At 71.9% G+C, this 376892-nt stretch carries 325 protein-coding genes, 21 pseudogenes and 1 riboswitch; of the genes and pseudogenes, 172 read left to right on the top strand and 174 right to left on the bottom strand.

Features of this window, described 5'->3' with window-relative positions; all coding sequences use genetic code 11:
- The first annotated feature begins 182 nt into the window (after positions 1 to 182).
- Both ACZ4WH_RS05725 and ACZ4WH_RS05720 read left to right on the top strand, forming a co-directional pair.
- Positions 183 to 2564 carry a phosphoketolase family protein gene (locus ACZ4WH_RS05725; protein WP_468176946.1) on the top strand — a complete coding sequence of 794 codons (2382 nt, stop codon included), beginning with the start codon at positions 183 to 185 and terminating at the stop codon, positions 2562 to 2564.
- A 132-nt stretch (positions 2565 to 2696) separates the two neighbouring features.
- Positions 2697 to 3092 carry a luciferase domain-containing protein gene (locus ACZ4WH_RS05720; protein ID WP_468176918.1) on the top strand — a complete coding sequence of 132 codons (396 nt, stop codon included), beginning with the start codon at positions 2697 to 2699 and terminating at the stop codon, positions 3090 to 3092.
- Positions 3093 to 3134: 42 nt separating this feature from the next.
- Here ACZ4WH_RS05720 and ACZ4WH_RS05715 read toward each other — a convergent pair whose 3' ends face one another.
- Positions 3135 to 3914, bottom strand: coding sequence for a DeoR/GlpR family DNA-binding transcription regulator (locus ACZ4WH_RS05715; RefSeq protein WP_468176916.1), 780 nt, complete (start codon positions 3912 to 3914; stop codon positions 3135 to 3137).
- A gap of 124 nt (positions 3915 to 4038) precedes the next feature.
- On the opposite strand from ACZ4WH_RS05715, the gene ACZ4WH_RS05710 reads away from it, so the two are divergent.
- Complete coding sequence (locus ACZ4WH_RS05710; RefSeq protein WP_468176914.1) at positions 4039 to 4920, top strand: SIS domain-containing protein; 882 nt, start codon at positions 4039 to 4041, stop codon at positions 4918 to 4920.
- Between the two features lie 32 nt (positions 4921 to 4952).
- Entirely contained in the window at positions 4953 to 5813 is an 861-nt protein-coding gene (locus ACZ4WH_RS05705; protein WP_468176912.1) for a class II fructose-bisphosphate aldolase, read from the top strand.
- Positions 5814 to 5840: 27 nt separating this feature from the next.
- Here ACZ4WH_RS05705 and ACZ4WH_RS05700 read toward each other — a convergent pair whose 3' ends face one another.
- A complete protein-coding gene (locus tag ACZ4WH_RS05700; RefSeq protein WP_468176911.1) occupies positions 5841 to 6974 on the bottom strand; it encodes a methyltransferase in 1134 nt (377 codons plus the stop codon).
- A gap of 67 nt (positions 6975 to 7041) precedes the next feature.
- On the opposite strand from ACZ4WH_RS05700, the gene ACZ4WH_RS05695 reads away from it, so the two are divergent.
- Positions 7042 to 7692 (top strand): alpha-ketoglutarate-dependent dioxygenase AlkB family protein, encoded by a 651-nt coding sequence (locus ACZ4WH_RS05695; RefSeq protein ID WP_468176909.1) that lies wholly within the window; start codon positions 7042 to 7044, stop codon positions 7690 to 7692.
- A gap of 48 nt (positions 7693 to 7740) precedes the next feature.
- Complete coding sequence (locus tag ACZ4WH_RS05690) at positions 7741 to 8988, top strand: ROK family protein (RefSeq protein ID WP_468176907.1); 1248 nt, start codon at positions 7741 to 7743, stop codon at positions 8986 to 8988.
- Between the two features lie 413 nt (positions 8989 to 9401).
- Here ACZ4WH_RS05690 and ACZ4WH_RS05685 read toward each other — a convergent pair.
- The 4 genes and pseudogenes from ACZ4WH_RS05685 to ACZ4WH_RS05670 all read right to left on the bottom strand — a co-directional run.
- Positions 9402 to 9572: pseudogene (locus tag ACZ4WH_RS05685) on the bottom strand (DUF1272 domain-containing protein); the annotation flags it as partial.
- A gap of 140 nt (positions 9573 to 9712) precedes the next feature.
- A complete protein-coding gene (locus ACZ4WH_RS05680; RefSeq protein ID WP_468176905.1) occupies positions 9713 to 10624 on the bottom strand; it encodes a phosphotriesterase family protein in 912 nt (303 codons plus the stop codon).
- Positions 10621 to 11205, bottom strand: coding sequence for a DUF4865 family protein (locus ACZ4WH_RS05675; RefSeq protein ID WP_468176904.1), 585 nt, complete (start codon positions 11203 to 11205; stop codon positions 10621 to 10623). Before ACZ4WH_RS05675 ends, ACZ4WH_RS05680 begins: the two co-directional genes overlap by 4 nt.
- Positions 11206 to 11276: 71 nt before the next feature.
- Positions 11277 to 11852: a TetR/AcrR family transcriptional regulator gene (locus ACZ4WH_RS05670; RefSeq protein ID WP_468176902.1), complete on the bottom strand. Its 576-nt coding sequence runs from the start codon at positions 11850 to 11852 to the stop codon at positions 11277 to 11279.
- Positions 11853 to 12052: 200 nt separating this feature from the next.
- Here ACZ4WH_RS05670 and ACZ4WH_RS05665 point away from each other — a divergent pair, with 200 nt between their 5' ends.
- Positions 12053 to 12346, top strand: coding sequence for an SHOCT domain-containing protein (locus ACZ4WH_RS05665; RefSeq protein WP_468176900.1), 294 nt, complete (start codon positions 12053 to 12055; stop codon positions 12344 to 12346).
- Positions 12343 to 12755 (top strand): annotated as a pseudogene (locus ACZ4WH_RS05660) (ATP-binding cassette domain-containing protein); the annotation flags it as partial. The gene ACZ4WH_RS05665 and the pseudogene ACZ4WH_RS05660, both read left to right, overlap by 4 nt.
- Positions 12756 to 13753: 998 nt before the next feature.
- Here the strand turns inward: ACZ4WH_RS05660 and ACZ4WH_RS05655 are convergent.
- Positions 13754 to 14165: pseudogene (locus tag ACZ4WH_RS05655) on the bottom strand (ATP-binding protein); the annotation flags it as partial.
- A 423-nt stretch (positions 14166 to 14588) separates the two neighbouring features.
- A complete protein-coding gene (locus ACZ4WH_RS05650; protein WP_014671112.1) occupies positions 14589 to 14912 on the bottom strand; it encodes a hypothetical protein in 324 nt (107 codons plus the stop codon).
- A 304-nt stretch (positions 14913 to 15216) separates the two neighbouring features.
- Here ACZ4WH_RS05650 and cds1 point away from each other — a divergent pair, with 304 nt between their 5' ends.
- The 8 genes from cds1 (at position 15217) to ACZ4WH_RS05610 (ending at position 22913) form a co-directional block, all read left to right on the top strand.
- Positions 15217 to 16341, top strand: coding sequence for an L-cysteine desulfhydrase Cds1 (gene cds1 / locus ACZ4WH_RS05645; protein WP_468176898.1), 1125 nt, complete (start codon positions 15217 to 15219; stop codon positions 16339 to 16341).
- Positions 16342 to 16572: 231 nt separating this feature from the next.
- Positions 16573 to 17778, top strand: coding sequence for an ATP-binding protein (locus tag ACZ4WH_RS05640; protein ID WP_468176896.1), 1206 nt, complete (start codon positions 16573 to 16575; stop codon positions 17776 to 17778).
- Positions 17775 to 18176, top strand: coding sequence for a roadblock/LC7 domain-containing protein (locus ACZ4WH_RS05635; RefSeq protein WP_030651943.1), 402 nt, complete (start codon positions 17775 to 17777; stop codon positions 18174 to 18176). Before ACZ4WH_RS05640 ends, ACZ4WH_RS05635 begins: the two co-directional genes overlap by 4 nt.
- Positions 18173 to 18547: a DUF742 domain-containing protein gene (locus ACZ4WH_RS05630; protein WP_030651941.1), complete on the top strand. Its 375-nt coding sequence runs from the start codon at positions 18173 to 18175 to the stop codon at positions 18545 to 18547. Before ACZ4WH_RS05635 ends, ACZ4WH_RS05630 begins: the two co-directional genes overlap by 4 nt.
- Positions 18522 to 19124, top strand: a complete 603-nt coding sequence (locus tag ACZ4WH_RS05625) for a GTP-binding protein (protein ID WP_468176893.1) — start codon at positions 18522 to 18524, stop codon at positions 19122 to 19124. Before ACZ4WH_RS05630 ends, ACZ4WH_RS05625 begins: the two co-directional genes overlap by 26 nt.
- Positions 19125 to 19325: 201 nt before the next feature.
- Positions 19326 to 20630, top strand: a complete 1305-nt coding sequence (locus ACZ4WH_RS05620) for a cytochrome P450 family protein (protein WP_468176891.1) — start codon at positions 19326 to 19328, stop codon at positions 20628 to 20630.
- Between the two features lie 104 nt (positions 20631 to 20734).
- Positions 20735 to 21997, top strand: a complete 1263-nt coding sequence (locus ACZ4WH_RS05615) for a cytochrome P450 (protein ID WP_468176889.1) — start codon at positions 20735 to 20737, stop codon at positions 21995 to 21997.
- Between the two features lie 124 nt (positions 21998 to 22121).
- Positions 22122 to 22913: an enoyl-CoA hydratase/isomerase family protein gene (locus ACZ4WH_RS05610; protein ID WP_468176887.1), complete on the top strand. Its 792-nt coding sequence runs from the start codon at positions 22122 to 22124 to the stop codon at positions 22911 to 22913.
- Here ACZ4WH_RS05610 and ACZ4WH_RS05605 read toward each other — a convergent pair whose 3' ends face one another.
- Positions 22914 to 23387 (bottom strand): SRPBCC family protein, encoded by a 474-nt coding sequence (locus tag ACZ4WH_RS05605; RefSeq protein ID WP_468176885.1) that lies wholly within the window; start codon positions 23385 to 23387, stop codon positions 22914 to 22916. It abuts the gene before it with no gap.
- A 68-nt stretch (positions 23388 to 23455) separates the two neighbouring features.
- Positions 23456 to 24289 (bottom strand): DeoR/GlpR family DNA-binding transcription regulator, encoded by an 834-nt coding sequence (locus ACZ4WH_RS05600; protein ID WP_468176883.1) that lies wholly within the window; start codon positions 24287 to 24289, stop codon positions 23456 to 23458.
- Between the two features lie 260 nt (positions 24290 to 24549).
- Here ACZ4WH_RS05600 and ACZ4WH_RS05595 point away from each other — a divergent pair, with 260 nt between their 5' ends.
- Positions 24550 to 27363, top strand: coding sequence for a hypothetical protein (locus ACZ4WH_RS05595; RefSeq protein ID WP_468176881.1), 2814 nt, complete (start codon positions 24550 to 24552; stop codon positions 27361 to 27363).
- Positions 27364 to 27432: 69 nt separating this feature from the next.
- On the opposite strand, the gene ACZ4WH_RS05590 is transcribed toward ACZ4WH_RS05595, so the two are convergent.
- The 4 genes from ACZ4WH_RS05590 to ACZ4WH_RS05575 form a co-directional block, all read right to left on the bottom strand.
- The gene (locus tag ACZ4WH_RS05590; RefSeq protein WP_468176879.1) at positions 27433 to 29871 is read right to left on the bottom strand and encodes a right-handed parallel beta-helix repeat-containing protein; all 2439 of its coding nucleotides are present in this window, start codon (positions 29869 to 29871) and stop codon (positions 27433 to 27435) included.
- A gap of 229 nt (positions 29872 to 30100) precedes the next feature.
- Positions 30101 to 30706 (bottom strand): Rv1733c family protein, encoded by a 606-nt coding sequence (locus tag ACZ4WH_RS05585; RefSeq protein WP_468176877.1) that lies wholly within the window; start codon positions 30704 to 30706, stop codon positions 30101 to 30103.
- Positions 30707 to 30907: 201 nt separating this feature from the next.
- Positions 30908 to 31732: an MOSC domain-containing protein gene (locus ACZ4WH_RS05580; RefSeq protein ID WP_468176875.1), complete on the bottom strand. Its 825-nt coding sequence runs from the start codon at positions 31730 to 31732 to the stop codon at positions 30908 to 30910.
- A 44-nt stretch (positions 31733 to 31776) separates the two neighbouring features.
- Complete coding sequence (locus tag ACZ4WH_RS05575; RefSeq protein WP_468176873.1) at positions 31777 to 32211, bottom strand: DUF6643 family protein; 435 nt, start codon at positions 32209 to 32211, stop codon at positions 31777 to 31779.
- Between the two features lie 294 nt (positions 32212 to 32505).
- On the opposite strand from ACZ4WH_RS05575, the gene ACZ4WH_RS05570 reads away from it, so the two are divergent.
- Positions 32506 to 33735, top strand: a complete 1230-nt coding sequence (locus ACZ4WH_RS05570) for a TerD family protein (RefSeq protein ID WP_468176871.1) — start codon at positions 32506 to 32508, stop codon at positions 33733 to 33735.
- Between the two features lie 6 nt (positions 33736 to 33741).
- Here ACZ4WH_RS05570 and ACZ4WH_RS05565 read toward each other — a convergent pair whose 3' ends face one another.
- Positions 33742 to 34935 (bottom strand): glycosyltransferase, encoded by a 1194-nt coding sequence (locus ACZ4WH_RS05565; protein WP_468176869.1) that lies wholly within the window; start codon positions 34933 to 34935, stop codon positions 33742 to 33744.
- Positions 34936 to 34974: 39 nt separating this feature from the next.
- Between ACZ4WH_RS05565 and ACZ4WH_RS05560 the strand changes: the two genes are divergently transcribed.
- Positions 34975 to 35760, top strand: a complete 786-nt coding sequence (locus tag ACZ4WH_RS05560; RefSeq protein ID WP_468176867.1) for a glutamate racemase — start codon at positions 34975 to 34977, stop codon at positions 35758 to 35760.
- Positions 35761 to 35865: 105 nt separating this feature from the next.
- Positions 35866 to 36411 (top strand): hypothetical protein, encoded by a 546-nt coding sequence (locus tag ACZ4WH_RS05555; protein WP_468176865.1) that lies wholly within the window; start codon positions 35866 to 35868, stop codon positions 36409 to 36411.
- Between the two features lie 60 nt (positions 36412 to 36471).
- Here ACZ4WH_RS05555 and ACZ4WH_RS05550 read toward each other — a convergent pair whose 3' ends face one another.
- Complete coding sequence (locus tag ACZ4WH_RS05550) at positions 36472 to 37443, bottom strand: O-antigen ligase family protein (RefSeq protein ID WP_468176863.1); 972 nt, start codon at positions 37441 to 37443, stop codon at positions 36472 to 36474.
- Positions 37444 to 37790: 347 nt separating this feature from the next.
- Here ACZ4WH_RS05550 and lnt point away from each other — a divergent pair, with 347 nt between their 5' ends.
- The 4 genes from lnt (at position 37791) to ACZ4WH_RS05530 (ending at position 42843) form a co-directional block, all read left to right on the top strand.
- A complete protein-coding gene (gene lnt / locus ACZ4WH_RS05545; RefSeq protein WP_468176861.1) occupies positions 37791 to 39401 on the top strand; it encodes an apolipoprotein N-acyltransferase in 1611 nt (536 codons plus the stop codon).
- A 90-nt stretch (positions 39402 to 39491) separates the two neighbouring features.
- Positions 39492 to 39971, top strand: coding sequence for an NUDIX hydrolase (locus ACZ4WH_RS05540; protein WP_468176859.1), 480 nt, complete (start codon positions 39492 to 39494; stop codon positions 39969 to 39971).
- A 54-nt stretch (positions 39972 to 40025) separates the two neighbouring features.
- Positions 40026 to 40847, top strand: coding sequence for a 3-hydroxybutyrate dehydrogenase (locus tag ACZ4WH_RS05535; RefSeq protein ID WP_468176857.1), 822 nt, complete (start codon positions 40026 to 40028; stop codon positions 40845 to 40847).
- A gap of 76 nt (positions 40848 to 40923) precedes the next feature.
- Positions 40924 to 42843, top strand: coding sequence for a helix-turn-helix domain-containing protein (locus tag ACZ4WH_RS05530; RefSeq protein WP_468176855.1), 1920 nt, complete (start codon positions 40924 to 40926; stop codon positions 42841 to 42843).
- A 155-nt stretch (positions 42844 to 42998) separates the two neighbouring features.
- On the opposite strand, the gene ACZ4WH_RS05525 is transcribed toward ACZ4WH_RS05530, so the two are convergent.
- The 4 genes from ACZ4WH_RS05525 to ACZ4WH_RS05510 all read right to left on the bottom strand — a co-directional run bounded on the left by ACZ4WH_RS05525 (position 42999) and on the right by ACZ4WH_RS05510 (position 46779).
- Complete coding sequence (locus tag ACZ4WH_RS05525) at positions 42999 to 44375, bottom strand: MFS transporter (RefSeq protein ID WP_468176853.1); 1377 nt, start codon at positions 44373 to 44375, stop codon at positions 42999 to 43001.
- Between the two features lie 581 nt (positions 44376 to 44956).
- Positions 44957 to 45409, bottom strand: coding sequence for a hypothetical protein (locus ACZ4WH_RS05520; RefSeq protein WP_468176851.1), 453 nt, complete (start codon positions 45407 to 45409; stop codon positions 44957 to 44959).
- The gene (locus ACZ4WH_RS05515) at positions 45316 to 46530 is read right to left on the bottom strand and encodes a hypothetical protein (RefSeq protein WP_468176849.1); all 1215 of its coding nucleotides are present in this window, start codon (positions 46528 to 46530) and stop codon (positions 45316 to 45318) included. The genes ACZ4WH_RS05520 and ACZ4WH_RS05515 overlap by 94 nt, the downstream gene beginning before the upstream one ends.
- A 3-nt stretch (positions 46531 to 46533) precedes the next feature.
- Complete coding sequence (locus ACZ4WH_RS05510) at positions 46534 to 46779, bottom strand: hypothetical protein (protein WP_468176848.1); 246 nt, start codon at positions 46777 to 46779, stop codon at positions 46534 to 46536.
- Positions 46780 to 46880: 101 nt separating this feature from the next.
- Between ACZ4WH_RS05510 and ACZ4WH_RS05505 the strand changes: the two are divergent.
- Both ACZ4WH_RS05505 and ACZ4WH_RS05500 read left to right on the top strand, forming a co-directional pair.
- A pseudogene (locus ACZ4WH_RS05505) lies at positions 46881 to 47433 on the top strand (ATP-binding protein); the annotation flags it as partial.
- 223 nt (positions 47434 to 47656) lie between these two features.
- Positions 47657 to 48469: a class I SAM-dependent methyltransferase gene (locus tag ACZ4WH_RS05500; RefSeq protein WP_468176944.1), complete on the top strand. Its 813-nt coding sequence runs from the start codon at positions 47657 to 47659 to the stop codon at positions 48467 to 48469.
- 140 nt (positions 48470 to 48609) lie between these two features.
- Here the strand turns inward: ACZ4WH_RS05500 and ACZ4WH_RS05495 are convergent.
- Positions 48610 to 48756 (bottom strand): annotated as a pseudogene (locus ACZ4WH_RS05495) (IS5/IS1182 family transposase); the annotation flags it as partial.
- 48 nt (positions 48757 to 48804) lie between these two features.
- On the opposite strand from ACZ4WH_RS05495, the gene ACZ4WH_RS05490 reads away from it, so the two are divergent.
- Complete coding sequence (locus ACZ4WH_RS05490; RefSeq protein ID WP_468176846.1) at positions 48805 to 49137, top strand: hypothetical protein; 333 nt, start codon at positions 48805 to 48807, stop codon at positions 49135 to 49137.
- A 130-nt stretch (positions 49138 to 49267) separates the two neighbouring features.
- Here ACZ4WH_RS05490 and ACZ4WH_RS05485 read toward each other — a convergent pair whose 3' ends face one another.
- Complete coding sequence (locus tag ACZ4WH_RS05485; RefSeq protein WP_468176844.1) at positions 49268 to 49570, bottom strand: transposase family protein; 303 nt, start codon at positions 49568 to 49570, stop codon at positions 49268 to 49270.
- A gap of 577 nt (positions 49571 to 50147) precedes the next feature.
- Between ACZ4WH_RS05485 and ACZ4WH_RS05480 the strand changes: the two genes are divergently transcribed.
- Positions 50148 to 52649 (top strand): ABC transporter permease, encoded by a 2502-nt coding sequence (locus ACZ4WH_RS05480; protein ID WP_468176942.1) that lies wholly within the window; start codon positions 50148 to 50150, stop codon positions 52647 to 52649.
- Positions 52650 to 53489: 840 nt separating this feature from the next.
- On the opposite strand, the gene ACZ4WH_RS05475 is transcribed toward ACZ4WH_RS05480, so the two are convergent.
- The 4 genes and pseudogenes from ACZ4WH_RS05475 to ACZ4WH_RS05460 form a co-directional block, all read right to left on the bottom strand.
- Positions 53490 to 54446, bottom strand: coding sequence for an alpha/beta fold hydrolase (locus ACZ4WH_RS05475; protein ID WP_468176842.1), 957 nt, complete (start codon positions 54444 to 54446; stop codon positions 53490 to 53492).
- A gap of 883 nt (positions 54447 to 55329) precedes the next feature.
- A complete protein-coding gene (locus tag ACZ4WH_RS05470; RefSeq protein WP_468176840.1) occupies positions 55330 to 55908 on the bottom strand; it encodes a hypothetical protein in 579 nt (192 codons plus the stop codon).
- A 493-nt stretch (positions 55909 to 56401) separates the two neighbouring features.
- Positions 56402 to 57040, bottom strand: a pseudogene (locus ACZ4WH_RS05465) (sigma-70 family RNA polymerase sigma factor); the annotation flags it as partial.
- Positions 57041 to 57168: 128 nt separating this feature from the next.
- The gene (locus ACZ4WH_RS05460; RefSeq protein WP_468176838.1) at positions 57169 to 58074 is read right to left on the bottom strand and encodes a sigma-70 family RNA polymerase sigma factor family protein; all 906 of its coding nucleotides are present in this window, start codon (positions 58072 to 58074) and stop codon (positions 57169 to 57171) included.
- A gap of 282 nt (positions 58075 to 58356) precedes the next feature.
- On the opposite strand from ACZ4WH_RS05460, the gene ACZ4WH_RS05455 reads away from it, so the two are divergent.
- Entirely contained in the window at positions 58357 to 59091 is a 735-nt protein-coding gene (locus ACZ4WH_RS05455) for an alpha/beta fold hydrolase (protein ID WP_468176836.1), read from the top strand.
- Positions 59092 to 59353: 262 nt separating this feature from the next.
- Here the strand turns inward: ACZ4WH_RS05455 and ACZ4WH_RS05450 are convergent.
- Positions 59354 to 59602 (bottom strand): annotated as a pseudogene (locus ACZ4WH_RS05450) (anhydro-N-acetylmuramic acid kinase); the annotation flags it as partial.
- A gap of 359 nt (positions 59603 to 59961) precedes the next feature.
- Between ACZ4WH_RS05450 and ACZ4WH_RS05445 the strand changes: the two are divergent.
- Complete coding sequence (locus ACZ4WH_RS05445; RefSeq protein ID WP_468176834.1) at positions 59962 to 61311, top strand: NAD(P)/FAD-dependent oxidoreductase; 1350 nt, start codon at positions 59962 to 59964, stop codon at positions 61309 to 61311.
- A gap of 99 nt (positions 61312 to 61410) precedes the next feature.
- Here the strand turns inward: ACZ4WH_RS05445 and ACZ4WH_RS05440 are convergent, their stop codons facing one another.
- A complete protein-coding gene (locus ACZ4WH_RS05440; protein WP_468176832.1) occupies positions 61411 to 61956 on the bottom strand; it encodes a hypothetical protein in 546 nt (181 codons plus the stop codon).
- 195 nt (positions 61957 to 62151) lie between these two features.
- Positions 62152 to 62403, bottom strand: a complete 252-nt coding sequence (locus ACZ4WH_RS05435; RefSeq protein ID WP_468176830.1) for a hypothetical protein — start codon at positions 62401 to 62403, stop codon at positions 62152 to 62154.
- A gap of 576 nt (positions 62404 to 62979) precedes the next feature.
- Between ACZ4WH_RS05435 and ACZ4WH_RS05430 the strand changes: the two genes are divergently transcribed.
- Positions 62980 to 63843, top strand: a complete 864-nt coding sequence (locus tag ACZ4WH_RS05430; RefSeq protein ID WP_468176828.1) for a sigma-70 family RNA polymerase sigma factor family protein — start codon at positions 62980 to 62982, stop codon at positions 63841 to 63843.
- On the opposite strand, the pseudogene ACZ4WH_RS05425 reads toward ACZ4WH_RS05430, so the two are convergent.
- Positions 63800 to 64525: pseudogene (locus ACZ4WH_RS05425) on the bottom strand (sigma-70 family RNA polymerase sigma factor family protein); the annotation flags it as partial. The gene ACZ4WH_RS05430 and the pseudogene ACZ4WH_RS05425 sit on opposite strands and share 44 nt — an antisense overlap.
- A gap of 299 nt (positions 64526 to 64824) precedes the next feature.
- On the opposite strand from ACZ4WH_RS05425, the gene ACZ4WH_RS05420 reads away from it, so the two are divergent.
- Entirely contained in the window at positions 64825 to 65091 is a 267-nt protein-coding gene (locus ACZ4WH_RS05420) for a WhiB family transcriptional regulator (protein WP_468176826.1), read from the top strand.
- A gap of 48 nt (positions 65092 to 65139) precedes the next feature.
- Here the strand turns inward: ACZ4WH_RS05420 and ACZ4WH_RS05415 are convergent, their stop codons facing one another.
- The 3 genes from ACZ4WH_RS05415 to ACZ4WH_RS05405 all read right to left on the bottom strand — a co-directional run bounded on the left by ACZ4WH_RS05415 (position 65140) and on the right by ACZ4WH_RS05405 (position 68487).
- Positions 65140 to 65736 (bottom strand): YceI family protein, encoded by a 597-nt coding sequence (locus ACZ4WH_RS05415; RefSeq protein ID WP_468176940.1) that lies wholly within the window; start codon positions 65734 to 65736, stop codon positions 65140 to 65142.
- A gap of 170 nt (positions 65737 to 65906) precedes the next feature.
- Positions 65907 to 66653, bottom strand: coding sequence for an SDR family oxidoreductase (locus ACZ4WH_RS05410; protein ID WP_468176824.1), 747 nt, complete (start codon positions 66651 to 66653; stop codon positions 65907 to 65909).
- Between the two features lie 133 nt (positions 66654 to 66786).
- Complete coding sequence (locus tag ACZ4WH_RS05405) at positions 66787 to 68487, bottom strand: L-aspartate oxidase (protein ID WP_468176938.1); 1701 nt, start codon at positions 68485 to 68487, stop codon at positions 66787 to 66789.
- Between the two features lie 239 nt (positions 68488 to 68726).
- Here ACZ4WH_RS05405 and fdxA point away from each other — a divergent pair.
- A pseudogene (fdxA, locus tag ACZ4WH_RS05400) lies at positions 68727 to 69035 on the top strand (ferredoxin); the annotation flags it as partial.
- Positions 69036 to 69173: 138 nt separating this feature from the next.
- Here the strand turns inward: fdxA and ACZ4WH_RS05395 are convergent.
- A complete protein-coding gene (locus ACZ4WH_RS05395) occupies positions 69174 to 69671 on the bottom strand; it encodes an Ohr family peroxiredoxin (RefSeq protein WP_468176822.1) in 498 nt (165 codons plus the stop codon).
- 155 nt (positions 69672 to 69826) lie between these two features.
- Positions 69827 to 70723 (bottom strand): RNA polymerase sigma-70 factor, encoded by an 897-nt coding sequence (locus ACZ4WH_RS05390; protein ID WP_468176820.1) that lies wholly within the window; start codon positions 70721 to 70723, stop codon positions 69827 to 69829.
- 350 nt (positions 70724 to 71073) lie between these two features.
- On the opposite strand from ACZ4WH_RS05390, the gene ACZ4WH_RS05385 reads away from it, so the two are divergent.
- Positions 71074 to 71703 carry a DUF5134 domain-containing protein gene (locus ACZ4WH_RS05385; RefSeq protein ID WP_468176818.1) on the top strand — a complete coding sequence of 210 codons (630 nt, stop codon included), beginning with the start codon at positions 71074 to 71076 and terminating at the stop codon, positions 71701 to 71703.
- A gap of 7 nt (positions 71704 to 71710) precedes the next feature.
- Here ACZ4WH_RS05385 and ACZ4WH_RS05380 read toward each other — a convergent pair whose 3' ends face one another.
- The 5 genes from ACZ4WH_RS05380 to ACZ4WH_RS05360 form a co-directional block, all read right to left on the bottom strand.
- Positions 71711 to 73102, bottom strand: coding sequence for an aldehyde dehydrogenase family protein (locus ACZ4WH_RS05380; RefSeq protein WP_468176816.1), 1392 nt, complete (start codon positions 73100 to 73102; stop codon positions 71711 to 71713).
- Positions 73102 to 74202: a phenazine antibiotic biosynthesis protein gene (locus tag ACZ4WH_RS05375; protein WP_468176814.1), complete on the bottom strand. Its 1101-nt coding sequence runs from the start codon at positions 74200 to 74202 to the stop codon at positions 73102 to 73104. The genes ACZ4WH_RS05380 and ACZ4WH_RS05375 overlap by 1 nt, the downstream gene beginning before the upstream one ends.
- Positions 74203 to 74277: 75 nt before the next feature.
- Positions 74278 to 75021 (bottom strand): PIG-L deacetylase family protein, encoded by a 744-nt coding sequence (locus ACZ4WH_RS05370; RefSeq protein WP_468176812.1) that lies wholly within the window; start codon positions 75019 to 75021, stop codon positions 74278 to 74280.
- A gap of 169 nt (positions 75022 to 75190) precedes the next feature.
- Positions 75191 to 76429: an NAD(P)/FAD-dependent oxidoreductase gene (locus ACZ4WH_RS05365; RefSeq protein ID WP_468176810.1), complete on the bottom strand. Its 1239-nt coding sequence runs from the start codon at positions 76427 to 76429 to the stop codon at positions 75191 to 75193.
- A gap of 141 nt (positions 76430 to 76570) precedes the next feature.
- Positions 76571 to 77335, bottom strand: a complete 765-nt coding sequence (locus ACZ4WH_RS05360) for a class I SAM-dependent methyltransferase (protein WP_468176809.1) — start codon at positions 77333 to 77335, stop codon at positions 76571 to 76573.
- Positions 77336 to 77512: 177 nt separating this feature from the next.
- On the opposite strand from ACZ4WH_RS05360, the gene ACZ4WH_RS05355 reads away from it, so the two are divergent.
- From ACZ4WH_RS05355 to ACZ4WH_RS05340, 4 genes and pseudogenes are all read left to right on the top strand, one after another.
- Complete coding sequence (locus tag ACZ4WH_RS05355) at positions 77513 to 78172, top strand: NAD(P)-dependent oxidoreductase (protein ID WP_468176807.1); 660 nt, start codon at positions 77513 to 77515, stop codon at positions 78170 to 78172.
- A gap of 326 nt (positions 78173 to 78498) precedes the next feature.
- The gene (gene qcrB / locus ACZ4WH_RS05350) at positions 78499 to 80118 is read left to right on the top strand and encodes a cytochrome bc1 complex cytochrome b subunit (RefSeq protein WP_468176805.1); all 1620 of its coding nucleotides are present in this window, start codon (positions 78499 to 78501) and stop codon (positions 80116 to 80118) included.
- 230 nt (positions 80119 to 80348) lie between these two features.
- Positions 80349 to 80828 (top strand): annotated as a pseudogene (locus ACZ4WH_RS05345) (lipase family protein); the annotation flags it as partial.
- Between the two features lie 106 nt (positions 80829 to 80934).
- Positions 80935 to 81090, top strand: a complete 156-nt coding sequence (locus ACZ4WH_RS05340; RefSeq protein ID WP_468176948.1) for a hypothetical protein — start codon at positions 80935 to 80937, stop codon at positions 81088 to 81090.
- Positions 81091 to 81261: 171 nt separating this feature from the next.
- On the opposite strand, the pseudogene ACZ4WH_RS05335 reads toward ACZ4WH_RS05340, so the two are convergent.
- The 3 genes and pseudogenes from ACZ4WH_RS05335 to ACZ4WH_RS05325 form a co-directional block, all read right to left on the bottom strand.
- A pseudogene (locus tag ACZ4WH_RS05335) lies at positions 81262 to 82214 on the bottom strand (2-oxo acid dehydrogenase subunit E2); the annotation flags it as partial.
- Positions 82171 to 84858, bottom strand: a complete 2688-nt coding sequence (gene aceE / locus ACZ4WH_RS05330) for a pyruvate dehydrogenase (acetyl-transferring), homodimeric type (RefSeq protein WP_468176803.1) — start codon at positions 84856 to 84858, stop codon at positions 82171 to 82173. The gene aceE and the pseudogene ACZ4WH_RS05335, both read right to left, overlap by 44 nt.
- 112 nt (positions 84859 to 84970) lie before the next feature.
- Complete coding sequence (locus ACZ4WH_RS05325) at positions 84971 to 85711, bottom strand: SDR family oxidoreductase (RefSeq protein WP_468176801.1); 741 nt, start codon at positions 85709 to 85711, stop codon at positions 84971 to 84973.
- Positions 85712 to 86023: 312 nt separating this feature from the next.
- On the opposite strand from ACZ4WH_RS05325, the gene ACZ4WH_RS05320 reads away from it, so the two are divergent.
- Entirely contained in the window at positions 86024 to 86491 is a 468-nt protein-coding gene (locus tag ACZ4WH_RS05320; RefSeq protein ID WP_468176799.1) for a cupin domain-containing protein, read from the top strand.
- A 194-nt stretch (positions 86492 to 86685) separates the two neighbouring features.
- Here the strand turns inward: ACZ4WH_RS05320 and ACZ4WH_RS05315 are convergent, their stop codons facing one another.
- From ACZ4WH_RS05315 to ACZ4WH_RS05300, 4 genes are all read right to left on the bottom strand, one after another.
- On the bottom strand, positions 86686 to 87180 hold the full coding sequence (locus tag ACZ4WH_RS05315; protein ID WP_468176797.1) for a cupin domain-containing protein: 495 nt from the start codon (positions 87178 to 87180) through the stop codon (positions 86686 to 86688).
- 124 nt (positions 87181 to 87304) lie between these two features.
- Positions 87305 to 88840 carry an MFS transporter gene (locus tag ACZ4WH_RS05310; protein WP_468176795.1) on the bottom strand — a complete coding sequence of 512 codons (1536 nt, stop codon included), beginning with the start codon at positions 88838 to 88840 and terminating at the stop codon, positions 87305 to 87307.
- A complete protein-coding gene (locus ACZ4WH_RS05305; protein WP_468176793.1) occupies positions 88837 to 89802 on the bottom strand; it encodes an alpha/beta fold hydrolase in 966 nt (321 codons plus the stop codon). Before ACZ4WH_RS05305 ends, ACZ4WH_RS05310 begins: the two co-directional genes overlap by 4 nt.
- 160 nt (positions 89803 to 89962) lie before the next feature.
- A complete protein-coding gene (locus ACZ4WH_RS05300; protein WP_468176791.1) occupies positions 89963 to 90433 on the bottom strand; it encodes a carboxymuconolactone decarboxylase family protein in 471 nt (156 codons plus the stop codon).
- A gap of 241 nt (positions 90434 to 90674) precedes the next feature.
- On the opposite strand from ACZ4WH_RS05300, the gene ACZ4WH_RS05295 reads away from it, so the two are divergent.
- The 6 genes from ACZ4WH_RS05295 to ACZ4WH_RS05270 all read left to right on the top strand — a co-directional run bounded on the left by ACZ4WH_RS05295 (position 90675) and on the right by ACZ4WH_RS05270 (position 96663).
- A complete protein-coding gene (locus ACZ4WH_RS05295) occupies positions 90675 to 91466 on the top strand; it encodes a DUF427 domain-containing protein (protein WP_468176789.1) in 792 nt (263 codons plus the stop codon).
- Between the two features lie 158 nt (positions 91467 to 91624).
- Positions 91625 to 92575 (top strand): alpha/beta hydrolase, encoded by a 951-nt coding sequence (locus ACZ4WH_RS05290; RefSeq protein WP_468176787.1) that lies wholly within the window; start codon positions 91625 to 91627, stop codon positions 92573 to 92575.
- Positions 92576 to 92725: 150 nt separating this feature from the next.
- Positions 92726 to 93445 (top strand): alpha/beta fold hydrolase, encoded by a 720-nt coding sequence (locus ACZ4WH_RS05285; protein WP_468176785.1) that lies wholly within the window; start codon positions 92726 to 92728, stop codon positions 93443 to 93445.
- A 155-nt stretch (positions 93446 to 93600) separates the two neighbouring features.
- The gene (locus tag ACZ4WH_RS05280) at positions 93601 to 93942 is read left to right on the top strand and encodes a hypothetical protein (RefSeq protein WP_468176783.1); all 342 of its coding nucleotides are present in this window, start codon (positions 93601 to 93603) and stop codon (positions 93940 to 93942) included.
- A gap of 113 nt (positions 93943 to 94055) precedes the next feature.
- On the top strand, positions 94056 to 95522 hold the full coding sequence (locus ACZ4WH_RS05275) for an aldehyde dehydrogenase family protein (protein WP_468176781.1): 1467 nt from the start codon (positions 94056 to 94058) through the stop codon (positions 95520 to 95522).
- Between the two features lie 310 nt (positions 95523 to 95832).
- A complete protein-coding gene (locus ACZ4WH_RS05270; RefSeq protein WP_468176779.1) occupies positions 95833 to 96663 on the top strand; it encodes a helix-turn-helix transcriptional regulator in 831 nt (276 codons plus the stop codon).
- Between the two features lie 372 nt (positions 96664 to 97035).
- On the opposite strand, the gene ACZ4WH_RS05265 is transcribed toward ACZ4WH_RS05270, so the two are convergent.
- Entirely contained in the window at positions 97036 to 98766 is a 1731-nt protein-coding gene (locus ACZ4WH_RS05265; RefSeq protein WP_468176778.1) for an FAD-binding protein, read from the bottom strand.
- Positions 98767 to 98981: 215 nt separating this feature from the next.
- Between ACZ4WH_RS05265 and ACZ4WH_RS05260 the strand changes: the two genes are divergently transcribed.
- From ACZ4WH_RS05260 to ACZ4WH_RS05240, 5 genes and pseudogenes are all read left to right on the top strand, one after another.
- Positions 98982 to 101795, top strand: a complete 2814-nt coding sequence (locus ACZ4WH_RS05260) for a helix-turn-helix transcriptional regulator (protein ID WP_468176776.1) — start codon at positions 98982 to 98984, stop codon at positions 101793 to 101795.
- A gap of 142 nt (positions 101796 to 101937) precedes the next feature.
- Positions 101938 to 102672 carry a sigma factor gene (locus ACZ4WH_RS05255; protein WP_468176774.1) on the top strand — a complete coding sequence of 245 codons (735 nt, stop codon included), beginning with the start codon at positions 101938 to 101940 and terminating at the stop codon, positions 102670 to 102672.
- Between the two features lie 595 nt (positions 102673 to 103267).
- A complete protein-coding gene (locus tag ACZ4WH_RS05250) occupies positions 103268 to 103615 on the top strand; it encodes an ArsR/SmtB family transcription factor (protein WP_468176772.1) in 348 nt (115 codons plus the stop codon).
- Between the two features lie 423 nt (positions 103616 to 104038).
- Entirely contained in the window at positions 104039 to 104806 is a 768-nt protein-coding gene (locus ACZ4WH_RS05245; RefSeq protein WP_468176770.1) for an SDR family NAD(P)-dependent oxidoreductase, read from the top strand.
- A gap of 59 nt (positions 104807 to 104865) precedes the next feature.
- A pseudogene (locus tag ACZ4WH_RS05240) lies at positions 104866 to 105044 on the top strand (dihydrofolate reductase family protein); the annotation flags it as partial.
- A 235-nt stretch (positions 105045 to 105279) separates the two neighbouring features.
- On the opposite strand, the gene ACZ4WH_RS05235 reads toward ACZ4WH_RS05240, so the two are convergent.
- Complete coding sequence (locus ACZ4WH_RS05235) at positions 105280 to 105849, bottom strand: TetR/AcrR family transcriptional regulator (RefSeq protein WP_468176768.1); 570 nt, start codon at positions 105847 to 105849, stop codon at positions 105280 to 105282.
- A gap of 237 nt (positions 105850 to 106086) precedes the next feature.
- Between ACZ4WH_RS05235 and ACZ4WH_RS05230 the strand changes: the two genes are divergently transcribed.
- Complete coding sequence (locus tag ACZ4WH_RS05230; protein WP_468176766.1) at positions 106087 to 107469, top strand: carboxypeptidase regulatory-like domain-containing protein; 1383 nt, start codon at positions 106087 to 106089, stop codon at positions 107467 to 107469.
- 551 nt (positions 107470 to 108020) lie between these two features.
- Here ACZ4WH_RS05230 and ACZ4WH_RS05225 read toward each other — a convergent pair.
- The gene (locus ACZ4WH_RS05225; protein WP_468176764.1) at positions 108021 to 108425 is read right to left on the bottom strand and encodes a carboxymuconolactone decarboxylase family protein; all 405 of its coding nucleotides are present in this window, start codon (positions 108423 to 108425) and stop codon (positions 108021 to 108023) included.
- 116 nt (positions 108426 to 108541) lie between these two features.
- On the opposite strand from ACZ4WH_RS05225, the gene ACZ4WH_RS05220 reads away from it, so the two are divergent.
- Positions 108542 to 109270 carry an SDR family oxidoreductase gene (locus ACZ4WH_RS05220; protein WP_468176762.1) on the top strand — a complete coding sequence of 243 codons (729 nt, stop codon included), beginning with the start codon at positions 108542 to 108544 and terminating at the stop codon, positions 109268 to 109270.
- Positions 109271 to 109812: 542 nt separating this feature from the next.
- Here the strand turns inward: ACZ4WH_RS05220 and ACZ4WH_RS05215 are convergent.
- On the bottom strand, positions 109813 to 110202 hold the full coding sequence (locus ACZ4WH_RS05215; RefSeq protein WP_468176760.1) for a GNAT family N-acetyltransferase: 390 nt from the start codon (positions 110200 to 110202) through the stop codon (positions 109813 to 109815).
- A 133-nt stretch (positions 110203 to 110335) separates the two neighbouring features.
- Between ACZ4WH_RS05215 and ACZ4WH_RS05210 the strand changes: the two genes are divergently transcribed.
- Positions 110336 to 110791, top strand: a complete 456-nt coding sequence (locus ACZ4WH_RS05210) for a VOC family protein (protein WP_468176758.1) — start codon at positions 110336 to 110338, stop codon at positions 110789 to 110791.
- Between the two features lie 266 nt (positions 110792 to 111057).
- Here the strand turns inward: ACZ4WH_RS05210 and ACZ4WH_RS05205 are convergent, their stop codons facing one another.
- From ACZ4WH_RS05205 to ACZ4WH_RS05185, 5 genes are all read right to left on the bottom strand, one after another.
- Positions 111058 to 111618, bottom strand: coding sequence for a CGNR zinc finger domain-containing protein (locus ACZ4WH_RS05205; RefSeq protein ID WP_468176756.1), 561 nt, complete (start codon positions 111616 to 111618; stop codon positions 111058 to 111060).
- 35 nt (positions 111619 to 111653) lie between these two features.
- Positions 111654 to 112847, bottom strand: coding sequence for a MalY/PatB family protein (locus ACZ4WH_RS05200; RefSeq protein WP_468176754.1), 1194 nt, complete (start codon positions 112845 to 112847; stop codon positions 111654 to 111656).
- A complete protein-coding gene (locus tag ACZ4WH_RS05195; protein WP_468176752.1) occupies positions 112844 to 113311 on the bottom strand; it encodes a DinB family protein in 468 nt (155 codons plus the stop codon). The genes ACZ4WH_RS05200 and ACZ4WH_RS05195 overlap by 4 nt, the downstream gene beginning before the upstream one ends.
- Positions 113312 to 113463: 152 nt before the next feature.
- Positions 113464 to 114321, bottom strand: coding sequence for an NAD(P)-dependent oxidoreductase (locus ACZ4WH_RS05190; protein WP_468176750.1), 858 nt, complete (start codon positions 114319 to 114321; stop codon positions 113464 to 113466).
- A 56-nt stretch (positions 114322 to 114377) separates the two neighbouring features.
- Positions 114378 to 115301, bottom strand: coding sequence for an SDR family NAD(P)-dependent oxidoreductase (locus ACZ4WH_RS05185; protein WP_468176749.1), 924 nt, complete (start codon positions 115299 to 115301; stop codon positions 114378 to 114380).
- A 131-nt stretch (positions 115302 to 115432) separates the two neighbouring features.
- Here ACZ4WH_RS05185 and ACZ4WH_RS05180 point away from each other — a divergent pair, with 131 nt between their 5' ends.
- The 3 genes from ACZ4WH_RS05180 (at position 115433) to ACZ4WH_RS05170 (ending at position 118791) form a co-directional block, all read left to right on the top strand.
- The gene (locus ACZ4WH_RS05180; RefSeq protein ID WP_468176747.1) at positions 115433 to 116323 is read left to right on the top strand and encodes a helix-turn-helix transcriptional regulator; all 891 of its coding nucleotides are present in this window, start codon (positions 115433 to 115435) and stop codon (positions 116321 to 116323) included.
- Positions 116324 to 116699: 376 nt separating this feature from the next.
- Complete coding sequence (locus tag ACZ4WH_RS05175) at positions 116700 to 117599, top strand: alpha/beta hydrolase (protein ID WP_468176745.1); 900 nt, start codon at positions 116700 to 116702, stop codon at positions 117597 to 117599.
- Between the two features lie 238 nt (positions 117600 to 117837).
- Positions 117838 to 118791 (top strand): alpha/beta hydrolase, encoded by a 954-nt coding sequence (locus ACZ4WH_RS05170; protein WP_468176743.1) that lies wholly within the window; start codon positions 117838 to 117840, stop codon positions 118789 to 118791.
- Between the two features lie 36 nt (positions 118792 to 118827).
- Here the strand turns inward: ACZ4WH_RS05170 and ACZ4WH_RS05165 are convergent, their stop codons facing one another.
- The 3 genes from ACZ4WH_RS05165 to ACZ4WH_RS05155 all read right to left on the bottom strand — a co-directional run bounded on the left by ACZ4WH_RS05165 (position 118828) and on the right by ACZ4WH_RS05155 (position 120197).
- On the bottom strand, positions 118828 to 118983 hold the full coding sequence (locus ACZ4WH_RS05165) for a hypothetical protein (protein WP_468176741.1): 156 nt from the start codon (positions 118981 to 118983) through the stop codon (positions 118828 to 118830).
- A gap of 176 nt (positions 118984 to 119159) precedes the next feature.
- On the bottom strand, positions 119160 to 119678 hold the full coding sequence (locus tag ACZ4WH_RS05160; RefSeq protein WP_468176739.1) for a cupin domain-containing protein: 519 nt from the start codon (positions 119676 to 119678) through the stop codon (positions 119160 to 119162).
- A 78-nt stretch (positions 119679 to 119756) separates the two neighbouring features.
- Entirely contained in the window at positions 119757 to 120197 is a 441-nt protein-coding gene (locus ACZ4WH_RS05155; RefSeq protein WP_468176737.1) for a nuclear transport factor 2 family protein, read from the bottom strand.
- A gap of 51 nt (positions 120198 to 120248) precedes the next feature.
- Between ACZ4WH_RS05155 and ACZ4WH_RS05150 the strand changes: the two are divergent.
- Positions 120249 to 120761 (top strand): annotated as a pseudogene (locus tag ACZ4WH_RS05150) (transposase).
- Positions 120762 to 120799: 38 nt separating this feature from the next.
- On the opposite strand, the gene ACZ4WH_RS05145 reads toward ACZ4WH_RS05150, so the two are convergent.
- From ACZ4WH_RS05145 to ACZ4WH_RS05130, 4 genes are all read right to left on the bottom strand, one after another.
- Entirely contained in the window at positions 120800 to 122017 is a 1218-nt protein-coding gene (locus tag ACZ4WH_RS05145) for an acyl-CoA dehydrogenase family protein (protein ID WP_468176735.1), read from the bottom strand.
- 235 nt (positions 122018 to 122252) lie between these two features.
- On the bottom strand, positions 122253 to 123353 hold the full coding sequence (locus tag ACZ4WH_RS05140) for a Gfo/Idh/MocA family protein (protein WP_468176733.1): 1101 nt from the start codon (positions 123351 to 123353) through the stop codon (positions 122253 to 122255).
- 52 nt (positions 123354 to 123405) lie between these two features.
- Positions 123406 to 124017: a nuclear transport factor 2 family protein gene (locus tag ACZ4WH_RS05135; RefSeq protein ID WP_468176731.1), complete on the bottom strand. Its 612-nt coding sequence runs from the start codon at positions 124015 to 124017 to the stop codon at positions 123406 to 123408.
- Positions 124018 to 124412: 395 nt separating this feature from the next.
- Positions 124413 to 125372 carry an NADP-dependent oxidoreductase gene (locus ACZ4WH_RS05130; protein WP_468176729.1) on the bottom strand — a complete coding sequence of 320 codons (960 nt, stop codon included), beginning with the start codon at positions 125370 to 125372 and terminating at the stop codon, positions 124413 to 124415.
- A gap of 489 nt (positions 125373 to 125861) precedes the next feature.
- On the opposite strand from ACZ4WH_RS05130, the gene ACZ4WH_RS05125 reads away from it, so the two are divergent.
- Positions 125862 to 126443, top strand: a complete 582-nt coding sequence (locus ACZ4WH_RS05125; protein WP_468176727.1) for a TetR/AcrR family transcriptional regulator — start codon at positions 125862 to 125864, stop codon at positions 126441 to 126443.
- A gap of 380 nt (positions 126444 to 126823) precedes the next feature.
- Positions 126824 to 128308, top strand: a complete 1485-nt coding sequence (locus ACZ4WH_RS05120; protein ID WP_468176725.1) for an MFS transporter — start codon at positions 126824 to 126826, stop codon at positions 128306 to 128308.
- 523 nt (positions 128309 to 128831) lie between these two features.
- On the opposite strand, the gene ACZ4WH_RS05115 is transcribed toward ACZ4WH_RS05120, so the two are convergent.
- Complete coding sequence (locus ACZ4WH_RS05115) at positions 128832 to 129734, bottom strand: zinc-dependent alcohol dehydrogenase family protein (RefSeq protein WP_468176723.1); 903 nt, start codon at positions 129732 to 129734, stop codon at positions 128832 to 128834.
- A gap of 191 nt (positions 129735 to 129925) precedes the next feature.
- The gene (locus tag ACZ4WH_RS05110) at positions 129926 to 130498 is read right to left on the bottom strand and encodes a TetR/AcrR family transcriptional regulator (RefSeq protein ID WP_468176721.1); all 573 of its coding nucleotides are present in this window, start codon (positions 130496 to 130498) and stop codon (positions 129926 to 129928) included.
- Between the two features lie 646 nt (positions 130499 to 131144).
- Here ACZ4WH_RS05110 and ACZ4WH_RS05105 point away from each other — a divergent pair.
- Entirely contained in the window at positions 131145 to 131792 is a 648-nt protein-coding gene (locus ACZ4WH_RS05105; RefSeq protein ID WP_468176719.1) for a hypothetical protein, read from the top strand.
- Positions 131793 to 132116: 324 nt separating this feature from the next.
- Entirely contained in the window at positions 132117 to 133238 is a 1122-nt protein-coding gene (locus tag ACZ4WH_RS05100) for an FAD-dependent oxidoreductase (RefSeq protein WP_468176717.1), read from the top strand.
- Between the two features lie 275 nt (positions 133239 to 133513).
- On the opposite strand, the gene ACZ4WH_RS05095 is transcribed toward ACZ4WH_RS05100, so the two are convergent.
- Positions 133514 to 134572: an AraC family transcriptional regulator gene (locus ACZ4WH_RS05095; RefSeq protein ID WP_468176715.1), complete on the bottom strand. Its 1059-nt coding sequence runs from the start codon at positions 134570 to 134572 to the stop codon at positions 133514 to 133516.
- Between the two features lie 557 nt (positions 134573 to 135129).
- Entirely contained in the window at positions 135130 to 135657 is a 528-nt protein-coding gene (locus tag ACZ4WH_RS05090; protein ID WP_468176713.1) for a MarR family winged helix-turn-helix transcriptional regulator, read from the bottom strand.
- Positions 135658 to 135908: 251 nt separating this feature from the next.
- Here ACZ4WH_RS05090 and ACZ4WH_RS05085 point away from each other — a divergent pair, with 251 nt between their 5' ends.
- From ACZ4WH_RS05085 to ACZ4WH_RS05070, 4 genes are all read left to right on the top strand, one after another.
- The gene (locus ACZ4WH_RS05085) at positions 135909 to 136871 is read left to right on the top strand and encodes a GlxA family transcriptional regulator (RefSeq protein ID WP_468176711.1); all 963 of its coding nucleotides are present in this window, start codon (positions 135909 to 135911) and stop codon (positions 136869 to 136871) included.
- Positions 136872 to 137167: 296 nt separating this feature from the next.
- Complete coding sequence (locus ACZ4WH_RS05080) at positions 137168 to 138325, top strand: XdhC family protein (RefSeq protein WP_468176710.1); 1158 nt, start codon at positions 137168 to 137170, stop codon at positions 138323 to 138325.
- A complete protein-coding gene (locus ACZ4WH_RS05075) occupies positions 138322 to 138855 on the top strand; it encodes a nuclear transport factor 2 family protein (RefSeq protein ID WP_468176708.1) in 534 nt (177 codons plus the stop codon). Before ACZ4WH_RS05080 ends, ACZ4WH_RS05075 begins: the two co-directional genes overlap by 4 nt.
- Positions 138856 to 139168: 313 nt before the next feature.
- Positions 139169 to 139789, top strand: a complete 621-nt coding sequence (locus ACZ4WH_RS05070; protein ID WP_468176706.1) for a hypothetical protein — start codon at positions 139169 to 139171, stop codon at positions 139787 to 139789.
- A gap of 123 nt (positions 139790 to 139912) precedes the next feature.
- Here the strand turns inward: ACZ4WH_RS05070 and ACZ4WH_RS05065 are convergent, their stop codons facing one another.
- The 10 genes and pseudogenes from ACZ4WH_RS05065 to ACZ4WH_RS05020 all read right to left on the bottom strand — a co-directional run bounded on the left by ACZ4WH_RS05065 (position 139913) and on the right by ACZ4WH_RS05020 (position 150591).
- Positions 139913 to 140803, bottom strand: coding sequence for an NmrA family NAD(P)-binding protein (locus ACZ4WH_RS05065; protein ID WP_468176704.1), 891 nt, complete (start codon positions 140801 to 140803; stop codon positions 139913 to 139915).
- Between the two features lie 171 nt (positions 140804 to 140974).
- Complete coding sequence (locus tag ACZ4WH_RS05060) at positions 140975 to 143089, bottom strand: xanthine dehydrogenase family protein molybdopterin-binding subunit (protein ID WP_468176702.1); 2115 nt, start codon at positions 143087 to 143089, stop codon at positions 140975 to 140977.
- The gene (locus tag ACZ4WH_RS05055) at positions 143086 to 144096 is read right to left on the bottom strand and encodes an FAD binding domain-containing protein (RefSeq protein ID WP_468176699.1); all 1011 of its coding nucleotides are present in this window, start codon (positions 144094 to 144096) and stop codon (positions 143086 to 143088) included. Before ACZ4WH_RS05055 ends, ACZ4WH_RS05060 begins: the two co-directional genes overlap by 4 nt.
- A complete protein-coding gene (locus ACZ4WH_RS05050) occupies positions 144093 to 144644 on the bottom strand; it encodes a 2Fe-2S iron-sulfur cluster-binding protein (RefSeq protein ID WP_468176697.1) in 552 nt (183 codons plus the stop codon). The genes ACZ4WH_RS05055 and ACZ4WH_RS05050 overlap by 4 nt, the downstream gene beginning before the upstream one ends.
- A gap of 7 nt (positions 144645 to 144651) precedes the next feature.
- Entirely contained in the window at positions 144652 to 145929 is a 1278-nt protein-coding gene (locus ACZ4WH_RS05045) for an MFS transporter (RefSeq protein WP_468176695.1), read from the bottom strand.
- 296 nt (positions 145930 to 146225) lie between these two features.
- Positions 146226 to 146672, bottom strand: a complete 447-nt coding sequence (locus tag ACZ4WH_RS05040; RefSeq protein WP_468176936.1) for a DUF5709 domain-containing protein — start codon at positions 146670 to 146672, stop codon at positions 146226 to 146228.
- 140 nt (positions 146673 to 146812) lie between these two features.
- A complete protein-coding gene (locus ACZ4WH_RS05035; RefSeq protein ID WP_468176694.1) occupies positions 146813 to 147769 on the bottom strand; it encodes a zinc-binding dehydrogenase in 957 nt (318 codons plus the stop codon).
- Positions 147770 to 147914: 145 nt separating this feature from the next.
- Positions 147915 to 148516, bottom strand: a pseudogene (wrbA, locus tag ACZ4WH_RS05030) (NAD(P)H:quinone oxidoreductase).
- Between the two features lie 356 nt (positions 148517 to 148872).
- Positions 148873 to 149472 (bottom strand): HD domain-containing protein, encoded by a 600-nt coding sequence (locus ACZ4WH_RS05025; protein ID WP_468176692.1) that lies wholly within the window; start codon positions 149470 to 149472, stop codon positions 148873 to 148875.
- Between the two features lie 174 nt (positions 149473 to 149646).
- Positions 149647 to 150591, bottom strand: a complete 945-nt coding sequence (locus tag ACZ4WH_RS05020) for an SDR family NAD(P)-dependent oxidoreductase (protein WP_468176690.1) — start codon at positions 150589 to 150591, stop codon at positions 149647 to 149649.
- Between the two features lie 768 nt (positions 150592 to 151359).
- Between ACZ4WH_RS05020 and ACZ4WH_RS05015 the strand changes: the two genes are divergently transcribed.
- The 5 genes from ACZ4WH_RS05015 (at position 151360) to ACZ4WH_RS04995 (ending at position 154621) form a co-directional block, all read left to right on the top strand.
- A complete protein-coding gene (locus ACZ4WH_RS05015) occupies positions 151360 to 152331 on the top strand; it encodes an alpha/beta hydrolase (protein WP_468176688.1) in 972 nt (323 codons plus the stop codon).
- Positions 152332 to 152419: 88 nt separating this feature from the next.
- Positions 152420 to 152740 (top strand): GNAT family N-acetyltransferase, encoded by a 321-nt coding sequence (locus ACZ4WH_RS05010; protein WP_468176686.1) that lies wholly within the window; start codon positions 152420 to 152422, stop codon positions 152738 to 152740.
- Complete coding sequence (locus ACZ4WH_RS05005; RefSeq protein WP_468176684.1) at positions 152740 to 153051, top strand: (4Fe-4S)-binding protein; 312 nt, start codon at positions 152740 to 152742, stop codon at positions 153049 to 153051. The genes ACZ4WH_RS05010 and ACZ4WH_RS05005 overlap by 1 nt, the downstream gene beginning before the upstream one ends.
- A gap of 132 nt (positions 153052 to 153183) precedes the next feature.
- Positions 153184 to 153537: a UBP-type zinc finger domain-containing protein gene (locus ACZ4WH_RS05000; RefSeq protein ID WP_468176682.1), complete on the top strand. Its 354-nt coding sequence runs from the start codon at positions 153184 to 153186 to the stop codon at positions 153535 to 153537.
- Positions 153538 to 153934: 397 nt separating this feature from the next.
- Entirely contained in the window at positions 153935 to 154621 is a 687-nt protein-coding gene (locus tag ACZ4WH_RS04995; RefSeq protein WP_468176680.1) for a phosphatase PAP2 family protein, read from the top strand.
- A gap of 22 nt (positions 154622 to 154643) precedes the next feature.
- On the opposite strand, the gene ACZ4WH_RS04990 is transcribed toward ACZ4WH_RS04995, so the two are convergent.
- The 21 genes from ACZ4WH_RS04990 to ACZ4WH_RS04890 all read right to left on the bottom strand — a co-directional run bounded on the left by ACZ4WH_RS04990 (position 154644) and on the right by ACZ4WH_RS04890 (position 182102).
- Positions 154644 to 155975 carry a glutamate-1-semialdehyde 2,1-aminomutase gene (locus tag ACZ4WH_RS04990; RefSeq protein ID WP_468176678.1) on the bottom strand — a complete coding sequence of 444 codons (1332 nt, stop codon included), beginning with the start codon at positions 155973 to 155975 and terminating at the stop codon, positions 154644 to 154646.
- Between the two features lie 7 nt (positions 155976 to 155982).
- The gene (locus tag ACZ4WH_RS04985) at positions 155983 to 156534 is read right to left on the bottom strand and encodes a dTDP-4-dehydrorhamnose 3,5-epimerase family protein (RefSeq protein ID WP_468176676.1); all 552 of its coding nucleotides are present in this window, start codon (positions 156532 to 156534) and stop codon (positions 155983 to 155985) included.
- On the bottom strand, positions 156531 to 157751 hold the full coding sequence (locus ACZ4WH_RS04980; protein WP_468176674.1) for a polysaccharide pyruvyl transferase family protein: 1221 nt from the start codon (positions 157749 to 157751) through the stop codon (positions 156531 to 156533). Before ACZ4WH_RS04980 ends, ACZ4WH_RS04985 begins: the two co-directional genes overlap by 4 nt.
- A complete protein-coding gene (locus tag ACZ4WH_RS04975; protein WP_468176672.1) occupies positions 157748 to 158695 on the bottom strand; it encodes a glycosyltransferase family 2 protein in 948 nt (315 codons plus the stop codon). The genes ACZ4WH_RS04980 and ACZ4WH_RS04975 overlap by 4 nt, the downstream gene beginning before the upstream one ends.
- Entirely contained in the window at positions 158692 to 159981 is a 1290-nt protein-coding gene (locus ACZ4WH_RS04970) for a hypothetical protein (RefSeq protein WP_468176670.1), read from the bottom strand. Before ACZ4WH_RS04970 ends, ACZ4WH_RS04975 begins: the two co-directional genes overlap by 4 nt.
- Before the next feature lie 5 nt (positions 159982 to 159986).
- Positions 159987 to 161270 carry a DUF4910 domain-containing protein gene (locus tag ACZ4WH_RS04965; RefSeq protein WP_468176668.1) on the bottom strand — a complete coding sequence of 428 codons (1284 nt, stop codon included), beginning with the start codon at positions 161268 to 161270 and terminating at the stop codon, positions 159987 to 159989.
- On the bottom strand, positions 161258 to 162283 hold the full coding sequence (locus ACZ4WH_RS04960; RefSeq protein WP_468176666.1) for an NAD-dependent epimerase/dehydratase family protein: 1026 nt from the start codon (positions 162281 to 162283) through the stop codon (positions 161258 to 161260). Before ACZ4WH_RS04960 ends, ACZ4WH_RS04965 begins: the two co-directional genes overlap by 13 nt.
- A gap of 3 nt (positions 162284 to 162286) precedes the next feature.
- Positions 162287 to 162934 carry a PIG-L deacetylase family protein gene (locus tag ACZ4WH_RS04955; protein ID WP_468176664.1) on the bottom strand — a complete coding sequence of 216 codons (648 nt, stop codon included), beginning with the start codon at positions 162932 to 162934 and terminating at the stop codon, positions 162287 to 162289.
- Complete coding sequence (locus tag ACZ4WH_RS04950; protein WP_468176662.1) at positions 162931 to 163725, bottom strand: glycosyltransferase family protein; 795 nt, start codon at positions 163723 to 163725, stop codon at positions 162931 to 162933. Before ACZ4WH_RS04950 ends, ACZ4WH_RS04955 begins: the two co-directional genes overlap by 4 nt.
- A gap of 11 nt (positions 163726 to 163736) precedes the next feature.
- Complete coding sequence (locus ACZ4WH_RS04945; protein WP_468176660.1) at positions 163737 to 164972, bottom strand: class I SAM-dependent methyltransferase; 1236 nt, start codon at positions 164970 to 164972, stop codon at positions 163737 to 163739.
- A complete protein-coding gene (locus ACZ4WH_RS04940; protein ID WP_468176658.1) occupies positions 164973 to 166196 on the bottom strand; it encodes a glycosyltransferase in 1224 nt (407 codons plus the stop codon).
- Between the two features lie 2 nt (positions 166197 to 166198).
- Complete coding sequence (locus ACZ4WH_RS04935; RefSeq protein ID WP_468176656.1) at positions 166199 to 167437, bottom strand: O-antigen ligase domain-containing protein; 1239 nt, start codon at positions 167435 to 167437, stop codon at positions 166199 to 166201.
- A 1-nt stretch (position 167438) separates the two neighbouring features.
- Positions 167439 to 168974, bottom strand: a complete 1536-nt coding sequence (locus ACZ4WH_RS04930; RefSeq protein ID WP_468176654.1) for a right-handed parallel beta-helix repeat-containing protein — start codon at positions 168972 to 168974, stop codon at positions 167439 to 167441.
- A gap of 14 nt (positions 168975 to 168988) precedes the next feature.
- The gene (locus tag ACZ4WH_RS04925; protein WP_468176652.1) at positions 168989 to 170947 is read right to left on the bottom strand and encodes an alginate lyase family protein; all 1959 of its coding nucleotides are present in this window, start codon (positions 170945 to 170947) and stop codon (positions 168989 to 168991) included.
- Entirely contained in the window at positions 170944 to 173124 is a 2181-nt protein-coding gene (locus tag ACZ4WH_RS04920; protein ID WP_468176650.1) for a bi-domain-containing oxidoreductase, read from the bottom strand. The genes ACZ4WH_RS04925 and ACZ4WH_RS04920 overlap by 4 nt, the downstream gene beginning before the upstream one ends.
- A gap of 17 nt (positions 173125 to 173141) precedes the next feature.
- On the bottom strand, positions 173142 to 175076 hold the full coding sequence (asnB, locus tag ACZ4WH_RS04915) for an asparagine synthase (glutamine-hydrolyzing) (protein ID WP_468176649.1): 1935 nt from the start codon (positions 175074 to 175076) through the stop codon (positions 173142 to 173144).
- 3 nt (positions 175077 to 175079) lie between these two features.
- Positions 175080 to 176606: a Wzz/FepE/Etk N-terminal domain-containing protein gene (locus ACZ4WH_RS04910; RefSeq protein WP_468176648.1), complete on the bottom strand. Its 1527-nt coding sequence runs from the start codon at positions 176604 to 176606 to the stop codon at positions 175080 to 175082.
- Entirely contained in the window at positions 176603 to 177973 is a 1371-nt protein-coding gene (locus ACZ4WH_RS04905; RefSeq protein WP_468176647.1) for a Wzz/FepE/Etk N-terminal domain-containing protein, read from the bottom strand. The genes ACZ4WH_RS04910 and ACZ4WH_RS04905 overlap by 4 nt, the downstream gene beginning before the upstream one ends.
- Entirely contained in the window at positions 177970 to 179235 is a 1266-nt protein-coding gene (locus tag ACZ4WH_RS04900; protein ID WP_468176646.1) for a glycosyltransferase family 4 protein, read from the bottom strand. Before ACZ4WH_RS04900 ends, ACZ4WH_RS04905 begins: the two co-directional genes overlap by 4 nt.
- A complete protein-coding gene (locus ACZ4WH_RS04895; RefSeq protein WP_468176645.1) occupies positions 179225 to 180550 on the bottom strand; it encodes a nucleotide sugar dehydrogenase in 1326 nt (441 codons plus the stop codon). Before ACZ4WH_RS04895 ends, ACZ4WH_RS04900 begins: the two co-directional genes overlap by 11 nt.
- Before the next feature lie 73 nt (positions 180551 to 180623).
- Positions 180624 to 182102, bottom strand: a complete 1479-nt coding sequence (locus ACZ4WH_RS04890; protein WP_468176644.1) for a sugar transferase — start codon at positions 182100 to 182102, stop codon at positions 180624 to 180626.
- 685 nt (positions 182103 to 182787) lie between these two features.
- On the opposite strand from ACZ4WH_RS04890, the gene ACZ4WH_RS04885 reads away from it, so the two are divergent.
- Positions 182788 to 182940 carry a hypothetical protein gene (locus ACZ4WH_RS04885; RefSeq protein ID WP_468176642.1) on the top strand — a complete coding sequence of 51 codons (153 nt, stop codon included), beginning with the start codon at positions 182788 to 182790 and terminating at the stop codon, positions 182938 to 182940.
- Between the two features lie 144 nt (positions 182941 to 183084).
- Here ACZ4WH_RS04885 and ACZ4WH_RS04880 read toward each other — a convergent pair whose 3' ends face one another.
- The 6 genes from ACZ4WH_RS04880 to ACZ4WH_RS04855 form a co-directional block, all read right to left on the bottom strand.
- Entirely contained in the window at positions 183085 to 185904 is a 2820-nt protein-coding gene (locus tag ACZ4WH_RS04880) for a M48 family metalloprotease (RefSeq protein ID WP_468176640.1), read from the bottom strand.
- Positions 185901 to 186458, bottom strand: a complete 558-nt coding sequence (locus ACZ4WH_RS04875) for a hypothetical protein (RefSeq protein WP_468176638.1) — start codon at positions 186456 to 186458, stop codon at positions 185901 to 185903. The genes ACZ4WH_RS04880 and ACZ4WH_RS04875 overlap by 4 nt, the downstream gene beginning before the upstream one ends.
- A 169-nt stretch (positions 186459 to 186627) precedes the next feature.
- The gene (locus ACZ4WH_RS04870) at positions 186628 to 188661 is read right to left on the bottom strand and encodes an ATP-binding SpoIIE family protein phosphatase (protein WP_468176636.1); all 2034 of its coding nucleotides are present in this window, start codon (positions 188659 to 188661) and stop codon (positions 186628 to 186630) included.
- Positions 188662 to 188669: 8 nt separating this feature from the next.
- Positions 188670 to 188942 (bottom strand): hypothetical protein, encoded by a 273-nt coding sequence (locus tag ACZ4WH_RS04865; RefSeq protein WP_468176634.1) that lies wholly within the window; start codon positions 188940 to 188942, stop codon positions 188670 to 188672.
- A 525-nt stretch (positions 188943 to 189467) separates the two neighbouring features.
- On the bottom strand, positions 189468 to 189713 hold the full coding sequence (locus ACZ4WH_RS04860; RefSeq protein ID WP_468176934.1) for an NAD(P)-binding domain-containing protein: 246 nt from the start codon (positions 189711 to 189713) through the stop codon (positions 189468 to 189470).
- Between the two features lie 67 nt (positions 189714 to 189780).
- Entirely contained in the window at positions 189781 to 190812 is a 1032-nt protein-coding gene (locus ACZ4WH_RS04855) for an LLM class flavin-dependent oxidoreductase (protein WP_468176632.1), read from the bottom strand.
- Positions 190813 to 190959: 147 nt separating this feature from the next.
- Between ACZ4WH_RS04855 and ACZ4WH_RS04850 the strand changes: the two genes are divergently transcribed.
- The gene (locus ACZ4WH_RS04850) at positions 190960 to 192066 is read left to right on the top strand and encodes an LLM class flavin-dependent oxidoreductase (protein ID WP_468176932.1); all 1107 of its coding nucleotides are present in this window, start codon (positions 190960 to 190962) and stop codon (positions 192064 to 192066) included.
- A 56-nt stretch (positions 192067 to 192122) separates the two neighbouring features.
- Positions 192123 to 192554 (top strand): tetratricopeptide repeat protein, encoded by a 432-nt coding sequence (locus ACZ4WH_RS04845; RefSeq protein WP_468176630.1) that lies wholly within the window; start codon positions 192123 to 192125, stop codon positions 192552 to 192554.
- Between the two features lie 142 nt (positions 192555 to 192696).
- Here the strand turns inward: ACZ4WH_RS04845 and ACZ4WH_RS04840 are convergent, their stop codons facing one another.
- Complete coding sequence (locus ACZ4WH_RS04840; protein WP_468176628.1) at positions 192697 to 193569, bottom strand: HAD family hydrolase; 873 nt, start codon at positions 193567 to 193569, stop codon at positions 192697 to 192699.
- Positions 193570 to 193628: 59 nt separating this feature from the next.
- On the opposite strand from ACZ4WH_RS04840, the gene ACZ4WH_RS04835 reads away from it, so the two are divergent.
- Positions 193629 to 194099 carry a MarR family winged helix-turn-helix transcriptional regulator gene (locus tag ACZ4WH_RS04835; RefSeq protein ID WP_468176626.1) on the top strand — a complete coding sequence of 157 codons (471 nt, stop codon included), beginning with the start codon at positions 193629 to 193631 and terminating at the stop codon, positions 194097 to 194099.
- Positions 194100 to 194300: 201 nt separating this feature from the next.
- Here the strand turns inward: ACZ4WH_RS04835 and ACZ4WH_RS04830 are convergent, their stop codons facing one another.
- Positions 194301 to 195689 (bottom strand): alkaline phosphatase PhoX, encoded by a 1389-nt coding sequence (locus ACZ4WH_RS04830; RefSeq protein WP_468176624.1) that lies wholly within the window; start codon positions 195687 to 195689, stop codon positions 194301 to 194303.
- Between the two features lie 257 nt (positions 195690 to 195946).
- Between ACZ4WH_RS04830 and ACZ4WH_RS04825 the strand changes: the two genes are divergently transcribed.
- Entirely contained in the window at positions 195947 to 198274 is a 2328-nt protein-coding gene (locus ACZ4WH_RS04825) for an ATP-binding protein (protein WP_468176622.1), read from the top strand.
- A gap of 24 nt (positions 198275 to 198298) precedes the next feature.
- On the opposite strand, the gene ACZ4WH_RS04820 is transcribed toward ACZ4WH_RS04825, so the two are convergent.
- The 3 genes from ACZ4WH_RS04820 to ACZ4WH_RS04810 all read right to left on the bottom strand — a co-directional run bounded on the left by ACZ4WH_RS04820 (position 198299) and on the right by ACZ4WH_RS04810 (position 201654).
- Positions 198299 to 199282, bottom strand: coding sequence for an AraC-like ligand-binding domain-containing protein (locus tag ACZ4WH_RS04820; protein ID WP_468176621.1), 984 nt, complete (start codon positions 199280 to 199282; stop codon positions 198299 to 198301).
- Between the two features lie 109 nt (positions 199283 to 199391).
- A complete protein-coding gene (locus ACZ4WH_RS04815) occupies positions 199392 to 200261 on the bottom strand; it encodes a LysR family transcriptional regulator (protein ID WP_468176619.1) in 870 nt (289 codons plus the stop codon).
- A 151-nt stretch (positions 200262 to 200412) separates the two neighbouring features.
- Entirely contained in the window at positions 200413 to 201654 is a 1242-nt protein-coding gene (locus ACZ4WH_RS04810) for an MFS transporter (RefSeq protein WP_468176617.1), read from the bottom strand.
- Positions 201655 to 202086: 432 nt separating this feature from the next.
- Between ACZ4WH_RS04810 and ACZ4WH_RS04805 the strand changes: the two genes are divergently transcribed.
- The 5 genes from ACZ4WH_RS04805 (at position 202087) to ACZ4WH_RS04785 (ending at position 206494) form a co-directional block, all read left to right on the top strand.
- Positions 202087 to 203064 (top strand): alpha/beta hydrolase, encoded by a 978-nt coding sequence (locus tag ACZ4WH_RS04805; RefSeq protein WP_468176615.1) that lies wholly within the window; start codon positions 202087 to 202089, stop codon positions 203062 to 203064.
- A 340-nt stretch (positions 203065 to 203404) separates the two neighbouring features.
- Positions 203405 to 204130: an alpha/beta fold hydrolase gene (locus ACZ4WH_RS04800; protein ID WP_468176613.1), complete on the top strand. Its 726-nt coding sequence runs from the start codon at positions 203405 to 203407 to the stop codon at positions 204128 to 204130.
- A 68-nt stretch (positions 204131 to 204198) separates the two neighbouring features.
- Positions 204199 to 205050, top strand: coding sequence for an alpha/beta fold hydrolase (locus ACZ4WH_RS04795; protein ID WP_468176611.1), 852 nt, complete (start codon positions 204199 to 204201; stop codon positions 205048 to 205050).
- Between the two features lie 87 nt (positions 205051 to 205137).
- On the top strand, positions 205138 to 205782 hold the full coding sequence (locus ACZ4WH_RS04790; protein WP_468176609.1) for a DUF4232 domain-containing protein: 645 nt from the start codon (positions 205138 to 205140) through the stop codon (positions 205780 to 205782).
- 67 nt (positions 205783 to 205849) lie between these two features.
- Positions 205850 to 206494 carry a TMEM175 family protein gene (locus tag ACZ4WH_RS04785; RefSeq protein WP_468176607.1) on the top strand — a complete coding sequence of 215 codons (645 nt, stop codon included), beginning with the start codon at positions 205850 to 205852 and terminating at the stop codon, positions 206492 to 206494.
- Positions 206495 to 206508: 14 nt separating this feature from the next.
- Here ACZ4WH_RS04785 and ACZ4WH_RS04780 read toward each other — a convergent pair whose 3' ends face one another.
- The 3 genes from ACZ4WH_RS04780 to mdlC form a co-directional block, all read right to left on the bottom strand.
- The gene (locus ACZ4WH_RS04780; protein WP_468176605.1) at positions 206509 to 207768 is read right to left on the bottom strand and encodes an MFS transporter; all 1260 of its coding nucleotides are present in this window, start codon (positions 207766 to 207768) and stop codon (positions 206509 to 206511) included.
- Between the two features lie 87 nt (positions 207769 to 207855).
- On the bottom strand, positions 207856 to 209310 hold the full coding sequence (locus ACZ4WH_RS04775) for a benzaldehyde dehydrogenase (protein WP_468176603.1): 1455 nt from the start codon (positions 209308 to 209310) through the stop codon (positions 207856 to 207858).
- 53 nt (positions 209311 to 209363) lie between these two features.
- A complete protein-coding gene (gene mdlC, locus ACZ4WH_RS04770; RefSeq protein ID WP_468176601.1) occupies positions 209364 to 210944 on the bottom strand; it encodes a benzoylformate decarboxylase in 1581 nt (526 codons plus the stop codon).
- A 95-nt stretch (positions 210945 to 211039) separates the two neighbouring features.
- Here mdlC and ACZ4WH_RS04765 point away from each other — a divergent pair, with 95 nt between their 5' ends.
- Positions 211040 to 211969 carry a LysR family transcriptional regulator gene (locus ACZ4WH_RS04765; protein WP_468176599.1) on the top strand — a complete coding sequence of 310 codons (930 nt, stop codon included), beginning with the start codon at positions 211040 to 211042 and terminating at the stop codon, positions 211967 to 211969.
- A gap of 88 nt (positions 211970 to 212057) precedes the next feature.
- Here ACZ4WH_RS04765 and ACZ4WH_RS04760 read toward each other — a convergent pair whose 3' ends face one another.
- The 4 genes from ACZ4WH_RS04760 to ACZ4WH_RS04745 are packed head-to-tail and all read right to left on the bottom strand — an operon-like array spanning position 212058 to position 215543.
- Positions 212058 to 213299, bottom strand: coding sequence for a cytochrome P450 family protein (locus tag ACZ4WH_RS04760; RefSeq protein ID WP_468176597.1), 1242 nt, complete (start codon positions 213297 to 213299; stop codon positions 212058 to 212060).
- A complete protein-coding gene (locus tag ACZ4WH_RS04755; protein WP_468176595.1) occupies positions 213296 to 214324 on the bottom strand; it encodes an amidohydrolase family protein in 1029 nt (342 codons plus the stop codon). The genes ACZ4WH_RS04760 and ACZ4WH_RS04755 overlap by 4 nt, the downstream gene beginning before the upstream one ends.
- Positions 214321 to 215208 (bottom strand): NAD(P)-dependent oxidoreductase, encoded by an 888-nt coding sequence (locus ACZ4WH_RS04750; protein ID WP_468176593.1) that lies wholly within the window; start codon positions 215206 to 215208, stop codon positions 214321 to 214323. The genes ACZ4WH_RS04755 and ACZ4WH_RS04750 overlap by 4 nt, the downstream gene beginning before the upstream one ends.
- A complete protein-coding gene (locus ACZ4WH_RS04745; protein ID WP_468176591.1) occupies positions 215205 to 215543 on the bottom strand; it encodes an antibiotic biosynthesis monooxygenase family protein in 339 nt (112 codons plus the stop codon). Before ACZ4WH_RS04745 ends, ACZ4WH_RS04750 begins: the two co-directional genes overlap by 4 nt.
- 338 nt (positions 215544 to 215881) lie before the next feature.
- Between ACZ4WH_RS04745 and ACZ4WH_RS04740 the strand changes: the two genes are divergently transcribed.
- The 3 genes from ACZ4WH_RS04740 to ACZ4WH_RS04730 all read left to right on the top strand — a co-directional run bounded on the left by ACZ4WH_RS04740 (position 215882) and on the right by ACZ4WH_RS04730 (position 217416).
- Positions 215882 to 216208 (top strand): hypothetical protein, encoded by a 327-nt coding sequence (locus ACZ4WH_RS04740; RefSeq protein WP_468176930.1) that lies wholly within the window; start codon positions 215882 to 215884, stop codon positions 216206 to 216208.
- 53 nt (positions 216209 to 216261) lie between these two features.
- Positions 216262 to 216383: riboswitch (cobalamin riboswitch) on the top strand.
- Positions 216384 to 216419: 36 nt separating this feature from the next.
- Positions 216420 to 216641 carry a CbtB domain-containing protein gene (locus ACZ4WH_RS04735; RefSeq protein ID WP_468176589.1) on the top strand — a complete coding sequence of 74 codons (222 nt, stop codon included), beginning with the start codon at positions 216420 to 216422 and terminating at the stop codon, positions 216639 to 216641.
- A gap of 22 nt (positions 216642 to 216663) precedes the next feature.
- A complete protein-coding gene (locus ACZ4WH_RS04730) occupies positions 216664 to 217416 on the top strand; it encodes a CbtA family protein (RefSeq protein ID WP_468176587.1) in 753 nt (250 codons plus the stop codon).
- A gap of 134 nt (positions 217417 to 217550) precedes the next feature.
- On the opposite strand, the gene ACZ4WH_RS04725 is transcribed toward ACZ4WH_RS04730, so the two are convergent.
- Together ACZ4WH_RS04725 and ACZ4WH_RS04720 are read right to left on the bottom strand one after the other, a co-directional pair.
- Positions 217551 to 218132 carry a histidine phosphatase family protein gene (locus ACZ4WH_RS04725; RefSeq protein WP_468176585.1) on the bottom strand — a complete coding sequence of 194 codons (582 nt, stop codon included), beginning with the start codon at positions 218130 to 218132 and terminating at the stop codon, positions 217551 to 217553.
- Positions 218129 to 218626, bottom strand: coding sequence for a MerR family transcriptional regulator (locus tag ACZ4WH_RS04720; protein ID WP_468176583.1), 498 nt, complete (start codon positions 218624 to 218626; stop codon positions 218129 to 218131). Before ACZ4WH_RS04720 ends, ACZ4WH_RS04725 begins: the two co-directional genes overlap by 4 nt.
- A gap of 28 nt (positions 218627 to 218654) precedes the next feature.
- Here ACZ4WH_RS04720 and ACZ4WH_RS04715 point away from each other — a divergent pair, with 28 nt between their 5' ends.
- On the top strand, positions 218655 to 219413 hold the full coding sequence (locus tag ACZ4WH_RS04715; protein ID WP_468176581.1) for a methyltransferase domain-containing protein: 759 nt from the start codon (positions 218655 to 218657) through the stop codon (positions 219411 to 219413).
- A 128-nt stretch (positions 219414 to 219541) separates the two neighbouring features.
- On the top strand, positions 219542 to 221806 hold the full coding sequence (locus tag ACZ4WH_RS04710) for a heavy metal translocating P-type ATPase (protein WP_468176579.1): 2265 nt from the start codon (positions 219542 to 219544) through the stop codon (positions 221804 to 221806).
- Positions 221807 to 221954: 148 nt separating this feature from the next.
- Here the strand turns inward: ACZ4WH_RS04710 and ACZ4WH_RS04705 are convergent, their stop codons facing one another.
- Complete coding sequence (locus tag ACZ4WH_RS04705; RefSeq protein ID WP_468176577.1) at positions 221955 to 222866, bottom strand: endonuclease/exonuclease/phosphatase family protein; 912 nt, start codon at positions 222864 to 222866, stop codon at positions 221955 to 221957.
- 52 nt (positions 222867 to 222918) lie between these two features.
- Positions 222919 to 226707, bottom strand: a complete 3789-nt coding sequence (locus ACZ4WH_RS04700) for a CHAT domain-containing protein (RefSeq protein WP_468176576.1) — start codon at positions 226705 to 226707, stop codon at positions 222919 to 222921.
- Between the two features lie 933 nt (positions 226708 to 227640).
- Here ACZ4WH_RS04700 and ACZ4WH_RS04695 point away from each other — a divergent pair.
- Both ACZ4WH_RS04695 and ACZ4WH_RS04690 read left to right on the top strand, forming a co-directional pair.
- Positions 227641 to 228120 (top strand): ATP-binding protein, encoded by a 480-nt coding sequence (locus ACZ4WH_RS04695; RefSeq protein WP_468176574.1) that lies wholly within the window; start codon positions 227641 to 227643, stop codon positions 228118 to 228120.
- A gap of 93 nt (positions 228121 to 228213) precedes the next feature.
- Positions 228214 to 230286 carry a SpoIIE family protein phosphatase gene (locus tag ACZ4WH_RS04690; RefSeq protein WP_468176572.1) on the top strand — a complete coding sequence of 691 codons (2073 nt, stop codon included), beginning with the start codon at positions 228214 to 228216 and terminating at the stop codon, positions 230284 to 230286.
- A gap of 49 nt (positions 230287 to 230335) precedes the next feature.
- Here ACZ4WH_RS04690 and ACZ4WH_RS04685 read toward each other — a convergent pair whose 3' ends face one another.
- Together ACZ4WH_RS04685 and ACZ4WH_RS04680 are read right to left on the bottom strand one after the other, a co-directional pair.
- Positions 230336 to 230788, bottom strand: a complete 453-nt coding sequence (locus ACZ4WH_RS04685) for a YbhB/YbcL family Raf kinase inhibitor-like protein (RefSeq protein WP_468176570.1) — start codon at positions 230786 to 230788, stop codon at positions 230336 to 230338.
- A 128-nt stretch (positions 230789 to 230916) separates the two neighbouring features.
- On the bottom strand, positions 230917 to 231936 hold the full coding sequence (locus ACZ4WH_RS04680; RefSeq protein ID WP_468176568.1) for a sigma-70 family RNA polymerase sigma factor: 1020 nt from the start codon (positions 231934 to 231936) through the stop codon (positions 230917 to 230919).
- A 310-nt stretch (positions 231937 to 232246) separates the two neighbouring features.
- On the opposite strand from ACZ4WH_RS04680, the gene ACZ4WH_RS04675 reads away from it, so the two are divergent.
- The 4 genes from ACZ4WH_RS04675 to ACZ4WH_RS04660 all read left to right on the top strand — a co-directional run bounded on the left by ACZ4WH_RS04675 (position 232247) and on the right by ACZ4WH_RS04660 (position 235582).
- Positions 232247 to 232750 (top strand): NUDIX hydrolase, encoded by a 504-nt coding sequence (locus ACZ4WH_RS04675; protein ID WP_468176566.1) that lies wholly within the window; start codon positions 232247 to 232249, stop codon positions 232748 to 232750.
- 5 nt (positions 232751 to 232755) lie between these two features.
- On the top strand, positions 232756 to 234204 hold the full coding sequence (locus tag ACZ4WH_RS04670; RefSeq protein ID WP_468176564.1) for a phosphotransferase: 1449 nt from the start codon (positions 232756 to 232758) through the stop codon (positions 234202 to 234204).
- Between the two features lie 86 nt (positions 234205 to 234290).
- A complete protein-coding gene (locus tag ACZ4WH_RS04665) occupies positions 234291 to 234797 on the top strand; it encodes an NUDIX domain-containing protein (RefSeq protein WP_468176562.1) in 507 nt (168 codons plus the stop codon).
- 41 nt (positions 234798 to 234838) lie between these two features.
- Complete coding sequence (locus tag ACZ4WH_RS04660; RefSeq protein WP_468176561.1) at positions 234839 to 235582, top strand: PIG-L deacetylase family protein; 744 nt, start codon at positions 234839 to 234841, stop codon at positions 235580 to 235582.
- Here ACZ4WH_RS04660 and ACZ4WH_RS04655 read toward each other — a convergent pair.
- Genes ACZ4WH_RS04655 through ACZ4WH_RS04645 form a run of 3 tightly spaced genes read right to left on the bottom strand, consistent with a single transcriptional unit; the run spans position 235557 to position 238469 of the window.
- A complete protein-coding gene (locus tag ACZ4WH_RS04655) occupies positions 235557 to 236540 on the bottom strand; it encodes a threo-3-hydroxy-L-aspartate ammonia-lyase (protein ID WP_468176559.1) in 984 nt (327 codons plus the stop codon). The genes ACZ4WH_RS04660 and ACZ4WH_RS04655 overlap by 26 nt on opposite strands.
- 46 nt (positions 236541 to 236586) lie before the next feature.
- Positions 236587 to 237786 (bottom strand): DSD1 family PLP-dependent enzyme, encoded by a 1200-nt coding sequence (locus ACZ4WH_RS04650; RefSeq protein WP_468176557.1) that lies wholly within the window; start codon positions 237784 to 237786, stop codon positions 236587 to 236589.
- Between the two features lie 14 nt (positions 237787 to 237800).
- Positions 237801 to 238469 (bottom strand): helix-turn-helix transcriptional regulator, encoded by a 669-nt coding sequence (locus ACZ4WH_RS04645; RefSeq protein ID WP_468176555.1) that lies wholly within the window; start codon positions 238467 to 238469, stop codon positions 237801 to 237803.
- Between the two features lie 135 nt (positions 238470 to 238604).
- Here ACZ4WH_RS04645 and ACZ4WH_RS04640 point away from each other — a divergent pair, with 135 nt between their 5' ends.
- On the top strand, positions 238605 to 239384 hold the full coding sequence (locus tag ACZ4WH_RS04640) for a thioesterase II family protein (protein WP_468176553.1): 780 nt from the start codon (positions 238605 to 238607) through the stop codon (positions 239382 to 239384).
- Between the two features lie 71 nt (positions 239385 to 239455).
- On the opposite strand, the gene ACZ4WH_RS04635 is transcribed toward ACZ4WH_RS04640, so the two are convergent.
- Both ACZ4WH_RS04635 and ACZ4WH_RS04630 read right to left on the bottom strand, forming a co-directional pair.
- On the bottom strand, positions 239456 to 239956 hold the full coding sequence (locus ACZ4WH_RS04635; protein ID WP_468176551.1) for a peptidylprolyl isomerase: 501 nt from the start codon (positions 239954 to 239956) through the stop codon (positions 239456 to 239458).
- Between the two features lie 122 nt (positions 239957 to 240078).
- A complete protein-coding gene (locus ACZ4WH_RS04630; RefSeq protein WP_468176549.1) occupies positions 240079 to 241152 on the bottom strand; it encodes an NAD(+)/NADH kinase in 1074 nt (357 codons plus the stop codon).
- 584 nt (positions 241153 to 241736) lie between these two features.
- Here ACZ4WH_RS04630 and ACZ4WH_RS04625 point away from each other — a divergent pair.
- Positions 241737 to 242255: a DUF4232 domain-containing protein gene (locus ACZ4WH_RS04625; RefSeq protein WP_468176547.1), complete on the top strand. Its 519-nt coding sequence runs from the start codon at positions 241737 to 241739 to the stop codon at positions 242253 to 242255.
- Between the two features lie 34 nt (positions 242256 to 242289).
- Here the strand turns inward: ACZ4WH_RS04625 and ACZ4WH_RS04620 are convergent, their stop codons facing one another.
- Positions 242290 to 243144 carry an alpha/beta fold hydrolase gene (locus ACZ4WH_RS04620; protein ID WP_468176545.1) on the bottom strand — a complete coding sequence of 285 codons (855 nt, stop codon included), beginning with the start codon at positions 243142 to 243144 and terminating at the stop codon, positions 242290 to 242292.
- 97 nt (positions 243145 to 243241) lie between these two features.
- Between ACZ4WH_RS04620 and ACZ4WH_RS04615 the strand changes: the two genes are divergently transcribed.
- The 3 genes and pseudogenes from ACZ4WH_RS04615 to ACZ4WH_RS04605 all read left to right on the top strand — a co-directional run.
- Positions 243242 to 243640 carry a winged helix-turn-helix transcriptional regulator gene (locus ACZ4WH_RS04615; protein ID WP_468176543.1) on the top strand — a complete coding sequence of 133 codons (399 nt, stop codon included), beginning with the start codon at positions 243242 to 243244 and terminating at the stop codon, positions 243638 to 243640.
- Between the two features lie 165 nt (positions 243641 to 243805).
- Positions 243806 to 245776, top strand: coding sequence for a sigma-70 family RNA polymerase sigma factor (locus tag ACZ4WH_RS04610; protein ID WP_468176541.1), 1971 nt, complete (start codon positions 243806 to 243808; stop codon positions 245774 to 245776).
- Between the two features lie 69 nt (positions 245777 to 245845).
- Positions 245846 to 246784, top strand: a pseudogene (locus tag ACZ4WH_RS04605) (MFS transporter); the annotation flags it as partial.
- On the opposite strand, the gene ACZ4WH_RS04600 reads toward ACZ4WH_RS04605, so the two are convergent.
- Positions 246751 to 247596 (bottom strand): CAP domain-containing protein, encoded by an 846-nt coding sequence (locus ACZ4WH_RS04600; RefSeq protein ID WP_468176539.1) that lies wholly within the window; start codon positions 247594 to 247596, stop codon positions 246751 to 246753. The pseudogene ACZ4WH_RS04605 and the gene ACZ4WH_RS04600 sit on opposite strands and share 34 nt — an antisense overlap.
- Positions 247597 to 248051: 455 nt before the next feature.
- A complete protein-coding gene (locus ACZ4WH_RS04595; RefSeq protein WP_014670942.1) occupies positions 248052 to 248246 on the bottom strand; it encodes a DUF2795 domain-containing protein in 195 nt (64 codons plus the stop codon).
- Positions 248247 to 248429: 183 nt separating this feature from the next.
- Here ACZ4WH_RS04595 and ACZ4WH_RS04590 point away from each other — a divergent pair, with 183 nt between their 5' ends.
- From ACZ4WH_RS04590 to ACZ4WH_RS04570, 5 genes are all read left to right on the top strand, one after another.
- On the top strand, positions 248430 to 248597 hold the full coding sequence (locus tag ACZ4WH_RS04590; RefSeq protein ID WP_468176537.1) for a hypothetical protein: 168 nt from the start codon (positions 248430 to 248432) through the stop codon (positions 248595 to 248597).
- A 9-nt stretch (positions 248598 to 248606) separates the two neighbouring features.
- Positions 248607 to 248930 (top strand): DUF2795 domain-containing protein, encoded by a 324-nt coding sequence (locus ACZ4WH_RS04585; RefSeq protein ID WP_468176535.1) that lies wholly within the window; start codon positions 248607 to 248609, stop codon positions 248928 to 248930.
- A gap of 89 nt (positions 248931 to 249019) precedes the next feature.
- Positions 249020 to 250645: a purine-cytosine permease family protein gene (locus tag ACZ4WH_RS04580; protein WP_468176533.1), complete on the top strand. Its 1626-nt coding sequence runs from the start codon at positions 249020 to 249022 to the stop codon at positions 250643 to 250645.
- Positions 250642 to 251229 (top strand): cysteine hydrolase family protein, encoded by a 588-nt coding sequence (locus ACZ4WH_RS04575; protein ID WP_468176531.1) that lies wholly within the window; start codon positions 250642 to 250644, stop codon positions 251227 to 251229. Before ACZ4WH_RS04580 ends, ACZ4WH_RS04575 begins: the two co-directional genes overlap by 4 nt.
- Positions 251226 to 251936 carry a GntR family transcriptional regulator gene (locus tag ACZ4WH_RS04570; RefSeq protein WP_468176529.1) on the top strand — a complete coding sequence of 237 codons (711 nt, stop codon included), beginning with the start codon at positions 251226 to 251228 and terminating at the stop codon, positions 251934 to 251936. The genes ACZ4WH_RS04575 and ACZ4WH_RS04570 overlap by 4 nt, the downstream gene beginning before the upstream one ends.
- Positions 251937 to 251967: 31 nt before the next feature.
- On the opposite strand, the pseudogene ACZ4WH_RS04565 reads toward ACZ4WH_RS04570, so the two are convergent.
- A pseudogene (locus tag ACZ4WH_RS04565) lies at positions 251968 to 252096 on the bottom strand (alpha-L-fucosidase); the annotation flags it as partial.
- A 277-nt stretch (positions 252097 to 252373) separates the two neighbouring features.
- On the opposite strand from ACZ4WH_RS04565, the gene ACZ4WH_RS04560 reads away from it, so the two are divergent.
- Both ACZ4WH_RS04560 and pqqB read left to right on the top strand, forming a co-directional pair.
- On the top strand, positions 252374 to 252772 hold the full coding sequence (locus tag ACZ4WH_RS04560; RefSeq protein ID WP_366764711.1) for an SseB family protein: 399 nt from the start codon (positions 252374 to 252376) through the stop codon (positions 252770 to 252772).
- 181 nt (positions 252773 to 252953) lie between these two features.
- On the top strand, positions 252954 to 253850 hold the full coding sequence (gene pqqB / locus ACZ4WH_RS04555) for a pyrroloquinoline quinone biosynthesis protein PqqB (RefSeq protein WP_468176526.1): 897 nt from the start codon (positions 252954 to 252956) through the stop codon (positions 253848 to 253850).
- A 30-nt stretch (positions 253851 to 253880) separates the two neighbouring features.
- On the opposite strand, the gene ACZ4WH_RS04550 is transcribed toward pqqB, so the two are convergent.
- Entirely contained in the window at positions 253881 to 254279 is a 399-nt protein-coding gene (locus tag ACZ4WH_RS04550) for a MarR family winged helix-turn-helix transcriptional regulator (protein WP_468176524.1), read from the bottom strand.
- Between the two features lie 74 nt (positions 254280 to 254353).
- Positions 254354 to 254704 carry a VOC family protein gene (locus ACZ4WH_RS04545; protein ID WP_468176522.1) on the bottom strand — a complete coding sequence of 117 codons (351 nt, stop codon included), beginning with the start codon at positions 254702 to 254704 and terminating at the stop codon, positions 254354 to 254356.
- Between the two features lie 243 nt (positions 254705 to 254947).
- Here ACZ4WH_RS04545 and ACZ4WH_RS04540 point away from each other — a divergent pair, with 243 nt between their 5' ends.
- The gene (locus ACZ4WH_RS04540) at positions 254948 to 255169 is read left to right on the top strand and encodes a hypothetical protein (protein ID WP_468176520.1); all 222 of its coding nucleotides are present in this window, start codon (positions 254948 to 254950) and stop codon (positions 255167 to 255169) included.
- Here ACZ4WH_RS04540 and ACZ4WH_RS04535 read toward each other — a convergent pair.
- From ACZ4WH_RS04535 to ACZ4WH_RS04520, 4 genes are read right to left on the bottom strand one after another with little or no spacing between them, the layout of a single operon-like run.
- The gene (locus ACZ4WH_RS04535; protein WP_468176518.1) at positions 255150 to 256181 is read right to left on the bottom strand and encodes a LacI family DNA-binding transcriptional regulator; all 1032 of its coding nucleotides are present in this window, start codon (positions 256179 to 256181) and stop codon (positions 255150 to 255152) included. The genes ACZ4WH_RS04540 and ACZ4WH_RS04535 overlap by 20 nt on opposite strands.
- The gene (locus ACZ4WH_RS04530) at positions 256178 to 257083 is read right to left on the bottom strand and encodes a carbohydrate ABC transporter permease (protein ID WP_468176516.1); all 906 of its coding nucleotides are present in this window, start codon (positions 257081 to 257083) and stop codon (positions 256178 to 256180) included. Before ACZ4WH_RS04530 ends, ACZ4WH_RS04535 begins: the two co-directional genes overlap by 4 nt.
- Positions 257080 to 258006, bottom strand: a complete 927-nt coding sequence (locus tag ACZ4WH_RS04525) for a carbohydrate ABC transporter permease (RefSeq protein ID WP_468176514.1) — start codon at positions 258004 to 258006, stop codon at positions 257080 to 257082. Before ACZ4WH_RS04525 ends, ACZ4WH_RS04530 begins: the two co-directional genes overlap by 4 nt.
- Complete coding sequence (locus ACZ4WH_RS04520; RefSeq protein WP_468176512.1) at positions 258003 to 259319, bottom strand: ABC transporter substrate-binding protein; 1317 nt, start codon at positions 259317 to 259319, stop codon at positions 258003 to 258005. The genes ACZ4WH_RS04525 and ACZ4WH_RS04520 overlap by 4 nt, the downstream gene beginning before the upstream one ends.
- A gap of 236 nt (positions 259320 to 259555) precedes the next feature.
- Between ACZ4WH_RS04520 and ACZ4WH_RS04515 the strand changes: the two genes are divergently transcribed.
- From ACZ4WH_RS04515 to ACZ4WH_RS04450, 14 genes and pseudogenes are all read left to right on the top strand, one after another.
- A complete protein-coding gene (locus tag ACZ4WH_RS04515) occupies positions 259556 to 261577 on the top strand; it encodes a beta-galactosidase (protein ID WP_468176510.1) in 2022 nt (673 codons plus the stop codon).
- Between the two features lie 108 nt (positions 261578 to 261685).
- The gene (locus ACZ4WH_RS04510; RefSeq protein ID WP_468176508.1) at positions 261686 to 263248 is read left to right on the top strand and encodes a glycoside hydrolase family 53 protein; all 1563 of its coding nucleotides are present in this window, start codon (positions 261686 to 261688) and stop codon (positions 263246 to 263248) included.
- Positions 263249 to 263438: 190 nt separating this feature from the next.
- Complete coding sequence (locus tag ACZ4WH_RS04505) at positions 263439 to 263726, top strand: helix-turn-helix domain-containing protein (protein WP_468176506.1); 288 nt, start codon at positions 263439 to 263441, stop codon at positions 263724 to 263726.
- Positions 263727 to 263780: 54 nt separating this feature from the next.
- Positions 263781 to 264740 (top strand): SMP-30/gluconolactonase/LRE family protein, encoded by a 960-nt coding sequence (locus tag ACZ4WH_RS04500; RefSeq protein WP_468176504.1) that lies wholly within the window; start codon positions 263781 to 263783, stop codon positions 264738 to 264740.
- A gap of 67 nt (positions 264741 to 264807) precedes the next feature.
- Entirely contained in the window at positions 264808 to 265269 is a 462-nt protein-coding gene (locus tag ACZ4WH_RS04495; protein WP_468176502.1) for a fluoride efflux transporter FluC, read from the top strand.
- Positions 265266 to 265634: a DUF190 domain-containing protein gene (locus ACZ4WH_RS04490; protein ID WP_468176500.1), complete on the top strand. Its 369-nt coding sequence runs from the start codon at positions 265266 to 265268 to the stop codon at positions 265632 to 265634. Before ACZ4WH_RS04495 ends, ACZ4WH_RS04490 begins: the two co-directional genes overlap by 4 nt.
- Positions 265635 to 265850: 216 nt before the next feature.
- Positions 265851 to 266687 (top strand): undecaprenyl-diphosphate phosphatase, encoded by an 837-nt coding sequence (locus ACZ4WH_RS04485; protein ID WP_468176498.1) that lies wholly within the window; start codon positions 265851 to 265853, stop codon positions 266685 to 266687.
- Positions 266688 to 266858: 171 nt separating this feature from the next.
- Positions 266859 to 267536 carry a FadR/GntR family transcriptional regulator gene (locus tag ACZ4WH_RS04480; RefSeq protein ID WP_468176928.1) on the top strand — a complete coding sequence of 226 codons (678 nt, stop codon included), beginning with the start codon at positions 266859 to 266861 and terminating at the stop codon, positions 267534 to 267536.
- 53 nt (positions 267537 to 267589) lie between these two features.
- Positions 267590 to 267856, top strand: a pseudogene (locus tag ACZ4WH_RS04475) (amino acid permease); the annotation flags it as partial.
- 41 nt (positions 267857 to 267897) lie between these two features.
- Positions 267898 to 268914 (top strand): asparaginase, encoded by a 1017-nt coding sequence (locus ACZ4WH_RS04470; protein WP_468176926.1) that lies wholly within the window; start codon positions 267898 to 267900, stop codon positions 268912 to 268914.
- Positions 268915 to 269029: 115 nt separating this feature from the next.
- A complete protein-coding gene (gene aspA / locus ACZ4WH_RS04465; protein ID WP_468176496.1) occupies positions 269030 to 270442 on the top strand; it encodes an aspartate ammonia-lyase in 1413 nt (470 codons plus the stop codon).
- Positions 270443 to 270563: 121 nt separating this feature from the next.
- Entirely contained in the window at positions 270564 to 271493 is a 930-nt protein-coding gene (locus tag ACZ4WH_RS04460; RefSeq protein ID WP_468176494.1) for a glutaminase, read from the top strand.
- A gap of 167 nt (positions 271494 to 271660) precedes the next feature.
- On the top strand, positions 271661 to 273064 hold the full coding sequence (gene mptB / locus ACZ4WH_RS04455) for a polyprenol phosphomannose-dependent alpha 1,6 mannosyltransferase MptB (RefSeq protein ID WP_468176492.1): 1404 nt from the start codon (positions 271661 to 271663) through the stop codon (positions 273062 to 273064).
- Positions 273061 to 274485 carry a glycosyltransferase 87 family protein gene (locus ACZ4WH_RS04450; protein ID WP_468176490.1) on the top strand — a complete coding sequence of 475 codons (1425 nt, stop codon included), beginning with the start codon at positions 273061 to 273063 and terminating at the stop codon, positions 274483 to 274485. The genes mptB and ACZ4WH_RS04450 overlap by 4 nt, the downstream gene beginning before the upstream one ends.
- Positions 274486 to 274544: 59 nt before the next feature.
- On the opposite strand, the pseudogene ACZ4WH_RS04445 reads toward ACZ4WH_RS04450, so the two are convergent.
- Positions 274545 to 275390, bottom strand: a pseudogene (locus tag ACZ4WH_RS04445) (D-alanyl-D-alanine carboxypeptidase family protein); the annotation flags it as partial.
- 101 nt (positions 275391 to 275491) lie between these two features.
- Positions 275492 to 276640 carry a transcription termination factor Rho gene (rho, locus tag ACZ4WH_RS04440; RefSeq protein ID WP_468176488.1) on the bottom strand — a complete coding sequence of 383 codons (1149 nt, stop codon included), beginning with the start codon at positions 276638 to 276640 and terminating at the stop codon, positions 275492 to 275494.
- 387 nt (positions 276641 to 277027) lie between these two features.
- On the opposite strand from rho, the pseudogene ACZ4WH_RS04435 reads away from it, so the two are divergent.
- Both ACZ4WH_RS04435 and ACZ4WH_RS04430 read left to right on the top strand, forming a co-directional pair.
- Positions 277028 to 278277: pseudogene (locus tag ACZ4WH_RS04435) on the top strand (cytochrome P450 family protein).
- Positions 278278 to 278407: 130 nt separating this feature from the next.
- On the top strand, positions 278408 to 279301 hold the full coding sequence (locus ACZ4WH_RS04430) for a hypothetical protein (protein WP_468176486.1): 894 nt from the start codon (positions 278408 to 278410) through the stop codon (positions 279299 to 279301).
- A 28-nt stretch (positions 279302 to 279329) separates the two neighbouring features.
- On the opposite strand, the gene ACZ4WH_RS04425 is transcribed toward ACZ4WH_RS04430, so the two are convergent.
- Positions 279330 to 279728, bottom strand: coding sequence for a nuclear transport factor 2 family protein (locus ACZ4WH_RS04425; protein WP_468176484.1), 399 nt, complete (start codon positions 279726 to 279728; stop codon positions 279330 to 279332).
- Between the two features lie 79 nt (positions 279729 to 279807).
- Between ACZ4WH_RS04425 and ACZ4WH_RS04420 the strand changes: the two genes are divergently transcribed.
- From ACZ4WH_RS04420 to ACZ4WH_RS04410, 3 genes are all read left to right on the top strand, one after another.
- A complete protein-coding gene (locus ACZ4WH_RS04420; protein WP_468176482.1) occupies positions 279808 to 280422 on the top strand; it encodes a PadR family transcriptional regulator in 615 nt (204 codons plus the stop codon).
- 27 nt (positions 280423 to 280449) lie between these two features.
- A complete protein-coding gene (locus tag ACZ4WH_RS04415; RefSeq protein ID WP_468176480.1) occupies positions 280450 to 280911 on the top strand; it encodes a hypothetical protein in 462 nt (153 codons plus the stop codon).
- Positions 280912 to 281001: 90 nt separating this feature from the next.
- Complete coding sequence (locus ACZ4WH_RS04410; RefSeq protein ID WP_468176478.1) at positions 281002 to 281775, top strand: class I SAM-dependent methyltransferase; 774 nt, start codon at positions 281002 to 281004, stop codon at positions 281773 to 281775.
- Here ACZ4WH_RS04410 and ACZ4WH_RS04405 read toward each other — a convergent pair.
- The 6 genes from ACZ4WH_RS04405 to ACZ4WH_RS04380 form a co-directional block, all read right to left on the bottom strand.
- Complete coding sequence (locus tag ACZ4WH_RS04405; RefSeq protein WP_468176476.1) at positions 281745 to 282488, bottom strand: GntR family transcriptional regulator; 744 nt, start codon at positions 282486 to 282488, stop codon at positions 281745 to 281747. The two genes, ACZ4WH_RS04410 and ACZ4WH_RS04405, sit on opposite strands and share 31 nt — an antisense overlap.
- A 152-nt stretch (positions 282489 to 282640) precedes the next feature.
- Positions 282641 to 283840 carry a serine hydrolase domain-containing protein gene (locus ACZ4WH_RS04400; protein ID WP_468176474.1) on the bottom strand — a complete coding sequence of 400 codons (1200 nt, stop codon included), beginning with the start codon at positions 283838 to 283840 and terminating at the stop codon, positions 282641 to 282643.
- 109 nt (positions 283841 to 283949) lie between these two features.
- Positions 283950 to 284918, bottom strand: coding sequence for an acetylxylan esterase (locus tag ACZ4WH_RS04395; protein WP_468176473.1), 969 nt, complete (start codon positions 284916 to 284918; stop codon positions 283950 to 283952).
- A gap of 226 nt (positions 284919 to 285144) precedes the next feature.
- Positions 285145 to 285744, bottom strand: a complete 600-nt coding sequence (locus ACZ4WH_RS04390) for an Rv1733c family protein (RefSeq protein ID WP_468176471.1) — start codon at positions 285742 to 285744, stop codon at positions 285145 to 285147.
- A 477-nt stretch (positions 285745 to 286221) separates the two neighbouring features.
- Positions 286222 to 286977: a ferredoxin reductase gene (locus tag ACZ4WH_RS04385; protein WP_468176469.1), complete on the bottom strand. Its 756-nt coding sequence runs from the start codon at positions 286975 to 286977 to the stop codon at positions 286222 to 286224.
- Positions 286970 to 287575 carry a sulfite oxidase-like oxidoreductase gene (locus ACZ4WH_RS04380; RefSeq protein WP_468176467.1) on the bottom strand — a complete coding sequence of 202 codons (606 nt, stop codon included), beginning with the start codon at positions 287573 to 287575 and terminating at the stop codon, positions 286970 to 286972. Before ACZ4WH_RS04380 ends, ACZ4WH_RS04385 begins: the two co-directional genes overlap by 8 nt.
- A gap of 289 nt (positions 287576 to 287864) precedes the next feature.
- Between ACZ4WH_RS04380 and ACZ4WH_RS04375 the strand changes: the two genes are divergently transcribed.
- Positions 287865 to 288626, top strand: coding sequence for a GNAT family N-acetyltransferase (locus ACZ4WH_RS04375; RefSeq protein WP_468176465.1), 762 nt, complete (start codon positions 287865 to 287867; stop codon positions 288624 to 288626).
- 33 nt (positions 288627 to 288659) lie between these two features.
- On the opposite strand, the gene ACZ4WH_RS04370 is transcribed toward ACZ4WH_RS04375, so the two are convergent.
- The gene (locus ACZ4WH_RS04370; protein ID WP_468176463.1) at positions 288660 to 289100 is read right to left on the bottom strand and encodes a MarR family winged helix-turn-helix transcriptional regulator; all 441 of its coding nucleotides are present in this window, start codon (positions 289098 to 289100) and stop codon (positions 288660 to 288662) included.
- Positions 289101 to 289184: 84 nt separating this feature from the next.
- Between ACZ4WH_RS04370 and ACZ4WH_RS04365 the strand changes: the two genes are divergently transcribed.
- On the top strand, positions 289185 to 290279 hold the full coding sequence (locus ACZ4WH_RS04365) for an ABC-2 transporter permease (RefSeq protein WP_468176461.1): 1095 nt from the start codon (positions 289185 to 289187) through the stop codon (positions 290277 to 290279).
- 207 nt (positions 290280 to 290486) lie between these two features.
- Entirely contained in the window at positions 290487 to 291272 is a 786-nt protein-coding gene (locus tag ACZ4WH_RS04360) for a putative protein N(5)-glutamine methyltransferase (protein WP_468176459.1), read from the top strand.
- Between the two features lie 256 nt (positions 291273 to 291528).
- Here the strand turns inward: ACZ4WH_RS04360 and ACZ4WH_RS04355 are convergent, their stop codons facing one another.
- Entirely contained in the window at positions 291529 to 293607 is a 2079-nt protein-coding gene (locus tag ACZ4WH_RS04355) for a SpoIIE family protein phosphatase (RefSeq protein ID WP_468176457.1), read from the bottom strand.
- 337 nt (positions 293608 to 293944) lie between these two features.
- Between ACZ4WH_RS04355 and ACZ4WH_RS04350 the strand changes: the two genes are divergently transcribed.
- Together ACZ4WH_RS04350 and ACZ4WH_RS04345 are read left to right on the top strand one after the other, a co-directional pair.
- On the top strand, positions 293945 to 294826 hold the full coding sequence (locus ACZ4WH_RS04350; RefSeq protein ID WP_468176455.1) for a hypothetical protein: 882 nt from the start codon (positions 293945 to 293947) through the stop codon (positions 294824 to 294826).
- A gap of 94 nt (positions 294827 to 294920) precedes the next feature.
- Complete coding sequence (locus tag ACZ4WH_RS04345) at positions 294921 to 295295, top strand: hypothetical protein (protein WP_468176453.1); 375 nt, start codon at positions 294921 to 294923, stop codon at positions 295293 to 295295.
- A gap of 78 nt (positions 295296 to 295373) precedes the next feature.
- Here ACZ4WH_RS04345 and ACZ4WH_RS04340 read toward each other — a convergent pair whose 3' ends face one another.
- Positions 295374 to 295838: a tautomerase family protein gene (locus tag ACZ4WH_RS04340; RefSeq protein WP_468176451.1), complete on the bottom strand. Its 465-nt coding sequence runs from the start codon at positions 295836 to 295838 to the stop codon at positions 295374 to 295376.
- Between the two features lie 147 nt (positions 295839 to 295985).
- On the opposite strand from ACZ4WH_RS04340, the gene ACZ4WH_RS04335 reads away from it, so the two are divergent.
- Complete coding sequence (locus tag ACZ4WH_RS04335) at positions 295986 to 298001, top strand: NADPH-dependent 2,4-dienoyl-CoA reductase (protein WP_468176449.1); 2016 nt, start codon at positions 295986 to 295988, stop codon at positions 297999 to 298001.
- A gap of 31 nt (positions 298002 to 298032) precedes the next feature.
- The gene (locus tag ACZ4WH_RS04330; protein ID WP_468176447.1) at positions 298033 to 298578 is read left to right on the top strand and encodes a PadR family transcriptional regulator; all 546 of its coding nucleotides are present in this window, start codon (positions 298033 to 298035) and stop codon (positions 298576 to 298578) included.
- A 35-nt stretch (positions 298579 to 298613) separates the two neighbouring features.
- On the opposite strand, the gene ACZ4WH_RS04325 is transcribed toward ACZ4WH_RS04330, so the two are convergent.
- Complete coding sequence (locus ACZ4WH_RS04325; protein WP_468176924.1) at positions 298614 to 299186, bottom strand: hypothetical protein; 573 nt, start codon at positions 299184 to 299186, stop codon at positions 298614 to 298616.
- 408 nt (positions 299187 to 299594) lie between these two features.
- A complete protein-coding gene (locus ACZ4WH_RS04320; RefSeq protein WP_468176445.1) occupies positions 299595 to 300575 on the bottom strand; it encodes a fibronectin type III domain-containing protein in 981 nt (326 codons plus the stop codon).
- A gap of 421 nt (positions 300576 to 300996) precedes the next feature.
- Here ACZ4WH_RS04320 and ACZ4WH_RS04315 point away from each other — a divergent pair.
- Positions 300997 to 301695, top strand: a pseudogene (locus tag ACZ4WH_RS04315) (glycoside hydrolase family 75 protein); the annotation flags it as partial.
- A 565-nt stretch (positions 301696 to 302260) separates the two neighbouring features.
- Here ACZ4WH_RS04315 and ACZ4WH_RS04310 read toward each other — a convergent pair.
- The 6 genes from ACZ4WH_RS04310 to ACZ4WH_RS04285 all read right to left on the bottom strand — a co-directional run bounded on the left by ACZ4WH_RS04310 (position 302261) and on the right by ACZ4WH_RS04285 (position 309321).
- Complete coding sequence (locus tag ACZ4WH_RS04310) at positions 302261 to 302671, bottom strand: PTS-dependent dihydroxyacetone kinase phosphotransferase subunit DhaM (protein WP_468176443.1); 411 nt, start codon at positions 302669 to 302671, stop codon at positions 302261 to 302263.
- Positions 302668 to 303273 carry a dihydroxyacetone kinase subunit DhaL gene (gene dhaL / locus ACZ4WH_RS04305; protein WP_468176441.1) on the bottom strand — a complete coding sequence of 202 codons (606 nt, stop codon included), beginning with the start codon at positions 303271 to 303273 and terminating at the stop codon, positions 302668 to 302670. Before dhaL ends, ACZ4WH_RS04310 begins: the two co-directional genes overlap by 4 nt.
- Before the next feature lie 67 nt (positions 303274 to 303340).
- Complete coding sequence (gene dhaK / locus ACZ4WH_RS04300; protein ID WP_468176439.1) at positions 303341 to 304333, bottom strand: dihydroxyacetone kinase subunit DhaK; 993 nt, start codon at positions 304331 to 304333, stop codon at positions 303341 to 303343.
- 488 nt (positions 304334 to 304821) lie between these two features.
- The gene (locus ACZ4WH_RS04295) at positions 304822 to 307218 is read right to left on the bottom strand and encodes a glycoside hydrolase family 65 protein (RefSeq protein WP_468176437.1); all 2397 of its coding nucleotides are present in this window, start codon (positions 307216 to 307218) and stop codon (positions 304822 to 304824) included.
- Positions 307215 to 307958 (bottom strand): beta-phosphoglucomutase family hydrolase, encoded by a 744-nt coding sequence (locus ACZ4WH_RS04290; RefSeq protein WP_468176435.1) that lies wholly within the window; start codon positions 307956 to 307958, stop codon positions 307215 to 307217. Before ACZ4WH_RS04290 ends, ACZ4WH_RS04295 begins: the two co-directional genes overlap by 4 nt.
- Positions 307959 to 308106: 148 nt before the next feature.
- The gene (locus ACZ4WH_RS04285; protein WP_468176433.1) at positions 308107 to 309321 is read right to left on the bottom strand and encodes a cytochrome P450; all 1215 of its coding nucleotides are present in this window, start codon (positions 309319 to 309321) and stop codon (positions 308107 to 308109) included.
- 583 nt (positions 309322 to 309904) lie between these two features.
- Here ACZ4WH_RS04285 and ACZ4WH_RS04280 point away from each other — a divergent pair.
- A complete protein-coding gene (locus ACZ4WH_RS04280) occupies positions 309905 to 310255 on the top strand; it encodes a DUF3040 domain-containing protein (RefSeq protein ID WP_468176431.1) in 351 nt (116 codons plus the stop codon).
- Between the two features lie 116 nt (positions 310256 to 310371).
- Here ACZ4WH_RS04280 and ACZ4WH_RS04275 read toward each other — a convergent pair whose 3' ends face one another.
- Both ACZ4WH_RS04275 and ACZ4WH_RS04270 read right to left on the bottom strand, forming a co-directional pair.
- On the bottom strand, positions 310372 to 310941 hold the full coding sequence (locus ACZ4WH_RS04275; RefSeq protein WP_468176430.1) for a hemerythrin domain-containing protein: 570 nt from the start codon (positions 310939 to 310941) through the stop codon (positions 310372 to 310374).
- A 101-nt stretch (positions 310942 to 311042) separates the two neighbouring features.
- Positions 311043 to 311936 (bottom strand): polysaccharide pyruvyl transferase family protein, encoded by an 894-nt coding sequence (locus tag ACZ4WH_RS04270; protein ID WP_468176922.1) that lies wholly within the window; start codon positions 311934 to 311936, stop codon positions 311043 to 311045.
- A gap of 284 nt (positions 311937 to 312220) precedes the next feature.
- On the opposite strand from ACZ4WH_RS04270, the gene ACZ4WH_RS04265 reads away from it, so the two are divergent.
- The 16 genes and pseudogenes from ACZ4WH_RS04265 (at position 312221) to ACZ4WH_RS04190 (ending at position 329694) form a co-directional block, all read left to right on the top strand.
- Positions 312221 to 313228, top strand: a complete 1008-nt coding sequence (locus ACZ4WH_RS04265) for an NAD-dependent epimerase/dehydratase family protein (protein ID WP_468176428.1) — start codon at positions 312221 to 312223, stop codon at positions 313226 to 313228.
- 33 nt (positions 313229 to 313261) lie between these two features.
- Positions 313262 to 314896 (top strand): carbamoyltransferase family protein, encoded by a 1635-nt coding sequence (locus ACZ4WH_RS04260; RefSeq protein ID WP_468176426.1) that lies wholly within the window; start codon positions 313262 to 313264, stop codon positions 314894 to 314896.
- Positions 314893 to 315888 carry a glycosyltransferase family 2 protein gene (locus tag ACZ4WH_RS04255; protein WP_468176424.1) on the top strand — a complete coding sequence of 332 codons (996 nt, stop codon included), beginning with the start codon at positions 314893 to 314895 and terminating at the stop codon, positions 315886 to 315888. The genes ACZ4WH_RS04260 and ACZ4WH_RS04255 overlap by 4 nt, the downstream gene beginning before the upstream one ends.
- Positions 315885 to 317036, top strand: coding sequence for a D-glycero-alpha-D-manno-heptose-1,7-bisphosphate 7-phosphatase (locus ACZ4WH_RS04250; RefSeq protein ID WP_468176422.1), 1152 nt, complete (start codon positions 315885 to 315887; stop codon positions 317034 to 317036). The genes ACZ4WH_RS04255 and ACZ4WH_RS04250 overlap by 4 nt, the downstream gene beginning before the upstream one ends.
- Positions 317033 to 318043 (top strand): glycosyltransferase family 9 protein, encoded by a 1011-nt coding sequence (locus tag ACZ4WH_RS04245; protein WP_468176420.1) that lies wholly within the window; start codon positions 317033 to 317035, stop codon positions 318041 to 318043. The genes ACZ4WH_RS04250 and ACZ4WH_RS04245 overlap by 4 nt, the downstream gene beginning before the upstream one ends.
- Positions 318040 to 319002 (top strand): glycosyltransferase, encoded by a 963-nt coding sequence (locus tag ACZ4WH_RS04240; protein WP_468176418.1) that lies wholly within the window; start codon positions 318040 to 318042, stop codon positions 319000 to 319002. The genes ACZ4WH_RS04245 and ACZ4WH_RS04240 overlap by 4 nt, the downstream gene beginning before the upstream one ends.
- Positions 318999 to 320231, top strand: a complete 1233-nt coding sequence (locus ACZ4WH_RS04235; RefSeq protein ID WP_468176416.1) for a glycosyltransferase — start codon at positions 318999 to 319001, stop codon at positions 320229 to 320231. Before ACZ4WH_RS04240 ends, ACZ4WH_RS04235 begins: the two co-directional genes overlap by 4 nt.
- Positions 320228 to 320866: pseudogene (locus ACZ4WH_RS04230) on the top strand (D-sedoheptulose-7-phosphate isomerase); the annotation flags it as partial. The gene ACZ4WH_RS04235 and the pseudogene ACZ4WH_RS04230, both read left to right, overlap by 4 nt.
- A 239-nt stretch (positions 320867 to 321105) precedes the next feature.
- A complete protein-coding gene (locus tag ACZ4WH_RS04225) occupies positions 321106 to 322521 on the top strand; it encodes a PfkB family carbohydrate kinase (RefSeq protein WP_468176414.1) in 1416 nt (471 codons plus the stop codon).
- Positions 322522 to 323125: 604 nt separating this feature from the next.
- Entirely contained in the window at positions 323126 to 324124 is a 999-nt protein-coding gene (locus ACZ4WH_RS04220) for a glycosyltransferase family 9 protein (protein ID WP_468176412.1), read from the top strand.
- Positions 324114 to 325055 carry a glycosyltransferase family 2 protein gene (locus ACZ4WH_RS04215; protein ID WP_468176410.1) on the top strand — a complete coding sequence of 314 codons (942 nt, stop codon included), beginning with the start codon at positions 324114 to 324116 and terminating at the stop codon, positions 325053 to 325055. The genes ACZ4WH_RS04220 and ACZ4WH_RS04215 overlap by 11 nt, the downstream gene beginning before the upstream one ends.
- Positions 325056 to 325420: 365 nt before the next feature.
- Positions 325421 to 326353, top strand: a complete 933-nt coding sequence (locus ACZ4WH_RS04210) for a glycosyltransferase family 2 protein (RefSeq protein WP_468176408.1) — start codon at positions 325421 to 325423, stop codon at positions 326351 to 326353.
- A 141-nt stretch (positions 326354 to 326494) separates the two neighbouring features.
- On the top strand, positions 326495 to 327028 hold the full coding sequence (locus ACZ4WH_RS04205) for an STAS domain-containing protein (protein WP_468176406.1): 534 nt from the start codon (positions 326495 to 326497) through the stop codon (positions 327026 to 327028).
- Positions 327029 to 327167: 139 nt separating this feature from the next.
- Positions 327168 to 328418 carry an ANTAR domain-containing protein gene (locus tag ACZ4WH_RS04200; RefSeq protein ID WP_468176404.1) on the top strand — a complete coding sequence of 417 codons (1251 nt, stop codon included), beginning with the start codon at positions 327168 to 327170 and terminating at the stop codon, positions 328416 to 328418.
- Between the two features lie 519 nt (positions 328419 to 328937).
- Entirely contained in the window at positions 328938 to 329132 is a 195-nt protein-coding gene (locus ACZ4WH_RS04195) for a hypothetical protein (RefSeq protein ID WP_468176402.1), read from the top strand.
- A gap of 106 nt (positions 329133 to 329238) precedes the next feature.
- A complete protein-coding gene (locus tag ACZ4WH_RS04190) occupies positions 329239 to 329694 on the top strand; it encodes an RpiB/LacA/LacB family sugar-phosphate isomerase (RefSeq protein WP_468176400.1) in 456 nt (151 codons plus the stop codon).
- A 106-nt stretch (positions 329695 to 329800) separates the two neighbouring features.
- Here the strand turns inward: ACZ4WH_RS04190 and ACZ4WH_RS04185 are convergent, their stop codons facing one another.
- Positions 329801 to 330166 carry a DUF6479 family protein gene (locus tag ACZ4WH_RS04185; protein ID WP_468176398.1) on the bottom strand — a complete coding sequence of 122 codons (366 nt, stop codon included), beginning with the start codon at positions 330164 to 330166 and terminating at the stop codon, positions 329801 to 329803.
- A gap of 173 nt (positions 330167 to 330339) precedes the next feature.
- Between ACZ4WH_RS04185 and ACZ4WH_RS04180 the strand changes: the two genes are divergently transcribed.
- The 4 genes from ACZ4WH_RS04180 (at position 330340) to ACZ4WH_RS04165 (ending at position 334496) form a co-directional block, all read left to right on the top strand.
- Complete coding sequence (locus tag ACZ4WH_RS04180; RefSeq protein WP_468176396.1) at positions 330340 to 330714, top strand: four-helix bundle copper-binding protein; 375 nt, start codon at positions 330340 to 330342, stop codon at positions 330712 to 330714.
- Positions 330715 to 330839: 125 nt separating this feature from the next.
- Entirely contained in the window at positions 330840 to 332027 is a 1188-nt protein-coding gene (locus ACZ4WH_RS04175) for an acyl-CoA dehydrogenase family protein (RefSeq protein WP_468176394.1), read from the top strand.
- A 9-nt stretch (positions 332028 to 332036) separates the two neighbouring features.
- Complete coding sequence (locus ACZ4WH_RS04170) at positions 332037 to 332879, top strand: oxygenase MpaB family protein (RefSeq protein WP_468176392.1); 843 nt, start codon at positions 332037 to 332039, stop codon at positions 332877 to 332879.
- Between the two features lie 54 nt (positions 332880 to 332933).
- On the top strand, positions 332934 to 334496 hold the full coding sequence (locus ACZ4WH_RS04165; RefSeq protein ID WP_468176390.1) for a phytoene desaturase family protein: 1563 nt from the start codon (positions 332934 to 332936) through the stop codon (positions 334494 to 334496).
- A 15-nt stretch (positions 334497 to 334511) separates the two neighbouring features.
- Here ACZ4WH_RS04165 and ACZ4WH_RS04160 read toward each other — a convergent pair whose 3' ends face one another.
- Positions 334512 to 336299, bottom strand: coding sequence for a serine hydrolase domain-containing protein (locus tag ACZ4WH_RS04160; RefSeq protein WP_468176388.1), 1788 nt, complete (start codon positions 336297 to 336299; stop codon positions 334512 to 334514).
- Positions 336300 to 336463: 164 nt separating this feature from the next.
- Between ACZ4WH_RS04160 and ACZ4WH_RS04155 the strand changes: the two genes are divergently transcribed.
- Together ACZ4WH_RS04155 and ACZ4WH_RS04150 are read left to right on the top strand one after the other, a co-directional pair.
- The gene (locus tag ACZ4WH_RS04155; RefSeq protein ID WP_468176386.1) at positions 336464 to 337576 is read left to right on the top strand and encodes a nitronate monooxygenase; all 1113 of its coding nucleotides are present in this window, start codon (positions 336464 to 336466) and stop codon (positions 337574 to 337576) included.
- An 8-nt stretch (positions 337577 to 337584) separates the two neighbouring features.
- Positions 337585 to 339135, top strand: coding sequence for an acyl-CoA synthetase (locus tag ACZ4WH_RS04150; RefSeq protein ID WP_468176920.1), 1551 nt, complete (start codon positions 337585 to 337587; stop codon positions 339133 to 339135).
- Between the two features lie 52 nt (positions 339136 to 339187).
- Here the strand turns inward: ACZ4WH_RS04150 and ACZ4WH_RS04145 are convergent, their stop codons facing one another.
- Complete coding sequence (locus ACZ4WH_RS04145) at positions 339188 to 341605, bottom strand: penicillin acylase family protein (protein WP_468176384.1); 2418 nt, start codon at positions 341603 to 341605, stop codon at positions 339188 to 339190.
- 113 nt (positions 341606 to 341718) lie between these two features.
- On the opposite strand from ACZ4WH_RS04145, the gene ACZ4WH_RS04140 reads away from it, so the two are divergent.
- Entirely contained in the window at positions 341719 to 343215 is a 1497-nt protein-coding gene (locus ACZ4WH_RS04140; protein WP_468176382.1) for an acyl-CoA synthetase, read from the top strand.
- 29 nt (positions 343216 to 343244) lie between these two features.
- Here the strand turns inward: ACZ4WH_RS04140 and ACZ4WH_RS04135 are convergent, their stop codons facing one another.
- The 3 genes from ACZ4WH_RS04135 to paaK all read right to left on the bottom strand — a co-directional run bounded on the left by ACZ4WH_RS04135 (position 343245) and on the right by paaK (position 346052).
- Positions 343245 to 344126 (bottom strand): TIGR03620 family F420-dependent LLM class oxidoreductase, encoded by an 882-nt coding sequence (locus ACZ4WH_RS04135; RefSeq protein WP_468176380.1) that lies wholly within the window; start codon positions 344124 to 344126, stop codon positions 343245 to 343247.
- A gap of 126 nt (positions 344127 to 344252) precedes the next feature.
- Complete coding sequence (locus ACZ4WH_RS04130) at positions 344253 to 344585, bottom strand: ArsR/SmtB family transcription factor (protein WP_468176378.1); 333 nt, start codon at positions 344583 to 344585, stop codon at positions 344253 to 344255.
- Positions 344586 to 344747: 162 nt separating this feature from the next.
- Positions 344748 to 346052, bottom strand: coding sequence for a phenylacetate--CoA ligase PaaK (gene paaK, locus ACZ4WH_RS04125; protein ID WP_468176376.1), 1305 nt, complete (start codon positions 346050 to 346052; stop codon positions 344748 to 344750).
- Between the two features lie 173 nt (positions 346053 to 346225).
- Here paaK and ACZ4WH_RS04120 point away from each other — a divergent pair, with 173 nt between their 5' ends.
- Positions 346226 to 347062: an alpha/beta fold hydrolase gene (locus tag ACZ4WH_RS04120; RefSeq protein ID WP_468176374.1), complete on the top strand. Its 837-nt coding sequence runs from the start codon at positions 346226 to 346228 to the stop codon at positions 347060 to 347062.
- Positions 347063 to 347144: 82 nt separating this feature from the next.
- On the opposite strand, the gene ACZ4WH_RS04115 is transcribed toward ACZ4WH_RS04120, so the two are convergent.
- Together ACZ4WH_RS04115 and ACZ4WH_RS04110 are read right to left on the bottom strand one after the other, a co-directional pair.
- Complete coding sequence (locus ACZ4WH_RS04115) at positions 347145 to 348908, bottom strand: alkaline phosphatase family protein (protein ID WP_468176372.1); 1764 nt, start codon at positions 348906 to 348908, stop codon at positions 347145 to 347147.
- A 285-nt stretch (positions 348909 to 349193) separates the two neighbouring features.
- Positions 349194 to 350813: an acyl-CoA synthetase gene (locus tag ACZ4WH_RS04110; protein ID WP_468176370.1), complete on the bottom strand. Its 1620-nt coding sequence runs from the start codon at positions 350811 to 350813 to the stop codon at positions 349194 to 349196.
- A 188-nt stretch (positions 350814 to 351001) separates the two neighbouring features.
- On the opposite strand from ACZ4WH_RS04110, the gene ACZ4WH_RS04105 reads away from it, so the two are divergent.
- The 9 genes from ACZ4WH_RS04105 to ACZ4WH_RS04065 all read left to right on the top strand — a co-directional run bounded on the left by ACZ4WH_RS04105 (position 351002) and on the right by ACZ4WH_RS04065 (position 360313).
- Positions 351002 to 351802 carry a crotonase/enoyl-CoA hydratase family protein gene (locus ACZ4WH_RS04105; RefSeq protein WP_468176368.1) on the top strand — a complete coding sequence of 267 codons (801 nt, stop codon included), beginning with the start codon at positions 351002 to 351004 and terminating at the stop codon, positions 351800 to 351802.
- Positions 351803 to 351923: 121 nt separating this feature from the next.
- Positions 351924 to 352865: a Zn-ribbon domain-containing OB-fold protein gene (locus ACZ4WH_RS04100; RefSeq protein WP_468176366.1), complete on the top strand. Its 942-nt coding sequence runs from the start codon at positions 351924 to 351926 to the stop codon at positions 352863 to 352865.
- The gene (locus ACZ4WH_RS04095) at positions 352862 to 353932 is read left to right on the top strand and encodes a thiolase domain-containing protein (RefSeq protein ID WP_468176364.1); all 1071 of its coding nucleotides are present in this window, start codon (positions 352862 to 352864) and stop codon (positions 353930 to 353932) included. Before ACZ4WH_RS04100 ends, ACZ4WH_RS04095 begins: the two co-directional genes overlap by 4 nt.
- Entirely contained in the window at positions 353929 to 355095 is a 1167-nt protein-coding gene (locus ACZ4WH_RS04090; RefSeq protein WP_468176362.1) for a thiolase domain-containing protein, read from the top strand. Before ACZ4WH_RS04095 ends, ACZ4WH_RS04090 begins: the two co-directional genes overlap by 4 nt.
- A 115-nt stretch (positions 355096 to 355210) precedes the next feature.
- Positions 355211 to 355453 carry a DUF397 domain-containing protein gene (locus ACZ4WH_RS04085; RefSeq protein WP_103816026.1) on the top strand — a complete coding sequence of 81 codons (243 nt, stop codon included), beginning with the start codon at positions 355211 to 355213 and terminating at the stop codon, positions 355451 to 355453.
- Between the two features lie 172 nt (positions 355454 to 355625).
- A complete protein-coding gene (locus tag ACZ4WH_RS04080; RefSeq protein ID WP_468176360.1) occupies positions 355626 to 356528 on the top strand; it encodes a universal stress protein in 903 nt (300 codons plus the stop codon).
- Positions 356529 to 356884: 356 nt separating this feature from the next.
- Positions 356885 to 358141, top strand: coding sequence for an extracellular catalytic domain type 1 short-chain-length polyhydroxyalkanoate depolymerase (locus ACZ4WH_RS04075; RefSeq protein ID WP_468176358.1), 1257 nt, complete (start codon positions 356885 to 356887; stop codon positions 358139 to 358141).
- A 140-nt stretch (positions 358142 to 358281) separates the two neighbouring features.
- Positions 358282 to 359757 carry a 3-hydroxybutyrate oligomer hydrolase family protein gene (locus tag ACZ4WH_RS04070; RefSeq protein ID WP_468176356.1) on the top strand — a complete coding sequence of 492 codons (1476 nt, stop codon included), beginning with the start codon at positions 358282 to 358284 and terminating at the stop codon, positions 359755 to 359757.
- A gap of 58 nt (positions 359758 to 359815) precedes the next feature.
- A complete protein-coding gene (locus tag ACZ4WH_RS04065; RefSeq protein ID WP_014670824.1) occupies positions 359816 to 360313 on the top strand; it encodes a glycosyltransferase family protein in 498 nt (165 codons plus the stop codon).
- A gap of 51 nt (positions 360314 to 360364) precedes the next feature.
- Here ACZ4WH_RS04065 and ACZ4WH_RS04060 read toward each other — a convergent pair whose 3' ends face one another.
- Positions 360365 to 362335 (bottom strand): N-acetylmuramoyl-L-alanine amidase, encoded by a 1971-nt coding sequence (locus tag ACZ4WH_RS04060; protein ID WP_468176354.1) that lies wholly within the window; start codon positions 362333 to 362335, stop codon positions 360365 to 360367.
- 265 nt (positions 362336 to 362600) lie between these two features.
- Complete coding sequence (locus ACZ4WH_RS04055; protein WP_468176352.1) at positions 362601 to 363746, bottom strand: aminoglycoside phosphotransferase family protein; 1146 nt, start codon at positions 363744 to 363746, stop codon at positions 362601 to 362603.
- Between the two features lie 343 nt (positions 363747 to 364089).
- Between ACZ4WH_RS04055 and ACZ4WH_RS04050 the strand changes: the two genes are divergently transcribed.
- Positions 364090 to 365586 (top strand): DNA-binding protein NsdB, encoded by a 1497-nt coding sequence (locus ACZ4WH_RS04050; protein ID WP_468176350.1) that lies wholly within the window; start codon positions 364090 to 364092, stop codon positions 365584 to 365586.
- Positions 365587 to 365633: 47 nt separating this feature from the next.
- On the opposite strand, the gene ACZ4WH_RS04045 is transcribed toward ACZ4WH_RS04050, so the two are convergent.
- The gene (locus ACZ4WH_RS04045; RefSeq protein ID WP_468176348.1) at positions 365634 to 367064 is read right to left on the bottom strand and encodes a PP2C family protein-serine/threonine phosphatase; all 1431 of its coding nucleotides are present in this window, start codon (positions 367062 to 367064) and stop codon (positions 365634 to 365636) included.
- A 346-nt stretch (positions 367065 to 367410) separates the two neighbouring features.
- On the opposite strand from ACZ4WH_RS04045, the gene ACZ4WH_RS04040 reads away from it, so the two are divergent.
- Entirely contained in the window at positions 367411 to 367824 is a 414-nt protein-coding gene (locus ACZ4WH_RS04040) for an SsgA family sporulation/cell division regulator (protein ID WP_468176346.1), read from the top strand.
- Positions 367825 to 367949: 125 nt separating this feature from the next.
- Entirely contained in the window at positions 367950 to 368162 is a 213-nt protein-coding gene (locus ACZ4WH_RS04035; RefSeq protein ID WP_468176344.1) for a phospholipase domain-containing protein, read from the top strand.
- A gap of 66 nt (positions 368163 to 368228) precedes the next feature.
- Here ACZ4WH_RS04035 and ACZ4WH_RS04030 read toward each other — a convergent pair whose 3' ends face one another.
- Both ACZ4WH_RS04030 and ACZ4WH_RS04025 read right to left on the bottom strand, forming a co-directional pair.
- A complete protein-coding gene (locus ACZ4WH_RS04030) occupies positions 368229 to 369254 on the bottom strand; it encodes a Gfo/Idh/MocA family protein (protein WP_468176342.1) in 1026 nt (341 codons plus the stop codon).
- A gap of 66 nt (positions 369255 to 369320) precedes the next feature.
- Positions 369321 to 370415, bottom strand: a complete 1095-nt coding sequence (locus ACZ4WH_RS04025) for a baeRF3 domain-containing protein (protein WP_468176340.1) — start codon at positions 370413 to 370415, stop codon at positions 369321 to 369323.
- Positions 370416 to 370580: 165 nt separating this feature from the next.
- Here ACZ4WH_RS04025 and ACZ4WH_RS04020 point away from each other — a divergent pair, with 165 nt between their 5' ends.
- Complete coding sequence (locus tag ACZ4WH_RS04020; RefSeq protein WP_468176338.1) at positions 370581 to 371360, top strand: alpha/beta fold hydrolase; 780 nt, start codon at positions 370581 to 370583, stop codon at positions 371358 to 371360.
- 286 nt (positions 371361 to 371646) lie between these two features.
- Positions 371647 to 373488 (top strand): asparagine synthase (glutamine-hydrolyzing), encoded by a 1842-nt coding sequence (asnB, locus tag ACZ4WH_RS04015; protein WP_468176336.1) that lies wholly within the window; start codon positions 371647 to 371649, stop codon positions 373486 to 373488.
- Positions 373489 to 373493: 5 nt separating this feature from the next.
- Here asnB (ACZ4WH_RS04015) and ACZ4WH_RS04010 read toward each other — a convergent pair whose 3' ends face one another.
- Positions 373494 to 374018 (bottom strand): DUF4232 domain-containing protein, encoded by a 525-nt coding sequence (locus ACZ4WH_RS04010; RefSeq protein WP_468176334.1) that lies wholly within the window; start codon positions 374016 to 374018, stop codon positions 373494 to 373496.
- 189 nt (positions 374019 to 374207) lie between these two features.
- On the bottom strand, positions 374208 to 375812 hold the full coding sequence (locus tag ACZ4WH_RS04005; protein WP_468176332.1) for an alpha/beta hydrolase: 1605 nt from the start codon (positions 375810 to 375812) through the stop codon (positions 374208 to 374210).
- Positions 375813 to 376096: 284 nt separating this feature from the next.
- On the opposite strand from ACZ4WH_RS04005, the gene ACZ4WH_RS04000 reads away from it, so the two are divergent.
- Positions 376097 to 376801, top strand: coding sequence for a chaplin (locus ACZ4WH_RS04000; RefSeq protein WP_468176330.1), 705 nt, complete (start codon positions 376097 to 376099; stop codon positions 376799 to 376801).
- The last annotated feature ends 91 nt before the right edge of the window (positions 376802 to 376892 follow it).

Raw genomic sequence — 376892 nt, 5'->3', positions numbered from 1 at the left:
CCCCCCCCCCCCCCCCCCCCCCCCCCCCCCCCCCCCCCCCCCCCCCCCCCCCCCCCCCCCCCCCCCCCCCCCCCCCCCCCCCCCCCCCCCCGCCCCCCCCCGTGCCCGGTGGCTGTCGTGCCCGAAGTTTCCCGATATTCCCGGCACACTTGCTGTCCATGGACGACGAATCCGGAGGTCCCATGCCCACGGCCGCCCACCCGGACGCCAACGCACCCACCGACGAGGAACTGCGCGCCCTGGACGCCCACTGGCGCGCCGCCAACTACCTGGCGGCCGGCCAGATCTACCTCATGGCCAACCCGCTCCTGACGGAACCGCTCCGGCCCGAGCACATCAAGCCCCGGCTGCTCGGCCACTGGGGCACCTCGCCCGGCCTGAGCCTGGTGTACACGCACCTCAACCGCGTGATCAGGGCGCGTGGACTGGACGCCCTGTGCATCTGGGGCCCGGGACACGGAGGGCCGGCCGTCCTCGCGGGCTCCTGGCTGGAGGGCAGCTACAGCGAGACCTATCCCGACGTGTCCCGGGACGCCATGGGCATGGAGCGGCTGTTCCGGCAGTTCTCCTTTCCCGGCGGGGTGCCCAGCCACGTGGCCCCGGAGACCCCGGGCTCGATCCACGAGGGCGGCGAACTCGGCTACTCCCTCGCGCACGCCTACGGCGCCGCCTTCGACCACCCCGACCTGCTGGTCGCGTGCGTGATCGGCGACGGCGAGGCGGAGACCGGGCCGCTGGCCGCCTCCTGGCACTCCAACAAGTTCCTCGACCCGGTCCACGACGGCGCCGTGCTGCCGATCCTGCACCTCAACGGCTACAAGATCGCCAACCCGACCGTGCTGTCCCGGCTCCCCGAAGCCGAACTCGACGCGCTGCTGCGGGGGTACGGCCACGAACCCCTTCATGTGGCTGGTGACGAGCCCGCCGTGGTGCACCGCGCCCTGGCAGCCGCGTTCGACGAGGCGCTGGACATCATCGCCCGGATGCAGCGCACCGCCCGCGAGGAGGGCGGCACCGACCGCGTGCGCTGGCCGGTGATCGTGTTGCGCACCCCGAAGGGCTGGACCGGCCCGGCCGAGGTGGACGGCGAACCGGTCGAGGGCACCTGGCGATCTCACCAGGTCCCGCTCGCAGCGGTGCGCGAGAACCCGGAGCATCTGCGGCAGTTGGAGCAGTGGCTGCGCTCGTACCGGCCCGAGGAGCTGTTCGACCCGGAGGGCCGTCCCGTCGCGGAGGTCCTCGCCTGTGTTCCGGAGGGGAGGAAGCGGCTCGGAGCGAGCCCGTACGCGAACGGTGGTCTCCTCACCCGCGAGCTGCCGCTGCCGTCCCTCGACACCTTCGCCGTACCGGTCGACAAGCCCGGCTGCACGCTCCACGAGCCCACACGAGTCCTGGGCGACCTGCTCGCCCGGGTCATGCACGACACCCGGCCGCGCCGGGACTTCCGCGTCGTCGGCCCGGACGAGACCGCCTCCAACCGGCTTCAGGCCATCTACGAGGCCAGCGGCAAGGCATGGCAGGCGAGGACGCTTCCGGTGGACGAACATCTGGACCGGCACGGGCGGGTGATGGAGGTCCTCTCCGAACACCTCTGCCAGGGCTGGCTGGAAGGGTATCTGCTGACCGGCCGGCACGGCCTGTTCTCCTGCTACGAGGCGTTCGTGCACATCGTCGACTCGATGGTCAACCAGCACATCAAGTGGCTGAAGACCTCGCGTGAGCTGACCTGGCGGGCTCCTGTCCCGTCCCTCAACTACCTCCTCACCTCACACGTGTGGCGTCAGGACCACAACGGCTTCTCGCACCAGGACCCCGGCTTCGTGGACCACGTCCTCAACAAGAGCCCGGCGGTCGTCCGGGTCTATCTGCCCCCGGACGCCAACACGCTTCTCTCCGTGACCGACCACGTCCTGCGCAGCCGCGACTACGTCAATGTCGTCGTGGCGGGCAAACAGCCCTGTTTCGACTGGCTGAGCATGGACCAGGCCAAGGCGCACTGCGCGCGGGGAGCCGGGATCTGGGACTGGGCGGGCACCGAGGCCGGCGGCGAACCCGACGTCGTCCTGGCGTGTGCCGGTGACGTGCCCACGCAGGAAGTGCTGGCGGCGGCGCAGTTGCTGCGCCGGCACCTGCCCCGGCTGGCGGTACGGGTGATCAACGTGGTCGACATGACGCGGCTGCTGCCGCACGAGGAGCACCCGCACGGGATGACCGACCGCGAGTACGACGGCCTGTTCACCGCCGACAAACCGGTGATCTTCGCCTATCACGGCTATCCGTGGCTGGTCCACCGCCTCGCCTACCGCCGCACCGGGCACAAGCACCTTCATGTGCGCGGTTACAAGGAGTCCGGCAGCACGACCACCCCGTTCGACATGGTCGTCCGCAACGACCTCGACCGGTACCGGCTCGTCATGGACGTCATCGACCGCGTCCCGGGCCTCGCCGTCCGCGCGGCCGCCGTACGTCAGGCGATGGCCGACGCCCGCACCCGGCATCACGCGTGGATCCGCGAACACGGCACCGACCTGCCGGAGATCGCCGAATGGAGCTGGAACAGCTGAGCGTGGGAGGGCACAGAGCCACAGTTCGACGTGTGGATTCGTGTACGGATTCGTGAACGCGTCGCGGATACAGGTCGGTTAATGCTTGCTCACGAGCTGGTTGCGAGGGGGTGAGCGCGCCATGATGGGCCCATGACGTTGGCCTCGCGCGCGCTCGCGCAACTGGCGACCTGGCCGGACCTGAGACAGGCCGTCCCGAGCTGCGGCCTGGGGCGGGCGGTGAGTTCGGCCCAGGGCGACATCGTCCACTTCCACTCCGAGCGTGATGTCGACCTACGGCTCACCCACCGGGCCATCCGGCGGTTCGCCAAGGACCTCAGAGACTCGGACGCGATCAGGGTCGTGCCCGGCTCGCAGTGGGTGACCCTGCGCCTGGACGCCGCGAGCGACGTCGACCTGCTGCTGACGCTGGTGAGCGTGGCGCTCCAGGCCCAGCAGACGTGGCCCGACCCGGCGGACCGGCCGCTCGCGGGCTGCAACGACCAGCGCGGCGCGGGGTTCGTGAAGGCGGACCTCGGCGGTATCTGAGGCGGCGGCCGGCGCCGGGAGGCCGGGCTGTCCGGGGTCGCCTCACACCGTCAGCACGCGCACCCCCGCCTCCTCGAACCGCCGTACCGCCTCGAGCTCCGCCGCCGTGTCCGTCACCAGCGTGTCCACCAGCTCCGCCCCGCAGATCCGGGCGAACGCCCGTCGGCCGAGTTTGCTGGAGTCGGCGGCGACCACCACGCGTTCGGCGCGCTCGCACAGCAGCCGGTTGATCGCGGCCTCCGCCTCGTCGTGCGCCGCCGCCCCGTGCGTCACGTCGAAGCCGACGACACCGAGCACCGCCACGTCGAGCCTGATCTGGCCCAACACCCCGTCCGCGAGCGGGCCGATGAGTTCGTACGACTGCGCACGCGCCACCCCGCCCGTCACCACGATCTTGAACTGGGGCCGCACGGCCAGCTCGTTGGCGATGTTGAGCGCGTTGGTGACGACGGTGAGCGCCGGGGAACCGGTGGCGAGGTCGCCGCGCACGGCCAGCGCGCGGGCCACCTCCGTGGTGGTCGTACCGCCGGTCAGCCCCACCGCCTCGCCCGGAGCGACGAGTTCGGCCACCGCCTTGGCGATGCGCTGCTTCTCCGAGGCGCGCCGGGCCGTCTTGTAGCGCAGCGGGAGTTCGTACGACACACCGTGCACCACCGCTCCGCCGCGGGTGCGGACCAGCATCTGCTGTTCGGCGAGCTGGTCGAAGTCCCGGCGGATCGTCGCCGCCGACACCGCCAGCTCGGCCGCCGCCTCCTCGACCTCCAGCCGGCCGCGCTCGACGAGCAGTTCCAGCAGCGCCTTCCAGCGGGCGTCCCGGGACATCCGCCGCCTCCCTTCCGTTCGATCTCCCGGCGACCCTAGCGCACCCGCCTTGCGCCCAAATGCTTGATTGTGCTCGAAAACTCGCTATACCTTGCAGGAACAATCAGCAGGGGAGGGTGTGGGCATGACCCATGTCGAGAACGAGCTGAACAGCCAGCCCGAGTGCTGGATACGGGCGGCCGACCAGGCGGGGCGGCACCGGGGCGCACTGCCGAAACCGGGGGAGCGGGTCGCCGTCGTCGGGTGCGGGACCTCCTACTTCATGGCCCAGGCCGTGGCCGCCCTGCGCGAGGGCGCCGGGCAGGGCGAGACCGACGCGTTCCCCGCCTCCGAGTTCCCGCACGGGCGGTCGTACGACCGGGTCCTCGCCCTCACCCGGTCCGGCACCACCACCGAAGTACTGCAACTCCTCGGCGAGTTGCCCGGACGAACCCGCACCACCGCCGTCACCGCCGACCCGGACACCCCGGTCGTGTCCGCCGCCGACGACCTCGTCGTGCTGGACTTCGCCGACGAACGCTCCGTCGTCCAGACCCGGTTCGCGACCACCGCGCTCACCCTCCTGCGCGCCCACCTCGGCCTGCACACCGACGCCGCCGTCGCCGACGCCCGCACCGCCCTCGCCACTCCCTTGCCCGAAGGGCTCGTGGAATGCGCGCAGTTCACCTTCCTCGGGCGCGGCTGGACCGTCGGACTCGCCAACGAGGCCGGACTGAAGATGCGCGAGGCCTCCCTCTCCTGGACCGAGGCCTATCCGGCGATGGAGTACCGGCACGGCCCGATCAGCGTCACCACCGAGGGCACCGCCACCTGGATGCTCGGCGCGGCACCCGACGGACTCGCCGAACAGGTCCGCGCCACCGGCGCCCTGTGGGTCGAGGGCGGGCTCGACCCGCTCGCCGAACTCGTCCGGGTCCAGCGGCTCGCGGTCGCCGTCGCCGCCGCCCGGGGGCTCGACCCCGACCGGCCGCGCCACCTCACCCGCTCGGTGATCCTCGCCCCCTGAACCCGCCGGCCCGTCCCGGAAGGACACCTCACGTGCCCCTCGCGTCCACCGGCGAGCTGATCACCCGGGCCGCCGCCGCCCGCTCCGCCGTCGCCGCGTTCAACGTCATCACTCTGGAACACATCGAGGCCGTCATCGCCGGCGCCGAGTCGGCCGGCGCACCCGTGGTCCTCCAAGTCAGCGAGAACGCCGTCAAGTTCCGCTACGGACGGCTGCTGCCCCTGGCCCGCGCCGCCGTCGCCGCCGCCGAACGGGCCGCCGTACCCGTCGCGTTGCACCTGGACCACGTGCAGAGCGACGACCTGCTGCGCCAGGCGCCCGGCGCCGGGTTCAGCTCGGTCATGTACGACGCGGCCCGGCTGCCGTACACCGGCAACCTGGCCGCCACCCGGGCCGCCGCCGACTGGGCGCATGCCCAAGGTCTGTGGATCGAGGCCGAGTTGGGGCAGATCGGGGGCAAGGACGGCCGGCCCCCGCTGGACGCGCACGCGCCCGGCGCCCGCACCGACCCGGGCCGGGCGCGGGACTTCGTGGCCGGCACCGGCGTCGACGCCCTGGCCGTCGCCATCGGCAGCGTGCACGCCATGACCACCCGCACCGCCGTCCTCGACCTCGGCCTGCTGGGACGGCTGTCCGCCGCGCTGACCGTGCCGCTCGTCCTGCACGGCTCCTCCGGCGTGCCGGACGACGGACTGGTCGCGGCGGTCGGCGGCGGCATCGCCAAGGTCAACGTCGGGACCGCGCTCAATGTGGCCATGACCGGCGCGATCAGGGATTTCCTCGCCGCCCGCCCCGAGGCCGTCGACTCGCGCAAGTACCTCAGTGTGGGCCGGGAGGCGATGGCCCTGGAGGTACGGCGGATCATCGGGGTGCTGTCCCGCACACCCGCCTGATCGTCCCACCGGCGCCGCCCGTGCCGTTCATCCCTTCTTGACCGCCCTCAGCACCACGAACTTCGGGTCCGACGCCACCAGCTCGCTGTTTCCGAACAACCGCCTCAGCTTCACGTGATACCCCAGGTGCCGGTTCCCGATCACCCACAGCTCACCCCCCGGCCGCAGCGAGCGCAGCGCCCCCGTGAACATCCGCCACGCCGTCGCGTCCGTGGTCGCCTGGTGGGAGTGGAACGGCGGGTTGTTCAGGACCAGGTCCACACTGCCGGGCGCCACCCCGGCCAGCCCGTCGCCGACCCGGAACTCGGCGTGCCCCGGCACCCCGTTCGCCTTGTACGTCGCCTCCGCCGAGGCCACCGCCTGGTACGACTCGTCCACGAACAGCACCTCGGCCGCCGGATCGGCCAGCGCCACCGCCGTACCGACCACGCCGTTGCCGCAGCCGAGGTCCACCACGCGCCCGGCGCCCGGGCCGGGCAGGTGCTGGAGGAAGAACCGGGTGCCGACGTCCAGCCGGTCGGCGCAGAAGACGCCCGCGTGATTGACCACCGTGCGCCCCGACACCGCGCCGAGGCCGTCCGGCAGGGCGTAGCTGTACGGCCACGGGTTCGCCGGCCGCTCCAGCGCCGGGTCCGGGGTGCAGAAGATCAGCCGGGCCTTCTGCCGGGCCAGGGAGGTCCGGGTCGGCCCGAGGATCCGCTCGAACAGCTGGACCGTCGAGGTGTGGATCTCCTTCACCATCCCGGTGCCGACCACGACCGTGTCCGCGTGCACGGCTGGGGCCAGCCGCAGCAGCTGGTCCTCCAGCAGCGCCAGGCTCTTCGGCACCCGCACCAGCAGCACGTCCACCCGCTCCGGCGGCGGGTCCTGTGTGGTGAGCAGCCGTACCGCACCAGGCTCCACGCCCGCCCGCGCCAGGTTCGCCCGGGTCGCCTCCTGGCCGAGGAAGGAGTCGGTGATCTGCGTCGGCCGGTGCTCCGCCAGCGCGGTCACCAGCGCGCCCCAGCGGTCCCCGACCACCACGACCGTGCCCGTGAGCGGTACCTTCTCCTCTGCGAGGTGGCGCAGCAGGTACGCGTCGGAGGCGTCCCAGGCGCGCAGCCGGTCGCGGGGGTCCTCGGGGAAGCGGGTCAGCTCGACCTCGCCCCACGGTGTCGTCATACGGTCGCTCATCGTGCGTCCAGGCTAGCGGAGCCGCAGATCAGAGGGCGTGGGGCAGGATGGGGGCATGGAGGAGGAGCTGTTCCCCCGGGAGCGTGCGGAGGTCGCGCCGGGCGCCGTGCACGTCGTGGACTGGCTGGACGCCGAACGGCAGCGCGCCCTGCTCACCGCGTGCCGGGAGTGGGCCACGCCGCCCGCCGGACTGCGCACGGTCCGCACCCCGGGCGGCGGCACGATGACCGCACGCCAGGTCTGCCTGGGCTGGCACTGGTACCCGTACGCCTACGCCCGCACCGTCGTCGACGGCGACGGCAGCCCTGTCAAGCCCTTCCCGGACTGGCTCGGCGAGCTGGGCCGTCGCGCGGTGGCCGACGCGCTCGGCCCGGACGCCGTACCGGCCGCGCCGTACGACATCGCGCTGATCAACTTCTACGACGGCGACGCCCGCATGGGCATGCACCGCGACGGCGACGAGAAGGCCGACGCGCCGGTGGTCTCGCTGAGCCTCGGCGACACCTGCGTGTTCCGCTTCGGCAACACCGAGACACGCGCGAAGCCGTACATCGACGTGGAACTGCGCAGCGGCGACCTGTTCGTCTTCGGCGGACCGTCCCGGTTCGCCTACCACGGCGTGCCGCGCGTCCGCCCGGGCACGGCCCCCGCGTGGCTGGGGCTCGCCGGACGGCTGAACATCACCCTGCGGGTGAGCGGCCTGTAGCCGGCGGCGCAGGCCACCCGGGGTACGGATCATGGGAGACTCGCCCTCATGAGCGGCAAGGCGGATCCCCGGACAGCGGGGGAGAGGACCACGGCAAGGGCGCGGCTGGACCGCGGGCGCGCGGCGCTCGGGCCGGCCCTGGAGCTGGTGCACACCGGGCGGGCGCCGACCCGTGCCGTGCTCACCGCCGAACTCGGCGTCACCCGCGCGACGGCCGGCGCGGTCGCCGCCGAACTGGAAGCGCTGGGCCTGATCCGGGTCGACGCCCGGCCCGGCTCGGCGGCCGGCTCCCAGGGGCGCCCCTCGCACCGGCTGGAGGTCGCCGAAGACGGCCCGGTCGCGCTCGCGGCGCAGATCCACGCCGACGGCTTCCGGGCCGCGCTGGTCGGGCTCGGCGGGCGGATCGTGGCGACCGCCCCCGGCTGCGAGACCGTCGACGCGGACCCGGCGAAGGTGCTCGGCTCCGTGGTCGAGGCGGGCGCGGAGCTGCTGCGCGGCACCGGCCGGCGCTGTGTCGGCGCCGGACTCGCCGTGCCGTCCGCCGTCGCCGAACCCGCCGGCCTGGCCCTCAACCCGCTGCACCTGGCCTGGCCCGTCGGCGCCCCCGTCCGGGAGATCTTCGCGGAACGCGTGCGCGCGGCGGGCATCACCGGCCCGGCCTTCGCCGGCAACGACGTCAACCTCGCCGCGCTCGCCGAACACCGGCACGGCGCCGGCCGGGGCGCACGGGACCTGCTGTGCGTCGCCACCGGACACCGGGGCGTCGGCGGCGCCCTCGTCCTGGACGGCCGTCTGCACACCGGAAGTTCGGGGCTCGCGCTGGAGGTCGGCCATCTCACGGTCAACCCGGAGGGCCGCCCCTGCCACTGCGGCAGCCGGGGCTGCCTGGACGTCGAGGCGGACCCGCTGGCCCTGCTCGTGGAGGCGGGCCGGGACCCCGGCCCCGAGGTGTCGCTGGTCCAGCAGGCCAACGACCTGCTGCGCACCCAGTACGACGACCCGGCCGTCCGCAGGGCCGCCGAGGTCCTCATCGACCGTCTCGGCCTCGGCCTGGCCGGCCTGGTCAACATCCTCAACCCGGACCGCATCATCCTCGGCGGTCTGCACCGCACCCTGCTGGACGCGGACCCCGGCCGGCTGCGCGCGGTGGTCGCCGACCGCAGCCTGTGGGGCCAGAGCGGGGGCGTCCCCATCCTGCCGTGCACCCTGGACCACAACAGCCTGGTCGGCGCGGCGGAACTGGCCTGGCAGCCGGTGCTGGACGATCCACTGGGGGCGCTGGCCGGGAGCGACTAGTCCGCGGTGAACGCCCCAGTACGCCATCCCCGCCGGGCCGTTCTCGTCGCACAGCACCGCTCGGTTGCCACAGGCGCGGTCGGGGAAGGGCAGCCGGTCCGACTCCAGGGCGTCGAGCCACGCGGCGCGCGTCGGCCGGCCGTCGGGTGCCCAGGCTCTGCTCCAGCGCCGGTCAACGACCGCACGAACGGCCCGCCTTCGGCCTCCGTGGGCTCCACCATGATCGACCAACGGTCCGCCGTCCTCGGCGGGCACGCCCTGCCGCGCGGACCAGTCGGCGAGCCTGGTCAGACAGCCGTCATGCGTGGTCGGCGTGCTCGTCAGCGCGGAGGAGGCGCTGGAGGCCGCTTCGTCCGCCACGGGGAGCGCTCCGCCGTGCCGACACCTCCCACGGCGGCCGTGGTCGTCGGCGCGCGGCGCGGCCTCGGTACGAGTTCGCCGCCGCAGTTGGGGCAGATCTGGCCCAGAGCCGCTCCGCACGCCTCGCAGAACGTGCACTCGTAGGAGCGGATGCGGGCCGGACCGTCCGGGGGCAGCGCGGTGGTCTCGCAGCGCTCGCAGCGGGCGCGCATCTCCAGGCCCATGCTCTCCCGTCCCTTCGGACAGCGGTCGGTGGTCGTGGTCGCCGGCTCGCATCCGCCGTCGGCTCTCATCCTCCCGGCCACGGCCGGCGGCGGAACCGTCCGGGTGGGACAGAGATCCACCGGATCGGGCCACGGCCCGGTCAGCTCCAGGCGGCTCCGAACGCCCGCCCCGGATGCTCCGTGAAGATGCGGTCCACCAGGTCCGCGCCCACCGCCTCCGCCAGCCGCCGCCGTACCCGGCGCAGCAGGTACGGCATCCCGGGCCCGCCGTCGACGGAGCGGGCCCCGGCGGTCACCGTGTCACCGCCGAGCAACAGCCGGTCCCCGAACCCGGCCTCCGCCAGGGCCCGTACCGCCTCCGGCATCCGCCAGTCGGTGGCGTGGTGGGCGCGGGACGGGCCGTCGAAGGCCAGCCAGCAGCCCGACGCGGCGGCCTGCCGGAGCGTCACCGGGTCGGGGGAGCGGTTCAGATGCCCCAGGATCACCCGCTCACCGGGCACGCCCGACTCACCGCACAGCAGGTCCAGTACGTCCAGTGCGCCGGTGCCCAGCTCCAGGTGGACGGCGATGGGGGCGCCGGTGACGTGGTGCGCCTCGGCCGCCGCCGTCATGGTCCGGCGGGCATGCGCGTCGAGCCCGTGGAAACCGCCCGCCACCTTGATGAATCCGGCCCGCACACCGGTCGTACCGATGCCCTCGGTGAGTTCGGTGACGAACAGAGCGGCCAGCCGGCCGCCGCGCAGCCGGGTGAGCGACTCGGGGTCGTAGTGCGCCTCCTGGTGCAGTCCGGTGGCGCAGACGATCCGCACCCTGGTCGCGCGGGACAGTTCCGGCAGATTCGCCGCCCGCCGTCCCATGCCGTACGGCGTCCACTGCGCGACGGCCGCTCCGCCCGCCGCGCGGAAGGCCGCCAGCTCGGACCGCGCCGCGCAGACGTCGTCCAGCTCCTGCCCCGGCAACAGCGGGCTGCGCAGGAAGAGATGGTCGTGCGCGTCGCACACGCCCAGCTCCTCGGGCCGGATGTCACCGAGGACCGTGCGGACGTGGGTCACCACTGCCGTCCGCGCGGGAGCCGGTCCCGGCCGGGTGCGGACAGGTACAGCACCTCGAAGACGTCCCCGTCGGCCTTGGGCGCCTCGTGCTCCCAGAGAGAGAAGTGCATCAGCTCCCAGGCGTGGGTGTCCACGGCCGCCGCCGCGAGCACCGCCCCGTCCTCCGCTGCCAGCCGCTCCGTCTCGGCCGCCGCGTCCGCCATGAACGACGCCAACCGCACGCCGTCCGGGACCGGTTGGCGCCGGCGGACGGCGAACGCCGGGGCGGAGGCGGCCGCTGTGCCCTCCTCGAAGGCCAGGCCGGTCCACTGCCGGATCGCGGGCCGTCCGAAGTCGTCGACGGGCCCCTGGAAGGCTCCGCCCCACAGGAAGCTGTTCATGCCCTCCATGGTGTTCCAGAGGTAGAACGGGCCGTACTGGTTCACCGGCGAGCCGTTCACCCCGCGTTCGCGCATCACGTACGTCTTGATGCCGAGGCCGTCCCAGTCGTCCAGCAGATGCCCGACCCGGGAGACCCGGGAGCGGATGATCCCCATGTCGTAGTCGGCGGGCAGGGTGAACTCGTACTGCATGGCGTGCATCTCGCGAATCCCTTCTCGGGCGGGCTGGTTGGCCGCGTCTCAGGCGGGGTGGTCGGCCACGTGCGCGTGCCTCAGTTCTCCTGGTCGGGAGCCGGAGGTGCCAGCAGGGAGAGCAGACCGCGCACGCCCGCGTCGAAGGCGGCCGGCGATCCGGACGCCCGGGCGAGGACGTAACCGCCCTGCACGGTCGCGAGGACGGCGGCGGCGATCTCCTCGCCGTCCAGCCCGGGCGCGAACTGCCCCTGCCGCTTGCCCTCTTCGACGATCCCGGCGATCCGCTCGCGGATGGCGGCGATCGTCTCGTCGACCGGCGCGCGCAGCTCCTCGCTCGCGATCACGTCCGGGTCCATGGTCAGCCGGCCGACCGGACAGCCCCGCAGCACATCGCGCTCGCGCAGCAGATACGCCTCGATGCGCTCGTACGGCGTGCCCGGCCCGTCCAGGACGGCCTCGGCGGTGGCCCGCAGTTCGTCGGCGGTGCGCCGGATCGCCGCCAGGGCGAGGTCCGGCTTGCCCTTGAAGTGGTGGTACATGCTGCCCTGGCCGGCCCCGGCGCGTTCCAGGATCGCCTTGGGGCTGGTGCCCACGTACCCGCGCTCCCACAGCAGCTCGCGGGTGGACTCGATCAGTCGTTCCGAGGTGCTCATGCGCTCACTGTACATACTGGTAGTTACAACCAGCCACCCTGCTCCGGGAGCAGCCCGGCGGCACGGCCGTACTCCCTCCGAGGTACGCGCACCGCCGCCGGCCGCACGACGACCCGGACCCCCTGCCGGAGGGAGCCTCGGAACAGCACCCGAAGACCTGAACCGACGAAGACCTGAACCGACGAGGGAGACGACCTGAGATGCAGACCCTGGCGCACTGGGACGGCGGCGGACCCGGCCCGTGGATCCTGTTCGTCCCGCTGATCTGGGCGGCCGTCGTGACCGGCGCCGTCACCGTCCTGCGCCGCACCGCCCGGCGCGGGCGCGGCGGCCCTTGGCGGCCGGTGGACGCGGGACGCCCGGCGGGTGACTCGCCGCTCGCGGTCCTCGGCCGCCGCTTCGCCTCCGGCGAGATCGACGAGGACGAGTACTGGCGCCGCCTGTCCGTCCTGGAGGAGCAGTTCGGCCGCACCGGCAAGGGCGGTGCGGCATGACCACGACGACCGAGGTATCGGGCTGCGGCCCGCGTCGTCAACGGCGGTGAAGGTGTACGGCTCCGGCGACGCCGCCGTACGCGCCCTGGACGGCGTCGACGTCACCTTCCCCGCCGGACGCTTCACGGCGATCATGGGCCCGTCGGGCTCCGGCAAGTCCGCCCTGACGCACTGCACGGCCGGCCTCCACACACTCACCTCCGGCGCCGTCCGCATCGGCGAGATCGAGCTGGGCGCGCTGGACGACCGCCGTCTGACCCTGCTGCGCCGCGACCGGGTCGGCTTCGTCTTCCAGGCGTTCGACCTGGTGCCCACGCCGACCGTCGCGGAGAACATCACGCTGCCCCTGGACCTGGCCGGCCGGCGCGGCGACCAGGAGCGGATCGACGCCCTCGTGGACATCGTCGGGCCACCCGCCCGGTCAGCCGCGGACGGCTGACCGGGCGGGTGCTGGTGTCCCGGTCGCGGTGGGGGCGGGCTCCACGGCGGGTGCGGGGGGCGCGACCGGCGCCGCGGTCGTGGCGGCGACGGGTGCCGTGCTTCCAGCGGGTGCTGTACGGCGGAGGGGCGGGGGTGCGGGACTCGCGGGGGGCGCGGCACTCGCCGGTACGGGAGCTGCCAGGGCCACAGCCGGCCTCGCCGGAGCAGCCGCTCCCGCCGGGAGAACCGCCCCGGCCGGAAGAACTGGCTCCGCCGGAGCCGCCGACCCCGCAGGGACAGCCGTCCTCGCCGGGACAGCCACCTCCGCCGAAGCGGTCGCCTTAGGTGGAGCAGCCAGGCCAGTGCATGGGGGCACGCCTACGCCGCTCGGCACGCCTACGCCGCTCGGCACGCCTACGCCGCTCGGCACGCCGGCGCCGCTTGGCAAGCGAGCGCCTGTCGGCACGCCAGCGCCTGCTGGAACAGGCGTGCCGGCTTCGGGCGCGGAACCCCCAGGCCTCGCCGACGTGCTGGCCCCAGTGGGGACACCGGCTCCACGTCTCGCCGGGGCACCAGCCCCAGCGGGAGCGCCTGTTCCTGGCCTCACCGACGCACTTGCTCCAGCGGGGACCCGTGTCCCGGGGCTCGCCGACGCACTTGCCCCAGCGGGGACCCGTGTCCCGGGGCTCGCCGACGCACTTGCCCCAGCGGGAACCCTGGTCCCGGCGCTTTGCGACGCGTTCGCCTCAGCAGGAACCCTGGTCCCGGCGCTTTGCGACGCGTTCGCCCCAGCAGGAACCCCCGTCCCAGGCCTCACCGACGCACTCGCCCCAGCGGGAACCCCAGCTCCCGCCCTACCCGGCACGCCGGCCCCACCAGGAACACCGGCAGACACCCCAATCTCCGCCGCCAGGACCCCACCAGCCGCGGCCGGCGTTCCCCGTACGGCCCCCCGCAACTGCCCCGACGGATGGCTGCGGGGCGTTGCCGGGGCCGGGAGGGTGAACCAGACGACCTTGCCGTTCTCGCCGTCCGGGCGGGCGCCCCAGCTCTCGCTCACCGCGGCCACCATCGCCAGGCCCCGCCCACAGGTGGCCAGCGGGGTGGCGCCCGCCGAGTCCGTGGCGTCGGCCGGTACCGGGAGGCGCGGATCGTGGTCGCGCACCGAGACCGTGAGCCGGTCGGGCAGCAGTTCCAATTCGACGGTGCACGACTTGTCGGGCCTGGCGTGCCGGTGGACGTTGCTCAGCAGCTCCGTCACACCGAGCGCGGCCCGGTCTATCAACGGGTCCATATGCCAGTAGCGCAACTGCGCAGATACGATTCTGCGGACCTGGCCGATCCGCGACGGCAGGGCTTGGAGCTCCACCGTGCAGTGCCTGCTTGGGTGACTGATCACGGCTGCGACTCCCCGATGTGAGGTCCGGAGGAACCGGAAGAACACGGAGAACAACGGATCCAGCAGGGTGCTTGCGTCCAAACGTCCGCCTGCTGTCGTGGCCGGCGGGCTGGTTCGCAGCGTTATCGCCGGTAAACCCAGAGTGACGTGAGACCAGCGTGGCGCAGCGGATGCGCTCCCGCAACTCGCCGCGACCGACCGCTGCTGAGCGTGTGCGGGCGGACCGCCGCTCGGCGTGTGCGACGGACGCTGCTGAGCGTGTGCAACCGACGCTGCTGAGCGTGCGCGGGTCGACCGCCGCTCGGCGCGTGCGACCGACCCTCGCTCGGCGTGTGCGCCCAGCCGCCGCTCGTCGTGCGCTGCCGACCGCTCCTCCCCGCCCGGCTGCCGACCGCTCCTCGCCCGCGCGCCGTCGACCGCTCTTCAGCCGCCGCGCCCCGCCGCCCGGCGCACCGCCTCGACGAACCGTCGTGCCGCGGGCGGCCCCGGCCGGCCGGGCGCGGGGTCGTGCGCGCCCATCGTCAGCAGATACCGCGTGCCGTTGACGTCGGCGAGCGCCCGGTCGTCCGGTACGAACCATGGCTTGGACGCGCGCACCGCCTGCACCGGCGCGCTGTCTATCTCGCTGCCGTAGCTGGTGAGCAACTGCAACCTGCCGTCGCTGATCCGGACCTGCCCGGCCCGGGTGAGCGAACGCAGGCGTTTGCCGATGCGCACGCCTGTGGCCGTGAACTCCGGTTCCGCCATGTCTGGCCGCCCCCTCGCGGTGTTCCCGTGGTTCCCTGTTGCGCCCCCGTTCGGGACGGTCGTCCCGTCGCGTGCAGTCTGCCCCCGCTCGGCGTGGAGCACCAGTACGCGCGGGGCGCGTGCGACAGCCGCCCGGAGCATTCGCGTCCATGCGCCCCCGTCGGCTCGCACATCCGTGCCCCAGCGCGTCTTTGGGTGGCTCAAAGATGCGTTTATGCAGGTGGGAAGCGGTGTGAAAGGTGCCTATGCTCGATCTGCCGGCCCGCGCGAGGCGCCGTCGGCGAGCAGCTTAAGGAGCCCCGCCGTGAGCACCACTCCCCAGATCAGCACCGGCGCCACCCTCGACGTCGACCGCAGTGACCCGGCCTACCGCGACTGGCTGAAAGAGGCCGTCCGCAAGGTTCAGGCCGACGCGAACCGATCGGCGGACACGCACCTGCTGCGCTTCCCGCTGCCCGAGCTGTGGGGTATCGACCTCTATCTGAAGGACGAGTCCACCCACCCCACCGGCAGCCTCAAGCACCGGCTCGCCCGCTCCCTCTTCCTCTACGGCCTCTGCAACGGCTGGGTCCGCCCGGACCGCCCGGTGATCGAGGCGTCCAGCGGCTCGACGGCGGTTTCCGAGGCCTACTTCGCGAAGCTGATCGGCGTGCCCTTCATCGCGGTCATGCCGCGCACGACGAGCGCGGAGAAGATCCGCCTGATCGAGTTCCACGGCGGCCAGTGCCACTTCGTGGACGACTCCCGGAAGATGTACGAGGAGTCGGCCCGCCTCGCGGTGGAGACCGGCGGCCACTACATGGACCAGTTCACCTACGCCGAACGCGCGACGGACTGGCGCGGCAACAACAACATCGCCGAGTCGATCTTCCGTCAGCTGCGGCTGGAGCGGTTCCCGGAGCCGGCCTGGATCGTCGCCACGGCGGGCACCGGCGGCACCTCCGCGACCCTCGCCCGCTATGTCCACTACATGCAGTACGACACCCGGATCTGCGTCGCCGACCCGGACAACTCCTGTTTCTTCGAGGGCTGGACGGCCGGCGATCCGGACGTCACCTGTGACTGCGGTTCCCGGATCGAGGGCATCGGCCGGCCGCGCATGGAGCCCAGCTTCGTGCCCGGCGCGATCGACCGGATGATGAAGGTCCCGGACGCGGCCAGCGTCGCCGCCGTACGGGCCCTGGAGGCGGCCATCGGCCGCAAGGCGGGCGGCTCGACGGGCACCGGCCTGTGGAGCGCGCTGAAGATCGTCGCCGAGATGGTGGCCGAGGGGCGTACCGGCAGCGTCGTCACCCTGCTGTGCGACCCGGGCGACCGGTACCTCGACAAGTACTACTCGGACGCGTGGCTCGCGGAACAGGGCCTGGACATCACGCCGTACGCCGCCGCGGTCGACACGTTTCTGGCCACGGGCGTGTGGCCCGACTGAGCCGCCCCCATCCTCGGGCATCCGCCGGCCGGCAGGCGGGTTGCGGGGTTGTGTGGATTTGGTGACGTCTCAATTCGGGCCCCGAGCAAGCCGGTTACGCCTAAGCGACTGATAAGATCATCCCACTTTTCAGTGGACTGACGGCGTGTCATGAACGCGTCTGGGGGACAGTCTCGAAGGCACCGTCGCGCTGATCACGTTCCCGGCGCGATGCGACTTGAAGAGAGTCTCATGACGTCATTGACTCAGGATCCACTGTTGTGGATCTTGCTTGTGGTGCTCATCGCTGCGGTCGTCGCAGTGATGCGGGCCCGGAGAACCAATATGGCGCTCCGAAGAACGAAGAAGGACCTGGAGGCAGGACTCGGGGAGGCCCGCGGCGATGTCGGTGAGCTTCACGCGCACATCGCCACGCTGACCGCCCAGCACCAGCGCGACCTCGCGGACGTCCGGGCGGACGCGGAGGCGGCGACCAAGGCGGTGCTGAAGTCCGCGATGGGAACGCTCCAGTCGCTCGCCGAGGAGCAGCAGGTGCTCCTCGACAGCCTTCTGAAGAAGTACGGCGACACCACCGAGATCCTGGCCGACCTGATGACGGTCGACCACACCGGCAGCCAGTTCGGCCGCCGCGCCAAGGGCATCTCCGTACTGTGCGGCGGCTGGCTGGGCAGGCGCGAGGGCGCCGCCACGGTCTACGACGTCGCGCGCAGTGCCCAGGGCCGGATCAAGGACTTCAACCGGGTCAGCGTCCACTCCCAGGTGAACGTCTCCCTCGTCGGCAAGGCCGTCGAGCCGGTGGCCGTCGTACTGGCCGAGCTGCTGGACAACGCGACGGCATACAGCGCGCCCGGCACCCCGGTCGAGGTCAACATCCAGGCCGTACCCACCGGTGTGTGCTTCATCGTCGACGACGCCGGGCTCGGCATGGACCAGGAGACCAAGGACCGGGCGGCGGCCCTGCTGTCGGTCGACGGTCCCGTCGACATCACCGGTCTCGGCGATCCGCCGCGGTTCGGCTTCGCCGTGTGCGGCATGCTCGCCGCCCGCTACGGCTTCGCCGTCTCCGTCGGCTCCGTGTCCCCCTACGGCGGAGTGCGTGCAGTGATTCGTGTGCCCGAAAGTCTCCTCGCGGCCGACGCGCCCGCCCCCGCGGCCGACGCCCAGGAAGCCACGGGCCCGGAGGCGGCCCCCCAGCGGCTGGCGCCGGTCCCGGTCGTGGGCCCCACGCACGTGGTGGGGACGACCTCGGGAGGTCTGCCCAAACGCCGGCGGCGGGGCGGCCCCGTCACGGTGGTCCCGGCCCTCGACGCCACCGCCGGCCAGGAGGGCACGCCCGAGCCGGCCAGCGAGGTGACGGCGTCGCGGCTCGGGGCGTTCGCGCGCGGAACTCAGCTCGGGCGCACCACGAACACCACGGAAGGACCTGACAACAAGTGAACATCGACCTGTCCTGGGTGCTGAACGACGTGCTCGAGGTACGCGGAGCCCGGCACGCGATCCTCGTCTCGGGTGACGGCCTGCTGTTGCAGCGCTCGGACGACATCGGGCGGGACGACGCCGAGACGAACGCCGCCGCGATGAGTTCCATGCAGTCGCTGAGCCGGGCCGTCGCCGGGTTCGTGGGAGCGGGACACGGGATCTGGAAGCAGACGCTGCTGGAGTACGACGGCGGCTGGATCTTCCTGATCGCCGCCGGCCAGGGCTCGTACCTCGCCGTCTCCGCCGCGCTGGACGTCGACATGGAGGCCATGTCGTTCCGCATGCAGAAGACGGTCGCGGGCCTGAGCAAGGCGATGAGTGTGGCGCCCCGCTCGGACAACGGTGCCGGCGCATGACGACCCCCGACGAGGAAGCCTCCGTCACGAGCGACTTCGTCCGCTCCTACGTCATCACCGGCGGCCGGACGCTGCCGGACTCGGACGACCTGGCGTTGCACACCCTGGTCACCCTGGCTCCCGACCGGACACCCCCGCTGGGAGCCGGCCCCGAGGTGATGGCGATCTGGAAGCTGTGCGCGGGCGGCTACCTGTCGGTCGCCGAAGTGGCCGGCCACCTGGGGCTGCCGGTGGGGGTGGCCCGGCTGCTGCTGACCGATTTATTCGAGCAGGGACACCTCCTGCGCCGCGCCGAGCCGCCCCGGGCTCAGAACGTTGACAGAGCGACCCTGGAAAAGGTTCTGAATGGACTCCAATCCCTCATCGGCTGAGACGGCCCCCGGCTCCATCTACGTCTCCAGCGCGGTGACCAACGCTGCCAAGATCCTGGTCGTCGGGCATTTCGCCGTGGGCAAGACGACCTTCATCGGCTCCCTGTCGGAGATCACCCCGCTGCGCACCGAGGAGAAGATGACGCAGGCGTCGCTCCACGTGGACGACCTCAGGGGCGTGGCCGACAAGACCACCACCACCGTGGCCCTGGACTTCGGCCGCCTCACGCTCAGCGACGACCTGGTGCTGTACCTGTTCGGCACCCCCGGACAGCAGCGCTTCATGCAGCTGTGGGAGGACATGGCCCGCGGCGCGCTGGGGGCGCTGCTCCTCGTCGATCCCGCCCGGCTGGAGGAGACGTTCCCGGTCATCGACCTCGTCGAGCGGTACGGCCTGGAGTACGCCATCGCGGTCAACAGCTTCGAGGCAGGCAAGGAGTACGAGGAGGCGGAGGTGCGCGAGGCCCTCGACCTGCTCCCGGACACCCCCGTCGTCTACTGCGACGCCCGCGACCGGCAGTCCTCCGCCCACGCGCTGATCGCGCTCGTGCGTCACCTGCTCACGCGAGCCGCCTGACACGCCCACCCGCCCGGACCATCTCCTGGACCCCCGCCAGGACGATCCCTCCACCCCCGCCCGGACCATCCCTGGACCCCCGCCCGGACCATCCCCGGCCCCCGGCCCGGAACCATCCGCCCGGACCCTCGGCCCGGAGCCAGCAGAAGGAACTTCATGGACCGCCAGTCAGCCCCCGCCCCCGCCGGCGCCAGATGCCCCATGCACGACGCAACGTTCGCCGCCGACCCGCACCAGGTCTACGACCGGCTGCGCGCCCACGGTCCGGCCGGGCCGGTCGAACTCGCCCCCGGCGTCGACGCGACCCTGGTCGTCGGCCACGAGATGGCCCTGCGCGTGTTGCAGAACTCCACGCTCTTCGCCCGGGACGCCCGCCGCTGGAAGGCCCTCAACGAAGGGCGTATCGGGCTGGACAGCCCGGTCCTGCCGATGATGGCGTACCGGCCCAACTGCCTGTTCACCGACGGCGCGGTGCACCTGCGGCTGCGCAAGGCCGTCACGGACAGCCTGGCCCGGCTCAACATCACCCGCATCCGCCGTGACGTCGAGCCCATCGCCGACTACCTCATCGACCAGTTCAGCGAGCGAGGCCGGGCCGACCTCCTCAACGACTACGCCAAGCTGCTGCCGCTGCTGCTGTTCAACAAGCTCTTCGGCTGCCCGGCGGACATCGGCGACACCCTCACCAGCGCCATGTCGGCCATCTTCGACGGCAAGGACGCCGTGCGCGCCAACGAGGAACTCACCGCCTGCCTCATGGAGCTGATCGCGCTCAAGCGCCGCCGGCCCGGCGACGACGTCACCTCCTGGCTGATCCAGCACCCCGCCGGGCTCACCGACGAGGAACTCAAGGACCAGCTGGTCATGCTGATGGGCGCCGGCGTGGAACCCGAGCGCAACCTCATCGGCAACGCGCTGCTCCTGCTGCTGTCGCCCGACACGAGCGGGCGCGACTCCGGGCTGCTGGTCGAGGAGGCGATCGACGACGTGCTGTGGAACCAGACGCCCATCGCCAACTACGCGACCCACTACCCGGTGCAGGACGTCGACCTCGGCGGAGTGGTGGCGGAGGCCAACACGCCGGTCGTCATCAGCTTCGCCGCGGCCAACAGCGATCCCGCGCTGGCCGAGGCCCGCCGGACGCACAGCAAGGGCGCCCACCTGGCCTGGGGAGCCGGTCCGCACGCGTGCCCGGCCAAGGACCCGGCGCAGGTCATCGCCGTCACCGCCATCGAGAAGATCCTCAACGCCCTGCCCGACCTGACGCTGGCCGTCCCCGAGAAGGAGCTGGAATGGCGGCCGGGGCCGTTCCACCGGGCCCTGGTCGCGCTGCCCGTGGCCTTCAGCCCGACCCCGGCCACCCGCATGGTCTCCGCCCTCCAGAACCGGACCGTCTCCGCCGCGGCGGAGCAGCCGCTGCCCACGGCTCCGGCCTCCGCCGCCCGCCAGGAGCCGGCCAGGAAGAAGGGATTCTGGAGCAGTTTCCTGGACATTTTCCGGGTCTGATGTGCGGCATGTGACGGGAGCAACACTGTCAGGCGCATGACGAAGGAGAGGGGAAGGGTAGGTTCCGGCGGTAACGGTAGCGCCCAGCCACAAAGGAGCTTCGCGTGACCGCCGTTGGCGTCATACGCGGTACCACCCCCGACCGCCGAGCCGTCATCCCCTTCCTTCGTCGCCTGCGGTCCGGCGAGGGACTGGCCGACCCCCTCCCCGTCTGGGACGAACTGCGCGCGCTGGGCGATGTGGTGCCCGCGCCCTGGGGCGGGTACTTCGTGACCGGATTCGAGGCGTGCAGCCAGATCCTGCGCGGCAGGAACTGGCTCGCCCCCGACTTCGACTGGCAGGAGCGCCAGCCCGACCCGACGCGCTGGCGGGAGCCGGCGACCCGGGAGATGACGCGGACCCTCTCCCGCCTCAACCCGCCCGTGCACACCTTCCAGCGCCGCGCTCTGGGCAACCTCTTCGACCGCGGCACCCTGGAGGCCATGCGGCCCCAGATCGCCGGCCACGTCACCCGGCTCCTGGACCGCCTCGCCTTACTGCTGCGCACCCACGGCGAGGCCGACTTCGTCGGCACGGTCGGCGACCAGCTTCCGATCCACACCGTCGGCCAGTGGCTCGGCGTCCCGGCCGAGCACTACCCGCACATCCTCGACTTCACCCACCGGCAGGTCCACGCCCAGGAACTCCTGCCCACCAAGAGCGAACTGGCCGTCTCCGCCCAGGCCACCCTGGAGATGAGGGCCTTCTTCACCGGCCTGATCGCCCACCGGCGCCGCCACCTTGGCAACGATGTCCTCTCCGGCTGGATCCGCTACTGGGACGCCCAGTACCCCGACGACCGCGCGGCGGCGGACCAGACGCTCTACGACCTGACGATGTTCATCACCATCGCGTCCCTGGAGACCACCGCCACCCTGCTGACCAACGCCGTGTGGTTCCTCACCCAGGACCCGGCCCGGGCGGACTGGCTGCGCCGGCACCCCGAACACATCGACGACGCGATCGACGAGGTGCTGCGCTACGACCCGCCCATCCACCTCAATTCCCGCTACGCCGCCGACGACACCGTCCTCGCCGGTGTCCCCATCGCCAAGGACACCACCGTCCACGTCCTCTACGGCGCCGCGAACCACGACCCGCGCCGCAACGAGAACCCGCACGTGTTCGACATCCGCCGCAAGGGCGCCCACCTCACCTTCGGCGGCGGCGCCCACTACTGCCTCGGCACGGCCCTGGCCCGCCTGGAGGCCCGGCTGCTGCTCACCGAGCTGCTGGAACGATTCCCCACCCTGCGTCCGACGGCGGGCCCGACCTACGCGCACCGGATGGTCTTCCGGCGCGTCACCTCCCTGACGGTGACGACCTGACCGCCCGGACGGGGCAGCCCCGCACCTGACGAGACGACTTCCCCGAAGCGCCGACACGACTTGTCCCCAGGCGACTACCTGACTTCCCCCAAAGCGACGACCTGACTTCCCCGAAAGCGACGACATGACCGCCCTCCCCCTCACGGCTCTCCCGGCCGGCCCCGTACGGCAGACCCTGCGGACCCACCGGGAGGGCCCCGTCCTCACCATCGAGCTGAACACCCCCGAGCACGGCAACACCGTCACCGACGCCCTGCTGGACGACCTCCTGGCGGTCCTCCAGGACCAGGACCCGGCGGTCCGCGTGCTCGTGCTCACCGGGAGCGGCGCCGACTTCAGCCTCGGCGGGGACCGCGGCGAGTTCGCCCGGCACCTCGCCGCCGACCCCACCGGCAGCGGCATCCGGATCTCGGGGACCAAGGCGCGGCGCGTCTGCGACGCCCTGACCGCGAACCCGGCCGTCACCATCGCCCGCGTCCACGGCAAGGTCATCGGGGCGGGCATGGCCCTGGCGCTCGCCTGCGACCTGCGGGTCGGCTCCGAGGACGCGACCTTCCGGCTGCCCGAACTCGCCCTCGGGCTCCCCACCGCCTGGGGCGGCCTGCTGCCCCGCCTCATCAACGAGGTCGGCGCCGCGCGCGTACGCGAACTCGTCCTCACCGGCCGGGCGTTCACCGCGGCGGAAGCCCAGTCCCTGTCCATCCTCCAGAAGGTCGTCCCGGCTCACGAGCTGGACGCGGCCGTCGCCGCCTGGGCCAAGCCCATCGTCCGCCGCCCCCCGGCGGCGCTGCGCGTCACCAAGACCCTGCTCAACTCGCTGTCCGCCGCCTCCCGCCTGGCCGACGTCTCGGCGCTGGACGCGGAACTGATGGCAGCGGTCGTGTCCGAGGCGCACCACACCCGCGGCGCCGACTGATCACCGCCTGGACACGTACCCCTCCAAGGACGTCACCGCGTCGCGGAAGGCGCGCCCCAGGCCCGCCCGGGCCAGCGTGAGGACGAACCGGAACGGCGCCGTCCCGTCGGCGGCGAAGGTCCACTGCACACGCGTGCCGGTGCCCCAAGGCGTGAGGCGCCACTCCTCGGCCAGGGCACGTGCCCCGGGCGCGTTGGTGCTGTCGACGCGGTAGGCGTACACCTCGGGCGCCTTCGCGACGAGCACCGTCTCCGCGAACCGCCCCCCGCCCCTGAGCCGGATCTCCCGCCCGGCGCCGCCGTCGGTGGCCCGGGCGAGCGTCACCGCCGCGAACCACTCGGCCCAGCCGGGCACGTCCTCGGCGAGCGCGCGGAAGACCTGCTCGGGCGAGGCGGAGATGTTCCGCGCGAAGACCAGGCGTACGGGCGCGGTCCCGACGAAGTCGAGATCCACCGGACGCAGACGACGAGCCATGGACGAAACCCCCTCGTGCACTTGCGCGGAGCGGTTGACCGAGCTTCGTCACCTTAGCTGACGGCGCCTCAGATGTCTGTGCCGTCCTCTTCCCCGGGCTCGCCCGCCACCAGCACCCGCAGGTGCTCGGAGACCTCCGCGCGCGCCTCGGCGGGCAGGCCGGCGTCCGTCACCAAGGTGTCCACCTGCTCCAGCGAGGCGAACGAACTCAGGCCCACCACACCCCACTTGGTGTGGTCGGCGACCACCACGACCCGGCGCGCGGAATGCACCAGCCGCCGGTTGGTCTCGGCCTCCGCCAGGTTCGGCGTGGACAGGCCCGCCTCCAGCGATATGCCGTGCACACCGAGGAAGAGCAGATCGAAGTGGAGCGCGGCGATCGCCTGGTCGGCCACCGGCCCCACCAGCGAGTCCGAGGGCGTGCGCACCCCGCCGGTCAGCACCACCGTCGCCGACCCCTGCCGCTGCCCCGAGGTGCGCTGTGCCGCGTGGAAGACGTCCGCGACCCGCACCGAGTTCGTCACCACGGTCAGGTCGGGCACCTCCAGCAGATGCTGCGCGAGCGCGTACGTCGTCGTACCGCCGGACAGGGCGATCGCCGCCCCCGGGCTGACCAGGCGGGCCGCGGCGCGCGCGATGTCCTCCTTGGCGGTCAGCTCCAGCCCCGACTTCGCCTCGAACCCCGGCTCGTGCGTGCTCGCCTCGACCACCGGCACCGCGCCGCCGTGCACCTTCTCCAGCACGCCCTGACGGGCGAGCGCGTCCAGATCGCGGCGCACGGTCATGTCCGAGACACCGAGCTTGCGGGTCAGTTCGTTGACCCGCACCCCGCCCCGGCGCCGGACCTCGTCCAGGATCAGGGCGCGGCGCTGCTCCGCGAGGAGGTTCTGATTCTCGCTCACGTACGCTCCGGTCCTTTCGCCGCCATCCGTCCGACACGCCCGGCGTACCGGCTCCGACCAGGAAATTCCATCTGTCCGGCAGTGCGCGGGCGTCCCATCTTTTCACGGGTCGGTGCCGGTTGCGCCACCGCGTCGCGACCCGTCCGACGCACACGGTTCGGGGAGATTCCGTGACGAGAGGTGTACGCGACCGCCGGACCGGAGATCCTGAAGCGCGCACGGCACAGACGTCAGGGCGTCACGGGGGAAGTGCGAGAACAGTGGAACGCGCGCAGGAACGTCGTGCGGGGCAGCGGGATGAGCGCCCCGCCGGGCAGTACGTGGACCGGGCCGGGGAGCCGCCGGAGACCGAGCTGGAACTGCTGGTGCACGGGGTCGGCGGGACCACGCCGGAGAGGATGCTCGGCGACCCGCGCACCGTCCGGGTCACCGGCGACGACACGGCCGCCGTCTTCCGGCGCGCCGAGGACACCGAGGCCGCTCCGGACGGCAGAGGGGCCGGGGGAGGGGCGGGGGGAGAGCGCGGGCGGGAATCCCGGCGCGGACCGGTCCGGGAGGCCTACGTCTGGTGCAACCTCACCTCCGGCGACGGCAGCCGTGCCCTGTGGCTGTTGCTGCTGCCGTTCATGGTGGTGAACCTCGCCCACTGGATGCGCCCCGCCGCGCCCGGCCGGCCGCGCGTGGTCCGGCTCTACGGCCTCCTGGTGCGCCTGTCCGCCCTCACCCTGACCGTGCTGCTGGTGGCCGCCGCCTGCGAGGTGGCCCTCGACCTGGTCGCCTGGCAGTGCGCGGGCGTCCAGTCCTGCGTGCGCCGCCACTCCTGGCTGGACTTCCTGTCGCCAGCCGCCGGCGGCTGGTGGAGCGCCCCCGGCCGCCGACTGGCCCTCGCGGCGGCACTGCCGACCACGCTGACCGGCCTGCTCTGGTACCTCTCCCACCGCACCTGGAGCGCCTACGAGTCCCACCGGCCACTGACCGCCGCCACCGAACCGACCGACGGCGGACCGAAGCCGGTCGGTGGTGGACCAGAGCCGGTCAGCGGCGGGGCCGAGTCGGTGAGTGGCGGCTCCGCCCCGGCTAGCGGTGGGTCGCCGCTTGGCAGCGGGGGACCGGAGCCGGTCAGCGGTGACCCCAAGTCGGCCAGTGGCGGGCCCGAGTCGGTGAGTGGCGGCTCCGAGTCGGCCATCGGCGGCTCCGAGCCGGCCAGCGGTGGACCGCTGCCTGACAGCGGCGGGCCGGAGCCGACCGGCGGCGGAGCGGAGGCGGCCAGCGGCGGGCCCGACCCGGCCAGCGGGGGACCGGAGCCGGCCAGGCACGGGCTTGAGCCGGTCAGCGGCGGACCGGAGCCGGTCAGTGGTGGGCCGGAGCCGGTCAGTGGTGGGCCCGCCTCGACCAGTGGTGGACCCGCGCCGGACAGCGATGACCCCGAGTTCGCCGTCCACGGCAGTGCGCTGGCCCGGCCCGGCTTCTGGTACGGGCGCCGTCTGGTCGCCCGGTTGCGCGCGGCGCACACCGCGGCCGGTCTGCTCACGGTGGCTGCCGCCGTCACCACCCCGGCGGCCCGGTTCGACCACCGGCCCGGCGGCCCCACGGTCCTGGACGCCCTCGGCTGGCTGCTGGCCGCCGCCCTGCTCGCCTACGGGGCGGCGGTCGTCGGGGTGGTCTGCCGCCGGGGCCGCAGCGAGAACCGGCTCGACCAGCGGCTCGACCGGCACCTCGTACGCGGCCTGCCGCTCGCCGCGCTCGCCCTGCTGCTGTCAGCGCTGGTGTACGCCGGCTGGTCCCGGCCCGGCTGGCAGTCCACCGGCCGGCTGCCCGGCGACCCGGCCTTCGGCGCCCTCATGCTGGCCCAGGGCCTGCTCGTCGTCGCCCTCGCCGCCGTGGCCGGGTACCTGCACCGGCGCCGCCCCGACCCGCGCGCCGGAATGCGCGGCCTCGGCGGTCCCGCCGTCGCCCTGCTCGCCTGCGCACTGGGCGGTGTGATCTCCGGCGGGGTCGCCCAGCGCGTCGCCGACTGGCTGGACGGCACCCGCGCCCTGCTCACCGGCCCACCCGTCCTGCTGACCTGGCAGGCGTCCGTCATCCCGCCGCTCCTCGCGGTCCTGCTGCTCCTGACCGCCGGGCTCGCCCTGAACACCGCCCGGCTCGCCCGCGCCGAGCGCGACCGGGTCCGCCGCGAGCACCCCGGCGAGCCCGAGGACCCCGCCCGTACCCGCGCCATCGCGCACGCCCGGGCCATGGCCACCCTCACCGACCGGGTGCCGCTCGTCGTCGCCGTACTCACCGCCACCACCCTGGTCCTCGGCTCCGTCGCGCTGACCGGAGCGCTGGCCACGAGGAAGACGCCCGACGGGGCGGCCCACCGCACCCACCACCTGGTCCAGGCCGTGGCCGAGACCTCGCAGGCGCTGGGCTCCTGGCTGGTCGGCGTCGGCTTCCTGCTGTTCGTGACCTGGGGCAGGCGCGCCTACAAGGACGCCTCGGCGCGGCGCACCATCGGCATCCTCTGGGACGTCGGCACCTTCTGGCCGCGCGCCGCCCACCCCTTCGCACCTCCCTGCTACGCCGAGCGCGCCGTGCCGGACCTGACCTGGCGCATGGCCACCTGGACCCGGCGCACCGGGGGCCGGCTGGTGCTGTCCGGCCACTCCCAGGGCAGCGTCCTCGCCGCCGCCGCGGCCTGGCAGCTGCCGCCGTCCGTACGCGGGCGGGTCGCCCTGCTCACCTACGGCTCCCCGCTGGAGCGCCTGTACGGCCGCTGGTTCCCGGCCCACTTCGGCCCGCCGGCCCTCGCCGCGCTGCACCACGACATCGACTGCTGGCGCAACCTCTACCGCCGCACCGACCCCATCGGCGGCCCCGTCCGCGTCCCCGACGACACCAGCCCCGACGTGGACCACGAGCCCCTGCGGGACCCCCTCGCCTACGGCCGCACCCCGGACCACCCGCTCCCGGCCCCGATCCTCGGTCACTCCGACTACCAGTCGGACCCCGCCTTCACCCGCGAACGTGCCCGCCTCCTGACCCGCCTGCACCCGGAGGTGCCGGGCCAGCGCCCGGAGCCTGGCGCCTAGGACTGAGCCGCCGACGGACCCCGGGCGCGACAAACTCGGCCGGCCCTGCCGACCCGGCGGCCGGACTGCTCAGGGCAGGTCCGGCAGGTCCTCCGCGTACAGCAGGGTCAGGTCGTCGGTGGTCGGGTCGGGCAGCTGGGCGACCCGGCTCGCGTGGCGCTCCACCATCGCCTCGAAGGTCTGCCGGGCGGTGCGGCCGTTGCCGAACGCCGGTCCCTTCGGGATCGCCGTGAAGTACTTCAGCAGCGCCTCGGACGCTCCCGGCGCCAGCCGGTACTCGTGCTCGTCGGCCTGCTGCTCCACGATCCGCAGCAGCTCCTCGGGGCCGTAGTCGCCGAAGGTGATGGTGCGGGAGAAGCGGGACGCGACGCCCGGGTTGACGGACAGGAAGCGTTCCATCTCCGCGGTGTACCCGGCGACGATCACCACCACCGCGTCCCGGTGGTCCTCCATCAGCTTCACCAGCGTGTCGATGGCCTCCTTGCCGAAGTCCCGCCCGGCGTCCTCCGGGGACAGCGCGTAGGCCTCGTCGATGAACAGCACACCGCCGCGCGCCCGCTCGAAGGCCTCCTGGGTGCGGATCGCCGTGGAACCGATGTGCTCACCGACCAGGTCGACCCGGGACACCTCCACCAGATGACCCTTCTCCAGCACGTCCAGCGAGGCGAGGATCTCGCCGTAGAGCCGGGCGACCGTCGTCTTGCCGGTGCCGGGAGAGCCGGTGAAGACCAGATGCCGCTTGACGGAGGCCGCCTTCAGCCCCGCCCGCTGCCGGCGCCGGCCCACCTCGATCATGTCGATCAGCGCCCGCACCTCGCGCTTGACGCTCTCCAGGCCCACCAGCGCGTCGAGTTCCCCGAGCACGTCCTTCGACGCGCGCTGCGGCTTCTCGGGCTCCGCCACGGCGACGGGCGGCGCCTGCTCCGCCGCCCGCTGACCGGGGAGCGCGCCGAGCAGGCCGGCGGGCTGCGTCACCGTCTCCACGGCCGCCTCCCGGACCGAGGGCGCCCGGACACCGCCGCTCTCGTCGCTGGTGCAGTCCTCCACGACCGGTCCCGTCCCGGACCCCGCGTCCGGGCCGCCGTCGGCGAACTCGTACCCCCCGCGCGCGCACCGCTCCGTACGGCACTTGCGCAGCGTCGTACGGCAGCCGTCGATCACATGGAAGCCGTAGCCGCCGCTGCCGGTGACCCGGCAGTTCAGGAAGCTGCCCCGGCCGCCCGCGGAGACGTAGAAACCGGCCTCCGACGGAGAGTCGACCGTGCACCGCTCGATGGTCGGGTCGGCGCCCTTGGTGACGATCACACCGGTCTGGGTGCCGTCCAGGGTGCAGTTGTTGAGCGTGCCGCCGCTGCCGTGGTCGCGGAACCAGGCACCGGTGGCCGCCTCCCTGATCCGGCAGTCGTCCAGCTGCGCGGTCGCCCCGTCGCTCACCGACACGGCCGTGTTGCGCACCTGCGACAGGTCGCTGTCGACGACGTCCGCGCGGGAGCCGCGGTCCAGCACGAACAGCGCGTCCGGCACGTCGTGCACCCGGCAGGAGTCCAGTACCGCGGTGGCCCCGTCGCTCACCCACACCGCCGGGTAGTCGCCGGTGCTGTCGAAGATCTCGCACTGGTTGGCGTCCACCCGGGTTCCCGGGTCCCACACCGACAGGCCGTTGCGCCCGAACTGACGGACCGTCGTCCGGGTCAGCGTGAGCACCGAACGGGAGCGCAGGTCGACCGCGTTCTCCGGGATGTCGTGGAGGTGGCAGTCGGCGAGCGTGAGCACCGCGTCGGTGTCCAGGGTGATGCCGTCGGCGGTGGTGCGGTGCACATCGCAGTCGGTCAGGTGCGCGGTCGCCCGCTGGGTGATCTGCACCCCGGAGCCGCGCACCTCGTAGATCTCGCATCCCACCGCCTCCAGCGAGGAGTTCTCGCCGGTCGCGGTCAGCCCGGTGCCGGAGGCGTGGTGCACCCGGCAGCGCTCCAGCCGGGGATGGGCCCCGCCGCGCACCGCCACCCCCGCCTGCCCGGCCGCGACGACCTCGCAGTCCTCGAACACCCCGCCCCCGCCGTCGAGTACGGCGATGCCGATGCCGGCCGGGTTGTCGACGGTGCACCGGCGCACGGTCGGGCGGGCGCCGCCGCGCACCTCGATGCCGGCGGCGGACCGGGTGACGATCCGCACGTCCAACAGCTCGGGCGTGCCCTCCTCGACCAGCAGCGCGGGCGCCGCCGCGTCCTGGCCCTCCACGTGCAGGTCCTGCACGACGGCCGACGCCCGCACGGTGAGCGGAACCCCGTCCACCGGAGCGATCCGCACCGAGCCGGGTGAGCCCTCGGGCCCACGGAGTGTCACCGCCCGCTGGACGACGAGGTTCTCCCGGTAGGTGCCGGGGGCGATGGTGAGGACGTCGCCGTCGGCGGCGGCCTCCAGGGCGGCGGCGAGCGAAGCGTACTCACCCGTGCGGCGCCGCCACCGCGACGTACCGGTGTGCGTCACCTGGACCGTGCCCTGTGCCATGGCGTTGCTGTGCCCCCACCTCGTCGTACTGATGGCTCGCTGCCCGCCGGGGCGCTGCCGCCGGTGCCCGGACCGCGACCGTGCTCGGCCCCCGGGGCGTGAGCGCTTCCGCGCCCTGGAGACCTGTGCGCCCCGGGGTTCACGCACCCGCGGGTTGTCGCCGAATGCGCTTCGGCCGGTCCACCGTAGCGCGTGCGTGCACACCGAGTTGACCAGAGCCGGAAGGCCGTCAGCTGCCGGTGCCCGCCTTGCCCCAGTCCGGGCCCGCCCGGTCCCAGGCCTGGTCCCAGCGCGCGTACCGTCGGCGGACCAGGCGCCACACGGTCAGGCGGCGGCCGCACTCGACCAGGGCCGCGGTCAGCAGCGCCGCGCCGAGTCCGGCGAGAACGGCGTGTGTCGTCGCCGTGGCGGAGTCCAGCGGGCGGGTCGTTATTCGGCCGTGCGGGTCGGTCCAGAGCCGGAAGCGGTCCCCTCGGTGCGGGGACTTGAGGTCCGCCAGGACCGGGCCGTGCTGCCGGGTGCCGTCCGGCGCGGTCCAGTCCGCGAGGACACGGCTGCCGGTGTCGCGCGCGGAGGTGGTGTCGGGGTCGGTCTCCGGCAGGGCCCCGCCCATGTCCCGCACCACGGTGGCCGTGACCAGATGGCGCGTGTGCTGCTGCTGCCGTACGGAGCGCTGGAGCGAGTCCTGGGCGGCGGCACCGACCAGACAGCCGGTCACGGGCGCGGCCACGGCGATGAGCAGCAGCGCCACGAGGGCCACCCACGCCTCGGCCAGATCGGTCGCGCGGCGCAGCGGATTCTGCCGCCAGCGCCACAGCCCACTGAGTGCTCGCATGTCCCCACCCCCTCCCGGTCCGTCATGATCCCCGGCATCGGCGCTCGCCCCCGGACCGGACCGGGAGAGAGCCGTCACGTCCGCCGCGGTACCTGACGCACGCGGCCCCTCACGAATTTCTCACGCTCACTCAACGACCGGGACCCGACCCCCGGTTCCCGGCCGGCGGATCGTCATCGACGGCTGTGCGCGCGCCGGTCCCTACTCGAGCACCCGCACCGGGTCGCCGACCCTGATCGTGCCGGGCGAGAGGGGCACCAGGTTCTGACCGAAGAGCAGCCTGCCGCCGATCCTGCGGTGGCGCGCCAGGGTGAGCAGCGGTTCCCGGCCGCGTACGGCCGTGGCCTGGTCGGTCGTGGTCACCACACACCGTCCGCTCGGCTTCGGGGCCCGGAAGACCACCTCGCCGACGGCGATCCGCGTCCACTGGTCCTCGGCCCACGGCTCGGTGCCCGCGACGACGACGTTCGGCCGGAAACGGTTCATGGGCAGCGGGCCCTCGTGGGCGTTCGGCCCCTCCGCTATCAGGGAGTTCAGGGCGTCCAGCGAGGCCACCGTGGTGACCAGCAGGGGATAGCCGTCGGCGAAACTGACCGTCTCGCCGGGCAGGGCGTACTCGGGGTCGACCGGGCGGCGGGTGGCCGGGTCGTCCATGTGCACCAGGCGGACCTCGGCCCCCAGGTAGGCGCCGCACCAGGCGTGCGCGGCCGGGGCGGCCGGGACCCCCTCCACCTTCGTGCCGAACACGTTCATCGGCACGGTCGTCGTCGGCTCCGGCACCTCGACCGTCAGCGGCGGCAGGCCCGGCGCGGACAGACGAACGCCGCCGCCGGCCAGAGGCTCGGCGGCGGCCAGTGCGAGGCGCGGTTGCTCGCGCTGTGTGACGACCTTTCCCCCGTTGTCGATCAGCGTCCAGCGTCGGTCACCGGCCAGGCCCCAGGGCTCCACGACGGCCTCCCGGGGCGAGACGCCCCGGAACGCCTTGACCGGGTGGACGTGGATCGACTCCACTTCGGCGTATCCCATGCCGTCCATCGTGCCAGGCGACACCGACAGCAGGGGCGCGCCGGTCAGTAACCGCGGTACTGCTGGTTGTTGTACGGATCCTGGTAGGGAGCCGGCGCGGGCCGCGGCGCGGCCGGACGCATGGTCTCGTACCCGTTGCCCGGCGCCATCGGCCGCTGCTGCTGCGGGGCCTGCGGACCGGGGTAGCCGCGCGGGGCGCTCGCCTGCTGCGGGATGTACGCCGTGGGCGCCTGCTGCAACGGTGCGGGCTGCTGCGGGTAGCCGTAGGCGGGGGGCTGCTGCTGGGCCGGGGCCGCCGGGAGGGCGGGGAGGGCCGACGGCAGGGCGGGCAGGCTGCTGCCCGTGTCGTAGGCGGCGGGGACCCGGATCGGGGCGATCTGCGGGGTGCCCCGCTCGGCGACGAGCGAGTCGTAGATCGGGGTGTCCGGGAAGGAGGCGGAGTAGTAGCCGCCACCATAAGTGGAGCGGGGGGAGGTCATGGCACATAAGTTAAGCCCACGATGTGCTGGTTGGGGAGACCGATAAGAGGGTTGTTTTCCGTGTCGGCAGGAGCCTGGGATCCTCAATCCGAGCGAACTCGGCAAAAAGGGACGCCGATCCACGTTTGGATCATGTAAAGGCCGAGTTCCTCCGGGGTTACCGGCGGTTGACCGGCGATCTTCCTGTGCCGTTCATGGGCGTGGCCCGTACCCGGGAATAGGTTGTGCGGGTAGGGATGACACGCGCGCGGGGCCAGACCCGGAAGCCGACACGTGATGGGGGCGGACATGCCAATGCCGAAAGGATCCAACACGCCGGTGCCGACCACGGCGCTGCGCGTCGAGGTGGGCTGGCGGTCCGGCCCCGGGGTGCCGGACGCCGACGCCTCGGCGTTGTTGCTCGTCGCCGGAAAGGTCCGCTCCGACGGGGACTTCGTCTTCTACAACCAGCCCGCCCACTCCTCCGGCGCGGTACGCCACGAGGGCAAGCGGACGGCCGGCGGACGGGTCACCGACACCCTGCTGGCCGACCTCGCGCGCGTGGAGGGCGCCGTCGAACGGATCGTCCTCGCCGCCTCAGCGGACGGCGGAACCTTCGGGCAGGTCCCGGACCTCTCCATCGAGGTGACCGACGCCGCCTCCGGCCAGGTGGTCGCCCGCTTCGACAGCCCCGGCGCGACCGTCGAGACGGCCTTCGTGCTCGGCGAGTTCTACCGCCGCCAGGGCGGCTGGAAGTTCCGTGCCGTCGGCCAGGGGTACAGCAGCGGACTCGAAGGCCTCGCAACGGACTTCGGCATCACCGTGGACGAACCGCAGCACACCGCGCCGCCCACGACGCCGGCCCAGGTCACCACCCCACCGCGTCCCGCCCCGGCCCCGCCGCCCCCGGCCCAGCCCGTCCGGCTCTCCAAGGTCACCCTCACCAAGGCGGCCCCGTCCGTCTCGCTGGCCAAGCAGGGCGGCACCTCCGGCGCGATGCGGGTGAACCTCAACTGGCAGACACGTAAACAGTCCACGGGCTGGGGCGGCCGATGGGGCGGCGGTGGCGACATCGACCTCGACCTGTGCGCGCTGTACGAACTCACCGACGGCCGCAAGGGAGTCGTACAGGCCCTCGGGAACGCCTTCGGCTCGCTCCACCGGCCGCCGTACATCCACCTCGACGGCGACGATCGCACCGGAGCCCTGGCGGCCGGCGAGAACCTCACCATCAACCTCGACCACAAGCAGGACTTCCGGCGCATCCTCGTCTTCGTCACCATCTACGAGGGCGCCCGTTCCTTCGCCGACCTGCACGCCACCGTCACCCTCCTGCCGCAGCACGGCGCCCCCATCGAGTTCTCGCTGGACGAGTGCACCGTCGACTCCCCGGTGTGCGCACTCGCGCTGATCACCAACACCGGCGACGACCTGCTCGTCCAGCGCGAGGCGCGGTATCTGGTGCCGGAACGCGGATCGAGCCCGCAGCGGACCATAGACCGCGCCTACGGCTGGGGCATGAACTGGACGCCCGGCCGCAAGTGACCCGGCTCAGCCCTCGTCCGCGACGGCGTCCGGGCGGGCGTAGGTGCGGCCCTTCCACGCGGCCCCGCGCCCGCGGTAGTGCTGCACGGCCGAGTCGACCGTCATCAGCAGATAGAGGAACGCCGTGAACGGCAGCAGCGGGGCGAGCCACAGCGGCTGCCGGTAGTAGCGCAGCATCGGCACGTACGTCCCCGCCATCACCGCCCACGCCGCGGCCCCCACGAGCGCCACCCCCGCGGCCCCGCCGGCCGCGCCCACGGCCACGGCGGCCGGCGGCACCAGGTACACCAGGGCGAGCCCGGCGACCGTACCGAGGAGCAGCAGCGGATGGTGCCGCAGCTGGGCGTAGGCGCTGCGCGAGACCATCCGCCACAGGTCGCGCAGCCGCGGATAGGGGCGCACACTGTCCACCCGGTCGGCCAGCCCCAGCCAGACGTGACCGCCCGAGCCCTTCACCGCGCGCGCGAGCGCCACGTCGTCGATGACGGCGTGCCGGATGGCCTCCGGAATGCGCGCCCTCTCCGCCATGTCCGCGCGCAGCAGGACACAGCCGCCCGCCGCCGCGGCCGTACGTGAGCCGGGCCGGCCGATCCACCGGAAGGGATACAACTGCGCGAAGAAGTACACGAACGCCGGAACCACGAGCCGCTCCCACAGACTCGCCACCCGCAGCCGCGCCATCTGCGACACGACGTCGAAGCCGCCGGCGTGGGCCGCCGCCACCAGCTCGCGCAGACTGTCCGGCGCGTGCGCGATGTCGGCGTCCGTCAGCAACAGATATTCGGGTTCACGCGCGCGTGCCAGCCCGATGCCGTACCGCACCGCCCACAGCTTGCCCGTCCAGCCCGCCGGCGGCTCACCCGGCGATCCCACGGTGAGCGGCAGCCCGCCGTGCCGCCGGGACAGCTCTCGGGCCAGGTCCCCGGTGCCGTCCGTACTGCCGTCGTCCACCAGGAAGACCTCGGCCCGCCCCGGATAGTCCTGCGTCAGCAGCGACGGCAGGCCGGCCGGCAGCACGGCTGCCTCGTCGCGGGCCGGCACGACCACGCAGACCGACGGCCACACGTCCGGGTCCCGGCGCTTCGGCAGCCGGACGTCCGTGCGCCAGAAGAAGCCCTGGCCCAGCAGCAGCCAGCACCAGGCGGCCAGTGATACGACGGTGATCCACAGGAAGGCGCTCACGGCCGCAGTCTGCCCCACCCGACCGGCTCACGAGGACGCATCGTCTATCGTGGCCGGGTGAAGATCGCGCTCATGGACTCCGGAATCGGCCTGCTGCCCGCCGCCGCCGCGGTACGTCGACTGCGACCCGACGCGGATCTCGTCCTGTCGTGGGACCCGGTAGGAATGCCCTGGGGACCGCGCACCCCGGAGGACATCACCGAGCGGGCCATCGCCGTCGCCGAGGCCGCCGCCGCACACGAGCCCGATGTCCTGATCGTCGCCTGCAACACGGCGTCGGTGCACTCCCTGCCGGCGATGCGGGCCCGCTTCGAGCCGGACCTGCCGATCATCGGTACCGTTCCGGCGATCAAGCCGGCCGCGGCGGGCGGCGGACCCGTCGCGATCTGGGCCACCCCGGCCACCACGGGGAGCGCCTATCAGCGCGGGCTGATCGAGCAGTTCGCCGCGGGCGTGGCCGTGACCGAGGTGGCCTGCCCCGGCCTCGCGGACGCCGTGCACCACGCGGACGACGCGGCGATCGACGCCGCCATCGCCTCGGCCGCCGCCCGCACCCCCGACGACGTCACCACGGTCGTCCTCGGCTGCACCAACTACGAGCTGGTCGCCGAGCGCATCCGGGCGGCCGTCCAGCAGCCCGGCCGCCCGCCCCTCATCCTGCACGGCACCGCCGGAGCGGTGGCCGCCCAGGCCCTGCGCCGCATCGGAGCGGAGTCGGTTCCGGCCGCCGTCGCCGACACCACTCTCACGGTGCTGCTGAGCGGTCGCGAGGCAACCCTCCCGGACACGGCGCTGTCCTACGAGGAAGGCCGCTTCCTCCAGGCCGTCAGCCCCGTCCGCTGACCGGCGCGGAACCGGCCCGGCCGTCCGGTCCGCCGTGCCCCGGCCGGGCCAGTGACCCCGTGCCACGCCCTACCCGCGCAGCGAAACCTGAGTAACCTCGTAAACATGAGGGACCACCCCGACGCCGACGACACCCCGCACCCGGACGTCTGGACGGGACGCGCCACCAACCGGGTCCAATGGCTGCTGGCGCTGGTCGGTGCCGCCTGCATGGCGCTCGGCATCGAACTGGCCGTCGACTCGGCCTGGGGCTCCGGCACCGCCCCGCTCGTGATGTCGGTCGTGGGCTGCATCGCGGCCGGCCTGCTGGTCCTCTTCGGCACGCTCGCCTTCGTGCACGTCGACCTCAAGCTCGACAAGGAGTGCGTCGAAGTGCGCTGCGGGCACATGGGGCTGCCGCGCCGCCGCATCCCGCTCTCCCACGTGGCCGGCGCCGACTTCACCGCACTCGTCACCCCCCGGCACTGGGGCGGCTGGGGCTACCGCTGGCGCCCCGAGAAGGGCACCGCGGTCGTCGTACGCCGTGGCGAGGGCATCGTGCTGCGTCTGTGGGACGGCCACACGTTCACGATCACCGTGGACAACGCCGAAGCGGCGGTACGAGCCATCAGGGACCGCCTGCGGACGATCAAGCCGGGGACGGCGGCCTGACCCGTCTGGCCGGGGGCCCGCGCCAGGAGTTCGTACGCATAGCGCCCACCGACCCCCTGTTCAGGGTCTCGGTGTCGCCGTCTCGCCCGTCCACGGTCGCGCCGTGGCCCAGCCGGCCAGGAGGGCCGCGCCTGACGTCACCGTCGTGAAGCTGAGGGCGTTGCTCACCGAGGCGAGACCGGCCAGCGCCGCGAGGGCCGCGCCAGCGGTGAGGGCGACCGGGGTGGGGCGCGGGGTGCGCCACAGCGCGTGGAGGACCCAGCAGAACACGGCGACCAGCAGGAACACCCCGACCAAGCCCTGTTCGGCCGCCTGTTGCAGGAGGGCCGAGTGCGGTTTGCCGTCGGCCAGCAGGGTCCGCGGTGTCCCCGGGCTCAGGTCGCCGAACCGGCCGGGGCCGATCCCGAGACCGCTGTTCCGGCCCGCCAGCCACAGGGCGTCCCGCCACAGTCGGACCCGGTGCGCGGTGAACCGGCCTTCGAGCGCGCCGGTCAGGCCGCCGGGCAGCGCGTCGCCGGCGACCGCCCAGATCGTCGCCGCCACCAGGCCCGCCGCCACGGCCGTCCCCGCCAGCCACGCGCCCCGGTTGCGCGCCGAGCCGGCGGCGAGGGAACACAGCAGGACCGCCGCGCTGGCCGCGCAGCCCGCCGTCGACCCCAGCGCCACCCCGGCCGCCACGACGGCGCAGGCCAGCGCCCGCAGCGCCAGCCGCAGGGCCGGTACGGCCGTCGCCCAGGCGGCACAGCACGCGGCCCCGGTGGCCAGCGCCAGCAGGGCGGCCGTGGCGCCCGCGAGTCCGAGCGGGGCGGCGTACCAGGGACCGGGGGAGAGCCCGGGGAGTGTCACGGCCAGGACGAGTCCCGCCACGGCACCGGCGCAGGGCGCGGCGACCGGCAGCAGCGCACCGGAGACCCGGCCCGCGGCATACCCGGCGGCCACGGCGAGCACCGCGAGCAGCATGCCCTCGGGCCGGCCGTCGTGGGCCGCGGCGGTGATCAGCGACCACCCGGCGCAGGCCCCCAACAGGATCATGCCCGTCCCGTCGGAAACGTTTCTTCGCGTGCTGTGGGCATCCGCACCGTACGCACCGGTCGCGGACCCCGTCCCCGTCGACCCCACCCGTCGCCCCTCGTACCCGGTCCCCCGACCTGTGGCAGGCCACGACCGCGCGCCGGATCCGGCCGCGCCGCCGAAGCTGGGCACACCGTAACGGCTCATGACCGGTTTGGGGACGAGGCGCGGAGCAACACCGTGATTCCGCCGCGTGGTGGAGACCGCCCCACCACGGCGGGCCCCAGGCGCTCACCAGCGACGAACGCCGGTGTACGGGGCCCGACCGCGCTGTCGGCCGTGACGTCACCCGCCGTACACTCACCCGGGTGACCGTCACCGCAACTTCCGTGGACCAGTCGGACCAGCTCCAGCCGCGCCCCGCCTCGGGCGCGCGCGGCGGCCGGCTGCTGCGCCTGGTCCCGGCCGCCGCCTCCGCGCTCTGCGGAGTGCTGCTCTACGTCAGCTTCCCGCCGCGCACCCTGTGGTGGCTGGCCCTGCCCGCCTTCGCCGGTTTCGGCTGGGTGCTGCGCGGCCGGAGCCGGAAGGCCGCCCTCGGCCTCGGCTACCTCTTCGGGCTCGGCTTCCTGCTGCCGCTGCTGGTGTGGACCAGCGTGGAGGTCGGCCCTCTTCCCTGGCTGGCGCTGGTCGCGATCGAGGCGGTCTTCGTCGCGCTGGTCGGCGTGGGTGTCGCCGCCGTCTCCAAGCTGCCCGCCTGGCCGGTGTGGGCCGCGGCCGTGTGGACGGCCGGCGAGGCGGCACGCGCGCGTGTGCCCTTCCAGGGCTTCCCCTGGGGCAAGGTCGCGTTCGGTCAGGCGGACGGCGTCTTCCTGCCGCTCGCCGCGGTGGGGGGCACCCCCGTGCTCGGCTTCGCGGTCGTGCTGTGCGGCTTCGGCCTGTACGAGGCCGGCCGGCTGATCGCCGAGCGGCGCCGGAACCGGGTCGTGCGGCGCGCCGCCGCGGCCGCCGCGCTGCTCAGCGTCGCCGTACCGGTGGCGGGAGCGGTGGCCGCCCGCGCGCTGGTGAGCGACAAGGCCGAGGACGGCACCGCGACCGTGGCGCTCATCCAGGGCAACGTGCCGCGCGCCGGGCTGGAGTTCAACGCCCAGCGGCGGGCCGTGCTCGACTACCACGCGCGCGAGACGCACAAGCTCGCCGCCGACGTCAGGGCGGGCAAGGTCGCCAAGCCGGACTACGTCCTGTGGCCGGAGAACTCCTCCGACATCGACCCCTTCGAGTACCCGGACGCCGCCGCCGTCATCGAGCAGGCGGCCAAGGACGTCGGCGTGCCCATCTCCGTCGGCAGCGTGGTCGAGCGGGACGGCAAGCTGCTCAACGAGCAGATCCTGTGGGACCCGGTCAAGGGACCGACGCAGACCTACGACAAGCGGCAGATCCAGCCCTTCGGCGAGTACCTTCCGCTGCGCTCGCTGGTCGGCGCGATCAACAAGAGCTGGACCGAGATGGCCCGCCAGGACTTCAGCCGGGGCGGCAAGCCGGGCGTGTTCGGCATCGACGGCGTCAAGGTGGGCCTGGCCACCTGCTACGAGGCCGCCTTCGACTGGGCCGTGCGGGACACGGTGACGCACGGCGCGGAGATGATCTCCGTGCCGAGCAACAACGCCACCTTCGACCGCAGCGAGATGACGTACCAGCAGCTCGCCATGTCCCGCGTCCGCGCCGTCGAGCACAGCCGCACCGTGACCGTGCCGGTGACCAGCGGCGTCAGCGCCGTCATCATGCCGGACGGGCGGATCACCCAGAAGACCGGCATGTTCGTGCCCGCCTATCTCGTCCAGAAGGTGCCGTTGCGCACGTCCACGACCCCCGCCACCGAGCTGGGCATCCTCCCGGAGATCGCACTGGTGCTGGTCGCCGCCGGCGGGATCGGCTGGGCGGTCGGGTCCGGCCTGCGCGCCCGGCGCGCCGGTGACGCGTAGCCGTACGCGTCCCGTACGACCGCCGTATGACCGTCATACGACCCCTGAACCGGCCCTGACCGGGCGCACCGGCCCGTTAGGGTCGGGATCATGGCTACTCCCGAATTCATTCGCACGCTCAGGACCACCGCCGGTCAACAGCTGCTGTGGCTCCCCGGGGTCACCGCGATCGTCTTCGACGACGAGGGCAGGGTACTGCTCGGCCGGCGGTCCGACACGCGCAAGTGGTCGGTGATCGGCGGCATCCCGGAGCCGGGCGAGCAGCCCGCGGCCTGTGCGGTGCGGGAGGTCTTCGAGGAGACGGCGGTGCATTGCGTGGCCGAGCGGGTCGTCCTGGTCCAGGCGCTGGAGCCGATGACCTACCCCAACGGCGACATGTGCCAGTACATGGACATCACCATCCGCTGCCGGGCCGTGGGCGGCGAGGCCCGGGTCAACGACGACGAGTCGCTGGAGGTCGGCTGGTTCACGGTGGACGCGCTGCCCGCATTGCATGAGTTCGGGCTGTTCCGGATCAAGCAAGCCATGTCGGATGCACCCACATGGTTTGACCCTACGACTGCTGGCTGAAGTATGGGTGGTCGCCACATGTGGTGACCGTGGCGTGCCGCTTAGGGTCGGCACATGACCTCGCCCACCCCCCTGACCGGTCCCGGCCCCCGCACCCAGCCCCTCAGCCTCGACCTCGACGGCCGCACCGCCCTCGTGACCGGTGCCGCCAGTGGCATCGGCCGCGCCTGCGCGCTGCGGCTGGCCGCCGCCGGGGCCGCGGTGCGCGCCGTCGACCGGGACGCGGCCGGCCTGGCCGAGCTGGCCCAGCAGGCGGAGCGGACCGGCGACCTGACGGGCACCGTCTCACCGCTGGTCGTGGACCTCACCGACCTGGACGCCGCCGAACGCGCCGCCGCCGGCACCGACGTGCTGGTCAACAACGCCGGACTCCAACTCGTGCGGCCCATCGAGGACTTCCCGCCCGAGGTGTTCCACACGGTGCTCACCGTGATGCTGGAGGCACCCTTCCGCCTCATCCGCGGCGCCCTCCCGCACATGTACGCACAGGGCTGGGGCCGGATCGTCAATGTGTCCTCCGTCCATGGTCTGCGTGCCTCGGCCTTCAAATCCGCCTATGTGGCCGCCAAACATGGCCTCGAAGGCCTGTCCAAGACGGCCGCCCTGGAGGGCGCTGCCCATGGAGTGACCTCGAACTGTGTGAACCCGGCCTATGTGCGCACCCCACTGGTCGAGAAGCAGATCGCCGACCAGGCACAGGCGCACGGCATCCCCGAGGACCGCGTGCTGTCCGAGGTCCTGCTGAAGGACAGCGCCGTGCGGCGGCTCATCGAACCCGAGGAGGTCGCCGAGGCCGTGGCCTACCTGTGCAGCCCGCAGGCGTCCTTCGTCACCGGCACCTCGCTCGTCCTGGACGGCGGGTGGACGGCCCACTGACCGGCCCGGCGGCACCGGCTCCGGGAGTTTTCCACAGGGCTGCCGGTCCCGGTGGCCGATACGGAATCCTGTGACCATGTCCCGCGATCACCTCCAGTCGGTACCCAGCTCCAGCGCCGAGGCCCCGTACCTCGACCTGCTGGCCCGCGACGCCTCCGCCGAGGCCTACGAGCAGCCCGTGCTGCGCGCCCGAGCCGAGGGCGAGCCGGCCGGCCGCATCGCCGCGCTGGAAGAGGCGAGACTGCTCGCCCTGCGTGTACGCGCGGAGCTGGAGGGCCGCCGACGGCGCGAGGCGGAGCTGTCGGCGCTCTTCGAGACCGCCCACGACCTCGCCGGACTCCGCGATCTTGACGCCGTCCTACAGGCGATCGTGCAGCGCGCCCGTTCCCTGCTCGGCACGGACGTCGCCTACCTCAGCCTCAACGACCCGGCCCGCGGCGACACCTACATGCGGGTCACGGAGGGCTCCGTCTCCGCCCGCTTCCAGCAACTGCGCCTCGGCATGGGAGAAGGGCTCGGCGGACTCGTCGCCCAGACCGCGCGGCCGTACGTCACCGACGACTACTTCCAGGACGGCCGCTTCCAGCACACCCTCACCATCGACGCCGGTGTCCGCGACGAGGGCCTGGTCGCCATCCTCGGCGTCCCCCTGATGCTCGGCCCGCACGTGATCGGCGTCCTGTTCGCGGCGGACCGGCGCGCGAGGGTCTTCGAGCGCGAGCAGATCGCCCTGCTCGGCTCCTTCGCCGCGCTCGCCGCGGCGGCCATCGACACCGCCAACCTGCTCACCGAGACCCGCGCCGCCCTGGCCGGCCTGGAGCACGCCAACGAGATCATCCGCGACCGCAGCGCCGTCATCGAGCGCGCGTCCGAGGTCCACGACCGGCTCGCCGAACTCGTCCTGCGCGGCGGCGGAGTCCATGACGTGGCCGCCGCCGTCTCCCAGGTCCTCGCCGGGACCGTCGAGTTCACCGAGGCCGTGGCGGCACCGGCCGAGGCACTGGAGGCCTCGCGCGCGGAGGGGCACGCGGTACGGCACGGCAGCGACTGGATCGCCGCGGTGGCCGCCGGCGGAGAACTCCTCGGCGCGCTGGTCCTGCGGGGCCACCCCGGCCTCGACCCCGTCGACCAGCGCACCCTGGAGCGCGCGGCGATGGTCACCTCCCTGCTGCTGCTCGCCCGCCGCTCCGCCGCCGAGGCCGAACAGCGCGTGCGCGGCGAGCTGCTGGACGATCTGCTGGACGCGCGTGACCGGGACCCCCGGCTGCTGCGTGAACGCGCCAGCCGTCTCCAGGCGGACCTGGACGCCACCCATGTCGTCCTCGCCGCCCGCCTCGACGGCCCGGCGGCCGACGCCGACGAGGAGGCCGCGGCCCGCCGCCGGCTCTGGTCCGCCGCGTCCCACCTCGCGGCCACCCGGCACGGCCTGGCCGCGGCCCGCGACGGCGGCACGGTCCTGCTGCTGCCGCTCGGCTCCGGCGACACCGCCACGGAGGTGGCCCGCCGCACCGCCCGCCATCTGGGCACGGCCGTCCACCAGCCGGTCACGGTCGGTGCGTCCGCCCCCGTCACCGACCTGGCCCGGCACCCCGAGACCGTGGCCGCCGCCTACGCCGAGGGCCGCCGCTGCCTGGACGCGCTGCACCTGCTGGGCCGGTCCGGGGACGGCGCGGCGGCCGAGGACTTCGGCTTCCTCGGCCTGCTCCTCGCGGGCGAACGGGACATCGCCGGGTTCGTCGAGCGGACCATCGGCCCGGTGGTGTCGTACGACGAGCGGCGCGGCACGGAACTGCTGCGCACTCTGGACGCCTACTTCGAGGGCGGGATGAGCCCGGCGCGCACCAAGGACGCGCTGCATGTCCATGTGAACACGGTGGCGCAGCGGCTGGAGCGCGTGGGCCGCCTGCTGGGCGAGGACTGGCAGACGCCCGCGCGGGCCCTGGAGATCCAACTGGCCCTGCGACTGCACCGGCTGGCGACACCGGGACGGCACTGACCGGCCCCGCGCGGGGCCGGTCAGTAGGTCGATACGAATGCACTGCGCGGGAGCCGGTCACTGTGTCGGTACGAATGCGACGGGCGCGGGCCGCTCAGTGCGTCGGTACGAATGCGGGCGGCGGCCCGTCGGTACGGCTGTGGGCGGTGGCGCGCTCAGACGGTCCGTGCCGCGGCGGCCGGGCTCGCCCCGGAGGGCTCCCCGCTCTCACCGTCGACCTGGGCCAGATCGCGGTGCCGTGTCTCCCGCGCGACACCCACCGCGATCAGGGTCAGCACGGCGGCGGCGATCACGTAGAGCGCGATCGGGGTGGAGCTGTCGTAGTCCGCGAGCAGCGCGGTGGCGATGAGCGGGGCGGGCGCGCCGGCCGCCACGGAGGCGAACTGGGCGCCGATGGACGCGCCCGAGTACCGCATCCGGGTCGCGAACATCTCGGCGAAGAACGCGGCCTGGGGCGCGTACATGGCGCCGTGCAGCACGAGTCCGACGGTGACGGCGAGGATCAGGTACCCGAACGAGCCGGTGTCCACGAGCGCGAAGAAGGGGAACATCCACACCCCGATACCGGCCGCGCCCAGCAGATACACGGGCCGCCGCCCGACCCGGTCGGACAGCGCGCCCCAGGCCGGGATGACGGCGAAGTGCACGGCGGAGCCGATCAGTACGGCGTTCAGCGCGGTCTGCTTGGAGACGCCGGCCGAGGTGGTGGCGTAGACGAGGATGAAGGCGGTGATGACGTAGTAGCTGATGTTCTCCGCCATGCGGGCGCCCATCGCCACCAGCACGTCCCGCCAGTGGTGCCGCAGCACGGAGACGAGCGGCAGCTTCTCCTTCGCGCCGTCCCGCCGCGCCTCGGCCCGCTCCAACGCCTCCTTGAAGACGGGCGATTCATCGACAGACAGACGAATCCACAGACCGACGAGCACGAGCACCCCGGAGAGCAGGAACGGAATCCGCCATCCCCAGGTGCCGAAGGCGTCGTCGGACAGGACGGCGGTGAGCAGCGACAGCACACCGGTCGCGAGCAACTGCCCGGCAGGCGCGCCGGTCTGCGGCCAGGAGGCCCAGAAGCCGCGCCGCCGCGCGTCCCCGTGCTCCGACACCAGCAGGACCGCACCGCCCCACTCGCCACCGAGCGCGAAGCCCTGCACCAGCCGCAGCGCGGTGAGCAGCACGGGGGCGGCGGTGCCGACGGTGGCGTGCGTGGGCAGCAGCCCGATGGCGAACGTGGCCCCGCCCATCAGCAGCAGGCTCAGCACCAGCAGCTTCTTCCGCCCCAGCCGGTCACCGTAGTGCCCGAACACGAGCGCCCCCAGCGGCCGGGCCGCGAAGCCGACGGCGTACGTCAGGAACGACAGCAGCGTGCCGACGAGCGGGTCGGAGCCCGGGAAGAACAACTTGTTGAACACCAGCGCGGCGGCGGAGCCGTAGAGGAAGAAGTCGTACCACTCGATGGTGGTGCCGATGAGGCTGGCGGCGACGATTCTGGGGAGGCTGGCGGGGGGTGGGGGAGCGGTGGTTCCGGAGGCCATGTGCGCCACTTCCTCGTGTGCGGTGGGGACGGGTACGTGTCGGCACACCGTAGAAACATGCAGGTCAGCCGCACATGTGGTGGGGCAACATAGTTCGTGGCTTGCCTATGCGTGCGGCCACCATGCCGGGCCAGGGAGGGTGCTTCAGGGGCTCGGAAGTGGTCGAGATCAGTAATGTCCGAGATGCGTAGTTAGGGGTAATTCGACGGTGCGGTGCTGGCTCCCGTGCTGACTTGGTGCTGACTACCCTGCGTTGAACCAGAATCTTTCGGACCGTTGCATCGCCTCCACTGGGCGCGGGAGAGGTTGCGCTGGCCCTGGAGAACGGTCGGCGTACCGTTCCCGATCGTGCGGGTGGCGGACCGGGCTTCGGTCAGCAGTCCGAGGACGGGCTCGATGACCACGCTGGCGCGGCTGGCTGCTCGGTCACGGCCCGCTGACCGTCGCGCCATCGACGGTCACGGTCTTGTTGCTCTACCAGCCTGCGATGCTCGTCAGGTCGGCGGCGTTGATGCTGTTGCCCGATCCGTCGGCGTCGGCAGGGCTGGTTGTGGTGGTGAAGGTGCTGGTGGCGGTGTTGTTCAGGAAGCTGCTGAGGGGACGTAGGGGCTGTAGGCGTCGAAGCCACTGATCAAGGTGGACTGAGTGGTCTTGCCCGCGTCCAGGGTCAGGCGGTAGATGCCGTAGTCCTTGGCTTTGGTCAGGTTGACTCCAAAGCTCCAGGGGCCGTCTTTGGGTATGTCGAAGCTGAAGGTCGCGCTGTCGCCGCTGACGGCCTTGGAGGTGCTGCTCTTGTTGATGAGCATGGCCTGGTAGCCGTCGGTGAACTCGTAGCCGCTGCCGGCGGCTTGGCTGATCAGCTGGCCGCCGGTGCTGGTGGTCGTCGCCTTGGGCACGGTGGTGGTCGAGCCGTCGGTGTTGGTGGCGGTCCAGCCGCTGATCATCTTGTCGCCGTAGGCGTAGGTCGGGGAGCTGGTGCCGGCGTAGAAGGCGTAGGCCGTCTGGGTGAGTGATGTCGAGCCGGCCTGGTCCACGGCCTTCGCATACAGCGTGTGCGGTCCTGTTCTGCCGGGGCGAAGGCGGGGGAGGCGCTGCCGTTGATGACCGAAGTCCCGGTGTCAGGGCCATTGTCTGCGGTGGCGTAGTAGACCTTGCCTGGTGTGATCGTCGTTCCTGCTACCCAGTGGGCGACGGTGCTGCTGTGGGCCGTGTTGCCGAGGGTGGCGTCCAGGCAGAACAGGTAGCCGGTGACGTTGTTGGTGTGGTTGTTGCTCAGGACGAAGGCGCCCTTGCTGTCGAAGGCCGCGCCGATCTGTTTGGGCGGGAACTGACTTGAGGTGACGGTGGGGGCCGGTGGCGCGCTGGTGTCCACGGTGAAGGTCTGGGTTTTGGTCCAGATGCCGGAGCCGGGCCCGGCCCAGTAGCCAGCGGCGTTCTGCGTGGTGGCTTTCCAGGTGTATTTGCCGTCGGGCAGGCTCGGTGTGGTCCAGTCACTGCCGTTGGTGTTGTACCGGGCGCGCTTCTTCGAATCGAGGTTGGGGCCGAAGCCCTGGCCGACCAGGGTGCCGGAGGAGTTGAAGACGTGGTAGTCGACGCGCACCAGTTCGCTGCCGCCGGCGAGGTCGGGGTTCACCGCGCGTGCCGACAGTGTGGGGGTGTGGGTGGTGGTCATCGTGTTGCCGGCACTCACGATGGACGGCTTGATGGCGGGGGTCCCGGTGCCGTTCTTGAGCTTGGGCCGGCAACTGTAGGTGACGGACATGGTGGCTCCGCCCCCGAAGGCGAGCTGCTTCCACTGGGTGGCGTCATTCATGTCAGGTGACTGGACCATCAGCGTCATGCTGCTCCAGCCGCCGGCGGCCGCACTCTGTGCCCGGGACGTCACGTCGAACTCGAGCGACGGTGGGCTGACCCAGGAGTCGGAACCGCTGGTGACCGGGCAGGTTCCGGCCTCGTGACTCTTCGGGTTGGTGCCCAGTGAGCTGGTACGCCCCCCGGGTTCGTGGCCCCAGTACAGCGAGGAGGAACTCCATCCTGCGGGGCGGTCGGTGCCGTACACGGCGGCCGGGGTGTCGGAGCAGGAAGCGGGAGACAGTTGCTTGACGTACAGCGAGGCGTGGGTGACCACAGGGCCTTTGATGCCGCTGGTGTTCATCTGCTAGTAGGTGCGGGCGCGTTCGCCGTTGCCGGGGTAGGAGTTGTCCCATCCCTCGCGCGCGTTGGTCGAGCCTGTGGTGGAGGTCGAGTTGTAGACGTTCCACCCGTTGTCCGAGATGCGGGCCCAGTCCAGCTGGGAGGGCCTGCCACTCCACTCCGGGTCGACGTAGACCGGGTACGTGGTGGTCTTGGTGGTCAGCAGCTTTTCGTCCAGGCCGAGGAGTTGCCTGCCTGGCCGTAGCCTCACTTTCACCTGGGCGCGGTGCTTGCCGACGGCGGCCGCCGCCTTGTGCTCGGCCCGGGCTGCGGCGGCGGTCGCGATCCGGAGGTGGAGGGCCGCCGGTCTGCCGCCGTTCGAAGCGGCGGATCAAGGCCGCCCAGTTGCCCCGCGAGAAATCGCTGCGGGCCTTCGACTTCGAGGCGAACCCCAGCGTGGACCCTGCGGTCATCCACACCCTGGCGACCTCCCGAGTAGGGCAAGAAGGCTTGCCGCTCTGCCTGATCGGCGAATCGGGCACCGGCAAGTCGCATCTGCTGATCGCGCTGGGCACCGAGGCTGCGATGGCCGGCTACCGGGTCCGCTAACGCACTCGCGACCAAGCTCGTCAACGAGCTGGTCGAGGCCGCTGACGAGAAGGTGCTGACCAAGACGATCGCCCGCTACGGCCGAGTCGATCTTCTCTGCATTGATGAGCTGGGCTATATGGACCTGGACCGCCGGGGTGCTGAGCTGCTGAACGAGAGTTTTGGCGGCTGGACCAAAACCTTCACCGACCCTCGGCTTTGCGCGGCCATCGTCGACCGGCCCACCTTCGGCGGCAACCTGACCCAGACAGGCACTGAACCCTACCGCCTGGCCCTTACCCAGGCCCGGGCCGCCGCACACGACGCCTCCGGCTGACGTAGCACCACCAAGCCCTTCATCGGCGGGAGCCGCATTTGCCGGCTCAGGAGGCCGTCAAGGGGAAGACGCCTGTTCTTGCGCGCCATGACCAGTACGGCGAGCGTGCGCGCATGACCGGCCAGCCGCGCATGAACCTGGCTCCACTCATCAGCTCCCCTTGGAATCGATCATCTAGGCTGGCGCGGTGACTGATGAGCAGGAGCGGGTGCAGCCGTCGGGAGTGTGGGCCACGGCGGTGGGGGTGGCCAGGGTGCGGGCGCTGGAGACCGAGCGGGAGAACGCGCTGTTCCGCGACCCACTGGCACAGGCCTTCGCAACCGCCGGCGGCCTATGGCCCTCCTCGCCGCTGCCCGATGACGAGGCCGCGCGCCGCCGCCGGCTGGCCGTGTCGTACTCCATCGTCATCAGGACGAAGTTCCTCGACGACCTGTTGCAGCAGGCCTCCGCTTCCGGGGTCCGGCAGGTCGTGCTGCTCGGCGCCGGTATGGACAGCCGGGCCTTCCGGATGGACTGGCCTGAGGGCACCCGGCTCTTCGAGGTCGACACCGCCGCCCCACTGGACTTCAAGGCTTCGGTGCTGCGCCAGGAGCGGGCCGTCGCACGCTGCGAGCGGATCACCGTCGCGGTGGATCTGCGTGAGGACTGGCCAGGCGCGCTGGCCGCCGCAGGGCACGACCCGGCGGTGCCGACCGTGTGGATCGCCGAAGGACTGCTGATCTATCTGCCCGAGGACGCGGTGGAACTGCTGCTGGCCCGGATCAGCGCACAGTCGGCGGCAGGCAGTTGGATGGGGCTGACGTTGGGCTCGCGCGGCGTGATCGAGCGCTTCGGCGCGGACGCCATGCCAGGATCGGCGGCGTCCATGTGGGTCTCGGAGATGCCCGACGACCCGGTGGGCTGGCTGGCCGGACACGGCTGGGAGGCCGGCAGCCACACCCTGCGCGAGCGCGCTGCCGCCTACGGCCGCCCGATCAGCACCCCTCCGCAGAGCGAGGAGCGGCCCGGCGGACTGATCTCTGCGGTCCGCCGGTAGAGCGCCTCCTCCCGGTTCCCCACCGAGGACGTAAGCACCTGACCGGTGTCAGTTCGCATCGGCATTTTCCGACCCTGTGATCGTCAAGTGCTGCCCGGACTCGGTGATAAACGGTGTCGCACGTCGGTTACGAAGCCAGCCAGGGGCAGGCTCCACGGCTGGCCTCGGCGGACCGTGTCCGCTCCCTCGCGGCGCAGGGCGGTCACCAGCTTGCCGAAGCAGCGCGGGCTCAGCCCGGTGAACGGGCCTATCCAGGACGGCTGTGAAGCCGTGATCACACCAGCCAAGAGAAGATCGTCCCATCGCGCTGCGAACTGCCCGAGTCGGAGGCGCACATGGAGACAGACTTGGTCAGTCGTCTGGAGGAGGAGGCGGATCGTTGCGTGATGCCCCTGCGCATGAACGAGGGGTTCGATGAGCAGGCACTCCTTCAGCTGCAGGAGGAGATCGACCGGTGCGCGACGGCGTGGAGGGGAGCAACCCACGTACTGAAGCGCGCCGCGTTGTTCCTCGCAGAACTCTCCCCAGCGATCGAGGCTTGCGCCTGGTTGTACGAAGGGGACACGCGTCAGCGGATCCAGGAGGCCGGGCTGATGGTTGTCGGAGGCAGTGATCGCTGCTCTGGACTGAGTGCCTCCCATGCCGCCGTGCCACGTACCTTCCTGTAGGCGCCAGCGGGAAGATGCACGCGTCGCAGCACAACCGGCGCTACGGACGAGCCCAGTGTTGCGGGACAACTCTTACCAGCTCGTGCACGGTAAGCGGTGAGATATCGAGGATGGCGGCGGGGCTCGGTGTTCACGTCTGCCGTGGCGACGTCAGGTCCGCGGTCCGCTGGTGGGACAGCAGGCCAGCGACGGCTTGGACGATGTCGCTCATGTGCTCGCGGCGGCCGAGGTGGCGGGCCAGGGCACGCCAGTTTTTCAGGTGGGCGATGCCGTGCTCGACCCGGATGCGTCGCGAGGAGTGCGCCTTGCGCTGCCGCTCGTGCATTTCCTCGTACCACTCCGGAGCGTTCTTCTTGAACTTGCGATGCGGAGATGTGACCACACGCCCGCCGGTCTGCGCACCCAGGCCCTGGTATCCGGCATCGGCCGGCACCGGCTTGGCCCTCGACGCCTGACCAGCTTGGGAACCTGCCACCCCGCGCGCTCAGTAGCATCGCGTCGCCTGGATGAGGTTCCTGCCCGACGTGTTCCGGATCGGGTGAAGCCGGTGCTCAAGCCCCTCATCAGCGGTCGTCGATGCCTCCGGACCCGGTGACACCACCCCCGGATCATCAACGACAGGAGGGGGAAGTCATGCCGGACCCGAAGGCCGGAGGCTCCGTTGCGGAGCCACGAAAAACGACGCGGCCTGGCGGCTGGCCCGAGTGACACGGTGCCCCTATGAAATGGTGTATCGACACCGTGGGCATCTCGCCGAAGACTCGCGCGACGAACACTGGTGAGCAGATGGGAGAGAAGCCACGTAGGAGGAACAGCAACTAGCGGAGTGATGCAGAACGTCTCAGGCCGGACGTGACCGGCTTACGTGGTGGGGCGACATAGTTCCGTGGCCAGCTGTGCGTGCGGCCACGATGGCGGCTCAAGGGCCACCGACTCACTACACACACTGTGTATAGTCGTTTCCGGCGCCCGGACGCACTCCCGTCCGCGGCTGCCGTGCCGTGCGTCGCATGCGCCGAAGGCGGCCACTCCGTACGCCGCCTTGGCAGGCTTCGCCCCGGCCTTCCCGTCCCAGCCTGCTCTCTGCCGTCGGGCCGGGCACGGCTCTGCCGCAGCACGAGAGGAAGCCAGTGAGCCCACGCCGGCAAGATCAACCCGGTTCCGTCCCGACCCTGGCCCCGCAACGCCGAAAGCGCCTCGGCGGGTTGCGCGCGCTCGCCCTCGGAGCAAGACTCGCCCTGATCGGCGGCCGGGGCAGCGCGGTACGAACCGTCCTGATGGCCGCGGGGATCGGAATCGGTGTCGCCGTGGTGCTGCTTGCGGCATCGGTGCCCACGGCTCGGCATCATCGCGACGCGCGGATTCACGGCCGCATCGACGTCAACCTGGACGACCGGGTCGTACCGGCTTCCCGACGCACCGTACTGGTGAGCGACATCGACACTGTTTTCCACGGTGTTCCGATCCGTGGTCGGCTCGTGGAACCCGAGGGACCCGATGCCCCTGTGCCGCCCGGACTCGACAGGTATCCGCGGCCAGGCGAAATGGTCGTGTCGCCGGCACTCAAGCGACTGCTCGCGGAGCCCGGAAACGGGCTGCTGCGTGCCCGCCTCGACCACCCGGTCGTAGGAGAGGTCAGCGACTTGGGCCTGCTCGGCCCCGGCGAGTACGTCTTCTTCCTGGGCGGCGAGCATATGGAGAGCGACGTAGCGGGCGCACGGCGGCTCGACCACTTCGGCAAAATCTATCCGGACAAGCCCCTGGCCCCCGATCTCGTCCTGCTCACCGTCGTCGGCATCGTGGTACTGCTCACCCCGGTCGCCGTCTTCATCGCCGCCGCCACCAGGTTCGGCGGTGAACACCGCGACCGGCGGCTGGCCGCGCTGCGGCTGATCGGCGCGGACCGCGGCATGACGGCCCGCATCGCCGCCGGTGAGACACTGGTCAGCTCCCTCATCGGCGTCGTCGTGGGCGCGGCCCTGTTCGCGGTGGGACGCCGGTTCGTCGAACTGGTCGACGTCCAGGGACTCAGTGTCTTCACACAGGACCTCACCCCCGAGCCGTCCCTGGCGGCCGTGGTGGTCGTCGCCGTGCCCTGCCTGTCCCTCGGCAGCGCTCATCTGGCGATGAACAAGGTGGTCGCCGAACCGCTGGGAGTGGTACGCAGGTCCGTCGGCGCCAAGCGGCGACTGTGGTGGCGCATCGCCCTGCCCCTGCTCGGCCTGTTGCTCCTAGGGACGTCCGTCCGGGACGCGTCAGAGGTTCAGAGCACCGCAGGTGTCGTCATGGTGGTCGCCGGGATGCTTGCGCTGCTCGTGAGCGCGACCGCCGTCGTGCCTTGGCTCCTCGAGCGGCTCACCGAACGGGCCGGCGGGTCGGGCCCCCTTTCCTGGCAACTCGCCATGCGCAGGCTGCAGTCGCACAGCGAAGCGTCCACCCGATCGGTCAACGGCATCGTGGTCGTTGTCGCCGGGGCCATCGCGTTGCAGACCCTTTTCACCGGCATCGCCAACAGCCATACGGGGAACCACCCGTCCACGGCACGGGAACGGTCGGCGCCGGACACGCAGGTCGGCCTGGTTCGTCTTGTCGGAGCCGACGGCGAGAAACCGTACGCTTCCCTCCTCGCCCGGACCCCCGGAGTGACCCAGGCCGTCGGCTTCAGCGAATTGCAGGTGAGCGAGGTCCCCTATGGAATCCCGCAGACCGTACGCATCGCCGACTGCGCCGGACTCCGTCTCCTGGCGTCCGTGCCCGCGTGCTCGGACGGCGACGCCTTCCTGGTCGCCCCCCGCAGCGGGAGCACGGACGACACGACCGAGTGGAAGACAGGCATGAGGATGCGCATGGACATGAGTGGCCTGGCCTGGCGGGTCCCCCGGATCACCGCCACAGCCCGCGCCAGGCCAGGAAACCCTCAAGGCACCTTCCCCGAGACCATGCTGCTCGCCACTCCTGAAGCCGCCGGCACAACCGCGATCGCACACGCGACCCGTGCCGTGAGCCTTGCGTACCGAACGTCCCAAGAAGATGTCCAAGACCACATCCGCACTGCCGCGGTCCGGTTGAACCCGCAGTTCCAGGTCGACTTCCCGCAGGAGCGCAAGGAGGACACGGCCCTGAGCGGCATCAGGCGCGCCTTGCTCGCAGGCGTTGCCGTCGTGCTGCTCCTGATCGCCATAAGCATGCTGATCGGCGCCATCGAACAACTGAGGGACCAAAAGCGCGTCATGGCCATGCTCGTCGCGGTCGGCACCCGGCGGCGAACCCTCAGTGGCTCGGTGCTGTGGCAGACCGCGCTGCCCGTGACGATCGGGATGCTCGTCGCAGTTCTGGTCGGCACCGCGCTCGGCGGCACTCTCCTCCACCTCATCGGCCGTACAGCGGTATTCGACTGGATCAGCATGCTGGCGATGACCGGCATCGGCGCAGCAGCGGTTCTGCTGGTGACCGTGCTGACGCTGCCGACCTTGCGGCAGGTCACCCGCGTGGAGGCCATTCGCCACGAGTGACGTCCGCACCCGGTAAGCGGCGCCTCGGTAGACGTGCTCGGTCATGGCACTGGTCGGGATGTCGCCAAGGCAGTCACATCGGCTCGGCTGGCGGCCATGTCGGCATGGACCAGGTGACAGGCCATGGAGCGAGGACCCGTGCGGCGCACCGGAGGCTGCGGTCAACTGTGAAGGAGCGAGCACATGGGTCGATACGACCTCGCCCTCCTCGGATACGGCGGCGTCAACCGTGCGCTGGCCTGACCCATGTCCCGGCGTGGCGACCGCCTTGCCCAAGAATGGGGTTTCGCCTTGCGTGTCGTCGCGATCACCGACCTGAGAGTCGGTTCCCCGGGGCGGCACGGACGGCACTGGTCTGGCCCCGCTGCCGACGGCTGAACCCGGGGAGCTGGACTTCTCCGGCCTCCCGGCGGCAGCGCCGATCCTCGCAACGACTGGGTGATCGACGTAGGACGCCCTCCCGAAGGGGCTGTGCTGGAAGCTGGTCGGCCACCGCTCTGCGGGCGGACGGCACCGGCACCGCCCCTGTCGCCCCGCTCGCGCTGTCCGTCGATCATCCGCTCGCGGGGATCTCCGGCCCGGTCGACGCGGTCGCCTTCAGTAGCGTCGCCTGAGGAGTACGGCCGGTAGACCCGCATGCCGACCTGATCGGCCACGTCACGGCGTCCGCTCCGGCGCCGGCCGCACGGAGACCGCCCACGTCTTGCTGTCCGACGTCATTGCCACTTCCGTCTGCACCGTCGATTCCGGCGCGTCGGCAGCATCGTAGAAGGCACGCGGTGCGGGCGGCGCACCGCGGCCCGTCCTGTGCACGCTTCCCACTGGTGTCCGACGAATCGGCTACGGGTTCTGCTGGCTCCCGAGCACGCCGTGAGCGCGGAGGAACGCTAGGACCGCAGCGCTGAACTGCGCGGGCCGTTCGATATGCGCGAGGTGCCCCGTGTCCTCGAGGATCGACAACTCGGCGGCGGGCATGGCCTCGTGCAGGAGGCGGGCCCATCGCGGTCCGCAGATGAAGTCCTGCCTGCCGGCCAGGACGAGTGCCGGTGTGGTGATACCGGGCAGGGCGTCCTGGACGTCGAACGGAGTGCCCTGGCCCTCGGTGGGGGCCGCATACATCCGAAGCGATTGGCGAGCGGGTGCGAACTCCTCCTGCCTGCCCCAGTAGTCGAAGAGATAGGCGGGCATGATCGTGCGCAGGACGGCGGTGGCGCCGTCGTCGCCGAGCAGATCGAGGCGGGTCGTGAGGGCAGCGACGTAACCGGCCACCTCCGGATGCTCGTCGATGTGTCGGTCCACGAACCGTTGCATGGCGGCGACCGCCGCCGACCAGAACTCCTCGTCCGCCGCCGGCGACGTGTCATACAGGACCAGGGCGGCGAGCCGTCCGGGGTGGTCGAGGGCGTACTGCTGGGCGACGAAACCACCGTGGGAGTGGCCGAGCAGAATGACCTCAGGCAGTTCCAGGTGTTCGACCACACGGTGCAGGAGTTGCGCGTACGTGGCCACAGAGTAGTCGTGCGGATCGGGGAGTCGTCCGGAGGAGCCCGTGCCGACCGGCTCGATGTACACCATGGTCAGGCTCCGTTCGAGCGCAGGCATGCGCAGGTATTCCCAGCCGATGCCCGGCCCGCCCGAGTGGGCGATGCATACAGGGCCAGAACCAGCGACGTGGTACCGCTGTTCGACATGCGCGGCGCCGTGAGGGACGGTGATCGTGTGGGTGCCGGGGGACAGCGGCGATGACGGGTCGTCGGTCGTCCGGGGGAGTGTCCGCGGCTGCTGCGAGTGCTTCACGCCTTCTGATGATCCATTGAGGGGTGGCGTCCTCCAACAAGAAACACAACATGTCATCACACTGTTATCGGATGGGTCGCTGTCTCGCGAGAGAGAGATACGATGGGTCCCTGACACCATCTGGCACACGCTCGCACGCTCGCACGCCCGCGACCGCACAGACGACCGGGCGCAGCGGCCCGCGGCACCGAGGGCGTAACGTGGCACACCTGTGGCTGGAGCACACCATGGATGCGAAGGATGAGACCTAGCGTGGTCTGACGGATCTACAGGACTACCTGTACTGGGACTCCCATCGCCGGGCCGTATGTGGAGGAACAGATCAGGGTGTCCCGTTACGATCGCAGACCACCTCACCGATCAGATCACGATCCCCCGGTGTCAGTGCGTGCCCGGGAGCCGCCCGGCGCAGTGTCTGCGCAGCAGGTCGAAGTCCCCGACGTTGGTGATCGTCCTGCCGGGCTGACGACGCAATGTTCCTCCAGCAGTTCCTCGGCCGGCCGTGCCGCGCGAAGGAGCCGTGCGAGTACCGCACTCGACGAGACGTCCGGTCCGGGCAGCCAGCGACATCTGCTGCCAGGGGGGACCCGGAGGGGTCGTGCGGGGTGTTCACACCTAGCAGTATGGTGCGCGGAGGACGGTTTCCGTTCGGGGCGTCGACGTACTCGTCACATCCTTGTTACGAGACTCGGATGTACGTCACCACCGTTGGTCTTCAGCGTTGTGAGAGTGCGGTAAAGTGATCACAGTGTTCCGGCGCAGCGTGGCAACCCACGATGGGCGTCAGGAGCGCTTCCACACCCGCTGCACGGAGCTGAGCGGGTGCAGTGCCCCGGACGTCAATCGATCCCCCGCGAGCCGGCGTCCGGGGCCGCGGCTCCGCTCAGAAACGCTGGGCCCGGTAGAGACCGCGACCAGTTCGCCGGACCCGGGACGTACCGACGAGACGGTCGAGTGTGCTGCGGACCGCGTTGATGCTTCCATTGTCGGTGTCGCGGCCCAGCGCCGCCGCTACGTCGCGGGCACGTACGTCGACGTCGCCGGCCTGCGAGAAGTACTCCATGATCTGCTCGGTGAGCTTTCCGTAGGTTCGTTTCTCGTCGGCCTCGGGACGGGAAGCCCGCTTGCCCAGCCGCTGCCGGTCCTCGGGCTGCCCCGGGGCTCGGGTGACCTCTGCCGCGGAGGAAGGCGCGGCCGGATGAGTGGTGTGTGCCCGCCTGGGCTCTGGGGTACGACGCCGGCCCGCATCGACGGTGTCCGCTGGGGCCGGGGTGCCACCCGCCGGATCTGCCATCAGGACCTGGAGTGCACCCAAGGCCCGCTGGACGGTGTCGAGATGGGCCGTGACGGCGGCCAGTTCCCTCTCCAGCGCCTGCTTCTGGAGCCGTAGATGGGCCAGATCCTCCCGCAGGCTCTCCGCGGTGACCTCGATGTTGCGCGCCGCGCCAGTTGCCGGGGCCATGTCTTCCTCTCATCCTCAGCTTTGCCGCGCCCGGCCCAGTTCACCTGGGATGACGCTCGACTCGGACGCTGGGATGGGCGCTTCGGTGCATCATATGCGGGACACGATCTGCCGACGCATCCGCATCCGGGAGCCTGCGTTGTCACAGCGAAGAGATGCAGTGATGCTTCGGTGAAAGTTTGTCCACCATTGTTGCCACTGGCCCGCTCGAAACGCAACGACAAACACCTCTGCGGCGACGGCGCCTGCACCCGCCGGGAGGGGCGGCCTGTACGACGAAGGGACTCCAGTGGGGCCAGGGGGTGCCTGCCCGCCGTGCCGACCGCACTTCGGAAGCCGGGCTCGCCGAGCGCTCCTGTACTTCCCGAACCCCTGTACGGCGCCGTCGTCACCTACAGGGCAGCAGACTTCCAGCAACGCCCTCGAACTCCGGGACCGGCAGCGGGGTGCGCAGCGTCTTGTCTTCTCGACGGCGGGTGGAGCCGGAGGACCTGCCATCGGGTGGACGGACGTCGTCGGGGGCCAGGAGGGCCTCCAACGAGGCGACGTCCCCGGTCCGCGCCGCCGAGACGAAGGCATCGAGGAGCCGCCGGTGCTCAGCCCTGTCCACGGACTCCCGCTGCTCCACCGAGAGGTGCTTGCGCGCCCGGCTCACGATCTTCCGCACATTGACAGGGGTCAGCCGCAGTATCTCCGCGATCTCGGTGTAGCCGTAGTCGAACGCCTCCCGCAGTACGTAGGCGGCCCGCTCGCTCGGGTTCAGCTTCTCCAGGAGGAGCAGCAGGGCCAGCTCGAGGGCCTCGGCCCGCTGCGCGCCGACCTCCGGGTCGCTGCTCGTGTCGACGGGCTCGGGCAGCCAGGGGCCGATGTAGGTCTCGCGGCGCACCCGGGCGGACTGGGCGACGTTGATGGCCAGCCGGGTCGTCGCACTCGACAGGAACGCCACGGGGTTCACCACCACCGAGCGGTCCGTTCTCTGCCAGCGCAGCCATAGGTCCTGGACCACGTCCTCGGCCTCCATCGCGCTGCCCAGAACGCGGTACGCGATACCGAACAAACGTGGGCGGAGCTCCACGAAGACGGAAACGGCCTCGTCCAGGGTGGCCTCCGTGGAGGACGTCTCACGATGCATGATCCTTCTGTCTCCGTCCTGGACACGCCACAATAAGTCACAACGACTTCAACCGTGTCTTCTTCATAGACCAGGGCCATCCCCGATCTGTTACAGATCGATCAGGAGCCACACGGTGTGGAGGCGTCTCAGTCTTTGAGTGCCGCGGAAGTGGGGGTGCCGGGGGCGTGGGGACGGTTCCAGGTGCGGAGTTTGTCGGGGTTCAGGACGGCCCAGACCTGGATGACGTGGTGGTCGGCGATGTCGAAGCTGATGACGGCGGCGACCTCGTCATTGTGGCGTACGACGATTGCGGTGCGGCCGTTGGCCGGGCTGAGGTGCAGGGTGGTGTCGCGGCGGGGGGTGAGGAGGGTGAGGAGGGTGCGGGCGACGTGCTGGTTGCCGTGCACCGGTCGGGTGAGGGCGCGGACCTTGCCTCCGCCGTCGAAGAACGCGGTGGCGTCGGGAGCCAGCAGGGATGCCAAGTGGGTGGCGTCTGCTGTGGTGCAGGCTTGTCGGACCGCGCGGACGATCCTGTCGTGCTGTTGGGGTGTGGTGGGGTGTGCGCGGTTGGTACGCAGGCTGCGGCGGGCGCGGTCGGCGAGTTCGGCGCATTCGAGTGGTGTCCGTCCCACGATGTCTGCGACCGTTCGCGGTGCCATGGCGAAGACGTCGTTGAGGACGAACGTCGCTCGCTCGGCGGGGGACAGCGTGTCCAGTGCGTTGAGCAGGGCGTCGCTGATCTCCTCCTCCAGGGCACGGTGGAGTTCCGCCGCCGTACTGCCGTCCTTCCCGCCCAGGCCTGTGGGCCGTCGTTCGGGGGGCAGGGTGAGGCGTGCCAGGCAGATGGAGCCCGTGGTCGGGGTCAGCCAGGCACAGGGATCGTCGATGTGTGCTCTCTGGAGATCGGTCAGGCTGTACCACTGACGGTAGGTCTCAGTGACGGCGTCTTCGGCCTCGGGGCCTGAGCCCAGCATCCAGTAGGCGACATTGAGCAGATGCCGTCGTTCGTCGAGCAGATCCGCGATCGGCACTGCGTCACCGGCCTGGTCCATACGGCATCCTCCTTCTCACAGGGCACCACCTCGCCACCGCCGAGATCGGCTGGATCGACGTCCGTGACGGTCGGCGGACGGAGCACCCGGTTCTGGGATGGCTTGGCCCACGGGCTCGTCTTCGGTGCCCTCAGCAGTGCAGACCGGACAGGCGCGGATCATGTGACATGAGGACGCGCCCGTCACCGCGGGGACCCGGGGCCTACGAAACATAACAGTGTGACAGGATGTTGTTCCGACCCCGATCGCGAGGCGTCGCCCACTGACGAAGGGACCTGTCCATTGCCTGCCATCCTGATTCACGGCGTCCCCGACACACACCGGGTGTGGGACGGCGTGCGGCGGCACCTCACCAGGACCGACGTGGAAGCCTGGGACTTGCCCGGCTTCGGTGCGGCGCGCCCGGCCGGCTTCGGCTCCACGAAGGAGGAGTACGTGGACTGGCTCATCGAACGGCTGGAGTGGGTCGGTGAGCCGGTGGACCTGGTCGGTCACGACTGGGGGTGCATACTGACCGCCCGCGTCGCCTATCTGCGCCCCGATCTGGTCAGTACCTGGGCCGGAGGTAACGGGCCGATCAACTCCGAGTACGAGTGGCACCCGTTGGCCAAGATCTGGCAGGACCACGTCGAAGGCGACCGCTTCATGGAGGAACTGCAAACGGAACCGTTCGCCGACGACCTGGCGACCGGCTTCGACGTACCCATCGACCTGGCCCGGGAGATGGCGAGCCGCGTGGACGGGCCGATGAAGGATTCCATCCTCAAGCTGTACCGGTCGGCTGTGACGATGGGGGCGGAGTGGGAGCCGGGGCTGTCCGCGGTGTCCGCGCCGTGCCTGGTCTTCTGGGGGGCGCTCGACCCCGCCTGCCAGATCGAGTTCGGGCGCAAGCTCGGCGCCTCCCTGCACGCCTCCGCGGTGATCGAGATGGACTGCAACCACTGGCCTCTGCTTCAGCGGCCCGCGGAGGTGGCCGAAATCTTGGAGGCGCACTGGAACCTGCACGCGCACGCGTGACGAACGCGTCGGCCGGACCGAAGGAATGGCGGGCGCTTCTACCTGTGCGCGGCCGCCGTCCGCCCGGCCACAGGCCATGGCGGAGCCGCAGCGCGACAGCGCCGCATCCGTCCATGCCCTGTCCCGGCCAGGAAGATCCCACTGGCGGTGGCGAGGTGGACCGTCGCTCCTTCGGCGGCGAGGGGCGAAGGCCAGGCCGCAGCATGAGGGCGTTGGCGGGACCGGTGCCGAGGGACCAGTGGTTCCGCACCGGGGCGACGACGGTGATGTCGGGGATGCCGTCCGGGTTCAGGGTGGTGGGTGTGCCGGGCGGTGCCGTCATGGCGAGGAAGTCGGTCATGGCGACCAGCGGCGCCCCCTGACCGCCGGCTGCGACGCCACTGCCGCGCGGGTCGAAGATGACGAGGAGGCCGGTGGCCTCGGTGTTCCAGGCGGGCTGTCCGAGGTGGAGGGTGCTGCGGCCGGTACCGTCCTCGGTCCAGTCGTAGAGGGGCTGCGCGCGGGAGACCACCGAGTCCGCCGCGCCGTCGCACAGCTCGGCAGGGCGCGTACGACCCGATCGGTGAAGGCCTTGCCGACGCTATGGACCGCGCCATGGTGTGACCACGGACTCGCCCACGGCAGTCCAAGGGCGCCACGGCGGTGGCTCCCGGTGTGCACTTGCTGAACAGCGCAGGTGTGGCAATCCGGCGGTCGGCACTGTAAACGCCCCGCGTCTCTGCACCAGGGACGGTATCCAGTCCAAGGGGTAGACCAGAAACGGCGCCGTCGGTCGCATGTGCGGGATTCCCGGTCCCGGCCCTCGGTCATGTCACACCCCATGGTTCTGACCGGTCTTGATAAGTGAAGCCGAGAGGAACAGAGGACACCGTGCGTGAGATCTTGATCGTGGGTGGTGGCTACGCGGGTTTCTACACCGCGTGGGGCCTGGAGAAGAAGCTGCGACGGGGTGAGGCACGCGTCACCGTGGTCGACCCTCGTCCGTACATGACGTACCAGCCGTTCCTCCCGGAGGTGGTCGCCGGGTCGGTGGAGGCCCGGCATGCCGCGGTCTCGCTGCGGCGGCACCTGCACCGGACCCGCCTGATCGCGGGCGCGGTGACGGAGATTCGCAACAGCGCACGCACGGTCACGGTCCGGCCGGAGACCGGGCCGGACTTCGACCTCCACTACGACGTGCTGGTGGTGACGGCGGGAGCCGTCACGCGCACGTTCCCGATCCCGGGGCTGAGCGACCAGGCGTACGGACTGAAGCATGTCGAGGAGGCCGTGGCGATCCGCGACCGGCTGCTCACCTCGTTCGACCGCGCGGCGACCCTTCCGCGCGGGCCCGAGCGCCGCAAGCTGCTCACCGTCACTGTCATCGGAGGCGGATTCTCCGGGGTGGAGGCCTTCGGCGAACTGCTGGCGCTGGCGACCGCCCTGCTCAAGCACTACCCGGAGATCGATGCCGGAGAACTGGCCTTCCACCTGGTCGAGGCGCGGAACCGGATCCTTCCCGAGGTCACCGACCGGCCCGGTGAGTGGGTGGTGCGCTCGCTGGAGAAGCGGGGCGCGCGGGTACATCTGAACACCCAACTCGTCTCCGCGGAGGACGGGCGCGTCGTACTGTCCGGCGGAGAGGAGTACGACTCGGGCCTGATCGTGTGGACGGCGGGCAACGCGTCCAACCCGATCGTGCACAACCACACCGACCTCCCGGTCGACGAACGTGGCCTGCTGACGGTGCGTGCCGATCTCCGGGTCGGCACGGACACCGAGGCGGTGCCGGATGTCTGGGCGGCCGGCGACGACGCCTCGGTGCCCGACCTCGCGGCCGGGCGACCGGATGCCCGCACGGTGCCCAACGCCCAGCACGCCGTCCGGCAGGGCAAGCGTCTGGCGAAGAACATCCTGGCGTCACTGCGTGGCCGGCCGACCAAGGACTACGTGCACCACAGCCTGGGGGTGGTGGCCACGCTGGGCCTGGGCCGCGGCATCTTCCAGTACCGGCGCCTGGTCATCAAGGGCTTCCCGGCCTGGCTGATGCACCGGGGCTACCACGTCCTGGCCGTACCCAGCTGGGAACGTAAGGTCCGCGTTTTCGCGGTGTGGGCCACCGCCGCCTTCTACGGCCGCGACGTCGTTTCCCTTGTCTCGGTCCAGCACCCGAGAGATGCCTTCGTATCCAGCGGCGCCCCACGCCGCAGCGAGGAGCCTACGGACATCGTCGCCGGATGAGCCGGCGGTGACGTGCCGGGCGGCGGGCGTTTCGACGGGAGCACCCGTTGCCCGGGGGCGGGCCGCCGACCCCCGGCGTGGCGAAGTACGGCTTGCGGGTCAGGGCTTGGCGGCGCGGTACAGACCGCGGCCGACACGGCGAATGCGGGAGGCGCCGACCAGACGGTCGAGCGTGCTCCGGACGGCATTGATGCTGCCACTGTCGGTGTCACGGCCCAGAGCGGCGGCGACATCGCGGGCACGGACGTCGGTGTCCGCGACTTCGGCGAAGTACGCCAGGATCTGCTCGGTCAGCTTGCCGTACTTCGTGGCGTGGTCGGCCTCGGCCTCGGCGTTCGTGCTGTCGGACGTCCCCCGGCTCTCGCCAGCGTCCTCGGTCGTGTTCGCGGGTGCCGCTCGCCGCGCGGGCGCCGGCTCCGCCGTCGGTCGGACATCCACAGGACCAGGTGCCGCGGACGACGGAGCGGCCATGGGCATCAGGGCCTGAAGGGCGCTGAGGGCTCGCTGCACGGAGTCGAGGTGAGCGGTGACCGCGGAAAGTTCCCTCTCCAGCGCCTGCTTCTGAACCTCCAGCCGGGCCAGGTCCTCCCGGAGGCTCTCGGCGGTGATCTCGATGTTGCGAGCCGTGGGAGTCACGGAGCCCATGCGTTCCTCTCGTCCTCAACCCTTTCCCGGCGGGGCCGCCGATGTGCCGGCGACGTCAGCCCGGCCCAACACCGGCGGGATGCTACCCCGACATCATATGCAGCGGCCCCCGCCGGTCGGGAACGGAGCGGGCGGAGACCGGAGAGCGCGCATCGACTACCGAGACGACTCACCGGCATCCGCCCGAGCGGTCTGTCAGGGGCGGCCGGTCGTCGAGTGATCGAGCCGTGTGTCGCCTGCCTCACCCGGGTGCTTCCGGCCGTCAGCGGGCGCAGCCATCGAGTGCTGCAGTTGCCGTAGGGTCTCGGAGACCGCGTCGATGCGGGCGTCCACCGTGTTGATCGCCTCTCGGAGCAGGCGCAGCCGTCCCTCGAGCAGCGCCGCCTCCGCCGCGAGCGACGCGGTGGCGGCTGCGGGATCGGTCCGCCGGTCAGTGCTTCGGGGCATCCTCTCGTCCTTCCTCAGCTGGTGCCGGAAGCCTGGGCACGGACTCCGCTGGAACAGCGATCACCTGAACGCATCGCCTGACGTGTGTCCCTGCCATGCTCCTCCTTCTTCGCCGCAGGGGCTTGAGCGGATGCCGCCGCAAGCCGTCGACACCGCATAGACCGGGCAGTGGGGAGAGCTGTGACAGCCATGGGACGGCGCGCCCTGTTACTGCGCCTCGCCCCTGGGATCAGGGGCTCCTCGGCGAAAGGGGGTGCGTGCGGCAGAACGCAGAGAACCTCCACGGGAGGATCGCCGATGGTCCGCTGTGCCAGTGTCCTGCCGGTGATACCGGACCGCACGCACACGTTGCGCATGCTGATCCCCGTACGGGAGGTGAGTGTGCAAGGGGCCGCCCCGGGTAAGCGCATCTCGTGAGCGGCATGTTCGACACGACTCACTGTGGTGCCGTGAAAATGACACCGACGGCGGCGTCGCATGAAAGTGTGTTTCGGCGGCACGATGGCACCACCCGAGGGATGCACACGCCACCGCAGCGCAGTGGTGCAGCAGGGCCGTTCGGAAGGAGGACGCGGTATGGAACCTGTCGGTGACACCCTGCCGATCGCGGAGTTGCTCGATGAGCGGCGGCATCTGCTGGAGGTCGCTCACTGGATGCTGGGCAGCCGCATCGCGGCAGAGCGCGTCGCCGACGAGGCGTACCGGCAGTGGTACGGGCTCTCCGATCACCAGAGGGCCCGGATTACGGCGCCACGCACCTGGCTGACCCGGGTCGTCGGTGGCATCTGCCTGGCGCGGCTGGCCCTGTCCGGCCGCGGGGAGGACGCCCAGGGCCCCGTGCCGAGGAGGGGGCAGCGCGGTACCGGCCTGGGGGGCGAGGTCAGCGCGGTGTTGCTGCGGACGTTGAACACGCTGTCACCGGCCGACAGGGCGGCGTTCGTACTCAACGACGTCTTCGGACTGGCAACCGGCACGGTTGCGGGCATCGTGGGGCAGTCCGAGGCGGAATGCGCCCAGCTCGCAGACCGGGCCCGTCAAAGCATTCGGGCTCGTCGCGCACAGCCGACGCCGCCACGCCGGCAGGACGAACTCGCCCAAACCTTACGACACGCGTGCGCCGACGAGGACGCCGACCGCCTGGCGTCCCTGCTGGCCCCCGAGGCCACCGCATTCTTCGACGGCGGAGGCAAGGTCCGCGCGCTGACGCGGCCCGTCACCGGAGGCGAACGCGTCGCCCGGAGCCTGCTGACCCTGCTCGCCGGGCACACCCGCACCACCTTGCACACCCACCCCGTCAACGGACGCACGGGTCTCGTCGTCCGCTATGACGACCAGGTCGCCGCGGTCATCACCCTCGACATCGCCGGCTCCCGCGTCGTCCAGGTCTGGGTCGTCCTCAACCCCGACAAACTGCGCTCCTGGAATCGCCCTCGCCCCTGACGAGCCGCCCAGGAACTCGGTCTGGGACGCGGCGGACGGCCGCACAGCGGGAGCGGGAGTCTGAGAAGGCGGCGATCTTGCGCGGGTTGAACACCCACATCGCCTGGTGGTTGCCCCGGTGCGTGGCCGCGACGGTCATGAAGGTGGCGGGCCGGCCGTCCCGGTGGAGCAGGATCCCGCTGCGTCCGTTGGTCTCGACCGGTTCGACCTCGACCGTCGGCCAGAACCGTGGACAGGCAGTCGACAGTTCGCCACGCGGGCGCGGCCCAGGACCGGGACACGAGCCGCCCCTCGGACGCCGTTGCCGTCGGAGAGACTGACCGCGTTCGGTGTCAGCGGTGCCTCTAAGGAAGCGACGTCCCTCTGCCGAGCAGCGGCGACGAAGGCATCGAGCAGCGTGCGTCGAAGGCTTCTCTCAGGACGTACGCGGCGCGTTCGGCCGGGGGGAGCTTCCCAGCACCGAGAGGAGGGCGAGTTCCAGTGCCTCTCCTCGTTCGGCGCCGACCTCCGGGTCACTGCGGGTGTCGACGGGCTCGGGCAGCCACGGACCGATGTAGGTCTCACGGCGGACGCGGGCCGACTGGGCCACGTTGATGGCCATGCGCGTGGTGGTGCTGGACAGGAACGCCACGGGACTGACGACGGCGGTACGGTCGGCCCTCTGCCAGCGCAGCCGCACCTGCGGTCGTCGTCCGGGACTGCCGGGCCGGTGGGCCGGCGTGCGGACCTGTGGCAGCGTGCCGAGTTCACCTCCGCTCCAAGTGACCAACGGCTGAGGCGTTTCGCGACAGTTTCGGGGTGGATCTCTCGCCGGGATTCGGAGAACGCGAGCCTCGGCACCGGTTCCATGTCACACACACGCCGACCATTCGGTCATTTCAAGTGACGAGCGGTGACGTATCGCCCACCCGCGTCTTCGCACTCCCTCACGACGAGCCGCCCCCGAGACCGTTTTCCGTCCCTCACCGCAGGAGGTGTTCCATGGACTGGCGCGAACGGGCACTTTGCCAAGGAGAAGACCCTGATCTCTTCTTCCCGATAGGCAACATCAACAGTGGCCCGGTGGCGATTCAGACGGACGAGGCGAAGGCCGTCTGCCGTCGTTGCCCCGTGACGGAGCAGTGCTTGGCGTGGGCCGTCGACGCGGACCCGGTGGAGGGCATCTGGGGCGGTACGACGGAAGGGGAGCGCCGCGCCATGCGACGGCGCACGGCGCGCACGCCGGGGGCGACGGAAACCGCCGCGTGAGCGCGGGCCGAGTGGCTGGACTCGGCCTCCGCCCTCACCGGCATCCGGTCAGGCCGCCGCGTTCCGGTCGGCCCGTATCGCGGAGATGTCCAGTGTCAGAGTCACCTTGTCGCTGACCAGGACACCCCCCTTCGCCAACGGTGTGTTCCAGGCCAGCCCCCAGTCCGAACGCCGCAGGGTGGCCGTGCCCCCGAAGCCGACCCGGTGCTGCCCGTGGGTGTCCTCGCCCGCTCCGCCGAAGACGACGTCGATGTCCAGGGGCAGCTCGATGTCCTTGATGCGCAGACCGCCGGTGAGGCGGAACTCGTCGTCGCCGTGCGGGACGACGCCGGTGGAGCGGAAGGCCATCAGGGGAAACGTCGCGGAGTCGAAGAAGTTGGGCCCCGCAAGGTGCGCGTCGCGCTCCTGGACTCCCGTGTCCAGGCTGTCGGTCTGGACACTCACGTACGCCTCGGAACGGGACGGGTCGGAGCCGTCGAGTTTGAGAAGGCCCTCGAAACGGTCGAACCTCCCGCGAACGTTGGAGATCATGGCGTGCCGGACCGAGAAACCGATCGAGCTGTGGACCGGGTCGATGGTGTACGCACCGGTCACCGCCGGGTACGGACCGGAACTGGGAGGAACGGCCTGATCGCGTTGCATCAGCATGGTGAGTGGCCCTCTCTGCGGTTGCTGTCTGTCGGTGACAAGGCGTGTCGGCGTCTCGGCCATCGCCGCGCCGAACGTGAAGAAGGGGCCTGCCGTGCCGCGGTGCGCGCATGACAGGCCCCTTCGCGTGGGCGGCCCCTGCCCCAGGGGCCGCCCCGCCCGGCGGCTCAGTGCTGCTGCGCGAGCCAGTCGGCGAAACGGGTCCCGGCGATGTGCGCGTCCGGACCGGGGAGCAGGGTGGTCTCCTGCAACTCCGCACCGAAGTACGGGGCGTGCGCGTCGGTCACGACCGTGCGCGGGTCGTTCTTGGCGGCCAGGCCCTTTTGGATCAGCTCGTCCAACTGGAACACCTCGGGGCCGGCGACTTCCACCACCCCGTTGACGGGGGTACCGACAGCGGTGCGGCCGACGGCGGCGGCCACGTCGTCGGAGTAGACGGGCCGGATCTTGATCGGGGCCAGACGAACGGTGTCACCGTCGGTCGCCGAGTCGGCGATGCCCTTCATGAACTCGAAGAACTGGGTGGCGTGAACGATGGAGTAGGGAATTCCCGAGTCCTTGATCAGCGCCTCCTGTGCCTGCTTGGCACGGAAGTAGCCGCTCTCCTGGAGCCGTTCCGTACCGACCACGGAGAGGGCCACGTGGTGGGTCACGCCGGCGTCCGCCTCCGCCTTGAGGAGGTTGGTGGTCGAGGTACGGAAGAACTCCATGACGGCGTCGTCCGCGAAGGAGGGCGAGTTGGAGACGTCCACCACGACCGAGGCGCCGTCGAGGACATCGGCCAGGCCCTCGCCCGTGAGCGTATTGACGCCGGTGTTGGGGGCGGCCGGCACGGCCTCGTGACCGTGCTCGTTGAGCTTGGCGACCAGCTTCGAGCCGATCAGTCCGGTACCGCCGATCACTACGACCTTCATGATGGGGATCCTTTCGGAGTGGTGTGATGTGGTGTGCACCAGGTAGGACCGGATGCATACGCTTTCTGTGACAGGACCTGGGACAAATGCTGTGAATCAGGAATGCGGGACGGCGGACATCTGATTCGACGAGCTATTCGACGAGCTTTCCGTCGGTGGAGACGTCTTCCATGAGGGACGCGATCTCGTCCGGGATGGGCGGAATGCTCTCATGGGTGATTCCGGTCGTCGGGGACCAGACGAGGTTGACGCGGAAGGCCGGATCCATGTCGGGGAAGTCGCTGCGATTGTGACAACCGCGGGTTTCCCGGCGTTCCAGCGCCGCTTCGAGGGTGGCGCGGGCCGCCAGGGCGGCCGACTTGAGGTCGAAGGCGTGGGCGAGGTCCTGGAAGCCGGCGATGTCGGGGTGGACTCCGACGTTCTCCATGCGCTTCTCGATGGTGTCCAGTTCCGCCAGGCCCGTGCGCAGACCCTGTTCGTCACGGACGACGCCGGCGTGTTCGGTCATGGTGTTGCGGATGGCGCGCTGGAGGGCGCGGACGTTCTCGGGCCCGTCGGCAGCGAGCAGTTCGTCGACTTCGGCGCGGGCCTGGGCCACCGCGGCCGCGGAGCGAGGCTGCGCGGTGAGTGACTCCGAGTAGGCGGCGGCGGCCTGACCGGTGATGCGGCCGTAGACGAGGAGTTCGATGAGACTGTTGCCACCGAGGCGGTTGGCGCCGTGGAGGCCGCTGGACGCCTCGCCGATGGCGTACAGGCCGCGGACGTCGGTGCTGTGATCCTCGGGGCGGACCCAGACGCCGCCCATCGAGTAGTGCGCGGTCGGGGCGACCTCGATGGGTTCGCGGGTGATGTCGAGCATCTGCAGATCGAGGAGCGTCTGGTAGACCCGGGGGAGCCGGTTCATGATCGTCTGGCGGGGGAGGTGGGAGACGTCGAGCCAGACCCCGCCGTTGGGGGTGCCGCGGCCTTCCTTGATCTCGGTGTAGGAGGCGAGGGCCACGCGGTCGCGGGTGGACAGTTCCATCCGCTGAGGGTCGTAGCGGCTCATGTACCGCTCGCCGAGGGCGTTGCGCAGAATGCCGCCCTCGCCGCGGGCCGCCTCACTGACGAGGGTGCCGGCGGCGTTCTCCGGTTCCATGATGCCGGAGGGATGGAACTGGACCAGTTCGGGGTCGCGCAGCCGTGCCCCGGCCTCCACCGCCAGGCGGAAGGAGTCGCCGGTGTTCTCGTCCCGTCGCGAGGAGGTGCGCCGCCAGATGCGGGTGTGCCCGCCGGCCGCGAGGATGACGGCGTCCGCGTGGATGAGGTAACGGGTGCCGTTGTTGAGGTCGAAGCCGTAGGCCCCGAAGACGGCGCCGTCGTGGACCAGGAGACGGGTGATGTAGACGCTGTCGAGCATGGATATGTCCAGCTGGCTCGCGCGCCGGATGAGCGTGCGCTGAATCTCGAGGCCGGTGTAGTCGCCGGCGAAGGCCGTGCGGCGGTACTTGTGGGCGCCGAAGAAGCGCTGCGAGATGCGGCCGTCCCCTTCGCGGGCGAAGGCCATGCCGTAGCGTTCCAGGTCGTCGATGCCCAGGGCCGCGCCCTGGGTGACGATCTCCGCCGTGCGGGGGTCGCCGAGCAGGTAACTCTCCTTGAGGGTGTCCGCGGCATGCTGCTGCCAACTGTCCTCGGGGTCCATCGTGGCCAGGGCCGCGTTGATCCCGCCGGCGGCCAGGGAGGTGTGGGTGTCCTCCTTGGGGCGCTTGCCGACGGCAACGACATCGACGCCGGCCTCGGCCAGCTCGATCGCCGCCCGCAGACCGGCCCCGCCGGTACCGATCACCAGCACCATGGTCGAAAGTCGTTGTTCGGTGATAGCCACGATTGCTCCCGTCGCTGTGGGTGTCACTGACTACGACCAGGCCAGGCGGAGGTTTGTGACACGGCGCCGCCGCTCCCGACGTCCGGGGCGGGTGACTCCGGGGAAAGCGCACGTGTCACAGCGTGTGGGCATCCCCGGTCGTATCCATGAGTCCGACGGCCGACCGAGTCGGCCCCGTGACGGGTCCGACGACGAGGAGGAGGAGAGGGATGACGTACGTCATCGCGCAGCCCTGCGTCGACATCAAGGACCGGGCGTGTGTCACGGAATGCCCCGTGGACTGCATCTACGAGGGTTCACGCACGCTCTACATCAACCCCGCGGAGTGCGTCGACTGCCACGCCTGTGAGCCCGTCTGCCCCGTGGAGGCCATCTTCTACGAGGACGACCTGCCGCGGCACTGGGCGCACTACCGGTCCGTCAACGCGGAGTTCTTCGAAGCCGCGACCCCGGAGCGGGACCATCGGCGTGAGCCGGCCGGAGACCATCCTCTGGTCGAGGCCCTGCCCCTGCAGAGCCTCGACAAGAAGGAGATCTCCGTCTTCGCCGTCCGCAAGGAGGAAGCCGCCGACGCGGACCTCTGGTTCCCGTCCTGACCGGGCGGGCGATGAGCGGCCGCCGCCGGGGCGACGGCCGACGCATACCGGACGTGGCGGTCAGGAGGCGAGGGTGATGGTGGTCGGCGTACCCCTCCAGGCCATGCGTGCGTAGGGGCACAGCGCGTCGGCCTTCTCCATCAGAGCCGTTGCCGTCTCGGGAGCGACGCCGGGCCACCGCACCACCAGATCGACGCGCAGCAGGTAGCCACCGTCCTCCGGATCCCGTCCGAAGGCGACGGTCGCCACGACGGAGATGGCCGCGGGGTCGAGTGCCTCCTGCCGCGCCAGGAGGCTCAGCGCGCCGTGGAAGCACGCCGCGAAGCCGGCCGCGAAAAGCTGCTCGGGGTTGGTTCCCCGGCCGTCGCCGCCCAGCTCGGCGGGCATGCGCAGATCGAGGTCCAGGGCGCCGTCGGACGAGCGTGCCCGGCCGGAGGCCCGCCCGTGCGAGGCCACACCGCCGTCGACGGTCACGGTGGTTGTGTAGATGGGCGAGAACTCGTTCCCGCCGTAGTCCTTCGCGGTCGACAGGGTGGGCAACTGGATCCGCTCGGTCACAGCATGACTCCGATGTGGTCGTGGTACGGCGTCCCGGTGGACGTCCGGGAGCACGTACCCGGGGGCGTCCGGGGTCCGGACTACTGGTTGACCGACAAGTAACCGTTCCTGTGACGCCTGCCCGCCGACGGCCGCCGAGAAGGCCCGCCGGCGGGTCAGTCGCGCAGGGAGGCCACGTAGGGCGCCAGCTTGGCCGGGTTCATCACCCACATGAGCCGGTCGATGCCCTCCGTCGAGACGTCGACGGACAGCAGGGCGACAGCCTCCCCGCCGGACGAGACCAGCACGGCCGGCAGGCCGTTCGCCTCGACCCACCGGATGTCCGCCTGCGGCCAGAAGCGCGGGGCGAACGCCACGAGGTACCGCGAGACATGGGACCGTCCGACCACCGGGATCTTCGACGCGCCGCGGATCCCGCCACCGTCCGAGTAACTGACGACGTCGGCGGTGAGAACGTCCTCTAGTACCGACAGATCGCCCGTCCGCGCCGCGGAGAGGAACACCTCCAGCAGCCGCCGATGGGCCGCCGGCGTGACGCGCTCCCTGCGCTCGGCGGCCAGGTGCCTGCGTGCCCTGCTCACGAGTTGACGGGCGTTGGCCTCGCTCGTCTCCAGGATCTCGGAGACCCGCCCGTAGGGGTAGTCGAAAGCCTCCCGGAGCACGTAGGCGGTGCGCTCCACGGGATTCAGCTTCTCCAGGACCAGCAGAACCGCCATCTCCAGGGCCTCGGCCCGCTCCGCGCCAAGCTGCGGATCCTCCGTGGTGTCGACGGGCTCGGGAAGCCAGGGGCCGACATAGGACTCCCGGCGCATCCGTGCGGACTGGGCCAGATTGATCGCCAGCCGGGTCGCCACCGTGGTCAGGAAAGCGGCCGGTTCGAGGACCTTGGTGCGATCCGTGTTCTGCCACCGCAGCCAGGTTTCCTGCACGACGTCCTCGGCCTCCGCCGCACTGCCCAGGACGCGGTACGCGATGCCGAAGAGTCGCGGGCGCGCCGAAAGGAAGTCCTTCGTCGCTTGATCGAGGGTGTCGGAGTGGGCGCCAGCGTGCATGGATCGTCCCTTCTGGCTTCGTGCGCACCATGCTACAAGCGGTCGAGGGGGGACGCGTCGGGGGTCGTTGACACGACCGTCCCCGATGCCGCCCAGGTCGCACACCGTGGCACCCGATGACTCCGGGACAGCACGTCGCAGGCCCGGCACGGCACCGTACCGGTCCGCTGCCCGCCCGCTCCTGGGAGCGCGCCATGTCACGAAACAACCGCACGGCCGGTCAGGACTGCGAACAGTCATGGACCAGGAAAGGTGCACACGGTGTCAGTCAGAAGGCCGGCGCACGCCCGCTCCCCACACGGCGACGGCGGCGGTGACGTGGCCCCGCGTCCCGTCGTCTGACCCGCCCCATGGGTACTCCCGTCGACGTCGTGCACTCCATGCTGACGCTGCTCTTCGCCCTCGTGGCGGTGCACGCACTGTGGCACGGCGTCCGGTCACCGGGGACGGGACGCCGTGACCGGGTGGACCACCTCCTGCACTCCGCCATGTCCGTGGCCATGGCGGCGATGCCCTGGAGTCTCGGCCGATCGCTGTCCGGCCAGACCATGACGGTCCTCTTCACGCTCGCCGCACTGTGGTTCCCGCTGACCGCCCTCCGCCGCACGGCGAACAGAGTGGCGGAGATCGCCGCCCGGTTGCCGCCCGCGGCCGGCATGGCCGCGATGGCCTGGATGCCGCGCACACATCACGGCCGGGCGGTGCCGTCACACGAGACCCTGGCCGGAGGCGTCCCGGCCGCACACGACACCGCGGCTCTCGGCCATGCCACCGGCGCATCGATGTCGACTGCCGGGGTCACCGGGCTGCTGACGGTGTATCTCCTGGCCTGCGGTATGTGGTCCTTGACCCGCCCCATGCCCTCGCTGCGGTCCGCCACGGACTCCGCGCACCGCGCCGCCGCGACGGACCCCTACGGTCACGTCCGCGACGGCGCGATGGCGCTGGGGACGGCCCTGATGCTGCTCATGCTCCACTGACCGCCTGTCACAGGGCGCCGACAACGGCCTTGCTGCGCATCAGGAAGTCCGACAGGTAACTGTCGTGGGGCACACCCGGAGCCATCCAGTAGGTCGGGTGGTCACCGACGTACACATTGGCGATGGTGGGTTCCGCCAGCAGCGCGTCGAGCAACGCGCCGTCGCGGGTGAGCGCCGACAGCACGAGTGTGTCCCGCAGCGGGGCGATACCGTCCGTACGGTTCCAGGGCGCCACCCACACGCAGGGAAAAGGGAGTTCGGTCCGGAGCTGCGCGGCACTGGAGCTGCCGACCTGGTGGACGGCGGGACGCAGGACGGCGCTTCCGTCACCCAGGTCGTCGACGATGCCCTCCCCACCGAGCCAGGCACGGGTACCCGCCGCCACCGACCTCAGGTAGGAGCCGAGGGCCCGTGCCCGGTCCAGCGGGCACACCGGGAGCACCGCCCGCGTGTCCTGGGGCGGCAGACCGGGCAGCCGGGACAGGCGGGCCGCGACGGCCTCGGCGAGCGGCGCCGGGTCGCCCTCGACGAGAACGGCGGTGGCGTTGACGCACGCGGTGCCGCCCTCGTCGGCAACGGAGCCGACGATCGTGTCGAGATGTTCCCGCCAGTCGGTGTCCGCGGTGATGAGGATCTTGGTCCTGCCCGGCCCCTGGGGCAGCACGCGCGGATTGTGCGCGTACCGGGCGACCACCTCGTCGCCGCCGTACACGACCGCGCGGTCGGCACCGCGGATGAGCACGTCGGCGGTCCGGTGGTCCGTGGGCAGCAACACCAGCTGGTCCTCCCGGACACCCGCCCGGTGCAGCGCCCCGACCAGCCGGTGCGGGGTGAACGGCTCCCGCCGTGACGGACGCACGGCGACGCGGTACCCCAGGGCCAGCGCCTCCAGCCACAGCCGGTGGACACCGGGATGGTTGCCGGAGGCGTTGACGGCGAACACGCTTCCCCGGCGGGCCCAGACGGCGTGCCCGGCACGCAGGGCCGGGTCCCTGCGGTCGGAGACCGCCCCGCGTGGCCTGCCCTGCTCGGCGGAGGAACGGGCCAGGCTGACGAACCGTGCCGTGCCCCGTGTCGCGGCGCGCACCACTGTCAGCGGAGTGCCGGCGGTACGGCTGACGAGGTGTTCGTACTCGCGTACGCCCAGTCCGCCGATGGTGCCGGTGGCGAACTCCTCGCCGGCCGCCCCCAGCAGTGCGTCGACGTCGGCCGCTGACACCGCCTCGGCCTTGCGCAGCGCGGCCAGCGCCCGGCCGACGTACACGGGCGGCACCAGGCTCAGCCGCGCCACCTCGGCACCGGACACATCCGTCACCGCGCTCGGCACCCGCGTCCGGTACGGACCGCGGGGACCCAGCGCGTCCAGGTACACCGGGCCGGTGACCTCGGCAGCCGTCATCAGTACACGCCCTCGATCACCGTCTCGCCCCTCACTGTGGGCACCGGCGCCACGTCCGCGACGGCGTCGCCCGCCTGGCCGTCGGCAGGCCGCATGCGCACGGCCGTGTCCCGTTCCGCGTTGTTGGGGATGAGCATGGATTTGCTGACGTGGCTGACGATCACCTGGCCCCGCTCACCGACCTCGACCCGTTCCCCGGTGTCGGGGTCCACGACCGACAGGAACACGTACGGAGACACCGGGTCGAACACGCAGGGCTCCGAGGCGCTGAGACCGACCCGTTCGAGCAGCGCGGTGAGCATCATGGTGTTGCCGTACATGCCGATGAGGGCGACGTCGGGAAAGACCTCCGTGCCCAGCAGGTGGCGGGTGTCGGGGTCCATGTGCGTGCCACCCCAGATGATCGCCTCGACGGAGCCGTTGATCCGCTCCAGAAGGTCGTCCTCGCGGGCGAAGCGTTCCAGCAGCGGGGTGGTGGCGGCGAGTACCCCGATCTCCTGGGTCAGCAGAATCCGCCGGCACTGTTCGACGAGATGGTCCGTGTAGGACTCGACCTCGTCGCTCCGGCCCGCTGCGACCAGCTTCTTCACCCAGCGGGGGTCCATGTCGATGCTGAGCCCCGGGCCGCCGAGGGAGCCTGCCGCCCGCTGCAGCACGTCACCCACCAGATGCGGGCCCGTCGGCGCCACCGTCAGCCACTGGGCTCCGACGGGCAGGCCGTGGCCCCGGAGGCGCTTGTCGACCTGCTCCGTACTGTGCCGCATCCAGTCGTCGAGCTGGACGACTCGCTTGGGCGCCCCGGTCGTTCCGCCGCTGTCGAGGACGTTGAGCAGCCGGGCACCTCTTCCGTAGCCCTGGGGAACCAGGTCCGCAACCGGGACGTCCCGCAGTTCGTCGGTCAGGTCGGGGAAGAGCATCAGGTCGTCAGCACCCTTGACGTCCTGACGCGGATCGAAGGCGAGCCGATCGGCCCGGTCGAGCCAGTAGCGGGAGCCTGTCGCCGGGTCGAAGTGCCAGCGCATGGCCGCTCGCACGAACTCGTCCGGGTCGACGCCGTCGGACGGTCCGGCGTCCAGAACGGTGGGGGACTCGTACGTCATGGATGGTCCTTTCTCGGCACGGTCTCGTGCGTATGAGCGAGGTTCCGCGGGCGTGTGAGATCTGGAAACGTTCGGTCACCGGCTGAACAGTTCGAAGGCGACGGCGCGCCGGCCGTCGAACCGCGACCCGTGGGCGCGGGTGCTGTCGGCCAGGAAACGGCGCGCGTACGTCTCGGGGTCCTCCTCGGTCAACGCCTCGATGTAGGTGCGGTGCCGCAGCAAGGACCGCACCGCCTGCTCGAAACCCGACTCGGCGGACACCGCGTGAGTCGGCGTCGGAGAGTTGGCGACGGCCACCCACCGGACGCCGTTCCAGGGCGGCAGTCCTTGTTCGGTGAGTTCCGGGAAGATCCAGCGGTTGCCCGCGTCCGCCGACGCGTCCAGCACCGCGCGCCCCACGGCCACGTGGTCCGGGGTGTTCCAGGCACCGTGGGCCCAGGTGTCCCGGTGGTTCAGCGTGATCACGAGCTCGGGCCGGTGACGCCGAACGGCCGCGGCGATGTCGCGGCGCAGGGGCACGCCGTACTCGATCACACCGTCCTGGTGGCCGAGGAACTCCACCGTGGACACACCCACGGCCGCGGCAGCGGCACGCTGCTCGGCCTCGCGCAGCGACCGGGCGCGTTCGGGGGCGAGGCTGTCGATACCGGCCTCACCACGGGTGGCGAGCACGTAGGTGACCTCCCGGCCATCGGCCACCCAGGAGGCCACGGCGGCCGAGCATCCGTACTCGAGATCGTCGGGATGCGCCACCACGGCGAGTGCCCGTCGCCAGTCGCCCGGCATCGGGCGCAGCGGTGGAAGGGAGCTGTCGGTCATGTGTCTGCTCTCGTCGGTGTTGCGTGGTGGGGTGGCAGGCCGGCACGGGGTTGCCGGTCCGGAGATGGCCTCGGGTCGGCCGAGTGTGCGGCAGCGACGAGTCGGAGCGCACCTCGTCGGCCGAGTCGATGCGCTTGGGCACCTTGGCCGCGCGTGTCGCCGAAGTGGTTCAGACGCGCGGAAGAAGGCTCTCCAGGGGAACCGCTGGGTCGGAGAGGACGGCGTCGTCCGTCTCCACGCCGGATTCGATCAGGGAACGGATCGTTTCGATGACGTCCCACACGTTGACGCTCATTCCCGCCACGACCCGGTTCCCGGACATCCAGAAGGCGATGAACCGCCGCTCCCCCGGTGCCCCGCGGAAGACGACACGGTCGTAGCCGCCCGGTTCGGTGTAGCCGGTGTACTCCATCCCGAGGTCGTACTGATCGGTGTAGAAGTACGGCAGCCGGTCGTAGACCGCTTCCTTGCCCAGCATGCTCAGTGCGGCGGTGCGCGGCTGGTGCAGCGCGTTGGCCCAGTGTTCCACGCGCAGGTGCCGACCGAGCCGCGGGTGGTAGGCATTGGCGACGTCGCCGGCGGCGTGGATGTCGGGCACCGAGGTCCGCAGGTGCTCGTCCGTGACGATGCCGTTGCGCACGTCCAGGCCCGCATCCTCGGCGAGGCGGACGTTGGGCGTGATGCCCACCCCCACCACCACGGCGTCCGCGGGCAGGTGACTGCCGTCGGCCAGCCCGACCCCGTCCACGCGGCCGCCGGTTCCGGTGACGTGCTCGATCTCGGCGTGGGGACGCAGGTCGACGCCGTGGTCCCGGTGCAGGCCGGCGAAGACCTCGGCCGCCTCCCGTCCCAGAACCTTGAGCAGGGGCAGCTCCGCGTGTTCGAGCACGGTCACCTCCGCCCCGGCCGTCCGGGCCGCGGCCGCCGTCTCCAGACCGATCCATCCACCGCCGACCACCACGATCCGCGCACCTTCGGTGAAGGCGGACTTGAGACGCTCACTGTCGCCCACGCGCCGCAGATACAGCACGTTGTCCAGGTCCGCCCCCGGGACGGTCAGACGGCGAGGTGAGGAACCGGTCGCCAGGAGCAGCTTGGTGTAGGGCACGCGACGACCGTCGTCCAGCGTCACCTCTTTGGACTGCGCGTCGACGGACGTCACGCTCGTGCCCAGAAGCAGGTCGACCTCGTGTTCCCGGTACAAGCCCTCGGGATGTACGTGGATCGATTCGCGGTCCTCCTTGCCGAGCAGATAGCCCTTGGACAGCGGCGGTCGAATGTACGGCCGCTCCCGCTCGTCTCCGATGACGAGGAGCGGCCCGTCGTGGCCGTGCTCGCGCAGTTCTTCCGCGGCCTTGCCGGCGGCCAGGCCGCCCCCGACGATCACGAACGTGTTCGCAGGCGACATGATGATTCCCGTCTCAGGTTGTGAGGCACACAGGGCGAGCGCCATGTGGTGCGGTCATCCATGAGACCGGGCGACGACACGGGTTGTGACATCGCGGCGCCGGTGTGCCAGGGCGACCGCCGTCGACGTCCCCACGTTGTCTCACCAGGGAGTTCGGAGCGTCACCGCCAGGACGGCCGGATCATCGTGTCCCGGCAACGGGACGAATCCGTGCCGCTCCAGGTCGTCGATCACCTGGGAGCGCGAGGCGGGCCACATCCAGAACGTCTCGGAGTGTTCCCGCAGCACACCTTCCACCCCCCGGACCCAGTAGTCGACGCGTGTACGGATGCGGTTCCCGGCGGTCGACATCACCATGCGTCCGCCGTACGCGTGCTCGCCGATCCGCTGCTGGGGCAGGACGCGCAGAACGTTCCGGGCGGGAAGCCGGGCAGGCGGGAGTTCCAGGAACAGCGAACCGCCGGGGACGAGGGCCGCGCCGATCGCAGGCCAGAGCGCGTGCCGCGCGCTCGGCGAGAGACAGGCGACCGTGTTGTGGCAGACGGCCACGTCCGCGACCGCGTACAGGGCCGCCTCGTCCAGGGCGTGCGGGTGCACGGTCACGCGCTCCCTCTGCCGTGCGGGCAGGGCGGCGAGGCGGGTCATCAAGGACGTGCGCATGGCGCGCGCCGGCTCGACGGCGTGCACGTCGACCTGGGACTCGGCCAGGCTCATGAACGTGACCCGTCCGGTACCGGCACCGATGTCCACAACGCCGATACGGGCCTTCGCGACTTCGCGACCGTAGAGGTGACGGACCCGCGTCTCGTCCTCGTCGGCCTGGAGGATGTCGTAGAACTCCGCGGTGACGGCGTAGGGGTCCGTCTGCGGCCGGAAGGTCGGTGCTCTTGCTATGACAGGGTGCATATCCACCAAGACAGCACGTGGGCCGTGCGTGTGACAGCAATGGTGGCGAGCGGGGTGCAGGCCCGCGCGGGCTTGGGGTGATCGCCGTCGCAAGCATGTGCTGTCAGTGGCCGGGCACCGGCCGGCATGCCGGTGCGCCCGGTCCGCGAAACGGAGTTGAGAGCAGAACACGTCGACATGACGGCGAGTCACCCGCAGGTATGGCTGCCCGCGCAGTTCACCAGTTTCGCCGAACTCCCCAGCGGGCTGAGGTACGCCCACTGTCACGCCCAGCACCGCGAGGCATGGAGGCCGCAGGTCTTCCCGTCCCTGTACGAGCGGTCCGTGCTGATCGTGGGTTACGGTGCCGTGGGCTCCGCGCTGGACGAACTCCTTACTCCCTTCGGCTGCGTCGTGACCCGTGCCGCACGGGACGACCGGGACTCGCCCCGTGGACCCGTGCACTCCGTCGCGCGTCTGCCCCGGCTCGTCGCGGAGGCGGACGTCGTGGTGCTGTCCACTCCGCTGACCCCGCAGACCCGTCCCCTCTTCGACGCCGACCTGCTGGCTCGCATGAAGGACGGCGCATTGCTCGTCAACGTGTCCCGCGGGGCCGTCGTCGACACCGACGCCCTGCTGAAGGACGCACACGGGGGTCGGCTGCGGGCCGCGCTCGACGTGACCGACCCTGAGCCGCTCCCGGCGGGACATCCCCTCCGGGGAGCACCCGGCGTGCTGATCACCCCGCACGTCGGCGCGTTCACCCCTTCCTTGTGGCCCCGTCTCGAGGAACTCATCCGCCGCCGGTTGACCCGGTTCGCGGCAGGTGAGGAGCTTGACAACGTCGTGCCACGCTGAGGCCGAGCCCCGCTCACGGGCGTCGAGGACCACGGCGGCACCCGACGCCTCGTGTCACACCTGAGCCGTCTCGCCGGTCATGACTGCGACAGCAGTTCACGAACCGTGCCCGAACAGCACAGCCGTGGACGAGTCGGCTCCGCAGTGCCACGTGTACGTTCCCCCGGCCCGTGCCGAAGCCGGGGTGCGGCACGGACAGCTACCGGCTGCCACGGCGACGGGAGCCCTCGCAACACGCCAGTGCCGCGGACCCACGGCAACGCCCGGGACCGCGGTGCCATCAGACGCAGCGAGCTTCGGGTGATGCAGAAATGAATGGTGAAGAGATGGGCAACGACAGCCGGCCGGCCGAGCCGGGGCAGGGGCGTACGGGGGAGAAGCTCGCCCAATGGGCGGACGGCCGACTCGGCTACCGCCGGCTGGCCCGCTCCGCTCGGCGCTTGGTCTTCCCCGACCACTGGTCGTTCATGCTCGGCGAGATCGCACTCTACAGTTTCGTCATCCTGCTGCTCACCGGCGTCTACCTGAGCTTCTACTTCCACCCCTCCTCCGACCCCGTCGTCTACCAGGGCAGCTACGCCCCCTTGCGGGGTCAGCTGGTGTCGGAGGCCTTCGACTCGACCCTGCACATATCCTTCGACGTCCGCGGCGGTCTCCTCGTCCGCCAGGCACACCACTGGGCGGCGCTGGTCTTCGTCGCCGCCGTGTTCGTGCACATGCTGCGGGTCTTCTTCACCGGCGCGTTCCGCAAGCCACGCGAGCTGAACTGGGTATTCGGGTTCCTGTTGCTCATCCTGGCCATGTTCGGGGGCCTGACCGGCTACGACCTGCCCGACGACCTGCTGTCCGGAACCGGCCTTCAGGTCGTCAACGGCACGATCCTCTCGATCCCGGTCGTCGGGACGTACGTGTCGTTCTTCCTCTTCGGCGGAGAGTTCCCCGGTGAGGACCTGATCGCCCGCTTCAACACCCTCCACATCCTGGTCATCCCCGGGCTGATGGTCGCCCTGATCGTCGGCCACGTGGCCCTGGCCGTACGCCACCGGCACACTCAGTACCCCGGGCCCGGCCGTACCAACACCAACGTCGTCGGCATCCCGTTCCGGGTGTACGCCGTCAAGGCCGGCGCCTACTTCTTCCTCGTGTCCGGCGTGATCTTCTTCATGGCCGCCGTCGCCCAGATCAATCCCGTGTGGAACTACGGGCCGTTCCGCCCCGACCAGGTCTCCGCCGGCTCCCAGCCCGACTGGTACATGGGCGTCGCCGACGGGTTTCTGCGCGTCATGCCCGGCTGGGAGATCGCGTTCTGGGGCCACACCTTGGCCCTGGACAACTTCCTGCCCCTGCTGATCGGCGTGCTGCTCTTCCTCGCCATGGGCGCCTACCCCTTCATAGAGGCCTGGGTCACGGACGACGACAGCGAACAGCATCTGCTGGACCGCCCCCGCAACCGCCCGGTGCGGACCGCCCTGGGCGTGGCCTGGCTCAGCGTCTACTCGGTGGCTCTCGTCGGTGCCGCCAACGACCTGATAGCCACTCACCTGCGTGTTTCCGTCGAGGCCGTGACCTGGACCGTGCGCATCGGTCTTTTCGTCGTCCCGGTCCTGGCCTTCTTCGTCACCAAACGTGTGGCACTGGGCCTGCAGCGGCAAGACCGCGACAAGGTGCTGCACGGGCGTGAGAGCGGCATCATCAAACGTCTTCCGCACGGCGAGTACGTCGAAATTCACGAGCCGCTCACCCAGGCGCAACTGCACACCCTGACCGCCCACACGCAGTACCGGCCCCTGGAGCCCGCACCCGTGCGGGACGCGGACGATGCCACGCCCCGCCGTACCCAGCGCCTGCGCGTCAGGCTCAGCCGTGTCCTCTACGGCTCGGGCACGCAGGTTCCCAAGCCCACCGCGTCCGAATACACGGAGATCAGCGGCCACCACCGGTCCTGATCGGTGGGGCCACCAGTCATATGGGTGAAGGCGGCAGGCGGCACAAGGAACTGCCGAGCCAACCGGCCCGCCGCAGCAGGCTGTTCGCCCCGCGGCGCCTCCGCCTCGTCGGCCCGAGCGGCCGTCCTTCCCCGCGCAGCGGCAACGGTGCCGGCCTCGCAGCCACAGCGGATCCCCCCGTACCGCAGCAGCGTGTCGAGCGGGTCACCGACCCTCAGCAGGCCGGGGGGCTGCTCGCCACGACGGTCGCCCCGGCCTCCGCCGACAAAGGTGCCCCCTCGCGGGGTCCCAAGCCCACCGTGGTCCTGGTCCACGGTGCGTTCGCCGACTCCACGGGCTGGAACGGCGTCATAAAGAGACTGCGGCACGACGGTTGTCCCGTGGTCGCCGTCGCCAACCCGCCGCGCTCCCTGAGCGGCGACTCCGCCTACCTCAAGGACGTCCTGGCCGGTCACTCCTACGGAGGCTCGGTTGTCGGGAAGGTTCCCCGGCAGTACCCTCAGCGATGCGCTGCGCCCGGTGCCGTTCACGAACGCCGACGGCTCCAAAGGCACCGACCTCTACATTCAGAACGACAATTCCGGCACCGGTTCGCGGCGGACGTGCCACGTAACGAGACCGGCCTGATGGCCGTCACCCAGCGACCGGTCACCAGCGCCGCCCTGGCCGAGGGCGCGGCGGATCCCGCCTGGAAGACCATTGGGCCCTGGTCGAGGACGCCGCGCGCTCGGTGCGCTGACCTCTCCGCGCAACTCCCATGTGCGCGAACCCCGTTCCCCCGACAGCCGGTCGCTGTGGAGCCGCTACCACCGGGCCATGGCCGACCCTCAGACCTACCTGCCCGCTCTGCCGGCCCGCCCCGGCTCGGTCCACCTGGCCGCACGGGACACCACCGGTCGCATCGTCGCCGTGGGCCACCTGATGCCGGACCACTCGGCCGTCGAGGCCGCGCTTCTCGTCGAGGACTCCTGACAGGGCGTGGACTGGGTACCCGGCTGCTGCAGGACCTGGGCCATCACGCACTCAGGGGCGGTTGGGCGACGCTCCACGGCCTCGTCCTGTCCGGCGACGAACGGATGGACGCCATCCTGCGCCACGCGCCCGTCCCCGTGCACCGCAGGGAGGAGGGGGCTCCGGCACTCCTTACATCCCGGCGTCGGGGTACAGGTCGTCCTCGAATGCCGCGGACTCCAGGATCTCCCTGACCGTGGTCAGGTAGCGAGCCGCGTCCGCCCCGTCCACCAGTCGGTGGTCGTACGACAAGGACACGTGCACCAGGTCCCGGATGCCGATGACCTCCTCGCCGGCGCTGCGCACCACCGCGGGCCTCCTGACCGTCGCGCCCACGCCCAGGATCGCTGCCTGGTTCGGCCTCGGTGTCGAAGTAGGTGATCGTCCCCTCGGCCTCGTTGATCCTGGCGTTGACGACCGGATGCGCCTTCAACGCCTGGGCCGCGGCCTTGACGAAGAAGGGCATCGGGGACAGCTTGAGTCCCTCGCGGGCCAGGAATCCGTCCTTCGCCCGGTTTCGCAGCCGCATCAGCCGGGTGACGTCGGCCTCCACCGTGCTGGTCAGTTGCGCCTGCTCCAGCAAGGCCTTCTTCAGGTTGTCCCCGATGGCCTTGCGGATGCGCGTCATCCGGACCGTCCGACCGCGTAGCACGGATTCCTGCGCCGCCGGGGCGGCTGGAACGGGGGCGCGGGTGACACCGGGGCGACCGGCGCCGGCGCCGGGGCGGTCTGAGGGGCCTCGGCCGGGGCGCGGGTGTGGCTGCCGGGACCGCGTCCGCCGTACCGATGACGGCGAGTTCGGCGCCGAGCTCGGCGGTCTCGTCCTCGGCGACGGCAATGCTCAGCAGAACCCCGGTGGCGGGCGAGGGGATCTCGGTGTCGACCTTGTCGGTGGAGACCTCCGGAACTCGTCGAGGGCGACGAGCCCTTGCTGTCACCGAGGGCACCGTGACCCGCTGGGTGAGACACGTCGGCGAGGGGCCCTCCGAACCTGTCGTCCACGGCCTGCGCCATGGGGGATCGGCCGCGCTTCCCTGTCGCTCACCGGTCGAGGCCGTAGCGGGCGCGGGCCTGCGCGACGGTGGCCAGGGGGATCTGCCCGACCCGGGCCAGCCGGTCCAGTGCGGTCACCACGACCGACTCGGCGTCCACGTGGAAGTAGCGGCGCACGTCCTCACGGGTGTCGGACAGACCGAAACCGTCGGTGCCCAGGGAGTAGTAGTCCTGCTCGACCCACTGGCTGATCTGGTCGGGCACCTGCCGCATCCAGTCGCTGACGGCCAGCACCGGCCCGGGCGCACCGGCCAGTGCCCGGGTGACGAAGGGGGTGCGCTCCTCACCGCGCATCCGGGCGTCGTCGGCGCGCATCGCGTCGCGGCGCAGCTCCGTCCACGACGTCACCGACCACACGTCGGCGTGCACGTTCCAGTCGGAAGCGAGGAGTTCCTGCGCTCGCAGCGCCCAGTGAACGGCCGTACCGGAAGACAGCAGCTGGAGCCGGGGTCCGGCTGCCGCGGGTTCGGCGGCCCGGAACCGGTAGATGCCTCGGACGATGCCCTCCTCGATACCCGGCACCGCGGGCATGGCCGGCTGGTGCTTCGGTTCGTTGTACACGGTCAGGTAGTAGAAGACGTCCTCGGGCCGCTCGCCGTACATCCGGCGCAGACCGTCCCGGACGATCACCGCGATCTCGAAGGCGAAAGCCGGGTCGTAGCTGATCGCCGCCGGATTGGTGGCGGCCAGCAGGTGCGAGTGCCCGTCCCCGTGCTGCAGTCCCTCACCGGTCATGGTCGTGCGACCCGCGGTGCCGCCGACGACGAAGCCGCGGCCCATCTGGTCGCCGAGCGCCCAGAACTGGTCGCCGGTGCGCTGGAAGCCGAACATGGCGTAGAAGATGTAGAACGGGATCATGGGCTCGCCGTGTGTGGCGTACGAGGTCGCCGCGGCGGCGAACTCGGCCACGGAACCGGCCTCCGTGATGCCCTCGATGAGCAGCTGTCCGGTGATGCTCTCCTTGTAGTAGAGCAACTGGTCGGCGTCGACCGGATCGTAGTTCTGACCCAGCGGCGAGTAGATGCCGGCCGTGGGGAACAGCGACTCCATGCCGAAAGTACGGGCCTCGTCGGGAATGATCGGCACCCAGCGCGCCCCGCTCCGTTCGTCGCGCATCAGATCCTTGACCAGCCGGACCAGCGCCATCGTGGTGGCGACCTCCTGGTGGCCGAATCCCTTCTCCAACGCCTCGAAGGGCTTGGCGGGCGGCTCCGGCAGCGGCTTGGCGATCACCCGCCGAAGTGGGGCGGGACCGCCCAGCGCGGCCCGGCGCTCGCGCAAATACCGCACCTCGGGCGAGTTCTCCCCCGCGTGCCAGTACGGGACCTGGTCACCGGCGAGCGCGCCGTCGGGGATGGGAAGCTCCAGCAGGTCGCGCATCTCACGGAACTGCTCCATCGTGAGCTTCTTCATCTGGTGGTTGGCGTTGCGGGACTCGAACGCAGAACCCAGGGTGTGACCCTTCACCGTCTGGGCGAGGATCACCGTGGGCGCGCCACGGTGCTCCACCGCGGCCCGGTAGGCGGCGTACACCTTCAACGGCTCGTGTCCGCCTCGGGAGTTCTCGAACAGCTCGACCACCTGCGCGTCGCTCAGGGAGGCGGAGATGGCGGACAGGGCGTCACCGGTGAAGAAGTTCTCGCGTATGTAGGCGGCGTCCCGCGCGGCCAGTGTCTGCATCTGGGCGTCGGGCACCTCACCCAGGCGCCGCACCAGGTCGCCGGTGGTGTCCCGACCCAGCAGCGGGTCCCAGGCCTCGCCCCACAGGGTCTTGACCACGTTCCAGCCGGCGCCGCGGAACCGTGCCTCCAGCTCCTGGACGATCCTCGAATTGGACCGTACCGGTCCGTCCAGGCGCTGCAGGTTGCAGTTGATGACGAACGTCAGGTTGTCCAGTCTTTCGCGGGAGGCCAGAGTCAGGGCGGCCATCGACTCCGGCTCGTCCGTCTCCCCGTCGCCCAGGAACGCCCACACCCGCGAGGCGGAGGTGTCCTTGATGCCGCGAGCCCGCAGATAACGATTGAAGCGGGCCTGGTAGATGGCACCGAGCGGGCCCAGCCCCATGGACACCGTCGGAAACTCCCACAGCCACGGCAGCCGTCGCGGGTGCGGGTAGGACGGCAGGCCGTGACCGCCCGCCTCCCGTCGGAAGGCGTCCAGTTGCTCCCTGCTGAGCCGCCCTTCGAGGAACAACCGGGCGTAGATGCCCGGGGAGGCGTGCCCTTGGAGGAACAGCTGGTCGCCCGAGCCGTCACCGTCCTTGCCCCGGAAGAAGTGGTTGAAGCCGATCTCGTAGAGCCAGGCCGCCGACGCGTAGGTGGAGATGTGACCGCCCAGTCCCAGCCGGGACCCCCGGGTGACCATCGCCGCGGCGTTCCACCGGTTGAGCGCGGTGATCCTGGACTCCATCTCCAGGTCACCGTCGAACTCCGGCTGTGCGGCTGCCGGGACGGTGTTGATGTAGTCCGTGGACAGCAGCTCGGGCAGGGGCGTCCCCGACGCCGCGGCGAACTCGTGCACCCGCCGCATCAGGTACACCGCCCGCTCCGGCCCGGCGTTCCGCACGACGGCGTCGAGAGAGGCCTGCCATTCGGCGGTCTCCTCACGGTCACGGTCGGGTAGCTGGTCGAGCTCACTGATCACAGAGGTCTCAGTGGGCCGGGACGGATCAGTCATGGCAGCCTTCCTGTCACTGCGTGGGTGCCGGCGACGCCGGCCGCGGACACGGTGGGCGCCGCAGGGCGGGCGGTGGGGATCACGGGCGATGACGCGTCGCCGCCCGGCGGACTCAGCGGCTCTTGAGCCACTGGCCGAAGGTGTGGTGGCCGACGTGGGCGGCCGGCCCGGGAAGGAGGACCCGCTCCTCGAGCACCGCGCCGAAGAACGGGGCCTGTGCGTCGGCGATCACCGGGCCGGGCCGGTCCAGGGAGGCCAGCAGCTCGCCGGTGACGTCCTCGAACCGGAGTTCTTCGGGCCCGGCTGCCTCGAGCACCCCGAACTGCGGCAGGCCCACGGCGACATGGGCGACCGCCGCGGCGACATCGTCCGTCGAGACCGGACGCAGCAGCACCGGGGGCACGTGCACACCGTCGGGCCGGGTGCCGGCCGTGGCGGCGGCCTGCACGGACTCGTAGAACGGCGTGGCGCGCACCACGGAGTACGGAACGGTGGTGCGCCGCACCAGATCCTCCTGCGCCGCCTTGGCCCGGAAGTAGCCCGAGCCGACCCTGTCGGCGCCCACCACCGACAGCGCGACGTAGTGCTCGACTCCCGCCGTGGCGGCGGCCTTGAGGAGGTTGCCCGTCGCGGTGGTGAAGAACGCCGTGGCGGCCTCCTGCCTGCGTGAGGGCGCGTCGGTGACGTCCACGACCACCTCGGCGGCGCGCAGCGCCCGGTCGAGGCCATGACCGGTGCTGACGTCGACCCTTTCTCCGCGGGAGACCGGCACGACCTCCACCCCATGGTCCCGAAGCCTGGCGACGGTCCTGGAACCGATCAGACCGGTGGCACCTACAACGACGACTCTCATCTGGGTCTCTTCCGTCCAGGGGCCGATGACCCCGCTGGGTGTCCGTCGAAGGCGGTGGCGGACGTCGGCGTGCCACCGTGCTCATCACACCTAGACAGGATGGGTCCGGATGTTGTGACACCACGCCCGCTGCCGGGTGCCGGGTGCCGGGTGCCGGGTGCCGGGTGTCGGAGGCCGCGGCCGCCGCCCCATGTCACAGAACCGCCGGGCATTTGGTCAGGAGGGCGAGCGGTCTTCACGACCGGACATGACCACGTGCACGGCGGAGGATGTGCCGCCCGGACACGGTGGAACCACGGAAGGTGCGACTCAGTGTCGGAGAACTCACAGCACGCCCACCACGGCCACGACGGGCACGGTCACGGAACCGGCGGCGAGGACGGTCCGAGCTGGACCCGAGCGGCGAAGATGCTCCAGGACGCCTCGCCGATCACCATTCCCGAGGGCGCCTCGGCGATGACCATCCACGTCCAGTGGGAGCCCGGTGACCCCGGCACCCCGCCGCACCGCCACTCCGGCCCGGCGTTCGGCTATGTCATCAAGGGCGCGGTCCGTTTCGAACTCGAGGGCGAGCCCGAGCGCATCATCGAGGCCGGTGGGACCTTCTGGGAGCCGGGTGGCGACGCCATCCACTACCAGGACGGCAACGCCCTCACCGACGAGAGGACCGAATTCGTCGTCACCATGATGTGCGCCCCCGGCAAGCCCATGCTGGAGCTGGTCGACGAGCAGGAACTCAAGGAGCGCGCCCACCTGCGCGCACCGCGGCCCACCGCCTGACCCCGGAGGTCCGGTCGCCGTCCGCTGCCCCACGGCGGCGGGCGGCGGCATGCCCGCGCTGTGTGTCAGGGGCCGGATCACCGTGCTCTGTGACACGAAGTGCCGGCCGTCCACGCGACAGGCGGGGCCCCACGCCCGTGACACCCCGGCGGTAACCGGTGTCACGGGCGCGGGGCCCCGCCTGTCGGTGTCACCTACTCCACGAAGTACGAGTCGTGCTTGTCGAAGAACGCGGCACGCTCCTCCTCCGAGGCGTGCGCCAGTTGCGACACCTGCTCGAAGTACTCCTCGCGCGGGGCGCCCGGGGTGAACAGGAGCAGCATGTCGGCCGGGGCGTCGGAGTCGTTCCGGAAGGCGTGCAGCCCGCCCTGGGGCACGTGCAGGAAGTCTCCCTTGCGCGCGTCGACCCACTCCACACCGTTGAACAGACGCACCGTGCCGTCCAGGATGTAGAACGATTCCGAGATCCGCTTGTGGAAGTGCGTCTTGGGGCCGCCCGCCCTGGGCCGCATCTCCACCCGGTACAGCCCGAACTCACCCCGCGTGGTACCGGTGGTCGCCAGATAGTGGGTGGCGTCCTTCCCGGTACCGCTCTCACCGATGTCCGGCGGTGTGGTGGCCGGTCGGAAGACGGCGCTGACCTCACCGTTCTCTCCCCAGTACTTCTGCTCCGGGTACGGGTACGACATATCTGGATCCTTTCCTGCGGCCGACGCGTGGTGACGCGCCGGCGTGAACCGCTGAGCAGCGGTCCTCTCTACAACGAGACCGGTGGGCATCCGCCGGTGTGACAGCCGGGGCCCGGGCCGGGTGTCATTCGGCGGCCTGGTTACGGGTGAAGCGGGACACCAGCGGCGGTTCCATCAGCCAGCCGTGTGTCCGCCCGTGCAGCGGACGAGAAGCCGCGGCGGTCTGCCGGAGTGTGCCGAAGGCCACCGACGCACCGATGGCCAGCAGGCCCGCGCACAACGGCATGGCCCGGCTGAACGACGTGTCGAAGGCCGCGTCCGACCGGTAGGCGTCCGGTCCCATCCCGACCAGCAGGGGCAACGCCGCCACGGACACCAGCCCGGCCGCCCGGGCCGCGGCGTTGTTGATGCCGCTGGCCAGCCCGGCGTTCGAGGCATCCACCGAGGACAGCAAGGTCACGGTCAGCGGAGCGACCATGACGACCATGCCGGCTCCCATCACCAGCAGGGCGGGGAGGACGTCGTGGAGGTAGGACGCGCCCGGACCGACCCGCAGCATCATCAGCATGCCCGCTCCGCACACCAGCGGGCCGACGGTGAGCGGAGTCCGCGGCCCCAGTCGCTGGGCGAGCATCCCTGAGTGGGACGAGAACAGCAGCATCAGCGCGGTGTTGGGCAGCATGGCCGCCCCGGCTGCCAGCGCCGAGTACCCGACGACGATCTGTAGTTGCAGAGCGGTCAGGAAGAAGAACCCGCCCGTGCCCGCGTAGATGCTCAGCGTGATCAGGTTGACAGCGGTGAACTGCCGGGACGAGAAGATCGACAACGGCATCATCGGGTCGCTGCTGCGCCGTTCCACGCGGAGGAACACGGCACCCGCCGCAATGCCGGCGACGGCCGCGCCGACGGCCACCGGTCCGCCGTCCCGGGCCTCGGTCAGCGCGTAGGTGACCAGGGCGAGCGCCAGAGCGCCCAGGACGGCGCCGGGGATGTCGAAACCGGTGCGCCGCCGGCTCCCCGCGCCGGCCGTGACTGCCCCGTCCGTCCGGGGCGTGCCCGCGGACTCGGGGACGTGGCGCAGCGCGATGGGCACGCACAGCAGCGCCGGGAGGATGCTCAGCAGGAAGGCCCAGCGCCAGCCGGGGCCGTCCACCAGCCACCCGCCCAGGAACGGCCCGAGGGCCGCGCCGATACCGCCGAAGCCCGACCACAGACCGATCGCGCGGGGCCGGTCGTCCGGGTGGAAGGAGGCCTCGATGATCGCCAGTGAGCCGGGTGTGAGCAGAGCACCGCCGACGCCTTGCAGCGCTCGGGCGGCGATCAGCGTGTGGGTGTCCGGAGCCAGACCGCACAGCAGGGAGGCCACCGCGAACCACACCGTGCCCAGGACGAAGATGCGGCGCCGCCCGAAACGGTCGCCCAGGGACCCGCCCAGCAGGATCAGACCGGCCAGGGTCAGCATGTAGGCGTTCACCGTCCACTGGAGCACGGCGAGGTCGGCGTCGAAGTCGTCACCGATGCGCGGCAGCGCGACGTTGGTGACGGTCGAGCCGAGCAGCACCACGCCGGATCCCAGAACGGTGGCCAGCAGGGTCCACCGTCCCCGGGCACCGGCGAGGCGGAGCGGGGCGGAGTCGTCCGGAGTGGGGGAGTGCGTCATGTCGCGTCCTGGCCCGATCCGGCGAAGCCTTCGCGGCCGGCGTACTCCTGCCGTAGGACGCGCACGTCCCGCACGGCCGCCGCGAACGCCTCCGGGCGCTCCTGCGGAAGGTTGTGGCCGGCGTCCGCCACCTTGCGGTGGAGCCGGGGGCCGGTGAAGTGTCGGGCGGTCGAGGAGCCTTCCGCCGCGGGGAAGTTGCCGTCGGCCAGGCCGTCGAGGGTGACGGCGGGAACGGTGATCGGCGGCAGTTCGGCGAGACGTGCCTCAAGGTCCGCGTAGGCCTTGGCACCCGGCGCGAAACCGAGCCGGTGCCGGTACGAATGGATCACGACGTCGGTGTGGTCGGGATTGGCGAAGGCCTTCGCGGCCCGCTCCAGATCCTGCTCGCGGAACGGCCACCTGGGGGAGTTGCGCTTCCAGATGACCCGCGCGACCCCTCGGGGATCGGCGGCCAGACCGGCCCGTCCCCGCTCGGTGAGGAAGTAGTAGAAGTACCAGAAGCCCGCCTCCCGTTCGGGTGCGACGGGTTTCATCGCCGCGCCGATGTCCTGGATGAGGTAGCTGTTGACCGAGACCAGGCCCAGAACGCGCTCGGGCCACAGGGCCGCGGCGACGTTGGCGGCGCGCCCGCCCCAGTCGTGTCCGGCGAGGTAGGCCCGCTCCACGCCCAGGGCGTCCATGAAGGCGACGACGTCGGCCCCCAGAGCGGCTTGCTGACCGGAGCGCGGAGTCGACGCGGACAGGAACGTGGTGGGCCCGTGGCCCCGCAGATAGGGGACGATGATCCGGAACCCGCTCTCGGCGAGCAGCGGGGCGACGTCCGCGTAGCTGTGGATGTCGTAGGGGAAACCGTGCAGGAGCAGCACGGTGTCCTCACCGGCGGAACCCGTCTCGTAGTAGGCGACTTCCAGCACGTCGGTGCTGACTCGTCGCAGAGGGGCGAGTGCGTGGCGTTCTGACATGAGAGTCCTCTGCATTCTGTTGCCCGCGGCGGTCGCTCCGGGCGCCGTGCGGCCGGGCGGACACCGTTCGACCGGACAGGGCGGCGTCCGTCGCTTGGTCGAGGGTCGGGGCGACCAGGCGAGGGACGGTCCGCGAACCGGCCGAGCCGGAGCGGCTGACTCAGCCGAACATGCCGGGCTTGTAGTCACCGGCGGGCTGCCGGTTGATGACGTTGATGCGGTTGTAGGCGTTGATGACGGCGATCAGCGACATCAGCGCGACGAGCTGGTCCTCGTCGTAATGCTTCGTGGCGTTCTCCCATGCCTCGTCCGACACGCCGCCCACGCCGTCCGCGATGCGCGTGCCCTGCTCGGTCAGCTCCAGCGCGGCGCGCTCGGCGTCCGTGAAGACGGTGGCCTCGCGCCACACGGCCACCAGGTTCAGACGCTGCTGTTCCTCACCCGCGGCGGTGGCGTCCTTGGTGTGCATGTCGGTGCAGAAACCGCAGCCGTTGATCTGGCTGGCGCGGATCTTCACCAGCTCCTGAGTGGCGACCGGGAGAGCCGCGTGCACCGCCGCGCCGGCCGAGTTCAGGTGCTTCATGACCTTGCCGGCAAGGGCGTTGCCGAAGTAGTTGATACGCGCGTCCATGACGGATCTCCTCAGGTGTGGAACAGTTACAGCTGACTGACCGGGAGCCACTTCGATCTGTGACATCGTCGGTCGTCGATTCCCTCCCGTCGGACCAGGACGCGGTCCGGATCGGTGCAACACGATCCTCAGCACCGTGTGACGACAAGCATGTGAGGCCCGTCGGCCCGAGGGCGGTCATCCTGGGACCGCAGACACCGGGCACGGCGAGCGCACCATCAGCGAATCCGAGGTGATGACCATGGCAACCGAGAGTGTCCTGCACCCGAGCCTCATCGTCCCGGTCGGGCACGTCGAGCCCGTACCGCGCCGCATCCGGGGCATGATCGGCGGGCGTGTCGCCTTCGACACCCGCCGCGCACTGTACGTCTGGGAGTGGCAGGCCTACCCCCAGTTCAGCATCCCGGTCGAGGACCTGGTGGAAGGTGTGCTCCACGACGACAAGCACACGGAGCACCTCGGTGCCGGCCCGGCGCACCGGCACACCCTGCGGGTCGGCTCGGAGGTCCGGGCGGGGGCGGCGTGGGTCTGGGGAGAGGGCGCCCCGGGACCCCTGCACGACACCGTGCGCTTCGAGTGGGAGGCGCTGGACTCCTGGTTCGAGGAGGACGAGCCGGTCTTCGTTCATCCCAGGAGCCCCTACTCCCGCGTGGACGCCCTCCGTTCCAGCAGCAGCGTCAGAGTCGAGTTGGACGGTGTCGTGCTCGCGGAGGCCCCCAACTGCGTGAAGCTGTTCGAGACCGGCCTCCCGACCCGCTACTACCTCGACCGTGCGACCATCGACTGGACCCGGCTGCGGCACTCGGACATGGTCACCCGATGCCCCTACAAGGGGACGACGAGCAGTTACTGGTCGTTCGACAGCGACACCGCATCCCACGAGGACATCGCCTGGACGTACGACTTCCCGACCATCCACGCCAACCGCATCGCCGGACTGACCGCGTTCTACAACGAGCACGTCGATCTGTACGTCGACGGCTTCCTGCTGCCGAGGCCCACCGACCCCACCCGGCCGGCCTCTGACCAGTAACGCCGGATCAGCGGGCCCTGTGCAGCATCCGCTCGGGAAATGCCGTGGCCGGTGAGCGATTCCGCGCCGTTTTCCCCGGCGCGTCACACATCGACTCCCGGCCCGGTCTCATGAGGTGGAAAGTCTTCCGAAACCCACCACCTCCCGAGGAGTATGCCGTGAGCGACATCATTCTCGAGCCCGCCGCCCAGGAATTCGCCGACGCGGCCGCCAAGCCGCCGCTGCTGTACGAACTCGGTGTCGAGGGCGCCCGTAAGCTGCTCGACGACGTCCAGTCCGGGCCGGTCGAAAAGCTCGACGTGGACGAGAAGTGGATCACTGTCCCCGCCGAGGTCGGTGACGTGAGGGTGCGCATCATCAAGCCCGTCGGCAGCACCGGCGTCCTCCCCGTGATCCTCTACGTGCACGGCGGCGGCTGGGTTCTCGGCAACGCCGGCACCCACGACCGTCTGGTGCGTGAACTGGCGGTGGGCGCGGAGGCTGCCCTGGTCTTCGTCGAGTACGACCGCTCCCCGGAGGCGAAGTACCCTGTCGCCATCGAGCAGGCGTACGCCACCGCCCAGTGGGTCACCACCAAGGGCGCCGAAGAGGGTCTGGACGGTTCGCGTCTCGTCGTCGCCGGTGACTCCGTCGGCGGCAACATGAGCGCCGCCCTGACCCACCTGGCCAAGCGGCGCGGCGACGTGACCTTCCTGCACCAGTCGCTGTACTACCCCGTCACCGACGCGGGGCAGGACACCGAGAGCTACCGGACCTTCGCCCACGGTCCGCATCTGACGGCGAAGGCCATGGAGTGGTTCTGGAACGCCTACACCACCGACCCGGCCGAGCGGGACCAGATCACGGCCTCCCCCCTGCGCGCGACTGCGGGAGATCTCCAGGGGCTGCCGCCGGCGTTCGTCGTGGTCGACGAGAACGACGTACTGCGCGACGAGGGCGAGGCGTACGCCCGCAAGCTGATCCAGGCCGGCGTGCCGACCACCAGCGTCCGCTACAACGCCAGTCTGCACGACTTCATGATGCTGAACCCGGTTCGCGGAACTCAGGCCTCGACCGCGGCGATCGAGCAGGCCATCCATGTCCTGCGCAAGGCCCTGGGTACCGACTGATCGACTGATTCCTCTCCCCCGGCAATTCCGCGGGGAATCCCAGGCATCGGAACGCACCGCGATCGAGCACGGTCGTACGCCCGGATGAGGCGCGTACCTCACCGGCGTTTTCACCGGCGTACTTCACTGGCAAAACGAAAGGCCACTCTCATGAGTGCACAGAAGCCGACCATCGTCCTCGTCCACGGCGCGTTCGCGGACTCTTCCAGTTGGAACGGAGTCGTCGAAAAGCTCCAGTCGCACGGCTACCCGGTGCTGGCCGCGAGCAATCCGCTGCGCGGACTGGCCGGGGACAGCGAGTACGTCAGACAACTCGTGACCTCCATCGACGGCCCTGTGGTCCTTGCCGGCCACTCCTACGGTGGCTCGGTCATCAGCAACGCCGCCGGCGGACTCGACAACGTCAAGGCACTCGTCTTCGTCGCGGCCTTCCTGCCGGACGAGGGCGAGAGCGCGGTCACCCTCTCCGGCAAGTTCCCCGGCAGCACCCTCGGGGAGGCGCTCCACCCGGTACCGGTCACCCTGCCGGACGGCAGTCAGGTCGCGGATCTCTACATCGAGAGGAGCAAGTTCCACCAGCAGTTCGCCGCCGACGTTCCGGAGGAGACCACGGCGGTCATGGCTGCCACTCAGCGACCCGTGGCCGATGTCGCGCTGGCGGAGGGTGCCTCCACCCCGGCGTGGAAGAACGTCCCGTCGTGGGTTCTCGTGGCCACCGAGGACCGGAACATCCCGGCGCAGGCACAGATCTTCATGGCCGAGCGCGCGAAGGCCACCGTGGTGAGCGTTTCCGCCTCCCACGCGGTCAGCGTCTCGCGTCCCGGTGACGTCGCGCGCCTGATCAACGAGGCGGCGCAGGCGACCGGCTGAGCGGCCGGCTCCCAGCGCACCGGACCGGCAGGTGGCCGATCGTATGAGCCGGTCGGCCGCCCGGAGGGCGCGTCGAGGGAGCACGCGCCGACGGCCGTTGCCCACCGGGCGCCTGACGGTCCCCTCTCCGGCACCACCGACTCTGGGAGCGCATCATGAACATGAACAAACAGGCCGCTCGTGGGCTGGTCGACATAGAGGCCTATCTGTACCAGGAGGCTCATCTCAGTGCTGCTCGCCGGCGTGTGACCGCCTTCACCGCAAGGACGGACGGGCTGACCCACGAGCAGAAGAGGGATATCGAGCTGTGGTATCTCGAGGAACAGAGGTACGTGGCCCGCATGGTGACGAAGTACATCGCCGACAGTGTCGGCGCGGCCGAGGCAGCGAACAACATCCGGTTCGGGCGATGGCTGCGCGGAACACTGATCGCCATGGCCGTGATCACCATGGTGACGTTCGTGTGCACGGCAGTCGTCGTGGGATCGGTGGCTTGATTCACGCGATGTGAAACGGAGAGCGCCGCGTTCGGGACAGGCTCGACGTCCTTACCTGGACCGGCGCGGCACGGCACGCAAGTGACGCGGATCATGGGCACGGGAAGACATGGATGCCTCGTGACGACCGATGTTCTCTTGGCGGCATGAACGAAAACCCTGCGGTTCCCTTCCCCACTCCGTCCCACTGGATCGGCGGCCGCCCCCTCCGGGGTTCCGGGCCGTTGATCGACGTGGTGAATCCCGCCGACGAATCGGTGATCGCCGCGGTGCCCGAGGGCACGGTCGAGGACGTGGACAGGGCGGTGGACGCCGCGCTCGCCGCCTTCCCAGGATGGGCGTCGACGTCTCCCCAGCACCGTGCGGCCGTCATGCGGCGCCTGGCCGAGGGCCTTCGGCAGCACTCCGAGGAACTGGCCACCACCATCACGCTGGAGATGGGCGCCCCGATCGGTTTCTCCCGACAGGCGCAGGTGGGATTCCCGGTCGCGTCGACCTTGGCCGCGATCACGACGGCCGAGCGGTTCGAGTGGACGGAGGTGGTCGAGAACTCGCTCGTCATCCGCGAGCCCATCGGCGTGGTGGGGGCCATCACCCCCTGGAACTTCCCGCTTCAGCAACTGGTGACCAAGGTCGTCCCCGCGATGCTGGCTGGCAACACCGTCGTCCTCAAGCCCTCGGAGAACAGCCCACTCAGCGCCCGGATGTTCGCGGAGATCGCCACCGAGGCGGGTCTCCCAGACGGTGTGTTCAACGTGGTGCAGGGCACCGGACCGGTCGTCGGCGAGGCACTCTCCCGCCATCCGAAGATCGACATGATCTCCTTCACCGGGTCCACCCGCGCCGGCAGAAGCGTCTCCGTGGCCGCCTCCGGCACGGTCAAACGCGTCGCACTCGAACTGGGTGGCAAGGCGGCCCACATCGTCCTCCCCGAGGCCGACCTCGACTTCGCGGTCCATCGCGGTCTGGCTTATGCCTGGGCCAACGGCGGTCAGGCCTGCGGCGCCTACACGCGCATGCTGGTGCCCGAGAGCCTTCAGGAGACCGTGGTCGAGAAGCTCCGGGACGCGGCCAAGGAGTACGTCGTCGGTGACCCCGCCGACGAGGGCACACGGATCGGCCCGCTCGCCTCGGAGACCCAGCGTCGGCGCGTCGACGGCTACATCCGGCGTGGCATCGCCGACGGCGCCACGCTCGTGGTCGGCGGCCCCGGCCGGCCGGAGGGCTTCGACACCGGTGCCTACGTCAAGCCCACGGTCTTCTCCGACGTCGACCCCGAGTCCGTCATCGCCCAAGAGGAGATCTTCGGCCCGGTCCTCGTCGTCATCCCCTACGTCGACGACGACCACGCCGTCGAGATCGCCAACGGCACGATCTACGGACTCAACGGTGCGGTGACCGGTGACGAGGACCACGCCGTCGAGATCGCCCGGCGCTTGCGCGTCGGCCAGGTCGATGTCAATGGTGGACCGCACAACTTCCAGGCACCGTTCGGCGGGTACAAGCAGTCCGGCAACGGCCGGGAGATGGGCCGTGCCGGTCTTGAGGAGTTCCTCGAGACCAAGGCGATCACCCGCTGACACACCGCGGCGCCGTCACCCCGGGAGGCGAGCCGGGACCTCGACGCTCCTCCTCGGGGCCACGCGGCCGTGTAGGGACACCCCCTCGCGCGGCCGCCGACGCCGTCACGGATGCCGTCCCTCCGCTCGCGGGGTGTGCGGGACGGCACACTGTTCCGGGGAATGAGTGGTCCCGGCCACGTTGCTCACATGGCCGGTACTTCGTCAAAGCCGCGGTCGAGGCGGCGCGTCCCTCCCGCGAGCCGGTTCCGGACATCCACGGACCGGCAGTCCCATCGGTGACGGCACCGTCCCGTGAGAAAGGACAGCCATGGCAGACCGGGCAGCACTGGCGGCCTTTCTACGCGCGCGCCGCGAGGCCCTCCAGCCGGAGGACGTCGGGCTGCCCCGCGGGCGTCGCAGGCGTACCGGAGGGTTGCGCCGCGAGGAGGTCGCGGCACTCTGCGACATGTCGGCGGACTATTACGGCCGGCTCGAGCAGCCACGAGGTCCCCACCCCTCGGAACAGATGCTCGCCGCGATGGCCCGCGGACTGCACCTGTCACTGGAGGAGCGCGATCTTCTCTTCCAGCTCGCCGGTCACGCCCTGCCTCACCGGGTGCGGCGCGGCGACCACATCAATTCGGGGATGATGCGCATCCTGGACCGGCTGGAGGACACCCCCGCACAAGTGATGAACCACCTGGGCGAGACTCTGAAACAGACCCGCCCAGCGGTGACCCTGCTGGGTGACGAGACGGCCTTCACCGGACTGGAGCGCAGTGCCCACTACCGCTGGTTCACCGACCCGGTCGCCCGCCTGGTCCACCCGGAGGACGACCACACCGAACAGAGCCGTCTGATGGTGGCGGACCTCCATGGCGCCTACATCCGCGACGGCGGCGACTCGCGTGTCGCCGAGCTCGTGGACGCGCTGAACAGGGAAAGCCCCGAGTTCGCCGGCATCTGGCGCGAGCGCCCCGTGCTTGGGCCGTACTGCGCCTCCAAACGCTTCCGGCACCCCCAGGTCGGGACGCTGGAACTGCACTGCCAGACACTGGTCGACCCCGACCAGTCCCAGCGACTCCTGGTCTACACCGCGACACCGGGTACCGAGAGCCACACCAACCTCCGCCTGCTGTCCCTCCTGCCGAACGCCTAGGGGGCGTCCGCACCGGGCAGATCGTGAGGCAGCGCGGCGGTGGTTGCCCGTGGTGCCGTCCTTCGCCGCGCCCAGCACGATGTCGCCGTTGGAGCGGTAGCACAAGCTCCACCAAGCCGGTGGGGGAGCCGCCGACGGCCGTCGAGGACGTCGACGGCGGTGACGCGGCGCCGTTCGACCGGGCGAGTCGAGTGGTGAGCAGTCCGATGACGGCCTGGCCCAGGACGGCGTCGTGGGCGATGGCAGAAGGCTCTGCTGCTCATCCCTGGCGAGCTGGCCGGCTGGGCGTCCCGCCACCTGCCCGAAACGCCGACGGCCTCCCGCGCGGCGGCCCTGTTGCGGGCGGGAACCCACCGTCGGCTCCCTGGGCGCCTACCCGGGCAGCTGCGCGTCGGCCGGGACGTCGTGCATCAACGCGGCCATGTGGGTGGGGATGGGCGGGACGGGTTCGCGGCGCACCCCGGTCGTCGGGGACCACACCAGATTGACTTGCAGGTCGGGGTCGACATCGGGGTAGTCGGACCGGTTGTGACAGCCCCGTGTCTCCCGCCGCTCCAACGCGCACAGAAGTGTCGCGCGAGCGGCGAGAACGGCGGACCTGAGGTCAAAGGCGTCCGCGAGGTCCTGGAAGCCGCCGATGTCGATGTGTACGCCCACGTACGCCATGCGGGCCTCGATCGCGTCGAGCTCGGCGAGCCCGGTGGCGAGCCCGGCCTCGTCCCGGACGACACCGGCGCGCTCCGTCATCAGGTGGCGCACCGACCGTTGCAACGCGCGGAGGTTCTGGTCGCCGTCGGCGGCCACAAGCCGGTTCACGTCCGCCTCAGCGGCGCGAACCGCCGCCGGCGACCGTTGCTGGGAGGTGAGCCTGGCCGAGTACTCCGCCGCGGCCCGGCCGGCGATTCGGCCGTAGACGAGTAGTTCGATCAGCGAGTTCTCCTCCAGCCGGTTCGCACCGTGCAGACCACTGGCAGCCTCCCCGATCACGAAGAGCCCGTCGACATCGGTGCTCTGGTCCTCGGGCCGTACCCAGACACCGCCCATGGAGTACTGGGCGGTCGGCGCGACCTCGACCGGGTCACGGGTGATGTCGAGCATCTGCAGGTCCAACAGCGTCTGGTGCACCCGCGGCAGCCGCGTCAGGACCGTCTCACGCGGCAGGTGGGACAGGTCGAGCCACACGCCGCCGGCCTGGGTGCCGCGGCCCTCCTTGATCTCCGTGTAAGACGCCGGCGCGACCCTGTCGCGGTTGCAGAGCTCCATTCGCTCGGCGTCGTAGCGTGTCATGAACCGCTCACCGAGGTTGTTGAGCAGGACCCCGCCCTCGCCGGGTGCCGCCTCGCTGACGGGCGTGCCGGCCGCGCTCTCCGGGCTGATCAGCCCGAAGGGGTGGAACTGCACCAGCTCGGGGTCACGCAACCGGGCGCCGGCCTCGACGGCGAGTCGGAAGGTGTCGCCGGTGTTCTCGCCTCGACGCGACGACGAACGCCGCCAGATGCGCGTGTGCCCTCCGGTCGCGAGGATCACGGAGTCGGCGTGCACGAGGTAGCGCGAGCCGTCGACGAGGTCGAACCCGTAGGCACCGAAGACCGTTCCGTCGTCGACCAGCAACCGGGTGACGTACACGTTCGACAGGACGGGAACGGCGAGCTGCTCGGCGCGTTCCCGGAGCGCTCGCCGCACCTCCAGGCCGGTGTGCTCGTCGGCGAACGCGGCACGGCGGTACGTGCGGTCGCCGAACTGGCGCCGGGTGGTTCCGCCGCGGCCCTGGGGGTCGAGACGCAGGCCGTAGCGCCCCACGTCGTGGAATCCCTGCGCGGCGTGACGGGCCACGACCTGTGCGGTGCGTGGGTCGGCCAGCAAGTGCCCTTCCCGCAACGTGTCGGCCGCGTGCCGTTCCCACGTGTCTTCGGGACCGGTGGTGGGGGGTGCCTCAGTCGAACATCCAGATGTCGTAACAGTGTGGACATCGTCAGCCGTGCGTTTGGCCACCGCGATGACCGCGATACCGGCCTCGGCGACTTCGATGGCCGCTCGGAGGCCTGATCCACCGGCTCCCACTACGAGGACGGACGTGGCGAGCTGGTGTCCGAGCGAAGACATGGGACCTCCTGCGACGGCGGACGGGCGAGATCATGGGCAGTGGTCGACCGGACAGCGGCCTCGTTTGTGACGGCGTCGGAGCAACTTTTGAAGTGGAGTCCGTCACAACAATCCGACACAAGGTGTGGGGCTGGCCCAGGTACCGTTGTGAGGATCGCTCCGACAACCCGTCGTGGGAGCTTTACACCCCGGATTCCTCTAAGGAGCCGCGTCGCATGATCGCCAGCCCGTTTCCCCACCTGGTCGGCCGGCATCGCGAGTGCGCGGCGCTCGACGACCTGCTGGCCGGGCTGCGCGAAGGTGGCTCGCGCGTACTGGTGGTCCGTGGCGAGGCCGGAATCGGGAAGTCGATACTTCTGGAGTACGTGGCATCGCAGGCGTCACGGGTGAAGGTGGCCCGGGCGCACGGCATCGAGGCCGACATGGAGCTGCCCTACGCGAGCCTGCACCAACTGTGTGCGCCGTTCCCGGAAGAGCTCGACGAACTGCCGGAACCTCAGCGCGACGCCCTGCGCGTGGCATTCGGGATGGCGGCCGGAGACCCGCCCGACCGCTTCTTGGTCGGCCTCGCCGTGCTCACTCTGCTCACCCGGGCCTCGGAGAGCCGACCGGTGCTCGTCCTGGTCGACGACGCTCAGTGGCTGGACCAGGTGTCGTTGCAGACCCTGGAGTTCGTGGCCCGGCGACTGCTCGCCGAGGCGGTCGCGATGGCGTTCGCGGTACGCGACCCCGAGGGACAGGATGCGCTCAATGGCCTGCCGGCACTGCGGATCGGCGGTCTCGACACCGTCGCGGCCGGAGAACTCCTTCAGGCCGCCGTCGGCGGGCGGCTGGAGAAGCGGGTCCGGGACCGGTTCGTGGCCGAGATGGGTGGCAACCCCCTCGCGCTGCTCGAATTCTCCCGCGGCCGCAGCGCCGCCGAGCTGGCGTACGGCCTGGACTCGTCAACTTTCCGGAGCGTCCAGGCGCCGGTCGCTAGCCGTGTCGAACGGGACTTCGCCAGCCGGCTCGGTTCGCTGCCGGCGGCGACCCGGACGTTGCTGCTGATCGCCGCGGCGGAACCGGTCGGTGACGCGCGCCTGCTGGTCCGCGCGGCCGCCTCCCTCAAGATCACCCCCAATGCCGCACCGGCCAAGGCGGCCGGCCTGATCGAGTTCGGTGAGTCCGTACGGTTTCGGCATCCGTTGGTCCGTTCGGCGGTCTACCACGGAGCCGAGCCCGAAGAACGCCGGGCGGTGCACCGAGCTTTGGCCGAGGCCACGGACCCGGTCCTGGACCCCGACCGGCGTGCCTGGCACGCCGCCCAGGCCGCCGACGGACCGGACGAGGAGGTCGCCGCAGGGCTGGAGCGGGCCGCCGACCGCGCGCGGCAGCGCGGCGGCATCGCGGCCGAGGCGGTACTGCTGGAGCGCGCGGCCGAGGTGACGCCGGACCCGTGGCCGCGAGGACGTCGAGCCCTCGCGGCCGCAGAGGCCCACTTCTCCGCCGCCGCGCCCGATCGGGCGACGGAGCTTGCGACGGTGGCCGAACTGTGTCCCCTGAGCCCTCTGGACCGCGCCCGCTTGGCGCGCCTGCGGGCCAGGATCCTGTTCGCCCGCAGCCGCAGCGACGAGGCGGCACCCCTGCTCCTCGAGGCCGCCGCACAGTTCACCGCCGCCAGGTCGCCACTGGCGCGGGAGACGTACCTGGAGGCGATCAGCGCGACCATCTTCGCGGGCCGGGTCCACGGTCCGACTGGCGCCCGCGCCGCCGCGATCGCGGCCCGCGGGTCCGGGGCGCCCCCCTCAGGCTCCAAGGCCGCCGACCTGCTCCTGGACGGTGTGGCCGCGCTCCTCGCCGACGGTTGTGAGGCCGGTGTCCCGGCACTGCGCGGCGCGCTGGAGCTGCTCGCGCACGAGGAGCTCGGCACCCGTGAGGCGACCGTGCGCTGGCTCCTGCTGGCACCAGTCGCGCTGGAGTCGTTCATTCACTACGCCTGGGACCTGCACGCGTGGGACGTGCTGTCGAGTCGTGCGGTGCGCCTGGCCCGCGACATCGGAGCGCTCGGCGTGCTGCCACCGGCCCTCATCTACGCCGGCGGGGTGCACATCCACTACGGTGATTTCGCCGAGGCGGCCCGGATGATCGACGAAGCCGACGCGCTCGCCGCCGCGACCGGCCACGCCCCGCACAAGTACGCGACGCTCGTCCTGGCCGCGTGGCGAGGCGAGGCGGACGTCGCCGCCGGCATCATCGAAGAGGCCCGGCAGAGTGCCGAACAGCGCGGCGAGGTGTCCCTACTGGGCGCCATGGGCTACATCCAAGGCGTGCTGTTCAACGGCCTGGCACGCTACGAGGAAGCCCTGGAGGCCGCCCGCACGGCCATCGAACACGACGGGTTCAACTTCACCGGCCTGTCGCTGGTCGAACACGTCGAGGCCGCCACCCGGTGCGGTGAGCCGGAGCAGGCCCGCGCCTCGCTGGCCCGGCTGGTCGAACTCACCCGTGCCGCCGATTCCGGATGGGCCCATGGCGCCAGCGCCCGCAGCCAGGCCCTCCTCGCCGACGGTGACGGGGCCGACCGCCTGTACCGGACCGCGATCGAGGAGTTCGGCCGCGGCGGTGTGGCCGTGGAGGTGGCACGCACCCACCTCCTCTACGGCGAGTGGCTGCGCCGCAGCAACCGCCGCTCGCTGGCCCGGGAGCACCTTCGCACGGCTCACGAGATGTTCGACGGGATGCCGGCGCACGCGTTCGCCGAGCGAGCCCGCCGCGAGCTGCTCGCCACCGGCGAGCACGTCAGGGTGCGGGAAAGGACACCGACGAGCGTCCTCACCCCGCAGGAGTCGCAGGTCGCGACGCTGGCCGCCGACGGCATGACGAACGCGAAGATCGGCGCGGAGCTGTTCATCAGTCCGCACACCGTGGAGTGGCACATGCGGAAGGTGTACACGAAGCTCGGTATCAACTCGCGTCGCGCACTGCCGGGTGCCCTCGCGAGTAACCCGGCCGAGGACACCAGCAACGAGGGCGCGGTGCGGACCGGCTGAGGGCTGGTGCCGGGCCCCGGGTGACCCCACGGGGTTCCTACGGACTCGACCATGGGCACCAAGGGCGCGGTGAGCGGTGCCCCGGGCCGAGGGTGGAAACAACGCCCTCGACGGGCGCCCGCCCACGAAGAGGAGTTCCCGCATGTCCGCGCCCAGCCCGGAAACGATGACGCCGACCGAGCCCCCGGTCGTCCGGCCGGGCGAAGACGACCTGGACGTCGCCCTCGGTGTTTTCCTGGCCCAGCGGACACGACTGTTCCGGATCGCCTACCAGATTCTCGGTGACGTCTCGGGGGCCGAAGACGTGATCCAGGAGGTGTGGGTGCGCTGGCAGCTCACCCACCGCGTGGAGATCAAGAATCCTGCCGCGTTCCTGACCACGGCCACGACCCGGCTGGCGATCAACGTCGTCCAGTCCGCGCGGCACCGTCACGAAAAGCCGGCCGAGCCGCAGTTGGCCGACCTCGGCGACCGGGCCGCCCAGGATCCCGTGCTGCGTGCGGAGCAAACCGCTGCCGTCGAGGCGGCCTTGGCCCTGCTCATGGCGAGGCTGACACCGGATCGGCTGGCCGCCTACGTGCTGCGGAAGGGCTTCGACTACGCCTATGCCGATCTGGCGGGGTTGCTTCGGATCAGCGCCCAGAACGCACGGGTGGTGGTCCACCGAGCGCAGACCCGCCTCGAGTGCGACCGGGAGCGGCCGGTCCCCGCTGCGTCGCACCGTCGTCTCGTCGCCGCTTTCCGGACCGCGGCCGGCACCGGTGACCTGGAAGACCTCATCCAGCTGCTCGTCCCCGACAGCCATGTGCACCGCCTGCTGTCGCCGGCCCCTGGATCGCGTCGTCCGGGTCACCAACCGACCCGACATGCCGCGTGAGACGAGGGGCGACGTGGACATGGCGCGTCGGCTCAGCGAGCGTGCGGGGGTTCCGACAGCTCGGCCGGAGGCCGACGGTGTCGGTAGGTTTTTTCCCGGCGGGGATGCAGGGGAGCATCCCCGCGTCATCCCACCGTCAGCCGCCGGCGGAGGCGCACGAAGCACGGACGGGCCTCGACCACCGACACGCGGCCGCGACGGCACCTGCTCAGCTACCTCATGGGAGCACGGACGGCGCGACCCCTCTGAGGCCAGGTCTGCAGACGCGTCGCTGCCGCGCGCGCAAGGGTGGGGCGGCCGGAGGAAGCGCGCGGAATCCTGGCACGGCCTGCGACCGGGCACATGCCCCTCCTCGCCCGCGTCCCTGGAGCGCTCAGCCGTCAGTGAGACGGGTCCATCGGCCGGACTCGCGGTCCGATGGCTGCCGAAGCATTCGGGAGAGTCTCCCGGCCGAGTCGCTGTCACACAGCCCCGATCCGGAAGCGCGGCGGTGCGTGACAGCCCGAGCCGTGATCCGGGTCACCGCGCTGTCAGCGGTGCTTCCTGATCACGAGCGATGTTCGACGTGTGCCGAACACCCGGTAGCATGGTCGGCATGCCGGACCACTCGTCACCTGCCGACAGCGAGATCGCCCTGCCGCGCCTGCTCGGAGCGTTGAGCGATCCGACTCGGCTGGGAATCGTCCGCATCCTTTCCGATGGTGCCGAGCGCGGGTGGGGACAATTCAGCGCGCCCGTCGCCAAGTCCACTCTCAGTCATCATCTCAAGATGCTGCGCGAGGCAGGTGTCACACAGACCCGCCAGGAGGGCACGCGCTGCTACGTGAAGCTGAGGCGTGACGCCCTCGAGGCCCGTTTCCCCGGCCTCTTGCCGGCATTGCTGTCCGCCGCTGTCAGCGACAACATCGGAGACCATGTCACCGAGCGCGACGAACAGGCGTGACGACGTCACTGCTCGGCAGCCCGCACTCAACGATCTGTGAATCCCCGGGCAGGTGACCTCCCGCCGTAGGGGCCTGTGACGCCCGCTGCCGCCGGACTTGGCGCCCGCCGCAGTGGTCGCGGCCATCACCCTCTGCCGTGCCACCCATGCCGCCTTGTGCCCATGGTGACGAACGCCCCGGAGCGTCCCCTGGGAGAGGCGACCGCGCCTGAGCCGCACCGATCGGTGTCCGGCATGCCCTGGCCCCTGTCGCACGCCGCACGCCATGAGCTGTGGCCCGGCCGTAGACCCCCTGCTGACCTGCACGGATCGCCGGCGTGCCCCTCTGTCGCGGCCGTCACTCCGTCACTCACCCCGTTTGACGACGGCGCCGAGCCCACCCATAGTGTTCTATGTACAACGAACATCGAACAAGGAGGCTTCATGCCTGCGAACTCCCTCGACCAGGTCTTCTCCGGCCATGTCGCGATCGTCACCGGCGCCGGGTCCGGCATCGGCCGGGCCACGGCCATCGCCTTCGCCGAGGCCGGTGCACACGTACTCGGGGTGGGGCGCCGTGAGGAGCCGTTGAAGGAGATGGCCGGGGCCCACGACAACATCGAGTTCCTGGCGATCGACATCTGCGGCGACGGAGCACCCGCCAAGGTGGTCAGTGCCGCCGTGGAACGCTGGGGGCGCCTCGACCACCTCATCAACAACGCCGGTGCGACGGCGGTCATGCCGCTGGCGGAGACCGACAAGCAGACGATCGTCGATCTGCTCGCGCTCAATGTCGTCGCTCCGAGCCTGCTGGCCCACGAGGCCCTGCCTCACCTGCGGAGAACCTCAGGAACGATCATCAACCTTTCCAGCACCTACGGCCACCGCCCCATGGCGGGCGGCGCGCACTACTCGGCCACCAAGGCGGCCATCGAGCAGATGACGCGGAGCTGGGCCCTCGAACTCGCCGGCGAAGGCGTTCGCGTCAACTCCGTCGCTCCCGGCCCCACCCGGACCGACGTCATGTTGCACGCCGGCCTCACGCCGGAGGCCGCCAACGACATGTACGCCTACGAGCGCGACCGTATCCCCACGCACCACATCGCGAGCGCGGACGAGATGGCGCACTGGATCCTCCGGATGGCCGACCCGGCCGGGCGTCATGCGACCGGTCAGGTGATCACCGTCGACGGCGGACTGGAACTCATCTGACCCCACTGCCCTCCTCGCCCTGACGGCGGGCCGTGGGGGTGTGACCGGACCGCCTCGGTTCGCTGTCAACCGTGCGGGGCAATGCCCGCCCGTCTTCCGGGGGCATGGCGGAGGTGGTCGAGCGGTTGCGAGCCGAACCGGGGAAGGAGGGCGCATCGCGACAGGCGGCGCGGCCGTCGCCGCCGAGGCGGCCGCGTCGGGTCTGATCGAGGGGAGCTGTCCGAGTCGTCGAGGTGGCCGATCAGCAGGAACAGCGCCTTCGCGCACGGGTCGCCCATGTGGTCGCCGTTCTCGCCGTCGGCGCGCCCTCGTCACTTGCCGGCCCTGTGTTCTCTGAGTCCGCCCGCACCCCCCTCCCGGCGGTGAGGGACGCCGAACCGGTCCCCGGCGGGCCGTCGACCGTGGTGGGCGCCGTCGGCTGAGCGCCGGGAACACGGGTCCCGGGGGAGCGGCGAGCTGGTCGACGTGCAGGGTCAGCCGGGCGCCGCCGTGGCTCCATCGATGAGGCGGTCGGCTGCCGCGTCGGTACGGGCGACGTCATGGGTCACCAAGCGGTCCTGGCACAATCCGCGCAGGCCGGAAACGAGCAGCGTGGCCGCGGCCCGTGCCTGGTCCGGCGGGTGACCCAGCCGGACGTAGGCGGCGGCGATCGGGCCGATCATGACCTCGACGGTGTCGGCGGCCAACTCACCGTACTGCTGCGGGTCGGTGGCGGCCAGGCTCAGCAATTGCAACAGCATGCGGATCGGTCCGGACTGTTCCCCGACGGTCATCGCCTTCCACAGGGTGCGGGTGGCCCGGCGCAGGCCGTCCGTGTCGTGGACGTCGTCGAACATCGCATGGGCATCGGGCCGGTTGGCGATCAGTGCCTGTGCCAGCAGGTTCTCCCGACTGCCGAAGTAGTACAGAAGCATCCGTTTGGTGGTGCCGATGGATTCGGCGAGCGGGCTCAGCGACATCTGGGCGAGCCCGTGATCTTGAAGGTGCGCCACCACCTGCTGCAACAACTCGGCGCGTTTTTCGACATTGACTGGGCGAGGCATGACTTTGACTGTACCGGTCGGTACGCATAGGGTCCGCAGAGTGTTGATGTGCCGATCGGTACATTAACGGGACGTTCGCGTCAGCGACGGCCGAGTGCGAAGGGCGTGAAGGGATCTCATGGAGCGGGCTGCACTACGGGAAGCGGTCACGAAGCGCAGAGCCGCAGGACGTGACCCAGTCGTCCACCTGCCGAGGCGCGGCCGCGCACCGGTTCGCGGCGTCCGGGGGGAGGTCCTGTGAGACACCGCAAGGAGCACATCGAAGGCACACCCTGGATCAGGACCCTGGCCGAAACCCTTATGTTCCCGACGGTACTTTTCCTCGGTCTTCTCTTCTGTTTCACCTCGGCCTTCCACGCTCCCCAGCCGCATCACGTGAAGATCGCGATCGCCCGTCTCGAAACGGAACGCAAGATCGACACCGCCCTGCGGAGGACGCATCCTGGTGGGTTCGACGTCACCGCCGTAGCGGACGCGGGCCAGGCCCGACGGGCAGTGCTCCAGCGGGACGCCATGGCGGGATACGCCACCGAGGGCGGCCACCCTGTGCTGTACGTGGCTCAGGCCAACGGGACATCGCTGGAACAGGCGTTGGCCCAGGACTTCACCGAGCTGGCGGCGCACGACCACCAGAAGCTCACGATCACGGATGTGGCACCCACCGCGAGCAAGGACCGGAACGGCACCACCCTGGTCTACCTCGGTGTCGCCTGGAGCGTTCCCGGCTACATACTCGCGACCACCCTGCTGCGGGCGGTTACCTTCAATCGCCGCAAGAAACTGATCACGATCGCGGGCGTCGCCGCGCTCTTCAGCGTGGTGGGCTATCTCGTCGGCACATGGCTGAACTACCTCCCCGACGAGCCCTCGGCGCTGGCGATCGGCTTCCTGCTCACCATGGCGGTTGCGACGTTCTCCGCCGGCATCGCGCCGTTCACACGACAGTTCTTCCCCCTCGTGGGCATGGGTCTGTTCATCGTGCTGAGCGTCCCCACCAGTGGCGTGGCTCCCGTCCCGATGCTGCCGACGTTCTTCCAGGACCTGCACGCCGTGATGCCGTTGGGGAACGCGGTGGACGCCCTCAAGGGGCTGCTGTACTTCGACGAAGCAGGCGTGCTCGGACCAGTCCTCGTGCTCTGTGCGTGGATCGCCGCGGGTGTCGCCCTGCTCGGGCTCGACGCGTGGCGGCACCGGCGCCCAACCGCCGGGGAGAACGCGGAGGAGGCCCAGGAGGACATTCCGGAACCTCCGGTCGAGGATCCGTCCGTGGAGGCTCCCGCACCGACCGCGCTTCCGGTTCACCATCACCACCACTTCGGCGAGCCGCTGCCCATGCTGGAGGGCACCGTCCGTGACGACGAGCAGCAACCCATCCGCCATGCCGCCGTGACCGTCATGGACACCCGCGGCCGGCAGCTGGTGCGGACCACGACGAACGCGCAGGGCGAGTACGCCGTGACCGGCCTGCCCGAGGGACACATCGTCCTCGTCGTCTCCCACCCCGGCCGCCACCCGGTGGTGCACCAGAAGCTGATGCAGTCCGGCGTGGCCGTCCGGGCCGACTTCACCCTGCACGGCCGCACCCGCTGGACGTCGTTCCAGGCGCTGTCGCAGCGCTGACACGAGCGCGGGTCGCCTCGCGCGTTCGGCGGCCGTATCGGCGTCGATTCCGATGTGCGTCGGCCGGAGCGGCCGTCGGCGTCCGTGTGACGTCGATACCGACGGCGCACCACCAGCCATCGGATGAGGGGGCGCGGCGAAGCGGTGGAGGGCTCCGGGCTCCCGTGCTGCGGGCACTTCCAACCAGGCGCGGCCGTCGATGCGGTACACGCGGCCGCGGTCCGCGCGCCACTCGGCCCACCGGCCCACCGGGTCCCGGCCCGGTTCAGCGCGCACGGTGGCGGGGGCACGGCATACGAAAGGCGGGAACCGGACCGGGGCACTCCAAGCCCCCGGTCCGGTTCCCGCCTTGTACTCCAGCTACTTGCTCCGCTGCATCGCGATCACCCGCCGCCGGGCCCGGCGTAACCTCCGCCACCGCCGTGAACCGCAGCGACCCGCACGGAACACCGCTTTCGCCGCCGTCGACACCGCAGAGCCGTCTCGCCAGCCGCCACGCGACAGATCATCCAGCCGTACGCACTTCACGGCCAGAGCGACAACACATCCGTTCAGACGGCGGCGCCCACCGCTGCCGGTGGGGTCCCGAGGTCGAGAGGAGGGTCCATGACCCGGTGGAACCGGCTCAGCGCGTTCCACAGGCTGACGGACACGACGAACTCGACCAGCTCCCGCGGTGCGAAGGCGTCCCGCAGCTCTGCCGGCACGGCGGGGTCAAGGCCGGTCACCCTGTCCTGACGGCCGGTCACCGGAAGGCCGAGCGTGAGGGCGCGGGTGAACCGTAGGGCGAGCTGCTCCCTGTCGGTGAACGAGGCGAGGTCTCCGGCGGCCAGCCGCACGTCGTGTTCTTCCCGCCCAGCGAGACCGGCCCCGACGACGACCACGACCAGTCGCACGATCACTGACGGACAGCCCTCGTCCCGCGCCGCGAAGTCCGTGTCACAAACGAACGGCATGCTCGGTCACCCTTGTGTGCGGAGACGAGCGAGCGGTGGAGTCGGCGTCGCCCGGGGACGCATGCATAGACGCACGACATGTCCAGATTTGCACAACTCTTGACGAAAGGCACGTCATGAAGATCGCAGTCATCGGCGGAACCGGGCTGATCGGCTCACAGGTCGTCCAGAATCTGAACGCCGCCGGACACGAGGCGGTACCGCACTCGCAGGCCACCGGAATCGACGTCATCAGCGGTCAGGGGCTCGAGCAGGCGGTCGCCGGGGCCGATGTCGTCGTCAACCTGACCAACTCGCCGACCTTCGACGAGGCGTCACCGGCCTTCTTCCAGACCTCGATGGACAACCTCCTGGCCGCGACCCAGAAGGGCGGCGCCGGACACTTCGTCATCCTCTCGATCGTGGGGGTCGACCAGGTGCCGCGGCTGGACTACTACCGCGCCAAGGTCCTGCAGGAAGACATCCTCACGGCGGGTCCGATCCCCTACTCGATCGTCCGGGCCACGCAGTTCATGGAATTCATGGACGCCGTCCTGTCCTGGACCGCCGACGGCGAAACCGTCCGGCTGCCCGCAACGCCGATCCAGCCCATCGCCGCCAAGGACGTGGCCCGTGCGGTGGCAGAGGTCGCCGCGGGCGCCCCGTTGAACGGTGTCCGCAACATCGGTGGCCCCGAGGTCTTCAACCTCGACGAGCTCGGCCGGATCACCCTGTCTCACAAGGGCGACCCCCGCACCGTGGTCACCGATCCCACGGCCGGCATGTTCGCCGCCGTCGAGGGTGACGTCCTCACCGACAAGAACGCTCACCTCGCCCCCACCCGCTACACCGACTGGCTGTCCTGACCGACGACGCCCGATGGGCCGTTCCTGCACGGACCCCTCACGGCCGAGACCTCGAGCGCTCCGCGAGAGCGTCTCGGCTGTTTCGCCTGCCCGTGGATGACGGTGACGTACACGGTGGACGCGCCGCGGCGCATCGGGCGACGGGCACCCGTAACGCAGGTCACCGAAGCCGTACGTGCCGCAAGGACAGCTCCTGTTCGACGGGGAGGACGGAACGGCAGGTGCGCCCGGCGCCGACACGGCCGTCACCCGTATCAGCGGCGTCGTGCGCGAGCGATGTGCCGTTCGGTGTTCACCGGGGTCCTCGACACGGTCACGCGGATTCACACCGTCGGCCAACGTTGTGTTGACAGCGTTCTCTCACCTTGACCATGCACCGAGTGGATGTGTGACGCGGACGCGCCTGCCCCGTCTTCTGGCAGTGGGCGGCAGCGCTGCGGCGCCGGTGACGCACGCCGTCCGCGGGCTCGCGCAACGTCGTCGCGTGACAGGTGGCGCCGTCGTTGTACGACACCTCCAGCGTCACCACTGCGGGCGGCGGTTCAGGCCGGAAAGGCGAACGCTGCGCCGATGCCCCGCCGGCGATGCGCTTCGGCCACGTGCACGAGGAAGATCCCGGCCACCCCGTGGGCGGTGATCACCACCGTCGACCCGACCACCCGGCCGTCCAGTACCGCGGCCAGCCGGATGATGTCCGCGTTGTCCTCGCGTCGCGACTCGATGCGCACCATCTCCGTCTCCAGGCCGGGCGCGATACCCATCGACGTCCCGTACGTCCTGACCAGCTCCGCCAGCTGTTCGCCGTCCCGCACCGTCTCCACCCGCAGGTCGGCGCGTGCACCGTCCGAACCGGCCGGATCGAGCGTCTCGGCCGGGTGGCCGAGCGACCTCGCCAGCACCGGTAGGACGGCGAACTCCCGTCGCTTCGACATCGGGTGCCGGGCGGCTCTCCGCGTCCCATCCCATGAGGTACTCGGAGCCGTCGTCAGACCACCGGTGTCACAGATCGGCTGCCTGTTCGGTCAAACCCTTCAGCCACATGGGCCCCAGAAGGGATGACGGACGATGACAGCTCACGCGGATCTGCCCGCACCGCAAGAGGGCCTCCTCCTCACGCATTTCCTGACTGTGCGCGATGTCGCCGTGTCCCGGCGCTTCTACGCCGACGTCTTCGGCGGCGAGGTCGTGATGGAGGAGGATCCGGCGATCGTCAAGGTCGCCAACACCTGGATCATCATGAACCCCGGCGGCGGTCCCACTCCCGACAAGCCAGGGGTCACACTGGAGGCACCACAGGGTGGTGAGCGTGTTTCCAGTTTCCTCAACGTGCGAGTGGCCGACATCGCCGCCTTCTACACGCATGCCGTCGCGCATGGGGCCGACTTCCTCACCGAGCCCGTTGACCGCGGATCCGAGCTGCGCTGCTACTTTCGCGACCCCGACGGCTACCTCATCGAGGTGGGCCAGTCCACCGGTTTGCTCGTAGGAATCCACGCGGCCACGCCTGAAGAGTCCAGTTGAGCACCGCGACGCGGTCTCGGCCATAGGGAGTCTCCAAATGAAGGTCGTTGTGTTCGACGACGGCGGGCTCATAGGCGCCGAGACCGCGCTCTGGGTCAGGGATCACGGACACGAGGTCGACTTGATCTCGCCACCCAAGGGTCTTGACTCGCTCTGCGGCCACTCATACGGCGCTGCATCGAAGTCGTCGTGCGATGCGCCCAGGTTCGGGGCTGCGATCCTGGGTACGGGGCTCCCACCTGGCGGGTCGCGACGCTCGGGAGTGGTCAGCGTACTTCCTGCTGTCGCCGCTTGCGGTAGTTGGCCACCTTGTGCCGGTTCCCGCACTCGGCCATACCGCACCAGCGCCGGTTGCCGGACCGCGACAGGTCCACGAAGAGCCGGGTGCACTCCTCGTTGAGGCACTCCCGGACGCGAGCGAAGTCGGTACCGCCCAGCAGATTGACGGCGTCCCGGGCCACCGCGCCCAGTACCTCGTCGATGCCCCCGGTACGGCTCAGGCGACCGGCCTCGTCGAGTTGGTGCCTCGGGAGCGGCAGCCGGGCCGCCTCGTTGACCTCGGCGAGGGACTCTCGCACCGCGCTGTCCGCGGTCGGTGTCAGGGGCCACGCACGGACCAGCGCATACACGGCTTCCCTGAGACGCCACGCTCTCGACAGGGCGCGTGCGTCCATCGGGCCGGGCTCGTCGAGGAGCCCGGCCTGGTGGACCCAGCGTCGCAGGTCGTCAGGGAATGACAGCAGTTCGATGCGCCGGCTTCGCCGCCAGAGCAGGGTGCCCGCGAGGTCCAGGGAGAGCCGCCCGCTGACGAACACGAAGTCATCCACGGCTCCATGGTGCCAGGCGGCGTCCCGCACCGTCGTCACCCCTCCCGCGCGCCCAGCACACGGGCGACTCGGTCCAGGATCTTGTCCAGCACCTGCTGTGAGGTGGCGAAGTTCAGTCTCAGGAACCCGTCGGCGTCCGGGCCGAAGGGAGTGCCGCCGTCGAGCAGGACCCGGCCGTCCCTCAGCACCTTCTCCACCGGCGGCTCGGCCAGGCCGAGCGGCCGGGTGTCCAGCCACGCCAGATAGGTGGCCTCGGGCAGGTGGTGGCGGACCAGCGGAAGCCGGTCGCGCACCACCGCGTGGACGTGCCGGCGATTGCGGTCCAGAACGGTCAGCAGATCGCGCTGCCAGGCGTCGCCGTGCTCCCATGCGGCCTGCGTGGCGACGACGCCGAGCGGTGAGACGGCGCCGTACAGGTCGGGCGGCTGTGCGTCCCGCAGCGCGAGGAGGCGGTCCGGGCCGTAGTGCGTGATGGCACAGCGGATCGCTGCCAGGTTGAACGCCTTGGTCGCGGAGGTCAGCGTCACGGTGCGTCGCGCGGCGTCGTCGGACAGGCTCGCGAAGGGGATGTGCCGGTGGGGGGCATACGTCAGTTCGGCGTGGATCTCATCACTGATGACGAGCAGATCGTGTCGTCGTGCGATGGCCGCGATCTCGCCGAGTTCGTCGCGTGTCAGCACGCGGCCGGTGGGATTGTGCGGGTTGACCAGGACGAAGGCCTTGCAGCCGGACCGCTTCACCGAGGTGTCCAGCGCGGCGAAGTCCATCCGCCAGCCGTCGTCGGTGTCCTCCATCGGTACGGGCACGATCCTCCGGTTCATCGTGCGCAACGTCGCCAGGAACGGCGGGTAGTTGGGGACCTGCACCGCCACCGCGTCCCCGTCCGAGGTCGCTAGGTGAAGGACGAGTTGCAGGCACTGGATCAGGTCGGTCTGCTCGCGCACCCGGTCGGCCGGGGCCGCCCATCCGTGGCGCTCGGCCATCCGCTTGGCGAAGGCCGTTCGCAACGGGCTGCCGTCCGGCCAGTCCGGGTAACCGAGATCGCGGCGGTCGACGGCCTCGTGCAGCGCGGCCACCACCGGTGGCGGAGTGGGGAAGTCCATGTCGGCCACCCACGCGGGCAGGACATCCCGCTCGGGACGGTGCCATTTCACGCTGCCGCGGGCGCGCAGCCAGTCCGGGTCGATGTCGTCGAAGCCGGGAATCCCCCGGGTCGGTGCGGACCTCATGCCCGGACCCCCGCACGCAGGAGGTCGCGGGTGATCTGCACCTGCCCATGATGCTGGGCCAGTTCCTCCAGCACGTGCAGCTGAACGCCCCGCACGCTCAGCGGGCGGTCCGGGCCCTCGAACTCGGCGGGGGGTGTGTTGCGCGGCGGTTGCGACGGCAGCGCCTCGCAGAGGTCCGCTTCCAGACGCGTGAAGAGAGCGTCGACGTCATGCCGCAGATGCCGCACGCTGCCCTTCGCCGTGAACTCGGAGCGCCGGTCGCGGTCGACGCGGCGCCCCGCGATCACGTGTCCGGTCCAGTAGTCGGCCACGGCCACGCAGTGGTACGCGATGGCGTACGGGGAGTTGGCCCCGGGCAGTGGCGGTGCGGTGTTGCCGAGGTCGTCGCCCAGTTGTTCCAGCGCGTCGAGCATGCCGTCGAAGGCGCGGCGAAGGAAGTACAGGTACTCGTCGTGGTCGTGCACGGTGTCTCCCTGTCGGGTTGGAAGCAGTAGTATCAGCAGCACGTCAACACCTGTCAAGATGGTGTCAGATCAGTTTGGATGACCTTGCTTGTCGCCCTGAGGGCGAGCAAATCGGGTCGATCGGAGCTGTGGTGTAACTACCTTGAGGGGTGTCATGTGGCGTCCTTGCGGGCGCGGGCGACCATATGGGCCGACTCGACGAGGCCGGCAGCGCCGGCCAGACCGCGCTCCAGGACTTCGGACGGGTCGGCACCACCCGCGCGGACGGCGTCGGCGAAGTGGTGCATGTCCTTCCGCATAAGCGTGTGGACGTGTTCGGCGAGGTCCGGGTCGAGGTCGCCGCCGAGGGCGTGGAGCGCTGCGCTGGCACCGCTGCTGGCGGAGACCACCTCGATGAGGGCGGGAATGTTCAGACCGACCTGCGCGGCCAGCCCGAGCACGTCCTCGGCGTTCTTCATGTTGGTGATGGTCAGCGCGTTGTTGAACAACTTGGTGAACTGGCCCGCGCCGGCCGGTCCCATGAGTTTGACGGTGTCGCTGAACGTGTCGAACACCGGTCGGGCCGCCTCGAACGCGTCCCGCGGCCCACCGGTGAAGGTGGTCAGCGTGCGCGCTCGGGCTCCGGGGCTGCCGCCGCTGACAGGGGCGTCGAGGTACACGCCTCCGGCCCGCGCTATGTGCCCGGCGATGCGTACGGCCTCGGTGGGGTCGCCGGTGCCGTGGTTGACGATGATCGTTCCAGGGGAGATGGCGTCCAGCAATCCCTGGCCGTCCAGGACGTCCCAGAGGTCGGCATCGTCCCGCAGGCACAGCCCGATCATCTCGGCGGACGTCCCGAGTTCGGCCACTGTGCCATGGACGGTGTGCGGGACCTTTTCCACAGCCGTCAAGGAGGCCCGGCGCCGGGCCCAGACGTGCAACTCGAAACCGTGCTCGCCGATGGTCTCCGCCATGGGGCCGCCCTGGTCACCGAGACCGATGAAACCGACCTTCTTGATCGTTGCCTTCATTGCGATGTCCTTTCGTCGGTACGGGTGAGAAACGCGGGGGTGGGGACTTCGCGCGCTCAGCGGACGATGTCGCTCGCCAGTTCCCAGAGGCGTTCGGCGTTCGCCGGGTCCAGGGCGTAGCGGGCCACGCCGGGAACACCGAGCCGGGTGGGACGGGCCTCGACCACGGGGGCCTCGTTGACATCCTCGAAGTAGCGGCCGCCGACGCCTTCGACCAGCGGCGACGCGGCGAGGAACACGCTGGTCGCGGCGCCTTGCCCGATCGTCTTGCGGTACGGCTCCGGTGTCCGCAGGCCGCCGGTGTGCCGCTGTAGGTTGGTCGCGATCGCACCGGGGTGCAGGGCGTTGGCCGTGATGCCCTCACCGGCCCAGCGGCGCTGCGCCTCGACGGCCAGGAGGATCTCCGCGGTCTTGGACTGACCGTAGGCGGCGAGCGCGTCGTACGGGCGGAAGCGGAAGTCGATGTCGTCGAAGACGACGGGGGAGAACAGATGGCCGCTGGAGGACACCGACACCAGGCGCGCACCGCCCGCGTCGGCGAGGGCACGGTGCAGCCCCAGTGTCAGGGCGAAGTGCCCCAGGTAATTGGTGGCGAACTGCTGTTCGTGGCCGCCGGTGCCGCGCTCGAGCTCCGGGGGCATCATGATTCCGGCATTGTTGACCAGGACATGGAGCGGGCCCTGCCAGGCGGCGGTGAACGCGCGTACGGACTCCAGGTCGGCCACGTCCAGGCGGGCCACACGGATCGCGTCGTTGCCGGTGGCCTTGCGCAGGTCCGCCGCGGCCTGCTCGCCGGCCTCGGGACGGCGCACGGCGAGCGTGACCTCGGCACCGCCGGCCGCCAGAGCACGGGCGGTCTCGACGCCGATGCCCGAGTTGGCCCCCGTGACGACCACCCGCCTGCCGGAGAGGTCGACACCCTCGATGACCTCCGAAGCGGTGCTGTCTCGGTCGAACGGGGTGGTGAAGAGCTGGGACATGTGACGCATTCCTCCTGGTTCGTGGACTGTGCCGCCAGGCTGCACCGAAGGGCGCCGAGCGGGCCAGGACGGGCTGAGACTGGGACCAGCAGGGCCACCCAGGCCCCGGAACGCCTCCGTACGCTGGACGCATGCCAGCCATCGAAGGCGCCAACACACTGGGCCGCTATCTGCGTGCTCGCAGGGAACTGGTCCAGCCCGACGAAGCCGGGGTCGTGGATCAAGGCAACCGGCGCGTCCCCGGGCTGCGCCGCGAGGAGGTCGCCTTCCTCGCGGGCATCAGCTCCGACTACTACAACCGCTTGGAGCAGGGCCGCGACAAGAACCCCTCCGAGCAGGTCCTGCGCAGCATCGCCCGCGCCCTGCGGCTGGACGAGGAGGCCACGGCCTACCTGCTGCGGATCGCCGCACCGGCCGGCCCGCGGCGCAAACGGCCCCGCAAGCCCGAGAGGGCCGGCGAGGGCATCCGCGCCCTCATCGACACCTGGCCGCTCACCCCGGCGTACATCCACGGCAGGTACATGGACGTCCTCGCCGCCAACAGCCTCGCCGTCGCCCTGTCGCCGTTCAACGCCCCGGGCCACAACGGCATCCTCGCCGCTTTCCTGGAACCGGAGATGCGGGAGCTTCATCAGGACTGGGAGGACATGACCGCCCGGATCGTCCCGTATCTGCGTTCCGTCGTCGGCGCGGACGTCGACGACCCCCGCCTGGTGGAGATCCTCGGTGAGCTGTCCCTGCGCAGCGAGCGCTTCCGCAGGCTCTGGGCCCGGCAGGACGTCAAGCACAAGACCAGCGGCACCAGCCTGCTCCTGCACCCCCAGGCCGGCCCCCTGGAACTGCGCTACGAGAAGCTGCTCGTCCCGGGCACCGGCGGGCAGACGCTGATCACCTACCACGCGGAGCCGGGCAGCGCCTCCGAGGAACGCCTGCGCCTGCTCGCCAGCATGCACGCCCCCGCGCACGCCGCCGGTGCACCGGCCGCCGCAGACCGACCCGCCCCGCGACGCACCACCCCGTGACCAGCCCAGGGTCATACGGCACAGCCGTACCGCTGCGCCTGATGTAACGGCACGTACAGAGCTGGACACCTGCACGCGCCGCCCTGGCGCTGCCCGGCTTGACTACGCGCTCGGCCTTGATACGCGCGGTGCCGCGGGGCGGAAGCCGCACCACGAGCGCTTCGTCACTGCCCGTAGCGACGCATGGGAAAGGGCGGCCTGCCCGTCACTCGACTGCCCGTTCCGACATGCCCCGAGGCCATGACACTCCGACGATCGAAAGCCGAAGACGGCAACGAAAGGCACGGAGATGAGCGCCTCCCATTCCAGGGCCCACGGCGGTTTCATACGCGGCATGGGCTTGCTCGCATCCTGCGTCGCGACGTGCGGTGCGGCGGTGTCACCGGCATTCGCCGACGGCATGACACCCACCACCGGCGACAAGCCCACCGTTGTCCTCGTGCACGGCGCGTTCGCCGACGCGTCCGCCTGGACCGGGGTGGTCGAGCGCTTGCGCGCCGCCGGGTATCCGGTCATGGCTCCGGCCAACCCGCTCAGGGGACTGCGCTACGACGGTGCCTACACCGCGAGCGTGCTGCGCAGCATCAAGGGCCCGGTTGTCCTCGTCGGTCACTCCTACGGCGGTTCGGTCATCAACGAAGCGGCTCTCGGCAGCCCCAATGTGAAGGCTCTGGTGTTCGCGGCCGGTTTCCTCCCCGCGAAGGGCGAGAGCGCCGGCGAACTCGCCGCCAAGTACCCCGGCAGCACCCTGGGCCAGACCCTGAGGCAGGTGCCCTTCCCGCTCCCCGGCGGCGGGACCGGAACGGATCTCTACATCAAGCAGGAACTGTTCCACAAGCAGTTCGCCGCCGACGTCCCGGCGTCGAGGGCCGCCGTCATGGCCGCCACCCAGCGTCCGGTGGCCGACACCGCCCTCACGGACAAGGCAAGCGGAGAGGCCTGGAAGACCATCCCGTCGTTCGACCTGATCGCGAGCGACGACAAGAACATCCCGGCCGCAGCGCAGCGCTGGATGGCCAAACGGGCCAATGCCGTCTCGGTTGAGGTGCCGTCGTCACACGCTGCTCCGGTTTCACACCCCGAGGCCGTGACCCGCCTCATAGAGCGTGCGGCAGGCCTACGCTCGGTGACCTCCTCAAGCCTCGCGGCCACCGGCGGCCGTACCTGGATCATGGTCGGCCTGGCCGCAGGCACCACAACGCTGGGGGCTGGTCTCGTCACGGCGATCCGTCGGCGCAGGAACGCTGGGCCCTCACACGCCTCGGCCGAGGTGTAGAAGCCCGCGACGCGCCCGTGACGTGATGCCCCCGCTCACGCTCCGACTGGTCCAATGACAGCGCCCTGGTACCAGGCTGCCACCGTGCCGGCGTACGCGCCCGGCCGCCGCCGTGGCGTCGCATCGCCGCCCCGCAGCCTGGCAGGAGCCAGGGGGTTTCCACATGCCATATCCGTTGCCGGGCCGGAGAATCGGCTGTGAGTGAGCGCGTAACTCCGCCGCGGAAAGAGGTCAGACAGTGGGAGAACACGTCCTTGAGCCGCAGGCTCAGGAGATCGCGGACGCGACAGCGAACCCGCCTTTCTTGTACGAACTCGGTCCGGAGGGCGCCCGCAAGGTGCTCGACGACATCCAGGCCGCCCCGGTCGACAAGGTGGAAGTAGGGGAGGACAAGTGGATCACGGTGCCGGCAGAGGTGGGCGATGTCCGGGTCCGCCTGATCAAGCCGCTGGACGCCGAGGGTCCTTTGCCGGTGATCATCTACATCCACGGGGGCGGATGGATCCTGGGTAACTCGGGTACGCACGACAGGCTCATCCGCGAGCTGTGCGATGGTGCGAAGGCCGCGGTGGCTTTCGTCGAGTACGACCGTTCCCCGGAGGCCCACTACCCGGTGGCGATCGAGCAGGCGTACGCGACCGCGCAGTGGGTCACCAGGAACGGGGCGGGCGAAGGTCTCGATGCGAGCCGTATGGCGGTCGCCGGTGACTCGGTCGGAGGAAACATGACGGCCGCCGTCGCGATCATGGCCAAGCAGCGGGGTGACGTGAGCTTCGTCCATCAGTCGATGTACTACCCGGTCACGGACGCCGGACAGGACACCGACAGCTACCGCGAGTTCGCCGACGGCCCCTTCCTCACGGCGAAGGCCATGGAGTGGTTCTGGGATGCCTACATCCCCGGCAACGACGACCAGCGCAACGAGATCACGGCGTCGCCGCTGCGTGCCACGTTGGATGAACTCGCCGGACTCCCGCCGGCGCTCGTGATCGTCGACGAGAACGACGTGCTGCGTGACGAAGGCGAGGCCTACGCACGCAAGCTGACCCAGGCCGGCGTTCCCACGACGAGCGTCCGCTACAACGGCATCATCCACGACTTCATGATGCTCAACCCCGTACGACCGACCAACGCCACCACCGCCGCCATGGAACAGGCCATTCGCGCCCTGCGAAAGGCCTTCAGCGGTTGAAGCGGTGCAGTCAGCTGACTTGCCCCGATCAATGAATCAGCCGCAGTTCGAAGCGATGTGGTACATCACGTGCTGGATGTAGGCCCGCGATGCGACGGTGAGGGGCGACGTCGGACGTGCGTACCGTGCCACCACCCCGATCGCGCACCTGGTGCGGTGGGCGATCGGGATGGTGGCAGGCAGGTTGCTCATCCAGTGCCGGTCGGCTCGTCGGCGTCTTCGGGGCTGTCCGGCCAGCAGGATCCGCGACGGCAGCATGCGGTCCCACCGACTGCGCCCGCTGGCCCTCTCCTAGGCGGTGCGGAGGTGCGAAGTGTGTGCCTTTGCTGCCTTGGCTCCAGGCGGCCTCTTCGTTCCGCTGGCTCGGGTCACCCCTCGGGGAGGATCGTCACGTTCTCCTCGAGCAGGCCGTCGACCAGGGCGGCGTACCGCTCGGGCCCCCAGGGCTGAGACGTCTCTCCTTCGACGGGCGCGTCCCCGTGCCTGATGAAGAAGCGCTCATGTCCGCCCGGGGTGTACATGAACAGGAAAGTCGCGTCCTTGTCACCCACGTTCTTGAATCGGTGACGTGTGTCCCGTGGGACGAAGACGAAGTCTCCGCTGCTCACCGTGAAGATTCTTTCGCCGAGGAGGAATTCCAGCTCACCGTCCAAGACGTAGAACGCCTCGTCCTCGTTGCCGTGGGCGTGCGCGACCGGCCCACCGCCCGGCGGGACGACGGCTTTGGCGAAGCCCAGAACACCGTTGGTGTCATCGGCGGTCACCTTGATCGTGTAGGTGTCGCCGGCGAGCCAGCGAGAGGTGCCCTCGCCATGGCGGACGTGGACCCCGCCCTCACGCGTCCACCGCGGGTCGCTCTTGTCGGGGACGGGGAAGGGGAAACTCATGTGCTCTCCTTAGATTAGATGTCGTAGCGAGATGCTGCTGTGGTGACGTAGGCGTGGGGGGGCGTTGATGGTCTGCTGTCAGCCATCGGGGAATCCGCCCTCAAGGGGGTCGAGCCGCAGGCGCCGCAGGTCCATTCGGTGGATGAGCCAGCGGTTGTTGACCTTGCGGTATTCCTCCTTGTAGTGCCCCCAGCCGTGGATGCCCTTGGGTGCCTCGCCGGGGCCACTGGGGAAGGTGACGATGTCCTCCATGCCCCAGACACCGCTGGCTGTCCCCGGGCCGGTGATCTCGATTTCCGGCATGGTCACGCTGTGCACGCTCGTCGAATCGCCCAGCCACTCCCGAGCGAGGGAGATGAAGTCCTCGACCGACTGGTCGTCACCGCCGAGGGTGGAGCGGGCATCATCGGTGAACAGGTTCCGCAGTCCCTGCCAGTTGCGCGTGTCGACGAAACGGCAGTAGCGCGCCTTGAGCTTCTTGATCTCTTCGATGTCTGACAGCGTCTGATATTCGGACATGGCGCTCTCCGTTGGTGTTCCGATGTGTTGGCATGAGTGATCACTGATGCGATGTGGGACCGGATCGAGCCGCTGATGCCGGCCGGCCGGTCCGGGGACGGCGGTGGGCCGACCGCCGTCGCACGCTCGACGCCATCGCGTGGACTACCGCACCAGCTCGCCCTGGCGGGACCTCCCCGACGGGCTCGGCTCGTTCCAGAGCGCTCACCAACGTCTGATCAGGTGGGCCGTCGACGGGCAGGCGGGAGACAACGAGCCGGCGGACCACGCGCTCGGACGCTCCCGCGGCGGGCTGAGCACCAAGATGACGCTCCTGTCGGCGACGGATCCGCGCGGTCATCCCGCAGCCGTCCGACCAGATCTGCCACCGCCTGCGACGGGGCCGCCAAGGCGGGCGCCCGCCCGGCTTCGACGCGGGGGGCCTACAAGCAGCGCAACACCGTCGAGTGGTGCATCAACCCCGCCTCAAACAGTGGCGCGGCCTGGCCGCACGAACCGACGAACTCGCCATCGCCTGCCAGGCCGCACTCCCTCGCCGCCATCCTCATCTGGACACGGCGCTGACCAAGTGACAGATCCTGGACGCCTACCGGCTGCGGGGGTCAGACCATGAGGCTCACTCGCTCCTCCACGCCGAGCAGTGTCTTGCCGTAGGCCTCCAGGCCGACGGCAGGGATCAGCCCGGCGTGTCGGGCCGCGGTGTTCGCGTCCCTCCAAATGCGCTGCAAAGTACTTGTCTCGGCGAAGGCGGAGGCGCCGTGCGCGTCCAGCAGGATGCCGATAGCCTCGAGTATCTGGCGAGCCGCGTAGCCCGCCTGGGCCCTGAGGTGCGCGCGCGTCTGGTAGTCCAGCGGACCGGTGGCGGCCGCCTGGTCGACCCGCGAGGTCGCGCGGTGAGTGTGCAACCGTGCAGTCTCGATCTTCATCGCGGCCTCGGCCACCTGCATCTGGATCCCCACCGAGTCCGCCTGCCGACCGTGAACGGTGAACGACAGCGGCTTGGACGCGGCAGCATGCACCACCACGTCCAGAGCCGCCTTACCCAGTCCGAGCAGCGGACCGAGCAGGCACAGCAGCAGCATGGGTCCGAACGACGCGCCGTACAGTGCCTCCTCGCGGGCGGTGCGCGGGTACACCCCCTCCGACGCTGCCGGGACCGACAGGACTCGGTGCTCGGGAACGAACACGAACTTCCCGACAAGGGTGTTGCTGGCGGTACCCCGCATCCCGGCTGTGTGCCAGGTGTCCTCAATGGCCAGTTCCGATGCGGGGATCAGTACCAGAGCCTGATCCCCGATCGCACCGTTCTCGTCCTTCAGGAGTGCGCCGACTGCCGCCCAAGTCGCGTACGGCGCCCCGGAGTTGTACGACCAGCGGCCGCTGACCCGCCAGCCGCCCGGCACCCGCTCCCCGATACCCGTCGGCGCCGCTACACCGGTCACCCGCGCATCGGGGTCGGCACCGAACACCTCCTCCTGTGCCTGGTCCGGAAAGAGGCAAGCCAGCCAGTTCGTCACAGAGATGATCATTGCGACCCACGCCGCGGAGCCGTCGGCTTCGCCGAGCACCTCCGAGACGCCGGTCAGAGTGTGCAGGTCCGCCTCCTGGCCGCCGAACCGCTTCGGTGTCAGCAGCCGGAAGATGCCGGCGTCGGACAGTGCCCGGACGACCTCGGCCGGTACAGCTCGGTCGCTGTCACCGCGAGCGGCGTGCTCCCGCAGCAGCGGCTGCAAAGTGGCCGCTACCGCGACCGGATCGACCCTGGGGCCGGCCTCGAACGGCCCGCCAAGCACACCGTTGGTGGACGTGGGGCTATGCATGCTCGTCTTCTCCGTTGTGGTCATGGAAGGTGCAGCTGGAAGCTGAGCCCGTCGACGGGTGACAGTAGGTCTGCCGGTCCTGGCACCGGCACATGGTCTGCCGGCACCCCAGACCTGAGGGCTGGCCGCATGCGGCGGGACATCCCTCACCCCTTTTAGTAACGGCCGTTCGTTACATATTCAGCAGACAGAAGCCCGCAGGGCAGCACTGGGTGATGTGGGGTACCGCGCGAAGTCAGCCGAGCGTCTGCGCGGCCTTCTGCCGGGATGCGTTCGCGATGGCGTCCAGGAGCTGGTGACGGGTGTGGGCGTAGGCGAAGTCGGGAACGGTTCGGGTTCCCTCGCGCAGGTCCCGTCCCAGGTGGGTGTAGAGCGCGGCGACGTTCCTGGCCGGTCCGGTGAGGCCTGTGGGGATGTCGGCGGAGTACTCGGCGGGCACTTCGAGGGCGGAGACGGTTGTCTCCTCGCCGAAGCCGGCCTGGAGGGTGAGGTCGGTGACCTGGATGTTGCCCCAGGGGGCGGTCAGGACGATGTCGCCTTCGGTGCCGTTGATCTCCCAGCGAAAGTTGTCGCCGCGCGAGGCGCCGCCGCGGTAGAAGACCGAGGCGGCCGCGCCGCTTTCGAGGGTGCCAATGAGGGAGATCTGGTCGGGGGCGGTCACCGGGAGGACGGTGCCGCCGTCGTCGGTCACGGTCACCTCCGTGCGGCCCCGCACGAGATTGGCCGACAGATGGTCGAACTCACCGAGGGTGACGTGGAGAGCGTCGATGGCGTGCAGGGCGGCGCCGGACAGGGGGGTGGCGCCCTGGGTGTCGTCGTACCAGTAGGTGTGCGCCTTGGTGGTCTGCCCGTTCCAGACCATTCCGGAGGCCACCAGGGTGGTGCCGAGAACCCGGCCGATCCGGCCGTCCTCGATCAGCCGGCGTGCGTAGCGCAGCTCGGGGTGGTAGCGGCCCTGGAGACCGACGACAGTGCGCACCCCGGCGGCCTCGGCACGCCGGGTCAGCTCGGTGGCCTCGGCCAGGTTCAGGGCCAGCGGCCACTCGGCGTAGACGGTCTTCCCGGCGTCGATCGCGGCCGAGATCAGTTCACGGTGGTGGGGGACCTTGACCGCGACCACGACGACGTCGACCCCGGGGTGGGCGAGGAGGTCCGCGTGGTGGTCGAAGGCGGCCTCGACCCCGAACTCCTTCCTGGCCGCCTCCGCGGATTCCCGGCGCGAGGTGCTGACGGCGCGCAACTCGAAGTCCGGCACCGCCTTCAGAGCGGGGATGTGGCTGATGGAGGCCCAGCCTCCCGGACTGCCGCCGATGATTCCGACACCGATGGTGCTCATATTGTCACTCCTGCGAGAGGGGCCCTGCTGGGCCGAGGGGTAGTGGTTGTGGTTACTTCTTGGGTTCCGTGGAGGGCGTCCAGTTCGGAACGGTGTCCACCCGGAACCTGGACAGCACCGTGCTGGAGATGTACCAGTGGCCGTTGATCCGCTGGTAGGTGTCGTGGTACTGACCGTAGCCGTGGAAGCCGTTCTTGTAGCTGGATCCGGGCGGGAAACTCACGTAGTCCTCCATCGCCCAGATCGCCGTGGCACGGTTTCCGCGCACCTCGATCTCAGGCAGGAAACCCTGGTGGGCGGTGGGGGCGTCACCCAGGAGCGCTGCCGTCTTCTCGGCCAGCTCCCTTCCGCTGCTGTACTTGGCGCCCACGTCGATGGTGGGGTGTGCGGTGAAGAGAGCGGCCAGCTTGGACCATTGCTTGCTGTCGAGGTAGCGGAAGTAGCGCGCCTTCACCTGGCGGATGTCCTCGATGTCAGCCAGTCGCTGCACCGTCGCCGCGTTGCGCGCCGTAGTGGTCTGCGCCGGATGGTGTGCCGCGGACGCGGGCTGGGAGGCCCAGGCAGCCGCGCCCGCGCCTCCGCCGACCAGCAGTGCGGCTACCGCGGCTGCGCCGACCACACGTGAACGCCATGCTGAGGGCGTGCGGGATTCCTGCGTGTCCATGCTGTGTCCTTTCGACGCCGCCTCAGTACGCGCGGGCGACGGTCACTGGGTCGCGGGCCTCTGGATCACCGACCTGGCGCTCACCGTGGGAGCGCACGCCACCGGTCTGTCGCGATCAGGCACCGTGGCCTCAGTGAACCTTATGTGGAACGAAACGTCAAAAAAATCAATGTCTATCTACATCGATCGTTCCGCGTTCGTATCGTGAAAGGCTGCGTAGAGTCCGACACCGGATGCACGAGGCAGCGGTGCGGCGCGGAGGATGGTGGCCTCGCGAGCCGCTGAGGACAGCGGCCGAGGCGTCGGTCACGGAGCTGGCGAGCCTGTCTGCTCGACGCTGCGTCCGGCGGGTCGCTCACGACTGGAGGGCCGCCGCCAAAGGCAGGTGGAGAGGATCAGAATTCCAGAACGAGGCGGCCGCGGACGCCACCGGCCTCCATCAGGCGGTGAGCCTCGGCCGCCTGTTCGGCAGGGAAAGTACGAGCCACGCGCAGGGCGAGTTTTCCTGCTTCGGCCTCTTCACGCAGACGGTCGAGCCGACTGCGGTCGCCCAGGTAGTCCGGGACGAAGGCCATGCGCATACGCAGAGACCGACGCCGCATCTCATCGGGGCTGAGGGCGCGGGGTCCTTCGCCGAGGACGGTGACGATGACGCCGCCGTCGTGGACGGCCGGTGCCACCGACGCCGATCCGATGGCTGCCGCGTCGATCAGCCCCGCGACTCCACGCGGCACTGCTCGCAGGATGTGCTGAGCAACATGAGCCCCTCGAGGTACGACGATGTCGGCACCGAACGAGTGCACGAGTCCCTCATCGGCCGGCGAGGCGTCCGCGATGACGGTGAGTCCTTCCGCTTTGGCCAACTGGGTCACGTAGCCGCCCACGGCTCCCGCCGCGCCAGTGACCGCGAGCGTCTGCCCCGGTGCGAGTCCGGTCAGGTCAAGAGTGAGCCGCGCGGTCAGCCCGTTCATGGGCAAGGTGGCCGCTTCGGCGTGGGTCCTCCCACGCGGCGCGCGGGCGACCTGGTTCGCGGGCAGGACGACATATTCCGCGTAGGCGCCACCCAAGGGAGTGGTCGGGTTGGCCATCGCCATCACCCGGTCCCCCAGGCGTAGATCGGTGTCGGTGCCGCTGCCGATCTCATCCAGCACCCCGGCCGCTTCCATGCCGGGGACGTACGGGGGTGTGGCGGATGTGCGGCCCAGTGCCCCGTTACGCAGGTAGCGGTCACCAGGGTTGACGGTGGCAGCATGCACCCGGATGCGCACCTGCCCGGGACCGGCATGAGGCTCAGGTACCTCGAAGACGCGCAGGGCATCTGGGCCTCCGAATTGGGATACTCCCACTGTTTTCATAATTCCCCTTGATGCTGATCGAAGTTGGACATGTGCAGCAGGGAGGCAGCCAGCCGGGGTGTCCGGCTGGATCAGCCGAGGAAATCGGGCAGCCCCTTCGGCCGAGGCGCTTTCGATGGGGTCTGCGTAGTGTCCGGCGGCGCTCGCTGAGGGCCCGTGACGCCGACGGGGATGCCGGCGGCACTCGGCCGCTATCCACCAGGGGTTGACCACTCCCCGAAGGACGATGCCGGTGGTAGCTGCTACCTCGCCAGGATGTCAGGTACGGGTGGTGAAGCGTACGTCGTCCAGAGCCACTGCGCGCACACGCCGCCGAACCGTAGCGTCCGCGCCGCTGTCGCGCCAACCACCCGGGAACGCAGAGCGGTGGCGGCGTCGACGTCCCTGTTCTCGCATGTTCCGGAGCCGCCCAGTTACATTGAGTAGTCACTCGGCGCGAAGCCCGCAGAATTATTTGGCGATCGTTTGCTATAAGGTATGGTGGCCCGTATGGCACGCACTCGTGAGTTCGACACCGACGCCGCCGTCGCCGCGGCGATGGAGGCGTTCCGGCGCACCGGATACGGTGGCACGTCCATGCGGGACCTGGCCGAGGTCATGGAGATCGGCAGTGGTTCGATCTACTCGGCCTTCGGCAACAAGGAGGGTCTCTACCTGGCCGCACTGGACTTGTACCGGCGGCGCTACGCGTTGCCGTTCATCGAGATGCTCAGGGCCGGCGGTGACGCGCGAGAGACGGTCCGTGCGGCTTTCGAAGCGGTGATAGACGAGATCACCTGCGGTCCCGGTCAGGCGTCGTGCCTGATCGTAGGGGCGGCCATGGAGCGTGCGCACAGCGATGCGCAGGTGGCCGAACGGCTGCGCGCGACGACGCAGCTGCTTGAACTCACACTCTTCGAAGTGATCGCCGAGGCGCAGGGGCGCGGCGAGATCACGGCCGACCGGAGCGCCGCGGATCTCGCGGCGTTCCTCGTCATGACCTTCCAGGGGCTGCGGGTCATGGGTGCCATCAATGCGGATCGCACCGCGTTGACGCGGGCCGCAGAGGTCGCCTTGAACTGCCTTCGGTGACTGCTCGGCGCCGCGCCCGCCCGACCGGTTGCGGCGCCACAGGGCTACCCGTGGCGTTTTTCTGCCTCTTAAATTTAACGATCGTTCGAAAATGAATGGAGTCCACCCGCGCGGTGTACCTCCGCGACGACGCCGACCGCGAAGAGGTCGGTGCCACCGAGGACGACCTCGGCCTCTCGTCGGGTCGGGGCCAAGTCACCGATCTCTCCCTGGCCGGAGACCGAGGCGCCGGTGCCCCGACGTCCGCCACGCCCTGTCCAGGTACCGCCTGATCGATGCGTCCAACGCGCCTCCGCCACCGGCACGGCGCAGACCTTCCGCTGACGCAGCGCGGCCGAAGAACCCGGCCGATGACCGACACCCCCAAAGGAATGCAAGTCATGTCCCAAGACGTCCACCATCCCGACCCCCGGCGCTGGTTGGCCCTGCTGTTCATCGCCATCGCCCAGTTGATGGTCTTCCTGGATGGGGCGATCATGAACATCGCCCTGCCGTCCGCTCAGCACGACCTCCACTTCAGTGACGGCGGCCGGCAGTGGGTCATCACCGCCTACGGCTTGGCCTTCGGAGGTCTGCTCATTCTGGGCGGACGCCTGGGCGACCTCTGGGGGCGAAAGCGGGTGTTCGTGATCGGGTTGGTCGGCTTCGCTCTGGCCTCGGGCATCGGCGGCGCGGCGCAGAACCTGCCCACGCTCCTGACCGCCCGTGCCTTCCAGGGCGTGTTCGGCGCGCTCCTCGCTCCTGCCGCCCTGGCGCTGATCTCCCTGGCGTTCACCGACGCCAAGGAGCGCGCCAAGGCCTTTGGTGTCTACGGCGCCATCGCCACCGCGGGCGGCGCCCTGGGCCTGCTGCTCGGCGGGGTTTTCACCGAGTACGCCGACTGGCGCTGGGGGTTCTACATCAACCTCCCCATTGCGGCCATCGGCATCATCGGTGTTCTGACCGTGGTGCGTGACCCCGGCGCGCACGCGGACCGCGGTCGGCTGGACGTGCCGGGGGCCGTCCTGGCCAGCGGCGGCGCCGTCGCCCTGGTGTTCGGCTTCGCCAAGGCGGAGAGCGACGGCTGGGGTGCGGGCCTGACCATCGGCATGTTCGTCCTGTCCGCCCTCCTGCTGGCGTCCTTCGTCCTGCTCGAGGCCAAGGTGGCGTCACCGCTGCTGCCGCTGCGCGTTCTGACCGAACGGAATCGTGCGGGCTCCTATCTCTCCCTGTCGCTGTCAGTCATGTCCATGTTCGGCATGTTCCTCTTCCTCAGCTACTACTTCCAGTTGGTGAAGGGATACACACCGGTGCAGAGCGGAGCGGCTTTCATCCCGATGGCCGTCGCGCAGGCCATCGGCTCCACACAGATCGGCGCCCGCCTCGCACACCGGGTCCGTCCCGGCCTGCTGATGGGCGCCGGTTACGCGGTGTCCGGCGTCGGTGTGCTGATGCTGGCCCTGCTTGACGTCAATTCCTCGTTCGCATACATGGCGGTGGCCGAGATCGTGGTGGGCGCCGGTATCGGCACGGCGTTCATGCCCGCCTTCAGCCTGGGCGCCCACGGTGTCGAGCCCCGCGACGTGGGGGTCGCCTCCGCCATGACCAACACATCGCAGCAGATGGGCGGCTCCATCGGCACCGCGCTGCTCAACACCATCGCCGCGAGCGCCACCGCCGGATACGTCGCCTCCCATCACGGCGCCGCCTCCCTCCCCGGCCCGTCGCTGGTGCACGGCTACTCCGTTGCCTACTGGTGGGCTACCGGATTCCTCGCCGCGGCGGCCCTGGTCGCGTTCCTTGCCGTCAACGCCGGCAAGCCGAAGCACGAGCCGGTCGTTGCGGCCAAGCGCGCGGAGACTTCGGAACTCCAGCCTGCGGAGTGACCGGAACAAGGCCGACCGTCGCACGCGGCGGTCGGCTTGAGGTTCAGCACGGCCGTCGGTCGTCGATCTCGGGACCGGTTACCCGTCAATCTCGGGACCGGTTACCCGTCGATCTCGGCGCCGGTTACCCGTCATCGGGGAGCGCCGAGTTATCTGGCAATGCACGGCCGACGTACACAGCGACTCGGGACCCGTGACGCGTGAGCCGCGCACGCGGTCACCGTACTCGGCGACCTGATACAGGGCGCCGAGCGAGCACCACCGGGCGCGAAGCGGTCGCGATCTCGGGGACGATCCGGACGACGCCCTCATGGTCGCGCTCCTCGACGGCCTGGGCTTCGACGGATGCACGCATAGCCCGTACCGGGCTGTTCGACGCCGATGCCGACCCGGTCGAGGTACGCGCAACGCTCGGCCGGTCTGGAGCAGCGAACTCAGCACCTCGGCCGGCCGCAGTGAACACTGGCCAATTGGTGTGCAGCGTCCACTACCACCGTCGTCCGGTCACTACGGATTCACGCTGTCAGTCGATGTCGATGACGATCTTGCCCTGGGTGGCGCCGCTTTCCACGGCCGCGTGAGCGTCAGCGATGTCGGTGAGCTGGAAGGTCCTTGGGTCGAGCATCGGCTTGAGTGCCCCCGCGTCGGCGAGGGCGGCAGCCTCACGCATGATCTCTCCGTGGTGTTCCCGCCCGCGTCCGGTGAGCAGGGGCAGCAGGGTGAAGACGCCGGAGTAGGTCGCCCCGCGGAACGAAAGGGGCGCGAGGGCATGGGTTCCCCAGCCCAAAGCGCTGACCACGTGGCCCGTGTAGATGCGTGCCGCAGTGAAGGAGGCGTCGAGCACGGCGCCGCCGACGGTGTCGAAGACGACATCGAACCCTTCTCCACCGGTGTACTTGGCCACGTACTCGTCCACGGGAGTGGTCGTGTAGTCAATGGGAGTGGCTCCCAGGCGCTCGACGGCCTCCAGCCGTGCGGGGGACGCGGTCGCGAAAACTTCCGCACCGCGGGCTCGGGCGATCTGCACGGCCACATGGCCGATACCGCCGGCTCCGCCATGAATGAGAACCTTCTGTCCCGCGTGAACCCGCGCCCGGTCCACCAGTCCTTCCCACGACGTGATGAAGACCAAAGGCAGGGCTGCGGCCTCGCGCATAGTGAGAGAGGCCGGCTTGCGGGCGAGGAGACGGGCGTCCACCGCTGCGTACTCGGCGAGGGAGCCCTGCACATCTCCGACGCCTCCGGTCATACCGAAGACTTCGTCGCCGGGGGCGAAGTCGTCGACGCCGCTGCCGACCTCCTCGATGACGCCTGCCATGTCCAGACCCAGGACGGCCGGAGGCGTGCGTTTGGCGTGGGGTGCCTTGCCGGCCCGGATCTTGGCGTCCAGCGGGTTGACGCCACTGGCCTTGACCTTGACCAGCACCTGGCCCGGTCCTGGGGCGGGCGTTTCGATCTCGCGAAGGACCAGTGGTGTGTCGAACTCTTCGAGAACCAACGCGTGCATGACTGTGCCTCTTCTGTGTATCGGATATCGAGTGCGGACGCCGATGTCGCGCGACGCCTCATGGGCCGGAGCAGCGCGTATGGGGCAGGGTGCTCCAGCGTGTGTTGCGGTCAGGTGTGGTCGGCGACGAGGCGGCGTGCTGCGGACTTCGCCTCGTCCACGACGGACCGGTCTTGCAGAAGGCGACCAGACGCCAGGGCGCCGTCGATCAGGAGTCCTATGTGTCGAGCAAGTGCACCGGGATTCTCGGCACCTGCCTGCTCGCTCAGGTCGGTCAGCCACGTCTGACGACGCTGTGTGTGCTGTACAGCGATGGCTCGGGCTTCCGAGTCCAGGTCCGTCTCAACCGCCGCGCTGACGAACGGGCAGCCGAAAAAGCCGTGGCGGTCGAAAGCGTCTGTCAGGGCGTCGAACAGTCCGACGAGACGCTCTCTGGGGCCATCGCCCGCGCGCGCGGCGGCCGTCTGTAGCTGCGCCATCCAGGAGTCGTCTGTCTTCCGCAGATAGGCCGCGATCAGCTCCTCCTTGGTACGAAAGTGCACATACAGTGTCGACTTTGCGACGCCGGACATCGCCAGGACCTGATCGATGCCGACACCGCGCAGCCCGTGCGAGTAGAACAGCTCAGCCGCCGCAGCGAGGATTCTCTCCTCGGACTTCGTCTTCCTGATCCGCGTCGCCATGACCGCACCTCCTTAATCGGACAGACTAGTACGTTCGATTAAGGAATCCTACGCGATCCCAGCACTGCCGCGGTCGCGGCTTCACACCGCATGGCTCCGCAACAGCCGGAGCAGGGAGAGGGCTGCCGATTGCGTTACATCGCCAGTGTCCGGCCTGACCTCTGCGGGCGCACCCCAGCAAGGCCTAGCACGGCGGCCGACGTACCGCCCTGAAGGCCCCGGGTGCCCTCGGCGGCGCGGTGGCGAGCCACGGGCGGGGCGGACATCTGAAGGACGCAGGTTGGGCTGCGTTTCGGAGGGAGTGATTGCCGGGCTGAGATGACCTGTGTCTGTAGGCGTTCCGGTGACAGACATGGCTGAGTGGCTGGGGCATCGCGACCCGAGGATCACCCATCAGACTTACGCACAGGCTGCGCGCAGTGGATCGGTGGTCCGCCCCAATCCGCCCCAGACGTATGGCATCGCGCGCTTCTGAAGCGGCACGGTCGTTGAAGAGCCCGCGGCCCCGGCGCCGGGCCGATGTCAATGTGGGCAACCACCGGACGCGGACGGCCAGTGATTGACAGCATGGGACGAGTGAGCGACTGCCTGTGCCACGCACGATCCATCAGGGGGGAGGCCCGGGATGAAGTTCCGTCGGGGAGTCATGTCCGTGTTGCTGGCGGCAACCGTGCTGGCTTCGGGCTGCGATGCGTCGTCGTCCACGGACCCAAGGGAGTCAGGCCATCGGTCCGGCGCCTCCGGAGCTGAGCACAGCAGCCGCTCGTCAGCCGCCCACCGCCCCGTCACTCCGCTGACGAGTCCGGACGGGTTCCGCTTCAGTGTGGCCGGCGCGGGTGCGCACACCACTCCCACGGAGCCGGACGGGAAGACGGCACCTCCGGGACAGACCTTCCTGTACGTCGAGATCGATGTCACCAACTTGCAGAAGGACCGCGGCGGGTCCCTGGCCGAGGTGTTGTCCCGGCTCGTCGTGTCCGTGCCGCAGACGGCCGTGCCTGAGGGGCCGGACGGCAATCCGGCCTATGTCTGTGACACGGCAGACGACGGCTTGTGCAGCCGCTTGGCCCAGTGGAAACGCATGACCACCGGCGGCGAGACGGACGATCTCTTCGCCTTTGACCCCGACACCGTCACCATTCCGCCCGGAGTGACCTGGACCCTGCGCGGCTACTTCGGAGAGCCCTCGGCCGTCCGGGAATCCTTGAAGCCCGGCAAGGTTCAACTGCTGGTGACGCCGAACGGCGCGCTGATGAGGAAGAACGACCCGCGCACAGTGATTCCCCTGAGCTGACCGCCGGGCCTCGGGGTATCGCACGCCCCGAACACCAACGCCGCTGTCAGACCTGTCCTGCCTTCCCGTCGTTGACCTTCGGCTTCACGAAACCGCGGCCAGAACCTGGAAAACGGCCACCCCCGCTCATCGCGCCCACTTGGTTGCGGGCTCAACCAGGGAGGGTGTCCACCTGACAACCAGCTGATCTGTGGTGTCGGGGCCATGTCGGAGGACTGTCGGGGGCTGTCGGTCGGATGTCGGTGGCTCGTCGGCGAGGGCTGGCACCTTTCCAGAGACGGCCGGCCGGAGTTCACCGGGCGGCTCGATCCCGAAGGAGCCACCATGCACACCCCCGTCACGATCATCGGCGCCGGACTCGGCGGACTCACGCTGGCCCGCGTCCTGCACGTTCACGGAATCCCGGTCACGGTCTACGAGGCGGAGTCCTCTCCCTCGGTGCGCGCGCAGGGCGGATTGCTCGACATCCACGACTACAACGGGCAGCTCGCGCTCGAGGCGGCCGGTCTGATGAACGAGTTCCGCGCCATCGTTCTGGAGGGCCGCCAGGCGCTGCGGGTCCTCGACCGGGACGGGACTGTCCTGCTCGACCAAGCCGACGACGGCACGGGCGGACGCCCCGAGGTCCAGCGCGGCGACCTGCGGCAGGTCCTGCTCGACTCACTCCCGGCAGGCACCGTGCGGTGGGGGCACAAGGTCAGCGGCACCCGTGCCCTCGGCGAGGGTCGCCACGAGGTGACGTTCGCCGACGGCGGCACCGTCGTCACCAGCCTGCTGGTCGGCGCGGACGGCGCGTGGTCACGGGTCCGGCCGCTGCTGTCCACCGCCACACCCGAGTACATCGGTAAATCGGTCGTCGAGACCTACCTGTTCGACGCCGGCACACGGCACCCGGCCGCCGCGAAAGCGGTCGGCGGCGGGATGTTGATTGCTCCTTCGCCGGGCAGGGAGATCTTCGCTCACCGGGAAAAGGACGACACTCTGCACGCCTACGTGGGGCTGTCCGAGCCACAGGACTGGTTCGCCGCCATCGATTTCGCCGATGCCGCCACGGCCACCGCGCGGATCGCGGCAGAGTTCGCCGGCTGGGCGCCGGAGCTCACCGCGCTGATCACCGACAGCGACGTCGCGCCGGTCCTGCGCCCCCTCTACGCTCTGCCGAGCGGGCACCGGTGGGACCGGGTGCCGGGGGTGACCCTGCTCGGCGACGCCGCCCACCTCTCCGCTCCCAACGGCGAGGGCGCCAACCTGGCCATGCTCGACGGCGCCGAACTCGGTGAAGCCCTCGCCGCACACCCCGACGACATCGAGACGGCGCTCACCGAGTACGAGCAGGCCATGTTCCCCCGCAGCGCCGAGACCGTCACCGACGAGATGCCCGGGATCGACTCCGCCGACAACACAGCCCATGGCCTGATCAACATGTTCGTAGAGAAGGGCCAATGAGCCACCCAAGCCGCAAACTGATGTCCTCCTTACCGCCCTCCGGGCCACCGTTTTCTGACGTGATCAGGGGGGCGTGACCGTAGCCGATCGGGGGGAATTCGAGGGTGTGCGAGTCCAGACCCTGCACGCCGCGACGCCCCCTCGGCCGGGAATCCGGAGACGACGGCTACAAGTCTGAGACCTGCTGCTTGGGGGGCTCGTCGCGGACACTCCAGTCCCGGATGACGGCTGCGGGCCCGAGGCGGTACAAACCGGCTCGATAACAGGGCCTGCGGCTAGCGTGCACCGCCTGCACCACGCGGCGGGACATCATCGATGTAGGGATCCGACGTCAGGGGGTCGCCCTCGTTGCTGCCGCGCGTACGTGTTACGGCGGGATCGATGCTGTCCAGTTTGCGGGATTCCCGGCGGTACATGCCCGGTGGTGTGCCGATCTCGCGTTTGAAGGCGAGTGCGAAGGCCGCTTCTGAGCCGTAGCCGACGGCATCGGCGATGGTGGCGACGGTCTGGTCGGTGGTGGTGAGCCGGTGTGCTCCCAGTTCGATGCGCCACCGGGTGAGGTATTCCAGCGGTCCTTGTCCCACTACGGACTTGAAGCGTGCGGCGAGTGTCGAGCGGGAGACGTGCGCGACGTCCGCGAGCAGTCTCACCGTCCAGCGTCGGGCAGGATCGGCGTGGATGGCGTGCAGAGCCGCGGAGACCACGGGGTCGCTCAGGCCCTGTAGCCAGCCGGCGCGGTCCGGCTGCCGGGTGAGGTGGTAGCGGACGACGTCGACGAGCAGGACGACGGCCAGATGCTCGGTGATCAGGCTCGAGGCGAGGCCGCCGGTACGGGCCTCCAGGTCGATCCTGGTCAACAAGTGCGGGAGCATCGCCGCGCCCTCCGCATGGGCGGGGAGGTGGACCAGTGGGGGAAGGGCGTCGAGCAGCAGTTCGCGGGCGCGCCGGCCGAAGGTGAAGCTGCCGCCGACCAGACGTGCGGTCACCGGCTGGTCGGGAGGGCCGGCCTGCGCGCCGGCGCCCCCTGTCGCCCGGAACAGGGGAGAGGCCGGCTGCACGCTGACGTGCGGTGAGCTGCCGAGGACGAACTCTTGCGGGCGGGTGAGGAGGAAGGAGTCGCCTGCGCGGAGGGTGACGGGGTGATCCAGCCCGTCCGTGTCGACCACGCATGATCCGACCAGCACGGAGTTGAATTTCGCGCCGTCGGGGGCGGGGAAGCGCAAGGCCCAGTCCCCATGACCAGTCAGCGTCGAGGCTCGCTCGGCGCGGACGTCGACGAGCGCGAGGATTTCTTCGAGGGGATCCAGAGCGGATGGACGCTCTATAGGTTGCATGCGACCCATTATGCTTTCGAGTCGAACTCGTGGGCGCTCCTACTGTCCGGTCGGCCGACAAACGGGGATCTCGGTGTCCCAGGAGTGCGAGACCATCGCACCGTCTTGCGTCACATGCACCTCGGCAACGGACGTGCGAGGGCTGTTCTGACGGTGATACGACCGTGGCCAAGGCCGTACAGGCAGCCAGGACGACGCCCGCGTTGGCGACCGCGACCGGCTCTCCTGCGGCTTGCGGCAGGGCAGACCCAGCACGAGGGGGAATCAGCCCGCTCGAAGGTCCGGATGACCTGCCGCACCCCTTCCGCCTCACTAGAGCAGCCGTCGCAGGATGCCACATGGCGGGCGATGGGAGCAGGCAACCGCCTGCCCAGCAGGAGCAGTTCTGTGACCTCTTCGCGGATCGCGGTGCAGACGTCGCTCACGGTGCCAACCATCCGTTCTGGTCGAGGATGCCGCGCAGTGCACGGATACCGTGATAGAGGCGGCTGCGGGCACTGGAGGCCGGGATGCCGAGCTCCGCAGCCAGGTCGGCGCAGGTCCGGCCGAGGCCCCCATCACGTCACACGTGGCTGGGTCGTGAAGGCTTCATCAGGCCGTGAGGGCTCCCACGCCCGCGGATGGGACTTCGGGAGCTGCGCCGCCCCGCTACACGGGCGGGGGAGTAAGGGGACCGCACGGTCCTCAGTCGTCGGCGCCGATCTTTTCCAGGACCAAGTCGCTGATCTCCGCCAGCAGGGTCCTCTGCCCGGGGTGAGGTGGTCGAGGAACAACGCTCGGACGTCCTCGACGTGCCTTGGGGCCGCGGCGGTGATCGCTTCCCGCCCTGCGCAGGTCACCGCCACATAGGCTACGCGCCGGTCGTCAGCGCACTCTGCACGCTCGACCAGTCCCCGCTTCGCCATGCGCGCGACGTGGTGCGACAGTCGACTCTTCTCCCACCCGAGGGTCCGAGAGAGCTCGGCCATCCGCAGCCGGCCACCAGGAACTCGCGTCAGTTCAGCGAGGACCGTGCAGTCGGCGCCGGACAGCCCGAACTCTCCTTGCAGGGACCGACCCGTGCGGTGGACCAGCGCGTCGTGCATGCGCAGCGAGCCCCGCCAGGCCCGCTCCTCGGTCGTTGTCAGCCAACGCGAAGAGTTACTTATTCTTCAACTCTGCAAAGGTTGATGCATCACACACTCCGGCCCGTCGAGGCGTCGGAAGTGGCTCGGCTTGCTGAGTCTCATCTGCGCGCAACGGGTGCCGTCATGTGGTTGGTGTGCGGCGCCGTGGACGCGTGAGTATCGCCTCTAAACAATTGACACGTCCACGAATCGATTCCTACGATCGGCCCATGAACGGATCGATTCCGGACACGGCTGTTACCCGTAGGGTTGCTCTTCTCGTGGTCGACGGCGTGTCCATGCTCGATGTCGCCGCGCCGTCAGAGGTCTTCGCCGAGTCCCGTCACTCCAGCAGAAACTACGAGCTCGTCGTCTGCTCGCCGGATGGCAAGAACGTGACTACCGGCAGTGGGCTGTCCCTCCAGGCCGACTCCAATGCTCACGACGAGGGGCCTCTCGACACAGCGATCATCACCGGTGGCTGCGGTTTGCCCAGCCGGGCCCTGACCCCCGAACACATCTCCGCGGCACGCCACCTTGCCGGCCGTGCCAGGCGGGTCGCCAGCGTCTGCACCGGTGCCTTCGTGCTGGGGGCCGCCGGTCTGCTCGACGGCCGCAAGGCGACAACGCACTGGCATCACACGCAGCGCCTCCAGGAGCTGTACCCGCGGGCCGAAATCATCCACGACAGCGAACTCGTCTCGGACGGCAACCTGATCACCTCCGCCGGAGAGGGCGCCGGGATCGCGCTGACTCTGCACCTTCTCAAGGAGGACCAGGGCGAGAAGGTGCACAGCGTTGTCGCCCGGGATCTGGTGGTCTACCTACCCCGATCCGCCGAGCCCGTCGGCGAGGCCGCGACCGCGCCCCGCAACCCCGTAGTGCGCAAGCTGACCGAAGAGATCGTGGCGGACCCCTCGGCTCAGTACACCCTGACCGACCTGGCCGGCCGCGCTGCGGTCAGCCCGCGCCACCTCTCCCGCCTTTTCCGGGAAGAGTTGCAGACCACCCCCGCCAAGTTCGTGGAACAGGTGCGGTTCGACATGGCGCGATCCCTGCTCGACCGAGGGGAATCCGTCACCGATACCGCCTTCATGTCAGGCTTCGGCAGCATGGAGACGCTGCGGCGCGCCTTCATCGCCCGCCTGGGAGTCTCTCCGCGCGCCTACCAGCACCGTTTCAAGACTGCGTAGCTTCGTCAGGCAGTTGGGCACGGTCGGGAAGCCGGCCCGCTGCACATCTGCGGGTCAAGGCGCCCTTCGCGGCTGCTTCGTCTCTCCCTCCCGTCGTACTGCCTCCTTGCCGCTTCCTCTCGTCGGTACCGCTCCCAGCCGCTTGCACATGGACCGGAGTCGCACCCGCTTCGCGAGCGGATCGAGCACCTGTGTCCACCACCGAGACACCTCAACGAGCAGACAGGCAGGCGGAGGGCAAGCGGGTGGGCATCGCGAAACTGACCCCTTCGCCCCTGCCCAGGTCAGGAGTATGAATGCTGGACATCGCCGCAGAGCTGGCGCGATGGATCGACGAGGAACGCGACTTCGCGGTGGCCACGGTCACGGCGATCAGCGGAAGCGCACCACGAGCACCGGGAGCCGCCCTGGCTGTCGCGTCGGACGGCACCGCCATCGGATCAGTCTCCGGCGGATGCGTGGAAGGCGCCGTCTACGAGCTGTGCCGACAAGCTCTCCAGGACGGCAAGGCCGTCGTCGAAAGCTACGGATACAGTGACGACGATGCCTTCGCGGTGGGTCTGACATGCGGTGGCAGCATCGACGTCCTGGTCAGCCCCATGCGCAGAACGGACCCTGAACGGGCAGCTTTCGCGTCCGCTGTGCAGGCTGCCGCACGCGACGCGGCTACGGCAGTCGTCCGTATGGTGGCAGGACCGGCCGCCCTCGTGGGACAAGGACTGGCGATCACGGCCGATGGGGTGCGTCACGGTGGCTTCGACAACCATCCCGGACTGGACGGGGCCGCCGTTGCGGCGGCCCGTACTCATCTCGCGGCGGGCCGCACAGGCATCGTCATGGTGGGCGAAGACGGGTCGTACTGCGATGCGTCGGTCGCTCTGCTGGTGGAGGTGAGCGTTCCCGCACCACGGATGATCATCTTCGGTGCGACAGACTTTGCCGCGGCGCTGGTCCCCGCCGGGAAGCTTCTCGGTCATCACGTCACCGTCTGCGACGCCCGCCCTGTGTTCGCGACCTCCGAACGCTTCCCGGATGCCGACGACGTCGTTGCGACGTGGCCACATCGCTACCTGGCATCCACCCACACGGACGACCGCACAGCACTGTGCGTGCTCACCCACGAGGCGAAGTTCGATATCCCCCTGCTGCAACTCGCGCTGCGGCTTCCCGTGGCTTACGTCGGCGCCATGGGGTCTCGACGCACGCACATGGACCGCCTCGGCAGATTGCGCGCGGCCGGCGTCACCGACCTCGAGCTGTCCCGGCTTCGTTCCCCGATAGGGCTCGATCTGGGGGCCCGCAGCCCTGAGGAGACCGCCTTGTCCATCGTGGGGGAGATCATCGCCCTGCGCCACGGTGGCAGCGGAACGCCCCTGCGGCTGTCGCACGGCCCCATCCACCGCGACCCGGTGACGCAGCAGGCCCGGTCTTCGCTACGTGAAACCCCTCTATGAGCACGTTCCGCTGCCCGGCGGGGGCGAACGTCCGGCGTTCCCGTCGGAGGGCGGTCGCCCGTGCCACCCCACAGCGCTACAAGAAAGTGATTACGATCATGACTGGTGACGGCATCGCCCGCATCGAGGCCTTCACGGCGCTCTGCGCTCGCTGGGAGAAGGCATGGACCGAACTGGACGGTGACGCGGTCGCGCAGTTGTGCGCCGAGGATCTGCTGTATGACGAGCCTGCCCTGGGTGAGACCAGGCGCGGCCGGGAGGCGGTCCGTCAGCACGTGATGGACATGGCACGCACCTTCCCCAACGGCTCTTCCTCGTTCACGCGGATCGGCCTGTACATCGAGGTCGACCGACCTGCCATGGTGGTGGCCTGGCAGTTCCAGGGGACGCCGGTCGGTACCGGTCGCCTCATCGAATTTCACGGAGACGACCGTCTGGAAGTGGGCGAAGACGGCCTCATCCACGCCTATCGAGGGCTGTACGACAACCGGCTCGTCCGCAAGCTGCTTCGGGAAGCCTATGACAGCTGAGCGCTGCGAACCGAAGGCGATCGGTGGTCCAGCCGCGGCCTGAGCAACCGATCAGCCCGGACGAGGTCCTGCCGTGGTGTTACGGCGTGGCCCGCGGATGCCCTGGCCAACGCCCAGCGCTCGTTGCGGCGCAGGGCCCGGCTGGAGGAGCGGCTGGCCACGATGCCGCAGCCGCTGCCGACGGACAGCACCGACCACAGCGGCCTCTTCTCTGGGCCTGGGAGGAGTTGTCGAAGAGAAGGCTCGCTGCCCAACTGGAGCGAAAGAGCCAACCCGTTGGCGGACATGGGACGGACGAGGAAAGGAGCGATCGATGAACGACGACGAGCTGCTGGCCCAGCTCAGGGCGGCCGACCCGGCGGCGACTGCATCGGCTCCGCCACCCGACGTCAACCTTCTCGTGGAGGCTGCTGTGACCACCGACCACACCACCCCCGCATCCGTCGCCATCCCGATGCCCGCGGACCGACCGGTACACCGCCGTCGCCGCTTTGCGCTCGCGGCGGCCGCAGTCGCCCTGCTGCTCGTGGGTGGCGGTGCGACCTGGAAGGCGGTAGCCGACCACGGTGCGGACAGCAATCAGGTGCCCGCCGACACCCCGCTGGCCTTGACCCTGGAAACCGGCGGTGACGCCAAGTGCATGGAGCCCACGGTCGACTTGCTGCGCAAGTTCCAGGTCGCCTTCGAGGGGTCGGTCACCAGCCAGAAGAAGGACCAGGTCGTCTTTCGGATCGACCATTGGTTCCGCGGCGGTGACGCCGACACCGCCCAGCTCACCAACGACGGAGCCGACGGCGGGAGTGAGACCCTCGTGTTCGAGGTCGGTCAGAGGTACCTCGTGACAGCCCAGGACGGTGTGGTCCCGGTATGCGGTGGTACGAACCTGGCCACGGCAGAAGGCGAAGCCCTCTTCCACCGAGCCTTCGACAAGTAACCCGGCACGCATGGCGCGGGTGCCGCACGCTTTTGGGCAGACGCGAAGAAGGACGCTTGCGGGACGTGCGGCAGCGCTTGCCCGGCTGATGCCGGCGCTGCCGCACGAGGGCTCATCCGGCTGTCAGTCGTTCGTGGTCGGAGCCTGCGAAAAGTCCGCGGCATGGTCACGGGCGAAGTCGTCGATCGTGCGCGGTGCGGAACCCGTCGTCTTCTCGACGGTGTCGGTGATGGCCGCACCGTAGCCCTGCCGCAGGATGCCGTCGTAGAGGGTGGCGATGTCTTCCGCATACTCGGCCGTGTTGCCGTCCGCGATGTATCGGCGCAGGAACTCCTCTCGAGTGACGTCGATGTGGCTGAGCGGTCGGCCCACGACCTCACCCACTCGGCCGAGGGCCTGGTCGACGGTGAGCGCTTCCGGACCGGTCAGGACCAGGTCGCGGTTGTCGGTGCGGCCGGAGGTGAGCTCGACTGCCGCGACGTCAGCGATGTCCTGCGAGTGGATCATCGCCATCGCCCCGTCACCCGTCGGCAGCGGAAGCTGCCCGGAGGCGTCGATCCAGGGGACGAACTGAAGCAGGTTGTCCATGAAGAACGCAGGCCGCAGCACCGTGTACACAAGGCCGCTGGCTGCCAGTTCCCGTTCCGCGGCGTGGTGCATGCGGGCGAGGGCCAGGGGCGCTTCGGGCGAGGCGCCGCCGACGCTGAGCTTGACCAGGCGCCGCACCCCTGCCGCGGCCGCTGCCCGGATGACCTGCCGCTCCTGGGCGAGCTGATCGGCCACGTTGGCAGTCACCAGGAACACCGCGTCGATGCCGTCCAGCAGCGCGGGTACGGCGTTGTCGTCCGCGAGGTCGGTGACCACGACCTCCACGCCCGGCAGCTCCTGCGCGCGCAACGCCGCGGCGCTCTCCTGGCGGCGCACGACACCCCGCACGGCGACCTTCTGCCCGGCGAGCGCACGCACCACCAGGTTGCCTACGGTGCCCGATGCGCCGGTTACGAGTACCTTCATGTTGTTGCTCCTTGTTCGTGCTGCAAGCCCTAGCAGATCACAGTCTGTTCGGTCGCTGCCGTGCATGGGGTCGGCGACCTGCCGATCACCGACAGTGGAGGGGCTACCGGGGTGAGCGGACAGGGTCAGGCGCCTCGCGGTGAAGACGCACTGAACCTGTCGCGCGGGCCTTCACCTGTGGTTGGTCACCGCAAGGGATGTCCTCACATCCTCCAGGTGCAGCGGCAAGTCTCGGAACCGCTTGCCAGTGGCGTGGTGCACGGCGTTGGCGATGGCGGCTGCCGCACCGACAACGCCGATCTCGCCGATTCCCTTGCCCCCGAGGGGGCTGAGCTCGTCGTCGGCCTCGGGCAGCATGACGATGTCGATGTCACGGACATCGGCGTGCGCGGGAAAGTGATAGCCGGCAAGGTCGGACTGGACGAAGTCGCCGTAGGTCGTGTCGATGTCGGCGGCTTCCATCAGCGCGCCCCCCATACCCATGATCATTCCGCCGCGCAGCTGGGAGCGGGCGGTTCGGGGGTTGATGATGCGGCCGGCAGCGAAGACGCCGAGCATCCGCCGCACCTGGATCTGGCCCGTCACGGCGTGGACCCCGACCTCGGCGAACTGAGCTCCGTAGGCGTTGCGGCTGACGTCCTTCATGGCGCTCACCTCCTCGGTCGTGTCGACCTCCACCGTGACGCCGAGCTGCGCACCGGCTTGAAGTCTCTGCTTCAAGGCACGGCCGGCCTTGTCGACCGCCCATCCCCAGGAGGCAGTTCCAAGAGAAGCCCCGGCGAACGCAGCCGCGCTGTACGAGGCTCGGCCGAGGTCGAGGCGCACGCGCTCGATCGGGACGTCCAGTGCGTCCGCGGCGATCTGGGTGAGCACCGTCCTGGAACCGGTGCCGATGTCGACGGCGCCGATGGCGACGCTGAAGGTGCCGTCGGTTTCAGCGGTGGCCGAGGCGCGGCTCGGCACCGTGAAGACGGGATAGCGGGATGCTGCCACTCCGGTTCCCACGAGCCACCGGCCGTCACGGCGGATGCCCGGTCGGATGTCGCGGCTCGCCCAGCCGAAGCGGTCGGCACCTGTGGTGAGGCAGGCGACGAGGTTCCGGCTGCTGAACGGTTTGCCGTCGGAGGGATCCACCGTGGGCTCGTTGCGGATGCGCAGCTGGATGGGATCCATGTTCAGCTGGTAGGCGAGTTCGTCGATGGCGCATTCGAGGGCGAACATGCCCGGTGTTTCTCCGGGCCCGCGCATCCAGCCCGGCGAGGGAACGTCCAGGCGTACCGCGGTGGCGGTGGTGCGGGCGTGTTCGGCCGCGTACATCATCCGTGCCGAGCTGGCGGTCTGGTCGACGTAGTCGGACAACGCGGACGTCATGTGCTGGGCTTCGTGCACGATGGCGTGGAGCTTGCCGTCGCTGTCGGCCCCGAGCCGGACCCGCTGGATCGTCGGTGATCGGTAGGTCGCATGCACGCTCATCAGGGACCGGTTCCATGCGACCTTCACGGGCCGGTCGACCAGCTTCGCCGCGAGCGCCGCCAGTACGGCGGGCGGGCGCGGCGATGCCTTGGCGCCGAACCCGCCGCCGACGTAGTCGCAGACCACCTCTACGTCGTCAGCGCTCATCCCGAAGAGGGCCGCGAAGGCCTGGCTGGTGTTGGACGGCCCCTGTTCGGAGCTGTAGAGGGTCAGCCGCCCCTCTGTCCAGCCGGCGATGGTGGCATGGGGCTCCATCGGATGCGGATGCTGCGCGGGCGTGGTGTAGGCGACGTCCAGCACCACCTCCGCTGTTTCCAGGGCGCTGTCCGCGTCACCCCGGACGACGTTGCCGGGTCCTAGGTCACCGACCATGGCCGGCACGTAGGCGCGGGGGTCGCGTGGGCGCAGCTCCACGTCGTGCGGGTGCTCGTCGTAGTGCACCACGACGCTTTCCGCGCCCTCTCGGGCAGCCTCCAGCGACGTCGCGATGACCGCGGCGACGATCTGCCCCCGGTAGGCGATCTTCTCCGATTGCAGGACGTACAGCTCGGGCACGGCCGCCTGCTGCACGGGACCGAGATCGATCGGGGACTTCAGCCGGGCGGCGTTGCCTGCGTGCAGGACTGCCACCACGCCCGGAATGCTCGTCGCGCGGTGAGTGTCCAGATCGGTGACCCGGCCCCTGACGATGGTCGAGGTGACCGGCCACGCGTACAGAACGCCGTCAATGCTGTGTTCGTAGGCGTAGGTTGCTGCTCCGGTGACCTTCGCCCGTGCGTCCTGGCGTTCGAACGGGGCACCGACCGCGCTCATCGCGTCACCTTCCGGTCCTCGGCGCCGCGGACGAGGTCTTCCAGCAGCGCACCCGTCACATCAGCGACGAGATCCACCTTGAACGCGTTCTGCGGCAAGGGGGTGGCATGCCGCAGTTCGGCGCGCATGGCCCGTTCGAACAGTTCCTTGGACGGTTTGTGGCCGCGCAGTTCGGCTTCGGCGATGGAGGCACGCCACGGCCGCGGCGCGACACCGCCCCAGGCGATGCGCGCCTGGGCGATGCGCCCGTCGTCCTCCAGGACGACCGCTGCCGCGGCGCTGACCACGGCGAAGGCATACGACCACCGGTCGCGCACCTTGTGGTAGCGGGAGACCGCGCCGGTGGGCAGAGCGGGCACCTCTATGTCGGTGATGAGTTCGCCGTGCCGCACAACGGTGTCCCGGTCGGGGGTCCTGCCCGGCGGGACGTAGAAGTCCTGCAATGCCACAGCTCGTTTGCCGGCGGTGCCCCGCATGTGCACGACGGCATCGAGGATCGACAGAGCCACAGCCATGTCCGAGGGCTGTGTGGCGATGCACGAGGAGGACACACCGAGGATGCCGAGGTCGCGATGCGCGCCGGTTCTGGCCGGGCAGCCGGTGCCGGGTTTGCGCTTGTTGCAAGGTTTGCTGACGTCCTGGAAGTACGCGCATCGGGTCTTTTGCAGCAGGTTGCCCGCCATGGTGGCGCTGTTGCGCAGCTGCCCGGAGGCACCGGCGAGGATGCTCTCCGCCAGCACCGGGAAGTTCCTGCGGATGTCGGGATCGCCGGCGACGACCGCGTTCGTCGCGGTGGCCCCGATGACAGCTCCTCCGTCCGCACGGTGAGTGAGATGGTCCAGCGGCAGGTGGGAGATGTCCACGAGGGCTCGGGGCCGGCGGACTCCGAGCTTCATCAGGTCGACGAGGTTGGTGCCGCCCGCCAGGTAGAGCGTATCCGGATCAGCGCTCACCGCATCGACGGCGTCATCGAGGCTGGTGGCCCGCTGGTAGGCGAAGGTCTTCACCGGTTGCCCCCCGCCGTGGCGGCCTGGGAGATCGCGGCGACGATTCCGTGGTGTGCGCCGCATCGGCACAGGTTGCCGCTCATGCGTTCGCGGATCTCGTCCGTGGTGAGAGCGGACGCCGACTCGACTCCTGCCGCCACGTCGGCGGTGGCATGGCTCGGCCAGCCGGCGTCCGCCTCGGCGAGCGCTCCGAGCGCGGAGCAGATCTGCCCCGGGGTGCAGTAACCGCACTGCATCGCGTCGTTGGCCACGAATGCCTCTTGCAGCGGGTGCAGGTCGTCACCTTCCGTGAGGTCGGCGACTCCTTCGATGGTCGTGACGGTCGCGCCGGACGCGGACACGGCCAGCTTCAGGCAGCTGTTGATGCGCTGCCCGTTCAGCAGCACGGTGCATGCGCCGCACTGGCCGTGGTCGCACCCCTTCTTCGTACCGGTGAGCCCGAGGTGCTCCCGCAGCAGGTCGAGCAGGGTGACGCGGTTCTCGACCATGACCGACTTCTCGGCGCCGTTGATGATCAGGGTGACTTCGCTTTGGTGGGGTTTGCTCACTGGATTCTCATTCTCTGCCGGGTTCCGATGCTGCTGGCTGTACGGCTGGGCCTGGTGGGGGCGCCGGATTGTTGAGGAGACCGCGCAGGCCCGTGGCGGTGAGGAGGACCGCGATGACCGCGGGTACGGCGAAGAGGGTGTAGTCGGTGGGCAGGCCGAAACTGTCCACGACCAGACCGCCGATGAAGGAACCCGTCGCCAGCGACAGCTGGCTCGTGGTCACGAACAGCGCCAAGCCGCCCTCAGCTGTGTTTCCGCGCATCATGTAGGTCTGGAGGGAGATGGGAATGGCGCCATAGGCCACCCCCCACAGGCACAGGGCGACGACGGCCGCGGGCTGGGTGTGCCACTGTCCGAGGATGATCACCGATACGGCGAGGAGGGCGGCTGCTGTGCCCAAGGTGACGGGGATGCCGCGGTCCAGGGTCGCCCCGGCTGCGAAGTTGCCGATGAAGCCCGCGATCCCGTAGAGGAGAAGGAGCACACCCACCGTCGAGGCGGAGAAGTCCGCTTGATCTGTCAGGAACGACGAGACGAAGGTGTAGGCCCCGAAGTGTCCGAAGAACAACAGCGCGGACAGCAGCAGGCCCATCCGCACGCGGGGACGGCGAAGGAGCCCGAAGACGTCACCGGCGTGGAGCGCACTCGACGCGGGCATCTTCGGCAGGGTACGCAGTTGCACCACGAGGACGGCGATGCTCAGGGCGCCCGCGGTAGCCATCGCGGACCGCCAACCCCAGTACTGGGCCATGATGTTGCCGACAGGGAGACTCACCACGGTGCCCGCCGAGATGCCGGCCATCACCAGGGAGGTGGCCCGGGTGACCTGCTGTGGTGGCACCAGACGGGGGCCCACTCCCACGCCCATGGTCCAGAAGGCGCCGATGGCGGCGCCCAGCACCAGCCGTGCCGCCGTGAGGGTGGCGAAGTTGGGGGCGGTGGCTGCGAGCGCATCGGACAGCGCGACGACCCCGGTGAGTCCCCACAGGACGAGGCGCCGGTCCAGCTGCCCGAACACCAGGGTGAGGACCGGTGCCGCGATGGCCGCGAGGAGACCGGGCAGCACGACGGTCAGGCCCGCTCGACCGGCTGACACGTCGAACTGCTCGACGACGTCCGGCAGGACAGCGATCATGACGAACTGTGACAGGACCAGGGCGAAGGACGCGGCAGCGACCGCGCTGACCGCTGCCCAGCCACTTCGCCCGTGGTCCGCCGATACGGATCGCTGGACCGTATGCGGCAAGCCATGACAGGCCGGGAGTGTGCCTCGTGCGTGCTTCACGCCGGCCCCTGCCTCATCCCTCGTGGGGTCGGCAAGCCGCGGTGGTTCGTGCTGGGACACTGTTGAGCCTCTCCATCAACCAGGTGCGCCGAAGCCGGCGATCTCAGCGGATGCCGAAGGTGCGCGCAGCGGGAGCCGTCACATCACGGCGCCGGCCTTCTCAGGGCGCGTCGCGACCCTGGCTGCGCCCGCTGAATCATTTCTGCGTGGCGAGTGATCGCCCATCGATACCGGCTGGCCGGCGTCCGCCGCATCCGGCGCATGCCGCACCTGACGGTGGCGCCGGCGCCACCGGATCAGAACTCGGACTCCGGAACGATGTGGATGGCCGCTTCCTCCGCCGAAGCGCCCGCACCATCCAGCCCCCGGTCGAACGCCAGCAGACCGGAGTCGGTGACCTCGTGCGCTCCCTCGTCGGGCGCGAGCAGGCGCCCTGCACGCTCGTAGCCGACCTCGTCGTCGATCGGTTCACCGTCGGTGTCCCAGGCATCACCGATGCCATCGCCCATCTCGACCACGGCGTCGGGCACTTCCTCCGCCAGGCGCTCGTCCAGGGTTTCCCCCCGATGCTGCTCTGATGCGGTGACCCCGCTGTGCTCGACACCCCAGGGTCGCTCCGGGGGCGAATACCCCTCGTCCAGAGCCTCTTCACCGCCCCGGTAATCCAGGGTGTCCAGAGCGTCCAGGACGCCGATGTCGTCCTGCACCTCCGACCCGTCCGGCTGGTAGACGTCATCACCCATGGCTTCGTCGATCAAGGAGGCTCCTTGGTTTGTGGGAGGGACGGCCCGCCACGAGGCAGGGGAGTTGCTGAAGAGCACAGGACCTGCCGACGCGGTAATCGCCTGCTCGGCAGAGACATCGAGTAGGAGCGGGCGTCACCTCACACGATCAGCACGGCCGGACCGGCCAGTTTCCGCGCGGCCATGTCCTCGTGGGCCCGGGCGGCGTCGGTGAAGGCGTACCGGGACACATGGAGGTCGTGGAAGACACCGTCCCGTATCGCCTGGAACAGCTGCCCCGACGCCTTGCCGACCGTGGACGAGTTGACGTACTGGGGAACGCCACCGCTCACGACCGTGACTCCCCGGCGGGAGAGTTCGGCGGCATCCAGGTGCGACTCGCCGGAAGCGGCACCGATCGCGGCGATCTTCCCCCCGGAGCGGACGGCCGCCGCGGAGAGCTGTGCTGTCGCCCGTCCGACGAAGTCGAAGACCACGTCGACGCCGTCCGGAGCAACTGCCCGGATCGCGGCGAGGGCTTCCGGGTCCTGCGCGAAGACGGCGTGGTCGGCACCCGCCTTCACCTTGTCGAGCTTGTCCTTCGACCCGGCGACGCCGATGACCGTCGCGCCCGATGCCTTCGCCCAGCGCGAAAGGATCGAGCCGACGTTCCCTGATGCGCCTTGCACGAGCACCACTTCGCCAGGGGTGATGCTGTGCAGGGCGCGTATGCCCATCCAGGCTGTCAGACCCTTGGCCAGAAAGCCCGCAGCCTGCTCGTTGCTGATGTCTTGCGGCAAGGAGATGAGGGAAGCCGCATCGATCAGCCGCTCGGTCGCGTAGGCGCCGGCTGAAGCGAAGTAGCCGACCCGGTCACCGACGGCGAATCCTGTCGTCTCAGGACCGACTGCTTCCACCACGCCGGAGGCTTCGGATCCCAGCACCAGCGGCAGCGGACTGTCCACGCTGCCGTCGCGCAGCATGGTATCGAAGAAGTTGACGCCGACAGCCTCTTGCCTCATCTTCACCTGCCCGCGTGCGGGTTCCGCGACCTCAGCGGCTTGGATCCGCAGCACGTCGGGCCCTCCGTGCTCGTGGATACGGATGACCTTTGCCATGGCTGACACTCTCCCTGGGGAGCAGCGGTCGGCCGGGAAAGCGGCCGCTGCGGATGTGGACTGGTGTTGCGATGAAGGCGGGCGGTGTCACCAGGAGCTGCGAAGCTCCCGCTCACTTCGGCAGGTGCCGGGCCGCCTCGTGGGATCAGCCGCGGAGGCGATCGGCGATGTCGGCGAGGTGACGACCCTGGTAACGGGCCGCCTCCAACGTCGCCTCGTCGGGGCCCTCACCGCCACCGCTGGGCCAGCTGGTGCCGTAGGGGTTGCCGCCCGAGGCGAACAGGAGCGGGTCGGTGTAGCCGGGGGGCACGAGGATCGAGCCCCAGTGGTAGAAGACGTTGTTCAGGGCGAGCAGGGTGGATTCCTGGCCACCATGACGATTCATCGCCGAAGTGAAGCTGGTGGCCGGCTTGTTGTGGAACACGCCGGCCTGCCACAGGCTTCCGGTCGCGTCGATGAACTGCTTCAGCTGCGACGCGATGTTCCCGAACCGGGTGGGCGTGCCGAAGGCGTAGGCGGTCGCCCACTCAAGGTCCCCCAGCGTCGCCTCGGGCACTTGGTGCTTGGTCGCGTCCGTGTGAGCCCGCCAGGCAGGTTGGCGTCTATCGCACTGTCGGGCGCCAGCTCGGGTACGCGGCGCAGGCGGACGTCCGCGCTGCGGCTTGCTGCGCCCTCTGCGACGGCCTGGGCCAGTTGATGCACGTTGCCTGTTGCGCTGTAGTAGATCACGGCAACACGAACACCCATAGCGGACTCCCCATGTGACTGGTAAATGCTGCTCAACCGTGCGTCGCCCGTGGTCATCGCCATTCCGGACTTCGACCCCGGACGCGGTCGAGCAGCGTCGGGTGTTCACCAGACTGCCTCGCCGACCTGCCCGACGCCCCTCAGTAATGGGCATGGACCCCACGGATCAGGACTTCTTGGTCTGGTCTTTGGCCGGTGACGACAGAAGGAGGCACCTGCACTCCACCCGCTTGGCGCGGGAGCCACTGTGTAACCCTTGCCGAACCAGTAGTGCGCATGCAAAGGATCTCTAGCGGTGAACACGTCGGCTGCTGCACCGGCTGCCCTGCACGCGCGGCCAAACGCCCAGCTCGGCCCTAGAAGGCGTCGTTCACCCCTGTATGCCCAGGACTGGCAAGGTGCGCAGCGAGCAGTCCTCCGGGCCAGCTTGACGCCGGAGCCTTGTTCGGGCGCCTGACGGCTTGGGCCACGACGGCATCGCCGAGCACGACCTCGATGTCAGCGCGCGGGAATTGACGCAATGCGGCTCGCAACTCTTCCGAGATCACCCCGGTGCCGCTGCCGAAATCGACCGTCACTCCCAGACGGACGAAACGCGTCAAGGGGCCCATCCTCTCGGCAATACCCGGAGAAGTGTGCAGGGCGACAGCTTCCCATACCTGCCTGCGCAGCTCGGGGTCGACGTCGCGCTCGGTGAGGAATTCCGAAGCGGCGTCAGCTCCCTCAACCTCAAACCGCTGAGGGCCGTCGTGGAGATCGGCTGTACCGGCGTCGTGAAAGAGGCACGCTACGGCCAGGGCTTCTCGCTCTTCCGCCGAGAGGGGCGAAAGGCTGCCGACTGCGTGGTCCGCGATCAGCCAGACTCGGATGCTGTGAGCGAGTATCGCCGGGTGCAGCAGTTCGCGTACGTGTTCATAGGCGGCAGTGCCGAGAGAGCCGCCGAAAGATACGTCCATGCGGGGCCAGCCTTGGTCATTGGGAAGCGCTGTCAACAGTGCACAGCGGCCGCGCGCTCTACTTGCCGAGGATACCTATCGCGCAGAGGACGCAGACACCTGTGCCGAGGCAGCCCTGCCTGCTGCACGTAGGCTCCGCCACCGGCGCAGCGGTGCGCAGCCGGTCCGCTCACCTCACCGGGAGATGGCGTCAGTGGCGTAGTCCCACAGCCGGTCCGCGGCCGTCGGATCGACGGCGTGCGCGGCAACGCCGCTGGTTTCCCCCTGGTCTCCGGCGACGACCTCGGCCTCTTGGCTGTTCTCGAAGTAGCGGCCGGTTACGTCGGCCACCAACGGAGACGCGGCGAGCAGCACCGATCCCGCGGCTCCCTGCGGAGGAGTCTTGTAATACGGCAGTGGCTTCACATTGCCCTCGTCGTCCATCACACCGAAGGAGCGCATGGTGTCGTCGTCGAGGTGCCGCTGCAAGTTGGTCAGCACGTAGCCGGGGTTGACCGCGTTGGCTGCGATGCCATCGGCCCACCAGCGGCGCGCGCCCACCGCGAGGAGAACGTCGGCCGTCTTGGACTGTCCGTAGGCTGCCCAGGGATCGTAGGGCCGCTGCTGGAACTGCGGATCGTCGAAGTCGAACGGGAAGGCGCGGTGCGCCCCCGAACTCACGATCACGATGCGGGCCGACCCCGATGCCTGCATCGACGGCAGGAGGGTGCTGGCCAGCGCGAAGTGACCCAGGTAGTTGGTGGCAAGCTGCATTTCCCAGCCTTCGGCGCTGGTGAGGCGCTGCGGCAGGGCCATGATTCCGGCGTTGGCGACGAGGATGTCCAACGGGCCCTGCCATTCCTTGGCGAAGTTCCGCACGGAGGAGAGGTCGGACAGTTCGAGCGCCTGGGCACGAACCAGCCCTGCGCCCGGAATGCCGGACAGCTCGCGGACGAGTGATCCGGCAGTCTCGGGGCGGCGGGTGGCCACGGTGACCTCTGCGCCGGCCAGGGCGAGGGCCCTGACGGTCTCGGCGCCGATGCCAGAGGTGCCTCCGGTGACCACTGCACGGCGCCCTGCCAGATCGACGCCGGCGATCACCTCAAGAGCCGTCGCACTGTGGGCGAAGGGAGTGGTCATCCGGGGTACTGCGTTCAAAGGGGACTCCTTGAAGGGGCGTGGGCGTTCCTACGGACACGAAGCTACGCCGGATCCTTTGGACGATCCATTGCTCACCGTCCGATGGATATAAGCGATCGTCCAGTAGCAGGTGAGCTGTGCAGCGGCCGTCGGCTCGGACAGCCAGCGGCCTGGCCCGAGCCGCGAACGCGGCTCACCTCGCGGCGCCGTACTTGCACAGAATTGACCTTGCCGGCATCCACGGCACCCGACTGTCCTCGTCAACCTGCCGGCGGTTGCTGCGGCAGCTCTCAGATTGCGCGCGAGGCCTTGGGAAGACCACGCCAAGCGTCGGCGTCCACGAAGGTCCGCGGCGGCCGTGGGTGTGGTGGGGTGGCCGCCGTCGGGGAGGGTCAGGCGGTGGTGGCGGGCATGAACGCCATCGAACTGGACCGCCCACCGGTCAGGAGATCGACTTCGAGGCAAGGCATCCCGGGCCGCCGCACACGTTGCGGCTTCCGCCGTCGAGGCAGCCGGTAAGGCCTCCGCCAAAGTGCCGCCCGCGACTGAACGTGAGGCCCCGCGGCGCTGCGGCGCGAGCTGGCGCGGGGCCATGCACCTCAGGTGGTCCGGTCTTGGGGTCGGGGTGCCCGGGCGAGCGTACTTTGCTGCGAGCCGAGGGATCCCGTCCGGATCTGAGGAGTTTCCGCCTTGATCCGAGGGGCTTCCGTCGGGACGGCAGACCAAGCTGGTGTGTGTTCGCAGTCCCCATCGATCAGGGAATACATCATGGCTGGTAACCCTCGTAACATCGCTTTGGAGCCTGCCGCGCAGGCGTTCGTGGACGCCACCTCAGAGCCGCCGTTCCTCTACCAGATGACCCCGGAGGACGGGCGCAAGACCGTCGACCAGGTGCAGGACACCCCGATCTTCAAACCGGAGATCGACGAGGAGTGGCTGGAGGTGCTGGGCGGCCCCACGGGCAGCGTCAAGGTCCGCATCGTGCGCCCGGCGGGCACGGCCGGGACCACCCTGCCGGTCATCCTCTACGTCCACGGCGCCGGCTGGGTCTTCGGCGACGCGCACACCCACGACCGGCTCGTGCGTGACCTCGCCGTCGGGGCGAACGCCGCGGTGGTCTTCCCCGAGTACGACCGCTCTCCCGAGGTGGGCTACCCCGTCGCGCTCGAACAGAGCTACGCCGCCGCGCAGTGGGTCGTCAGCAACGGCGCGGACAACCACCTCGACCCCAGCCGGATCGCCGTCTCCGGAGACTCCGTCGGCGGCAACATGGCCACCGCGCTGACCCTGCTGGCCAAGGAACGCGGCGACGTGCGCTTCGCCAAGCAGGTGCTGTTCTACCCGGTCACCGACGCCGCGTTCGACACCGCCTCCTACGAGGAGTTCGCCGAGGGCTACTTCCTCTCCCGTCAGGGCATGAAGTGGTTCTGGGACCAGTACACCCTCAGCGAGGACGAACGCGCCCAGATCACCGTCTCCCCCCTGCGCGCCGACCTCGAGGACCTCGCCGGTCTCCCGCCGGCCCTGATCATCACCGCCGAGGCCGACGTCCTGCGCGACGAGGGCGAGGCCTACGCCGCCCGGCTGCGCCAGGCCGGCGTCGCCGCGACCAACGCCCGCTTCGGCGGCATCGTCCACGACTTCGTCATGGTCAACGCCCTCCACGACACCGAGGCCGCCAAGCACGCCGTCCTCCTGGCCGTCGCCAGCCTCAAGGAAGCCCTCGCCACCACCGCCTGACCCTCCCCGACGGCGGCCACCCCCACCACACCCACGGCCGCCGCGGGAAACCAGAACCCTTGAGACCCGAGCACTGGAGTGCAGCAGCATGAGCAACCGCCCGACGCCGACCGTGCAGATCGTCGACAACGCAGCGGCGAACCGATACGAGGCTCGCATCGGCAGCGAAGTGGCGGGCTTCGCCGAGTACATCCGCACGAAGCGCCTCATCGCCTTCGTGCACACCGAGGTCGATCCCGGCTATGAAGGGCAGGGGATCGGCGCAGCGCTCGTCCGCACCTCGCTGGACGAGGCGCGCGCCGCCAACCTCGCCGTCCTGCCGGTCTGCCCGTTCTACGGCGGCTGGATCGCTCGCCACCCCGACTACCAGGCGCTCCTCTACTCGGGCAAGAGCAAAGTCAGCGACTGATGACCACGCGACCTTCCGCCGGCGAGGACCGCACATCACGGCCCGGCGCCAAACGCTACGACGGCCCTGACATCGCTGTCAGCTACGAGTCGCACCTCTGCCTCCACCAGGCGGAGTGCCCGCGGGGACTGCCGACGGTCTTCGACGTCGATCGCAGGCCGTGGATCGACGTCGACGCCGAGTCTGCCGATGCGATCGCCGAAGTGGTGAGGCGCTGTCCGAGCGGCGCCCTGCAATACCACATGCGATCAGGGCACGTTAGAGACCGCTCGGTATCCTGGGCCATTGCCCGGGATCTGCGGCGACGCTAGGGCGCCTCGCGCCTGATGGATCGTCGTCAACAAACACCACGGAACCCTTCAGGTCGAATCCGTCCCCGGTGACACCCGCTTCCAGGTCCTGCTTCCCCTCACCACCCCCGACCCCAAGCTTAAGGAGCGCCGATGACTGCCGACGTCACCATCGACCCCACCGTCCCGCCGAGCGGCACCGGCTGCGTCGAGTGCGAGGCGACCGGCGGGTGGTGGTTCCACCTCCGGCGCTGCACCAGTTGTGGCCACATCGGCTGCTGCGACAGCTCGCCGTCCCAGCACGCAACCGCCCACTACCAGGCCACCGGACACCCCGTCGTGCAGAGCTTCGAGCCCGGCGAGGACTGGTTCTGGGACTTCGCCAACAAGGACATCCTTGACCTCGGCCTGGAGCTCGCACCGCCCGGGAGCCACCCCGCAGAACAGCCGGCCCCGGGACCGGCAGGCCGAGTGCCGCAGGACTGGGTGCGCCGGCTAAGGCGCTGACGCTTCTGTCCTGGCGCTCACAGCGTGAGCAGGTCTCCTGACGGTGGGGCCCCTCGCAGATTCACCACACTCGGTGGCAAACGCCTTCTCGTCGTGGGTCAAGGGCCTGTGGACAGAGCCGGCGCGACTCTCCTGGCCGCCTTCAACTGCCGCGGTGCCCACAGCCCGCACGAACTGCTACGAGGCCCGCGGGAGGGCGTCATCCCCGACGTGTCGCCTTCCAACTGCGGTGTGCCGCAGACGCGTTGTTGGTTAGGGTGGCCGCAAGCAGGCCGGGCAGTCTTCAAGAGGGTCTGGGGCAGGGGAAAAAGGAAGCCTTTGACATATGGCCGCCCACCGGTCGGATGAAGGACAGAACACGGCGAACCACCGCAGGTCGACCGGACCCGGTGGGCGTGTGACCGGCCGGTCAGCGGCCCCGCTGCTGCCTCGGTCGCCGCGCGCGTGGCTCGGGCCGATCGCGGTTGTCGCCGCGCTGGTGGTCGTCGTGCTCGGAGTCCTGTACGCCGGCCACAGGGAGCCCGGCAGGGTGGACAGGTGGATCATCCAGCCGACGGCGGACAGTGTGGGGCCGCCGTGGCGGCGTGTCGCTCTGGCCATGGACTTCTTGGGGGAACCCGCCGGAGCGGCGACGCTGGTCGTGGCCGCCGTGGCGGGCTGCCTGCTGCTTCGGCGTCCTCGCGCGGCGGTGCTCGTCGTTGCCGGCGCCGCCGTGACCGTGGGGACGGCGACCCTGCTCAAGCACCTGGTGGGACGCACCATCCACGGCGACGGCAACCTGTCCTATCCGAGCGGGCACACCGCCTTCTTCACCGCACTCGCCCTCATCGTGGCGCTGCTCGCGACCGGCCGGTTCGGCCTCGGCAGGACGGCCGGCACGTCACTCGTGCTCGCCGCGGCGCTGGTGGCCGGCGCCATCATGGGCTGGGCGCAGGTCGCCCTGGGCGCGCACTATCCGACCGACGTCCTCGGCGGCTGGTGCACCGCGTTGGCGGTGACACCGGCGACCGCCTGGCTGGTCGATCGGATGGCCGACCGCCTGGTCGACGGGACAGCCGACGCCGGTCGTCATGAGCATTCCTGACGTCACGTCATGTCACATCACGTCACGCCAAACGGCGGAACACCGGCTTCACCGGTCGGCCGGCCAGCCACGGCATGGGGTCGGCGGCGTCCAGTGCCTTCCGGTACACCGCACATGCCTGGGCCACCACGTCGACGGTGTGATCGATGTCGGCGTCGCTGAGCGCGCTGCTCACCACGAACGACGGGGCCAGCACCCCGCCCGTGAGGAGCCGGCGCAGGAACAGGGTGCGGTACTGCTGCGACGGCTGCCCATGCTCGTCGAGGGTGGCGAAGACCAGGTTGCTGGGCCGGCCCCGGACGACGACGTGGTCGCCGACGCCCATGGCGGCCGCGGCGTCGCGGACACCGGCGGCCAAGCGCTCGCCGAGGGCGTGCAGCCGTGCGGTGACGCCCTCTTCGACGTAGGTGGTCTGCACGGCCATCGCGGCTGCCAGGGAGTGCGTCTCCGCGCCGTGCGTGGTGGACAGCAGGAACACCCGGTCGCCGGAGTGACGCAGCCCGCCCTGCTCCATCAGCTCGCGGCGCCCGGCCAGCGCGGAGACGGCGAATCCGTTGCCCAGCGCCTTGCCGAACGTGGAGAGGTCGGGGACGACGCCGTACAGGCCCTGGGCGCCCGCCTCGGACCAGCGGAAGCCGGTGATCATCTCGTCGAAGATCAGGACGCAGCCGTGTCGGTCGGCCAGCTCGCGCAGGCCGGCGAGGTACCCGGGCGGCGGCTCGGTGTGGGTGGCGGGTTCGAGGACCAGGCAGGCGACCTCGTCCGGGTACCGGGTGAGCAGCTCCTCCGTGGCGGTCAGGTCCCCGTAGGGGAACGCCACGGTCAGCTCGGTGGTCGCAGCCGGAATACCGGCGGACATCGGTGTGGTGCCGATGAACCAGTCGTCGGTGGAGAAGAAGGGGTGGTCGGCGCAGAGGGCCACCCGCGGGCGCCCGGTGGCGGCGCGGGCGAGGCGCACCGCGGCGGTGGTGGCGTCGGAGCCGTTCTTCGCGAACTTCACCATCTCGGCGGTCGGCACCGTGGCCAGGAAGCGTTCCGCGGCTTCCAACTCCACGACGGACGGCCGGACGAAGTTGCTGCCGCGCTCGAGTTCCCGCCGCACCGCCTCGGTCACGCGTGGGTGGGCGTGGCCGAGGCTGACCGACCGCAGGCCGGAGCCGTACTCGACGTAGCGGTTGCCGTCGATGTCCCACACGTGGGCACCGCGGCCGTGGCTGATGACCGGGGCCAGGTTCTCGGGGTACTGGTCGTCGCCCTTGGCGTAGGTGTGCGCGCCCCCGGGGATCAGGGCGTGCAGCCGCTCGTTCGCCGCCCGCGACCGGGGCAGGGGGAATTCTCCAGCAGAGTTGTCCACGCCGGCCTCACCTCTCCATTCGCTTCAGGACCTCGGCGAGGCTCGGCGCCTCCCGGTCCCGCTGGGACATCGATGTGACCGGCAGCGGCCAGGGAATGGCGAGCTCCGGGTCGTCGAAGGCGATCGTCACGTCCTCGGCAGGATCGTGCGGGCGGTCGATCCGGTACGAGGTGTCGGCGGTGTCGGTGAGCGCCTGGAAGCCGTGCGCGCACCCCGCCGGGACGTACAGGGTCGCCTGTGTCTCTCCGGACAGCTCGAAGAAGGCCCGGCCCAGGTAGGTCGGCGAGTCCGGCCGCAGGTCCACGACGACGTCGAAGATCTTCCCGTTCGAGCACCGCACCAGCTTGGACTCGCCGGCGCCGGAGCGCAGGTGCAGGCCGCGGAGGACGCCCCGGACCGAGCGGGACAGGCTGTCCTGGACGAAGGCGTCCGGGTCGAGGCCCACCGAGCGGACGACGTCGGCGTCGAAGGTGCGGCAGAAGAAGCCGCGTTCGTCGGCGTACGGCGTCGGCTCGAACAGGTACGCGCCGGCGATCTGCGGGACTTCGGTCGCTTTCATGGAGCCTCCTGCCGGGCGGGGGCGTGGCCTGCCGCCGGGAACAGTGCCGTGGTCAAGGCGGTGAACTGGTGGTCGAGTCGCCGGGCGACGGCGAGGTTCCGCTCGGCGAGGGTCCGCCGCAGCTCGGCCGATCGCTGCTCCAGCTCCCGGAACTGCCGGAGCAGCCGGTCGGCGTCGACCTCGCGAGCCGGGTGGCAGTACGCGCCGAGCCCCATCTGCGCCATGAGCGCGTCGCTCTTCACGGCGTAGCTGAGTGCGAGCGTCGGAGTGCCCGCCTTCAGCGCGCAGACCAGGTTGTGGTACCGGGTCGCCACCACGGTGTCGGCGGTCGCCGTCTCCTTCATCAGGTCGGCCAGCGAGGCCGCCTCGGCGGCGGTGACCAGCGGCGAGTCCACCGCGTCGAGGATCGCGGCGACCACCGGCGCGTCGCACTCGTCGCCGGTGAGCAGCCGGACCGGCCTGCCGTCCTCGACCAGCGCGCGGACGAACCGGGTCGTCCCGTCGAGGTAGCGCCGGTGGATCTCCTCGGCCCGGGCGCGGTCGTCGTTGCCGCCGTGGAAGTCCATGACACCGACACAGACCGGACCGGGCGAGCCCGAGGGGGCGTTCGCCCCCGGCGTCGGCAGGGCGAACGCGAGGTCCGGGTAGACCTCGTCGCGCGCGGTGTCCACGCCCATCGCCCGCATCGCGTCGCGGGACTGGGCGTCCCGGTACGACCGGTACGCGGCCAGCCGCGCCGACCAGCGCACCAGGGCCCGGGTCGGCCGGTTGCCGATCTCGGCGGCGCCGACGCTGACCAGCGCGACCCGGGTGCGCAGCAGCCGGCCGGTCGCGCAGAGCAGGAACAGCGAGTACGGGAAGCCCCACGGCCGCAGGGGCAGTGTGGCCTCCAGGACACCCATGCCCGGCACGATCACCACGTCGTGCCGGCGCACCCAGGCGGCGGTGCGGACGGCGTCGACGAGCTTGCCCAGACCCTTCGTCAGGACCGCGCCGGCACGCGACGCGGTCCGGTACTCCCCGCGGTACCAGTGCAGCCGCGTCGCGGGGATGCCGTACCGGGCCGCGACGACCTCGGGTCCGCCGCACAGCGCGTCCACGACGGCCTCGGGGTGCTCGGCGCGGAGGTAGCCGAGCACGGCTTCCAGCGACCCGTCGTTGCCGAGGTTTCCGGAGCCGAGCAGGCCGAACACCCCGACGCGTGGCGCGGTCTTCATGCCCGCCGCCCCTCACGGCCGGCGACGAGGGCGTCGACCGAGACCGTGAGCTTGGCCGGGTCGACCGGGGCGCGGTCCTCGACCCGCTCACCGGCGCCCGGCCGGGCCCGGCTGGTCATCCACGCGGCCAGGTGGCGGTAGCACGCGCGCCGGTCGGCCGGGGACAACGGCGCCCGCCGGATCGCCGAGACGAAGCCCCAGACGTACTCGGCGAGCAGCCGGGGCGTCGGGTGCAGCGGGCCGGCCCGGCGCGGGTCGAGGTTGACGCACCGGGAGCGCTTGGACGGGTTCGCCCGCTCGGCGCGGGTGGGATGGTCGCGGCGGAAGTACAGCAGCTCCGGCACCTGGTGGAAGGGCCCGTGGAGGCCGATCTCGGCGACGAACGCGCGGTCCGCGTGGTGGTAGCTGTCGTGCGGCTTGACCCGGCGCAGTACGTCGGCCCGCATCACCCCGTAGAAGTCGTCGCCGCCCGGTTCGAACAGCATGCTCCGGAAGCGCTCGGGCGCGTGCGGCGAGGCGGTCGCGAGCGTGTACGCGTACGGGACCTTCACCTGGCCGTCTTCGTCGATGACCGCCTGGTCGGCGTGTGCGAGGATCACCTCGGGCCGCTGGTCCAGCGCTTCCACGCAGCGCCGCAGCAGGTCGCGGGCGTACAGGTCGTCGTGTGACGCCCACTTGAACAGCTCGCCGCGGCACTCGGTGAACACGTGGTTGTGGTTCGGCGCGGCGCCGATGTTCCGCGGCAGGCGGATGTACCGGATGCGGGAGTCCTGCGCGGCGTACTTGCGGCAGATGTCCTCGGTCCCGTCGGTGGAGGCGTTGTCCGAGACGACCAGCTCGAAGTCCTCGTAGGTCTGGCCGAGCAGGGCGTCGAGCGACTCGGCCAGGTACTCCTCTCCGTTGTACACGGGCAGGCCGATGCTCAGCCGGGGGTGCGGGGTCATGGCGTCCTCACTTCGCGAAGGGTGTTCTGGTGGTGCTCGCGCAGGGCGGACCGCAGTTGCAGCCACCACAGGGCCGAGCCGCAGAGGGTCGCCGCGGCGACGCCCCAGGCCGAGCCGACCGTGCCGGCCACGGCCGCTCCGCCGAGCCCGCCGCCGACGTAGCAGGCGGAGGCGAACAGCTGGGCGCGCAGGCTGCGCCGGGCCGCGCCGAGCGCGCGCAGCCCGGCTGCCGCGCCGGTGCCGAGTCCCGCACCCGCGACGCCGAGCGTGACCGGGACGATGAGCTCGGAGGCGGAGCTCCACACGCCGCCGAGCACGAGTTCGCCGAGCCGGTCCGGCACCAGCAGCAGCGCGCCGCCCCAGAGCAGCGCGGCGACGGCCTGCCCGCCGCCCAGCAGGAGGCAGAACGCGCCGAGGCGGTGCGGGGCCCGCCGCAGCACTCGTGCCGCCTCCGCGACGGTGACCAGCGACAGGCCCATCAGCACAGCCATGAACGGGCCGAGCAGCAGTTCGGCGCCCCGGACCACGCCCACCGCGCCGACCCCGACGATCGCGCCGAGCCCGTACGCCCGCAGTTGGCTCGCGCCGCTGTTGCTGACGTTCTCGACCAGGTACCGGCTACCGAGGTCGCGGTGCGCGCGAAGCCACTCGCGCGCTCCGGTCGGACGGGGCCGTATGCCGGACTGGAAGCAGCCGTAGGCCGCGGCCACCGCGGCGGATCCGCCCCAGGCGAGCACGAAGGCGGACACGCTGCCCACGCGGGCCGCCACCACCATGGCGGGGACGAGTGCGACGCCCCACACGAGGTCGTTGACGAACGCCTTCCGCCCGGCGCCGGCGGCGAAGAACGCGAACCGCCACGCGTCCTGTAGCAGCAGCCCGGGCAGGACGACGCCGAGGCAGGCGAAGGCGGGCCCCACCTGACCGCCGACAGCGAGGCCGATCACCAGACAGCCCGTGCCGAGGGCGGCACCGGCACCGAGCGCGACCCCCGACGACCTGGTCACCGCCCCGCGCCAGGACGCGTCGGGCACACCGCTGAAGCGCACCACGAGTGGGTCGGTGGCCAGGCCGCGGGAGACGTTGAGCACCACGCCGTACGTCACCCAGGCGAGGCTGAACACGCCGAAGGCGGTCACCCCCAGCGAGCGGGCCACGTAGATGCCCACCACGAAGTTGGACATGCTGGAGGCCGCCTGGTCGGCGAGCCCCCAGGACAGCCGCCCGGCGAGGGCCCGTCCGGCGGTCGCCGCCTTCGGCCTCGTCTTCTCCCCCTCGGTGGTCATCGGCGTCATGCCTTGATCAGCCCGGCGCCGTGCAGGGCGTCGCCCGCGGCGGCGACGGTGTCGAAGGGCAGCCCGGACCGCTCGGCGACGTCGAGCAGACTGTGCTCGCCGTCGGAGAGGTTGAGCACCCAGAGCATGGCCATCTGGGCCTGTTTGGTGTCGCTGCGGCCGCCGAGCGCGTCGTACAGGCCGCGTCGGCCCAACTGCGGTTCGCCGTAGGGGCTCAGGTTGACGTACTGCCGGTTGCGGTCGAGGACGGCGAACGCCTCGCGGCAGACGGCGAGTGTGTCGGCCATCGCCTCCGGGGAGACGAAGTCCAGGTTGTCCGCCGAGGTGTGGTACTCGGGATAGCCCGCGTACGGGGTCCGGGTGAGCGAGCCCACGCCGAGGTCGAACCCGGGCGAGCAGTACTGCCGCTCGTCGTAGCCGTACGGCGTGAACTCGGTGACGCGGTGCGGGCGTGCGGAGGCGGCCAGTACGTGCCGCATCACCCGGTCGATCTCCGCGTCGCCGCGCCTGCTCCGCTTGTACGTCAGCTGACCCGCGTCACCGGCGCAGGCCAGCACCAGACCGTGCTTGACCCGATCCACCCGCTCGGCGTTGCGGGCCAGCCACGTGATCGCCCCGATGGTGCCGGGCGCGAAGACGAACCGGTAGGTGTAGTACGGCGTTCGCCGGGCCAGCGCCCGGGCCAGGAACGTCGCGACCGCGATGCCGGCCAGGTTGTCGTTGGCCAGCGACGGGTGGCAGACGTGGCAGGAGACGATCACCTCGTCGGGGACCTGCCCGGGGACGACGTGCTCGGCGTAGGTGAGGTGGCCGTCCGCGAGGGTGGAGTCGATGCGGACCTCGTACTCGCCGTCCGGCATCGCGTCCAGGGTCTCCTGGGCCAGGCAGAACCCCCATTCCGGCTTGTAGTAACTGGTGCGGTACGGCACCCGGTCCGGGTGCTCCGGCAGGGTGTGCAGATGTCCGCGCAGTTCGGCCAGCGGCATGGTCGCCGACACCGGCACGCTGTAGCCGAGCACGTGCAGGCTGGACGCGGCGAAGTCGACGACCCGGTTCCCGGCGGTGTCGGCGATGTACGCGTCGCGGATGTTCCACTCCTGCGGCACGGTCCAGTCGAGCACCTGCGTGCCGGTCGGCACCTCGTGCCTCTGGAGCGGGATGTACTCCCCGACGATGTCCAGGGTGGCGCGCACACCGTCGCCGGTGATGCTCCGGCACAGCGGGTACATCCGCTCCACCAGCGCGTACATCTCCTCGCCGATCCCGGTCACGGGCGCCACCGCAGGGTGTCGTCGACGGCGCCGGACCCGGACGCCGCGCGCAGCACGGCGAGGCGGGTGAAGCGTTGCTCGAAGTCCTCCCGGGTCAGGCCGAACTTCCGGTAGGCGTCGGCGAGTTCGAGTGCGCCCCGCTTCACCGTCCACTCGCAGTCGAAGCCGGGCACCGCGGCGCGGAAGCGGGAGAAGTCCACCCGGTACGACCGTGGATCGGCACCGGTCTCCCCGGTGATCACCACCTTCGCCCCGGACACCGCCTCGGCGACCTGCCCGGCGATCTCGGCGACGGTGACGTTGTTGGTCTCGCTGCCGATGTTGAACGCCCGGTCGTGCACCACTTCCCGAGGCGCGGTCAGCGCGGCTGTGAAGGCCCGTGCGATGTCGGCGGCGTGCACCAGCGGGCGCCAGGGAGTGCCGTCGGACAGCACGAGGACCTCGCCGGACAGAAGTGCGTGGCCCACCAGGTTGTTGAGCACGATGTCGGCGCGCAGCCGGGGCGAGTAGCCGAAGGCGGTGGCGTTGCGCATGTACACCGGGGTGAAGTCGCCGTCGGCCAGGGCGTGCAGGTCGTCCTCCACCCGCACCTTGGACTCCGCGTACGGCGTCACCGGGCGCAGCGGGGCGTCCTCGGCGACCAGGTGGTCGCCGCCGGCGGCGCCGTAGACCGAGCAGGTCGACGCGTACAGGAAGCGCCGCGCTCCGGCGTCGCGGGCCAGCCGGGCCAGCCGTACGGACGCGTGGTGGTTGATGTCGTAGGTGAGCTCCGGCGCCAGCGATCCCAGCGGGTCGTTGGAGAGCGCGGCGAGGTGGATCACGGCGTCCACCCCGGCCAGGTGGTCGGCCGTGACGTCGCGCAGGTCCACCCGGTGCCCCTGCGGGTCGGCGGGCGTCGGGCCGAGGACGCAGTCGGCGAACAGGCCGGCGTCGAGGCCGACGACCTCGTGCCCCGCGGCCGTGAGGACCGGGGCCATGACGGTGCCCAGGTAGCCCTGGTGCCCGGTGAGCAGTACGCGCAAGGTTCAGTCCCCCAGGTCGAGCGTGAGTTTGGTGACGGCGAACGCCTCGGCGTAGCGCTCGTGGCATTCGATGCCGCGGATCCGGGCCAGGCCGAGGAAGGCTTCCCGGTCGTACCAGGGCCGGTGCCGCTGCGAGGGGTAGTGCTCCTGGAGCAGCCGGACCTTCTCTTCGGCGATCTCCGGCGACAGCGGCTGGTAGGCGGCCGGTCGGCCGAGATCGCCGTCCCACTTGACGATCTCGTAGCCGAGGACCAGGTGGTCGCGGAACGCGGTCGGTATCAGCCGCGCCAGGCCGCGGTGGTCCTGGTGCGCGTCATCGGTGCGTGGGGCGAGGACCAGATCCGGGTCGGTCCGCTCGCGCAGCTCCTCGACGGCGGACTTGGCCTCCTCCCAGTGCGCGGGAAGCCGGCCGTCCGGCAGCTTGTGCACAGTCAGCCGCAGGTCGGCGCCCGGGCAGAAGGCGGCGAGCGCGGCCGCCTCCTCCTGCTCGCGCTCACTGCCGCCGCCGGAGAGTACCAGCGCGTCGACACGGACACCCGGCCGCGCGTGGCACAGCGTCAGCAGCGTGCCGCCGGCGCCGATGGCGATGTCGTCACAGTGCGCGCCCACCGCGACGATCCGGTCCAGGCGCCCCGCCCCGAGCCGGATCACGCGCTCACCGCCGCGCTGTCCCGTTCCCACACGGCCCACGGGCGGTCGCCCCGGGCGTAGGCGGCGTCGAGTGCGGCCCGCTCCTTCACGGTGTCGGTCGGTTTCCAGAAGCCGCGGTGCTGGTGCGCCACCAGCCGGCCGCTCTTGGCCAGTTGGGCGCATCCGTCGGCGACCAGGTCCCCGTTCTCGGGGATGTGGTCGAAGATCTCCTGGCGGAGCACGAAGTAGCCGCCGTTCTCCCACAGCGGCAGTTCGCTCACCGCGGTGATGCCTCCGACCAGACCGTCCTCGCCCAGGTCGACGCAGTGGAACGACGACTGCGGCGGCACCACCATCATCGACGCACCGGCGTCACGCCGGGCGAAGTTCTCGATCATCTCCGGCAGCGGGGCGTCGGTGAGCACGTCGGCGTAGTTGGCGAGGAACATCTCGTCGCCGTCCAGGTGGTGCCGCACCCGGCGCAGCCGCTCCCCGATCGGTGACTCGATGCCGGTCTGCGCGAACGTGATCGTCCAGTCCGAGATGTCGGTGGACAGCAGCTCGGTCCGCCCGTTGCGCAGCACGAAGTCGTTGGACGTCGTCTCCTCGTAGTTCAGGAAGAAGTCCTTGATGTGGTGGGCCCCGTACCCGAGGCACAGGATGAACTCCGTGTGCCCGAAGTGCGCGTAGTAGCGCATGACGTGCCAGATCAGCGGTCGCGGGCCGACCATCGCCATCGGCTTGGGCACGTCGTCGGAGGCTCCGCTGCGCATCCGCATCCCGTAACCGCCGCAGAACAGGACGACCTTCATGCTGTGACCTTTCAAGACGCGACCTCGACAATGCTCAGTTCCGGGATGGGAAAAACCAGCCGGCCACCCCAGTCGTGCACGTAGGACAGCTGCTCGACCAGTTCGGCCCGCAGGTTCCACGGGAGGACGAGCACGTAGTCCGGCTTGTCGGCGGCGATCCGCTCCGGCGGCAGGATCGGGACGCGGGTGCCCGGGGTGAACCTGCCGTGCTTGTACGGGTTGCGGTCGACCGTGTACGCGAGCAGGTCGGGCCGGATGCCGCAGTGGTTGAGCAGGGTGTTGCCCTTGCCCGGGGCGCCGTAGCCGACGACCGTCTCGCCGCGCTCGGCCGCCCCGACGAGGAACGCGAGGAGGTCCCGGCGCACCTTGGCCACCCGGGCGGAGAACTCGGTGTACCCGGACAGCTCCTGGAGCCCGGCGGCCTTCTCCCGGGCCAGCACGTCGGCCACCCGCGAGGTCGGCTCGCCCGCCACCTCGGCCGGCCGGGCCCACAGCCGGACGGAGCCGCCGTGCGTGGGCAGCAACTCGACGTCCACGAGCGCGAGTCCGCCGCTCTCCAGGGCCCGGATCGCGGAAGCGACCGTGTAGTACTGGAAGTGCTCGTGGTAGATCGTGTCGTACTGGTTCTCCTCCATCAGGGTCAGCAGGTGCTGCACCTCGATCGAGACCCAGCCGTCGTCCGCGACCAGGGCGCGCAGCCCCTGGCTGAACCCGACGACATCGGGGATGTGCGCGTACACGTTGTTGGCCACGACCAGGTTCGCCGGGCCGTACTCGTCGCGGACCGCCGCACCGGTGTCCGGGCTCAGGAACTCCGTGAGCGTGGGCACACCCGCATCGCGCGCCGCGGCGCCGACGTTCACCGACGGCTCGATGCCGAGGCAGCGGATCCCCCGGTCCACCACGTGCTTCAGCAGGTATCCGTCGTTGCTCGCGACCTCCACCACGAACGCGCCCGGGCCGAGCCCCACCCGCCGCACGGCGTCGGCGACGAACATGCGCGCGTGCTCCACCCAGGACGTCGAGTACGAGGAGAAGTACGCGTACTCCTTGAACGTCTCCTCCGGCGTGATCAGCGGCGGGATCTGCGCGAGCCAGCAGTCGGTGCAGACCCGCAGGTGCAGCGGGTACGTGGGCTCCGGCTGGTCAAGTTGGTCCGCGGCGAGAAAGCTCTCGCACGGCGGCGTCGCCCCCAGGTCGACGACGCTCGCCAGCGTCGCCGAGCCGCAGAGTCGGCATCGTGTCATCTAGTGCCCCCCATTGATTCCGTCCCCCATGGACTGCGTCCGCCCCGCGATCGCGGCGCGGTACTCCTCCTCCAGGCGCTCCAGCCCGACGGCCGGGCTGAAGCACTTCTCGTAACGGCGCCGGGCCGCCTGCCCCATCTCCCGGTTGCCGTCCGGTCCGGCCGCGATCCGGCGTATGCAGGACGCGAGCGAGGCGGGCTCGCCCGGCCGGTGCAGCAGCCCGGTCACCCCGTCCTCGACGAGTTCGACGAAGGCGCCGTGACCGGCGGCGACAGCCGGCACCCCCGCCGCCATCGCCTCCGCGACCACCAGGCCGAACGTCTCCATGGCCACCGACGGAGCCACCACGGCGACCGATCGCGCGACCGCTTGCCGGACCTGGGCCGGGTCGAGCAGACCGGAGTACCGCACGTCGTCCCTGCCCGCCGCCCACGCGGTCACCTCTCGCTCCAGCGGCCCCGCGCCGGCGAGCACGAGCGGCACGCCCACACCGCCGTCCGCCGCGACCTCGTCCCACGCGGCCATGAGCAGCCGCACCCCCTTGGCTTCCGCGAGCCGGCCGAGAAAGAGCAGTTGCTCTCCGTCGCCCACCCGGCAGGCGCCGGGGTCGGGTACGAAGTTGTGCTTCACCGTCAGCAACTCGGCCGGCATGCCAGACCGCACCAGGACGTCGCGCTGCGCCTCGGAGATGCAGAAGAACCGCTCCACGCCGGACCACCACCGCCGCCGGTTGACCGACAGGCTCACCGCGAGCGGCACCGTCGCGAGACGGGAGCCCCGGTAGCAGCCGTGCCGGACGGCGGGCAGCGGCGTCGCCGAGCCGACGCACTCGGTGCACAGCCGGCCGTTCCGTCGCAGCGTGCCGGGCGGGCAGATCTGGGTGTAGTTGTGCAGCGTGGCGACGACGGGCACGCCGGCGTCGGCGCAGGCGGCGAGGACCGCGGGCGACAGGAGCGGGAAGACGTTGTGGACGTGCACCACATCCGGCCGCTCGGCGCGGAGCTTGGCGGTGAGCTTTGAGCGGACCGCCGGGTTCCACGGCACCAGCAGCGGCACCGCGACCTTGCCGAGCAGGGACCGGCCGGCGATGTCGTCGCTGCGCCGCTCGAACACCTCGACCCGGTGGCCGGCCGCGCGCAGCAGCTCCACCTCCTCGTCGACGACCCGGTTCTCGCCGCTCGGCTGCGCCGAGGAGTAGCGGTTGTGCACCACGAGGACGTGCATGGTCAGCTCACCTCCCGATCCCGGGCCCAGCGCGGGATACCTGGTCGTGGGACTGGGGGTGTGGAGATCGGCGTGGCCGCGGCGGGCGCCGTGAGCAGCGAGGCGGCCAGGGCCAGATGCAGCAGATACGGCGAGGCGTCGCCGAGGCCGGCCTCCGTGTACGACGAGATCGCGACGTAGCTGATCAGGAACAGCGCGCAGGCCCTCGGCAGCGACGGCGGCCGCAGCAGCGCGACGCCGCCGAGCACGAGGATGACGGCCGCCACGAGGGCGACACCGATCAGACCCTGCTCGTTGTAGACGGCCAGCCAGCTGTTGTCGATCGGCAGCCCGCCGAACGACTTGTCGCCCAGGCCCTTGCCGAAGAGCTGCTCCGCGGTCGTCCGGGGCGCCGCCAGCAGGGCGTTCCAGACCTTGGCCCGACCGGTGAGGCTCGAGAAGTTCTCCTTGCTCTGTCCGCGCAGGAACCACGCCTGGAGCGCGGAGGCGAACCCCACCGCGGCCACCGTGGCGCACAGCACCGCCCAGGTGAAGAAGCGGCGGGCCGCGGCGCTGGTGAGGATGAGCGAGCCGATCGCCAGTGCCAACCCGGCGAGCAGGCCGACGGTGGCCGTCCGGGTGTGGGTGAGCGCGAGCAGGACGAGGGACGGAACGATGACCACCGCCGCACCGGCCTTGTCGACCTGGCGGCCCAGGAGAAGCAGCACGGTCAGCCCGGTGATCACCGCCGTGTACTGCCCGATCTGCGGCGGGGTGAGCGGCCACAGCGCGCCGACGAGGCGTCCGCCGTAGAGCTCGGGCATGGCGGCGCCCGGTGAGATGGCCAGGCCCGCGGCCACCGACACGAGCACCGCGAAGTACATCCTGATGTGGTGGCGGACGAACGTCAGACTGCCGTCCCACCAGCGGCTCACCAGCCAGAGTGTGCTGACGAAGAGGGCCAGCCGGGTGCAGCGGAACAGCGCGCCGAACCCGGACTCCAGGTGCACGCTGGAGATCACGCTCGGCACCAGCAGCAGGGTGAGCAGGAACACGAAGGCGTTGGGTCTGATGCGCAGCCGTGGGTTGAGCGCGAGCGCCAGCGCGAACGCGACGACCAGTGAGCCCATGGTGACCAGCTGGATGAGGGAGCGAGGCAGCTGGACGATGGTCTTGGCCCCGGCGGAGCCGAGCGTGTTGAGGCCCAGCAGCAGCCAGACGATCCCGACGGCCTTCGGTGTGGTGGCGGGGTCACGGTCCATCTCAACCACCAGCCCGTTTCGGGAAGGTGCTGCCCGCGTCCTGCCGGTACGGCGGGCCCTGCCACTGCCATGGGTCGAGCACCCGGCTCGGGTCCTCGACGACGAACTGCCACGGTCCGCGGTAGGTGTTGTCGTGCCAGCGGTTGTGCTGCTTGAGGGTGATCGCCTCGGCCACCCGCTTGCCCTTGTACGGCGACCAGTCCGGATAGGTGCCGTAGTTGGCGAGCACCGCCATGCGGTCGCACCTCTCCGCGCACTTGACGACGGACTTGTCCAGGACGAAGCGGTTGTCGTGGATGTCCACCCGCTGCGTCTTCCACCGGCAGTCCGCGTACAGCGGCGCGCCGGCGATCGCCGGTTTCACGCAGCGGTCCTTGTCCTTCACCAGCAGCGTGCAGTCACCGGACGAGGTGTTGGCCGGACTGTTGCAGAACCGGTCGGCGTTCTCCCACAGGGTGATCCCGTTCCAGTTGTTCTCCAGCACGTTCCGGTAGACGTCGATCTTGTCCGTGCGGGCTTCGACGCGTGGTTCGCCACCGGCCTCGGACAGGTAGAGGGTCGCGAACGGGAAGTCGTCGCCGTGCTCGGCGGACCTGCGGCCCTCGACCCAGTTGTTCCGCCGGATCGTGTTGTTCCGGATGACCGCGTTGTAGCTGATCTCGTAGATCAGCGCGGCACCGTCGTTCTCCTCGATCAGGTTGTCCTCGATGCGGAAGTCGTTGTTGTTGGTGTCCGCCCACAACCCGGCCCCGCGGTTGTCGTGCACCCAGTTGCCGCGTACCTCGGCGCCGTCGACGGCCCAGAACTTGATGCCTCCGGTGCAGCCGCAGCCGGGCTTGCGCCGCTCCCAGTCGCCGGTGTTGTTGCCGACGACCTCGTTGCCCTCGACCACCAGGTCACGGATGGTGTTGCCGGTCTTGTACGCGTTCATTCCGTACTGGCCGTTGTCGCGCAAGCAGTTGGCGCGGACCTGCTGGCGGGCCCCGGCCATCAGCCCGGCGCCGTCGTTGTTCCGGATCGTGTCGTGCTCGATCACCCACCCGTCGGCCATGTCGTGGTTGACCACGCCCTCGTCGGTCGGTGCGACGAAGCGCTGCACGGTCAGGTAGCGGATGGTGACGTCGCGGGCGGTGCCGCTGAACGCGTACGCGTTCTTCTTCCCGCCGTCGAGAACCGCGCCCGGCGCGCCGAGGTAGCGGTTCCCCTTCTTGGGCATGACCTGGGCGTAGCGCTCCGGTTCGAGCCGATGCGTGCCCGGTCGCAGCCAGAACGTGGTGCCAGGGGGATTGCTCTTCGTCTTCTCAGCCAGGTCACCGACCACGTCGGGGTCGACCGTCACCGCGCCCGCCGGCGCCTCGGCGGGCCCGGCCTCGGGCTTGGCGCACACCCGGGCCACGCCTGACGCGGCCCCGGACCGGGACGGCGCGGCGGCCGGTCTCCCCGGTGTGTCCGGCGAGCTCGTACAGCCGGTCGCCGCCAGGAGGGCCAGCGCCAGCGGTGCCGCGGGCAACGCCCGACGCCGGCACTTGATCCCCACGGGTCCCCTCCCCCCTAACCGCGGAACGTCAGTACGGTGGTGAACCCCCGCACGCCGTCGGCAACACCGGTGCCGACCAGCGTGGTGGTGGGTTCCTTGCGCCCGAATCCTTCGGAGTACCAGCCCAGCGGCGGCTCGGTCCCGCCGCGATGCGCACGCCAGGACAGTTCCCCGGGCAGGACGAGCACCGCGGAGCGGTCCTCGCCGTCCCGGGTCCAGGTGAGCCGTGCCCGGTTCCCCACCAGGTCCGCGGCGATCGCCGGGCCGAGGTGGAACGCCAGCCGCACGGCCCGGCGCGGGCCGCGCACCTCGTCGATCACCCTCAACTCCCGCTCGGCGGCCGTCAGTTCCACCCGGCGGCGGTGCACGGAGGGCCGGTAACCGTCGTGCTCGGCGCACCAGCGGGTCACCCCCTCGCCGGAGGTGTCCGCGACCAGGACGCGGCTCTGGGCATGCTGGGTCCACAGGAACGGGCCGCCGGAGACGGACTGGTCACCGCCGTCCAGTTGCAGGGTGTTGTGGCCGAGCGTCGACCGGAAGTACTGCCGCCACTCGGGCTGCCCGTGGTAGCAGAACGTCCCCGGGTCGGCGAGCACGTCGACCCCGTCGTGCCGGACCTCGACGGACAGCGCGTCCGCGTGGGCGTGCGCGGCGATGGACAGGAAGCCGTGCGGACCACCGTCGCAGCGGCACCAGATCTCCTCCGGGCCGCGCAGGATGGTGAGCCCCGCGTCGGCGAAGTGGGCCGGTCGGCCTGCCGGGCGGGACACGGCCGGTGCGGTTCCGTTCTTCGAGTACGGCCGGATGAGCGCGGCCAGCAGCGGGGTGCGCACATCGGTGCCGGTCACTCCCGGCCACCAGGCGAGCCGGCCGAACACGGCGTCCCCCGTGGCCAGCAGCGAGGCCCAGCGGTCGGTGCCCGCGCCGTCCACGACCAGACCGTGCCCGTCGTCCGCGTCCCCCTGGCGCGGCGGCCGCAGCCGGTTGTCCACGATGGCCGCGAGCGCGTCGGTCATCCGCAGCAGCACCAGCCGGATCGACGCGGGGACCGGCACTCCGGCGGCATCCGCCTCGGCCACCGCGGCCAGACCGAGCTCCAGCACCAGTCCGTGATACTCGGTGGCCAGCTCGCGGTTGAGGCCGGAGCCGAAGGTGTTGCCGCGCAGGTGCCGCTCCAGCGACCGCAGCGCGTCGGATCGCCAACGCGCCGAGGACGGGAACCACCCGAACGCGCAGGCCGCGGCGAACTGCCCGGCGGCCTCGGCGATGACGTGGTTGTTCGCCGAAGACCCCCGGCTGGGGAAGGCGGCCAGCCAGCGCTGGTGGTGCCAGATCTGGTTCAGCGCCACCGGGTTGTCCTCGAACAGCCCGGCCGCGCCCGGCCAGCCGTCGAGCAGCCGGCGGATCCACACCCAGGACAGCAGCCTGGTGCCCAGCTCGATGCCGCTGATCCAGTGCACGCCGCGCAGTGGTGGGTTGGCCGTCCACCACGACCGCAGGTGCTCGGCCACGCGCTCGGCGTACCGCTCCTTCCCGGTGATCGCGTAGGCGGCGGCGAGCACGGTGAGGTACTGGTGCCGGGACGGCTCCCAGATCTGCTTGATGTCCCCGACCGCGTCCTCGTTCCGGTACGGCACGTCGAAGGCGTAGGCCCCCGGAGCCCGGCGCCCGGTCTTCGGGTCGTACCACCAGTCCGGGTCGGCGAGGTCGTCACGGACCACCCCGAAGTACTCGGCGTGCCCGGCCATCAGCCGGTCCGCCTCCGCGATGAGGCGTTTCGCGGCGTCCGGCGGTACTGCGGCGAACGTCCCGGCGGGCAGTACCGCCGTGAACCGGGCGCCGGTCACGCTCGGGCAGTGCGCCCGCGCCGACCGCCACCGTCGCCTGCGCACCGCGTCGCCCACCCGGCCGCCGACCTCACGCGGTCCCATCCGGGACAGCCGCCGCAGGTACCAGCCGGCGCTCATGGTCATCGGGCCCTCGCCAACGTCACCGGCGCACCGCCGGTCAGGCCGGTCTGCACGGCGAGGGTGGCCGCGGTGGTGGCGACCAGCGACTGAAGCGGCACCGGCATCGGCCCACCCGTCCGCACGGCCCTGACGAACGCGGCCAGTTCGGCGTTCTGGCCCTTGTCGCGGGCCTTGGGCAGCCGAGAACTGACCCACCGCTTGCGGCCGTACACAGTGGCACGGACGAAGTCGTCGAGCCGCAGCGCCTTGCCGTCCGCGACCAGGTCCAGTGTCTCCTTGGGGAAACCGGCCGGGCCACTGGTGACGTAGCCGATGGTGGCGGTGGACCCGTCCGGGTAGCGCAGCACGACCTGGAGGTCCTCGTTGCCGGACGGGGCGACCGCGTACACCGAGACCGGGTCGGCGTCGAGCAGCCAGCTCGCCGTGTCGATGAAGTGCCCGCCCTCGCCGGCGAACCGCGAGCCCTCGGTGCCCTGTTGGAGGTACCAGCTGCCGTGGTCGAGGCGGCCCGCGTTGACCAGGTAGCGCAGGTTGGCCGGTCCGGTCCGGGCGCCGAACCGCTGCCTGGCCTCCCGCAGCAGTGGCGCGAACCGGCGGTTGAAGCCCACCTGTAGCCGGTCGTTGCCGGACTCCTCCACCGCCGCGAGGACGCCGGCCAGCTCCTCCTCGGTAAGGGCCAGGGGCTTCTCCACGAACACGGTCTTGCCGGCGAGCAGCGCCTTGCGGGTCAGTTCGGCGTGCGAGCTGTGCCGGGTGACGACGAACACCGCGTCGATGGACTCGTCGCCCAGCACGGCGTCGAGGTCGGTGGTCGCCTGGGCGAAGCCGAACTTCCGCTGCGCGTTGGCCGCGGACAGCGCCGTCGTGGTGACGACGGTCGACAACTCGACGCCGTCGCGCTGTGCCAGGTGCGGCAGCAGCATCGACGTCGCGTAGTTGCCGGCGCCGACGAACGCCAGCCGCACCGGCGTGTTGGCGGCCCGGGTCGGACTCGGCTTCACGTTCACCACGGGCACGGCCACCGCCGGGGCTGCCGCTTCCTCCGCTTTCCCCTCCTGTCGGGGGTACTGGAACAGCACAGCCACGGCCTTCAGGGCGCCGTCCTTCAGGCTCTGGTACGTCTCTACGGCGTCGTCGAAGTCGGCGACGTGGGAGACCAGGGGTGCCACGTCGACGCTGCCGCGGGCGAGGAGATCGAGGAAGCACGCCAGGTTGCGGCGCTCGGTCCAGCGGACGTAGCCGATCGGGTAGTCGCGCCCCTCCAGCTCGTACTCCGGGTCGTAGCGCCCGGGGCCGTAACTGCGGGAGAACCGGACGTCGAGCTCCTTCTCGTAGTACGCGTTCCAGGGCAGGTCCAGACGGCACTTGCCGATGTCGACGACCCGGCCGCGGTCCCGGCTCAGCTTGGCGGCCAGTTCGACGGGCTGGTTGCTGCCGCCGCCGGCGGCCAGGTACACCTGGTCGACGCCGTGGCCGCCGGTGAGTTCGGCGACGGCGGTCTCCACGGCCGCGGAGGCGGGGTCGCCGCAGGCCGCGGCGCCCAGGCGCTCGGCCAGCTCGCAGCGCACCGGATCGGGGTCGGCGCCGACGACGCGGACTCCCGAGGCGGCGAGGAGCTGCACCACCAGCTGCCCGATCAGTCCGAGGCCGATGACCAGTGCCACCTCGCCCAGCTGTGGCTCTCCTCGGCGGACGCCCTGCAAGGCGATCGACCCGACGGTGCCGAAGGCCGCGTGCCTGGGCGCGAGCCCGTCCGGAACCCGGGCGTAGAGGTTCTTCGGCACCCAGTTCAGCTCCGCGTGCAAGGCATGCTCGTTGCCGGCGCAGGCCACGAGGTCGCCGACCTTCACATCGTCGATCCCGGTGCCGACCTGCTCGACCACCCCGCACAGCGAGTAGCCCAGCGGCGTGTAGGAGTCCAGCTTGCCCATCACCTTGCGGTAGGTGGCCGGCACCCCGTTGGTGGCCACGCTCTGCATGACCTTGGCCACCTGGTCCGGGCGGGAGCGGGCCTTGCCCAGCATCGACATGCCGGCCTCGGAGACCTTCATCAGTTCGGTCCCGGTGGAGATCAGCGAGTAGGCGCTGCGGACCAGCACACCGCCCGGCTTGCACCCCGGCACCGGAACGTCGAGCACCGCCAACTCGCCGCTCTTGTAGTTCTGTACAACCTGCTTCACTCGAACTCCTCTGATTCCTAAGCCGTCAACCGAGTGCTCTGCCCGGACCCAGAGGTCGCGTCGCGATACCAGTACTCGAGGGTCAGCACATGCCACAGATGCTTGGAGAAGTCCCGCTGCCCGGCGGCGTCCTCGGCGACGAGCCGCTGAAGCGCGTCGCGGCGCAGGAACCCGGAGCGGACGAGCATGCCGTCGTTGACCACCTCGCGCACCAGCGGTGCCAGGTCCCGGCTCATCCAGGCGCGCAGCGGCGCGCTGAACAGGCCCTTGGGCCGGTACACGATCTCCCGGGGCAGGACCGACGTGGCCGCCTCCTTGAGGACGGCCTTGCCCTGCCGTCCGGCGATCTTGCGTTCGCCGGGCACGGCGAACGCCGCCTTCACCACCTCGACGTCCACGTACGGCACCCGCACCTCGGTCGACGCGGCCATGCTCGACCGGTCCGTATAGGCGAGGTTCAGGCCCGGCAGGAACATCCGGGCGTCGGTCAGGCACATGCGGTTGACGAAGTCGTCCAGGTCGTTGTCCTGATAGACGTCCGCGTGTTCGGTCAGCACGTCCTCGACCGTCCCCGCCAGGTCCGGATCGAGAAGGGCGAGCAGCTCATCCTGGTCGTACATGGTGTAGCTGCGCCGGAACGCGGTCTCCTCCGGCAGCTCGGCGAAGGAGAGGAACCGCTTCGCGAAGCGCACCGACCGGTACCCGCGACGGGACGTGGCGACCGGCAGCCGGTCCACGGCCGCGGACACCCCGCGCCGAAGGGGCCGGGGCACGCGCTGGTAGCGCAGCGCGATCAGGTTGGCCAGGTGCTTGCGGTACCCGGCGAACAGCTCGTCGGCGCCCATCCCCGAGAGCATCACCTTGACGCCGGCCTCCCGGGCGGCCGAGCAGATCAGGAACGTGTTGATCGCGGCGGGGTCGCCGATCGGCTCGTCCAGGTGGTAGGTCATCCGCGGCAGCAGGTCGAGCACGTTGGGAGCGATCTCGATCTCGTGCAGGTCGACGCCGAACCGCTCGGCCACCTGCCGGGCGTAGCGCAGGTCGTCCGGCATCGCCTCGAACCTGGCGTCCTCGGCGCGGAACCCGATCGTGTAGGCGGAGATCCCGGGCTGGTGACGGGCCGCCAGCGCGGTCAGGTAGCTGGAGTCGAGGCCGCCGGAGAGGAAGGTCGCCACGGGTACGTCGGAGAGCAGGTGGCGCCGCGTCGACTCCTCGACGACGGCGGCGATGTCCGGCCGCTCGCCGGAGCGGGCCCGCTCCCGGCCCTCGGCGGCGACGTCCTTCAGATTCCAGAACCGGCCGCGCTCCACCCGGCCGTCGGGCCGGCACCTCAGCCAGCTCCCCGGCGGCAGCTTCTCCGCCTCGCGGAACGCGCACCGTGAGTCCGGCACCCAGTAGTACAGCAGCGAGGCCACCAGTGCCGCAGGGTCCACCTCCAGCGACCCGCCGGTCACGGCGGCGAGCGCCTTCAGCTCGGAGGCGAACACCAGACCCTCGCCGCGCCGGAGCAGGAACAGCGGCTTGATGCCGAGCTGATCGCGGGCGAGCACCAGGTCACCGGTCCGCTCGTCGAAGACGCCGAACGCGAACATGCCGCGCAGCCGGGGCAGGCAGTCGGTGCCCCAGCGCCGCCAGGCCTCGAGGAGCACCTCGGTGTCGGAGGTACCGCGGAAGCGGACCCCGGCGGCTGCCAGTTCGGCACGCAGCTCCGGCGCGTTGTACAGCTCACCGTTGTACGTCAGGGCGAGGCCGCCCTTGGCCATCGGCTGGGCCCCGGTGTCGGACAGGTCGATGATGGACAGCCGGCGGTGCCCGAGGTGCACGTCGCCGTCACCGACGAAGTGGCTGTACCGGCCCGCCCCGTCCGGACCGCGGTGGGCGAGGGTATCGGTGAGCCGGTCGGTCACGATCTTGCCGTCCGGCCAGCGGTAAGTACCTGCGATGCCACACATGTCCTACCGCGCCTCCTGGTCGTTGTCCGCGCCCCGCGCGGCCCACATCGGCTGTCGCTCCGTCCGCCGCCGGCCCGTGGTGTTCTGCTGGGCCGGCCGCTCGCCCCGGCCGCGCAGCGCGGTGTGCAGCCCGTCCCACAACGTGCCGTCGGTCCGGTCCCGCGGATCGGGGTCGATCAGCACGACACCGATCACCGCGATGTGCTGGTCCGCGAGCTGCCGCGCCACGGTGTGCAGCCATGCGGCGCTGCCGTGCCCGGCACGCACGACGAGCACGGTCTGCGTGCCGAGGTACCGGAGGTCGGTCCACGCCGTGCCGGGCGCCACCGAGCCGACGCCGAGCCGGCGCTCCTGAGGCGACACGGCCGCGGCACGTTCGCCGCTGACCACGGTCGGGTCTCCGGGCTTCGGGCGGCGGTCCGCGAGCTGCGGGCCGGGCAGACCGTCGATGACGGTCACCGCGCCCTCCGCCGCCATCGCCCTGGCGAGGTCGAGGGCGATCACGCTGGTGTTGCGCGCACAGCCGAGTTCCAGCAGCGACACCGGCTCCGTGGAGCCGCGCACGGTGCGGGCGAGGTGCGCGGTGAGCCGTTCGCGTGTCAGCCGGGTCCGTCGGCGCTGCAAGAGCCTGCCCGACCGGCGGGGCAGCTCCGCCATGACCGAGGCGCCGAGGTTCGCCGCGATGTCCCGGCGCAGCACGGGGCGGTCCGCGACCACGACGCCGACCGCGGCGAGGGCGAACCCGAGGACGAGGCCGAGGACGAACCCGATCGCGGCGTCGGTGGCGGCGGCCTTGGGCAGGGAGTGCTTCACCGGGCGCGGGGCGTCCACGATCTCCGTGCCGGCGATGACCTGGGGCGTGCCGACACGCGCCTCCTCGGCGCGCTGGTTGAAATCGGCGATCCGCGTCGTGAGTTCGGCCCGGCGGGCGAAGAGCGACTCGATGCTCGCCGACTCCTCCGGGTCGGTCTCCGTTTCCGGCGATCGGTCTCCGATGTCCTTGTTGACCTGGGCGAGTTCGTCCTTCATACGGTCACGCTGGTCGAGCAGGGCCCTGGCCTCGGCGTTCGCGGTCGCGCGCATCCTCCGCACCTGGTCCGCGACGAACGCGTCGGCCAGCGCTCCGGCCCGGGCCACCGCTTCCGCGTCGCTGGCGCCCGTCACAGTGATCTTCAGCAGGTTGTTGGTGACGCCGGTGCCCCGGTAGTCCCGCATGAAGTCTTCGGGGTCTTCGGACGAGTGGAGGGACCGCAGGGCTTTTTCGGCGATCCGCGTGGTCCCCAACACCTCGACGTCGGTGCGGATCAGCGTTCCGGTGTCGTTCGGCTGGTCCTCCTTGTGCGCGACCAGCACCTTGGTGACCGCGGTCGGGGGCGGTGGCATCAGGACCGCCACGGCCGCGCCGGCCAGCAGTCCGAGGAGCGCCATGGCGCACCACAGGCGGCGGCGTCTGCGGACCGCGACCACCAGCGCGTGCAGGTCGAGGAGCGGGGTGGTGGCCGACGACTCCGGTGTCGTGCTCGTCGTCACGCTGAACCTCCCGTCGCGTGGCCGCGCACCGCCAGCGCCAAGGTGGCCTCGTCCGAAGGACGGCCGGCCGTCCTCGTCGGACGGGTCCGGACCATGCCGGCGACGACGATGCCGACGACCTCGTGCCGGCCGTCCGCGCACGCCTCGGCGATGCCGGCGAGCTCCTCCGCGGTCCAGCTCCCCGCGCTGAGCACGACCAGGGCGCCGGACTCGGTGTCGCGGTCCGGCACGACCGGCCGGTCCACCGAGACCCGCACCACCCGCAGCTGCGGGTCGCTCCTGGCCTCGGCGGCGAGCTGTTCGGCGGCCCGGCGGGCGATCTCGTCGCCGTCCGGTACGACAGCCAACAGCCGCCTTGGAGAGGGAAGTCGGGACCGGAGTCGTGCACACACCCGCCGGTAGCGGATCCGTCGGCCGGCCTCGTCGCCGGATGTCTGCGGGGCAGGGAGGTCCCACCGGGTGTCGATGCCGAGGAGCCGGCGGATCAGGGCCCGTGGGCCGCGGTCTTCCGGCCGGTGCCCGCCGCGCCGTTCGTCGGGCACGTCGACGGTGCCGAGGAGCGCCGAGCCCAGCGCCGCGGCGATCTCCGGTTCGGTGCGCAGTCTGCGGTTCGCCCGTGCGGCGACGAGATGGCCGACGACCGCGAGCAGGAAGAACAGCAGCGCCCCGGCGGCGACGAGCTGCGTCCTGGTCGGCGGCGCCTCGCCGGTCGGGCGGGCCGCCGGCCCCATGACGACCATGCCGGCCACGGTGTTCGCCGGATCGGCCTCCTCCAGCTTCGTCATGGCCTCCTCGAGCGACGTGCGCAGCTTCTCGAGCTCGGTGCGCACCTGCACGCTCTCCACGGTCTGTCCCGGATCGGCCGCGTCGGCCAGTTCGCTGATGCGGCGGTTGGTCTCCTCCACCTTCTTCCGCAGCACCTCGGGCTCCGTGGCCGCTTTGGAATCGGTGCTGCCGCCCGCGATCCGCGCCGCGAACTTGACGAACTGGTCGGCCACTTGGTCGGAGAGCCGCTGCGCGCGCTCCGGGGTGTCGGCCGTGCCCGAGATCTTGATGATGTTCCCGTCGGCGGCCTTGGCGGTCACTTGATCCCGCAGCTCGGCGCCGCTGACGCCCGGCCAGTCGAGCGCCGCCGCGGCGCGGTCGATCACCGTCGAACTGGTCGCGATGTCCACCTGAGTGAGCAGTTCGCGCTCTTCCCACTGTCCGGGCAACAGGACCGAGGCCGATGTCGTGTACCGCGGCGGAAACAGCAGAGAGGCGCCGTAGCCGACGAGCGCCCCCACCATGGCGAGGACGGCGAGGAACCGCCAGCGCCGACGGAGTATCCGCCCGATCGTGACCAGGCGTATCGTGTCATCGCTCAACGGCGCGGCCTCTTCCCTGCCCGGCCCGGGTCGCCCGCCGACACCGGAGCGTGGTCACGGCAGGCAGCGGCGTAGGCGGCGAGCAGCGACGCCTGCGAGTTCCGCCAGGAGAGCGGCCCGCTGATCCGCTCCTGGCCGATCTCGCCCATCCGGGCCCGCTTCTCCGGATCGTCCAGCAACACCGCGATGAGCTTGGCGAACTGGGCCTCGTCGTTGGCGGGCGCGTAGACGGCGGCGTCACCGGCGGAGACGCGCGCCTCCTTCAGATCGAACGAGACGATCGGCCGGCCCATCGCCATGTACTCCAGGACCTTGTTCATGGTCGACACGTCGTTGAGCGGATTCCGTGGGTCGGGGGAGAGGCACACGTCCGCGGTGGACAGGTAGCGCACCAGGTCGGCGTCCGGAACGCGCCCGGTGAACTGCACCTGCTCCGTGAGCCCGAGCCGCCGGGACAGCTCCACCATCGCGTCGAAGGCGTCGCCGGAGCCGACGAACACCGCGTGCCAGTCGGTCCGCCCGAACTCGTCGCGCAGCTTCGCGAGGGCGCGCAAGGCGTAGTCGACGCCGTCCTGCGGGCCCATGACGCCGAGATAGCACAGCAGATGAGGCTTGCCGCGCTTCAACTCCAGCTCGGGCGGCACCGGTTGGAACCGCTCGATCGCGGGTGCGCTGCGCACCACGAAAACGTCCCCGGGGCGTCGGCCGCCACGGCGCAGCGCGACGTCCCGGTAGCTCTCGTTCGTGGCGAGCACGACGTCCGCTGCCCGGTAGGTCAGCCGTTCCAGCACGCACACGGCGCGGTAGAGCAGATCCTCGCCGCGGCCGAACCGGGAGAGGTACAGCTCGGGCACCAGGTCGTGCTGGTCGAAGACGAACCGCGCGCCGCGCCGCCTCAGCCACAGGGCCGGCAGGAACAGCAGGTCGGGCGGGTTGCAGGCGTGGACCACGTCGACCGGGCCCACCTTCCGGGCCAGTCGGGCCGTGTGCCACAACGCCGATCCGTACTCCCGCAGGTAGCCGGCCGGCCCTCCGGTGGCCGCGCGCAACGGGTAGCGGTGGATCCGCACCCCGTCGATCTCCGCCTCCGGCTCCGTGTCCCGCTTGCTCCCCCGGGGACAGATGACGTGCACCGTCCAGCCCGCGTCGCGCAGCGTCGTGCACTCCTGCCACACCCGCCGGTCGAACGGCACCGACAGGTTCTCCACCAGGATCAGCGCGCGCCGGTCCGGCCGGTCGCCGCTGGTCGGGTCACCAAGCAAGGCCCACGTACCCCGGTTCGGCCCGACGCGCCTCGGCGTCGGGAAGGCGGACGAGGTCGACGATCACCGGGCCGCCGCCATGGGGCAGCGCCGACAGCACGGCCGGGTCCCTGGTCCCGACCAGGCACACCTCGGCGTGCTCCAGCACTTCGTCGACGGAGTCCGCGAGCAGCTGCGCGAGGTGCGGCAGCCGGGTCTCGATGTACTCGCGGTTCGCGCCGATCAGCCGGGAGAGGCTCACGTTGGCGTCGTGGATCCGCAGGTCGTAGCCCTTGCCGAAGAGCCGCTCCGCCAGCTCGACCAGCGGGCTCTCGCGTAGGTCGTCGGTGCCGGGTTTGAAGGACAGCCCGAACAGGCCCACCCGGCGCTTGCCGGTGCGCTCGACCAGCTCCACCGCGCGTTGCAGATGGTCGGAGTTGGAGGGCAGCACGTGGGCGAGGATGGGCACCGAGACGTCGGCCCGCTGGGCCGCGTGGACCAGGCTGCGCAGGTCCTTGGGCAGGCAGGAGCCACCGAAGGCGAACCCGGGCCGCAGGTAGGCGGGGCTGATGTTCAGCTTGCGGTCGGCCAGGAACACGTCCATCACCTGGTGCGAGTCCACCCCGAGCGCCTGGCACACGGCGCCCAGCTCGTTCGCGAAACCGATCTTCAGCCCGTGGAAGGCGTTGTCCGCGTACTTGATCGCCTCGGCCGTCGGGACCGGAACCCGGAACACCTCGCCGGGCAAGCCGTCGTACAGTGCCGTCACCGCATCGCCGCTCGCCGGGTCGAGTTCGCCGATGACCGTCTTGGGCGGATCGAAGAAGTCCCGCACGCTCGTGCCCTCGCGCAGGAACTCCGGGTTGACCGCGACCCCGATGTCCACCCCGGCCGTACCGCCGACGTACTTCTCCAGGATCGGTACCAGCAGGTTCAGGCAGGTGCCCGGGAGCATGGTGCTGCGGAAGACGACGGTGTGCCGGCCCCCCCGCTTCGCCCCCTCGGCCAGCGCCGCGCCGATCTGCTCGGTGACCCGCTCCAGGTACGTGGTGCACAGGCTGCCGTTGGGCTCCGACGGCGTGCCCACGCAGACCAGTGACACCTCGCTGCCCATGATCGCCTCGCGGACGTCGCCGGTGGCGCGCAACGCCCCGGTCCGTACGACGTCGGCGACGAGCTCGCCGATCCGCTCCTCGACCACCGGGGCCTTGCCGTCGTTGACCAGGTCGACCTTCACCTGGTTCACGTCCACCCCGATGACTTCGTGACCCATGCCGGCCAGGCACGCGGCCGACACGCAGCCCACGTAGCCGAGCCCGAAAACGCTGACTCTCATGACTCGTTCCTCCCCCCAGGCAGGCCTCCTGGCCTGCGATCCGCGCGCCGGGCCGGACGACGGCCCGCGCGCATCAGTAGGCGCCTTGCCCGTAGAGCACCGCACGCAGCGTCTTCCACAAGATCACTGTGTCCAGGGCGAGCGACCAGTCCTCCACGTACCGCAGGTCCAGCCGCACCGCCTCCTCCCACGACAGGTCGCTGCGTCCGCTGATCTGCCACAGACCGGTGAGTCCGGGCTTCACCAGCAGCCGCCGCCGGATGTCCGGCCCGTACGCGGCGCACTCCTCCGGCAACGGAGGCCGTGGACCGACGAGCGACATCGATCCGGTGAGCACGTTGAAAAGCTGCGGGAGTTCGTCGACCGAGTACCGGCGCAGCACCGCTCCCACCCGGGTCACCCGCGGATCCCGGCGGAGCTTGAACAGCGGACCGGCGCCCTCGTTGCGGTGGGCCAGCCCGGCACGTGCCCCGTCAGCACCGGTGACCATGGTGCGGAACTTGTACATGGTGAACTCGCGGCCGTCCTTGCCGACCCTGCGCTGGCGGTAGAACGCCCCGCCCCGACTGTCCGCCACCACGAGCAGCCCGACGAACACCATCAGCGGCGCGAACAGCACCAGCAGGATCGCCGCGCCCATCCTGTCGACGACCTCTTTGACCGCCCGGCGGCCCCCGGTGAAGATCGGCATGCTGACCCGCAGCAGCGGGATCCCGAGCACCGCGTCGACGTGCAGCCGGGGGCCGGCCACCTCCATCAGCACGGGTGCCACGACCATCTCGGCGTCGCTGCCTTCCAGGTTCCAGGCCAGCCGCTGGAGCCGGACCGGTGACCAGTGCGGGTCCGGTGTGACCGCGACGACACGGTAGCCGTCGTGGCTGACGTGCTTGGCGACGTCCGCCAGTTGACCGACGACCGGCACTCCGTCCAGTTCGTCACCGTCGAGCCCGAGACCGTCCGTCGTGCACACCGCGTCCACGCGCCAGCCGAGGTGCGGGAACTTACGGGTCCGGTTGATCAGGTCGCGCACGGTGGCCGGGCTTCCGGCGGCGAGCACCGGTCTCAGGCACCGTCCTTCCTTCCGTTGTTTGTGCAGCCACAGGCGCAGCACATACCGCGCGGTCATGGTGACGAGCGCGATCGCGGGGATCGCGACGAAGATCCAGAGTTTGATGTTGCGTGAGGTGAGGGCGATCCCGCCGAGCGCCAGTACGACGGTCGCCGTGAACAGTGAGCGTCCGAGTCGCCGGAATTCCTCGGCGCCCTGGCCGAGAACGGCCGGAGCCCATGACCGGCTCACCCCAAGCGCCCCCAGCACCAGCAACTCGGTGCCGAATGCGAGAATCCCCCACTTCTCGTGCCAGTTGGCCGCGTCCCGGGCCCCGAAGAAATTGCCGATCGCCGCCACCACGAAAGCGGTGGCCACGGTATCGCTGATGATCACGGTACGGCGATACCGCTGCTCCCAGTCGATCGCGGGCTGGCCGATTGCCCCGTTTTCCAGACGCCCGCGCGCCGACGGAAACGAGCTGACAAGTCCCCCTTGCCGCACAGAACCCCCCCAGGTCCCAGTGGTTCGACGTGTTCGCCTAACACTGTTCCTCCCCTCGGGAGGCCCCCGCCCCCCGCACTGTTCCTCCCCTCAGGAGGCCCCCACCCCCTGCACATGCCATCCCGGCTGTTTCAGACACTCAAGGCGCGCGGAAACCCGTCGAAACCTCGGGTGACCCCCGCACCCAAGGCTCCCTCTCGGGCTCCACGAATTGATCATCCACACGTCTGGCGCCGGGGACGCGACTGCTCGCTTGCCGTAACGCCGGACCTAAAGATCATTAATTGGTCGCCTCATGTCCGATCAGCTGAAGCACGGTCAATCTAGACCATCGGGACCGATATGAAGAGGGGGTGTGTGGAATTTGTGCTCAAGCTTTGAGACCCGATCCACCGATCGACGACCGCCTACGGGTGCCTTTGCGCCACCGCACGCTCCGAGACTCAACGCTATTGGCGGTCAGGGATATTGCCAGGGCGTCAGCTCGCTCCCACCATGGGAGCGCTCCCATAAGCGGCGTCCGCAGGAGGACCGTGTTTCTCCGCTTCTCGCACCTGCCGCCATGTGTGTGTGCCGCTCGGACCCTGTGGCCGTGCCGCGGCCGGGAGCCCGCCGAACTCCTCCCCGACCGACACTGGACACCTTGTGACACCGGCCCCCCGTACCACCCGCCGCCCTCGTTGCCGTGCTGCTCGCCGCCACCGCCGTCAGTGCCCGCGCGCACGACTCGTCGGCCTCCGCTCCCGCGCCGGAGCGCGCGCCGACGAGTTCGGCACCGACCGCCGCCTCCGACGGCACGGGCACGTCGCCCATCCGGCTCACCCTCGACGGCACGTAGACGCCACCCTGAACGACAGCGCGACGCCCAGGACTTGGATCATCTGCCGGGCCGCCGAGGACGCCACCCTCCCACGAGGGGCTGCGCCTGCCGGTGTTCTGGGCGGCGGGCGCCAGCCACGGCATCGGCGGCAGTCTCGCCTGATCAGCCGGCCTTCTTCCATTGCGGCCACTGCTCCAGCGCCGTGGTGACGCGGTTCGTCAGGGGCGGGATGGCCTTGCTCGCCTGTTCGTAGGCGGCGACGAGGTCTTCCAGCATCTTCGTGTTGCGCCGCACGTCGTCCGTCTCCGAGTCGAGCACGGAGGTGCACTCGCGGGCCGCGTCCCGGCTCTTGCTCAGCAGGGTGGTCCACGCGCGGCCCAGTTCGGGGTCGGGTACGCCCAGATGGTGTCGGGCGGTGGCCGTGTCGCGGGCGAGGCCGGCGCAGACGGGGCGCAGGGTGTCACCGTTGACGGCACCGGTCTCGGCGTCCGTCGACTCCTTGAACCACTTCGCGAACGCGGTGTAGCGAGAGGCCAGGGCGATGATGTCGGCCTGGCCGCTCGTCTTGAACCAGGCCAGCAACTGGAAGCTGCGCACCCGTTCGCCGGTGCCGGCGGCCGGGCCACGGTCGGGCACCGCCAGGGCCGTACCGCCGCCGCCCGTCACGGAACGCACGGCCACGACGGACGACGCCACGGCCAGGACCGCTACGGCGCCCACGGCGACGCGGGTCGGCCAGGACCGCCGTACGGCCTCGGGGAGCGCTGGGGGTCCTTGGGCGCGGGGGAGTCGGGCCAGGGGCGCGGCGACCAGGGCGGCGCCGAACATCGCCGGCGCGGCCGTCTGCACCAGGAGTTCCGTCAGCGGCCAGGACCCGTCGGGCAGCCAGTGGCAGGTGTTGCCCATGACCCGCAGCGGGCCCTGACAGCCGTCGGCGGACTGGAGCACGAACTGCCCCGCCAGCGCCAGGATCTGGGCGATGCCCGCGGCGGCGAGGGCGCGGGGCAGCCGGTGGGTGCGGGTGGTCACGGCGACGACGGCCGCCGTCACGGTCACGCCGGTCCACAGGGCGACGGTCCGCCACCACATGTAGACGACGCTGAAGGCCGTGCCCCGCTCGCCGAGCGGAGGGCGCCAGGTGTGGACGTACGCCATCACCGCCGCGACTGCGGCGACGCCGAGCACACCCCCGGCCAGTCCGGCGAGGAGCGTGGACCGCAGCCCCGTCGCCCGTGGCCGTCTGAGCAGCAGCACGGCCGGGTACACCCACAGCACCACCGCGGCCGCCGCGATCACGGGGGTCGAGCCCGCGACGCTCGCGCTCGTGAGAACCGTGGCGATCCAGGGCAGCACCGCCGCGTACTGCTGCTGCCCGCTCCAGGGGCCGGGGAACATCCGGCGGATGTCCTGCTCCAGACCGCCCGCCTGGTAAAGGTCCCCGGCCAGCCACAGCTTGCCCCCGCCCAGCCACCAGCCGAGACCGGCCGCCGCCACGACGCACCCCGCGACGGCCGCGACGAGCACCGCTCCGCGCAGCGCGCGCGGCGTGCCCGGTGTGTCCCGCAGGCTCAGCCGGGCGCACTGGGCCAGCCAGCAGACGTAGGCCACGGCCCCGAGGAACGGGAAGAGCAGAGGTTCCGGATGCGGGGGCCACCAGCCGGGGCCGATGGTCGATCCGGACAGCAACTCCCCGCAGACCAGGCCGAGTCCGAGCGCCGAGCCGGCCCGCACACCCGAGGGTCCGGGGCCGCCCCGGTGCGCGGCGTACAGGGCCGCGCGCCAGACCGAGACCGCGAGGAGGGCCGCCGCCAGGCCCCCGACGAGCCAGGCGGCCGGACGCTCGTCCCACCGGTCGGTCAGCGCGTTCCCGGTGACCAGGGTCACCGCGCCGAGCAGGAACAACGGCATGTCCGTCAGCGCGAACAGGCCAGCCGGGTCCTCCAGCGCGCGTCGGCGCTCCGCCCAGGAGGGATGACTGCGCCACAGCACCGAGACGCTCCGCGCCGGGCGGCCCGGCGTCCCGGCTCCCTCGGCCCGCGCCCGCCAGACGCGGGGATCGGCGCCCAGGGCCACGGCCCCCCGGTCGGCGTACAGCTCGCGGTGGCGCAGGGTGTCGGCGCGGGCCAGGACGACCAGCAGGAACAGGAAGGCGGCGGTCGCGATCTCCCGGACCATGTACGGCCGGGCGGCGGGCCAGAAGACGGCGTCGACGCCCATGAACCAGCCGAACTGCGCCGCGACCAGGCTCCCGCCGAGCACGAGGGTGAACGGGACGGCGGCCAGGGTGAGGAAGACCCGCCAGAGTGCCGTCACGGCGTACGCGATGTCCACGTCCCGGTGGCGCAGATGGGCCAGTTCGTGCAGGAGCACGGCCTGGAAGCGGGCCGGGTCGGAGCGGCGGACGTGCAGCAGGCCGTTGTTGAGGCAGAGGGTGCGCCGGCCCGCCCGGCCGAAGACGACCGCGCCGGCGTCGAGGGCGGTCAGGTCGACCACGAGGTCGGGCAGGGCGCGCACTCCGGCGATCCCGGCCAGCCGGGCGACCTCGGCCCGGACCTCGCCCTGCGGGTCCCGGCCGTGCAGCGGCACCAGACCGTGCCGCCGCCGCTTCCAGCGCGGCAGCAGCAGGTACACGGCCGTGGCGGCCAGCAGGACGACGGCACTGCCGGCCAGGCCGTACCACTCCGGCGTCATGGGGGCGCCCTTGGCGCACTCCTTGATGGCCTCCGCCTGGGCGTTGCTCCGCGTCACGTTGTCGATGAGGTTGCCGCCCGGGTCGTAGCCCGCCGCGAACTCGCAGAGGAACGCGACGTTCTGGGCGGGGTACGGCCGCAGAAGGCCGGTCAGCATCTCGACCGTGGCCGCCGCCATCGCGACGACGAGGACGAGGAAGCGCAGGGTGGTTCCGGCGGGAAGCGCGCCCGGGTCGGGCGCCGGCGGCGCGGGCGCCGGGCGGGGCACGGCCGCCTCCGTGGCTCCGCTCACCGGACCGCCCCGTCCTCCTGACGACCACCGCCGTCGCCCGGCCGGCCCGGCTCGCCCGGCTCGCCCGGCTCACCGGGCCGGTCGTCGCGGGGGTCTTCCGTACCCGCCAGGGCCAGCCGTGCGACCACGCTGTCCGCGAGACCGTCGGCGTCGGGGAAGCCGCGCCGTACCGCCTCCTCGTGCACCCGCCGCCGTACGGACGCCAGTTGCTCCCGGTCGAGGTGGGGCACCTCGGGCGGGGTGGTCGGGCGGCGGGCGGACGGGCGCAGCCGTCCGAGGGCGGCCGTGGCCCGGTTCATCAGCCGCCCGGTGCCGTCCGCGACGGCGGCGCGGCACGCCTCGTCGACCACCAGCAGGACCAAGGGCGTGACCATGGCCGCGATGGCGTCGAGGCCGAAGCCCAGCGGGTCGGACCGTCCGCCGGAGGACGCCCGCCGCATCCGCCGTACCACCAGGCCGTAGTCCAGCCCCGCCAGATCCTCGACCAACTGCCGTTCATCCGGCGCGTGTCGGTCGACGACACCCCGCACCACATCGAGCACGGTCGCACGCATGCGTCCGCTCCCTCCCCCGTCCGTTCCCCGTCCGCACCCGCACCGGGCGCGCTGTTCGGGTATTTCCCGCTGAAGCATGCCGTACGCCTGCCGGAACGCCCGGTTCACCGGACCGCCGGACCGGCCACGGCCCGGACCGGCCACGGCGGCTCGAAAGGGCCCCCGGCATTCAGCCGCCGTCGAGCTTCTGCTCGGACCAGATGGTCTTGCCCCGGCGTCCGAACCGGGTGCCCCAGTGGGTGGCGAGCTGGGCGACGAGCGCCAGGCCTCGGCCGCCCTCGTCGATGGCGCGGGCGTTGCGCAGATGCGGCGCGGTGCTGCTGCCGTCGGAGACCTCGCACAACAGGCTCCGGTCGCGGATCATGCGCAGCCGGATCGGCGGGCTGCCGTACCGGACGGCGTTGGTGACGAGTTCGCTGACGATCAGTTCGGTCGCGAAGGCCAGGTCCTCCAGGCCCCAGGCCGCCAGCTGGTGTTCGGCGAGCCGGCGTGCGGTGGCGACGACGGCCGCGTCCTTGGGCAGTGTCCACTCGGCGAGGCGGTCCTGTTCCAGGCCGCGGGTGCGGGCGAGCAGCAGGACGGCGTCGTCCTCGCCCTGGCCGGGCAGGAGGGCGTACACCGCGTCGTCGGCGAGCTGGTGCAGGGGGCGGTCGGGATGGCTCAGGAGGCGGAGCAGGGTCTGCCGGGCGCCCGGCACCGAGCGGACCAGACCGTTGGTGTACAGCGCCAGCAGGCTGCCGTCCGGCAGCTCCACGCGCAGCGCCTCGTACCCGCCGCCGCCGGTGCCGAGCAGCGGCCCGGCGGGCGGTTCGAAGACCATGGGCTCGCCGAGCGCGCCGACGGCCACCGGGGGCGCGTGCCCCGCGCTGGCGGCCGTACAGGTACGGGTCACCGGGTCGAACACGGCGTACAGGCAGGACGCCGTGACCGGCCCGCCCGTGTCCCGCGTCAACGAGACGGTGGTCTCGTCGAGGCAGGAGAGCAGTTCCTCCGGCGCCAGGTCCCGCACCGCCAGCGTCGTCAGTGCGGTGCGCAACTGTCCCATGGTGGCCGCCACTTCGACGCCGCTGCCGGTGACATCGCCGACGGTCAGGGCCACCCGGCTGCCGGAGAGGGGGATGACGTCGTACCAGTCCCCGCCGCCGCCCTGGGTGCCGGGCAGGTGGAGGGCGGCGGTGTCGACCGTGGCCAGCTCCGGTGGGATGCGGGGCAGCAGGTGGCGTTGCAGGGCGGTCGCGATGGTGCGCTCACGGACATAGCTGCGGGCGTTGTCGATGCTGAGCGCCGTACGCTGGGCCAGCTGCTCGGCCAGGGAGAGATCGTCCTCGTCGTACGGCCGAGGGTCACGGTGCCGGTAGAAGCAGGCGACCCCGAGGACGGTGCCGCGCACCACCAGCGGGGTGATGAGGAGCGAGTGCACACCCGCGTCGGTCAGCCGCCGGGCCCGCTCGGGATCGGTGACCAGCCACGGCTCGTCCGGCGTCAGGTGGGTGACGAGCCGGGGCGAGGCGTCCTGGAGGCTCCGGGTGAAGGGAGTGGGGAAGGGGAAGGTCGTCAGCTCGCCCGAGGGGATCTGCGCCGTACGGTCGTGCACCGAGCGGAAGGCCACCCGGCGCAGGGGCACGTCGGCGTCCACCGGTCCTCCGGACAGCGCGGCGCCGCGCACCGCCTCGTCCAGCACGTCCACCGACACCGCGTCCGCGAACCGGCCCACCACCACCTCGGCCAGCGCGTCCGCCGTCTCCCGCACGTCCAGGCTCGTGCCGATGGCGTGATGGGCGTCGTGCAGGATGTCCAGCCGGTCCACCGTGTGCTGCCGCGCGGAGACGTCCTCCACGACGGCGACGCCCAGGACGTGTCCGCCGCCGGGACGGACCCGGAAGGCCGACACCGAGATCACCATCTCCTGGTCCGGGTCACCCGGAGGCCGGCCGCGGATCAGACGGCCCCGGACCCGCGCCTCTCCCGTGAGCACCTGACGGGCGAGCGAGAGGAGTTCGGGATCGTGGAAGCCCTCCGCGACCTCGTCGATCCGCCGCCCGAGCACCGCGTCGCTGGGCAGCCCGCGCACTGCGCGCCCCGCGGTGTTGTAGCGCACGATCCGCAGCTGCTCGTCGAAGACGTACAGGCCCATGGGCGCCTGGGTGAACAGCGCCTCCAGCACGGTGGCGGACAGGTCCCCGCTGTCGTCCCGGGACGCCATCGCCGGGCCTAGCCCCGCACGCCGGCGGCGGCGCCCGGGGCTCCTGGGGCTTCGGGGGCTTCCACGGTCAGGATCACGGCAGCCAGTTCGCTCGCACCCCACGCGAGCGTGCCTCGCGCACCGTGGCCACCGCGCTCGTGATCGCCGAGAGCGGCGAAGACGTGCGGCGAGTCGGAACCAGGAGAGCGGAGCCGGTCGGGAACACCCTCCGGGGAGACCAACGCGCAGGTCTGCGGGTCTGCGGTGAGACCGTGATCGGCGATGGGCGGATAGCGGCGCATCACTGGCCCCTTCGGCGTGGACACCGGGCTCTCTCTTGAGACCCTGGCGGGTGGGTGGCACGGCAGCCATCGGGGTGAGCCGAGCGGGTGAAGGGTGCGGGCCCGAGGGCCCCAGGGGCGGGGTACGTGAGCGATTCCGACCGGTGGTCGGGCCGCGTGAGCGGCCGGTGCCGAGGCCGCGGCCCGTGCGCCGCTCACGGCCCGGCCGCGCTCCGACTCCGGGGAGCGGGCGAGCATCTCGCGCAGCTCACCGGCACCGACGTCGGCGCCGAACGGCTCGGTGTCCGGTTCGAGCCGTACCCCCTCGGCGAGCGGTCCCGCCAGGGCCGGGTCGAAGCCGAACGCGTCGACCAGACCCGCGACGACGGCGAGGGCGTCCGGTTCGTCACCGGCGATCGCGATCGCCTTGCGCCCCGGCGTTCCCAGGGCGGGGCCCGTACTCCAGGTCGTGGTACCCCCTGTGGTTGAACGCCTTGACCACCCGCGGTCCGGGCAGATACGCCCGCACGATCTCGCTGGAGGAGGTCAGCGGGTCGTGGCCTGAAACGCCGACGCGACGGGAACGCCGCGGTACTTGCCGAGCGGGACCGCGAGGATGACGACGTCGGCCTCCGCAGCGGCCTCGGCGGCGGTGACCGGGACGGCGCCGGGAGTGAGGACGTCGACGGTGAGGGCGATCCTGGCGGGGTCACCCGCCCCGGCGATGAGCACGCGACGGCCGGCCGCCAGGGCCGGACGCGCCGGCACGGTGCCGACCTTCCCCGCTGCCAGGATGCCGACGGTGCGTACGGCGGTGCTGTGCGTCTCTTCTCCGTTCCTGCTGTCGGCGTTCCGGGTGTCAGCCCGCCAGGAGGTCGCGGACCATCGGGACGACCTTCGTGCCGTACAGTTCGACGGCCCGCAGGCGCGCGCTGATCGGCTGCGCGCCCGTGGTGTAGATCATGTCGAACCGGCCGACGCCGAGCGTCTTGATCGCGTGGGCCATCTTGCGGGCGACCGTCTCGGGCGAACCGATGTAGAGGGAGCCCCGCTCGATCTCGGCCGCGTACTCCTCCTTGCGGACCGGCGGCCAGCCCCGCAGCGCGCCGATGCGGTCACGGATGACCTTGTAGTGCGGCCAGTGCAGCTCCCGGGCCTGCTCGTCCGTGTCGGCGATGAAGCCCGGTGAGTGCATGCCGACCGGGTGAGCGGTCGTACCGAACTGGGCGGTGGCCCGCTCGTAGAGGTCGATGTACGGCGCGAAGCGCTGGGGGGCGCCGCCGATGATGGCGATCATGAGCGGGAAGCCGTAGCGCGCGGTGCGGATGACCGACTGGGGTGATCCGCCGACACCGACCCAGGTGCTCAGCCGGCCGGACTCGGTCTTGGGGAACACGTCGGCGTCGTCGAGCGGAGCCCGCTGGGTGCCGCTCCAGGTGACCGGCTTCTCCTCCAGCAGCTTGGCGAAGAGCTCGATCTTCTCCTCGAACAGCACGTCGTAGTCGGCGAGGTCGTAGCCGAAGAGGGGGAAGGACTCGGTGAACGAGCCGCGCCCGAGGATAACCTCGGCCCGGCCGTTCGACAGCGCGTCCACGGTCGAGAACCGCTGGAAGACGCGGACCGGATCGTCCGAGCTGAGCACGGTCACACCGGAGGACAGGCGGATACGGCTGGTGCGCGTGGCGATACCGGCGAGCACGGTCTCCGGGGTCGAGATCGCGTACTCCGGGCGGTGGTGCTCACCGAGAGCGATGACGTCGACACCGGTCTCCTCCGCGAGAACGGCCTCCTCCAGGACCTGCCGGATGGCGCGGGCGTCGGAGACCGGAGCGCCGGAGTCGTCCTCCGGTACGTCGCCGAACGTGTCCAGACCGAAGACGAGGTCAGACATGGGGGCTCTCCTTCGCGCGCTGTTGCTTCACGCGACAACCTTTACTTGTCCTCATTGATGTGTCAACTAACTCGCGGAATACGCGCGGGCGCGACCGTGTTGCACGGGGATAGTTGATACATCCACTTCGTGGAAGGCTTGAGGACGATGCAGTTCGGCATCTTCACCGTCGGTGATGTGACCACCGACCCGACCACGGGCCGTGCGCCGACCGAGCACGAGCGGATCAAGGCGATGGTCACCCTCGCGCAGAAGGCGGAAGAAGCCGGGCTGGACGTCTTCGCGACCGGTGAGCACCACAACCCGCCGTTCGTGCCGTCGTCCCCGACCACGCTGCTGGGCTGGATCGCCGCGCGCACCGAGCGGATCGTCCTGTCGACGTCGACCACGTTGATCACCACCAACGACCCGGTGAAGATCGCCGAGGACTACGCGATGCTCCAGCACCTGGCCGACGGCCGGGTGGACCTGATGATGGGCCGTGGCAACACCGGGCCGGTCTATCCGTGGTTCGGCAAGGACATCCGCGACGGCATCGGCCTCGCCATCGAGAACTACGCGCTGCTGCACCGCCTGTGGCGCGAGGACGTCGTGGACTGGGAGGGCAGGTTCCGCACCCCGTTGCAGGGCTTCACCTCCACCCCGCGCCCGCTCGACGGAATCCCGCCGTTCGTCTGGCACGGCTCCATCCGCTCGCCGGAGATCGCGGAACAGGCCGCGTACTACGGCGACGGCTTCTTCCACAACAACATCTTCTGGCCCAAGGAGCACACCAAGAAGCTGATCGACCTGTACCGGCAGCGGTACGCGCACTACGGCCACGGCACCCCCGAGCAGGCCGTCGTCGGGCTCGGCGGCCATGTCTACATGCGGCCCGCCTCCCAGGACGCCGTCCGGGAGTTCCGCCCGTTCTTCGACCACTCACCGGTGATGGGAGGCGGGATCTCGATGGAGGAGTACATGGAGCAGACCCCGCTGACCGTCGGCACCCCCGATCAGGTCATCGAGAAGACGCTCGCCTTCCGTGAGCACTTCGGGGACTACCAGCGTCAGCTGTTCATGGTGGACGGCGGCGGAATACCCCTGAAGACCGCGCTGGAGCAGATCGACATGCTCGGTACGGACGTCGTACCGGTGCTCCGGAAGGAGTTCGCGAAGAACCGGCCGGCCGATGTGCCCGACGCGCCCACCCACGCGTCCCTGCGCGCGGCCCGCGACGCGGAACGCCCGCACCCCACCGAATCGGCGGCCTGACGCCCAGGCGCCCGGCAGGCACCCGGCAGGCATACGGCAGAGGAGAACGAGGAACGATGACCGACAACTTCATCGGGCACACGGCGAACGACGGCGTGGCGCCCGACCGGTGGGCGAGCGCCCTGCACCTCTTCGACGACGGTGCCGGCGTACCGCACGAGGAGACCACCACGGAGCGCTGGGAGCGTGCGCAGCTGCTCTTCGAGGCCAAGGACTACATCGGTGCCGCGCGGCTGCTCGCCCCCGTCGTGGAGGAGGCCCCGGAACAGACCGGTCCCCGGCTGCTGCTGGCCCGCGCCTATTACCACTCCGCTCAACTGCGGCGCGCCGAGGAGCAGTTGCGTGCGATCATCGAGCGCGATCCGGTGGAGCACTACGCCCACCTGATGCTGGGCCGCACCCTGCAACGTCAGGGCCGGCAGGACGAGGCCGAGCCCTTGCTGCGCATGGCCGCCGTGTGGTCGGGCGAGTTCCCGGAGGACGACTGAGCGGCGCGGCCGGGAGGCACGTGGGCTCCGTCCGGGGTGTCCAGGGTGCGGGCCCTGGACACCCCGGCGGCTTGAGGGGCGGGTCTTGGGGGGCAGGCCTTGAGGGGCGGGTCGCGAGGGTCGGGTCCTGAGGGTGGGGCGGTCAGAGGCGATCGGCGTGTGACGGTGTCGGCGACCGGTGTGTGAGGGCGTCGACGAACGCCTCCAGTACCTGAGCCACACCGTCCTCGTCGTTGGAGGGCGCCCGGTGCCGCGCGGCCGCCAGGACGTCCGGGTGGGCGTTGGCCATGGCGTAGGAGTCCCCCACGGCGCCGAGCATGGGCAGGTCGTTGGGCATGTCGCCGAAGGCGGCGATCTCGTGGCTGCCGATGCCGAGCCGGCCGCTCCAGGTGATGAGGGTGGTGGCCTTCGTGACGCCGGGCGCGCTGAACTCGACCAGCGACAGCCCGGTGGAGTGCGTGGTCTCGGCGTCCGGCCCGGCGGCACGCCGGGCCTGTTCGTAGAAGGCGTCGAGCGCGAGTGCCGGATGGTGGGCCAGGATTTTCAGCGCGGGTCTGCCGGAGGTGAGGGCGAGGATCTCCTCGGCCGCCCCGATCAGTTCGACGGCCTTGTCCCCGAACGACCAGGCCGGGTACGTCGGTTCATGCCCGAAGGCCCCGTCGAACTCGACCGCGAACGAGACACCCGGGATCGCGGCGCGTACGTGGTCCAGGAGCCGCCGGGCCGCGGCGGCCCGGAGGGGGAAGGTGTGAGCGACGGTCCCGTCCGGTGAGTGAACCGCGGCGCCGTTCGCGGCGATGACGGCGTGAGGCCCGACGCGCTCCAGCAGGTCCGGCACGCTCCGTGGCGGACGGCCCGTGACGAGCACGACCCGTATTCCGGCCCCCTCGGCCGACGCCAGCGCCGCTCGCGTGCGCCGCGACAGCGTGCCGTCGCTTCGGAAGAGTGTGCCGTCCAGGTCTGTCGCCACCAGCTTCGGCGGTGTGACGAGCGGTGGGGCGGGCGTGGCTGCCATGGGCGCCGCTACCTCCTGCAATCTTCGGTGAAATATCAACTAGGCTTACACTCTCTCTCATGGACGAGGCGGTGCGTTGGCTGACGCCGGAGGAACAGCAGGCGTGGCGGAACTTCATCCGCCTGCATGACAAGCTCCGGGGTCGGTTGTCGCGCTCGTTGCAGGCGGAGTCGAATGTGTCGGCCACGGACTTCGCCGTGCTGGTCGAGCTGACGGACGTACCGGACGGTCGGCGCAGGTTCCAGGAGCTGGCCCGGGCGCTGGAGTGGGAGAAGAGCCGGATGTCCCACCACATCGCCCGCATGGTGAAGCGCGGACTGGTGGTCCGCCAGGAGTGTCCCGAGGACGGCCGCGGCGCCTTCGTGGTGATCACGGAGGAGGGGCGCGCGATGATCGAGGCCGCCGCGCCGCGCCACGTGGAGGCGGTGCGCGAGCTGTTCCTCGACCATGTGACGCCGGCGGAGCTGCGCACGCTGGCCCAGATCTCCGAGCGCGTGGTGGAGAAGCTGGAGGACGAGAACCCGTCCTGAGGGCGCTTTCCCGGTCCTGATCGGATGAACCTGGCCGAAGAGCGCGCTGATGAAGCTGACGCATCAACCTTTCCGGGCCCGGCCCGGCCTGGTCGCCGGGCGGCACACGTGCCGGCACGGATGTGCCGTGGGGCGGACCTCCGAACGGTTCACCCCACGGCACCTCGGCGTACGGCGGCCGGCGTCAACGACAGCAGGGAACTAGCCGCGCCACGGGCCGGTCACCGCGAAAGTGGTGCCGGGCGTGTAGCAGTTGACGTACATCGTGTCGCCGTCGGGGGAGAAGGTGACCCCCGCGAACTCGCCCCACTCCGGCTCCTGCGCCGTACCGCCCGCCGCGGTGGCTGACGCGAGGGCCTGGCGGCCCCGGGCCATCGGGTACACCTCGCCCTTGCGGGTCACGCCGAAGACGTGCTGGGCGCCGTTGCCGTCCTCGCACACCATCAGGCCGCCGCCGGGGGCGAGGCAGATGTTGTCCGGGGACTCGCCGGGCAGCTGCACATCGGTGTCCGGGCCGAACACGACGACCAGGGTCAGCCGGCGCCGCGCCGGGTCGTAGCGCCAGATCTGGCCGTAGTGGTCGGCCGCGGAGCCGTCCGCGCCGCGGGCGAAGGACGACACGAAGTACACGCAGCTGCCGCCCCAGTAGCAGCCCTCCAGCTTCTGCGCGTGGGTGATGCCGCCGGGGCCGTAGTCCTGCAACCGGGTGGGAGTGGAGGTCGCCAGCGGGTCGGGTACGTCCACCCACTCGACGCCGTCGAAGCGCGTTCCCGGCTCCTGGACGGGGGACAGGTCCGGCACGCCCGGCACCCGCATCGCCTGGAGCCGGCCGCCCGCGCGCAGCGAACCGACGCCGCCGAGCGGCTGGTGCGGCAGGAAGCGGTAGAACAGGCCGAACGGCTTCTGGAAGGCGTCCTCGGTCTCGTAGACGACGCCGGACCGCGGGTCGATCGCGACCGCCTCGTGCTGGAAGCGGCCCATCGCGGTCAGCGGGACCGCGCCGGTGCGGTGCGGGTCGGTGGGGTGGACCTCGAAGATGAAACCGTGGTCCTTGGTGTAGCCGTTGGTGCCCGCCTTGTCCTCGGTCTCCTCACAGGTCAGCCAGGTGTCCCAGGGGGTGCGGCCGCCCGCGCAGTTGACGGCCGTACCGGCGATGGCGACCCGTTCGGACAGCACGCGCTGGTGCGCGTCGAGCGTCAGCGCCGTACAGCCGCCCTTGCCGGCCGGATCGTAGGTGAGGCCGCTGACGGTCGGGACCGGGATCGGCGCGGTGACGCGGTTCTCGTGGTTGCGGACGAGGTGGGTACGGCCTCCTCTGCCGGCGAAGGCGGCCATGCCGTCGTGGTTGGAGGGGACTCTGCCCTCTCCGGAGCGGAGCTGGTCGCCCTCGCGGGAGAGCACGGTGTAGCGGAAACCTTTCGGCAGGTCGAGCAGGCCGTTGGGGTCGGAGACGAGCGGACCGTAGCAGGCGTGGCCCAGGTTCTGTGCGGCGGCGGTGCCCGCGAAGAGCTCGGACAGGGCCCCGGTGAAGGCGATGCCCGCTCCCAGGGCGCTCGCTGTGGCCAGGACCTGACGGCGTGTTGCAGACATGCGGCAGAAACCTTCCTGTTGGCGGACAGGAACTGTGATCCCGCTGTGTCTATCACCTGCCGCGGGCCGCGGGAACCACGCGTGTACCAGGTGTCACGTGTCGTGACGTACGTCAGGTGTCGTGACGCACGTCGGGTGTCCGACCGGCAGCGGTGACCGGGTCGAGGGCAGGAGGCCGATCAGCGCGGCGGCGGTGAACGACGGCCGAGCGCGCGCGGTATTACAATGTTCAAGCGTAGTCGGGGGAAAGGGCGGACATGTCCGCACAGGAGGTCGCATTCGGGCCGTTGCTGCGCGCACTGCGACGGGCGAAGTCGTTGACGATCGAGGCCCTGGCGGAGGCCTCCGGGGTCAGCGAGCGGGGCATCGGCGATCTGGAGCGCGGGCGGCGGGCCGCGCCGCAACGCCGGACGGTGGCCGCGCTCGCGGACGGCCTCGGCCTGGACGACGCCGACCGGGAGCGGCTGCTCGCCGCCGCCCGCGCCGGACGCACCCCCGGATACAGCCCCGTCGGCGTCCGCTCATTCCCGCGCGGCATCGAGGACTTCGTGGGCCGCGCGGACGAGCTGGCCCGCCTGGAGGCACTGGTCGAACCGCCCCGAGAGGACCGTGCCCACGCGGCGGGCGAACCGCCCCGAGAGGACCGCGCCGGCGGGGCGGGCGGCGGTGTCCCGGGCGACCAGCCCGTCGTGGTCGTCATCCACGGACCGCCCGGCACCGGAAAGACCACCCTGGCGCTGCGCGCCGCCCGCCGGCTCGCGGACCGCTTCCCGGACGGCCAGCTCGTGGTGGACCTCAGGGGGACCGACGACAGCCCACCCGCCCCCTCCGAGCTGATGGTCCGGGTGCTCAAGGCCCTCGGCGTGCCGGACCGCGACCTGGCCAAGGCGGGACCGCAGACCCACCCCGCCCTCTACCGGCAGGTCCTCGCCGACCGCCGCTGCCTGCTGGTGCTGGACAACGCCCGTGACGAGGCGCAGGTACGCCCGCTGCTGCCGGGCTCGGGCGGAACGCTCGTCCTGGTGACCAGCCGCCGCCTGCTCACCGGACTGGACGGCGTGCACCGGCTGCCCCTCGGCCGGCTCGAACCCGCCGAGTCGGCCGCCTTCCTGGCCTCCCTCGTCGGCGAGGACCGCGCGACCGCCGAGCCCGAGGCCCTGGAGGAGGTCGCCCGGCTCTGCGAGCACCTGCCACTGGCCCTCAGGGTCGCGGGCAACTGGCTGGCGACCCGCACGGGTTGGACCGTGCGCCGGCTCGCGGACCGGCTGGCGAACGAGGAACGGCGGCTGGACGCGCTGTCCGCCGGGGACGTACGCGTGGCGACCGCGTTCGACCTGTCCTACCGGCAGCTCACGCCCACGGCCGCACGCCTGTTCCGCCGCCTGTCCCTGGTCCCCGGCCCGGACGTCGGCGCCGCCTGCGCCGCCCGGCTCACCGGCCAGGACGTCCACGACACCGAGGACACCCTGGAGGAACTGGTCGAGGCCGGCCTGCTCGCCAGCGCCGAGGACCGCTACCGGCTCCACGACCTGCTGTGCCTGTACGGCCGCTGCCGCCTCGCCGCCGAGGACAGCGAGGCCGGCATCGAGCGGGCCCGCCGGTCGATGTTCCGCTGGCTGCTGGAGACGGCCGTCGTGGCCGGCCGGTGGTACGAACCCGGTCACGGACCCCCACCCGCCTCCTGGCGCGGCACGGTGGACCTCTCCAGCGCCGACCGGGCCCGCGAGTGGCTCCAGGCCGAAGCCGCCAACTGGCTGGCGGCCCTGCACGCCGCCGCGGCGGACGGCGACCACGCCACCGTCGTGGAAGTGGCCGAGTCCCTGCACTGGTTCTCCGACCAGTGGATCTTCTGGGGGCACTGGCCGGAGGTCTTCGGCACCGCCGCCCGCTCCGCCGAGGCGCTCGGCGGCCCACTGCTCGAAGCGACCCAGCTCAACTACCACGCCTGGGCGGTGATGATCTGCGAGGGCCGCCCCCGGGACAGCCTTCCCCACAGCGCCCGCGCGCTCGACGCGGCCAGGCGGGCCGGCGACGCCGGGCAGCAGGCGTGGGCGCACGGGTACGCCGCCTGGGCCCACCACCTGCTGGACGAGGACGGCCCGGCCGCCGAGCACAGCACCCGCGCCGTCGCTCTCTTCGAGGCCGCCGGCGATCTGCACGGGATGCTCCAGGCCCTGATCTCACGCGCCCTGGGGCTGAGGGGCGTCGGGCGCGTCGAGGAAGCGATCGAGGTCTACCGGCAGGTGCTGACCCGACTGGACGAGGACGGCGACCGCGTCGCACCGCACATCGCCGCCTTCACGCGGTCCAACGCACTCGCGGGCCTGGGGGCCTCCTACGGCCGCCTGGGGCGCTGGGGGGAAGCGCTGGAGTACCTGCGGACCTCGGTCGAGCTGTCCCGGACGGGCGGCAACATCGCCCTGGAGAGCCGCTATCTCCTCTCGCTCGGTGACGTTCTCCTCGAAGCCGGCCGTCCCGCCGAGGCCCGCGAGGCGTTCACGCGGTGCGTCGCCCTCGGCAGCGACGCGGACCCGCAACGGGTCGCCGCGGCCCGCTCCCGGCTCGCCCGCCTGGACAGCGACTGACACCGCCCTCGCCTGGCGTGGGCGTCAGGCGAGGGGCAGGCCTGTCGGCTGCTCGTCCTCGCCCCGCTCCAGGTGCAGGGTGCGCCACTCCCGGGGAGAGAGCCCGTAGGCGGCGCGGAACGCCCGGCTGAAGTGGGCGGGGTTGACGAACCCCCAGCGCCGCGCCACCGCCGAGACGGTCGGCGTCACGCGCCCGCGACGGGTGAGTTCACGCCCGCACGCCTCCAGCCGCCGCTGCTGGATGAGACGGCTGACGGTGACGCCCTCGCCCTCGAAGAGCCGGTGCAGATAGCGGACGGATATGTGGTGCGCCCGGGCGATGGATTCCGGTGAGAGTGAGGGATCGCCGAGCTTCCGGTCGATATGGGCGCGGACGCTCAGCATGAGATGGTCGCGGCCGTCGTCCGGGTCCCGTCCGGCCTGATCGGTGATCAGGGTGGCGAACAGGTCCACGACATGGCCGGCCAGCCGGTGCCCGACAGCCGGCGGGTAGGAGGGGGCCGCGTCGGCCAGCGTGGCGAGGAAGGGCCGCAGCACCGCGCCCAAGCCGTGCCCCGTGTCGATGGCGGTACCCGTGACCCGTCTGATGTCACCGTCCGCGACGCTCAGCACATGGCGCGGAATCTGGAAGACCTGGGTGGCGAACCGCTGCGGATAGGTGAAGGAGAACGGCCGTGTGGTGTCGTAGAACACCAGGTCGCCCTCGCCCATCTCGGCCCGCCGGCCGTCCTGGATGAAGGTGGCGGTGCCCGACACCTGGAGGCCGACCGCGACGAGGGCCTCCGGTGAACGCTCGATCAGGGCCGCCGTGCGGCTGACCCGCTTGGCGTCGGCCTCCATGTGCGAGACCCGCAGATATCCGAGGGAGTCGGTGGCGATCCTGCCGTCGAACCGCTTGCCGTCGCGGGGGGTGACGGCGACCGGTACCAGCGCCCTGCTCACCGCGTCGTTCCAGAACGCGACCTTCTCCTCGTCCGGCACCGCGTCGGTCGTCAGCACCAAGCTCAACTGGCTCTCCTCGGCATGGGTGGCACGGGCGCCGTGATGGTCGTGCCGCCCGCCACCAGCCAACCAGCAGGCACCCGGGGATCACCAGGAAGAACGCAGGCAGAAATGGTCAGGTGAAGTGCCGCCACAGTGCCGCGACCGCGGGTGACGCCTCACCCGGAGGGCGCACCAGCATGATCTTCCAGTGGGGTGCGTGGTGCCGGAACCCGTAGGGGGTCAGGTCGGGGAAGCGGTGCGCGATCGACCGGGGCAGGATGCAGATCCCCAGGTCGTTGCGGACCAGCTCGGCCGCCGCCACGATGTCGTTCACCTCGAACGTCGTGGTCCGGTCGACGCCCGCGGCCCGGAAGGCCCGGTCCACCGAGTGGCGGATCGCCCAGCCGGGGCTGAAGTCCACCAGCGGCAGCCGGGCGGCATCGGCGAGTTCCACCTCGCCCTGGGGCGTCGTGGCCCCCACGACCCGGCGTGGCGAGGCGACCAGCACCATCTCCTCCTGGGACAGCAGCCGGGTGGTCAGCCCGCGCTGCTGCTGGCGGTCCAGCGCCACCACGGCCAGGTCCACCGTGCCCTCGCGCAGCGCCTGCCGGATGTCGGCGACCGCCGCCTGCCGCAGCTGCACGCCGAGCCCCGGATGCTCCGCCCGCAGCGCGGCCAGGGCATGGTGGAGTCCGGCCCAGACCCCCTGCATCGTGCCCACCGTGATCCGGCCGCGCAGCTGCCCCCGCACCGCGTCGACCGCCTCCCGGGCGGCTTCCGCGGCCCGCAGGGCGGCGCGCGCCGCCGGCACGAACGCCTCGCCCGCCGGCGTCAGCGCGACGCGGTGGGTGGTGCGGTCGAAGAGGGGAGTGCCCAGCTCGCGTTCGAGGGTGCGGACCGTGCCCGACACCGCCGACTGGACCACGTGCAGCTGTCGCGCCGCCGCTGTGAAGCCGCCCGCGTCGGCCACCGCGACGACGACCTCCATCTGCCGCAGATCCATCGTGTGCTCCTTCGGGCGGGTGCGGGGGGTGCGGGGGTGCGGGGTGCTTGGTCCGGGGCGGGGCCCGTGCCGCATCGTAGGGTGCGCCCGACGGCGGGACGGCCGCGTCAGGCACCTACGAACGGAATGTCGACCGGGCCGTTCGGCGCCCTCAGTCGAGGGTTTCCCCGTCCGGGGTCGGCTGCGCCGCCCGGGGCCGCTCGAAGGCCCAGTAGGCGAGCGCGGCCAGCGGGAGCGCGGCTCCGAGGACGGTGAGTCCGGCCCAGCCGCCGGCGTGGTAGACCATGGCCCCGAGCTGGGAGCCGACCGCGCCGCCGACGAAGAACATGGCGATGAAGGCGCTGTTGAGACGGGCCCGGGCGCCGGGGTCGAGCGCGTAGACGGTGTGCTGCCCGAGGATGAGCGTCGCCTGTACGGCCATGTCGATCAGGATCGCGGCCAGGGCTATCAGGACGATGCTGTGGCCGCCCAGACCCGCGAGCACGAAGGCCAGCGCGGCGACCACGAACGCGGCACCGGTCATGGGCCGAGTGAGTCCTCGGTCGGCCCAGTGTCCGGCGAACGGGGCCACCGCCGCACCCGCCGCGCCCACGAGCGCGAAGACGCCGACGCCGACCGGTGAGTAGTGGAAGCGTGGACCGGTCAGGACGAAGGAGACCGTGGTCCAGAACGCGCTGAACGCACCGAACATCGCCGCCTGGTACAGCCCGCGGCGCCGCAGCGGGGGATGGACGCGCACCAGGTGGACCGTGGAACGCAGCACGTGGTGGTACGGGACGGAGGTGGTGGGGGCGTGGTCGGGGAGGGCGGCGCGCAGCGCCACCGTGAGCACGGCCATCAGGACGGCGGAGCCGAGGAAGACCACCCGCCAGCCGGCGACGTCGGAGACCAGGCTGCTGAGGGTCCGGGAGAGCAGGATGCCGGTGAGGAGACCGCTCATGACCCGGCCGACGACCCGGCCCCTGGCGTGGTCCGGCGCGAGGCTCGCGGCGAAGGGCACCAGGATCTGGGCCACCACCGAGGTGGCACCGCTGATCAGCGCGGCGATCAGCAGCACGGGGAAGTTCGGGGCCAGTCCCGCCACCACGAGTGCGGCCGTCGTGACCATCAGCAGGACGGTGATCAGATTGCGCTTCTCCAGCCGGTCGCCGAGCGGGACCAGGAAGACCATGCCGAGGACGTAGCCGATCTGGGTCAGAGTGATCAGCGTGCCGGCGGTGGCCGCGCTGATCCCGAACACGTCGCTCAACGACGACAGCAGCGGCTGCGCGTAGTAGAGGTTGGCGACCGTCATCCCGGACGCGACGGCCAGGAGCGCGACCAGCCCGCCCGGCACGCCGTGCCCATCCTGCGCGGAGCCGGTCCCACGCCGGAGATCACGTGGTGTGGACATGTGCACCTTCTTTCGTCACGCAGCCACAACGCCCCCGCCGTCGGCCGCCTTCCTCATCTGGCGCGATCGTTCGGGATGTCAGTCATCTCGCTCGGAGATGACCGCGCGAGGGTCGGGCGCCGACGTCACCCACTTCGGCCGCGGTTTCCGCGCGGCCCACCGCATGTCACTTCGCGAGTGGCGCAGCCGTACCGGGCCGACCGGGGAGGCCGTGAGCGGGGACGGCTGACCGGCCGAAACTGTGCACGCAGCGGCAAGTGTCCGAACCGCGGCGCGGCCCGCGTGCCGGTCGACGCGCCCTAGGCTGGGTAGCCGTGTCGGTGGAGCCGCCTCCGGCGCCGCACGCCTGCCTGCCCGGCCGCGGGGGAGGGGCCGGCACCCTTTCCGACGGCCCGGTCCCGCGAACGGCCGGGCCCATGCGCAGGAGTTCTCTTGCCAGACGACGTTCCCGCCCCCGGGGCCGCGCCCGTCCTGGAGCGGCTGACACGCGCCTTCGTCGAGACGTACACACTGCCCGCGTCCTCGGACCCGGACGCGGCCGGCGCCAAGGCGCGGATGGCGTCCCTGTGGACCGGTGACGGAGGGGACGAGCCGGACATCGAGGAGGAGTGGCTGGCCCTGCCGGGCAGCGACGGCCACCGCGTCCGAGTGCGCATCCTCCGCCCCGCCGGCAGCGACGAGGCCCTGCCGGTCGTGCTCTACCTGCACGGACTGGGCTGGATGCTGACCGACGCGTACGCGCACCGGCACCTGGTGACGGACCTCGTCCTCGGAGCGGACGCCGCCGTGGTCATCCCGGAGTACGACGCGCCGGACGACAACCGCTATCCGGGCGCGGTCGAGCGGGCGTACACCGTGGCCCGGTGGATCGCCCGGCACGGCCCGTCGTGCCGGCTGGACGGGAGCAGGATGGCCGTCGTCGGAGCCAGCGCGGGCGCCCAGCACGCCGCCTCGCTCGCCCTCCTGGCGCGGCAGCGCGGCGGTCCCGCCTTCCGGCACCAGGTGCTGCTCTGCCCGGTGACCGACGCCGCGATGGACACCCCCTCCTACGACCAGTTCGCCGACGGCTACTTCCTGAGCCGCGCGGCCATGCGCGACTACTGGGAGCAGTACGCACCGGACCCACGGGTCCGGACGCACGACACCGTCTCCCCGCTGCGCGCACCCACCCGGTCTCTGCGGGGCCTGCCGCCGACGCTCGTCCTGACCGCGGAGGCGGACGTGCTCCGCGACGAGGGCGAGGCCTACGCCTCCCGCCTGAGGGAGGCGGACGTCCCGGTCGTGTCCATCCGCTACCACGGGACGATCCACGGATTCGTCCTGTTCGACGTGCTCCGCGGCACCGTCGCGTCCAGGGCGGCCCGCATCCAGGTGACGGACACCCTGCACACCGCCCTGCACACCGCCTGACCCGTCCGCCCCAGGGCCGCCGGGGCTCCACCACGCGTCCGACCCCCCGACCGCCTGGATGCCGCGATCCGACGGAACGACGCCGTCGGACGGGCCGGCGGCCGGTGAGCGCGCTCAGGCCACAGGTGGTGCGCACACAGTCAATCCGCCCTCTTGCGCCCGCCCTAAGGTCTCGGACGTACCGGAGGTTTCGCCCACGGCGTGGTGGCGCGCTCCGCGCACGAACCGGACCACTGACCCGTCCGGACGCCTCGCGGCCCCGGCACCCGCCCATGAGCCACCCATCCGCCCGACAGCCGGGCGCGGGCGGCACCCATCCCACCGACCAGGGAGTTTCCCCATGTCCCGTACCGACACACCCACCGTCGTCCTCGTCCACGGAGCCTTCGCGGACGCGTCCAGCTACGCCGAGGTCATTCCCCGGCTGATCGCCCGCGGCCTGGACGTCGTCGCCCCGGCCGTGCCCAACCGCAGCCTGATCGGGGACGCCGCCTACGTCGCCGCGATCGTCCGCCAGATCCCCGGCCCCGTCGTCCTGGTGGGCCACTCCTACGGCGGCGCCGTCATCACGGTCGCCGGGACCGAGGACAACGTCAGCGCGCTGGTCTACCTGGCCGGTTACGCCCTGGAGGAGGGCGAGAGCCTCGGCGAGCTACAGGGCCGCTTCCCCGACTCCGACCTGGCCGCCGCCCTCGTCTACACCCCGTTCCCGATCGAGGGTTCGGACCAGCCCGGAACCGACGTGTCGGTCCAGCCCGACAAGTTCCCGGCCATCTTCGCCGCCGACGTCGACCCCCGCCTCACCTCCGTCCTCGCCGTGTCCCAGCGCCCGCTGGCCGCCCAGGCGTTCAGCGAGCCGGCCCCGGCCGCGGCCTGGAAGACCAAGCCGTCCTGGGGACTGGTCTCCTCCGCCGACCACACCATCAACCCCGACGTGGAGCGCTACGGGTACCGGCGGGCCGGCATGACCACCGTCGAGGTGGACTCCTCCCACCTGGTCATGCTCGCCCACCCCGAGCACGTCGTCCGTCTGATCGAGGACGCCGTCCGGGCCACCTCCCGCTGACCACGGCCGGCAGCCGGCCGTCCGTCGCCCCGCGGCATCCACTGTCCACCCCTGACCGAGAGCGAACGATGAACCCACCGATCTCGCGCCGAACCGTGACCACGTCCCTCCTGGCCGGCGCCGCCGCCCTTGGAACGGCCGGAATCGCGCACGCCGCGCCGGCCGACGCCGGCCGTCCGGCCACCGGACACGGCCGCCCGGCCGACCCCACCATCGTCCTGATCCACGGTGCGTTCGCCGACGGCTCCAGTTGGCGCGCCGTCGTCCAGCGCCTGCTGCGGCAGGGCCACCGTGTGCTGGTGCCCGCCCTGCCCCTGCGCGGACTGGCGAGCGACGCCGCCTACATCCGCAGCGTCCTGGAGAGCGTCAGCGGACCGATCGTCCTGGTCGGACACTCCTACGGCGGCGCCGTCATCAGCCAGGCCGCTGCCGACCTCCCGCGCGTCAAGGCGCTGGTCTACATCGCCGCCTTCGTCCCCGAGACCGGGGAGAGCGCCCTCCAGCTCACCGACAAGTTCCCCGGCAGCACCCTGGGACAGGCGACCGTCAGCCAGCACTACCCGCTGCCCGACGGCGGCCAGGGCGAGGAACTGGTCATCAGGAAGGACCTCTTCCGCAACCAGTTCGCCGCCGGCGTCCCCGTGCCGACCGCCCAGGTCATGGCCGCTGGCCAGCGCCCGATCACCCTGGCCGCGCTCCAGGAGCCGGCCACCGCCGCCGCCTGGAAGAAGATCCCCAGCTGGTACCTGGTGGCCACCGAGGACCGCAACATCCCGCCGGCCGCCGAACGCTGGATGGCCGAGCGCGCCCGCGCCCACACCGTCACCGTCCGCGCCCCGCACGCGGTGTCCGTGAGCGACCCCGGCCCCGTCACCGACCTGATCCTGCGCGCGGTCCGGTCCGTCCGCTCCGGTCACTGACACGACTCCGTCGCCCGCTCCCGCGCCGGCCCCCGGGCCGGCGCACACACCTGCCACGGCGCCCGTGTGCCCCGAGGAAGAAGCACCATGACGTACCGTCGCATCCTGCCCGCCGTGCTCGCCTGTTGCGCCGTGCTGACCGCGTGTACGAGCCACAGCGCGGACGACACCGCCGGTGGCGCCAGGCGCGCGTCCGGCGCCGCCACCCGTACGCCGTCGGCGACCGCCTCGGGGCCCGCCGGCGGCGGCACCTCCAGCACAGCCGAGCCGACCCGCACGGGTACGGCGGCGTCGCCCGCCGCACCGGTCCCGAAACGCTGCCGCACCTCCGACCTGAAGGCGTCCCTCGGGCTCGACCACCCCGGGGCCGGCCAGGAGAACTTCGCCCTCGTGCTGACCAACCGGTCCCCGCGCACGTGCAGCCTCTACGGCTTCCCGGGTGTGGCCTTCGTGAACGCGGCGGGCGAGGCCGTCACCCCGGACCCCGAGCGGGCCACCGGCCAGCGGCAACAGCGGGTGACGCTCGCCCCGGGGGCCGATGCCTGGGCGGGGCTGAGCTACACCGATCCGGCGATCACCGGTGTCACCACCGTCACGCCGGAAGCGCTGCTGGTCACCCCGCCCGACGAGACCACCTCGCTCTCGGTCCGCTGGACCGGCGGCAAGGTCTCCAACACCGGAAAGGCGTCCGTGCCCCAGGTGAGCCCCCTCAGAGCGGGCAGCGGGGCCTGACGCACCCGTCCCGGCCCCGCCCCGTCCCTTCCCGTCTCGTTGTGAACAAGCACGTCCAGGAGCCAGCGTGTCCCGCACCCGCCTCCGTGGTTTCTCCCGCTCCGACACCACCCGCGCGGAAGCCTTCAGCGACGGCGTGCTGGCCATCGCCGTCACACTGCTGGCCCTCGGCCTCGCCGATCCACCGCACCGGCCGGGCGGCCTCGGCCACGCCCTGCTGGCCCAGTGGCCCGCCTACCTCGGCTACCTGGCCTCCTTCGGATACGTGTCGGTCATCTGGCTGAACCACCATCAGGCCTTCGTACGGGTCCGCGTCATGGACCGCGGGCTGCACGCCGCGAATCTGCTGCTGCTGTTCAGCACGGCGGCGCTGTCGTTCCCCACCGCGGTCCTCGCCGACGCGCTCCAGGCGGACCCCGCCGGTTCCGACGCCCGGGTCGCCGTCGCCCTCTATGCCGGGCTGGCGGCGGTGATGTGCCTGAGCTGGGTGGCCTTCTACCACCAACTGGCCCGCCGACCTGACCTGTTGACCCCGGACGTGGAGAGCACGTACGTACGGCACGGACGCCTGCGCTCCTGGGTGGGAGCCCTGACGTACGGCGCCGCCGGGCTCCTCGGCGTCCTCGTCGCGCCGCTGCTGGCGGTCGCCGTCTTCGTCGTGCTCCCGGTGTTCTACTTCATCACCAGCGATGGGTTCCCCGAGGGACGGTGAAGCGCCCGGCTCCGTCAGGTGGTGGGCTCGGTGGTGGACTCCTGCGGAGGCCGGGCCGGGAGGGTGAGGACGGCCAGGAAGGCCAGGACGGCCACCGTGGCGAAGAAGTAGAAGCCCCAAGGGTGGCCGATCCCGGCGGACACCAGGGCGCCCGTGATCGACGGGCCGACGATGGAGCCGATGCGGCCGATGCCGGACGCGGAGCCGAGCGCGGTGCCGCGGACGGAGGCCGGATAGAAGTTCGTCACATAGGCGTAGACCAGCACCTGCGCCGAGAAGACGAACACGCCGGTGAGGAAGACGACGGTGTCGAGCAGCAGGTCGCTGTCCATCTTGACGCTGAGACAGGCCAGCATGCCCACCGAGACCGCGAACCAGCCCAGCGTGGTGAGTTTGATGCCGCGCCGGTCGGCCACGAAGCCGCCCAGCACCAGGCCGGCCACACCGCCGACGTTCAGGACGAGGAGCTGGGTGACGGCCGTGGGGACGGGGTATCCGGCGTCGTTCATGAGCTTGGGCAGCCAGGTGTTGAGGCCGTAGACCAGCAACAGGCCCATGAACGAGGCGACCCAGATCCCGATGCCGGCGCGGAGGTAGGCCGGCTTGAGGAGTTCGGTGAACGGAACGCGCTCGGCGCCGGGCGCCTCCTGGGCGCGGACGAACGCCTCCGACTCCGGCAGCCGGAACCACTGGACGACGGCGACGACCAGTCCGGCGACACCGAGGACGTAGAAGAGGACCTTCCAGTCGTCGGTCACCTGGAGCGCAAGGAGCGAGGTGATCACCGCACCGGTGTGGTAGCCGGTCATGGTCAGCGTGCTGGCGCGCGCCCGCCGGCTCGCCGGCATGTGCTCGGCCATCATCGTCAGGGACACGGGCATGCACGCGCCGAGTCCCAGACCGGCCATCAGGCGGAGTGCGGCGAACATCGTGACCGAGCCGGCGAGCGGCACCAGGAGCGTGAAGACCGAGAACACCACCACCGAACCGATGAGCAGCAGGCGCCGGCCCAGCCGGTCGGCCAGCGGACCGACCAGCACCGCGCCGATGGCGACGCCGACGAGCGACAGCGTGGCGACGGTGGTCGCGTCGCCCGCTGTCATGCCGAGGTGACGTGTCTTGAGCAGGGTCGGGATGATGGCGCCGAGGACCACGAGGTCGTAGCCCTCCAGCAGGACGGTGATCCAGCACAGGACCACCGTCCAGAGGTTGCGTCCGGCGGTGCCGGTCCCCGCGGTGGTGCCGGACGCGTTGGACGAGGCGATGGATGCCATGGCGGTGTTCCCCCTGTGAGCGGCTGCGGGAGACGGAGATGGGGAGGGTGCTGAGCGGTGGTGCTGAGAGTGGTGCTGAACTCCGGTTCAGAACGGGTACGCGGCGATGTCCGGCCGCACGGTGAGCCACTGCGTCTCGGTGAACGCCTCGACGTTGGCGGCTGCTCCGCCGAACCGGGAGCCGGTGCCCGACGCCTTGACCCCGCCGAAGGGCGCGTTGGGCTCGTCGCTGACGGTCTGTTCGTTGATGTGGACCTTGCCGGAGTCGATCCGGTCGGCGAGCTTCATCGCCGTACCGACGTCACCGAGGATGCCGACGGACAGGCCGTACTCGCAGTCGTTGACGATCCGCGCGGCCTCCTCCGGCGTGGAGAAGCCGATGACCGGTGCGACGGGTCCGAAGACCTCCTCGCGCCACGCCGGCATGTCGGTGGTCAGGCCGGTCAGTACGGTGGCGCGGTACCCGGAGCCCACGATCTCGCCGCCCGCGGCCAGCGTCGCGCCCGCCGCGACGCTCTCGGTGACGATGCCGTGCACCCGCTCCAGCTGCCGCCGGTCGATGATCGGGCCGAGAGCCACGTCCTCCCGGGCCGGGTCGCCGACGGGCAGCGCCCGGGCCTTCGCGGCGAGCGCGGCGGTGTACTCGTCCAGCAGGGACTCGTGCACGAGGTGGCGGCCGGTCGTCATGCAGATCTGCCCCTGGTGCAGATACGAGCCGAAGGCACCGGCCGAGGCCGCCTTGCCCACATCGGCCCCGGGCAGCACCACCAGGGCGTTGTTCCCGCCGAGTTCGAGGTGGGCCCGCTTGAGGAGACGGCCGGCCCGCTCGCCGATCGCCCGCCCGACCGGTGTTGACCCGGTGAAGGAGATGACGCGCACCTCGGGGGCCTCGACGACCGCCTCGCCGACCGAGCCGTCGCCGGGGAGCAGGTGGAGCACACCGGAGGGCAGCCCGGCCTCCTCGAAGACCCGCGCGATCACGACACCCCCGCTCACCGCCGTGCGCGGATCCGGCTTGAGCAGCACCGCGTTGCCCAGCGCCAGCGCCGGAGCCACCGAGCGCAGACCGAGGATCAGCGGGAAGTTGAACGGCGCGATCACGCTCACCACACCGGCCGGACGGCGGCGGGCGAACGACCAGCGGGGGTCCTCGGAGGTCAGCACCTCACCCTGCGGATACGTCGGCAGCGCCGCGCACTCGAAGCACTCGCCCCGCGCCAGCTCCACCTCGAAACCCGCCTTGGCCCGGACAGAGCCCGCCTCCCGCACCAGCCAGTCCTCGATCTCGGCGGCGTGCTCGGTGAACAGCTCACCCGCGCGGCGCAGTACGGCCGCCCGGGCCTGCGGAGAGGTGGCCGCCCAGGCCCGCTGCGCCTCGGCGGCCCGGGCGGCGGCACGGCCCACCTCCTCGGCAGTGGCCAGGCCCACGGTGCCGAGCCGGTCCCCGGTCGCCGGCTCGACGACCGGCTGCTCGCGGGTGGCGTCCTTCCAGCCGTCGCCGAAAAGCTTCTTGCTCCAGACGTCGCTGTCCAGGAGTGTCATCGGATTCCCTTCGTGAAACCGCCGTGCGGCCAAGGCTCGCGGTCGGAACGTGCTCAGGAGGGCGTGGTGAGCGCCGTGTCGACCTGGACGAGCCGGGGGCCGTCCGGGCGTTCGGCGAGGACCGCCCGCAACTCGTCCACGCCGTCGACGTGCCGGGCGGGCACCCCGTAGCCCTCCGCGATACGGGTGAAGTCCAGGCCGGGGATGTCCAGGCCCGGCGCGTCCGGCACACCGAGGAGGCCGCCGAACCAGCGCAACGCGCCGTACGTCCCGTTGCGCAGCAGCACCACGGTGAGCGGAACCCGGTGCTGGGCGGCCGTCCACAGCGCGGTGATGCCGTAGTTGGCCGAGCCGTCCCCGATCACCCCCACGACCGGCCGGCCGGGCTGGGCCATGGCGACCCCGACCGCGCCGGGCAGCCCGAACCCGAGACCACCGGCCGCCGGGAAGTAGTAGGAACCGGGCCGGCGCAGGTCCATCTGACGCCACCACGAGGAATTGGTCGAGGTCGACTCCACCACGTACGCCGTGTCGGCGGGCAGTTCGTCCCGCAGGGCCGCGAAGACCTCCTCGGGATGCGGGCGCGGCCCCTCCGCCGAGCGCGGAGCCGGCACGGCCCGGTAGTCGCCCGAGGGCACCTCGGACGCGTCGAGCGCCTTCACCAGCAGGTCGATCACCGCGCCGGGATCGGCGACCAGCGCCTCGCCCATCGGCGCCCGCGCGGCGGCGGACGCGTCCTCCGTCACCTGGATCAGCCGGGTGCCCGCCGGCAGATACCGGCCGGGGAGATGTTCGTGGTAGCGGAAGACGGGGGCGCCGAGCACCAGCACCAGATCGTGGCCCTCGAAGGCCTGGCAGATCGGCTCGATGCCGGCGGGGAGCACACCGCGGAACAGCGGGTGGCGGTTGGGGAAGGGCAGCCGGAAGAGCGACGGCGCCGCCCACACCGGGCCACCGAGCCGCTCGGCCAGCCGTACCGCGTCGTCGAAGCGGCCGGCCGCGTCGATGTCCCCGCCCAGCACGAGCGCGGGCCGTCGCGCGCCGGCCACCGCCTCGGCCAGCCGGTGCCCCTGCTCGCTCCCGGGCACCCCGGCGCGCTCGACCCGCCGGTCCAGCACGGCCGCCGCGTTCTCGTCCGCGTCGGCCGCCCAGTCGTCGTACGGGACGGAGAGGTAGGACGGCCGGCGCTGCAACCGTGCCTCGAAGACGGCCTGGGCGAGCGCGCGCGGTACGTCCCGCGCGCACGCCGGTTCGGCGGCCCAGCCGACGAGCGGCCTCATCAGCGCGGGGGCGTCGACGTTGGCGAGGTTGGCCTCCGGTCCGATGGCCGGCCGCACCTGCTGCCCGGCCACGATCACCAGGGGCGTACGCGAGGCCACGGCGTTCGTCAGCGCGCCCATCGCGTTGCCGGAGCCGGAGGCGGCGTGCAGATTGACCAGCACGGGTTGCCCGGTCGCCTGGGCGTAGCCGTCCGCCATGCCCACGGCGGCACCCTCGTGCAGGCACAGCACGTACTGGAACCCGTCCGGGAGGCCGGTGAGGAAGGGCAGCTCGTTCGAACCGGGGTTGCCGAAGACGGTGGTCAGTCCCTGGCGCTCCAGGAACTCATGGGCGATGCGGCGCACGGACGGCACAGGCGTTCCTCTCGGAAGTGACGCAGCACACGCTAGGGAGCGCGCGACCTGGCCACCAATAAATGTTGGCGCGCCGCGATATAGACTCCATCGATATGAGCAGCTTCGATCTCAACCTCGCCCGGGTCTTCGTGCTGCTCTACGAGACAGGCAGCGTCACGGCCACCGCCGAGACCCTCCATGTCACCCAGCCGACGGTCAGCTACAGCCTGGCCAAACTGCGCCGGCACTTCGACGACGACCTCTTCCGCCGCACCGGCCGCGGTCTGACCCCGACCGCCGGCGCCCGCCGTCTCTACGAGCCGCTGCAACGCGCCCTGGCCGACATCGACGGAGCGATCCGCCAGGGCGACGACTTCGACCCCGCGACCATGGCGGGCCGCTTCACCCTCGCCCTGTCCGACCTCGGCGAGGTGACCCTGCTGCCGCGCCTCGTCGCTGCGGCCCGCGCACGCGCGCCCCGGGTGTCGTTCACCGTCCGCGCCCTGGACGTCGACGACGCCGAGGGCCAGCTGCGCTGCGGCGAACTCGACGCCTTCGTCGCCACGCCCGTCCTGACCTCCCACCGCACCGTGCGCATCCCGCTCTTCCACGAGCGCTACGTCGGCATGGTCGCCGCCGACCACCCGCGCGTCCGGGGCGCCTCCGTCACCCTGGCCGAGCTGGCGGCCGAGCACCACGCCACGGTGTACGGCCCCAGCGGTCATGTCGTCCCCCGGTCCGTGCTCGCCACCCACGGGCTCCTGGACCGTGCCGCCGTGGACGCCACCCGCTTCTCGATGCTGCCGTACCTGCTGGAGCGGACCGACCTGATCGCGATCGTCCCCGAGTACGTCGGGGAGGTCTTCACCGCGTCCCATCGCCTGCGCCTGGTGCGCCTCCCGTTCGAGACCGAGCCGATCGAGGTCGCGCTCTACGCCCGGCACGAGGCGTCCCGCAGCCCGTCCCAGCGCTGGCTCGTCCAGTTCATGGCCGACGTGCTGGGCGAACGGGTCAGCCCGGCCCAACTGCCGCCCAGCGCCTAGGGCGTCTCGTTTGCCCGGCACCGGGTACGGCGCCGCCCGGCCGGTCACGCCGGCCGGGCGGTGGGGGTCTGCCGCGTGCCGCTGCCGCTCACCCCGTGGGATCGAGGACGACCGGCAGTTCCGCAAGGCCCCGGAAGGCCGGGAACGGGACTTCCAGCCACCGCGGTTCACCGGTGGGGTCGGCCAGGGCCATCCGGGGGAACCGGTCGAACAGGCGGGTGAGGGCCAGCTGTGTCTCCAGCCGGGCCAGCGGGGCTCCCAGACAGTAGTGGCTGCCGTGCCCGAAGCCGATATGGGCGTCCTGCGCGTTGCCCGGCCGCCGCACGTCCAGCTCGTCCGGCGCGTCGAACTTCAGCGGATCGCGGTTGGCCGAGCTGAGCGCGATCTGGACCAGGGCGCCCTTGGGGATCAGTGTCCCGCCGTACTCCACGTCCTCGGTCGCGTAGCGGAACGTCGCGCTCTCGACGGAGCCGTCGAAGCGCACCAGTTCCTCGACCGCCGCACGGATCAGCTCCGGGTCCTCCCGTACGGCGCGCAGCTGGGCGGGATGGGACAGCAGGTGGTGCACGGCGTTGCCGATGAGGTACGCGGTCGTCTTGTGACCGGCGAACATCAGCAGGAACGCCGTGGAGACCAACTCGCTCTCCGTCAGCCCGCCGTCGTTGTCGCGGGCCGCGATGAGCGCGCTGAGCAGATCGTCACCCGGACGCTCCCGCTTGGCGGTGATGAGGTCCGTGAAGTAGGCGTGCAGATCCTCCTCCGCCCGCTGCTGGGCCCGCTTGGCCTCCTCGCCGAAGCCGGTCTGCGCCACCGTGGTGGACAGGTGCTGCATCCGCGCCCGGTCCTCGGGCGGCACGCCGAGCAGATCGCAGATCACGATGATCGGCAGCGGGAACGCGAACACGGGCAGCAGGTCCAGGCGCTCCCGGGTCGGGCACTCGTCCAGCAGGTTCTGGACGATCTCCTCGATCCGTGGCCGCAGCGCCTCGACGCGCCTGGGGGTGAACGCCGAGTTGACCAGCCGGCGCAGCCGCGTGTGCTTCGGCGCGTCGGAGTTGAGCATGTTGTCGTCCAGCGCGACGGACGAGTCACCGAAGATCCTCCGGTAGGCGTCCATGGCCCCGTACATGTCCTTGCTCAGCCGCGGGTCCGACAGGGCGGCCCGCGCGTCGTCGTACCGGGTGATCAGATACGTCTCGTTGCCGTGCGGCGGTCTCATGGGGCAGACGGGCGCCGCTGTGCGGAGATGGGCGTAGACCGCGTGCGGATCGCGCCGGAACTCCGGGGTGCACCGCTCGGCCGCGGCGACGGCCTCTTGCGTGGTGGTCACGGACGACTCCTGAGGTCGAAGAGGGTCTGGGCGTTGCCGCCGAGAATGAGCCGCTGGGACGCCTCGTCGACCGGCAACTTCTCGATCATGTGGATGAAGTCCTCCAGCGGCGCGGCCATCGGCGGCGAGTCGGTGCCGAACAACATCCGCTCGGGGCCCAGCACTTCGGCGTTCAGGCTCAGGTGCGCGGGGCTGAACGGGCTGGTGTCGACGTACATGCGGCGCAGGGCGGCGGCCGGGTCGGCGGCGGGCCGCATGGCCTTGGCCGCCGGCTCGTCGGCCGCCCGGTCCTCGGCCTTCGGCGCAGCGGAGCCGGGCGGACCGGCCTGGGGCCGCCCGGAGGGCGGCGCCCCCCCGGCCCAGTGCCGGGGGCGCGCCGCCGTCTGGAGGCGCTCCGGCAGCAGCGCCATCGCGCCGCCGCCGGTCGCGCCGATCAACCGCAGACCGGGGTACTTGTCCAGCCATCCCGCGAACGCGATCATGGCCATGCCCATCGTGACGTCGCCGAAGCGGCCGATCTGCTCGACGAAGCCGATCTCGTCCACCCGTTCCGTGCCGACCGGTTCGGCCGGGGCGTGCACCAGCACCGGCACCCCCGCCTCCGCGGCCAGCGCGAAGAAGGAGTCGGCACGCGGGGAGCCGAGCAGCTCCCCATGCACGCTGGACGTGGTGATCAGACCGACGAAGGCCGGGTCCGCGAGGGTCTCCCGGACTCCTTCGAGGTGATCGTCGTCGCCGAACGGGTTGGCGTACACGTAGCCGCGCAACTGGTCGGGGAACCTGCGGATCAGCCCCGACATCCAGGCGTGGAAGCCGCGCAGCCGGTCGCGTGGCTGGGCGTAGTTGTCGACGCCCGGCACCCGCGCCATCGCGCCGGCCCCGACGGGGCTGCCGATGATGGTGAGGTCGATCCCGGCCTCGGCGCGGGCGGCGAGCATGCCGTCGACGTCGGTCAGGCTCGGGGGCATGGGGAAGCGTTCGGCCGCTTCCGGTGGGGACAGATGCCCGTGGATGTCGATGATCACGTGTCGGTTTCCGGTTTCGGTGCGAGTGCGCGGGTGACCGCGGCACAGTCCTGGTCGCCCAGTCCTTGCTCGGTGGCGCGGACGTGGGTCTCCGCCGCGGCGGTCGCCAACGGCAGAGTCAGGCCGACTGTCGCCGCCTGCTTGGAAGCGAGCATGAGGTCTTTCGCCATCAGCCGCAGCCGGAAGTCCGGCTCGTCGAAGCGGCCGGAGGCCAGGCGCCGGGACTTGAACGCCATGACCGGCGAGGCGAAGCCGCTGCCCGCGATGGTCTTGAGGACCAGCTTCCGGTCGAGGCCGCAGGCGCCCGCCAGTTCGGTGGCCTCGGCCAGCGCCTGCACCTCTATGCCCATCAGCAGGTTGAGGAGCAGTTTCATCCGCATGCCGGACCCGAGTGCGCCCAGATGGACGACCTCCTTGCCCAGCGTCTCCAGCAGCGGGCGGGCGGCGTCGAAGACGCGCTTGTCGCCGCCGGCGAACAGCCGCAGCTCTCCGTCGCGGGCGTGGTCGCGGTTGCCGAGCATGCCGACGTCCAGGACCGAGGGCGCGTCACCGGCGATCTGCACGACCTCGTCGGGGGCGACGGTGCTGGCGCAGATCAGGACGCCGGGGTACGGGCCGTCGGCCAGCACGCCGTCCGGGCCGTGCAGCACGGCGCCGAGGGCCTCGCCGTCGGACACGACGCAGAGGGCGGCGCTCGTACCCGCGACGGCGTCGGCGGGGTGGGCGGCGGCGTGGGCGCCCGCCTCGGAGAGCGGCGCGGTGCGCTGCGGGGTACGGTTCCAAACCCGGACCTGTATCCCCTGGTCGAGGAGGCGACCGGCCAGTCCGGCGCCCATCGTGCCGAGACCGAGGACGGCGACGGGGCCGTTGACGGTGCCCGTCATGCGGACACCCCCTTGGTCTCCTTGATCACACGGAACCGCATGGACTGCCGCTGGTCGACCCACTCGCGCAGCGGGGCCACCAACTCCTGGTGCTCCGCGCTCTGCTGCCAGGCGAAGAAGTCCTCGGCCGACCGCCACTCGCTGGTGATGACCCACTGGCGGGAGTCGTCGACGGGCTCTCCGAGCCGCTCGACGATGTGGCCGGGGGTGTTGGACACGGACTTCCGGAGCTGCTCGTACAGATCCAGGAAGCCCTGCTCGCCGCCCTCGATGACGCGGACCGCGAAGACGACGTTCAGCTTCTCGGCCGACAGGCCGTTGTGGTTGGTGCCCATGTGTCTCCTCCTGAGTGAGATCCGGCAGGACACGACACCAACGGACTCATGTCCCTCGTACGGCTGCAACTCCGAATGGGGGACGGGCCGGTCGGCACAAGGGGTTCACGTTCCGTCATTAGTCATTTCGAGTGACTTACGGGGCTCCTGCCGACGGGTGACCCGCCGTACGGCGGCCGGGTGACGGCGCGTCGCGGGAGATGAAAGGATGATCGCCTTCTGAGGTGACACCGGGGCGCACCTCCCCGGGAGGGGAGTGGGGCGGCGTGCCCGAGAGGCCGGCGGAGGAAGCGGCAGGCCAGGCCGCGGAGGGAACCGGTGCGGCGCCGTGCCGGGTCGTGGTGTGCCGGGACTGCTGCTGCGGCAGCCCCAAGGTGACCGGCGTCGATCACGCGGCGCAGACCGCGCGGCTGCGCGCCGAGGTGCCCGTCCGTGTCTCCGACTGCCTCGACGTCTGTGACCAGGCCAACGTCATCGTCGTACAGCCGTCCGCCGCCGGCCGGGCCGCCGGTGCGCGACCGGTCTGGCTGGGGCTCGTCAACGATCCGGACGCGACCGAGGACATCGTCACCTGGGTGCGGGCGGGCGGCCCGGGGGTGGCTCCGCTGCCGGACATCCTCGACCTGTACGCCTTCACCCCACCGCGGCGGCGCGCGGACCGCTGAGACCCGGGCCGTACGGACTGCGGTCTTGGCCGGACGCCGGTCACGCGGTACGGTCGGTCCGAATCGACGACGGTACGACGGAAGCCGGTGAGAACCCGGCACGGTCGCGCCACTGTATGCGGGCTCCCACGGGGCGCCCGTGAGTCAGACCCGGGGCCGTCGTCCTGTGCACCACCGAGATGGGACGCGAACTCCCAGAGGAGGTCCTGCCATGGCGCAGACCGTCGCCCGGCCGACACCCACCACTCCCGCCGTCCCCGCCAAGCTGCCGCTGAAGGCGACAGCTCCCTGGGCGGTCTTCTTCGGCATCCTCATGCTGGTCCTGCTCTACTTCGTCGGCGCCGAACAGGGCGCCACCTCCGTGGTCAACGGCACGGACGTCCATGAATGGGTGCACGACGCACGCCACCTGCTCGGCTTCCCCTGCCACTGACGCGAGGGGACCGCGCGCACCCATGAACTCCGCAACCGTACGGAACCTCCTCGTACGGGGCATGCTCGCCGGCCTCGCGGCCGGCGTGCTCGCCCTCATCGCCGCCTATTTCCTCGGTGAGCCGAACGTCGACAAGGCGATCGGCTTCGAGGACGCCCACGCGCACGGACACGAGAGGGAGGTCGTCTCCCGCTCCTTGCAGTCCACCGCCGGGCTCGCCACCGGTGTCCTCGTCGACGGCGTCGCCTTCGGCGGCATCGCCGCGCTCGCCTTCTGCTTCGCGCTCGGCCGGGTGGGCCGGTTCGGCCCGCGCGCCACGGCGCTGCTGCTGTCCGGCTGCGCACTGCTCGCCGTGTACGTCGTGCCGTTCCTGAAGTACCCGGCCAACCCGCCGTCGGTCGGCGACCCCGGCACCATCGGCAGGCGGACCGCCCTGTACTTCCTGATGATGCTGCTCAGCGTCCTCCTGGCGATCGCCGCCACCCTCCTCGGCAAGCGGCTGTCGCCCGGTCTGGGCACCTGGTGGGCGACGGTGGTGGCGGTGGCCGCGTTCGCCGTCGTGATCGGCGTGGCCTACGCGTTCCTGCCCGCCGTCGATGAAGTGCCGAAGGACTTCCCGGCCACACTGCTGTGGCGGTTCCGCCTGTCCGCCCTGGCCCTCCAGGCCGTGCTGTGGGCCGGATTCGGCCTGGCCTTCGGGGAGTTGGCCGAGCGCCTGCTGACTCCCGGGCCGGCCACGGGCGCGAAGGGGCGGGCGGTTCCGGCCGCACACTGACTGCGCCCGGCCGGGGCGCGAAGGGCTGAGCCATCCGGCCGCACACCGACTGCGCCTGGCCGGCAGAGGGGGCCCTCCGGAACCACCCGGGGGCCCTCTGGCGTTCTTCGGCTCAATCCCCGGCCGGCAGACGGCTATTCGGCGTCCGGCGCGGACAGCGGACGGCCCAGCCGCAGATTCCACCGCCCGGCCCGGCCGCTCAGTTCGGTCACGGTCAGGGGCGGCACGTCGAGGCGCCAGAAGACCGCGACGGGCATGCCCAGCGCCTCCACCGCCGCCGCCCGCACCAGCTCCGGCTCGACCACGGCGAGCGTACGACCCTCCACACCCTGCGCGTCGGCCAGCCAGCGCGCGACCCGCCCGCACAGGTCCTGGACCGACTCGCCGCCATGCGGTGTGCACGCGGGGTCGGTGAGCCAGCGGCCCACCGCGTCGGGCTCGGCGGCTCCCACCTCGTCCAGCGTGCGGCCTCGCCAGCGGCCCACATCGAGACCCGTCAACTCCGGTACCGGCACGCCGTCCAGGCCCAGCGCCGCGGCCGTCTCCAGGCAGCGCACGCTGGGGGAGGCGAGCACACGGACGGCGGAGGGCAGCGACCCGGCCGCCGAACGGGCCCGCGCCGCGCCGCTGTCGTCGAGCGAGCCGCCGTCGTCGAAGCGGGCCCGCCGCAGCGACGCGCTCGTCGCGGGCGAGACGAGAAGGACTCGACTGGTCACGCGGTCGCTCCTGTCGCTGGGGTGGTGGGGTGCGGGACTCGACGGGGAAGGGTAGCGGGGGCTCGGCCTCCATCCGAACGGCCCTTGTCGTCGCCGATGCGATCGGTGACGACCCGCTGGAAGTGCGGGCACCGGGTGACATCCTCGTGACCGCAGGCCAGGGCGCACTCGATGAGGTCGAGCGAGGCCCGGGCGGCGGCGATGCGCAGGCGGAGTGCGTCGGCTTCCCGGCGGAGGACGTCCCGGCGGCTTTCCGGGGCTCTGCTCGCGAACAGGGAGCGGATGGTGTCGAGGGACAGGCCCGCCTCCTTGGCCCGCAGGATGACGGCGACCCGGGTGAGCGCGTCGGTGCCGTAGCGGCGGCGGCCCGCGCTGTCGCGCGACGGGGTCAGCAGTCCCCGTGCCTCCCAGTGCCGCAGCACGTGGGTGGCCAGGCCGAAGCGTTCCGCGAGGGCGCCGATGCTCAGGGTCTCGTCATCGCTGCTTGACTTCATGCCGACATTAAGTCGGAGCCTGGGCGGCATGGCTAGTGACACGGAAGAGACGGACGGCCTCGTCGCCATGCTGGACGCGGCCGACCGGCTGCCGGGCGCGGCAGAACTGCGGACCCGCTCCTACGAGTTGCTGCGGCTGCCGTCGGGGGCGGCGGTCGTGGACGTCGGGTGCGGTGCCGGGCGGGCGGTGGTGGAACTGACCGAGCGGGGCGTCGCGGCGGTCGGCGTGGACACCGACCATCGCGTGATCGGCATCGCTCGGCGACGGTGGCCGGACGCGGAGTTCGGGATCGCCGACGCGTACGCACTGCCCCTGGGGGACGGTTCGGTGGCCGGCTACCGGGCGGACAAGGTCTTCCACGAACTCGCCGCGCCGGACAGGGCGCTGCGGGAGGCGCGCCGGGTGCTCGCCCCGGGCGGCCGGGCCGTCGTCCTGGGCCACGACTGGGACACGATCGTCATCGACTCCGACGACCCCGCCCTGACCCGCACCATCGTGCGGGCCCGCGCGGACCGGGTCACGGCGCCACGCGCCGCGCGCGGCTGCCGGAACCTGCTGCTGGCGGCGGGCTTCGAGGACGTGTCGGTGGAGGTCCGCACCGGCGTCTTCACCGGGACGACGATGCTTCCGCTGCTGGCCGGGTTCGCGGACGCGGCGCACGCCTCCGGTGCCGTGCCCCGGGAAGACGCGGCCGGCTGGACGGCCGAACAGCGGGCCCGCGCGGAACGCGACCGCCTGTTTCTCGCCCTGCCGGTGTTCGTCGTCGCGGGGACCAGCCCGGGGTGATGCCGCCGCCCGCTGACCTGGCGGGAATCGAGGGCGTCAGGCTGTTGCGCTCCATACGGGGTGGGGGTATACATATGAGTCGTTGACATACCCCCCAGGGGTATATGCACGAGCTGTGAGGAGCAGACATGCCCAGCACCACGTCCGGTGCCGCCGAGGTCGAACTCGCCATCGGCGGCATGACCTGCGCCTCGTGCGCCGCCCGTATCGAGAAGAAGCTCAACCGCATGGACGGCGTCGAGGCCACCGTCAACTACGCCACCGAGAAGGCCAAGGTCACCTTCCGCGAGGACATAGCCGTCGCCGACCTGATCGCCACCGTGGAGGCCACCGGCTACACCGCGCGCGAACCCGAGCCCGTCCGGCCCGAACCGCGAGCAGGCGCCGGACCCGCCGAGGCCGAGGCGGATGAACTCCGGCCCCTGCGGCACCGGTTGACCGCCGCAGTCGTGCTCGCCGTGCCGGTGGTCGCCATGGCGATGGTCCCGGCTCTCCAGTTCACGTACTGGCAGTGGCTCTCGCTGACCCTGGCGGCGCCCGTGGTGACGTACGCCGCCTGGCCCTTCCACAAGGCCGCCTGGACCAACGCCCGGCACGGCGCGGCCACCATGGACACGCTGATCTCCGTCGGTGTGTCGGCGGCGTTCCTGTGGTCGCTGTGGGCACTGTTCTTCGGAACGGCCGGCATGCCCGGCATGACACACCCCTTCGAGCTGACCATCGCCCGCAGCGACGGCGCCGGGAACATCTACCTTGAGGCCGCGGCCGGGGTGACCGCCTTCATCCTGGCCGGCCGGTACTTCGAGGCGCGCTCCAAGCGCCGGGCGGGCGCGGCGCTGAGGGCCCTGCTGGAACTGGGCGCCAAGGACGTCACCGTGCTGCGGGGCGACCGTGAGGAACTCGTGCCCGTCGCGGAACTGAGGGTCGGCGACCGCTTCCTCGTCCGCCCCGGCGAGAAGATCGCCACCGACGGCAGGGTCGTCGAGGGCTCCTCGGCCGTGGACGCCTCCATGCTCACCGGTGAGTCCGTCCCGGTCGAGGTCGGCGTCGGCGACGGCGTCACCGGGGCCACCCTGAACGCCGGCGGCCGACTCGTCGTGGAGGCCACCCGGGTCGGCGCCGACACCCAGCTCGCCCGGATGGCGAAGCTGGTCGAGGACGCCCAGAACGGCAAGGCCGCCGCCCAGCGCCTCGCGGACCGGATCTCCGGCGTCTTCGTCCCCGTCGTGATCGCCCTGGCCCTCGGCACCCTGGGCTTCTGGCTCGGCAACGGCGCCGGGCTCACCGCCGCCTTCACCGCGGCCGTCGCCGTCCTGATCATCGCCTGCCCCTGCGCCCTCGGGCTGGCCACCCCGACCGCGCTGATGGTCGGCACCGGGCGCGGCGCGCAGCTCGGCATCCTTATCAAGGGCCCCGAGGTCCTGGAGAGCACCCGCGAGGCCGACACCATCGTCCTGGACAAGACCGGCACCGTCACCACCGGCAGGATGACCCTGCGGGCCGTCCACACCGCCGAGGGCACGGACGAGAACGACGTCCTGCGGCTGGCCGGTGCCCTGGAACACTCCTCCGAGCACCCCATCGCCCAGGCCGTCGCCGCCGGAGCCGTCGCCAGGATCGGCACGCTGCCCGTACCGGAGGACTTCACCAACGTCCCCGGCCTCGGTGTCCAGGGCATGGTCGACGGGCACGCCGTCCTCGTCGGCCGGGAGCGGCTCCTCGCCGAGTGGGCGATGGAACTGCCCGCCGGCCTGCGGCGTGTGAAGGCGGAAGCCGAGGCGGCCGGTCGTACGGCCATCGCCGTCGCCTGGGACGGCGAGGCCCGCGCGGTCCTCGACGTCGCCGACGCCGTCAAGGAGACCAGCCCGGAGGCGATCCGCCGCCTGCGCGCCCTCGGTCTGACCCCCATCCTGCTGACGGGTGACAACCGGGCCGTCGCCGAGGCCGTGGCCGCCGAGGTCGGCATCGACCCCGACCATGTGATCGCCGAGGTCCTGCCGCAGGACAAGGTCGATGTGGTCAAGCGGCTTCAGGGTGAGGGGCGTTCGGTGGCCATGGTCGGTGACGGCGTCAACGACGCGGCGGCCCTCGCCCAGGCCGACCTGGGCCTGGCCATGGGCACGGGGACGGACGCCGCGATCGAGGCCGGCGACCTCACCCTCGTCCGCGGCGACCTGCGGGTCGCGGTGGACGCCATCCGGCTCGCCCGCAAGACCCTGGGCACCATCCGGTCCAACCTCTTCTGGGCGTTCGCCTACAACGTCGCCGCCCTTCCGCTGGCCGCGGCCGGCCTGCTCAACCCGATGATCGCGGGAGCGGCCATGGCCTTCTCCTCGGTCTTCGTGGTCGCCAACAGCCTGCGCCTGCGCCGCTTCCGGGCCGCCGACCGCTAGCCGACAGTGCGAAGGGACAGCGGACGAGCCTTCATGGGGGCGCTTCCCTTCCCGGGGGCCGATTCACTTGGACGGACGTGCGTGAAGCCGGGTGCAACGAGGACCATGAATGGTCAGAAGCACGTAAGGCCACTCCGGGGTGGGGAGTTCAGCGGCCCCGGTGGTGCAGCAGGAGGTCGGCGACCACCGGGCGGTGGTCGGAGGCCGTGGTCCCGGACTCGTGCGTGCCGGTGACGGTGACGTCCGGTGAGACCGTCACGAGGTCGATGCGCTTGACCGGGTCCACCGCCGGGTAGGTCTTGCCGCCGTTCGGGGCCGCGTCGGTCAACGGGCCCCACAGCCGGGCCAGTTCGGGGGCGTCCGGCTCGGCGTTGAAGTCACCGAGGAGGATCTTCGGACCGGAGTCCTCCGCCAGGACGCCCAGCATGTCGTCGACCTGGGCGCGCCGGACCGAGGGGTCCGTGCGGTAGTCCAGGTGGGTCGCGTACACGTGCACCAAGGTGCCCCGGACCTTGACCGTCACCTCGGCGAAGCCCGGCGCGGGGTCCGGTACCGGGTCCGGTGTCTGGGTGGACAGCCGGGTGATCTCATGGTTCCACGCACCCCGCACCGGACAGCGGCTCAGTATCGCGACGCCGTACTGCCGCCGCTCCCCGCCCGCCGTGGCCGGCGGGAGGTCGTAGATCGGCGCGAAGAAGACCCGCATGCCCAGCCTTCCGGCCAGTTCCCGGGCCTCGTCGGTGAAGTCGCTCCGGGCGCCCCAGTGCACGTCGACCTCCTGGAGCCCGACCACGTCGGCGTCCAGGTCCCGGATCGCCGCCGCCGTGCGGTCGAGGTCGAAGACGTTGTCCTGGCCGGCTCCGGCGTGGATGTTGTACGTGGCCACGCGCAACGGCACACGGGACGCGGCCGGTCCGGTGCCGGTGCCGGTCGCCTGGTCCGCCGCTGTCGTGTCGGGCGACGCGGTCGCCTCGGGCGACACGGCGCCGAGTGCGGCGGTGGCGGTCAGCACGACGGCGGCCAGCAGGCGGAGAACGGCGCGTCGGGGCTTGCGATCCACTGATTCCTCCGGAGGGGTTGGGTGATCCTTGCGGGTCGGCGGGGCGCTTGCCTCAACTCGTCGGCGCGGGCGCCGGGTTGCCCTGGTGTGTGAAGGCCGCCCAGTGATGCGGGTCGTGGAGGTCGGAGCGGGCGGCCTCCTGGCGGAGCGGCTCCTCCAGGGCGAACGGGAGTCGGCGGCGGGGGTCGAGCATCCACAGCTGGGCGGCGCGCAGGGCGTCGGGCGGGGCCAGCCCGCCCGTGGTGAGGTGGTGGTGGAAGACGGCCATCATCACGGCGGTCGGACCGTCCCGCACCGCCCACCGCGACCCCACGACGTCGGCGGCCCCGCGCGTGATCAGCGCGGTGGCGAGCGTCAGCGCCTCGTCGTGGTGACGCGTGCTCAGGTCGGTCTCGCAGGCGCTGAGCACGACCAGCGGGCCGGCGGTGTCGGGCCGGAGTCCGGCGGCACCGTCGAGGAGGCCGGCCACCGTCAGCCGACCGCTGCCCCGGTCCCCGCCGGGCACGGCGGCCAGCCGCAGCGCGGACTCGGTGGGGCGCGGCGCGGCCCAGGCGTGACAGGCCAGGTGGACCAAGGACGCCGGCGAGGCGCCGCCGGGCAGCACCGCGAGCAGGTCCGCCGGTGTGCCCGCCGCGTCCGGCTCCTCGTCGGCGTCGAGGCACTCGCCGTACCGGAGCGCCCCCGGATAGCAGGAGGCACGCAGCGCGGCCGTCTCCACCTCGGCCCAGGGAAGGGTCAGTTCCGGGTCGGCGACGAGCACCTGGCGCCCGTCGGCCGGCGGCATCCGGCGCCGGCCGGCGGCGGCGAGGAACTGAGTGCCGGACGGCGCGTAGCTGATGACGGCCTCCTGGCAGGCGTACCGATGGCCGCGCCCGCCGGCACCCCCGGTCCGCGCGGCGTGCCACGGTACGACGCCGATCCGGCCGCAGGGCACCAGCACGAGCCGCGGCGGCCGGTCCAGCGGCACCCGCGCGGCCGGTGACGAGCGCACCGCCGAGAGCACCGGCCCCATGACCGCGGGCCAGGCCCAGTCGCACAGTTCGCGCAGCGCGGCCTGCCAGTCCAGCTCGAAGGCGGCCCGCCACGACGCGTGCATGGTCGGGTGTACGAGCGCCCGGGAACGCGCCGCCGCGGCCTTGAGATAACGCTCCAGCGGTGCGCAGCCGGGGCGGATCAACTCCGGCAGCGGCAGCACGGTGGGTTCAGCGCCGGGACACAGGATCACCGCGTGGCCGGGGTACGAGCCACCGGTCGGGGGCAGCGGCACACCGGGCAGCAAATAGACCAACGCGTCCGCGCCCGAGGCGGCCAGACCCTCGGTGAGCGCGGACACGTCCGCGGTGCCCGCCACCTGTCGGGCGCCCGTGGCTTGACCCGGGCGTGGCCGGACACCCAGCGCGGCCAGTGCGTCGCGCCGTAGGGCGCCGGGGATCGGCGGGTCGTCGGCCGCCGGGCGCGGCGGGTCCGCCGGGGTGCGGGCCCGCCACCGCCGGGCCAGTTCCGGGTGGCCGGCCGCGTCGAGGAGTTCGGGGATGCCGCGGGACGCGGTGGCGGCCTGGTGCACCAGGGCGCGTCCCTTCTCCAGATCGGCCACCGCGTCGGCCGGCCGACGGAGGATGAGCGCGGCCCACGCCAGCCGCTCCGACAGCAGGTCGCCGTTGAGAGCCGCGGACAGGCCGTGGTCGGCCCCGGTCTGGAGCAGGACGTCGGCGGCCAGCTCGTCCAGCGCCTCACGGGTGATCTCCAGGAACGCCCGCTCGTCCGCGCCGGTGCGCGGGCCGCGCCGAGAGGCCCGCATCAGGTGCGCCTCGGCCAGCTTCGTCAGGACGTCCACCCGGCGCGTCCCGCCCCGCCCCTCGGCGAGCAGCGCACGGGCGCGGGTCAGCTGGGCGATGGCGCCGTCCAGCAGCACCGGGGCGTCCAGGCCGCGCAGGACGGAGAGGAGCAGCCGCATACCGAGCCTGGCGCGCCGGTCGTACTCGTGGTGGTGATACACCGCCGGCGCGTCCAGCTCACGGCGGATCTCGGCGACCGTGCGTGTCAGGTCCGCCAGCTCGGCGGCGAGGTCCACCGCCCCGGGCTGCCCACCCGTGGCGGCCTCCCGCTGCCCGTCCGCGCACAGCTCGTCGAGCTGGGCCAGCCGCTCCGCCACGGCGTCGCGCCAGCCGCTGTCCGGAGGCAGGCCGGCGTGCCGGGCGCGCAGTTCCTCGACCAGACGCGGCAGTGCCCCGTGGTTTCCGGTGCGCCGCGCATGGCTCAGTTCGCGGTCCGCCGTGGAGAGGAGGAGGTCCAGGGTGAACGGCGCGTCGAGCGGCAGGGAGCCGTCGTGGCGCAGGGCCGCGCCCAGCTCGCGCAGCGTGGCCAGGGAGCTGTCCGCGTCGTGGAAACTGCCGCCGTACGCGGCGGCCTGCCCCTGGATCTCGGCCAGCTCCGCACGCAGGGCCGTCACCCACCAGGAGTCCGTGCTCGCGTCGATCGCCTCTGCCAGCAGGACGGCCGCGTCCTCCAGATAGCCGGTATCGCCGGTCCGGTAGGCCAGCAGCCGGTCGATGCGGGCCGCGCCGCGCCGCTCGCGCACGCCCAGCTCGGCGGAGAAGTCCCGCATCGGGCCGTCGAGATGGGCGGCCGGACCGGGCTCCAGGGTCAGGCCCGCCGGCCAGTCCTTGAGGCGGCTGCCGCTGTCACTCTCCGGTGGGGGCACGGGTCGCTCCGCGGTGCGGAAGTCGACCGACCCGGGCTCCAGCATCTCCACCGTGACCAGCAGACAGGCGTGGAGCCTGGCCACCCGGGCCCGTTCGGGGGCGTCCGGTGGCAGCGCGTGCAGCGACCGTCGCGCCAGGTCGGCGGCGCGGCGAAGGCCGTCGGCGCCGGCCGCGCCGCCGACGGCGGCCCGCCGCAGCAGCGCCGCGGCCCGTGGGTCCAGCTCCAGTTCCTGGTACGGGTGGTCGCTGGTCCCGGACCGCAGGACGGTGAACAGCCAGACCAGGATGCGGGTGAACGTCGCCGTGCTGCGCGCGCCGGCCAGCGCCACCAGGCCGTGTACGGCGTCGAGCAGCGCGGTCTCGGGGTCGTCCACGGCATCGGCGTCCTGTCCGTCGCCGGGCGTGGCCGAATCCGTGGCCCCTGCCTCCGCCTCTGCCTCTGCCCCTGCGTTTGGCTCTGCCTGGCCGGTCGGCGCCGCAGCCGTGTCGGACGGGGTGTCGAACAGGGCGGTGCCGGGCGCCAGCATCCGTTCGATGACCCGCTTGACGTTCGCGGTCCGCTGCCGGAACTCCGCGTCGATCGGGGCCGCCGCGATCCGGTCGACGACCTCCTTGGCCTCACCGAGATCCCGGCGCACCGACTCGGTCAGCAGGTCTTCTCCGTGGCCGGGGCTGAGAAGCGCGTTCCGCAGGACGGTGTCGGTGCCGTCGGCGCGGGGCAGGGCCCAGGGCGCGAGCAGGAAGACCAGCATCATGCGGGCCTGCACCGTGAGCGGGTCGGCCGGCGGCCCGTGCCGATCCGCCCACCGCAGGCGCCGTAACGCCTCCGCCCGGTCCTCCGCGCCGGAGCCGGACGACGGGGGGTCGCCCCTGCTCAGGCAGCGCATGCCGAGCAGGAGACCCAGGAAGACGAAGACGACGGAGAGGTGCTCCCCGCGTTCCTGGCTCTGCCCGTACTCCGCCGACGCGGCCTCGACGCCCGCCAGTCGGTCGATCACCGGACTCCACGCCTCGGCGGGCTCCCGACCCGTGGCGGCGTGCAACAACCGGTGCGCCTCCTGGAGGGCTTCGGCGGCCTCCCGCCGTCGTCCCACGGCCGCCCCGCCGCCGTCCCCGTCCCGCCGCACCTCGCCGACCATCGGCCCCCCGCCGCACGCCTGCCTCGTCCCCGCATGATGCCCGCCGGGAGGCGGGTTGACCACCAAGCCGACAGGCCGTACCGCCCCACCGCCACCTATGACCGCACCCGGCGGCCCAGCCAGCCACTCCCGGCAGCCCAGCTAGCCACCCCTGGAGGCCCAGTCACCCGCACCCGGTGGCCCAGCCAGACCCGACAGCCCAGCCAGCCACCCCCGTGGCCCAGTTACCAGCACCCGTCGGCGCAGTCATCCGCACCGGTGGCCCAGTCACCCGCACCCGACAGCCCAGCCAGCCACCCCCGGCGGCCCAGTCACCAGCACCCGGCAGCCCAGCCAGCCACCCCTGGAGGCCCGGCCCACCCGCACCCGGCAGCCCAGCCAGCCAGACCCGGCAGCCCAGCCAGCCACCCCCCGTGGCCCAGTTACCAGCACCCGTCGGCGCAGTCATCCGCACCGGTGGCCCAGTCACCAGCACCCGGCAGCCCAGCCAGCCACCCCCGGCAGCCCGGCCCACCCGCACCCGGCGGCCCAGCCAGCCAGACCCGGCAGCCCAGCCAGCCACCCCCCGTGGCCCAGTTACCAGCACCCGTCGGCGCAGTCATCCGCACCGGTGGCCCGGTCAGCCACCCCCGGTGGCCCAGCCAGCCACCCCCGGCGGCGCAGTCGTCCGCACTCGGCGGCCCAGCCAGCCACCCCCAGTGGCCCAGCCAACTCACCCGGCGGCCCAGCCCACCCGCACCCGGCAGCCCAGCCAGCCACCCCCGCAGCCCAGTCACCCGCACCCGGCGGCCCGCTCCCGGCCCAGCCCGTGCCGTGGCGTGGGCACGTACCGGCGTCGCTCATGTCCTCCCCGTCCCCGGCAAGGCCAGATATCGGCCGGTTTCTGGGTACACGCGAGGTAGGGATCAGGCGCTCAGGAAGAGGGCGGTTGGTATGGACGAGGTTGCCCGGACCGGGGATCGGCGGACGGACCGTGCCGGACTCGTCATGACCTCGGCCGCGTACGAGGGCAGCCCCGCCGACATCGCGGCGGCCCGCGGCCTGGCGCGCGCGTTCCTGACCCGGTTGCAGGCCGACCATGGCCTGCCGGTGTCGGAGCGGGCGATGGGCGTGGTCCAGCTGGTGGTCAGCGAGCTGGTCACGAACGCCTGCAAGCACGCGCCGGGGCCGTGCCTGGTCGATCTGGAGCTGTCCGGGGACAGCGTCGAGATCACGGTCTGGGACACCGCGCCGGTGCTGCCGGTGGCCAAGGCCGCCGATCCGGGCCGGGTGGGGCAGCATGGCCTTGAGATCGTGATGGCCGTGTGCCAGGGCTTCGAGGTGCACCGGGAACCGGTCGGCAAGCGGACCACCGCGTCCGTGATGCTGGCGGACGACCCCGGGGGAGACGTGGCCGGCCGGTCCCCGGCGTGACGACCGGTGCGCGGCACGCCGCCTCGTACCCGGTGTCCGCGACCGACCACGACGCGTGCGTGCTCCCACGGAGTGGCAGAGGAGAAACGGCGTATGGGTAGAGCGGACGTCTCCCGACCGGGCCGGGGCCGGCCCCTGGCCGGTGTCGGCGCGTCTCCCACCGGCCTGCTCGATCTGCTGAGCGTCGCCGCGGTGGTGCTGGACACGAACGGGCGCGTGGTCTTCTGGAGCCCCCAGGCGGAGGAGCTGTTCGGCTACACCGCGGACGAGGCGCTGGGCCGGTACGCGGCGCGGCTGCTGGTCCACGAGGAGCACTGGGACCAGGTGATCGCGCTGTTCGCCGAGGTCATGGAGTCCGGCGCCGACTGGGCGGGGGCCTTTCCGGTCCGGCACAAGGACGGCAGTACGCGGCTGGTGGAGTTCCGCAACATGCGTCTGCTCGACGACCTCGGCGACACCTACGCCCTGGGACTGGCCGTGGACCAGGCGACCGTGGCCCAGGTCGAGCGGGGCGTCGCCCTCTCGGCACGACTGGTCACCCAGTCCCCGATCGGCCTGGCCATCCTGGACCCCGACCTGCGGTACGTGACCGTGAACCCCGCCCTCGAACGCATCCACGGCCGCCCCGCCGCCGAACATCTCGGCCGACGGGTCCGCGACGTCCTGACCTTCCTGGACGCCGAGGCCGTCGAGAGCCGTCTGCGCCAGGTCCTGGAGACCGGGGAGCCGGTGACCGACCGGTACGTCGTGGGCCGTCCCCTCGCCGACCCGCACCGCGAGCACGCCTGGTCGGTGTCGTACCACCGGCTGGAGGACGCCGCGGGCCGGGTGCTCGGCGTGGCCACGTCCGTCATCGACATCACCGAGCGCCACGAGGCGACCATCGCCGCGACCCGCGCCCAGAACCGGCTGGCCCTGATCGCGAACGCCTCCGCCTCCATCGGTACGACCCTCGACGTGGAGCAGACCGCGCACGAGCTGGCCGGGGTCGTCGTACCGGACCTGGCCGACGTCGCCTCCGTCCACGTTCTCGACAGCGTCCTGCGCGGACGCGCCCCGTCCGTCACCGGTCCCGCCCGCTTCCGGGCCGTGGCCGCCGCCGCGGCCCACGCCTGCGAAGCGGCGCACGTGGCCGAACCGCCCGGAAAAGTCGTCACCTCCGACAGTGACCGTCTGCTCACCCAGTGCGTGCGCACCCGCCGGCCCGTACTGGTGGCCGAGACCAGCCGCCAGGACCTGCGGCACATCGCCCGCACCCACGAGGGCGCCTCCCTCCTGGAGAAGACCGGAGTGCACTCGTACCTCGCCGTGCCGCTCCTGGCCCGCGGAGAGATCCTGGGTGCCCTCAGCCTCGCGCGCGTCGGCACCCCCGCACCCTTCGACGACGACGACACGCTTCTCGCCTGCGAGCTGGCCGGCCGCGCCGCGACCTGCATCGACAACGCCCGCTGGTACCAGAGCGCGCGCAACACCGCCCTCACCCTCCAGCGCCGCCTGCTCCCGCAGCTGCCGTCCCGCCTGCCCGGCCTGAGGATCGCCTGCCGCTATCTGCCGGCCGGAGCCGTCAGCGAGATCGGCGGTGACTGGTTCGACGCCATGAGCCTGCCGGGGGACAGGACCGCGCTGGTCGTCGGAGACGTGATGGGCAGCGGCATCAACGCCGCCGCCAGCATGGGGCAACTGCGCAGCGCCACCCGTGCCTTCGCCGGACTCGACCTCGACCCGGCCGAGGTGCTCCAGCAGCTCGATCGCCTCACCGAGGACGTCGAGCACACCATCGCCACGTGCGCCTACTGCCGGTACGACCCCGAGCAGGGCCGGTGCCGCATCAGCCTCGCCGGTCATCTGCCCCCGGCCCTCGTCCGGGCGGGCCGGCCGGCGCAGCTCCTCGACCTTCCGTCCGGTGTGCCGCTGGGCGTGGGCGGCACGCCCTTCGAGACGACGGGGTTCGACTTCCGTCCCGGCGATCAACTCGCTCTCTACACCGACGGCCTCGTCGAAACCCGCTGCGACCCGATCGACGTCCGTCTCGGGACGCTCCTCGACGCCCTGACCGCGACAGCCGACCAGGATCTCGGAGAGACCTGCGACCGCGTCCTGGAGACGCTCCGCCCCCCGGGAGGCGACGACGACGTGGCTCTGCTCGTGGCCCGCGTGGAGGGCTGAACACCTCAGCACGCGGGACGCGGGGCCGGGCCGTACGCCGTCGCCGTGGTCAGCGCTGATACAGACCGACGAGGGTGCCGGCGGCCAGCTGCCGCGCGTCGAGCACGGCGTGTGCGTCCTGGGCGGTCGCCCGGTCCGGGAGCGAGACCGGCGCGGGGAGGGCGTAGAGCCGGAAGAAGTACCGGTGGGCGTCGTCGCCGACCGGTGGCTTCGGGCCGCCCCAGCCGGGTTCGCCGAAGCCGTTGCGATGCGGTCGGCCGCCCCGGGGCGTCTCGCCCGCCTCGACGCCTCCGACCCGGGGATCGATGCCGGTGACGAGCCAGTGCACGAAGGTTCCGGACGGTGCGTCCGGGTCCTCGCACAGCAGGGCCAGCTCCGCCGCGTCGTCCGGTACGCCGGACCAGGTGAGCGGCGGAGAGACGTTGTCCGCTTCCTTGGCGTGGCGCCGCGGGATCGTGCTGTGATCGCTGAACGCCGCGCTGCTGAGTTCTATCCCGGCCATGCGTCACGGAGTACCCGACGCGAGCACGGGCATACGATATTCCGGGCATACGAGGCCAGGGGCACACGCGTCACGGCGTACGACGTCCCGCACCCAGGACCGACAGCGTCCCGGACGCGCTCGTACCGTCAGCCCGCCCATTCCAGCAGGCGCTCGCCGGCCTCCGGCGCCCGCAGCCGACCGAGGGACTCCTTCTCCAGCTGGCGGACGCGCTCCCGGGTGAGTCCCACCTGGTCGGCCACCTGTTGCAGCGTGCGGGGATGCCCGTCGTGCAGCCCGTACCGCAGACTGAGGATCATGGCCTCACGGGGCGCAAGCGTCCCCAGGACGTCCCTCAGCTCCTCGGCGAGCGCCCGGTACTCGGCCACCTCCGGAGCCTGGAGCACGTCGGCGGCGGGGATGAGGTCGCCGACCACGGTCTCCCCGGCGTCGTCCACGGGCGTGTCGAGACTGAGTGTCTGCCGCCCGACATGGCGCAGCCAGGCGACGCGCCCCTCGTCGAATCCGCTCTCCCGGGCGACCTCGTCGTCCGTCGGCTCATGGCCGAGGCGCAGGTACAGCCGCCGTTCGGCCTTCGCGAGCTTCTGCAACTCCTCCACGACGTGCATGGGCAGCCGCACGGTACGGGCGTGCTGGGCCAGGCCCCGTTCTATCGCCTGCCGGATCCACCAGGTGGCGTACGTGGAGAACTTGAAGCCCTTGGTGTGATCGAACTTCTCCACGGCCCGGATGAGCCCCAGGTTGCCCTCCTGGATCACGTCGAGCAGGGACACGCCCCGGTGCGCGTGCCGCTTGGCGATCGACACGACCAGCCGCAGGTTGGCCCGGATCATGTGGTCCTTCGCGTGCAGGCCCTCCCGTGCGGCCGCCTCCAGCTCCCGGCGCCGGTGCGACGCGAGGTCCCGTTCGCCGTCCTCGGCCCGCTCCAGCTCCTCGACGGCGTGCACACCGGCCTCGATGCGCCGGGCCAGCCGTACCTCGTCCTCGGCGGTGAGCAGCGGGGTCGCGGCGATCTGGGCCAGGTACTGTCCCAGCAGATCGGGCTCGTCCCCGGTCTCCAGCACCCTGCTCCGCGGACGCGCGGAGTGGGCGGTTGCACGGCGGCGCTCTCGGGAATCCGCCGCTGCGGATCGTGCCGGCGCAGGCATGGTTCCGGCCCTCCGACTCTGTCGCTCGCTTCTGCTCTCTTCTCGACTTCCGACGGCATGCCGGGTACCCGGGCGGAACGCCAAGACACAGAGGGCCCGGGCCGTGGTCGGCCCACCGCCCCCGACAGCGGCGTTTCGGCCACCCCCGTTCGCGGCGCTTCCGTTGCCGGGCAAGGGTCCGTGCATCCCACATGTTCAGGGACCCGCTCCGTACGGCGGTTCGCGGTCCGTCCGAAATACGTGTGTTCGATATCGCGGCCCGGTCGTTGAACCTGACGACGCAACCGGACGACCGCCGAGGGGGACCGCGGTGACCTGGAATCTTCGCATCGGCAGGGAAGCGGCCCGACCCGGGGCACGCGACGACCAGCCGTCCCGGACCGCGCTCCAGGTGATCGGCGTGCATCTCCACCTGGAGGACCGGGACGGCCGGATTCTGCTCGGCCTGCGCCACCCCGACTCCGCTTACGCCGGCGGGACATGGCACTTCCTCGCGGGCCACTGCGAGCGGGAACCGGCCATCGGCTGCCTCGTCCGGGAAGCCCACGAGGAGGCCGGGCTGGTCATCGATTCGTCCGACGCGGAGTACGCGCACGCCGTGCACCTCCTCGACGCTCCCGGCGCACCGCCGCGCATGCAGCTGGTGTTCCGCGTACGCCGCTGGCAGGGCACCCCGGAGGTGCGCGAGCCCGACAAGTGCCTGGCCTGGCGGTGGTGGCGGCCGGACAGCCTGCCGGAACCGATCGTCCCCTACACCCGGGCCGCGATCGACGGAATCCGCGCCGGCCGGCTGTACACGGAGCCGGGCTGGTGAGGGACATGACCACCGCCGGGCCGCGGGCGACCCGATCCGGGCCTGACCGGCACCGGGAACCGCTGGACGTCCACCTCATCCTGAGGAGGGAGACCGCCGACGCACCCGAGGTCCTGCTGTCCAGGCGGGCCGGCGCGGTCTATGCCGCCGGGCTCTGGCATCTGCCCTCCGGGCACCTGGACGGCCCGCACGAGGACGTCGTCACCGCCCTGGTCCGCGAGGCGCGGGAGGAGACCGGCGTCGTCATCGACCCGGCCGACGTCCGGGCCGCCGTCACCGTGCACCACCGCGGCCCCGGCGGCCGCTCCCGGACCGGCTTCTTCTTCGAGGTCCGCCGGTGGACGGGCGAGCCACGGATCGCGGAGCCGGAGGTGTGCGACGCGATGGCGTGGGTCCGTCTCGACGCCCTCCCCACCGAAACGGTCGCGTACTGCAAGGCAGGCCTTGACGCGTACGCCGCCGGTGCCCGCCTCGCGGTGCACTTCCAGCAACCGGAGGACGAGATCTCCTACGATCCCGCCGCCGACAGACTCCGGATCGTGCCGGGCGTCGACGCCGGCTCGTCACCCAACCAACCGGAGCCGGCCGTCAGGGAGTTCGCCGAGCGCGCGGTGGGGCGGATCACCGGCTGGACGGACACCGGCTGGGCGCGTGCGGGCAGCCGCGTCTGGCGGGCGAGCGGCGCGCTCGGGGGAACGTGGTATGTGAAGGTCCATCAGAACGACCGCTTTCACGCGCGGGAGGTGCGGGCCTGTCGCACCTGGGCCCTGTCACTGGGCGCCGCCGCGCCCCGGCTCGTGGCCCCGCACGAGGGCCTGCGGGCCGTGGTGGTCACGGCGCTGCCCGGCCGGCCGCTCCACGGCGCGGTCCTCACGCCCGAGGAGGGACGCACGGTCTTTCACCGGCTCGGCGCGCTGGCCCGGCTGATCCACGACAGCGCACCGGCACGCCCCGCACCCGCCGGCGCCGACCCGGCCGTGGCGAAGGCCGACCGCCATCTCGCGGCGGCACGGCCCCGTCTTCAGCCCGGCGACGAGGAGTTCGTCCGCGCGCTGCTGGAGCGGGCGGCGACGCTGCCGCCGCTGGAGCGGGTGGAGACCCACGGTGACCTCCAGCTCCGCAACGTCCTGCGCGCCGACGACGGGTCCCTGGCGGTGATCGACTTCGAGCGCAGCGAGCCCGGACCCGCCGTACGGGACCTGGTCCGACTCGGCGACGCGTGGGCCGGGCGCCCGGACCTCCGGGAGGCGTTCTTCGCCGGGTACGGCAGACAGCTCACCTCGGCCGAAGCGGAACGCCTGACGGTCGACTCCGCGCTGGACGCCGTCTCCGGGATCCAGTTCGGCACCGCGCACGGCGACCCCGAGCTGGTCGAACGCGGTCGACGCACCCTGGCCCGACTGCGTGCCGACGCCGCCCCACCGTCTCCGTTCCCGCACGGAGGTGCCCGGTGAGCAGCGGATCTTCCACCGGGGCCGGTCCGGCTCCGACGCACACGACCCGGCCCACGGACCGGGGGCCGGCAGGGAAAGGAGAGGCCGTGAGCCGTGTCTGGCTCCCGCCCGAGCAGTACGCCGAGCAGTTGATGAAGGCGACCGGATTCGCCTGCGTCCACTTCACCGACGAGCAGGACCGGCCCGTCCAGCTCCACTCCCGGTACAGCCCCGAGCATCCGTGGCAGATGCCCGGCGGCACGATGGAGCCCGGCGAGCGGCCCTGGGAGACGGCTGTGCGGGAGTGCCACGAGGAAACGGGCATCACGGTCGCCGGCCCTCCGCGGCTGCTGGCCGCGGTCTACGGACTGCCCGGCGACGCCTGGCCGTACAGCACGATGGGCCTGATCTTCGACGGGGGCCGCCTCAGCGGCGCACAGATCCAGGGCATCACCCTGGACCCGGAGGAGCACGACGAGTTCCGGGTGCTGCCGCTGGAGGCATGGCGGCCGCTGATGCCGGCCCAGGACTTCGCGCGGCTGAACGCGGTGACGCTGGCCCGCCGCACGGGCAGGGCCGAGTACTTCGACACCTGGGACTGGGGGGAGGAGTGAGCGGGTATTTCGAGAGACCACCAGGCCCATCGGCGGGAGCCGTGCCGGCCGGCTTGCTCGCCGTCTTCGCGCACCCGGACGACGAGGCTCTCCTCGCCGGTGGTGTGCTCGCCCGGCATGCCGCCGCGGGCGCCCGTACAGCCGTCGTCACGGCCACGTGGGCGCCCGGCAGTCCGCGTGCGGGCGAACTCGCCGACGCGCTGGCGGCCCTGGGTGTCCAGGAGCCGCCACGGATGCTCGGCTATGCCGACCACCGGGTCCCCGTGTCCGCTCCCGGCCGGCCCCGGTGGTGCGATGTGCCGCTCGACGAGGCCGTGGGCCGCCTCGTCGCCCACATCAGGGAGGTCCGGCCGGAGATCATCGTCACCCATGACGCCTACGGGCAACTGACGGGGCATCCCGATCACCGGCACACGCACCGGATGGTCATGCTCGCGGTGACCGCCGCCGGGCTCGGGCAACTGCATCCCGAGGCGGGTGAGCCGTGGCAGCCCCGGGCCGTCCAGCAGGCGACCCATCCCCACTCGGCCGTGGCCGAGCTGGGCGAACTCCTCGACCGCGCCGGCAAGTCCGTGCTGAGCGTGCCGGACACGCACGTCACCGACACCGTGGACGTCCGGCCGTGGGGCGAGCGGAAGTGGGCCGCGATCCTGGCGCACCGCAGCCAGGCGGAGGGGGAGCGCGCGCTGCCGGCGATCCTCTCCCGTCTTCCGGAGGCGACCCGGAACCGCCTGCTCGGCACCGAGTGCTACACCCGCGTCAGCCTCGGTCCGGTCGTCCCGTGAGTGCGGTGAAGCGGTCCACGTCGATGTTGCCGCCGGACGCGATGACGCCGATCCGTCGCGGCGGACTCTCGACGCGTCCGGCCAGGAGGGCGGCCAGGGGTGTGGCGCCGCTCGGCTCCAGGACGATCTTCAGGCGTTCGAACGCGAAGCGCATCGCGGTGACGATCTCGGCGTCGCTGACGAGGGCGATGGCGTCGACCAGGCGTTGGTTGATGGGGAAGGTGATCTCGCCGGGGGTGGCCAGGGCCTGCCCGTCGGCGATGGTGCGCGGGACCGGGACGGTGACGCGTGCGCCGGCCTCCAGGGAGCGCTTGGTGTCGTCGCCCGCCTCCGGCTCGACACCGATGACGCGGATGCCCGGGTGCAGTGCCGTGGCGGCGGTGGCGCTGCCGGCGATGAGACCGCCACCGCCGACGGGCACGAGGAGGGCGTCCAACGGGCCGGTCTCCTCCAGGAGTTCCAGTGCGGCGGTGCCCTGGCCGGCGATGACGTGGGGGTGGTCGTAGGGCGGGATCAGGGCGAGGCCGCGGTCCTCGGCGAGGGCGTGGCCGAGCGCGGTGCGGTCCTGGGTGTAGCGGTCGTAGGTGACGACCTCCGCGCCGTATCCGGCGGTCGCCTCCCGCTTGGAGCGGGGAGCGTCCTCGGGCATCAGGATGACGGCGGTGGTGCCCAGTTCGCGGGCGGCCAGCGCGACGGCCTGGGCGTGGTTGCCGGAGGAGTAGGCCGCGATGCCCTTCGCCAGCTGGTCCGGGGGCAGCTGGGCGGCGGCGTTGTAGGCGCCGCGGAACTTGAAGGCGCCGATCCGCTGGAAGTTCTCCGCCTTGATGAACACCTCCGCTCCGACCAGGGAGTCGAGGGTGCGGGAGGTGAGAACCGGGGTGCGGTGGGCGATGCCTCGGAGACGGACCGCGGCCTCGCGGACGTCGGCGAACGAAACGGGCGGTGCGGCGGCGGCCATGGGTGTCCTCGAAGTGTCCTTGATGGGCGGGGGGAGAGAGGGGCGGTCACCAGCCGGTGACGCGCGGCCAGTACGCCTCGATCGCGGGCGCGGCCGTTGCCGTGCCGCCGGAGCCGTCGATCACGTGGTAGCCCTGATGCTGGGCGGCGGTGGCGCAGGCGTGGTTGGGCAGAACCCGCAGGCGGGTGCCGATGGGCAGGTCGGGCAGGGCGGCGCCGTCGCGGGCGGTGAGGGTGCCGTGCTCCTGGCTGGCGGCGGTCATGACCAGGTCCGGGATCAGCGTGCCGGACAGGTCGGTGACGAGGCCGTAGCCCTGGTCCTGCGGCTGGGCGGAGGTGCCGCGGTCGCGGGACATGGCCATCCAGCCGCCGTCGGTGACGATCCAGCCGTACTCGGGACGGTGGCCGATGACGGTGACCACGACCGACAGGGCGAGGTCGTCCAGGTCGCAGACGCCGAGGCCGGCCATCACCAGGTCGAAGAAGACGTAGTTGCCCGCGCGGAGTTCCGTGACTCCGGTCAGGTCGTCGGCGGCGTGGGCGGTGGGCGTGGAGCCCACGCTGACAGTGGGCACGGGCAGGCCGGCCGCGCGGAGCCGCTCGGCCGCGGCGACCGCGGCATCGCGTTCGTTCCGCGCCGCCTTGCGCTGTTCCTCGGCGCTGTGGCAGAAGTACGACTCGCCCGCGTGGGTCAGTACGCCGTCCAGGCAGCCCGCGTCGTCCAGGATGCCGGCGATTCCGGTGAGCCCGGGGGCGTCGGGCCTGAGGCCACCGCGGTGGCCGTCGCAGTCGATCTCGATCTGGGCGGGAAGGGCGACACCGGCCTCCCGCGCGGCCGCCGCGACGAACGTCGCCTGCTCGGTGCTGTCCAGCAGGACGCGCAGGGTGACACCGCGGCGCGACAGGGCGATGGCACGCGGGAGTTTGCGCGGTTCGATGCCGACGGCGTAGGTGATGTCGCGGTAACCGGCGTCGGCGAACGCCTCGGCCTCGGCGAGGGTGGAGACGGTGACGGGGCCGGGGGTGCCGTCGTGCAGGAGCGCGGCGGCGTCCAGGCTCTTGGCCGTCTTCACATGAGGGCGCAGGGCGACCCCGAGGCGGTCCGCCCGCGCCCGGAGGCGGGCGATGTTGCGCCGGACCCGGTGCGCGTCGACCACGGCGAACGGGGTGTCGGGCTCGTCCAGGGTCCGGGCGGCGGATGCGGGCTCGGCAAGGGAGGACGGAGCGGGGAAGGGCTCGGCCGTCATGGACAAGTGGCCTTTCACTTGGCGTAGTTGTAGACCGTGGCCCGGGACACGCCGAGTAGGTCCGCGATGGTCTGCGCGGCGTCGCGCGAGTCGAAGTAGCCGTCCCGTTGCAGCTGTCGTACGAGTGCCTTCTTGTCCTCCCGGCTCAGCGAGCGGGGTGTCGCGGCGCGCTCGGCGGCCCGGGCTTCCACCGCCTGGCGCAGCTCGCGCGCGGTGCGGTCCCGCAGGGTCTCCAGCGGCCGGTCGCGGTGCTCGGTGTCCGTGGCCACGAGGTTGGACAAGGCCAGGGTGACCGGGGACAGGACGGACACGTCGAGGTTCAGGCACAGTGCGGCGATGTACTCGCCGGCGGCGTTCTTGATGCCGATGGACGTGCTCTTCGCCGGGCGGCCGTCGGGGAACTGGTTGGGATAGTTCTGGATGACGCTGGGGTACCGCGGGTCGGCGATGCGGGCGAGGCCCAACTCGGTGGCCGAGTCACCGACCTGACGGCCTGACAGGTTGTTCTCGATCGCGCGGATCGCGTGGTCCGGATCCCGCAGGTCGTGCAGCACCACCTCGCACAGGCCGGGGAACATGCGGCCCAACGCGACAGCGATCTTCTCGGCCTCCCGGATCAGGTGCTCGTCCGCGCTGTTCTCGTCCGTGCCGGCGCTGTTCCCGTCCGTGCCGTCCTGGGCCACGCCCTTCCCCCTTGGATCAACTGTCCATTACTGGACTCTGAGTCTAAGGAGAGGGGTGCGGTGGGTCAACCCGCGATCACTCGTGATCGTATGAAGGGGCCGAGACGGCAACTACCTTTCCACCGAGGGGGACACATGACCGACCGGTCCAGCGCGGCACGCCAGCTGTGGCTGCGCAGCTTCCATCAGGCGACACCGGGTGCGCCACGGCTGCTCTGCCTGCCGCACGCGGGCGGTTCCGCGAGCTTCTGGTTTCCCGTCTCCAAGGCGCTGTCGCCCGCGGTGGACGTGCGCGCGGCGCAGTACCCCGGCCGTCAGGACCGCCTCGTGGAAAGCCCGGCGGAGTCCATCCAGGAACTCGCGCAGGGAGTGTTCCGCGCGCTGGACGAGGGTGACGACACGCCCCTCGCGCTGTTCGGGCACAGCATGGGCGCCCTGGTCGCCTTCGAGCTGGCCCGGCTCCTGGAGTCCGCCGGGCGGCCGCCCGCGGTGGTCTTCCTCTCCGGCCGCCGGGGCCCGTCCGTCCAGCGGATCGAGACCGTCCACAAGGGCGACGACGCACGGCTGATCGAGGAGGTCGGCAAACTCGACGGCACCGACGCCGCCCTGTTCCAGGACAAGGAATTGCTGGACATGATCCTGCCCGCCCTACGGGCCGACTACCGCGCGGTCGAGACCTACCGGCGCACCCCGGGACCGGGGTTGAACTGCCCCCTCGTCGTGCTCACGGGCGACGCCGACCCCCGGGTGACCCCCGACGAGGCCCGGACCTGGGACCAGGAGACCACCGGCCCGTTCGAGCTGCGTGTGTACCCCGGAGGCCACTTCTACCTGGTGGCGCAGCAGCAGGCCGTGGTGGCCCGGATCGAGGCGACGCTACGGCGGCTCGGCCCCGGCGGCGGAGCGGTGGCCTGAGACTGGGGCGGAGCCTCTGAGCAGCGCGGGCGGCACCGGTGGACCGGTGCCGCCCCTGCGGTGGGTGTGCGTCAGCCGAGAACCTTGGCGGACTCGATGACCACGGACTCGGTGGGGACGTCCTGGTGGCCACGACGGCTGCCCGTCTTGACCGCCTTGATGGAGTCGACGACGTCCCGGCCCTCGGTGACCTTGCCGAACACGGCGTAACCCCAGCCGGTCGGGGTCTTCGCCGAGTAGTTGAGGAAGGCGTTGTCCGAAACGTTGACGAAGAACTGGGCCGTCGCGGAGTGCGGGTCGTTCGTCCGCGCCATCGCCACGGTGTAGTTGTCGTTCTTCAGCCCGTTGTCGGCTTCATTCTGAATCGGCGCCTGGGTGGGCTTCTGGTCCATGTCCGGGGTGAAACCGCCGCCCTGGATCATAAAGCCGTTAATTACCCGGTGGAAAATCGTGCCGTCGTAGTGGCCGCTGCGCACGTACGACAGGAAGTTCTCGACGGTCTTGGGCGCCTCGGCGTCGTTCAGTTCCAGCACGATGCGGCCGAAGTTGGTGTTCAGCTCGACTGTCGACATCAAAAATCTCCTTATTCCGGTGGGGCTCGCCCACGCCTACGGTACGGAATATACGACCACAGGGCACATGGACCGCGATGCAGCACCCCGTGGTTCGAACGGCCATCCGTCCGGGTTATGGGCTAGGACAGCCGGGGTCCGTCGCCGGGGCCCGGGGGCAGGGCCAGATGGGCCAGATCGCCCGGCGGCGGTGTCGTCACCGGCCACAGCGGAGCGGCCTCCCCGTCGGCGAGCGCGGCCGGCGCGTCGGTGAGGTTCATGCGCTGGCGCAGCCGGCCGTAGAAGTCCGTCGGACCGAGCCGGACCGCCTTGAGCCGCCGCGGCGCGGCGTACACCCCGATCCAGTCGCCCGGGCTCAGCACCCCGCGCAGCTGGCCGTCGATGCTGACCGCGGCCTGGCCCGACCGTTCCAGCACCCGCAGCGCGATGGGCTCGTCCGGTGCGGCCACCACCGAACGGTTGAACACCATGTGCGGCGCGACCGGCGTGAACACCAGCGCGTCCGCGCGGGGCGAGACCACCGGACCGCCCGCGGCGAAGCTGTACGCCGTGGACCCGGTCGGCGTGGCCACCAGCAGGGCGTCGGCCGAGTAGGAGGCGAGCAGCCGGCCCGCCAGATAGACGCCGACCGACACCTGCCGGTCCCGGGCCAGCTTCTCCAGGACCACGTCGTTCAGCGCGGTGACGTTCAGGGCGACACCCCAGTCACTGCCCACCTCGCACTCCCCGCGCACCTGCGGCGGGGGCAGCATCGGCCCCCGGCCGTACCGCAGCAGCGCCTCCATCTGCGCGGGCACCTCCAGCCGGCACGACGCCCGCATGGTGAGGAGCATCCGGCTCTCGACGTTGATCCGATCCTCCCGTACGGCGTCCAGGGCGTCCCGCACCGCCGTGGCGGGGACCTCCGTGAGGAAACCGACCCGGCCGAGGTCGACACCGAGCACCAGGGCGTCGTTCTCGGCCGCGAGCCGCGCACCGCGCAGGAACGTGCCGTCACCGCCCAGGGTGACGATCAGGTCGGGATCGCCCGCGCTGTCGACCTCCTCGCGGGCGGTGTGCCGCGCGCCCTCCTGCCACACGTCGATGTCCGCACACCCCACCGCGTGTTCGTCGCACCACGCGCGCACGGCTCGCGCGGCGGTCGCCGCCTCGGCGCGCCCGCCGTGCACGACCAGGCCGACACGGTTCACCGTCATACCCGCACACCGCCTCCCAGCCGGTCCGTACCGAGCGCCATCCTCGCCGCGCACCGCGCCGGCCCGGCCCACGCCACGCCGCCGGGGCCCGCCGCGCGGCTTCCCACGCACGCCCGTCCTTGCCCCCGGCATCCGACTTTCCGCGCATCCCGCGCCCTAATCCCCAGCACGTGGCTTTTCGTGCACCCCGGGCGCCTCATCCCCGGGACCTGGCTCGCCGCGCCCTGGAGCCCTGATCCCCGGCACCTGGCTTTTCGCGCACCCCGGGCCCCCATCCCCGGGACCGCGCTTTCCGCGCACCTCGGGCCTGATCAACACCACCTGGCTTTCCGTACATCCCGGGCCCCCATCCCCGGGACCTGGCTCTCCGCGCCCCTCGGGCCCTGATCCCCGGCACCTGGCGTTCCGCGCGCCCCGCGCCCCCATCCCCGGCGCCTGGCCTTCCGGGCACCTCGGGCCCTGGTCCCTGCACCCGCGTGTCGCAGCGGACGCGCCGGGGAACCCCGTGTCCCGGCGTCCGGTCCGTGCCGGTGAGCACTGGCGCCAAGTCCGTGCCGGTAAGCACTGGCGCAGAGTCCGTGCCGGTGAGCACCGACGCCGAGCCCGCGAGCGCCACCTCGGCGGAGGCGGCCCCGACCACCACGGCCCCTGCTTCCAGGGCGCCGGCCTGCACGCCGGAGGCGCTGGAGGCGACGGCGTACCAGGCCGCCCACCAGCCCCCGGGCACGGGCACCGGAGCGGCGATCGTTCAGTTCACCAGCGTCTCCTCGCGGGCGTGCGTGCTGCGGGGCCATCCGACGGTGGCCGTGGCCGGCAACGGCTCCCCCCAGAGCTCCCTCCCGCTGAAAGTGACCCGCAAGGGCACCGCGGCCCCGATGCGGGTCGCGCCCGGCGGCAAGGCCTGGGTGAAGCTGACCTTCGCCCAGGTGCAGGGCGAGGCGGACGGGTACTGCGTCTCCGGCGCCACACCCTCCGTGTTCCCGACCCTGGTGGTCGGCCTGCCCGGCGCGGGAAAGCACCAAGTGACCCTGGAGGACGGGGAGATCGCCGAGTGCGACAACAAGGTCACGGTGACGGCGGTGTCGGCGACGCGCCCCTCCTGAGTGCGCGCTCGTCCGCGCGCTGACCATGCCGCCCTCAGTCCGCCGCGAGGAACGGCTCCAGCAGGCCCAGCAGCGCGTCCGGGCGGTCCAGCGGGATCATGTGGCCGCAGTCCGGGATTACGTGCCCCGTCAACCGGTCGGCATACGGCCGTAGTTGACGTTCCAGTGCCCGGCCCACCGGGTGGGCGCCGATCGTCAGCGCCGGGACGGTGAGGCGGGCGCCGGTCACGGCCTCCCGGATCTGCCGGGCGCCGGCCGGCAGGGCCCGGTACGCGCCGAACGCGGCACGCAGCGCCTCGGTCCCGGTGTACGCGCGGAAGAACTCGGCACGGACGTCCGGCCGTACACCCCGGCCGAGCGTGCCCCGGTCCAGGAACCAGCCGATGTACGCCTCCTCGTGCCCGGCGAGCACGGTCTCCGCGAGGCCTGGCTCCGCGTGGAAGCCGAACCACCACGGCGGGCCGCCGGCGAGGAACTCCTCTGCGCCCGGGAGGTCGCCCAGCATCGACTCCATCAGCACCAGCCGCCGTACCAGTCCGGGCCGCCGCATGGCCAGCAGGAAGGCGGGCGGGGTGCCCAGGTCGATGCCGACCACGGCGGCCGGGCCGGCGTCGAGCGCTTCCAGCAGACCCGCGGCGTCGTCGGCGAGCGTCCCGGCGTCGTACCCGTCCGTGGGCCGGTCGCTGTCGCCGAACCCCCGCAGATCCGGCGCGATCACCCGGTACCGGCGGGCCAGCGGGCCGATGACCTCGGTCCACAGCCGCCAGGTGTGCGGGAAGCCGTGCAGCAACAGGACGGCCGGCCCCTGACCGGCCGTGGCGACGTTGAGCCCGACGCCGTTGACGATGACCCGGCGCAGCCGCACGCCGGGGACGGGGGAGACGGTCATGAACGATCCCTTGAGTAACCGATGGTGACATGGGAACGGTAGGTAACTAACCTGGACCCCACCAGACCGCACTTTCCCGTCAGATGGTGAGCTTCAGGTGACCTCCCAGGCCAAGGACGCCCCCGCCCCGCGCGGCGACCTGTTCGACCCCGCGTGCCCGACCCGCCGACTGCTCGACCGGATCGGTACGAAATGGACGTCGATGGCGGTGAAGGTGCTGGCGGAGGCGGCACCGGGGGAGGTGCGCTTCGCCGAGCTGCTGCGCCGGATGCCCGGTGTCTCGCAGAAGATGCTGTCGGTGACCCTGCGGAACCTGGTGCGGGACGGCCTGGTCGCGCGCAGGGTGGAGCCCACCGTGCCGCCTGGCGTGCACTACCGGCTCACCGAACTCGGCCTGTCCCTCGAAACCGTGCTCGCCGCCGTCCGGAACTGGGCCGAGGAGCACATGGCCGAAATCGACCGGGCGAACGAACTGACCGGCGATCAGGGGGCGTGAACCGCGCCGGAACCGCCGGGATGTGATCTCTTCCCTTGCGGCCGTCGTGCCGCCCCTGTGAGTCTCCCGTCGAACGACTTTCCGAAGAACTGTTATCGGCACCGCACCGAGCGGTCTCCCAGGTAACGGACAGCATCGTTCGGCGTCGAGGACAGGGAAGCTCTGATGAGGACACAGCACACGGTGGATACGGCGGCACTGGTGAACGCCGCCCGAGCGGGAGACCCGGCGGCCCAGGACGCCCTGGTCAGCGCCTACCTCCCGCTGGTGTACAACATCGTGGGACGGGCCCTGAACGGTTCGGTCGACGTCGACGACGTGGTCCAGGAGACCATGCTCCGGGCCCTCGGCTCCCTCGGCGACCTGCGGACGCCGGACAGCTTCCGCTCCTGGCTCGTGGCCATCGCGATGAACCGCGTCCGGGCGCACTGGCAGGACCGTCAACTCGCCCCGGGCGCCGTGGAGGAGACCGGCGACGTCGCCGATCCCGGCGCCGACTTCGTGGACCTGACCATCGTCCGGCTCCAGTTGTCCGGCCAGCGCCACGAGACCGCGCGCGCCACGCGCTGGCTGGAGCCGGACGACCGGGAGGTGCTCTCGCTGTGGTGGCTGGAGTGCGCCGGTGAGCTGACCCGGGCGGAGGTCGCCGCGGCCCTCGCGGTGTCGCCGCAGCACACGGCGGTACGGGTGCAGCGGATGAAGGCGCGGCTGGAGGCGGCCCGGGTGGTGGTACGGGCGCTGGACACGCGGCCCGCCTGCGACGAACTGCGCGCCGTACTGGCCTCCTGGGACGGCCTGCCCTCCGCCCTCTGGCGCAAGCGAATAGCCCGGCACGCCCGCGAGTGCCCGCGCTGCGGCGGCCTGTGGAGCGGGCTCCTGCCGGCTGAGGGGCTGCTGGCCGGACTGGCGCTGGTCGCGGTGTCGTCGACGCTCCTGGCGACGACACGGTCGGTGACAGCCACCCTGACCGCGACCGGCGCGGCCCCGGCCACGGAAGCCGCCCCTGACCTGACCCACCTGGGCCCAGACACGAACGCGGATGCCGGTGGCTCGGGTTACGGCGCCGCCGGGCCGGATCAGGGCACGGTTGGGTGGGCTCACGGGGCCGCGGGACCGGGGCAGGGCGCCGCCGGGGCAGGTCATGGCGCCGGGGGGTCGGATCGCGGGAGCCTCGGTTCGGGCCACTGGACCGCAGGGTCGGATCAGGCGACCGCCGCCGGGTCGGATGGCGCGGCCCTTGGGTCGGATCACGTGTCCGTCGAATCGGATCCGGGTACGGCCCAGTCGGACCCCGTCACCGGCGGACCCGGCACCGCCGGACCCGGCGTCGGCGGCGGCCACACCGGTGATCCCGTAGGACTCCGGGCGTCTCGGCGTCGTACGAGCGGGCGCGGTGAGGCGCGGCGACGGCGGCGGGTCCGGCGTCGGGCCGTCGGGGGTGCCGTGGTGGCGGCCTGTGTGGCCGGCGGCGGCCTGTGGTACTTCGGCACCGGCTCCGGACCGGCGGAGACCAGGGAGGCGACCGCCGCCCGGACCGCCGGCGCCCCCGTCGTGGACCTCGCGGAACCCAGCGCCGTCGAGACCTCGTCGTCGCCCTCGGCATCCGCGTCGCCGTCCCCGTCCCCCACGGAGAGGAAACCGAGCGCCTCCAAGAGCCCGCGCCCCGCGCGGAAGAGCACCCCTCCGCAGGCCGAGCCGGCCGCGCCCACGACTCCGCGCGCGTCCCGCACCCCACAGGCACAGCCGGCGCCCACCGGCGCGGTGGCCCAGGTGGTCGCGCTGGTGAACAAGGAGCGCGCGGCCGCCGGATGCGGCCCGGTCACCGAGGACCCGCAACTGGACACGGCCGCCCAGGGCCACTCCGACGACATGGCCGCCCGTGGCTTCTTCGACCACACCGACCCGGACGGCGCCGGCCCCGGCGAGCGCATCACCGCGGCGGGCTACCGCTGGTCCACGTACGGCGAGAACATCGCGAAGGGCCAGCAGACCCCGCAGGCCGTGATGGACTCCTGGATGAACAGCCCCGGCCACCGCGCCAACATCCTCAACTGCGCGTTCAAGAACATCGGCGTGGGCGTCCACGACGGCTCGGGCGGCCCCTGGTGGACCCAGGCCTTCGGCGCCAAGCTCTGAGCCCCGGTCAGAGACGGGGGCCGCTGCCCGGCGTGTGCCCGAAGGCGCGCCGGAAGACGTCGATGAACTTCGTACGCGCTGACGCTGCTGTGCGTGGCGGTGTCCGGCGCCGGTGTGGCCGCCTACCACCCCGAGTCCGCCCGCGTCGCCCGGCTGGCCGGCGGCGGCAGCCACAGCGCCATGGGCTGGTTCTCGCTGGGCGGCAACGTGGGCTTCGCGCTGGCCCCGCTCCTGGTCGCGGCCGTCGTGGGCACCGGCGGACTGCGCTGGACCCCGCTGCTGGCCCTGCCGGCGCTCGTCAGAGCGGCGCTGAGCCTGACCGTTCTGCACGCACCGGGGCAGCGGAGCCACTTCGCCGGTACGACACCGGCGGACGGCCCCGACGACCGGGCGTCCTTCGTGAGGCTGTCGCTGGCCGTGGTGTGCCGCTCGGTCGTGTTCACCGCCCTGAGCGGCTTCCTGTCCCTGTACGCCGCGCAGCGCCTGGGCGGCGGTACGGCGGCCGGTACGGCGGCGCTCTTCGTGCTCTATCTGGGCGGCGCGGCCGGTTCCGTGCTGGGCGGGCGGCTGGCCGGGCGCTGGGACCGGGTGACGGTCTGCCGCTGGTCGTACCTGGTCTCCGTCGCGGCGGTCGCGGGCGTCGTGTTCGTCCCCGGCCCCGCCCTGTACCTGTGCGTGGCGCTGACCTCGGCCGGTCTGTACGTCCCGTTCTCCCTCCAGGTCACGCTCGGCCAGGACTACCTGCCTTCACGGGTCGGCACCGCCGGCGGCATCACCCTCGGCCTGACCGTCAGCATCGGCGGCCTGGCGAGCCCGCTGATCGGCCGCGTCGCCGACGCGACGTCCCTGCGGACGGCCCTGGCCCCGCTGGTCCTGATGCCGGCGTTGAGCTGGCTGCTGTTCCGCACGCTCCCCGAACCCGCGGGGCCCGGCCGGGCCGGCGCGCCGTCCGCGGACGCGCCGGCCGCCGACTCTCAGCGGGCCGTGCCGAAGTCCTGGGTCCAGTAGCTGCCGGGCTGCGCGAGACCGACGCCGATCTCCTTGAACCCGCAGTTGAGGATGTTGGCCCGGTGGCCCGGGCTGGACATCCAGCCCGCCATGACCTGCTGCGCGGTGCTGTAGCCGTAGGCGACGTTCTCGCCGTAGCTGCTCCAGGTGTAACCGGCCCGCGTGATGCGGTCGCCCGGGGACGAGCCGTCGGATCCGGTGTGCGACATGTTCTGGTGGGCCGCCATGTCGGCGCTGTGGGCCTGCGCGGCCTTGGTCAGCGTCGAGTTGAGGGTCAGCGGCTGGCAACCGGCCTTGGCCCGCTCGGCGTTGACGAGGCTCACGATCTCGGCGGTGACCCCGGAGGCCGTGGTGGTGGGCGCCGGGGTGCTCGGCGCGGCAGGGGCCGCGGGGGCGGTGGTGGCCGGGGTGGCGGGAGCGGTGGCGCCGGCCTCGGGGGTGCTGGGCGCGGGGGTCCGCCTGACCTTGTGGGCCAGGGCCTTCTTCTTGTGCGAAGGCGCGTTCTTCCTGGCCTGCCAAGGCGCGCTCGGGCGGGCGGTCGGATGCGTCGTCGCCCGTGGCGTAGGCGGCACGCTGATCTCCGGCGCGATGGTCAGCTGCGCGCCGGTGTCGTAACCGTTGCTGTTGTGATCTTTGGGCGCGTACTGCCACTGCCCCACGGGTGCGCTCGTCGCGGTGGCCTGCGCCGGGTCGTCCGTGCCGTACGGCCACTCGGAACAGGCCAGGGCGACGGATGGCACGCCCACGGCGCCGATGGCGGCGGCGGTGACGACTATTCGCCGGTAGTGCTTCGTCTTGCGGTGCTGGCCCATACGTCAACCTCACTCGGTGATCGCGGAGCGCTCATTCTCAAGACGGCTCCACACCGAGTGCAAAGGGTGCTGCTACTACCTCGCCTCGTAGACTCGCATAGGCCTTGTCAGGCGGGCCGCGAGATGCCGACTTCGCGACCGCGATGTTTGCGCAACGCTGTCGGCCCGTCAGAAGCACGTTCGCGGCGGACAATGCGTCGAGGTGTCGAGCGGCACGCGTACCACGGCTCGAAGCGTGACGCGCCCCCACGGCAAGCCGGACAAATCCCATATGTCGTGGGAGCCGCGTCTACTATCCGGCCCGCTTAGTCGCCGACCTCGCTGTGACGGATGTCACCTGGCGCTGGGGCAACCTGTTGGAAAGACGCGAGACAGCTCGCTGTACTGCGGCCCGACGAAGGGCGGCGGCCGGAGCAGAAGCTGCCCGGCCGCCGCGCACCCGTGTCCGGTCGCCGTCACTCGTTCTGGAAGACGGCCTTGCTGACCTCGGCGGGGTTCTCGAACTTCTTCTTCCCGAGGTGAGAGATCCGCTCGGTGATCTCCTTGGGCGCGTGGTTGTTCTCGGCGACCTTCCGAAGCTGGTCGGAAGTGGCCGGGTAGTCCGCACCCGACAGGGCTTTCTGCAGGTCAGGAGGGGTGATACCCGCCATGACTCCTCCAGGCGGTGAGTTGGTGCAGGATCGTCGGACCGGCGCCGCATGCTGCGCCGGACTGGTCAGGTACCCCTCTGGCGGAAGCGGATTCAGGAATTCCGCCGGTGATGGGTCCCGCGTCGCACGGGTACCCGGGGCTCCGGAACAGCGCCCCGCGTGTGAGAGGACCGAGAGCATCCGATGAGCGAGAACACTCCTTCCCAGGCCGAGGGCGAACGGGAGCCGGACGCCCCCGAGGCGGAACAGCCGCCCCGCACCACTCCGTCCCAGGCGGAGGGGCCGGACCCCGGCGACGAGAACGCGAACCAGAACACGGACGAGAGCACGAACAAGAGCGACGACGCGTAGGGAGGCGTCATGGGCATGGCACACACCAGCGTCCCCGAGGTGCTGGACGCGCTGAAGGACGTGACCTATCCGGCCGACAAGGACCGGCTGGTCTCGGCCGCGCGGGAGGCGGGAGCCTCGGAAGAGGTCGTCAAGGCCCTGCGCGGCATGCCCGCCGAGGAGTACACCAACCGCGCGGACGTGGCGAGGTCGGTCCGGGTGGACCCGGACTCGGACCTCGGCACCAACGCCACCCAGCGGGCCGAACAGGCACGGCACGGCGGCAAGCCGGGACTCTCCCAGCATCTGCGGGAAGAGCCGAAGACCCCGATCCAGGAGGAGTTCGACCGCTGACCGGATGAACCGGGCTCGCCTTGACGCCCCCTGGGGGCAGACCTAGCTTGATCGGACACGTCTGGACAGGTAGGGCAGGTGGCTCGGCGATGACGCACCCGCACGACCCTCTCGACAGCGGAGCCACCGGCCCTCTCGGCAGCGGAGCCACCGGCCCTCTCGGCAGCGGAGCCACCGGCCCTCTCGGCAGCGGAGCCACCGGCCCTCTCGACAGTGGAGCCGCCGATCCTCTCGGCAGCGGAGCCACCGGCCGTCCCCTCCACGTGGAGACGCACGGGCTCGACGTGATCGCGGACTCGGAGCGCCGGGGCACCCCGCGCTCCCTCTTCTGGCCCTGGTTCGGCGCGAACGTCTCCGTGCTGGGCCTCAGCTACGGCGCCTTCGCGTTCGGCTTCGGCATCTCCTTCTGGCAGGCCCTCGCCTCCGGTGTGCTCGGCATCGCCGTCTCCTTCCTGCTGTGCGGTTTCATCGCGGTCGCCGGGAAGCGCGGCTCGGCCCCCACCATGGTGCTCAGCCGGGCCGCCTACGGCGTGCGCGGCAACCGGCTGCCGTCCGTCGTTTCCTGGATGCTCACCGTCGGCTGGGAGACCGTCCTCGCCGCGCTGGCCACGATGGCCACCGCGACCGTCTTCAACAGCCTCGGCTGGGGCGGCGGCACCGAGACCAAGGCGGTCGCCCTCATGGTGGTGGCCGCGCTGACCGTCGTCGGCGGGGTCATGGGCTTCGACCTGATCATGCGGCTCCAGACCTGGATCACCCTGATCACCGGAGTGCTCACGATCGTCTACGTCATCCTGGTCGCCGACCACATCCACTGGAGCACGGTCGACGCGATCCCGGCGGGCTCGGCACAGGAGTTCATCGGCGCGCTGGTGTTCATGATGACCGGCTTCGGCCTCGGCTGGGTCAACGCCGCCGCCGACTACTCCCGCTACCTGCCCCGGGACTCCTCCAGCCGGGGCGTGATCGGCTGGACCGCGTTCGGCGGCTCCCTGGCCCCGCTGGTCCTGCTGGTCTTCGGCCTGCTGCTTGCCGGTTCCTCCGCGGAGCTGAGCAAGGCCATCGCGGCCGACCCGATCGGCGCGCTGGCGACGCTCCTGCCGACCTGGTTCCTGGTGCCGTTCGCCATGGTCGCCGTCCTCGGCCTGGTCGGCGGCGCCGTCCTCGACATCTACTCCTCCGGCCTGGCCCTGCTCTCGGCGGGCCTGCGGGTACCCCGCTATCTGGCCGCGTTCTTCGACGGCGTGCTGATGATCGCCGGCGCGATCTACATCGTGTTCTTCACCGACACCTTCCTCGCCCAGTTCATGGGCTTCCTCACCACCCTCGGCGTGCCCATCGCCGCCTGGGCCGGCGTGATGCTCGCCGACCTGGCCCTGCGCCGCCGCGACTACGACGACGGCGACCTGTTCCGCCCGCACGGCCGCTACGGCGGTGTCTCCCTCCTCCCGCTGACCCTCACCCTCACCGCCACGGCCGTCGGCTGGGGCCTGGTCACGAACAGCGCCGCGCGCTGGCTGACCTGGCAGGGATACCTGCTGGAGCCGTTCGGCCTCGGCGGCAGGACCGGCGCCTGGGCCTACGCCAACCTGGGCGTCCTCGTCGCCCTGGCACTCGCCTTCCTCGGCACGCTCCTGCTGGGCCGGGGCCGGGTCCGCACCCAGGAGGCCCGGGAACCGAGCCAGGCGCTCGACGCAGGGGTGCTGAACCCATGAGCGCCGGACACCCCGACGCCCGGGCCCCTCGCACGAGCCCCGGACACCTCGCCGTCATCGACATGCAGCGCGTCTTCGCCGACCCGGAGAGCCCCTGGGCCACCCCCCGGTACGCCGACGCGGCAGCCGGCGTACGCGCCCTGCTGCCGGCCTTCGCCGGCCGCGTCACCTTCACCCGCTTCCTGGCCCCCGCACGGCCGGCCGGTGCCTGGCGCGCCTACTACGACCAGTGGCCCTTCGCCCGCCGGCCCCCGGACGCCGGCCTCTGGGCACTGACCGACGAGTTCACCGGCCTCGCGGACCACGTCCTGGACACCACCACCTTCGGCAAATGGACCCCCGAACTCGCCGCCCGGACCGGCCCGGACGGCCGCCTGGTGCTGGCCGGCGTCAGCACCGACTGCTGCGTGCTCTCCACCGCCCTCGCCGCCGCGGACGCAGGCGCGGAGGTGCTGGTCGTGGCGGACGCCTGCGCCGGCGTGGACGACGACTCCCACCTCAAGGCCCTACAGATCATGGAGCTGTACCGGCCGCTGGTCCGGGTCACCACCATCGACGACCTGCTCGCGGAGGCCCGGCCGTGACCGGCGTCCCGCTCAAGCACCAGCGGATCAGCCGGATCCTCGCCCGTGAGATCCGCACGGGCGGCCGTCCGGCGGGCGAGCGGCTGCCCGGCGAACACGCCCTCGCCGAGCGGTTCGGCGTCAGCCGTACGACGATCCGCGCGGCCCTCGCCGAACTGACCGAGCAGGGCCTGATCACCACCCGCACCGGCAAGGGCTCCTACGTCCTCTTCGACGCCGGCCCGCCGGACGACGGACCCGGCTGGGCCCGGGCCCTGGCCCTGCGGGACGTGGACGACACCGTGCGGACCCTCGCCGTACGCGAGACGCGCGACAGCGCGCTGGCCGCCGAACTCGGCCTGGAGAAGGACGCGTTCGTGTGCGTGGAGCGCACCCGGGAACTGGTCGCGGACGGGACCGTGCTGTCGTACGAGCGCAGCCTCCTGCCGCCCGTCCCCGGCATCTGTGAGCTGCCCGCCCGGGGCCTCGGGCAGGAGCCGCTCACCGAAGGTGCTGCGGCGGGCCGGGCTGCGGCCCGACCACGGGGAGCAGCGGGTGTCCGGGCGCCGGATCGACGCCCGGGAGGCCGAGCTGCTGCGGCGCGCGCGCCAGGGGACTGGTTCCTGACCACCCGCCGCACCAGCCGAGCGGCCGACGGCACCTTCGCCGAGCACGCCGTCGGCCTGCTCGACCCCGACCACTTCGAACTGACCCTCACCTTCGGCTGAGCCGCCGGCGGCCGGGTGGGCGCCCTCCGCGTCAGGTGCGCCCCGCACCCCGGTAGAGATCCAGCTCCCCATCGAGTTCCACGGCGAGCACCGTGGCGTACTCGTCCACGTCCGCCGGCGCCGGCGCGTCGAGCCAGGTCACCCCCGGTACGTCGTGCAGTTGCATCGGCACGCGGCCACGCTGGAGCGGGACGCGCGGGCGTGGGCGGCGACGAGCAGCACTGGTCGTCCGCATCTACTGGTCGCATCGCTCCTACTGGTAGTGCTGCGCTGACCTGGTCGTTCCGCATGCGTCGCCCGGTCCACCGCCTCGTCACCGGACCTCCCGGCGATCCCCACGCATGCCGGGGACCCCACCGGGTACGCGAGGCGGGAGCCCGTCCGGGCACCAGCCCGCCCGGACGGCCCGTACGACCGCCGCTACCTGGGGATCAGCCATGGAGACACCCGCACACGACACCCAGCCGACGCCGGCCCAGCAGGCACTGGACGCGCTGGCCGAGAACGCCGAGGACCAGGCCGCCCTGGACACCCTCGCCCACAGTGACGTACTCGTCCCGGTACCGGACGACGCGGTGGACGGCGAGGGCGCCGACGCCTCTACGGTGGCCCTGCCCGTCCTGGAACAGCCCGGTGGCGACCCGGTCGTCCCGGTGTTCACCACGGAGGGCGAGATGGCCGAGCTGCTGCCGTTCGTCTCGCGCTACCGCCTGATCCCGCTCGGCGCGCTGGCCGCCCAGTGGCCCGAGGGAGACCTCTCCCTGGCCATCGACGGCAGCTCCGCGCACGGGCTGACCCTCACCTCACAGGGGGTTCGCACCCTGCTGGTCCGGTGATCCGACACTCCTGAGGGCGCGGAAGCCCGGCGCGCGCCCCCTCGTCACGGGCGCCCGCGCGCACCACCCCAGGCCTCGCGGTCCAGGACGGCCGGAACTGCTCCCCCTTCGCCGGTAGTCACCCGCCCCTCCGGCGGGAAGATCCCAGCGGGAGACGAGTCGGGCGAGCGCGAAGGAGCCGATGGTCGTGAGGGTCGTCCTGCTGGGCACCGCCGCCGGCGGCGGCTTCCCGCAGTGGAACTGCGCCTGCGCGTTGTGCGTCGCGGCCCGGGAGGGCAAGCTGCCGTCCCGTACGCAGGAGTGCGCCGCCGTCACCGGCAACGGCCGCGACTGGTGGCTGCTGAACGCGTCCCCCGACCTGCGGACGCAGCTCACCGCCACCCGAGCCCTGTGGCCCGGCCCCGGACCCCGGGAGACCCCCCTGCGCGGCGTGCTGCTCACCGACGCCGAGGCCGACCATGTGGCGGGCCTGACCGAGTTGCGAGGGGCGGCGGACCTGAAGATCTGCGCCGCGCCCCCGGTGCGCGCCGTCCTCGCCCCCGCCCGCGCCGCCCTGGACCGCTACGCGTCCTGGGAGTGGGCCGACAGCCTGGCCGACGGCGGCTTCGTGCTGGCCGGCGGACTCGTGGTGACCGCCCATCCGGTGGGCGTGAAGATCCCCAAGTACGTACCGGCCCGGGCGCCCGCGCCCGAGGGACCGTGGGTGACGGCGTACCGCGTCGAGGACCTGGCCAGCGGGGGAGTGCTGGTGTACGCGCCCTGTGTCGGCGCCTGGAGTCCCGTCCTGGACGAGCTGTGCGCCGAGGCCGACTGCGTGCTGCTGGACGGCACCTTCTTCGCCGCCGACGAGATGGGCACGGCGGTGCGCTCCGGCGCCGGGCAGGCCGCCATGGGTCATCTGCCGGTCACCGGCCCGCGGGGTTCCCTCGCCGCGCTGGCCCGGCATCCCGGCCCGCGCCGGATCTACACCCACCTCAACAACACCAACCCGCTCCTCGACCCCGCCTCGCCCGCACGCGCGCACGTGGCCGAGTACGGCGCAGAGGTCCTGCCGGACGGGACGGAGCTGGTGCTCTAGACGGCTCGTTCTCCGGGGCGGGTCCGGCGCCTACCCGTCCTGCCCGGCCAGCATCCGCCGCAGGACCTGCCGCTGGACCGGCAGCACCTCGGCGTGCAGTGCCCGGCCCTTGGGAGTGAGCGCGACCCACACCCCGCGCCGGTCCTCCGCGCACACCGAGCGCTCCACCAGACCGTCCTTCTCCAGCCGGCCGATGAGCCGGGACAGCGCGCTCTGGCTGAGATGCACCCGGCCGACCAGGTTCTGCACCCGGCACTGGTCACCCTGCCGCGGCGACTCCGTCGCCAGGATGTCCAGCACCTCGAAGTCGCTGGCGCCCAGCCCGTGCGGATGCAGGGCGCGGTCGATCTCGCACATCGTGCGCGCGTGCACCGCGAGGATGTCCCGCCAGCGTTCTTCGAGCCGGGTCTCGGCCGTCGTGCCTGCCATACCCGCACGGTAGCACCGATCCGGCCAATCGTTGAGTGTGCAACTAGTGCCCGGCGCAGAGGACCGTACCGACGTCAGGCCGTCGGGTCCTGGAGCAGCCCCACGAAGTTGCCGTCGGGGTCCTTCACGAAGGCGATCAGCCGGCCGCCGCCGACGTCCTGCGCGTCCTGGAGCAGCTCGGCGCCGGCCGCCAGCAGCGCCGCGAGCCGCTCCCGAAGGTCCGCCACGTGCCAGTACGGCACCGGCCCGGTCATGCCCTTGGCGTGCCCGTTCGGGTCGAGGCCGACGTCCTGTCCGGCCGCCTTAAAACCGACGTAGTAGGGCTCGTCCGCGTACGGCTCGACGCCCAGCAGCGCGCCGAACAGGGCCTTGGCGCGGTTCAGGTCCTTGACCGGGTAGATGATCGTCTGGAGGCCGGCGGTCATGGTGCTCACTCCTTCGAGATGCGGGACCCGACGGTTCCCCGTCGGTGCTCCCACGCTAGGACCGGGAAGCCCGCCACGGCTTCTCGGATCCTGACCGCTTGCCGCCGTCACTCGCTGTCCAGCACCATGCCCAGGGACCGCGCCCACCCGCCTGCCCCCGCTCCCCAGCGGGCCGCCGGTCCCGGAGAGCACCGGGACCCCGGTGAACCCCCGTGAGGAGGTGGCACTGAGCGGTGTCGAGAAGTGCGCGGCCTCGGTTACCTCGACGAGCGCATCGACGGCCCCCGGCGGTCCGCCGGCGGTGTGGGCTTCACGCTCGACCTGCGGATCATGGGCGGGCACCTGTGCCTGGACGGCACCGTCACCGGCACGGAGACCGCCGTGGTGCCGTACGGCGCGTCGCCGCAGGTCGCGTGCAAGGGGGTGCGCCGGAGCACACCCGACGTCACGTCGAGTCGCGCCTGACCAGCTCCGTCGGCAGGATCACCGCCGCCGGGTCCTCACCGCCGATCTGGGCGAGCAGCACCCGCACCATCTCGTTGCTGATCCGGTCCCACGGCTGCCGGATCGTGGTGAGTGCCGGCGTGGCGGCGGTCGCCGCCGGAGAGTCGTCGAAGCCGCCGACGGCGATGTCCTCCGGCACCCGCTTCCCGGCCCGGTGCAGGGCCGCCAGCACGCCCTGCGCCATCAGGTCCGAGGCGACGAACACGGCGTCCACGTCCGGCGCCTGCGCCAGCAGCCGCTCCGCGCCCGCCTCACCGCTGGCCCGGCTGTAGTCGCCCGAGACGATGAGCCGCTCGTCGGCCGCGACGCCCGCCTCGGCGAGCACCTCCCGGTACCCGGCGAGCCGCTCCACACCACCCGGGGTGTCCAGCGGACCGGTGACCACGCCGATCCGGCGCCGGCCCAGCGACAGCAGATGCCGGACCATGTCCCGGGCGCCGTCCCGGTCGTCGGCGGCCACGTAACTCACCTTCGAGCCGAGCCCGATCGGCTTGCCGCACGCGACCAGCGGCACGCCGGCCTCCCGCAGCTCCTCGGCGACCGGATCGCCGGAGTGGCTGGAGACCAGCAGCACCCCGTCGACGTGCCCGGCGGTGATGTACCGCGTGATGCGCCGCCGTTCGTCCTCGGTGCCCGCCAGCATCAGCAGCAGCGGGATGTCGTGCGCGGCCAGCGCCTGGGTGCAGCCGCGCAGCAGGACGTTGAAGTTGGGGTCCTCGAAGAACCGCTCCTGCGGCTCGGTCAGCAGGAAGCCCACCGAGTCGGAGCGGCCGGTGATCAGCGAGCGGGCGTGCCGGTTCACGACGTAACCGGTCCTGCGGATGGCGGCGTTGACCGCCTCCTGGGCGGCGGGGCTGACGTAGTGGCCGCCGTTGAGCACGCGCGAGACGGTGCCGCGCGAGACGCCTGCCTCGCGCGCCACGTCGTGGATCGTCGGCGGTCTGCGCCTGCCCCCCGTATTGCTCATGGTCATGACTTTACGGCCCCGGACAGCAGGTCGAGGCTCCAGAACCGCTGGATGACCAGGAAGAGGGCGATCAGCGGGAGCACCGCGAGGAACGCGCCCGTGATCACCAGGGTGTACAGCGCGGGCGTGTTGGAGCCCTGCTCCAGCAGCGTGTACAGACCGAGCGTGAGCGGGAACTTCTCGTCGTCGCTCAGCATGATGAACGGCAGCAGGAAGTTGTTCCAGATCGCGACGAACTGGAACAGGAACACCGTGACCATGCCGGGGATCATCATCGGCAGCGCGATCCGGGTGAAGATCCGCCACTCGCTCGCCCCGTCCATCCGCCCGGCCTCCACCACGTCGGCCGGCACGGCGGCGGACGCGTAGATCCGGGCCAGGTAGACGCCGTACGGGGAGAGGATCTGGGGCAGCAGCACGGACAGGTAGGAGTCCGTGAGGTCGGCCTTCGCCAGCAGCAGGTACTGCGGGATCGCGAGGATCACCGGCGGCATCAGCACGCCCGCGAGCAGGACGTTGAACATCGTCTCGCGGCCCTTGAAACGGTAGGTCGCGAGGGCGTAGCCGCTGAACGCCGAGACGGCGGTGGACAGCAGGGCGCCGAGACCGGCGTACAGGGCGGAGTTGCCCATCCACTCCCAGTAGATCCCGCCCCGGTAGGCGTTCAGGTCCGTGAGGTTGTCGGCGAAGCCGGTGCCGGGCAGGAAGGTGAACGTGGAGAACAGTTCGTGTCCGGACTTCGTCGACGCGATCACCACCCAGGCGACCGGAAGCAGCGTGTAGATCGCGCCGAGCAGCAGCGTGACCGTGGGGATCAGCGCGATCCGGCGGCGCAGCGGAGGGCCCTGCGCGGTACCCGGGGTGGTGCCGGCGGCCGGGGCGGCCTTGCGAACGGCGAGAGTGCTCATCCCGCTGCCTCCTGCTTGTTCCGGCGGTTCGCGGCCCGCAGGAAGCCGAACGACAGCAGCAGCGTCACCACGGCGATCAGCGTGGCCTCGGCCGCCGCCGAGTACATGTCGTTGCGGCCGAAGGCGTCCTGGTACACCTTCATCAGCGGACTCCAGGTCGTGCTGACCGAGTTGGTGAGCGGCTTCAGAGTGGTCGGCTCGTTGAACACCTGGAGCGTCGCGATGATCGAGAAGAAGAAGGTCAGCACCAGCGAGGGCGCCACCATCGGAATCTTGATCCGCAGCGCGACCTGCCACGGGGTGGCGCCGTCCAGCTTCGCCGCCTCGTACACCTCGGCCGGGACGGACCTGAGCGAGGTGTAGATGACGATCATGTTGAAGCCGGTGCCGCCCCAGACGGCGATGTTCGACAGGGCGAGATACAGCGGACCGCCGTCCAGCAGGTCCGGCTGCGGCAGGCCCAGCCTGTCGAGCACGAAGTAGAACGGGCTGACGTCCGGCAGGTACAGGAAGCCCCACAGCAGCGCGGCCACCACGCCGGGGACGGCGTACGGCAGGAAGATCGCGAGCCGGGTGAACGGGGCGAGCCGCACCTTCTCGGAGTCCAGCATCAGCGCGAACAGCAGCGCCAGACCGAGCATCATCGGGACGACGACGCAGCCGTAGCCGAGCACGCGCAGCGCGCCGTGCAGCAACTCGCTGTCCTGGAAGGCCTCGGTGTAGTTCTCGAAGCCGGCCCACACCTCCTTGCGGGCGCCCGATCCCAGGCCGAGGCCGGAGACGCGCACCTTGCGGAAGCTGAGCCAGACCGCGTAGCCGATGGGCAGCGCGAAGAAGAGGGCGAACAGGATCGTGGCCGGGAGGAGGAAGCCGTACGGGGCCCCCTTGACCCCGTACGACCTCCGGCTGGTGGAGCCGCTCACCGAGAGACCTCGAAGCCCTGCTTCTGCATGTCGGCGACCGTGTCGTCCTGCATCTTCCTCAGGGCGGCGGTGAAGTCCGCCTTGTTCTTGGCAGCGGCGCCGAAGGCGTCCTTGAAGGACGTGTAGGCGACGTTCACGTTCGGGCCCCACGCGGACGGCGCGGTGGTCTTCGCGATGTCGGCGGCCTTGGTGTAGAAGTCCGCCTGGTTGGAGAAGTACGCTGGCGGGTTGGAGAAGGCGCCGCTGAGCTGGGCCGAGGTGGAGGCCGGGTAGATGCCGCCCTCCTTCGCCAGCGCGTTCAGCGCGTCGTGGTCGGTGTTCAGCCAGGCCGCGAACGTGGCGGCGGCCTCCTGGTGCGTGGAGTCGGTGGTGACCGCCGTCGAGGAACCGCCCCAGCTGCCGGTGACGTCCTGGTCGGCGGACCACTGGGGCAGCGGGGCCATGGCCCACTTGCCCTTGGTGTCCGGCGCCGCCGTGGTCAGCGTGCCGGGCGCCCACACGGCGCTCACCCAGGCGATCTGCTTGCCGGTGTTCAGCGCCTTGTTCCAGGACGGCGTGTACATCGGCTGGTTGTCGATGACGCCCTCCTTGACCAGACCGCCCCAGAACGTGGCGACCTTCCGGGTGGCGGCGTCGTCGATGCCGACCTTCCACCTGTCGCCGGACGTGGTCCACCACTTGGCACCGGCCTGCTGGGCGAGACCCGCGAAGAGACCGGAGTCGTTGGCGGAGAAGGTGGTCAGGTCCTTGTCCGGCGCCTTCTTCTTCAGCCGGCGGGCGGTCTCGGCGAACTGCTCCCAGGTGGTGGGGACCTTGAGGCCGTACCTCTTGAACAGGTCCTCTCGGTAGTAGAACATCATCGGGCCGATGTCCTGCGGCACCGCGTAGACCGCGTCCGTGCCGAGCGTGGTCTGCTGCCAGACGCCCTCGGCGAACTTCTCCCTGACGTCGCCGACCTCCTTGGAGATGTCGGCCAGCGCGTCATTGCTGACCAGTGTCGGCAGCGCCTGGTACTCGGCCTGCACCAGGTCGGGGGCCTTCTTCGCCTTGTGCGCGGTGAGGATCTTGGTGACCAGTGTGTCGCCGGACGCCTGCTTCTTCACCGTGACGGTGATCCGGTCCTTCTTCCCCGGCTCCTTGTTCCACAGGTCCACGACCTTGTCCATGCCGGGTGTCCAGGTCCAGTACGTCAGCGAGACGGGACCCGACTCGGCCTTGCTGCCGTCCTCGGAACCGCAGGCGGCGAGGGCGGTGGCGCCGAGGGACACGGCGACGGCGGTTGTCACGAGGCGACGGCGCTTCGTGTGCGGCATGGTTTCTCCCCTGACCTGGGTCCCCGCCCGCTGCGGGGACCTGCCATGCAGATGTGCACGTTCACATGACCCGGGTGCTCACCCCTCGGGAGCCCCTGCCATGCTTCTGTGAGCGTTCACAGTAGAGAAACATCCCGGACACTTGTCAATGGTTGTTGCTGTGCGATTATGTTGGGCTCGCACCGCCAAAGATGTGTGTGCACGTTCCCAAATGATCGATTTCCCGGGAGAGATCCATGCCGGACACCAGCCCCACCGGCCTCACCAGGCTCGCCTTCGGCGGGGACTACAACCCCGAGCAGTGGCCGGAATCCGTCTGGCAGGAGGACGTACGGCTGATGCGCGAGGCGGGCGTCACGATGGTGAGCGTCGGGATCTTCTCGTGGGCGCTGCTGGAGCCGGCGCCGGGTGAGTACGACTTCGGCTGGCTCGACCGGGTCATCGGCCTCCTGCACGAGAACGGCATCCGCGTCGACCTCGGCACACCCACCGTGGCGCCGCCCGCCTGGTTCTACCGGGCCCACCCCGAGGCCCTGCCGGTCACCGCCGAGGGCACGCGCTACGAGTTCGGCTCGCGCGGCGCGATCTGCCACAGCAACGCCGACTACCGTGCCGCCGCCGCGAACATCACCACCCGGCTCGCCGAGCGCTACGGCGACCACCCGGCGCTCGCCCTGTGGCACGTCCACAACGAGTACGGCGTCCCCGTCTCCGCCTGCTACTGCGAGTCCTGCGCGGACCGGTTCCGCCGCTGGCTCGCGGACACCTACGGCAGTGTGGAGGCCGTCAACGAGGCCTGGGGGACAGCCTTCTGGGGGCAGCGCTACACCGACCTCGCGCAGATCAACCCGCCCCGGGCCACGCCGACCGTCGGCAACCCGGGTCAAGCCCTCGACTACAAGCGCTTCGCCGACGCCACCATCCGGGAGAACTTCCGCGCCGAGCGGGACATCCTGCACCGCCTCTCGCCGGGCGTCCCGGTCACCACCAACTTCATGACCGCGCTCAGCCAGTGCGACTCGATCGACTACTGGGCCTGGGGCCGCGAGGTCGACCTCGTCACCAACGACCACTACCTGATCACCGACGGCCGCCGCACCCACGTCAACCTGGCGATGGCCGCCGACCTCACCCGCTCCGTCGCCGGCGGCGCGCCCTGGCTGCTGCTGGAGCACTCCACCTCCGGCGTCAACTGGCAGCCCCGCAACCCCGCCAAGGCCCCCGGCCAGATGGCCCGCAACTCCCTCGCGCACGTGGCCCGCGGCTCCGAGGGCGCGATGTTCTTCCAGTGGCGCCAGTCCCGGCGCGGCGCCGAGAAGTTCCACTCGGCGATGCTGCCGCACGGCGGCACCGACACCCGCGTCTGGCGCGAGGTGGTCGAACTCGGCGCCTCCGTCGGCGCGTTGAACGAGATCCGGGGCACCCGCACCGAGGCCGACGCGGCCATGCTGTGGGACTGGCAGTCCTGGTGGGCGCAGAACCTCGCCTGGCGCCCCAGCGAGGACCACGACCCGCGCGAGCGCGCCGACTCCTTCTACGAGGCCCTCTACGACCGCCACCTCACGGTCGACTTCGCCCACCCCGAAGCCGACCTGTCGCGGTATCCCCTGGTCGTCGTGCCGGCCCTGTACCTGATGACGGAGGCCGCGGGGAACAACGTCCGCGAGTACGTCGAGAACGGCGGCACGCTCGTGGTGTCGTACTTCTCCGGCATCGTGGACGAGCACGACGCCGTCCACGACGGCGCCTACCCGGGCGCGCTGCGCGATGTCCTCGGGCTCACCGTGGAGGAGTTCTCGCCGCTGCTCAAGGACGAACGGGTGCGCCTGACCGGCCCGGACGGCTCCGAGCTGACCGGGGACGTGTGGACGGAGTTCGTGGTCCCGCGCGGCGCCGAGACCGTGTGGACCTACGCCGACGGGCTCACCGCGGGCCGCCCCGCCGTCACCCGGCACCGGCTCGGCCGGGGCACCGCCTGGTACGTCTCCACCCGCCTCGACGCCCAGGGCCTGGACGCGATCGTCGGCCGGTCGGCCGACGACGCCGGTCTCGCCCCGCGCGCCGACCTGCACCGGGACGTCGAGGTCGTGCGCCGCCGCGGGGAGTCGGGCAGCTACCTCTTCGTCGTCAACCACACCGCAGCCGACACCAAGGTGTCGCTGGACACGCCCGGCACCGAGCTGCTGACGGGCGAACGCGCCGCGGGCCGCCTCGCGGTTCCGGCGGGGGCCGTCCGGGTCGTACGACTCGACGGCTGAGCCGGCTCCCCTCCGCCCGCGTGTGCCACGAGAGCCGTGGGCGGAGGGGTCCTCCTCCAGCGCCACTGGAGGACACCCTCCCCAGTTACGTCGAAGGGACGACGGACGATGAAGTTCCATCCCAGACGCACCATCAGGGCCCTGCTGCTGCCGCTCGCGGCCGGGCTCGCTCTCACCGCCCTGCCCGCCCAGACCGCCCAGGCCGCGAGCACCCTCACCAACGGCGGCCTCGAGTCCGGCGGTTCGGGCGCGGCCACGCCCGCCGGCTGGTCCGAGTACGGCGACACCGGCGCCTCGTACACCGAGCCCGGTGGTCACAGCGGGAGTTACCGCCTCAGCCACTACGCCTCGTCGGCCTACAAGGTGGAGACGTACCAGTACCTGTCCGGGCTGACCAACGGGACCTACACCTTGACGGCGTGGGTCCGGTCCAGTGGAGGGCAGAACGCCGCGTACATGGCGCTCAAGAACTGCGGCAGTCCGGAACAGCACACCGATCTGCCGATATCGTCCAGTGGGTGGATACGGATCGTCACTTCGATCAAGGTCACCAACAACCAGTGCACCATCAGCGTCAACAGTGACGCGAATGCCGGTAACTGGATCAATGTTGACGATCTCACCTTCACATCCGGCACCACCGGCACCTCCATCCATGGCGCCGACATCTCCTCCCTCGCCAAGAGCGAGGCCAAGGGCGGTGTCTACAGGACGAGTTCCGGCACAACCGGAGACGCGCTCTCCGTCCTCAAGTCGTACGGCATGAACTACGCGCGCCTGAAGGTCTGGGTGAACCCCGCCGACGGCTTCAACGACAAGGCGCACCTCCTCGCGACGGCCAAGCGCGTCAAGGCGCAGGGCATGAAGCTCCTGGTGGACTTCCACTACTCGGACAGCTGGGCCGACCCGGGCCAGCAGAACAAGCCGGCCGCATGGACGGGCCATACATACAGTCAGCTGAAGACGGACGTGTACAACCACACGTACGACGTGTTGAACGCCTTGAAGGCTCAAGGCACCACCGCCGACATGGTCCAGGTGGGCAATGAGATCAATGGCGGCATGCTGTGGTCCGAGGGATCGACGAACAACTGGAGCCGGCTGGCCGGGTTGATCAACTCCGGCTACCACGCCGTCAAGGCGGTCAACTCGTCCACCACGGTCGCGCTGCATCTGGCCAAGGGCGGGGACAAGGCGGGCACCGAGTGGTGGTTCGACAACGCGGTCGCGAACGGCGTCAAGTTCGACGCCATCGGCCTGTCGTACTACGGCTACTGGCACGGCCCGCTCTCCGACTTCCAGAGCACGCTGGACGACGCGGCCTCCCGCTACGGCAAGCCGGTGTTCGTCGCCGAGACGGCCTACCCCTTCCGGCTGGACAGCGACGACGCGCTCACCAACCAGATCGACACCACCGGCGAACTGGTCTTGGGCTACCCGGCGACCGTGGCCGGCCAGGCCAGGTGGATGAACGACGTGGCGAGCATCGTGGAGGCCGTCCCCGACGGCCGCGGTCTCGGCGTCTTCTACTGGGAGGCGACCTGGACCGCCGTCACCGGCAACGGCTGGGACCCGACGGACGCCACCTCCGGCAACGGCTGGGAGAACCAGGCCCTGTTCGGCTACGACGACAGGGCGCTGTCCTCCATGACGTGGTTCGGTCACCGCTGAGCCGTCCGTGAAAGGGCCCGGTCGCGCACGGCGGCCGGGCCTCGCCGTGTACCCGGGCGGCGGTGTTCCCGCCCGGTCGCATGGCCGTTCGGTACCGGACAACGGCCGCCGAGTCCCCGACGGGACGGCGTCGCCCGCGCCACAGTGGGAAGACTGCGTACGAGGAGGCCGGGGACGGGAGGGCGGACGGATGATGGGAACTCCCTCGGGCCGCATGCGGCAGACCATCCTGGACTGGCTCAAGGACCCGCCGGCCCACTTCCCGGCCCCGCGCCGCCGCGACCCCGCCGAGACCGGCGTCACCGCGCGGGCCGTCGCCGCCAAGCTGGGCGTGCCCCGCCGCACCGCCCTCGCCCACCTCGACTTCCTCACCCGCCTCGGCGTCCTGCGCACCCGCCGGATCTACGGCCGCACCTACTACCGGCGTGACGAGATCCGCATCGCCGAGGTGGCCCGGATGTTCGAGAAGGGCTGGTGACGGGGACAGCCACGGGGCGGTTGCCGGCAGGGGCACCGACGGAAGGGACCGCACATGGACCGACCCACGGCACTGGTACCGCTCCACTACGTCTCCCTGCGCGCTCGCGGCCCCGAGGACGTCGTCGCCGATCCACACGGGCGCGTGCTGACCGGAGTGGCGGACGGGCGCATCCTCCGCGTCCACCACCTCGGCGACCCGCTCACGGCCCGCACCGAGGTGCTGGCCGAGACCGGTGGCCGTCCCCTCGGGCTCGAACTCCTGCCGGACGGAGACCTCGTGGTGTGCGACGCCGAACGCGGCCTGCTGCGCGTCCGACCGGACGACGGCACCGTCCGGGTCCTCGCCGACACCGTGGCGGGGGAGCGGCTCCGGTTCTGCAGCAACGCCGTCGCCCTGCCCGACGGCACCGTGTACTTCACCGTCTCCAGCCGCCGCTATCCCCTCGGCCGGTGGATCGGCGACATCGTCGAACACACCGGCACCGGACGCCTGCTGCGGCTCGGCCCCGGGGACCGGGAACCCGAAGTCCTGCTGGAGGGCTTGCAGTTCGCCAACGGACTCGCCCTCAGCGCCGACGGCTCCTTCCTGGTGATCGCCGAGACCGGCTCCTGCCGTCTGACCCGCTGCCGGCTCACCGGCCCCCGCGCCGGACACGCCGAGCCCTTCGCCGACCTCCCCGGGATGCCGGACAACCTCTGGCGCGAGGGCCCCGACGGGCCGGTCTGGGTCGCCCTGGCCGGCCCCCGTGTCCCCCCGCTCGACCTGCTGCACCGCACCCCACCCGCGGTCCGCCGCGGCGCCGCCCGGGCCGCCGTCCACGCGCCGTACCGCCCGAGCGGGACCGTCGGTGTCGTCGCCGTCGACGACCGGGGCCGGACCGTCCACCACCTGACCCGCCGGCACTCCGGATTCCGCATGGTCACCAGCGTGTGCGCGGTCGGGGACCACCTGGTGCTCGGCAGCCTCTGGGAGTCCGGTGTGGCGGTCTGCGCCCGGCCTGCCGCCCGCTGAGGCGGCGGTACCCTGGTCCCGGCCTGATCGCCCGCCGGGGCGGGGGCCGAACAGGAGACGTACCGGCATGACCTTCCCGCAGACGGAGATCCGCGGCGTCCGGCCCGCGCGCCCGCCGCGGTCCGAGTGGCGTGCGCAGGCGCCCGTCGTCGCGGTCGTGGCGGTGGGCGGCGCGCTCGGCGCGGTGGCCCGTCACGCACTCGCGCTCGCCTGGCCCACGCCCGCCGGCGGTTTGCCGTGGGCGACCTTCCGGACCAACGTCTCCGGCTGCGCGGCGATGGGCGTGCTCATGGTGCTCGTCACCGAGGTGTCGGCCGCCCACCACCTGCTGCGGCCGTTCTCCGGCACCGGTGTCCTCGGCGGTTTCGCCCCGCTCTCCACCTACCCGGCCGACACTCGCGGACCGGCCGGTTCCGGCCGCCCCGGCGTGGGACTCGCCCATCTCGCCGCGACGCTCCTCGCGGCCCTCACGGCGGTGCGGCCGGCCTCGGCAGCCGCCCGCCGGGTGCTGATCAGGAGGCAGCGATGACGTCACCCACCGGCCGCGCCCTCCGGCTGACCGTCTACCTCGGTGAGAACGACACCTGGCACCACAAGCCCCTCTACTCCGAGATCGTGCACCGCGCGCACGCCGCCGGACTGGCCGGGGCCAGCGTCTTCCGGGGCATCGAGGGCTTCGGCGCCTCCTCCCGCATCCACACCTCCCGCCTGCTGTCCCTGAGCGAGGACCTGCCGGTCGCGGTGGTCGTCGTGGACACCGAGGAGCGGGTCCGGGCGTTCCTTCCGCAGCTCGGCGAACTGGTCGGTGAGGACCTGGTGACCCTGGAGGAGTGCGAGCTGGTCCTCCCGCCCGCCCCGGACAATACGGACAGCGATGGTAAGAAGTCGTTGTGAACCGGCGGCTCGTCAGCGCGGGATCCCTCGCCCCCGGGCCGCTGTCGGGCTCTACGCTGCCCTGAACGTCGTGGCAAGCATGTCGGCAGGCTCGCGGCGGCCTTTACCGGGGTCTCACTCGCCGGCGCTCTCCGGGCCCAGGCGCTTGCCGTACGGCCGGGCGCAGCAAGTACTGTCTACAGCAATGTCGACCAACTCTCCTCAGAACTGGATCCCATGAGCGCCATCTCCGTCGGTCAGGCCGTCGTCCTCGGAGTAGTCGAGGGGGTGACCGAGTTCCTCCCCGTGTCCTCCACCGGCCACCTGAAGATCGCCGAGGGGCTCATGGACATCCCCGTCGACGACAAGTCCGTCGTCGGGTTCTCCGCCGTCATCCAGGTCGGTGCCATCGCCGCCGTGCTCGTGTACTTCCTCAAGGACATCAAGCGGATCGTCACCGCCTGGTTCCGCGGTCTGACCAACCGCGAGGAGCGCTACCACCACGACTACAAGTTCGCCTGGTGGGTCATCGCCGCCACCATTCCGATCGTGCTGGTGGGCCTGGCCGCGAAGCCGCTGATCGACGGCCCGCTCGCCTCCCTGTGGGTGGTCGCCGGGTCGCTGATCGTCGGCTCGGGCGTGATGTGGGCCGCCGACCAGATGGGCCGGCACAAGCGTGGTGAGGACGACACGTCGTTCAAGGACGCGATGTGGGTCGGCTGCTCCCAGATCCTCGCCCTGCTCTTCCCCGGCTTCTCCCGATCCGGCGCCACCATGTCCACCGCGCTCATCCTGGACCTGGACCGCGTCGCCGCCACCCGGCTGTCCTTCTTCCTGGGCATCCCGGCGCTGACCGGCGCGGGCCTGTACGAGCTGAAGGACGCCCTGGGCGCGGGGGTCGGCGCCGCCCCGCTGGCCGTCGGCACGATCGTCTCCTTCGTGGTCGCCTACGCCTCCATCGCCTGGCTGCTCAAGTTCGTCGCCAAGCACTCCTTCAACGCCTTCGTGATCTACCGGATCGTCATCGGTGTCGGCCTCCTCGGTCTGCTGGCCACCGGCACGCTCAGCAGCTGAGCGAACGCGCTGATCAGCCGCGGGGTGCGGATGTCTGCATTCAGGCATCGCACCCCGTGAATGTTTCCTTACGGGTCGCCTTGACAGTCCCGCCCCGCAAGCCGCAGGATCGCTCCCGTGAACCTGTCAGACAGCCAGACAGGTGGTCGGGCCCCGCAGCGCGTCAGCGCCATGGAAGCGGTGCTCGCCCACCTCCGTGACGCCATCGAGCGCGGCCGGTACGCCATCGGCGACAAGCTTCCCTCCGAGGCCGAGCTGTGCCGCACCCTCGAGGTGTCCCGGCCCGTGCTCCGCGAGGCGCTGCGCGCGCTCCAGACGATGGGTCTCACGGTCTCCCGGACCGGCAAGGGCACCTTCGTCGTCGCGAACGCGGTCGAGGACCCCACCTTCGGCGACTACGCCGCCAGCGACCTGCTCGAAGTGCGCCGTCACATCGAGATCCCGGTCGCCGGATACGCGGCCCTGCGCCGTACCCCGGAGAACCTGGACCACCTGGCCCATCTGCTCGACCGCATGGAGCGGGAGACGGACACCACCGCCTGGGTCGCGATGGACACCCTCTTCCACCTCGCCGTGGCCGAGGCCGCCCAGAACCCGGTCTTCCGCCGGGTCATCGAGGAGATCCGCGACGCACTGGCGCGCCAGTCGGCCTTCCTCAACGAGCTGGGCGGGCGCCGAGAGCAGTCCAACCGCGAGCACCGGGCGATCGTCGAGGCGCTGGCCGACGGTTCCGAGCACGACGCCGTGGAGGCCATGAGCCACCACCTGGACCGCGTCGAGACGACCCTCACCGACATCGTGCGGCCTCAGCGGACGGACTCGCCCACGGAAGGCGGACCCGAGGCGTGAGCGAGCAGCACCTCACAGACGAGACGCGCCCCTCGTCCGGCCATGCCGACGCCGGCACGATCATGACCCGTCACCTGCTCTTCCGGCGGAAGACCCGGAACGCCGAGCTGATCCGGCCGCCGTACCGCCTGCCGGGCTCCCCCCGGACCGAACGCGTGACGCCGGCGTTCCTCGCCTCCGTGCCGGTCCTCATGTACGCCGACGGCGGCGCCGGACGCACCACCGTGCCCTGTCTGCCGCTGATCGTCGCCGCACTGGTCGCGGGCTGGTACGCCATCCGCGCCCGCGTGTCCCGCATATCCACCGGCGCCGACGCGTGACCCGCGTACCGGCCGACCCCGACCCCATGATTCAGGCAGTGATGCACAGCAGTTCCCCCGTCGACGCACCCGTCGTCCGCGAACCCCTCCACGCCCCCGTCGCCCACCTCGTCCGCGGCGGGGTCGTCGAGGGCATCCACTACGGCTCCGTCGTCGTCCTCGGCGCCGACGGCCAGGTCCGGTTCCAGCTCGGTGACATCGAGGCGGCCTTCTACCCCCGCTCGGCCCTCAAGCCCGTCCAGGCCGTGGCCATGCTGCGGGCCGGGCTGCCGCTCGACGGCGAACTGCTGTCGCTGGCCGCCGCGAGCCACTCCGGCGAGGAGCGCCACCTCGCCGGCACCCGGCGCATCCTCGAACTCGCCGACCTGACCGAGGACCACCTGCGCAACGTGCCCGACATGCCGTTCGACCCGGTCGTCCGGGACGCCTGGGTCCGCGAGGGTCGCGGGCCCTCCCGGCTCGCCCAGAACTGCTCCGGCAAGCACGCCGCCATGCTGTGGACCGCCCAGCTCAACGGCTGGTCCCTGGACGACTACCTCGACCCGCGGCACCCGCTCCAGCAGGCCGTCGCCGCGACCGTCGAGGAGCTGACCGGCCAGCGCGTCGCCCGGGTCACCGTGGACGGCTGCGGCGCCCCGCTGTTCTCCGTCTCCCTGCACGGACTCGCCCGCGCCCTCGCCCGGATCACCTCGGCCGCGCCCGGCACCCCCGAGGCCCGCGTCGCCGACGCGATGCGCGAACACGCCGAGATGGCCTCCGGCGCCAGGCGCGATGTGGCCGCGCTGATGCGGGCCGTGCCGGGGCTGCTCGCCAAGGACGGTTTCGAGGGCGTGCAGGTCGCCGCGCTGCCGGACGGCCGGGCCGTCGCTGTGAAGATCGCCGACGGGGCGAACCGGGCGCGGATTCCGGTGGCGGCGGCGGCGCTCGCTCGCGCGGGCGTCGAACCCGCCCTGCTCACCGAGTTCGCGGGGGAGCCGCTGCTCGGGGGCGGGGAGCCGGTCGGGTGTGTGCGGGCGGTGCGTGCGCTGGACCCGGTTGCGCTCACTGCCTGCGCTTAGCTCCGCTGGATCGGCCGTTGTGGAGCTGCGGGTCCGTTGTGGTCGATCGCGCAGTTCCCCGCGCCCCTTTCAGGGCGCTCTCACCTCCGTACCTCAGGAAGAGGACCGTACCCTCATGACCGCCGCCACGCGCAGCGAACACGATCTGCTCGGCGACCGCGATGTCCCCGTCGACGCGTACTGGGGCATCCACACCCTGCGCGCGACCGAGAACTTCCCCATCACCGGTACGCCGATCTCCGCCTACCCGCACCTGATCGACGCGCTGGCCGCCGTGAAGGAGGCCGCCGCTCTCGCCAACGAGGAACTCGGGCTGCTGGCGCCCGAGAAGGCGGCCGCGATCGTCGCCGCCTGCCGGGAGATCCGGGCCGGTGAGCTGCACGACCAGTTCGTCGTGGACGTCATCCAGGGCGGCGCCGGCACGTCCACCAACATGAACGCCAACGAGGTCGTGGCGAACCGCGCGCTGGAACTGCTCGGTCACGCCAAGGGTCAGTACGCCTGTCTGCACCCCAACGAGGACGTCAACCTCGGCCAGTCGACCAACGACGTCTACCCGACCGCCGTCAAGATCGCGACGATTTTCGCGGTACGTGGACTGCTCAAGGCGATGTCCGTACTCCAGGACGCGTTCGCCCGTAAGGCCGTCGAGTTCCGTGACGTGCTCAAGATGGGCCGTACACAGTTGCAGGACGCGGTACCGATGACGCTCGGTCAGGAGTTCTCCGCATTCGCCGTCATGATCGAGGAGGACCGCAGCCGTCTTGCCGAGGCCGTCGAGTTGATCCATGAGATCAACCTCGGTGCCACCGCCATCGGCACCGGCCTCAACGCGCCCGCCGGCTACGCCGAGGCCGCCCGCCGGCACCTCTCCGCCATCACCGGCCTCCCGCTGGTCACGGCGGCCAACCTGGTCGAGGCCACCCAGGACTGCGGCGCCTTCGTCCAGATGTCCGGCGTCCTCAAGCGCATCGCCGTCAAGCTCTCCAAGAGCTGCAACGACCTGCGCCTGCTGTCCTCCGGTCCGCGCGCGGGTCTCGGCGAGATCAACCTGCCGCCGGTGCAGGCCGGTTCGTCGATCATGCCGGGCAAGGTCAACCCGGTCATCCCCGAGGTGGTCAACCAGGTCGCCTTCGAGGTGATCGGCAACGACGTCGCCATCACCATGCCCGCCGAGGCCGGACAGCTCCAGCTCAACGCCTTCGAGCCGATCATCCTGCACTCCCTGTCGGAGTCCGTCACGCATCTGCGGACCGCCTGCCTGACGCTGGCGGAGCGCTGTGTGTCCGGCATCAGCGCCAACACCGAGCGGCTGCGCGCCACCGTCGAGAACTCCATCGGCCTGGTCACCGCGCTGAACCCGCACATCGGCTACACCGCCGCCACCGACATCGCCAAGGAGGCCCTCGCGACGGGCCGTGGCGTGGCCGAACTGGTCCTGGAGAAGGGCCTGCTGCCCGCCGAACGGCTGACCGCACTGCTCCGGCCGGAGGTGCTCGCGGGCAGCGGGACCACGTCGGCGATCTGACACGACGCCACCCGCGTGCCGCCCGGCCCGGTCCTCCCGGCCGGGCCGCACGCGACTGCCGTCTTCCCAGGGACCAAGGATCGCCCGACGCCCCCGGGCGCCCCGGCGTCAGGGGTGCGGCATGATGACGATCATGTCCTCGCAGTTCCAGCCGGTCCTCGATCGCATCATGGCGGAGGTCGATCGCACTCCCGGGCGCGGCCGGTCCGCCGACTACATCCCGGCGCTCGCCGCCCGCGACCCGCGCCGGTTCGGCATGGCCGTCGCCGAGCTGGACGGCACGGTGTACGGGGTGGGGGAGTGGCGGCAGCCGTTCTCGACGCAGTCGATCACCAAGGTCTTCACGCTCGCCCTGGACCTGGCCCGCGAGGGCGACGAACTCTGGGAGCACGTGGGCCGCGAGCCCTCCGGCAACCCGTTCAACTCCCTGGTCCAGCTGGAGTACGAGAACGGCATCCCGCGGAATCCCTTCATCAACGCGGGCGCGCTCGTCGTCACCGACCGCCTGCACACCCGTACCGGGGACGCGGCCGGCGAGCTGCTGTCCTTCCTGCGCGCCGAGAGCGGCAACCCCGAACTGGGCTTCGACGAGGAGGTCGCCGCCTCCGAGACCGCCCACGGCGACCGCAACGCCGCCCTCGCCCACTTCATGGCGTCCTACGGCAACATCGACAACGAGGTGCCGGTCCTGCTCGACCAGTACTTCCGGCAGTGCTCCATCGCCGCCTCCTGCGCCGACCTGGCCCTCGCCACCGGCTTCCTCGCCCGGCACGGCATCCGGGCCGACGGCGGCCGTCTGCTCAGCCGCAGCCAGGCCAAGCAGGTCAACGCGGTCATGCTGACGTGCGGCACGTACGACGCGGCCGGCGACTTCGCCTACCGCGTCGGCCTGCCCGGCAAGAGCGGGGTCGGCGGTGGGATCATCGCCGTCGTACCGGGCCGGTGCACGCTGTGTGTGTGGAGCCCGGGGCTGGACGAACGCGGCAACTCGGTGGCGGGTGTGGCAGCCCTGGACCGCTTCACGACCCTGACCGGACTGTCGGTGTTCTGAGCGGGCGTCAGTTCGGCGGAACCCGGGGGAGCGACAAGCCGCGGACGGACCGGCAGGAGGAATCCGACCGGCACACACCACGCGCCAGTCACACCTCGGCCCCCGCCCGGCAGGGCTGTCGTCGCCTTCCGGCCACCCGGCGTTGACACGCTGCCCCAGTGTTGGCCATGGCATTTCCCGTCGATCTCCGCCGCTGCCAGGTGATGGGCCTGGCCGGCACCGCCTTTCTCGCGCTCGGCGGTGAGACGGCCGGCGCCCTCCCCGTCCGGGACCTCCTGGCGCCCGCCTCGGTGCAGGCGGCACTCGGCCTGGTCGGGGTGTACTTCGGGGTCGTCCTGCTCGTCGCCGCCTGGGTGCTCCTCGGCCGGCTGGTCCGCGGCCCCGAGCCGCCCACCCCACGCGCCCTGCTGCTCGTCCTGGCCGTCTGGGCGGCCCCGCTGCTGCTCGCCCCGCCGCTGTTCAGCCGGGACGTGTACAGCTATCTCGCGCAGGGCGCCATGGTCGACGCCCACATGGACGTCTACGCCCAGGGCCCGGCGCAGCTCGGCGGCCCGCTCGCCGACGAGGTCGCCCCCATGTGGCGGCACACCGGCGCCCCCTACGGCCCCGCCTTCCTGGCCCTGGCCTCCGCGCTGTCCGGACTGACCCGCGGCGAGGTGCCCGCCGGCCTGCTCGGCATGCGCCTGGTCGCCCTGCTCGGCGTGGCCCTCATGGCGGTGGCGCTGCCCCGCCTCGCACGGCACAGCGGCGCCGACCCGGCCGCCGCCCTGTGGCTCGGCGCCCTGAACCCGCTCGTGCTGCTGCACCTCGTCGCGGGCGCCCACAACGACGCCCTCATGCTCGGCCTGCTCGGGCTCGGCCTGGTCGCCGCGCGGGGCCGCAGACCTGTCGTCGGCGCCGTCCTCGTCACCCTCGCCGCCCTGGTCAAGGCACCGGCGGCGCTCGGCCTGCTGGCCGTCGTGGCCCTGTGGGTCCGCTCCGGCCGCCGCCCGCTGCCGGCCGTCCTGACCACGGCGGCGGCGTCCGCCGCGACGACGGTCGCCGCCACGGCCGTCGCCGGCACCGGCTACGGCTGGATCGGCGCCCTGGACACCCCGGTCTCCCCGCACAACTGGGCGCTGACCAGCCTGCTCGGCCGCGCCACCGGCGCCCTGCTCGAACACCTCGGCAGCGGCCTGGCCCCGCTGGCCGTCCCGGCCTGGCATCTGCTGGGCCTCGCGGCCACCGCCGTGGCCGTCCTGCTGATATGGCTCCGGCTGCGCCCCAGGCCGGTGTACGCGCTGGGCCTGAGCCTCCTCGCGGTCGCCGTCTTCGGCCCGGCGATCCGCCCCTGGTACGTGCTGTGGGGCCTGTTCCTCATCGCCGCCGCCGCGCCCAGCACCTCGGTACGGCACCGGGTGGCCGCCCTGGCCGGGGTCCTCGCCCTCGCCGTGCTGCCCAGCGGCGGCCCGGCCGACCTCGGCCAGCTGGTGCTCGCGGTCTCCGGCGGGGCGCTCGGGGTGGTCGTCCTGTGGCAGGCCCACCAGGCGCACCAGGCCGCCCAGGCCCCGGTGCCGGGACGCGCGGCATGACCGGCCGGTGGGGACGGCCGGGGCTGCCCGGGCGGCTGGGAGAGCTGGGGCCGCGCACGGACCGGGGCCGGCTGCTGCTCGTCCTGCTCCTCGTGGCGGCCGTGACCGTGTTCACGGCGACCGTGCCGCTGCTGCGCGGCTTCTTCGACCTGCGGGTGTACTACGGCACCGTGCACACCTGGGTGCACCACGGCGGCCGGATCTACGACTACCGGGTGCCGGGCACCGCGTACGGCTTCACGTATCCGCCGTTCGCCGCCGTCACCATGCTGCCGCTGGCCCCGCTCGGCCGGACCGCGGCGATCGCCGTGTCCCTGCTGGTGAACCTGGCCGCGCTCGCGGTGGTCCTGCGCATCCTGGCCGGGCCGCACTGGCGCCGCCACGGCTGGTACCGGTGGGCGCTGTGCCTGTGCCTGCTCGCCCTGTTCGAGCCACTGCGGGACACCGTCAGCTTCGGCCAGGTGAACCTGGTGCTGCTCGCCCTCGTCCTCGGCGACTCCTGGCTGCTGGCGAGCGGCCGGGGCCGCTGGGCGGGCGCCGGGATCGGGCTCGCCGCCGCCGTGAAGCTCACTCCCGCCCTCTTCATCGGCCTGCTGCTGCTCGCCGGGCGCCGGTGGGCGGCCGGCACCGCCACGGCCGTCGCCGTCGCCGCGACCGCGCTGGCCGCCTGGGCCGACCCGGCGGCCTCCCGCTTCTACTGGACCGAGGCGCTCTGGGACACCGGCCGGGTGGGCCGCCTGGACTATGTGTCGAACCAGTCGCTGCAAGGGGTGCTGGCCCGCCTCGGTGAGACCGGCCGCCCCCTGTGGGCGACGGCGGTCCTGCTGACCCTCGGCGTCTGGGCGTGGCGCGGCCGGCGGGCGGTCGCGGCGGGCGACTGGACGGCGGCGTTCGCGCTCACCGGTGCGGCGGCCTGTCTGGTCAGCCCGATCACCTGGGTGCACCATCTGGTGTGGCTGCTGCCCTCCTTCGTGGTGCTGGTCCGCGCCGGGCACCCGCGGATCGCGGCCGGCCTGTACGCGGCGCTGTGCACCAGCGTGGTGTGGCTGTGGTTCGACGACGCCTCCGGGCTCGACGGGTTCCTGGGGAGCAATCTCTACACGTGGATCGCGCTGGGCCTGCTGCTCGGCCTGCCGGTGGGTCAGTCGCGGCTCGCCCGGTTCCCCTTGGCCCGCAGCACCAGCGCCACGGCCCCCGCGCCGAGCCCGGAGAGCCCCGCGACGACGGCGGTGCCGGACCAGTCCGAGTCGTCGTCCGGGGCCACGGCCGCCACCACCGGCGTCGCGGACGCCGCCGGCCGGGAGGAGGGCGGGCGCAGCCCGTCCAGCGAGCCGACCGGGTCCACCCGTCCGGCCGCCGCGAAGCCCCAGTCGAGCAGGGCGCGGGCCTCCTCGTACACGGTGAACCCGCCGTCGGCCTGAGGGTTCAGCACGCTCACCACGAGGGTGCGCCCGTCCCGGCGCGCCGCGGCCACCAGGGTGTTGCCGGCGTTGCTGGTGTAGCCGTTCTTGATCCCGATGAGCCCGGGGTACGGCGCCACGCCGTCCTCGCCGGTCAGCAGCCGGTTGGTGTTCTCGATGGGGTACGGCGACCCGTCACCGGGGAAGGGCGCCTCGACGGTGGCGCAGTACCGGGCGAAGTCGGGGTTGCGCAGGCCTGTCCGGCCGAACACCGCGAGGTCGTAGGCGGAGGACACCTGTCCCGGGGCGTCGTAGCCGTCCGGGGAGACGACATGGGTGTCCAGGGCGCCGAGCGAGCGGGCCTTGTCCTGCATGCGGGCGGCCGTGGCCTCCCAGCCGCCGCCCAGCCGGGCGAGCACGTGCACGGCGTCGTTCCCGGAGCTGAGGAAGACACCGCGCCACAGGTCGGCCACCTGGTAGGTGTGCCCTTCCTCGACGCCGACCAGGCTGCTGCCCTCGCCGACGTCGTCCAGCTCCCCGTACCGCACGGTGTGCTGCTGCCCGCTGGGCAGCACCGGCAGCACGGTGAGCGCGAAGAGGGTCTTCAGGGTGCTCGCGGGCGGGAGTTCGCGGTGGGCGTCGTGCGCGGCCAGCACCTCCCCGCTGCCCGCGTCGGCGACCAGCCAGGACAGCGCCGAGAGGTCCGGCAGCTCGGGCGCGCCCGGGTGCGGCCGGACCTGGATGCCGGAGTGGTAGAGCAGGGACGGCCCCGGCACCGCGGCCCGGGGGCGGGGCGGGGCGGGCTCCCCGGCGGGGTGCGCTGCCCGGGGTCCGGCGGCGGCAGCGGCCGGCGTGAGCGCCAGCAGGCCCGCCACACAGAGGGAGCAGGCCGACACAGCCACGCGATAAGAGAATCCGGTGATCATATGATCAACGTACGAACTTGGCTCGCGTGCACCACGCCGCCGGGCCGTTCGGGTCGCCCGGGCAACCCGGATGCCGCACCCGGCCGCCCGGTCGCCGGGCGTCAGGCGTCCGGCAGGGTGGGCCGGACCTGCCGCAGGAACGCGGCGTTGCCGGGTGTGGCGCGCAGCCGCTCCAGCAGGGTCTCCAGCCCGGAGGGCCCGCCGTCCCGCGAGCGCAGAACGCGGCGCAGACCGTGTACGGCCGTCAACTCGGCCGGAGTGAGCAGGAGTTCCTCGCGGCGGGTGCCGCTGGCGTCGATGTCGACGGCGGGGAAGACGCGACGGCCGGCGAGTTCCCGGTCCAGGCGCAGTTCCATGTTGCCCGTGCCCTTCAGCTCCTCGAAGAAGTAGCCGTCGGCGCGGGAGCCGGTGTCCACGAGGACCGTGGCCAGGATGGTGAGCGAGCCGCCCTCCTCGGCCTGGCGCGCGGCGCCGAAGAACCGTTTGGGGCCGAGCAGCGCACCGGCGTCGACACCGCCGCTCAGGGTACGGCCGCCGGCGGCGGAGGCGTTGTTGTGGGCCCGGCACAGCCGGGTCAGCGAGTCCAGCAGGACGACGACGTCCTCGCCGGCCTCCACCAGGCGCTTGGCCCGCTCCACGACGAGGTCGGCGAGGGCGATGTGCTCCTTGGCCGACCGGTCGAAGGTGGAGGCGTACACCTCGCCGCGCACCGAGCGGCGCATCTCGGTGACCTCCTCGGGCCGCTCGTCGAGCAGGAGGACCATCAGCCGGCACTCGGTGTGGTTGCCGGCCACGGCGGCGGCGAACTGCTGGAGCAGCACGGTCTTGCCGGTCTTCGGCGGGGCGACGATGAGGCCGCGCTGGCCCTTGCCGACCGGCGCGAGCAGATCGGTGACGCGTCCGGCCAGGCCGGAGGCGGGGTGTTCCAGACGGACGCGCTGATGCGGGTGGAGCGGGGTGAGGTCGCGGAAGTGCCGCCGGGAGCCCAGCTCGCCGGGAACGCGTCCGTTGACGCGCGCGACCTCGGTCAGGGCCCGCTGTGCTCCCCGGACGCCTTCGACCAGGTCGCCCTTGCGCAGCCCGTGGCGGCGGATCAGCGCCGGCGCGACCTGCGGATCGGCGGGGGAGGGCAGGAGGCTCGCGGCCCTCAGGTGTCCCTTCCCGTGCGCGTCGATGTCGAGGACGCCGGTGACGAGCGGGGCAGCCGGGGCCTGCCGGGCCACCGGCGGGTGTTCGAGTGTGGTGGTCATGGGGTGGGGTCCTTTCGCGGACGGGTCAGAACGGAGAAGGGGGAGAGGCCGCGAGCGGGAGGCGCAGGTGGCTGCCTCCGGGCGGCGGGAACGGCACCTCGGGTACGGCGCGGAAGGCTCGTCGCGAGGTGGTGCTGAGAAGCTGACGCGCCGGGAGCCGGACATCCGGAAAACGGCGGACGGATCAGCGTGAAGAAGAGAAACTGGCACCGGCGGCCACGGTGGCCGTACACGAGTGCTGAAGGAACGGTACCACTCGGGGGAGTACCGCGTCCGTGATCGGCGCAACAAACCACCGGATCGGGCTATTCCCGGGGCGGGAGGACCGGTCCTCGTGCCAGGGGAACGTCAGGAGGATTCGCCTTGTCAGGGGAACGTCAGGATCCGGTGGACACCTCGGCCGCCCGCACCCCGCATCGCCTGGACCCCGCCGGCGGCTGCCCGCACGCCGTCAACGCGCGATTGCTGGCCCAGGGTGCCGTGGCCCCGGTCGAGCTGCCCGGCGGGATTCAGGGCATGGCCGTACTCGGGCACGACGCGCTGAAGGAGTTCCTGCAACACCCCGGGGTCGCCAAGAACGCCCGCCACTTCACGGCCCTGCGCGAGGGACGGATCGCCGAGGGCTGGCCGTTGCTGACGTTCGCCACCGTGCCGGGTATGACCACGGCCGACGGTGACGACCACCGGCGACTGCGGTCCCTGGCCGCCCGCGCCTTCACGCCCCGCCGGGTGGCGGGACTGCGGCCGCGCATCGAGGAGTTGACCGACTCGCTGCTCGACGGCCTCGCGCACACCGCCGCCGCGGGCGACGGGGTCGCCGATCTGCGGCGGCACTTCGCCCTGCCCCTGCCGATGGGAGTGATCTGCGAACTCCTCGGCGTGGACGTGGAGTTCCGCGACCGGCTGCACCGGCTCGGCAGCCTGGTCGTGGCCACCGACACCGCACCGGCCGAGGCCGTCGCGGCCAACCGCGAACTCGTCGCCGTCCTCGGCGAGATCGCCGCGGCGAAGGCCACGCGGCCCGGCGACGACCTCACCAGCGCCCTGATCGCCGCCCGCGACGAGGGCGCGACCGGCTCAGCGGGCCGGAGCTGATCGGCACCCTGCTGCTGATGATCATCGCCGGGCACGAGACCGCCCTCAATCTCATCACCAACGCCGTGCGCGCCCTGTGCGCCCACCCCGAGCAGCTCGGCCTGGTGCGCGCGGGCCAGGTGGGGTGGGCGGACGTGGTGGACGAGACGCTGCGCTGGGACGCGCCGGTCAGCTACTTCCCGTTCCGCTGTCCCGTGCGGGACCTGACCGTCGCCGGCACGCTCATACCCGCCGGCACCCCCGTGCTCGCCGGTTACTCCGCCGCCGGCCGCGACCCGGCGGCGCACGGCCCGGACGCCGACCGCTTCGACCTCACCCGCCCCGCCCGGCCCGGCGCCGTACGGCACCTGTCCCTCGGGCACGGCGCCCACTACTGCCTCGGCGCACCGCTCGCCCGGCTGGAGGCGACGGTCGCCCTGGAACGGCTGTTCACCCGCTTCCCGTCGCTGCGACTCGCTGTTTCCGAAGCCGACCTGGCGCCCCACGCGGGCTTCGTCGGCAACAGCGTGCGCGGCCTGCCCGTGCGGCTCGCGGCGGGGTGACCCGTCCCTGAGCCGCGAACCGGCCGGACCGTCAGGGACCGGGGAGCACGACGGGGAACAGAAGTCCGCAGACCATAACGATCCCGGACGTCAGGGGACTTGACCACCAACCGTGCACTATCTTCGCGGCATGTCCACGCCACCGCAGCCCCCGCAGCCGGCCGACCAGCCCGCGCAGCAGCCCCCGCAACCCCAGCAGCCCGCGCAGCAGCCGACCGTCCCGCCGCAGCCGACGGCCTACCCGTACCCGAACCCGCAGTCACCCCCGCCGGGAACGTTCTACGCGCAGCCCACACTGGCCGCCCAGCCCGCGCCGGGGCAGCCGCAGCCGGGGAACCCGTACGCCCGGACACCGCAGTACGGGCCCGTGCCGCCCGTCCCTGCGGCCGGTGGCGGTGGGGCCGGCCGTGCGGTGCTGTGGGCCGCCGTCGGCGCGGTCGTGGCCTCCGCCGCGTGGGCGGCCGGTGTCTTCCTCGTCGGCGGGCAGAGCGACAGCGCCGACCTGCGCGGTTACTCGGCGCCCTCCAACATGTGCTCCAGCGCCGACTACTCGTCCTTCAAGGACGAGTACACGGAGAACGACTCCTCGCCGACCCGTACCTCGCTCAAGGACGAGGCGCTGGACGAGAGTTATTGCAGCCTGAGCCTGAAGAAGCCCGGCTCCTCGTACGCCGACGCCTATCTGACCATGCAGCTGGACCTGCACAAGAAGACCGATCCCGCGCCCGAGTTCACGGCCACCTGGAAGAACTACGGGGACAGTCACACGGGTTACGACGTCGACCCGGTCGAGGGCATCGGCGACGAGGCCTACCTGGTCAGCCAGGACACCACGAACGGCTCCTCCTCCAGCGGCTCCCGGTACGCCACACTCGCCGTCCGGGACGGCTGGGTGACGTACACGATGAGCTACAGCGTCTACCTCACCTCGTACGACGAGGACAAGGACCCGCCCGCGCTGACCGACGTCACCGACTGGCTGAAGACCGACGCCAAGGCCACGCTCCGGCAGCTCCAGGGCTGATCACCGCCGTGCCGGTGAGCGCGGCGGTTCACGCCGACCGCGCCTCGGCCTCCTTCGCGATCTGCTCGAACCGCGCGCCCATGGCCTCGCCGAGGGCCTGCGCGCCCGACAGCGGACGGACCATGACCATGAAGTCGTCGATCAGGCCGTCCTCGTTCACATGCAGGAAGTCGCAGCCGGTCAGTTCCCGGTCGCCGATCCGGGCCTGGAAGACCAGCGCGTGGTCCGGGCCGTCCGCGTCGCCGATCTCCCGGACGTACCGGAAGTCCTCGAAGACGTGGACCACCGCGCGCAGCACCGCCGCGGTGATCGCCTTGCCCGGGTACGGCTTGAAGGCGACCGGGCTGGTGAAGACGACGTCCTCGGCCAGCAGTGCCTCGATGGCGTCCAGGTCCCTGGCCTCGACCGCCTCGCGGAACGCGCGCATCGGCTCACCCCACTCGCTCTGTAGTCAACTAATTGAATAGGTGCAGATGAGATTAATCAACGACTGCTAACCTGTCCACATGTCGCTCAAGTACGCCGTCCTGGCCGCCCTGCTGGAGGGCGAGGCCTCGGGCTACGAGCTGTCGAAGGCCTTCGACGTCTCGTTCGCGAACTTCTGGCCCGCGACCCCCCAGCAGCTCTACCGCGAGCTGGAGCGTCTCGCCCAGGACGGACTGGTCCAGGCCCGCACCGTGCAGCAGGAACGCCGGCCCAACAAGCGGATGTTCACACTCACCGAGGCCGGCCGGGCCGAGCTGAGCGCGTTCGCCGCCGAGCCGCCGAAGCGGCCCACCGCGATCCGCGACGAACTCCTCATCAAGATCCAGGCCATGGACGGCGGCGACCCGGACGTCACCCGGGAGCTGATCGAGGAGCGCCTGGGCTGGGCGCGCGGCAAGCTCGACCGCTACCGGCGGGTGCGCGAGCGCCTGCTCGACGGGCGTACGGAGGAGGAGTTCCTGCACACCGCCGACCGCGTCGGGCCGTACCTCACCCTCATGGCCGGGATCGCCTTCGAGGAGGAGAACCTGCGCTGGTGCGAGCGGGTCCTCGCGGTGCTGGAACAGCGCGGCGACGTCGCGTCATCCTGGCCGATCGCTCATCAGGGTGGTGATCGCGGACGGAACGGGTCGTGACCGGGGGCGGTGCGGCACAGTGGGCGGGTGCCTCGCCGACTTCTTCCGTTGCTGGTGGCGGCCCTGGTGACCGTCGCCGGCTGCACCACCGTCAGCTCCGCTCCCACCCCCGACGCCGTCCGCCCCCGGCGCTCCCCCGCCCCCGACACGGTGGTGCGGCCCTCGGTCCTCCAGGAGCCGGTCGGAGCGCCGTCCGGGCACGCGGCGCTGGTCCGCACGGGCCACGGGCCCCGCTCGGCGGCCGGGCGACGGAGCCCCGGGACCGGCCGCGGCCCGGTGCCCGCGGCGCCTCCCCGGGCGGTGGCACCGGCCGCCCCGCCGGTGCGACACCCCCGCCCGGAGCGCCGGTCACCGGTACGACACCCGGTCCGGCGCCCCCGTCCGGCCTCCCGGCCGCCCGCCGCCGTCCACATGCGCGACCTGTGCCGCCAGGCGGACGGCGTGACCACGCCGGAGATCGCGCGGCTGTGCCACGACACCTTCGGCTGAACGCGGGGTCGCGGTCGGCCGGGCCCGCGGTGGAAGCCGGTCGTCGCCCTTTTCGCCCGTCCCGGGACACCGCCGTCATAGGCTGACGTCATGTTCGGTCCCGAAGGCCCCACGCTCCGCGAGCTGGCCGTGCAGGCGCTGTCGTCCGTGGAGCACGGCTACGACCTGCTCGCGCCGAAGTTCGACCACACCCCCTTCCGGACACCCGACGCCGTCCTGGACTCCGTGGCGAAGGCGCTGGCGCCGCTCGGCCCGTTCACGGACGGACTCGACCTGTGCTGCGGCACCGGCGCCGGGACGCGGCTGCTGACCGGACTGTGCCGCCGCAGCGTCACCGGCGTCGACTTCAGCGCCGGCATGCTCGACATCGCCCGGCAGCGGGTACGGCCCACCGACGGGCCCCGGATCGCCTGGGTGCGCGGCGACGCCCGGGCCCTGCCCTTCACGTCCGCCTTCGATCTCGTCGTCTCCTTCGGGGCGTTCGGTCACTTCCTGCCCCGCGAACTGCCCGGGCTCTTCGCCCAGGTCCGCTCGGTGCTGCGACCCGGTGGCCGCTTCGCCTTCCCGGTGTTCGCGCCACCCCGCCCGGCCCACCCCGGCTTCTGGACGCTGCTCGGCTTCGACGCGGTGATGCGGGTGCGCAACGCGCTGTGGCGACCGCCGTTCGTCATGTACTACCGGACCTTCCGGCTCAGCACCGTGCTGCGGGAGCTGGAACGCGCGGGCCTGACGGTCGAGCTGGGCGTCCTGCCCGGGTTCGGCAGGCGAGCCGACGGCAGCCCGCGCGCCCGGCTGGTGGTGGCCGGAAGAACCGGCGCGGCGGCCCTCGGCGGTCAGCCCGCCGCGGGCAGCGTGAACTCGTAGACCAGCGCGTCCCGTTCGGCGTTCACCACCAGGTCGGTGATCTCCAGCGGGCGCGCGTACTGGTCGTGCACCTGCCGGGTCACCCGCACCGAGGAGGCGTCGCCGACCTGGGTGATGGAGTCCCGGTGGTGGAGGGTCAGGCCCGCCTTGCGCATCCAGTCGTAGGCCCGCCGCAGCTGCGCGGGCGTGGCCCCGTCCGCACGCTCCCGGTAGCGGGCCAGCTCCGCCACCTCGGCCAGCGCCACCGCCGAGAACGACGTCACCGCCGCCCGCAGCGACCGGCCGTCCGGCGTCACCGACCGGTAGCGGTGCACCAGCGTCGGCCGGTGCGGGGCCAGGCCCAGCGCCCGCGCATGCTCCGGCGGCGGCTCCTCCCAGGTCACCGTGGCCCGGTCGACCGCATACGTGTCCGCCGACCGCGCCCCCACCGGGAAGGTGAGCGATTCCGCCGTCTCCACCGGCCGGCCGGGCAGCGTGGCGTGGCTGCCCCGCCGGTCGGTGGCGACCACGCCGCTGCGGCGCAGCACCTCCAGCGCCTGGCGGACGGTCTCCCGGCTGACCCCGTAGTGCGCGGCCAAGTGCCGCTCGCCCGGCAGCCGTTCACCCGGCGGAATGGTGCCGTCGCGCAGTTCGTCGAGCAGCAGCGCCGCGATCCGCCCGTACAGGGGCCGGTCGTCGCGGGGCGGGGGATCGTGCGGGGTGGTGCGGGCCATGCCGCGCCCTCCTGTCGGTGACAAGACGTAGCCGTGCGGGTTCGGTGCGCGACCACACTTACCATTGGTCTAAACCACGACGGAAGAGCGGTCTGCCGGTTCGACCGAAATCCACCCGCGCGCACGGCGGCCACCAGCGCCGTGCCGCACGCTCACAAGGCGCTGAAGAGGGCGTCGACCAGCGCCGTTTTCCGTGGATCATTGGCGATGTGCGGCCCCATCCGGTTCATGACGTAGCCCAGCGACACCCCCGCGTCCGGGTCGGCGAGCCCACAGGAACCACCGAATCCGTCATGGCCGAAAGCCTGCGGATTCGGGCCGTACGACCCCTGGGGCCCGCTCAGCCACAGCCCGAGCCCCACCTCGGTCTCGCCCTCGAAACCGGCGCCGAGCGCCAGGTCGCGGCAGCTGCCCTGGCCCTCGCGCACCCGCTCGGCCGCCTCCGGTGACAGGATGCGCCGGCCGCCGTACGAGCCGCGCCCGGCGAAGACGCCGTACAGCCCCGCGACCGCCCGGGCGGTGCCGTGACCGTTGGCCGCCGGGATCTCCGCCGCCCGCCAGGCGGGACTGTTCGCCTCCGCCGCCCCGGCCAGGGGGTTCGTCAGGGCCGCCAGCGCGGCCGGAGCCAACTGGCTGAAGACCGCCGCCTGTTCACTGCGCGACGCGGCCGGCGGATGCACCAGCTCCGCCGCGCGGCCGGCGTCCCGCTCCGGCAGGCCCACCGTGAAGTCGAGCCCGAGCGGACCGGTCACCTCCCGCTCCAGGAAGGCCCCCGGCCGCAGCCCCGAGACCCGCCGCACGACCTCGCCGACCAGGAAGCCGTACGTCAGCGCGTGATACCCGGACCGGGTGCCGGGCTCCCACCAGGGCGCCATGGCCGCGAGCCGCGCGGTGGTCAGCTCCCAGTCGTACAGCTCCTCCAGGGTGTGCGGCTCGCGCAGCCCGGCCAGCCCGGCGCGGTGCGACAGCAGGTGCCGTACCAGCACCTTGTCCTTGCCTTCGGCGGCGAATTCCGGCCAGTAGGCGGCCACCGGCGCGTCCAGGTCGAGCAGTCCCCGGTCCGCGAGGATGTGCGCGCACAGGGCCACGGGCCCCTTGGTGGTCGACCACACGTTCACCACGGTGTCCCGCGCCCAGGGCCGGGTGCGCGCCGCGTCCGCCCAGCCGCCCCAGAGGTCCACCACCGTCTCCCCGCCGACGATGACCGTCACGGCGGCGCCGAGTTCCCCGCGTTCGCGGAAGTTCTCCGCGAACGCCTCCCGCACCGCTGCGAACCGCGGCTCGCAGTGCCCGTGGATCGGTGCGTCCGTCTCCGGTGTCTGCCGGGTCTCCTGGGCTTCGTGCGCGGACATGCGGCCTCCGTCGTCGCCGGGAACCCGGGCCGCGGCACTGCGGCCCGGGCGCTCCGAACATACCGACTGGTCGGACCAGAGGAAAGACCGGCGCCGCCGGCTCCCTCCCTCAGGCGTACGACCGCAGCCAGCGCACCTTCTCCGCCTCCTGGAAGGGACCCCCGCCCTCGTGGTCGTTGAAGTCGTACACCTCGATCGCCTTGTCCTCGTGCGCCCACGCGTTGAACGCCGCGAACACGGTCGACGGCGGGCACGTCTGGTCCTCCAGGGCCGCCGAGAACAGGGCCGGCGCCCGGCCCCGGGCCGCGAAGTGCACCCCGTCGAAGTAGGACAGCGTGCGCAGCACGTCCGCCGAACGCCCGCGGTGCGTCTTCAGGAACAGGCCGATCTCCCGGTACGGGTGCCGGTCCGTCAGGACCGTCGCGCGCGGGAAGTCGCACAGGAACGGCACGTCCGGGGCGACCGCCACCAGGTCCCGGACCAGTCCGCCGACGGCCAGGGCGATGCCGCCGCCCTGGCTTCCGCCGGTCACCGCCGTCCGCGCCGGGTCGGTCAGCGGGTGGGAACGGGCCGCCTCGACCGCGCGCACGGCGTCCGTGAACACCCGGCGGTAGTAGTAGTTCTCCGGTGCGTCGATGCCCCGCGTCATGAACCCGGGGTACGCGGGCGCCGCACCCACCGGGTCCGGCGTGCCGCCTCCGCCGCCCCAGGCGCTGCCCTGTCCCCGGGTGTCCATCGCGAAGTGCGCCCGGCCCGTCGACGCCCACAGCAGGTTCTCGTGCGGCAGGCCGCGCCCGCCGCCGTAGCCGATGAACTCCACGACCAGCGGGAGCGGTTCCGTCACCCCGGCCGGCAGCCGCAGCCAGCCCTTGACGGGGTGACCGCCGAACCCGGCGAACGTCACGTCGTACACCTCGACCGTGGACAGACCGGTCTCCACCGGCTCGAAGCGCGCGTCCAGATCGTGCTCGTGGGCCTGCTGGAGCGTCTTGTCCCAGAAGGCGTCGAAGTCCTCCGGCTCGGTGGACTCGCTGCGGTACGCGCGGAGTTCGTCGAGGGGCAGATCGAACAGGGCCATCAACAACCGCCTTTGTGAAGGGAGACCGCTTCGCCTCACCGTACGTGGGTGATCGGATGACTCGCCAGCGTCAGATGGGGGCGTGGCCCGGGTCCGGTCGCTTCTCCGCAGGGGTCATCGCGGCTGGCCGGGAGATGAGTAAGCGCTTGCTCCATGGGGTGGGCGGGTGACGTTCGACGCTCTCAGTGGTCGGGTCACCCGGCCGCCCACGCCTGGCGGCGGGCCGTCAGGCGCGCGGCTGGGTCCACCGCGGCCCTGTCCGGGCCCACTCCCGCTCCCACTCGGCCAGCCGGTGCCGCAGGGCGATCCGACGCTCGATCGCGTGCCCGAGGAAGACGACGGTCGCCGTGCCGCCCGCCGCGCACAGCCCCACGGTGACGGCGTGCTGCCACACCGCGACGTCGTCCGGAGGCGGCGCCACACTACGGCCCCGGGAGTCGAACCACACCGACACCGGCTCCCCGGAGCGCGTCCCGGCCGGCACCCGGGCCCACGCCGTCCGGACCCCCGTGTCCGGCTCGGTCCAGCGGACCTGGGCGCGGTAGGGCTGCCGGTGATCGCTCTGCGATTCGGTCCGCTGCGCCTCGGTCAGCCGCTGGGACGTGCCGCCGACCACCACGGCCCGCACCTGATGGCGTTCGGCCCGCTGGGCCGCGGCGAGCGCCCGGGCCTGATCGTGCGCGTGCAGGCCCGCGGCCACCCCGACCACGGGGGCGACCACGAACATCAGGACGGCGACCACCAGCACCGTCCAGGCCTCCACGACGTCCGACCGGCGCCGCAGCGGATTGCGCCGCCAGCGCCAGCCACGCACCCGGGTACGCATGTCCACCTCCTCGCCACCGCCGGAGCCGGGGAGCGGGAGGAGCCGGGTCGCCGGTCCACCGCCCCCGCCGCTCACGGGCACGAGCGTCCACACCCGTCTCGTACCCCGTTCGGCGCACCTCGCGCATGCCGCGAACCGCGAGTTCCAGCCCATATGGCGCACGGCACACGCCATGCGCCCCACGATCGCGCGCGGTGCTCCGCGGCGCGACCCGGGCGCTCGGCCAAGCCGCTGGGTCTCGGCCGAACCGCTGTGTCTCGGCGGAACCGCTGGGTCTCGGCGGAACCGCTGGGTCTCGGCGGAACCGCTTGATCCGGGCAGTGCGCTCGGTCTCGCCCGGCGCGCTCGGTGTCAGCCACTCAGCTCGGGCTTTCAGTCGAACCGCTCGGTGTCAGCCCCTCCGCTCGGGTTTGCAGTCGAACCGCTCGGTGTCGCCGGCCCGCTCCGCCTCGGACCACCTCGGCCGGCCCCTCGGGGTCAGCCGAATCGCTCGATCCGGATCCGGTCCACCGGCTGGCCGGCCGCCACCAGCAGGCGGGACGCGTGTTCGGCGAAACCGTTGGACCCGCACACATAGGCCTCCCACCCACCGAGGGGCTGCTCGGCCAGGAGCGGCGCCACATGTGCGGCCGTCATACGTCCCACCGGTACCCCGGTCGGAGCACTGCGGGTGAACACGGGCGTCGTCTCCGCGCCCAGCTCGGACGCGTAGATCAGCTCTTCGGGGCTCCGCGCCGACACCAGCATCCGCAGCGGGACGGTCAGGCCGCGTGCCCGGTGGTGCCGCACCATCGACATCAGCGGTACGACCCCGGAACCGGCCCCGAGCAGCAGCGCGGGCCGGTCGCCCGGCCAGGCGAAGAAGCCGCTGAGCGGGCCCCGCACCTGGACCGTGTCACCGGGCCGGGCCACGGTGTGGAACCAGCCGGAGACCTCGCCGTCCGGCACCCGGTCCAGGGTCAGTTCGATGTGCCCGGAGCCGTCCGGTGCCGACGCGATCGAATAGTGGCGCTGCGCCACATAACCGTCGGCGGCGGTCAGCCGCAGCATCAGGTGCTGGCCCGGCAGATGCCCCGCCCACTCCGGCACCGCCAGCCGGAACGTGGCCGCGTGCGGTGTCTCGCGCCGGATCTCCGTCAGGGTGGCGGTCTGCCACACCGCCGCCGCCTGCTCGCTCACGGCGATCCGCCCGGGCACCGCGAACCGGGTCGCGGAAGTCGTCGTCTCAGTCACCGGAGTACCGCTGCTCCTCCCACGGGTTGCCGCGCGCGTGGTAGCCGTTGCGCTCCCAGAAGCCCGGCTCGTCGTGGTCGAGGAGTGTGATGCCCGCGATCCACTTGGCGCTCTTCCAGAAGTACAGGTGGGGCACCAGCAGCCGCGCCGGGCCGCCGTGCTCGGGCGGCAGCGGTGCGCCGTCGTACTCCCAGACGATCCAGGCCCGTCCGCCGGTGAGGTCGGCGAGCGGCAGGTTGGCGGTGTAGCCCGTGTGGGAATGGGCGACGGCATGTGTGGCGGACCCATGGGGGCGCACCACATGGAAAAAGGCGTCCAGCGAGACGCCGCCGAACCGCACGCCGAACTTCGACCAGCCGGTCACACAGTGGATGTCGCCGTCGTACGCCGACGCCGGCAGAGCGTGCGCGCCGTCCCAGTCCCAGGTGTGCGGGCGCTCGACCAACCCGTCGATGCGGAAGGACCAGTTGGCGGGGGCGAGGTCCGGGGTGACCTCGGCGGACAGGACGGGCCAGTCGTCGCGCGCGTCGTACTGCCCGGGCGGCAATCCCGGGTTGTGGACGCGCGGGCGACCCGTGAAGCCTCGCGTGACGTTCATGGTTCAACCGTACGGTGTCGGCCGGGGTGCTCCGGCCCCCGGCCAGGCGCCCCGGTACGCGCGGCTCATGGCGCCTCGTACGCGCGGCTCATGGTGCCTCGTCGCGCCGCATCGCGGCTCATCGCGCGTCATTGCAGCCGTATGAACTCTGTCCGTGGCCGGGAATACCGGTCCGGCGCCGCTCCTTGCCGCTCAGTGCCGGCTCCGGTGCGCCGGTGACGCGCGAGAGAAGTGAGGAAACGAGGATGCCCCAGGCCCATGTCTCCAGGACCGTGACCGAGGTGGCCGGATGAGTGCCGTGAGCAGCCCGGACGTCCCCGGCCCGGCCCTCGCCGGTGTCCCGCACGTCCTCGACAACCCGGCGCTCGCCTCCCTGACCGGCCCGCACGCCCGCTTCGCCGAGCGGCGCGGCCGGGTGCTGCGCTATCCGGTCGACGTGTCCCCGTGGCTGGCCCTGCCCGACGAACCGGACGCGCGGGACTGGGCGGACCTCGCCGCGCTGGCCGGTCCCGGCGCCGAGGTCCCGCTGCCCGGCTTCCGCGGGGAGGTCCCGCAGGGCTGGGAGATCACCTTCCGGGTCGAGGGCGTGCAGTTCGTGGACAACGGCCTCGCCGCGGCGCCGGACCCGGAGGCGGTCCGCCTCGGCCCGGCGGACGTGCCCGAGATGCTGGACCTGGTGGCGCGGACCCAGCCGGGGCCGTTCCTGCCCCGCACCGTGGAACTCGGCACCTACCTCGGCATCCGACGCGAGGGCGCGCTGATCGCCATGGCGGGGGAGCGGCTGCACCCGCCGGGCTGGACGGAGATCAGCGCGGTCTGCACCGACCCCGCGTTCCGGGGCGAGGGCCTGGCCACCCGCCTGATCCTCGCGGTCGCGCACGGCATCCGGGAGCGCGGGGAGACGCCGTTCCTGCACACCGGTGCCCAGAACACGAACGCCATCCGGCTGTACGAGTCCCTGGGCTTCCGGCTGCGCCGCCGTACGGCGTTCCTCGCCGCCCGGGCGCCGCGGCGGCCGGCGGACGACCGAGCGGCGGTACCGGTGCCGTGATCCGGCGCCGCCCCCAGGGCACGGGCCGCTGCCTCAGTCCGGGGCCGCGCCGCCCGGACCCGCGTTGTACCGCTCCAGATAGGCCGCGAACCGCACCAGGTCCTCCTCCGGCCAGTCCGCGAGCCGTTCCCGGAACGCGGCCCGGCGGCTGCGGGTGACCTGGGCCAGGATCTCCTGGCCGGCCTCCGTCAGATGCAGCACCTGGACCCGGTGGTCCTCCGGGTCCAGTCGGCGCTCGATCAGCCCGGCCCGCTCCAGCGCCGCCACCTGGCGGCTCACCGTGGACTTGTCCAGGGCGTAGTGGGCCGCCAGGTCCGTCGCCCGGCAGCCGCCGCTCTCCTCCAGGTGGCCGAGCAGGGTGTACGACACCAGCGACAGCTCGGGGTGCATGCGGCCCGCCGAGGCTCGGGCCCGGCGGGCGAAGATGGTCATCTCGCGCTGGATCGTCTCGACGGCCGACTCCGCTGCGCTCACGGGAATACCTCCTCCGGCGTTCTAGTTGTATAGTACAACTTGAAGTTAGAGTTGTATAAGCCAACCTTTTGGAGGCCGCGCACGATGAGGTCACCGGCACTGCGCCATGTGCTCACGCACCTGATCACCCCGCTGCTGATGTGCATAGGCATGGGGCTCGCGTACATGGGGGCGTTCGTCACCCCCGAGCCGCACCACCTGCCGGTCGCCGTCGTCGGCACCGCCCCGAAGGCGAAGGTCTTCGCGCACACGGTCAAGGACACTGCGGGGGACAAGCTCGACGTCCGCACGGTCGCCACCCGGGCCGACGCCGTCCACCTGCTCAAGTCCCGCGATGTGACCGGCGCCTATGTGCCGAGCGCCAAGGAGCCCGAGCTGCTGGTGGCGACCGCCGCGTCCGACATGGGTGCCACGGCCGTCGAGAAGGTCTTCACTCCCGTCGCCGCCCAGGAGGGCGTCCCGCTCAAGGTCACCGACGTGGCCGCCCCGGTCGCCGACGACCCCACCGGCCAGGGCCTGTTCTTCCTGCTGGTCGCGGTCAGCATCGGCTCCTACGCCTCGGTCGCCGCGCTCGGCGCCGCGGGCGCCGCCCTCGCGATGCGGGTGCGGGCGCTGCTCGCGCTCGGTGTCTCCGCCGTCGTCGGCGGCATCGGCGCGCTGCTCGCCGGGCCGGTGTTCCACCTCGCCCACCACGACCTCGCGGGCGTCTGGGGGATGGCCTGGCTGTACTCGGCGGGCATCCTCCTCATCGGCGTCGGTCTGCACACGTTCCTGAAGCGGTGGACCACGCTCACCATGATGGTGCTGTTCGTCATGCTGAACTTCACCAGCTCCGGCGGCCTGTTCCGGCCCGAGTTGCAGAACGGCTTCTTCGGCACGCTGCACGCCTTCTGGAACGGCGCCGGCTTCGTCGAGGGCGCCCGCAGCCTGCTCTACTTCGGCGACGACGGCCTCGCCCGCACCGTGTGGACCCTGGTGGCCTGGCTGCTGGCCGGCGTCCTGGTGACCACGGTGGCGGGCCTGTACGAACGCACCCGCGCCGCCCGCCAGGAAGCCGCGCACCCCGGGACCGACGCCGCACCCGCCGTGTCCGAGCCCGAACGGAAGGCCCGGCGGGCCGCCGAGGAGGAGGCCGCGCAGGAGGCCGAGGAAGAGGTCGAGGAGACGGTCGGCGTCTGAACCAGGCGTCCCCGAGGGCCCGTCGGGGACCGTGCGGTAAGGTGACCGTCCGGCCGCGGACGCCCGCGGCTCCGATGACGAGGAGGTGAGACCCATTACCGCTGTGTCGGCTGGGGTGCTCTCTCCTCGTGACGGCGCGGTACACCGGCACCGGTGACCGCGGGAGCGCCCTGAAGGCTTCGCGCTCCCGAAAGGCTCTCGGCTTTCATGCCCACTCCCGTACCGTTCTCCCCGTCCGCCGTCGTCTCCGCGTTGCGCGCCGCAGGGTGCGTCTTCGCCGAGGACGAGGCCGAGTTGATCCTCGCCACCGCTCGCACACCCGAGGAGGCGGCAGACATGGTGGACCGGCGCGCCGCCGGGCTGCCGCTCGAACAGGTCCTCGGCTGGGCCGAGTTCCACGGACTGCGCGTCACCGTGGAACCAGGGGTGTTCGTTCCCCGCCGCCGTACCGAGTTCCTGGTCGACCAGGCGCTGGCCGCCGTACCGGACGCGACCGTCGTCGTGGACCTGTGCTGTGGTTCCGGCGCGCTCGGCGCGGCGCTGGCCGCCGCACTGCACGGGGCCGAGGTGCACGCCGCCGACATCGACCCGGCCGCCGTGCGCTGTGCCCGCCGCAATCTCGCCGCGTACGGCGGCCGGGCCCATCAGGGCGACCTGTACGACGCCCTGCCCGCCGGACTGCGCGGCCGGGTGGGTGTCCTGACCGCCAACGTGCCCTACGTACCCACCGCCGACGTGCCCCTGCTGCCGGCGGAGGCCCGCGAGCACGAGCCCCTGGTGGCGCTGGACGGCGGCGCCGACGGACTCGACGTGCTGCGCCGGGTGGCCGCCGGAGCATCCGAGTGGCTCACCCCCGGCGGCTGTCTGCTGACCGAGACCAGCGAACGCCAGGCACCGGCCGCCGTACGGGCCTTCGCGGACGCGGGCCTGACGACCCGTCTGGCGGTGAGCGAGGACCTGTACGCGCACGTGGTGATCGGCGTACGTCCCTAGCCTCCCGGTCCGGCGGGACCGGCAGTGCCCGTGCTCTGCCCGGGACGACCCCCGCGAGGTAACGCGAGGAGTACGGCTCGGGCCCGCGGCCCGCGTGGCCCTGAGCGGCGGTGGCGGCATCGAGCGGGCGATGCCGCGGCCCACCGCGGGCGCCGCGAAGGCGGCCCGCGTCCACTCCGTGCGCAATCCCGAGAAGCTCGTCCGTATGGAGCGGGAACCCGTCGTGCGCCGCTGAATCCCGAGGTCGCAGGAGCCGCTACGGCAGCTCCTGGGCCCGGGCGATGAGCAGGGCCACGTCGTCGTGGTTGTCCGGGTGGTGCAGCGTGCGCAGCAGGAGGTCGCAGGCCTCCTCCAGCGGGCGGGCCGGGTCGTCGAGCAGGGACAGCAGAGAGGCGAGGCGCTCGTCCAGCGAGTGCCGGCGGGTCTCCACCAGTCCGTCGGTGTAGAACACCAGCTCGTCGCCCGGTTCGAAGTCGACCGTGACGGTGGAGAAGCCGACTCCGCCGACCCCCAGCGGCACCCCGGTGGGCAGGTCGAGCAGCTCCGCCGGGCGTCCGGGCCGTACCCGGACCGGCGGCAGATGGCCGGCGTTGGCGATCCGGCACTGCCGCAGATGCGGGTCGTGGACGGCGTACACGCAGGTCGCGATCGAGTGGTTCAGAGCCGACGTCGTCTTGTCCAGGTGCTCCAGCAGCCGGGCCGGGTCGAGATCGAGGGCGGCCAGGGTGGTCGTCGCGGTGCGCAGCCGGCCCATCGTGGCGGCGGCGCTGATGCCGCTGCCCATCACGTCACCGACGACGAGCGCGGTCTTGTCCCCCTCCAGCGGGATCACGTCGAACCAGTCCCCGCCGACCTCGCTGGTGGCGCCCGCCGGCTGGTAGCGGGAGGCCACCTCCAGACCCGTGGTGACCGGCGGATGGCTGGGCAGCAGGCTGCGTTGCAGGGTGAGCGCGGTGTTGCGGGCGTTCTGGTACCAGCGCGCGTTGTCGATCTGCACGGCCGCGCGGGCGGCCAGCTCTCGCGCCAGCAGGACGTCGTCCTCGTCGAAGGGCGCCGGATTGCGGGTCCGTTTCAGGTCGAGCGCGCCCAGCACCTCGCCGCGCGCGATCAGCGGCACCGCGAGATACGAGTGCAGACCCGCCTGGCCGAGCAGCACAGCCGCCTCGGGGGAGCGGGCGATGCGCGGCAGGTCCTCGTCCTTCACCTGCGGCACCAGCACCGCGTCGCCGCTGCGCACGCACTCGGTGACCAGGCGGTCGGGCGCGTACCGGGCGATCTGGCCGGGCGGGTCGGCGGCCAGCACCGCCTCCGAGCCCTCCGCCGGACGGACCGCGAGGGCCCGGATCACCGCGGACTCCGAGGGACCCAGGGTGCTGCGCCGGCCCTCGGCCACCGCCTCCAGCAGGTCCACGGCGGCCACGTCCGCCAGTTCCGGCACGGCGACCTCGGCCAGCTCGCAGGCGGTGCGCTCCAGCTCCAGCGTCGTACCGATCCGGGCGGAGGCGTCCGCGATGACCGCGAGCCGGCGCCGCGCGGCCTCCCTCTCCACCGAGGCCCGGTGCTGCTCGGTGATGTCGGCCATCGAGACCGCCACCCCGAGCACGTTGCCCATGGCGTCCTCCAGCCGGTACAGCGAGTGCGACCAGGTGTGGTCCGCGTCCGGGTCGGCGGGGGTGCGGCCGATGAGCGTGGCGTCGATCACCGGTACGCCCGTCTCCAGCACCCGCCGGGCGGCGGCCTCCAGGGACTCGGCGTCCAGCCTCGGCAGCACCTCGTGCAGCGTCCGGCCCACGTGTCCGGCGGCCGGCACCCCGTTCATCTTCTCCAGGGCCGGGTTGACCGAGACGAACCGCAGCTCGATGTCCAGGACGGCATAGCCGATGGGTGACTGCTTCACCATCCGCTCGGACAACGCCACGTCCTGCTCCAGCCGCCGTACGGTCGACTGGTCGGCGGCGAGCCCGAGCGCGTACACGTCCCCCTGGTCGTCCATCAGCCGCATGTTGCGGAACTCCACCAGACGGGTGCTGCCGTCCTTGTGCCGGACCGGGAAGCCGCCGGCCCAGCTCTGCCCGGTGCGCATCACGTCGGCGAAGAGCTTGCCGACCAGCTGGATGTGCCGTTCGTGGACCATCAGCCGGGCGGCGTACTGGCCGAGGGCCTCCTGCGCGGTGTAGCCGAACAGCTCCTCCGCCTGCGGGCTCCACAGGACGATCCGGCCGTTGGTGTCGAGCACCACCGACGCCACGCCCAGGACGTCGAGCAGGCCGCCCGGAGGCACCGGCCCACGCGCCGGTTCGCCGCTCTCCGTCGCCGGAGCCTCGGGTGCACTCATGCCACGCACCGCCTTCGCCCGTCCGCACGGCACGCCGTCCCCCGTGCCGACTCCCCTTGTTCTACCGCGCTCACACCCGACTCTCCGACGCCTTCGCCGCCTACCTCCACCATCTCTCAACACGGCGCGGCCGTCCGCCGAAGCCGTCACGACGGCCGTGCGCGCGATGCCGGACCTCCTGCCGAGACCGTACAGCGCGGTCCCGCGGGCCGTGAGAGTTCACGCTCATGTTGCTCGATTGGTCTGTACATGACCACGACGCCACGCCAGACTGTCCGCCGACCGAGTGTCCCCGCCCGCTCACCCTGGGTCCTCACCCCTGTCAGAGGAGTCGGCCATGCCCGCGTCCGCCCGGCAACGTTGTCACGCAGTTCTCGCCGGACTCGTCACCCTCGCCACAGCCGCCGTCGTGTCGCTCGCCGCAGCCACGCCCGCCGGGGCGGCCGACATCTGGACCGAGACCGGCTCCGACCGCGCCGACCCGCTGACCGAGAGCCAGGGGCTGACCTCGGTGGAGGTCCCGGCGAACAGCCCCAACCGCTACACCGGCATCGGCACCATCCCCCTCGGCGTCTCCAGCCGCGGCTGGAACCACGTCGGCGACCCCGACGCCTCGTACAACGGCTACTACATCGAGCCCTACCAGCAGGACTCCGGCAACTCCAAGATGTTCCGCGTACAGGCGCCCGGCGGCGCCTGGTCGGAGTACGTCCACACGCTGAGCGCGGGCGAGGCGCTGAACAACTCGTGGGTCGCGATCTCGCCCGACGGCCAGTGGATGCTGTCCGGGGAGTGGGGCACGATGACCCGGCTGCTGGTCTTCCCGACCCCGGGCGTCAACCCGGCCACCTCGCCCTCGGCGAACCTCCCGCAGGCCTCCACCGTCCGCCTGGACCACGCCGTCCGTGACGTCCAGGGCTGCGACTTCTCCGGCCCGACCACCCTGCTGTGCTCCTCCGACGACCCGGAGGGCAGCCTGTTCGGCCTCACCAAGCCGCTGCTCCAGATCGACCTGTCGGCCGCGCCGAACGGCACGGCGGACGTCTCCGGCCATGTCACGGCCCTGCGGCAGCTGCCGCTGCGCAGCTCCTGCTCGGGCACCTTCGAGGCGGAGGGCATCGACTACGACCGCCGGAGCGGCACCCTGCGCGTGATCGTGGTCTCGCCGGGCTTCTGCGTGCTGACGGACAGCAAGACGTACAAGTTCTCCCGCGGCTGAGGTGTGCCCGGCGGCCGGTGGTGCTTTGCTGAGGATGGATGCGGTTCGGCGGGGTACCCCGTTCCACCGCAGCGCGGCCACGAAAGGAGCGATCATGGCAGACACGGAGCGGTCGCATCCGGAAACCGTCTCGGTGGAGATCAGCGGCTATTCCAAGGACGACGCCCGGCTCGTCTTCGAAGCGCTCAGCGCCTGCTTCGCCTCCGACCGGGCGCCCGAAGAGGTTCCGCAGCAACTCCACGAGACACGTCCGATGGTGTGGCTCGGCACGTACGACGTCTCGGACGCCCGGGGCGGGGGCTGCCCGCCGGTCCACCTCGACTCGGCCGTCCAGGCGGACGTGCAGGGCAGCTACTGGGCGGTGGACCGGTTCCGCAGCACCCTGGACTCGATGTTCACCGTGCAGGAGACCTGCACGGCCTCCGGCGACCAGGAGCGGGACCTGCACCTGCGCCTGGAAAGCCGCTGAAGCGCTTCGGCCGCTGAGCCGCTTCGGCCACTGAAGTGGCGTCAGCCGCTGAAGTCGCGCCAAATGGCTGAAGTCGCGTCAACTGCTGAAGCCCTCGCGCAACGCCCCGGCCGGCTCCTCGCCGGCCGGGGCGTACTGCGCCAGGCCGTGGCCGAAGGACCAGTCGGCGTCGCCGTTCTCGGTCAGCGTCACCAGTACGTTGCGCGGCTCGGTGCCGGTGCGCTCGTGCACCAGCTCGGCGATCCGCCGGTACACCGCCCGCTTGCGGTCGGCGCCGCGCCCGGCGCGCAACGTGATCGCGACGAACACCACCGCGTCGTCCCGGCGCACACCGGGGTAGTCGCCGTAGCGCAGAGTGCTGGTGACGCCGTCGTGGCCGGTCAGCACCTGGAAGCGGTCCTCGGGCGGCACGCCGAGCGTCTCCACCAGGGCGTCCTGGACGGCCTGGCCGAGCGCGTCGAGGCGGGCGGGGTCGGTGCCGAGCGTGTCGATGCGGACGAAGGGCGTCAGGAGCGTCCTTTCGGGTTCACCGCGCTGGTTCACCGCGCTGGGTCCATCGGTCCAGTGGGTGTACATACTAGTAGGTACAGAGGTGGCCGGTGTCACCCTCGGCTGGTTGTGCAACTAGTTGCATAAAGGCGGGGGCTTCCTCTACAACAAGGGGTGACGACACCGCGTACGGAGGGCCCGATGAGCCGTTACCCGCACCTGATGACCCCGCTCGACCTGGGCTTCACCACGCTGCCCAACCGCGTGCTCATGGGCTCGATGCACGTCGGCCTGGAGGAGGCCGAGCGCGGCTTCGAGCGGATGGCGGCGTTCTACGCGGCCCGCGCGCGCGGGGGCGTGGGGCTCATCGTCACCGGCGGCATCGCGCCCAACGAGGAGGGCCGGCCGTACGAGGGCGGGGCCATGCTCACCACCGAGGCCGAAGCCGAGCGGCACCGGACCGTCACCGAGGCCGTGCACCGCGAGGGCGGCCGGATCGCGATGCAGATCCTGCACTTCGGCCGCTACGCCTACCACCAGGACCTCGTCGCGCCGAGCCCGCTCCAGGCGCCCATCAGCCCCTTCGTGCCCCGCGAGCTGAGCGACGCCGACGTCGAGCGGACCATCGAGGACTACGCCCGCGCCGCCCGCCTCGCCCGGCAGGCCGGCTACGACGGCGTCGAGATCATGGGCTCCGAGGGCTATCTGATCAACGAGTTCATCGCCGCGCAGACCAACCGGCGCACGGACCGCTGGGGCGGCTCGTACGAGAACCGGACGCGGTTCCCCGTCGAGATCGTCCAGCGGGTGCGCGAGGCCGTCGGCGAGGACTTCATCGTCATCTACCGGCTGTCCATGCTGGACCTGGTCCCGGGCGGCTCCTCGCTGGACGAGGTGATCGCGCTCGGCAAGGCCGTCGAGGCCGCCGGGGCCACGATCATCAACACCGGCATCGGCTGGCACGAGGCCCGCATCCCCACCATCGCCACCTCCGTGCCGCGCGGCGCCTACACCTGGGTCACCAAGAAGCTCATGGGTGAGGTCTCCGTGCCCCTGGTGACGACCAACCGCATCAACACCCCGGAACTCGCCGAGGAGCTGCTGGCCGAGGGCTGCGCCGACATGGTCTCCATGGCCCGGCCGATGCTCGCCGACCCCGACTTCGTCGCCAAGGCCGCCGCCGGCACCCCGGAGGCCATCAACACCTGCATCGGCTGCAACCAGGCCTGCCTCGACCACACCTTCAGCGGGCAGATCACCTCCTGTCTGGTCAACCCGCGCGCCTGCCACGAGACCGAGCTGGTCCTCGCGCCGACCCGGCTGAAGAAGCGCGTCGCCGTCGTCGGCGCGGGACCGGCCGGCCTGGCCTGTGCGGTGAGCGCCGCCGAACGCGGCCACGAGGTCACCCTCTTCGACGCCGCCAGCGAGATCGGCGGACAGCTCAACGTCGCCCGCAAGGTGCCCGGCAAGCAGGAGTTCGACGAGACGCTGCGCTACTTCCGCCACCAGCTCGACGCCCACGGCGTCGACGTACGCCTCGACACCTGGGTCACCGCCGGGACCGTGGCCGACTACGACGAGGTCGTCGTCGCCACCGGCGTCACCCCACGCACCCCCGACATCCCCGGCGTCGACCACCCCCGCGTCCTCGGCTACCTCGACGTGCTGCGCGACAACGCCCCCGTCGGCGACCGCGTCGCCGTCCTCGGCGCCGGCGGCATCGGCTTCGACGTCGCCGAGTTCCTCACCGACGGCGGCGACAAGGCGAACGAGGACCCGGAGACGTACTTCCGCCACTGGGGCGTGGACATGACCTACCGGGCGCCGGGCGGGCTCGCCGCCCCGGAGCGGCCCGCACCGCCCCGCCAGGTCCACCTGCTCCAGCGCAAGACCAGCAAGGTCGGCGCCGGACTCGGCAAGACCACCGGCTGGATCCACCGCACCGAGCTGAAGCACCGGGGCGTGACCATGGTGCCGGGCGTGCGCTACGACCGGATCGACGACACCGGGCTGCACATCACCGTCGGCGAGGAGAGCACGGTCCTGGAGGTCGACACGGTGGTGCTCTGCACCGGCCAGGAGCCGCGCCGGGAGCTGTACGAGACGCTGGTGGCCGCCGGGCGCAGCGCGCACCTGATCGGCGGCGCCGATGTCGCGGCCGAGCTGGACGCCAAGCGGGCGATCAAGCAGGGCACGGAGCTGGCGGCGGCGCTGTAGGGGCCCGCGCGCGCGTCCCTAGGATGAGCCCATGTCACTCCCGCACGCGATCCTCACCGCCCTGCTGGAAAAGCCGTCGTCGGGGCTGGAGCTGACCCGCCGGTTCGACAAGTCGATCGGCTACTTCTGGTCCGCGACGCACCAGCAGATCTATCGCGAGCTGGGGAAACTGGAGGCCGAGGGCTTCATCCGCACGCTGCCGGCCGCGCAGCCGGCCCGCGGGCAGAAGAAGAGCTACGAGGTCCTGCCCGCGGGCCGCGCCGAACTGGCCCGCTGGACCGCCGCCGCGCAGGACCCGAAGACCATGCGGGACCCGCTCCTGCTGCGGCTCCGCGCGGCGGCCGTGGTCGGCACCACGGGTCTGGAGGCCGATCTGCGCCGCCATCTGGACCTGCACCGGCGGCAGTTGGCCGAGTACCAGGAGATCGAGAAGCGGGACTTCCCGCCGGACCGGGACGCCCCGGAGGACCGGCTGCGCCACCTGGTCCTGCGGGCGGGCATCGACCTGGAGACCTTCTGGACCCAGTGGCTCACGCACGCCCTGGCGGAGTTCGCCGACCTGCCGGACGCCGACTGAGGGCCGCTCAGCGCCGGTACGGCTGTGACGACCGCTCAGAGTCGGTACGGCTTCGAGCGGCGGCGCAGAATCCAGGCCGTGGCGACGACCCCGGCGCCGACCAGGGTCCCGCCGACGCCCAGGGTCAGCGGACCGTAGTCGCGGGCGGCGCCGCCGAACCCGCCCATCACGCCCCGGGACGGTGCCGGGCTGGACGTCGAGGAGATCGTCGGCCTCGCGGGGGCGGGCGTGGGCACGGCCGCGGGTGCGGACGCGGACGCGGACACGATCACCGACTGGCTGCCCGCGGTGCTGCCGCTGGAGCAGACCACCACCACGGTGTACGTCCCCGGGCTCACCCCCGTCCAGGCCGCGGACTGGCTGACGGACGTGCCGGACAGGGCCACCTGCCGGCCCTGGGCGAAGTTCGCCTGCCGGCTGGTGAGCAGGGCGGCGGTACCCCAGGTGCCGTTGATCTGGGTGCAGGCGCTGGTGACCACGGACACCGTGGTGCCGCTGGTGCTGACGGAGATGCCCGAGACCGCGGCGGACGGCCCGGCGAGCGCGGCCGGGAGGGCGGCGGCCGCCAGGGTCAGGCCGGATCGGAGCAGAAGTCGCGAGGTGTGCATGGGCTGGCCTCCGGCGGCACGGCCGGCGGTACGTCCCATGCGCCGCCGAGGGTCGGGAAACGTCCGTGCTGCCTGAACCGCAGCCAACGCGTCCCCGGGCCCACCCGCATGCGGACGGACCCGATCGGGTGACGCATTCCTCCACCCGGCGCACGCGACGCCGCCGCCCCGGCGCGCTGGGTCGGCGGCTCCTGGTGAAGGTGGCGGGGCCGCGTCGGGTTGGCTGCTCGTGGTCAGGATGGCGGCGTACGCCCGATCGGCTGCTCGTGGTCACGGTGGGGGAGCGCGCCGGGCAGCCGTCCGTGGTCATGCCGGCCGGTTGCGTCGGGTCGGCTGCCCGGGATCGCCTCGGGCCGTATGCGTCGGTCGGCTGTCAGTCGTCCGTTGTTTCCCCGGCCCCTTTCCCGGTCAGCCCCCCGTGGTCACCGTCCGCTCCGGCGACCAGCCGCCCCAGGTGCCGTCCGGCAGTCGGGCTCGCAGTCGTACCCCGTGTTCTTCCCCGGCGGCGGTGCCCACGTAGAAGCTGTGGCGTGCCCGGCCTCGCGGTGGTGTGCCGCCCCAGACGAGGGAGGTGGTCGCGGTGCGGTCCAGTTGGATCTGGTACTCGGTGATCACCCCGTCCGTGCGCGGCGGGTCCCAGGCCAGGTCGATGGAGTAGGCCTTGCCGGAGCGGTGGGTGGCGGCGGTGAACCCGGTGGGAGCGGTGTTCCGGCCGTCGTCGCTGCCCGGCGTGGTGAGGCGGACCGGTGCGCCGGCGGGGGAGAGGTTGTCGGCGGCGTCCCGGGCCCGGACGGTGAAGACGTAATGACTGCCGGGTCGCAGGCCGGTGACGACGGTGGCGGTCTGGTTCCCGCCGACGCTGTGGATCTTCACCCCGCCCTGGTAGACGTCGTACGACAGCACGCCCCGGTCGTCCCGGGACGCGCCCCAGGACAGCTGGACCGCGCGGCTGCCCACGGCCCGCCCGGTGGTCGTCGGCGGCCGCGTCGGTGCCGAATGGTCCGCCGCCACCGCGGCCGGCGTCCGGGCCCGCACCGCCCGGCTCGGCGGGCCCAGCCTGCCCGCGTCGTCCCGGGCCCGCACGGTGAAGGCGTACATGGTGGACGGCCTGAGCCTGGTGACGTCCACCATGTGCTGCGAACCCGGTACTTTCGCCACCTTGGTGGGGCCGCGATAGACCTCGTAGGTGCGGACACCGGAGCCGTCCGGTGCCGCGTTCCACATCACGTGCACGCTCGTGGCGCTGCCCGCCGCGGCGGTGACCCCGGCGGGGGCGCCGGGCACCCGGCCTTCGCCGCCGTCGCCGTCGTCGGCCCGGCTCCAGCCGCAGGACGCGACCAGCAGCAGCGACCCGCAGACCAGTACGAGCGGAACGGGAACGCGTCGCACGGCTCTGCCTCCCCCGGACGGCCTCGGCATCACGTAAAGGTCCGGACCAATATGGCCCCGCCGGTGCGGCCACAGCAAGGGGGCCGCATTGGTGACCATCCCCGGACGTTACGTATGCTGAGCGTCCCTACGGCTGAACTACCCAAGAGGGCAGGGAAGTTCATGCCTGTGGCGCGGACACGCTGTCGTCGCCGATCCCGCGCCGGCGCGGGTGGCCGGGGGATCCGGGTCGGTACCCGGTCCGGATCCCCGGCCCCTGTTGTCTCCGCCGAGCCCCGCGATCGCGCTCAGTGTCCCCTTATGGAGTGTCAGAAGCGTGCTCCATCCGGCCCCTTCGCGGCGGCCCCCGTGGCCATGCGCCCGGAGCCGCACCACAGTGTGCTGGATGTCCGCCTTGTCCCCGACGAGAGGGTCCCTCATCGTGCGTGTCCCGTCGCTGATCCTGGCCGCGGCCGGCGCCGCCCTGATCGCCCCGGCGGCGCTGCCCGCCCCGGCCACCGCCGTTCCGCCCCGAGAGCGGCCCGCGGCCCGGGACGAGGGCGGGGTCACCGCCGCCGACCTGCTGGCCCGGACCGGCGCGTGCACCGAGCTCTCCCGGGGCCGGTACCGCACCGACGCCGGCAGCCCCGCGACCGTCCCCGTCTGCGGCACCCGCGAAGCCGTCTTCTGGAAGGCCGACCTGGACGTCGACTGCGACGGCCGGCCGACCACCCACTGCAACTTCCAGACCGACCCCCTGTTCGCCCCCACCACGGCCTTCCAGCAGTCCGACGGCCGCCATCTGAACGCGGAGACGCTGCCCTACATCGTGGTTCCCGCGCCGAGTTCCCGCTGGGACTACCGTGCGCACGGCGTCGAGGGCGGCTCCGTGGCGGCCGTCATCCACGGCGACCGGGTGCAGTACGCCGTCGTCGGCGACACCGGCCCGAGCGACCTCATCGGCGAGGCCTCCTACGCCACCGCCCAGGGCCTCGGTATCGACCCGGACCCGCTCACCGGCGGGGCGCCCGACGACGTGACCTACATCGTCTTCCGGGACTCCCGGGTCACGCCGATCGAGGACCAAGCGGCGGCGGTGGCGACGGGGGAGCGGCTGGCCAGACAGTTCCTCGCGAACGACGACCGGCCGGCCCGGGGCACCCCAGACCGTCACCACTCCGGCCCGGGTCCGCGCCCCGGGAATCCCGCCGATCAGAGGTCGCCCCGGTCCGCGAACCCCGCCGATCAGGGGTCGCCCCGCTCCGGGAAACCTTGGCGACCACTGGCCGGCCCCGTCCCGGAAGCCGGAACGCGCCACTGGCCAGTCCGGACGGGGCACCCCGCGCTCACAGGCGTCGCCTTGGGATGGGAAGCCTGAGCCGACTGCGACTGCGACTGCGACTGGCCGGCTCGGTCCGGGAATCCTGAACGCGCCACTGGCCAGTCCGGACGAAGCACCCCGCGCTCACAGGCGCCGTCCCGGTAGGGGAAGCCCGAGCCGACCGCGACTGGCCGGCCCCGTCCGGGAAACCTGAACGCGCCACTGGTCAGCCCGGACCGGGCACCGCGCGCGTCCAGGGGTCGGCCCGGAGGGCAGCCCGTGCCTCCAGGCGTCGGTTCGGTCCGGGAAGCCTCGACCGACTGCCGGTGGCCGGCCCGCTCAGGGAAGCCCGGCCCGGTCACTGACCGGGCCGGGCACCCCGGCGTCACACCTTCCGGTAGCTGTACGCCTCCGCCGCCGCGGCCTCCACCGCGTCCAGGTCGGCCCCCGCGGCGGAGGTGACCACGGCGGCCACCGCGCCCTCCACGAACGGCGCGTCCACCAGGCGCGTGCCGTCCGGCAGTTCGTCGCCCTCGGCGAGCAGCGCCTTCACCGTGAGCACCGCGCTGCCCAGGTCGGTGAGGACCGCCACCCCGGCCCCCCGGTCCACCGAGGCCGCCGCGGCGGAGATCAGCTCGGCGCTGGTGCCGAGCCCGCCGCCCTCGGTGCCGCCCGCCGGGGCCACCGGCACCGCGGTCGCTCCGCCCGCCAGACCCTTGGCCAGCTCGGCGACCGAGGCGGCCACCTCCGCGCTGTGTGACACCAGCACGATTCCGACCAGCTTCTCCTCACTCACTGCTCCGCCTCCGCCGTGTCGGCCAGCGCGGCGATCAGCAGCGCCGACGAGGTCGCCCCCGGGTCCTGGTGGCCGATGCTGCGCTCGCCCAGATAGCTCGCCCGCCCCTTGCGGGCCTGCAACGGCGTGGTGGCCTGCGCGCCCTCCTCCGCGGCGGCCCGCGCGGCGGCGAACCCGGCCCCGAGCGCGTCCACGGCCGGCACCAGGGCGTCGATCATGGTCTTGTCGCCGGGTGCCGCCCCGCCGAGCGCCATCACCCCCTCCACGCCCGCGCGCAGCGCCGAGGCCAGCTGCTCCTCGCCGACCTCGGCGGCATCGCCGAGCGCCTTGCCGGTCCGGCGCAGCAGGGTGCCGTACAGCGGTCCGGACGCACCGCCGACCGTCGAGATCAACTGCCGCCCGGCGAGCGTCAGGACGGCACCCGGGGTGTCCGGTGCCTCCTTCTCCAGGGCGGCCGTCACGGCCGTGAACCCGCGTTGCAGATTGCTGCCGTGGTCCGCGTCCCCGATGGCCGAGTCGAGGGCGGTGAGCCGTTCCGCCTCGCGGCCGACGGACGCGGCGGCCGTCGTCATCCAACGACGGAAGAAATCGGCGTCGAGCACTGGATCTCCTTGCGTGGTAGGGCTGTCGGCCGTTGGGCCGGGATCGGTCGCCGGGTGCTGCGCCGGATCACATCCCCCAGCGCAGCGCCGGGGTCTTCACCGGCGCGTCCCACAGCCGCAGCAGTTCCTCGTCGGCCTGGCACAGCGTCACCGAGGCGCCCGCCATGTCCAGCGAGGTCACGTAGTTGCCGACGAGGGTACGGGCCACGGCGACACCGCGTTCCCGGAGCACCCGCTGCACCTCCGCGTTGAAGCCGTACAGTTCCAGCAGCGGCGTCGCGCCCATGCCGTTGACCAGCACCAGGACCGGGCTGCGCGGCGGCATGTCCTCCAGGATGGCGTTGACCGCGAAGTCGGCGATCTCCCCGGAGGTCATCATCGGGCGCCGCTCGCGGCCCGGCTCGCCGTGGATGCCGATGCCCAACTCCAGCTCCCCGTCCGGCAGATCGAAGGTCGGGCTGCCCTTCGCCGGGGTCGTTACGGCGCTCAGGGCCACGCCGAAGCTGCGGGAGTTCTCGTTGACCTGGCGGCCGATGGCCTCCACGCGCTCCAGCGGCTGCCCCTCGGCCGCGGCGGCGCCCGCGATCTTCTCCACGAAGAGCGTCGCGCCGGTGCCCCGCCGGCCGGCCGTGTAGAGGCTGTCGGTGACCGCCACGTCGTCGTCGACGAGCACCTTGGCGACCTGGATGCCCTCGTCCTCGGCCAGCTCGGTCGCCATGTCGAAGTTGAGCACGTCGCCGGTGTAGTTCTTCACCACGAACAGCACTCCGGCGCCGCTGTCCACGGCCGCCGCGGCACGCGCCATCTGGTCGGGCACCGGCGAGGTGAACACCTCTCCGGGGCAGGCGGCGGACAGCATGCCCGGACCGACGAACCCGCCGTGCAGCGGCTCGTGCCCCGAGCCGCCGCCCGACACCAGGGCGACCTGCCCGGCCACGGGGGCGTCACGGCGGGCGATCACCCGGTTCTCCACGTCCACGTTCAGGTCCGGATACGCGGCGGCCAAACCGCGCAGCGCGTCCGCCACGACGGTCTCCGGGACGTTGATCAGCATCTTCATGCGTATCTCCTCGTGAGCTTGGCGCTTGCGCCCAGGACCCGCGTCTTCGCAGGTCACCGGCGTTGAGGGCGGTTCTTGACGTGGGCGGTTCGGTGCGGTCGGAGACGGGTGGTGGCGGGGCTGTCGCTGACTCCATGCTGACTACGGTGACGGGACGTCAGGTGCTGACGGCCGCCCGATCGAGGAAGCCGCCCGTCCCGTCTACTGGAAGTATCGACCTTGCGGCGGCGAAGGTCACCTGCGACCGCGCTGCTTCACGGTCAGTAGCGGCCGGTCGGCCGAGGGTGCCCGCCGCGCGATCGGGGCGGCGGGGCCGAACCGGGCCAGGGCGGCCATGGCCGGCCGGAAGTCGCGGGCCCCCGGCAGCCGCCGCGGCACGGGCCGCACCACGCCGAAGCAGGTGTCTCGGGAGCGCCCTCCAGGTCGATGCGCCGCCGCCCGGCGGCGTCCATCGCGGCTGCCCCCTCACCGGTCTGTTCTGCGCCGTGCTACTCGAGTGTCTCCGCCCGGTCCTCGTCCCCGGTGGGCACGCCCACCGGACGGCGGCCCGGCGGCTGCTGAGGCTCCGGGCGCGCGGGCGCGGGGGGCATCGGCCGGTCGACCGGCTCGTCGGTGGTCAGGGTCGTCAGCTCTCCGTGGTGCAGTACGACCAGTGGTTCGCCCTCCACCAGCCGATAGCGCGCGTGGGACCGGTTGATGTCGACCTTCAGTCTCCGGCCGCGTACCAGCACGGTGAAGGCCACCCTGGACAGCGCTTCCGGCAGGCGCGGGGTGAACGACAGCTGTTCCGGCCTTCCGTCATCGCCGAGGTACCGGCGCATCCCCCCGAAGCCCGCGACGAGGGCGATCCAGGTGCCGGCGAGGGAGGCGATGTGCAGCCCGTCACGGGTGTTGTGCTCGAGGTCGTCCAGGTCCATCAGCGCGGCCTCACCGAGGTAGGCGTAGGCCAGGCGCAGATGGCCGGTCTCGGCGGCGAGCACCGCCTGACAGGACGCCGAGAGGGAGGAGTCGCGGACGGTCAGCGCCTCGTAGTAGGCGAAGTTGCGCGCCTTCTGCTCCTCGGTGAAGACGTGCGGGCACTCCATCATCGCCAGCACCAGGTCGGCCTGCTTCACGACCTGTTTGCGGTACAGGTCGAAGTAGGGGTAGTGCAGCAGCAGCGGGTAGTTCTCGGGCGGGGTCGCCTCGAAGTCCCAGCGCTGGAAGGACGTGAAGCCGGCCGACTGTTCGTGGACACCGAGCGAGTCGTTGTACGGCAGCGCCATGCGGGCCGCCGCGTCCCGCCACATCGCGGCCTCCTCGTCGTTGACACCGAGTTCCGCGGCCCGGTCGGGATGGCGTACCGCCATGTCCGCGGCGGCCATCAGGTTGTGGCGGGCCATCAGGTTCGTGTACAGGTTGTCCCGGGCGAAGGCGCTGTACTCGTCGGGACCGGTGACCCCGTCGATGTGGAAGACGCCTTCCGCGTCGTGGTGACCGAGGGAGCGCCACAGCCGGGCGGTGTCCACGAGGAGATCGAACCCCTCGGCGCGCTCGAACTCCTCGTCCCCGGTCACCATGACGTACCGCACGGCGGCCATGGCGATGTCGGCGTTGACGTGGAAGGCGGCCGTCCCGGCGGGCCAGTAGGCGGAGCACTCGGCGCCGTCGATGGTCCGCCAGGGGAACGTCGCCCCGGACAGCCCGAGTTGGCGCGCGCGTTCCCGCGCGGCCGGCAGCGTCCGGTGCCGCCAGCGCAGCGCCGAGGCGACGGTCTCCGGGGCGGTGAACGTCAGCACGGGCAGCACATAGGACTCGGTGTCCCAGAAGGAGTGCCCGTCGTACCCGGTTCCGGTCAGGCCCTTCGCGGGGATCGCCCGGTTCTCGCCGCGGGCCGCGGCCTGGAGCACATGGAAGAGGGCGAACCGCACCGCCTGCTGGATCTGCGCGTCACCCTCCACCTCGACGTCCGCGCCCGCCCAGAAACGGTCGAGGTACCCCCGCTGGGCGGCGACCAGCCCGTCCCAGCCGGTGCTGACGGCGGCCGCGACCGCCCCGTCCACCTGATCGTGCACGGCCGGCAGCGACCGTTCACCGGACCAGCCGTGGGCCACGAACTTGACCAGCCGCAGCGGCTGTCCCGGCACCAGGTCCGCGGTCACCGTCAGCCGGCTGACGTCGGGCTCGCTCTGTGCCGTCCGCTTGGTGCTCTCGGGCCCCTCGACGAGATGGTCGGCCGCCGCTCCCACCCGCAGCCTGCTGGCGCCGGTGCAGTGCACGAGCCGTAGCCGGGTGTCCTGCGCGAAGTGCTCCTCGGACACCAGCGGGGACTCGGTCGCCGCGGCGACACGCGGGTCGCCCTGGAAGCGGGGCAGCTGTTCGTTGGCGACGAGTTCGGACTGCACGGCCACCGTGGTCGGGCCGTCGACCGGCTCCACCTCGTACACCACCGCGGCCACCGCCCGCTGGGTGAAGGACACGAGCCGGTGGGAGGTGATGCGGACCGTACGGCCGCCGGGCGAGGTCCACCGCGCGGTCCGGCTGAGCACACCGGAGCGGAAGTCCAGGACCCGTTCGTGCGCCAGCAGCCGGCCGTAGCGCAGATCGCACGGGTGGTCGTCCACGAGCAGCCGGATGATCTTGCCGTCGGTGACATTGATCATCGTCTGGCCGGACTCGGGATACCCGTAGCCCGCTTCCGCGTACGGCAGCGGGTGCCGCTCGTAGACGCCGTTCAGGTAGGCGCCGGGCAGTCCGTGCGGCTCTCCCTCGTCGAGGTTCCCGCGCCATCCGACGTGCCCGTTGGACAGCGCGAACACCGATTCGCTCTGGGCGAGCACATCGAGATTCAGCTCGGTCTCGCGCAGGCACCACGGCTCGACCGTGAAGCTGGGATGAGTGATCACCGCGACTCCAGAAGCTCGGCCAGGTCCCGGACCACGACATCGGCCCCGTGCGCCCGCAGTTGCTCCGCCTGGCCCACCCGGTCGACGCCCACGACCACGCCGAACCGTCCCGCCCGGCCCGCCTCGACGCCGGCCAGGGCGTCCTCGAACACGGCCGCCTCGTCCGGTTCCACGCCCAGCCCGCGGGCCGCCTCCAGGTAGGTGTCCGGGGCGGGTTTGCCACGTAGACGACGCTCGCGTGCCACGATGCCGTCGATCCGCTCGTCGAACAGCTCCTCGATCCCGGCCGCCACCAGGACGTCCCGGCAGTTGGCGCTGGACGACACCACCGCGCAGCGCAGCCCGGCATCCCGCACGGCGTGCACGAAACGGACCGAGCCCTCGTAAGGCTCCACCCCGTCCTCGCGGATGCGCCGCAGGACCAGGTTGTTCTTCCGGTTGCCCAGTCCGTTCACGGTCTCCGCCTCCGGCGGGTCGTCCGGCGAACCCTCGGGCAGGCCCATCCCGCGCGAGGCGAGGAACGTGCGCACCCCGTCCTCACGGGGGCGCCCGTCCACGTACTCGTCGTAGTCGTCGACCGCGTCGAAGGGCACGAACGCGGTCCCCTCCCGGGTCGCGCGCTCGCGGAGATAGCCGTCGAACATCTCCTTCCAGGCGGCCGCGTGCACTTTCGCGGTCTGGGTGAGCACCCCGTCGAGATCGAACAGGCAGGCACGGACGTGAGCAGGAAGCCCCAGCATGCCGCCGAGGCTAGAAGGCCGGTGCCGTCCGCGACGGCAGGACACCGCCCGGCAGCCCGGAAGGCACCCACTCGGTGGAGACGTGAGCCGCAGCCGTCCGGGCGACCGGGGCAGGCCGGTTGGGCCGTCCGGGCGGCTCGATCCGGCTCTACCAGGTGACCGGCAGGCTCAGGGGGAAGCGGCGGATGGTGCCGGTGTCCCACTCGATGTCGTCGGGGGATACGTCGAGGCGCAGCTTGGGGAAGCGGGCCAGCAGGCCGGAGACCGCGCTGTCCAGCTCCGCCCGTGCGAGCGGTGCCGCGAGGCAGTGGTGCCCGCCCCAGCCGAAGGTCATGTGCGGGTGCACCGGCCGTTCCAGGTCGAGCTTGTGCGGGTCGGGGAAGACGGCAGGGTCGCGGTTGGCCGCCAGATACGACACGTGCACGTAGTCGCCCGCGCGGATCGGGGTGCCCTCGATCTCCGCGTCCTCCAGCGCGATCCGCGGGATGCCCACGCCCTTGCGGAACGGGATGAACCGCAGCAGCTCCTCCAGCGCGCCGGGGAACCGCTCGGGGTCGCGCGCGAGCGCGGCCATCTCCTCGGGCCGGGTCAGCAGCAGATAGGCGATGTTGCTGATCTGGCAGGTCGCGGTGTCGTTGCCGCTGAGGATCAGCGTCACCGCCAGGACCGCCAACTCGTCGTCGCTCAGGGGCTCCTCGCCCTCCGGCACCGGGGCGGTGGCCAGCGTGCTGAGCAGGTCCTCGCCCGGTGTGCTCCGCCGGGCCGGGATCAGTTCGGCGAAGTACGTCCGCAGACAGGCCTTGGCGTCGGCCGCGTCCTGCCGGGCGTCCGGCGAGGTGGCCAGCAGTCGCATGGTGTGCGCACGCAGCTGGTCGCGGTCGGCCTCGGGGACGGCGAGAAGCTCGCAGATCGTCAGGTGGGGCAGCGGTACCGACAGATGGGTGACCAGGTCAGCGGGCGGCCCCGCCTCGTCCATCGCCGTCAGCAGCCCGGCCACCACCCGGTCCACGGCCGGCCGCATGGCCGCCACCCGCTCCCGGGTGAACGCCTGGGCCGCCACGTGCCGCAGCCGGGTGGCGTGCGGAGGGTCCGTCACGTTGATCGATTCCGGTGACACGATGGGCTCGGGCGTCATCCGCGGATAGTCGCGTCCGACGATCGCCGCTCGGCTGAACCTGGGATCGCACGTCACCTGACGCACGCCGGCGAAGCTGGTCACCAGCCACGCCTCCGCCTCGCCGTAGGGCAACCGGATCCGGCTGACCGGGCCGCGCCGCGCCAACGAGTCCAGCGCCGGATCGTACTCCAGCGCGTCGGCGAAGTCGAAGGGGCAGTCGAGCACTGCCGGGTCGTGGGACGACATACAGCCTCCTTTGCGCGCCGCCGGGCGCGTCGCTTCCGGGGGGCCGGTCCTAGCCGTGCCGGCCGCTCAGCGTCGTCGCGGCGGTCCCGGGGGCCGAAGGCGTGGTACGAGCAGCCCCGGTCCTCCCCAGCCGACCTGGCGCGAGAGCTGTGTTCACTATGCGGTACTTCGACCCGTCTCGCAGAACAGGCGCTCCGGGCAACGAACCGGCTCAGGCCGGCAGCAGCACGTTGACGAGGACGATGAGCACGCCGGCCACGACGGCCGCGACGACCACCCAGGGCCACATCGCGTGTTCCTGGGCCGGCTGGACCTCGGTGGACTTGGGCACGGTGGCTCCTCGTGGGGCGGACGACGGGGCGGGCGACCGGAAGTACGGGGGCTGAACCGGCTCCATCGTGGACCGTGCGGGGGCCGTCTTTCATTCAGGGTGGCCACCGGTCCCCGGGTGGAGTTTCCTCCACCTGCCCCCTCACCCGCTTCTCCGTCCGGCCCGCCGCGCCACCGCATCGGCCGCGCGGACCGGGGAACTCGGTGGTCCGGAGCCCGGATGCCGCCGACCGGCGGAGGAGGAGCCGTTGCCGTGGACGAGTGGGAGATGTGGGAGATGCGCGACGAGGTACGGCTGTCACCGCGCGAGCGGCTGGCGCTGTTGCGGATCGAGGTGGACCTGCGGCGGGACCGGCGGTTCGCGCGCCGCATGGGCGACACCCGGCGCGAGGTCTGGCTGCCGGTCGCGGTGCTGCTGCTGGCGGTCGCTTCGGTGTTCGTCGCCGTCACGGGCATCCGCACCTCGGACCCCGCGCTGCTGTGGTGCTTCGCGCTGCTGTGGCCGCTGACCCTCTTCCAGGCGTTCCGGCTGCTGTGCCGGGCGGCCCGCACCCGTCCTCGTACCGGTGCCCGGGCGCCGCGTGGCACGGAACCGTGGCTGTGAAAGACGAGCAACCGTGGCTCTCAGGCGTGGCTCTGAGGCGAGACGAGCCCGGACGCTTGACGTTCGCCCAGCCGACGCCGCCCGGCCCTCACAGGACCGGGCGGCGCCGTCCTCCCTCAGCCCTGGCTCTCCTTGCCCCGCCCCGTCAGCGCGTCGCGCATCCGGTCGACCAGACCGGCTCCCGGTGCCAGCAGCTTGTTGGCCGGGGGCTTGTCGGGTGCCGACGGGTGCGGACGGGTGGGTGCCATCTTCTTCGCCCGGCGGACCTTGTCGCCGAGGTCCATCAGCGCGTCCGCGGGGCAGGCCGTCTCCAGCTGCGGGAAGAGGTTCTGCTCCTCGTCCGTCACATGGGACCGGATCTCGCTCATCAGCTGAGCCATCAGCGAGTCGAACCGCGGGTCGTCCGCCTGGCAGCCCTCCAGGTCCTTCATGATCTGTTCGGCCTTGGCGTGGTCCTCGAGTTCCTTGTCGGCCAAGGCGTCCCCGCCCGTCAGGTGCTGGCGCACCGCCGGGTAGAGGTAGGCCTCCTCCGCGACCGAGTGGCGGACCAGCTCGATCGTGGCCTGGTCGCAGAGGTTCTTGCGTTCCTGGGAGCCGGGCGGCAGCGCCTCGATGCGGCCGAAGATCTCCTCGACCTCGCGGTGGTCCGTGGTCAGCTCCTGGATGACGTTTCCGCCGTGACCCATGGTCGTTACCTCCTGCGTGAAACGCGGCGGCCCGTGAACGGCCGGCCGTCCCCGCGCCGAGTGCCCCGGGCCGGGCGCGCTACACGGCCCGCCGCGCCCGGTCAGCGCATCGAGTGGCAGGCGGCGGCCGTTCGGCCCGCTCCGGACAGCGCCCACTCCCACCAGTGGTCCAGGATGCCCGGAGTCAGCGCGTCCGCCGTGACCAGCGCCGGCCAGCCCAGGGCACGGGCCTGGGCGCTGACCTTGGCACCGCCGGCCACCGGGTCGACCGCGATCACCGGGACGCCGGTGCGCAAGCCCAGCACCAGTCCGTGCAGCCGGGTGGTGACGACCAGGTCGAAGCGGCCCACGAGGGCGAGGAACTGCTCGGCGGTGGCGCACAGCCGCCAGTCGTCGCCGGCCAGCCGGGTGTCGGCCGGCACCCGCGCGCAGTCCTTGCCGGCCAGCCAGCCGGTGATCCGCTCGTTCACCTCCGCGTGCCGGCGCCGCGCCCCGTACTCACCCTGACCGTGCGAGAGCACCACCCCGGCCACGGGCGGCAGCGGGTCCGCCGGGGCGTCGGCCGCGAGATCGCGCCGGGCCGGGTCGGCGGTACCGTCCCGGGCGACGATCCGGTGGAAACCGGTGGCCGCCGGATCCGCCGGATCGACCACCGACACCCCGGCCGCCAGTCGTGTGCAGGACCTGAACCTGCCATGCAGAGCGGCCACTTGGCGCCCGTGCACCGGACCGCACACGAACAGCAGGGTGTCGTACGCCTCCGGGTCGGCCGTCTCCAGCGACAGCTCACCGGGCCGGAAGCCGGGGCTCCACGCCGTCTCGTGCGGGATGCCCGCCCTGGTCAGCGCGGCCGACATGTGCCGCTGCGCGAGCACGTCCCCGGCCGTCGCCTCCCCGTCCCGGAAGCTGAACCAGCCGGTGAGCAGCAGCCGCTCCGGAGGCCGGCCGGGCCCGCGCAGCGTGCGCAGCACCGCTTCCGCGACGTCGTCGAGCATCAGCATCTCCACCGTGGTATGAGGGGCGCAGGAGTCGCGCGAGTACCCCTGGGCCCGGAGAATAAGAATCCAACGTGTGAAACCAACTGGCAGGGGAACTCCGCTGCCAGTGCCGTCCAGCAAGCGGCGGCCTGCCAGGCCGGTCCTCCGGAGCAGCGGGGACCCGGCGCGAGCCATTTTCCCCCCAGCGGGCCGACGGTGTCGGCCCCGGCGACGCGGTACGCGCGGAATGCCCAGGCAGGGGCGTTCCCGGGCGCGAACGACGTGGACGAAGGAACAGCCCCATGACTGGTGACACACCGTTCTCCTGGCGGCGCGCCGTCGTGACCGGCGGCGCCGGCTTCCTCGGCTCCCATCTGTGCGAGCGGCTGCTGGATTCAGGGGTCGAAGTCGACTGTGCCGACAACCTGGCCTGCGGGCGGCGCGAGAACATCGCGCACCTGGAGGACCGGCCCGGTTTCCGGTACCTGCACTGCGACGTCTCCGCCCCCGACTGCACCGAGCGGCTGCCGGGCCCGTACGACCTGGTGCTGCACTTCGCCTGCCCGGCCTCGCCCGCCGACTATCTGCGCATGCCCCTGGAGACCCTGGACGTGGGCAGCCTCGGCACCCGCAACGTCCTGGCGATCGCCGAACGCGACGGCGCCCGCTTCCTGCTCGCCTCCACCTCCGAGGTCTACGGCGATCCGCTCGTCCACCCGCAGCACGAGGGCTACTGGGGCAACGTGAACCCGGTCGGGCCGCGCAGCGTCTACGACGAGTCCAAACGGTTCGCCGAGGCGCTGGTCACGGCACACGCCGGCGCCAGGGGAACGAACGCCGGGATCGTACGGCTGTTCAACACCTACGGGCCGCGGATGCGGGCCCACGACGGCCGCGCCGTGCCCACCTTCATCTGCCAGGCCCTGGCCGGCGAACCCCTCACGGTCACCGGCGACGGCAGCCAGACCCGCTCGCTGTGCTACGTGGACGACACGGTCGACGGCATCCTGCGGGTGGCCGCGAGCAGGTCCGTACGGCCGGTCAACATAGGCGGCAGCGACGAGATCACCGTCGCCGACCTGGCCCGCCGGGTGGTCGACCTCACCGGCTCCCGCTCCCCGATCGCGTTCATAGACCGGCCCGTCGACGACCCCGGCCGGCGCCGCCCCGACACCACCCTCGCACGCGAACTGCTCGGCTGGTCGCCGCAGGTTCCCTGGGAGGAGGGGCTGAAGCAGACGATCGCCTACTTCGCGGCCCTGCCCCCGGAACCGGACCCGCACGCGGAGGAATCGGCCCCGCGGTCCTGACCCCTGCCCGTTCCCCGGCCCTGGAGACAGCGCATGCACGTCCTCGGTATCAACGCACTCTTCCACGACCCGGCCGCCGCCCTCATCACCGACGGCAGGGTCGTGGCGGCAGCGGAGGAGGAGCGGTTCTCCCGCCGCAAGCACGGCAAGCGGCCCGTTCCCTTCTCGGCCTGGGAGCTGCCCGAGCAGTCGGCCCGCTGGTGTCTGGACCAGGCCGGCCTCACCCCCTCCGACCTGGACGCCGTCGCCTACTCCTACGACCCCGCGCTGGCCCGCCCCGCCGACGAGATGGGCCTGCACGACCCCTGGGACCACCTGCGCCAGCAGTACGCCCGCGAGGCGCCGCACTTCCTCGCCGAGGCCCTGCCCGGACTCGACCCGGCGAAAGTGAGGTTCGTCCCGCACCACGTGGCCCACGCGGCCTCCGCCGGGCCCGTCTCGCCGTACCCGGACTGCGCCGTCCTCGTCCTGGACGGCCGCGGCGAGTGCGGCTCCCACCTGGCCGGCCACTACACCGACCGCGAACTGACCGTCCTCGGCACCCAGCGACTGCCGGACTCCCTCGGCCTGTTCTACGAGGACCTCACCCAGCACCTCGGATTCCTGCGCAGCAGCGACGAGTTCAAGGTCATGGCCCTCGCCTCCTACGGCACCCCGCGCTTCGCCGGCCGGCTGCGGGAGTACGTCCAGGCCGACGAGGAGGGCGGCTTCCGGGCCCGCCCGGTGCCCTGGGCCGAGTTCGTCCCGCCGCGCCCGGCCGGCGGCGCCTGGAACCAGGACCACGCCGACCTCGCCGCGAGCGCCCAACTCTGCCTGGAGGAGGCCATGCTGGCCCTCGCCCGGTGGCTGCGCGAGCGCACCGGCGAGGACGCCCTCACCATGGCCGGCGGTGTCGCCCTGAACTGTGTCGCCAACACCCGGCTGTGGCGGGAGAGCGGCTTCCGGCACGTGTGGGTGCAGCCCGCCGCCGGAGACGCCGGTACGGCCCTGGGCGCGGCGGCACATGTCGCCGGGCAGAAGGACGCCCTGGAGCCGATGCCGACCGCCGCGCTCGGCCGGGGCTGGAGCGACGCCGAACTGCGCGCGTGGCTGGAGCGGGCGGCCGTACCGTACGAGGAGCCCGACGACATCGCCGAGACGGCCGCTCAGGCGCTGGCCGCCGACGGGATCGTGGCCTGGTTCCAGGGGCGCAGCGAGTACGGGCCGCGCGCGCTCGGGCACCGCTCGCTGCTCGCCCACCCCGGCAAGGCGGAGAACCTGGAGCGGCTCAACGCGGTCAAGGGACGCGAGGAGTTCCGGCCCGTCGCGCCCATGGTGCTCGCCGAACGCGCGGGCGAGATCTTCGACGGGCCGCTGCCCAGCCCGCACATGCTGTTCGTCCACGACGTGGCCGCCGAGTGGAAGACCCGCATCCCGGCCGTGGTGCACGTCGACGGCACGGCCCGCATCCAGACCGTGGACCGCGCCCAGGAGCCCCTGGTGGCCCGCGTGATCGAGGGCTTCGAACGGCGCACCGGACTGCCGGTGGTGGTCAACACCAGCCTCAACACCGCCGGACGGCCCATGGTCGACGACCCCCGGGACGCCCTGGAGTGCTTCGGCTCGGCCCCTGTCGACCTGCTCGTCCTCGGCCCGTTCGCGATCCGCCGTGGGAAGGCCTTCGCATGACCGACGCCCCCGCCTACACCGTCGTCGTCCCGACGATCGGCCGCCCCTGCCTCGCCGAGTGCCTGCGCGCGCTCGCCGCGGCCGACGGCCATCCGCCGCACGAGGTGGTCGTCGTGGACGACCGGCCCGCGCCCGACGGCGACCTGCCCCTGGAACCGGCCGGGCAACTGCTCGACCGGGTGCGCACCCTGCGCACCGGCGGCAAGGGACCGGCCGCCGCCCGCAACGCCGGCTGGCAGACCGTCCGCACGCCCTGGACGGTCTTCCTGGACGACGACGTCCAGGTGCTGCCGGACTGGTCCCGGCGGCTCGCCGAAGACCTGCGGGAGGCCGGCCCCGACGTCGGCGGTGTCCAGGGGCAGTTGCGTGTCCCCCTGCCCCTGGACCGCCGGCCCACCGACTGGGAGCGCACCACCAAGGGCCTGGAGAACGCCGCCTGGGCCACCGCCGACATGGCCTACCGCACCGAGGCGCTGAAGCGGACCGGCGGCTTCGACGAACGCTTCCCGCGGGCCTTCCGCGAGGACGCCGACCTCGCCCTGCGCGTGCAGCGGGCCGGCTGGTCGCTGACCCGGGGCGTACGGGTCACCCGGCACCCGGTCCGGCCCGCCCACTGGTGGGCCTCGCTGCCCGCGCAGCGCGGCAACGCCGACGACGCCCTGATGAACCGGCTGCACGGCCGCGACTGGTGGGACCGCGCGCAGGCGCCGCGCGGCCGGCTGCCCCGGCACCTGGCGGTCACCGGCGCGGCCCTCGCCGCCGCCGGCTGCGCCCTGACCGGGCGGCGCCGGGCCGCGACCGCCTGCGCGGCCCTGTGGACGCTCGGCACCGCCGAGTTCGCCCTCGCCCGCATCCTGCCCGGTCCGCGCACGGCCCGAGAGATCGCCGGGATGCTCGGCACCAGCGTGCTCATCCCGCCGCTCGCCGTCCGGCACTGGGTGCGCGGAGTCGTCCGCCACCGGCACGCCGAGCCGCTGGGAGGTGCCGAGTGAGCAGGCTGTCCGCCGTCCTGTTCGACCGCGACGGCACCCTCGTCGTGGACGTGCCGTACAACGGCGACCCCGACCGGGTGCGGCTGATGCCGGGCGCCGCCGCGGCCGTCGCGCTGGCCCGGTCCGCCGGGCTGCCGACCGGCGTGGTCAGCAACCAGTCCGGCATCGGCCGCGGTCTGCTCACCGTGGACCAGGTCCTCCGCGTCAACGAACGCGCCGACGAACTGCTGGGCGGGCTGGACACCTGGGTGTTCTGCCCGCACGCCCCCGACGCCGGGTGCGCCTGCCGCAAGCCCCGCCCCGGCCTGATCCACACCGCCGCCGCCCGGCTGGGCGTACCGCCGGCCGAGTGCCTGGTGATCGGCGACATCGCCGCGGACGTCCTGGCCGCCCGCGCGGCCGGCGCCCGGGGCGTCCTGGTCCCGAACGCGGCCACCGCGCCGGCGGAGGTGGAACGTTTCGCCACGGAGAGCGCCCCCGACCCCCTCACCGCGGTCCGCGCGGCCCTGACGGAGGCGGGCCTCTCCCCCACAGCGCACCCTCGCCGGCCTCGGGCGGCTGTGCCGGGCGCGGCGGTCACGGAGGAGGCCCCGTCGTCTGTGCCAGGTGCGGCGGCATCGGAGCGGCTCGGGCCGTCCGGGGCGGGTGCGGCGGCCTCGGGTGGGCCTCGGTCGGCTGTGCCGGGCGCGGCGGTCGCAGGGGAGTCCTCGTCGTTTGTGTCGGGTGCGGTGACATCGGAGCGGCCCCGGTCGTCCGGGGTGGGTGTGGCGGTGTCGGAGCGGCTCGGGTCGTCCGGGGCGGGTGCGGCGGCCTCGGGTGGGCCTCGGTCGGCTGTGCCGGGCGCGGCGGTCACAGGGGAGTCCTCGTCGTCTGTGTCGGGTGCGGTGACATCGGAGCGGCTCGGGTCGTCTGGGGCGGGTGCGGCGGCCTCGGGTGGGCCTCGGGCGGCTGTGCCGGGCGCGGCGGTCGCAGGGGAGTCCTCGTCGTCTGTGCTGGGTGCGGCGGCCTCGGGTCGGCCTCGGTGGGCTGTGCCCGGTGCGGCAGGCCGAGAGGGGGCCTCGTCGTCTGTGCCCGGTGCGGTGGGACCCGGCCGGTCTCGGTCCGCCGTGGTGGGTGTGGGGCGGGGCCTCGGGAGGTGGTCGGCGTGAAATCGCTCGTCGTCCGGCTCGACAGTTTCGGTGATGTGCTGCTCGCCGGTCCCGCCGTGCGCGCCGTCGCCGCCCGGTCCTCGCACGTCACCCTGTTGTGCGGTCCGCGCGGCGCGGATGCCGCCGGGCTCCTGCCCGGTGTGGACGAGGTGCTGGTGTGGGAGGCGCCCTGGGAGGGGTTCGATCCGCCCCCCGTCAGCCCGGCCGACATCGACGGGCTGGTGGGCCGGCTGCGGGCCGGGGCCTACGACGCCGCGCTCGTCCTGACCTCCTTCCACCAGAGCCCGCTGCCCACCGCCCTGCTGCTCCGGCTCGCCGGCGTCCGCCGGATCGGCGCCGACAGCGTCGACCACCCCGGCCGGCTCCTCGACGTACGCCACCGGCGGCTGGACGGCCGGCACGAGGCCGAGGCGGCGCTCGACACCGCCGCCGCGATGGGCTTCCTGCCGCCGCCCGGTGACGACGGGCGGCTGCGCGTCCTCCCGCCCCCGGACACCAGCAGCCTCACCGGCAACGGCCCCTACGTCGTCCTGCACCCCGGGGCCAGCGCCCCCGCCCGCGCCTGGAGCCCGCACCGCTGCGCCGAGGCGGTCGCGCTGCTCGCGGACGCCGGGCACCGCGTGGTCGTCACCGGCGGCCCCGAGGAGACCGCCCTCACCCGGCAGGTCAGCGGGGATCTGGCCGTGGACCTCGGCGGCCGGACCTCCCCCCGCACCCTCGCCGGCGTGCTGCGCATGGCCGACGTCGTCATCAGCGCCAACACCGGACCCGCCCACCTCGCCGCCGCCGTCGGCACCCCGGTCGTCTCCCTCTTCGCGCCCGTCGTACCCGCCGAGCGCTGGGCGCCGTACGGCGTCCCCGTCATCCTGCTCGGCGACCAGTCGGCGCCCTGCGCGAACACCCGGGCCCTCACCTGCCCGGTGCCCGGCCACCCCTGTCTGGACGAGGTCACCGGACAGGACGTGGTGCGCGCGGTGCACAAGCTCATCCAGGAGCGGCAGTCATGAACATCCTCGTCTGGCACGTGCACGGATCCTGGCTCACCGCCTTCGTGCAGGGCCCGCACACCTACCTGGTCCCGGTCACCGACGACCGCGGACCCGACGGCCTCGGCCGCGCCGTCACCTGGGACTGGCCCGAGACCGTGCGGGAACGCACACCGAAGGAACTGTGGGACTCCGACATCGACCTGATGGTCCTGCAACGCCCGCACGAACTCGACCTCGCCCTGCGCTGGACCGGCCGTCGGCCCGGCGTGGACGTGCCCGCCGTGTACGTCGAGCACAACAGCCCCGACGAGTCACCGGAGCGCCAACTCCACCCGCTGGCCGGGCAGTCGGCGATCCCCCTCGTGCACGTCACCCACTTCAACCGGCTGATGTGGGACAACGGCCAGGCCCCCACCGAGGTCGTCGAGCACGGCATCATCGACCCCGGCGCGCTCTGCACGGGCACCGAGCCGCGCGCGGCCGTCGTGGTCAACGAGCCCGTGCGCAGGGGCCGTACCACCGGCACCGACCTGCTGCCCCGGTTCGCCCGGTCCGCCCCCCTGGACGTCTTCGGCATGCGCACCGAAGGACTCGCCGAGCACCTCGGCCTGCCCCCGGAACGCTGCCGCACCCGGGACCTGCCGCAGCGGGAACTGCACCGCGCGATGGCCCGGTGCCGGCTCTATCTGCACCCGGTGCGCTGGACCTCGCTCGGCCTGTCCCTGCTGGAGGCCATGTTCCTGGGCATGCCCGTGGTCGCCCTGGACACCACGGAGGCCCGGGAGGCGATACCCGAGGGCGCCGGGGTGGTCTCGAACCGCTTCGACGTCCTGGAGGACGCCGTACGGGCCTTCCTCGCCGACCCCGAGCTGGCCCGCCGCACCGGCGCGGCGGCCCGGGCCGCGGCCCAGGCCCGCTACGGAGAGCGGCGCTTCCTGGACGACTGGGAGCGCTTGATCAAGGAGGTCACCCGATGAGCCGCATTCCGCACACGGCCGGGCGCGTCGCCATGGTCTCCGAGCACGCCAGCCCGCTGGCCGCGCTCGGCGGGCCGGACGCGGGCGGCCAGAACGTGTACGTGGCGCAGGTCGCCCGGCAGCTCGCCAGAAGGGGATACCGGGTCACGGTGTACACCCGGCGGGACTCGGCGGGCCTGCCGGACCGGGTGACCCTCATCGACGGCGTACAGGTCGTGCACGTGCCCGCCGGGCCGCCCGCACCCGTCCCCAAGGACGAACTCCTGCCCCACATGACCGAGTTCGGGAACTTCCTGGCCCGCCAGTGGGCACAGAGCCCGCCCGACGTGGTGCACGCCCACTTCTGGATGTCGGGCCTGGCCGCCCTGGCCGGAGCCCGCGACCTCGGCATCCCCGTCGTGCAGACCTACCACGCGCTGGGCACGGTGAAGAAGCGCCACCAGGGTGCCGCCGACACCAGCCCGCCGCAGCGCCTCGCCATCGAGGAGGCCATCGGCCACGAGTGCGCCCGGATCATCGCCACGTGCAGCGACGAGGTGGCCGAACTGAAGGCCATGGGGCTGCCGGAGGACCGGATCAGCGTCGTGCCGTGCGGGGTCGACCCCGACCAGTTCACGCCCGTCGCCCGCACCCGTCCGTCCGGCGCCCGCAGGCGGCTGCTGGCCGTCGGCCGGCTCGTGCCCCGCAAGGGCTTCGACCGCGCCATCCGCGCCCTGGCCGACGTCCCCGACGCCGAACTCCTCATCGCCGGCGGCCCCGAGGCCGACCTGCTCGGCGCCGAACCCGAGGCCGAGCGCCTCTACGGCATCGCCGGTGAATACGGCGTCTCGGACCGGGTAACCCTGCTCGGCGGGGTCAGCAGGGCCCGGATGCCCCGGCTGATGTCCAGCGCCGACCTGGTGCTGTCGCTGCCCCGGTACGAGCCCTTCGGCATCGTCCCGCTGGAGGCCATGGCCTGCGCCACACCGGTCGTCGCCACCGCCGTCGGCGGCCAGCTCGACACGGTCGTGGACGGCACCACGGGCGTCCTGGTCCCGGCCGACGACGACCACGACCTCGGCGCGGTCGTCCGCGCCCTCCTCGCCGACCCCGACCGGCTCGCCCGGTACGGAGCCGCCGGCCGCGACCGGGTGCTCAGCCACTACACCTGGGACCGGGTGGCCGACGGCGTGGCCGGGGTGTACGGCGCCGTGTCCTCCATCCGCTCGCTCTCGGGAGTCGTCCGATGAAGAGTCCGACGAAGACCGTCACCGACACCGCGCAGGGCCACACCGCGCACGGCGACACCGCCACCGACACCACGCACTGCGACGACCTCGCCAAGGCCCTGGAGGCGTTCCGCGACCACGGTCCGCTCATCGAGCGCTGGGGCACCGAACTGGCCCGGCGCCTCGGCGCGGGCGCCCGGCTGCTCGTCGCGGGCAACGGCGGCAGCGCCGCCCAGGCCCAGCACCTCACCGCCGAACTCGTCGGCCGCTACCGAGACGACCGGCCGCCGTTCTCCGCGGTCGCCCTGCACGCCGACACCTCCTCCACCACGGCGATCGCCAACGACTACGGCGTCCAGGAGGTGTTCGCCCGCCAGACCGCCGCCCACGGCCGCCCCGGCGACGTGCTCCTGCTGCTGTCCACCAGCGGTGCCAGCGCCAACCTGCTGGCCGCCGCCGACCGCGCGCACCGGCTCGGCATGACGGTGTGGGCACTGACCGGGCGGGCCCCCAACCCGTTGCAGCTCGGCGCGGACGAGGCGCTGTGCGTCGACGCCCCCGTCGCGGCCACCGTCCAGGAACTGCACCTGGTCGCCGTACACATGCTCTGCGAGGCCTTCGACCAGGCCGTCGAGCGGGGGGAGGCGGACCACGGGGTGGCGGGCACGGGCGCCGACGCCCACGGCCGGCGGGGTGCGGATGGCCGGCGGAGTGTGGATGGCGGGCCGGGGCGCGACGGAGAGCCCGACGCCGGTGGCCGGCCAGGTGTCGATGGCGCCGGTGGCCGGCCGGGTGCCGACGGCAAACCCGGTGTCGTAGGGCGGCTGGTGGGTCGCGCCCGCACCGTCGGCCGGGCCGCGCCCGGCGCGCCCATAGCCCCCAGGAAGGGACAGGCATGACCACCTCCCAGACGCCCCTGGTCGTCGTGGGCGACGCCCTGCTCGACCATGATCTGTGCGGCCGGGCCGAGCGGTTGGCCCCGGACGCGCCCGTCCCCGTCGTCCACGGCACCCGGCGCAGCTCCCGCCCCGGCGGCGCCGCCCTCGCCGCCTGCCTCGCGGCGGCCGACGGACGCCCCGTCACCCTGGTCACCGCCCTCGGCGCCGACGCCGCCAGCGACACCCTGCGGGAGCTGCTGGCGGGCCGGGTCGGTCTGGTCGAGGTGCCGCTGGAGGGCACCCTGAGCAGCAAGACCCGCGTGCTGGCCGGGGACCGGCCGCTGCTCCGCCTCGACGACGGCGAGGGCCGGGCCCGCGAGGCGACCCAGGAGGCGGTGTCCACGATCGCCGGGGCCGGAGGCGTCCTCGTCGCAGACTACGGCCGCGGTACCGCCGACGTCCTCCGGGACGCGCTGACGCACACGGCGGCCCCCATCGTCTGGGACCCGCATGTGCGTGGCAGGCCTCCGGTCCCCGGCGTCCGCCTGGCCACGCCGTCGGCCCAGGAGGCCCGCGCCTTCGCCCGGCAGCTCGACGACGCCGAGCCCGGCGACGCGGCCGGGCTGCGCACCGCCGCCCGGGACGCCCGCGCCCTGGTGCGGGCCTGGCAGGCCCGGGCCGTCGCGGTGACCCTCGGCGAACGCGGTGCCCTGCTCTCCCACGGCGAGACCCCGCTGCTCGTGCCGACCCCGGCCGCCGCCACGGGCGACCCCTGCGGCGCCGGTGACCGGTTCGCCGCTGCCGCCGCCGGCCTGCTCGCCGACGGCGCCCTCACCGAGGCCGCCGTACAGGCCGCCGTCCATGCCGCCACCCGCTACGTCACCGAGGGCGGCGCCCGCGCGGTCGCCGTCCCGGACCAGCCGGAGACGGCCGAGGAGCCGCCGGGCGACGGCGACACCACCGCCGACGCCGTACGCACCGCCGCCCGGGTGCGGGCGGCGGGCGGCACCGTGGTCGCCGCGGGCGGCTGCTTCGACCTGCTGCACGCCGGACACGTCGCCCTGCTCCAGGCCGCCCGGCGGGCCGGGGACTGCCTCATCGTGTGCGTCAACTCCGACGACTCGGTACGCCGCCGCAAGGGCGACGGCCGCCCCCTGGTCCCGGCCGCCGACCGGGTGCGGGTGCTGCGCGCCCTGGAGTGCGTGGACGCCGTGGCCGTGTTCGACGAGGACACCCCCGAGCGCATCCTCGGCGAACTCCGCCCGCACATCTGGGCGAAGGGCGGCGACTACGCCCGGACCCGGCTGCCCGAACAGCCCCTCGTGGAGAGCTGGGGCGGCCAGGTCCTCCTGCTCCCCTACCTCGACGGCCGCTCCACCACCGGCCTCGCCCGCCGCGCGGCCCTGACCCCCACGGGAGGAGACGAGAGGTGACCACCGCGCAGCCACGAAGTGCCCGCCCCTGGCCGAACGCCCCGGCAGCCCACGCACCTGCCGAACACGCCCGGCGCGCCCCGGGCCCGCGGGACAGGCTGGTGAGCGTCCGGTGCGTTGCTGGTGCCTCGGGCCGGGCTGCCGTGCGTCCGGTGCGGGCCCTGGGTGGTGGGGGTGTGGGCGCAGGGTGTGTTGCTGGTGCCTCGGGCCGGGCTGCCGTGCCGGCTGGTGGCGTGGGTGCTGTGCGTCCGGTGTGGGCCTTGGGCTGTGGGGGTGTGGGCGCAGGGTGTGTTGCTGGTGCCTCGGGCCGGGCTGCCGTACCGGCTGGTGCCGTGAGTGTCGCGGCCTGGCGGGCTGGGGGGCCGGGCTTCGGGTGCCTCGGGCGTGCCCGGGGCCGGCATGCCGTGTCGACCGGGGGCGTGCGCGTCCCGCCCTGGCCGCGCATCCCCGACCGGGACGGACCGTCGACCGGAGGCGTGGGCATCGTGCCCTCGCCACAGGCCCCCGACCCGGACGCGCCGCCCGCCCGTGTGGCCGGTGTCGGAGAACGGAGCCCGGCCCGCCGTCCGTCCCTTGCTTCCGCACGCAACGGAGGACCCACTCGGTGACCCGTACCCCGACCTCTGCCCCGAACCCCCCGACCGTGCTGGTCCTGCGCGCCCTGGGCCTCGGTGACCTGCTGGCCGGTGTGCCCGCGCTACGGGGCATCCGGCGGGCGTTCCCCGGTCATCAGGTCGTCCTCGCCCAGCCGCCGGGCCTCACCGAACTCGCCCTGGAGACCGGGGCGGTCGACGCCGTGTTCCCGGCCGAGGCGCCGGGCCGCGCCGTGCCGGACCTCGGCCACTGGCCCGGCCCGCCCCCCGACGTGGCGATCGACCTGCACGGCAACGGCCCCGAGAGCCGCGACGCCCTGGCGGCCCTGCGTCCGCGCCGGCTGCTCGCCCACGCCTGCCCGGACGGCCCGCCGTGGCGGGGCCAGGCGAACGAACGGGATCGCTGGTGCGCCTTCCTGCACGGCTACGGCATCCCGGCCGACCCCCTGGACCTACGGCTGCCCCCGCCCACCACGCCCTCCCCGGCCCCGGGCGCGGTCGTCGTGCACCCCGGCGCGGCCTCGGGTTCCCGCCGCTGGCCGGGGGAACGGTTCGCCGCGGTCGTACGGTGCCTGCGCGCCGCGGGTCACCACGTGGTCCTCACCGGCGGTCCCGGTGAGCACGCCCTGGTCCGTTCGGTCGCCGAACACAGCGGCCAGCGCGGCGGCGACGTGCTGACCGGCGGCCTGCCGTTCGCGGAGCTGTCCGCGCTGGTCGCCGACGCGTCCCTGGTGCTCAGCGGCGACACCGGCCTGGCCCATCTGGCGGTGGCCCACGGCACCCGCTCCGTCACCCTCTTCGGACCGGTCTCCCCGCGCCTGTGGGGGCCGCCCCCGAGCCCGGACCACCTCGCCCTGTGGAAACCCGGCCCACCCGGCGACCCGCACGGCCGCACCCCCGACGCCCGCCTGCTCCGCATCCGCGCCGGGGAGGTCGCCGCGGCCTGCTTGATGCTTCTGCGGGACGTCCGTGGTCGGCAGGCCGGAGCGGAGGTGGCGCATGTCCACTGAGCAGGCACCGGGCCGCGTCCACCGGCCCCCGACCCCGGGCGACCCGCGCATCACGGTCGCCGTCATCACCCGCGACCGCAGCGCCAGCCTGCTGCGCACCCTGGACGCGCTGGCCGCGCTGCCCGAGCGACCGCCGGTCATCGTCGTGGACAACTCCCGCGACGACACCACCCGCCGCGCCGTGGCCGGCCACCCGGCCATCGCCCGGTTCCTGCGCCCCGCCGCCAACACCGGCGCCCTGGGCCGCAATCTGGCCGTCCGACACGCCGACACCCCGTACGTCGCCTTCAGTGACGACGACTCCTGGTGGGAGCCGGGGAGCCTCGCCCGTGCCGCCGACCTCCTCGACGAGCACGCCCGGCTCGGCCTGCTCGCCGCCCGCACCCTGGTCGGCGACGAGGCCGCCGAGGACCCCCTCAACGCGGTGCTCGCCGCCTCCCCGCTGCCGCTCGAACCGGACCTGCCCGGCCGCCCGGTGCTCGGCTTCCTCGGCTGTGCCTGCGTGGTCCGCCGGGAGGCCTTCCTGGACGCCGGGGGCTACCACCCGCTGCTCTTCTTCGGCGGCGAGGAGACGCTGCTCGCCTACGACCTGGCCGCCGCAGGCTGGGGCGTCGTCTACGAACCCTCCCTGCGCGCCCGCCACCACCCCGAGGACCACGACCGCACCGGCCGCTCCTTCCTCGTCCGGCGCAACCACGTGCTGACCACCTGCCTGCGCCGCCCCTGGCCGGTCGTCCTGCGCGCAGGCGCCGACCTCGCGCTGGCCGCAGCGGCCGGCCGCCCCGGTGCCCGCCGCGCCCTCAAGGAGACCGTCGCCCGGTTCCCGGCCGCCCTCGCCCGCCGCCGGCCCCTGCCCCCGCGCGTCGAACACGCCGCCGGCCTGCTCGACCACGAGAGGGCCGACCGCCCCGGGAGAGGCGCCGGTCAATGACCCGGGACCCGCCCTGACGACCCCCTGGGAAGTGCCGCGCGGTGATCCGATCCGCAGCCGGTCTGGCCGCGCGCGGAGAGGCGCCGGGCAATGACCCGGGACCCGCCCTGACGACCCCCTGGGAGGTGCCGCGCGGTGATCCGATCCGCAGCCGCCCTGACCACGCACGGAGAGGCGCCAGGCCATGACCGGGGACCCGCCCTGGCGACTCCTGGGAGGCGCCGCGCGGTGATCCGATCCGCAGCCGGTCCGATCACGTACGGAGAGGCGCCAGGCGATGATCCGAACCCCTCACCACGCGCGGGGAGGCGCCAGACGATGACGACCCCGACCCGCCCTGACCAGCGACAGGGAGGCGCCGCCCGATGACCCGCACCGCGCCCGAGGACCGTACCCGGACCGCCCCCGACGACCGTACGACCGTCGTCCTGATCACCCACAACCGTCGTGACGAGCTGCTGCGCACCCTCGCCCTGCTGCGCCGGCTGCCCGAGCGGCCGCCGGTGATCGTCACCGACAACGCCTCCACCGACGGCACCGCCGAAGCCGTCGCCCGGGACTTCCCGGAGATGACCCTGCTGCGCCCCGGCCGCAACCTGGGGGCCATCGGCCGCAACCTGGCCGTCCAGCGGGTGCGCACGCCCTACGTCGCCTTCTGTGACGACGACACCTGGTGGGATCCCGGCAGCCTGCGCCGGGCCGCCGATCTGCTGGACGCCCGGCCCCGGCTCGCGGGGGTCACCGCGCGGATCGTCGTGGAACCGGAGGGCACCGAGGACCCGGTCGTGCGCGAGCTGCGCGAGTCCCCGCTGTCCGGCCCCGACTGGCTACCCGGCCCCGCCCTCGGCTCCTTCCTCGCCGCCGCCACCGTGCTGCGCACCGAGGCCTTCCGCGCCGGCGGCGGCTTCCACCCCGGCCTGTGGCTCGGCGGCGAGGAGGAACTGCTCGCCTGCGACCTGCTGCGCCAGGGCTGGTGGCTCGCGTACGCCGAGGAACTCACCGTCCACCACCACGCCTCCCGGCTGCGCGACAGCACGGCCCGGCGTGTCCTCGGACTGCGCAACACGCTGTGGTTCACCTGGCTGCGCCGCCCGCTGCTGCCGGCGCTGCGCCGCACCGGGCACCTCATCCGGACCGTGCCCCGGGACGCCGCCTCCGCCCGCGCGTTCGCCCACGCCACCGCCGGACTGCCCTGGGTGCTGCGCCAGCGCGACCCCGTACCGCCGGACCTGGAACGCCGGCTCGCCGCGCTGGAACGTGCCCGCAGGGACTCACCCGCCCGGCGGTACGTCGGCTGAGGCCCCTCCGGTACGACACGCCCGGAGACGTCGTTGCATCCCCATCCGGGCCCGGGCACAGTGATGTCCCGGTCAAGACGCGGCCGGCTGATCCTTCCTCCCCCTCCAGGAAGCCTGATCCCCGTGGAAACCCGCACACCCATGGAAAACGGTCAGCCGTCCCCCGCCCGTGTCCGCCCCGGCGGCCCGGCCCCGCTGCTCCTGCAAACCGTGCACGAGCACCGCCCCGGGCCCGGCGGCATCAGCGTCCTGAAGGCCCGGGGCACGGTGGACGCCTCCAATGCCCGGCTGTTCTCCGAAGCCCTCGCCGAGCACGTGGCCCACGCCGGCCAGGCCGGAGAACACCCCCTGCTCGATCTGAGCGAGGCGTATCTCGCCTGCGCCGACGCGGTCCGCTCGCTGGACCGGGCGACCGGGGCCCTCGCCCACGCCGGCCGCGCCCTGTCCGTCGTACAGCCCCGGCCGCATGTACGGGAGGCCCTGACCTCGGCGGGCCTGCCGGGCATCCGGGTGCACGCCACCCTGGCATCGGCCCTGGAAGCTCTGACATCCCGCGAACCGGCCCGGGAACCGGCCCGCGAACCGGCCCGAGAGCAGGTGCGCGAACCAGCCCGAGAGCAGGTGCGCGAGCCGGCGTACGAACCGGCCCGTGCCGAGCCCGGCGGCCTCGGATAGCGACCGCGCGGACCGTCGCTCCGCCGCCCGGCGCGGTGGATGGCGCCGTTGACGGCCCGGGGCCTACCGTGCGGGGTGGGGCGCGAAGGTCAGGAAGAGGCCGATCGAGTTCTGTGGGACGTCCTGACTGGGTGATGCGATGAAACCTTCTTCCGGCCGACCGGCGGCACCGGCTCCCCTCGTCATCGAGTCGTCCGTGGTCGAGGGGCTGCCCGCCGAGGGCGCCCTCCTGCTGCGCATGTCGGGCAGCCTCGACGCCGACGGCGCCCAGGCCTGGTCGGAGGAGCTGCGCGGTCACCTGGAACAGGCGGACCGCGCGGGACTGCGCCCCGTGCTCGACATGGCGCACGTCCAGCTCGGCGGCGCCGCCGTGCTGCGCACGCTCAGCGAGACGACCCGGGCGCGCACGGGACGCCCGGACCTGATCATCGTCCGCGCCCGGCCGGGGGTCCGCGAGGCGGTGCACCTGGCCCGCCTGGACGGCGTCCAGTTGTACGCCACGCTGGACGAGGCCCTGCGCGAGCTGGCCCGCGCCGCCTCCCGGGTGGAGGAACTGCCCGCCTGGCGGTCCCAGATGGAGGACCCGCTGCGGCCCTCGTACGAGGACCTGTACAAGGAGGTCCGCGCGCTGCGCGCCCGGGTGCGCACCGCGCCCGTGATCGGTATGGCGCAGGGCACGCTCATGGTCCGTTACGGACTGCCGGACTCCGGCAGTGCCTTCCGGGTGCTGCGCGAGGCCTCGCAACGGTTCAACGTGCCGCTGCGGGTCCTCGTCTCCGCCGTGGTGGTGGCCCGGCCCCCGGACGGCGACGTGTGGTTCCCGGGCCGCCGCTCGCTGCCGGTGCCGCAGCTGCGGATGCTGGCCCGCGGCGGCCGGGACCCGCGCTACCGGCGGCAGATGATCGACGCCGTCCTGCACGAGGCGCTGGCCATCGGCCGGGCGCCCGCCGGGTATGTGCAGTTCGTGGACCCGGCCGTGCACGCCCTGACGCTGGAGACCCACTACGGCTGCGCGGAGACGTTCCTCGACCAGCTGGTGCGCGGCCGGGGCGACGGCACCGCCGACGCGGCGGCCCGGCTACGGGGCCGCCAGGTGAGCGTGCCCGACGTGGCGACGGACGCGCAGCTGTCCGACGACTGCCGGCGCGCGCTGCTGGCCACCGGCACCCAGGCTGTGCACAGCGTCCCGGTGCTGTCCTCCGCCGGCTCGTGCACCGGCGTGATCACCCTGCACTGGCCCGAGGCCGGCCACCGGACGACCGCCGCGCAGGCCGAGGCCTTCGCCCTGCTGGCCTCGGACACGTCGGCCTGGCTGAGCTGGTACCACCGCTCGGTGCTCCTGGACGCCCTCGAACACCTCCACCGGGCCCTGACCCGCCCGGCGTCGTGAACCAAACCCACGGGGCGCTGAGCGGACCCGCACGGTGAGCCGGACCCACCGGGGGCTGAGCGAGACCCACCGGGCGCTGCCCCGACCGGCGTCGTGAACCAGACCCACGGGGCGCTGAGCGGACCCGCACGGTGAGCCGGACCCACCGGGGGCTGAGCTAGACCCACCGGGCGCTGCCCCGCCCGGCGCGGTGAGCCGGATCTCCGGCGCTGCCCCGACCGGCGCGCTGAGCGGGACCCGCCGGGCGCTGAGCGGGACCCACCGGGCGCTGCCCCGACTCGCGCGCTGAGCGGGACCCACCGGGCGCTGAGCGGGACCCACCGGGCGGTGAGCGAGACCCACCGGGCGCTGCCCCGACCCGCGCGGTGAGCGCGACCCGCCGCCCGACCCACCGGCGGACCGTGTCACCCGCCCCGTGAGCCAGATCCACCGCCGGCATGCGTCACCCGCGCCCCCCTGGGAACCCGGACCCCGCACGGAGCACGCACCATCACGCACCATCCGGAGGGAGTCCGGCGCATGTCCAATCCGCAGCAGCCCGAACAGCGGCGCAGTGACAAGGGTGGCGCCACCCCGCAGGACAGCGGCGAGCTGAAGGCCCGCCAGACGGCCGGCCAGGACGCGGGCGCCCGCCCGCACGGCTCGGACAAGGGCGGCAAGGGCGGGGGAGAGGGCGGCGGGGTGCCTCCGGCACAGCAGCCCGACCACCCCTGACCTCGCACCATGCCTGATGCCCTGCCCGAACGGCCCCCTGCGGGGCCGTTCGGCATGTCCGGCCACGCCGCCCGGTCACCAGGCGCTACGCGCTACGCTCCGGAGTATGCGGATCTCCGTCTCCTCCGACATGGACGAACCCGTGGCCCGTCTGCTGGTCGCGGAGCTGCGGCGCCGCGGTCACGAGGTACGGGAGCACGGCGCGCTGCGGCCCGGGGCCGACGCGCAGTGGGCGGTCTGTTCGGAGGCCGCCGCCCGGGAGGTGGCCGAGGGCGCGGCCGATCAGGCGGTGGTGTGCTGCTGGACCGGCACCGGCGCGTCCATCGCGGCCAACAAGGTGCCGGGCGTGCGGGCCGCGCTGTGCACGGACGCCGGCACGGCCGACGGCGCGCGGCGCTGGAACGACGCCAACGTCCTGGCGCTGAGCCTCAGGCTGACCTCGGAACCGGTGCTGAGGGAGATCCTCGACGCCTGGTTCGCGGCGGAGCCCAGCCAGGACCCGGAGGACCGGCAGAACGTGGCCCGCGTCGGCCGCCTGGACGCCGCCCGGATGTCTTCCTAGGGGCGTACGGCGGTCCGGCGCGGGCCGGTGTGCCGGTATCGGTGGGACCGGGATCGGTGCGGCGAGAGGACCGGGGGGCGGTGGGTCCGGATCGGTCGAGCCGGGCTCAGTGGGCGCCGAGTCCGCCGCCGCCGAACGAGCCGCTGGACCCCTTGCTCCAGCGCGGGCGATCCTTCGAATCGCTGGTCCGGGTGTCCATGTTGGTCAGCTCGTACGGGGTAAGCGGGCGGTCGCCCTTGGGAATCCGCGGTATCTCCGCGGACTCCCTGTTCTCCCGGACCTCGTGCACCGGTCCCTCCGGCGGCAGCTGGGGCTGTTCCTCGGGGCGGGGGCGCGGGGACTCGCGGTATCTGACGCGAGAGGTCATCCAGAAGCCGCCGGCGAGCAGCGTGAGCACGCCGATGGCCACGACGAACAGGACGAGGCTCATCAGACCGCTCGCCGCGGCCAGCTGCATCGATGCGATGTTCATAGAACAGAGATACCCATCCAGACCCGGACGAACCCGGACACTGTGGGTCGCGGCTACTGGCTGGGCGGTGACCGCTCGTCCGGCCTGGACGGCGGCTGCCGCGGGCGACCCGTGGACGGCGGTCCGGCCGGGGACAGTGGTTTGTGGCCGCCCGCCCCGGCTACCCGCACGGTGTGACATCGCCGACTTCGCAGCAGCAGCTCTACCGGTTCCTGGAGGACCGTTTCACCTGTGCCCAGGCGTGCACGGAGTGCGCCCGGGCCTGCGCCGTGCGCGCGAGCCTGGTCGACCCGGACGGGAGCGAGCACCAGGAGCGGGCGCGTCGGCTGGGGATCATGTGCGCCGAGGTGTGCGACGCCACCTGCCGCGTGCTGTGCGAGGAGAACCGGCAGGACGAGGAGGCGATCCGGGTCCGGGTGGACTGGTGCCGCTCCGTCTGCCTGGAGTGCGCCCGCGCCTTCGACGAGCACCCCGGCGCCGAGTCCGCCGCGGCAGCCTGCCGGGCCTGCGCCGACGCCTGCGCGGACTTCCTGGAAACGCTCAGGTGAGTGCCTGATCCGAAACCGCCTCCGAACCCGCCTCCGAATCCGCCCGGGCTCCGGCATTCCCAATTTCTGAAACAGGTTCTACGGTGTGCGCCGTCAGGACCGCCCTTGGGGAGCCTGGAGGCGCCGTGCACCTCGACCACACGCCCGCGCAGCAGCGGCTGCGCACCGAACTGCGCGCCTACTTCGCCGAGCTGGTTCCGGCGGGCGCCTACGCCCGGTACGCCGATCCGGCCGCGCAGAAGCGGTTCTACCGCGACACCATCCGCCGGCTGGGCGCGGACGGCTGGCTCGGCGTCGGCTGGCCCGAGGAGTACGGCGGACGCGGCATGACCGCGATGGAGCAGTTCATCTTCTTCGACGAGGCCGCGCAGGCCGGCGTCCCTCTGCCGCTGATGGCGCTGAACACGGTCGGGCCGACGATCATGCGGTACGGCACCGACGAGCAGAAGGCGTACTTCCTGCCCCGCATCCTCTCCGGCGAGATCGACTTCGCGATCGGCTACAGCGAGCCCGGCGCGGGCACGGATCTCGCGTCCCTGAAGACCCGCGCCGTCCGGGACGACGAGAGTGGGGGAGAGTACGTCGTCAACGGCCAGAAGATCTGGACGACGAACGGCGACACCGCGGACTGGGTGTGGCTGGCCGTGCGCACCGACCCCGAGGCCCCGCCGCACAAGGGCATCACCATGCTGCTGGTGCCGACCTCCGATCCCGGCTACTCCTGCACCCTCATCCGCACCCTCGCCTCCCACGACACCACCGCGAGCTACTACGAGAACGTCCGCGTCCCCGTCTCCCGCCGCGTCGGCGCCGAGAACGAGGGCTGGCGGCTGATCACCAACCAGCTCAACCACGAACGCGTCACCCTCGCCGCCCACGGCACCATGGCGATCCGCGCCCTGCACGACGTACAGCGCTGGGCGATGGAGACCAAGCTCGCCGACGGCCGCCGGGTCGCCGACCTGCCCTGGGTGCGCCGCCTCCTCGCCCGCACCCACACCCGCCTCGACGCGCTCAAGCTCCTCAACTGGCAGATGGTCACCGCCGTCCAGGACGGCACGCTCACCCCGCAGGACGCCTCCGCCGTCAAGGTCTACGGCTCCGAGGCCCGCCGGGACGCCTACGCCTGGCTCATGGAGATCGTCGCCGCGGCCGGCCCCCTGAAGGACGGCTCGGCGAGCACGGTCCTGCACGGCGAACTGGAACGCGGCTACCGCTCGGCCGTCATCTTCACCTTCGGCGGCGGCAACAACGAGATCCAACGCGAGATCATCTCCTGGATCGGCCTGGGGATGCCCCGCGTTCGGCGTTAGCCTGCGTCCATGGGCGACCCCGGACTGTTCACTCCCGCGTCCGTGACCTGGCAGATGCACGGTGACCCCATGATGTGGGTCGCCGGCGTGCGGGCGCTCTATCTCCAGGCGCTGCATCCGCGTGCGGTCCGGGGGGTCATGCAGAACTCCGACTTCCGGCGGGACGCCTGGGGGCGGCTGATGCGTACGGCGCACTTCGTCGGGACCACGACCTACGGCACGAGCGAGGCCGCCGAGCGGGCCGGAGCGCGGGTGCGGAAGATCCACAGCATGCTCACCGCGACCGACCCGGACACCGGCGAGCGGTACGGCGTCGACGAGCCCGAGCTGCTGCTGTGGGTGCACTGCGCGGAGATCGACTCGTATCTGCACGTCCTGCGCCGCTCCGGATTCCCGCTCACCGACGCCCAGGCCGACCGGTACATAGCCGAACACCGCGTCAGCGCCCGGCTGGTGGGGCTCGACCCGCACACCGTACCCGCGAGCCGGGCGGAGCTGGCCGCGTACTTCGAAGCGGTCCGGCCGGAGCTGGCCGCCGGACCCGAGGCACACGACGTGGACGACTTCCTGCTCCGGCCGCCGGCGCACCCTCTCCTCGTCCCGGCGCGCGAGCTGCTGTGGCGGCGGGTGGCGCTGCTGGCGTACGCGGCCCTGCCGCCGTACGCCCATGAGCTGTACGGCAGACCGGCCCCCGCGCCCGCCGTCGTCACCCGCCGGCTGCGCGTCACCGGCGCCCTGCTCCGGCGTGTCCCCGCACGGCTGCGCTGGCAGCTGCCGCCGAAACACATCCTGCGCGCCATGGCGCGGCTCGGCCCGCAGGCGCGTCCGGCACCGCACAAAGTGAGGGCCTGATCCGGCCCCGGCCCGCCTCTGGCCGTCGTGGATCACCGCGTGCTACGAAGGACCATGTCCGCGAACGAGGGAACCCGCGCGTACGACGCCGTCATCGTCGGCGCAGGCCACAACGGCCTGGTCGCCGCCGCCTACCTGGCCCGGGCCGGCCGCTCGGTGCTGGTGCTGGAACGCCTGGACCACACCGGCGGCGCGGCCGTCTCCAGCCGCCCGTTCGCCGGGGTCGACGCCCGCCTGTCGCGCTACTCCTACCTGGTCAGCCTGCTGCCGGGGAAGATCGTGCGCGACCTCGGCCTGGACTTCCGCGTCCGCTCCCGCACCATCTCGTCGTACACCCCGGCGGAGCGGGCGGGACGGCCCACCGGCCTCCTCGTCGGCGGCGGCGAGCAGCGCACCCGGGAGGCGTTCGCCCGGCTGACCGGCGGCGACCGCGAGTACGAGGCCTGGCAGCGCTTCTACGGCATGACGGGCCACGTCGCCCAGCGCGTCTTCCCGACGCTCACCGAACCGCTGCCCACCCGCGACGAACTGCGCCGCCGCATCGACCACGAGGCCGCCTGGCGCGCCCTGTTCGAGGAGCCGGTCGGCTTCGCCGTCGAGGAGACGTTCACCGACGACCTGGTCCGGGGTGTCGTCCTCACCGACGCGCTCATCGGGACCTTCGCGGACGCCCACGACCCCACCCTCGTCCAGAACCGCTGCTTCCTCTACCACGTCATCGGCGGCGGAACCGGCGCCTGGGACGTGCCCGTCGGCGGGATGGGGGCGCTGACCGACGCGCTGGCCGCCGCGGCGCGCACGGCGGGCGCGCGCATCGCCACCGGGCACGAGGCGATCCGGATCGACACCGACGGGAACACCGCCGAGGTCGTCTACCGCACCGCCGACGGCGAGGGCACCGCCGTCGCCCGGCACGTCCTGGTGAACGCCTCCCCGCACGAACTCGCCGTCCTCACCGGCGACCCGGCGCCCGAACCCGTCGAGGGGGCGCAACTCAAGGTGAACATGCTGCTCACCCGGCTGCCCCGGCTGCGCGACCCCGAGGCCGACCCGCGCGAGGCGTTCGCCGGCACCTTCCACGTCGCCGAGGGCTACCGGCAACTGGCCACCGCCCACGCCCAGGCCGCCGCGGGCGAACTCCCCGCCAGCCCGCCCTCGGAGATCTACTGCCACTCCCTGACCGACCCCACCATCCTCGGCGCCGGCCTCGCCGAGCGCGGCTACCAGACCCTCACCCTCTTCGGCCTGCACACCCCGGCCCGGCTCTTCGACCGGGACAACGACGCCGTACGCGAGGAACTGCTGGCGTCCACCCTCGCCCAGCTCGACGCCCACCTCGCCGAACCCCTCGCGGACTGCCTGGCCACCGACGCCGACGGCCGCCCCTGCATCGAGGCGAAGACCCCGCTCGACCTCGAACGGGACCTGCGGCTGCCCGGCGGCAACATCTTCCACCGGGCCCTGTCCTGGCCGTACGCCGAGGAGGACAGCGGCCGTTGGGGTGTGGAGACGCGGCACCCCAACGTGCTGCTGTGCGGGGCGGGCGCGGTGCGTGGCGGCGGGGTCAGCGGGGTGCCGGGGCACAACGCGGCGATGGCGGTGCTGGAGCGGCGCTGACCACCGCCGGTCGGCTCAGTCGGCCGAGCCCTGCCACCCCGCCGCCGTGATCCGTGCCGCGTCCGCCGGGCGTGCCCCGTCGAACAGCACCGCCCCGCCCGCCTCGACGCGCAGGGCGTCGACGTAGGCGCCACGGCCGACGTACAGCGCGTCCGTGGTGTACCGCCAGCGCAGGGCCAGCCGGGGTTCGGCCGGCAGGGTCGCGGTCACCCGGTGCCAGACGCGGCCCGACCAGCCGGTGACCGTCCCTGCCGGGTGGTCCTCGGGGTCCTCGCCGTGGCGGGTGGTGGTGAAGGGAACCGGACGCCAGGTCGCGCCGCCGTCCGTGGTGGCCTCCAGGGCCACCAGATCGGAGCGGGGCTCGGTGTCCCACCACAGGGCGCAGCGCAGCCGGGCCGTGCCGGAGGAGGCGTCGAGCGCCGGAAGGGTGAGCGTCGCGGCCGTGGCGTTCGCCAGGCCCGAGAACCAGGCCGTACGGCCGCTCGCCGGGCGGACCGGCACCGCGCGGGCGAGATGGTTCCCGGCGGCGACCCGGGGAGCCGAACCGGAACGCCAGGTGCGCACCGGGTGCACGGAGTTGCCGAGGACGACCAGGAACGAGTCGGTCGTGGGATCGAGCACGAGCGAGGTGCCGGTGAAGCCGGTGTGCCCGGCCGTGCGCGGGGTGGCCATCGCCCCCATGTACCAGTGCTGGTACAGCTCGAAGCCGAGGCCGTGCTCGTCGCCGGGGAAGGCCGTGTTGAAGTCGGTGAACATCAGGTCCACCGACTCGGGCCGCAGGATGCGGGCCCGGCCGTAGCAGCCGCCGTTGAGCAGCGTACGGCCGAGGACCGCGAGGTCCCAGGCGCTCGCGAACACGCCGGCGTGACCGGCCACGCCGCCCAGGCTGTACGCGTTCTCGTCGTGCACCTCGCCCCACACCAGCCCGCGGTCCAGCCCGGACCAGGGCTTGCGCGCGTCCTCGGTGGCCGCGATCCGCGGCTTCCAGGACGCGGGCGGGTTGTAGCGGGTGCTGTCCAGGCCCAGCGGACCGGTGATCTCCTCGCGCAGCAGCACGTCCAGCGTGCGGCCGGTGATCTTCTCCAGGACGAGCTGGAGGGAGATCAGGTTCAGGTCCGAGTAGAGGTAGGCGGTGCCCGGCGGGTTGAGGGGTGCCTCGTTCCAGATGAGCTGGAGTTTCTCCTCGTACGTCGGCGCGTTGTAGAGCGGGAGCCACGCGCGGAACCCGGAGGTGTGGGTGAGGAGCTGACGGATGGTCACCGCCTGCTTGCCCGCGCGTCCGAACTCCGGGAGGTACGAGGCGACCGTGCCCTCCAGGGCCAGCGTCCCCCGCTCGATCTGCTGAACGGCGAGGAGCGAGGTGAACAGCTTGGAGACGGAGGCCAGGTCGAACACGGTGTCCCGGGTCATCGGGAGCTGCTGTTCGGGCGGCAGTTCGACGCCGGTGTCGGTCTTCTCGTCGTACCGGGCGTAGCGCACCGCCATGCCGATCGGCTCGTGCAGCGCCACGGTGCCGCCGCGTCCGGCGAGCAGCACGGCGCCCGCGTACCAGGGGTGCCGGGGGGAGGGGGCGAGGAACGCCTCGGCGTCCGCGACGAGTTGCCGCAGGTGCGCGGGGAGCAGCCCGGCGCGTTCGGGGGAGCCGTGGCGCAGGGTGGGCCGGTGGCCCGCGGCGGGTGCGGCGGCGGCCGGGCCCGCCGGGAGCGCGCCGAGGGCGAGTGCGCCGCCCGCCGCCAGGGTGCCAGCGACGAGCCGGCGGCGGGTCGGTCCGCTCGCTCGTCCGCCTGCCACGTCGTCCGTCATGCTGCGGCCTCCCGCCTGAAAGTATCTTTCGGCACCTGCCTTGCATCGTGAAACTTTCCTGTCAGGAAGGGGATGTGTCAACGGGGCGCGTGAGCTTCCAAGAAACCTGACGGTATATCAGAAAAGGTCTTCCGTCGTCCGGTGGGCTGCGGCATCCTGCGCCCATGCAGACGGAGCTGAGCAGGAAACTGGGAATCGAGCACGCCGTCTTCGGCTTCACGCCGTTCCCCGCCGTCGCCGCGGCCATCAGCCGGGCCGGCGGCTTCGGCGTGCTCGGCGCGGTCCGCTACACCGCCCCCGACGACCTCGAACGCGACCTCGACTGGCTCGACGCCCACGTTGGGGGCCGGCCCTACGGGCTGGACGTGGTCATGCCCGCGAAGAAGGTCGAGGGCGTCACGGAAGCCGACGTCGAGGCGATGATCCCCGAGGAACACCGGCGGTTCGTGCGGGACACCCTCGCCGCGCACGGCGTCCCGGAACTGGCCGACGGCGAGGCGTCCGGGTGGCGCATCACCGGCTGGATGGAACAGGTCGCCCGCACCCAGCTCGACGTCGCCTTCGCCCACCCGATCAGGCTGCTGGCCAACGCCCTCGGCTCCCCGCCCGCCGACATCGTCGCGCGCGCCCACGACCAGGACATCCTGGTAGCCGCGCTCGCCGGCAGCGCCCGGCACGCCCGCAAACACCAGGAAGCCGGCATCGACATCGTCGTGGCCCAGGGCTACGAGGCGGGCGGCCACACCGGGGAGATCGCCACCATGGTGCTCACCCCCGAGATCGTGGAGGCCGTCGACCCGCTGCCCGTCCTGGCCGCGGGAGGCATCGGCAGCGGACCACAGGTGGCCGCCGCGCTCACCCTCGGCGCCCAAGGTGTATGGCTGGGCTCCATATGGCTGACCACCACAGAAGCGGACCTCCACTCGCCCGCCCTGACCCGCAAGCTGCTCGCCGCCGGTTCCGGTGACACCGTCCGATCCCGCGCCCTGACCGGGAAACCCGCACGCCAGCTCCGCACCGAATGGACCGACGCCTGGGACGACCCGGCCGGCCCCGGCACCCTGCCCATGCCCCTCCAGGGCCTGCTGGTCGCCGAGGCCGTCTCCCGCATCCAGAAGTACGAGGTCGAGCCCCTGCTCGGCACCCCGGTCGGCCAGATCGTCGGCCGGATGACCGCCGAACGCAGCGTCCAGGCCGTCTTCGACGACCTCACCCGCGGCTTCGAGAAGGCCGTGGACCGCGTCAACCGCATCGCCGGAAGGAGCGGCCAGTCGTGAGCGCCCCCGTGAACACACCCCCCGCCGGCTTCTGGGCCCAGGCCACCCAGGACCCCGGCCGTACCGTCATGATCGCCCCCGACGGGGAGGAGTGGACGGCCGGACGGCTGCACGCCGCCGCCAACCGCCTCGTCCACGGTCTGCGCGCCGCCGGCCTGCGGCGCGGGGACGCCTTCGCGGTCGTCCTGCCCAACGGCCCCGAGTTCTTCACCGCCTATCTCGCCGCCAGTCAGGCCGGTCTCTACCTCGTCCCCGTCAACCACCACTTCGTGGGCCCGGAGATCGCCTGGATCGTCGCCGACTCCGGCGCCAAGGTGCTCATCGCCCATGAGCGGTTCGCCGGCCCGGCCCGCCGGGCGGCCGACGAGGCCGGACTCCCGGCCGGCCACCGGCACGCCGTCGGTACCGTCGAGGGCTTCCGGCCGTACGCCGAACTCCTCGACGGGCAGTCCGAGTCGGCGCCCGAGGACCGCGAGCTGGGCTGGGTCATGAACTACACGTCGGGCACCACCGGCCGCCCGCGCGGCATCCGCCGCCCGCTGCCCGGCAAGCGCCCCGAGGAGGCCTATCTCGGCGGCTTCCTCGGCATCTTCGGCATCCAGCCGTACGACGACAACGTGCACCTCGTCTGCTCGCCTCTGTACCACACCGCCGTCCTCCAGTTCGCGGGCGCCTCCCTGCACCTCGGCCACCGCCTGGTGCTGATGGACAAGTGGACGCCCGAGGAGATGCTCCGCCTCATCGACGCACACAAGTGCACCCACACCCATATGGTCCCGACCCAGTTCCACCGGCTGCTCGCCCTCCCCGACGACGTCAAGGCCCGCTACGACGTCTCGTCCATGCGGCACGCCATCCACGGGGCCGCGCCCTGCCCGGACCATGTGAAGCGAGCGATGATCGACTGGTGGGGGAACTGCGTGGAGGAGTACTACGCGGCCAGCGAGGGCGGTGGGGCCTTCGCCACCGCCGAGGACTGGCTGAAGAAGCCCGGCACCGTCGGCAAGGCCTGGCCCATCAGCGAACTCGCGATCTTCGACGCGGACGGCGAGCGGCTGCCGCCGGGTGAACTCGGCACCGTCTACCTGAAGATGAACACCGGGGGCTTCTCGTACCACAAGGACGAGGCCAAGACGCGGACGAACCGCATCGGCGACTTCTTCACCGTCGGCGACCTCGGCTACCTGGACGAGGAGGGCTACCTCTTCCTCCGCGACCGCAAGATCGACATGATCATCTCCGGCGGGGTGAACATCTACCCGGCCGAGATCGAGTCCGCCCTGCTCGCCCATCCCGCCGTCGCCGACGCCGCCGTCTTCGGCATCCCGCACGACGACTGGGGCGAGGAGGCCAAGGCCGTGGTCGAACCGGCCCCGGGCCATGAACCGGGCCCGGAGCTGGCCGCCGCGCTCCTCGAACACTGTGCCGGACGGCTCGCGGGCTACAAGCGGCCCAGGAGCGTCGACTTCATCGCCGAGATGCCCCGCGACCCCAACGGCAAGCTGTACAAGCGGCGGCTGCGGGACCCGTACTGGGAGGGACGCACACGCCCCGTATGAGACCGGTGTGGTCCCGTCCCATGGCGGACGGGACCACATCAGGATCGCGGCATCAGCGTTCGCGCACGTGGACGACCCTCAGCGCGGGGGAGGACAGGACGTCCTTCTCACAGAAGCGCGCCGTCACCCACTCCCCCCGGGAGAACAGCCGGGTCTGGTCGCTGTGGTGCGGCGAGTGCGGGTTCGAGGACTGGGAGTACGTCAGGAGCGTGCGCGCCACCGGGCAGCCGCCGCCGTTCCAGCCCACCGCCTGGATGTGGCTGGAGCCCATCGTCACCTCCGTGTAGCCGCCGTGCGCCGGGTCCCATACCGGCTCCACCTTGTTCCACACGCCCAGGGCCTCCGTACCGCCCGGAACGGGTATCCGCCGGCCGTCCCGCACGACGAACTGGTGCTCCCCGAGCGGGGAGTCCAGCGGGATGCCGGCCGCCCGCAGCTCCGTCACCGCGTCCGCGAGGGCCGTGGCGAAGCCCGGGGCAGTGGTGTCGAGCGTGTTCGGCGTGTGCACCGGGTCGGCCGCCGAGAACGGCACCTTCCACCGCTGGGCGTTCGGCACCAGCGCGCCGATCCGCCGCCAGAAGCGGTCGAAGAGCAGCGCTCCCCGGCTGCCGGTGCCGGCGGTGCGGTCCCAGGCCGCGAGCACCGGGCAGGCGGCGGAGACGTCGACCTCCTCGCCGTCCTTGTTCCGCGCGACGCCACCGGGCAGCCCGGCGCAGGCCCGTGCCGCGTCCGAGGCGGCCAGGGCGCCCACGGTCACCCGGTTCGCGAACTGCTGCCGCTCCAGGTCGCGTACGGTCAGACCACCCCGCTCGGCCATCGCCGCCACGGCGTCGATCGCGCCCCGGGTGCGCGGCGAGCGCGCGGTGCCGACGGTGCCGAAGATCCGCTCGTATCCGGTGAGCGGCCGGTCGGTGTTGGCCAGCCAGGCGCTGTCGTTGGAGTTCTCCGCGTACGGGGCGTCCTTCAGCGTCGGCATGCGGGCGGGCCCGAAGATCCCCGGCTGGACGGCGTCGGTGTCGCTGCCGAGGGCACAGGCGCCGCGCGAGCCGTCGAGGACCGCGAGCCCCGCCGCCGGGTAGGTGGTCCTGCCGAGATCCGTGGAGCAGCGCGCCGCCACGTCGTCGGTGATCCGGGGCAGCACCTGCGACTGGGTGAACAGCGTGTGCCCCGAGGAGTCCGCGGCGACGGTGTTCACCCAGGGCAGCCCCTGGTGCCGGGTGAGGGAGGCGAGGACGTCCGCCGTGCCGCGTGCCGTGCCGAAGCCGAGCGAGGTGTCGGCGAACCGCATGTTCGCGGCGTTGGGGTCGTTGAGCGCGAACGCCGTCGTGGCGGTCCAGGGCAGCGGGAGGCCGCCGTCGGCGGAGGAGACGACCGGGCCGTAGCGGGTCCACCACTGGGTGCGGGTCACCGGCGGGCCGTCCTTGACCGGGACGGTCACGGTCCGCCGCGTCATCCGTTCCCGTCGGCCGTCGACCAGGTAGACGGTCGGGTCGGCCGGGTCCAGAGCGAGCTGCGTCAGATGGAAGGGAACGCCGGTGGAGACCGTGTGGCTCCACGCCACCCGGGAGTTGTAGCCGATGGAGACGGTCGGCGAACCGAGCAGCGCGGCGCCGGCCACGTCCAGCTCGCCAGGGATCGTCTGCTGCACCTGCCAGAACCGGCGTCCGCCCTGCCAGGGGTAGTGCGGGTTGCCCAGCAGCAGGCCACGGCCGTTCGCCGTGGTACCGCCGGCGAAGGCGACCGCGTTGGAGCCCATGTCCGCGCCGGCGGTCCGCGCGCGCACGGCCCGGATCAGGGCTCGGGCGTCCGCGGCGGTCCCGGCGCCCTGGGCCCGGGCCGTGGAGGCGGTGGGCGGCTGGGCCCCGGTGATGTCGTCCACGGCGCCGCCCTGGCCGCCGAGCACGGCGACGGCGTAGAAGCGGGTGGCCACGTCCAGCGTGCTCACCGGGCGCACCCAGGCCGCGCCCGCGCACGCCGGGTCGGTGGTCCGGTGCTGCCGCAGCCAGGCGTCGTACCCGGCCGCGTAGCCCCGCATCAGATCCTTGACCTGCCGGCTCGGGCCCAGCGGGGCCGGTTCGGCGAGCAGTTTCTCCACCGTGCCTGCCTGCCGGACGCCCCGGAAGTACAGATCGCTGGAGAGGTTGTCGCGGGCGGAGGACAGCGAGCCGTCGGTCGCGCCCTTCGGGCCGAAGGAGCGCGAGCGTTCGCCGCGCACCGTCACGAAGCCGTCGGCGAGCGTGCACACCTGGTCGGCGGCCTGCGCCCAGCCGGTGCCGAAGCCGAGGTCCGCGTAACTCTTCGCCAGAACATGCGGAATGCCGTACTCGGTGTAGCGGATGACGGCGGACAGACCGCCGTGCGCGGGATGTTCCTGGCGACCGGGCCGCTCGGCCGCGGCGGCCGGCAGCGCGGCCGAGGCGGTGATCAGGGCGACGGCCGCGACGGCGACTCGTCTGAAGCGTGTCCGCAAGTCGTGCCTCCCAACGTCATTGAGGGAAGGAGCGGTTGAGCGTACCAACCGGTATGTGTCCGGTCCTCCCGGGTGCTTGACCCGCCCCGGCGACGGACCCAGGATCATGAGTCATGACGCAGGGACAGGGCAGCACGGTTGACGGGGTGCTGCGGCGCAGCGCCCGGCGCACGCCGGCACGGGTCGCGGTCGAGTACGCCGACCGTGCCTGGACGTACGAGGAACTGGACGAGGCCGTCTCCCGCGCGGCGAGTGTCCTGCGGGACCAGGGCCTCGCCCCCGGCGACCGGGTCGGCTCCTACGGCCACAACTCGGACGCCTATCTGATCGGCTTCCTGGCCTGCGCCCGCGCCGGCCTCGTGCACGTGCCGGTCAACCAGAACCTCACCGGCGACGACCTCGCGTACATCGTCCGCCAGTCCGGCAGCTCCCTGGTCCTCACCGACCCCGGCCTCGCGGACCGGCTCCCCGGCGACGTCCGCACGCTGCCCCTGCGCGACAGCGACGACTCCCTCCTGGCGCGACTGGCGACCGCGCCCCCGTACGACGGCCCCGAGCCGCGCACCGAGGACCTGGTGCAGCTCCTCTACACCTCGGGCACCACCGCCCTGCCCAAGGGCGCGATGATGACGCACCGCGCCCTGGTCCACGAGTATCTGAGCGCGATCACCGCCCTCGACCTCAGCGCCGGCGACCGCCCCGCGCACTCCCTGCCGCTGTACCACTCCGCCCAGCTGCACGTGTTCCTGCTGCCCTGTCTGGCGGTCGGCGCCACCAACCTGATCCTCGACGGGCCCGACGGGGACCGGCTCTTCGACCTGATCGAAGCGGGGCGCGTGGACAGCCTGTTCGCCCCGCCGACTGTCTGGATCGGGCTGGCGGGCCGCGCGGACTTCGCGACCCGGGACCTGTCCGGACTGCGCAAGGCGTACTACGGCGCGTCGATCATGCCGGTGCCGGTCCTGGAGCGCCTGCGCGAGCGGCTGCCGAAGCTCGGCTTCTACAACTGCTTCGGCCAGAGCGAGATCGGCCCGCTGGCCACCGTCCTCGCGCCCGACGAACACGAGGGCCGGATGGACTCCTGCGGCCGTCCCGTCCTGTTCGTCGACGCCCGTGTGGTCGACGAGGACGGCAAGGACGTCCCGGCCGGCACGCCCGGCGAGATCGTCTACCGCTCACCGCAGTTGTGCGAGGGGTACTGGGACAGGCCCGAGGAGACCGCCGAGGCCTTCCGCGACGGCTGGTTCCACTCCGGGGACCTCGCCGTGCGGGACGCCGACGGGTACTTCACCATCGTGGACCGGGTGAAGGACGTCATCAACTCCGGTGGGGTACTGGTGGCTTCACGCCAGGTGGAGGACGCGCTGTACACCCACGAGGCGGTCGCCGAGGCCGCCGTGATCGGCCTGCCCGACGAGCGGTGGATCGAGGCCGTCACGGCGGTCGTCGTCCCGCGCGGCGAGGTGACGGAGGAGGAGCTGATCGCGCATGTGAAGGAGAGGCTCGCGCCGTTCAAGGCGCCCAAACGGGTGCTGTTCGTGGGGGAGTTGCCCCGCAACGCGAGCGGCAAGATCCTCAAGCGCGAGCTGCGCGACCGCTTCGGCGGCTAGCCGGTGCGTACGGCGACCAAGCCGGTCGCTCAACGGCCGGCCGAGTCCTTCGCCGGCAGCAGCGCGTCGGCCAGCGACCGCCAGTGCGGCAGCGCCGACTCGCCCGGCTCCACACCGATCACCTGTACGGCCACATGGTCGGCGCCCGCGTCGACGTGGCCGCGCAGCTTCCGTGCGACGGTGTCCGGGTCGCCCCAGAACACCAGGTCGTCCACGAAGCGGTCACTGCCGCCGCCGGAGAGGTCGTCGTCGGTGTAGCCCAGCCGGCGGAACTTGGCGAGGTTGTACGGCGTTTGCAGGTAACCGCGCAGATGCTCGCGCGCGACGGCGCGGGCCCGGACCGGGTCGGTCTCGAACAGCACGGCGTGCTCGACGGCCAGGAACGCGTCCGGGCCGAGGATCTCCCGGGCCTGTGCGGTGTGGGCCGTGTTCACGTGGTAGGTGTGGGCGCCTGCGGCGCGGTCGCGGGCCAGCTGGAGCATCTTCGGCCCGTACGCGGCCAGCAGCCGCCGGACCGGGGTCTCCGGCCAGGGGTTCGGCGTCTCCAGGGTGTCCAGCTCGTCCAGGTACGCGGACATGGCGGCCAGCGGCTTGACCCCCGGACGGGGATCACCGCCGAAGCCGAGGCCGAGTACGTGCCGGCCCGGGTAGGCGTCCGCGAGCAGCAGGGCGGCGCCGTGCGTCCAGCGGGCCTCACGGGACCAGATGCGGGCGATGCCGTTGACGACGGTCAGCCGCCGGGTGGCGGAGAGCAGCAGGCCGGCGTGCGTGAACGCGTCCCGGCCCAGCGCCTCCGGGATCCACAGCGCCCGCCAGCCCATGTCCTCCAGCTGCTGGACGGAGTCCCGGATCCGCGCGGCCGGCTGGTGCTCGAAGTCGAAGGTGTAGATCCCGAACGTGCCGAGGTCCATGGGTGTGCTCCTCCAGGACAGACGTCTTCTCGTCGTGTTTCGTCGATTCGGAATATCGCAGATTTTCGATATGAGATGCAAGGGGAAGCGCCGGTGGCGGGAGAACCGGCGGTGGGGAGGTGGCGGCTAGAGGGTCTGCCCCAGCTCCGCGACGAGGTCGGCGATGCGCTGCTCGTCCCGCTTGTAGTGGGTCCACTTGCCGACCCGGGTCGCCCGTACCAGGCCCGCGCGCTGGAGTTCCGCCATGTAGGCCGACACGGTGGACTGGGCCAGCCCCGCCTTCGCCTGGATGTGGCTCACGCACACGCCCACCTCGGCGGGGTCGGCGATGGCCGCCTCCATCGGAAAGTGCCGCTCCGGCTCGCGCAGCCATCGCAGCATCTGGAGCCGCATCGGGTTGGACAGCGCCCGCAGTGCGTTGACCAGGTCCGGGTCCGGGGTGGGGGCGGTGTCCGTCATGGCTCCGGAGTATATGCCGCAGCCGACGTTTCGAGGTAAGTCGATACGAGTGCGCGGGGCCCGATGACCCTGCGGTCGGGGTTTGCTCCGCGGTCAGGGCTGTCCCGCGCGGTCGGCGTTGTGCCGTGCGGTCGGTCGGGGTTGTCCCGCTTTGCCGGACCCCTACCCGGCGTCGCGTGGCCGCAGGTCCACGATCCGGCGGATCTTGCCCACCGAGCGCTCCAGCGACTCCGGCTCCACGATCTCCACGCCGACCGACACCCCGATGCCGTCCTTGACCGCCGCGACGATCGCCCGGGCCGCCGCCTCCCGCACCTCAGGCGGCGCGTCCGGGCGGGCCTCGGCCCGCACGGTCAGCGCGTCCATGCGGCCCTCCCGGGTGAGACGCAGCTGGAAGTGCGGCGCCACACCGGGCGTGCGCAGCACGATCTCCTCGATCTGCGTCGGGAACAGATTGACCCCGCGCAGGATCACCATGTCGTCACTGCGCCCGGTGATCTTCTCCATGCGCCGGAACACCCGGGCCGTGCCGGGCAGCAGTCGCGTCAGGTCCCGCGTCCGGTACCGGACGATCGGCATGGCCTCCTTGGTCAGCGAGGTGAACACCAGCTCGCCCCGCTCGCCCTCCGGCAGCACCTCCCCCGTGATCGGATCCACGACTTCCGGGTAGAAGTGGTCCTCCCACACATGGAGGCCGTCCTTGGTCTGCGCGCACTCCTGGGCGACACCGGGGCCGATCACCTCGGACAGCCCGTAGATGTCGACGGCGTCGATCGCGAACCGCTCCTCGATCTCCCGCCGCATCTGCTCGGTCCAGGGCTCGGCGCCGAAGACACCCACCCGCAGCGAGGTGGTGCGCGGGTCCACGCCTTGCCGTTCGAACTCGTCCAGCAGCGTGAGCATGTAGGACGGGGTCACCATGATGACGGACGGTTCCAGGTCCTGGATCAGCTGCACCTGGCGGGCCGTCATACCGCCGGACGCGGGGACGACCGTACAGCCCAGGCGCTCGGCGCCATAGTGGGCGCCGAGACCCCCGGTGAACAGCCCATAGCCGTACGCCACATGGACGACATCGCCCGGCCGGCCGCCGGCCGCCCTGATCGACCGCGCCACCATGTCGGCCCACATGGAAAGGTCGTTGTCCGTGTAGCCGACGACCGTGGGGCGTCCCGTGGTGCCGCTGGAGGCGTGCAGCCGGCGGATCTTCTCCCGGGGCACGGCGAACATGCCGTACGGGTAGTTCTCCCGGAGGTCCGCCTTGGTCGTGAAGGGGAAGTGCGCGAGGTCGGCGAGTGTGCGGCAGTCCTCCGGGCGGACGCCGGCCTTGTCGAACGACTCCCGGTAGAACGGCACGTTCTCGTACGCGTGCCGCAGCGACGCGCGCAGCCGCTCCAGCTGTAGCGCCCGCAGCTCCTCGGGTCCGAGCCGTTCGCCCGCGTCGAGCAGGTCCGTCACATCCGCCATCGCGACGTCTCCCTCACCAGCAGCACATTCTACCGACCGATCATTCGGTCGATTTGGTTCCGGGCCAGTAATGCAGCTCACGCGGCCCGAGGCAAGAGGGCGGCGAGGATTTTCCGTACGAGGTGCCGGAGAGGCGTTGCGGTCGAGCGGTGTGCCCCACGATGATCAACGGCATGCCGACCTTCACCGCGTCCGACGGCACCCGGCTCGCCTACCACCTACGGGGAGAGGGAGAGCCGCTCGCCGTGGTGCCGGGTGGGCCGATGCGCGCTTCGGAGTATCTCGGGGAGCTGGGCGGGCTGACCGCGCACCGCCGGCTGGTCCTGCTCGACTTGCGGGGGACCGGTGACTCGGAGGTGCCGGCGGACCCGGCGACGTACCGCTGTGACCGGATGGTCGAGGACCTGGAGGTATGGCGGGACCACATGGGTCTGGAGCACATGGATCTGCTCGCCCACTCGGCGGGTGCCGCCCTGGCGATGCTCTACGCGGCCCGCCATCCGCACCGGATACGACGGCTGCTGCTGATCACCCCGAACCCGTCCGCGCTCGGCCTGCGGGCCGTCCCCGAGGACCGGCTGGCCGCGGCCCGGCTGCGCGCGGACGAGCCGTGGTTCGCGCGGGCGTTCCCCGCCTTCCGGGCCTGGCTCTCGGGCGAGGCGGACTTCGACGACGTGTTCCTGCCGTTCTTCTACGGCCGCTGGGACGACACCGCCCGGGCCCACACGGACGCCGAGGTGCGGCAGACCAACGAGGAGGCGGGCGAGCACTACTTCGCCGAGGGTGCCTTCACCCCGGACGCGACCCGGAAGGCCCTCGCCGCCCTGACCGCGCCCGTCCTCGTGTACGCGGGCGCACTCGACGGCTGGCCGAGTCCCGCCGTCGCCCGCCGCACGACCGAGGCCTTTCCGCACGCCGAGTGCGCGGTCCAACCCGGCGCCGCGCACTATCCCTGGCTGGACGACCCGGAGCGGTTCGTCAGCGGGACGCTGGCCTTCCTGGACCGGTGACGGCCTCCTCGGCCCTTAAGGGGTTCCTCGACCCGTGACCGGTCCCATGACCCGTGACCGGTTCCTCGACCGGTGGCGCGCCTCAGCCCGGCTGCGGGCCGTACGCCCTCAGGAACCGGTCGCGGAACGCGTCCATCGCCCAGACGGGAGCGTCCGGGGCCGGCTCGAGGCCCTCGGTCCAGCCCCAGCCGGAGATCCGCTCCAGCACCTTCGGGTCGTGGGCGACGATCGTGACCGGCACGTCCTTGCTGCGGCTGCCCGCGGTGACCGCCGGGACGGGCTGGTGGTCGCCGAGGAAGACCAGGACGGTGTCCTTGTCGCCGTAGCGCTGGAGGAACCCGAGGAGGCTGCGCAGCGAGTACGCGACCGCGTCCCGGTACCCGGCGCGCACGCTCTCCGCGTGCCGCCAGACCTCCTCGGCGTCCGTGCCGTCCTTCCGGACGCGGTGGAAGACCGAGCCGTCGCCCAGGCTCCGCCAGTCAGTCGTGGGCGGCACGGGCGTCCACGGATGATGGCTGGAGGTGAGGATGATCTCCGCCATCACCGGGCCCCGGCCGCGCCGCCCGAACTCCAGCCGCCGGAACGCCTCCAGGGCGAACTGGTCCGGCACCTGCGACCAGCCGAAGCCGGGGCCGTGGTAGCCGAGACGGTCGCGGTCGTAGACGTGGTCCAGGCCGAAGAACCGGCCCTCCGGCCAGGCTCGGTCCACACCGGGCGCGATGCCCACCGTCCGCCAGGCGCCGGCCGCACGGAAGGCACCGGTGAGGGTGGTCCGGTCGCTGGAGGTCAGGGTGCGGAACCGCTGGTCGTTGCTGATCCACAGCCCGGACAGGAAGGTCGCGTGGGCCAGCCAGCTGCCGCCGCCCGTCACCGGCGAGCGCAGCCAGCCGCTGCGCGCCGTGAAGCCGGCCGCCCGGAGAGCGGCGGTGTTCTCCTTCAGCACCGCGCCGATCCGCGGGCCCATCGCCGGGTCCTCGATCGCCGAACGGCCGTAACTCTCGACGAAGGTGAACAGCACGTCCTTGCCGCGCAGCCCGGTCAGCAGCCGGCCGGGCGGCGTGTGCGCGAAGGCGTCGTGGGCGGCATGGCGCCGGAAGACCCCCGCGTCCGCCAGGGACGTACGTAGCTGCTGGGCACGCTCACCGACCAGGTTCGCGTCGATCGTGGCGGCGACCGGGACCCCGCCGGTACGGAGGCCGAGCGTGACGCAGGTGAGCCAGGCGGTGGCCAGCGCCAGGGTGACGCGGACGGCGCGCGGCCGGTGACGGGCCATCACGGTCGTGAGCCGGAGCGCCGCGAGCGTGGTCAGGGCGAGGACGGCGAGCGCGAGGACGACGGCCCCGGTGACGGCGAGCAGCTCGCCGGTCCGGCCGGAGGTCGCCCGCAGGTAGTCCGCCGCGTTGCCCAGCAGACCCCAGTCCAGCACCGGGTCGAACGGGCGGAGCAGCACCGCGTGGAAGCCCATGTCGACACCCTTGAGCAGGGCGAGCAGCCCGATCAGGAAGCCGCCGACCACGGCGGCGGCCCGCCTCGCCCGGGGCGGCGGCACGAGCAGCAGGGCGGCGAAAAGAACACCCTCCACCGGCAGGCGCAGGAACGCGCCCGGGGTGAGGCGGTCGAGCTGGTCCGGCAGCAGCAGCGCGCCCAGCAGCAGCGCGGCGGCGAGAACGCTCACGCCCACGGTCGCGCACCGCGCGACGCGGGGGTGCCGACGGCGGAGCAGTCCCAGCCGGCCGGGGTGTCCGGAGCCCATCTCCACCTGCGCTGCGCGGCCCCCGGTCTCCGCGTGGCCGGTGTCCGCGACCGCCGTAGCGTCCGGCAGCTGACCAGGCGTGTGGTGAGACACCCGAAGGTCCTTCCCGTGCGGGGCCCGAAGCCGTCCGTGCCAGGCCGGGGCCGGTCGTGCGGGGCCCGAAGCCATTCGTGCGAGCCCGGGGCCGGTCGTGCGAGGCCCGAAGCCGTCCGTGCGGCCCGGAGCCGGTCGCGTGGACCGGGAGCCGCTTGCGACGGGCCGACACGGGCAGCCGGCGCCCTCGCATCCCGCCCCGTCGTCACTGTCCGTCAGTGAACAGCCCGGCCGTGCACACAGAGTAATCCTCGGTGTGGTCGCGGCGGCGCGGGACACCCCGGGCTACGACCGCTCCGCCGCCACCGCCACCTCCCGCGCCCACCGGTAGTCCGCCTTGCCGCTCGGCGACCGCTGGATGGCGTCCGTGATGACCAGCTGACGGGGGACCTTGTAACCGGCCAGGCGGGTACGGCAGTGGCTCTGGATGTCGGCCAGTGAGGGGCGCGGCGCTCCCGCGCGCAGCTGCACCACGGCCGCCACATGGCTGCCCCACCTGGCGTCCGGCACGCCGGCGACCAGCGCGTCGTACACATCCGGATGCGCCTTGAGCGCCTGCTCGACCTCCTCCGGGTACACCTTCTCGCCCCCGGTGTTGATGCACTGCGAGCCCCGGCCCAGGACGGTGACCACGCCGTCCGCGTCGACCGTCGCCATGTCGCCCAGCAGCACCCAGCGCCGCCCGTCCTTCTCGAAGAACGTCTCGGCGGTCTTCGCCGGGTCGTTGTAGTAACCGAGCGGCACATGACCGCACTGCGCGACCCGGCCCACCTCACCGGGCGCGACCGGCTCGTACGTCGCCGGGTCCACCACCCGCGTACGGGAGTTGACCCGGATGCGGAAGCCGCGTTCGGGCCCCGAGTCCTCGGTCGCGGTGCCGTTGAAGCCCGACTCGGAGGAGCCGAAGTTGTTCAGCAGCATCGCGTGCGGGACCAGCTCGCGGAACTGCCGGCGCACCGTCTCCGACATGATCGCGCCCGACGAGGAGACGCTGAACAGGGCCGAGCAGTCGGTGCCCTTGAGGGGGCCGCCGAGCGCGTCGATCAGCGGCCGGAGCATCGCGTCCCCGACCAGGGACATGCTGGTGACCTTCTCCCGTTCGACGGTCCGCAGCACCTCCTCCGGGACGAACTTGCGGTGCAGCACGACGCGTTGGCCGAAGTTGAAGCCGATGAACGCGGTGAGCGTCGACGTGCCGTGCATCAGCGGGGGAGTGGGGAAGAAGGTGATCCCGGCGCCGCCCGCGGCCACCCGCCGGGCCAGCTCCTCCGGCGCCCGCACCGGCTCCCCGGTCGGTGCCCCGCCGCCCAACCCGGAGAAGAACAGATCCTCCTGACGCCACATCACACCCTTGGGCATGCCCGTCGTGCCGCCGGTGTAGATGATGAACTGGTCGTCCCCGGAGCGCGCGGGAAAGCCCCGCCCGGGCGACCCGGCGGCCTCCGCCCCGGCGAACGGCACCGCCCCGGGTACCGCCTCCACGGCCGGCGCGCCCACCCGCAGCAGATGCCGCAGCTTCGGCGCCCGTGGCAGCGCTCCCGCAACCCGGTCCTCGAACTCCGCGTCGAAGACCAGCGCGACCAGGTCCGCGTCCCGGTAGAGGTACACCAACTCGTCCTCGACATAGCGGTAGTTGACGTTCACCGGCACGATCCTGGCCTTCAGGCACGCCAGCACCGTCTGGAGGTACTCGACGCCGTTGTACAGGTGCAGGCCGAGGTGTTCGCCGGGGCGTATGCCGTGGCCGATCAAATGGTGCGCGACGCGGTTGGCGGCGGCGTCCAGCTCGGCGTAGGTCAGCCGGCGCTCCTCGCCCGTGCCGGGATGGTCGAGGTACACGAGCGCCTCGCGGTCCGGGACCACGTCGACGACCGACTCGAACAGGTCGGCAAGGTTGTACTCCACCGCTTCCTCCTGACCCCGGCAGTGCTGGCGAAGAGAGGCGCATCCGTCGGTTCGCCGGTCATCAGAGCAAAGGGCGCGGCAACTGTGAAGGGCCCGGACCAAGAAATCTGACTGTCTGTCAGAAACCTCTTGAAGTGCTTGCTCGCCTGCTGCAACCTGTTCTCGTTCCGACCGAGGGGAGATGGCCCATGGGTGGGACGGAACACCTCACCGTGCAGCGAGAAGGCGCCACACTGGTACTCACGCTCAACCGGCCCGGCGCCAGGAACGCGCTCTCGCTGGCGATGCTCGTGGGCCTGTACGACGGCTGGGTCGAGGCCGACGCGGACGACTCCGTCCGCTCGATCGTGCTCACCGGCGCCGGCCGCTCCTTCTGCGCCGGCATGGACCTCAAGGCGCTGGCCGGCGACCGCATGCGGGGAGAGGAGTACCGCGACCGGCTGAAGGCCGATCCCGACCTGCACTGGAAGGCGATGCTGCGCCACCATCGCCCCCGCAAACCCGTGATCGCCGCCGTCGAGGGCCACTGCGTCGCCGGCGGCACCGAGATCCTCCAGGGCACCGACATCCGGGTCGCGGGCGAGTCCGCGACCTTCGGCCTGTACGAGGTGAGACGCGGCCTGTTCCCGATCGGCGGTTCCACCGTCCGCCTCCAGCGCCAGATCCCGCGCACCCATGCCCTGGAGATGCTGCTCACCGGACGCCCCTACAGCGCCCGGGAAGCGGCCGGCATCGGCCTGATCGGACATGTCGTCCCCGACGGCAGCGCCCTCGCCAAGGCCCTGGAGATCGCCGAACGGATCAACGCCTGCGGGCCGCTCGCCGTCGAAGCCGTCAAGGCGTCCGTGTACGAGACCGCCGAGATGACCGAGACCGACGGACTCGCCGCCGAACTCGCCCGCGGCTGGCCCGTCTTCGACACCGCAGACGCGAAGGAGGGTGCCCGCGCCTTCGCGGAGAAACGGCCGCCTGTCTACAAGCGTGCGTAGCGCTGCGCCGGCACCGGCCTGGTCCGGTTCGAAGGCTGCGGGCCGGATGTGGCTGGTCGCGCAGTTCCCCGCGCCCCTGCCGGGGCGCCTTCACCCGCCGACATCCGAGGAGGCACCCCCGATGCCCGAAGTCCTCAAAGCCCCACTCGTCGTGGAGTTCCCCTTCACCCGCTCCCTCGGCCCCGTCCAGAGCGCCTTCCTCACCGGCCTGCGCGAACGCGTCGTCCTCGGCGTGCGCACCACCGACGGCCGCACCCTCGTCCCGCCCGTCGAGTACGACCCCGTCACCGCCGAGGAGATCCGCGACCTGGTGGAGGTAGCCCCCACCGGCACGGTCACCACCTGGGCCTGGAACCACGCCCCCCGCCGCGGCCAGCCCCTCGCCACGCCCTTCGCCTGGGTCCTGGTGCGGCTCGACGGTGCCGACACCGCCCTGCTGCACGCCCTCGACGCCCCCGGCCCCGACGCCGTCCGCACCGGCATGCGCGTCCACGTCCGCTGGGCCGAGGAGCGCACCGGCGCCATCACCGACATCGCCTGCTTCACACCGTACGACGGGGCGCCCGCCGAACCGGGCGGTCACGGCGGCGCGTTCGAGAACCCGCTCACCGGCATCGTCGCCCCCGCCCGCCTCGACTACACCTACTCGCCCGGCCGCGCCCAGTCCGCCTACATCGACGCCCTCTCCGCACGGCGCATCGTCGGCGAACGCTGCCCGTCCTGCCGCAAGGTGTACGTCCCGCCGAGGGGTGCCTGCCCCACATGTGGGGTCGCCACAGCAGAACAGGTCGAAGTGGGTCCCCGCGGCACAGTCACCACCTTCTGCATCGTCAACATCAAGGCGAAGAACCTCGACATCGAGGTCCCGTACGTCTACGCCCACATCGCCCTCGACGGCGCCGACCTCGCCCTGCACGCCCGCATCGGCGGCATCCCCTACGACCAGGTCCGCATGGGCCTGCGCGTGGAACCGGTGTGGACCGAGGGCGCCCGCCACCCCGACCACTACCGGCCCACCGGCGAACCCGACGCGGCCTACGAGACGTACAAGGAGCTGCTGTGACCAGCGAGGAAGCTCCCGGCCCCCGGGACATCGCCGTCGTCGCCTTCGCCCAGACCGACCACCGGCGCTCCACCCAGGAGTCCTCCGAGGTGGAGATGCTCATGCCGGTCCTGCACGACGTCCTGGCCCGGACCGGCCTGAGGACCGCCGACATCGGCTTCACCTGCTCCGGCTCCAGCGACTACCTCGCCGGCCGCGCCTTCTCCTTCACCCTCGCCCTCGACGGCGTCGGCGCCTGGCCGCCGATCTCCGAGTCGCACGTCGAGATGGACGGCGCCTGGGCACTGTACGAGGCCTGGACCAAGCTGCTCACCGGTGACGCCGACACCGCGCTCGTCTACTCCTACGGCAAGTGCTCGCCCGGCTCCGTCCGCGACGTCCTCACCCGCCAGCTCGACCCGTACTACGTCGCCCCCCTGTGGCCGGACGCCATAGCCCTCGCCGCCCTCCAGGCCCAGGCACTCATGGACGCCGGACACACCGACGAACCCGCGCTCGCCGCCGTCGGCGCCCGCAGCCGCTCCGACGCCACCGCCAACCCCCACGCCCAGCTCACCGGCCGCGTACCGCAGGGCGACTACGTGGTACGGCCGCTGCGCACCGGCGACTGCCCGCCCATCGGCGACGGCGCCGCCGCCGTGATCCTCGCGGCCGGGGAGCGGGCCCGCCGGCTCTGCGAGCGGCCCGCCTGGATACGGGGCATCGACCACCGCATCGAGGCACACGGCCTGGGCGTGCGCGACCTCACCGACTCACCCTCCACCCGGCTCGCCGCCGAGAAGGCGGGCGCCTTCGAACGGCCCGTCGACACCGCCGAACTGCACGCGCCGTTCACCTCCCAGGAAGTGATCCTGCGCCGGGCCCTCCGCCTCGACGACAGCGTGCGCGTCAACCCCTCCGGCGGCGCCCTCGCCGCCAACCCGGTCATGGCCGCCGGACTGGTCCGCATCGGCGAGGCCGCCGCCCGCATCCACCGCGGCGCCTCCGACCGCGCCCTCGCCCACGCCACCTCCGGCCCCTGCCTCCAGCAGAACCTGGTCGCCGTACTCGAAGGGGATCCACGATGAGCAAGGAACCCGTGGCCGTCGTCGGGATCGGCCAGACCAAGCACGTGGCCGCCCGCCGGGACGTGTCGATCGCCGGACTCGTCCGCGAGGCCGCCGGGCGCGCCCTCGCCGACGCGGAGTTGACGTGGGCCGACATCGACGCCGTCGTCATCGGCAAGGCGCCCGACTTCTTCGAGGGCGTGATGATGCCCGAGCTGTATCTCGCCGACGCGCTCGGCGCGGTCGGCAAACCCATGCTGCGGGTGCACACCGCGGGCTCCGTCGGCGGCTCCACCGCGCTCGTCGCCGCGAACCTGGTCGCCGCCCGCGTCCACGGCACGGTTCTCACCCTCGCCTTCGAAAAACAGTCCGAGTCCAACGCCATGTGGGGTCTGTCCCTGCCCATCCCCTTCCAGCAGCCCCTGCTCGCCGGGGCCGGCGGCTTCTTCGCCCCCCATGTGCGCGCCTACATGCGGCGCAGCGGCGCCCCCGACACCATCGGCGCCCTCGTCGCACACAAGGACCGGCGCAACGCCCTGAAGAACCCCTACGCCCACCTCCACGAACACGACATCACCCTGGAAAAGGTGGTGGCGTCACCCATGTTGTGGGACCCCATTCGCTACTCCGAGACCTGCCCGTCCTCCGACGGCGCCTGCGCCATGGTCCTCACCGACCGCGCCGGAGCCGCCCGCGCCCCCCGGCCGCCCGCCTGGCTGCTCGGCGGCGCCATGCGCAGCGAACCCACCCTGTTCGCAGGCAAGGACTTCGTCTCCCCGCAGGCCGGCAAGGACTGCGCCGCCGACGTCTACCGGCAGGCCGGCATCGCCGACCCGCGCCGGGACATCGACGCCGCCGAGCTGTACGTGCCGTTCTCGTGGTACGAGCCCATGTGGCTGGAGAACCTGGGCTTCGCCGCGGAGGGCGAGGGCTGGAAGCTCACCGAGTCCGGCGCGACCGAGCTGGACGGGGACCTGCCCGTCAACATGTCGGGCGGCGTGCTGTCCACCAACCCCATCGGCGCCTCCGGCATGATCCGCTTCGCCGAGGCCGCCCTCCAGGTGCGCGGCCAGGCCGGAGAACACCAGGTGGACGGCGCCCGCAGGGTGCTCGGGCACGCGTACGGCGGCGGCTCCCAGTTCTTCTCCATGTGGCTCGTGGGCGCCGAGCCCCCCGACTCCTGACGGTCCCGCCGGAGCGACCGGCCCGCCTCTCGGAGGGCTCTCCCCGCATGCCCTGTCCGCCGGAGCGGCCGGTCGCTAGGCTGACCGCGGACGACGAACCGGGAGGAGCAGGGACGTGGCCGAGAGCACCATCCAGCAGCAGCCGCTCGCGGGCTGGGACAAGCCGGAGCTGGACCTCAGCAAGGCCGAGTGGCAGTCCAGCAGCCGCGGTCTGGGCGATGTCCAGATCGCCTTTGTCGAGGGCTTCATCGCGATGCGCAACAGCGGCCGGCCGGAGAGCCCCTCCCTGATCTTCACCCCCGCGGAATGGGGCGCCTTCGTCTCCGGGGCGCGGGAGGGCGAGTTCGACCTCACCTGACGGTTCCTCCGAAGCCGCACCCGGACCGGCCCGTTCCTCGCCGCACCTCACCTGAACCGGGGGTGTTCCGGCCGGATTCCCGGACACGCGACCAGCAGCGCCCTGCGGGGGCCGGACCTGAGCGAGGCTGACCCCAGCACGGGGAAGGTCCTGTTCCGGAGGTGAGGTAAGGATGAACGCTGCGCCGGTCATCGCCGCGGTCGACGGTTCCGCGGACAGCCTGCGCGCCCTGGACTGGGCCCTGGACGACGCCCGCCGCCGCGCGGCACCGCTGCGCGTGGTGCACGTACGGCAGTACGCCGCCTGGGGCCAGGCCGACGTACTGGTCGCCGGGCCGCCCCGGGCGGAGGGCGATCCGGTGCTCGACGAGGTGCGCGGCCGGCTCGCGGGCCACGCCGGGACACCGGCCGTGGAGTACGTCGCCCTGGAGGGCGTACCGGGTGCCGTCCTGCCCGAACTGGGCAGTGACGCCCAGCTGCTGGTGCTCGGCTCCCGGGGCCGTGGAGGCTTCGCCAGCCTGCTGCTCGGCTCCAACGGCCTCGCCGCCGCCCGGGACGCCGAGTGCCCGGTGATCGTCGTACCCCGGCCGGGCCGCGAGGTGCACGGGGAGGGACCGGCCGAGCCCGGGCCGCGGGTCGTCGTCGGCCTGCACGTCGACAGCCCCGACGAGTCCGTCCTCGCCTTCGCGTTCGCCGAGGCCGCCCTGCGCGACGCCCGGCTCCAGGTGATCGCCGCCTATCCGTGGCCGGTGCAGACCTGGTCGGCGCCCGGCCAGCTGGTGCCGCCCCTGGTCGACCAGGACGCCGTGGAGAACGAGACCCGCACCCTCGCCGAGGGCTTCCTCGCCCCGCACCGCGAGCGGCACCCCGAGGTACGCGCCGACGCCGAGGCGCTGCCCGGCGACGCGGCCGGCCACCTGGTCGCCGCCTCGAAGGACGCCGACCTGGTCGTCGTCGGCCGCCACCGGCGCCGGCTGCTCGCCCCGGCCCGCATGATGGGCTCGGTCACCCAGGCCGTGCTGCTGCACGCGGCGAGCCCCATCGCGGTGGTGCCGCCGGCCCCTCCACAGGAGTGAGCCCGGAGGAGCGGCGACAGGGGAGTGCGGCTGGGCAGCGAGGTCGGCGAAACGCAGGTCGGCTCAGTGAGGCCGCGGGGTGAGGTTGGCTCAGTGAGGTCGAGAGGGTGACGTTGGCTCAGTGAGGCCGGCCGAGTGATGCCAGGGGCCGAGTCGGCGTAGCAGACCGCACCTCGCTCCGCAATCCGTCCGATGCCGACGGACGTCCCCACCGCTGTGGTGCACCACGCCATGGTGCCCGGACACACCCGAACCTATGGTTCCGGCACCCCCGGCTGGTTCCGCCGTCCTCGGCGCGCCAGGCGCCACCCCTGCGCGGGAGCGGCCGGGACCGTGTGTCCACCGAAGGAGCCGCCATGCCACTGCCCCCGTTCAGCAGGGCGCCCGGAGCGCCACCACGGGCCCGCCCGCTGTCTCGCCTCCTGCCCCGCCTTCTCGCCGTCCTCGCCGTCGTCCTCGGCACCGCGCTCGCCGGCCCCGCACCCGAGGCCCGCGCCGCCGTCACGCTCACCAGGGTCAGCGACTTCGGGTCCAACCCGGGCGCCCTCACCATGTACGTGTACCGGCCCGCCACCCTCCCGGCCCACCCGCCGGTGGTCGTGGCCCTGCACGGCTGCACGCAGAGCGCCCAGGTCTACGCCGACAACTCCGGGCTGCCGCAACTCGCCGACCGCGACGGCTTCCTGCTGGTGCTCGCCGAGACCGGCACCGCCAACAACGCGAGCAAGTGCTTCAACTGGTTCCAGGCCGGCGACAACCGGCGCGGCCAGGGCGAGGCCCTGTCCGTCCGGCAGATGGTGAGCCAAGCCGTCACCGCCTACGGCGCCGACCCGCAGCGCGTCTATGTCACCGGTCTGTCCGCCGGCGGCGCGATGACCGCTGTCATGCTCGCCGCCTACCCGGACGTCTTCTCGGCGGGCGCGGTCGTCGCCGGCCTGCCCTACGACTGCACCAAGGACAACAGCCCCTACACCTGCATGAACCCCGGCGTCGACCTGAGCCCGGCCGCGTGGGCCCAGCGGGTGCGCGACGCCTACCCGTCGTACGGCGGGCCGTGGCCGCGCGCGGCCATCTGGTACGGCGACCAGGACACCACCGTCGCACCGCGCAACGCCACCGAGCTGCGCGACCAGTGGACGGCCCTGCACGGCCTGTCCCAGACGCCCACGCGCACGACGACGATCGGGCCGGACGCCACCCGGCAGGACCAGTACCTGGCCGCCGACGGCACGGTCGCCGTCGAGGTCGACCGGGTCCCGGGCATCGGGCACGGCACCCCGGTCGACCCGGGCACCGGCAGCGAACAGTGCGGCAGCACCGCAGCCCCGTACTTCCTGGACTCCATCTGCTCCAGCCGCTGGATCGCCCGGTTCTTCGGCCTGGACACCAGCGACCCCGGCGGCTCGGACCCGGACCCGGGCGGCGGCACCGCCGCCTGCTGGACGGCGAGCAACTACGCCCATGTACAGGCGGGACGGGCCACCACCAGCGGCGGCTACACCTACGCCAACGGCTCCCAGCAGAACATGGGCCTGTACAACACGTTCGTCACCCACACCCTGAAGGAGTCGCCCCCGGGCTACTTCACCCTCGCCGACACCGGCTGCCCCTGACAGCACGTCAGCGAGCCAATAGAGCCGCCATGGTGGCCGACGCCGTCGAAGGCGCCGTCATCATGGCGGCCCCACACATGTCCGGAACCCCCACACCGCCCCTAGCCTCCAGCGCGTCCCCAACCCGCCGGAGGAACCACATGCTTCCCCACCACACGTCACCGCCCGCACCGCCCGCACAGCCCGGCCTGTCCGGCCGCTCGGGACGGCGCACCCGGCCCGGTCGGCGTACCACGCTGGGCGCGCTCTCGCTCGCCGCCGTCTGCTCCCTCCTGGCCACCCCAGCCACCGCGGCACCCGCCGACCCGGGCGCGGCGGACGCCCACTGCACCGGCCGCGCCCGGCTGCACGTCCCCGGCGCCGCCAGCCAGCAGGCCGACTGCCTGGACGAGCTGACCACCGCCGGGACCGTGGCCACCGGCCACACCGATCCTGCCGACTACGCGGGCCTCACCCCCAAGGACCTGCCCACGCCCAACGGCGTCCCCGGCATCCAGATCGACGGCTACTTCCCGGACACCTCCACCACCAACACCAACCACGGCTGGCACCACGACTCCCAGTTCGTCATCCGGCTGCCCGACCACTGGAACGGCGGCCTGGTGGTCGCCGGCACCCCGGGCAACCGCGAGCAGTACGCGAACGACCGGGCCATCGCCGACTGGGTGCTCGCCCGTGGCTACGCCTACGCCGCCACCGACAAGGGCAACACCGGCACGGCCTTCTACCGCGACGGCCGCCAGCCCGGCGACGCCATCGCCGAATGGAACACCCGCCTCACCCAGCTCACCCGCGCCGCCCGCAGCGTCGTCACCCAGCGCTATCGGCGGCCCCCGGCCCGCACCCTCGCCACCGGCATGTCCAACGGCGGCTACCTGGTGCGCTGGCAGCTGGAGCACCACCCCGAGCTGTACGACGGCGGAGTCGACTGGGAGGGCACCCTCTGGCGCACCGACGGCCCCAACCTGCTCACCTTCCTGCCGGCCGCGCTGCGCCACTACCCCGCCTACGCCGCCGGCGGCCCCGGCGCCGCAGAAGCCGAGGCGGCGCTGCACCGGGCCGGCTTCCCGGCCGGCTCCGAGTTCCTGTGGCCCTACCACCACCAGGTCTACTGGGACCTCACCCAGCGGATCTACCGCGAGGAACTCGACCCCGGCTACGACGGCGACACCGAGGCGGGCACCCCGTACTGCGCCTCCGGCACCCCCGCCTGTGACGCCGACTACGCCTACCCGGCCCGGCCCGACTCCGTCCACCGGGCGGTCGACCGCATCGCGCTCACCGGACGCATCGGCAAGCCCCTGATCACCCTCCAGGGCACCCTCGACGTGCTGCTGCCGATCAGCCAGGACTCCGACGTCTACGCGCGCATGGTCCACCAGGCCGGACGTGGCTCCCTGCTGCGCTACTACCGCATCGAGGACGGCACCCACACCGACTCGCTCGCCGACGTCTTCCCCGACCGGCTCCGCCCGATGGTGCCCTGCCACCGCTCCGCCTTCACGGCCCTGGAACGCTGGGTCTCCGGAGCCGCCCGCCCGCCCGCCGACCGCACCGTCGCCCGTCCGGCCGACGCGGACCCGGCCAGCCTGCTCACCAGCTGCCCCCTGCGCTAGCCGATCTCCCGGGCGCCCACAGGTCACCCACCGGAGCACAGGCACGTACCATGGCCGCATGTCGTTCCTCCGCCGCCGCAGCGCGACCCCCGCCGGACCCGACTTCGACGTGCTGGCCATGGACCCGGGCGACTGGCCGGGCAACCTCGGCGCGGGCCTGCTGCCCGCCCCCGACGGCACCTGCCAGGGCGTCTTCCTGCGTTACGACCTGTTCGGCGGACGCGGCCCCGCCATGATCATCGGCAACCTCCCGGAGGGCTCCCCGGCCCGCGACGTCGCCGAGGGGGAGATCCCCTTCGAGGTGGGGCAGCTGCTGCTGGCGCTGGAGAACGACGAGGAGGTCACCGTCGTCGGCGTCGAGGACACCCCGGTGCTCCAGGGCGACAACCTCCTCATCGTGCGGCGGCTGAAGCTCTCCGAGAGCCGGATCTCCTGCGTCCAGTTCGACCGCAGCGACGGCGTCCTCGTCACCATCGCCGCCTGGGACCGCCCCATCACCGACGACCTCTACGCCCTGCTGAAGCCGCTCCCGGCGGAGCTTTTCCAGCAGGGCTGAGATCAGGGACGGGCCGGGGTGAGGGCCGGGGTGAGACACCCCGGCCGTCGGCTAACGGGGCGAGCCTTCGAGCGTCACGTCCGCCGCACGGACGAACCCGACCCGGTGGCCGTACTGGATCTCGTAGTACAGGTCCTTGCCCACCACCACCCGGTGCGAGTCGGGGGTGAAGGTGACCGCGTAGTAGTACTCGCCCGGCACCTCGTCACCGACCACGTACGTCTGCCCGGCCGGGATCGTGTAGGGCAGCGGCACCACCGACTGGGCGGGGACGCCCGCCGGATAGGCCTCCTTCTCCGGGTAGGCGCGGCCGTACACCGGGACGCTCGCCAGGCCGTCCCTCGGCGTCACCACGAGGCCCTTCGCCGGTACGGCCGTCGGGTCCTCGACCGGGTTCTGGAACCAGGCCTTCTGCCCCAGGTACCAGATGGCCGTCCAGTCGCCCCAGTGGTCGGCCACCGCGTACTGCTGGCCGGTGGAGACCCGTGAGGACAGATCGTTCACCCCGTCGGTCGGGTCCGTCTTCAGGCCGATGTCCTTGACCAGCGGGGCGGTCACGTCGTGGTCCGTGTACAGCCGCACCTCGCTGGAGCCGTGCGCCGTGCACGGCTCGCCCTTGGTGTTGCAGCCGGTGTACACGGGCCGGTTCGAGGCGTAGTCCGGCAGGATCGTCACCATGCCGGCGTGCCGGCCGGCCGTGGGCCGGAACGGGTGGCCGAGCAGCTGGAAGTAGTGCCGCCAGTCCCAGTACGGGCCGGGGTCCGTGTGCATCCCCGGGACGGTGGACGCGGTCGGGCCGGGCACGTTGTCGTGGCCCAGGATGTGCTGCCGGTCCAGCGGGACGTCGTACGTCCGGGCGAGGTACCGCACCAGCCGCGCCGAGGACCGGTACATCGCCTCCGTGTACCAGGCGTCCGGCGAGGCGAGGAAGCCCTCGTGCTCGATGCCGATCGACTTGGCGTTGACGTACCAGTTGCCCGCGTGCCAGGCCACGTCCTTGCCCTTGACGTGCTGGGCGATCAGACCGTCGGTGGAGCGGATCGTGTAGTTCCAGGACACATAGGTGGGGTCCTGGATGAGGTTCAAGACCCCGTCCCAGGCGCCCTCCGTGTCATGGATGACGATGTACTTGACGCTCTGCGACGCCGGGCGGTCGCCGAGGTCGTGGTTGCCGTAGTCGTTGTCCCCGAACTCCTCGTAGGGTGCCGGGACCGACACGCAGGACACCGACTTCGGGCACTCGGTGCCGTCCGTGGACAGGGTGCGCAGGCCGGTCCGCTCCAGCTGGCCGGTGTCGGCGGTCAGCCGCGGCTGGGCGGCCAGGGCCACCAGCTGGCCGTCGTCCGTGACGCGCTCCTCGCCGGTGCGCAGCACGTCGTACACGTCGTCGGCGTACGCGGCGGCGGTCGCCGTGTCGTCGGCGCCGGAGAACCGGGCCACCGCGCCGTACCAGTCGGCCGGGTCGGCGCTCAGCGGCTCGCCCAGCTCCTTCTGCGCGGCGGCGAGCAGGGCGGCGCCGCCCGCCACGTTCGCCGCCGGGTCGGTGCGCAGCTCCTCGGCCGGGAGGCCGGTCAGCTCCGCGGCCCTCGGCAGCGTCTTCAGACGGGCCGGGACCGCCGGCTCGGCCGGCACCTCGACGGCGGGGTGCAGCGCGGAACGGGCGCTGTCGCCCCGGGCGTCCTCCTTCCCCTCGGCGAAGTGCTCGGTGGTGGCGAGCGCGGTCCGGGCGTCGGTGAGGTGCATCGGGCCGTAGCCGCCGGTCACGCTCGGCGCGCCGCCGTGCCGGTCCCAGCGGGACTGGAGGTAGGAGACGGCCAGCAGGACGCTCTGCGGCACGTGGTAGTCGGCCGCCGCGGTCGCGAACGCGTGCTGCAACCGGTGAGTCGAGGAATCCGTGGCGGTGGGGGCCGGGGCCGCGCCGAGCAGGGGCAGCAGCAGGGCCGCGGAGGCGAGCGGGACGGCGGTCCGCCGCAGACGTCTGTGGCCGGGTGTGGACGTGGGGTCGGTGGCGGATCCTCGCAATGCGGCCTCCTGTGACGGGCGGAGCGTGGCGGGGCGTACGGCGCCGAGCTGGGTCAGTGGTACCGGCTTGCCGACGATCCGTCAATGATGCCTTCGGGACGGCGATTTCCCATGTCACGGAGGGTTTACGGCGAGTTTCGCGGCGGCGGCGCGCGGGCCTGCGGGGCGTCACTGGCATACACCAGTGGCTGTCGACTCCCGCACCCGTCCCCGAAGGTCCGCGGTGCGCCGCCGCTCAGGGCGCACCGCGGAGCCGTCGTCCCCGTCAGCGAGTGCCGACCGCCGCGCGGACGGCCTTGCGGGCCATCTGGCAGTCGTCGTGCAGCCGCCTGAGCAGCAACCGCTGTTCCTCGCCGGACGGCGCGGCACCCGGGTGGGTCGTGGCCGGTGCCGCCGGGGCCGTCTCGTGCATCGAACGCTGCACGGCCGTCTCGTAGGTACGGATCTCCCGGGTGAGCAGGAGCATCAGGTTCACCAGGAAGGCGTCCCGGGAGGCCGGGCCCGCCGACTGGGCGATCTGGCTGATCTGCCGCCGGGCCATCGGCGCGTCCCCGAGGACCAGCCACAGCGTCGCCAGGTCGTACCCCGGCAGATACCAGCCCGCGTGCTCCCAGTCCACCAGCACTGGACCGGCCGGTGACAACAGGATGTTCGACAGCAGGGCGTCGCCGTGGCAGAACTGGAGCATGCCGTGCCGGCCCACCTCGTGGGCGATGCCGTGCAGCAGCTTCTGAAGGTCGCCGAGGTCCCGGTCGGTGAGCAGGCCAAGCTCGTGGTACCGGGAGATCCGGGCCGCGTAGTCCAGCGGCATGTCGAAGGTGCCCGCCGTGGGCCGCCAGGCGTTCACCCGGCAGATCGCGCCGAGCGCGGCCCGGATGTCCGCGCGCGGCGGGGCCTCCGTCGGATGCCGCTGGAACGCCGCCGTCCGGCCCGGCATGCGCTCGATCACCAGCGTGCAGTTGTCCGGGTCCGCCGCGATCAGCCTCGGCACCCGGACCGGCGGCCGGTGCCGGACGAACGAGCGGTATGCGGCTATTTCCTGGCGGCTCCGCTCCGCCCAGGCCGGCGAGTGGTCCAGGAGACACTTGGCGACGGCCGTGCTGCGCCCTGTCGTCCCGACGAGGAGGACGGACCGTCCGCTGCGCCGCAGGACCTGCACCGGGGCGAACTCCGGGCAGATCCGGTGCACCGAGGCGAGCGCGGTGCGTAGCTGCGCGCCCTGGGGACCGGACAAGTCCAGCCTTCCGCTGAGCGGTTGGGTGCCGGGCTGGCCCGGGACCCGTCGGGTCCGGCCCGCGACCGGCACGGGACCGCCCGGACGCGGTGCCGGGTCGAGGTAGGGCCCCCCGCCCGCCGGGCGGGGGCGCAGCGGCCGGGGCGGGGCGGACACGGAGGACGATGCTGCGTACATGGGAGAAACAGATCCCTTCGTGTGCCTGCGGTGCCTGCCTGTGCGTCCGCGTCCCGAACTCATGCTCACGTTCTGTGCCCCGTGAGCGTGGTTCCGGAAGCGTGCGCCCACCCGGCCCGGCCGTCCGGGTACACCCTGGGGAATGTGCCCGTCATGCCCGCCGTGCTCGGCCGTATACGGCCGTCATATGCGGGTGGCGACCGGGTCGGGGTGGCGCGTTCCTACCTGACACCCGATCGCCGGTGGCACACCATCTGGCGGACCCTGGCGAACCGTGGCGAATAGTCGCCCGGCAACCTCCACGGGGCTACTGTCAATTCAGCCGAGAACCTGGGGGCTTGACGTGAGCGGACAACCCAACACCCGCCTTGCGGACCTGTTCGGCCTGGCCGGCTGGTCGAAGGGCGAACTCGCGAGGCTGGTCAACCGGCAGGCGGCGGCCATGGGCCACCCCCAGCTGGCGACCGACACCTCCCGGGTGCGGCGGTGGATCGACATGGGAGAGATCCCGCGCGATCCGGTGCCGCGGGTGCTGGCGGCCCTGTTCACCGAGCGTCTCGGCCGTGTCGTGACCATCGAGGACCTCGGTCTGGTACGGCACGGGCGTACGGGGAAACGGCAGAGCGACGGGATCGAGGAACATCCCGACGGTATGCCGTGGGCGCCCGAACGGACCGCCGCGGTCCTCACCGAATTCACGGGAATGGACCTCATGCTCAACCGACGCGGCTTGGTGGGCGCGGGTGCCGCGCTCGCCGCGGGATCCACACTCAGCAGCGCCATGTACGACTGGCTGCACACCGACCCGGCCCTCAAGGCCGACGCCCCTGTCCTCGACGACCCCCTGCACGCCGACCCCGCCGGGTTCGACCGCTACGAGGCCGCCCCCATCGGGTCCCAGGAGATCGAGGAGCTGGAGCGCTCGGTCGAGGTGTTCCGCGCCTGGGACGCGGCCCGTGGCGGCGGGCTTCAACGCAAGGCGGTCGTGGGCCAGCTCAACGAGGTGGGCGGCATGCTCGCCTACCACCATCCAGCCCACCTCCAGCGGCGCCTGTGGGGCGTCGCGGCCAACCTCGCCGTCCTCGCGGGCTGGATGTCGCACGACGTCGGCCTGGAGCCCACGGCGCAGAAGTACTTCGTCATCGCCGCCCACGCCGCAAGAGAGGGCGGCGACCGGCCGCGCGCGGGGGAGGCGCTGTCCCGGGCGGCCCGGCAGATGGTGCACCTCGGCCGGCCGGACGACGCCCTGGACCTGATGAAGCTCGCCCAGTCCGGCGCGGGCGACCGCCTGCAACCGCGCACGAAGGCGATGTTCCACACCATCGAGGCCTGGGCGCAGGCGTCGATGGGCAAGGGCCAGGCGATGCGCCGCACGCTCGGGCGGGCGGAGGACCTCTTCGTCTCCGACCGGCAGGACGTGGAACCGCCGGACTGGATGCAGACCTTCAAGGACGAGGATCTGTACGGCATGCAGGCGCTCGCGTACCGCACGCTGGCGGAGTTCGACCCGGGCGCGGCCGCGCACGCCCAGTACTACGCGGAGAAGGCCCTCGCCCTGCGCGTCGACGGGCGGGAGCGGTCGAAGATCTTCGACCATCTGTCCATGGCGTCGGCCTGCTTCATCGCCGACGACCCCGAACAGGCCGACCGCTACGCCCGGCTGGCCCTGATGTCGATGGGCTCGAACTCCTCCCGGCGCACCTGGGACCGGCTGCGGCAGATGTACCGGCTGACCGCCGAGTACGCCGGCTATCCGAAGATCCACGAGCTGCGGGAGGAGATCAGGCTCGCCCTGCCCAAGCCGAGGGCCAAGGCGGACGGCAACAGCGCACAGGCATAGGGGGCCTGTGCGCTGCCCGACCCGACGGGTCGGTCATGTGGTGACCGTCAGGTCGTGACCTTGGCGACGAGCACGCACGCGTCGTCCTCGCGCCCGGCTCCGCCGAACTCCTCGACGACGGTTCGCACACAGTCCTGCGCGGTGCGCGCCGCGCCGAACCGTGGGGCGAGGCCGAGAAGCCGGTCCGCAGCCGCCGTCCTGCTGTGGCCCGACATCAGCCCGTCGGTGTGCAGGAGGAGCAGGTCGCCCGGGAGCAGGGTGACGACGGACTGTCCGTAGACGGCACCCGATGAGGCGCCGAGGAGGACGCCGTCCGGTGTGTTCAGCATGCGCCCCGTCCCGTCGCGGTACAGCAGCGGGGCGGGGTGTCCTGCCTGCGCCCAGACCAGCGTGCGGGTCTCGGGCCGGTAGCGGCAGCAGACGGCGCTGCCGAGCGCGGGCTGCACGGTGGTGTCGAGTAACTGGTCGAGCAGGGTGAGCAGCTGACCGGGCTCCGTGCCGGCCATCGCCATGCCGCGTACGGCGCCGAGCAGCGTTGCCATGCCGGAGGCGACGGCCACGCCCTGTCCGGTGAGGTCCCCGACGCTGAGCAGCGTCTGGCCGTCGGTCAGCTCCAGCGCGTCGTACCAGTCCCCGCCGATCGGGGTGGCGGTCGCGGCCGGGAGGCGGTGGGCCGCCAGGTCCAGCGTGCCCGGCCCCTGGCGCGGGAGCCGCAGGGAGCCGCGCCAGGGCGGCAGCACGGCTTCCTGTAGCTCTGCCGCGATCCGGTGCTCGGTCCGTTCCTGCCGGCGGTGGCGGTGCAGCGAGTCACGGGTCTCGCGTACCGTCCGCTGGCTGTGGCGCAGTTCGCTGACGTCGCGCAGTACGGCCCACATGGAGGTCGTGCCGCCGTCGGCGCCGAGCACCGGCTCGCCCATCATGTGCACGGTCCGGACGGAGGCGTCGGGCCGTACGACACGGAACTCGCCGTCGATCGGCTTGGCGTCGACCAGGCAGTCCGTGACCATCGCGGTGAGCCTCGGCCGGTCCTCGTCCAGGACCAGGCTGGGCAGCTCGTCCAGGGTGAGGGCGGGGCGGGCCGGGTCGAGGCCGAGGATCTGGTAAAGCTCGCCGGACCAGGTGGCCTCGTCCGTCAGCAGGTTCCACTCGGCGCTGCCGACGCGGCTGAGCAGCGAGCCGCTCGGGGCGGCGGCCGGCGCGGCCCGGACGGCGGGCGGCGCGGCGGGCTCGGCCGGTGCGGGCGGCGGGCCGTCCCGCAGCTGGGCCAAGTGGGCGTCGAGGTCGTCCAGTTGGTGCAGGGCGAGGTCGTACAGGGCGCGCTGCCAGCGCTCCTCGGGGTCCGCACCGTTGCTCCGGGTGTCCCGCCGTACGGCGTCCACGTCACCCTTGAGCCGCCGCGCCTGCGTTATCAGCGCCTCGACCGAGCCGCGCCCGGGCGGCTGGGCGGCTGGGTGGTCCGCGGAGACTGGGGACGGCATGACGCACTCCGAGGGGGACGGTACGACGGGGACGACGGGGGACCAGCTATGACTGTTGCACAGCCCGCGACGCCCTGTAAGGGATTTGGCAACACACGATACGGTGGTGCTTCCGGCATATGCCAGAGTCTTCCCGGAGTGATCCGCGGGTACGAATGACGTACGCGTCGTGGTGGTCAAGTCGTAGGTGCCGTACGCGAGTTGGGTCAGGTGTTCGCTCCGGACGTGGCGCTCAAGCGTGTGTTCGACGCTTGTGTGTTCCAGGGCGGTGCGGAGCGGCCGGTACCTGCTGAACTCTGACCGGAATTGACGGCATGCGACAGGGCTTCGCGGACTCCTTAAGAGCATGGACATCACCGTCGAACAGCTCGCCGAGGCCCGGCTCATCACCGCCCAGGACCAGGAGGTCCCGGTGTCCGCCACTCTTCGCTACACCGCCGCCGACCCCCTCGCCGTGTTCGTGGACTTCCCGGCCGAGGCCGCGCTGCACGGCGAGGAGGTCACCTGGACCTTCGCGCGCACCCTGCTCGACCAGGGGCTGCGGGCCCCGGCCGGCCACGGGGACGTGCAGATATGGCCGTACGGCCGCACCCGGACGGTCGTGGAGTTCCACTCGCCGCACGGCATGGCCCTGCTGCTGTTCCCGGCGTCGGCCCTGCGGCGCTTCCTGGTGCGCACCTACGAGGTGGTGGCGAGCGGGCAGGAGGACGTGGCCGGGGTGGTGGAGCGCGGGCTGAGCGCGCTGTTCGGCGGGGTGTGAGGCGGCGCCGCACGCGCCGGGGCGTCCGGGCGCGGAACCATGGCACGGCCAGAGCACGACTTTGACTCGACCGGTTCCTGCGCCGCTTCGAGGGCGACGCCACGAAGGCGGGCAAGTCGGCGGAGGTGCGCATTCGTTACGCCGTGGAGCCCGGCACGGGCAAGCTCGCGGTCTACTTCACGATGACCAGCTCGGGCCTCTCGGCGGTGAGGTTCACCATCACCTCCACCAACTACCGCGACGACGGCCCCTGGACCTACACCGACGCCGCCGGTGCCTCGACGGAGGACTGGTTCAACCGGTCGCGTTCCAGAACGGCTGGTACGACTTCACGGTGACGGTCGCCTCCGACGCGAGCTGGTCGCGCCGGTTCACCGGGCGCCTGGAGACGGGCGCCGCCGGCGTCAGCGGCCGACCCCGGCGTACAGCTCCGGGCGCGGGGCGAGGTCGACGGCCACCCGGCCGCCCGTCTCCAGCGCCCGGACCCCCGCCTCGGCGACGACGGACGCCGCGTAGCCGTCCCAGACGTCCGGCCCGGTGACCTCCCCGCGCCGGGTCGCGTCCACCCACGCCTGAAGCTCACGGTCGTAGGCGTCGGCGAAGCGGACCAGATAGTCCTGCGCCACCTCCTCCCGGGCGGCGCCCCGCGAGGTGACCACCATGGTGTGCCCGTCGCCGATCCGGGCGCTGCCCGCCTCGCACACGGCCTCGCAGCGCACCTGGTAGCCGAAGCCGCAGTTCACGAAGACCTCCACGTCCACCAGGGCGCCCCGCTCGGTCTCGAACAGCACGAACTGCGGGTCGAGCAGGCCCTCGGGCGCGCCCGCGGCCGGCGCGGGCCGCAGCACGGTGACCGCCGTCAGCTCCTGCCCGAGCAGCCAGCGGGCCGCGTCGATCTCGTGGGAGACCGAGCTGTTGATCAGCATGGCGCTGGTGAAGCCGGCGGGGGAGGAGACGTTGCGGTGGGTGCAGTGCAGCATCAGGGGCCGGCCCAGGCCGCCCCCGTCCAGCAGGGCCTTCAGCCGCCGGTACTCGGCGTCGTAGCGGCGCATGAAGCCGATCTGCGTCAGCCGCCGGCCGAGCGCCGCCTCGGCCTCCACGACCCGCAGGGCACCGGCGGAGTCCGGCACCATGGGCTTCTCGCACAGCACCGGCAGCCGGCGGGCGAAGGCGGCCAGCAGCGCCTCCTCGTGCGCGGGGCCGGGGGAGGCGATCAGGACGGCCGCCACACCCGGCGCGTCCAGCGCTGCCACCGGGTCCGTGTGCACGCTGACCCCGTCGAGCCCGGCCACCGCTGACGCGGCCCGCTCGGCATCGGGGTCGGCCACCGCCGCGACCCTGGCTCCGCTGACCACCTGGTCGAGCCGTCGTATGTGATCGGCCCCCATGTGTCCGGCACCCAGTACCGCCACACCCAGCAGGTCACCCATGTGCGCGCTCCCTTACGCCGACGATCACGCCGTAGCGTACGCCGACGCAAGGGAGGCCCCGCAGGGTCAGTACCGCAGCACTCCCGCGATGCCGTGGGCGTCGCCCAGCGCGCCGTCGGGCACGAAGCGCACCTCGGCGCCCGTCTCCAGGCACTGCTCGACGATCTCGTCCACGATGTCGTCGCGGGCGTCCAGGTCGCCGGGTTCGGCGGGCATCAGATGCTCGCCGAGATCGCGGACGGTGGCCCGGAAGTTCTCCTCCACGGCCAGCAGCCGGACGCGGCCCTCGCGGGCGCTCTGCCACAGCTCGTCCAGACCCGCCGCGTACGTCCGGTGACCGCGCGCCGAGGTCAGCTCCTTGACCACGGTGGTGGTGTCCTTGCGGGACTCCTCCGCCAGCACCGGGCGCAGCGCCTGCCAGACCGCGTCGGGGCCCGCGTGGCCGAGGCCGCCGCGCGGGACGTGGACGGCGGCCTTGGTGATGCCGCCGACCTCGTCCAGCAGAGCCAGCGCCGCCTGCTCGCCCATGACGTAGAGCGGCCGGGGCTGCTCGCGCAGGACCGCGCTCATGGCGGTGTCCGCCTCGCGCAGGAACTGGCGGGTGCCCTCGTGGCGGAAGGTGCTCGGCGAATCGCCGATCTGCATCTGGCGCTCCGCGTCGAAGTTCTCCCGTCTGCGCACCAGCGGGAAGCCGCCGAAGTGTTCCTCCACGACCCGGTCCGGGCCGCCGCTCCACAGGGTGACGCGGTCCGCGGAGACGGACAGCACCCAGTAGGGCCGTTCGGCTGTGTGCGCGGCGACCAGGTTGCGGGTGAGGAAGGTGTCGGACAGCACCACCCGCTCGGGGACGGTCCGGGCCAGGGACCAGACCTGGTGCTCGCCCGGCGCGGCGAAGATCACCAGGCCGTCCTCGGCGTGCGTCAGGTCGACCTCCGCGAGGGCCCGGTCGAGCTGTGCCACGACGTCGGCGCGCCGCTCGCGGGTGACGGCGGGGTCGGACTCCAGGCGCCTGCGCGCCTCGGTCAGCGCGTTGCGCAGCCGGACGGGATCCTGGCCGCTTCCGCGTTCCCGACGGTGCGTCGGGGTCAGCACGGAGACCGCCGGATAGGGGCGCGGGCGCCGCAGTTCGGAGAGGGTCGCGGGACTCAGTGCGTGCTCCATGACACGACGATAGGGCGGATTCACCTTTACGGCATTCGGGGTAATCCGGGCCTCGCTGTCCTCGCTGTCCGCCGCCGGGATTCCCGGCGGACAGCGGTGACGCGGGCCTTGCGGCCGGTTACCGTACTCGTCAGTAACCGAGCGTGCCACACCCAGGAGGCCTTCATGCCGCAGCTCGACGTCGACGGAGCGACGCTGGCGTACGACGACGAGGGTCCGCGCGACGCGGCGGAGGTGCCCGTGGTGTTCGTGCACGGCTGGACCGCGAACCGGCACCGCTGGGACCACCAGATGGCGCACTTCTCCGCGCGGCGCCGGGCGATCCGGCTGGACCTGCGCGGACACGGCGAGAGCACGGGTGCCGGGGTGCGGACCGTCGCCGAGCTGGCGCGGGACGTCGTCGCGCTCCTCGACCATCTCGGCGTGGAGCGGTGCGCGCTGGTCGGCCACTCGATGGGAGGGATGATCGCGCAGACCGTCGCCCTCGCGCACCCCGCGCGGCTGGAGCGGATGGTGCTGGTCAACTCCATCGGCCGGATGACCTACAGCCGCGGCCGGGGCCTGCTGATGGCGGCCTCCACCCTGGTGCCGTTCCGGCTGTTCGTGGCCGCCAACATCCGACGCGCCTTCGCGCCCGGCCATCCGCGCGAGGAGATCCGTGCGCACGTCCGGGCCTCCGCCGCCACCCCGCGCGAGGTCGTGATGACGCTCTACGGCGCGATGCGGGCCTTCGACGTCCTGGACCGGGCCGGGGAGGTCGCCGTGCCGACCCTGATGGTGCACGGCTACCACGACGTCCAGCTGCCGGTGCGGCAGATGCTCCGGCTGGCCAAGGCCTACCCGGACGCGGTCGTCCGCATCCTGGACGCGGGGCACGAGCTGCCGGTGGAGAAGCCGGCCGAACTGACCGGGGTGCTCGACTCGTTTCTGGCCGCGAAGCCGTAGCGAGGGTGTAACGCCCTGACTGTTTGAGGAAGTTTTTGCCTGGGCCGGTTCCTGTCGCCGTATGCCCGGTGCTGGGCCTGTCCACGGATTTTGCTGAGGCAAAACGCGGCCGAAATCGTGGGGCGGGAGCCCGTGTCGTGTTACGGCCGCGTTGACTCGGTCGACCGCCTGACGGAGGCTCGTCATATAGGTGCCCGATACAACTGGTTTGCCGGCCGGTCGTCCGCGACCGCGAAAACGCAGGTGAGCGAGGGGCCGACGGGCATCCCGAGGCAGGAGGTAGCGCATGTGCGGCATCACCGGATGGGTCTCCTTCGACCGTGATCTGACGGCCGAGGCCACCACATTGCATGCGATGACCGAGACGATGGCCTGCCGAGGGCCGGACGACCGGGGCACCTGGGCCGAGGGCCCCGCCGCCCTGGGACACCGCCGGCTCGCCATCATCGACCTCCCCGGCGGCCGTCAGCCGATGTCCGTGCCGACCCCCGAGGGCACCGTCGCCCTCGTCTACTCCGGGGAGGCCTACAACTTCACCGAGCTGCGCCGGGAACTCACGGACCGGGGCCACCGGTTCACCACCGACTCCGACACCGAGGTGGTGCTGCACGGCTATCTGGAATGGGGTGACGCGGTCGCCGAACGGCTCAACGGCATGTACGCGTTCGCCGTGTGGGACGGCCGCCACGGCAAGCTGGTGATGATCCGCGACCGCATGGGCATCAAGCCGTTCTACTACCAGCCCACCGCCGACGGCGTCCTGTTCGGCTCCGAACCCAAGGCGATCCTCGCCAACCCGCTGGTCCGGCCCCGCGTCACGCTGGACGGACTGCGCGAGCTGTTCGTCATGATCAAGACGCCGGGCCACGCCTTCTGGGACGGCATGCGCGAGGTGGAGCCCGGCACGGTCGTCACCGTCGACCGCTCCGGCCTGTCCACCCGCGTGTACTGGCGCCTGGAGACCCGGCCGCACACCGACGACCGCGACACCACCATCGCCACCGTGCGATCGCTCCTCGACGACATCGTCCGCCGCCAGCTGGTCGCCGACGTGCCGCGCTGCACACTGCTCTCCGGCGGCCTCGACTCCTCCGCCATGACCGCGCTGGCCGCCCGGCAACTCGCCGCGCACGGCGAGAAGGTGCGCAGCTTCGCCGTCGACTTCGTCGGCCAGACCGACAACTTCGTCGCCGACGAACTGCGCGGCACCCCCGACACACCCTTCGTGCACGACGTGGCCCGGCTCGCCGGCACCGACCACCAGGACATCGTGCTCGACGCCGAGGCCCTCGCCGACCCCGCCGTACGCGCCCAGGTCATCCGGGCCCGCGACCTGCCGTCGGGGCTCGGCGACATGGACAGCTCGCTGCTTCTGCTGTTCCGCGCCATCCGGGAGAAGTCCACGGTGGCCCTGTCCGGCGAGTCCGCCGACGAGGTCTTCGGCGGCTACCTCCAGTTCTTCGACGAGGAGGCGCGCCGCGCCGACACCTTCCCGTGGCTGACGACCATGAGCCGCCACTTCGGCGAGGACGCCGGCGTGGTGCGCGCCGACCTCGCCAAGTCCCTGGACCTGGAGAGCTATGTCGCCGACGGCTACCGCACCGCCGTCACCGGCATCGACCGGCTGGACGGCGAGAGCGGCTTCGAGTTCCGGATGCGGCAGATCAGCCACCTGCACCTGACCCGCTTCGTGCGCATGCTGCTCGACCGCAAGGACCGCATGAGCATGGCTGTCGGACTGGAGGTCCGGGTGCCGTTCTGCGACCACCGGCTGGTCGAGTACGTCTACAACGCGCCCTGGGCCCTGAAGTCCTTCGACGGCCGGGAGAAGAGCCTGCTGCGGGAGGCGGCGGCGGACGTCCTGCCGCGCTCGGTGTACGAGCGCGTCAAGAGCCCGTACCCGTCCACGCAGGACCCCCGGTACGCCCGCGCCCTCCAGGAGCAGACCAAGGAACTGCTCGCCCGGCCCTCCCACCCCGTCTTCGACCTCGTGGACCGGGACCGGGTCCGGCAGGCCGCCGAAGGCGAGGCGCCGGTCAGCACCCAGGCGGCCCGGCGCGGCCTGGAGCGCACCCTGGACCTCGCGGGGTGGCTGGACCTCTACTCGCCCGAGCTGGTGCTCGACTGAGCCGGTCAGCCGAGGCCGATGGCGCGGTCCGCGGCCGCCGCCGACCGCTGCCACCACGTCGTCACCGGCTCCCAGACGAGCACCTGGCGCCCGGTGCCGAGCCGCCCCGCGGTGAAGGAGCGGCCCCAGTGCGCGGCCGACGCCGCCACCCCGACTCCCACCACCCGGCGGGCCTCCGGGTCCGCCGGGTCGGCGATGGTCCGCACGTCGGCGTAGGCCGTGCCGCCCGCCGCGAGCCGGTAGGTGCCCGTACCGCCCTCCGGCACCGGCAACGCGATCCCGTCCAGGTCCCCGAAGGTCACCGTGGGCACCCGGTCGACGACACACGCGCCTGTGCCGTGGTTGGTGACGCTGGTGCGCAGCACGGTCGGCCGGCCGGTCACGGCCTTCGCCCTGATCGTCAGCGCCTTCTCGGCGCAGCGGGCGGGCCGGTCCTGGCCGGTGGCGGCCTGGCTCTGCGGCGCGGTCAGCAGCAGGGCCGCCGCGGCGGCCGAGGCGGCGGGTACGGCGATGGCGGCGCGGATGCGCATGACGGGCTCCCTGTCGCGGTCACATACGGGATACGGCGGGATAGGGCGGGACACGGCGGCCTGGGCACGCCTTGTCGAGTGGGACGGCCGGGGCGGCCGGGAGGTTGCCCCGGTGCGTGGCATTCACCCGGATGAGCCACATCTGGCACCGGCGGCGCAGGGGGACCGGCGGCCGATCGCATGCGGCCCTCAGCCGGCGCTGTCCGAGGCGACACGCTCGCGGGTCGCGTCGGCCGGGCAGGAACTGCCGCTCGCGGGCAGCGAGCCGTACAGCAGGAAGTCATTGACCTTGCGGTGCACACACATGGAGGACGAGTACCCGGTGTGGCCCTCGCCCTTGTTGTCGAGCACCACCGCCGACGGGCCGAGCCGGTGTGCCGTCTCCACGGTCCACCGGTACGGCGTCGCCGGATCGCCGCGCGTGCCGACGAGCAGCATCTTCGCCGAGCGCACGTTCTTCACCTGGTCGCGGATGAAGTCGGTGCCCTTGGGCCGGCCGTAGCACAGCAGCAGCTGGGTGAGCCGGTAGCGGCCGAAGACCGGCGAGGCCTCGTCGTACGCGGCCCGCAGATCCTTCATGTCCTGGGTGAGCCGGGCCCCGGTGGGCCGGTCGGGATCGTCCGCGCAGTTGATCGCCATCAGCGCGGCCGGCAGGTTGTCCGCCGGGACGTCCTGGGCGTCGACCAGCCCGCCGTCCGGCCGGTGCGGCTCCCGGGGCAGGCCGATGCCGCCCGTGGCGAAGGCCAGGACGCGACGGGTGTCGCCGTCCTCGATCAGCGAGGCCAGCGCCCGCTCCAGCGAGGGCCACAGCTCCCTGCTGAACAGCGCCTGTCCGATGGCGCCCACCAGGTCCTGGCCGGAGAACGAGCCGCCGAAGTCCGTGGGCACCGGGTTCTCGTCGAGCGAGCGCACCAGCCGGATCACTTGGTCCCCGGCCGCGCGCCGGTCCTGCCCGAAGGGACAGCCGAGATCCGTCGTACACCAGTCCAGGAAGTCGTCCAGCGCCGTCTGCTGCCCCTCGGCCCCCGCAATCCCCTGCTCGGCCAGCGACTCGGTCAGCGTGTCCACGCCGTCCAGGACGACCCGGCCGACCTTGCCGGGGAACTGTGCCGCGTACACCGCGCCGAGCCGGGTGCCGTAGGAGAAGCCGAGGTAGTTGAGCTGGTCGTCGCCGAGTGCCTGGCGGATGACGTCAAGGTCACGGGAGGCGTTCACGGTGCCGATGTGGGGCAGCACCGGGCCGGAGAACCGGGCGCACTGGTCGGCGGCCTGCCGCAACCGCTTGAGCAGCGTCTGCGGACGGCTGATGTCGGCGTCCTTCTCCGTCACGGCCGACGCCGCGTCGCTGCCCTCGCCGCAGCTGACGGGGGAGGACCGGCCGACCCCGCGCGGGTCGAAGGTCACCACGTCGTAGCCCTTGGTCAGGTCCATGAACTGTTTGCCCTCGGCGGCCAGCTCGGGGATGCCGGGGCCGCCCGGGCCGCCGAAGTTCAGCAGCACCGAGCCGCGGGACGGCCCGCTGGCGCGGTAGCGGGCCAGCGCCACGTCGAGCGTGCCGGCGCGTGGCCGCGCGTAGTCGAGCGGGACGGTGACCTTCGCGCACTGGAGGTCCTTCGGGATGTCCGCCCCCTGACAGGCGGTCCAGGTGAGCTTCTGCCGGTAGAACCGGGACAGGTCGGGCTGCGGCTGGTCGGCGGCAGCCGCGGGCAGCCCGGCTCCGAGCAGCGCGAGGACGAGGGCCGAGGCACCCGCGCAGCGCCGCACGGCGGGCCGTGTGGACAGCTTGGCCAGCATCGTTCGCCTCCCGGGGCGCCCGCCGCGGACCGGGGACGGCGCCCTCGGATCACCATAAGCGGGCCCCGGACGGCCCGCCTCCGGACGGGGCGAGGCGGCGTCCGCCGGTGTACTCTGCGCGGCCTCCCTGCCCCGTTGGTGATCTTTCACCGGCTTTACATGCAGTTCGATAACAGTGCCGCTCGATGGGGTGAAAGACCGATTAGCCATAACTCTGATGGTTCGCCTGCGTTTTACGTGGTGCGGGTGAGTGCTCGCGATGATGTCTGGAAGGCAGGGAACCTATGAGACGGGCTACCCGAAACGGTGTGATCGCCGTCGCCGCCGCGTCCGGCGCGATGGCCGTGGCGCTGCCGGTGTCCGCCGCCTTCGCGGCGGGCGGGGCGGACGCCCAGGGCTCGGCGGCCGGCTCCCCCGGGCTGGTCTCCGGCAACGGCATCCAGCTGCCGGTGCATGTGCCGGTGAACGTCTGCGGCAACACGGTGAACGTCGTGGGGCTGCTCAACCCGGCCGCGGGCAACACGTGCGCGAACACCGGCGGCGGGAAGAGCGGCGGCACGGGGAAGGGCAGTGGCACGGGTAAGTCCGGGACATCGGCCACGTCCGGCGGGGCCACCGCGCACGGCGGCGCCCAGGACTCGCCCGGGGTGCTCTCGGGCAACGGCGTCCAGCTTCCCGTCGACCTGCCGGTCAACGTCAGCGGGAACAGCGTCAACGTCGTCGGCATCGGCAATCCGGCCCACGGCAACCAGTCGGTCAACGGCGACGAGCCGACCCGGCCCCCGCAGACCCCGGCCCCGACGCACCGGGCCCCGAAGCCCCCGGCTCCCGCCCGGTCCCACCCCGCCCCCCACATCCCGCGCCCGGTGGCCTCCACGCTGGCCCACACCGGAGCGGACGTGGCGACCCCGGCCATCGCCGGCAGCGCCGCGCTCCTCCTCACCGGCGCCATCCTGTACCGCCGCTTCCGCCCGACCCGCCCCCACTGACACCCCCCGCGGGGGGGGGCCGGGGGGGGGGGGGGGGGGGGGGGGGGGGGGGGGGGGGGGGGAGAGGGGGGGGGGGGGGGGGAGAGGGGTG

Source organism: Streptomyces sp. NPDC029138 (assembly GCF_055564375.1).
Note: the sequence above shows the minus strand (reverse complement) of the source record. Positions and strands in the feature narration are given on the sequence as shown.

What these genes read in the sequence shown, in the direction of transcription:
- ACZ4WH_RS05725 (WP_468176946.1), top strand. Translation starts at nt 183, where the DNA reads ATGCCCACGGCCGCCCACCCGGACGCCAACGCACCCACCGACGAGGAA.
- ACZ4WH_RS05720 (WP_468176918.1), top strand. Translation starts at nt 2,697, where the DNA reads ATGACGTTGGCCTCGCGCGCGCTCGCGCAACTGGCGACCTGGCCGGAC.
- ACZ4WH_RS05715 (WP_468176916.1), bottom strand. Translation starts at nt 3,914, where the DNA reads ATGTCCCGGGACGCCCGCTGGAAGGCGCTGCTGGAACTGCTCGTCGAG.
- ACZ4WH_RS05710 (WP_468176914.1), top strand. Translation starts at nt 4,039, where the DNA reads ATGACCCATGTCGAGAACGAGCTGAACAGCCAGCCCGAGTGCTGGATA.
- ACZ4WH_RS05700 (WP_468176911.1), bottom strand. Translation starts at nt 6,974, where the DNA reads ATGACGACACCGTGGGGCGAGGTCGAGCTGACCCGCTTCCCCGAGGAC.
- ACZ4WH_RS05695 (WP_468176909.1), top strand. Translation starts at nt 7,042, where the DNA reads ATGGAGGAGGAGCTGTTCCCCCGGGAGCGTGCGGAGGTCGCGCCGGGC.
- ACZ4WH_RS05690 (WP_468176907.1), top strand. Translation starts at nt 7,741, where the DNA reads ATGAGCGGCAAGGCGGATCCCCGGACAGCGGGGGAGAGGACCACGGCA.
- ACZ4WH_RS05675 (WP_468176904.1), bottom strand. Translation starts at nt 11,205, where the DNA reads ATGCACGCCATGCAGTACGAGTTCACCCTGCCCGCCGACTACGACATG.
- ACZ4WH_RS05670 (WP_468176902.1), bottom strand. Translation starts at nt 11,852, where the DNA reads ATGAGCACCTCGGAACGACTGATCGAGTCCACCCGCGAGCTGCTGTGG.
- ACZ4WH_RS05665 (WP_468176900.1), top strand. Translation starts at nt 12,053, where the DNA reads ATGCAGACCCTGGCGCACTGGGACGGCGGCGGACCCGGCCCGTGGATC.
- ACZ4WH_RS05650 (WP_014671112.1), bottom strand. Translation starts at nt 14,912, where the DNA reads ATGGCGGAACCGGAGTTCACGGCCACAGGCGTGCGCATCGGCAAACGC.
- ACZ4WH_RS05640 (WP_468176896.1), top strand. Translation starts at nt 16,573, where the DNA reads ATGACGTCATTGACTCAGGATCCACTGTTGTGGATCTTGCTTGTGGTG.
- ACZ4WH_RS05630 (WP_030651941.1), top strand. Translation starts at nt 18,173, where the DNA reads ATGACGACCCCCGACGAGGAAGCCTCCGTCACGAGCGACTTCGTCCGC.
- ACZ4WH_RS05625 (WP_468176893.1), top strand. Translation starts at nt 18,522, where the DNA reads ATGGACTCCAATCCCTCATCGGCTGAGACGGCCCCCGGCTCCATCTAC.
- ACZ4WH_RS05620 (WP_468176891.1), top strand. Translation starts at nt 19,326, where the DNA reads ATGCACGACGCAACGTTCGCCGCCGACCCGCACCAGGTCTACGACCGG.
- ACZ4WH_RS05610 (WP_468176887.1), top strand. Translation starts at nt 22,122, where the DNA reads ATGACCGCCCTCCCCCTCACGGCTCTCCCGGCCGGCCCCGTACGGCAG.
- ACZ4WH_RS05605 (WP_468176885.1), bottom strand. Translation starts at nt 23,387, where the DNA reads ATGGCTCGTCGTCTGCGTCCGGTGGATCTCGACTTCGTCGGGACCGCG.
- ACZ4WH_RS05590 (WP_468176879.1), bottom strand. Translation starts at nt 29,871, where the DNA reads ATGGCACAGGGCACGGTCCAGGTGACGCACACCGGTACGTCGCGGTGG.
- ACZ4WH_RS05585 (WP_468176877.1), bottom strand. Translation starts at nt 30,706, where the DNA reads ATGCGAGCACTCAGTGGGCTGTGGCGCTGGCGGCAGAATCCGCTGCGC.
- ACZ4WH_RS05580 (WP_468176875.1), bottom strand. Translation starts at nt 31,732, where the DNA reads ATGGGATACGCCGAAGTGGAGTCGATCCACGTCCACCCGGTCAAGGCG.
- ACZ4WH_RS05575 (WP_468176873.1), bottom strand. Translation starts at nt 32,211, where the DNA reads ATGACCTCCCCCCGCTCCACTTATGGTGGCGGCTACTACTCCGCCTCC.
- ACZ4WH_RS05570 (WP_468176871.1), top strand. Translation starts at nt 32,506, where the DNA reads ATGCCGAAAGGATCCAACACGCCGGTGCCGACCACGGCGCTGCGCGTC.
- ACZ4WH_RS05555 (WP_468176865.1), top strand. Translation starts at nt 35,866, where the DNA reads ATGAGGGACCACCCCGACGCCGACGACACCCCGCACCCGGACGTCTGG.
- ACZ4WH_RS05550 (WP_468176863.1), bottom strand. Translation starts at nt 37,443, where the DNA reads ATGATCCTGTTGGGGGCCTGCGCCGGGTGGTCGCTGATCACCGCCGCG.
- ACZ4WH_RS05540 (WP_468176859.1), top strand. Translation starts at nt 39,492, where the DNA reads ATGGCTACTCCCGAATTCATTCGCACGCTCAGGACCACCGCCGGTCAA.
- ACZ4WH_RS05535 (WP_468176857.1), top strand. Translation starts at nt 40,026, where the DNA reads ATGACCTCGCCCACCCCCCTGACCGGTCCCGGCCCCCGCACCCAGCCC.
- ACZ4WH_RS05530 (WP_468176855.1), top strand. Translation starts at nt 40,924, where the DNA reads ATGTCCCGCGATCACCTCCAGTCGGTACCCAGCTCCAGCGCCGAGGCC.
- ACZ4WH_RS05525 (WP_468176853.1), bottom strand. Translation starts at nt 44,375, where the DNA reads ATGGCCTCCGGAACCACCGCTCCCCCACCCCCCGCCAGCCTCCCCAGA.
- ACZ4WH_RS05515 (WP_468176849.1), bottom strand. Translation starts at nt 46,530, where the DNA reads ATGAACACCAGCGGCATCAAAGGCCCTGTGGTCACCCACGCCTCGCTG.
- ACZ4WH_RS05490 (WP_468176846.1), top strand. Translation starts at nt 48,805, where the DNA reads ATGGAGACAGACTTGGTCAGTCGTCTGGAGGAGGAGGCGGATCGTTGC.
- ACZ4WH_RS05480 (WP_468176942.1), top strand. Translation starts at nt 50,148, where the DNA reads ATGCGCCGAAGGCGGCCACTCCGTACGCCGCCTTGGCAGGCTTCGCCC.
- ACZ4WH_RS05470 (WP_468176840.1), bottom strand. Translation starts at nt 55,908, where the DNA reads ATGGCCCCGGCAACTGGCGCGGCGCGCAACATCGAGGTCACCGCGGAG.
- ACZ4WH_RS05460 (WP_468176838.1), bottom strand. Translation starts at nt 58,074, where the DNA reads ATGGACCAGGCCGGTGACGCAGTGCCGATCGCGGATCTGCTCGACGAA.
- ACZ4WH_RS05440 (WP_468176832.1), bottom strand. Translation starts at nt 61,956, where the DNA reads ATGGGCTCCGTGACTCCCACGGCTCGCAACATCGAGATCACCGCCGAG.
- ACZ4WH_RS05435 (WP_468176830.1), bottom strand. Translation starts at nt 62,403, where the DNA reads ATGCCCCGAAGCACTGACCGGCGGACCGATCCCGCAGCCGCCACCGCG.
- ACZ4WH_RS05430 (WP_468176828.1), top strand. Translation starts at nt 62,980, where the DNA reads ATGGAACCTGTCGGTGACACCCTGCCGATCGCGGAGTTGCTCGATGAG.
- ACZ4WH_RS05420 (WP_468176826.1), top strand. Translation starts at nt 64,825, where the DNA reads ATGGACTGGCGCGAACGGGCACTTTGCCAAGGAGAAGACCCTGATCTC.
- ACZ4WH_RS05410 (WP_468176824.1), bottom strand. Translation starts at nt 66,653, where the DNA reads ATGAAGGTCGTAGTGATCGGCGGTACCGGACTGATCGGCTCGAAGCTG.
- ACZ4WH_RS05405 (WP_468176938.1), bottom strand. Translation starts at nt 68,487, where the DNA reads ATGGTGCTGGTGATCGGTACCGGCGGGGCCGGTCTGCGGGCGGCGATC.
- ACZ4WH_RS05390 (WP_468176820.1), bottom strand. Translation starts at nt 70,723, where the DNA reads ATGCACGCTGGCGCCCACTCCGACACCCTCGATCAAGCGACGAAGGAC.
- ACZ4WH_RS05385 (WP_468176818.1), top strand. Translation starts at nt 71,074, where the DNA reads ATGGGTACTCCCGTCGACGTCGTGCACTCCATGCTGACGCTGCTCTTC.
- ACZ4WH_RS05380 (WP_468176816.1), bottom strand. Translation starts at nt 73,102, where the DNA reads ATGACGGCTGCCGAGGTCACCGGCCCGGTGTACCTGGACGCGCTGGGT.
- ACZ4WH_RS05375 (WP_468176814.1), bottom strand. Translation starts at nt 74,202, where the DNA reads ATGACGTACGAGTCCCCCACCGTTCTGGACGCCGGACCGTCCGACGGC.
- ACZ4WH_RS05370 (WP_468176812.1), bottom strand. Translation starts at nt 75,021, where the DNA reads ATGACCGACAGCTCCCTTCCACCGCTGCGCCCGATGCCGGGCGACTGG.
- ACZ4WH_RS05365 (WP_468176810.1), bottom strand. Translation starts at nt 76,429, where the DNA reads ATGTCGCCTGCGAACACGTTCGTGATCGTCGGGGGCGGCCTGGCCGCC.
- ACZ4WH_RS05360 (WP_468176809.1), bottom strand. Translation starts at nt 77,335, where the DNA reads ATGCACCCTGTCATAGCAAGAGCACCGACCTTCCGGCCGCAGACGGAC.
- ACZ4WH_RS05355 (WP_468176807.1), top strand. Translation starts at nt 77,513, where the DNA reads ATGACGGCGAGTCACCCGCAGGTATGGCTGCCCGCGCAGTTCACCAGT.
- qcrB (WP_468176805.1), top strand. Translation starts at nt 78,499, where the DNA reads ATGGGCAACGACAGCCGGCCGGCCGAGCCGGGGCAGGGGCGTACGGGG.
- ACZ4WH_RS05340 (WP_468176948.1), top strand. Translation starts at nt 80,935, where the DNA reads ATGGCCGACCCTCAGACCTACCTGCCCGCTCTGCCGGCCCGCCCCGGC.
- aceE (WP_468176803.1), bottom strand. Translation starts at nt 84,858, where the DNA reads ATGACTGATCCGTCCCGGCCCACTGAGACCTCTGTGATCAGTGAGCTC.
- ACZ4WH_RS05325 (WP_468176801.1), bottom strand. Translation starts at nt 85,711, where the DNA reads ATGAGAGTCGTCGTTGTAGGTGCCACCGGTCTGATCGGTTCCAGGACC.
- ACZ4WH_RS05315 (WP_468176797.1), bottom strand. Translation starts at nt 87,180, where the DNA reads ATGTCGTACCCGTACCCGGAGCAGAAGTACTGGGGAGAGAACGGTGAG.
- ACZ4WH_RS05310 (WP_468176795.1), bottom strand. Translation starts at nt 88,840, where the DNA reads ATGACGCACTCCCCCACTCCGGACGACTCCGCCCCGCTCCGCCTCGCC.
- ACZ4WH_RS05305 (WP_468176793.1), bottom strand. Translation starts at nt 89,802, where the DNA reads ATGTCAGAACGCCACGCACTCGCCCCTCTGCGACGAGTCAGCACCGAC.
- ACZ4WH_RS05300 (WP_468176791.1), bottom strand. Translation starts at nt 90,433, where the DNA reads ATGGACGCGCGTATCAACTACTTCGGCAACGCCCTTGCCGGCAAGGTC.
- ACZ4WH_RS05295 (WP_468176789.1), top strand. Translation starts at nt 90,675, where the DNA reads ATGGCAACCGAGAGTGTCCTGCACCCGAGCCTCATCGTCCCGGTCGGG.
- ACZ4WH_RS05285 (WP_468176785.1), top strand. Translation starts at nt 92,726, where the DNA reads ATGAGTGCACAGAAGCCGACCATCGTCCTCGTCCACGGCGCGTTCGCG.
- ACZ4WH_RS05280 (WP_468176783.1), top strand. Translation starts at nt 93,601, where the DNA reads ATGAACATGAACAAACAGGCCGCTCGTGGGCTGGTCGACATAGAGGCC.
- ACZ4WH_RS05275 (WP_468176781.1), top strand. Translation starts at nt 94,056, where the DNA reads ATGCCTCGTGACGACCGATGTTCTCTTGGCGGCATGAACGAAAACCCT.
- ACZ4WH_RS05270 (WP_468176779.1), top strand. Translation starts at nt 95,833, where the DNA reads ATGGCAGACCGGGCAGCACTGGCGGCCTTTCTACGCGCGCGCCGCGAG.
- ACZ4WH_RS05265 (WP_468176778.1), bottom strand. Translation starts at nt 98,766, where the DNA reads ATGTCTTCGCTCGGACACCAGCTCGCCACGTCCGTCCTCGTAGTGGGA.
- ACZ4WH_RS05260 (WP_468176776.1), top strand. Translation starts at nt 98,982, where the DNA reads ATGATCGCCAGCCCGTTTCCCCACCTGGTCGGCCGGCATCGCGAGTGC.
- ACZ4WH_RS05255 (WP_468176774.1), top strand. Translation starts at nt 101,938, where the DNA reads ATGTCCGCGCCCAGCCCGGAAACGATGACGCCGACCGAGCCCCCGGTC.
- ACZ4WH_RS05250 (WP_468176772.1), top strand. Translation starts at nt 103,268, where the DNA reads ATGCCGGACCACTCGTCACCTGCCGACAGCGAGATCGCCCTGCCGCGC.
- ACZ4WH_RS05245 (WP_468176770.1), top strand. Translation starts at nt 104,039, where the DNA reads ATGCCTGCGAACTCCCTCGACCAGGTCTTCTCCGGCCATGTCGCGATC.
- ACZ4WH_RS05235 (WP_468176768.1), bottom strand. Translation starts at nt 105,849, where the DNA reads ATGCCTCGCCCAGTCAATGTCGAAAAACGCGCCGAGTTGTTGCAGCAG.
- ACZ4WH_RS05225 (WP_468176764.1), bottom strand. Translation starts at nt 108,425, where the DNA reads ATGCCGTTCGTTTGTGACACGGACTTCGCGGCGCGGGACGAGGGCTGT.
- ACZ4WH_RS05220 (WP_468176762.1), top strand. Translation starts at nt 108,542, where the DNA reads ATGAAGATCGCAGTCATCGGCGGAACCGGGCTGATCGGCTCACAGGTC.
- ACZ4WH_RS05215 (WP_468176760.1), bottom strand. Translation starts at nt 110,202, where the DNA reads ATGTCGAAGCGACGGGAGTTCGCCGTCCTACCGGTGCTGGCGAGGTCG.
- ACZ4WH_RS05210 (WP_468176758.1), top strand. Translation starts at nt 110,336, where the DNA reads ATGACAGCTCACGCGGATCTGCCCGCACCGCAAGAGGGCCTCCTCCTC.
- ACZ4WH_RS05200 (WP_468176754.1), bottom strand. Translation starts at nt 112,847, where the DNA reads ATGAGGTCCGCACCGACCCGGGGGATTCCCGGCTTCGACGACATCGAC.
- ACZ4WH_RS05190 (WP_468176750.1), bottom strand. Translation starts at nt 114,321, where the DNA reads ATGAAGGCAACGATCAAGAAGGTCGGTTTCATCGGTCTCGGTGACCAG.
- ACZ4WH_RS05185 (WP_468176749.1), bottom strand. Translation starts at nt 115,301, where the DNA reads ATGTCCCAGCTCTTCACCACCCCGTTCGACCGAGACAGCACCGCTTCG.
- ACZ4WH_RS05180 (WP_468176747.1), top strand. Translation starts at nt 115,433, where the DNA reads ATGCCAGCCATCGAAGGCGCCAACACACTGGGCCGCTATCTGCGTGCT.
- ACZ4WH_RS05165 (WP_468176741.1), bottom strand. Translation starts at nt 118,983, where the DNA reads ATGAGCAACCTGCCTGCCACCATCCCGATCGCCCACCGCACCAGGTGC.
- ACZ4WH_RS05160 (WP_468176739.1), bottom strand. Translation starts at nt 119,678, where the DNA reads ATGAGTTTCCCCTTCCCCGTCCCCGACAAGAGCGACCCGCGGTGGACG.
- ACZ4WH_RS05155 (WP_468176737.1), bottom strand. Translation starts at nt 120,197, where the DNA reads ATGTCCGAATATCAGACGCTGTCAGACATCGAAGAGATCAAGAAGCTC.
- ACZ4WH_RS05145 (WP_468176735.1), bottom strand. Translation starts at nt 122,017, where the DNA reads ATGCATAGCCCCACGTCCACCAACGGTGTGCTTGGCGGGCCGTTCGAG.
- ACZ4WH_RS05140 (WP_468176733.1), bottom strand. Translation starts at nt 123,353, where the DNA reads ATGAGCACCATCGGTGTCGGAATCATCGGCGGCAGTCCGGGAGGCTGG.
- ACZ4WH_RS05135 (WP_468176731.1), bottom strand. Translation starts at nt 124,017, where the DNA reads ATGGACACGCAGGAATCCCGCACGCCCTCAGCATGGCGTTCACGTGTG.
- ACZ4WH_RS05130 (WP_468176729.1), bottom strand. Translation starts at nt 125,372, where the DNA reads ATGAAAACAGTGGGAGTATCCCAATTCGGAGGCCCAGATGCCCTGCGC.
- ACZ4WH_RS05125 (WP_468176727.1), top strand. Translation starts at nt 125,862, where the DNA reads ATGGCACGCACTCGTGAGTTCGACACCGACGCCGCCGTCGCCGCGGCG.
- ACZ4WH_RS05120 (WP_468176725.1), top strand. Translation starts at nt 126,824, where the DNA reads ATGTCCCAAGACGTCCACCATCCCGACCCCCGGCGCTGGTTGGCCCTG.
- ACZ4WH_RS05110 (WP_468176721.1), bottom strand. Translation starts at nt 130,498, where the DNA reads ATGGCGACGCGGATCAGGAAGACGAAGTCCGAGGAGAGAATCCTCGCT.
- ACZ4WH_RS05105 (WP_468176719.1), top strand. Translation starts at nt 131,145, where the DNA reads ATGTCCGTGTTGCTGGCGGCAACCGTGCTGGCTTCGGGCTGCGATGCG.
- ACZ4WH_RS05100 (WP_468176717.1), top strand. Translation starts at nt 132,117, where the DNA reads ATGCACACCCCCGTCACGATCATCGGCGCCGGACTCGGCGGACTCACG.
- ACZ4WH_RS05095 (WP_468176715.1), bottom strand. Translation starts at nt 134,572, where the DNA reads ATGCAACCTATAGAGCGTCCATCCGCTCTGGATCCCCTCGAAGAAATC.
- ACZ4WH_RS05090 (WP_468176713.1), bottom strand. Translation starts at nt 135,657, where the DNA reads ATGCACGACGCGCTGGTCCACCGCACGGGTCGGTCCCTGCAAGGAGAG.
- ACZ4WH_RS05085 (WP_468176711.1), top strand. Translation starts at nt 135,909, where the DNA reads ATGAACGGATCGATTCCGGACACGGCTGTTACCCGTAGGGTTGCTCTT.
- ACZ4WH_RS05080 (WP_468176710.1), top strand. Translation starts at nt 137,168, where the DNA reads ATGCTGGACATCGCCGCAGAGCTGGCGCGATGGATCGACGAGGAACGC.
- ACZ4WH_RS05075 (WP_468176708.1), top strand. Translation starts at nt 138,322, where the DNA reads ATGAGCACGTTCCGCTGCCCGGCGGGGGCGAACGTCCGGCGTTCCCGT.
- ACZ4WH_RS05070 (WP_468176706.1), top strand. Translation starts at nt 139,169, where the DNA reads ATGAACGACGACGAGCTGCTGGCCCAGCTCAGGGCGGCCGACCCGGCG.
- ACZ4WH_RS05065 (WP_468176704.1), bottom strand. Translation starts at nt 140,803, where the DNA reads ATGAAGGTACTCGTAACCGGCGCATCGGGCACCGTAGGCAACCTGGTG.
- ACZ4WH_RS05060 (WP_468176702.1), bottom strand. Translation starts at nt 143,089, where the DNA reads ATGAGCGCGGTCGGTGCCCCGTTCGAACGCCAGGACGCACGGGCGAAG.
- ACZ4WH_RS05040 (WP_468176936.1), bottom strand. Translation starts at nt 146,672, where the DNA reads ATGGGTGATGACGTCTACCAGCCGGACGGGTCGGAGGTGCAGGACGAC.
- ACZ4WH_RS05035 (WP_468176694.1), bottom strand. Translation starts at nt 147,769, where the DNA reads ATGGCAAAGGTCATCCGTATCCACGAGCACGGAGGGCCCGACGTGCTG.
- ACZ4WH_RS05025 (WP_468176692.1), bottom strand. Translation starts at nt 149,472, where the DNA reads ATGGACGTATCTTTCGGCGGCTCTCTCGGCACTGCCGCCTATGAACAC.
- ACZ4WH_RS05020 (WP_468176690.1), bottom strand. Translation starts at nt 150,591, where the DNA reads ATGACCACTCCCTTCGCCCACAGTGCGACGGCTCTTGAGGTGATCGCC.
- ACZ4WH_RS05015 (WP_468176688.1), top strand. Translation starts at nt 151,360, where the DNA reads ATGGCTGGTAACCCTCGTAACATCGCTTTGGAGCCTGCCGCGCAGGCG.
- ACZ4WH_RS05010 (WP_468176686.1), top strand. Translation starts at nt 152,420, where the DNA reads ATGAGCAACCGCCCGACGCCGACCGTGCAGATCGTCGACAACGCAGCG.
- ACZ4WH_RS05005 (WP_468176684.1), top strand. Translation starts at nt 152,740, where the DNA reads ATGACCACGCGACCTTCCGCCGGCGAGGACCGCACATCACGGCCCGGC.
- ACZ4WH_RS05000 (WP_468176682.1), top strand. Translation starts at nt 153,184, where the DNA reads ATGACTGCCGACGTCACCATCGACCCCACCGTCCCGCCGAGCGGCACC.
- ACZ4WH_RS04985 (WP_468176676.1), bottom strand. Translation starts at nt 156,534, where the DNA reads ATGAAAGCGACCGAAGTCCCGCAGATCGCCGGCGCGTACCTGTTCGAG.
- ACZ4WH_RS04980 (WP_468176674.1), bottom strand. Translation starts at nt 157,751, where the DNA reads ATGAAGACCGCGCCACGCGTCGGGGTGTTCGGCCTGCTCGGCTCCGGA.
- ACZ4WH_RS04975 (WP_468176672.1), bottom strand. Translation starts at nt 158,695, where the DNA reads ATGACCCCGCACCCCCGGCTGAGCATCGGCCTGCCCGTGTACAACGGA.
- ACZ4WH_RS04970 (WP_468176670.1), bottom strand. Translation starts at nt 159,981, where the DNA reads ATGACCACCGAGGGGGAGAAGACGAGGCCGAAGGCGGCGACCGCCGGA.
- ACZ4WH_RS04950 (WP_468176662.1), bottom strand. Translation starts at nt 163,725, where the DNA reads ATGAAGGTCGTCCTGTTCTGCGGCGGTTACGGGATGCGGATGCGCAGC.
- ACZ4WH_RS04945 (WP_468176660.1), bottom strand. Translation starts at nt 164,972, where the DNA reads ATGACACGATGCCGACTCTGCGGCTCGGCGACGCTGGCGAGCGTCGTC.
- ACZ4WH_RS04940 (WP_468176658.1), bottom strand. Translation starts at nt 166,196, where the DNA reads ATGCACGTCCTCGTGGTGCACAACCGCTACTCCTCGGCGCAGCCGAGC.
- ACZ4WH_RS04935 (WP_468176656.1), bottom strand. Translation starts at nt 167,437, where the DNA reads ATGGACCGTGACCCCGCCACCACACCGAAGGCCGTCGGGATCGTCTGG.
- ACZ4WH_RS04925 (WP_468176652.1), bottom strand. Translation starts at nt 170,947, where the DNA reads ATGACCATGAGCGCCGGCTGGTACCTGCGGCGGCTGTCCCGGATGGGA.
- asnB (WP_468176649.1), bottom strand. Translation starts at nt 175,076, where the DNA reads ATGTGTGGCATCGCAGGTACTTACCGCTGGCCGGACGGCAAGATCGTG.
- ACZ4WH_RS04895 (WP_468176645.1), bottom strand. Translation starts at nt 180,550, where the DNA reads ATGAGAGTCAGCGTTTTCGGGCTCGGCTACGTGGGCTGCGTGTCGGCC.
- ACZ4WH_RS04875 (WP_468176638.1), bottom strand. Translation starts at nt 186,458, where the DNA reads ATGCGTGCGACCGTGCTCGATGTGGTGCGGGGTGTCGTCGACCGACAC.
- ACZ4WH_RS04870 (WP_468176636.1), bottom strand. Translation starts at nt 188,661, where the DNA reads ATGGCGTCCCGGGACGACAGCGGGGACCTGTCCGCCACCGTGCTGGAG.
- ACZ4WH_RS04865 (WP_468176634.1), bottom strand. Translation starts at nt 188,942, where the DNA reads ATGCGCCGCTATCCGCCCATCGCCGATCACGGTCTCACCGCAGACCCG.
- ACZ4WH_RS04855 (WP_468176632.1), bottom strand. Translation starts at nt 190,812, where the DNA reads ATGTCTGACCTCGTCTTCGGTCTGGACACGTTCGGCGACGTACCGGAG.
- ACZ4WH_RS04850 (WP_468176932.1), top strand. Translation starts at nt 190,960, where the DNA reads ATGCAGTTCGGCATCTTCACCGTCGGTGATGTGACCACCGACCCGACC.
- ACZ4WH_RS04845 (WP_468176630.1), top strand. Translation starts at nt 192,123, where the DNA reads ATGACCGACAACTTCATCGGGCACACGGCGAACGACGGCGTGGCGCCC.
- ACZ4WH_RS04840 (WP_468176628.1), bottom strand. Translation starts at nt 193,569, where the DNA reads ATGGCAGCCACGCCCGCCCCACCGCTCGTCACACCGCCGAAGCTGGTG.
- ACZ4WH_RS04835 (WP_468176626.1), top strand. Translation starts at nt 193,629, where the DNA reads ATGGACGAGGCGGTGCGTTGGCTGACGCCGGAGGAACAGCAGGCGTGG.
- ACZ4WH_RS04830 (WP_468176624.1), bottom strand. Translation starts at nt 195,689, where the DNA reads ATGTCTGCAACACGCCGTCAGGTCCTGGCCACAGCGAGCGCCCTGGGA.
- ACZ4WH_RS04825 (WP_468176622.1), top strand. Translation starts at nt 195,947, where the DNA reads ATGTCCGCACAGGAGGTCGCATTCGGGCCGTTGCTGCGCGCACTGCGA.
- ACZ4WH_RS04815 (WP_468176619.1), bottom strand. Translation starts at nt 200,261, where the DNA reads ATGGATCTGCGGCAGATGGAGGTCGTCGTCGCGGTGGCCGACGCGGGC.
- ACZ4WH_RS04810 (WP_468176617.1), bottom strand. Translation starts at nt 201,654, where the DNA reads ATGTCCACACCACGTGATCTCCGGCGTGGGACCGGCTCCGCGCAGGAT.
- ACZ4WH_RS04800 (WP_468176613.1), top strand. Translation starts at nt 203,405, where the DNA reads ATGTCCCGTACCGACACACCCACCGTCGTCCTCGTCCACGGAGCCTTC.
- ACZ4WH_RS04795 (WP_468176611.1), top strand. Translation starts at nt 204,199, where the DNA reads ATGAACCCACCGATCTCGCGCCGAACCGTGACCACGTCCCTCCTGGCC.
- ACZ4WH_RS04790 (WP_468176609.1), top strand. Translation starts at nt 205,138, where the DNA reads ATGACGTACCGTCGCATCCTGCCCGCCGTGCTCGCCTGTTGCGCCGTG.
- ACZ4WH_RS04780 (WP_468176605.1), bottom strand. Translation starts at nt 207,768, where the DNA reads ATGGCATCCATCGCCTCGTCCAACGCGTCCGGCACCACCGCGGGGACC.
- ACZ4WH_RS04775 (WP_468176603.1), bottom strand. Translation starts at nt 209,310, where the DNA reads ATGACACTCCTGGACAGCGACGTCTGGAGCAAGAAGCTTTTCGGCGAC.
- ACZ4WH_RS04765 (WP_468176599.1), top strand. Translation starts at nt 211,040, where the DNA reads ATGAGCAGCTTCGATCTCAACCTCGCCCGGGTCTTCGTGCTGCTCTAC.
- ACZ4WH_RS04750 (WP_468176593.1), bottom strand. Translation starts at nt 215,208, where the DNA reads ATGACGGGCACCGTCAACGGCCCCGTCGCCGTCCTCGGTCTCGGCACG.
- ACZ4WH_RS04745 (WP_468176591.1), bottom strand. Translation starts at nt 215,543, where the DNA reads ATGGGCACCAACCACAACGGCCTGTCGGCCGAGAAGCTGAACGTCGTC.
- ACZ4WH_RS04735 (WP_468176589.1), top strand. Translation starts at nt 216,420, where the DNA reads ATGGCGCAGACCGTCGCCCGGCCGACACCCACCACTCCCGCCGTCCCC.
- ACZ4WH_RS04730 (WP_468176587.1), top strand. Translation starts at nt 216,664, where the DNA reads ATGAACTCCGCAACCGTACGGAACCTCCTCGTACGGGGCATGCTCGCC.
- ACZ4WH_RS04720 (WP_468176583.1), bottom strand. Translation starts at nt 218,626, where the DNA reads ATGAAGTCAAGCAGCGATGACGAGACCCTGAGCATCGGCGCCCTCGCG.
- ACZ4WH_RS04715 (WP_468176581.1), top strand. Translation starts at nt 218,655, where the DNA reads ATGGCTAGTGACACGGAAGAGACGGACGGCCTCGTCGCCATGCTGGAC.
- ACZ4WH_RS04710 (WP_468176579.1), top strand. Translation starts at nt 219,542, where the DNA reads ATGCCCAGCACCACGTCCGGTGCCGCCGAGGTCGAACTCGCCATCGGC.
- ACZ4WH_RS04700 (WP_468176576.1), bottom strand. Translation starts at nt 226,707, where the DNA reads ATGGTCGGCGAGGTGCGGCGGGACGGGGACGGCGGCGGGGCGGCCGTG.
- ACZ4WH_RS04695 (WP_468176574.1), top strand. Translation starts at nt 227,641, where the DNA reads ATGGACGAGGTTGCCCGGACCGGGGATCGGCGGACGGACCGTGCCGGA.
- ACZ4WH_RS04690 (WP_468176572.1), top strand. Translation starts at nt 228,214, where the DNA reads ATGGGTAGAGCGGACGTCTCCCGACCGGGCCGGGGCCGGCCCCTGGCC.
- ACZ4WH_RS04685 (WP_468176570.1), bottom strand. Translation starts at nt 230,788, where the DNA reads ATGGCCGGGATAGAACTCAGCAGCGCGGCGTTCAGCGATCACAGCACG.
- ACZ4WH_RS04680 (WP_468176568.1), bottom strand. Translation starts at nt 231,936, where the DNA reads ATGCCTGCGCCGGCACGATCCGCAGCGGCGGATTCCCGAGAGCGCCGC.
- ACZ4WH_RS04670 (WP_468176564.1), top strand. Translation starts at nt 232,756, where the DNA reads ATGACCACCGCCGGGCCGCGGGCGACCCGATCCGGGCCTGACCGGCAC.
- ACZ4WH_RS04655 (WP_468176559.1), bottom strand. Translation starts at nt 236,540, where the DNA reads ATGGCCGCCGCCGCACCGCCCGTTTCGTTCGCCGACGTCCGCGAGGCC.
- ACZ4WH_RS04650 (WP_468176557.1), bottom strand. Translation starts at nt 237,786, where the DNA reads ATGACGGCCGAGCCCTTCCCCGCTCCGTCCTCCCTTGCCGAGCCCGCA.
- ACZ4WH_RS04640 (WP_468176553.1), top strand. Translation starts at nt 238,605, where the DNA reads ATGACCGACCGGTCCAGCGCGGCACGCCAGCTGTGGCTGCGCAGCTTC.
- ACZ4WH_RS04635 (WP_468176551.1), bottom strand. Translation starts at nt 239,956, where the DNA reads ATGTCGACAGTCGAGCTGAACACCAACTTCGGCCGCATCGTGCTGGAA.
- ACZ4WH_RS04630 (WP_468176549.1), bottom strand. Translation starts at nt 241,152, where the DNA reads ATGACGGTGAACCGTGTCGGCCTGGTCGTGCACGGCGGGCGCGCCGAG.
- ACZ4WH_RS04620 (WP_468176545.1), bottom strand. Translation starts at nt 243,144, where the DNA reads ATGACCGTCTCCCCCGTCCCCGGCGTGCGGCTGCGCCGGGTCATCGTC.
- ACZ4WH_RS04610 (WP_468176541.1), top strand. Translation starts at nt 243,806, where the DNA reads ATGAGGACACAGCACACGGTGGATACGGCGGCACTGGTGAACGCCGCC.
- ACZ4WH_RS04600 (WP_468176539.1), bottom strand. Translation starts at nt 247,596, where the DNA reads ATGGGCCAGCACCGCAAGACGAAGCACTACCGGCGAATAGTCGTCACC.
- ACZ4WH_RS04595 (WP_014670942.1), bottom strand. Translation starts at nt 248,246, where the DNA reads ATGGCGGGTATCACCCCTCCTGACCTGCAGAAAGCCCTGTCGGGTGCG.
- ACZ4WH_RS04590 (WP_468176537.1), top strand. Translation starts at nt 248,430, where the DNA reads ATGAGCGAGAACACTCCTTCCCAGGCCGAGGGCGAACGGGAGCCGGAC.
- ACZ4WH_RS04585 (WP_468176535.1), top strand. Translation starts at nt 248,607, where the DNA reads ATGGGCATGGCACACACCAGCGTCCCCGAGGTGCTGGACGCGCTGAAG.
- ACZ4WH_RS04580 (WP_468176533.1), top strand. Translation starts at nt 249,020, where the DNA reads ATGACGCACCCGCACGACCCTCTCGACAGCGGAGCCACCGGCCCTCTC.
- ACZ4WH_RS04575 (WP_468176531.1), top strand. Translation starts at nt 250,642, where the DNA reads ATGAGCGCCGGACACCCCGACGCCCGGGCCCCTCGCACGAGCCCCGGA.
- ACZ4WH_RS04560 (WP_366764711.1), top strand. Translation starts at nt 252,374, where the DNA reads ATGGAGACACCCGCACACGACACCCAGCCGACGCCGGCCCAGCAGGCA.
- pqqB (WP_468176526.1), top strand. Translation starts at nt 252,954, where the DNA reads ATGGTCGTGAGGGTCGTCCTGCTGGGCACCGCCGCCGGCGGCGGCTTC.
- ACZ4WH_RS04550 (WP_468176524.1), bottom strand. Translation starts at nt 254,279, where the DNA reads ATGGCAGGCACGACGGCCGAGACCCGGCTCGAAGAACGCTGGCGGGAC.
- ACZ4WH_RS04545 (WP_468176522.1), bottom strand. Translation starts at nt 254,704, where the DNA reads ATGACCGCCGGCCTCCAGACGATCATCTACCCGGTCAAGGACCTGAAC.
- ACZ4WH_RS04535 (WP_468176518.1), bottom strand. Translation starts at nt 256,181, where the DNA reads ATGACCATGAGCAATACGGGGGGCAGGCGCAGACCGCCGACGATCCAC.
- ACZ4WH_RS04530 (WP_468176516.1), bottom strand. Translation starts at nt 257,083, where the DNA reads ATGAGCACTCTCGCCGTTCGCAAGGCCGCCCCGGCCGCCGGCACCACC.
- ACZ4WH_RS04520 (WP_468176512.1), bottom strand. Translation starts at nt 259,319, where the DNA reads ATGCCGCACACGAAGCGCCGTCGCCTCGTGACAACCGCCGTCGCCGTG.
- ACZ4WH_RS04515 (WP_468176510.1), top strand. Translation starts at nt 259,556, where the DNA reads ATGCCGGACACCAGCCCCACCGGCCTCACCAGGCTCGCCTTCGGCGGG.
- ACZ4WH_RS04510 (WP_468176508.1), top strand. Translation starts at nt 261,686, where the DNA reads ATGAAGTTCCATCCCAGACGCACCATCAGGGCCCTGCTGCTGCCGCTC.
- ACZ4WH_RS04505 (WP_468176506.1), top strand. Translation starts at nt 263,439, where the DNA reads ATGATGGGAACTCCCTCGGGCCGCATGCGGCAGACCATCCTGGACTGG.
- ACZ4WH_RS04500 (WP_468176504.1), top strand. Translation starts at nt 263,781, where the DNA reads ATGGACCGACCCACGGCACTGGTACCGCTCCACTACGTCTCCCTGCGC.
- ACZ4WH_RS04495 (WP_468176502.1), top strand. Translation starts at nt 264,808, where the DNA reads ATGACCTTCCCGCAGACGGAGATCCGCGGCGTCCGGCCCGCGCGCCCG.
- ACZ4WH_RS04490 (WP_468176500.1), top strand. Translation starts at nt 265,266, where the DNA reads ATGACGTCACCCACCGGCCGCGCCCTCCGGCTGACCGTCTACCTCGGT.
- ACZ4WH_RS04485 (WP_468176498.1), top strand. Translation starts at nt 265,851, where the DNA reads ATGAGCGCCATCTCCGTCGGTCAGGCCGTCGTCCTCGGAGTAGTCGAG.
- ACZ4WH_RS04480 (WP_468176928.1), top strand. Translation starts at nt 266,859, where the DNA reads ATGGAAGCGGTGCTCGCCCACCTCCGTGACGCCATCGAGCGCGGCCGG.
- ACZ4WH_RS04470 (WP_468176926.1), top strand. Translation starts at nt 267,898, where the DNA reads ATGCACAGCAGTTCCCCCGTCGACGCACCCGTCGTCCGCGAACCCCTC.
- aspA (WP_468176496.1), top strand. Translation starts at nt 269,030, where the DNA reads ATGACCGCCGCCACGCGCAGCGAACACGATCTGCTCGGCGACCGCGAT.
- ACZ4WH_RS04460 (WP_468176494.1), top strand. Translation starts at nt 270,564, where the DNA reads ATGATGACGATCATGTCCTCGCAGTTCCAGCCGGTCCTCGATCGCATC.
- mptB (WP_468176492.1), top strand. Translation starts at nt 271,661, where the DNA reads ATGGCATTTCCCGTCGATCTCCGCCGCTGCCAGGTGATGGGCCTGGCC.
- ACZ4WH_RS04450 (WP_468176490.1), top strand. Translation starts at nt 273,061, where the DNA reads ATGACCGGCCGGTGGGGACGGCCGGGGCTGCCCGGGCGGCTGGGAGAG.
- rho (WP_468176488.1), bottom strand. Translation starts at nt 276,640, where the DNA reads ATGACCACCACACTCGAACACCCGCCGGTGGCCCGGCAGGCCCCGGCT.
- ACZ4WH_RS04430 (WP_468176486.1), top strand. Translation starts at nt 278,408, where the DNA reads ATGTCCACGCCACCGCAGCCCCCGCAGCCGGCCGACCAGCCCGCGCAG.
- ACZ4WH_RS04425 (WP_468176484.1), bottom strand. Translation starts at nt 279,728, where the DNA reads ATGCGCGCGTTCCGCGAGGCGGTCGAGGCCAGGGACCTGGACGCCATC.
- ACZ4WH_RS04420 (WP_468176482.1), top strand. Translation starts at nt 279,808, where the DNA reads ATGTCGCTCAAGTACGCCGTCCTGGCCGCCCTGCTGGAGGGCGAGGCC.
- ACZ4WH_RS04410 (WP_468176478.1), top strand. Translation starts at nt 281,002, where the DNA reads ATGTTCGGTCCCGAAGGCCCCACGCTCCGCGAGCTGGCCGTGCAGGCG.
- ACZ4WH_RS04405 (WP_468176476.1), bottom strand. Translation starts at nt 282,488, where the DNA reads ATGGCCCGCACCACCCCGCACGATCCCCCGCCCCGCGACGACCGGCCC.
- ACZ4WH_RS04400 (WP_468176474.1), bottom strand. Translation starts at nt 283,840, where the DNA reads ATGTCCGCGCACGAAGCCCAGGAGACCCGGCAGACACCGGAGACGGAC.
- ACZ4WH_RS04395 (WP_468176473.1), bottom strand. Translation starts at nt 284,918, where the DNA reads ATGGCCCTGTTCGATCTGCCCCTCGACGAACTCCGCGCGTACCGCAGC.
- ACZ4WH_RS04390 (WP_468176471.1), bottom strand. Translation starts at nt 285,744, where the DNA reads ATGCGTACCCGGGTGCGTGGCTGGCGCTGGCGGCGCAATCCGCTGCGG.
- ACZ4WH_RS04380 (WP_468176467.1), bottom strand. Translation starts at nt 287,575, where the DNA reads ATGAACGTCACGCGAGGCTTCACGGGTCGCCCGCGCGTCCACAACCCG.
- ACZ4WH_RS04375 (WP_468176465.1), top strand. Translation starts at nt 287,865, where the DNA reads ATGAGTGCCGTGAGCAGCCCGGACGTCCCCGGCCCGGCCCTCGCCGGT.
- ACZ4WH_RS04365 (WP_468176461.1), top strand. Translation starts at nt 289,185, where the DNA reads ATGAGGTCACCGGCACTGCGCCATGTGCTCACGCACCTGATCACCCCG.
- ACZ4WH_RS04360 (WP_468176459.1), top strand. Translation starts at nt 290,487, where the DNA reads ATGCCCACTCCCGTACCGTTCTCCCCGTCCGCCGTCGTCTCCGCGTTG.
- ACZ4WH_RS04355 (WP_468176457.1), bottom strand. Translation starts at nt 293,607, where the DNA reads ATGAGTGCACCCGAGGCTCCGGCGACGGAGAGCGGCGAACCGGCGCGT.
- ACZ4WH_RS04350 (WP_468176455.1), top strand. Translation starts at nt 293,945, where the DNA reads ATGCCCGCGTCCGCCCGGCAACGTTGTCACGCAGTTCTCGCCGGACTC.
- ACZ4WH_RS04345 (WP_468176453.1), top strand. Translation starts at nt 294,921, where the DNA reads ATGGCAGACACGGAGCGGTCGCATCCGGAAACCGTCTCGGTGGAGATC.
- ACZ4WH_RS04335 (WP_468176449.1), top strand. Translation starts at nt 295,986, where the DNA reads ATGAGCCGTTACCCGCACCTGATGACCCCGCTCGACCTGGGCTTCACC.
- ACZ4WH_RS04330 (WP_468176447.1), top strand. Translation starts at nt 298,033, where the DNA reads ATGTCACTCCCGCACGCGATCCTCACCGCCCTGCTGGAAAAGCCGTCG.
- ACZ4WH_RS04325 (WP_468176924.1), bottom strand. Translation starts at nt 299,186, where the DNA reads ATGCACACCTCGCGACTTCTGCTCCGATCCGGCCTGACCCTGGCGGCC.
- dhaK (WP_468176439.1), bottom strand. Translation starts at nt 304,333, where the DNA reads ATGAAGATGCTGATCAACGTCCCGGAGACCGTCGTGGCGGACGCGCTG.
- ACZ4WH_RS04290 (WP_468176435.1), bottom strand. Translation starts at nt 307,958, where the DNA reads ATGCTGGGGCTTCCTGCTCACGTCCGTGCCTGCCTGTTCGATCTCGAC.
- ACZ4WH_RS04285 (WP_468176433.1), bottom strand. Translation starts at nt 309,321, where the DNA reads ATGTCGTCCCACGACCCGGCAGTGCTCGACTGCCCCTTCGACTTCGCC.
- ACZ4WH_RS04275 (WP_468176430.1), bottom strand. Translation starts at nt 310,941, where the DNA reads ATGGGTCACGGCGGAAACGTCATCCAGGAGCTGACCACGGACCACCGC.
- ACZ4WH_RS04270 (WP_468176922.1), bottom strand. Translation starts at nt 311,936, where the DNA reads ATGCTCGACGACGTCGCGGAAGCGGTGCTGCGCACGCTGCGCGGGCCC.
- ACZ4WH_RS04265 (WP_468176428.1), top strand. Translation starts at nt 312,221, where the DNA reads ATGACTGGTGACACACCGTTCTCCTGGCGGCGCGCCGTCGTGACCGGC.
- ACZ4WH_RS04260 (WP_468176426.1), top strand. Translation starts at nt 313,262, where the DNA reads ATGCACGTCCTCGGTATCAACGCACTCTTCCACGACCCGGCCGCCGCC.
- ACZ4WH_RS04255 (WP_468176424.1), top strand. Translation starts at nt 314,893, where the DNA reads ATGACCGACGCCCCCGCCTACACCGTCGTCGTCCCGACGATCGGCCGC.
- ACZ4WH_RS04240 (WP_468176418.1), top strand. Translation starts at nt 318,040, where the DNA reads ATGAACATCCTCGTCTGGCACGTGCACGGATCCTGGCTCACCGCCTTC.
- ACZ4WH_RS04235 (WP_468176416.1), top strand. Translation starts at nt 318,999, where the DNA reads ATGAGCCGCATTCCGCACACGGCCGGGCGCGTCGCCATGGTCTCCGAG.
- ACZ4WH_RS04225 (WP_468176414.1), top strand. Translation starts at nt 321,106, where the DNA reads ATGACCACCTCCCAGACGCCCCTGGTCGTCGTGGGCGACGCCCTGCTC.
- ACZ4WH_RS04215 (WP_468176410.1), top strand. Translation starts at nt 324,114, where the DNA reads ATGTCCACTGAGCAGGCACCGGGCCGCGTCCACCGGCCCCCGACCCCG.
- ACZ4WH_RS04210 (WP_468176408.1), top strand. Translation starts at nt 325,421, where the DNA reads ATGACCCGCACCGCGCCCGAGGACCGTACCCGGACCGCCCCCGACGAC.
- ACZ4WH_RS04205 (WP_468176406.1), top strand. Translation starts at nt 326,495, where the DNA reads ATGGAAAACGGTCAGCCGTCCCCCGCCCGTGTCCGCCCCGGCGGCCCG.
- ACZ4WH_RS04200 (WP_468176404.1), top strand. Translation starts at nt 327,168, where the DNA reads ATGAAACCTTCTTCCGGCCGACCGGCGGCACCGGCTCCCCTCGTCATC.
- ACZ4WH_RS04195 (WP_468176402.1), top strand. Translation starts at nt 328,938, where the DNA reads ATGTCCAATCCGCAGCAGCCCGAACAGCGGCGCAGTGACAAGGGTGGC.
- ACZ4WH_RS04190 (WP_468176400.1), top strand. Translation starts at nt 329,239, where the DNA reads ATGCGGATCTCCGTCTCCTCCGACATGGACGAACCCGTGGCCCGTCTG.
- ACZ4WH_RS04185 (WP_468176398.1), bottom strand. Translation starts at nt 330,166, where the DNA reads ATGAACATCGCATCGATGCAGCTGGCCGCGGCGAGCGGTCTGATGAGC.
- ACZ4WH_RS04170 (WP_468176392.1), top strand. Translation starts at nt 332,037, where the DNA reads ATGGGCGACCCCGGACTGTTCACTCCCGCGTCCGTGACCTGGCAGATG.
- ACZ4WH_RS04165 (WP_468176390.1), top strand. Translation starts at nt 332,934, where the DNA reads ATGTCCGCGAACGAGGGAACCCGCGCGTACGACGCCGTCATCGTCGGC.
- ACZ4WH_RS04160 (WP_468176388.1), bottom strand. Translation starts at nt 336,299, where the DNA reads ATGACGGACGACGTGGCAGGCGGACGAGCGAGCGGACCGACCCGCCGC.
- ACZ4WH_RS04155 (WP_468176386.1), top strand. Translation starts at nt 336,464, where the DNA reads ATGCAGACGGAGCTGAGCAGGAAACTGGGAATCGAGCACGCCGTCTTC.
- ACZ4WH_RS04140 (WP_468176382.1), top strand. Translation starts at nt 341,719, where the DNA reads ATGACGCAGGGACAGGGCAGCACGGTTGACGGGGTGCTGCGGCGCAGC.
- ACZ4WH_RS04135 (WP_468176380.1), bottom strand. Translation starts at nt 344,126, where the DNA reads ATGGACCTCGGCACGTTCGGGATCTACACCTTCGACTTCGAGCACCAG.
- ACZ4WH_RS04130 (WP_468176378.1), bottom strand. Translation starts at nt 344,585, where the DNA reads ATGACGGACACCGCCCCCACCCCGGACCCGGACCTGGTCAACGCACTG.
- paaK (WP_468176376.1), bottom strand. Translation starts at nt 346,052, where the DNA reads ATGGCGGATGTGACGGACCTGCTCGACGCGGGCGAACGGCTCGGACCC.
- ACZ4WH_RS04120 (WP_468176374.1), top strand. Translation starts at nt 346,226, where the DNA reads ATGCCGACCTTCACCGCGTCCGACGGCACCCGGCTCGCCTACCACCTA.
- ACZ4WH_RS04105 (WP_468176368.1), top strand. Translation starts at nt 351,002, where the DNA reads ATGGGTGGGACGGAACACCTCACCGTGCAGCGAGAAGGCGCCACACTG.
- ACZ4WH_RS04100 (WP_468176366.1), top strand. Translation starts at nt 351,924, where the DNA reads ATGCCCGAAGTCCTCAAAGCCCCACTCGTCGTGGAGTTCCCCTTCACC.
- ACZ4WH_RS04090 (WP_468176362.1), top strand. Translation starts at nt 353,929, where the DNA reads ATGAGCAAGGAACCCGTGGCCGTCGTCGGGATCGGCCAGACCAAGCAC.
- ACZ4WH_RS04080 (WP_468176360.1), top strand. Translation starts at nt 355,626, where the DNA reads ATGAACGCTGCGCCGGTCATCGCCGCGGTCGACGGTTCCGCGGACAGC.
- ACZ4WH_RS04075 (WP_468176358.1), top strand. Translation starts at nt 356,885, where the DNA reads ATGCCACTGCCCCCGTTCAGCAGGGCGCCCGGAGCGCCACCACGGGCC.
- ACZ4WH_RS04070 (WP_468176356.1), top strand. Translation starts at nt 358,282, where the DNA reads ATGCTTCCCCACCACACGTCACCGCCCGCACCGCCCGCACAGCCCGGC.
- ACZ4WH_RS04065 (WP_014670824.1), top strand. Translation starts at nt 359,816, where the DNA reads ATGTCGTTCCTCCGCCGCCGCAGCGCGACCCCCGCCGGACCCGACTTC.
- ACZ4WH_RS04055 (WP_468176352.1), bottom strand. Translation starts at nt 363,746, where the DNA reads ATGTACGCAGCATCGTCCTCCGTGTCCGCCCCGCCCCGGCCGCTGCGC.
- ACZ4WH_RS04045 (WP_468176348.1), bottom strand. Translation starts at nt 367,064, where the DNA reads ATGCCGTCCCCAGTCTCCGCGGACCACCCAGCCGCCCAGCCGCCCGGG.
- ACZ4WH_RS04040 (WP_468176346.1), top strand. Translation starts at nt 367,411, where the DNA reads ATGGACATCACCGTCGAACAGCTCGCCGAGGCCCGGCTCATCACCGCC.
- ACZ4WH_RS04030 (WP_468176342.1), bottom strand. Translation starts at nt 369,254, where the DNA reads ATGGGTGACCTGCTGGGTGTGGCGGTACTGGGTGCCGGACACATGGGG.
- ACZ4WH_RS04025 (WP_468176340.1), bottom strand. Translation starts at nt 370,415, where the DNA reads ATGGAGCACGCACTGAGTCCCGCGACCCTCTCCGAACTGCGGCGCCCG.
- ACZ4WH_RS04020 (WP_468176338.1), top strand. Translation starts at nt 370,581, where the DNA reads ATGCCGCAGCTCGACGTCGACGGAGCGACGCTGGCGTACGACGACGAG.
- asnB (WP_468176336.1), top strand. Translation starts at nt 371,647, where the DNA reads ATGTGCGGCATCACCGGATGGGTCTCCTTCGACCGTGATCTGACGGCC.
- ACZ4WH_RS04010 (WP_468176334.1), bottom strand. Translation starts at nt 374,018, where the DNA reads ATGCGCATCCGCGCCGCCATCGCCGTACCCGCCGCCTCGGCCGCCGCG.
- ACZ4WH_RS04005 (WP_468176332.1), bottom strand. Translation starts at nt 375,812, where the DNA reads ATGCTGGCCAAGCTGTCCACACGGCCCGCCGTGCGGCGCTGCGCGGGT.
- ACZ4WH_RS04000 (WP_468176330.1), top strand. Translation starts at nt 376,097, where the DNA reads ATGAGACGGGCTACCCGAAACGGTGTGATCGCCGTCGCCGCCGCGTCC.